A 461,373-nucleotide genomic window follows, 5' to 3' on the forward strand; every position below is an offset into this window, starting at 1 on the left:
CTGCTCGCCGCGAACGGCTCGCGCACGGCCGACTCGTTCCACCGCGAGCTCGGCAAGATCATGTGGGAGCAGTGCGGGATGGCGCGCAGCGCGGCCGGGCTGAAGGGCGCGCTCGCGCGGATCCCGGAGCTCCGGGAGCAGTTCCACCGCGACGTCCGCGTCTCGGGCACGAGCACCGGCCTGAACCAGGAGCTCGAGAAGGCGGCGCGCGTCGCCGACTTCTTCGAGCTGGCGGAGCTCATGTGTCGCGACGCCCTCCACCGTGAGGAGTCGTGCGGCGGGCACTTCCGCGAGGAGCACCAGACCCCCGAGGGCGAGGCGAAGCGCGACGACGACGCCTTCAGCTATGTCGCCGCCTGGGGATGGCGAGGCGAAGGTCAGGCGCAGGAGCTCTACAAGGAGCCGCTCCAGTTCAACGAGGTTCACCTAACGCAGCGGAGTTACAAATAATGCGCCTCACCCTCCATGTCTGGCGGCAGAAGGGCAAGTACGAAGCGGGCCGGTTCGTCACGTACGATGTGCCTGACGTCAGCGAGCACATGTCCTTCCTCGAGATGCTCGATGTGCTCAATCAACGGCTCATCCTCAAGGGTGAGGAGCCGATCGCGTTCGATCACGACTGTCGCGAGGGCATCTGCGGCATGTGTGGCTTCATGATCAACGGCCAGGCGCACGGCCCCCTCCGTGGGACGACCGTGTGTCAGCTGCACATGCGTCACTATAAGGACGGCGATGTGCTGTGGCTCGAGCCGTGGCGGGCCCAGGCCTTCCCCGTCGTGAGCGACCTCGCGGTGGACCGCAGCGCGTTCGACCGCATCATCGCGGCGGGCGGCTACGTCTCGGTGCCGACCGGCAGCGCGCCGGACGCGAACGCCATCCCCGTGCCGAAGCCGATCGCCGAGCGCTCCATGGACGCGGCGGCGTGCATCGGCTGCGGCGCCTGTGTCGCATCGTGTCCGAACGCGTCGGCCTCGCTCTTCACCGCGGCGAAGCTCACGCACCTGAACATCCTGCCGCAGGGCCAGCCGGAGCGCGATCAGCGGAGCCTCGACATGGTGGGCCAGATGCGCGTCGAGAACTTCGGCCACTGCACGAACGTCGGCGAGTGCGAGGCGGTCTGCCCGAAGGAGATCCCGCTCGACGTGATCGCGCAGATGAACCGCGATTACCTGCGCGCGACGCTGGGCTACCGCGACGTGCAGACCAAGGCCGGCACCGGCTGAGGCTCGGCCGCGCCGCCCCGCCGGCCTCGACCGAAGGCCGGCGCTCTCCTTCTCCTCCTCGACAGCGAAGACCCTCCCCGCGCACGCCGTGAACGGCGGCGCGCGCCGTCGCGGCCATCCCGCCCGCACAGGCGGGGCTGCGCCCCCGGCGCCGCCGCAGCGCGCTCCGCCCGCCGAGCGCCGAACGCCGGGGGCGGCCCCCTCTTCCCGGCGGTGACGCGCAGCCCTCCGGGTCATCGCCGCCGTACGGCCGGCCCCCGGTGCCTGAGAGGCGCAGGCTGCAGGGTTTCGGCGCGAGGATCACCCGAGCACCGCCCCGCGGCATGACAGGCGAGCCCTGGCGTCGCCGTGTACGCCGGCGCGGCCACACCGCCCCCCCACCGCCGTGACATAAAAGCGACCTCACCCGGTATTTCCGCACTATTTTTCACGGGAAACGCAAAGACTGCACCTCCCCTGTGGAAAGCGGACCAGGAGTTTCCTGAGCGGCGACTCAGGGACTTCCTAAACATTCTTCACATCTTCAGCTCAAGCCGTACAGCCAACATCGGATAAACACTCGGCATGTTTCGAGAACATCTCCTCGCGACTTGCGCCCACGCGAGTGGGGGGTTTCCGAGATCGACGAACCTCCGCTTCAGTAGCAGCGCAACCCGGAAGATGCCGTGGTGCGCTCCCGCGCAACAAAGAAACGTGTCAGGGTCAACTGCCGCTTGTTCGAGCTCGATAGTTAGAATAACTTCGAAGCTGTCCCGAACGGGATCAGGGCTCATAAGACAATTGTGGTCACCCCACACGATGTCGTAGACTAGGTTCAACTTAGAGCGCCGCAGCGAGGGGGGGCATCCCGCCGCGAGCGCATCTAGATCGCATCGAGTCATCGCTCTTCTGCGGGGGGCCGGTCATGGGGAGGGCCGGCAGTAGGAGAAGCAAGGGCAACATCCGCGGCGACCTTTCTCCCGGCGGGTCTCTAGATCCGCTTTCGACATGGGAACTATGCGCATCGGGGCGCAGATCAGCGCGACCGGGTCCGGGCGGACCGCCGGACGGCGCCTCTGCTGCGCCGTTCGTGCTGCGTGCCGGCGATCCGGCCGGCGCGAGCGAGGCGGTCGGATGCGGAAGTTCGAACATCAGATCAGGTCTCTTTGACGAGCGAAGAAGTAGGAGGGGACTTCATGAGCAGCTGCATCGACGGCCTTAATCTGCATCCAACGAGCGTCCACGATGCTGCCGTTGTTCTCGACACCGTGACGGATCGCCTCATCGCCGCGGGCGATCGGCGGGCGGCGTTCACCGACGTCTACGGTATCGTCACGCGCGCTGTCGCGGCGCAGGTGGAGCGGCGCGATGGCATGTTCCTCGAGCCGGCGTGGATCTCCCGCCTCGCCGGCCGGTTCTGCGAGCGGTACCTCGAGACGTTCCGCTGGTACGAGCGGGGCGCGGCGCAGGACTGCGGCGCCTGGCACATCGCGTACGCGAGCACGGCATCGCGGTTCACGCCTCCCGTGCAGAACGCCCTGCTCGGCTTCAGCGCCCACATCAACTACGACCTGGTCTTCGGGATCCACGCGACGATCGTCGAGTTCGGGCACGGCGGCGATCCGAGGATGCTCGCGCGGCTCAAGCACGATCACGATGAGGTCAATACGCTCCTCCGCCGCGCGGTCACCGAGGCGCTCGAGCGCCTCGCCACCCGGCACGGCTGCCCCCTGAGCGCGATCTTCCGCGACACCGCCCCGGAGCTCGCGATCTGGGTGTCGATGGAGATGCTCTCGCGCTGGCGCGAGCGCGTCTGGGCCGACGTGCTGGCCCTGCTCGCGGCGCACGGCCCGATCGAGCGGGCGGCGGTCGCCCGCGGCGTGGAGCAGCGCTCCGCGCGCATCGGGCGGATGCTCGCGCTGCCCTCGCTCCACCAGGCGCCCGGCGTCGCGCTCCGCCTCCTGTCAAGGGCCGCGTGATCGCGTGCCGGTCCGCAACCGGAGCCCCGTCCGATCGTAGAATGGGGCATGAGCAAGCTGCCCAAGGAGCCGCCCGCCAGCGAGATCACCCCTCCAGCGCTCTACCTGCGGCGGCGCGAGCTCCTGAAGAACGCCGCGCTCTTCGCCGGCACCGCGTCGGCCCTGGGCGGCGGCCTCGTCTGGCTCACGGGCGGCGAGGCCGGCGTGGCGGACGCCGGCGCCCCCGGCGGCGAGGCCGCGCCGCTCGCCAGCGCGCCCCCACCGCCGGCCGGCGCGCCGCCGCTCCTCGGGACGAGCGCGGCGAGCGCGAGGACCCCGTTCGTCACCGACGAGGCGCGGACCGACTACGAGGCCATCGTTTCGTACAACAATTTCTACGAGCTCGGCCTGAGCAAATCGGAGCCGGCCAGGAACGCCGGCCGGCTCCGGCTGCGCCCCTGGGCCGTCGCGTGCGAGGGAGAGCTCAAGAAGCCCGAGGTCATCGACCTCGACACCCTGCTCAGGTGGTTTCCCCTGGAGGAGCGCGTCTATCGCATGCGCTGCGTCGAGGCGTGGTCGATGGTGATCCCCTGGCTCGGGTTCCCGCTCGCCCCGCTGCTCAGGCGCCTCGAGCCGACCTCCCGCGCCCGGTACGTCCAGTTCACCACGCTGCTCGATCCGGAGCAGCTGCCCGGCCAGCGGAGCGACGTCCTCGACTGGCCTTACGTCGAGGGGCTCCGGCTCGACGAGGCGATGCACCCGCTCACGATGCTGGCCGTGGGCCTCTACGGCAAATCGTTGCTCGGCCAGAACGGAGCGCCGATTCGCCTGGTGGTCCCGTGGAAATACGGGTTCAAGGGGGGCAAATCGATCGTCCGCATCCAGCTCACGGAGCGTCAGCCGCGGACGACGTGGAGCCAGGCCACGCCGGACGAGTATGGGTTCTATGCCAACGTGAACCCCGCGGTGGCTCACCCGCGCTGGAGCCAGGCCACCGAGCGGAGGATCGGTGAGCTGCGCCGCCGCCCCACGCTGCCGTTCAACGGCTACGCGGAGGAGGTCGCCGGTCTTTACGCCGGCATGGACCTGCGGGAGAGCTTCTGACGATGGGCTCCCCCGCGAGGCCGATGTCGCCGCCGGGCGCCCTCTCGCCGGCTGCCCGGAAGCTGCCCTGGCTCGCGCCGGCGGTCGTCACCGGCGGGCTGATCCCGCTGGCCGTGCTCGGCCTGCGCGCCGGGGCCGGGGCGCTCGGCCCGAACGCCGTCGCCGAGGCGCTGAACCAGCTCGGCCTCCTCGCGCTCGTGCTGCTCGTCGCCTCCCTGGCGGCGACGCCGCTCAAGCTCGTCTCGGGCTGGACGTTTCCGCTGCGTATCCGCAAGGCGCTCGGGCTGCTCGCCTTCTTCTACGCGTGCGCGCACTTCCTGACCTATGCGGTCGTCGATCAGGGGCTCGACGCCCGCGCCGTCATCGAGGACATCACCGAGCGCCCGTTCATCCTCGCCGGCTTCGTCGCGCTCCTGCTGCTCGCCCCGCTCGCGGCGACGTCGACCGCGCGCATGCTGAAGCGCCTCGGCGCCGCGCGCTGGAAGCGCCTGCACAGCCTCGCGTATGTCGCCGCCGTCCTCGGGGTCGTGCACTTCTTCCTCCGCGTGAAGAAGGACACGACGGAGCCGATGATCTACGCGGCGCTGCTCGCCCTGCTCTTCGCCGTGCGCATCGCGAGCGCCGCCCTGCGCAGACGCGCGGCCTCGCGCTGAGCCCCGGCGGGCTCCCGCGCAGCGTGAAGCTCACGGCACCGCCGGCGGGCTCCCGCGCAGCATGAAATAGATGAGCACGCCCGTCACCGACACGTAGAGCCAGAGCGGCAGCGTCACCCGCGCGACCCGGGCGTGCTTCGCGAAGTTCGCCTTGTAGGCGAAGTAGAACGACGTCAGCGCGAGCGGCACGATGCCGGCCGAGAGCACGATGTGCGAGATGAGGACGGCGAAGTAGACGGCGCGCAGCGGCCCGGTGCCCTGGTACTTCGTGTCCCCGTGGACGAAGTGGTAGGCGAGGTAGCCGACGAGGAACAGCGACGAGGCGACGAACGCCGAGACCATCAGGTACTTGTGCACGACGATCGCGCGGCGCTTGATCGCGATCCAGCCCGCGACGAGCAGCGTGGCGGCCGTCGCGTTCAGCGCGGCGTTCAGCGGGGGCATGAAGCGGAGATCCGCGCCGCCCGCGCCGCGCCGGATGATGAGGATGTAGGCGAGGAACGCCAGCGCGGCCGCGGAGAGCACGGCATTGAAGACGTAGAACGATCGATCGCTGGTGCGGGCGAGCAGGCCGACCGGCTTCAGGGGGGTCGAGGCGTGTGTCGACATCGCGCGGTCCATACCAGAGGAGCGCGCCGAGCGCGAACGCGAGCGGGCGAGCCGGAGCGAGCGGACGGCGGTGAATGAAGGTCGGCGGAAGCGGACGGACGCCGGCTGCAGCCGACCGATGCCGTCGCAAGCGGACGGGCGCGATCGCGCGGGCGCCGGGCGGAGCCAGCAGCCCGGCGCCCGCGCGGGCTACGCGGAGCTCGGCGCGATCCCCATCGGCGGGCTGCGATCTGCGTTCCGCAGCGGCTCGCGCATGGTCACGAACTCCTCGGCCGCGGTCGGGTGGACGCCGATCGTCGCGTCGAACTGCGCCTTGGTCGCGCCGCACTTCAGCGCGACGGCGAACCCCTGGATGATCTCGCCGGCGTCGGGCCCGACCATGTGGATGCCGAGCACCCGGTCGGTCATGCGATCGACGACCAGCTTCATCATCGTCTTCTCCTCGCGCCCGGAGAGGGTGTGCTTGAGCGCGCGGAAGATCGAGAGGTAGACGGCGACGTCGTGGTGCTCGCGCGCCTGCGCCTCGCTCAGTCCGACGGTGCCGACGTTCGGCTGGCTGAACACGGCGGTCGGGATGCCGGCGTAGTCCACGCGCGCGCTCTCGCCGCGGAAGAGCCGCTTCGCCAGCGCCATCGCCTCGGCGATGGCGACCGGCGTGAGCTGCACGCGCGAGATCACGTCGCCGATCGCGTAGATGGACGGGACCGCCGTCTGGAATGCGTCGTCCACCACGACCGCGCCGTCCTCGTCGAGCGCCACCCCGACCTCCTCGAGGCCGAGCCCCTTCGTCTTCGGCAGGCGCCCTGTCGCGTACAGCACGCAGTCGGCCGCGAGCTCGGTGCCGTCGGCGAGCGCCGCGCACAGCGCGTCGCCGCGCCGCTCGATGTTCTCGACGCTCGCGCCCAGGCGGAGATCCAGGCCCTTCTTCTGGATCTCGGTGGCGAGGAACGCCCGGATGTCGTCGTCGAAGCCGCGCAGCAGGTGCATGCCGCGGTGGATCAGCGACACCTTGGCCCCGAGCCCGTGCAGGATCCCGGCGAGCTCGACCGCGATGTAGCCGCCCCCCACGATGACCGCCCGCCGCGGCATGGTCTTGAAGTGGAACGCGTCGTCGGAGGTGATCGCGAGCTCGCGCCCGGGCAGGTCGGGGATCCAGGGATAGCTGCCTGTCGCGACGAGGATCCGCTCGGCGGTGATCCTGGCGCCGTCGATCTCGACGGCGTGCGGGTCCACGACCCTGGCCTGGCCCCGGCGGATGTCGGCGCCCGAGTTCTTCAGGAGCCGCTCGTAGACGCCGTTCAGGCGCTCGATCTCCTTGTTCTTGTTGCGGAGGAACGTCGGCCAATCGAACGTCGGGCCGGCCTGCCCGTCCCCGCCGTGGCCGGGCACCGACCAGCCGTAGCCCGCGGCGTCCTCGAAGTCCTCGGTGTAGTGCGAGGCGTAGACGAGGAGCTTCTTCGGGATGCACCCCAGGTTGACGCAGGTGCCGCCGAGGTGATGCGACTCGGCGACGGCGACCCGGGCGCCGTAGGAAGCGGACATGCGGGCTGCGCGCACGCCGCCGGAGCCGGCGCCGATGACGAAGAGATCGTAATCGTACTTGGACATGGCGGACGACTATGCCTCATGCGGGGCGCCGTCGCTGCGCAGCGTGCGCGCCCCCGGGGAACCAGGGGTGGCATGTGCCCTCGAGGCCGGGGGCGGCGCGCTTCCGGGCGCCGCTCCTCTGGGCCACCCCGGCGGGGATTCTGCTACGGTCCCGCCGTTGCGCTCCTCGACCCACACCGGATCTTTCGCCGAGGCCCCGCCGCCGCGCGACGGCGACCTGCCTGAGCGGCGCGCGCCGGGCCTCTGGGGGCGCGCGCGCCGTGCCCTGCCCTTCGCGCTGGCGGTCGCGCTCGTCGCGTTCGTCCTCGGCCGCCTCGACTTCGACGCCTTCCGCGCCGCCCTCGCGCGCGTCGATGCCCCGCTCTTCGGCGCCTTCGCCGCCCTCTTCATCCTCGCGCTCCTCGGCGCCGACACGTTCGCGACCGTCCTCGTCTACCGCCGCCTGATCGCCCCCGTCGCCTTCCGCGACTTCTTCGTGCTCCGCGGCGCCTCCTACCTTCCGTCGCTGCTCAACCACCACGTGGGCCAGGCGTTCATCACGGTCTTCCTCGCGCGCGCGCACGCCGTGCCGCTCGCGCGCGCCGCCGGCGCGACGCTCGTCGTCTATGCGTCGTGGCTCGGCTGCCTCCTCCTCCTCGGCGCGGTGGCCGTCCCCGCGAACGGCGGGCCGCTCGCCGGGTCCGCCCTGCTCCTCGGCGCGGGCGTGCTCTACCTCGCGCTCCTCGCGCTGCGCCCCGCCCGGCTCGCCCGCACGAAGCTCCTCGCCCCGCTCTTCGAGGCGGGCGTGCGCGGCCACCTTATCGCCCTCGCCGCGCGCATGCCGCACCTCCTCGTCCTGTTCGCCGGCACCTGGCTCCCCTTCTGGTTCTTCGGCGTGCGCATCCCCCTCGGGGCCGCCTTGACGTACATCCCCATCCTGATGGTGGTGGTGACGCTCCCCCTCACCCCGCAGGGCTTCGGCACGCGCGACGTGCTCGCCGCCGCGCTCCTCGAGGGCTTCGCGGCCGGCGTCACGCGCGAAGAGCGCCTGGCCGCCATCGCCGCCACCACGACGACATGGGCGGTGGCGCTCACCCTCGTCGAGGCCGCGCTCGGCCTGGTCCTGCTCCGGGGCGTTTTGCCCCATATGGAGGCGAAGGTCCCCACTGCCGCCGCCCGAGCGGGCGCTGCCCCAACGGGCGCGCAACGAGAGCCGGCCTGACGCGGCTTCACGCGGCCTGTCGCCCCGGTGTTGTCACGGTATTTGCTAGTACTTGTGGAGTACGAGTGACGGGTACGCGGCTTGCCATCCGATTGGATTTCAATTGTAGTTCAATTGCAATATGATGGTAATCCGAGGGTACTCCGATGGTGACTGGAGCCCGGGGAAGCACCGATAGAGCGGCTGGGAGAACGATCGACGGGACCAGCTTCGAGGTATAGTCTCCGGTCCCCTGCCGTATCTTTCGTCCTTCTTGCCGGGCGCCCCCGCTGGACATCGCTGCTCCGGCCAGGCTGCGCAGAGCGACCCTCCATGAAGAACCTCTATCGTTTCCTTGCCTCCTCCGATCACAGCGTCGCCCGCGCCGTGCGCGACGTGCGCCGGCAGGTCCGCGGCTTCACCCTGCCCGCGCCGCGGCCGATCGTGGTCCCGATGCGCATGGCGTTCGAGGCGGCGCGCGAGGCGTACTACTTCGGTGCTCGTGTGCTCGTCTGCGAGCCGCACTTCAAGTCGCACTGCGCCCGGTACGGCAAGGGCGTCCGGACGGGGAACTTCATTCACTACATCCAGGGGCGGGGCGACATCGTCCTTGGCGACGATGTGGTGCTCGACGGCAAGATCAACATCGTCTTCGCCGCGCGGTTCTCCGACCGCCCGACCTTGCGGATCGGCGACAACACCGGCATCGGTCACGACTGCAGGATCATCGTCGGCAAGTCGGTCTCCATCGGCAAGCACTGCCGGATCGCCGGGAGCGTCTACATCCTCGACTCGAGCGGCCACCCCAGCGACCCGGAGGCCCGGAAGCGCGGCCTGCCTCCGGCGGACAACGAGGTGCGGCCTGTCGTCATCGAGGACAACGTCTGGCTCGGCGCCCGGTCGATGATCTTCCCGGGGGTCACGATCGGCGAGGGCAGCGTGGTGTCGGCGGGCGCCATCGTGATGGCCGATGTCCCACCGTACACCGTCGTCGCTGGCAACCCGGCCCGACGGGTGGCATCCCTGCGGACCGAGTCGCCGCCGGCCGAGCCCGGGGCGGTCCGCGCCGGTGTGAGGAGCAACGGCGCGGACGACGCGGGGAGGCGCTCGCTCGAAGGCGGCGCATCTTAACCCTGGAGCTTGTCATGGCGATTGAGATGGAGAAGGTGATCGATGTCATCGTCACGGTCGGCAGCCTGCCGGCCGCGATCAAGCCCGATGACGACATCTACGACGCGGGGTTCTCCTCGATCCGCGCGCTCCAGCTGCTCACCGAGCTGGAGGACACGTTCAACGTGACGCTCCCCGACGACCGGTTCAGCGTCGCCCGCACGCCGCGCGCGCTGAGCGACCTCATCCAGGAGCGTGCCTCGTGAGGAAGACCGTCACCGTCGAGCTCGCGACGCCCGCGACCGAGATGGCGCAGGAGGAGATCCCGAAGCAGGTCGCCTTCCTCTCGAAGGAGATCTCGAACATCCGCTTCGTCCGCGACGGCGCCGCGCTGGAGTTCGAGGCCCCCGAGCAGAGCGCGGCCGATCTCGCGCGCGCGGCCGAGCAGCTCGCGCGCACCATGCAACGCAGCCTGCGCTCGCTCACGCGGAAGCTCGTGTACCGCAGCCCGGCGTGCGACCGGGTGGAGTTCCGCGGCGGCGCGCTCCCCGCCGGGATCACGCAGATGGGCCAGGGCCAGGTCGCCCTCGAGGGCATCCCGCTGCGGCTCTACCGCTACTTCGATCGCACGCTGGAGGCGCTCGGCGCGCCGTTCTCGCCGAGCCCGATCCTCGTGCCGACGTTGATCCCGGCCGCGACGCTGGCGAAGTGCGATTATTTCCGCTCGTTTCCCCACATCGTCACGTTCACGTGCCACCTGCCGGAGGACATGCCGCGCATCGAGGATTTCCGGGCGAGGCACCAGGACCGGGAGACGCTCGACGAGCGCGCGCTGAGCGACATGGCGCCGCCGGAGGTGTGCCTCTCGCCGGCGGTCTGTTACCACGTGTACGCGGCGAACCGGGACCGCGTGCTGCCGGCGGGCGGCGCGCGCTACGCCCTCGTGGGCCGCTGCTTCCGCTACGAGTCGAGCAAGATGGTCGACCTCCGGCGCCTCTGGGAGTTCACGATGCGCGAGATCGTCTTCCTCGGGTCGCGCGAGAGCGTCCTCGGGCTGCGCGAGCAAGGGAACGAGCTCGTGGCGCGCTACCTCGACGAGCACAGGCTCGCGGGCGAGATCCGGACGGCGAGCGATCCGTTCTTCATCGCCCCGGACGCGGCCGCCAAGACCTACTTCCAGATCAGCAGCGAGACGAAGTACGAGATCTCGCTGATGCTCCCGGAGGACGAGCGGGTGGCGGCCGGGTCGCTGAACTACCACACCGACTTCTTCGGCCGCGCGTTCAGCTGCGAGGTCGAGGGCGCGGGCCCGATGCACAGCGTGTGCATCGCGTTCGGCCTGGAGCGGTGGGTCTACGCGTTCCTCGCCCAGCACGGCAACGACCCGGCCGGCTGGCCCGACGTCGTGCGGCGCGCCCCGGAGATGAGCGGCCTGTAGCGCGGCGCTCGGGTTCCGTTTCCCGGGTGATTCTGCGAGGCTCGCGGTCATGCAGCTCGAGCACGTCGACCCGATGGCCGCGGCGGAGGAGGCCAGCCTGGTCCTGCGCGAGGCGTGGCCGCCGCCGGCCCTCCACTACACGGCCGACTACCTGCGGTGGCAGCTCGGCTTCCCCGGCCCGGCGCCGCGGGCCGTGCTCGCGCGCGAGGGCGGCGAGCCGGCCGGCTTCATCGGCGCCGCGCCGCGCCGCTTCCGCTTCGGCGGCGCCGTGTCGGCGGGGTACGTGCTCTCGTTCGTGAGCGTGCGCCCGAAGTTCCAGCGGCAGGGGCTGGCGAGCCGGCTGTACAGCGAGCTCCTGGCCGGCCTCCGCGCGTCCGGCTTGCCGATCGTCGTGTTCGTGGAGGCGCGATCCGCGCCCGCCCAGCGCGTGCTCTTCAAGGCGGTCGAGGCGGCCGAGCTCAAGCTGAAGCGGCTGGCCACGTGCCAGAACCACGGCTTCGTCCCCCGGGCGAGCGCCGCGCCGACGCGGGCCGTGGCCAGGCCGGCGGGGGCCGTGGACGACGTGCTCGCGGCGATCGCGGCGTGCGGCGACGAGCGCGTGCTCTGGTCGGCGCCCGACGCGGCGCAGCTCGAGCACAGCCTGCGCGATCCGCGGTCGCGCAGGCTGCTGCTCGTCGAGGAGGCCGGCCGGTCGGTCGGCGCCGCGGCGGTGTTCCTGTCCGAGATCGCGACCGCCCGGGGGATCGACCGGGTGGCGACGCTCGACGCGCTCTTCCTGCCCGAGCCGACCGCCGACCGGCTCGCGGCGGTGCTGCGCGCGGCCTCCGAGGCCTTCGCCGGGCAGGCCACCGCGCCGGTGGTGAGCGCGCCGAACCTGGCGATCGTCCCCCAGGACCAGCTCAGGCCGGCCGGCGCGCGCGCGACGGAGGCGACCTTCGACGCCTTCGTCGTGCACCCGGGGGACGGGCCGTGGCTGGACGCCGAGGTGACCAACCTCGAGGTCGTCTGACGCACCGGCGCGGCCGGGGATCCATCTGCGATCCAGATGGGATCCATGAGTGGAATGCCGATTCACAAGATGGATCGGTGGACGCATGCTGATGGGCATGGCAAACACCACTTCTTCGATGCAACTCCGCCGTTCCGGCGAGCGCGGCTATGCCGATCACGGGTGGCTGCAGTCATTCCACACGTTCTCGTTCGCCAACTACCAGGACCCGGACCACATGGGCTTCCGTGCGCTGCGGGTGATCAACGACGATCGCGTCGCGCCGGCGCGAGGGTTCGGGTCGCACCCGCACCAGAACATGGAGATCCTCACCTATGTTCTCGAGGGGGAGCTCGCGCACCGGGACAGTATGGGGAACGGGTCGATCATCCGCCCTGGCGAGGTCCAGCGCATGTCGGCGGGCACGGGCGTGTTCCACAGCGAGATGAACGCCTCGAAGACGGGCGTGACCCACCTGCTGCAGATCTGGATCCTGCCGGACCGGCCCGGGTATCCGCCGGGCTACGAGCAGAAGGCGTTCTCGGACGAGGAGCGCCAGGGCAAGCTGCGGCTCGTCGCCTCGCAGGACGGGCGCGATGGATCGGTGACGGTCCACCAGGACGTGAGCCTGTTCGCGGGCACCTTCGGACAGGGGGAAGAGGCGCGGTACGAGCTCGCGGCCGGGCGGAACGCCTGGGTCCACGTGGCGCGCGGGAGCGTGGAGCTGAACGGGACGCTGCTCGAGGCCGGCGACGCGGCCGCGATCGGCGCGGGCGGGGCGCTCCACCTGGTCGGGAAGGACGCGGGCGAGGTGCTGCTGTTCGACCTCGCCTGAAGGGCCGGGTTCGCCATCTCGGCCCGCGCGATCTCACCGGGGCTCGCCCTGGCGGAGATCGCGGCCACGGCCCTCGGCGTGCCAGGAGAGATCTGCAATCCGAGTAAGGATCTCCCTGTGTCAGACAGGCACCTCGCAGGCGGAGGCCCAGCCCGCCGATCGCCTCATCGGTCCTCGCGCCTCGCCGTCATCAGACGCACCATGTCGAGATCATCCGGGCTCCCGCGCTCGCCGAGCGCGCGGGCGACGCGCGCCTGGTCGGCGGGCGAGCGGTTCTGGCTCAGCTTGAGCTTGCCTTCGAGGCGGTCGATCTCGATGGTGAGCCCCACGATCCCCCGGAGGAGGTTCTCGTGGAGCTCGCGGTCGAGCTCGCTCGTGCTCCATGGCTCGGCCGCGCCGCGCTCATGGATGCCGGCGAGGTCGTCGAGCAGCCGAGTCAGATCGTCGCGGCTCATCGGCCCAGCGGCGCGCCCGTGGGCGTGCACCACGGCGTAATTCCAGGTCGGCACCTGCTTGCTCGGCTGCTCGTACCATCGCGGCGAGACATACCCGTGCGGCCCGGAGAACACAGCGACGATCGGCCTGCCGTCGGTCGCCACCCGCCAGATGCGGTTCGCCCGCGCGACGTGGGCGCGGAGCCGCCCAGAGGGCCCGGCGTCGCGATCGAGCACGAACGGCAGGTGCGCGATCTCGATGCCGCCCTGATCATCCGGCGCCATGAGGCAGCCGAAGCTATATCTCTCGACGAGATCGAGCAGCCGATCGCGATCAGTCTCCTGGAATGCCTCGGGCGAGTACATGCCAGGAGCTTACACCCGCTCCGCCGCGCGCAGCGCCGGGATGAGCGCCGCCCGGCGCGGCTCCCGTGCGGCCGCCCAGCTTGCTCGCGGGGCGGCGCCCGCTACATAGAAGCCCCTATGGACGCCATCGATCTCCTCGAACGCCACCACCGCGAGCTCGAACAGCAGTTCTCCGGCCTGAAGGAGGCCTCTTCCGTCTCCTCTGAGCAGTTTTCCTCGGCCGCCGACCTCCTCGCCACACACATCACGATCGAGGAACAGCACTTCTACCCCGCCGTCCGGGCCCGTCGCACCGAGGATATCCTCCTCGAGTCGCTGGAGGAGCACCTGTCCCTCAAGCGCGTGCTGGCCGATCTCGTGGCGCTCGACACGACGGATGAGAAGTTCGGGCCCAAGCTCCACGTGCTGGCCGAGCAGCTCGAGCATCACCACAAGGAGGAGGAAGAGCACCTGTTTCCCAAGGTCAAGAAGCTCCTCGACGACGGCGCGCGCGAGGAGCTAGGGCAGACGATGCAGGCGAGGATGAGCGAGCTGCGGCAGGGGGAGCCCCGCAAGCTCGTCCTGGCCCAGACCGACGAGGCGGCGCCCCTCGCCTGAGCCACACGCTATCCGTCCAGCGCCCGCCCGGCGGCGCTGGACGGGACGCACCGCCCTCCTGCGAGCCTCCCGGCCGCCACGATGGTCGCGACGGGTGTTGAAGACGACACCCCGGCGCAACGCCCCCGTGCCAAAGCCTTCTGTAAAAAACGTGAGCTTCCGCGAGCGCACGAGCACACTAAAAGTAAATATGTTCGAGGTGCACGCGAAAATTCGTAAGATCTAATACGATTTTTGTAGAATGGATTCCCGTACGGTTGTTATTGTACCCTACAGCGAGTCTTGCGGCAGGGGTCCGAGATGGCAGCGGGTGCGATGCATGCTGCGAAGAAACCGGTGGAGAGGGCCTGATGCCAGGCGCCGGCGGCTCGGCGCAGCGCGCGCGAGCGAGCGGCGCTGGCGCTCGCCGGTGCGGGCGAGCGCTGGACGGCGCGGACGGGGAAACTTCGAAGGAGGTAGGATGACGCCTCGACCTGTACTCTCGATTGACACGTCCTTCGATCCGGACAGCGCCTGGTTCGCGTCGGGTCGCACGCAGCTCTATGGGCGCATGGGAGAGCAGTTCTCCATCGTACCCTTCGGACGCGCGAGCGCGGAGCGGAGGAGGATCCTCCGCCAGATCGCGCGGGCCGAGGGCGGGGGCAATCCCTTCCGTGGGATCGTTGTGTCGTCCCACGGCAGGACGAGCTGCGTTGTGGACGACGAGTCGCCCGATGGCCTCCTGATATCGCATGAGAGCCCGGCGCAGGAGATCGAGCTCTGGGCGCGGGGCCGCGTTCTGTATTTCTGCTGTGGCGAGACGGCGAGCGGACCGCTGTTCGACCAGCTCCTCGACGCGGGCGCGCGAACGGTGGTCGGCTTCACCGGCAGGCTCTGCGCCACGACCGTCGACGGCAAGTTCTTCTGGCGGCAGCTCGATCAGGAGCTTGTGACCTGCGCGCTGCACGACCAGCTGGCGCCGGGCTTCGAGCGGGCAAGGCAGCAGTTCCTGGAGCGCGTCGCGACGCGGCTCGCGGCGCTCCCCGACGGAGCGGTCCGGGAAGACCTCTCGAGGACGATGGACCTGCTCGCGTCGATGGTGATCCGAGGCGCCAAGAAGGGGTAGCACCGCGCCGCCCACGCTCGTCTCCAGTCGCGCGGTCCGGTAGATCCAGGAGAGCGATGCGACGCAAGCCATCTATCCTGCTCTCCTCGGCGGCGCTCCTCCTCGGGGCCGCCGCGACCGGCGACGCCCTCGCCAGCCCGCGCCCGGCCGCGAGCGGCTCGGCGAGGACTCCCTCGTTCCTGGACGGCGGGCGCCGCGTCGCCGTCGAGCGGCTCGGGCCGGCCGCGCTGGGCGCGTCGGGCGGCGCGCTTTCCCCGGTGCGGCTCCACTACCCCGGCGGCCGCACGGTCCAGGCGAGCGTGGGCGCGACCGCGATCGTGAAGGTCGACCCGGGCGCCGAGGGCGAGCTCGCCGGCGCGGGACTCGAGGTGGTGAGGCCGCTGATGCGCTCGATCGGGCTATGGCTCGTCAGGGACACCGGCGGCGGCGACGGCCTCGATCTCGCCGAGCGCCTCCAGGGCGCGGCGCGGCCGGCCTTCCTGCGCGAGGCGATCCCGGACCTCCACGTGCGCCTCGAGGCGCGCGGCGCGCCGTTCACGCCGGACGACCCGCGCCTGTCAGGACAGTGGTACTTCGCCGACCTCAGGATGGAAGAGGCCTGGGGGCGCACGCGGGGAGACGCGGCCACCTCCATCGTCGTCATCGACACCGGCTGCGACCTCGATCACCCCGACCTCGCCTCGAAGATGGATCCGGGCCTGGACGTCATCGATGGAGACGACGACCCCACCTACAAGCCGGGCGCAGCGGGCGTGAACCACGGGACCGCCTGCGCGGGCCTCGTCGCCGCCGACACCGACAACGGCGTCGGCATCGCGGGCGGCTGCCCCGAATGCAGGCTGCGGTGCGTGCGGCTGCTCGACGACGAGGCGCAGCCGATCTCCACCTCGGTCGACGCCTTCGAGTTCGCCCTGCAGGTGAACGCCGCCGTCGTCTCCAACAGCTGGGGATACGCCGAGCCGATGCCCGTCCCCCGGGTGGTCGAGGACGCGATCCACCGCCTGTTCGACGCCGGGCGCGACGGGAAGGGGGCGCTCGTCCTCTTCGCCGCCGGCAACGACGACCGGGAGATCCTCGACGACGAGATCCAGGCGGTGCGGGGCGTCCTCAACGTGGGCGCGGTCAACCACCTGGAAGAGGAGACGTCGTTCACGAACCGCGGGCGCTCTCTCGATCTCGTCGCGCCCACCGGGACGCTGAGCACCGATATCGCCGGGCGCGAGGGGGACAGCCCGGACGACTACACGTCGCTGTTCGGGGGCACCTCGTCGGCGTGCCCGGTCGCGGCCGGCGTCGCCGGGCTGCTCGTGAGCGCCGCGCCCGAGCGGACCTCGGTCGAGCTCTACGACATCCTGATCCGCACGGCGCGGCCGGCGCCGTACGCCATTCCCGACGAGAACGGGCACGATCCCATCTTCGGACACGGGATCATCGACCCGGTCGCGGCGCTCAGGGAGGTGCTCGGGGACGAGCCGCCACCGCCGCCGCCGGACGAAGGCGGCGACGACGAGCAGGCCGGCTGCGCGTGCGCGGCGGCCGGCGCGCCCCCGGTCGAGCGGCGCGGCCTCGCGGTCGCGGCGCTCCTCGGCCTCGCCGCGGCGGGGCGCCGGCGGCGCGCGGCAGGCGCGCGCCGCGGTGGGTGACGTCATGCGACCGGCCGCCGCCTGGCGCGGACGGCGTGCCGCTGCGCGAGGAGCCACGCGCGCGCCTCGGCCTCCGTATCGAAGAAGTGCACCGGATAGGACTGCTGCGTGAGGATCTGCACGCTCTTCGCCGCGAGCGTGGAGATGACGCGCACGGCGAAGCTCGCGCCGAAGATCGCGATCGCGTCGAAGCGCACGGCGCGCATCTCGCTCGCCATCACCTTGCGCGCCGACGGTGAGATGGTGCCGGTGCGGTGCGTATCGCAGAGCACGAGGACCTCCCGGCCGCTGTCCGAGAGGCGCTTGCACTCGGCGGCGATCGCGCGCGCCATCTCGTCCGACAGGTCGCCCTCGACCACGGTGCACAGGAACCCCTCCGGATCCTCGCGGAGAGAGAGGCTCGCGTGCTCGGGACCAGCGTCGCTCATGCGGACCATGGTAGCTTCTCGCGGGGAGCACGGGACCGGCTTTCCACGACGGTCAGCGCGGTCGACGCTCGGCCGCGGGAGCCCCTCTGCCGCGGCGGACGGGCCGGCTCGGCCGGGCGCCTCCGCGCGATCACGGCGCTCCTCGCCGGGTGCGCGATCGGCCGAGATCACCGGTGGATGCGCGTGAACCTGCGCCGGCGCAGGGCCAGCGCGAGCAGCGAAGCGCCCAGCGCCCAGCTCCCGGCAGCGGCGAAGCTCCCCGCCGCGGTGGACGGCGCCCCGACACGGCAGCCGCACCCTCCGTCGGCGTCGCCTTCGCCGCCCTCCAGCGGCGCCTCCCCTCCGGCGGCGCCGGCGCCACCCGCGCCGCCACCGCCGCCGCCTCCACCCCCGCCGCCGGCGCCGCCCTCCACGGCGGCCCGGCACGCCGCGACCTCGTCGGCCGTGCCGATGCACAGCGTCGGCTTGCGCGACTCGCCGTCCTGAAGGTCGTTCACCACGATCACGGCGAGGCCGTCGGCGTCGGCCGTGTCGACGAGCTCGGCGCCGGAGGCCACGTCGGCGGCGCGCACGACCTCGCCGTACGCGCGGCCGCGCCGCGCCGCGAGCAGCAGGGTGAGGCCGTCGCGCTGCGCCGGATCCTCCGCGGGCGCGGCGAGCGCGGCCGTCATGGCCGCGCGCCCGTCGGGCCGGACGCTGAAGTACTGCGCCGACGCATGGAAGACGCGGAGCCGGCCGGCGTGGGGCGCCGCGACCTGCTGCGGGGTGAGGCTCCTGTAGCCGGCCCCGGCGGCGTAGGAGCGCCCGGGATCCGCGTGGAGCCCGGTGAGCAGGTTCCATGTGGCGAACTCCACGAACGCCTCGGCGAACGTCGCCTGCGCGCTCGAGGAGAGCAAGGGGTCGAGCTGCTCGAACCACACGGGATCCGCCTCGCCGAACGCGCCGTCCTCGACGCGCTCCCAGAGCGAGCGGACCGTGCCGTCTCCGTAGCGCTCCTCGAGGAACTGGAAGAAGAGCGCGCTCCCGTAGCTGAAGGGGTCGACCGGGCCGGCGATGGGCACGTCGAGCGATCGATCCGTGTTCGAGAGGTAGCCGCCGACGAAGCCCTCGAAGTCCTGCAGCGAGGGGTCGAACGACTCGGTCGCCCAGACCGCGCTCCCCTCCATCATCAACGTGTCCTGGCCGTGATCGTAGGCCGCCTGCACGGCGTGGAAGAGCTCGTGGCTCCCGAGGATCCGGTTCGCGGTGCGCGTCGACGGATAGTCGTAGCCGGCGTAGTCGTTCTCCTGGGTCATGAAGCCGGCGCAGCGGTCCTCGCCGTCCGGGTCGCAGGCGTCGACGCGGAACACCCCGTCGCCGACGCCGGCGAAGTCGACGAGGTAGACGTCGAAGCGCCCGTCGCCGCCGTTGTCGGGGAGGTCCTCGTCGCTCCTCGGCGGCCGGAAGCCGAGGACGTCGCGGTAGTGGACGATCACCTCGTCGTAGATGGCGGCGACCTCCTCGACGAAGTCGGGGACGCCCGTCGCGTCGGCGTCCTCGCCGGGCACGGCGCAGCGCCCCTCGCGCGCGAAGTGGACAAGGAAGCTCCCGGAGGCCGACGCGAAGGTCTCGACGACGTCGCCCGGATCGAACCGGAACTGGAGGTCGGTGCCGCGCGTGTCGGGCCGTTCGAGCGGCGCCGCGGCGGGCCCGTCGAGCGCGCTTGCAGGCGCATCGCCGGCGCAGGCCGCGAGCGCCGGGGCCACCAGGGCGGCGAGCGCCGGCGCGAGCCGGGCCGCGGCGCCCCCGGCGCGGCGGCGCCGCGCGGAGACGGAGCGCCCGGCGCCGGAGGGCCGGGTCACGGGAGGAAGGCCCACCGGAGCTGGAGGGTGGCGGCGCCGGTGTCCCCCATCTCGACCATCCCGGTCTCCTGGCACTGCGCCTGGGCCTCCTCGTTGTAGAAGTGCGTGACGGTCAGCTTGAGCCTCCGGCCGTCCGCGAGCCGGACGACGTAGACGACGCCGCTCATCTCCACGCAGCCGGGGTACTTCCAGTAACCGGAGAGCGCGGTCGCCGGGGACTCCAGCCCGGAGCCGTCGGCGATGAGCTCGCAGCTCTCGGTGAAGTACTCGTCGCTGCGGAGCCTCAGCTCGCCGGGGGCCTCGGCGAGCGCGTCGTAGTCCGGCGTGCCCGGGAGCCGCGCCGCCATCACGCAGGACGGCCCGGAGTGGCCGCTGTTGATGCGCACCACGTAGCGCCGGAAGGCGACATCCCAGTCCATCGATCCGAGCGACGCCTCGTCGGAGATCTCGACCTTTTCGAGGCCGCCGTCGGTGAACCGGGCATAGACGTAGGCGTCGGGCTCGGGTGCGGAGTAGCCGCCCGCGGTGGCGTCGACGAGGGAGCGGTACCCCTCGCCGTCCTGCTCGTTGCTGAGCTCCCCGGGCGCCACGGTGGACTGGAGGTTCATCTGCTGGAAGACGTCGTCCTCGCAGGGCACCGGCGTCGGCTGCGAGCACGCGGGCTCTGGCACCGTGGTGGTGCCGCCGCCTGCTCCCGCGCCGCCGGCGCCGAACGAGCTCGGCGGGTCGTCGGAGCCGCAGGCGCACAGGGCGAGCAGGCCGATGCCGGCGGCGAGGAGAGCGGACGCTGAGGCGGAGCGCATGGGCGGCATCGTAACAGAAGCCCGGGCCGGGGCGCTCGCTACGGCGCGCCGCTGCGGCGGTAGAGCCACCAGTCGCCGACGTGATCGACGGGGACGATGCTCGGGTCCTTCGCGAAGAGGTGATCGGCCCCCGCCCGGCGGCGGACGAGGAACCAGTCGAAGAAGGCGCCGTGGCGCCGCACGTCGAACTTCTCGGGCGTCCACTCCCACCGGAGCGGCGTCGGCGGCGGGACGACGGCGCCCGGCTCCGAGCGAGGCCGGTAGGCGACCGGCGAGGCGTCCCAGACGGCGAAGTGGAAGCTGAGCCAGCCGCCCCGCGTGGCCTGGACCCAGGCGGGGAGATGGATGAACGGGGTCGTCGACCGGGTCGAGCCGCCGTGATCGAAGACGAGGTAGAGCAGCCTGGGCGCGCGCGGGATGCGGGCGATGATGGCGTCGAAGTCCCGCGTGCTGTGGTCGAAGCGGCGGTAGTTGTCGCGCGCCACGGCGCCGAGGGAGATCGCCGCGGCCGACAGCGCGAGCACGGCCGGCACCTTGAGCCAGGGCGATCGCGGCAGGTCCGGGAAGGCGCCGAGGGCGAGGAACAGGGCCGCGACGATCTCGCGCGGGTAGACGTACCACCAGAGGCCGATCTGCAGCGGCAGGCTGAGAAACAGGCCCAGGAACACCGCCGCGCAGGCGACCGGGACGAGGGCCGCGAGGCGCGCGAAGGCCCGCCGCCGCGCGTCCGCGGCGAGCGCGGGCGCCGGCGCGGCGGAGGCGCCGGCGAGCTGCGCGGCGGCGCCTCCGGCGCACACGAGCAGCGCGGCGAGCACGAGGCGCGCCGCCCGGTGGGCCGCCGCCGCCTCGACGGGATCGGTGAAGCTCGTGAACAGGAGCGAGGGAACCTCGCCGAGCCGGTCCCAGTGGAGCGCGGGCGCGAAGGGCGCGCCGTGGAGGGTGTCGGTCCGGACCGCGAGCCACACGGCGAAGAGGACCAGCGAGGGCGCGAGCGGCAGCGCGATGGGGCGGAGCCGCCGCGTCGCCGGGAACACAACGATCGCCGCGCCGATCACGGCGGCGATCGCGAACGGGAAGCGGAAGACGTGGGTGAAGAACAGCGCGACGAGCGCGAGCGCGAGCGCGATCTGGCGGCCGCGCGAGGGGCGATCGAGCAGCAGGAGCGTCAGGCCGATGACCATCGCGAAGAGGCCGAGCGCGCCCATGTGGTTGAGGAAGCCCCAGTGCGTGAGGTTGCACCAGACGAGGAGGAGGCCGAGGACGCCGAGCAGGGGGCTCCGCTTCAGGCCGTGGAAGAGGACGGCGAGGCCCGCGGGCAGGAGCGCGAGCATCGCCGCCGCCGCGACCTTCACCGCGGCCACGGGAGGAAGGACGAGCATGAGCAGGGCGCCGATCGCGTACATCGACAGGTACGGGACCGCGAGCGGCTGGAGCGTGAACTGCTCGCGGAAGTGCCACGCCGGATCGAGGTAGTGCCCGAGCGCCGCCGTCTGGGCCGCGTGGAACGGGAGATCGGTCATCGGCGGATAGCGAACGACCGCGAGCGGGACGCCGATCACATAGACGGACACGGCGACGACGACGAGCGCGAGCGCCGCGCCGAGGGGCGCGCGACGCGCGGCGCCCGCGGCGCGGCGCAGCGGGCCGGAGAGCGCGCGACGCGCGGGGCCGGGCGCGGCCGGAGGCTCCGCCGGGAGGGAGGGGGTACCCAAGATGGCGGGAAGCTACCATCTCGGAACCGCTCGGGGATTCCGTTCGGCCGCTCGCCTCGCAGGGCCCGCGGCGGCCGCGCGTCACCGGGAGCGCGGCGCGCGGGATGCGCACGGGCGCGGCCGCTCGCGCTCCGGGGGATCTGCAGATCAGGGGTCCTCTTCGCCCTCCGGGCCGGAGGCCTCGTCCTCCGTGCTGGAGACGGGCGGCTCCTCCACGCCGAGCAGGCCATCGACCTCGGACCAGAGCGCGTCGAGATCGAGCGACAGCCCCTCGCACCCGGGCACGGGTCGGAGCACCCCGCTCGAGGCGCTCGCCGCGTACGTGTAGCGGCCGCTCGCGTCGAGCTCGAGGATCTCGACGGTCCTGAATTGCGGGTCCACGATCCAGTAGAACCGCACGCCGAAGGAGGCGTACTCCTTCACCTTCTCGACGCGATCGCGCCGCACGTCCCGCGGCGTCGGGGAGACGACCTCGACCATGACGGCGGGCGGGGTGCGCGCGGCACCCCGGCGGGGAGGCCTGGGCTCGCCCGGGAGGAACACCGAGAGGTCCGGTTTGCGACCGCGCGTGCCCTGCAGCGCGAACTTGGCCCCGGAGGCGAACACGAACCCGCCGGTCTGAGCGAGCCAGCGTCGCAGGGTCTCGATGAGCCAGCCGACGACCAGCTCGTGCACGAAGTCAGGCACCTCTTCCTCCACGAGGCGTCCGCCGACAAGCTCTCCCGGCTCGTCTTCCGGCATGATTTCCCACTCGGCGAGGGTCATGGGCCGGCCGGGCGGGACATTGTCGATTGCGCCCTGATGCATGGTCCAAAGTTATCACGAGGCGTCCGGGAGGCTGGCGCCTCGCCGCCGGCCCCGCTGCGCGGGCACCCCACGGTGGAGAGGTCGCGACCTTCCGGCGCGGCCTTCCCGAAGGGGGCGGATCGATCTCGACGGGCGGCGCAGCGGGAGCTTCTCACCTCTCCCGAAGGCCCCATCGACGGTAGGCTGCGCGCAAGTTGCTCCCCCCGCGCCCCGCCCCTCGCCCAGCCGATCTGCGCGGCCTCCCCGCCGCCTCCCGCCTCGAGACCCGAGCGGCGCTCGCCGTCACCGCCGTCGCGACGGCGTGGTTCGCGCTCGCGGCCGCGTGGGAGATGTTCGGGCCCCTGCTCGCCGGCCACTACGCGTCGTCGGCGGGCGTCGGGATCATCGCGGAGAACATGCTCCGCTGGGAGATCCTCGGGCCCGTGTGGGAGTACACCGCGAGCCGGCCGGCGCCGGCGATGTACTACTGCCACCACCCCTGGGGGATCTTCTGGACGACGGCCGCGTTCATGGAGGTCTTCGGGCGGCACGACGTCATCTGCCGCCTGCCCGCCGTCCTGCTGAGCGCCGCGACGCCGCCCCTGCTCTACGCCATCGGCCGGAGCGTCTACCGCCCCGCCGCGGGGGCGGCCGCGGCGGCGTCGTTCGTCGTCCTGCCGATCACGCTGGCGTTCGCGAACCTCAACGCGCTCGAGGTCCCGGTCATGGCCTGGACGCTGCTCGGGCTCTGGGGATACGTCCGGCTGACGCAGACGTCCCGGCGCCGCTACCTCGCGGTGAGCGCGCTCGGGCTCGCGCTCGGGATGCACGCCGACTGGCCCGCGTTCGTGCTCACGGGCGGGCTGCTCACGTTCGGAGCGATCCGGGCCTACCTGCTCCCGAAGCGCTTCTTCGGCCCGATCCACGATCGGCGCTACGCGCAGTGGTGGGTGCTCACCGCCTTCCTCGCCGCGCTGACCGCCGCGCTCTACCTCGCCCTGTTCCACCAGGCCGGCAAGCTCGGCGACCTCCTGGGGAGCTACGGGTTCCGCTCCTCGGGCAACGCCGAGCCGCTCGCCAGGGTGCTCGCGAGCCGGCGGTACTGGATCGAGCTCTCGTTCACGCCGATCGCCATCGCCGCAGGAAAGCTCGCCGCGATCGTCTGCGCCGCGCGGCTCGTCCTGCTCCGGCGCGAGCACGACGCGCTGCCGCTGCTCTACCTCGCGACGGCGACGGTGCAGTACGTCGTCTTCCGCCAGGGCGCCGACATCCACATCTTCTGGCCGCACTACTTCGGGGCCTACTTCGCCCTCGCCGCCGCCGCCCTCGTCGAGACCGGCGCGGCGCTGCTCGAGCGCGCCGCCGCCGCGCCGCTGGCCCACGGCGCTGCGCCGCCGCCCGCGGGGCCGGCGCTCGTGGCGCTCGCGCTGTGGCTCGCGCCGCTCGCCGCCGTCCTGCGCGACGGGCTCCCGGCGCTGCGGTACGCGCGCGAGACGGGCGGGCGCTTCAACGAGCGGGGGCAGCTCATCCACTCCGACGGGGCGAAGACGGCGTTCCTGCGCTGGCTCGCGCCGAGGCTGCCCGAGGGCGCGCCCGTCGAGAAGCACGAGGGCATGAAGGCCACCTGGGCCCAGGTCTGGGCGCTCGGCGGGCGCGTCGTGAAGCCGACCCGGCCCGCGCCGAAGGAGACGCCGTCGCGCGGCGCCTACCTCGCGGACACGCGCTTCCTGCTCGACCGGGACCAGGCGAGCCTCGCGCGGCGCTTCGACATCACGGCGGTGGGCCCGTTCTGGGCGCTCGGCGCGGGCGTCGGGACGCCCGCGCCGCCGGCGCAGGGGGCGCGCGGCATCGAGGCGTTCTCCTTCCGCGAGCGGGAGCCGGGGCTGCTCACCTGGTACCTCGTCTCGGGCACCGAGCCCGAGCGCGAGATCGTGCCGGACCCGTTCCTCACGTGGGAGCTCCGCACGCACTTCGGACAGCCGGCGGAGCCGCCGGCCGGGCCGCCGGAGACGCTGGAACAGAAGCGGATCGCGCACAACATCGCGCTGGCGGCGGGCGACGACGCGCGCGCGGCGGCGCTCCGAGCCGAGATCACCGCCGCGCTCGCGCCGCTCGGGGCGCGGTTCGACGACGGCACGGAGCTGCTCGGGACGACGTTCCACGAGGGAGCGCGCTCGCTGCTCACGATCGTCGTGCGCGCGGGCGGGCCCGCGACGAGCGACGTGGCGCTCACGGTGCGCTCCCGGGTCGTCGAGCGCGCCCCGCTGTCCACGACGATGGCGGACCCTGTCGACCGCGAGGTCGGCCTCCCGACGGCGATCTCGCCGCAGCGCTGGAGGGCGGGCTTCCTCTATGCCGATCCGGTGCCGATCCGGAAGCGACCGGGGACGGAGGTGTTCTGGGCGTCGCTGAGGGCCCGCGACCGGGGTCGCGCGCCGCGGCTCGTCGACAGCGGCGGCGCGCCGGAGGTCGAGGTGCTGCGGCTGCGCTGATCGGGGACGCGCCGCCATCCTCGTGGACAAGGCCCCGCATTCCGGTTTTACCTTCGGCATGAGCTCTCGCCGAACAGGTCTGGTTCTGGTCCTCGCGCTCGCGGCGGGCTGCGCGCCGCCACCCGCCCAGGCGCCGGCGCAGCCCGCCCCGCCGGAGCCGGCGGGCACGACATCCGCCGAGCCGACCGGCACGACGTCCCTGACGACGGCGGGCCCGACGCCCGCCGGCAGCGAGGCGCCCCCGCCGGCCTCGCAGGTCCCCGGGGCGGCCGTGCCGGTCGAGGCGGCCGCGCCGAAGCCGGCCGCCCCGAGGGGCGACGGGAACGTGAAGCCCGGGGCGGCCACCGCGACCGGGACGCTGGGGGGCAACATCTCGGAAGCGCAGGTCCGCGACGTCGTGGAGAAGTACGGCCAGCAGTTCGACGAGTGCTACAAGATCGGCGTCAAGAGCTCGCCGAAGTTCGTCGGGAAGGTGACCGTCAAGGCGACGATCGGCCCGAGCGGCAAGGTCAACAAGGCAGACGTCGTGAGGTCGACGGCGAAGAACCAGCAGGTCGACCGCTGCGTGGCCGATGCGTTCGAGAAGATGGAGTTCCCCCCGCCGCAAGGCGGGATGACGACCGTCATCACCTTTCCCATCGAGTTCAGCGGCGTCGAGCTGTTGCAACCCTGAGAGGGCCCCGGGAGCGAGAGCACGGCTGGCCCGGGAGAACGGCTGGCCCGGGCGTCGCCGGCTCCCACGAACAGCCGATCCGCCACAGGCGGCCAGCGCGTGGCGATCTGCGCCACCCGAGGCGGCTTGTCCGCGTGGCCGCGCCGAGCGCGCGCGCCCGTGCGATGCATTCGCTCGGGCTCGGCCGAGCAGGGCGCCCATGCCGGCGAGGGCACGGAAGCTGCTAAGCGCTGGCGGCCGGGTGGTGGCCGGATTTGGACATGAAGGCGGGAAGGCGGGAAGAAAAGATCAATGATCTTCCTGCCTTCCCGCCTTCGTGGGATTCACTCCGGGGCCAATTAGGCCACCCCGGCGGCCGGGGCGGCGCGACGCCCGCGGCCGGTCGCGTTCGAGATGCACTATCGCCGGGGACGGCACGGGGGAAGAAGCATGGAGCGGATGGAAGTTCAGCGGGATGTCCGGAGCGCCCTCGCGATAGCCTATGAGCTCTCGCGCCACGAGCACGTGCTGAACAGGGAGCATGTGTCTCAGGCGCTCGGCGAGCTCAAGGACGAGCTCGCCCGTATCGAGGCGAAGCTCGGAGGCGAGCGCATCCACGAGGTCACCGCGGAGGGGTTGCCGCCCGTGCTCAAGCATCTCGAAGGGCTCGTGGAGGACGCCGATCCGGTCGTCGGCGATCAGATCAAGGCGCTGATGCGGAGCGTGGAGCGCATCGCCAGGGAGCTCGTCCCGGGGCCGTAGCCAGATCGGGAGTCCGGCTACGGACAGCAGGCATAGACCGCCTGGAGCGAGCCCGCCCCGCACGGCATGCTCGCGGCAGCATCGAAGTAGCGGAGCGGCAGCCCCAGCGCCTGGCAGATCGCGAAGGCCTCGTCCTTCAGCGCGGTCGGGTCCTCACACGTCACCCCGTCGCCCACCAGGCCGGCGGTGCAGCCGGGACCTTCCCACGGCGGCGGAAGCGGCGGCGGCAGCGGCGGCGGCTCCTCCGGCGGCGGCGCCGGCCACGGCGGGCAGCACAGGTACGTCGCCTCGCGCACGCCCCCGCCGCACACTTCGTAATCTCCCTTGTCGAACTGGAGGTCGCGCAGGACCAGCCCGGCCTCCTCGCAGATCGGGGTGCCCTGCGCGATCAGCGCGCTCGGGTCCTGGCACGTCACCCCGTCGCCCAGGACTCCGCTCGTGCAGTCGTCCGCGCAGGTCACCCCGTCGAACAGGAGACCGCCGGAGCAGGCCTCCTCCTCTCCGGGCGTCGCGCCCGCCTCGGCTTCGGGCGTCGCGCCCGCCTCGGCTTCGGGCGTCGCGCCCGCCTCGGCTCCGGGCGTCGCGCCCGCCTCGGCTCCGGGCGTCGCGCCCGCCTCGGCTCCGGGCGTCGCGCCCGCCTCGGCGGTGCTCGTGTCGAGGTCCTTGCCGTCGGGGGAAACGCCCTGCCCGGCGGTGGTCGCGTCGAGGCCATCGCCGGACCGGGTACCGGTCGAGCAACCCGCGAGGAGCGCGGCGCCGGCGACCGAGAGGACGGCAATCGACCGATGATCAAATCGCATGAGATCTCCCTGGCCTCGCCGTGAGCCGCGAGGATGGCTGTGACGCGCGGCCCGCTGCATCGCGCGGCGCCGCGTCGTCATTCGCCATGATCCAACCGCGAGCAGAGCTCCGGTTTCCTGGACACGCGTCGTTTCGTGCGGACCTCGGCTACGGACAGCAGGCATAGACCGCCCGGAGCGCTCCCGCCCCGCACGGCATGCTCGCGGCATCGAAGTAGCGGAGCGGCAGCCCCAGCGCCTGGCAGATCGCGGAAGCCTCGTCCTTCAGCGCGGTCGGGTCCTCGCACGTCACCCCGTCGCCCACCAGGCCGGCGGTGCAGCCGGGACCGTCCCACGGCGGCGGAGGCGGCGGCGGCTCCTCCGGCGGCGGCGGCGGCGCCGGCCACGGCGGGCAGCACAGGTACGTCGCCTCGCGCACGCCCCCGCCGCACACTTCGTAATCTCCCTTGTCGAACTGGAGGTCGCGCAGGACCAGCCCGGCCTCCTCGCAGATCGGGGTGCCCTGCGCGATCAGCGCGTTCGGGTCCTGGCAGGCCACCCCGTCGCCGAGCGTGCCCGAGATGCACTCGGCCGGCTCGACGCAGCGGTACTCGACGCGCCGGAACAGCCCGTCGCCGCAGGCGTCGCGCAGGTCGACCTCGGCCAGCTCGCGCAATGCGCCCTCGCACGCGCCGCGCGCCCTCTCCTTCAGCGTCTCGGCGTCGGTGCACTCGGTGTCCAGCGCCTCGGCCGGCTCGCGGGGCGCTCCCTCCTCGTCGCGCGGGCTCGCGGGCGGCTCGTCGTCCGCGCGCGCGGTCTCCTCGTCGCCCGCGCGCCCGGCCGCGCCGGGGCCGCGCTCCTCGGGCCGGGGCACCGGAAAGAGCGGCAGCTCGCGGACATCGGACGGCCCGAGAGCGCCGGCGTCGCGGGGCGCCAGCGCGGGCCCGCGCCTCGGCTGCACGGGCGTGCGGCTCGGGCCAGGCAAGCTGTCCGGCGCCGCCCGGGGCGGGCCCTCGATGTCCGCCAGCGGCGCGTCCTCGGCCCGCAGGCGCGGATCGAGCGGGAGCGCGCGGCGGCGCGGGGCGGGCGCGGGGGCCACCGGCGCGGGCGGCGGGGGCACGCTGGGCCGCGCGGGACCGGGCTCCGCTCGGCGGCCGTCGGCGCGGGGCTCGCCGGCGATCGGATCGGCGGGCGCGGCCAGCCTGCGGGCGGCCACGCCAAAGCGCTCCACCGCGCGCCGGGCGCCGTCGTCGAGGCCGAGCGCGAGCGCCGCGGCCGCGACCAGGCCGACCGCGATCGGGCGCCGGAGGCCCCAGGCCGCGCCCCGCAGCGCGGACCGCGCCTGGCCCGCCTCGGGGGCGCTGAGGCGCGCGCGGAGCCGCGCCTCGAGCTCGGGCCGCGGCGCCACGCCGGCGAGCTGCTCGTCGAGCGCCCGCAGCTGCGCGACGAGGTCGTCGCGATCAGACGTCGCCATGATCCACCTTCCATCCGGCGCCGCCGACGTGCTGCACCGCCCGCTGGATGAGCTTGCAGACGTAGCTCTTCGAGTGGCCGAGGACCCGCCCGATCTCCTCCTGCTCCTTGCCGTCGAGGTAGTACATCGAGAACGCGATGCGCTCCTTGATCGGCAGCGCGTTCAGCGCGTCGAATGCCCGCCGGAGGTCGTCGCGGGCGATGGCGAGCACGTCCGGCGGCCGGGGCTCCTGCTGGTGCTCGCCGAGCAGCCAGCGCACCGGGGCGAGCGCGAGGAAGCGCTCGCGCCGCAGGCGGTTGAAGCAGCGGTTCGTGGTGGCCCGGTACAGCCAGCCCTCGAGGTCGTCGAGATCGGTGAGGGTGGGCAGCGCCTTGAACAGGTCGAGGAAGACGTCCTGCGTGACGTCCTCGGCCCACGCCAGGTTTCCCTTGCCGTAGCGGAGCGCCAGCCGGTGCACGAGCCGGTGGTGACGGCGGTAGAGCGCCTCGACCGCCCCGGCCGACCGCGAGGCCGGGCGCCCGGAAGCCGTGCCGGGCGGAGGCGCATCCGACCGCTGCTCGCAGGAGAGCGGACGGAGCGCCTCGGCGACGTCCGAGGAGGCGAGGTCGTGGCTGCGCAAGGACGGATCCCTTGCTGCCATCACACACGAGCCGGCCGGCAGTTTCCTGAATCGTCGCCCGGGCGCCCGCGTCGCCCCACGCCGCCGGCCCCCTCACCGGGTCGCGCTCGCGGCGTCTCGCCCGCGCCGCGCCCACGCGCGGCAACCCCGTGGCGCACGGGGCTCAGGCTCAAGCCCTCTCCCGGACCGAGGCGAGCCGTGATTCAAATCAACTGAAGCCCTCGCCGTGAAAGCGACCTTCGTTCCCTCCGGGACCTCCCCTCCGCTTCAGGCTGCCGGGGCCGAAGACCGCCGCGCGGCCAGGGTGAAGCCGAGCGTCTCGGTGGGATCGGGCAGCGCGCGATCGAGCACGCGCGCGCCCGCGGCCACCGCGATCATGGCCGGCGCGACCAGCGGCAGCGTCCACAGGCGCGCTCCGCGGCCTTCGGAGGCCTCATGGCCGAGCTTGCCCATCGCCTGCGCGACGCCGCCGATCCGCGCGACCTGGAGCGCCAGGTAGCTGTTCACCTTGTGCCCGAGCAGGCTCCAGAGGCTGCCGTGAGGGCAGATCTCCTCGATGATCAGGCCGGCGCGGCCGCACAGCGCGCGGAGGCCGTGGGGGCTGAAACGGAAGTAGTCGTGCGGCTCCTCGTGCAAGCGGAACGAGAAGGGCGCGCTCAGGATGAGCAGGCCGCCGGGGCGGAGGACGCGCGCCATCTCGGCGACGAGCGCCTCCGGGCGGGGGGTGTGCTCGAGGACCTGCACGCTCAGCACGGTGTCGAAGCTCGCGTCGGGGAAGGGCAGCCGCTCGCCGTCATAGAGCATGTCGGCCTTGCCGCGCGAGCGCGCGGCCGTGGCGCCGAAGGTCGCCTCGTGCTCCACGCCGAGGTACTCGAGAACGTGCGGGAGGAAGAGGTGCTCATACGGCTTGTCGCCGCAGCCGACGTCGAGCAGCCGCCCGCGCGCCCGCGGGGCGAGGCGAGCGAGCGAGCCCACGACATGGGTGAGCTGGAGATCCACCCAGTCCGACGCGGCCCGCGCCGCGCGCCCGAGCGCCGGGCGCCGGAGCAGGGCCAGCAAGAGCTCGTTCATGGCCGCCTCTTACCACGGCGCCTCACGCCCCCGGAGACCCGCGCGAGCGCGGCCCCGCGGGGCTCATGCTGCCCGGAAGCCCTGGGCGCGCCGCGGGCCGGTCACGGTCCGGTAGAGCGCCTCGTACCTCCCCACCATCACGGTGCTGCTGAAGCGCTCGCGGGCGCGGCGCGCGCAGGCGGCGCGATCGAAGCGCGCGAGCCCCGTCGCGAGCGCGGCGAGGCGCGCGGCGTCGCCCGGCGCGGCCAGGAAGCCCGTGACCCCCTCGTCGACGATCTCGGGGAAGGAGCCGCGGCGAAAGCCGAGCACCGGGGTGCCGCAGAGCATGGCCTCGATGGCGATCAGACCGAACGGCTCCTCCCACTGGAGCGGGCAGAGGACGGCGCGCGCCCCGCGCAGGAGCGAGACCTTGCGACGGTGGTCCATCTCCCCGAGGTCCGATGCGCCGTGCTCCCGGAGGCGCGGGGCCACCTCCTGAAGATAGTAGAGACGATCCCTGGGGTGCGCGCGGCCGGCGAGCCGGAGCGGCATGCCCGCGGCCCTCGCGATGTCGAGGGCGAGGTGGGTCCCCTTCTCCTCGGCATAACGGCCGAGGTGCGCGAGGTAGCCCTCGTCGGCCAGGCTCGCCGGATAGCGCGCCGACGTGACGCCATGGTGGATCACGCACGAGCGCGGGAGCGCGATCTCGAGGGAGCGCTGCCGCTCGCTGATGGCCACGTACGCGACCTCCGGGTGCTGCGCGTAGATGCGCGAGCTCTCGTCGCAGGACGCGTGGTGCAGGGTCTGCACGGCCGGGAGGCCGGCGAAGCGGGTGAACGGGACGGCGATCGGGCTGTTCACGTGGATCAGGTCGAACCTGTCCTCCCGCGCGATCTCCGACACGGCCCACGCGACGTGGTTGACCTCGTCCTCCGGCGTGGGAGGCCAGCACGGGCTCCCGTAGAGCGACCGGCGGCGGCAGGTGACCACCGAATCGCCCGTCGCGAAGAGCGTCACCTCGTGCCCGCGCGCCGACAGCCCCTCGGCGAGCTCGTAACAGAACAGCTCGGTCCCTCCATATCCGGAGGGCGGCACCCGGATGAACGGGGTGGAGATGATCGCGATTCGCATGCTCGTTGCTCCTCGATCGCCGCGGCGCCGCGCCGCGACCGGGTCGTCATGCTCGGCCCCGCTCGAGGCGGAGCGCATGCCCGGGATCGAACACATCAACGAGCATGCCAGCAGGGGGCCCCCGCCCGCCCCAGCGAGGGAGCGCGCGGGGGTCAAGCCGCCTCGACGCCGCAGGGCCGCCGCCGGCCAGCGCGATGCGGCCCCGCGACGGGCGGCGCGGCGCGCTTTCAACAGGCGTCCCGTGCGTCTAGGATGCCCGCCCGCTCGTCCGCGCCGCGGGGCAGCGCAGGGAAGCGTCGACGGCCTGCGGCGTCCAGCCAACCTGCACACAGGTGGACCATGACTTCGAGATCGAATCGATACGGATCCGCGCTCGCCTTGAGCATTTCGCTGCTGGCCACCTCGGGCTGCCAGCTGATCACGATGCCCGATCGCAGCCTGATCGGCGAGGGTACGGGCGGGAGCGGCGGACAAGGAGGCGTCGGAGGAGAAGGCGGCGTCGGCGGCAATGACGGCGGCGGCGGGGGCGACGGCGGAGCCGGGGGCGACGGCAATGACGGCGGCGGGGGCGGCTCCGGGGGCGACGGCGGAGCCGGGGGCGACGGCAATGACGGCGGCGGGGGCGGCTCCGGGGGCGACGGCGGAGCCGGGGGCGACGGTGGCTCTGGGGGCGACGGTGGCTCTGGGGGTGGCGACGGTGGCTCTGGGGGTGGCAACGGTGGCTCCGGCGGTGGCAACGGTGGCTCCGGCGGTGGCGGCGGTGGCAACGGTGGCTCCGGCGGCGGCGGAGTCGGAGGCGACGGCGGAGTCGGCGGAGTCGGAGGTGACGGCGGCGACGCTGGAGTCGGTGGCAACGGCGGCGGCGACGGCGGGTCCGGCGGCGGCGACATCTGCACCGACGACGCGGACTGCTCCGAGCCGGCGAGCGAGTGCGCGGTCGCGAGGTGCGTCGACGGCGGGTGCGCCACCGAGCCCGTGGCCCCAGGGACCCCCGCGGAGATGCAGATGACCGGCGACTGCAGCGAGCGCCTCTGCGACGACGACGGCGCGGTCGCGGAGGTCGACGACGACGACGACGTGCGCGACGACCGCAGCGAGTGCACGGTCGACTCCTGCCGCGAGGGCTCCCCGATCCACGAGCCGATCGCGGTCGGCACCGCGTGCTCCCTGGGCGACGGCGGGCTGTGCAACGCCGGCGGGGTCTGCGTGCAGTGCCTGGTCCACGCGGACTGCCCCACCGGGATGTGCATCGACCAGGTCTGCCAGGAGCCCATTTGAGAGGACGGCGTCCTCGACGGCGCCGAGGGCGGCATCGACCGCGCCGCCCTCAGCGCTCCAGGTAGATCTCGAAATCCTCGATGCGCACGGCGAGCTCGTAGCGATCGTCGATGAGACCCGCCAGCGCCGGGAACCCGTCCAGCGTGTCGCGCGAGTCGAGCGCGTCGCCTGTCACCGAGGGGAAGACGTCGTGGCGCTCGACCACGATCGCGGCCGGAGGGCTCGCGGCGAGGTCGCGCATCAGCGCGTCGCGCGCCTCCTGCCGGGCCCACGCCGCGCGCTGCGGGACGTTGTAGAGGTATCGCGTCGCCGGCGGGCGATCGGCGAGGTCGTAGACCACCGGCTCGAACCCCCACACGAACACGGGCCGCCCCGGCGCGACGCGCTCGCGGAGCCACGCCGCGACCGCGCGGTTCGCCGCGGCGTTGACGTCGGCGACCGAGGCGAGGCGGTCGAGGCGGCCCTGGTCCCGCGCGCCCGCGGCGAGCAGCGCGATCCGCTCGGCGCAGCGATCGATGTAGTCGTCGGCCACGTCCTTTGTCGCAGAGCGGGCGAAGGCGGTCGCGATGATCGCCGCGACGAGCGCGGCGGCCGCCCGCGCGCCGAGCCGAACACAGCGCTGCCATGCCTTCCAGAGGCCGAGCGCCGCGAGCATCGCGGTGAGCGGCCAGGTGGCGCCGTAGTGGTAGGGGAAGAACTTCGCCTGCATCACCACGCCGACGAGGTGCATGGCGATCACGCCCGAGAGCAGCGCCACGCCCGCCCGCTCGTGGCGATCCGGGTGCAGCGCGAGCAGGCAGGCGAGCCCGAGCGCGATCGGGCCGGAGTACCGGATGAGCCACTCGCCGACGCCGTGCCACGCCCTGTCGAGCACGCTCGCGTCGCGCCACCCGAGCGCGGTGTAGTGCGGCGTGAAGACGAAGAGGACCTCCCACAGATCGCCGAGCGCCCCCTTCGCGGCGAACCACGCGACGCAGGCGAGCACGGGGAGCACGCCGCCCAGCGCGATGAGCAGGGCAGGCCGGAGCGCCGCCCAGAGGAGCGCGGTCGCGGCCCGGCGCGCCGGCGCGCCCTCGATCGCGGGCCGAGCTGCCTCGATCGCGCCCCGTCCGGCGCCGCGCGCCGGGCCGCGCCGCGCGAGCGCCGAGCCGCGCCGCGCGAGCTCCACGAGGGCGGGCGCCGCCAGCGCGGCGGCGAGCACGACGCCGCCGCCGGCGAGGGGCGGCTTGAGGAGCCCGGCGGCGCCGAAGAGCGCGCCCGACGCGATCAGCGCGGCGGCGCCCGGCGCGGGACGGGGCGCGCCGGCGCGGCCGCGCGGCGTGGCCACGAGCAGGGCGACGACGGTGAGCACGCCGCCGAACGACTCGGGCTGCGCCGTGTGCCAGAAATCGAGCTGGGCGTGCACGAGCACGGCGAGCGCGGCGGCGACGACCCCGATCCGGCGGTCGCCGAAGGCGCGCCCGGCGAGCGACGTCATCGCGAGGCACATGCCGGCGAGGCCGAGGACCTCGAGGACGCGGATGCCCCACTGCGCCGAGCCGAAGAGCGCGCGCGCGAGCGCGTAGATCAAGAAGATGCCGGGCGGCTTGAAGTCGAACGCGTCGCGGTACGGCATGCCACCGTCGAGCACCGCGCGCGCGACCATGGCGTAGATGCCCTGATCGCGGCCGTAGCCGTAGGTCAGGATCTGCAGCAGCAGGAACGCGATGGCGCCGAGCGAGATCGCATGGATCGCCTGCGAGCCCGGGACGCGCGCCGGCCTGGCGGCGAGGCGCTCGCGCGCGATCTCGGTCGAGGCGGCCCGAGGACGAGGGACCGCGGTACCATCCGGCGCGGCGTCACGCACCGGGCCCTTTTACCGGCTGAGGCGCGCCAGCGTCTACGTGCGTCGACGTACGATTCCAGCCTTCCTGCGCCGGGCGTCTCGGCGGGGGCGGCTCGCCGTCGCCGAGGCGGCCCCGGCGGCTGAGCGCGGCGCGGGCACCGGCAGGATGAATAGACCCGAAAAGGATGCGCAGCGGGCGAACACTGTGTCGTTGCTCTCGAAGGACGGGCGGCGTATACGACCGTGCCGCCGTTGCCCGAGAAACGGGCGCTCAGGGCGGGGAGCGTTGGAGGAGCGAGAAGCGATGGTCGATGTTCGCATGCCACAGCTCGGCGAGAGCGTGCTCGAGGGGACCGTCTCGAGGTGGCTCGTGCGCGAGGGCGATTTCGTCAAGCGCGAGCAGCCGCTGCTCGAGGTTGCGACCGACAAGGCAGACACGGAGATCCCGGCGCCGATCGCCGGCCGTGTCGCGCGGATCGCGGTGGCCGAGGGAACCGTCGTCGCCAAGGAAGGTCTGCTCTGCCAGATCGACGAGGCGGCGGCGGAGTCGCAGGCCACAGCGGAGCCCCGCCCGCCGAGCGCGGCCGCAACCGGCTCGCCGGCGCCGGCGCCGGTGCACCACCCGCGGAACGTGGCCGCGGCCGGCGCCCCGGCGCAGGGCAGCAATGGACATGATGAGAGCGCCCGCCCGCTGTCGAGCCCCTCGACGAAGAAGCTGGCGCTCGAGTCGGGCGTCGACCTGCGCGGCGTGCAGGGGACAGGCGACCACGGCCGGATCACCCGCGATGACGTGATCCGCGCGGCGCACGGCGCAACCGCCGAGCCGGCGCCGGCGCCGCAGGCGAGCGCGTCGCCCCAGCCGGCAGGCGCGGCGAGCCCGGCGGCGGAGCTGTCGCAGCTCATCCAGGCGAGCGGCGGGTTCGTGCCGCCGGTGCCCGGCGTCGGGTTCGGCGCGTACAAGGTGCCGCCCTACTCGCCCAAGCCGGGCGACAAGGTGGTGCCCTTCAGCCGGCGCCGCCGCATCACCGCCGACCACATGGTCTATTCCAAGGTGACGTCGCCGCACGTGGTGACGGTCGCCGAGGTCGACCTGCACGAGACGTCGAAGCTGCGCGACGCGCACAAGGACGAGTTCAAGAAGGCGGGTGCGTCGCTGACGTTCCTGTCCTTCATCTGCGCCGCGGCCGTCCGCGCGCTGCGCGAGCACCCGGAGCTCAACGCTCGAGTGCTCGAGAACTCGTACGTGGTGCTGCGCGACGTCAACCTCGGCGTGGCGGTGGACACGCCCGGCGGCCTCATCGTCCCGAGCATCAAGCACGCGGACGAGCTGGCGCTGCGCGGCATCGCGAGGAGCATCGACGAGCTGGCCGGGCGAGCGAAGTCGGGCAAGATCACGGCCGACGATCTCGCGAACACGACCTTCACGGTCTCGAACCCCGGCCTCAAGGGCAACCTGTTCGGCGGCGCGATCATCTCACAGCCGAACGTCGGCATCCTCCGGATGGGGGAGATCAAGAAGCGCGTCGTGGTGGTCACGAAGGACAAGGAGGACTCGATCGCGATCCATCCGGTCATGTTCCTCGCGCTGTCCTACGACCATCGCATCATCGACGGGGTGTTGGCGAACTCGTTCCTCTGGCGCGTCACCGACATCCTTTCACGCGGGGAGTTCGAGGTATGAGCGTGAAGAACGACGTGCAGGGCCTGCGGCCGCTCGACGAGGTCGATCCGGAGATCGCCGAGCTGATCCGCAAGGAAGAGCGGCGGGAAGCGGACACGCTCCGGCTGATCGCCAGCGAGAACTACGTGTCTCGGGCCGTGCTCGAGGCGACGGGCTCGGTGCTGACGAACAAGTACTCCGAGGGCTACCCGCACAAGCGGTATTACGAGGGCCAGCAGCAGGTCGACGTGGTCGAGGAGCTCGCGCGCACGCGGGTGGCCAAGCTGTTCGGGGCCGACCACGTGAACGTGCAGCCCTACTCCGGGAGCCCGGCCAACCTGGCCGTCTACCTCGCCTTCGCGCAGGCGAACGACACGATCATGGGCCTCGGCCTGCCCGCCGGCGGGCACCTGACCCACGGCTGGTCGGTGAGCATCACCGGGAAGTACTTCAAGAGCGTCCCCTACGGGGTGCGCGAGAGCGATCACCGCATCGACCTGGACCAGGTCCGCGACCTGGCGCGCGCCCACCGGCCGAAGCTCATCTGGTGCGGGACGACGGCGTACCCGCGCACGCTCGACTTCGCCGCGTTCCGGGCGATCGCCGACGAGGTCGGGGCGATCCTGGCGGCGGACATCGCGCACATCGCGGGGCTCGTGGCCGCCGGGGTGCACCCGTCGCCGGTGGGCATCGCCGACGTGGTGACGTCGACGACGCACAAGACGTTCCGGGGCCCGCGCGGCGCGATGATCCTGTGCAAGAAGGAGCACGCGAGCGCGATCGACAAGGCGGTGTTCCCGGGCCTCCAGGGCGGGCCGCACAACCACACGACGGCGGCCATCGCGGTCGCCGCGAAGGAGGCCGCGGAGGACGGGTTCCGGGGCTACGCGAAGCAGATCGTGGAGAACGCTCAGGCGCTCGGGCGCGCGCTGGAGTCGCGCGGCTTCCGGCTCATCACCGGAGGGACCGACAACCACCTCCTGCTGATCGACATGACCCCGAAGGGGATCGCCGGGAAGCCCTATGCGCAGGCGCTCGATCGCGCGGGCATCGTGGCGAACTACAACTCGATCCCGTTCGACCCGCGCAAGCCGTTCGACCCGTCGGGGCTCCGCATCGGCACGCCGGCGGTGACGTCGCGCGGCATGGGCGTCGCCGAGATGGAGCGCCTGGCGGCCTGGATGGATGACGTGGCGCAGAACATCAACGATGAGGCGCGTATCGCGCGCATCGGCGCCGAGGTCGCGGAGCTCTGCCGCGGCTTCCCGGCGCCCGGGATCCGCGTGTAACACCTCGACGATCGACGAGGCGAGCCCCCGAGGACGCCCGGAGAGAGATCTCCCGGCGTCCTCGGTGCTTTTGCGGCGTCACTTCACGTAGAGCTGCGCGGCCGCCACGCCCGAGCCGGCGGTGGCCTTGACGATGTACTTGGCGTTGATGCCCACGGGCAGCGACCAGCGGTAGCAGTTGCCCCGGCCGCCGAGCGCGGCGTTCGCGCCGGTCAAGTTGTCCTGCGCCAGCACCGACGAGCCCATCGGGATCGGGGTCAAGGCGACGAGGCTGATGTCGAGCTCGGTGATCCCCGCGCCGACGCCGAGGACCGTGTAGCACTTGCCAGGCATCAGCTGGATCTGCTGCTCGAGCGTCTGCCCGGCGGTGAACTGGCCCGCGATCGGCCCTCCCTCCTTCGTCATGCCCGGCGCCTCGGTCGCGGCGAGGTTGTTCAGCGGGATGGTCGCGGCGGTAGCGAAGTTCGGGTCGACCGGCGACGCGCTGCCGGTGCTGCTCCCGCCGCTCGGGGCGGGCTGCTGGCCGCCGGTCGGCTGGCCGCCGGTCGGCTGGCCAGGGAGCGGGAACGGCCACGGGAAGCCGCCGGGCTGCGCCGAGGGCGCCGGGGCCGGCTGCGTCGGGGCCGGCTGCGTCGGTGCCGGCTGCGTCGGGGCCGGCTGCTGGTACCCGGGCGGCGGCTGCTGGTATCCGGGCTGCTGATAGCCGGGCTGCTGGTATCCGGGCTGCTGATAGCCGGGCTGCTGGTACCCCGGCTGCTGGTATCCCGGCTGCTGGTAGTAGCCGGGTGGGGGCTGGCTCGCATAGCTCGGCGGCGTGGAAGCCTCTCGCTGTTGACAACCAGCAGCGAGGGCGGCGGTGAGGACCATGGCTGGCAGAACGCCAATCGTACGGAGCAAAAGAACCTCCTCGAATTCCGGCAGAACGCCGCGTTCAATCTCACTGACGGGCTCGCGACGCAACGGTTCGCTCGCGGGGAGCTGCCCGGAGCGAACCCCCGAGGCCCGCTCAACCGGGCTCCAGGGCCGTCCGCCGGATGTCGCTTTGGACGTGTCCCGCCCTCGCTTTCATCGCGCCCGTCCGGCGGATTGATGCTGCTTCTGCCACGATTTCCAGCGTCACTGCCGTCAGGCTCGGCTGGCCGAGGGCAAAACGTGAGGTAGACTACAGCATGACCGACCAAGGCTCCCGCGCGAAGCTCGATCGTCCCGGAGAGTTTGCGCAGTGGTTCCTGGAACGAGAGATGCTGGCGAGCGCGGGCATGGGGATCGCCGCCGACAGGGCGCGGCTGCACCTCGGGCGCGCTGTCACCTTCCTGGAGCAGGGAATGCTGCGCGAGTCGCTGGCGGAGGCGAACTCGGCCGCGTACCTCGACGACGCGATCCGGCCCGAGGCGCTCCTCGTGGCGCGCATGTGCATCCTGCGCGAGCTCGTGGGCGGGTCCGGCTGATCGGCGCGAGAGGCGACCGCCTGCGCTGGCCCGCCTGCGCGAAGACGCCTCGCACATAGCCCCCGGCCCCTGTCGGGTGTATGAGCGCCCGCGAGCGCAGCTGTCCGAACGAGGAGCCGCGGCGTGCGGCAGGGCTGTGCGCGAGGAGGCCGCAGATGACGGTGACGGGTAGGTCGTTGGGTTCAGCAGTGCTCCTGGCTCTCTCGGCGGCAGCGCTGGGTTGCGGCGGCGGCAGCAAGGAGTCGGAGTTCGCGGACGATCCCCCGGACGCGGGGGCGCTGCCGCCCCCGCAGCCGACAGCGTCCGCCCCGCCCCCGGACGCCGGCCTGCCGACGGTCGGGGTGCCCACGGCGTCGCCCTGCGATGGAGTCCAGTCGCTCGCGATGACCACCATGTTCCAGGGCCGCGCCACCGGCGAGGCGCCGAAGATGCAGCCGGAAGGGGCGCCGGTGTGCAACGTGGTGCCCGAGGGGCAGACGGCCTCGGGGCAGACCTTCATGCTCCAACCGGGCCATTGCTACACGTTCCTGGCGCAGGCGCTCCCCACCGTCACCGAGGTCGATCTCCAGCTGGAGCTCGACCTCAACGCCGGAGGACAGCCGGGGCTCGCCGCGTTCAACCTGAAACCGGTGGTCGCCGTCGACTCGGACACCGGCCCGACAGCCGCCATCGGAGCCAAGCAGAGCTGCTACCAATGGCCGTTCCCCATCCCGGCGACGGTGAAGCTGGTTGTCAAAGCGCGCACCGGATCGGGTCCAGTGGCAGCGCAGGCCTACAGCCGGAAGAAATGACGCAAGAAGCGACGTGACGGCGCGGGCGGCGGCTCCGCCGCTGCCCGGCCCCCGGAGCGGGATCAGGCCGGCGGCGCCGGGCCCCGCCGGACACGCCCGGAGCGACCCGAGGCCGGCGCGGGGCCATGGAGCAAGAACGGCCACGTCGCCGTGGCCGCCCTGCGCTCCGCTGGAGATCCGTATGCCTAGAGGAGCGCGTCCTTGATGGCCTTGATCGGCCGAGCGCGGACCGACTTGCTCGCCGGCTTCGCGGCGAAGGTCATCGGCTGCTTGGTAAACGGGTTGATCCCCTGACGCGCCTTCGTCGCAGGGCGCTTGACCACCCGGAACTTCGCAAAGCCGGGGAGCGTGAACGCGCCCGACTTCTTCAGCTCGCGATGACCGATCGAGATGAGAGACTCGAGAACGTTCTTCACCTGCTTGCGGCTCAGCTCATCACCGGCAGCTTCGGTGATGGCCTGGATCAGGCCGCTCTTGCTCAACGTCTTCTTCGCGCCGCCCCCGGCCGTCTTCTTAGTTGCCATGGCACTCTCCTGGGACATGAGCCCGCGCGCGACACCTCGTCGCGCACAGCCTTAGTGAACCTTACACACGACTCAGGACAAAAAAAGACAAAAATGCGGGGAGAAAACGCGATTTCTGAGAGCGGGCATCGCGCGGACCCCTGAAAGGCCGCGCCGGAGCGGCGCGCCAGAGGGGGAACGAGCCGCTGGGAGGGCCGCCGGCGCGGCGCCGCCGTGGACCGGAGAGGCGCCGTCGAGAGGCCAGAAGGCCGCAAAATGCCGCTGGAATCGGGCGGCCCCGCGCCCCCGGCGCGCCGCCTCGGGCGGCCCCGAGGGCGGCCGCCGCGACCTGGGCATACCTGCGAAGACGGGCGGGAGGGGGGTTTAGCCGGCGCGCAGCTCGTCGAGGAGCGCCCGGGCCGCCTCGAGCGACCCGTCCTCGGAGACGGATTTGTCGAGCATCAGGCGCGCTTTGCGGCGGTCGCCGGCCGCGAACGCCATCGCCCCGAGGTGGTAATAGGCGAGCGCGCGCGCGGCGAGCGTGGTGCCGCCCTCGCCGGGCTCGGGGGCAATCTTCATCAGGGTGACCGCGCGGTAGGCGCGCGCGGCGAGGTCCTGCTCCCCCAGCCCGAGCGCGCTCTCGCCGAGCGCCATGGCGAGCTCGCCGTTCTGAGGGTCGTTCTCGAGCGCCCTCGAGAGCGCAGTGAGCGACTCGCTCAAATTGCCCTCGGCGTCCTCGATCCGCGCGAGGCGGTGGTAGACGGCGCCGAGGAGCCGCGAGCGGCGCCCCTTGCTGGCGACGATGAGCTCCGAGGTGACCGCGCGCGCCTCCTTGGGGCTGCCCGCGGCCGTCAGGGCGTCCACGAGCAGGAGGGCAACCTCGTGATCCTCCGGGCGGAGAGAGCGCGCCTCGCGGAGCACCGGGGCCGCCTGCGCCGCGTCGCCGACGTCGAGGAGCAAGCGGCCAGCCTTGACGAGGAGGGTGAAGCGGCCGGCCACGTCGGACGCGGCCGCGGCGTCCTCCAGCGTGATGGCGGCGAGCTCGCGGCTCGCGCCGATCTCGGCGTAGAGCGCGCGCAGGCGATCGCGGATCTCGGCGTTGCCCGGCGCGGCGCGGCGCGCGCGCTCGAGGCCGCCGCGGGCGTCGCTCAGGTGGCCGGCGCGCGCGCAGGCGCCCGCCAGGCGGAGCGCGGTGGCGACGAGGGCGTCGCCCTCCTCGAGCGCGATGAGCCGGCGGTAGACGGCGCTCGCGGCGTCCCACCGCTCGGCGGACTCCTCGAGGCCGGCGAGCGCCTTGAGCGCCGCGCGATCCTTGGAGTCGACGTGGAGCAGATCGCCGAGGTGGCCGCGCGCGCGCTCGAGATCGCCCGAGCGCGCGAGGATCTCGGCGAGGCGCAGCCGGAGCGCGCGCGGCGCGACGGCCGCCGACCCCTCCGACGCGGGCTCGGCGGGCGCGGCCTCGGCCTCGACGGGCCGCGCCGCCGCGCGCGCGAGCGCCCGATCGAGCTCGGCGACGAGCTCGCGCGCGTACTCGGCGCCGCCGAGCGCGTAGGCGCGCTCGAGATCGGCGAGCGCGCGGTCGCCCTGCCCGAGCGCCCCGTGGACCTCGGCCCGCGCGCGGTAGAGCCACGGGTCGTCCGGGCTCGCCTCGAGCGTCGCCGTGAGCGCGCGGGCCGCGCGGGTGTGCTCGGAGGCCGCGCCGCACGCGTCGATGAGCGCGAGCAGGACGTCGCGATCCCCGGGGGCGACGCGGAGGGCGCGATCGAGGAGCTCGGCCGCGGCCGCGGCGTCGCCCGCGCGGTCGCGGAGGATCTCGGCGGCGCGGCAGAGGGCCCCGACGCGCGCCCCGTCGGTGCCGGCGACGTGCGCCGTGAGCACGTGGAGCTCGGCGAGCGCGTGCCACGCCTCGCGGGCCGCGTAGCGCGACGCGAGCTCCTCGCGGAGCCGGTCGCTCGTGGGGCAGACGGCGTAGCCGGCCTTGAGGGCGGCCTCGGCGGCGACGTCGTCCCCGCGCGCGCCGTGCAGCTCGGAGAGCTCCAGCGCGAGCTGGGCCGCCTCGCCGCCCTGCTCGATGCGCAGGAGCTTCTCGAGCGAGTCGACGAGATCGTCGGCGTTGTCGCGCTTCCGGCCGAGGCGCACGAGGGCGCGCAGGACGTCGCGGTTCGTGGCGTCCCAGTCCACCGCCCCGAGGTAGACGTCGCGCGCGCCGCGATCGTCGCCGCGCTGCTCGAGGAGGGCGCCGAGGCGCATCGAGATCGACGCGATCGAGGCGACGTCGGCGCGGTCCTTCGCGGCGTCGAGCTGCAGGGCGAAGAGCTCGCCGAGCTCCTCGGTGCGGCCGGCCTCCTCGAGCATCGTGGCGAGGAGGATGGCGGCCTCCACCTGGGTCGGGTCCTCGTCGAGGATGTCGCGGAGCAGGAGCGCGGCCTGGGCCGGCGACTCCCGCGCGAGGAGGCGCGCGCGCTCGAGGCGCAGCGCGCAGCGCTCGGAGATGTCGTCGACGAGGGGGACCGTCTCCTCGAGCAGCGCGGAGAGGCGCGCGGCGTCGCCGCTCCGGCGGTACACGCCGGCGAGGGGCATCCAGATCTCGCGCTCGGCGGGCTCGCGGGCGCGGAGCTCCTCGTAGAGGCGCGCGGCGCGGGAGAGGTCGTCGAGGGGGCTCGCGGCGAGCTCCGCGGCGTGCAGGAGCAGCGCGCGCTCGTCCTCGGGCTCCGAGGCGCGCGCGGCGCGCTCGCACAGCCACGCGGCGGCCGCGAGATCGCCGGCCTCCTCGCGGAGCTCGGCCAGCGCGACGAGCGCCCACGCGGCGCCGGGCGGGTCGGACGAGGGCGGCGCGCCCGGGCCGACGATGCGCTGCAAGATCGACTCGGCCTGCTCGCGGTCGCCGAACGCGCGGGCGGTGCGGACCGCCTCTTCGAGGACGAGAGGGCCCTCGATCTCCGCGAGGAGGAGCAGCGCGTCCACGAGCGCGCGCGGGCGCCCGCTCTGCCGGGCGAGGCGCTCGAAGAGGCGGATCGCGCGCGGGTTCCTCGGATCGGCGCGCAGCGCGTCCCGCAAGATCGCCTCGGCGCGGTCCGGATCGGCGTGGAGATCGAGCGCCTCCTCGAGGAGCGAGATCGCCGGATCGACCTCCGCCGGGTCCGACGCGAGCAGCGTGGCCAGGCGGTACCGCGGCTCGGCGCGATCCGGGCGGTTCGCGGGGGCGGCCGGCGCGTCCTCGGCGCGCGCGGCGTCGGCGTGGGCGATGCGCTTGCGGAGGACGTCGGCCTGCGCCGGGCGGTCGCCGAGGCGCTCGTAGAGGGCCTCCAGGGAGCGCCACAGCGGCTCGACGTCGACGCCCGCCTCGCGGCCGGCGGAGGGCCCACCGGCCGCGATCTTCGCCTCGGCGCGGCGGTAGACGGCCGCGGCGCGCTCCTGGCTGTCCGGCGCGAGCTCGAGGGCGCGGCCGAAGCGGAGCAGGAGCGCGATCTCGTACGGCTCGCCGGCCGCCCGCGCGACGAGCCGCTCGACGAGGTCGAGGTACCGGCGCGTCTGGTCGAGGCGGCGCGCGAGCTCGAGGGCGGCGTCGTGGGCGGGGCCCGCGCCCGGCGTGAGATCGAGGGCGCGCAGGCGGGCCGCGAGCGCGGGCTCCAGGCGTTCGAGCGGCCCCTCGTAGAGCGACGCGAGCTCACCGAGCGCCGCGGCGGCGTCCTCGGCGGGCTCGAGGGCCGGGCCGGCGAGCCGCGCCTCGAGCGCGCGGGCGAGCAGGTCGTGGCGCCCGCGGGCGCGCAGCGCGGCGAGGAGCTTCTCGTGCTCGGCGTCGCTCTCGCGCGCCGCCTCGAAGGCGGACTCGACGTACTCCACCTCGCGATCCGGCGCCCCCTGCCGCCGCGCGATCTCGCCGAGCGCGAGGAGGACCTCGGCGCGGCTGAACGAGGTCGCGGCCGGGAGGGCCATGCTGGAGCGCATCGGCGGCATCGTGCTCCGCCGCGCGCCGACGAGCCCCTCGCCCTCGTCGCGGGGCCGGCGCACGACGAGCAGCAGCGCGCGGTAGGCGCGGTGCGCGCGCTCGAGCTGGCCGTCCTCGAGGGCGAGGCCGGCGAGGCCGTGGAGCGCATCGGGGTGCGCGGGATCGACGCGCAGCGCGAGGTCGAACTCCGCCATCGCGCGGGCGCGATCGCCCGTGGCGAGGGCGACGCGGGCGAGCTCGTAATGGACGAACGCGCGCTCCTTGGGGCGGCGACTGCCGAAATCGGCGATGATCGCGCGCAGGGCGGCGGTCGCGTCGTCGGTCCTGCCCGCGGCGGAGAGGGCGCGGCTCCGCGCGAGGCGCAGCGAGAGGTCGTCGGGGGCGAGGACGATGGCCTCGTCGAACAGCGGGATCGCGGCGTCGGGCGAGCCGCCGCGCGTGAGGTAGAGGTCCGCGGCCTCGCGGAGGAGCGAGAGCCGGGCCGGCGCCTCGTCGGCGCGCGCGGCGTCGCCCGCGATGAGCTCGGCCAGCGCGCTCCACGCGCCCGACGCGCGGTAGAGGTACGCGAGCCGCTCGCGGAGCGGCGCGGGCTGCGCGGCGCGGGGCACCGCCCGCTCGAGGGCGGCGCGGGCGCGGTCGGGCTCGCCGGCGGCGAGGTACGCGTCCGCGAGGCGGAGCGCCGCCTGGTGCAGCTCCTCGGGCGGCGCGCCCGCGCAGAGCCGCTCGAGCGCATCGGCGGCCGCCGCGTGCTCGCCGCGGCGCGCGAGCAGCCGGGCGAGGGCGTCGAGCGCCTCGACGGAGCCGATCTCCGCGGCGCGGCCGTAGCTCGCGATCGCGCGCTCCGGCTCGTTGAGCTCGTGCTCGGCGAGGGACGCCGCCTGGAGCCAGAGCTCGGCGGCCGCCGGGCCGGCGCCGGCGGCCTCGCGCGCGGCCGCCTGCTCCTCACGGAGCAGCATGAGCTCGCGGTGCAGCCCGCCCGCCTCGAGGAGCGAGGCGAGCTTGTCGATCGACGCGGCGTGCCCCGGGCTCTCCGCGAGGTTCCGGCGGAGCAGCGCGATCGCCTCGGCGGCGCGCGCGGTGTCCGAGAGGAGCTCCGCGGCGTCGTACCGGAGCGCGACGCGGCGATCGAGATCGCCCGAGACCTCGATCTGCCGCTCGCGCAGGCGCACGAGCTCCTCGCGCCGCGAGGCCTTCCGGAGGAGCGCCGCGAGGCTCTCGCCGACCGGCTCGTCCGCCGGCTCGTCCTCGAAGAGCCCGCTGTAGAGGGCGATCGCCGCCTCGGGCTCCGCCGCCTCGGCCGCGACGCGCAGGAGCCGGCGCCGCTCGCTCGACGCGAACGGGAGCGCGGCGCCGCGCCTGCAGAGCGCGACGATCTGCGGCCTGTCGCCCGCGTCCGCGAGCATGCCGAGGAGCGCGTCGATCGCCCACAGCGCGGCGCGCGAGGGGGGCCACGCGCCGGGGACCGGAGGCTGGCCCTCCTCGTCGCCGAGGCGCCGCACGGCGATCTCGAGGAGCTCGGCGGCGATCTCGCGGGCCGGGGCCGCGTCGCCCGCGTCGCGCGCGGTCTCGACGGCCTCGCGGTAGAGGGCGAGGTCGTGCCCGGTCGCCGCCGCGAGCCGGAGCAGGGTCGGGACGAGCGAGGGCCCGCGCCTGTGCCGGAGGAGCTCCGCGAGGTCGAGCAGGATGGCGCCGTTCGTGGGGTCGTGGAGGAGCGCCCGCTCGAACGCGCGCTCGGCCGCGTCCGCGTCGGCGCGCGCGTCGCGGTGCCAGCGGCCGACGCGGAAGGTGAGGTCGCGGAGCGCCCCGGCCGGCACGTCGCCGCGCCGCTCGAGCTCGGGGAGCGCGTCGGCGATCGTGTGCCAGCGGCCCGCGAGATCGGTGAGCCGCAGGAGGCCCTCGGGCGGCTCGGAGCCGGGCGAGAGGAGGAACGCGCGGAAGGCGAGCTCGAAGGCGCCCTCCCGGTCGCCGCCGCGCTCCTCGAGGAGCGCGGCGGAGGCCTTCAGGATGGCGACCCGCTCGGCGTCCGCCTCGGCCGCGGCGAGCCGCGGCTCGAGCAGCGCGACCACTGCGCGCCAGTCGTCCGCGGCGGCGCAGATCTCGAGCAGCGCGCCCACGGCGGCGACCAGCGCGCCGCGGTGCTCGGCCGACGCCGGATCGACGCGGCGGAGCAGCTCTTCCAGGCCCGCGCGCGCCGTGGACGAGCCGTGCGCGTTCCCCTCCCCGCCCTCGCCGCGCTCCCCGCCCTCGCCGCGCTCCCCGCCCTCGCCGCGCGCGGCCCGCTCGGCCGCGTGCGCGCGGCGGTAGCCCTCGACGGCGCGCTCCCACGCGAGCGTGCGATCGCGGTGCGTGTCGCCGAGCCGCCGGAAGAGCTCCGCGCTGCGCGCCGCGCCGGCCCCGCCGGGGAGCGCGCCCGCCGCGGACGCCTCGACCTCGAGCAGCGCGACGAGGTCGTCCCAGCGCTCGGCGCGCGTGTAGAGCGCGGCCAGCGCGTCCCCGCTCTCGGGATCGGGCGCGAGCTCCTCGCGGATGCGGCGCCAGGTGGCGATGGCCTGATCGGCGTCGCCGAGCTCGCGCTCGAAGAGCCGCGCGACGCGCCCGAGATCGCGCCGGCCGCCCACGCCGCCGCGCACCGCCGCGCGGCGCTCCAGCACGGCCGTGAGCTCCCGGTAGCGCCCGCCCTCCTCGAGGAGGGTCGCGAGCCCGTCGAGCGCCTCGAGGTCCTGGCGGTCGTCGGTGAGGCGCGCCGAGTACGCCGCGATCGCCCGCGCCTCGTCGTGGAGCCGCGACGAGGCGAGCCGCGCGAGCTCGCCCAGGGCCTCGCGCCGCGCCGCCGGGTCCGTCTCGATCGCGGCGAGCGTGTCGAGCACGTCGCACCGCTCGGCGATGCGGTCGCCCTCGGCGAAGAGCCGATCGAGCGCGCGGGCGGCGTCCCGCGCGGCCGCGGCGTCGCCGTGGCGCTCGGCCAGCGAGAAGAGCCGGCGGAAGAGCGCGATCGCGCCGTCCGCGTCGCGGAGCCGGTCGCGGCGGAGGAGCGCGGCGTCACGGACGAGCGCGAGCGCCTGCTGCGGGTCGCCGGCGCGCGGCTCGGCCGCGGCGAGGACCTCGGCCAGGCGGTCGTGCCGGCCGAGGCGCTCGGCGAGCTCGGCGAGCTCGGCGCGATCGCCGGCGTCCGACGGCCTGAGCTCGACGAGCTCGGCGAGCCGCGCGAACGCGCCCGGCTCGTCGCCGAGGGCGTCGCGGCGGAGCCGCACGATCTCGCGCAGCAGCGCCGGGCGGTCGTCGACGTCGGCGCCCTCGAGCTGGATCTCCAGCACGCGCACGAGGTCCTCCGGCCGCCCCTCCTCGCGGTAGTGCTTCGCGAGCAGGACGGCCGAGCGCTGCCGCGCCGCGCGCGCGGCGAGCGCGCCCGCTTCGCCGGCGGGCGCCTGCTCGGCCGGGATCGCCCCGAGGATCCGCTCGAGCAGCGCGAAGGCGGCGCGGGGCGCGCGGGGCGCGTCGTTCGCGCGGGATGTGCGGGACGAGAGCCACGCGTCGAGGAGCTGCTCGACCACGGGGAGCGCCGACGCCGCGTCGCCGACCCCCTCGATCCAGAGGAGCGAGATGCGCTCGCGGAGCCGCTCCGCGCCCTCGCCGGAGAGCCTCGGCAGCTCGGCGGTCAGGAGATCGATGAGCGGCCGGTGCCTGCCGTGCCGCTCGTAGAGCCGCTCGAGCGCGGCGCGGGTGCGCGCGTCGTCCTGGAGCGGCAGCAGCTGCTCGAGGTAGCGCATCGTGCGCTCGCCGTCGCCGGCGAGATCGCGCGCGACGGCCGCGGCGTCCTCCAGGAGGAAGATGCGCTCGTCGGGCACCGTGGTGCGCTCGAGCATCGCGTCGTAGAGCGCGAAGAGGTCCTCCCAGCGCTCGGCCGCGTTGTAGGCGAGCTTGAGCCGCTCGAAGCCCCAGAGCGAGCCCGGCACGAGCTCGACGAGCCGGCGGAGCAGCGCGAGGGCAGCCTCCGGCGCGTCGAACCACTCCTCGTGGTGCTCGACGGCCCGCCGGCCGATCTCCTCGATGACGTCGGGCGGGAGCGCCGCGCCCGCGTCGTCGAGCGCCGCGGCGTGAGCGGCCGCGACGCGCTCGGGCTGCTTCGCCCGGCGGCCGATCTCCTCGAGCCGATCCCAGAGGGCGAGCTCGCCTGGCAGCTCGGAGACCGCGCGCAGGGCGACCTCGAGGCCCCGCGCGGCGTCGCTCTCGTGGTGCTCGAGCAGGCGCTCGAACCAGCCGCGGCGGACGGCGGCGCGCTGCGCGGACGCGAGGCTGCCCGCGTCGAGCGCGCCGCGCGGGGAGCCCGGCGCGACCTCGCCCGGCGGGAGCGGCGCGGGCGAGCTCGCGAGGAGCGTCTCGAGCAGCGCGATGCGCGCCTCGGGATCGTCGAGCGCGTCGCACGCCCGCTCGAGCAGCAGCGCGGCGCGCGCCTGCGTCTCGGGGCGCCCCAGCGCGTGCTCCGCGATCTCGAGCACCGCGGGGTCGATCGTCCCGGCCTCGATCGCGGGCGCGACCGCGTCGAGCGCCTCCGCCGGCCGATCCAGCTGATCGAGCAGGAGCGTCGCGAGCTCGACGTCGAGCGCCACGCGCGCGCTGCCCTCGCTGCGATCGCGGCGCATCGCGAGCACCTCCGCCGCGCCCTCGTGGTCGCCGAGATCGGCGAGGAGGCGCCCCCGCGCCGCGAGCGCGTCGTCGTTCTCGGGATCCGCCTCGACCAGCCGGGCGTAGAGCGCCGCGGCCGCCGCGCGGTCGCCGTTCTCCTCCTCCCACGCGGCCCACGCGGAGAGCGCCCTGACGCCCTCGCCCTCGTGCGCGCGCTCCACGAGGAGCGTGAAGAGCCAGCGCCGGTCCACGCGGCGCGCGAGCGTGTCCGGGCTCTGCGCGAGGAACGCGCGGAACGCCTCCAGCGCGGCGGGGTCGAGCGATCCAGGCGCGACGTCGCCGCCGCCGGGCGGCGAGAGCAGGCGCCGGTAGACGGACGCGGCGTCGTCCTGCCGGTCGGGATCGGCGGCGAGCACCCGGGCGAGGGCGGCGTCGATCGCGCGGACCCGCGCCGCCGCCGTCTTGTCGGCGGGCGCGCTCCCTTCCCCCTCGGTCCTCATGCGATCGCGGAGATCGAGCGCGGCGTCGACGAAGCGCGACGTCGCGCGCGCCCGGATCGCCGCGTCCTCGAGGGCCGCGAGCGCCGAGAGCGCGTCCTCGTCGGTCGTCGCTATGTCGAGCAGGACCTCGCAGACGGCGGCGAGCCGATCCCAGGCCCCCTGCCCGCGGTAGAGCGCCGCGAGGCGGCCGGCGGCGTCGCGGTGCCTCGGCGAGACGGAGAGCACGCGCTCGTAGAGCTTCTGCGCCCGCTCCGGATCCGCGAGCGGCCCCTCGGCGAGCGCGGCGGCGCGCAGCCAGGCCGCCACCGCGGCGTCGAGGTCGCCCGGGCCCGGGGTGGCGCGCGCAGCAGCGGCGCCCGCAGCGCCCTGGGCGTCTGCGTCGCCGGCGGCCTCCGCACCGCCCGCACCGCCCGCGGCGCCGATGCCGAACGCCGAGAGCTCGCCGAGCCGCTCCAGCCAGAGCGCCTCGTCCTGCGGATCGCCCGAGGCGGCGACCCGCCGCTCGAGCACCTCGCGGAGCAGCGCGGCGTCGCCGGCGGACAGCGCGAGCGCCTCCATCGCGGAGAGCGCCGCGTCGGAGAGCGCCGCGCCGCCCGACAGGATCGCGCGGTAGTGCGCGACCGCGCTCGGGACCTTCCCGCCCTTCGCCGCCGCCTCGGCCATGCGCAGCTCGCGCGCGACGCGCTCGTCGAGCGGGGCGCCCGGGAGCCGCTCGGCCAGCGCGTCGTAGAGCGCGTCCCACGCGCCGCCCGCCGCGTACGTCTCCAGCAGCGCCTCGTACGCCGCGTCGTCGCCCGGGTCGTCCTCGATGGCCGCGCGGTACGTCGCGGCCGCCCCGGAGATGTCGCCGACGTCGCGGCGCTGGATCGTGCCGATCGCGTGCAGGAGCTCGCGCCGTCGCGCGGGCGGGCACGGCTGCGCGAGCGCCTCGCGGTAGAGCGCGAGCCGCTCCTCGGGGCTGCCCTGCTCGCGCAGGAGCGCGTCCACCCGCGCGATGAGCTCGCGCGACGACGGCTCGAAGGCGAGCGCCCGCCGGTAGAGGGCGAGCGCCTGCGTCACGTCGCCGCGCGCGAGCAGCGCCTCGCCCGCCCGCCGCGCGAGGTGCGACAGCGCCGCGCTGTCCACCGCGCGATCCTCGAGCGCCCCGGCGAGCGTCGGCGCGCGCCGCGCCGACTCGCTGCCGTGCTCGGTCAGCCGCTCGACCTCGGCGACCCACCGGGCGAGCTGCTCGGGCGCGGCCGCGGTCGCGAGCGAGAGCCCGCGCGCCGCCAGATCGAGCGCCTTCTTCGGATCCCTGAGCTCGCGCTCGGCGACGGAGGCCGCCTCCTCGAGCGCCGCGAGCCTGCCCGAGACGTCAGCCGGCGCCGGCGCGGCCGCGCCCGGGGCCCACACGACGGGCGCGATCTCCGCCCGGGTCTCGAGCACGCGCACGAGGAGCTGCGCCGCGCCTTCCGCGCGCGCGATCGGCTCCAGCAGCGCGCAGGCCGCGAGCCGCTGATCGTCGGACAGCAGGAGGTAGGCGCTCTGCCGCGACGGAGAGGCGTCCCCGCCGCCGGCGCCGCTGCCCGGGGACGGGCCCAGCATCTTCTCGACCGAGAGCCGGCTCGGCCGATCGGTCGGATCGAGCGCGAGCGCCTCGCGGTACGCGGCGATCGCGCCCGCCGGATCGTCGAGCCGCGCCATGCGGATCGCGCCGATCCGGCCCAGGACCGAGGCGCGCTCCTGCCCGGCCGCGAGCTCGGCCTCGGCCTCGAGGAGCGCCTCGAGCTCGGCCCAGCGCCGCTCTTGCTCGAGCAGCGGGATGAGCCGCGCGTGCGCCTCGCGCGACGCCCCGAACGACGCGAGGTAGCGGCGCCAGGCGGCGACGGCGGCCGGCAGGTCGGCGAGCCGGGTGCGCAGGTCGGCCGCGCGGAACGCGAGCCCCCGCGCCGTGCGGCGATCCGGCTCCGTCTCGGCGCGCCGCTCGAGGACCCACGCGAGGCCCTCGTGCGCGGCCGTGGCCTCGTACAGCCGCTCGAGCGCGGCGAGGGCGCGCGGCTCGCGCGAGGAGCCCGCCTCCGCGAGCTTGCGGTAGGCGGCGATCGCGCCCGCGGCGTCGTTGAGCTCCTCCTCGTAGAGGCGCGCGAGCTGCTCCGCCGTGGCCTCGCGCGCCTCGGCCTCCGTCTCGGCCTCGGCGAGCCGCTCGAGCGCGCCGGCGAGCCCGCGCGCGTCGCGCTCGCGCTCGCAGAGCTTCGCCAGCCCGCGGGCCGCGCGCAGCACGGCCGCGGCGTCGGGCTCGCCGTCGAGCGCCTGCTGGAACGACGCGCGCGCCTTCCGGCCCTCCCCGAGGCCGTCATACAGCTCGCCGAGCTCGGCGGCGATGTGCGCCCGGAGTGGCTTGTCCTTGGCGCCGGACGCGGCGCGCATGAGCACGCGCGCCGCGTCGGCCCGGCGGTCGAGCACCGACGCGAGCGCGAGGAAGCGCTCGCGCACGGCCTCGTCGGACGGGTCGACCGCGAGGATCTGCTCGGACAGCGAGAACGCCGCCGCGAGATCGCCGAGCCTCTGGAACTGCAGCTCGACGAGCCGCTTCTGCACCTCGACGCGGCGCGGCCCGCGGAGGTTCTCGATCTGGAGGGCCATCATGCGCGCCGCTTCCTGCGACCTCCCGCGCCGCGCGTGCGCGGACTCGAGCGCCGCCGCTGCGCGCACGACGACGGTCTTGCGCCCGAGCAGGGCCTCTGCGACGCGGAAGGCGGCCTGGTGGCCCGGGTTCTGCGCGAGCACCTCCTCGATGTGCGGCAGCGCCCGCTCGATCTCCTTGAGCGGGCCGCTGTAGAGGTCGATGAGCCGCGCGCGGATCTCGAGCGCGTCGGGCGGCGGCGTCTCCGCGGCGAGCGCCGGCTCGAGTATCCTCGCGATCTCCTGGAGCCGCCCGGCGCGCGCGTAGCGCGCCTCGAGCGCCCAGCGCGCCGACGAGTCGACGGGGTCGGTCCGGAGGATCTGCTGGAGCAGCTTGACCGCGCGCTCCTCTTCTTTCGCGTTGGCCTCGACGAGCTCGTAGGCGCGGCGGAGCAGCGCGAGCTGCTCGGCGCGGTCTGCGCGGTAGCCCGCGGCGAGGGCGTAGAGGTCCGCGAGCTTGGGCGGCTCGTTCGCCTCCTTGAGGATGCGCTCGAGGCGGACGAAGGCCTCGTGGTGCGAGGGCAGGACGGAGAGAGCGCGCTCGAGGTAGGGGCGAGCGCCGCCGGGATCGCCGAAGAAGTCGGCGAGGAACTCGGCGGCGTGGACGAGGACCTCGGCCTGGGCGGCCTGCGGGAGCATCCCGAACCGCCGCTCGCTGGCGAAGCGCTCGTACGCGAACGCGAGCTCGGAGAACCGGTCGTGGTGGGCGGCGGACTCATGGAGCTTCGCCCACAGCTCCGGGTGCGGGCTTCCCTTCGCCGCGGCGGCCACGAGCACGTCGAGCGCGGCTGCTTCGTTGTCGATCCCCTGCTCGAGCGCAGCTTCGAGGTTGTCGATACGAAACGAGACGCGCGCGCTCTTCGTGTCCTGCTGCATGTTGGATCCGGACCTCGGCTGGCGATGGGGCAAGGCGCCGGCGTGCCGGCGCTGCCGTCGAACCTGCGCCCGCAGTGCGCTGCGGAGCGTCGCCCAAGGTAACAGGAGCGTTTCCCAAATGGGCTCGGCGATCGGGGGCCCGGCGCGGGCGGGGCGGGCTCAACCGCCGGGGGCGGCGTTGCGCGGCGCGCGGGAGCGCGGCGACGGCGGCGACGCATTGGCCGGGGCAGAGGTACCGAGATGCGGTGAGGCGTGGTGGGGCGACCGCGCCTGCCCCGCCCACGGGCGCCTGGCCCCGTCTCCAGGCGGCCCCGGACGCGCGACCAGCGGGCGCGCCTTCGAGGTGATGCGTTGTCTGCTCCTCGGCGCTCGGGTAGGCGCACCGCCGCCGTCTTGCCACCTCCAGCGCCGAGGCGGTCCGAGCGACGGCGGCCCGACGTCGATCGCGCCCGCCGCGCAGCATGGCTCACCACGTGGGGTTCGCCTGTCCGACTCCTCGCTTCGAAGCCTCCGAGCCAGCTTCGACGATACCGGTCTCCGTATTCTCCCCTGGCCGCCGCGGATCGCCGGGCGGCGGGTTGTGATAGTGCTCGTCCTTCCTGGGGGGAGAAAGACAGCACCATGTCGGAGTCGAAGCTCGCCGCGCCGCAGATGGTCATCGATAGCCGGATGCTCTATTCGAGCTGGGTACCGGCCGATCCGGACGCCGCCGCGGCGCTCTTGCCGAACGGACTCAGGCCCGCCGCGAACAGGGCCATTTACATGAACCAGTACGTGGTCGACAAGCCGGAGCAGACCTCCGGCTTCGGAGAGTATTCGCTCACCTACCTGGGGCTGGATCTCGCGGATCACACGACGCCGGACGGCGCGGGCCCGGCCCGCTTCTTCACGCACTACTTCAACTCTTCCGACGCGGTGCGCCGGTACGTGAGCGAGCGCGGCGTGCCGGCGTCGCCCGGGTCGACGACGCTCGAGCTGCACGGCAGGGAGCTCGTGGCGACGACCTCGGTGGACGGCGTGCCCATCCTCCGGACGCGGGCGCACGTCGGCAACAAGATCGGCGTGGTCGCGCGCGGCCACCTCACCTACGTGACGAAGATCGGGGATCGGCTCGTCGCCGGCAACTACCCCTACATCGCGGACATGGCCGATCCGTACGAGCTCCTGTCCGTCGAGTTCCTCGCGAAGGATCATCCGGTGTATGCCCTGCGCCCCGGGAGCCCGATCCAGGTGGTGAAGAGCGCCTCGTGGTACTCGCCCCGCGACTCCTTCGTGTATCCGGGCGGCGAGCGCGAGCTCGCCTGACGGCCGGCGCCCGGGCCCTCCGTCGCTCCGGCGCGGCGCTCGGCCTCACCGGCTACAGCGACCGGAGTTGAAACCGTCAAGACCAAGGACGCCAACAGAGCCCAGAAATTCGCTTCTTTGCGCCCTTGGCGCCTTGGCGGCTCAATCTCTTCTCCTCCCGGGCCGTCCCCGGTGTTCTGTCCCTCTCCAGGAGGCGAGCAGCCCTGTACCCATCCTGCCCGCCCGGCCAGCGCGCGCGGGTTTCCAGGCCGGCAAGGTGGATCTCATGGGATCTCGCCAGAGCGCCCGACGAGGAAGACGGGAAGCTTGGAGGGCGAATGGACCTCCGTCGCCGCCCGCCCTGCCGCGCTGGGCGCGCGCGCTCCCATCGTGCACAACGGGGCCCCCGGTACGTCGGTTGCTCCCGAGCCCCTCCGCGGCTGGAGACAGCCGCAATTACAAGGGAGAGAACGAATGAACCGACTGATTCGCTTCGGAGCACTCTCGGCCTTCCTGTCGCTCGTCCTCTGGGGCGGCAAGGACGTTGCGGCCGCTCCGATACCCGCCGATGTGAGCAGCAAGCAGCTCAAGGACCTCACGACCACAGATGTCGAGTCCACGTGCCAGTCGCTCACACCGAGCCTCTCGCTCTCCAAGGAGGACACCTGTGAGTTCGTCGGCATGCTGTGGTCCACGGTCGGAGGCGTGTGCAGCGTGGTGAAGGAGAAGTGCATGGCCGAGACCCAGCAGCCGCGGGCGGACGAGGCCCCGGCGCCTGCGGAGAGCTGTCTGCCGCCGGCCGAAGCGCGCACGGGCTGCACCGCGACCGTGGCCGAATACGAGGCGTGCCTGCTCGCGCACGTCACGCAGGTCCGGGCGCTCACGTGCGCTTCCACCGAGACCGAGCTGGAGGCGGCCATCCCGGCGTGCGATCTGATCTCGCAAAAGTGCCCGGATCTCGCCGGCAGCGACGAGGGAGAAGGCCAGGGCGCCACCCAGCCCTGACGCCGCCGCGCGACGCGCCTCGCGGGCCGCTGCCCACCTCGGGCCGCTCGCGGGGCGCTCCGCCTCCTCCTGCTCCTGAGCGCGCTCACGTCCGCGGGCCTCACCGACGTTGCGATCTGATATCTTCTGCGAAGTGGAGCCGGTAGCCTGGCGGTGGGTAGCCTGCCGGTCCACGACGCATTGGAGGGCTTTATGCTGAAAAAAGTGGCATTTACGATGTTTCCGGTGAAGGACACGCCGCGCGCTCGCGCTTTTTACGAAGGCACGCTCGGCCTGCGCGTGGGCAGCCACTCGGACAACGGGGTGTGGACCGAATATGACCTGCCGGGCGGCGGCTGCCTGGCGCTGTTCAATCACCCCGATCCGAAGTCCGCTGCCGCTCCGGGCGGCGCGAGCATCGCGTTCGAGGTCGAAGACCTGGACGTGCTCGTCGCGCGGCTCAAGAGCGAAGGCGTGGAGTTCATGGCCGACGACGTGCAATCGCCGGTGTGCCGCATGGCGGTCATGCAAGACACCGAAGGCAACACCATCATCTTGCACAAGCTCAGGAAGAGCCCATGAAGCCGGCGCGGAGGGAGCGCCAGGGACCGCCCCTTTTGTAGCGGAACGCCTCGATGACGGCACGCAGAGCGGCTGGTCGTCCCGGAGCATGCGCCTTTGCGCGAAGGGCTGGTCTATCTGCACAACCAGAAAGCCGCGCTCTGCGAGTTCCTCTCCGACGGGGAGATCCGGTCGCCGGCATCGTGGCCTGACAGCGGTCAGGCGCGAGGCCGGCGACGAGCACTGCCCGCGAGCGCTGTGGGCGAACCTCGACTCGAGCCCGCATCAGGCAGGGCGCCAGTTCCCATGGAAGCCCATCGGCACCAGTCGCGGAACCTTCGCCGTGCCGATTGGCCCTTTCCTGATGTCGATCGCGTCAAAGACCAGCAGTTCGCTGTACTGGCTCTCGCCGCGGCGGGCGAGGGCGATGACCCATCCATCCCCTTCGCGACTGCTGGCGCTACGCGGGATGAAGAGAGGTTCGCCCAGAGAATCCCACGGCCCCACCTCGTAGGTCGACCGAGCACCCGTCCGCAGATCAAGGTGAACCAGGGTGTCGAAATGGACGAAGCCCTTGGCCCGCGTGTCGGCCAGATACCAGCCATGTCGGTACGGGCGGCCAGTGTAGCGTTCGTCGAAGCGTGGCAGCTCGCCGCTGAGGTCGTCCAGCTCCTGGCGGCCAATCGTGTTCGTGGCCCCGGACAGGTCGATGCGCCAGCGGACGAATCTGGCGGCCGGATAGGCGCCCAGCTGGCCGTCGACGCCTGGAATGAGCGGCGCGCGCGGAAATTCCATCAGATCCGCGTACAGGGTGTCGCCCTCCTCCCACGCGTTCATGGGGTGGTAGAAGTGCCGGGCTTCGCAGCTGAACCACCGCATCGCCCCGATCTCGGCGTTACGGGGCAGGACGCCGACGCAGGTCGGCCGATCTGGCTCCCAGGCGTACGCTGGGCCACCCCGCATGACGCGGTCGAGATCACCAACCACGGGAAGCACGGGGAAGAGGACATAGTTCTGCGTGATCACGAAGTCGTGGGCGAGGCTGCAGTAGGGGGCCTCAAAGTTGTCGCGACGCGCGACCGCACCCGCGCCGCTGGTGACGCCGTAGGACATGGTCCGTGAGAACGGCGCTTCGCCGACCCCGTGGGCGAACCAGACCATCTCCTTTGTCGCCGCATCAAGCTTCGGGTGGGCGGTGACATTGCCGCGGTAAGCGTCGAGATACCCGCGCGGGGCGAGCGTATCGGGGTCAAGCTCGAAGGGGCGGCTGCCTTCCGCCATCGCGAGCAGCTTGTTCCCGTGCCAGACGATGTTTGTGTTCGCCACGCCCGGATCGATCCCGGCGACGGAGGGGTCTGTATTGCCAGGATCGTCCATCGACCCGAAGAGCGCGCGTCCGGCGGCGTGTTCAGCTTCCCAGCGGGGCGTGCGGACGAAGCGATTGCGATAGCGGACCGCGCCGTCCGCGATCGAGAAGGCGTGAACCATTCCATCGCCGATGAACAGATGGTAATCGCCCCGCGGCTCGAACTGCGGGTTCGGGCCGTTGCGATAATAGACGCCGGCGATCTCCCGCGGGATCTCGCCGGCGATCGAAAGCTCGAAATCGTCCTCGTCGCGCACTGGGGCGAAAAGGCCGGATAGATATGGATTTCTCATAGACAGCTCTCTTTCCTCGCCCTGTCGGGGCTGAGATGGTGCACGTCATTCTTTGCCACTCCGACCCGGCCTCATCTTGACATCGAGCGACATTATTTTATCATTTGGCGACATGACGGCTCCCGGCGGTGGGGCCCGAGGGAGGTCCGATGTCGGTCGTCAGCGTGGAAGCCATCCGCGGTTTCCGGAGCCTCGTGGCCGAGCTCGGCGGAGATGCCGGGACGCTCCTTTCGCGAGCGCGCATCCGGACCGACGCGTTCGACGACCCCAGGAACCTCGTTCCGATCGCGTCCGTGTTCCGTCTGCTCGAGGACGCCGCGCGCGCGCTCCGCTGCCCTGACTTCGGCCTGCGCCTCGCCGCGCGGCACGACATCGGCATCCTCGGTCCGCTGGCGATCGCCGTACAGAACAGCGTCACCGTCGGCGACGCCTTGGCGTGTGCGTCGCGGTATTTGTTCACGCACAGCCCGGCGGTTGCGTTCTCGACGCGACCCGCCGAGCGCGACGGTCGCGTGCTGCTGGCATACGAGATCCGGCTGGAACGCCCGCAATCGACCGTTCAGGACACGGAGATGACCGTCGCGTTCGCAGCGCGCGTCGGCGCGTTGCTCTCGGAGGGGCGCCTTCACTTGAGGCGCGTGTGGCTCCCTCACGCGCGCTGCGCACCGATCGCCGCCTATCGAGCGCACTTCGGGGTGCCGGTCGTCTTCGAGCGTGATGTCGCGGCGCTCGAGATCGACGCAGTCGACCTCTCCTTGCGCATCTCCTCCGGCCGCCGCGAGCTGCGCGAGCTCGCGGTGCACTATCTCGAGTCTCAGTTCGGCGCGCAGCAAACGCCCCTCGCGGCGCGGGTTCGCGAGGTGGTGCTGCGGTCACTGGGAACCGGGTACAGCGCCAGCGCCGACGTCGCCTCGGCGCTGGGGATGCACCCGCGCACGCTGCAGCGCCAGTTGCAAGCCGACGGTACGAGCTTCGAGAAGATCAAGGACGAGGCCCGCGCGGAGCTTGCACATCGCTACCTGGCGCAGGGAGGTCTGCCCCTCTCGCACATCGCGTCGTTGCTCGACTACAGCGAGCAGTCGGCGTTCACGCGAAGCTGCTACCGCTGGTTCGAGCGCCCGCCGCGGGTGATCCGTGCGGAGCTCGTGGGGAGAAGGCGCGCCGAGGAGGCGGGCGAGCCCGCTGCTCGCGCGGACACCCTACGCTGACCCGGTGACCACCGCTCCGGCGCACGCGGCCGGGGTCAGGCCCTGCTTCCTCTGTACCTTCCTCTTCGGGCTCCATGACCGAACGGGCATTCCGCCGCCCCGACGGATCAGCGACCCGTTTGGACCCGACGCCAGGACCCTCAAGGCAATTCAAGAGGTTGCATCTAATGGCGTGCTCTGCCAGGGCTTGGCGTGGATCATCGCGCAAGTCATTGCTCACGGCGCGGCCCTTCCGGAGTTCCCACCGCCAAGCCTCTTGAGGGCGCTGAACCGATCTCGTCACCGCTCGACTCGAACGACGGAGCCCACACCGCGCTCCAGCGGCTCGAGACGCCGGTGACCAGGAGCACCAACATGCCTCGTCGCGGCGACAGACCACCCAACATCCGCATGGATCCGACGGAGCTTCGCGCCGCGGCTCATCCGAGCGTTGGGCAGCCGAGCCGCAGAGGTTCGCGTTGCACTGACACCAAGGACGTCGCGGCACCATGGGCATGTACGGCGACGGCACAAGAACGGGGCGCTGGTTGAACGGGCAGCGGAGCCCACTCATGACGCGTCTCGCGGATGCCGTCAGCACCCAGACTGCCCCGTCCGATCGTCGGGGATGCCCATGGGCCAAATCCTGCTATAATTCCGACATGTCGTCCAGGAATGCCGTGCTCGCCGAGGCCCTGCAACTTCCGCCGGAGGAGCGAGCAGACGTCGCGAAGCGCTTGATCGCCAGCCTCGACGGACCCGCGGACGAGGACGTTGAGGCTGCCTGGCTCGCCGAGGTTGAGCGACGTCTGCAGGACGTCGACCGCGGCACAGCGAAGGTGGAGCCCTGGGACGCTGTTCGGGAGCGGCTCGCCGGGCGTCTCCGCACGAACCGCAAATGAGGGTCGTCGTTCTCGACGAGGCGGATGCCGAACTTGCCGCCGCCGCGGACTGGTATGAGCAGGAGCGAGAGGAACTCGGTGACGATCTGCTGGCCGAGGCGATCGCGTACTGAATGCGATCGCGGCGAGCCCGACCACATGGCCTCTCGTTCCGGGCAGCAAGATCGTCCGCCGGTTCCTGTTCACACGGTTCCCGTACGTGGCCTACTTCGTCATCCGGGACGAGCATGTCCTCGTGCTGGCGTTTGGCCACACGAGTCGAAGGCCTGGCTATTGGCGGAACCGAATCAAATGATGAGCGGGAGGGACTACACCTGCCCAGCAAGCCGCTGGAACCGACCGCGCTTCGCGCGACGGCACACCGGCCAGACGTTAGCGGACCGCGCCGACGTGGCTCGGCCTCTGCGGCGCTCCGCATCTGTCCTATCCGGGCGCCTCGTCAATGCGGCCTGCTGCTCCTCGGGGACGGCTCGACGATGCGATAGAGGCTCCCGTCACGGTCGCTTGTTGCGAGCTCGACGCCAGGGCACGACATCGAGGAGCCCTTCGGTACGAGGACCCAGCGCGGGGCGGGCGCGCTCGCGAGGATCGGCGCCAGCGCGCTGCACTGCAGGCGGCCTCGGCGCGGGTAGAGCTTGCGGAGGAGCTTGATGCGGCGGTCCCACTCGAGCACCTCCCGGTCGGCGTACGGGTGCGACTTCCAGTCCGCGAAGAGCGCGACCGGCGCATTGAGGCGCAGGTGCTCCCACTCAAAGCCCGGGGGGCTGAGGACCACGTCCGTGACCGCGCCGCGGCGCTGCGCCTCGAGGGCCAGCGCCACGCCCGGGCCCGTCGGTCGGCGCATGCGCCGGAGGCCGCTGTCCACGGCCGCGCCCATCGCGACCAGCCAGACGACCCCGAGGATGCCCGGCGCGACGAGGCGCGGCACGCGGGGCGGCACGAGGCGCGTCACGCGGCCGAGGAGCGCCGCGCACAGCACGGCGGTGCAGAGCGGGACCAGCCACGTGGAGATGCGCCACGGGAACGCGAGCCGGAGCGTGTACAGCTGGGGGAGCGCGACCGCCGCGAGCGTGCCGAGCACGCAGACGCCGGCGAACGCGCCGAGGCGCAGCTTGCCCGACCGCCTCGCGAGCAGGATCGCGGCCGCGACGATCAGCGCGCGGTAGAGGACGTCGGCGTCGAGCCAGCGCTGGGGGGCAGAGTGGTGCGGGATGCGGCCGTCGGCGATGAGCTTCTGCGCCGCGTGGAACGTCCCGGCGTCGGAGGGCGCGAACTGCGTGGCCGTCCAGATCAGCGGGGGCGCGAGCAAGGCCGCCGTGAGCGCGGCCAGGATCGCCCGCCGCCGCCACGGCGTGCCGCGATCGAGCACGAGCGCCGTGCCGACGATGAGCAGCACCGAGGGCGCGTAGGTCGGGTGCATGAGCGCCGCCAGCGCGGCGACCGCGGCGCCGGCGCGCGGGCGCCCGTGGAGCCACAGGGCGAGGCCGCACAGCAGGAGGACGCCGAAGTTCGAGGGCTGAAGGAAATCGCGGAGCACGTACTGACCCGCGACCCCCTCGAAGGTGACCTCGCGCCACGGACCCGCGAGCCACGCGGCCGCGAGCGCGCAGGCGACGGCCCACCGCGGCGCGCGCGGCGCGGCGTCCGGCAGCAGCGCTTCGGCCGCGAACACGAGGCCTGCGAGGCACGCGGCGCCGAGCAGGGCGTTCAGCGCGAGCAGGCCGCCGGTGCCCACGATCGAGAGCAGGTGGGACGCGAGCCACGTGAAGAACGGCGTCGGATCCGTCGTGTGCGCGAACCAGTCCGCCTCGAGCTGCGGGAAGGCGCCGGAGCGCCGCGCCGCGTGCACGAGGTACGTGTTCTGGTTGACCACGAAGGGGCGCGACATGGCCAGGATCGCCCCGAACACGGCGCAGGGCACGACCCATGACCACCGACGCCACGCGCGAGGGGAGGTCCCGGGTTCGCGGCTCAGGGTGGCAGCGGGCTGCTCCTCGCCGGGAGCGCGCTGCTTTTCGTCGGAGGCGGGCTGCTCCTCGCCGGGAGCGCGCTGCTTTTCGTCAGAGGTAGGGTGCACGGGGCCGCGACCCTACCACGCGCTCGCTCCACCACGACGCGCGCGCACGATCCTCGCCGCAGCGAGCGGCCTGGGCGCCGCCGCGCCGGCGTACGAGGCCAGAGCGCGCAGGACATCCGGGCGCGCCGGATGGATGCGGCGATGGATCTGACCGGTCCCGTAAGCGAAGATCACGAGCACGCCAGTATCACCCACAAGAACGACTCGATTGCCAGACGCAAAAATTTACACTTGAATTGCAGCAAAGACGACGCAGCTGCGCGCATTGTCTCCAGCGCTGACCCGCGCTGTTCATATACTCTTTGCATGCGTCACGTTCTTATCTTGCTCGCGGTCACCGCTGCTTCCATCTCGTGCACGAGCGCCATCGACACAACGTCAGAAGGCGTTTGCGGGGGCGCGGGATGCGCGGGATCTGCCGCTTCGAGTACACGGCAAAGTGTCTGAACCAGTTTCCGTCGATGACCGAGGTCGAGGTCGAGGACTCGCTGTGTGGCGGCCAGCTGGAGACGCACGATGTCCCGGTCTGGGAGCTCGCGTACAATCATCATGTGGGGCGCAAGGGCCAGAGCATGCCCCAGAGCCGCAAGGTGCGCGATCGCATCCGGAGCCAGTCCGGCAATAGCAGGGACGTGACCAACGTGCAGATCACCTGGGAGGCGCTGACTCACGGCGACACCGGCAGCGCGGGTACCCCGTGGCGCGCCAGGACATCGGTTGCCGCAGACGCCCCGGCTCTCGAGGCGGCTGCACCGAGGGAGTAGCGCTCCAGGCGCCGCGGCGCGACACTGGCCTCAAGGTGAGGTCACGCTCCGCCGCGGCGCGGCTCTTCATGGTCTCGGCGGTGCTTGCGGGCGGCGCGGTCGCGCGCGCTCAGCCGACCGCCGCCCCCTTGCGCATCGAGTATCGCGCGGAGGCTGGATGCCCGACGGAGGCGGATTTTCGGGCGCGCGTCAGCGCTCGCCTCCGCCGGGCCCTCGAGGAAGCGGACGCGGCGAGCGCGTACGTCGTGAGCATCGAAAAGCTCGATGGCCGCTTCACCGGGCGCCTCGGCGTACGTGGGGCGGACGGGACGGCATCCGACCGCGATGTCGCGGGGGACACCTGCGACGATGTCGTCGCCGCGCTCGCGGTGGTGACCGCGCTCGCCATCGACGCCCAGACCGCGGACGCGCCCGCCGCGGTCGCCGCCCCCGTCGCTGCCGCATCCGCGAGCACCGCCTCCGCGCCGCCCCGGCCCGCCGGTAGCGGGCCGGCTCGCCCGCCCGCGCCGCCCCCGCCTGCCGGTAGCGCGCGGACGCGGCCACCCGCGCCCGCGCCCGCGCCCGCGTCGGACGCCGCGACGCACCTGACGCTCGGCGCGCAGTTCCTTCTTGGCGAGAGGATCGGCACGCCCTCCTTCGGCGCGCGCATCTTCGCGGAGCCCCCCGTCGGCGCGATGGACCGCGGCGTCGGCCCGCTGCGCTTCGGCGCAGGCCTCGAGACGGCCTCCGACATCCCCGCGGCGGGCGGCTCGGCATCGTTTCTTCTTGTGGCCCTCGCCGCCGACGCGTGTCCGCTCGGCGCGACGGTCGGCGCCCTGCACCTGGCCCCTTGCGCGAGCGTCGAGGGCGGCCTCCTCGCGGCGAGCCGTCGAGGCGTCGCCCCGGTGCGCAGCGTGACGCGCGGGTGGCTCGCGATCGCCCTGCCGGTGCGCGCGCGACTGCCGCTCTGGGGTCCGTTCGTGCTCGACGTCGAGGCCGGGGTGCGGATGCCGCTGCTGCGCGACGGAATCCTCGTCCAGGGCGCCGACGTCGTCGCCCGCCCGCCGCCGCTCGAAGTCGTCTCCGCGCTCGGGCTAGGCGTGACGATTCCGTGATCTCGGCGCTCGCCTGCGAACATAGCGGCAGAAGACGATGATCAGCGCGACGCGATCCGGCCCCCCTCCCCGCGCGGAGGTCGCGCGCGACGCGGCAGTGACGGCGCACGCGGAGCGCACCGAGCGGGTCGCGCCGTCGCCCTCCGCGGAGCGCTACCGCGCGCTGGTCGACGCGCATTTCGACTTCATCTGGCGCTCGCTGCGCGGGCTCGGCGTGCCCGCCGGATCGGCCGACGACGCCGCGCAGCACGTCTTCCTGATCGCGCATCAGAAGCTCGGCGAGATCGCGCCCGGCCGCGAGCGCTCCTTCCTCTTCGGGACGGCGCTGGGGGTCGCGGCGAACGCGCGCCGCGCCGGGGCGCGCCGGCGCGAGTTCTGCGATGACGACGCGATGGCGGTCGCGGCCGACGACGCGCCGAACCCGGAGCAGCTCATGGAGATGAAGCAGGCGCGCGCGCTGCTCGACGAGGTGCTCGACGCGATGGAGGAGGACGTTCGCGTCGTCTTCGTCCTCTTCGAGCTCGAGGGCGTCCCGACGGAGGAGATCGCCGTGATGCTCGAGCTCGCGAAGGGCACCGTCGCGTCCCGCCTCCGGCGCGCGCGCGAGGAATTTCGCGCGATCGCGAGGCGCATTCAGGCGAGGGCGCTGCATGGGGGAGGCAACCGATGACCGATCCGAAGCGGCTCGGAGAAGAGGAGTCGACCGGGTTCGAGCGCACGCTGCTCCGCTCGTGGAAGCACGAGTCGCCGCCTTCGTCGGCGCGCGCGCGCGCTCTCGCCATCGCCGGGCTCGCTGCGGGGACGAGCGCTGCGCCCGCCGCGCCCGCCGCGCCCGCCGCGCCCGCCGCGCCCAAGGCGGCCACCGGCAAGCTGCTGTCGCTCGCGAAGTGGGGCCTCGGGACGGCGATCGGCGCCGGCATGATCGGCGCGGGCGTCGCGCTCCTCCGCCCTGCTGCGCCTCCCTCCTCGGCGGTACCGTCGAGCGAGCCGACGGCGGCAAGCGCACCGCCCGTCCCCAGCGAGCCACCGGCGGCAAGCGCACCGCCCGTCGCGCCCGCATCGACTCCCTCCGGGCCTGTGACGCGCGCGCCGCTCCCGCTCCAGGCGAGCGCCCTGCCGAGCCCAGCGCCCCCCGTCGCGAGCCCGCCGCGCTCGAAGAGCACCATGCCGCGCGCGCGATCCGCGCCCGTCGCGCCGACCGACGCGCTCGGCGAGCAGGTCGCCATGATCGATCATGCGCGTGACACCCTCGGCGCCGGCGACGCGGCGGGGTGCCTCTCGGAGCTCGACGCCTACGACAGGAGGTTCCCGCGGAGCGCGATGGGCGAAGAGGCCACCGTGCTCCGCATCGAGGCGCTGCTCCGCCTCGGGGATCGGGCCCGCGCGGCCGACCTGGGCCAGCGCTTCCTCGCCTCGCGCCCGACGAGCCCGCACGCCTCGGGCGTGCGCGCGCTCCTCGGCGCGGCGACGAATCCGTGATCGAACGGCGCCCGCGGACACATGGCGACGGGTGACGGGGCGCTCCTCACCGAGAGCAGATGGCCAGCAGGCGCGCCGGCGTGAACGTGCTCTCAAGGGCGCTCCGGAGATGACTCGTGTGCTCGGTTCGTCGAACGTGTCGAGTTCGTTCGACACGAGAACCTTCAACAGAGAGGCTTCGTATGGTCTGGTCGTCATGGTCTATCCGCCACGTGCTCCACGCGGTCCTGGTGGGAGCGGCGGTGGCGAGCCTCTCGCTGCCAGGGAGCGCCGCGGCGCAGGAGCCGGTCGCTCCTGTGTGGGAGGAGAGCGAGACTCGGGAAGACATCGCCCAGCGGCGCGAGCGCGCCGCGCTCCTGGCGCCGCACTTCACCGACGCGATCAGGATGCATTCCTCCTCGATCGCGCCGCCCATCCTCTTCAGCGGCGTCGGCGCGGCGGGCCTCGCGTCGAGCCTGGCATGGAGCGCCGATGCGCCGCAGCCCACCGATACACCGCTGCGCATCGCCTTCGCTGCCAGCTCCGCGACGATCCTCGCCGGAGGCCTCGCCGGGCTCGCCGTACCGGAGACCTACCGGCGACACACCCTGGGGACCGCCGCGCTGCTCTCGCAAGGGAGCCTCTGGCTCGGGTTCGCGCTCCTTGAAGACGACGGGCTCGCGAGGATGACGCCCGTCGCGCTCTCGGCTGGATTTTACGTGTCCGGCTTCCTCGCCGGTCTGAACCTGGCGCTGTCCGACTACACGCCGGTCTCCCGGCTCCGCGCCGACCACGCGCTTGTGGCGACGCCCGCGTGGCGCGCGCGGCTGTCAGGCGCGCAGATCGCGAGCATCGAGCGGGATCTGCTGGGCACCGCGCCCGCGATCCCGAACTGGGCCATCTACCTCCCGGCCGCGCTCGGCGGGGTCGTCGCCACCGTGCCCGCATGGGACGGCGATCTGCCGGTGGAAACGCGGGTGCTGAGCCTGGCGAGCGGTCTCCTCAACTCGGTGTGGTCGTTCGCCCTCATGGCCGACGATCATCCGGCGCAGTCCTATCAGCAGGACCTCCGCAGGGCCGGCCTTCGCGTCGCACCTTCGGGCCCCGACGGCACCGCGGGCCTCACGGTCTCAGGCAAGTTCTGATGGGTTGTCCCTCGGGGACGAATCGCCTGAGCGCCATGTTGCGATTCCTTCGCCACCTATCGACGTGCGGATCGAGGTGACCCTGCTCCGCGGAGGCGCGCCGGTCGGCGTGATGGCATGCGACGGGTTCGCGCTGGAGGGGGGCGCCGGGTGCGGATCGAGCGCCACCCACCTGAACAGCAGCTGCGCGATGGCCGTCCCCGCCGGCGGGAGCGACGCCATCCGGGTCGTGGCGAGGCTCGTGAACAAGGGCAGCGTGGCGAGGTTCCAGGGGCTCAGCGTCTATATCCGGGATTGATGCGACGGGCCCTGTCCGGCCTCCGCGCCTCGCGGGCGCCCTCCCGTCGCGCCCGCGCCGCTAGCCCCTCTACCCCGCCCGCCTCCGCTTCAGCTCCTGCCCGACCGACACGGCCAGCGCCCGGAACCAGGCGTGGCCTGGGTCCTGCCGCATCCGCTCGTGCCACGCGAGCGACATCGTGAACCCCTTCAGCTTGAACGGGAGCTCCATCGCGCGCAGCGGCAGGTAGCGCTGCGCCCTCGCGGCGATCCGCTCGGGCAGCGTCACCATCAGGTCCGAGCTCGCCACGATCTCCGGCGCGGCGATGAAGCTCGCCACCCGGACCGCCACCCGGCGCCGCAGGCCCATCCCGGCGAGCACATCGTCGATCACGCCACCCGGCCTCCCCTCGGGCGTCACGAGCACCTGCGGTATCGCGGCGAACTGCTCCACCGTCAGCTTGCGCGAGGCCGCCGGGTTCCCCTCGCGGACGAGGCACACGAAGCGCTCCGGGAACAGCGGTGTCCAGACGATGGCGGGCCTCGTCGCCCGGTGCGCCAGCAACGCGAAATCGAGCTCCCCCGCCTCGAGCGCGCCGAACGGATCCGCCGAGGCCCCCCGGGCGTCGACGTCGACGGCCGGCGCCTCGCGGGCCAGCCGCTCGACCAGCGGCGGCAAGAGGAGCACCTCGCCGAAGTCGGGCATCACCATCGTGAAGGTGCGCGCCGCCGTGCGCGGATCGAACCGGGGCGCGTCCTCGAGGACGGCGGCGAGCTCGGCGAGGACGCGCCCGAGCGCCGGGGCGAGCCGCTCGGCGCGGGGCGTGAGGCGCATCCCGCGGCCGGTGCGCACGAGCAGCGCGTCGCCGAGCACGTCCCGCAGCCGCGCGAGCGACCGGCTCATCGCCGACTGGGTGAGGCCGATCCGCGCGGCGGCGCGGGTCACGTGCGCCTCGCGGAGGAGCGCGTCCAGCGCGACGAGCAGGTTGAGGTCGAGCCCGGAGAGATGCGTCGCAGTCATGATGCGTATCACAATCATGCATTGGATGACTGACCGGAGAAAGCGCAAAACATCCTCACATCGAGCGCGCGGCGAGGCTCCCGCGGGGGAGAGGCCGCGCATCACCGCTCGAAGGGAGACATCCATGTTCGCTGTCGCTGGAGTTACTGGGAACACCGGGTCCGTGGTCGCGCGTGAGCTCCTCGCCGCCGGGGAGAAGGTGCGGGTCATCGTTCGCGACGCCGCGAAGGGGCAGGCGTGGAAGGCGAAGGGGGCCGAGGTCGCGGTCGCGCAGCTCGACGACGTGGCGGCGGTCACGCGGGCGCTCGAGGGCGTGAAGGGCGTCTACCTGCTGAGCCCGCCGTCGATCGCGTCGGCCGACCCGCTCGGGGAGAGCAGGTCGCAGGTCGATGCGATGGCGCGCGCGGTCGCGGCGAGCGCGGTCCCTCATGTCGTGTTCCTCTCGTCGGTGGGGGCGCACCACCCGGAGCGGACGGGGCCGATCGTGACGGTGCACTACGCCGAGGAGCGGCTCTCCGCCGTGGCGCGGGACATCACGTTCGTCCGGCCTGCGTATTTCCTCGAGAACTGGCGCTCGGTGTTCGCGGCCGTGAAGGGCGACGGCGTGCTCCCGAGCTTCCTCCAGCCCGGGCGCGCCTTCCCGATGGTCGCGACCGAGGACATCGGCCGGGTCGCGGCGGAGCGCCTCCTCGCCGGGCCGGCGGGCCGGCAGGTCATCGAGCTCGCCGGGCCGGAGGACTACACGCCCGAGGCGATCGCGAGCGCGCTCGGCAAGGTCCTCCTCGGCAGGGACGCGCATGTGGTGCCGCTGCCGCTCGAGCAGGTGGAGCCGGTCCTGACGTCGTTCGGCGTGTCCGCGTCCATGGCGGCGCTCTACCGCGAGCTGTACGCGTCGCTCCACACCGGCCACGTCGACTTCGAGCGGCGGGACGGCGCGGTGGTGCGCGGCAAGGTCGGCGCGGAGGCCGCGTTCGCGGCGCTGGCCGCCTGACCGAGGTTGAGGTCGGCCCATCGAGGCGGCTCTCGCCCCGCCGCCCGGCCCGGGCGCGCTGCGCCGGTGACCGCGGACCGGCCTCGCGATGGGCTCACGCGGCGTCGAGGCGAAGCGCCGCCACGCTCCCCGCGAAATGCGTCGCCAGGCTGCGGGCGGCGCGCGGCCCGGGCAGCCCTGCCCAGCGGACGAGGTCGCGATGCGGCTCGCGCTGCGCCTCCGCGGCGATGTCGTCGAGCGCGCTCCGCCGGGCCTCCTCGGTCCGCCGCTGCGCGGCCGGGGAGAGCCGCGGGCGGGCCCAATGATCGATCGCCCACGCCAGCGAGGCGTGACGGACCTCGTCCCGGGCGATGCGGGCCATCACCCGCCGCACCGCGCGGTCGCCCGCGAACCGCGCCTGCCACATCCCGACCAGCGCCCCGAACGTCTCCCGCGCGCAGCCCTCCGCCGCGTTCTCGACCGCGAGCTCCTCGAGCGATCGCAGCGGCTGCGGCGCCACCACCGGCGCGCGCCAGCGCCCGCCGTGACGCGCCGCCACGGCGCGCATCACCCGCGCGTGCCGCACCTCGTCGCGCCGCGCCGCGCTCGCCCCCTCGATGAGCGACCGCGGCGCGCCGTGGTGGGCGAGCTCGCGGCCGAGCACCTCGAAGGCGCGCACCGACGCCGCCTCCAGCTGCGCCACCTCTGCGAACCACGCCCCGACCACCGTCGCGCCGCCGGCCGCGCGCTCGACGAGCCCCGCGGCGCGCCGGCCGATGCAGGCCCCGGCTCTGGAGCTGATCACCTCCGACGCGACCGCGCCGAGGTGGCCGTCCGCGCCGACCTGGAGCACGTACCGGGTGGTCTCCACGGGCGCGCAAAGGGAGGTGACGCGCGTCGCCAGCACCTCGTAGCCGCCGTCGGCGGGCCGCACCCCGCCCGGCGCGCTGCCGCCACAGGCGACCTCGTAGCCCTCCAGCGCGGCGACAAGCACCGCCTCTTCTGGCGAGTCCACGCGCCCGAGCCACGCCTTGACCTCCTCCTTCGAGCGAAGGACGTCCACGTCGTCGCCCGCATTGACGATCAGGACATGCCGCGGGCAGTACTGCACGCACTCGCCCAGCATGAAGCCCTCGGTCGAGGAGCTCGCGGCGATCTTCGCCGCGCACGCCGCCGGGTCCGTCGCCCGGGCGCACGGGGTGCCCGAGGTCTCGATCGCGCGCGGCGCGCGGCTCGCGCCGGGCAGATGCAGGTGCTCGCGCAGCTCGAGGTAGTCGGCGGCGGCTCCGGGCCTGAGGCCCCCGAGGTACCGCGCCTCCCGTCCGTTCCGGCAGGCGACGGCCGCGAATCCGCTGGTGTCGATGCTCGCGCAGGTTCCGGCCAGAACGGGCGCGAGCGAGAGCGCGAGGACGCGGCGCAGGACGCGACCGACATGTTCTGATGAATCCATGGTGACCCCCTTCCATCAAGGATGGCGAGGGACGCTGGATGCGCCCGCGACGAAATCGCCTCAGTGCGCCCGGGCGGCGCGAGGTGCCGCGGCCGGTATCGTGGACAAGCGAAACCCGGGCCAGCCTCCGGCGGGCGAAGCCGGCGGTCGGCGAGACGGGACATGGTTACGCCTCGGCCCGGCGAGGGCGACTGAGGTAGTGTTGATGGCCGCCGTGACGAGCTCCAAGCCCATGTCGGCCACGGAGAGGGATCATGGATCGTTCCGTCTACATCACCAGCACTGGCGCTTTCTTGCCTGGCAAGCCGGTCCCCAACGAGGAGATGGAGCAGTACATCGGCAAGATCAGCGACAGGCGCTCCAGACTCGGGCGCCTCGTCCTCCGGCAGAACGGCATCAAGACACGTCATTATGCGCTGACGCCGGAGGGCGTGCCCCTTCACAGCGGCGCAGACATGGCGGCTCGCGCGATCCGGGACGCGCTTTCCCGCAGCGAGATCGCCGCGGAGAGGCTCTCCTTCCTGGCGGCGGCCACCACCCAGGGCGACCTCCTCGTCCCCGGCTTTGCCAGCGCGGTCCACGGCGAGCTCGGCCTGCGGCCCCTGGAGATCGCGAGCTTTCAGAGCGTCTGTGCCAGCAGCATGATGGCGTTCAAGTCCGCCTACCTCCAGCTGAAGGCGGGCGAGCACGACTGCGGCGTGGCCTGCGCCGCCGAGCTCTCCAGCCGCTTCTTCCGACCTGGCTTCTATGCCGGTCGGGAGCAGGAAGGCGAGGACTCCTCCGCCTTGATGGAGACCGAGTTCCTCCGCTGGACCCTCTCCGACGGGGCCGGCGCCTGGCTCCTGGAGACCCGGCCGAACGAGGGGCGCCGCTCCCTGAGGGTGGAATGGATCGATCTCTGCTCCTACGCCGACCGCTTCGACCCCTGCATGTACGCGGGCACCGCCAGGAACCGGGCGGGTGAGAGGAAGCCCTGGAGTCACTACGACAGCCCTGCGCTCGCAGCGCAGCAGGGCGCCCTCGTCCTCAAGCAGGACTTCGATCTGCTTCACCGCATGTTCCCCGTGTGGGCGAAGCACTACCTCGAGCTCGTGGATCGCCGACAGCTGAGGCCGGAAGCCATCGACCACTTCCTCGCGCACTACTCGTCCCACTCTCTCCGCGGAGAGATGGTCAAGCTGCTCGCGAAGACCGGGGCGATGGTGCCCGAAGCTCGCTGGTTCACGAACCTCTATTCCCAGGGGAACACGGGGGCCGCATCCATTCTCCTCATGCTGCACCAGCTGATCGAGGAGCGGGATCTGCAGCCGGGCCAGCAGGTCCTCGGCTTCATCCCGGAGAGCGGCCGCTGCGTCATCGCCTTCATGCTGCTCACGGTCGTCTGACCCGCCGTCATCCCAGGGAGGTTCAGGATGCTTCTGGAACGTACATCGCCTCTAGACGAAGATTCACCGCAGGCCGTCCTGCGCGGGCTGTCGTCCATCTGGCTGGATTTCGAGTCCCAGGTGCATCACATCCCGATCGTGCGGCGCGTGATCGAGCGCCGCATTCGCCTGGCCGATTACCACGAGCTCCTGCTGAACCACCGGGCGCAGGTCATGAACGGGGCGCTCTGGATCGCGCGCGCCGCCTCCAACATCGGCCACGACTTCGCCGAGCTGCGCTCGCGCTTCATCCGCCACGCGGCCGCGGAGCATCGCGATTACCAGATGCTGGAGCAGGACTATCTGCAGAGCGGCGGCGACCCGGCCGGGCTCGCGCGGCACGAGCTGAACATCGGCAGCGAGGCGCTGTCTGCCTGGATCTTCCATCGCGCCGATCAGCCGAACCCCTTCGATCTCCTCGGCGCCATGTACATCATCGAAGGCCTCGGCAAGCGGGTCGCGGCCCGGTGGGCCGAGCATGTGCAGTCCGCCCTTCGCCTGGAGGCGCAGGCCGTCAGCTTCTATCTCTATCACGCGAAGGCCGACGAAGATCACCTGGGCGAGCTGGAAGAGGTGCTCCGCTGTGGTATCTTGAATCTCCCGCGGATGGCGCCGAGGATCCTCAAGACCGCCCGCGTCACCGCGCGGCTCTACCGCCTCCAGCTCGAGGAGATCGGGAGCTACTGACATGGATTTTCAGGACTTTTTCAGGAAGATGAAGCACGACCCCAGGGATCCCGATCCGTGGCTGGCCTTGTACCTGGACCGGTCCTTGCCGATCGACGAGCGGGCCAAGGCCGCCCTCCTGAAGAGCCAGCGCAGCACCACGCGCAGGGTCGTGATGCCGATCGTCAGGCCGTTCGCCCGCCTGTCGATCTCCGGCATCAAGCTCATGAAGATCCTCGTCCCGGCGAGCTGGCAATCTCCGTGGCTGTTACATCGGTCCATTTACTGGGGCCTGAGGCTCTTCGTCGCCCCGGAGGCCAATTACCTCATCCTGCGCCACTTCACCATCGGCACGGAGATCTTGAAGTTCATCGAGGACAACGTCCCGGGCATCGAGCTCGAGACGACAACGCCGCTGAGGACCCGGAGGCTGGAGGACCTGCTGGACAACACGTTCACGGTCCACGATCTGACCTTCTACAACTTCATCATCGAGCTGAACGAGAAGCTTCGCGCCCAGGGCCGTGATATCGAGCCCCGAAAATCGATCGACTTCTCTGCCATCACCGATGACGACGCGAGCATCGACGACCTCCCGGACACCTGGCTGAACGTCGTCGACCTGCAGACCGCCATCGAGATCTACACGCCGCTCTATGCGCTGTTCCTGTCTGACCACCATTTCTGGCGGGCGAGCAATTCGCTGCAGCTGGACGAGATCATCGCGCTCTACGTCGGCAAGATCCTGGACGACCCGCTGCCTGTCGCCCTTGTGCACAACCATCATCCCATGGTGCCCAGCTCGACGCTCGAGGCCGGCTTCCGGTTGACGCTACATGGCCTCGACTCCGAGACCCTGCACGGACACCTGAGGAAGCTGAAGGAAGAAGCGAGGAGAGCGGCGGCCCGGGGAGCCCTCGAGCCGTGACGATCTCCTGAATCCTCCTCTCGAACCGAGGCTTCTCCGGGCCCTCAAGGTCGGGTAGCGCCTGCTGGAGGCGACCGGCAGCCACCGCACGATCCAGAGGCCGGGGCCGAACCCGCCGTAGGGATCACCGACGCCGCGCGCTGGGGCCGCTCGAAGAGGCGCGCCTTGTCGCCGGCTCGTCGTGCTTTTCCTTCTCCCTGGGCGCCGCCTGACCCCGGTCGTCGTCGATCATCGCGGCGAGATTGGCCAGCACGCGGCGCAGCAGGCCGTGGAGCGCCTCGATCTCCCCAGCGGAGAGCCCGGCCGTGGCCTCGCCGTTCGACTGGCCGAGGAGCTCGAGCGCCCGTGGCATGACCTCTTCGGCGCGGGCGCTGAGGCGGATGCGGGTGGCCCGGCGGTCGCGCGGGTCGGGCGACCTCTCGATCAGGCCAGCCTTGTCCATGCGCTGCAGCAGCGCGGCGGCGGTGGGCTGCTCGACGTGCGTACGCTGAGCGATCTCCGCCTGGGTCAGAGACTCCTCCTCGGCCAGGCAGAGCAGGACCGGGATGTGGGCGACGCCGAGCCCCAGCGGGCGCAGCTGCGCCTCGGCGACGCGCATGAACGCCCGAGCGGTCCGGGTGACGAAGTAGCCCGTGTCGTAGTCGATATCCATCGGTTGCCACCTTACAACATAGCGTGCTATTCATACACATAGCACGCTATGTAGTTGGCCTTCTTCAGGGAGAAACGCTCATGATCCTCGTCACCGGAGCCACCGGACAGCTCGGGTCCGCCGTCGTCCACCGCCTGCTGGAGCGCACCGCCGGCGCTGACATCGCCGCGCTCGCGCGCGACGAGAGCAAGGCCGCCGACCTCGTGGCGCGCGGCGTCTCGGTCCGGGTCGGCGACTACGACGACACCGCCGCTCTCGACCGGGCGATGGCCGGCGTCGACCGCGTCCTGCTCATCGCGGGCAACGCCCCCCAGCGTCGCGTGCAGCAGCACCAGAACGTCATCGACGCGGCCCGGCGCGCCGGTGTCGCGCTGATCGGGTTCGCCAGCCGGTCGCTGAGGGACGTCCAGGCCTCGGAGAACGCGCTCATGCGCGACTATTTCGAGACCGAGGACCGCATCCGGCGCAGCGGGCTGCCCCACGTCCTGTTTCGCAACGCCCTGTACCTCGACACCGTTCCGCTCTACGTCGGTGGCGCGCGGGTCTTCGAGACGGGGATCCGGCTGCCGGCCGGCGACGGTAGAGTCGCCTACGCGCTGCGCCGCGAGATGGGCGAGGCGCTCGCCAACGCCATGCTCGACCACGAGGGCGCGGACCGCACCTACGTCGTCGCCGCCCCCCGCAGCTACACCTTCGACGACGTGGCGGCCGCCCTCACCGAGGTGTCGAGCAGGACCGTTGATTACACGCGGATCTCCGACGAGACGTACGTCGCGGACGCCGTCCGGGCCGGCGTGCCGGAGCACCTCGCCCGCCGTTACCTCGGCTTCTACTCCGACATCCGGGGCGACCAGCTGGACGAGACGAGCTCCGACCTCGAGACGCTGCTCCGGCGCACGCCTGCCACCCTCCCGGAGGGGTTGCGCGAGGTCTTCGGGCTCTCGACGTCAGACGCTCGCTAGAAAACCAATCATGTTGAAACCGGGAGAAATTTCACAGGGAGGCGGGGAGGCGGGGAGGAAGAAAAAAAAGAATCTCTCCCTCTCGCCGTCTCTCGCTCCCCGCCTCCTCGCCTCCCTGTGAAATTTCTGCTTTTTTCGGGGTTTCGACCCGTTTGTCGCTCTAGGGCAGAGGCGCTCGTCCATCCGCCGCGCGCTCGAAGCGCTGCAAGGCCGGTGTGCCGCGAGCGCCGTCCCGGCACAGGCGCTCGAGACCCTCGCGGTCATTGCTTGACATCCTCGAATCGTTTGCTTTTCCTTCTCCCTTCGTCATCCCGATGCCCTGATTTCCCCCCTGGAGCGACAATCATGATCGAGCATCGAACCATCCGCTTCACGAGTCTGTGCATCGGCGCGTTGTGCGGGACGCTCACGGGCTGCACCGGGCATGGCCCGGCGGTAGAGAACGCGGCCTCTGGCGGCATGGCGCCGGTGGGTGGCAGCGGCGGGACCGATGCGCCGCCCCTCGCCGATGGAGGTGGAGGGGAAGGCGGCAGCGGCGGTGGCTCGGCCAGCGCGCCGTGCACCTTCACCTGTCACGACGACTGTCCGGCCCTGGGAGCGCTGGAGGTGGAGGGCAGCTGCGGTGCCCCGAGCGAGCGGTGCTGCTGGCTGGGCGCTCCGAGCGATCCCTACCCCGACGGCGGGAGCTCCTCGGTCGAAGACTCCGCCCCGATCCCGGTCGACGAGCTCCCCCTCCTCCCCGAGATGCCCGATCCGCTCACCCTGGCCGACGGAACCAAGGTCAGCACGGCGGAACAGTGGCGGGCTCGCCGCAAGGAGATGATGCGGATCCTGGAGGACTACACCTACGGGCACATGCCGCCGCCGCCGGGCAACGTGACGGCCGTGCCGCTCTCGGGACCCTCGGAGATCACGACGGCCTCGGGTGTGGACGCCCTCTACCGCAAGCTTCACCTGAGCTTCGGGCCAGGCGGGGAGCTCGGCTTCGACCTGGGCCTCTTCTTCCCGAAGTCCGAGGCGACTCCCGAGGAGGAGGCCGAGGCTCGTCCCATCTTGATCTCGCTCTCCTCCGGCTCCGGCGAAAGCAGCCTGGGGAGAGCGGCCGGTGCGCTCGCGCGAGGCTACGCTGTGGCCACGATCGGCTACCAGGAGCTCGGCGCGGACTCTCCCGATTACGCGTCGAGCGCCTTCTTTCCGGCCTACCCGGACCACGACTGGAGGGACATCTCCGCGTGGGCCTGGGGGATCTCCCGCGCTGTCGACTATCTGATGACCGATCCAGCCGTGGATCGGGATAAGATCATGGTCACGGGGGTGTCGCGCCTGGGCCAGGCGGTTCTGCTCGCAGGCGCCTTCGACGAGCGCATCGCGCTCACCGCCCCGGTGGCGGGGGGCATGGCCTTTCGGTTCTCGGGCGCCGAGATGGGCCGTGGGCTCGGGCAGGGCATCACCGAGATCGTCGATCAGAACACCTACTGGTTCGGGCCGCTCCTTCCGGAGTTCAGGAACCAGACGGAGCGCCTTCCCTCGGACCAGCACTGGCTACCCGCCCTCACCGCGCCACGGCTGTTCATTCTGTGCAACTCGCTCGACGATCCGTACGGAAGGGCCTACGCGGCCGTGCAGTCGTATCTCGGTGCTCAACCGGTGTACGACTTCCTCGGCGTTCCTGAGCATCTGGGACTGCACTTCCGGCCCGGTGGGCACGGCGCCACCGAGGAAGACTGGAACGCCATCTTCGACTTCGCCGATCAGGTTCTCCTGGGGAAGCCGGGAACCCGGCGCTTCGACGTCATTCCGCCGCGCGGGGATACTCCCTAGAACGCCGATCGCGTTGGTGAGCTGATGGGGCGCGCCGCCCCGGCGCCCCGAGCCCGAGAGGGCCGCCCCCGGCGCTCAGGCCGCGAGGGCCGCGGGGTGGCGCCGTCGCCAGAAGGCGAGGCGAGCGCGCATCACGGCCGCGAAAAGGCGCATGAACAGGCTGTCGGACGGCGGAAGGGGCTGCACCCGGGTGTTCTGAAACGACGCCACCCGCCAGCGCCCGTCGTCGCCCCGCACCACCACCAGGGTCTGCCGCGACCGCCGGCTCGCAGGCGCCACCTTCTGCCAGGGCCACAGCACCGCGCCGGTGCTGACGACCACGGCCGTGTCGGGGCCGACGAAGCGCACGCCCTCGACCTCGCCGACCAGGCGGGTGCCGGCGAGCATGCCGGCGAAGAGCTCTTCGTGCACCCTGCGGTTCGCCTCGCGCCCGCGCAGCCACGAGCCATCGAACGTCACGTAGTCGGAGTCGGGCGTGTAAAACGCGTCGACGGCGCTCGCGCCGTCCCGCGCCCACGCCTCGCACAGGGCCTCGAACATGCGCCGAATGGCCGCCTCGTCGGTCGAACGCTCCACGGAAACCTCCTGGCAAGTAACTCTGTTAGTAAGTAAGATATTTGCCATGGGTTGTCAAGACGGCGGCGGCTCGGGTAGAGTGCGGGCGGATCGAGGCGAGAGGCGATGGCCGCGAAACGAACGAGCGCGAAGGCGGTGAGCGAGCTGGTCGACAGCCTGGGCGACCGGCTGGGCCGCGAGCTGAGCACCCAGTCGGTGCTCTTTCACCAGGCGATCGCCGCGCGGCTGGGGCTGAAGGGCACCGACCACAAGTACCTCGACGTCGTTCGCAGGGCGGCAGAGGCGGGTCCGGTCACGCCGGGCGATCTGGTCCAGCTCACGGGGCTGACCTCGGGGGGGGTGACGGGGGTGCTCGACCGGCTCGAGGAGGCGGGGTTCGTGCGCCGCGTGAAGCACCCGAGCGATCGGCGCCAGCTGGTGGTCGAGCCGGTGACCGAACGTTACGCCGAGATCGGCGCGCTCTTCGCGCCGTTCCGCGAGCGCTGGGCGGTGCTCTGCTCGCGCTACTCACTCGAAGAGCTGAGGCTCATCTGCGACTTCTTCGAGCAGGCGACCGCGCTGATGGCCGAAGAGATCGCCCGCATGCAGCGCCCGGCCGAGCCCGAAGCCGCCCCGGCGAGCGCCGCGCCTCGCGTCGGAGCGCGCGCCGCCCAAGGCACGAAGGCGCGCCCGCGCCGGAGCTCCTGACGAGCTCGAGCCTTGTTTCAACCTCCTCGTCGGCGCGAGCCGGCGGCTGCTGGAATCAGCAGGGGCGACGTCGTGGGAGGGCGCGCCCTATCGCAATGACGAGCGCCGGTGCGGCGACGAGGCCGGCGAGGCCAGCCACCCAGGGCCAAGGGGACGTCTTCGTCGCTGAAGGGAGGGTGACCTTGCCCAGGTCCGTCGCTTCGACCGCCTCCTTGATGTGTGGGTACACGCGGATGAAGGCCAGCGCTCCCGCGACCATCCCGAGCAGCCCGAACATCGCGTCGCGCCGGCCTTCTCCGACAGCGGCGAGGGTCGTGCCGGGGCAATAGCCGAGGATCGCCATCCCCGCGCCGAAGGCCGCACCGCCCAGGATCACCGAGCGTACCTGGAACGGTTTCACGTCGAGCTCGGTCGCGCCGGCTGCGCGCAGGGCGTGCGTCCCGATCGAGCCGGCAGCCGCCGCCGTCGACATGATCCGCGCAATGGCGCTGTCGCGCAGCAGGAGCTGGTTCACGATGAGGTCGTAATCCGAGGCCCCGCCTCGCTGGAGAAAGGCGCCGAACGCGGTCCCGGTCGCGAGACCGAGCGCCAGTTTTCCGAGCGGATCCCGCTTCATCGCGCGCCTCCTCGAAACAGGAGCTTCGCCGTCAAGACGGAGCTCGCGCTCATCGCGATGTCGAACGCGAGGCTCGCCGCGGCGAGCTGCATCGTGCCGCTGATGCCGTGTCCGCTGGTGCATCCCTTGCCGAGCCGCGCGCCGAACATCATCAGGGCGCCACCGCAGAATGCGGCCGCATAGCGCCGTCCGCGGCTCTCCCCGAACCGCGCCCGCCACACGTCCGGCAGCCTGGATCCTCGCGTGCCCGATGCGCGCGAGGCGAGGAATGCGCCAAGAACAATGCCCGGAACGACAAGCATCTCCCAGTCGATCTTCGGCGTCGTCTCGCGCTTGGCCACGAACTCGTTCACTCGGCTGGCCTGCGGCGCGAACCGGCGCGCCAGCCGGGTCGCCACCGTCTCGAACGCGGACGTCACGCCGAGAGGCCGCTTCGCGGTTCCCATCGCGAACGTCTCCAGCGCTCCGATCGCGAGCCCGGCAATCTCCGGCGCCCAGCGCGTGCCTCCCTGCGAGCTCATCGTCGCGCTCCTTCGATATCCACGGTGGTCACCGTGCGTTCGGAGCCCTTCTTTTTCGGCAAGTCGAGCTTCTCCCACGCCGTCATTCCGCCGAGGACGTTGGCGACATCGCTGAAGCCGCGGCGACGGAGAATGCTCGTCGCGAGGCCAGCGCGGTGCCCGACGCTACAGACGAGCGCGATGCGGCCATGACGCGGCAGCGCAGGCTGGATCTTCTCGAAGTGCTCGTCGAGATATCCCACGTACATGTGCCGCGCGCCTTCGATGTGCCCCTCCGTCTCGAACTCCTGATCATCGCGGACGTCGAGCACGGTGACGGCGTCGCCCGCGTCGTGGATCTCGCGCGGAGTCGTCGTGCCCGTCTTCTCGATGGGCATGCCGGCATCTCGCCATGCGTCGAACCCTCCGGCGAGCACGCCGGCGACGCGATCGATGCCGACGCGCGCGAGATGCAGGACCGCCGCCTCCACGTCCATGGCGCGCGGGACGACCAGATACGCCTGGGTCGTCTCGTCCGCGACCCACCCGCCGAAGACCGGGAGCCCAGCGAGCCAGAGGTTCAGCGAGCCGGGCAGGTGGCCCGCCGCGAACGCCTCGGGGTCGCGCGCGTCGAGCACCAGCCCCTGCTTGGCGTCCGACGCGAACTTCTTCGGCGCCAGGGAGGGTACTTCGCCGGGCTTCGCGGCGAGCGGCTTGCCCCCTTCGAGGTTCAGCTTCTCCATCAAGCTGAAATAGGGTGGGCGCGGGATGCGCTCCGCGACCTTGGCGCGGACGAAGTCGTCGACCGACTTCACGAAGACGGGATTGTAACCGCGCTCGAGGCCGAGCGTGGAATCGTCGCGCTCCGCGATGTTGCCCCCGCAGACCGAGCCGGAGCCGTGGGCGGGCCAGAGGAGGGTCTGATCCCCGAGCGGGAGAAGCTTCTCGTGGACCGAGGCGAAGAGAAGGCGCGCGTTGTCGCTGGTCTTCTCGCGGTCGGGCAGGTCGGTCCGCCCCGTCTCCCCGATGAACAGCGTATCGCCGGTGAAGACGCCCCAGGCGCGCCCGGGTGCGTCGGGGATGAACACGGCGTAGCAGGCGCTCTCCGGCGTGTGCCCCGGCGTATGAAGCGCGCGGATGCGCAGCCCGATCAGGTCGAGCTCCTCGCCGTCCCGCATCCGGATGTCGCTGTGTCCGAAGAGCGGGTGATCTCCGCTCACGATCTTCGCGCCCGTCACCTTCGCGAGGGCGGCGGATCCGATGATGAAGTCCTCCTGGCGGTGCGTCTCCAGGATGAACTTGATCACGAGGTTCTTCTCCCTGGCCGCCGCGAGGACCTCGTCGATGTCCCTCCGCGGGTCGACCACGATCGCCTCGCCCTTGTTGCCGAGCAGGTAGGCGACGTGGGCAATACCTGGGGTCTTCATGCGGTGCAGGTGCATGCGCCGAGGCGGATGCAAGCAAGGCGCCAGACCGGCGGCTGCGGCGATCGGTCCGGCGCACGAGCTCAGGCGATCGCCCGTCGCGCGCAGGACCGCCACACATGGACCTGACCGCTGTGACAAGTTGGGCGAGGCGGAACGCCGCATAGCCGGTGCCCGTGCCCGCGTTCACGGCGTCGACCGTCCTGATGTCGGCGTTGATCGTGTCGTTCAGGAGGATGCCGCATTCCCCTGTGTCGCGCGCGACGACGGTGCCGACGCGCAGGCCATCCACGCCATAGGTCTCGACGCCGTGAGAGCCGGTCCCCTCGGCATGAACGTAGTCGATGTCGATGTTCTTCACCTTGTCGGCGCGGTCCGAGTGGGGCAAGCCCTTGAATGGGCTCACACCGACCCACGACACGGAGCTTGACCTCGGTGCGATCAGGCGGCAGGGCCCCCGTACCGCGGTATTGTATAGCGGCCCTCGTCCTGGCATGCTGTGCGTGATCGTGAGGCTGGCGTCGCCGGCGCCGCCGAGCGCCGGCTCGCGGGCGGCGAATCAACCGGGAGAGGGCCCATGCCGAGCAAACCGAAGGAACAACCAGAATCCGCGCTTCCGAAGGGCATCGGGAAGCCGGCGACTCGAGCGCTCGCCGCAGCTGGCGTGTCTCGCCTCGACCAGGTCACCCGGTTTTCGGAGGCCGAGCTCCTGGCGATTCATGGCGTGGGGCCGAAGGCGGTGGGAATCATCAAGGCCGCGCTCGAGACCCAGGGAAAGTCTCTCGCCAGCGGCGGGTAGCCGTCGTCGACCAGGCGCGGCACGACGCAGCGCCCGGCTCCGGCGAGCGGCTACCTTGATCCGGCGTGGGGCCGCCGGGGCAGCTCAGTCGCCGCCGCTGACGCGATGGTTGACGTACCTCCCCGCCAGCTTGCCGAGCTGGCGCGCCGCGTCCCGCGCGCGCCCTCCGGTCGATGGGTTGAACAACGTCGCTGGCGACGCCGCCTCGATCAGGATCTCGTCGAGCACCCTCCCGGCCGGGTCGGTGATCTGCACCGTCGCTTTGAGGTGCGTGGCCATGTTGAAGACTCCGGTGAAGACGCCGGGCTCGTAGAACGTCACGTTCGCGCGGACGAAGAACGGCGCGTCGGCCGCGCTGATCGCCTTGACGACGATGGCGTCCTCCGACGCTGCCTCGGCCATGAGGGCCTCCGTGAACTGCTCGTTGATCCCCGCCTTGTCCTCCTGCCAGCTCTGCCGCTGCTCGGCGTCCTTTTCCGCCATCCAGTCGGCCTCGGAGACGTCGCCGACCTCGAGGGCGAGGAACGCCACCGGGACGACAGCGAGGCGCCCCTTGCCGTAGAACGGGTTCGGCACAGCCTGACGGGTGGTCTTCCAGGGATGCCCGCACGCGGCGAGCAGGGGAGTCAGGCAGAGCAACAGGATCCAGAGCGCATGTCGACGGTGCACGGAGGGTCTCCTTCTCAGGCGGCGCGCGGGCGCGCGGACGCACGATGCCGCGATGCTAGCGGCAAGCGACGCCGGCGGCGCAAGAAAGCGCGGGCCGCCCGCGAGCGTGGGCGCGGCGACGAACCTGGGCCGGGCCGCGGCCCCGGGAGCGGCTCACGCCGGGACGCACGTCCCGCCCGCAGCGCAGACGCAGCACTCTCCGCACCCGCCGCTGTTCACGCAGTCGACGCAACGGCCCGCGCCGTCGCACTGATCCTGCAGCGTGTTGCACAAGGTCCCTGCCGGCACGGGCCCCTCCGCGCAGAGGCCGTTCTCGCAGGTATACCGGTAGCATTCCGTCGAGGCGCCGCAGTCGACGTCGCGCGCGCACTGGCTCGGCACGCACTGGCCGGCGTCGTCGCAGCTTCCCCCCGGGCACGGCCCTGGCACGGGCGAGTGCAGGGGCGCTGTCCCGTCGCAGGTGTCCGACGTGCACGGGTTGCGGTCGTCCCCGGGCTCGTCGGCGGCGACGACGACCTGGGCGCCGCGGCCATCGCAGACGATGCGCTGGCAGTCGCCCGCTGTCGGCGCGATCTCGGTATCTTCCGGCAGCGGCGCCGCGCCGCACCTGCCGTCGACGCACGCCGGGATCTGGCACGGCTCCGCCGGGGCCGGGCAATCCGACGACACCGTGCAGCTTGCGCCGGAACCGGTGCTCGAAGCGCTGTCGCTGCTCGCGCCGCCCCCGCCGGCGCCGCCTGTCCCGCCGGCGCCGCCTGTCCCGCCGGCGCCGCCTGTCCCGCCGGCGCCGCCCTGGCCCCCGTTGACGAAGCTGCGTTGCTCGACCCCGCATCCAGCGAGCGCGGCAACCAGGAGGAGCCGCAGGAGAGCCGGCCGCATGCCGACGGCGCGGTGACACGGACCCGATGCAAAGGCGGAAGACGATGCCATGTGCCGCATCATAAAAGCAGAGCCGCCCGACGGCTAAGCTCGCGACCGCCGGCACGACCCCACCTGCGACCCTTGACAACAAAAGTTGTCAACCCAGGATGGTCGATGTGCTGGACGTTGAGGTCATCGAGGACCCTGCCGTGGCGGTCATCGCGCTCGACCCGGTCCGGAGCCGGCTGCTCTCGGAGCTGGCGCTGCCGGCCTCCGCCGCAAACCTCGCGGAGCGGGTGGGCCTGGCGCGCCAGAAGGTCAACTATCACCTGCGCGCGCTCGAAGCGCACAAGCTGGTGCGGGCGGCGGGCGAGCGCAAGTGGGGCGGCCTGACGGAGCGCCTGTTCGTGGCGACCGCGAGCGCCTATGTCGTATCGCCGGGAGCGCTGGGGCCTGTCGCCGCGGATCCACGGCGGACCGTGGATCGCCTCTCCGCGAGCTACCTCATCGCGCTCGCCGCGCGCGTCGTTCGCGAGGTCGGCGGGCTGTGGCGCCGCGCGCTCGACGCCAAGAAGCGGCTGGCGACGCTCTCGATCGACACGGAGATCCGGTTCGCGTCGGCCGCGGAGCGCGCCGCCTTCACCGCCGATCTCAGCAAGGCGATCACCGAGCTCGTGGCGCGATACCACGACGCGAACGCCGCCGGCGGGCGCGACCACCGCCTGCTCGTGATGGCCTATCCGAAGCCGAGCGATGAACCGAAAGAGGAGAAGACATGCCGATAAGGAGCGACGCACAAAAACGCTGGGTCGAGCTCGAGTTCCTGGTGCCCGGGACGCCGGAGCAGGTGTGGCACGCCATCGCGACGGGCCCCGGCATCAGCGCCTGGTTCGCGCCAACCACCGTGGACGAGCGCGCCGGCGGGAAGGTCGAGTTCACCTTCGGCGAGGGCGTGACGTCCTCGGGGACGATCACGGCGTGGGAGCCGCCGACGCGCCTCGTTTACGAGGAGCACGGCTGGAGCGAGAACGCGCCGCCCCTCGCGTCGGAGTTCGTCATCGCCAGCCGCTCGGGCGACAGGTGCGTCGTGCGGCTCGTGCACAGCCTGTTCTCGACCAGCGACTCCTGGGACGATGAGATCGAGGGGTTCGAGAGCGGCTGGCCCGGCTTCTTCCAGATCCTGCGCCTGTACCTGCGTCACTTCGCGGGCCAGAACGCCGCCGCCGCGCGCGCGCTGCGCGCAGCCCCTGGCACGCACGCCGAGGTCTGGAAGCAGCTCGCCACCGCGCTCGGCGTCCACGGCCCCAACCTGGGTGAGCGACGATCGGCGCCGGCAGGTGCCCCGCCGCTCACCGGCACCATCGAGCACGTCCAGCAAGACGACGAGACCTGTGAAGTCCTGTTGCGCCTCGAGCAGCCGGCGCAGGGCATCGCGCTCCTCGGGAGCTACCGCTGGGAGAACAAGGCGCGCGTCGCCGTCAGCCTGTTCTTCTACGGCGACCGAGCGGCCGACATCGCCGCGGAGCTCGAGCCACGATGGCGCGCCTGGCTGGAAGCTCGCTTTCCGGCGAGCGCCGAGCAGAAGGCGAACGCGTAGTTGCCACTCTGGCAAGGCCGGCCGGCGATCCACCCGGCCCGCGTGCCAGAGTGGCGCGCGAGCCCGCTGCGCGCGCGCAGCGCCGCGGCGATCGAGACGCTCGCCGTCTGGCACGACGCTCGCTAGCGCGGCCGTGAGCGTATGGGATCCGACATGTTCCTGAAGCGGTATCGGGGCGTGGCATTCTGCCTGATGATCGCGCTGGCTGCCTATTTGCAGGCGGCGGGCATCGGGCACCTCGTCGCATGGAGCATCGCCTCCTCGCCGTCGCCGCGCGCGCCGACCGCTCGCGGGACGCCGCCCGCGGCGCGCCTCGAACAGGTTCACGCCACGAGCGCGGCGTTGATCCTGTCGCGCAACCCCTTCGACTCGGTCACGGGCCCGCTCGACGGCAAGGCGACAAGCCCGGTCAGCCCCGAGGTGCTGGCGGAGAACAAGGACCCGTACGAAGACCCGGCGTGCGACGCCACCCGGGCGCTGCTCATCGTTCGAGCGGACGACGCGTCGTGGTCTCTCGCCGCGATGACCGGCTCGGACGGCAAGACGATCCTGCGTCGCCAGGGGGATGAGGTCAGCGGGAAAACGGTTCACACGGTGGGGTGGGACCGGGTCTGGCTCACGACCGGCGGCGCGCGATGCCAGGCCGTCCTCGGTGGCAAGCCGGCGCCCGCGGGCGCCCCGGGAGCCCCGCCTTCGCCGGAGCCGGCCCCTTCCGGAGCTGCGCGGAGGCCGGCCGCGTCCACGGTTCCGCCGGAGATCGCGTCGAAGATCCGCAAGATCAGCGATACAGAGTTCCGCGTGGAGCGCAGCGCCGTCGGCGCGATCCTGGAGAAGCAGTCCGATCTGATGCGCTCGGTGCGCATCGCGCCGGAGCCGGGAGGCGTCAAGCTCGCCCGGATCCGCGGCGGCTCGCTGCTCGAGATGCTCGGCCTGAAGACTGGCGACAAGCTGGCCAGCATCAACGGGTTCGAGCTGAGCGACGTGTCCAAGGCGCTCGAGGCCTATGCGCGGCTCGGCACCGCCGACCACATCGCGCTGAGCATCACCCGCGATGGGAACCCGATGACGATCGACTTCCATATCGATTGAGCGCACGCCGGCGCTCTCTCGAGAGCTCGGGCTAATCGTTGATCCAGTAGCGATAGCCGTTGGTGCGGAAGGGCACGGCGAGCTCGCGGCAGATCTCGGCGATCACATCGGGGGTGAAGAAGTAGTTGCGGAGGCGGGCGAGGTGATCGCCGTCGGTCTCGGCGGTCCAGACGGTGCGCACCGCGGGGCCGGTGTCGTGATCGAACCAGAAGAGCAGCAACAGCTCGCCGCGATGCTCGCGCACCTCGCAGCGCGGCGGGCCGCCGAGGTAGCCGACCAGGTGCCGGGCATCGACCCCACCGGCGTCGGTGGTCGTGATCGGCGAGAGGCTGCCGACGAACGACCCGGTGTGCGGATCGGCCGGGGGCTCGCGCCCGTACTCGGTGACCACGCCGACGATCTCGGTGATCGAGCTGTCGAGGAGCAGCGAGGTCAGGGCCGGCAGGTCGCGGGCGTTGAAGGCGGCGCAGAAGGCGTCGAGCACGCCCGGCGCGGGCGCCCGGGGCTCGTCGGCCTCGGGCGCCACCAGCTTGCCGCGGCCGCGGTGCAGCGCCGCCTTGACCGCGCCGACCGAGGTCGAGAGCGCCGCGGCGACCTCCTCGAGCGAGAGATCGAACACGTCCTTGAGCACCACCGCCGCGCGCTCCTGGGGCGACAGGTGCGCGACAAGGGTGCCGGCGGCCTCGCGTGACGCCCGCGGCTCGTGCGGCTCGTCGACGGCTTGCCCCGGCGCCGGACGCGCCGCCGCGGGCTCGGCGAGCGCGTCGCGCTCTAGCCGACGCCGCCGGGCGCGGTCGATCCACAGGTTCGATGCCACCCGGAACAGCCAGGCGCGCGGGTTGGGCAGCTCGTGAAACAGCGTGCCGAGGGTGACGAAGCCGCGGGCCATCGTGTCCTGCACCAGGTCCTCGGCGTCCCATGGACTCTGGGTCAGGTAGCGGCAATAGCGGTACAGCTCGGGCCGGAGCGGCTCGAACACATCGAGGAACCGCTGCCACGATGCCTTGACGTCGTCGCTCAGCCCGCGGAGGTCGCCCGGCTCTTGTCTCATGCCCAGACCGGCTCGTAGCACAGGACCGACAGCCCACCGCCCAGGTTCTGGGTCCGGATCTGCCGCAGCGCGAGGCGCCGGTCGCGGCGCGCGAACAGCGGTGTGCCGCCGCCGAGCACCACCGGGTGCACCACCAGACGGAACTCGTCGACAAGGCGGTGCTCGATCAGGGTCGACACAAGGGCCGCGCCGGCCCACGCGACGATCGGCTTGCCGGGCTGCCGCTTGAGGGCGGCGATCTCCTCGGGGTCACGGGCCACGCGGGTGTTGGCCCACGCGGCGTGCGCCAGGGTCCGCGACAGCACCACCTTGGGCAGGGCGTTCATCTTGCGCGCGAACGAAAGGTCCTGCGGCGAGCGCGGGTGAGCCTCGGCGTCGGGCCAGTACTGGAGCATCAGCTCGTAGGAGGCGCGGCCGTACACGGCCAGGCCGACGGAGTCGATCATCTCGTCGCAGTACCGCTCGAACTGCGGGTTGCCGTCCTGGAACCAGTCCAGCTCGCGGTTCGGCCCCTCGATGTAGCCATCGAGCGAGGTGATCATGGAGACGTAGAGGCGTCGTTCGGTCGGGGTTGTCGTCGTCATGGCCCACCAACGAACGGCGCGGCCGGCAGGATACGGGGGACGAGGAAATCGGCGACCCGACCCAGGTTGGGCCGACCCCCACCCAGGTTGGGCCGACCGGGCCGACCGCCACGCGACGCATAGGGGCTCCTCGGGCCTGACGTCTTCGCGGAGCCAGGGACGAACTCGTCAACCGGGCGGCGGTTCGACGCGAGCGGCGAGGGAGGTCGCCATCACTCCCAGCCGGACACGCCGTTCGTGTCGCGCAGGATGGCGTGGACGGCGTGCACTTCACCGCCGGACATCTTGATCATATGCATGTCCAGATGCCCGTCCGTCATGAAGTCGAAAATGGTGAAACCGATGGCGATGCCGCGCACCTCGTCGGCCAGGATGACGCGCGGGATGAAGGCGCCGCCGGACCCAGGATCGCCGGCGCTGCAGGATGCTCCGGTGCGGCAAGAGAAGTTGCCGCCCCCGTTCTCCAGGCGCTTGCAGGCTCCCGTGACGTCGCAGACCCCGGAGGGGAACGCGCGGAAGTACTTGTCGATCCAGCTCGTCAGCTCTTCCCGGGTGGCCCGCTCGGCCTCCGGGACCTCGTCGTGCCAACCGATGTCGTCCGAGATGGCGATGATCGCGGCGGGATTCGAGGCGACCGCGAAGGATGCCGTGTAGTCGCCCGGGCGGACGACGATCGTCTCGATCTCCGTCATCTCCGAGCCTTCCACCTTGATGCGGAGGGCGACGGGAAGATCCATCCCGCCTTCCGGAATCACCGCCTGAGCGCCGGCGCTGCACGCCTCGGTATCCAGGGCACGCTGCGAATGCTTCACCTCGCCAGCGTCCTTCCAGAAGTCCGTCGTGCCGATCTCGGCCTGCATGGCGTTTTCGGTGAACTTCACGCCTTCTGCCAGGGGTAGGCTGGAAGGATCCCCGACGGCGAGGGCGGCGAAGTAGTCGTCCAGGAGGCCATCCAGGAGCTCGCGCGTGCAGTCGCCACCCGGACCGCCGCCCGACCCCGACGCTCCGCCGGTGCCCGCTCCGGGTCCACCGCCGCTGGAGGTGCCGCCGCTCGGCCCCGCCCCGCCGGTCGGCGTCGCGCCGCCGCTGGCGCCGCTCGATGAGGCGCTGCCGGTCTCTTGCGGCGCGCCGCCGGCGCCTCCCGCGGGGCTCTGGCCGCCCGAGCCCACCGCGCCGCTCGAGGCTCCACCACCTCCGGTGCCGCCCGTGGCGTCACCGTCTTGGCCAGGGCCGCAAGCGCCCAGCGTCAGGGCCAGGGCGACCCCGAGAGAGAGGAACGAGTTATGATTCATGGGCTACCTCTGCGCTGGATCAAAGCTCGCCGGTGAGCGTCGGCGGTGTCCAGTCGATGTGGTCCAGGTGGTTGGGGCGGTTGGGCAGGTCCGTAGCGAAATTGCCCGTCGCCGTGGCGTCGTTGCCCTTCAGGAACTTGTCGACCATGGCGTTGAGGGATGCAGTGTACTGCGAGCGCCAGCTGCAGTGGCCCCCACCTGCGCCCGTGTAGGCCATGTGGTCTCCGACGCCGAGCGCCTCGAAGATCATCTTGCCGACGTTGGCGGTGACCCACGCCGAGTTCCGATCGAGCCCGTTGTACATGGTGCTCGGGTTGTCCACGATGTAGAGGCCGCGTGGAGCGATGAGGCCCATCATCTCGTGCATGTCGACGGGCAGCTTGTTCGTGTTGTCGGCCCCAGCGCTATTGCCCGTGGTGAACTGACCGAGCGCCACCTCCGAAAGCCAGCGGACGTAGCTGATGCTATGATAGGGCCATTCGGAGCCGCTGTAGCTATCGAGCACCTCGACGAGGCGCAGGCCGATCGTGCCCCCGAGACCCGACTCCACCGGGATGGTCAAGGCGATGCGGTTGTCGAGCACGCCGGCGACGAAGGCACCCTTGCCCCAGCGTGAGCAACCCGTCACACCCACCCGGTGCGGATCGATGACGCCGGGGTTCTGCTCCAAGACGTCGAGGACGCGACTGATCTGCCAGGCCTGTGCCGCGAGGTAACCCGCGGGATGGTCCGAGCCGTACACGCTGTAGAACGGCCCGTTCTTCGCGCCGCTGCCGCCCGTCGACTCGACCGCGGTGAAGGTGATCGTCGCGACGCCGCTCGGAACTGGCATGCCGCTCAGGCCGCCGTAGCCGATGATGGCCGGGGCGGGCGCCGTCGCCCCGTTCATGTTCACGGTGAGGTTGAACGAGGCGCTGCCGCCATCGTTGACCTCGACCGTGATCCTGCTGTTGCTCACGGTACCGGACACGGATCCCTCTGCCGGGACGGGCTTGTCGCCGTAGATGAACTTGTAGGCTTGCTGGAGGATCTCTTCGCGCCGGCAGGCCCACTCGCTCTTGGCGGCGATGCGGTTGCCGTCCATCTTCTTGAAGGGGTCCGGCAGCTTCGCGTTCGCCGTGAGCGAAGCGACGCTCGGCATCGGTCCGACGGTGCACCCGGCTCCAGGGTTTTCCACCTGGCCCCACTCGCCGCTCACGGCGTTGCCGCCGGCGCCACTGCTCTCGGTACCACCGGTTCCCGCTCCGCCCGTTCCGACCGGGCCCCCACCACCGGTGCTGGCTTCGCCCGTCGCCACGTCGCCGCCCGTCCCGGTCGGGGCACTGCCCGAAGAGGGCGCTCCACCAGTGCCCGTCGGCGCCCCTCCGGTGCCGCTGCCGCCAGTGCCCGTCGGCGCCCCTCCGGTGCCGCTGCCGCCGACGCCCCCCGTGCCGACGGCAGTGCTCCCTGCCGAACCGGTAGGATCCGATCCGCCTCCTCCGGTGGCGCAGGCGGCGAGCGCCCAAGGCAGCGCTGCGAACAAGGCCAAAGAGATCGTGGGACGTGCAGTGCGTAGACGCATGTTGAGCGCTCCTCGTGAGGGGGTCGTGAAGCAGGATCCCGCCGGGGTCGGGCGATGGGATGGCGGACGAGGGCCCGACCCGCGAGTGTCGCCGAGGTTATTCCCCAGTTTGCCGGTCGTCTTCAAGTCGATTTTTCCTATTTCGTGGCGTCCGCGCGCTGCGCGCACCGCTCATGTGGACTTTTCTCGGCACTTGCGCGATCTCGAATCTTGCGGAATGCGCCGGGCGTGCAGCCGGTGCGCTGCTTCGACGGCCTGCCTCCGAACGAGCTCTCTGCGTCCTTTTCGATGGCATCCATCCCTCCGGCCGCAGCTGGTAATCGTCCCCTTCGCCCACGCCAGGGGCCAGGAGCAGGCCGAAGCCGATTCCCTATTTGACCCTCGACGGTACGACGAAAGAAGCCTTTGCCTTCTACGCGAAGTCATTGAGATGGACGATCGAGTCCTCGCAGACGTTCGACGAGTCGCCGATGTAAAGATGTCCTTGTCTGCCTACATCGTGGTGAGTGGCCCGCCGGCGTAGGGCGCAGCGGTCTCTTCTATGGGAGGATGGAATTCCAAACGTTTCGGAGACGTCAAGCCCCACCTTTGGGACCTGCCCTGGGTTGACAGAACATTCTTTGCGATCCGGCCCTCCTGGAAAACCACGCTATATCAATAATTCATCCATGCATCGAAGGGGCCGCCTTCACTCCACAGCCTGCGGGGCGACTCACGCCTCGAAAATTGTACCCACGCCGAAAGCATTGTGTCTCTCCGCACCACCAGCGCCGAACGTCGGACGGCGACCCCTTGGATGCCCGCGCGGCGGCGCCTTGATCACGAGCCCGTCAGAAATCCGACGACCTCCGGCGCGCGCGGTGGACCAGGGACGGGCTGCCCTCTTCGCCTCTCCTGTCCTCTGCCGGTTCCGTTCCGGTACCAGGGACGGGCCTGGACGCGCCAGCGCCGTCGGCCGTGACGGCATCGGCTCCGGCGTTCATCCGCTGGATGCATCAACACGCGATCTCAGACCTCAATGATGGGCGTCGAGAGGGCGCGAATGACCTGCTGAGCAGCTCATCGTGGGTCCAGGCGCCGCGTGGGCTGCCTCATCCCATCTATCATGTTGAAACCGGGAGAAATTTCACAGGGAGGCGGGGAGGCGGGGAGGAAGAAAAAAAAGAATCTCTCCCTCTCGCCGTCTCTCGCTCCCCGCCTCCTCGCCTCCCTGTGAAATTTCTGCTTTTTTTCGGGGTTTCAACCCGTTTGTCGCTCTAGCTCACCCTGGCGCGCAAGATCGCTGCCATCGCTCTGTCCATGTGGAAGAGCAAGGAGGAGTACGACCCGACGAAGCGTCGCAAGCCAAGCTGATAGCCTGCCTCATGTGCGGACACGCCCCGGCCGAAGATCGGCTTCCTGTGGGCGCGGTACCCGGAGACAGGCAGGGTTCGAGGGTGAGCATCCATTGGGGACTGCTGGCAGTGTCGCCTCGCTCTCCGAGACGCTTGCCAGAGCCGCGGCCTCTGCCGTCGAAGCTGGGTAGTAAGGTTGTAGCTACCCCCGCCATCCCACCGCCATCCCAACCTGGGTCGGCACGCTCAACCTGGGTCGGGTCACTCAGGGCCGGGCTCCACCGCAGTCGCCCGGGCAATTGCAGTCGTTCTCACCCGCGCCGCAGGCGCCGTCGCCGCACTTCGCGCAGAGGTGCGCGTCGGGCGCCGTGGTCACGCACGCACCGTCGACGCGCTCCATGCTCGCGATGGGCGTGAGATCCGGGCAGCAGGTCGTGAACGACTTGCTCGACGCCATCCCTCCCTCGCCCGAGCAGCGCGACGCAAGCGCTGCGCACGAGCCGTCGGCTTGCTGGACATACCCGGGCAAGCAATCGCACTGCGGTCGCCGGGGGCGCAGCACCGGCACCGTGCCGGCCGGACCTCTCGGCCCGAGCTGAACGGTGGTCGCCGCCGGAGACCGCGCCGGCGCGGCGCCGTCCGGGCTCGCTGGCGGCGGGGGATTGGCTCCCTCCGGGCCCGTCGGCCCCGCGGGAGGCGTGGCGATCTTGCCGTCGGGCGTCTGGGACTCGACCGGGATCCAGTCGACGATCTGGCCATCCGGCGTGACCGTGGTGGCCACGACGTGCTGGCGGGGAGGCCGCGGCGTTCCCCCCGGCGCGCAGGGGTTGTCCGCGCCCGGGCGAGGGGGCCCCGCCGGCTCGGGCTCCCCAGCGGCGCAGCCCGTGGCGAGGAGCAGCAGGGGGCACAGGACCAGAGTACGCGCTTTCATGGACATGGAAACACCGTAGCCCGCGGGATCTTACGGCGCCGCGCCGCCTGCGCCGGCGGACACCGTGGCGGAGCGGCCGGCGTCGCGCGGGTGCCTCGGAGGTGACGCAGCGGCGGGGGTGTTGTAGCCGCAACGATCGCTGTGCCGCGCTGTGGACCTGGCCTTGGCTTGCTGATCGCGGGCGCCCTCGCGGGCGCGTGCGCTGCCGCGCCGGACGCGCCCGCGCGGCCGAGAGGCGAGGTCGAGGCGCCGACAGGCAGCGCGCTGCCTGGGGCCGCGGAGGCGGCGCGGGTGCCCATGCCGAGGCCGGCGCGCGCGCGGCTCGGGGCGGCGGTGAGCGCGAACCGGGCCTGCGAGGGGTGCCACGAGGAGGTGGCGCGGGAGTGGCGCGCGTCGCTCCACCACCGGGCGAACACCGAGCCGGCCTACCGGCGGGCGTTCGCGATCGAGCCGATGCCGTTCTGCCGGGCTTGCCACGCGCCCGAGGCGAGGCCGGAGGAGCCAGAGCCGGAGGCGCTCGGGGCGCTCGGGGTGGGGTGCGTGACGTGCCACGTGACGAGCGACGGCGAGGGCGAGCTCGCGGGGCAGGCGGTGGCGCCGGTGCTCGCAGCGCCGTGGGCGGGGAGCGGGGCGCCGCCGGCGGCGCCGCACGCGGTGATCCGGGACGCGCGGTTCGGGGGCGCGGACGCGTGCGCGGCCTGCCACGAGTTCGCGTTCCCCACGGCGCGGGGGCGGTCGGCCGCGGAGCTGATGCAGTCGACCGTCGCCGAGCACCGCGCGTCGCCGGCCGCGGACCAGCCCTGCGCGGCGTGCCACATGCCGCGCGGGCCGGGGGGGCGGCGCAGCCACGGGTTCGCAGGATCGCGGGACGAGGCGCTCGTGCGGAGCGCCGTGGCGGTGACGGCGCGGCGGCTCTCGGCGACGCGCGTGGCGGTGACGCTCGCGCCCGCGAACGCCGGGCACGCGTTCCCGACGGGGGATCTGTTCCGGAGGCTCGAGGTGTCGGCCGAGGCGCTCGGGCCCGACGAGCTGGTGCTGGGGCAGGACGAGCGCTACCTGACGCGGCATTTCGTGCTGCGGCCCGGGACGATCGGGCGGAAGCTCGTGGCCGACGATCGGGTGCACGCGGAGCCCGTGACGGTGGAGCTCGACGTCGGGGCCGCCGGCGAGGGACGGACGATCGCGTGGCAGGTGGCCTACCAGCGGGTGGCACACCCGAACGGGGTGGACCTGCGCGAGGCGGAGATCGAGGGCGAGATCCGGGTGGCGTCGGGGAGGCTCGCGCCGTGAGCGGACGGAGGAGGAGCGATGATCAGGCGAAGGGCGTGGTGGGGGCTGGGCGGGCTCGTGATGGCGATGGCCGGGTGCGGACCGGCGCCGGCTCCGCAGGCGGCGGACGGGCCGCGCGCGGAGGCCGCAGCAGAGGGGCCGGGCGCGTCGGGTACGGCAGGCGCGGCAGGCGCGGCAGGCGCATTGAGCACCGTGGGCGCGGCGGGCGGGGTGAAGGCGGACACGACGCCGGCACCGCCGCCGAGGTCGGCGTTCACGCCGGTGGCGCAGGTCCCGGCGGAGATCGATCTGCGGCTGCACCCGGTGGAGGGCGCGCTGCTCGTGTCGACCACCCATCTGATGACGCCCGAAGGGGAGCAGATCGCCTCCGCCGTCGGCGTGCTGAAGGATGGGAAGATCGAGTTCCCGAAGCGGCTGCACCTGCCGGGGTGGTGGGTGGCCGTGATCGGCGTCCACGGGCGCTATCCTGACCAGCTCGACCTGATCGCGACGGGCACCACGGGCCGCACCGGCATCGCCGAGCACTACGTGCTGGGGGCGCAGGGCTGGGTGCGGCGGGTGAGCGACCAGGGGCTGTGGTTCACCGGGGTGGCGAGGATGGGCAGCTCGCTCGTGGGGCTGGCGGGGCCGACGATGATGGGGGTCCCGAAATTCATCACGCTGCGCGGGCCCAGGGTGGGGCTGACGATCACGCCGGCGCCCAAGAAGAGGCCATGCCGCGGGTGGGAAGCGCCGCTGCCTTACCCGGAGGCCGAGGTCCGCCCGCGGGCCTTCGGGGCGACGCGCGATGGGACCGCGCTGAGCTACGGGGACGGCTGCAGCGGGGAGAGCGCCCTGGAGGTGTGGAAGCCGGGCGAAAAGGGCGCGACCCTCCTGCCCGTCCCGGCGCGGTTCGAGGGGCAGAGCCCCGACGATTCGCGCACGCTGATCCTGCCGGGCCCCGGCGAGGGCGAGGCGTGGATCGTGGACGGGGGCGTGCTCCGCTACAAGGGCGGGGAGCCGAAGCGGATCGACCCGCCGGCGAAGGGCGCGCACGTGCTCACGGCGTCGGCGGCGCCGGACGGGACGCTGTGGGTGATCGCGGACGGGGCGCTGTTCGCGCGCAAGGGCGAGGCCTGGGAGCAGGCGCCGCTGCCCGACGGGGTGAAGGCCCAGGACGTGGCCGTGGGGAGCGACGGGGCGGTGTGGGTGGCGGCCGGCGGGGCGATCCTGAAGCACGGCGGCGCCGGCGAGGCCGCGGGCGCGGCGCCGGGGACCCTCCAGCTCCAGCAGGGGCCGCCGCCGAAACCCAAGGCGAACCGGCCCTTCCCCAGGGCCGGCGGGCCGAAGTGCCCGCAGAACCTCGTTGTGCTCTACACGTTCAGCAAGACGGCGCCGGACGACTACGACTTCCCGCTGACGCGCAAGGCGCTCAAAGGACGCACGGAGTTCTCACCGGCGCGCTTCGTTGTGACGCGCGACATGGGGCAGCGCTTCTTCGCCGCGTTCGTGCCGAGCTGGGATCTCGCGAAGAAGCTGCAGGAACGGATCAAGACCGATGTGCAGGGCTCGACGCCGCAGATCGTGTGCGCCGAACCGGAGGTGGTGCGGGATCTGAAGCTGGATCTGAAGACGGGAGAGGTCGCGAAGTGAAGACTGGCGACCCGACCGAGGTCGCGGCGGCCCGCCCTCGGTCACGCCGGACGGCTCCGGGGGCTCTCACGGGCCGGAGCCGCTTCGAGCTTCCTCGACCCCCTCCTGCGCCGCCGCCGGCTGAACCCTGAAGTGGCCGAGCACGGTCCAGGCGTCGAGCGCGTCATCCTCGCTCGGCCGCGGGCCGATGTTGTGGAGGACGAGCGGGATGCCGCGCGGGCCCTTGCGGTCGCTGACGATGCCGACGTGATCCGGTGCGCACGCGGGGCACGGCTTGAGGGCCCAGACCACGATATCGCCGGGCTTCCATGTGCTCACCGCGGCCTCGTCGAACGTCCTCGGGAGCGGCGTGGCGTGGGCGCGCAGGTAGGTGAGCATCGGTCCGACGCGGCGATGATCGATGTTGCGATCGGGGCGCTCGACCGTCGTGTAGGCGGCGCGGCGCGCGAGGACGTCTTCGTGAATCATCTTCTGGAGATCGACGCCCGTGGCGCGGACGGCGCGGATGACGACATCGGTGCAGACGCCGCGATCGGGGGCCGGATCGCCGCCCGGGTAGCCGATGGCGACCCAGGCGGGATCGTAGGTGACGCCCCGGGCAACCTCGAGGCGCGCGCGGGCAACGATGGCGTTGGAGGACGCCGCGGCGGGGGCGGGCCCGGCGAGGGGCGCTGGAGCAGGCGCGTGCGCGGAGGTCCGCCCGGGCGCGGACTTCGCCGCGGGCACGGGGGTCGACACGAGCGCAGGCGCAGGGGCCGGCGCGACGCGGATCTCGCGGGGAGCGAGCTCTGGCGAGCTACAGGCCAGGAGGGGGACCGCGGCGACGAATGCCCAGAAGCGTGAGCTCATGACCCGTCCTCGGCCGAGGAGGACGATCTGTGACATGGCCCGTCTTCCGGCAGGGCCGCGCGAGCGGGTAGGATGGCGCCAATGCTGGCCTTTCTCAGGAGGCGGCGGCGCGCCGCCGTCCGCCGCGAGCCCTTTCCGCCCGCGTGGCGCGCGATCCTCGACCGGAACGTGCCCTGCTTCGGCCGCCTCCCGGCCGAGGACCAAGAGGAGCTCCTCGGGCATATCCAGGTCTTCCTGGCCGAGAAGCCGTTCGAGGGGTGCGGCGGCCTGGAGATCACCGACGAGATCCGGGTCACGGTGGCAGCGCAGGCGTGCCTCCTCCTCTTGCACCGCGAGACGGACTACTACCCCGAGCTCGAGGTCATCCTCGTGTACCCGAGCACCTATGTGGCCCGCGGCCGGGAGGTGCGGGACGGGGGCGTCGTCGTCGAGGGCGGCCGCGCGCGGCTCGGGGAGTCGTGGTCGCGCGGCGCGGTCGTGCTCGCGTGGGACGGCGTCCTCGCGGGCGCGGCGGACGTGAGCGACGGTCACAACCTCGTGCTCCACGAGTTCGCGCACCAGCTCGACCAGGAGGAAGGCCCCGCCGACGGCGCGCCCGAGCTGCCGGAGCGCTCGATGTACGCCGCGTGGGCGCGCATCCTCGGCCGCGAGTACGAGCGCCTCCTCCGCGACGAGGCGAGCCTCAAGCGCACGGTCATCGACCCGTACGGCGCGACGAACCCGGCCGAGTTCTTCGCCGTCGTCACCGAGGCCTTCTTCGAGAAGCCACGCAAGCTCAGGGCGAAGCACCCGGAGCTCTACGATCAGCTGAAGGCGTTCTACCGCCAGGACCCGGCCGGCCGATAGCGGCGCCGCGGGCCGCGCCCTCGCCACCCCGCGCGCCGATCGCCCGCGCGCCGATCGCCCGTGCGCCGATCGCCCGTGCGCCGCCCGTCATGGTATCTCCCTGCTCCCTCGATGGCCCGAAAGCGCAAATCCAAGTCCCGCAAGGGCGGCGCGTCCCCCGCGCCGGCCCCGGCGTCCCCCGCGTCACCTGCCTCCGCCGAGCCGCCCGCGAAGCGTGTGCGCTCCTTCCGCCTTCGCCTCAACCTCACCGCCCTCGAGCTCGCCTCCGGCCACGACGGCCTCCTCCGCGGCGCGCCCGAGCCTGTCCTCCTCCTCGCCGCATACCTCCTCGTCCCCCCTGACCCGGGCGCCCCGACCCGCCTCACGCCCCCTCGCCCGCTCGGCCGCACCCTCGTCCGTTTCAGCGCGCCGGCGGGCCGCTTCCCCGTCGTGCTCACCCTCCGCGCTCCCCTCTCGTTCAAGGCCCGCGCTCGCGCCCGCGAGGACGACCGTATCCTCCTCCTCGCCCTCGCCGTCGAGGAGGACACAGGCAAGGAGGTCGAGCGGCTCTATGCCCACCTCGCCGACGCAAAGCACCTTCGCCTCTGGGACCTCGACGCGCCCGTCCCCTCCCCGTCGACCCTGGCCGAGCTCATCGCCGCCCCGTTCCTGCGCGACCACGCGGCGCCCGTCCGCGTCGGCGTGCTCGACGACGGCGGAGATCTCCGCGACACGTGTCACGACGACGACTTCGTCGGCGCCTGCGCGGCCGTCGTCTCGACGGCACGCCACGAGGACGCGCTCCGCTTCCACTTCGTCTCCGAAGGCGGCCGCAACGACTGGACCGCCGTGGCCACCGTCAGCGTCGACTGAGGCCCTGCCGCCCGGCGCCGCGCGTCAGCAAAACACGCATCGAGGCCGACAGCGCACCTCGGCCGCCCAGCCGCGCGACCGGGGCGCCGGGGGAGCCTCGGGGTCACGCCGCGCGACGAGCGGCGCCGGGGAGCTCGGGCGCCTGCGGCTTCAAGAGGCGGGCCAACGTCTTCACGGTGAACTCGCGGCTGAAGAAGCGAAGGAGAAACGTGGAGAAGTTGTTCCCTGCGCCGTGGAGCACCGAGGCGCGGCCGGCCACGAAGGCCGCGAGGCCGAGGCGCACCACGTCCTCGGGCCGCGCCCTCTTGCTGGTCCCCGGGACCTCGCCCGAGCGCTGGAAGAACGGCGTCTCGGTCGCGCCAGGGCACAAGGCGAGGACGCGCACGCCGCGCGGGCGGTACTCGGCCCAGAGCGCCTCGCTGAAGGAGAGGACGAACGCCTTCGTCGCCGCGTAGACCGCGAAGTACGGGATCGGCTGGAAGGCCGCCATCGACGCCACCTGGATGACGCCCCCCTGACGCCGCTCGACCATGGGCATGAAGAGATGCGTGAGCTCGACGAGCGCGCCGACGTTGAGATCGATCTGCTCGCGTTGCGTCGCCAGGGCGAGGCCGTCGAAGGCGCCGTGGACGCCGAAGCCGGCGTTGTTGACGAGGACATCGACGTCGAGCCCCTTGGCCCTGACGGCGTCGAAGACGCGCTGCGCGGCGCCCGGAGCGGTGAGATCCGCGGCGATGACATGCGCCTTGCCGAGCTCCGAGGCCAGCGCGGCGAGCTTCTCTTCGCCGCGAGCGACGAGGACCAGGGTCGCCCCGCGCCGCGACAGCTCGCGGGCGAACGCCTCGCCGATGCCCATCGAGGCGCCCGTGATGAGCACCGTCTTGCCCTTGAAATGAAAAGCATTCATGCCTGGAAGATGGCCTCCAGCGCGCTTGTCGACAACGGACATCGGTGGTAATCCGATTTCCACGGATGCAAAACGCCGGCCCTCCGCTCTGGGACGATCTCCGCGTGCTCCTCGCGCTGCACCGCCATCGCAGCTTCCTCGCCGCGGGCAGGGCGCTCGGGGTCTCGACCTCCACCGCGGCGCGGCGCATCGACGCGCTGGAAGCGGCGCTCGGGCGGCCGCTGGTGCGCCGGGGCAACGGGGGGACGTCGGTCGAGCCCGACGCGCTCGATCTCGTGGCGCTCGCCGAGCAAATGGAGAGCGGGATACACGCGATCCGCCGTGACAAAGGGGAGGAGGCGCTCTCCGGGACCGTGCGTGTGTCGCTGAGCGATGAGATCGTGCGGCCCGTCACGCAGCTCCTCTGCGAGCTCCGGCGGCTGTATCCGGCGCTGCAGCTCGAGATCCTCTCCGAGACGCGGCTCGTCGACCTCGCGCGGCGCGAGGCGGACATCGCGATGCGCTCGAGCAAGTCGTCGTCTCCCGTGGTCGTCCATCGCGCGGTCGGGCGGGCTTCGTTCGGGCTCTACGCCGCGCCGAGCTACGTCGAGCGGAGGCTGCGGGGCGGGCGGCTGAGGACGGCGGAGTTCGAGCGCCACGATTTCGTCGGTTACGAAGGGATGATGGGGCCGACGACGAAGATGACGTGGCTCGCGGCTCACGGGGCGAAGCGCTTCGTCCTGCGGTCGAACTCGCACCACGCGCTCCTCGAAGCGGCGCTGCAGGGCCAGGGGATCGCGCTCATGTCCGAGACCGCGGTGCGCTCGATGGGGCTCGTGCGGCTCGAGGTCGACGCGGAGCTGCCGTCGCTGCCCATCTACATCGCCTACCATCGAGAGCTGCGGAAGGTGCCGCGCGTGCGCCTCGTGCTCGACACGCTTGACGCGGCGGTGCGCGACGCGCTTCGCTAGCCCGCCGTGGGCACGCCCGAGTGAGAGGCGCGGCTACTCCTGCGCCCCTCCGCCGCCTCTCTTGCGGATCGCGTTGCCGAGACCGGCCACGTAGTCCGCCTTGCCGAGATCGACCCCGTTGTGGCGAAGGATGTCGTACGCCGTGACCAGGTGAAAATAGAATTGCGGGATTGCCCAGTCCTTCAGGTAGGCAAATCCCTTGAGCTCCAGCACCAGGTCGTCGCGCAGCGGGACGGAGATCTCCCGGTCCTCCGCGCCCTCGAACGCGGCCGCGGGCGCCGCCTCGAGGCGAGCGATCGTCCTGGTGATCCGCTCCTTCAGCGCCTCCAGCGTCTCCTCGCCGGCGTCCAGAGGCGGCGCCTCCTTGCCCATCAGGCGCGCCGCGCAGTCCTCGGCGCCGTAACAGACGAATTGCACCTGGTTGAAGAGCGGGAACATGTCCGGCGCGAGGCGCCCGTTCACGAGCACGGCAGGGTCGAAGCCCTTCGCGCGCGCGTGCGCCTCCCCCTTGTCCAGGATGCCGAGCAGGTTGCTCAGCATCATCACCGACGAGTCGACCGCCATCGCGTGCATCGGAACCCTCATGAGACCCTCCGGGAGTGAGGGGCGTCTTCGCTCCTGCGAGGAGCCGCCCTGAGCGCCGATGACTACCTCAGAACCGTGGCCGCCGCGAGCCCGCTGCCCGAGGACGCGTGCGCGGAGCTGCTGAGGGGCGAGCAGGACGTCGAAGACCCGTCCCCCCCTCGCCCGGTGCCGAGCCCTGCCCCGCGCGCCGGTCGGGGCCAGGTCAGGGCCACCTGAAGCGCGGTGCTCCGTATCGAGATCGGGAGCTACACGACGTTGCTCGGCCGGTACCAGTCGAAGTTGTTGTGGAACGGAAAGCTGTTGATCCCCACGCTGATGCTGACATCCAGCGCGCGGACATGATGCCACCAGCCGACCGGGATGAAGAGCGCCTCGCCCGGCTCGAGCACGACGTCCTTCACGAGCACCGGGCTCATCGGGTCCTGCTCCGGGTCCCGGTCGGCGTACATCGCGCGCGCGCCCTCGAACAGCGACGTCTCGAACGGCGCGATCATGCGGTATCGCTTCCTGCCGTACACCTGCCCGAAGAGGATGTTGGACGTGTCGTAATGCAGCGGCGTGACGGTCCCGGCGGGGCCGAGCCACAGCGCCGAGCTGCCGAGGAGCCGCTGCGCGGCGCAGTACCCGTCCGGGAGCACCACGTCGTTCAGCAGCGAGCCCAGCCTCGTCCGCTCGAGGACACGGTTGTTGGCGACCATGTAGAAGTCGTTCGTCTCCGTGCGCGCGGCCTCGATGCGCGCGACGAAGTCGCGCAGCGACGTGCTCTGCGTGTGCCGCGCCGCGTGCATGTCGTAGTCGGGATCGCTCTGGCGCCCCGTCGTGACATCGACCACGACGTCGCCGAACGCCTCGGCGAGATAGGCCGGCGTCCACCGGCCAAACGCGGGCCAGCGCGTCACCACGTCGGTCAGGATGACCGGGAGGTTCCCGGCGACATAGACGTCGCGGAACTCGGCGGCTGACACGCCGGAGCGCCGCGGGATCCCCGTCGGATCGAGGGCGTTCGACGCCATCCTCTGCTTCAGCCGCACCAGCATCTCCTGCTGCCGCGCCGACCTGGCAAAGGGCCGGGCAGCGAGGAAGATGGGCGAACGGACGATCGTCGAGAGCAGCTCCGTCGCCTGCGCGCTGTTCACGCCCGCTGCCTGGAGCTGCTCCGACACCACGCTTTCCGGCACGCCACGAAGCAGGTTCTCCGTGGCCCAGCGCCACCACTCGGGCGCAACTTCCAGCTCGCGATCACGTTCGCCCATCTTCCACCTCACGAGATCAACGGATGCACCGGCGCGCCCCTCGAACACCTCACTCGCACGGCGGCGGCATCGGCGGCGGCATCGGCGGGATGATCTCGCCCTCCTCCCCGTCCGGCGGCGGCGGCATCGGCGGGATGATCTCGCCCTCCTCCCCGTCCGGCGGCGGCGGCATCGGCGGGATGATCTCGCCCTCCTCCCCGTCCGGCGGCGGCGGCATCGGCGGGATGATCTCGCCCTCGTCGCCACACGGCGGCGGCATCGGCGGCGGCATCGGCGGGATGGCTTCGCCCCCCTCCCCGTCCGGCGGCGGCATCGGCGGGATGATCTCGCCCTCGTCGCCGCACGGCGGCGGCATTGGCGGCGGCATCGGCGGCGGCATCGGTGGGATGGCTTCGCCCCCCTCTCCGTCCGGCGGCGGCGGCGGCATCGGTGGGATGATCTCGCCCTCGTCGTCGAGAGGAGGATGCATCGGCGGGATCACCGTCGTGCCGCCACAGCCCTCGTCAGGCTGAGGCTCGGTGGTGGGCTGATCACCCTGATTCCCATCCTCGACGCCGGGCGCACCACAGGCAACCACGAAGACGGCGGCAGCCGCAGCGGCAGCGCGGGATACCCCCCGAACCAGGGCCGCCGTCCGAGGCGGGGGCGTGGGCCGCGGCGACAACAAGGATGCATCGTCCGAAAGAAAGAACCGTGACATGAACACCTCCGCTTCTGCATCGTGCACGACATGTGCCATCCCATCGGCGCCTGAAATCCCTGGATTTCATGTCGTTTGTGGGAGTGACCCGAAGTCCCCGTCCCCCGTGGCCCAGAGTGGCTCACGCTTCGTGGCTCAGGCTCAGCGCAGGGCCCGCGCGAGCGCGGCGTCGTCGACCTCCTCCTCGGCGGCGTGCTCCAGCGCCGTGCGGAGCGCGTCGTCGGCCGTGGCGTCGGCGGCGACGCGGATGCGGTCCCGCGCCTCGGGGTAGCCGGCGATGCGCAGCAGGAGCGCCGCGCCGATCCGGCGATCCGGCGGGGAGTCGGCGTCGTCGAGGGTGTGGAGCACGTCCTCGGGGTTCAGGGTCGTGGCGCGGTAGTCGCCGGCGGCCATCAGCTTGCGGAGCTCGTCGCGCCACGCCGCGAGGTCGCGGCCGCGCCGCTCCAGCGCCTCGGCGCCGCGCGGCGCCGCGCTGCCGACCGCGGACGCGTGCGCCTCACGGATGCGCTGCGCGAGCGACTCGGTCAGGTCTTCCCCCGTCCCGAGCACGACCGCGGCCTCGCTGCGCCCGTGAGAGAGGAGGAGCCGATCGCCGCGCGTCTGGACCGCGGTGAGGTCGGTGTAAGGCAGCCAGACGCTCGCGAACGGCCGCTCGACGCGCACGCCGTCGCTGCCCACCACGACCCGGGTGCGCCGAACGGCGCGGCGGAAGAGCCAGGTAGACGCCAGGGTGAGGACCAGCCACGCCACGACCAGCGCGGCGTGGCTGAAGACCGGCCTGGAGATCGCCCCGCTCGCGAAGAGCCACAGGGCCATGAAGACCGGCATGCCCACGCAGCCGGCCGCGAGCTCGCGGTTGACGCCGCCCAGCGAGACGGCGACGCGCCGCTCCGCGGGGCCGATCCCGAGCGCCGCGAGCAGGCGCGCGCCCTCCCGCTCCCGCGCGACCTGCACCTCGAGCACCCGCCCCCTGCGCAGGTGGAGATCGACCCGGACGCGCAGCGCGGACACGACCAGGCCCGAGCGGATCTCGGCGCGCGGGACCGAGCGCTCCACGGCGCCGAAGGTGAGGCGCAGCCCGTCCTCCCCGGCGACCACGCGCACCGGACGCTTCCGGCCGAAGGCGGTGGTGCTGAGCACGGCGCTCACCAGGGCGAGGCAGAAGGCGATGGGCACGCCGAGCAGGATCGATACGAGCGCACTGAGCGCGAATCGATCGAGGCTCGAATCGCCCAGCACCTGGGCGAGGACGACGGCGATCGTGCTGACGACGAAAGGCCCCGCGATCGGGAGCAGCGCGAGCCCCCCGATGACGCGACCCAGGCCCTCGTAACGCCGCGCGACGCGCCGGCTCGTGAGCTCGAAGGAGGGCCGGAACGCGGGCTGCACCGACACGATCTCCGGATCAGCTCGACCTGCAGGGATCGCCGACGCCCGCGCGCGAGATCCAGCGCGCCGCGCGACCGCGCCCGGCGCAGAGGGCTTGTCTCCACGCGGGCGCGCGCATCGCCGCCTCGTCCTCACGCCCGCAGCGACGCTGGCGCGGTCCACTCCTCCGGTTGTGCCTGACATGCGCGGGGTTCACTGGTAGAGTCGCACGCATCGCTTGGGCCATTCTGCGCCCTTTGTTGAGGAGATCTCCAGTATGTCCTTCGCGGCTCGTTCCTTTGCCTTCTTTGCTGCGCTCACGCTTGCGTCCGCGGCCGCGTGCGGCGGCGAATCCGACTCCGGAAGCGGCGGCTCCGGCGGTGACGCCGCGGGCCCCGGGAGCACGTCCTCCGGCGCCGGCGCGGCCGGCGGCGGCGTCACAAGCGGCAGCGTCACAAGCGGCAGCACCGCAAGCGGCAGCGCCGCAAGCGGCAGCGCCACAAGCGGCAGCGCCACAAGCGGCAGCGCCACAAGCGGCAGCGCCACGACGGGGACCGGCGGCGGCGACACGACGACCAGCACGTCGACCGGCAGCACGGGTTCCGATGCGTGCAGCATTTTCTGCTCCGACTTCGAGGGAGGCTCGCTGCCTTCCGAGCTCCAGTTCTTCCCCGAGTACCTGCGCGCCAGCGCGGCCGACTACGTCAAGCTGGACAGCACGGCTCACAGCGGTGCGAGCTCGGTCAAGGTCTCGGGGACGGGCTTCAGCCAGATGCTCGGCGTCCCCGTGCCGACCACGTTCTGGGGCAGGGTCTACCTCAGGAGCGATACAGACATCCAGATGGGCCACAACACCTATGTCGCGGCGACGACCGCCGACGGCGATCCCAACAACGGCGAAGCCATCCGCATCGGCGAGCACCAGTGTCAGCTCGAGCTGAACCGCAAGTCCGACGACGCCGAGAAGCTCTCGAACGGCGGGATGTACTCGTGCACCGGCGGCGTGAAGCTCGTCGCGAACACCTGGTACTGCCTCGAGTTCTACTACGACGGGCCGGGCAGGGAGGTGCGCGTGTTCGTGGACGACAAGGAGGTCGACGCGATGCACGTCACGGACTGGGGGCCGTACGACTACAAGCTCTTCAAGTTCGGATTCGAGAAGTACCACGGCGGCAACAAGACGATGTGGTACGACGATCTCGCGCTCGGGGCGGAGCGCGCCGGCTGCGGCCCGTGACGGTCGCGCCGCGGGGGTGACGCTGGCCGGGGGCGCGCGCTGCGGCGGCGCCCCCGTCAGCCGCCCGGCCGCGCGTTGGCCCCGGGAGAGCGCGAACAGCACATCACGCGCACGGCGATGGTCATGCCCTCGACGAAGGCCTCGCGCGTTCCGGCGCTGTGCTTCAGCCCGCGCGCCGAAGCGTGCAGCGTGGCCGCAAGCTGGCGCCCCGTGATCCCGAGAGGCCGGTAGACGGCCACGAGCCCGGCGGCGCGCAGGGCCCTGGCCACGGCCTCGATGAACTGCCCCTCGCGCTGCGCGATCAAGGGGCCGACGAGCTCGTCCGAGGCGGCCGACAGGTCGGCGGCGCCGGGACCGAGCGCGCCGACGAACCGGCCGACCCACGCGTCGAACGCGCCGACAAGCCGCCTCTCCAGGGATAGCTCCGCGTCGCCGAGCGCGGCCGTCACGGCCGCGAGCGCGGCGTCGAGGAAATGCTCCACCGACGCGCGAAACAGCTCCTCCTTCGTGGCGAAGTGGAGGTAGAGCCCCTGCCGCGAGACGCCCGCGGCGCGGGCGATCTCGTCCATCGAGGCCTTCCGGAAGCCGAAGCGCAGGAACACCGTCAGCGCCGCGTCCATCAGCCTGCGGCGGCGCGCGTCCTCGGCGGGTCTGTCGGTGGAGCTCGCTCCGCTCACGGATGACGATTTTGACAACGATAGGTCAATCTGTCAATGCTCGCTTCTTGACAGCCTGTACCGGGCTCGTCAGGCTCGTCGAGTGCGGCAGTCCGACCCCCCGGCCGATGGCGCTCCCGAGCCACGCGGCGCCCCGCCTGCGGCCGTCGCCCCGGGCTCGCCGCCGCCCGACCTCGCCGCCGCCAGCGCCGGTCGCCGGGGGAAGATCGGCGCCGTGGCGGCGGTGGTCGCGCTCCTCGTCGTCGCGCAGCGCGCCGGCCTGTTCGAGACGTTCGGTGAGCCCGCGCGGATCAAGCTGGCGCTCGTGGAGCTCGGGCCGTGGGGGTACGTCGCGTTCGTGGCGGCGTATGCTGCGCTCCAGCCGTTCGGCGTACCGGGCACGGTGTTCATCCTGGCGGCGCCGCTCATCTGGCCGTGGCCGGTGGCGTTCGCGCTCTCCATGGCGGGCACCATGGCGGCGAGCGTCGTGGGCTTCTCGTTCGCGCGCTTCGTGGCGCGCGACTGGATATCGCGGCGGGTGCCGGCGCGCTTCCGCGCCTACGACGAGGCGCTGGAGAAGCGGGCCTTGTTCACGGTGTTCATGCTCCGCCTCATCTTCTGGATGCCGCCCATGCTCCACGCCTTCTTCGGCGTCTCCAGGGTGCGCTTCTGGACCCATTTCTGGGGCTCGCTGGCCGGGTACATCCTGCCCCTGCTGGCGACCGCCTATTTCGGTCAGAAGGTCTTCGACTTCCTGCGCAACGCGCCCCCCGCGGTGTGGGTCGGCATGGGCGCGATGACGGTCGCCCTCCTGGTGGTGCTCTTTCGGGTCGCCCGCCGCTCGCGGCGGGAGATCCGCCGGTCCAGCCCGGCGCGCCCGAGCCGCTCTGCTGAAGCCCGCGACTGACGCAGCGAGCACCGCGTCGGCCAATGATCGATTTGCCGTGGCACGAGGCGACCGGTCGATGTCACCCTCGGCGCGCAATCATCGAGCTGCGCCGGGCTGCGCCTGAAAGATCGTACGCGGAGCTCCGGATCCCGTTGACGCTCACGCGGTCGGCCTCCGATGATGGCGGTTGTTTCCGAGGGAGGACGTCATGATCGAGCACCAAGAGATCACGAGTTTCGCCATCTACCCGTCGATCGGCGTGGCGCGTGTCGGCAACAGCCCGGACGCGTACTATTTCGGTCCCGAGCATCCCGGCGCCGAGCGTGAAAAGGGCGGCTACCGCGACGCGAGCGGCCGCATCAAGCGGCAAGCGGCGCGCTTTCGCGTCTATGGACTCGACGCGCGCGGCCAGGTCGTCCAGGAGATCACGGCCGACGACGCGCGTATCACCTGGAAGGTCGAGATCGCGAACAAGAAGGCGGCGTGGTTCGATTTCGATCAGGCGCTCGACATCCCCGAGTCGCAGACCCTCGCGAGCACGCTCCGCAACGCGAACGTCAAGGGCCCCGAGCGCGCGAGCCTCGCGATCACCCCGGCGCCCGCCTCGATCTCCGGCAAGAACATCAACGCGCAGGGCGACGACGCCTCCCGCGCGTTCAATGGGCGCTTCGTGAACAAATCGGTCTACCTCGGCGAGCTGCGCACCGACGAAAAAGGGCGCCTCGTGTTCCTCGGCGGCCGCGGCGAGGCCGCGAGCTTCGACGGCCAGCCCGCGACCACGTTCGCCAACAACATCGGCTGGCACGATGACACCTCCGACGGGCCGGTCGACGCGACGATCGAATACGGCGGCAAGACGTACGAGGCGAAGGGCGCCTGGGTCATCGTCGGACCTCCCGATTACGCGCCGGGCGTGCAGGGCATCGTCACCGGCTGGGATCTCTTGTTCCAGGTCGCGACCGAGATGGATCCGGCGCGCATCCCCCAGCGCCCGAAGTTCTCCGAGCACATCTACCCCTTGCTCCAGCGCCTGACGCAGACCCAGTGGGTGAACGCGGGCTTCGCGCGCGATTTCGGCTTCGGCACGTTGAGCGATTTCACCGATCCCGCGCTCGTCGCGCGCCTGAATGACCCGTCGGACGCGTCGCGCGCGCTCCGCTGCCGCATCCTCGATTCGTTCAGGAACGCCTCGTACGCGCACCCGCAGCCGGCGGCCATACCCGCCTATTACGGCGATTCGATGACGGGCGACACCACGAAGGCCGGCCCGCGCGAGTGGATGGCCGTCCTGCCCACGCAGTACAGGTGGCTCGAGCAATGGGCCGAGGGCCATTTCGAGGCCGACGGGCCGCCGGCGGCCCCTCGCCCCTGGAACAGCCTGAGCGCGGCCGAGCAAGTGCAGGGCATCGACCGCGCCGTGCTCGACGAGGTGCTCGGCGGACCGTTCCACCCCGGCGCGGAATTCACGTGGCCGATGCGCAACAAGATCCTCTACGAAGAGCCGCTCCGCATCAAGCGCCGCGCCGCCCCCGCGCCCGACTGGGGCCCGCAGCTCATCTCCTCCATCGCGCTCGGGCCAGGAGGGCCGCTCGACGGCTCGACGCCGGGCGACATCACCCGCTGGATGGCGACGCCGTGGCAAACGGACACCTCATCATGCCTGTCGGCCTACGTGCCCTACGTCGACGATTACCTGCCGACGTTCTGGCCCGCGCGCGTGCCGAACGACGTGCTCGACGAGGCCCAGTACGACACGCTGATGAAATCCACGTCCGAGAGCGAGAAGCAGCGCGTCTTTGCCTTCGAGCGGCGCGTCAAGTGGCTGCGCGGGATCCGTTACCCGATGGATCCCACGTTCCCGCCGAAAATCTACCCCTCGAAGGAAGCCATCAACAAGTTCATCCGCGAATGGGCAATCGTCGGCATCGTCGAGGCAAAGCCCGGTCCAGGCGGCCTCTTCCCCCGCGAGATCTGGGTGGAGACGGGCCGACAGATCGAGCACGATCAGCCGAAGGCGACGGCGCTCGCGCCCATCTGGTCCTCCGAGGACTAGCACGCTTGATCGAGGCAGACGTCGTCGTCATCGGCGCGGGGCCGGCGGGGTGCGCGTCGGCCATCGCGCTCGCCGGCGCGGGTCTTCGCGTGGCCGTCTTCGGGCGCGCACATGCGGCCGAACGCGTCGGCGAGAGCCTGTCGCCCGGGGCGCCGGCCCTGCTCGATCGGCTCGGCGTGCGCGAGGGTTTCCTCGGCGACGGGCACCTGCCTTGCCACGCGAATGCCTCCGCGTGGGGCAGCGCCACGATGGCGTGGCACGATTTCCTCCGCGACCCGCGCGGGCACGGTTTTCATATCGACCGCGCGCGCTTCGAGGCCATGCTGCGCGCGCGGGCCGCCGAGGCGGGCGCGCATCTCATCGAGGGGGACGCGCCGCGGGGATTGCTGCGCGAGGACGGCGTCTGGCGCGCGGAGGCGAATGCCGCGAGCCCGGCCATCCGCGCGCGCTACGTGATCGACGCGTCGGGGCGGGCGGCGTCGTTCGCGCGCAGCCAGGGCGAGGCGCGCCTGATTGCGTGGGACCAGGTGGCGCTCGTCGCCTTCGCGCGCGCGTCCCGGCCCATCGACGAGGCGTTCACGCTCATCGAGGCCGTGCGCGAGGGCTTCTGGTACTCGGCCCCCGTCCCCGGCGGGCGCTTCGTCCTCGCGCTCTTCACGGACGCGGCGCTGCACCACGCGCCGAGCGCGCGCACCGCCGGAGGCACGGGCGCGCTCCTCGACGCCTCGATGCACACCCGGCGCCGCCTCGAGGCCCACGGCGCGACGCTCGAAGGCGCCCCGCGCTTCGTCGACGCGAGCAGCGCCCGGCTCGCGACCCCGTACGGACCAGGCTGGGTGGCCGCCGGCGACGCCGCGCTCACCTACGATCCCATCTCGGCGCACGGCCTGACCCTCGCTCTGCGCACGGGCATCGACGCCGCCCGCGCGCTCGTCGCGGACGCCCGCGGCGACGCGACGGCCCTGCCCGCGTACGGCGCCCGCCTCACGCGCGCCTTCGACGATTACCGGCGCGAAGCCCTGCGGGTCTACCGCAGCGAGCAGCGCTGGCCCGATGCGCCCTACTGGCACGCACGCCACGCGCGCTGAGCGCCGGCCGTCCAAGCGCGTAGGCGAAACAAGCCCGATCGGGATCATCTGGCAGAAGGCCCCGCTGCGAAGAGCCCGGTCGAGCGCTTCGCGCTCATCACGTCGTCATGGCCGCAAGAGCCAGGCTGTCGAGAGATCGCGGGGCGGCCCTGATGGCCACAGGCGCTTCGAGATCCGCGGCGCTCTCGACATCGATGCGTAGCAGAAGAACACGTCCGGATCATGGTATGGGTGGACAAGGTAGCGCAGCCATGAGACGGGGGAGCAGGGAGAGCCGGTGATGGTTCAGGGTAGCCGGGGCAGTGAAGTCGAGTCGCCGGAGCCGTCGGGCAGCCCACCTGGCGGCCTGGTCCAGGGAGCTCGCGTGGCCGGACGACACGCCACGGGAGAAGGTGCCGGCGGCTCGACGCGCGATGCGAGTCGCCTCGCCGAGCCACCCCTGCGCGGAAAAGGCGCCCGTGGAGCGGCCGGTGCTTATACCGTCGGCGTCATCACCCCCTATCTCGACGGCTCGTTCTGGAACCCGGTCCTGAAGGGCATCCACGAAGCAGCGCAGCAGCACGGTTGTCGGACGCTGGTGATGCGCGGCACGCCCGCCGCGCTCCAGGCCCCCTCGCTCGCCAGAGAACTGGTCGATGGCTGGATCGTCGTGATCGGGGTGGACGGCATCGAGCAGCTCGCCGCCGAGCGGATCCCGCTCGTCGTCGTCGGCACCCATGTCCACCAGGGCAACTGCCCATCCGTGATTCCGGACAATCACAGCGGAATCCGGAGCGCGGTGCGCCATCTGATCGAGCACGGGCACCGGCGCATCGCGTTCGTTGGCTGCTTCCACGAGTCCGATGTGCGCGTGCGCTTCGAAGCTTACCGAGTGACGCTCGCCGAGGCGGGGATACCGTTCGATCCCGCGCTGGTCATCCGGAGCGACGACAACTGGTATACCGGAGGCGAGAACGCCGCTCCGCAGCTCCTCGCGCAGCGGCATGCGTGCACGGCGGCGGTCTTCGGGACGGACAAGAATGCGCTCGGGATGATACCCTTGCTGAAGGCGGCGGGCGTCCGTATCCCCGAGGAGCTGGCGATCGTCGGCTTCGACGATGTGCCGGAGGCGCAAGCCGTCGACCCGCCGCTGACCACCGTACGCCAGCGGTTCGAGATGATGGGGAGCGCCGCGTGCGATCTCGTCGTCTCGATGCTCGCCGGCGAGACCGCCCTGCCCGACCTCGTGCTCACGCCGAACACCTTGATCCAGCGGCTCTCGTGCGGATGCGACGTGATCCGGAGCTTGCTCGACGAGGACGCGGCGTCCGGGGACGGCGCCGGCAGCGACCTGGACCGACGGATGGTCGAGCTGCTCCTCGCGCCCGAGCGCCTCGCGCCCACCACGTCGCCCGCCGCCGTATGGCCAGGGGTCGCCCTGGTGCTCGAAGCGTATTCGGCGGCGCTCGCGGGCGCCGCGCCCCCTCCGGCGAAGGAGCTGGAGCGCGCTTACCTGCAGGCCGTCGGCATCGCGCCCGATATGGGCACCTCGATGGCGATCGTCCGCCTGCTCCGCCGGTTCCACGAGCGGCGCCGCGAGCGGCTGGGTGGAGACGCGGCGTCCGCGCAGCGGGTCGAAGCGTTCCTGGACAGCGCGCACCTCTCGCTCGCTCGGGCTCGGCTCAACGTCGAGACAGACGCCGTGACGCAGCTCGGGAGGCTCGTGAGGTCCAACTATGACGTGGGCCTCGCGCTGCTCAGCGGCTCCCAGCAAGAATCCCTCTCGCTCTCATGGCTCGCGAAGACCGCCGCGATCTGGGGCTGCCTTGCGCTCCGGGAGGACGCGACGACGCTCGTCGTCGCCGGCGCCTACAGCCGCGATGGCAGCGCGACGCCGCCGATCGGCGGCCGCTATCGGCTGGAGGCGTTTCCTCCTGCGGATCGACTGCCGCCCTCGGCCACGAGCGGTGCGCTCATGATGATCCTCCTGCCGATCCGCACCGCCCGACGCGACTGGGGCATCCTGGCGCTCATGGGGCCGACCCTCCGCGAGCTGGCCGGCGACGAGGGAACGCTCGGGGTCTGGGCGTCGCTGCTCGCCGCGGCCCTCGAGCGCAACGAGCTCGTCCAGTCGCTCTCGGCGAAGAACGCGGAGCTGCAGGGCGCCTACGCGATGGAGCGCACGCTCTCGGAGACGGTGCGTGATCTCGGCTGCCCGCTCATCCCGCTCCTGCCCGGCGTGCTGCTCGTGCCGCTGATCGGCGCGATCGACCGGGACCGCGCCCTCCAGGTGCTCACGGACGTGGCCGAGGGGGTGGGCCGGCATGAGGCGCGCTTCGTGCTGCTCGAGCTCACCGGCGTGCCCGCCGTGGATGCCCAGGTCGCCCACGCGCTGGGCCAGACCAGCCGCGCGGTCGCCCTGCTCGGCGCGCGCGTCATCCTGGTCGGCATGCGCCCCGAGATCGCCAGGAGCCTCGTGGACGTGGAGCTCGGCGATCTGTCCACGTACTCGTCCTTGGCGGCAGCCCTTCACGAGCTGACGACAGGAGGCCTCCGCCCAGCCGGCGCGAAGCGCGGCGCAACGCGCATCGCCTGATGGCCGGGGCGAGAGGAGGCCTGGACGTGCCTGGGGTCGGCGTCGCGCCGCGCCTGGCCGCGCGCCTCTCAGGGGATCACCTGTAGAAGCCGACGTCGTCGATGTAGACGTCAAAATCCTCGCCCTGCGCGAACCGGAATTCGATCACGTAGAGCCCTGCGACGTCGACGGCCTCGGCGGTGGGCTCGGCGCCCGTGCCGTCGCGCGTGAGCTCCTCGAAGGGGATCACGACCGGGGCCCACTCCGTGCTGAGGCGCGCGGTGTAAAACCAGTGGTCGAAGCACTTCTTGGCCTCGTCCTCTCCCGATTCATCGCAGATCCCGCCCGCGGGCTCCGAGACCTTGTCCGAGAGGTTGACCTTCATGGTGGTCACCGCGCCCGCGTCGCCGAGCTTGGCCCAGAACACGATACCTGTGTACGCCGACGCGTCGTAGGCGAGCAGACCCATGTCCGGGCCGTTCAGCGCGAAGCCGACCCCGGCGCCCCACATCGTGAAGCCGGACCCGGACGTGTGCATCGCCATCGTGCTCTGGCCGCGCGGCGGCGTGAGCGCCTCCGGGATGAACCCGGCGGGCATTTCCTCTGTGTGGACCGGGGGAGTCTGCGTGCCCGTCCCATCATTGTAGCTGTACCAGTAGCCGACCCTGCCACCGGCCTCATCGATGGCGCCATCGCCGTCTTCCATGTCGTCGATCCACTCGACGTCCGTGGGCACGACCCCCTCGCCCCCGCCCGCCCCCACGCCGCCCGCGCCGCCCGAGGCCGAGGCCGACGACAGACCGCCCGTCGCGCCGCCCGCTCCCTCCACCAGGTGGTAGCTGTCGTCCAGCCCCGCGAGCGCGGTGCACCCGCCGGCTGTGAGCGTCCACGCCGCCCAGATCCATGCTGCGCGCCTCTTCGCCATCTCTTCTCCTACCACCGCCGCGCGGGCGCGGTCCACGACCGCGCGGGACCGCCGGCGGCGCGGCGTCAGGCGATCGGGCTGTGCGGAGGGAGCGCGGCGGAGGGAGGATGAGAGCCCCCCAGCTGTGGAGTGAAGGTGGCCCGTCAGCGGAGCGGCGGGGCAACGTGGAAACGAAGCTCGTTCACTCCCAACCCGAGCTGCTGGCGGCGCCCAGGATCGCGCTCACGCCGTAGACCTGGCCGCCGTACATCTTGAACATGTGCATGTCGGTGTTCCCCATGAACATGGTGAACCCGACCCCGATGCCTGTCTCGACGTCGGCGAAGATGAGACGAGGGGTCAACGCGAGTGCCCCCGAGCCCGGCGGGCCAGGATCGCAGCTCGCGCCGGCGCTGCACGCAAACGAGCCGCCGCCGTTCTCGATGCGCTTGCAGTCGCTGACCGTGTCGCAGACGCCACTCGGGAACGACCGGAAGTACTTGTCCATCCAGCCCACGAGCTCGTCCCGCGCGTCGCGCTTGTCCGCCGCGACGGGCTCCTCCCACTTGACGGTATCCCCACTCGCGATGATGACCGCGGTGTTCGAGGGGAAATCTTGCCCGGAGACCTTGTAGTCCCCTGGCCGCACGACGATGGTTTCGATCTCGATGATCTGCTGGTTCTGGAGCTTGAGGCGAAGGGCGACCGGGATATCCGTGCTGCCGTCCGGCACCACTGCCTGGCTCGCGGAGCTGCAGGTCTCGGTGTCGAGCGCGCTGTGAGCGTATTTGAGCGCGCCGGCGGTCGTCCAGAGCCCTTCCTGACCGAGCGTCAGGGCTTCGCCGTTCTCGGTGAATTTCACGTTGTCGGCGACAGGCAACGTCGACGCATCGTGCGCCGCGAGCGCTTCGAAATAGGCGTCGATCGTGCTCTTCAGAAGATCGCGTGTGCAACCCGCGGCGTTCCCATTGCCCCCTGTCCCGCCGGTCGCGCTGCCGCCACCCTCTCCAGCGGACGTTCCTCCCTCGCCGGCCGATGACGCACCGGTTCCGCCGCTGCTCGCCGTGCCGCTGCTCCCACCGGTCGCGCTCGTCCCCATGCCGCCGCTGCCACCTGTCGCCGGCGGAGGCGACGAGTCGGCGCCGTCTCCGCCGCAGGCGATGAGCGCAAGCAACGGCAGGCAGCCTGCGAGGAAGCGACGCGCAAAGACTCGGGATCTCACGCCGTGGTCAGCCATGTCCTCGGCTACATCTCCCGCGCAGGCAAGTCAAGGGAGCTTGATCGCCGTGCCCCGCGCGTCTTTCGAATGCTCATCCGGGGGGACAGAAAAATACCGTCACGACGTGCCGTGTCGTTCGTTTCGTTCGTCCCAAGAGGCCCATGAACGAGCACCTTCGCGAGCTCGAAGGTCTGTTGCGAGTCGGCCATGTCGCCGCCATCGCTTGAAACGTCGTGCGTGTCCAGAACAGACTCTCCCTTGCAGCCGGTGTAGATATTGGATGCCGATGCAATCGCACGCCGGCAGCATACCTGGACTACGAACCTTGACTTTTGAATTTTCGCCCCCACTGTTTCGTGCTCGCCGCCAGAGCCTCTGTAACAATCACCACGGTAGGTGCGGCACCTCGCCGCACAGTTGCAGGCAAGGAGAGAGAGCATGCGTAGCATCAAGGTCGAGCTTGCATTGGGCCTCGCTGGCGCTGCCGCGCTTTGCGTCATGCTCGGCACCGTCCGCCCCGCGTCCGCGGACCCCCTGCCTTCGGGTGTCTCCTTCTGGTCAGGCGTCTTCGCTGGCCAGACGGTGAACTATGCGAACCCCAGCACCAGTTGCACGACGCTGCCGTTCACAGTTCACTCCGAGCTCAACAACACCAGCCAGTCCATCCAGGTCTACCCGACAACGGATTGCACGGGCCAGGCGCTCACCTTCCCGGCCAGCGACATCCACAGCTTCACGGGCTTCGACGGTCGAAGCTTCCGCGCGGCCGACTGACGGATACGTAAGGAGAAGGAGCCCCAGAGGTCTCGGAGACGTCAAGCTCCAGGCGCGGGCGCTGACCGCTCATCATCCGCGCGGGCGGCATGCCCTCAAGGACATGCGGCGGACCTATCCAGTCGACTCAAGTCGACGTGTTCTCCTCATTACCCTTCCGCGGCGAATCGTCCTCATCACGGCGTCACTCGCGCCGTCGTATTGCACCGTGATTCATTGCGCGCAGCAGGGCGGCTGCTACTGTGTCACAAATTACATCACCCAAGGAGAAATCTAGTGGGTAAAATTCAGCATTGGTACACGCTCTTGGGGACCCTCGCGGCGACCGCGATGGCGGTGTCGATCGCGGGGGCTGACCACGGCACACCCGGTGGAAGTGGCGGCGTCTACGTGCCGCCCGCGCCGGAGCCCGTGCCCCCGCAGCACGGCAAGTACTGGAAGGTGGCCAAGGCCTTCGCGCACGAGGTGTGGCTCGTCGATCAGTCGGACAGCCCCGGCACGAGCTTCGGCGGCCGGATCTTCATCTACGACGACGAGCAGGTCCGGCACAACGCCGCGACGGCCGTGCCCGAGGTGATCGACCTGGCCGACGCGACCGCCAGCTTGTGCATGGCCCAGACGGGCGCGAACCCCGTGCGCCCGCACATGCTGGTCTTCAATGACCAGGACTCCCACGCGGTGCTGTCCTTTGTGGCGTCGGGCCACGTCGTGTTCTTTGACGCGGTGACCCGGGCGCCGCTCGCCTGCTTCCGCACCGAGGTCGGCGCGGGCGGCGCGCGCCAGGCCCACGCGGTCTGGCCGGCGCCGGACGACAGCTACGTGCTCGTCGCCAATCAGAACGGCAAGAAGTTCGAGCGCATCAACACGAACTTCGCCACCAGCACCTTCACGCAGGACCCGGCCGCGACCCTGAACCTGGCCACCTGCACGACGCCGAACGGGCTGCCCTGTCAAGACGCGCTGCTGCGCCCCGACAACGCGCCGATCTGCCCGTTCGTTCCGCAGAGCGGCTACCCCGCGTATGTGTCGCTGCGCGGCGGCGGCATGTTCGCCATCGATCCGTTCACCACGCCCATGAGCATCGTCGCCGAATATGATGCCGAGCATATCCCGCGGGACGGCTGCGGCTTCATGCAGGCCAGGGGCTTCGTGTTCGGCAACGGCGGCGGCGGTAACCCCGCGAACCCGGACGGGTGGTTTCTCTGGCGCTTGCCGGAAGCCGGGCCCGACGTGTACGACCCCTTGAACCCGGTCAACACACCCGAGCCGCTCATCCTCTCGCACGACACGAGCGGACCTCGCGACGCTCACGGCGTGGCCCGCTCCGGCAATGAGAAGTACGTGTACTTCTTCGATCGCGCCGCCAACGTGGTCGAGATCTACCGGGCGGCCAGCGGCGCGTACGTGAAGACCGAGAGCCTGATCTCGCCCTTCTCGAGCGACCCCACGCCCGATCTGGCCGGTGAAGCCCCCGACGGCAAGTACGTGTACCTCTCGCTGCGCGGCCCGAACCCACTCTCGGGCGATCCGCACGCCTCGACCGGCTCCACGCCGGGGCTGCTCGTCATCGAGCTGCTGAACCACGGGCGGGACATGGCGGTGCGCGGGCTCGCTCCGATCAGCAACATCGACGCGGGCGGGGTTCAGCGCGCCGACGGTCACGGCATCCGGGTCCGCCGCGTCCACTGACGAGTCGCCGCCCCCCGCCCCTCTCACGCCCTCACCGGGCCAGCCCGCGCCGCCTCACTCGTCGATGACCGCCTGGACGATCCCGTCGAAGAACTCCGCGTTCCCGACCGCGTCGAGCATCCCGTTCCACCCGATCTCGTCGAACGGATTCGGCAGGCCGTGGTTGGTCAAGAGGATCCCGAACAGCTCGCGGCGGCGGTCGATCCACATGAAGGTCCCCGTGCCGCCCGCCTTCCCGTAAGAGCCCTTCGATAGGCGCATCCCGCCGCTGGAGAAGCGGCGCGTCTCGAGCTCCCAGCCGTAGCCCTTGGGCGTCGACAGGAGGTTCGCCAGCGGGGACACGTCGGTCTCCGCCGCCGTGACCTCGGGCGTCTGGTCGCTCACCATCGCCGCGGCGGACTGGCGGCTCAGGATGCGGACGCCGCCGTAGCGGCCGCCGTTCAGGATCATCTGGCAGAAGACCGCCATGTCGATCGCCGTCGAGAAGACCCCGTCACAGCCGACGATGCCGCCGAGCACGTAGTCCTGCTCGTCCTGCACCTCGCCGCGGACCATCCGGCCCCGGATCTCGGAGTAGCCCGTGGCCGCGGTCCGCGGGATCAGCGCCGCCGACGGGTTGAAGGTCGTGTCGCTCATGCCGAGCGGACCCCAGATACGCTCCTTCGCGAAGGTGTCGAGATCCACGCCGGCGGCGGCCTCGATCACCCGCCCGAGGAGGCGGTAGGTGAGATCGCTGTAGAGCACCTGCGTGCCGGGCACGTACTCGAGCGGCGCCTTGGCCATGCTCCGCCAGACGTGCTCGCAGTCCGGATCGTCCTGGAACGGGACGTCCATCGGCAGGCCGGCCGCGTACCGGAGCATGTCCCGCACCCGGATGGCGTGCTTGCCGTTGGCCGCGAAGTCCGGCACGAAGTCGGCGACCCGATCGTTCAGCCGCAGGACGCCGTCCTGCACGAGGATCAGCGCCGACGTGGCCGTCGCCAGGACCTTCGTGATCGAGAGCAGGTCGAACAGCGTGTCGAGCGTGACCGGCTCGTCCTCGCCGCGGACCCGGGTGCCGAACGCCCGATGCCCCACGATCCTCCCCTGCCGCGCGATCAGGGCGACCGCGCCCGGGAAGAGGCCGTCCTTCACCCGGCGCTCGATGCGCGCGAAGACGTCCTCGATGCGCTCCGAGCTCATGCCCGCGCGCTCGGGGCGCCCGGGGACGAGCTCGCCGTAGCTCGGCGCGTGCGTCGGCGCGTGCGCCTCGGCCACCCGGGGCGACAGGACCGACGGCGCGAACGCAGCCACCGCCGCCGTGTGGCCCAGCCCCTGAAGAAGACGCCTGCGATTCAAAGGTCCATGCTCAGTGCACATGATCGCTCCTGATCCGTGAGGTGACGAGCCGCGATCCGCGGGAGGCACTCCGCGCCGCTGCGGAGGCCGCCTGGAGGCTCTCCGCGCGCTGTCGATCAGGTCGCCGTCGCCGTCCTCAGCGGTCGCAGAGCAGAGAGCAGGACGCGTGCCGGGCGGCGGACCCAGCAATTTGCGGCGCCGCCGCGCGTCCGCTCCCGTCGGCCGGCGCGCCGATCGTGCATCCGCCTGCACGATCCGGACGAACTGCATGGATTTGCATGATTCGTGCAAACCGGCGCGCGGCGCCGCGTAGGATGTGCTCGTGGACGAAGGCTTTCCCGGCAGCGATGCGCGGGGCTCCTGCACGCCCCTGCGGCTCGCGATCGTGGCGGGCAGCACGATCGCCTTCGCCCCCTTGCCGCCCCGCGGCTGCGTCGTCCTCGGCCGCGACGAGGGGTGCGACGTGCGCATCGACGATCGCTCGGTCTCGCGCCGGCACGCCGTCCTCCACGTCGGGCCCCCGCTCCGGATCGAGGATCTCGGGAGCGCCAACGGCACCTTCGTCGGCGAGCAGCAGCTCCCGACGCTGACGGCGCGGACCCACCGCCTGCGGCGCCTCTCGCGCGACAGCGCCGAGATCGGCATCGGCGAGCGCTTCAACCTCGGCGCGACGACGATCGTGGTCGGCCGCGCGCCCGCGGAAGCAGCCACGGAGCCCGATTGCTGCCACGTGCCCGCCGGCGTCGTGGTGCGCGCGCCGGCGATGCTGGCGCTGTACGAGCAGGCCGCCCGCGCCGCGCGGAGCCTCATCAGCGTGCTCATTCTGGGCGAGACGGGGGTGGGCAAGGAGGTGCTCGCCCGGACCCTCCACGCGCGCTCGCCGCGGGCGAGCGGCCCCTACGTCGAGCTGAACTGCGCCGCGCTGCCGCCGTCGCTCCTCGAGAGCGAGCTCTTCGGCCACGAGAAGAGCGCCTTCACGGGCGCCACCCAGGCGCGCCCGGGCCTCCTCGAGTCGGCCCACGGCGGCACGCTCTTCCTGGACGAGATCGGCGAGCTGCCGCTCGCCTTCCAGGCGAAGCTGCTCCGCGTCCTCGAGGACCGGAAGGTGCTCCGCATCGGAGGCCGCGCGCCCCGCCGGATCGACCTCCGCTTCGTGGCGGCGACCAACCGCGATATCGAGGCGGAGATCGCCCGCGGCGCCTTCCGGCAGGACCTCTACTTCCGGCTGAACGGCATCTCGCTCGTCGTCCCGCCGCTGCGCGAGCGGGTCTCCGAGATCGGCCCGCTCGCCGGGAGGTTCCTCGAGGAGGCGTGCCGGCAGCTGGAGCAGCGCAGCGCGCCCCGCATCTCGCCGGAGGCGCTGGCCGTCCTCGAGGCGTATTTCTGGCCGGGGAACGTGCGCGAGCTGCGCAACGTGATCGAGCGCGCGGCGGTCCTGTGCGCGGGGGACTCGGTCGAGCCCGTCGATCTGCCGCCGCACCTGGCGTATGGCCCCGCGCCGCCGCTGAGCGGCTCGGCGCCGCTGAGCGGATCGCCATCGAGAGGCTCCACGCCGCCGCCGAGCGGACCCGCGCCGCCGCCGTCGAGAGGCTCCACGCCGCCGCCGAGCGGACCCGCGCCGCCGCCGTCGAGAGGCTCCACGCCGCCGCCGAGCGGACCCGCGCCGCTGCCGTCGAGAGGCTCCACGCCGCCGCCGGCCAGCGACGCCACCCCGGCGCGCTGGGGACCGGAGGGCGAGACCGCCGAGGGCTCCGGGCCTCCGGCAGAGGCCGCCGCGCCGCCGCCGGGCGCCGACGCCATGGCGAGGCTCCGGCTCGAGATGAAGGCCGTCGACCGCCAGCGCGTCCTCGAGGCGCTCGAGCAGTCGGCGGGCAACCAGACCCGCGCCGCGAAGCTCCTCGGCATCTCGCTGCGCACGCTGATCAACCGCATCGACGCGTATGGCATCCCGCGGCCGCGGAAGCGGCCGCCCTGAGCGCTCACGAGCGACCGGGCGCGTGCTGCGCTTTTGGTACGAGTTGAAGTACCCCCGCTCGCCGGCCAGCCGGCTCGATCGTCGCGTGCTGCCAGACCGGGACTCCGCTGGGCCGCTCGTCACCGCGCCGCACGAGGCGGCTCGGCGCCGGCTCGCCGTGCGAGAGGCGGTGGCTTCGTCCGTGGTTACGGCGGCTCCCTCGTGAAAGTAACGGTGATTGGCAGCGTCCAGCTACCGAACGGTGCTCCAGATCTGTCTTTCGCCGGCACGTAACGTCTCCTCACGGCGCACTGGGCTGCGGCGGCCCCGAAGCCGTACCCAGAGTCGTGCAGGACCACCGCCCAGCGGGCGGAGCCGTCGGGCTCCACATACACCTTGATGACAGCGGTGCCCCTGTCGATGGCGTTCTTGTCTGCCTCATCGGGGTAAGGACACGCCCACACCGCACTACCCGATGGAGGCTCGCGCGCTGCGTCCAGTTGCGCGGCACCGGGTATGGAGGCTGTCGTGGCCTCGCATGCGGTCATGACCAGCAAGGGCAGGAGGAGAAGCGTCGCACGCACGCCAGTGGGCCGGTCCATCCGGGCGGATGTCATCATCGAAGCTTGTGTGAGGCGAGCCCATGTCGACTAGTCGCGCCCGTGTAGCGCTCGGGGCACGGCGGTCGGATGACGAAATGGATCGACCTCGGGGCGGGCAAGTGGATCGCAGCATGCACGCAACTTTCTGCAAGGAGGGCCCCCGGCTGGCAAGAAATCAAGGCGCTCATTCGGAATGCATCCGGCGCGTCGCGGGAGCAGGCGACAGGGGCGGCGGAGCGGATCGGGGTCGGTCGGCCAGGTGGACGGGGACGGGCTGGCGGCCGGCGGCGACCGCGGAAGGTGCGCTGGCGAGCAGGAACGGCCGTGCGTTGAAGGTCGCGCACGCCTGGTACGGATCGGAGTGAAACATCCAGTGGATATAGACCTTGCCGCCCGGCGACACGAGCAGTTGCGGCGGCGCATCGAAGGGGGCCGCGCGTCGCACTGCCTCGAGCGCGACCACGTCGAAGACGACGGAATCACTCGACCTGGCGACGCCCAGCCGGGCCAGGCGGCCATCCCCCTGGTTCACGGCGATCTCGAGCAGCACGGCCATGTCCGCCGCGCCGCGGAGCTCCGGATACGCCTCGCCCGCGGCCGCCAGCTCCTCCTCGAACACGTAATGGATGCGGTCGTGCATGGAGTTGATGTAGAGCGCGAAGGGGACGTGGCGGATCTTGCCGAGCGCGACGCGGTTCCCGGCCTGGACCTCGGGGACGTACGCATCGGAGAGCGCCTGTGCGGAGCGCCATTCTTCGATCTTCTGCCGGTGACGGATGACGGCGGGCGTCGCCGACGGTGGAAATTCGGAGCAGCAGGCCGTGAGCAGCAGGAACGTTGCCAACTTGGGGATGCGGCCGTGTGTTCTCGGGGCTGTGACTTCGCTCATCTTGGTCTCAGAGCGTTGATCGCAGGGGCAAATCATTTCATTGCTGTTGCCTGTGATTGGTGTGGTGCTCGTCAATTCAGTCCGAAGAACGCGGCGGCTTCGACTCTTGCTCGATCTCGGATCTCTTGGACCGTCCTGGCAATTTCTCGATTGTTTGCGGCGAGTAGGGCGCGAACATCTCGCTCCTGTCTACCTAGCTCTGCTTGAATAAGGGGATGCGAGAGCACACGCAGTTCATTGCCTGGTGTGTTCATGTCGACGCTCTCCTTGTTGATGATAAAATTATCGAGCGCTTCGTACGCGACTCGCGCAGCCCACGCGGCCTCCTGCGCTTCGCCAGCCAGCTTCGCGCGCAAGGCGTAGGCTACGGCCATGCCGGCGTTCTGTGCGTTCGTGGCCTCCTGCGTCCAAGGTCCTTCGATGCTATCTTCCTGCGGGATTAGATTCATGATTGCCTCGATCTGGCGCTCGAGGCCGGTCGCGCTGTTTGTTGCGCTGGGGTCCGCCCATACCATCTCCAAGGCTATCTCCATGGGGTTCGTGGGGTTTCGTTCTGTCTGCCTTATAAAAAATCGATAGGCTGGCATCTGTCGCTCGGCGCACGCTGCTGCGAAAGCAACCCGAAACGGGACGGGCAAGCGCTCCAGGTTAGAGATCAAATTCGCTTCGTCGAACCTTCGCATTGTTGTCACCTGGGCCATGTGGCTGTTGTTGGACTTATTAGTACGCCGCCGCTCGATTCGATCGACACTGCACACTGCGGACAGATCGCACGTGTGACGGCCAGCGCCTGCGGTGTTAGACCCGCTTGCTGTGCATGGGTGAGTGCGGTTATTTCAGCGTGGGCGTTGGGCAAGCTCGCACTGATTTCCCCTGGAACGAGCAACGCACGTTGTGAAGGGGTGAGGTCCGGCCCGCCTCCGGCAATGATCCGGCCACCGGTCGTGTCGAGCGCCGCCGTCGTTCGCATCCGTTGAGCGACTGGATGCAGGACGCCGTGGATCTGCTGTGCCCTCGCTGCCAACGGTGTCGCGGTTACGGCTCCCACCGCCGCCGACTCCTCCGCGAGCGCCCCCAGCCCTCTCCCCATCCCGAAGACGGTGGCCGCCGCGAGGATCACCGACTTGGTCCCCGCCGCGCCCGCTGCCCGGTAGTCGCCTCGGTCGATCGCGAGCGCGGTGTCCGCGGCGCCCTGCCCGATGTGGAAGAGCGGGTTCACGGCGTTGAGCGCGCCGAGGAGCCCGTCCTGCTCGTAGCCCTGCCAGAGCGCGCCGCCCAGCTCGTATCCGCCGTACATCCCGAACGTCAGCGCATTGAGCACCAGCGACCGTGCGATGCCGAAGCCGACGTCGCCCGTGCCCTCCGCGGCGCCCAGCAAGGTCTGGCCCACGACGGTGCCCGGGCCGCCGGCGCCGGCGTGCTCCGGCGAGACGGTCACCGGCTGCGGCGCGTAGCCCGACGAGGTTCCGGTCGTGCCCACGTCGACAGGCGCCGTCGTGGCGCCGACCTCCGCAGCCTCGAATGAGCCTTCTACCCTTGGGCTTTCTGTCGGGTGGAAGAATGGATGATTGCATTCGGGTCCGCCGCAGTTCAGCATGCGCCGCACCGCGGGATCCTTGTGAAACTCGTCCGGATCGACCTGATCCTCCTGAGCAGCCGGCTGGAACCCGCTCGGATCGACGTAGTTGAGCGGGCTGTTGCGCACGTAGCTGTACGGGTTCCAGCTCTGGCCCGACAGCGGCGCTTGCACGATCGGATCGGTCGTCAAGAACCGACCGATCCTCGGATCAAAGATCCTCCCCTTCATGTTGACGAGGCCGAGCTCGTCATCGCCCTCGTGCCCTGTGAACCCCCGCGTCGTCTCGCTGGAGAACGACGCCGGCACGGGCTCCCCCCACACCGGGTCTCTCCGCTGGCCGAACGGATCGTAGCTCCGCCGCTCGATCACGGCGCCGTCTTCGTCCGTGAGCGCGTCGACCGAGCCGAGGTGGTCGACGTGGACGTAGCGCGTGCCGTCCCCGGCGCCCCCGCGGGTCACGATGGCCACGACCCGCTCCGGCGAGTGGACGTGGTACCGATGCTCCACCCTCCCCGACGCCGCGTCGGTGACCCGCTCGTACAGATCGCCGAAGTAGAGCGTCTCCTCGTCCGGCGTGGTCTTGCGGATCCTCTGCTGGTCGCCGTCGTAGGCGAACGAGACGGTGCTCGTGCCCTGCGTGATGGTCTCCGGCAGGTCGAAGGGCGTGTAGCGCACCGTCACGCCGCCCGGGCGCGCGATCTGGTTGCCGACGGCGTCGTAGCTGAAGCGGTCCGTGCCCGCGCCGGTGACGGCGTGCGGGTGCTGCGGGTCGTCGTAGGCGAGCGTGCCGACGTCCGACTTGAAGGTGAGATTGCCGTCGGGCGCGACCTCGTAGCGGAGCGCGCACGGAACCGACGCGCTGTCGGTGGCGCTGAAGTACGCGCACGTCAGCCGCTCCAGCGCGTCATGGCGGAAGCGCTCGGTCCGGTGCTGTGGCTGGAGCGCATCGGTCCGGAGCGTGAGGCGCCGCCGCGCGTCATAATCGTACGACAGGTCTTGCACCTCGGCCGTGCCGCGCCGGGTGACGAGGCTCTCCAGGCGTTGCTTGTCGGCGAAGTAGCTCCGCTCCGTGACGGTGCCATTGCCGAACAGCTCTTCTCGGTAGCGGCCTGCGCTGTCGACGTCGGTCAGGCGCCAGTAGGCAGAGCGCGTCGCGGCGTCGCGCATGGCGAGCACGTGGCCACGAGCGTCGTGGTCGTGAGCCACGACGAACGGCGCCGCGCCGGCCGGGGTGGGGTACGTGATCGTCTCGATGCGACCCAGGCCGTCATAGTCGAGCCTGCTCTCCAGGGCCGCGCGCTCCCCCTCGATGCGGAGCGTCACCGTCTCGAGCTTGCTCTCCGCGTTGTAGGTGTACGTCTTCTGCCCATCGGGGCTCGCGAGCGCCTCGAGCTTGCCGATGCCGTTCGCCGCCGTATCCCACGTCCACGTCGTCGTCCGCCGCTCCGCGCCGTGCTCGTCCAGGCGCGATCGGGCGCGCCCGAGAGGATCGTACTCGAACGTCGTGACTCGCCCGAGCGCGTCCGTCGAAGTGACGAGCTCCCCGAAGCCATCGTTCGTGGACACCGTCGTGCCCCGATCCGGATCCTCGCGTTTGCGGACGCGGCCGAACGCGTCGTGGGTCGTGGTCGTAACTGCGCCGCCCGGATCGGTGACCGTGGTCAGCACCCCGAACGGGCCGTAGCCATAACGCGTGATGCCCAGCGCCGCATCGGTGACGGCCACCGGCCGTCCCAGCGGGTCCTTCTCGACCGCGGTCACGTGACCGAGCGCATCGGTGACCTCGACGCGCAAGGCGTCGTAGTCGGTCTCCACGACTGCGTTCCACGGCGTCGTGTGCCGCACCTCGCGGCCCACCGCATCGTGCTCGTACACGTCAACCAGGAGCTCGTCTTCGGGCGTCCCTTCGCGCACCGGCACCGAGCGCCGCGCGATGTGCTCGCCGAGTGCGTCGTACGCGATCTGCTGCATGAGGCGCGGAAGCTCGTCCCTGGCGCCCTCCACGGAAGGTCCGTGCCACAACCACCGGATCGGACGGCCGAGGCTGTCGATCTCGACGGTATCGTCGGCGCCGCCGGTCGTCGTGGTCCGCTGCGTCACGCGCCAACCGTCCTGGTCCGGGCCGCCGTCCTTTGTGCGCGACAGCTCGATCGTCGTTTGCGTTCCATCGGGCCGAATCTCGAGCCCGAGGCGGCCGAAGCCATCGTATCTCCACTCGGTCACGAGCCCGTTCGGATCGACCCGCTCGACGAGCACCCCGAGCCCCTCATCGAGCTCCACGCGCGTCGTGTGGCCGGCCGCGTTGACGTGCGTCTCGGGAAAGATCCCTTCGGGGTCATACGTCGTGCTCCACGCCCGGTGGTGGCCGAACGCGTCGTCCGCCGTCACCCCCGTGACGTTCCCGAAGTCGTCCCGCGTGTAGACGACATCGAGCTTCGTGTCCGGGATGCCTTCGTCGCTGTCCGTGGATTCGGTGTCAATCTCGCCATAGTCCGTCGTCGTGCGCGTGAGCAGGCGACACTGCGAGCGCCCCGCGGCCGCGCTGCACGCCTGCTCCGTCGCCAGCTGGCCGAGCACCCACCGCTCGGTGTCGTTCTTGTAGGTGCGCGTGATGTCGAGCGTCAGGTCGACGCCGCGGGTCGAGACCTCCTCGGTGATCACGTTGCCGAACGCATCGAACTCGGTCACCTTCGCGACCGAATCGCGCAGCAGCGTCGCGCCGCCTCCACCGTGGTCGACCAGCTCGACGTACGCCTCCACCGTGGGCGCCTCGCCACTCTCCGGCGGAACCACCCCTTGCGCTCGCCGGGTCCGGCGCTCGGTCGGGAGCGTGAAGTAGCTCGCGCCCTCGCTCGTCGGAACGAGCGTCCGCTCGACGTCGAGGAACGAGAGCTCGATCGGGTCCGGCCTCGGCTGGCCCGGCCGCCCCGGAGCCCAGCGCCGTTGCTGCTTCACCTGCCCCGCGAACGGGAAGACCTCGAGCTCCTCATCGAACGTGACATTGTCGTACCGCTCGGCCGTCCCGGCGCGGGTGTCGAGATCGACGACGATTCGCTCCCCGAACCCCAGAAACCCCCGCCCGAGGCGGTGGTAGCGCCCGTCGCGGTAGCGGACCTCGAAGCGCCGCGGCCGGTCCGCACCGTTGTTGACAGCGTAGCCGCTGACGACCCGCCGAGGCCCCACCGCGCAGCGGCGCGGGTAATCGCAGTCGTTCGCCGCGTCGTCGCGAGAGAGGTAGAGCATGCCCTCCCGCTCCGGATCTCCCGCGGCGGTGTCGTTCGTGATCGAGGCGTCGGTGAGATGGCCATACGCGACGCTCACGTTCGGCACGAAGCCCGCCTCGCCCGGCTCGTGCGCGTTCATCCCGTCGGAGACCGCGACGAGGAGATCCTGGTCGGCCGCGCGGCTCTGGAAGATCGTGAATACGCCGTCGATCGGCAGCACCACATCCTGTGCTCCGTCGCCGTTGATCTCCCCGACCCTCGGCCCGTGCGGCTCGGCCAAGGTGACGGCGTCCCCGACCGCCGCCTCGAACGGGATCTTCGGGTCGACGAGCGCGAACGTCGGCCCGTCGCGCGCGCCCGTGGCCTGCAGGACGGCCCACGACGGCAGCGCGAGGGATGAGCCCGGCAGCATGCCCGGCGGCACCGGCATCAGCAGATCCTGCATTCCATCGTTGTTGTAGTCCAGGGGGGTCGCGAGCTTGAAGAACGTGTCCTGTGCGCCGAGCTCCGCCGGGTCAAGGGCAAGGCTGTCGCCGAGGTCCTCCGGGTCAAGGCTCACGATGAAGCCCACCTGGCCGAGGCTCTCGACCCCCGGCGTGGCGAACGTCGCCCCTGTGTTGAGGTACGTGCGGAGCCCGTGATAGCTGAAGCCGGATTGCACGGCGTCGGGCAAGGTGTCCCCGTTCACGTCGAGAAATACGACACGCCCCCCGATCTGAGGGAGCTTTGTGTCGAACACCTCCCAGCTGCCGTCGTGCCGGCGGGTGAGCGCGGCCCACGTCGACGCGGGGAGCATCGCGCCATCGCTGAACGTCAGCACGGTCGCCACGACGAGATCGACCTTGCTGTCCGCGTTGAGGTCGAGCGTCTGGATCTCCATCTCACAGGGAAACCCGTTGAGCGGCTCGAGCGACTCCCCCGCGCGGTCGAACCCCGCCGGCGTCCCGTCACGCTCGGGCTTCCAGCGGTGGACGAGCCACGTCGCCTCGAATGGGTTCAGGGTCAGCTCGCGGCTGTGATCGTCACACTGGATCAGATCGGGCACGCCGTCGCCGTCGACATCGGCGAGGTGCATCGCGCCCTCGGGCATGCTCAATCCGGGCGGCGCGGGACGGACGCCGATCGGGAACGGCCGCCGAATGCCGGTATCGTGGACCTCGAAGGTGCGGTCCGGCCGGGCCAGGAGCACATGCCAGGTGTCGGTCGCGTCATGAACGTCGTGCAACAAGACGTCCATCCGGTGATCCTGGTTGTAATCAATGGCCGTCCCGAGCTCGGGCTGAAGGAAAGCCGGATCGGCGGCCTCGAACGACGGGTCGACAACGGGCCAGTCCTCGAAGAGCGCCAGGGTCGCCGGCTCCGGGTACGGCACCGCCGCGCCCGGCCCTCGATTGCGCGCGACGAGCCAGCCGGTGATGGGGTTGCGGGGCGTGCTCAGCCCCGCGACCGTGTCCGGGAGCACGAGGTCGTCGAGCCCGTCGCCGTCGATGTCGAGGAGCATCGGGCTCGCCTTCCTGGAGGTCGGCCTGGCAACGTCCGTCGCGATCTGCTGAAACCCCGTCTCACCGCGGCTGTACTGAAATCGCGTGGGGGGCTTGCATACGCCATCGCCCGCGCACTCCTCGACTTCGGTCAGGAGCGTCCGCCGCGTCGTCTCGCTCGCCTCGTACGTGAGCCCGTAGCGCCGCACAAGCGTGTCGTCCGGCCCGAGCATCTGGATCTCGTCGAGGCGCAGCGCGCTCTGGAGCTCCATGCCGCCCGCGTAATGCGCCCGGACCCCGCCCGGCTCCTTCGTCGTATACACAAACCGCACCGCCCGCGAGGGCTCGAGCTCCGGCGCGCCCTCGAAGCTCGTGTACCGGATCTCGTCGAGCGCGTACTCCGCCGTGAAGCCCTCCTCGGCATCGGCGAGGCAGTAATCGTACGTCATGGCGTTGCCGCGCCCGTCGCGCGCCCTGGTGGCGAGCCACGCGCGCGGGGCGCCACCCAGCGCGAGCGGCTTGCCGCTGTCGCTGTGCCCATACTCGATGACGAGCCCGGACGGCATCATCGCCTCGAAAAAGAGCGCCTCCGCGGGCGCCTGCCCTTCCTCGGCATGGTGCCCGACCACCTTGACCCTCGTGTCGGGGAACGTCCTGTACTCGATGATCCCCGGTGCGCGCCCCACCGCGACAAGCCGCGTGTTGTCGAGGCACAGTGCGTCCTCCGCATCGTACCGGACGCCGCGGATCTCCCCGTCCTGGGCCAGGGTCTTCGGACACCGCGTGATCGCCGACAGCCCGGCGATCGAGAAGCCCGCCCCGAGAACGCCTTCGCCGGCTGCGCTGTCGTAGTGGAGCGCGAGCCGCGGCTCCACCCCCGCGCGTCCCGGGACCGAGACGAGCGGCATGACGTAGGTCGCCTCTCCCGTGCTCGTGATCGAGAACGTCCCCGCCATGGCGCCGGCAGCGACGGTCTTGACCCCCGGTGCGCGTCCGGCCCTCGGCGGTTCGCTCGGGTCGCGCGTCCGGCAGGCGATGGTGCTGTGAGGACGAATCGGCGGAAGCTCGGGTATACACGTACACCCCGCCTCCGCCAGCACACAGCTCAAGAACATCAAGAGCGGGACCAACGCCTGCACGACACCTCGCAGCAACAGCGCCATCGCGGCCTCCCCTCGCGGGAAGGAGCGCATGGAGCTGTCGCGCATGTCAAGCGCCGCCCGGATACTTGCGTTCGGCGGAGATGCGCTCTCTCTGGGGTGGGAGGCTTCGATCAGCTCATCGGCCTGCGCCCCTTGGCTCGTCGAGACGCTCTCGACAGAACGGGGAGAGCGCCTCTCCCCAAGCCTTCTGGCTAACAGACGGAAGCGACGAGCGGCGAGAGCGCTCGACCGGGAGCCCCGAGGAGAGCAAGAATGCGGCGAGGGCGCCGTGCTGCCCAGGAAGCGGGCGGCGCCGTCCAGGAAGCGGGCGGCGCCGTCCAGGAACCGGGCGGCGCCGTCCAGGAAGCGGGCGGCGCCGTCCAGGAAGCGGGCGGCGCCGTCCAGGAACCGGGCGGCGCCGTCCAGGAACCGGGCAGCGCCGTCCAGGAACCGGGCCGGGCCGTCCAGGAACCGGACCGGGCCGTCCAGGAATCCGGCGCGCCGTCCAGGAACCGGGCCGGGCCGTTCAGGAATCCGGCGCGCCGTCTGCTGCATCCAGTCAACGCGCACGCCTTCCCGGCGCCATCGGCGCTCATCCCGGTCCCGTCGCTCGTCCAGGACACGCCCGCGCTCCCCGCGGCCATGGCGGTCCATGACGCGCGAGCTCGGCCGCGGCGAGGTCCTCTGCGCGTCGAACAGCCCGACCGCGGAGGATAGGATGAGCCGGCCGGATTACGCGAGGTAGAGCCGCGCGGGCCGCCAAGGCGGGCTGGCGAACCGGGCGGAGATGTCGGTGAAATGCACGGGAGTCCGCACCAGGTGGGTCGCGCCATTGCAACACGGTTTACGCAGGCGGTAGGCGACGCGACCCTCGGGCAGCAGCGAGATGCGCTCCAGACTGAAGGGCGGTCGCGCGCCGTAGCGGCACAGTCGTTCGAGGCCGGCGCGATCCCCCGCGCGGATCGTGACGCCGGCATGGATGTGAAACCCCGCCACCTCGCCGGCCCACTCTTGCCCCGGGGGCGGAAGCGTTCGTCGTCGTCCGGCTCTGAGAGGGGGACGCCCTCTTCGTCGAGGTGCAGAAAGGTGCCGCCGAAGAGCGACAGTTACGAGCTGCGCCGCGGTCCCGCACATCCGCCGGGCTGAGCACGAGGGGCGCTGGGTGAGAAGCTCACGGGGAGCGCAAGGATGATCCGGAGCGTGCTCGTCCTCGACAAGAAGGTTGCCGCCAGAGCGCTGCTCGCCCTGCTCCCGCCGGGCTGACGCCCCGCTCCCGCCGGGCCGACGCCCGGCGGCGCCACGGCACGCTCCAGCGCAGCGCGTCCTCGATCTGCGCGGCGCTTGCGTGCAGGCAGCGCCTTCAGCGCGGCATCCTGGAGGGGCGCGCCTCCGCGCTTGGAGGTCAGGGCCTCCAGGCCACAGCCTCCGCACCGGCGCCTGGAGCATTCTAGCAACAGTGCTGGCGTGCTCCCATTCCGGCGCTCGCTCGACGAGCGCCCCCTCAAGATCGCGGAAATCCGCGCCCACCGCACCGGCACGCAGCGTGCTCAGGAGGAAGGACAGCCAGTCGAACAATCAATCCCCGACCGGAGAGAACCCATCATGAAATCGACCGCATCCATCCTCGGCAGCCTCGTTGTCCCCTTCGCCCTCGTCGGTTGCCTCTCGGACTCCGAACCTCACGATGAGGGGCTCATGGACGTCGAGGAGGCCGCCGCCTTCCCCGAGGCGGCCCGCGCCCCGGCGGAGGCGCAGCCGTCCGAAGGCATCGGCGCGCAGAACACCGCGCCGGCCGCGGACGCCCTCGCCCAGCAGACGCTGAGCCCCGTCGGGAAGTCTGGCGCAGAGATCGCGGTCAGCTCCGGCGGCGCGCAGTCCCTCGTCCTCCTCCAGCTCCCGATCGTCAACCTGCTTTATAACCCCGGCTTCGAGAACGCGCAGGCCGGCATCCCGTCGGGCTTCATCGATCATGGCAACGCCAACGCCTCATGGTTCGCCGGCTGGGGCACCGCGGCGGACTCCTGGCCTGCCACGAGCAATGACCTGAACTACGGCGCCATCGCGACATGGCTCAAGACCGACGTCGTGCACACGCCCAACAGGCGCAGCCTCCTCGTGTCCGCGACGACGACCAACGGCGGCATCGCCCAGCAGTACTGGACAGCCGCCAGCCCGCCGCCGAACAACGCTTACCTGCGGTTCAGCGTCTGGGTCTATACCGTGACCGGTCAAGTGACGATCGGGCTCGGCAGCGGCGGGACGGGTTATACCACCAGGACCTCGACCCAGACCGGACAGTGGGAGTACCTCCAGACCTGCGGCACGTCGTTCAACAACGAGGTCCATATCTACACGATCGGCGGGCCGGCCGTGTACTACGTGGACGACGCGAACGTGTCGGCGACGCCTTCGCGCCTCCTCGACCAGTATTGCACGCCCGGCGCCGTCGTCTTCTGATCCACGCCTCCGCCGCTCGGCTCGCGATCCCGAGCAAGCCGGCGTCAAGACATCCGCTCGCGCGTGAGCGGGCCGGCTCGTGGAAAACCTGAGCTCCACGCCGCGCTGCTGCTGCATCGCTCAGTCGCTGCAGCACGGCGCCCCGCCGGGGGCGCCGCAGGTCGCCGGATCGTCGCTGCACGGCAGCCCCCAGGCCTCGGTGGCGCCGAGGACGACCTCCACCTGCGCCGCGTGCTTCGTCGAGCCGTCGTCGTTGCGCGCCTCGGCCGCGAGGATCACGTGGGTCCCCTCCTTGAGCACTTCGGCCGGAGCCCACTGCCCTCCGGGGAGGAACGCAATGAGCCCGAACGCGCGCGGGAACTCCCCGGGGCTGAGCTCGATCATCCCCTCCTGCGGCACGCCCGACGGGAAGAGGTCCCCGGTTGCAGGGTCCTTGACGCTGTACCGCACGCGGACCCTCGCGCCGCAATCGCTGCATCCGACAGCGAACCAGAGGTGGTATCCCCCCTGGGGCCCGGCCATCACCGGGAGCGTGGCGCCATCCTCGATGCTCTCGAAGCAGCTCTCGCCGGTCCCGATCTCGAACACCGCGGGTTCGTCCGGCAGGCGGCACCCGCCGCCACCGCCTTCCCCCGTGGAGCTGCCGCCACCGCCTTCCCCTGTGGAGCCGCCAGCGCCCGATCCATTCGAGCTGCCGCCGCCGCCCTCGCCGGTCGAGGTGCTGCCGACGCTCCCCTCGCCGGTGGAACTACTCCCGCCGCTTTCGCCGGCGGAGCCGCCACCGCCCATCGAGCCCGCCTCGATGCTCGAGCTACAGTGGAGACACAGCAGCGCAAGGGTGAACACGGGAGTCGCTCGCCAGCGGGTCAATGCGCGAAGAAAAGATCTCATGGGGAGCACCTGGAACACGCGAGAGCGCTGTAAAGGGGAAAACCGGAGCGCCTCCTCCTTGAGGCGCAATGTCCCGGAGGGCCGCGGCGGACTCGACGCGAGCGTCGACCCTGGCAGCCTTGGCAGCAACCGTTCCATCGCCGCTCCGTGAAATCCGGGGGCTTTCTCGAGCGCGCTCGCCGGCGCGCTGCGCCACGTGTGCCAGGCGCAGACAGCTCTGGCAGGCCGCGGAAGCGGCCGCCCTGAGCGCTCACGAGCTGGACGAGAGGGCGGCGCCCCCCTGGCTCCGCGTACCGGTCGCCCCCTCCCGGATCCCGCGGAGCGCCGCCTCGACGTCCCGCTCGGCGCCGAGGGCGAGCCCCCGCTCCGCGAGCGCGCTCGCCGCGACCGAGTCGCTCCCGGCGAGCGCCTGCTCGGCCGCGTGCAGGTAGAACTCCACCGCGAGCCGCGACTCGCCGCCCCGCTCGAAGTGCTCGGCGAGCACCTTGGCGTCGTGCTCCCCCGCCTGCAGGAGCCACTCGGCCGCGAGCCTGTGGCCGAGCGCGCGATCGTGCTCCGGGAGCATCGCGTAGCAGCCGTCGCGGATGAGCGCGTGCCGGAACGCGTACTCCTCCTGGTCCGAGAAGCGGCTCTGCTCGCGCCGCTCGAGGAGCTCGCGCTGGAGCATCCAGGGCAGCCAGTCCACCGCGAGCGTCGAGCCGCGGGCGTCGCCGAGCAGGGCGAGCGCCCCCTGCTTCCAGAACGTCTCGCCGAAGACGCTCGCCGCCCGGAGCAGCCGCCTCGCCTCCGGGGGGATGGCCTCGAGCCTCGCCTCGACCATGCCCAGGATCGTCTCCGGCAGCCTGTCCGCGCGCCCCTCCGCGACCGCCCGGATGAGCTCCTCCAGATAGAAGGCGTTGCCGCTCGCGCGCTCGACGAGGCGCGCCACCTCCGAGGGCGGGAACCCGTCGCCGAGCATCTGCCGCACGAGCTCCTCGGCGGCGCGGCGCGGCAGCGCGCCGAGCGTCATCTCGTGGATCTCGCTGCCCTCCCAGAGGACGGGGAAGGCCTTGCGCACCTCGACGCGCGCCAGGTAGAGCACCGCGAACGGCCGGTCGCGGAGCTCCCGGAGGACCCGCGCGATGAGCTTGAGCGACGCCGCGTCGCCCCACTGGATGTCCTCGAGCACGAGCAGGTACGGCCCCCCCGCGCACGCCGCCTCCATGAAGTCGAGGTAGGCGAGCGGGATCTGGTCGGCCATCAGGGCCGGGCTCCGCCGCGCCTCCTGGAACCTCGGATCGGCCTCGCTCGGGAACGGCGTACCGACGATCTCGCCGAGGAAGGCGGCGATCCGCGTCGTCTGGCCCGGCCCGAGCGCCGGGGCGCGCGCGACGAGCGAGAGGAGCCGCTCGCGCTGCGCCGGGGCGGGCTCGCCCCCGGTGATCCCGGCCGCGCCCCGGAGCGCGGAGCCGAGGAGCGAGAACGGCGACCCGGCGCTCAGCGAGTCGCCGCGGCCGACCGCGATGGTGAGGTCGGGGTGCCGCTCCCGCAGGACCTCGATGAGCTCGAAGCGCAGGCGGGATTTGCCGATCCCGGGCGGCCCGGTGATCACGATGGCGCGCGGCTCGGGCCCGCCGAAGCTGTCTTCCAGGAGCTCGCGCAGGTTCCGGAGCTCCCTGTCGCGGCCGACGTAGGGGCTCGGCTTTCCGATGAGCGTCCGCGCCGACCGGCCGACCTCGCGCTCCTGCAGCAGGAAGAACGTGCCGGACCGCGCCGCCTCGATCTCGAAGCGCGCGTCGAGCAGCGCCCGGGTCACGTCGTCGATCCGCACGGGATCGGGCTTCTTTTCCGGGCGCGCCCACGCCTCGCGCTCGGCGAGGGCGAGCAGCGCGGCCGCGCGGTCCATGACGGGCCCGACCGGCAAGCGGCCTGTGTGCTCGGCGCGGCCGGTCGCGAGCACGACCGAGGCGTCCGGCAAGACCTGGCCGAGCGTCAGCGCGCACCGCGCCGCGCGCGCGGCCTGCTCGACCGCGTCGCCCACGCCGGTGATCGACAGCACGATCGTCCCGTCGGCGAGCGCATCCACCCGCGCCCCGAACGGCTGCGCGCTCGTGTGGAGCTTCCTCGTGAGGTCTCCCGGCATGGCGGCGACGACGAGGGTGCTGGCCGAGCCGTCGGATGCGGCCGGGTGCAGCTCCTTCGCGGCCACCATCGAGAGCAGCCGGAGCTCGCCCGTGGTGATCGCCTCGTACAGTACGGACGGCGCGGCGAGGCCGCTGCTCGGATCGCGCTCGAGGGCCTCGAGCGCCTCGAGCACGGCCGAGCCGTCGCGCGGCCGCTGCTCCGGGTCCTTCGCGAGCATGCGGGCGACGAAGTCGTCGAGCTCCTGCGGCAGGTCGGGCCGGAGGTGCCGCACGCGCGGCGGGTCTTCCATGAGGAGCTTGGCGAGGAGGGCCATGACGTGCTGGCCCTGGAACGCCGGCCTGCCGGTGAGGCACTCGAAGACCACGGCGCCGAGCGAGAAGATGTCGGCCCGCGCGTCGAGGCGGTCGCGGTCGCCGGTGGCCTGCTCCGGGGCCATGTAGCCCGGGGTCCCCATCACCGAGCCGGTCCGCGTCAGCGCGCCGATGGTGCGCTTCATCCGGGCGATGCCGAAGTCGAGCACCTTGAGGCCGGCGACCTCGCCGCCGACGAGCAGGAGGTTGCCCGGCTTGACGTCGCGGTGAACGATGCCCCGCGCGTGCGCCGCCCCGAGCGCCTCGGCGGTCGCGCGGAGCAGGGCGAGGCTCTCCTCGAGGTCGAGCTTCTGGCGGGCGAGGCGCTGCGCGAGGCTCTCGCCATCGAGCCACTCCATGGCGAGGTAGGGCACCCCGTCGGGGGTGATTCCGTGGGCCACGTGCCGGACGATCCGCGGGTGATCGAGCTCGGCGAGGATCCGGGCCTCGTGCTCGAAGCGGTGCGCGGCGCTGCGGTCGGGCTGGCCGAGGAGCTTCAGCGCGACCGGCGCCCCGGTGGCCCGGTCGACGGCGCGGTAGATCGTCCCCATCCCGCCGGAGGCCGCGACGCGCTCGATCTCGAAGCGGCTGTCGATGACCTCTCCCGGGCGCATGAGGCGGAGGATGCACCGGCGTCGAGCCGCCATCAACGGTCCGGCGGCGGGGGCGCCTCGTGTGCGCCTCGCCCCCACGCCGTGGCGTCGCGGGGAGAGGAGAGGAACCACAGGAGACCGAGATCTTCTGGTTTCTCGCTCGTCCGCGCGCCCGGTGCGTCTGCGGCTCGCTCTGCATTCTCTGAGCTCTGGAGCCACGGACGAGCCCACGGAGCCCGCGCGGCGACGAGGCTCACTCCCCGACGCGGACGCGCTTCGCCTCGCTGGGCACGCCGCGATCGTCGAGCGCGAACAGCAGGTAGTTGCCGCCCGGCGCCGCGGCGCCCGTCGACGGGGCGTGGACCTTGAGCTTGCACCTGCTGATCCTGTCGAACGACAGCTTCACGTACCGGTTGCCCCACGACCAGTTGTGCGTGACCGGATCCGTGCGAAGGATCACCACGGAGCCCGCGCTCCTGCACGGCGCGTCAAGCTCGACCTGGAAGCTCCTCCGGTAGGAGATCTCCTCGGGGGCCCGCTCGATGACCGGTCTCGAGCCCATGAACATGTAGTCCGGCTTGTAGACCTGCAGGACGGGGACGCCGAGCGTGTCGTCCTCCGGCGCCAGATCCACCCGGTTTCCGCCCATGGAGTAGACGCTGCCGTCCGGCGCGAGGAGCAAGGTCGAGTGATCGTGCCTCGGGACGGTGGTCCTCGCGACCGTCTCGATGTGACCCGAGTCGGGGTCGAAGAGCTGGTATTCAAGCGTGTTCACCCGCTCCTCGCCGTCGGGGCCGCCGCGGCCGCCGACGATGAGCACCTTGCCGTTCGGCAGGGCGACCGCGTTGTTCTGCGTGGCCGGCCGGATGAGATCGCCCTGCCGCCTCCACCTGGGGCGCCGCTCGGCGAAGTCGATCATCTCCACGGCCGCGACGTCGTCTCCGTTCCCGGCGTCGCCGCCGAAGAGCGCGATACGCTGCAAGAGAGGCTGTCCGCGATCGTCGAGCTCGAACATCGCCACGCTGGCGCCGCTCTCGTGGGCGAAGTCGGCCCTGTCGACGAGCCGCCAGTGCCGCTCGCCGGGCTCGTCGCGGCGCCGATCGGCGAGCGCCGCGCGCACGTCGAGGAGGTAGGTGTTGCCGTTGTACCGGAACGGATCGTAGTCCCGGAGGTCGTCCCCGGTCGGGAGCGGCGGCTGGACCTCGGCGACGACGGCCACCTTCCAGTCGTCCCTGTGCCGGCCCGTCTGCACGACGAAGGAGCGCGGGTACATCGGCAGGAGCTTCATCGCGTTCTCGAGCGCGACGGTCCTGTCCGTCGCGGGATCGTAGATCTCCGGGACGACCTGCCGCACCTTGGTCGCGGGCGCCTCGTCGGGCCCGACGCTGCTATCCTGATCGGAGCCGGACAGGATGAGCACCTTGCCGTCCGGGAGCGTCACGGCGGTCGGATACCAGCGCTGGTACCGCATGTCCGACCGTGCGGGAGGGTCCGTGTTCCGCTCGTCGAGCGCGTCCGGGTGGAGCTCCGGGAAGCGGAGGGCCGGGTCGACGTCGTAGGCCGCCTTCACGGGCGGGACCGTCCTGAATACCCACGTCTCGGTGAGCGGGTCGAAGATGTTGAGCTTCCGGGTCCCCTGGTTGCCCGACTTGTCGTGGCCGCCCACGACGAGCCAGCGTCCGTCCGCCAGCGTCGTGTTCCCCGCGCAGAACAGGTTGTAGCTGAGGCCGGCCGAGGAACCACGGTCGTCGAACGCGGCGGCGTTCATGTCGAAATCGGTGTCGTCGAGCTCCCGGACATCGTACTTCCCCCGGTTAGCGAACGCGTCCGGGTGCGTGATGTCGAAGACGAGGGTGTTCTCGCGCGCGATGTCGTCCTTGATGCGGCTCAGGATGCTGCGCTCCAGGGTGTCGCTGAAGCGGAACCCGCCATAGACCACGGCCCGGAACGACTCCCTGAGCTCCCCGATCGGCCCCACGGTCGGATCCGCCAGGTCGGTCCCCCTGTACTCGGACGGACGCATCCACATCAGCATCTTGGGAGAGCCCTGCGGATCCCAGAAGAAGCCGGCGTGGACAGCGTCCTTGTGCATCGGGATGAGCGGGCCAAGCGCGCGTTCCGGCCTCGGCGCGCGGGACTCGAACGATGCATCCTGGACATCCTCGAGCCCGTCTGCACCTGAGCAGCCGCTCCCGAAGCATAACAGGACACAGAGCAACGGACCTTGTTTCGTCGATTTCATCAGATCCCCCCTGAAGCGCGCGATGGACAGCCGCGCGTCGCTGTACAATGAGGAATCCTGATACGAAGAGGACGAGTTGCAACGCAAATGTGGTGTATCTGGAGGCACGCTCCGGGACAGAGGCGGTCGTCGGTGACGGGCCGCGCCTCAGCTCTTCGGGATACGCCACGTCGCGCCGGCGCGGAAGAAGAGCACGTCCGGGATGCTCTGCCCGCCTCCGGGGATGCCGTCGTCGTCGGCGTTCATCGGCTCGAAGCGACGGAACAGGCTGTGACCCGCCTGGGCGGTCAGCCACACGGTCCCGACGGCTCGCACGCCGAGGGTCACGCCCGCGGTCGCGACCGAATAGGCGATGTGATCGACGCACTGTTCAGGCCGCGCCGACCGCTCATCCTGCTCGGTCGCCGGGTCGTCCGCCGGCTGGGCGGCGCAGGGCCACGCGCCCGCGACGCGCGCGTCGCGCACCGCGTAGGCGTTCCCTGCCAGGTCCGCGCGCAGGCCGATCTCGACGCGGTCCGAGAACAGGAGCTTCGCCGTCGCGAAGCCGGGAAGGAAGGCCTCGAGGCGGAAGTACGGAGTCGGTGTCCAGTCGACGTAGGCGGCTGGCAGCGGGAGGAACGTGCCGAAGCTGAACGACGCGAGCGCTCCGCCCCCGAGGACGAGCCGCTCCGAGAGCGTGTGGGTCGCAAGCCCGAGCGCGCTGACGCGGGCGAGCCCGCCGTCGAAGCCCTCGAAGTCGCCCGCCAGCCCCGGCGCGACGCGCAGCGCGAGCGACCAGTCGCGGGGGAGGAGCTGGACGAACAGCACGGGGACATCGACGGAGTGGAAGGCCCGGAGCCGGTCGAAGCCGGGCAGGGTGTCGGCGTAGGAGACCGCCTCGACGTGGTACGCCGCCCCCGGGATCAGGAACGTCTTCTCTCCGAGGGGGATGGGCACGTTGGCGCTCACCTCGTACGACGTGACCTGCGCCCGCGTGGGGCGCGGATCCTCGAGCGCGGTGCCCGGCATGTACTGCGCGCTCAGGTCCACGAGGTCGGGGAACTGGCCCCACGCCGCGCCCGGCGCGACGACCCAGAGGAGCGCCGCGAGGGCGAGGAGCCGCGAGGTCCGCGCGCTGCGTCGGGAGGGGGCCCCTCCTCGCCTCTCCACGGAGCGCGCCGCGGCACGATCGGCGGGCCTCATCGCGCCACCCGCTCGTCGAGCCAGTCGAAGAGCCGCGCCTGGGCCAGGAGCTGGTTGCCGCCCTGGCAATGCACCTGCGACGCCGTGCTCGCGTCGAACACCATCATGTGCTTCGGGCACCTGAGCGCGCCGTAGAGGCGCTCCGACTCGCCCGGAGACGCGTCCTCGGCGCTGCCCTCCATGACCAGCGTCTCGCAGCGGATGTCGGCGACGCCGTCGCTGTTGTCGTACTTACCGAGCTCGTCGATCACCTGGTGCGGTGTCGAGACACCGTGCTTCCAGGTCACGTCGTCGAAGTACCAGCGGGCGTCGGGCAGCACGATCGACGCGGCGTCGATGGCGCGGTCGAAGGCCGCGGGCCCGCGCCTGTGCAGCTCGAGCAGACCGGGCATCGAGGCGAAGTGGCGCAGCATCGCGTCGCGCCAGCTGACGACGCCCGGATTGGCGACGAGGGCGCGCAGGCGGCGCTCGCGCGAGGCCGCTCGCGGCGCGAGGTAGCCGCCGAACGAGAGGCCCATCAGCACGAACCGGCCGGCGTCGAGCCGCTCGTCGCGCTCGGCGAAGTCGAGCACGCGGCCCACGGGGACCTCCCAGTCGGGCCGGAACGGGTGCCCGTGGAGGCGCAGCGAGGCGCCCTGGCCCGGGCCGTGGAACGAGAGGACGTGGTAGCCCCGCTGGAGCGCGCCGTCGATGACCCACATCGTATCCTCGGGCCATGCGTGGAGGCCCTGGTGCAGCACGATCGTGGGCGCGCGCGCGACCCCGGGCGCGTAGTGGACTCGTCCGTAGAGCACCCCGCTCTCGTAGGGGATGTCGACTTGCCTCGAGTCGTAGCCCCGCATGCGGAGCGCCCGCCCGTGCAGGTCGAGCCCCGCGACGGTCGCCTCGACGAGGCGAGGATCGGCGCGATCCGCATAGCGCATCAGCCCCGCCCGGTAGTACGCGCCCGCGCGGAGGAAGTGCGACGCGGCGCTCCGCGTATGGCCGCGGGCCTCCGCCTCCTCGCCGTAGCCCTGCACGCGCCTCGCGGTGGCCAGCCACTGCTCGAACCACGAGCGCTCGTCGCCCGGGCGGATGCGCGTCGCGGTGTCGAGCACCTCGCCGACGTCGGTCAGGCCCATCGACGAGAGGCCGAGCCAGAACACGACCTGCGCGTCCATCACCGGCTGGCCGATGAACTTGTAGCGGTGCCAGACGCCCGCCGCCTGGCCCTGCCCGAGCACGTCGTCGCCGTGGAACCGCGCGGACGCGACCTCCTGGTCGAGCCCACGGCGGCCCGACGCGTAGCCGAGCGCGGCCGCGCCGCCCGCGACCGCCGTGTGGGTGAGAAACCTCCGCCGATCGACCATCGGTGCACCTCCAGCGCCCGATAAAACAGATGATTGAAACATATGTTTTACTTGTTGACGCCTGCGAGCCGGGTCGTCAAGGTGCGTTTCAAACAATCGTATGAACGATCGAGACCGCCCCGCCCACGCGGACGATCCGCGCCAGAGGCTCATCGTCGCCGCGATCGAGCAGATCGAGCAGCACGGCGTCGGGCAGGCGACGGTGCGGAAGATCGCGGCCGCGGCCGGCGTGAACATCGCCGCGGTGAACTACTATTTCCGTTCGAAGGAGGCGCTTCTCGCGGCGGCGCTCGAGGGGTCGATTCGCCACATGCTCGAGGACGGCGAGGAGTTCCTCGCCCGGATGCCCGACGATCCGATGGGGGCGCTCGGCGGGCTGCTCCACTACTACCTCGAGGGCTGCCTGCGCTACCCGAACCTGAGCAGGGCCCACCTGCACGACGCGTTTCAGGTCGACGACTACAGCGGTCCTTTCCCGACGCTCTTCGCGCCCGTGATCCTGCGCCTGCGCGATCTCGTCCGGGCGGCGGTGCCCGGGCTCGATGAGCGAGCGGCCGCGCATCGCGTGGTGGCCGCGCTCTCTGCGGTCTTCTTTCCGGCGTTCTTCGCGGGGCTCTACGAGGGGCTGAGCGCGCTCGGCACGCCGGCCGACCGCCTCGTCTACGTGCGAGAGCTGGTGCGGCAGACCCTGGCGCCCGCGGAGGCGGTGGGGCCCGCGGCCCGCGGCCGGCGGCCGCAGCGCGGCTGATGAGCGGGCGGCCGCGAGCCTCCGGTGGCGAATGATGCCTTCGGGGTACCCGCGGAAGCGGAAAGGATCAAGGTTCGCTCGCGACCGGGATCGTGAAGGAGAACGTCGTCCCCACCCCGAGCGTGCTGTCGACCGAGATCTGCCCCCCGTGAGCCTCGACGATGCCCTTGACGATGTATAACCCGAGCCCCGCGCCCGCGCAGCGCGTCGCCCGCGCCTGCCAGTAGCGATCGAACAGGCGCGGCAGGTCGTCGGGCTCGATCCCCGTGCCCCTGTCGCTGACGGACAAGCGGACATGGGGGCCCTGGAGCTCCGCGCCGATCGTGATCGCGCACCCTTCAGGGGTGAACCTCAGGGCGTTGCCCGCGAGGTTCGACAGCACCTGGAGCATGCGACCACGGTCGCAGGTGAGCAGCAAGGTGCTCCCCGGCAAGAGGGCGCGGAGCCGGATCTGCTTCTGTTCGGCGATCGGCGAGAGCATCTCGATGACCTCGTTGACGAGCGAGCCCACCTCGCACGGCTGCATGTCCAGCTTCAGGCTCTTCGCCTCGATGGTCGCGGCGTCGAGGAGCTCGCGGAGCATCTCGATCGTGCGCTCCGCGGCGCGCTTGATCCGCTGCGCGCGATCGCGGATCGGCTGTCCCGCCGCGTCCGCCGCGGCGGACCGCTCGAGCAGGGACGCCGCCAGCAGGATCGACGACAGCGGGTTCCGGAGGTCGTGCGCCGCGATGGCCAGCGCCTCCTCGCGCAGCCGCCGCGCCCGCAGCTCGGCTTCATAGAGGCGCGCGCGCTCCAGGGCCTGCGCGCACTGCTGGGCGAGCGTGCTCATGAAGCTCCGGTCGTCCTCGCCGATCCGCCAGGCGTCGAGGTAGGTGACCCCAAGCACGCCGAGTGTCCGGTCGCCCAGCGTCAACGGAACGCAGATCCGGGTCTTCGCCCAATCCCCCATCGGCGCGTCGGGATAGGCAGCCAGATACGCCTCGGGCGACTCGAAGACCAGCAGCTGGCCCGTACGGATGCAGTCGGTGGCTGGTAGACGCGTGGACAGGGGGATGCGGCGGAGGCGCTCGAGGATCTCCTGTGGGTACCCGGGCGCGAGGAGGACATCGAGCATGCCATCCTCCGCGCGGAGCGCGACGTACCCTGCGTCGGCGTAGAGCGCGGCGAGCCCCAGCGTGAGGACCACCTCGGCCACCTGCGCCGGCGTCACCGCGCGCGAGAGCTCCGACGTGAACGTCTGGAGGCGCACGAGGCGCGCCTCCGCCAGCTCGATCCGGATGCGCGCGACGCGCTCGCAGGTGAGCGCCCGCTCCCGCGCCTCCTCGGTCGGCTTGGGGCGCTCGATCTCGTTCACGACCTCGACGATGTACAGCGGCGCCCCCGCGCGGTCGCGAGCGAGCGCGCGCGTGACCGCGATCCAGAGCATCGAGCCGTCCCGCCGCAGGCAGCGCTCCTCGGTGGTGGAAGAGCGGATCTCCCCATCGCCCAGCGCGTGGACTTGCCGGAGCGCTCCCGCTGCGTGCTCCGGGTGCCGGAGATCCTGGGCGCGGAGCGCCATCATCTCCTCGAGGGTGTACCCGAGCAGCTCACAGAGCTTCGGGTTCACACGGAGCAGGCGGTCATCCAAGGAGACATGGGCCATCCCCACCGCCGCCTGGTCGAAGAGCGCGCGGAACCGCTCTTCGCTCTCGGCGCTCTCGGCCTTCGCCGCGTGCGCCTCGATCAGCGCGCGCACGGCCGTCATCAGGAGCCGGCTCTCGGGCGGCCATGCACGCGAGCTGGCGCGACAGCAATTGAACGTCGCGTACGTCGGGGGCTGACCGGCGGCCGCAGGGGACTGCGTGGCATGCAGCACCGGGATGGCCGCGGTGTCCGGCGACACCTGGAGGCGGTGGCAGAGATCACACCGCTCGCCCTCCGGAAGATCGAGGCTGAGCAACACCAGATCTGGCTGTTCAAGGGCTCTTTCGAGGCCCTCCGCGATCGTCGCCGCCAGCTTGACCCGCAGCCCTGCGACCTCGAGCGTACCGCGGATCGCCTCGCGTTGTGCATCACGTTGATCCACGATCAGGACGGTGGGTACCTGCATTCTGTTCGCGATCTTCCTGGGGAGGGGAGAGAATTGAATAGTTCCATCCCTCACGACTGCCCCCTTGTGGGACCCTACGGGGTACAATCCATGCAGGTCCACAGAAGAGGGCGAGCGCAACCGCGCGCTCGAACGACGGGGGCTGGCTCATGGTAGCGTGGTTGGAATCAGCGCTCGAGGCGGGACGTCTCTACCGCTCGATCGGCGCCCTTGAGGCGGGCCAGCTGCGTCCTCATGTGCTTCGGGCCTGGGTGCGCTCGCATGAGGGAGGAGCCAACCCGAACCGTCCTCGCGCCGACGGCCTGAGCTCGCTCGATACCGAACGCCTGCGCGAGCGGCACCGAGGGCTCCTTCACGCTGCCGAGCCTTACCTCTGCGCGCTCAGCCGAGCCTCGGGCGGCGAGCGCCACGCGGTCGTTCTGGGAGACGCGCGAGCGATTGTCCTGGATGTCCGCGGTGACGAGCAGAGCGTCCACGGTCTCGATCGCGTGCCCGGCCCCGGTGCGCTGCTCGAGGAGAGCACCTCGGGCGCGAACGGCGTCGGCACCGCGCTCGCCGAAGGCGGCTATACCGAGCTCGTGGGTCCGGAGCATTTCATTCAAGAATTCCAAGATCATACGTGCCATGGAATCCCGCTCCGGGACGGAGGGGCCGTGTCCGGCGTGCTCAGCGTCTCGGTCAGGAGGCCGGAGGTCGGCAGGCGGCTCCACGAGATCATGCTCTGCGCCGCGCACGGCATCGAGATGGATCTTCTGGCCGGGCGGCTGGAGCGGGACATGGAGCGTGTGCTCGCCGCGCGGGACGTGCCCACGGAGGAGCTGCAGCGGCTGCTCCAGGACGTCTTCCAGGTGCAGGCAGCGGCGCGCCTCAGGATCGAGATCGCCGCGGAGCATCTCGCCACGAACCTGTTCGCCCAGACGCGCGATCTGCTCCAGCTCGCGGCCACCCTGGTGCGCCGTTTCCGGCGCCGCGCTGCGCTGTGGCGAGCGCTCGCGCTGGACGAGCCCTTCGCGCCGCGCCCGGTCGTGCTCGACGCGCTGGTGCGAGACATCGCGGAGCTGCTCGAAGTCGAGTCGGCAGTCTGCGACGTCACGACCACGTTCGAGGAGGTCGAGCCCGTCGTGGTCGAGGCCGCCCCTCACACCCTCACGCGCGCGCTCTTTCGCGTCTTGCTGGGCGCCATCAAGGCGGCTCGCGGCGGCGGCGTATACATCGCTCTCCGGTCGATGCCGGCGGGCGGAGAGCTGCGCCTCACGCTCGCGCCCGGCCCGGGAGTTGCCATGAGCGCGCCGCCCCCGGTCCGGATCCTGGTGCCGGCCCGCGTGGAAGCTCCGAACCGCGGGGCGTGCGATCTCACGGAAGGGTAGGTCAGCAATCGAAGTAGCGGCGGAGCCCGGGGCGGATGACCTCCTCGAGGGTCTCGTCGAGCAACACCCGCGCTTCCAGGCCGCTGCACAGCCCGAGCTGCTCGCCTTGCGGCGGGGCGTCGTGAGATGGCAAGTGGGCGTGCTCATGCTGCACGAGGTGCCGGAACGCGACAGGGAAGTAGCGCTCGACCGCCTTCCGCTCTGCCGCGGAGAGATCCGGCGCGACCTGCTCGAGCAGGCGCCAGCCGAAGCGGGCGTGCCCGACCTCGTCGGCATAGATGCCCGTCAGCAGGTCGAGCAGCGGTCCGGGCGGCATCTCCAGCCGCTCGGCGCCGATCAGGGCCACGGCCACCGTCTCGCTCATGCAGCAGATGTGGATCACGTTGCGGAGCACGGCAGCGCGGGGGGGCGCGTCGCGGTGCAGGGGGAACTCCGGACGTTCCGGGACGCTCGCGGCCGCCGTCCCGCCGAGGGCCTCCACCACGGCGCCGCAGAGGATCCCGTGCCGGCGCTCCTCGGCGGCGAAGCCCCGGCACGCCTCGGCGAGCTCCGGCGGGAAGCTCGCCTCGGCGAGCTGACGCGCGAGCGCCTCGAACACGGCCGACGACGCGTGCTCGTTCACCATCCGCGCGCGCCAGGTGCCGATCGCGGCGGGGAACAGCGCTGCCGGATACCCGCTCACGTCGAAGGCCCGCGCGCGCGCCTCGCCGCGGAGATCGAGCGGCGAGGCGTTCATGCGACCTCCGACGCGGCGTCGGCCTCGAGCGCCGGCGGAACCGGGGGGCCCCAGGGCGTGCAGAACGTGCGGCGCCAGAGCTCCTCCTCAGGCGCGACAACGTCGCCGACGCAGCAGGCCCCCCGGACGGGCTCGGCCTCTGCGAAGGAGATGGCGTCGGCGTCCACGCCCACGATCAACGCCGTGCAGCAGTTCACGAGGGAAGCGTCCTCCGCCAACGCCGCCAGCTCCTGCTCGGAGAGACCCACCGTGGGGCCGGCGGGCATGCGCTCTGCCGCGTAACCCAGACAGCACTCGAGCTCCGCGCGAGGGCGGGCCTCCGCGTCGTCGAGGCTCACCGGCTCGGCGCACGCGAGCTCGGGCGGCTCCGGCTGGGAGCCCTCGGAGCAGTCCGGGTCGCCTTCGGCGGGCGTGCAGCCAGCCGGAGGCTCGCCCGCTGTCGGAGCCGCCCCCCCGCCGCCGGCCGACGCGTCCTCTTCGTCTCCGGCCGGAGCCACGTCGTCCGGCGCTTCCGGCGCGAGCTGCTCGTCGGGCTCCTGGTCCGAGGACTGCCCGCCGGAGGTGATACGTCCGCCGCAACCCACCACAGCGCCATACGCCAGCGCTCCCAGCGCGACCCTCGCCGCTGCACGCAATGCCGCCCGTCTCGTCTCCTCACGCATACAGTTCGCCTCCAGTCGATGGGGTACACGCGGCGGAATGCATCCGCCGCGGTACGAGCCGCTCGCGCGGCCCACGTGGACCAGCGTATGCGCGCAGGACAGCGAGGAGAATCGGCATTTTCCTCATGACATTGTATTGAAGATCAAAACAATGCCGTCACGAGATCCGCCGACGCGGTGAGCGGTAGGCGCCCGGCGGAACCCCGACTTCCCGGCGAAACGCGACGCTGAAGGCGGCCTGGTCCTGGTAGCCCACCGACGACGCCAGCTCGGCGAGGGCGAGCTCGGGACGCTCTCGCAGCTTCTCCTTCGCCAGCTCCATGCGCCAGCGCATCAGGTGCCGGAGAGGACTCTCCCCCACCTGCTCACGAAAGGCGTGAGCGAAGCCCGAGCGGCTCATGCCTGCTTGCCGCGCGAGAGAGGCCACGGTCCACGTGCGCTCCGGGGCCTGGTAGAGCGCGTCCAGGGCGCGGGCAACGCGCTCGTCGGCGAGGGCGGCGCGAAAGGAGCCAGGAGGCGCGGGCCGCTCGAGCTCCGCGCGGATCGCCTGCAGCAGGAGCAGCTCCGCAAAACGAGCGGCCATGACCGGCGCGCCCGGCCGCCGGCTATGCACCTCGTCGCGGATGCCGTCCAGGAGCCGGCCGAGGCCGGGCACCGGCTCGCCCGCGCCGCCGTCGAGGAGCACCACCGAGGGCAGCGCGCGGAGCAGCAGCGACCGTCCGGCGCCGGCGAGGCGCATGGCGGCGCAGAGCACCACCGTCCTCGGGCCGTCACCGCCCAGCCGGTGTTGCACCGTCTGTGCCCCCGGCGCAGGAGGCGAGAGCCAGCGTCCTTCGTCGGCGACCGGAGCCCCGGGTCGGTGCCGGAGGCAGTGGGGAGCGCCGTGCGGCAAGAGCAGCAGGTCTCCCCGATCCACATGAATCTCCCGGCCATCGAGCTCCAGCCACATCTCGCCTTCGAGGACGTGGTGGAGCAAGACGAGCTCTCGCGGGCCGACGCGGGCCCCCCAGGGGGCGCCGAGCTCGATATGGCCGAAGAGGCTGGTCTCGATGCGCACGTGGCGGAGCAGCGAGGTGAGGACATCGGGCATTGGACGATCGCAAAAGGGAGGTGGACGCTATCACATGGAGGACCGGTCGGGCGTCCGCCAGGCTCCGACCACCAACCCACAAGGAGCCAGACATGGACATCTTCATCACCGGTGCGAGCGGATTCATCGGCGCGGCGGTCGCCCGCGCCCTGGTCACTCGCGGCCACCGCGTGCGCGGGCTCGCACGCAGCGACGCGTCGGAAGCGAGGGTGCGCGCCTGCGGAGCGGCGCCGGTCCGGGGCGATCTCTATCAGCCGGAGGTGCTTGCGCGCGAGGCGGCGGCCGGCGACGGCGTGGTGCACACCGCGGCCACGACGGGAGAGGATCGCGCGGCCACGGACGCGGCGGCGGTCACCGCGATGCTCTCGGCCATGAGCGGCGGCGTCTTCATCACGACCACCGGGGCGCCGATGGCCCGGTCGTCGCGGGTGCCCGTGTCGGAGGACGAGACGGTCAACCCCGGTGGGCCGCTCGAGTGGCTTGTGGCGGCCGAGTCGCGCGTGCTCGGCGCGAAGGGCGCCCGGGGTGTGGTCGTGCGGCCGCCCATGGTCTACGGCGACGGCGCAGGTCCGGTGGCGCGCCTGGTGCAGACCGCCCGCGCAGCGGGGGTGGCGCGCTACATCGACGACGGCGCAAACCGCTGGTCGACCGTCCACGTGCGGGATCTGGCGGTGGCCTACGCGATGCTGCTGGAGTCGGACGCGACGGGCGTGTTCCACGCCGCCGACGCGTCGCCTGTGCCCATGGCGACGCTCTTCTCGGCGATCGGCGAGGTCGCCGAGGTGCCCGTGCGCTCGTGGAGCCTCGCCGAGGCCCAGGCCGCGCACGGGCCCCTGGCGAGCTTCCTGGCCATGGATGCCGCCCTCGATGCGACAAGGTTGCGCGGCCTCGGCTGGACGCCGAGGGTTGGAGAGGCGCTCGGAGGGATCTGTGGGGCGCTGCGCAACCCCTCGCAGGGAGCTGGGCCCGCATGAACCGCGCTCCAGGGAAGCGGCGCCTGGGCGCTGGCCACTAGAGCGGCTGGTAAAGCTGGATCAGGTTCCCGCAGGTGTCCGAGAGCACAGCCACCATGACCGGGCCCATCGGGGTGGGCTCCTGGGTGAACGCGACCTGGCGCTCCTTGAGGCGCGCGAACTCGGCCCGGAGGTCCGTCACCTCGAACGCGGTGAGCGGGATGCCCTGCGCGAACATCGCCTGCTGGAACGTCTTCGCCGCCGGGTTGGCGTTCGGCTCCAGCACGAGCTCGACGTCGTCGGGCCCCTCCGGCGATACCACGGTGATCCACCGGTACTCGCCGACGGGAATGTCGTGCTTCTTCTTGAAGCCGAGCACCTCCGTGTAGAACTTCAGCGCTCGGTCCTGGTCCTCGACCATGATGCTGTTGAGCTTGATCTTCATCGTTCGCCTCGCTGAGCGGATGGGTCTGGGCCGACTCTGCCAGGGCCGCCCGGCTCACGCTTCTCGAAAACTGCGAAAGGCGCCCGGGGGCAGCCGTCCCATCAGGCTGAGACACCCCGGGACGAGCTCCCACGGGAGGGTGCCCGGCACCTGGACCATCGCGCGCAGCCGCCGCCGGTAGGCCGAAGGCGGCATGCCGATCCGCTGCGCGAACAGAGCGCTGAAGCTGCCGAGGCTGGAGAATCCCACCTCCATGCACACGCCGGTCACCGAGTGCCGCCCGGCCGCCAGGAGCTGCTTGGCCAAGTCGAGGCGCCGCCGGATGCGATACTGGTGCGGTGTCACGCCGAACACCGCCTCGAACTGCCGGATGAAGTGATAAGGAGAGATCGCCACCTCCCGCGCCACGTCCTCGATCGACAGCTTCGCGTCGTGCACCTCGGAGAGCAGGTCGCGCGCCCGGCAGAGGTTCCTCAGCGCGTCGTGTCCCAGCAGCATCGCCCACGCCCACGATAGGCTGCATCAGCGGCGGGCACAAGCGACCCTTCAGCCGCCCTCGTCCAGCCTTATCGCCACCTCAACCCAGGTCGGGTCGCGCCGGGAGGAACGCGCTCTCCTCGTAGTCGCTGCGGGGGTTCCACGCCGCGTAGCCGGCGCAGCCGGCGTCGTCGATCGCCCGGATCTGCTGCCGGATGTGCCACGGGGTGTACTTGTACCGCCGCATCGGACGCGAGCTGTCCAGATCGAAGGCCTGCACCCAGCTGCGCAGCTGCGCGATCCGCCCCGGCAGATCGGCGACCCGGCGCCAGCCGGCGGAGAGCGACGCGTGGAGGGTCTCGTACGGGTGATGGGCAGGGTTCGCGAGCCCGAAGCTGCCGGGGCCCCAGTGCGATGGGTACGGCATCGGCATCACGTAATCGAAGAGCTCCACCGCATCCTCGAGCCGCTGTCCGATGCCGTCCTGCGGCCCGAGGAGCGTGATCCCGAACAGGTCCGCCGAGATCGGGCGGGACGCCGCGTCGCCGACCTCCGCGCGAAGGAACTCGAAGAACGCGCGGATCGTCGGCGTCCTCTCGTGGAGCGGAGTCGGCGACCGCGGCTCGCGCGCCGCGCCATAGCGCACGTAATCGTAGTTCACCTCGTCGAAGCCCGCGTCGAACGCCCGAAGCGAGATCTCCGCGATCTCGCGCCATCGCTCCTCCGAGCCCGGATCGTACCAGCCGCGTGGACCGCCCTTGAACGCGACGAGCCGGGCGATGAGGTAAATGCCGGCGTGGCGAAGGGCCTCCAGCCGGGCCTTCGTGGCCTCGTCGCTCTCCAGGAGGAGCGCTCCTCCGTTCGACCGGATATCGATGACCAGGGAGTTCAGCTCCGTCCGCTGGACCAGGGAGGAGAGGCGCTCCATCCGGTCCGCGCTCCTCCCAGCCGCGAAGTTCACGTAAATCGCCTTTGTGACCGTGGGCATGCCGTTCCCCCCGGGCGAACGTAGAGCACGCCGCGGGCCATGCCCAGGTGCTCGACCCCCGGCGCCCGGGTCCCGCCCGAGCTACCCCCGCATCGCCTGGATCGGGCTGATCCGCGCCGCGCGCAGGGCCGGGAAGAAGCCCCCGAGCACGCCCATCACCACGGCGACAAGCACCGACCCGATCAGGATCCCCGGCGTCGGCTCGAACGTGAACACGATCTCCGAGAAGCTCGCGAAATTGATGATCGAGAAGCGCACGAACCGCATCCCGAGCGCGGCGAGCACGCCGAGCGCCCCGCCCACCATCGCGAGGAGGATCGACTCGATCAGGAACGACGTGAGGATGCTCATCCGGGAGAAGCCGAGCGCCCGCAGCGTGCCTATCTCGCGCTGCCGGTTGGCGATCGACGCGTGCATCGTGATCATCGCGCCGATCATCGCGCCGATCGAGAAGAACACCGCGATGAGCACGCCCATCCCCTTGATGAACATGCTCGTGCCCTCGGACTGCTTCTCGTAATAGTCGCTCTCGCGCATCACCTCGAGCCCGAGGTTCCGGTTCTGCTCGATCGACGCCTCGAACGCGTCGAACTTGCTGTCCGAGACGAGCCGCGCGCGCACCGACGACACGCCCCCTTCCCGGCCGAACGCCGAGCGCGCCGTGTGCAGATCGGCCCAGACCTCGGAGTCCGACGAGGAGCCGCCGTCGGAGAACACGCCGACCACCTTCACCGGCCGGTTCTTGCGGAGCTCGAACGACTCGCCCATCGACAGACCCTTGAAGCGGCCGTGGATCGCCTGCCCCACGATCACCTCGTCCGTGCCCGGCTGCGCCGGCCGGCCCTCGACGATCTTCACGTGCGAGCGGAACGCGAGCACGTCATCGGTCACGCCGCGCACCTGGACGTTCGAGACGCCCTCGGTGCCGAGCTTGTCGAGGAGGATGACCGCCACGACCTCCCCCACCCCGTCCGGCTTGCCGTCCTGCCGCTTCGCCACCTCGGCGCTCGCGAGGATCAAGCCGACTTGCTGCTCCTCGACGCTGCTCGCCATCTCGGCGTCCGATCCCTTCCGGATCACGAGCGCGACGTCGCTCTGCGCGGTGCGCCCGAGGGTGCGCTCCACGCTGTTCGCGAGCATCAACACCGAGGCGAACACGAACACCACGAGGCCGAGCCCCGCCGCCGTCGCGACGGTCGTCGTCTTGCGCACCACCAGATTTCGAACGTTGTAGGCGACGGGGATCATGAGCGCTCTCTCCCGCTTTCAGGGGGTCGTGGACAGGCTGCGACGTCGGTTCGCTCAGGCCACGCGCCGGAGCGCATCGGTGACCGAGAGCTTCGAGGCGTTGTACGCCGGGAGGAGCGACGCGAGCAGCGACAGCCCCACCGAGAGCAGCACCGCCATCACCATCGTCGAGGGCTCGATCCGGAAGTAAGGGAACATGCCGCCCATGTTCTCCTCCAGCCACCGGCCCATCCCGAGCTCGATGATCGGATAGGCGATCGCGAGCCCGGCGAGCCCCGCGAGCAGCCCGACGGTCGCGGCCTCGCCGATGATGAAGATCCTCACGTGCTTCGGCTCGAACCCGAGCGCGCGCAGCACGCCGTACTCCCGCGACCGCTCCCGGACGCCCATCGCGATGGTGTTGCCGAGGATCATCATCATGATGAGAAGGATGATGATGGACACGGCGTTGAGCGCCGTCAGCACGGCCGACATCATCGCCATGAACGACAGGTTCATCGCCCGCTCGCTCATCGTCGCCGTCTGGATGTCCTTCTCGTCGAAGATCTTGTCGATGGCCGCGCTGATCTCGGCGCTCCGCGAGGGATCGTCGATCCGGGCGGTCATCCAGCCGATCTGGTCGCGGTCCCGCTCGGGGATCGACTCGTTCAGGTAGTCGTAATGGAAGATGAACTGCGATCGATCCATCGACTTGCGCGACGCCGTGTAGATCCCCGAGACGTTGAACTGCCACGGACCGGGGTAGATCGACCCCTCCAGCGTCACCGTGTCGCCCACCTTCACCTTGAGCCGCGTCGCGAGGATGTCGCCCACGATGGCGCCCTTGCGGTCGCCCTGCCACCGCTCCATGTCCTCGGGCGAGACGACCATCTCGTCGTAGACCTTGAAGAAGGTCGCCGAATCGACCGCCATCGAGCCGAAGAAATTGCTGGCGTCGCGCGGGTCCTTGCCGCCGAACCAGTTCATGAACGTCCCCTCGGTCACGCCGGGGACCTCACGGAGCGTGGTCATGTAACGCTTCGGCAAGGGCAGGATGAACGAGATCTTGTGCCTCGTCGCGATCCGGTCCTTCGCGGCGTAGTCGGCGGCGACGTTCCACGCCGACAGCACCGTCCGGAGGAGCACGAACGCGAGCACCGCCACCGCCGCGCCGATCACGGTCAGCAGCGTCCTGAACTTGTTCCGGAGGACGTTCCTGGCGGCGACGGAGACGAGGTTCATGACAGGTTCCCCTTGTCGAGCCGGCGCGTCACCGTCGCGCGCTCGGCGGCCTGAGGATCGTGCGTGACCATCAGGATGGTCTTCCTGAACTCCTTGTTGAGCTTCTCCAGGAGCATCAGGATCTCATCGGCGCTCTTGCGATCGAGATCGCCGGTCGGCTCGTCCGCCACGATGATCGTCGGGTCGTTCACGATCGCCCGCGCGATCGCCACCCGCTGCTCCTGGCCGCCGGAGAGCTGCCGCGGATAATGGCCCATCCGCTCCTCGAGCCCGACCACGCGCAGCGCCGTCTGCGCGCGCTTCCGCCGCTCGGAGGCCGAGAGGCTCGTGAGCAGGAGCGGCAGCTCGACGTTCTCGGCGGCGGTGAGGACGGGCATCAGGTTGTAGGCCTGGAAGATGAAGCCCATGGTCTTCGACCGGAAGCGCGCCAGCTCGCCGTCGCTCATCCGCGTGAGGTCCTGCCCCGCCACGCGCGCGGTGCCGCGCGTGGGACGATCGAGCCCGGCGATGAGGTTCAGGAGCGTCGACTTGCCCGAGCCCGAGGGCCCCATCAGCGCCTCGTACGACCCCTCCGGGATGTCGAGCGTGATGTCGTCGAGCACCACGATCGGCTCCTTGTCGCGGAAATAGGTCTTGCCGACCCCCTGCAGCTCGACAATGGCCTTCGGCTTTGCATCGCGATACCCGTCGGTCATTCGCTCCCCTTTCCCTTCTCCTTGATCTTCTGGCCGTCCTCGAGGTCGGCCGACGGCTTGACCACGAGGCGCGTCCCCGGGGCCGGGCCGTCGAGCAGCTCCAGCCCGCCCGGCGCCGGCCCGCCCACCTTGATCGGCACCCTCTTCACCGCGCCCTGGTCGACGACGAACACCACCTTGGCGCCGGCCCGCTCGACCACCGCGGCCTCCGGGACGACCCGCTTCGGCGGCTCCTTCATCGCTTCTTCGGACAGCGCCTCGGCGAGGAAGCTCACCCGCGCGCTCATCTCCGGCAGCGCCTCCTTCGCCTCCCCGACGAACTTCACCTTGATCGGGATGGTCGCCTTGGCGCGGTTCACCCGCTTGCCGATCTCGACCGTCGTGCACCGGTGGCGCTTCGAGGGATAGGCGTCGAGGACGACCTCGCACGGCTTGCCGGGCTCGATGAGGTGGAGGCGCGTCTCCGGGACATCGGTCTCGACGACGAGCGACGTGAAATCGGCGATCTCGACGAGGTGCGGCAGCTCGAGGCCGACGACCTCCCCGATCTCCGGCGGCTTCGACATGATCGTGCCGTTGATCGGCGCGACGATCTTCCTGTCGGCCAGCGTGATCCGGAGGCTCTCGACGTCGGCCGCCGCGGCCTTGACCTCGGCCTCGGCCGCCGCGGCCGACTGCGTGAGGGAGTGCGCGCGCGCGGTCAGGTCCTCCATCGCGGCGCGGCCGGTCACCTGGCGCTCGACGAGCGCCCGCTCCCGCGCGACCTGCTGCTCCACCTCGACGATGCTCGCCCGGGAGGCGACGGCGCGCGCCCGCGCCGCGGCGACCTTGGCGTGGGCCGCGGCGACGAGGCTCTTCTGGTCGGCGTCGTCGAGGTCGACGAGCGGGTCGCCCGCCTTCACCACGTCGCCTTCCTTCACGTACACCCGGGCGATGCGGCCCGGGAGCTTGGCCCCGACCCGGGACACGACCTGCGGGACCACATACCCGGTCGACGTCACCGAGATCGACGCCTGCGCTGGCGAGACCAGCGCGATCTCGGTGGTGGCGACCTCGGTCTTGAAGATCGCGCTCTGCGCCCTCGGCGCGACGAGCACGGCGGCGCCGGCGACCGCCGCGAGCGCGAGCACGGCGATGAGGGCGGTGCGGAGCGGGCTCCGCCGATCGGGATCGACGTCCCGCTGGATCCGCAGCGAGGCGAGATCCGAGCTGAGCTTGTCGGACACGGCGCCTCCTTAACACGCTTCGGGCGGGGCGTTTATATTCTAGCGTGAATTCCTGATGCGCGGCGCCACCCGCCCCTGAAACGCGCCGGTACGGCCGCGCCGCGCCTCGGGCGGCGCTTGCCACACGCCCAGCGCCGGCGCCGTGGCAATCTTCCCGTCCAGACTACAATGCAGTGCGCGGGCGGCGTGCCCGCGAGGTCCGGTGCGAGCCAGGCGACCGGACGGCCTCACGCGATCGTGGAGCACCGACCCCACCGCATCACCATCCACCATCACGGTCATGCCGGTCGCGTCAGAGACGGTCGCGACGACGTCACCGGGGCGCAGGATCCCCTCGCGCTCGCCGGTCGCCATGACCCTCGGCAGGAGCTCAGCCCTCTTATCTTACATCGATCAATCCGACAGCCTCAGAAGAGCGTCAGGAGGTGTTCGTAGCCACGGAAGCCGATGATCCGGGCGCGCTCCAGCGGATGATCCGGGTCGAGGCGCAGGTTCGGAAGGCGCGCGAGCAGCTGCTCCAGCGCGACGCGGGCCTCCAGCCGCGCGAGCGGCGCGCCGAGGCAGAAATGGGTGCCCCGGCCGAAGGTGAAATGCCGATCGGCGTTCGGCCGGCAGGGGTTGAAGGTCGTCGGCTCGCTGAACACGCTCTCCTCGTGGTTGGCCGAGCAGATGGCCAGCTGGAGCGTCGCGCGCGCCGGCACCTTCACGCCGCCCAGCTCGACCTCCGTCGTCGTCTGCCGCGCGAGCCAGAGGAGCGGCGAGTCGAGCCGCAGCGTCTCCTCGATGACGTGGCCGAGCCGCGCCGGGTCCTCGCGCACGGCGGCGAGGTGCGCCGGGTGCTCCAGGAGCAGCGCCAGCGCGTTGCCGATCAGGTAGAGCGTCGTCTCGTGCCCGGCCAGGATCAGCTGCATGGGCACGGCGATCAGCTCCTCCTCGCTGAGCTGCGCCTCGCCGTCTTCATGCGCCCGGATCAGCGCCGAGAGCAGATCGTCGCCCGGGCTCCGCCGGCGCTCCGCGATCACCTCGGCGAAGTAGCGCTGGAACGCGCGCAGCCCCTTCGCCGCCTCCACCAGCTGCGGGACGGGCTCCGCGTTCCAGACCAGCTTGATCCAGCCGTCGGACCAGCGCTTGAGCAGATCGATGTCGGCGCGCGGCATCCCGAGCATGTCGCCGATCACGAGCGCCGTGAACGGGAACGCGAACCGCGGGATCAGATCCGCCCGGCCCTCGGCGGCGAACCCGTCGATCAGCTCGTCGGCGAGCGCCCGCATCTGCGGCTCCATCGCGGCGACGCGCTGCGGGGAGAAGCCTTTGTTGATGAGGCCGCGCAGCCGCGTGTGGTCGGGCGGATCGGTCGTGAGCAGCGTCGGCAGCCGCGCTTCGGGGTCCCCGAGCACGGCGACGACCTCGGGCGCCAGCGGGGTCCTGGGGCTCATCAGGGATTTCGAGGAGAAGCGCTCCGTGTCGCGCAGCACCGTCATCACGTCCTCCGCGCGCGTGACGAACCAGCTGTTCGCCGGCGCGTTGAAGAAGACGGGGGCGCCGCGGCGGGCCTCTGCATAGAACGGATAGGGATCGGCCGGGTGCCCGGGGTCGAAGAGGTTGTGGGCGCCGAGGGCGGCGCGCAGATCGTCAGGGGTTGTCATGCTAAGTGTCTCCTGTTCTGGCGAGATCGCGCGAGCGAGGCGCGAGCGCCCGGCGCCGGGAGGGAGCCCCGGCCGCGAACGCCTGTCGATGTTATGCCGCGTGGGCCCGGACACATATACTTCCCCGCCGGCCGGCCAGCTCCGCCTCGCGGCGGGCCGGCCCCTCCCCGGACCCGAGCGCTGCATGCCGCCTTCCCCTGGATCGACTCCGCCCCCCGGCAGCCCCCACCTCCCCGGCGCACCGGTGCGCCCGCGGCGCTCCTGGCGGGGCTGGGCCGGCTTCTCCGGCCTGCTCCTCCTGGCCATCCTCGTGCCCTTCTTCCTCTTCGCGGACCGCCTCGAGGCGGCGGCGCGGGCGCTCCTCGCCGCCCCGCCCTCGGGCGGCGCGGCGGCGCTCGTGCTGGGGGGGCTGCTCGCGGGCGATGTGGTCCTGCCGGTGCCTTCCAGCTTCGTGAGCACGGCCGCGGGCGGCCTGCTCGGGTTCTGGCGCGGGACGGCGGTCTCCTGGGCGGGCATGACGGCGGGCGCGGGGCTGGGCTACCTGCTCGGCGCGCGGGCGGGGGCGCCGGCCCTGCATCGAATGGTGGGCGAGGCGGAGCTCGCGCGGCTCACGCGCGCCGCCGAGCGGCACGGCCCCTGGTTCCTGCTCCTCTTCCGCGGCGTGCCGGTGCTCTCGGAGGCGTCGGTCGTCTTCGCGGGCGCGGGCCGCATGCCCCGCCGCGCGTTCTTCACGGTGACGGCCCTGGCCAACCTCGGCATCTCGGCCACCTACGCGGCGCTGGGCGCGTCCGCCGCGCGGTTCACGTCGGTCCTGCTGCTCTTCGCCGGGATCGTGCTGCTCCCCGGGATCGCGCTCCTCGTCGTCCGCTTGCCGGAATGGCGGCGGAGGTCGGCGCAGAAGCGCAATGGGTCCGGCTAGACGAGCCTAGACCACGCGATTCGAGCACGAAGAGAGGAGGTCTGCCGCTGCCGTTGAGCGGCACGTAGCCCCGATGCAGACGAGCGGCCCGATCTTACCGTTCTCGTCTCGGTGCCGGCGAGCACGCGGGCTCGCCCATCCTACGGACGCGGCCCGAAAGCGCCCGGATGCCGGCGAACCAGGACGGCTTTCGCGGCAGGCGCTCCCGATGTCGCAGGAGCCGATGACAGCGAGACGTCGCGTCACCATGGACCCCTCGGTCCTGGGGACATGCCGCTCGTAAATCAGGGAGAGAGTTGGCCATGGTTCATTTCGAGCTCGACGAGCGCGAAGCGAAAGATATGAGGACAGCGCTGTCCATCCGGCTCGTGGGGATGCGAGAAGAGCTGGTCCATACCGACAATCGAGAATACCGGGCGGATCTGAAGGCGACGATCGAGCGGCTCGAAGGGGTGCTCCGGCGCCTCGATGCGATCCTGGCCGGGCTGACATCGAAACCGTAGAGCTTCCTCGAAGAGCAAGCTGGCGTGAGGGAGGCAGCGGGGCCTGAGGCCCGCTGACGTGATGAGTACGGCCGTCAGACCGCCGGCGAGCAGAGGACCGACATGCCGGGCGCGGTGGGCGGGCGCGTGGCTCGGATCACGAGCGCGAAGCACGGCCGCGCGCGAGAGCCGCCCCGGGCTCGACGCCGGCTCGTTCCATGTCGTGGTTCACGCGGATCCACGAGGAGGACCGGGAGACGCGACGCCCGGTTCTACCCGGGTGCGCGTCACGGGGAAGCTCGGGCAGACGGCCCAGCAGACGGTGCTCAACGTCCAGGCGGCCTCGGTCACGGCGCTCGACGGGACCGGATCCGTCGAACGGCGAGGTCCAGGTCTTCGTGCATATCGTGGACGGCCAACCTGTCATCGACACGGCGTCGCTTGCGAGGGCGGCGAGATCGCCGTTCGAGCGCCGGGCCGAGCTGCGGCTTGACAACTTCGGAGTCCTAAGTTACTCCTTGGCCATGACCTCGAAGGGCCTTCCCTACTTCGACGAGAACACCGAGCCGCTCTCGTCGCGCATCGTGACGGGCCTGCACAAGATCGGGCTCGCGATGAAGCAGCAGACCTGGCAGCAGGCGAACGAGGAGGGGCTGTCGGCCACGCAAGGGCAGATCCTCGCGGCGCTCGTGGCGCACGGCCCGCTCACGGGCTCGGAGCTGAGTGAACGCCTCGGCGTCACCTTGCCGACGATCAGCGACTCCGTGCGCGTGCTCGGCGAGAAGCAGCTCCTCACGAAGTCCCCGGATCCGCGCCATCCTCGCGCGCGCCTGCTCACGCCGACCAGGAAGGGCGCGATGCTCGGTGCACGGGCGCGCTCGTGGCCGGAGTTCATGGCGACCGCTTTGAAGGATCTCGCGCCGGAGGAGCAGCGAGCGTTCTTCTCGGGCGTGGTGAAGATGATCCGTGCTCTGCAAGAGCAGGGGCTCGTCCCGGTGAGCGGCATGTGCGTGACGTGCACGCACTTCCGCCCGAACGTCCGTGCAGGAGCGTCGCCGCACCACTGCGCCTTCGTGGACGCGCCGCTCGCGAACGACCAGCTACGACTCGACTGCCCTGAGCACGAGGCCGCAGCCGAGACGGCTCGCAGAGATCTCTGGGAGCAGTTCATGCGACCCGCCTGAGTAAACGCTTCGAGAGCGACCGAAGTACGAGATTCCGCGGCCATGTCGGCCGACGGCAAGAGCGGAGCTTTGCTCCGAGAAGGAGACGACCCTCATGAACCACATTCCCGGCTACACCCATGGCACCTCGGCTGTCGCGACGTCCCCTGTGACGCTCGCCGACTTCGAACGGATGAAGGCGAGCGTCCTCTTCGGCGAGGAGGACGTGAAGTACTTGCGCATGTCGCGCGACGTCGTGAAGGACCACGTCGAGGCGATCCTGGACGTCTGGTACGGCTTCGTCGGGAGCCAGCCGCATCTTCTGGCCTCGTTCACCGCCAAGTCGGACGGCAAGCCCCTCGGCGACTACCTCGGTGCCGTGCGCAAGCGCTTCGGTCAGTGGATCCTCGACACTGCGCGCGCCCAGTACGACCAGGGGTGGCTCGATTACCAGCACGAGATCGGTCTTCGACACCATCGTTCCAAGAAGAACGCGACCGATGGTGCGCCGTCCACGGCGATCGTCCCCTTTCGCGACCTGTTCGCGCTTGTCTTTCCCGTGACGTTCACCCTTCGACCCTTCCTCGCGAAGCAGGGGCATTCGGCCGAGGACGCAGAAAAGATGTATGCCGCCTGGGTCAAGTCGTGTCTCTTGCAGATCACGCTGTGGAGCCACCCCTATGTGAAGGAGGGTGACTTTTGAGCAGCCCAGGGTGAAGGGGGTCATCGCAACGAAGTCGGAGGACCAACCCTGAGAAGAAGTGTTTCCGGGGCTCCGAAAGCGTCAGCTGTTCGGTCGGCCGGGTGAGCGTCGAGATCTGCTGCTCGAGCTTCAGCCTGGGGCGAGGTGGCCTGAGCTCGACGAGCCCCTCGATGGCCGCACCTCGATGAGCACGTCGACGGTCCCGAGGATGCCTTCGTTCTGACGGGGCAACCCGGAGACGGCAGTCAGATCTTCGACGCGGGCACGTTCATCCACGACCCGCGGGATACGTCGTGCATGAGCAGGACAACGACGCTCGGGCCGAGATCGACCCGAGGGGGTCGGTTCGCTCATCGCCGATCGCATCAATTCGATAAAATGGTAGACCTAGCTTCAGAGGCACTTATGAGCTACCGGGTCCAGACCAACATCCGCCGAACATCGTCGATTGTGATGACACTGTTGCTTTCCGCCTGCAGCACAGAAATGGGAGACGGACCGTGGGCGGGGGCGGCGGGCGGGCCGACCCGCTTGACGGCCGAGGCGGCCACTCCGGCGCGCCCCGGGCCGCGCTCCACGGCGCCGACCTCGTCTCGGTCAGCGCGCGCCGAGCAGCTCCCGCGGAATCGTCAACTTGCGCAGCCTCGAGCGGGGCTCCCGTGAGCGCCACGGCTCCGGACCCAGGACGAGCAGCCGCACGGGCACGGGAGCGCCGCTGGTCCATAGCCTGGTGCCTCATGAGCATCAACGTTGCCGTGGCGTTCTGCTCCCTGCTCTACTGGGGCGCTTCGGACTACTCCCTCGCCATCGACATCACGAAAGGCACGATCGCTATCTCGGCTGTCCTGTGCCTCCTCTACGAGGCTCACCGCGCGCGTCAGCGCCGACCGATCGCAGAACGGTGGAAGAAGCGTGTCGCCGCCGGGCTGTCGATCATGGCCGTCGTCGTGTACTTCGACGGTCTTCGCTTCGCTTACCCCTCATTCTATCACCGCTGGGAGTACTATCACTACTACCTGGGGGCCAAGTACTTCCCCGAGATGGCATACGATAACCTGTACAAGTGCACGGTTATCGCTCAGGACGAGATCGGGGTCGTCACCTATACGGACGACGTCACTGGTCAGCTGGTCACGCTCGACATGAGCGCCGAGGTGCGCCACCCGGACAGGAAGATCAGGAACCTTGGAGTAGACAACCTCCTCATCCGCGTGGCCGGGGTCCTGGCCTCTCCGGAGGAATGCAAGGCGCATTTTTCCTCCACGCGCTGGAGTGCTTTCAAGGCTGACGTGCAGTTCTTCCGCATGGTCTCGGAGAAGGACTACTGGGAGGCCATGGAGAGGGACCACGGTTACAACCCGCCGCCGGTCTGGACCGTCATGGGGCGGATCCTCGCCGAGCTTCACCCGGCGACGAAGGGGTACATGCAGTTCCTGACCTGCTTCGATAGTGCCTATCTGATCGGCGTCTTCGCCGCCCTCTACTGGGCCTTCGGGTGGCGCGTGTGCGCGCTGGCGGCGATCTTCTGGGGGTGCCAGTCGCCGGCGCCTTTCTTCTGGACTGGCGGCGCATTTCTGCGGCATGACTGGCTCTTCTTCGTCGTCCTTTCGGCCTGCTTGGTGCGGAAGAGGTACCCTAGGCTCGCTGGCGCGAGCATGGTCTACGCGGGCCTGCTGCGTATCTTCCCAGGCCTCGTCGTCATCGGGTGGCTCGTCGTCGCGGGGATCTATCTCTTCCGGCACAAGCGCATGGCTCGATCGCACGTGCAGGTGCTCATCGGCGGCGTCCTCGCCGCGGCCGCGCTGCTCACCGTGAGCGTCGGCGTTTCGGGCAGCGACTCCTATCGCCAGTTCTACGAGCACACGCTCCGCGTGCACGACCGGACCCCCGTGACGAACCACATGGGCCTTCGCGTCCTCGTGGCCCACAAGTTCGGGGCGGGGGTAGAGTCCGGCAGGATGAAGTACACGATGGATGCTTCGCTGCTCGATCCGTTCGAGACATGGAAGGAGATGCGCAGCGAACGCTATGCGAAGTACCGGTTCTTCGGCTACGCGGTCATCGCCGCGAGCTCGGGGTTCTTCGTCTATGTGTGCAGGGGGGTGCGCTCGCTCTGGGTGGCCGGGTGCCTGGGGCAGATATTCATCATTCTGCTGTCCCAGCTCACCTGCTATTACTACACGTTCATGCTCCTGAGCGCCCCGCTCACCCGGCGGAAGCGGCAGCTCGAAATCCCCCTCCTCTGCCTCGCGGCGCTCAGCCAAGGGATCTGGAGGTGGACCTCCTGGAACGACGACAGGTACACGCTGCTCACCGTGGCGATGCTCGGGTTCTGTTACTTCCTGCTGTACGCCTTCACGAGGAAGGTGCGCCGCGCGGAAAGCCGTCAGGCCTTGGCCGCTGCTCCGTGGGTCGAGGCCTCGGGCCAGGGCTAAGAGCGCCTCTCAAAACCTCCCGTCGCCAGGCAGCCGAGGGCGGGCGCATCGCGTCGTTGCTCCTCGTCGCCCTACATCAGCAAGTCGGGCCGGAAGGCGATTCGCCGCGACGTCGCTCCGTCATCATCGCCCGCTCTTCATTTCGCGGATTCAATCACCACGGCACGCCCCCAGTCCCTGGGAGCAATTCTCCAGCGGCTCCTCTTTGGGCCATAGTGTTCACTCCATTCGTCGTTGCAGTACTCGAGCAGATTGGCCCCATTGCCGCCGTAGGTCTGCAACTTGCTCTTGAATGCATCTCTGTACGCATAATACAGGTCTCGCTTGAGCCTCAACTTGTCCTCGGACAAGAGGTTGCTCAATCCCGCGTCCTCCTCCCCGGAATGGTCTGGATTGTTGTAGTAGGTCTGATAGAGCGCGACATTGTAATCCCCAAGAGGCGCAACGAATTCCTTCACAGCCAGGGATGTCTGGTGGTGATCTGGATGATCCAGGGGATTGTATTTTACGTCGTCATCATCTGAAACTATGATCCATGGACGATAGCCATCGTCTGGAAGGTTCTTGAGCGCCTCCGGAGTTTCCTGGCAAATGATGGCGCTCAGAGTCGCGCCAAAATCTTCCCAGCCGGCGTATGAGGCCGAGCCGTCAAGCGCCGAGATCTTCTCTCCTCGGTGGAGGCCCTCCAAACCTGAGCTTGATGGAATGCGAAGAAAGTAACTTCTGGTATTTCGCCACTCGCGCCGAATGATTTGATGATTGTTGACGCTGACTGTTTCTGTCGTGAATAGCTTATCGGGCAACGCGCTCAGAATGGATGCAAATTCATCGGGTGACATGCCTGCGCGAAGACTGGATGCCAAGGCCCCGCACTCTCTTGATTCCCACCATCCAGCCTCATGGTATGCACCAAACTTGTCTCTGGGGTCTCCGTCTCCGGCGGTTGTATAAATAAAAATGATCTTATTTGATGAGCAGCTCAGGTCTACCCAGGCCTTCTCACCGAAGAAAAATTGCCAATCATCCTGATGAGCCTGCACATAGAAAGCGCATCCCTGGTATGATTCTTTAGTATTCATGCGTTGCGTATCCAGCTCTTGAGACAGTTGAAAAAACACAAATCGATTCGAGGATGTCAAACGCGAATCGCCACGCTCACCTCAGGTGATAGAAGCAGGTATTTTTCTCGTCAAGCCGTTTCTAGCGGCCCGGCGAGGAGCGGCGGGCTCCACGAGCGCTGGTGGCGTAGCATTGCGTCGAGCAGGGTCAGGAGCTCCTCGTCGAGCCGAGCGCGCGGCCAGCCCGCCTGCAACTTGCCGATCACGTCCGTCGCCGCAGGCAAGCGGGTTAACTCGGTGCATCCGACACGAGCCGGAGATCGGCGAGCCCATAGCCGGATGCGCTCCTACGGGCGGGTGCGCTCGCCGATGGTCAGGAGGACGCGGCAGCCGGCGCGCTCGCCGCTGCGGACCTCGAAGGCGTGGCCGCCGTCGCCGGCCAGGGCCCAGTGATGGAGCGTGAGCGGGCCGCAGCGCTGCGCCGGCGGGTCGAGCAACGCCGTGTTGCCGTGGACCGCGAAGGTCCAGGTGCAGCCGTCGCCGTCGGTGGCGGCAGCGGTGTGCGCTCCGGTGCGCTCGATCGCGATGCTGCCGACCTGGGGCTCGTAGCTCGGCGGCAGCGGGTTGCCCTCGGCGTCGGCGCAGGCGACGGTGGCGACGTAGCTCCGCGTACTCCGTTCAGCTGACCACGCCGCTTGGCGCTTCATTGCAGCGTGCAGATGAGCCGCCGACCGCGCACGGAGTAGGCACCGTCGCGTTGCTCGATCCAGGCGACGAGCAGCTTGATGCCGAGCTGCGCGACGGTCGAGCCGAGGATCTGCGCGCTGCTGCCGTCCGGAAGGGAGAAGATGAGCTGGTTGGGGAGCACGTTCTCACCCGTTCGCGTAAACCAGCCCAGGTTCACGCTTTTCCCAGGGGGCGGCACCAACGTTAAATACACGTTTTCGCCGTCGCTCGCCACGGGGCCCGGGGGGTTATACTGGTTTACATTCTGGAGCTTGAAGACAGGGGTGAAGCCGGGCGGTGGGACCTGGACGAGCGACGAGAAGTCCTTCACGACGCCTATCTCCGCCGAGAGAGCGAGCCTCGGCGGAGGAACAAGGTGCGCTATCAAGAGCGTGACCCCATCGCCCTCGGGCAGCGGGAACGCCCCAAAGAAGGACTCCACCTCGTCAGGAGATGGGCTGAACTGGATCTGGTGCGCCACGCCGAGATCGGCGGTCGAGGCGCCCGTCCTGAAGAACGCTTCTCCGGTCGCGTTGTCATCCAACAGGAGGAGGTGCTGGCCGTTCGTGACCGTGTAGTAGTGGACGTTGAGCGAGGCATCGGTACGTGGGCCCTGGGCCACCAGGGTCGGCGCAGACTCGGCCGATCCACCGACGACGAGCGCTCGCGTCGAGCCGCCCGGCGCCGCGCAGGTCGCGGCGTAAAGGGTCTCGTCGCCCGCTTGGACGAACGCCATCGACGCTGCCACGTTGGGGCTCGAGCACGCCGGTGCGAGCGCGGGAAACCGCTGGAACGTCCCCTTGGATGAGACGCCGTCGGCGGTCGTGGGGAAGACGAGCTGCCCGATCTCGTACCCCACCCGGCCCTGAAGGATCACTTGCCCTTCCGACTCGCGGCCGGTGACGAAAGCCGCGCCGTTGGTGAAGGGGAACTCCGTCTTGGACCCGGCTGGCTCCCCGATCTCGTGCACCGTCCCGATCACGAGCCGGCTCGCAGTCTTGTCGATGACCGAGACAAATACGTGATCGGGTCCGCTCGCCAGCACGAGCGAGGAGGTGTCGACCTCATGGCCGCCGAGGTCTTCGGACGTGAGGATGTCGAACGGCTCGAGGTCGAGCGCGCACTTCGCCTCGGCCGGCTTGCAGACGCCGTCCTGACAGAGGCCGCTCGGGCACTCGGAAGAAACGCTGCACCCTTCGCCGCCGTTGCCTTCTTGGTTCAGCTCCGCGTCGGTGCGCACGCCCGCGATGATCTGGCAGCCGGCGACGAGCAAAGCGCCCCCGGCAATGACGAGCCCCCAGGGTCGCATCTGGCGCATGTCAAAAACTACCTCGCAACGACAGCCCCGCTGTTCCCACCCGGGTCGCAGGCCCCAGGCGCACCTCGAGCACCGTCGGCGGCATGGCGTCGCTCGACGGCGCGGTCAGGAACACGACAAGGCCTGTGATGAGCACCGCGCCTCCCGCCGCGAACGCCACGTTGGAGATGTTGGCGGTCGTGTTGGCGTCCTGATGGAGCTTGACCCCCTCGGCGTCACAACGGGGAGGGTCGTCGTTGGTACACCCGTGCCGGTTACGCGCCTCGCTCATTTTCAAGAGCGTCTCGACACCGAACACAGCGCCTACCGCGATCCCGGCCAAGCTCACCCCGCCCAGCACGAGCCCCACGGTCCGCTGCGCGCTCCACGAGCTCGCCGCGGGCGCGGCGCTCGTGGCCGCAGGCGCGGGCGCTACCCGCTCTGGCGTGGGCGCGGCGGGCGCTTCTGGCGTGGGCGCGTCCTCGAGCAGAGGGACGCGTACCGTTCTCTGCCCTGGCTTCGGCTCGACGAGCACCTTCGTGCTCCATGACGTTTTGCCAGGCGCCACCACCTCGATCGTATGCTCGCCCGGATCGACCGGGATCGCCGAGCCGAACATCGCCGCATCGAGCGGCTTCGTGTTGCGCCGCACCTCGAGCCCCTCGACCCGGGCCTCCGGCGCCACCTCGATGACGAGCCTCGAGAGCTGCGGCTCGAGGAGGCCCGCCCGCCGCCCCGCTTCCTGCGCGCGCCGCCGATCGCCCGCTTTGCGCGCCATCGCCTCGGCGTCGTTGAAGGTCGCCCAGGCGCTCGCCGTCTCACCATTGAGCTCGTAGCAATCCGCCAGGGCGAGCAGCGTCCCGGCCATCGGATCCATCTTCTGGCTGGCGGCGAGCTTCGAGCACCCCAGGGCGTGCCTGCCCTGCTTGATGAGCACGCGCCCCTCGCGGAAGAGCACATCGGCGGCCGCCCGGTCCTCGGCGGTCGGGTCCGCGAGGGCGCGCGGCGCGAACGACAACGATAGGATCAGCGCACTCGCAGCGATGACACTGCGCTTCATACGCATCGGGCCTGGGCCATGCACCGATCCGATTATATCGGCACCCCGCGTCGTTGTCCCAACGGTTAGCGCCGTTCGTCGTACGAGAACGCTGGCTCAGGCTTCGGGGTGGGAGGGGTCTTGGCCGGGGGCTTCGCCCGCAGGGGGGGCCTCGCCGCCTTCAGCGTGGCCGTCGCCGCCGGCGAAGGCGAGGTGGGCTCCGCCTGCGCTTTCGCGCTCGCGACGTGAGAGGCGACCGCCGGGGGGGGAGCTTGGGATTCAACGGGCGCGGCTGGGGCCGCGTTCGGCGCCCCGAAGGAGGCCGCCGGCGGGCCTATCGGTGCCGGGGATCGCGCCCCCTCCTGCCCCCGCCCGGCGATCACCGCGAGCGCAGCGCCCGCGACGAACGCGCCGGCGAGGAGAAGGGGAACCCGATAGCGCGGCTTCGCCAGCGGCACCCCGAAGGGCGATGAGGCGCTGCTGGGCGAGGACGAGGTGAGCGCTGTCTCCGCCACGGAATTCGGCGGGCGCAGCGCGATCGGCCCTGCTGGCTCGGCGCTCGCCGGCGGCGGGGAGACCTCCACGCGGCGCGACCTCGGCGCGTCCTTGGCTCCCGACGAAGGCGACCGCGGCATGTTGAGCACCCGCGAAACCCGCTCCGGATAGCCCCGCGCTCGCGCGGGCGCGTGAGGCGCGAGGGCGCCGGCGAACGCTGCCACGTCGTTCCAGCGCTGCTCACGATCGTGCGCCAAACACCGCAGGATCACCGCGTCGAGCTCCGGGGGCACGTCGCTCCGGCGCTCGCGGAGCGGCGTAGGCTGCGCCGCGAGCATGCGCCCGTAGAACTCAGCCAAGCTCTCCGCGTGAAACGGCGTCTGCCCGGCGATGAGCTCATACAAGAGGACGCCGAGCGCCCAGAGGTCGGTGCGCGCGTCGACGTCCTTCGACGAGTTCATCTGCTCGGGCGACATGTAGTAGGGGGAGCCGAGCTGCTGGTCGTCGTCGGTGAGGGCGAGATCCGGCCCGCTGATCTTCGAGATGCCGAAGTCGAGGACCTTGATGCACGGCGAGCCGCTGACGTCCTGCGTGACGAAGAGGTTCGCCGGCTTCAGGTCGCGGTGCACGATCCCGGCGGCGTGCGCCTCGCCGACGGCTTCACACGTTTGTAGGACGTACTCCACGGCGTCGTCGAGCGAGAGCGACCCGCTCTCCACAAGCAATGCGGCGAGATCACGCCCTTCGAGGAATTCCATGACGATGTACGGCGCCCCGCCTTCGAGGGTACCGACGTCGAACACGCGGGCGACGTGCTGGCTGCGCAGCCGCACCGCCGCGCGCGCCTCGCGCAAGAAGCGCTCGCGCGCGTCGGCGGTGACGTGGTGGGCCGAGCGCATGAACTTGACGGCGACGCGCTGGCCGAGCTCGACGTGGACCGCCGCGATGACGACCCCCATGGCCCCCGCGCCGAGCAGACGCTCCACGCGGTACTTGCCCGCCAGGAGGTCGCCGGGCCGGACCGGGGCTTTGGTCATGGCTCGCCATGTGGTCTCAGCGGCTCCGGGAGGTCAAGCGTCGCTTGACGGGCTCGCGTGCGCTCCGCCGCCCTAAAACTCGCTGGCGACCCCCGCAACCCCGGGGGAGATGACGACGCGGGCCGGTCCCCTCCTCACCCGGGCTCGCCGGGGAGGGCGATGTGCTTCTCGCGAAACGCCGCGAGCACCCGCTCTGTCAGGGTGGTCGCGTACTCCGCCTCGTACTTCACGTCGAGCACATAGGCCTTGGCGACCAGGCGCACCGTGGCGACCTCGCTCAGGATCTGGCTCGTGACCACGCACCACGGCCTGCCGAGGAACACGTAGCGGTTGCTGGTGATGCACTCCTCGACGATGCGCCTGGCGATCGCGATGTCCTGCGCGGAGCTGATGAAGAACTCCACCGGGATCAGCATGTCGAGCCGCCCGTGGTTGGCCGACGCGACCGCCTCGGTCAGGAACTTGTTGTTCGGTATCGTGACGACGTGGTTGTCGAGGGTGATCATGCGCACGGAGCGCAGACCCATCGACGTGACCTCGCCATAGAACGCATCGAACTTGACTCGACCGCCGACCTGGAAGGGGCGATCGACGATGAGCGTCACGCCGGCGAGGACCGACGCTGCCAGAAGTGGAGCGCGACCCGCGGACAACCCTGCGCGTAGTCCCAGAGCAGCCGCGCGAAATCGCGCTCGGTCCTGAGCTCGCTCTGCGCGCGATCCACGGACTCGTCGTCGTCCATCACGAGGTCCTCGTACGAGACGCTGTAACCGCTCGCCCGGGTGCGGGCGGTGAGGAGCTCGGCGAGCCGCTGCTCGGACCAGGGCGCGAGGTGCACGATCGTCCGGAAGACCGTGGCTCCGCCGCGCGCGAAGACGAGGTAGCGATAGGGGTGATCGGCGATCGCGCACAGCCAGAAGGTGCTGGGCGCTGAGCGCTCGATGATCTCCAGGAACGCCTCCCAGGCGCCCCACGCCTCCAGCCCGCGGAGGAACAGGTGCTCCAGGTCGTCGAGGACGAGCAGCCGGCGCGGCTGGAGGAGGAGCCACGCGGCGAACGCCTCGACGCCGGTGCGCGCCTCGGGGGGCGCGTCGAGCGCATTGCCGAGCGTGGCGATGACGTCGGCGGCGGTGAGCTGCCGCCTGTCGAGCGAGACGCGGATGACCGGGACCGGCGACGCCTCGCGCTCGGCCGCCACGAGCCACGTCGTCTTCCCCGATCCGGCGCCGCCGACCAGCAGCAGCGAGCCGATGCGGCGGCTGTCCTTCCACGCGGCGAGCGACGCCTTGAAACGAGCATGCCCGCCAGCGCGAGGCGGTAGAGCGCGTACCAGAGCAGCATCCCGTAGGCGAGCTCGACCTCCCGGACGGCGGCGGCGTCCGGCCCGAGCGCCCGGTGGACTCCCCAGATCGTGGCGAGCAGGAGGAGCGAGCCGGAGAACGTCGCGAGGATCGAGCGCGCGCTCTCGAGGACGCGCTGCGCGCGCGCCCTGCGGACCACGCGCAGGATCACGGGCCAGGCGGCGTCCATCCAGCGGCGCCTCCGCCGGGTCACGATCACGGCGAGCGCGATCACCGCGAGGACGAGGATGGCGCGGTACGCGAGCGCGGTGACGACGAACGGGTCGCGGAGCGCCGCGCGGCTCTCCTGGGCGGCGCTGTCGCGGTGGAGCCGGTACCACCGCGCCCGCGCGCCGATGCGAAAGAGCTCCGCGCGGAGCTGATCGACGCCGGCGCGGCCCGGGCCGAGCGCCTCCTCGCGCATGCCCTCGGGCAGCCGCGACAGGAGCAGCACCCGCGCGGCATCGAGCTGTTCCTCGTCCTCGAGCGCGCAGGTGAGCCGCTCGACGCCGGGCGGCGCGGCCGCCTCGCGGAAGTCCGCCTCGATTTCCGGCCGTAGCGCGCGCAGCTCGCCCATCACCTGCCCGAACAGCGCGCCGGCCTCCGCGCTGCTGTGCGGGCTCGGCCGCGCCGCGACGACGAGCTGCTCGACCCGCCCCCGCCGCGCGCCGGCGGCGGCGTCTCGGCACGACGCGCCCCCGTCTGCGGTCGCCGCCGCCGCCGCGTCAGGCGTGACGGCGGCCGCCGTGATGCCGCCCATCGGGTAGCCCAGGGCGCCCGCGAGGAGCGAGGCCGCCGCCGCGCCCCTCGCCCTCCGCGCGATCCCTGCGCGCTTGCGCGCCTGACGGTCCACGACGATCACGCTCCGGCCGCTCGACTTATCCGCTCTCCACGAGGCGCCCCGTGTGCTGCGACCGCCAGCGGTAAAACGTGCTCGCCGAGATGCCGAGCTCGTCACACACGTTGTGCACGCTCTTGCCCCTCCTCGCCTGCGCGAGGATCTCGTGGATCTCGCGCTCCGTGAACCGCGGCTTCCGCGCCGCTCGGGTCACGGTCGTCCGGGGCGACACGGCGACGGCGTTGCGCTCCGAGCGCTGCTGCATCTCGCGGAGGAGGTCCACGTCGCGCCGCAGATCCTGGGCGAGCTGGGAGGCAACCTTCACGAGATCCGAGGGCGCGAAGCTCTGCGCCTCGCCCCTGCCGGACAGCCCCAGCAGACGCGTGCCCGCCTCGACGAGCCAGCGCGAAAGCGCGTCGATGTGCGCTTCGATCCATGAAAGAGCCTTCATGACGGCGTCTCGCAATGGCCATGACAGACGCAGCGCATCATCGTTGCGCTTTTCGATCAGCTTGCGTTTTTTGATCAGCGCACGCCGCGTGATCGCCCGGTCGGACGGCGGCGGGAGAGCGTTTCGGACGGACTCTCGCGGAAGTGCTTCCTGTAGTCGACGCTGAACCGCCCCGCGCTGCGGAAGCCCATCGCACCGGCGACGCCCGCCACCGTCGTCTCGGGCAGGGCGGAGAGGAGCATCTGGCGCGCCAGCTCGAGCCGCCGGATCTTCAGGAACCCCATCGGCGTGATGCCGCGCGCCGCGCGGAACGCCGCCTGGAGCGAGCGGGCCGGCGCCCCCGCGGCGGCGGCGACGTCCGCCAGCGTGATCGCTTCGCGCGCATGCATGGCGATGTACTCCTCGGCCCGGCGCACGACCGCTGGAGCGACCCGCGGGGGCGCGAGCTCGAGCAGATGGGAGCCCGTGTGGCGCGGGATGGTCACGAGCGCTGTGAGCAGCGCATCGCAGAACTGGGGCCGGACCAAGGGCGAGAGCGCCGGGCGCGCGAGCTCCTCGCGGAGCAACCGCACGATCCCCTGGAGCGTCGCGCCGCCGCCGCCGGTGAGATCCACGTCGGGCTCGAACAGGATCGCCTCGCGCGGCGCGTGGCCCGTGAGCATGGCGAAGTGCGCCTCGAGCGCGGATCGCAGGACGGTGAGGCTTTGCCTTTTGCCGCCCGCCGGCATCTGGATCTTCACGGGCCGTTCTGGCACGAAAAGGATAGCCCGTTTGCCATGGGTCATCGAGAGGCGCTTGCTCCTGACCTCCACCTCGGTGTCTCTGCTGCCTTCCCGGGCGAGCCCCAGCGCGTAACGATCTTGCAGGGTGGCCGCGTCCAGCCGACCGCCGAGGGCCCAGTCCGTCGTCACGAAGCTCACGGGACCTACCGTGGCTATACTGAGCTCGCACCTGAAAGCGGTTCCTTCCAGGGGCCGGAGCGCAACTCCCGGGCAGAGGCGGGCGAAGGCGGGGGACAGCTCGTCGGGATCGGAGGTGCTGAGATGGATTCGCGAGACCGAGAGGGACGGAGCCGCCGCGTGACCGGCCCCCCGAGCGGGCTCCGGATCGCGGTGGATCGGCGGTGGTTGGTCGAGACCTGGATTGGATCTGGCGCGAGTCATAGCCGCCGACTCTCGCGTGAAACGGCAACCGCCTCCAATGGCGAAGCTCAGCCATTCCGCCGTGCAGCGGGTGGTCTCCCCGGCCCCTTGACCGGGTAACATCAGGCCTCACCATGCAGGTGCACACATCGGACTGAAAATCGGGGACGTTTCGATGACGTGTCTGAACGGCGTGAAGCCGGACGCGCCAGCGGGCGCGTCGACCGGCCAGACGGAGGCCGCGCCGGACGCGTGAGCCGGCGGCCCGCTGCAACGCTTGATGCAAGCGTTGCAGCGGGCAACTCGGGGGCCGAGTCGGCCGTCTCAAGCCTTGAAGCGGGTGACTGTGCGCCAGGGAAGGCGATCTCAAGGCAATCTCAAGGCAGCGCTTTCTCCCCCCACCTCACAGACATCCTACAACGTGCCTGCGGGAGGGGGGAGACCGTGAGTCGCGCCGCCGAGCTTCAGGGACCGCTGCGTGCCAGTCCGGCCGGTCTCGTCAGTAGACTTCCCGGACGATACGCAGCGTAAGGGCGAAAAGGCGGGTCAGAGTCCGTTGGGGATCACGGTGAGGGTGCCGGATCCCCTGTTGGTCAGGACGAGATCGTCGTACCCATCGCCATCCAGGTCCGCGGCGGCGATGGCGTTGAGGCCGGGCGAGGCGCCGGTCGGGACGACGGGGCCCGAGGTGAAGGCCCCGTTGCCGTTGCCGGTCATCGGGCGGACGCCGCCCGAGGACGTGGTGACCAGGATGTAGGCGTCGAGCTTGCCGTCGCCGTTGAAATCACTGGCCACGACCCCCAGCGCCGAGTTGGCGCTTGTGGTGGCCGCGGCGGCGGACTGAACGCCGCTCGCGAAAGTGCCGTTGCCGTTCCCTTTGAAGAAGAAGAGGTACCGGCCAGCCGCGCCGTTCGAGAGGATGTCGAGCTTGCCGTCGCCGTCGGCGTCGCCGAAGGCGATGCCCGCCGTCTGGCCGTTGGCGGAGTTGGTGTAGGCGACCGGTGCGGCGAACGAGCCGTTGCCCTGGTTGATGAGGATCGACAGGCGGGCGGAGGCGGGGCTCGTCACCACGATATCGGAGAAGCCGTCGCCGTTCAGATCACGGCAGGCGATGGTCGACTGCACGCCGCCGGTGGACAAGATGGGGATGAGCACGGGCGCGCCGAAGCTGCCCGTGCCGGTGCCGAAGATCACGCTGACCCGACTCAGGGTCGCGCTGGTGGTGGCGATGTCGGCCGCCCCATCGTTATCGAAGTCCCCGGTACAGAGGTGGACGGAGCCCGGGCTGCCGGTGGTGAAGCTCGTCGGCGTGCCGAAGGTTCCGGGCGCGCTCGGGCCCAGGTTTCGGTAGACGCTGATGCTCCCGTTGATAAGGGGTAGGTTGGTCTGGCCGTCGACGGTGACGGCGTCGAGCCACCCGTCGCCGTCCACGTCCACCGCCACGACCGCGTTGCTGGAAAGCGGTGCGCCCGTGGTGTAGAGCTCCGGCTGAACGGTCGCGTCGCCGTTGCCGTGGAAAACGGAGAGCGACCCGGAGGCGAACAGCAACGACCCGGATTCGCCGTTGGCCACCAGGATATCGAGCTTACCGTCGCCATTCACATCGGCGACCGCCGGAGCCAGCGGGTTGTGGGGATCGGAGACGCTGATCGGCGTACCGGGGACCTGGCCGGAGGGCGGGGTCTGGCAGCCACCGTTCGAGCAGATTTCACCCGCCGCGCACGCGAGGTTGCAGCCGTTGCAGTGGGAGGCGTCGCTCTGGAGGTTCACCTCGCAGCCGTCGGACGTGAGCCCGTTGCAGTCCGCGAGGCCGCCTTCGCACGCCTCGCAGTGGGTCCCCTCGTAGGTGGGCGCGCACTCGCAGGTGTAGCTGCTGATGCCGCCGGTGCAGGTCCCGTCGTTCTGGCACGGGTTGGGCGCGCACGCGTCGATGGCGGTCTCGCAGCTGGCGCCGCTGAAGCCGGGCAAGCACACGCAGGTGTAGCTACTGATGCCGTCGACGCAGGTCCCGCCGTTCTGGCACGGGTTGGCGGCGCACTCGTCGATGTTGGCGCAGGTCACGCCGTCGCCCTCGTACCCCGCGTTGCAAGCGCAGGTGAAGGAGCCCGACGTATCGATGCACGCCGCGTTCGCGTCGCAGTTGTCGGTGCCCAGGGCGCACTCGTCGACGTCGGTGCAGGTCACGCCGTCGCCCTCGTACCCTGCGTTGCAAGCGCACGTGAAGGCGCCCGCCGTGTTGGTGCACGCCGCGTTCGCGTCGCAGTTGTCGGTGCCCAGGGCGCACTCGTCGACGTCGGTGCAGGTCACGCCGTCGCCGGAGTACCCTGCGTTGCAAGCGCAGGTGAAGGCGCCCGCCGTGTTGGTGCACGCCGCGTTCGCGTCGCAGTTGTCGGTGCCCAGGGCGCACTCGTTCACATCGGTGCACGTGCCGCTCTGGCAGGTGAGGCCGTCGCAGCACGGCACCGTGGGGTCGCACGGCGCGTTCACAGCCAGACAGCCCTGGCCGCCGCAGGTCGGGTCGTAGCTCGGCGAGCTCGGGTCGAGGCTGGTGACATAGTCGCCGGCGTGGCCGCTGTGCGCGTTGATGCACGCCTGCTCATTGACGCGAATGATCGTGTATGGCTTCGTCACGGAGCCGGTCATGTGGCAGATCTGGACCGTACCGTTGACGTCGAAGTAGTTGCACTGCTCGGGGGTGAGCGCGTCATGGGCTTCGCCCACGGCCTCGTCGTCATCCTCGCCGTCGGCCGCGGAGGGGCCGGCGCTGGTGCAGCTCGCGAGCAGCAGGGTGGAGAAAGCCGGAATCGCCAGATAGCTGAAAAGAGATCTCTTGCGATATCTCATGGTTTTTCCTCGATTTTTGTTGAAGCGGGGGGTGCCGCGCGATGTTGAGCCTGCGCTGGCTGAAGAAATGTCAGGTCGTCCAATTCAACCAGTTCAAGATTGATGCCAGTGTGAATAGTTCCTTTGCGGAGGTGATGTCGAGGCAGGCCCCTGCGCGTCTTCCGCGTTTCGCGCGCGCCGCCGCACGAGCCACCGGCTCCCGTGCTGAGCTCGCGCTGAAATGAGGGCACACCGCTTCATCGGGCCCGTCTGCACGGTACCGCGCACACGACGGTACCGGGCACGAGCAGCCCCCGGGCCCAGTCGCGCTCCGCTGCTACTGCTACTGCTGCTGCCTGAATGCCTCAGCTGCAGAGTGCGCCCCCTCATCGTGCGGAACGACTGCGTTTTTCACGATTTGGAACAGAACGCCACTGGATCTTGATCCAGCTAGCGGGACATACCCGCGCCGTGTTAGGCTTCAAAGGCCGCGAGCCACGGGCCTGGCGGCGGGGGCATGGGTGAGCGGGGAGAGGTTGATAGGATGAAAGCCTCCATGAGCGCACTTGTGGGTGCGCTCGGGGGTAGGGTTGAATCGAACGCGTCGCTCATGTGATGCGAGTGCGTTACGCTGGTACCCGTATGGACGACGATGATTCGATGCCAGCGGGCGTTGACGACCATCTTTCCTTCCACACGCGGGACCTCGATCGGCATTCGATGCGTGTCCCGAACCACTGGCCCTGGTCGAGGAAGATGGCACGATCATCGAACGAAACCGCGCCTTTCGGGTGAACTTCGGAGAGTCGGCCTCGCTCCTCCATTGTAGTGACACGGCGGATCACGCGAACCTCACCAGCGCTCGACGTGCCACAAACGAGGCACGCTCGTTTTGAGCACGTGGGGAGACAAGGTGGAGCGGATCTACGCCGCGGCTGAGAATGTTACCGAGCGGGCGAAGCAAGAGCGGAGCTTGGAGGGAGCAGCTCGAGCTGCTCAAGAGGCAGCAAGCGGCCAGCATCAGCTTGTCGAGCCCTATCATCGAGGTCTAGAGCGGTTTTCGCTCGGGTTTGATGCGGACGTCCTTCGTCTCTCGTCTTCCGTCTGTCTTTCCCATGCGCGTGCGCGCTGACTCCGGGGAATCGCGCAAGCACGAAGGACGAGCACGGAAGACGGAAGACGGTGTAACAATTCCGGCTGAAAACCGGGTCGGTGCTGAGGACGTAATCGCCGGCGTGGCCGCACCAACCGCCACCCGCTGCTGCTGCCTGCAGGCTTCAACTGCGGAGGGCGAGCCTCAACCTCGTGAAGGCGCGCCCGACGTCGTGAACAATGCGGCGAGGGCGCCGCAGCCGGCCGAGCTGCTGAGCCCCCGCACCATCGAGCTCGTGCAGTGGTCCTGGTCGGCGTCCGCGACCTCCCACGCGGACGGCCCGCCATTTGCTGGCCGCGGGAGCACGCACGCCCGATCCGGAGCGCGAGACGAGGATCCCAGTCTCGGAGGGTGGCGCGTGTGCGGTGCGGTCTCTCGATCCGCTATGCTGAATCCGTTTCTCCCCTTACAGCTTGCCCGAGACCTCCATGCCTGACCGATCCGCTCGCCAGGGGCTCGAACGCCCTCCGCTCATTCATACGCGCGATCTGGAGGCGGCCCGCGTGCTCCTCGCGACGGTCTACGGCGACCTCACCGCCGACGTCGTCGGCCGCGGTCACCGTTTCGAGTGGCGTGCCACCCCCGTCGACATGGGGCCTGTCGCCCTCTTCTCGGGCGCCTTCGCCTCCGGCATGTGCCTGCGCGGCGTGAGCTCGGGCTACACCGTCAGCCTGGCGACCGGCGGCTCGGTACGGGCGGCCTCGTCGGGGAACGCGGCAGAGATCGCCCCTGGCCGGAACGCCGCCGTTTTCTCGCCGGGGGCCCGGTCCGAGTGGAGCGCAGAGGGCCCGGCCCGCCCCATGAACCTCCGCGTCGACGCCCGCTATCTCGAGGCGCAGCTCGAGGCGCTCACCGGCGTGGCCATCCGCGGGCCCCTTGCTTTCTCGCTGTCGATGCCCACCACCGACGGCCCCGGGACCTTCCTGGCGCGGCTCTGCCGCTTCCTTTCCACGGAGACCGAGCAGGCCGGGCGAGCCCTCGGCCACCCCGTGGTGATGGCCAGCCTCGGCGAGGCGGTGGCGCGCGCGCTGCTCTTCGGGCAGCCCCACGATCACGCCCACCTCCTGGAGAAGACAGCGCCGCCGTCGAGCCGGAGCATGGTGCGGCTCGTCGAGGAGTACCTCGACGCCCACGCGGAGGGCCCGATCGGCACCGCCGATCTGACCAGGCTCGCGGGCGCGAGCATGGCCTCGATCGACGGGGCCTTCTTTGCCCATCGGGGCGCCCCCCCGTGGGACTTCCTCCGCAAGAGGCGCCTCCTTCTTGCGCGGGAGCGCCTGCTCCTGGCCGAGCCGGGCGAGACGGCGGCGAGCGTGGCCCACGCTGCCGGCTACCTGCGCGTTGAGCGCTTCGGCGCCGCCTATGCCGCGGAGTTCGGCGAGACCCCGGCCGAGACGAGGCGGCGCGGGCTCCTCGCGGCCGAGGCGCCGCCGAGCCCGCGGCCCAGAGCGACGAGCCCGTCCCCGCGAGGAGCGGAGGCGGTGACCGTCTTCCTGGTGCACCGGGATCCCTCCTGGCGCGGGGCCGCGGCCGGGCTGCTCCAGGAGGCGGGGCACGCGGTGCAGGCGTTCGCGTCGTCGCTCGCCTTCCTGGAGGCCGCGCGCGCGGTGGTGTCGGGCTGCGTGGTGCTCGACGTCCAGCTCCCCGATTTGAACGGCCTGGAGGTGAGGGCCCTCCTGCGCGAGGAAGGGTGCGCGCTCCCCGTGGTCTTCACCAGCGACGACGGAGACGTGAGGGTGGCCGTGGAGGCGATGAAGGCGGGCGCCGTGGACTTCCTCGCCGAGCCGCTCGACGCGGAGGCCCTGCTCGCAGCCGTGGCGCGCGCCCTGGCCCGCGACGCGGAGGCGCGGGCGGCCCGGGCCGAGGCGGAGGAGCTCGCCGCCCGGCTCGCGGCGCTCTCGCCGCGCCAGCGCGAGGTGGGCGAGCGGGTGGCGCGAGGGATGCTGAACAAGCAGATCGCGACGGAGCTCGGGATCTCCATGTCGGCCGTGCGGCTCTACCGGTCGGAGGGGATGGAGAAGCTCGGGGTGGCGTCGGCTGCCGAGCTGGCGAGCCTTTTCGCGAGGCTCGAGCGGGGCACGGGGGCAGGCGGGGGGTAGGCGAGCCTCGCTTCCCGCGCGCGCCGCCCGGGGAGGGCGGCGCGCCTTTCGCGTGGGCGCTGGAGGCTGAGTTGCAGGTGACGTTCTGGGCCGCCGCGAAGTTCAGGATCTCGGCCCTGCACGCCGCGGCCTGATCCGCCGTGAGGCCGTCGATGAAGTGGCCGCGCGCCGGGGTGGGGGCTCGTTCAGTGCGTGTTGATCAGTGCGTGTTGAGCCAGTCGTCCATGGCGCTGATGCTGCAGCCGTGCTTCACGTGCCCGTCGCCGAGGCCGAGCTCATCGATGATCTGCTCGCAGCTGCACCCGCCGGTGTCCTCGATCGTATAGGTCCTGCCGGGGCCGGTTCCGTTCGACGACACCGTGTCGAACACGCCGTCGCCATCGATATCGGCGAACCGGTTCACGCCGAGCTTCACGGTGGGGACGCCCTCCGGGAGCACGGTGCCGGCGCAGAGGTCCACGTCACCGCAGACAGCGTCGCCGTCCGCGTCGTTGTCCACATCTGCCGGGCAGCTGTCGCAGATGTCGCCGAGGCCGTCGCCGTCGGAGTCGGTCTGGGCGCCGGGCACGCCCTGGCAGCTGTCGCAGACGTCGCCCACGCCGTCGCTGTCCACGTCGAGCTGGCTCGCGTTGGAGGTGGCCTGGCAGTTGTCGCAGACGTTGCCCACGCCGTCGCTGTCCGCGTCGAGCTGGCTCGCGTTGGAGGTGGTCGGGCAGTTGTCGCAGGCGTTGCCCAGCCCGTCGCCGTCGTCCTCGGCCTGATCCGGGTTGGCGACGCCGACGCAGTTGTCGACCGGGTCGCAGACGTCGTCGGCATCGGCGTCGACGCAGCAGACGTTGTCCTCGTCGATCGCGCTGTCGCAGTCGTTGTCCACGCCGTCGCAGGCCTCCTGCTCCCCGGGGTTCGCGGACGGGTTCGCGTCGTCGCAGTCGACGCATGAGCTGTAGCCGTCAGCGTCATCGTCGATGTCTCCGCAGGCGACCGTGCCGGTGCAAGCGCCGACGCAGCCGCCCAGCCCGCCGAGGAACACCCCGCTGTCGACGGCGTTATCGCCGCCGTCGCAGATCACGATCTCCAGCACGTGCGCGCCGGGCGCCGCGAGCGCCTGCGTGGTGAGGAGGCCCGTCGATCCGTTGTACTCGGTCTCGGTCGCCGGCGCCACGACCACGCTCCCGCCGCTGAAGAACCCGCCGTTGATGCTGATGGGGGCGTTGTTCGCGTCGAAGGCGATCTGGACGCCGTCCAGGTAGACGCCGTAGACGTCATTGAACGTCGGGGTGCCCACGAAGAACGGGTACTCCTCCGACCCGAAGATGGACTGGAACGAGATCCCGCTGAAGCCCGGCGCGAGATCGAAGTTGATGGTCAGCTTGGCGGCGTCAAAGCTCGAGATGCCCGGAACCAGCGCGTTGCAGAGTGGATCGCCGGGCAGGCCATTCAGCTGGCTGACCATGAATGGTTCGCTAGGAGGCAGGGCGAGCGACGCACCCCCGGACGTCAAGATCGCGCCGTCCGCGATGCCGAGCGGCCCCTCGGAGTACGTGCCCGAAGCGGTCGCCGCGCCGCTGTAGCTCACGGACGTCACGCTGATCGCGCCCCCGGACGCCAGCAAGGCGGAGGTCAGCGCGCCGGGGTCATCGGTCGTCCCTATGGTGAGGCCGAACGCGCTGCCCCCGTGAACGAGGCACAGCAGCGCTGCGCAGGTAGCCGCGAGATTTCTCATGATGTTCTCCGTAGGTGGATCCGTGGCCTCAACATAGAGACCTACACCCGGATTGGCCGGGAGCGGCACCCTGCGCCGGCACGTCCGAGGTTGCGACCTGGATCATGATCCAGCTTTCGGAAGTACAGGCTCTCGTGGTAACGTGAAAGGTCCACCGGCGACCTGCTCCAGCGAGCCCGCCGCTGCCTGGAACAAGGAGGTCGCCCGGATGACACGCAGCGTTCAGCTTCGGATCTTTCTCATCGCTTCTTTCTCTCTCTTGCTCTCGTTCGCCGGGATCCGCCCGGGCGCCGCCCAGTCGAGCTTGCCCTACTGGACCGAGATTCCGCAGGGCGGCGCCGTCCCCGACGCCATCTGGGACGGCGCGAGCGCCTATCACGACGGCCTCTTCTACATCTTCGGCGGTTTGAACGGGACCTACCCGGATGACGAGCCCGTGGCCGCTTTCAGCGCCTTCGACGTCGACGCGCTGACCTGGTACGACCTCGCCCAGTACCCGGGCGGGCCGTCCGCCAGGGCCGAGTCGATGATGTGGTGCGTCGCCGAGGAGGACGCGCTGATCGTCTCCGGCGGGAGAGGTCCTTTCCGGCGCGGGCTCGACCTCACGCACCAGGACACGTTCCGGTTCGATCCGGTGCACGGGTGGACGCAGATCGCGCAGAGCGCGGCCGAGATCGGGCGCGCCAACCGCTCCACGGAGGCGGTCGCCGTGCGCAAGAAGGGGAAGCACAAGACCGTCGCGTACGCCTTCTCGGGCTCTTCGTCGACGCTGCCGGCCTTCATCAACCGCCCTGACGGCCTCCAGCACAACCTGGTCCGCTACAAGAACGGCTGGAAGCAGGTCGCGACCGGCTCGCCCGCCCCGCGCGCTCGAGCCCACCATCCGCTCGTCTACGCCGAGGGCTGGAACGCCCTGCTCGTCTACGGCGGATACACGAACGACGCCGTGAACGGGACCGGCGTTTTCACGCCGGAGAACTACCTCGGCGACCTCTGGATGTTCGACGTCGACACGGAGACCTGGGATGAGCTCGTCTTCGACGAGGCCGCCGGACCGGGCCACCGTGACAACGCGAAGCTGATCGCCGATGAGCACAGCGACGGCATCTGGCTCTTCGGGGGCAGCCAGTTCGACGGGTCCACCCTGTCCGATCTCTGGTACTTCGATCTCCACACAGGGACCTGGACGCGCGTGGACACCGCGATGACGGGGCCGGCGCCGGCGCCGAGGTTCGGCCAGTTCTACTTCTCTCGCAGGACCGCCACGGCCTACGAGCTCTACATCTTCGGGGGAGCGACAGCGGAGTTCGCGCCGGTGCTGCTCAACGACATGTGGAGATTGACGATCCCCCTCGGCTGCGGCGGCTGATCGCGAGTGAGCCCGGTGGGCTCACGCCTGGACGATCCGGCCCGGAAGCAGGGGAACAATGAGGCGGTGCCTCAGGGAGACCTCCTCATGATACCACGAGAGCCTGCACCTCCGAAAGCTGGATCACGATCCAGGTCGCTACCCTGGACGTGCTGACGCAGGGTGCCGCTCCCGGCGGCGACCCGCGGAGCTCTACCGCGCGTCAAGTCCAGCCGGGTGGGCCTCGACGATTGCCCACCCGGTCGGCCGCCCATTGAGGAGATCTTCATGCGTACATTGTTCCGCGGCGCCGCCGCTTTCATCGCTGTCTTGATCACCGCTGCGCCCCTGTTCGCGGCGGGCAACTCGATCCGGTTCGCGCGGGCGCAGCCCGAGGGGACGGTCGTCACTGTCAAGGGCGTCGTGTCTGTCCCCTCGGGCGCGTTCGCGCCCAACGACCAGGGGTTCGCCATCCAGCGCGGGCGCACGGGGATCTATATCCACGACGCGCTGGGCGGGAGCTATGAGCTCGGCCAGGTGGTCGTGGTGACCGGCACGGTGGAGAACAGCTTCGGCGAGGTCCTCGGCGTCCAGCCCACGGACATCGCCGTCTCCGGCTCCCATCCAGTTCACCCGGCCAAGCCGATCGACACGGGCGACGTGGGCGAGGATTCCGAGGGGACCCTCGTCCGCATCGGAGGCACGGTGGTGGACGAGGTCTTCGACGACGGGGAGTATGGCTACCGGTTCCACGTCGACGACGGCTCGGGCGAGGTCACTGTGTTCGTCTATGCCGGGACCGGCATCGACGTGAGCGGCATCGCCCTGGGGGACGACGTGGAGATCACCGGGTTCAGCGGCCAGTTTATCGATCACTACGAGGTGAACCCGCGGGTGCCCTCGGACATCGAGGAGCTCCCCTGAGCCTGCCTCGGGACGACGAGGCCTGACGGCCTCTCTTGTCTCCTCGGCGCACGACCGGGTGCCGTGTCGCCCAAGAACGAACCGGCCGGGAGGGCGGTGGAGGTCCGCCGAGACGGCCGGCGGTGGTGCAACTCCGGCCAGGATGCCGGACGAGGCGCCCGGCTGAGTTGCAACTCCGGCCAGGACCTCGAGCGAGGTAGTGCTCAATTTTGAGCAATGGGCACGCTGCCGCCTTGACGGTCGCATCGCCGGGCCGACCTCACCGGTCCCACGGAGGGCGCTCTGATATTGGACGCGTAGACAAGCATCCTACATCCGGAGGCGGCGATATCACTTCATCGACATGTGGCATGGGCATCGCGCGCGCCAGTTCGCGCATGAACGGAATAAACCCGCGGACGTACTCCTCGAAATCCGCTGCCGTGCCAATGTCACGGTTCAAGAACGGGTGTATCGCGTTGCCGCGTTGCTGTACGGTTTCCACGAAGCCACCATGGCGATCAATGATGTTCTCCTTGTTCATGAACTGGCGGAGGTCCTCAAACCGCACCTTCTGGGTGCCGGGCATGGCGACCTTGCTGCCTCGCTTCTTGGCATGCGGACTCTTGACATAGTCGGCGAGGAACACCACCAGGAATAGGCGTAGGTAGCACTCTGTGAGAGCCCGCAAGTGCACCCATGCGATGATCAAGGTCCCCGGGTCGTCTGGGCTAAGCCTCACCTCCTCAACACGCCGCCCGAGACCACGTGCGAGTGACGCCATCCAGTCGAGGCGAGTGTCCTTGAGGGCATCGAGCGTTTCCTGAGAAGGCCAGCCACCAGGATTAGACCAGAACGCGGCAACGCGCTCGGTGACTGCGGCCGCGTCACGGAGAGCCTCCTCCGTCGTGTCTGGCCTCGGGACGAAGGAGAGCATGAGGTTTATTCGCAGAGACCTCTCGAACTCGACCTCCCACCCACGGGCTGTCATCGCATCTAGATGGCTCCAATGCTTTTCCGGGTCGGCGTAGACAACTCGGTCGAAATCATCCTCCTCCAGCGTGACCACGTGCTCGCCGCGCTCTGCGTCGAGCCGCACGCCACTGACCCGCCGCTCTCGGTCGGCTCGAAAATGCTCCCCTACGGCTGGAACCGCATCCAGCTCCGCGAGCTTGGACATGGGATGCTCCACGTGTTCCAGAGTAAGTCTTACTCGCATGGGAGGAGGGTAGCACGGGCGCCGCGTGGTCCGTTGCCGCTCGCGAGCCACGGCGAAAAAGCCCCGTCAAACAGGCTGTACTCGCGCACGTGGGCTAGGACAACCCGTGTCCTATCTATGCAGAAACGCCGGGAAACATAGGCGATTCGTTGCTATCTTGCAGGGTACTTAGCAAAGCGCCCTGCCCCCGGCTGGTCCCCGGAAGCAGGGCTGCGGAACACCGGACGGTGGCCCGTCCAGCGCACATCGCACGCGCATCATGGGCCGTCGGTCGGGGAGAGGCAAGGCCCTGCATGGCACACGTGCTGCCGATGGCGAAGCGCGTCGAGGTCGTCGCGCATCTTGTTGAAGGCGCGGGCATCCGCCCGACGTCGAGGCTCACCAGCGTAAGCCAGCCGGCGATCCTATCCCTGCTGCTCCGCGTCGGGGAAGGCTGCGAGCGGCTGCACAACCGGCTCGTGCGCGACGTCGACGTCCGCACGGTCCAGGTCGACGAGATCTGGAGCTACGTGCAGAAGAAGCAGGCGCGCGTGCAGCCGGGAGACTCTGCCGAGGTAGGCGAGGCATACACCTTCGTCGGGATGGCGAGCGCGTCGAAGCTCGTGATCGCCTACCGCGTAGGGAAGCGCGACGAGGAGAACACCAGCGCGTTCATCAAGGACCTGCGCGCTCGACTGGTCACCATCCCGCAGCTCTACAGCGACGGATGGGCGCCCTACGTCGCCGCGGTCGGTGGCGCGTTCGCGCTTGCGGGCTCGGTCGACTACGCGCAGGTGGTGAAGCGCTACAATCGGAAGGCTCGCAAGGATGACGATCACCGCTACGAGCCGCCCCGGGACCCGTTCATCACCAAGACGCCGGTGTTCGGCGTGCCCGACATGCAGCGCGCGAGCACGTCGCACGTCGAGCGCCAGAACCTCACGATCCGGATGCACATCCGCCGCTTCACCCGGCTCTGCAACGGCTTCAGCAAGCGCCTCCCGCATCACAAGGCGGCCGTCGCGCTGCACATGGCGTTCTACAACTTCTGCCGCCCGCACGAAGCCCTGCGCGTGACGCCCGCCATGGAGGCCGGGCTGACCGATCACGTGTGGAGCGTGGAGGAGCTCGTCACCGCGGCGCTCTCCGAGGCACCGGTGGAGCCCCCGAAGCCCAAGGCGCTCAAGCTCCCGGAGCCGCCCGCGGGGGCGCCCACGACGCCCGCCAGGGCGCTGCCGAACGGGAGGGGGTTCCTCCGGCTGGTCGGGTCCGCGCCGGCTGCTCGGGTGGCGTCGCCCCGCCGCCCGCGCCGGGCGTCGCATCCACGCCCGCCGGCGCGGCCGGCTCCTTCTTCGTCCTCTTCCGGCCCTGGCCAGCCCGCCCGACCACGTAGAGCGACGGGAAGCGCGCCTCGCGCTGGGGATCGTACCGCAGGAAGCGCAGCCCGAGCTCCTGCACCTCGACGTAGAGCGGCTTGGCGAGCGTCCGCGCGCGCTGGAGCAGGTCGTACGCCTCGCGCGCCTTGGGGCTCAGCGCCGCGCCGAGCACGGCGAGAATCTGGGAGGCGAGCCGCCGGGCATCGGCGAGGTCTGTCGCGCGGTAGTGGATCGGATCCTTGGACACGACGTCGTGCCTGGCCTGGTAGATGTCCGCGTAGCCGAGGAGGTCGTACGCGCGATCGAGGTAGCCGGTGCCGGCGCTGAGGCGGCGGAGGACGGGACCGAGCTCCGGGTCGTCGCCGAAGTCGTCGGCAGCGAGCGGATCATATTGTCGAACGAGTCACTGACGCTCGAGAAGCCCACGAGCTGGCCGAGGCTACGGCGCTCTTCCGGAGTTCGCCGACGTGCACCTCCCGATGCCCGACTACACCGCGATCACAATCGATGAGTCCGCTCGCTCGCATCACAGTCCACTGCGCACATGAGGAAGCATGCCGTGCATGGAGGCGTACTGTGGGAACAAAAGGATTTTTGCCGAAACGCTGGTATCTTGCGATCGGACTCCTGGGCATGATGGGAATAAGCACAGAATCGATGGCCGACACATCGACCTATGCCGCCCACCACGTTGACACGATCAGTGCCAATAATTACACTTTCCCGACGAACGCAACGATCGCGGACGAACCGAACCCAATCGACGAGAACGAAGCAAGCGACGCACCTACATCGCCGGAATGGACGAAGAAACAGTGCCGCACGGCATTGGAGCACAACGTAAAAACGTGCAATGCGTCTCCACGAAATCTCCAACTGCCATGCATAGCGGCCGCCCTAATACTGTATCGCAGATGTCTCAAAAACGCGAAGTAGTTCAGAAAGTGCACAGCATGACACTCAACGACGAGATCACGGAGGTCGAAGGAGAAGCTGATGCACCGAGGTCATGCTCGTTCTGCGGAGATACAGAATCGAAGCTTGTAGCCGGGCCAGAAGCCAATATCTGCGCCGCCTGTACTCGCCTGGCCTGTGGAGTGCTAGGAATAAAGCTGTCCTCGAGCGATACCGAGTAGACCGATCTCGCTCGCGAGAGCCACGTCAGCGGCCCTTACAGTAGGAGGAGTTTCGATAGCGGATACAACGAACATCGATGGGCACTGGTTGCAGTCAATGACGGGACCGGGTTCATGCGTCGCGGGTCGCTGCACTACACCGGCTGCTACTAGCACCAGACGTTCCCGCGGCTGTTCTTCGGTGCGGGGCCCGCTTCCGACCGCCGCATGGGTGAGCTCGGGATCGCGCCCGCGTCAACAGGCCCCCGGACGAGCGCGGCGCGGCCTGCCCGATGTCCACTAGGGCGAGCGTGGCGCCGCCAGCCTCGAGCCCCTGGGGCGCGAGAGGATCATCTCCTCCAGGTAGAAGCGGTCACATCGCTGGCGGGCAACCTGGGCGAGCTCGAAGAGCGCGAGCTCGGCGCGATCGCCGTGCTCGTCACGCGGGCGCGGCCGCCGTTTACACCTCGCCGAGCTCGGTCGCGGCGCCGACGACGAGGGCCGCGAGCGCGAGTTCGGTCCAGGAGTAGGGGGCGGTCCTAACGGTTGCAGCAGAGCACGTGCGTGTCACCGGTCCAGCTCGCCGCTCGCAATTTTGGAGTCGGTCGAAGTCGTGAAGGCAGGCTCGTCCTCGGGGCCCAAACGTGACGCCGCCGTCGGTGCTCACACGTGGGATCTCCACCCGCGCGCGCGGCAGTGAGCCGGAGACAGGTCGGCCTCAGTAGAAATCGTACCTGGCGCCCAGGACAGGCATGAACAGCGGGAAGAGGGGGGCCGTGAGGGGCCCGCCCGGAAACCAGGCGGAGGCGGCTCCGTCGAGCCCAGTCGTGGTGTCGACGAACACCTGCTGGCCCGACGCCGGCCTCGGCACGGCGATGAGCACAGGCACCTCGATCCCCAGCGTGAGCTCGACCCGTCCGGCCAGCCTGACGCCGGCGCGCACCTCGGGCGCGACGTAAACGAAGCGCGCCGCCGCGCTCTGCTCGGACGGGCTGAACGACAGCACGCGGCTCGCCGACACCTGCGCGCTCGTGCGCGCGTCCGCCACCGCGCCAAACAGCCCGCCGGCGCCCAGCCGCACGTCGAGCAGGAAGACCTCGCCCGACGAGTATCCGACCCAGGCGCCGAGGAGCATGCCGCGGAGGGCCATCGCGTCGTCGACGCTCACCGGGTACGAAGCCCCGCCAACGGCCTCGACCTTCGCGCTGCGCCCGCGGACAGCTTGCTGCACGCTCAGGTAGCCCGCCGAGACGCCAAACGATAGGCCGTCGATGCCGTACCCCCCGCGGACGATCAAGCTGGAGCCAACCCCGAGGGGCTTGCTGCAAGGCGCCACGCACCCCGTCGACCCGTCTCCGCCGATCGACACAACGAGCGGCGCCGCGGCGCTCACCTCGGCGAGCAGGCGGGGCGGGCGGCGCGTCCCGCGTCCCCCGCGGTCCTCGATGGACTCGGCGTCGCGCTCCGGCCGGATCCCGCGCGCGCTCGGCTCCTCCCTCGTCGCCCCGGCGATCTCGAGCGCGGCCGTCTCCTGAAGCGGGATCAGCCGCGCCGTCACCTGGACCGCCGCCCCGCCGGCCACGTCAAGGCGCTGCTCGAACGGCTGGTACCCCGCCTTGACAACGCGGAGGGCGTGGGGGCCGCGAGGCACGCGAAGGGGCGTTTTGAGCGGGAGCTCGCCGCGCGATACGCCGTCGAGCTGGACCGTCGCGCCCGGCTCGCCGCCCACGATCCCGAGGGTCCCGACGGCGTTGTGAAGGAGCCTGACGACCAGCAGGATGTCGCGTTTTTCCTCGTCCTTGAGCCGATCGGGGAAATCGTGCAGCGCGCTCTCGTACAGCTCGAGGGCGTCCAGGTAGCGCTCGAGCTGTATGAGACACGCGGCGGCATTGGTCGTCCCATTCAGCGTCATGAACAACGTGCGCGACGCCTGGAACTCGGCGAGCGCCTCGGCCCAGCGCTCCTGATTGCGCAGCACGATCCCGCGCTCGAAGTGCGCGCGCGCGTCCTCGCGGCGCAGGACGGCACCGGGCCCGCCGGGCTGCGCGGCGGCGAGCGAGCCGAAGGACAGCGGCGCCAGGAGCACCGCGGCAACGAGAGGGCCCAAAACCGCGAAACGTCGGCGCTTCGTGCCCGGCATGGCGCGCGCCCTCATTCGAAGGAGTCTCCGACCAGCACGCCGCTGCGCTGCTTCCCGTGCTCCGCCGCCGCGGCTGCGCCGGGCGGGCACATGGAGATGACCTGCGTCGACGGCGGACATACGCACGCCGGGCCCTCGTTCGCCCGCGCCGAGCCTCGCACCGCGCCTGGCGCGGATCCGGGCGTCGACTCCATCGCCGCGCGATCCGCCGGCGCGTCGTACTCGGCGGCGACACCGGGCAACACGGGCTCGGGCGCCAGCTCCGGCGTCTCGGCGAGCTCCAGCGCGGCGGAGGAGTCGGCTTCGGCGGCCGCAGGCTCGGTGGTCGCCGCGGTCGGGAGGCGGCCGCGCCCGAACGGACGCGCGGCCCGCGCCAGCGCGGCGAGGTCCAGCGAGGGCGGCGAGACGCCGGCGTCCATGAGGGTCACGATCGTCTCGGCGTGCTGCGTGTCCCTGGAGAGGCGCACCCGATGCGTCTGCCCGACCCTCCCCGAGAGCTCGATGACGCCGTCCCGCCGCCGCGCCGGGACGCCGTCGACCTCGACCGCGGCGTCGGCGGGCAGGACGAACAGCTTCACCCGGCGCTCGCCGGCGCCGAGCCGATGCACGCCGGGCCGCGCCATGGCGGCGGGGGGGACCTCGGCGGCGTCGCCGGCCACCGTCGCTGGCTCAGGTCTGTCGTCCTCGGCGCCGGGCCGCTCGCACGCGCCCAGGGTCGACAGGAACACGAGCGCCGCCGTCGCGGCCATGTCGCGAGCCGTCATTGTCGGAAGCCCTCCAGGGGGAGCGGCGCGCGCTCGTACGAGCGCTCGCACGCGGTGTACTGATCCCGGGCGGCGGACGCGGCCTCGCCCAGGTAGGTGGCGCGCACGTCCGGCGGCAGGCAGTCGGTGTGCGCGGCGAGCAGGCGCTGCTTCAGCGCGTCCACGTCGATCATCCAGGTGTGGACGCTGTTGTCCGTGGCGACGGTCATGAGCCTTTGCCCTCCGTCGAGGAAGGCCAGGGCGATGACCGGCGCCGGCGCCCCGAGCACGATGGGCGCGCCCTTGCCGTCGGCGCTCCACAGGCGGACGGTGCCGTCGGCTGACGAGGTGACCACGCGCTCGCCGCCAGGGCTGAAGAGCGCGCAGAGGACCGCGCCCTCGTGCCCGCGCAGCACGATGGGATCGCCCCTGCCGTCGGCGCTCCACACCCGCGCGGTGCCGTCGTCCGAGGCGGTGACGACGCGCGTGCCGTCGGGGCTCCACGCGCCGGCGTACACGTCGCCGCCGTGGCCCTCGAGCACGACGGGAGCGCCCTCGCCGCCGGCGCGCCACACCCGGGCGGTGTGGTCGAGCGACGTGGTCAGGACGCGCGCGCCGTCGGGGCTCCACGCCGCGGCGGTGAGCCAGTCCTCGTGTCCGCGCAGCACGACGGGCTCGCCCTTGCCGTCGGCGCTCCACACGCGCGCGGTGCCGTCGTCCGACGCCGTGACGACGCGCGCGCCGTCGGGGCTCATGACGGCGGCGCGCACCTCGGCCTCGTGGCCCCTGAGCACGACGGGCTCGCCCTCGCCGTCGACCCGGAAGACGCGCGCCGTCCGGTCGAACGAGGCCGTGACGACGCGCGCGCCGTCGGGGCTCGGCGACGCGCTCGCCACCCACCCCTCGTGGCCCCTGAGCACGACGGGCTCGCCCTTGCCGTCGACCTGGAAGACGCGCGCCGTCCGGTCCTCGTAGGCCGCGACGACGCGCGCGCCCCCCGCGGCGATGGACGCCGCGTGGAAGAAGCCGAGGTGAGGGCGCCGGTGCGGCATCGATCGGAGCGGCTCGGCGCTCCACACCTTCGCCGTGCGGTCGAACGAGCGCCCCCTCGGATCGGACGCGGCGGTGACGACGCGCGCGCCGTCGGGGCTCCACGCCGCGGAGCGGAGGGGCGCGCGGTGCCCGGCCAGGACGAGCGGCGGGCCGCTCCCGTCCGCCGGCCAGAGGCGCGCCGTCCTGTCCGCGGAGGCGCTGGCGACGTACTCGCCGTCGGGGCTCCACGAGACGAAGCTCACCGCGAGCGTGTGACCGGTCAGGACGACCGGCTCGCCCTCGCCGTCGACGCGGAAGACGCGCACGCTCCGATCGGCCGACGCCGTGGCCACGCGCAGGCCGTCGGGGCTCAAGGCCAGGTGGGTGATGCCGTCCTCGTGCCCGGCGAGCACCACGGGCGCGCTCGCGCCGGTGAGCCTGAAGACGCGCGCCGTCCGGTCGCGTGAGCCGGTGACGACGCGCGCGCCGTCGGGGCTTACCGCCACGGCGACCACCTCGCCTGTGTGCCCGCGCAGGACGAGGCTCCTGCCCGTCGCGCCCGGCGTCCAGACGCGCGCCGTCCGGTCGCTCCCGGCGGTGACGACGCGCGCGCCGTCGGGGCTCCACACGACCGCGTTGATCGGGCCGCGGTGGCCGGTGAGGACGATCGGCTCGCCCTTGCCGTCGGCGCCCCACACGCGCGCCGTCCCGTCGTCCGCTGCCGTCGCGACGCGCGCGCCGTCGGGGCTCGCAGCCACCGCCGTCACGCCGCCGCGATGGCCCGTCAGCTCCACCGGCGGGGCCGCGCCGTCGGCGCGCCACACGCGCGCGGCGCCGTCCTCCGAGCCCGTGAGCACGCGCGCGCCGTCGGCGCTCCACGCGGCCGCGAGGATGGCCCCGCCGTGGCCGTTCAGCTCCACCGGCCGGCCGGTGCCGTCGGCGCGCCACACGCGCGCCGCGCCGTCGGCGGAGGCCGTGAGCACGCGCTCGCCGTCGGGGCTCCACACGGCCGCGGCGAGGGGGCCCGCGTGCCCGTGGAGGGTCGCGCGGAGCGCGTTCGTGGCGAGGGCGTCGCTCGCCAGCTCGACCCAGCCGCGCCGCATCGCGGGCAGCTCCACCTCGGGCAGGAGCTTCATCGCCAGCGGGAGCCGGGCGCGCACCGCGAGCTCGCGGAAGCCCGCGAGGATGCTGGCGTCGTGCGCCTCGGAGCGCTTCTTCTCGGCGAACCACCGCAGCCGGTCGGCCTCGCGCCGGGCCTCGGCCTCCTCGACGCGCAGGCGGTCCGCGCGGAGCTTCTGGTAGTACGCCACGGAGCCGAGCGACGCCGCGCCGGCCGCGACCAGGAGCGACGCCGCGGCCGCGGCGGCGAAGCGGCGCCGCCGCGCGCGCTCCTCGGCGAGCCTGGCCTCCGCCTCGGCGCGCTCGCGGAGGTGCGCCTCCTGCTGCCGGCGCTGCTGCCGCTGCTCGAAGACCTTGCGCGCCAGCCAGTCGTGGCCGATCTCGAAGTACCGGCTCCCCTGGTGCTCCGCGGCGTGGAGGATGGCCGCGCCCTCGAGGGCCCTCAGCGCCGGCCCGAGCTCGTCCGCGGGGAGGATCCGGAGCAGCTCCTTCTCGGTGCGCAGCGTGCGGCTGCCGTCCGCGGTCACCAGGTGGTCCTCGAGCAGCCGCCGCGCCCCGTCGCGCAGCGCGCCGAGGCCGGCGAGCGTCGCCTCGAGGTAGCGCTGCAGGATCGGCTCGGCCTCGGCCGCGCTGGCCGCCGCGCCGCCCTCCTCGCGCTGCTCGAAGAGCGCGCGGCACACGATCTGCGCGTACGCCGCCTGCGCCTCGGCCTCGCCGACCGCGGCCTGGCCGGGCACGCGCACCTGGAGCATGAGCGGGCGCACCTCCGCCGGCGTCCACGCCTGCGGCGGCTCGCCCGCGGCGGCCGCCTGGCAGACGGCCTCGCAGAGCTCGGCGACCGTCAGAGGGCCGACGCGGAAGCCGTGATCGAGGAGCCGGTGGTGCTCGCGCAGCCGATCGCGGAAGCGGCCGAGGTAGTCCTCGCGGAGCGACAGCACGAGGCGCAGGTTGCGGGTGGGCAGCGCGGCGAGGCGGCTCACGCAGGCGAAGAACGCCTCGGCCTCGGTCGCGGCGCGCGCCGCGTAGAGCAGCTGCTCGATCTGATCGAGGTAGACGACCACGAGCCGCGGCGACCCGCGCGCCACGCGCTGCGCCGCCGCGATCAGCGCGTCCGCGGGCGAGGCGCCGGCCGGCCGCTCGCCGAGGCCGAGGGCGCCGTACACCGCGTCGGCGAGCCAGCGCGTCGGGTCCTGATCCTCGGGCCAGGCGTCGACCCGCGCCACGCGGATCTCCTGCTTCTCGATGAGCGACGGGAGGACCGCCGCCTGCACCAGGGACGACTTGCCGGCGCCGGACGGCCCGAAGACGGTGACGCAGCGGTTGGCGAGGATGGATCCCTCGAGCTGGTAGGCGAGGTCGCCGCGCCCGTAGAAGCGATCACGGTCGGAGGCGCGGTAAGGTTGCGGGCCAGGGAAGGGGTTCTTCATCGTGAGGCTCCGGGCCATGTCGCGATCAACCCGGGTGGGGCGCGCTCCCGGGGGCCGCGCACTTGTCGGGTGATTCCGAGCGGGTCACCCAGCGCCGGAGGTCGATGTTCACCGTCCCCAGCCAGGCACCGGGGAGCACGCGGACGTTGTAGGCCACGCCAGGCGCCGTCTTCTGAGCCTCTCCCCAGGCGCCGAGGGCGCCGCCGAGATCGCGCGCCGCGCCGCCCTCGCACGAGAGCTTCCCCGTCCAGGCCGCGCCGCCGGTGTCGAGCGCCGCGACGTTGAACGAGCACGCGTCGAGGTCGCAGGCGTGGCCCGGACCCACGGCCGAGCCGGCGCAGTCTCTCTTGTCGTAGACCACGCTGAAGCACTCGGGATAGTCCGCGAAGAAGAGAGAGGCCCCCTGGAGCTTCCGGCCCGACGAGCTCGACGCGCTCACGGAGGCCCCTCCGAGCGCGGCGGCGTCGATCGAGAGGGCCGCGGTGGTCGACTGCTCGGCCGCCACCTCGATCGTCCCCGCCCGGATCGCGCGCGTCAGCACCTTCACGTAGCTGGTCCCCGCCTCGGCGAACAGGCCGGTGCACGCGCCGCTCGCGTTCAGGTAGACTGCCGAGAGCCTGCTCTCCGCGAGGTCCGTCAGCGTGACGCTGGCGCTCCGCTCCGAGGACGCGCCGGCCGCGGGGGCGACCGCGAGGGCGCCGCCGAAGTCGGCGGAGAGCCTGCCGTCGAGCACGTCCCCGTAGCGCAGCGCCACCAGGGACCAGCTCGGCGCCGCGGTGTCCTGATCCCCGTCGAAGCAGGCGTTGGTCTCGGGCTGGTCCCCGAGCAGACGGCGTCCGAGGCTCGCGGCGCCGCTCGCCGGCGTGCGCGCGCGGTAGTCCGGCGCGAGCTCCTTGATCGCCTGGTCGAGCGTGACCGTCGCGACGCTCGCGCACGCCGTGAGCTGGAGCGCGGCGAGCGTCGCGATCACGAGTCGGGTCGGCGAGGGCTTCCTGTCATCATCGATCTTCACGGTGGATCCTTCCTTCGGGCGCGGCATGGCGCGCTCGCGATGAACGTGCGCCGCGCGGCTACGGCGAGATGGCCAGCAGCACGTCCTCGATCTCCCCGGCGAGCCTCTCGACGTCCGCCGACGCGTCCCGGGCGAGCCAGTCGACATCGTCCTTCCGGCGGTAGATCTCGGCGCGGATCCGCGGGACGACAACGAGCTCTTCGTCCCCGGTGAGCTCGTCGGCGAGCAAGGTCACCGAGACGTCGCACACCTTGGTGCTGCCCTCCGGCTCGGGGATCCGCAGGGTCACCGTGGCGGTCGCGCTCTCGACGTCGAGGCGCGCTGTCGCGCGGCCCTCGAAGTGGGCTGACAGGGCCTTGCCCACGGACCGCAGCAAGGCCTGGATCGCACCCCGCGGCGTGTCGCCTTCGAGGCGGGCGCGGAGCGAGAGGCCCACCGTCACGGACGACGAGCCGCCGAAGTCGAGAGGCTCGTCCTGGTTCGTGTGTTCTTCCATGGTCATTGTCGCGGTCCTCGGGGCGATCCCTCTCGCACCCTCTCTGGCGCAGAGATGCCCCCATGAAACGCACGACGCCGAGCCCTGTCATCTTAAGAGAAATCAAGGTGAGCGCTGCGCGCGCCGAGGCGAGCGTCCCCCGCCTCGCTCACCTTCAATACGTTTAAGACCAACAACCGTCACGAACGCCGGCGCCGGACGTCGTGAGGGGTGAAGCAGCGCCCTCCCTGTCAGTCGATGGGCGATGGGCCGCTGCGTCGAGCCTGCACCTGTCGCGACGGCCGCCTCTCATCTGTCGGCCGGAGGGTGGAGGTCTGTACCGAGCAACCCTTCTGGCGAGGCGCGCATGATTCTCAGCGATCAGAACATCCAGCACGTGAGCACGATCACCCACGATGGCAAGGTCGTGTGCTTCGGCACCGGTCTCGACGGCACCCTCTGGTACACCGTCAAGCGCAGCGGCTTCGAGGACACGGCCCTGAACGACGACACCGACCCGTTCGGCTTCGAGGGCTGGAAGAAGCTCCGGCTCGGCGAGTCGATCCCCGACCCGTCGGTCATCGAGCGCGAAAAGAAAACCCTCTCGGACGCCGGCGGCAACGTCCTCGTGAAGAGCGTGTACGGCGGCTCGGACCAGGTGGTGAAGAGCGTCGACGCGCCCGTACAGGTCGTGTCGGCCTTGAATCAGCTGTTCGTGTTCCGGCAATCGCCGGGCGGCAAGATCCTCGTGAACCGCTTCGTGCTCGACGGCATGACCAACGAGCTCGTGCCCAGGCTCGAGGTGCGGTTCCGGCGCAGCAAGCAGCGGCTCAAGCCGCAGGAGTCCGCCGCCTCGAAGCACGGCGGGAGCTTCGACAACCTCGACTACCGCGACATCGACGGAAACAACTTCTACGAAGGCGCCCTGGAGCTCGGCTTCGTCGGCACGGTGGCGAGCGGGTGGTTCTCGCCCGTCTTCGTGCCGACCGCCGAGAGCGATCGGAACCGCTGGCACCTGTTCGTCCACGATGCGACGGAGAGCAAGCTGGTCCTCTACACGGTGGGCGCCGACGACAACGGCCTCTTCGACGTCAAGGACTACCTCTACGCCCGGCAGGACCCCTCGCACCCGAAGAACACCATCTACCAGTCGGTCCCGGGCATCGTCCGCCGGACGATCGAACTGAAGGGGCTGACCGTCGCGGGCGGCCCGTCGGCGACGACATACGATCTGCAAAAAGAGGTGATCACCGACTCGGGCCCGCAGCTCATGCGCGACACCATGCGGGTGATGCTCGCGGTGCCGGTGAAGGCGACCGGCAGCGACGTGGTGAAGACCGCGGTGCTCGATTTCGCGCTGGCCGCGGACGGCGCGCTGTCGCAGATCGACCAAACGCCGGACACGAGCGAGATCCTGCGCAGCGAGCAGCGCGAGGTCATGACGCCGCTCGCGCTGTTCGACGACATCAAGGAGATCGCCGACGCGTCGCCGCCGCCCTTCGGGACCATCGTCGCCACCGAGCGGGGCGGCGACGACAACCTCCAGATCCGGTCCAACGACTCGCTCCCGGCGGATCTCAAGGCCGGCGCCAAGGTGAAGATCCGGGGCACCCAGAGCTACGACGGGCACTACAAGGTGCTCAGCGTCGACGGCGCGACGTTCAAGGTCGCGGCCAGGTTCGAGAACAACGAGGCGGGGTTCTGGGAGGTCGCGCCGGACAAGCAGACCGGGCTCGTGTTCGACAACATGGTCGTCGGCGCGGAGAAGACCGCGGACGGGAAGCTCATGATCCTGTGCCCGGCGCACGATCTGAAGGTCGGCGACGAGGTGCAGATCTCCGGCACCCAGGAGTATGACGGGATCTTCCCGATCGCGTCGGTGGTGGCGAGCAAGAAGGCCTTCGTGCTGAACGCGCCGTACTTCACGGGCGAAGCGGCGAACCTGAGCAAGGTCGTCCGCCGGGGGCTGCGGATGGATGGCAATGACCGGGTGGAGACTCCGGACCTGGAGCTCATGCCGCCGAGCCCGGCGCGGGACCTGGGCCGCACGTTCTCGGCCTGGGTGCGGGTGGACGCCGCCGACGGTCTGGAGCAGAGCCTGGTGAAGGACAGCGGCGGGATGATGAACCTCGCCCTCGGCAACGACAACAAGGTGAAGCTCGTCGTGCGCATGAGCGACGGCGGCGCGCGGACCGTGACCGACCCGAACGCGATGCCCGCCAACGCGTGGGTGCATTATGCGGGCTCGGTCGATTACGTCACGAACAACGGAGGCGAGACGCGGATCGCCCTCTGCCGGGACGGCGTCGAGGTCGCGCAGCAGGTCATCGCCCATGGGGCGCCCTGCCACCTGAACGACAGGGTTCTGCAGTTTGACGGCGTGGACGATCACGTCGCGATCAAGGATTCTCCCCCGGACGTCGCGAACAAGAGCTTCTCCGTGGAGCTCTGGATCAAGCGGGACCGTGTCGACGTCAAGGAGTTCGCGATCACCCAAGGCCCGCATACCACGAATCAGTGCGTGCACATAGGCTTCCGCGAGAACAACGCGTTCGTATTCGCCTTCTGGGGAAATGACGCGACTACACCGCTGGCGTATACCGATCTGGGATGGCACCACTGGGCGTGCACCTACGACGCAACGACGTCCACCCAGCGTGTCTATCGCGACGGCGCGCTCGTCACCGAGCACGTGACCACCGCTCACTTTCAGGGCAGCGGCACCTGGACCATCGGAGCGCTGGGCGGCGGTTATCGCTTCAAGGGCGGCATCGCTGACGTGCGACTCTGGAATCGTGCGCGCACGGAGGCCGAGATCGCCGAGCAGATGACCCAGCGGCTCACCGGTCGCGAAGCGGGGCTCCTCGGGAACTGGCCGCTCGACGACGGGACGGTGCTCGACGACGGGACGGTCAAGGACATGTCGCCCGCCAAACGGCACGGTAGCTTGACGGGCCCGGCCTGGCAGCGCACGGCCTTCTTGCACCCGCAGATCGTGCCTCCGGCAGCGCCCGGCGCGAAGCTCGCCAGGACCATGAAGTTCGACGGGGTGGACGACTTCATCGAGGTTCCCAGCGCCGCGGCGTTGCTCACCGGTACCTTCACGGTGGCCGCGTGGGTCAAGGCGACGGGGGGAAAGGGCCGCTATCAGTCGCCGCTGTCGTGTCGTGGGAACGGCTTCACGGGCTTCGTGCTCGAGGCCAACGACAGCAATCAATGGAACTGCCGCGTGGGGAGTGGCAACGCCTGGACCTTCTTCTGGGGGCCGGCTGTGGACTATGGGACATGGACCCATCTCGCGATCACCTACGATGGTACGAAGTGGCAGCTCTACGAGAACGGGATCCTCAAGGGATCCCTCACGGCCGCATACAAGCCGCCAACCCGACCTATGCGTATCGGCGCAGGCGCCATCACCAGCGCAGGCGCTACCTATGGCAATCCGACCGACTACTTCGATGGTTGCGTCGCGGACGTGCAGATATGGAGCTCCGCGCGCTCGGCGGCCGACATTCAAGCGGACATGTACCGCAAGCTCACCGGCAAGGAGAGCGGCCTCGTGGGCTACTGGCCGCTCGACGCCGACCCCGACGATCTCTCGCCGAACAAGCGGAACGGCTCGTTCAAGGGCAACCCGGCGCTGGTGAGCGCGGGCTTGACGCACACCATCGGTCAGGGCTTCTTCGGCGAGATCTCCGGCGTGCAGATCTGGGAGGATGCGCGGTCCGCGGCCGACGTCAAGGCCACCATGCACGTGAACCTGAGCGGCAAGGAGACCGGGCTCGCCGCCTATTACCGCATGGGCGCGATCGTCTACGACGAGCAGCCGCCGATCATCCCGGACTTCTCGCACCATGGCAGAAACGCCGTGGTGCACGGCGACCCCTACGCAGGCGCGCTGCGCCTCAACCGCGCGACGGGCTCGGGCATGAAGGTGGTCAAGTACGGCAGCGAAGAGCTCCTGGCGGTCAGCCAGCGCGGCGTCTACGAAGAGAGCTTGGAGTTCCGGGTGACCTCGCCCGACGCGGCGTTCGATCCGAGCGACGCTGACGGCACCGGGCTCAAGCTCTTCGCCTTCTCGTACTGGGGCAAGAGCAGCCGCGGCAGCAAGGAGAGGAAGGAGTTCCCGGCCTGGAGCGTGCAGCAGAGCGATTTCGCGAGCCTGGGCGGCGGCTGGTACAAGGCCACCTGCCGGGTGGTGGTGCCGGATGGGGTCAGCCTCATGCGCGCCTTCGAGATCTCGGACGTGCGCGGCAAGTGGGGGACCGAAAGCGCGCCGCCGGCCACGGAATGGACGTCGATCGACGTTCGCAAGCACCGCATCCGCCTGATCTCGGACGCGGTGACGCGCGACAGCTACACGGACGTGACGGCGCTCTCGTCCTTGCCCGCGCAGGCGCAGGCGGTGCTGACCAACCTGACCAGGGTGGACAGGGCGGAGGCCAAGGTGAGCCGCGTCGAACAGCAGATCCGCGATCTCACGGAGCGGATCGACATCGTGAACTACAGAGCGCACTACATCAGGGAGAAAGACACGCTCGAGACGATCACGATCCCGCACATGCAGTCGCAGAAGACCAAAGCGGAGAATGAGCGCCAAAAGATCAAGGACGATCCGTGGAGCTACTACCACCGGGTGCTCAACCTGCACAGCGGCAGGGATATGACCGCTGGCGATGAGAAAATCGTACTCCAGTACGGCCAATGGCGTGAGGAAGACCAGAGCTATCAGAACTGGCGGTTCGAGGACCGCGGAGACGGATATTTCCATATCCTCCACCAGCGCAGCGGGTTGGCCCTGACCGTGCTGGGCGCCGGGGGAAAGGACGCGGATCTCCGGATCGAACCGCTGAGCGCCGCGTCGCACATGCAGTGGAAGCTCCACTGCCTGAATTCCAGCGAGAGTTACTATAGCCTCAAGCCGAGGCACAATGAGAACCTCTACGTCGAGATCGCCAGGGAGTCGACGCGTGACGCAGCGGCGCTTCAGCTCTGGGACTGGAGGAACAAGAATCACCAGAAGTGGCATGTGCTGAAGACCAGCGAGCTGACCAAAGAGGCCAAGGAGGCCATCGCGCGCGAGGAAGCGACGATGGTGAGCCTCGATTCGCAGATCCAGTTGAAAACGGAACGCCTTGGTGAGCTCGGCAGGATGCTCACGGACAATGAAGACCTCGCGACGCTGCAGAGCCAGCTCACGACCGCGCAGACCGACCTGAAGGTGTACCGCGAGGACGTCAAGACCATGAACACCGCGTTCATGAACGGGCTCGTCAAGGCCCCGCCGGCGACCATGCCGGCCATCGCGACGGACGATCGGAATCTGGTGACGGCCGGCGCGGTGCTCGATTTCGCCCAGCCCACGGGCAGGGTTCGGCTCGCGGAGAGCTGCGAAGGCAACGTGCTGCTCACCTATTTCGATCCGCAGGGCCGCATGCGCGCGACCCCTTACGACGCTGCGGCGGACAGCCGCAACGCCACGTTCGAGCAGTGGCTGCCCGACGCCGTGCGCACCTCTGCCGACATTCGCGACAGCGGCGATAAGGTGACGCTGGCCCAGGCCGTGAGCCTGCCTGCGTACGGGTGGACATGCGAGGCCTGGGTGCAGTACCCCCTGGCCACCAAGGACGATGGAACGGCGTATGGCACGAACGTGGTGGCCAGCGCGGACACCACGCTCGATGCGCCGCTCCTGGTGCGAAAGGGCAGCCGGCTGGGGCTGATGGTCGATGGCTGGATCTTCGACAGCGGCGTCGACCTCGGGCGGACGCTCGCGGCGGGGTGGCACCACGTCGCGGTGGCGACGAGCAGAGGCACCACCGCCTTCTACGCGGACGGCGAGAAGATCGGCAGCTGCGAGACCTCGCAGCCGGCCATCCGTTTGAATGGCACGACGGACTACGTGGAGGTACCGGCGCACACGAACCCCACGAAGGCCATCACAGTGTCGATCTGGGCGCGCAGCGCGACCCCGAACTGGAACGATGATGGCTTCCTGGTGAGCAAGCGGGACGCGTTCATCATGCACCCCACAAAAGACAGCCGGACGATCCAGTTCGATGTCTGGATCGGCGACCAGAAGCGGAAGTGCGCCAGCTTCACGCCGGCCGACATCCAGGGCTGGCACCTGTACACCGGCACGTTCGACGGCAATTACATCTGCCTCTACATCGACGGGGAGTTCGTCGCCGAGCTCGCCGTCGCCGGGACGATCCAGGAGGACTCGGGCCCGATGTACATCGGCTACGACGACGCCGACAACCGCCGTTTTTTCAACGGCGATATCGCGGAGGTGGCTATCTGGAGCTCGGCCCGATCCATGGAGGATGTTCGAGAGGACCTCTACCGGTCCTTCAAAGGCGACGAGAAGGACCTCGTCGGCTACTGGCGCATGGACGACATCGACGAAGGAGGGGTGCGGACGGTCAAAGACCTCACGTCCAACAAGCGTCATGGCCTCGTAAAGGGCGCGCCGACGCACGCGACGATCACGACCGCGCGGGCCATCGATATCAAGATCCTCGGCAACGCATCCTCCGGAGGCAGCCCCGTGGGTCGGCTCAGCGAGGTTCGCATCTGGAACCTAGGCTTGACCGACGCCGAGGTCGCGGCCCACGCTCGAGCGTCGATTTCGGGCGACGAGCCGGGGCTCATCGGCTACTGGCCCTTCGATGAAGGCACGGGCGAGACCGCGTCCGATCGCTCGGCCGGCGGCCTGGCGCATGGGACGATGGTCGGCGTGGACTGGGTGGGCTGCACGGCGAACATCGGCAATCCGGGCAGCAAGGTGCTCACCCTGCCCGACCGGGGCAGCTCGTACGTGCAGTGCCCGACGGTCACGCTGGCCAGCAAGAGCTTCACGGTCGAGTGCTGGGCGCGGCGCAGCGGCGCGGACATGGGCCAGCAACAGAACATCGTCTCCATTGCCCACGGGAGCACCAGCGTGGTCATCGTTGTCGGGTTCGGCACGACCAACAGGATGTCCCTGGCATTCGCTGGCAATGTCTTGGAGGCGGATTTGGTCTGCACGGATGCGGACTGGCACCACGTTTGCGGCACGTACGATCACCTCACGAAGAAGCAGCGCATCTACTGCGACGGCGTGAAGGTCGGGGAGGTGACGGCGACGGCCGACGTCAGCGTGTCCGGCCCGCTCACGATCGGCAGGTCCCCCTCGGGAAAGTTCAATTTCAGGGGCGACATAGCCGAGGTGCGGATCTGGGACGGGGTGCGCACGGACGCCGAGATTCGCGCGACCATGCGGCGCCGCGTCGCGGGCACCGAGGCGAACCTGGTCGCCTATTACCCCCTGGACGAGGTGAGCAAAGACAACAAGGTCAAGGACAAGAAGGCGGGCGTGGACCAGGGCGAGCTCAAGGAGCGCGCCAAGCTGCTCCTCACCACCTCGCTGCCCGCGGCGGGAGCGGAGAGCCTGATCACCGTGGAGTACAGCTCGATCGAGGTCAGCCCCGAGGGGAAGAAGCAGGCCTTGATGAGGCGCTTCTTCGGGTTCACCACCGGAGGCGACGTGCAGCTCTTGCCCGAGCAGCGGGTCGACGAGCTGACGTTGCAATGGGTCGGCAACACCCAGATCAACCCGACGCTGCTCGGCTACATCGAGGGCGCGCCGCCGGTTCCCTCGGAGAACCTCACGGTGGATGAGGACTACAGCGGGGCCACGACGGTCACCCTCAGGCAGTCGGACGAGACGAGCTATAGCTGGCAGCGCAGCGAGACGACCCACGAGGCGTTCAACATGGACGGGTTCCTCGGCGGCGTCTGGGAGGTCAACCAGTCGGTCGGCGTGGGGGCCGAGGTCGAGACGAAGCTCAGCGAGGGCCAGGCAGGCGCGACTTTCAACTACGCCTTCGAGAAGAGAGGCACCAAGGACACATCGGTCACGGCGTCGTCCAGCCTCGCCATGAGCGACAGCCTGACGCTCTCGGGCATCGCCGAGGACAAGGCCTCTTGTCCTCTGGTGGGCAAGCGCTGGGTGCCGAAGAACGTGGGGTATGCGCTGGTGATCTCGGGCATGGCCGACGTCTTCGTCACCAAGCTCAAGCGGAGCGGCCGCATGGTGAGCTACGATATCCGGCCGGTCGAGGGGGTGCCGCTCGACGTCAACACGATCACGTTCCTGATCAACCCGACCTACACGCTCAACGGGAGCCTGGACGGCATGGTCGGATCGATGCCCGCGGATCCGACGTTCTACCCGCACGTGCCCGACATGCGCTCGCAGTATGGCTCGCTCTACCCGGCGAGCTACTTCCGGCTCAAGCAGGCCTACGCGCTCAAGGACGCGATCGAACGGCACGACAAGGAGCGAGAGAGCTTCTTCTACAACTTCAGCGCGGACCAGGTCGACCAGCTCGACGCGCTCGGCGAGCAGAACGCTCCGAGCGTCCCCGAAGACAACACCGAGGTGCCGTCGGAGGTCAAGAAGGAAGATCTGGACGCGATGAAGCAGCAAAACGAGGAGAAGAAGAAGCAGCTCAAGAGCGAGGCCGAGAAGCGAAAGGCGGAGATCAAGGGCAAGCACAATAGCCTCGAGGGAAGGGTGCGCGCGGGCGGGGCCTTCGCCGACTGGCAGCTCCGCATGGAAAACATCCAGACCAAGGCGGGCAAGCGCAACGTCGTCAACACCTACGTGTGGGACGGCGACGGCGGGCTCCGCGCGGAGGAGCAGAGCTTCGCCAGCACGATCGAGCATTCGATCAGCACGGAGACGAGCCACAGCGGCGGCGCCGGCGGCTCTGTCGACGCGGCGGTCTCCGCGTTCAAGTTCACCCTGTCGCTGGTGGGCTCGGGCGGTAAGGTGGACGCGAGCAGCAAGAAGCTGAGCACGAGCAAGAGCCTCGAGCTCAGCGTGGACCTCTCGGGCGTCGAGAAGAGAGGCCTGACGGATCCGCAGGACAACCCGCTCGTGCCCGGGGAGAAGGTGGATCGTTATCGGTTCATGACGTTCTACCTGGAGGGCAGCACGGACCACTTCAGCGACTTCTTCAGCTACGTGGTGGATCCGGTGTGGCTGATGAGCAACGACGAAGAGGCGCGCGCGCTGCGCCAGGCGCGCGCCGCCAAGCCGAACAAGTGCTGGCGAGTGCTGCACCGGGTGACGTACGTGGAGCGGCCTGTGCTCATGGGCTTCGGCCGCGACACGCGCGCGCTGGCGGTGGGCGATGTGGACGAGGTGGTGACCGACTACTTCGCCGATCTGGAGCGCAAGCAGCTGGCGCTCGACGTCCGGCTCGGCGGCATCGAAGACAAGCTCGCGGACATCATCAGCAAGCTCAGTAAGTGACGCGTTCGACGTCGCCGCGGCCGGCGGGGGGGCCGGGCCGGTCGCGGCGGCGTCACCACGGAGGAGACCATGCTCGAAATCGAATACGCCCAGGTCGCGCAGGGGAAGATCCTGGACAAGTACGACACGCTTTACGGCATCTCGAAGGAGCTCGTGGACCGCATCGGCAAGGGTACGGCCACCCCGGAGGAGCTCACCACCTACACCCAGAACGCGGACCGGCTCGTCGCGAAGTTCAAGGCCGACATGCGCCAAACCGAGCCGGAGGCCTACAGCGACCTCGACATCGAGATCATCACCGCCATGGCCGCAACAAACTACGCGAGCTTCCAGCGCAATGATGAACCCTTCGCCAAGGTCGTGCCCCCTGCCAGTGTCGCCGAGTCCCTGAAGGGCAACAAGCCGCCCGCGTTTTACGGGTTCGGCGCACCTCTGCGGCACTCGGAGAACCTTGCGCCGGACCAGGTCGTGAGCCAGTTCGGGCTCGATTACAAGGACACACCCTACCTGTTCAAGGACGGTGATTCCGACAAACCGGTGCCCTTTTTGTTCTCCGTGGTGTCGCCGATGAACCAAGACCTCCGGGACACGCTCCGGGTGCCGCTCGACCCGCGCATCTTCGAGCGCATCGCGAAGCTCGCCAATGATCCCACGCGCAGCGAACTCATCAGGGAGATGGCCTCCACGATGACCAGCAAAGACGTAGCGTACATCGCCGTGCGCGGCACCGGCTCCCAGGACGAGACGAATGCCTTGGTCCAAAAATACAAAGATCTGGGATACGCAGTCAGGGCGAAGAGCGCGGACCCACCCTACACCGGCAACACCATGCCGCAGTACGGCCAGACACTCGAAAGCGAGAGCTCCTTCTCGGATCTGATCCAGGAGATGTGCGCAGCCCCGAGCAGCGGGAAGACGCCGCTCGGCGGCGAAGGGACGGCCATCTATCTATCGGTGCCGAAGCGGGGGAACACAGGCACGGGCGATCCCACGCTGCCGCGGGGGTCGGACAAGATCAAGATCGCCGAGTGGAAAGGCCGGCAGTGGGAGATGACGGCGAGCAAGGAGGATCTCGACGCGCACTACGAGCACGCGCTCGCCGGGTTGTCCGACGAAGCCAAGGCAACCCTCAAGTCGCAGATGGTCACCCACGACACGCTGACGGCGGCCTTTGCGGAGGGCCGCGCCAGGGAGCTGGCGGGCGCGGAGCTCAAGCCGCAGGCGAAGAAAGGGCTCAAGCGGCACGAAAATCGCGTAAAGCGCAGCATCGTGGCGAAGACGCTGGGGCGCGTGATCGCAGCGCTGCGGTTCACGGACAAGGACAAGGACAAGAAGAAGAAGAGGAAGAAGAAGAACGCCGACGGCTCGGACGAGCGCGAAGAGAGTCAGCGCAAGCGCGCTTCGTCGGGGGATTGAGCGCCTTCCGCGCGTTCCAGGCGCGCGAGGGCAGCACGGCCGCCGTCAACACCTACGACAACCAGATCGTCACCTGGAGGACGGGCTGGGGCGGCCTCGGCTGGGTGGGCAAGGTGATGGAGCGGGCGACCGCCAGCGACGCCGTGCGCGAGGCGCTGGGCGCCGCCGGCGTCCGCTCAACCCGCCTTTCCCTGCTTGGCATACTCCTTCCGGATGCCCTGCAGGAGGTCCTCTACCGTGAGGGGACGGCCGCCCTCTTTCAAGGCCTGCAGCGAGGCGTAGCGGATCACGTTCATGATCGCGCCCCCCGCGAGCGCGTGCTCGCGCGCGATCTTCTCCAGGTCCACGGAGCCGTCGAGCCTCGCCCTGGGTGAGAAGCCCTGCCGCCACAGCCGCACGCGCTCCTCGGCGCGCGGCATCGGAAAGTAGATGATCGACTCGAACCGCCGCGCAAAGGCGTCGTCGAGGTTGTCGCGCAGGTTGGAGGCCAGGATCGAGATCCCGTCGAAGGTCTCGATGCGCTGCAGGAGGAAGGAGACCTGCTGGTTGGCGTAGCGGTCGTGCGCGTCCCGCGTCTCGCTGCGCTTGCCGAAGAGCGCGTCGGCCTCGTCGAAGAACAATATCCAGCCCCTGCGCTCGGCCTGGTCGAAGACCCGGCCGAGGTTCTTCTCCGTCTCCCCGAGGTACTTCGACACCACCAGGGAGATATCCACCTTGTAGACCTCACGGCCGGTGGACTTGCCGAGCAGGCAGGCGGTCATCGTCTTGCCCGTGCCCGGCGGGCCATAGAAGAGGCTGCGGTAGCCGGGGCGCAGCTTCCCGGCCATGCCCCAGTCCGCCATCAACGTCTCTCCGTGCTCGATCCATGTCTCGATCTCCTCGAGGTGCTTGCGGGTGCTGGGCTGCAGCACCACGTCCTCCCAGCCGAGGCGCGTCTCGATCCGCTGGGCGGGAAAGCCGGGCCCGCAGCCGAGCCGCCACGGCTCGCCGGTGGTGAAGAGGCAGAGCAGATCTTCCGAGATCCGGAGGGGAGCCTTCATCGGCGTCACCTCGTCGCCGCCCCCGAGCCTGAGGACGTCGTGCCTGGCGAAGAGGTGCTCTGGAGCCAGGAGGAGCTGCACCGAGAACCGGACCGCGAGGTCGTCACCGCCGAGGAGGAACGCCAGCGTCTCCGCCGTGGGCAGGAGCTCGCCGTCGGCGCTGAGCTGGGCACCGCCGAACTCGGTGAGCCTCCGATCCACGGCGGCGTCGCGGCCGAAGCAGACGTCGAGGAGCTGGGGCCGCAGGTGCGGGACCAGGGCGAGCACCAGGGCGAGGCGCTCGACGAAGGAGAGCTGATGGCGCCGCACGAAGCCGGCGTACTCCGAGCTCGACCCGCCGAGGTCGGGCGGCGCGAGGTCGAGCACGCTCCCCTCGGTCGCGCCCTCGCCGAAGTGGATCTTGATCCGCGCCTCCAGGACGCTGCGAAACCAGGTCAGCTCCCGCTCAAGGTCGGCGGCGTTCTCCATGATCTTGGTCATCCTCTCCATACCCGTCGAGCCGCGGCGCTCCTCCTCGCTCCAGATCCGCTGCGCGAACGGTGGCACGAGACGGCCCGGTCACGCCGCTGAATGAGGCACCTTTAAAATACCTTAAGTTGTCAGCCCGATCGACCCTGGCTATTACCGCTGTCGAGACAAGCACCGACGGAAGACCACGGCGTCGTCCGCGGGGCCTCGAAGCGCCGTTCCATCGGGGCGATCCGCTCTGACGGAGCCTGACGTTCAGGCCCCGCGTCGCGGATGCCATGACCCAAGATCTTCAAGGATGAGAGCCAATGGAAGCGGCACGATATCAGAGCTCTAGGGGTCGTCAGCCGTGATCAGCGACCTCCTCGTCCTGCTCAAGAACACGGTGAACGAGCACCTGACTGCGAGCTCGGGCTGGCGCGGCCCGGTGCCCGACCAGGGGCCAGTCGTCTTCCTCGACAGCGAGAAGGTGGACAGCCTCGATCTCAAGCTCGGCGCCGTCACGCTCCTCCTGGTCAATCTCGAGGAAGATCACACGCTGAGGCCGGCCGACCCGTTCCGGTTGACGCTGGCGGACGGCACCACGCAGCGCGTCCAGCCGGCGATCCAGATGAACGCTTACGTCCTCTTCGCCGCTCGCTTCAAGGACTACGAGCAAGGCCTGCGGTGCATCTCGCTGATCCTGCAGTTCTTCCAGGGCCATCGGGTCCTCGACCACGTGAGCACACCGGCGATGAGCGACAGGATCGAGAAGCTCACCATGGAGCTGCTGACGCTCCCCCTCTCCGAGCAGAACCAGCTCTGGGGCGTCCTCCGGAGCTCTTATCAGCCTTCGCTCCTCTACAAGGTCCGGATGGTCGTCTTCCGGGACGAGGACGGCGTCGTCGCACCGCAGATCAGCGAGCCGGTGCAGAGGATCCACCAGTGAAGCACGTCGCGATCATCGAGGTGCTCTTGAAGCACGCGTTCTACGCGGACCAGAGGTGCCCGGACCTCGCGATCGAGCCGAGCGACGACACGGCGCGCCTGCTCCGCAATCATCGCTGTATCGTGCGATCGGGCCCCGAGGGAGTCCGCGTCCTCTCACCGACTGACGCCGCGGGGCAACCCTTCCTCCCGCTCCCGGGGGACGCGACGCTGCTCTTCTACATCGAGGTCCGGGGCGGCGACTTCGCCGTCGTCACCGACCTCACCGGCATCAGCGGGCACGCGGCGCCGGTCTTCACCGACGCCGGCGCGGGGACCGACGGCGAGCTCGGGCTAGCCCCCGCCGAGCCGGCCCGGCCGCGGCTCCCGCCAGGCATCGTCGCCGCCGTCGAGATCCGCCCCGGGAGCGCGCCGCGGCCCGCCCCTTTCCAGGTCAGCTTCCAGGCCAGGCGAGCGCGCTGGGCCTACTACTGCGTCACCGACCTGGCGCCGGCCGGGGGCGAGCTCACCGTGGTGGACGCCTCGCCCGCCGGGGCCGAAGGCGCGCTGCGCTTCAGCGCCGCGACCCTCGATCCGGTGGACCCGATAGCGGCGCAGATCGCCAGTCGGTATCCCGGGATGCGCTGCGTGTACTTCGTCTCCGACGAGCCCGTCGCCGCGCGCGAGGAGCCGAGGAAGAGCATAGAGCTCCGGCTCGGCCCCGACCGTGTAGCGGGTCCCCTGCCCAATCCATCGATGCAGAGCCCTGCAAAGGAGGATCTGCTGTTTCAGATCGTCAAGTATCGAGCGCAACCCTTTCAAACCCCCTGAGATTGAGGAACGATGTTTGCCTATAAGACTCCCGGTGTCTACGTGGAAGAGGTATCGACTCTGCCGCCCTCGGTGGCGGAGGTCTCCACCGCGGTCCCCGCCTTCATCGGATATACCGAAAAGAGCCCATCTACCGAGAAGGGCCCATCGATCGCCCGAGTGAACACGCTGCTCGAGTACGAGCAGCTCTTCGGAGGGCCCAAGCTCGCGAGCTTCACGGTCACGGTGGACGCCGAGTCCCAGGTGACCGGCGTGACGCGGGGCCCGGCTTCCGGGTTCTTGCTGTACTACGCTTTGAGTCACTACTTCAAGAACGGGGGCGGGAGCTGCTATGTCGTCTCCGTCGGAGATTACACGTCGCCGCCCGCCAAGGACAACATCGCCGCCGGCCTTACGCTGCTCGAGAAGGAGGACGAGCCGACGCTGATCGTCTTGACCGACGCCGTGAGCCTCGCCGCCGCGGACTACCACGAGCTGTGCCAGGCGGCCCTCGCCCAGTGCCACAAGCTGGGTGACCGCTTTGCGATCTTCGACGTCAAGAAGGACGCGGAGACGGGCAAGGAGGACATCGACGTGTTCCGCGACGGGATCGGGACGAGCAACCTGGCCTACGGCGCCGCCTACCACCCGTACCTCCAGACCTCCCTGAGCTACGCGTACGCGGACGCGGACGTCTCCATCACGATCGGGGCGGCGGCCGGGGTCGCCCTCGACACTGTCAAGGCGAGCCAGACGGCGACCTATCAGCAGGTCAAGACCAGGCTGACGGCCGAGCGGATCGTCCTCCCGCCGAGCGCGGCGGTCGCGGGCATCTACGCCAGCGTCGACCGGGATCGCGGCGTGTGGAAGGCGCCCGCCAACGTCAGCATCTCGGCCGTCATCGGGCCGGTGCTGAAGGTCACCAACGACGATCAGGACGCCCTCAACGTCGATCCGACGGCGGGTAAATCGATCAACGCCGTGCGCGCGTTCACCGGCAAGGGGACCATCGTGTGGGGGGCGAGGACCCTGGCCGGCAACGACAACGAGTGGCGGTACGTCTCGGTCCGGCGGCTCTTCATCATGATCGAGGAGTCGGCCCGAAAGGCCTCCTCCTTCGCGGTCTTCGAGCCCAACGACCTGACGACATGGCTCAAGGTCAAGGGGATGATCGAGAGCTTCCTCTACGGCCTCTGGGAGCGCGGCGCCCTGGCCGGGGCCTCCCCGGCGGCGGCCTACTTCGTCAACGTGGGCCTGGGCAAGACGATGACCAGCCAGGACATCCTCGAGGGGCGGATGATCGTCGAGATCGGGATCGCGGCCGTGCGACCGGCCGAGTTCGTCGTCCTTCGCTTCTCTCACAAGCTGCAGGAGGCCTAGACCATGGCACTGACCAAGAGCGAGATCATCACCGCGTATCCTCTCCCGTCGTACAACTACCGGGTCGAGATCGCGGGCACCGCGGTCGGCTTCTCGGAGATCTCCGGGCTCAGCATCAAGCGCGAGACGACGACCTACAAGGAGAGCCCCATCGCCGGGGCGGCGCCCGGCCCGGTGGTGATGAACATGCCGGCGCAGCGCACCGCGCCGACGCTCACCCTGAAGAAGGGCCTCGTCAAGAAGACCAGCGTCGCCACGCTCTACGCCTGGATCAGCGCGATCCAGGTGAACCAGGTCGAGAAGAAGGACATCTACGTCCGCCTCTGCGACGAGAAGGGCGAGGCGGTGATCAGCTGGAAGGTGCAGAACGCCTTCCCCACCAAGCTCGACGCGCCCACCTTCACGGCCACGTCCAACGACGCTGCCATCGAGAGCATGGAGCTGATGGCGGACTCGATCCTGATCGAAGAGGCGTAGAGCGGCGCGATGGCCCAGTCGACGGACACGCAGCGGACGAGCTACCCGCTCGCCGCGTACAACTTCCGCGTGAAGGTGGACGAGACCTCGATGAGCTTCACCGAGCTCTCGGGTCTCGCGGTCGAGCGCCAGCACGTGACGTACGCGCACGGCCTGAGCTTCCAGGAGGGCCACGTGATCCAGACGTTCAACTCCAAGCGGTTCACGCCCGTCACCTGCAAGCGCGGCACCGTCCTCGGGGCAGATCCGCTGTTCCTCTACAACTGGCTGGAGAAGCACGACAGCCGGAGCATGGAGGTCAGCCTCTGTGACGCGACGGGCGCGGCGGTGCTCGCTTGGAAGGTCGCCGTCGCGGTCCCCGTCAGCCTCAAGGCGCCGACCTTCAGCGCCGCCACGAACGACGTCGTCGTGGACACGCTCGAACTGCAGGTCAGGGAGGTCTCCGTTGTCAGGCTCTGACGTTCGCGACAACGGCGGTTCCCCCGGCCGAGATCCGGGGCGCTGCGCGGATCTGCCGCGCGGCGCCCCGGGCCCCGGGCCGAAGGGGTGGAGGTCAGGATCATGAGAGCTGCCATCCCGGAGCTCGCTCCGCAGAGCGAGATGTTCGCCAGCTTCCGTTTCGGCGTCTTCTTCTTCGCCGGCGGCGTGGTGCCAAACCCGCTCGACATCCGCTTCAAGAAGGTGAAAGGGCTCTCGGCGACGGTGAAGACGACGCCGCTCGCGGAGGGCGGACAGAACCTCTACACCCAGCCGCTGCCCTCGGGGGTCGAGTTCGGCAACCTCGTCCTCGAGCGCGGCATGGTGGTGGGTTCGCCGCTGCGCCTCGAGTTCGACGCCGCCATGTCCCTCTTCAAATTCGCCCCCTCGAACGTCCTCGTGACCCTCTTCAACGAGGCGTACATCCCGGTGTCGGCGTGGTTCTTCTTCAGAGCCTATCCGGTCAAGTGGTCGACCTCCGACCTCGACGCCGAGCCGAAGGACCTGCTCATCGAGTCGCTCGAGCTCGCCTACGCCCGGATGCAGATCATGAGGGTATGAACATGCCTGTGGAGATCAAAGAGCTGGTGATCCGCGCCGTCGTCGCGCCCCCGGAGGGGGCGCCGCGCGCGCGTGCCGCCGCGCCCGACATCACGGCCGCCGGGCAGGAGGCCGTGATCGAGGCGGCGGTCAAGGAGGTCCTCCGGGTCCTCAGGGCGTCAAAGGAGAGATGATCGTGGGACTGAACCTCTTCAAGCTCGAGAAGCTCAAGATCAAAGCCTTCAAGGACGCCGCGCGCCGGCAGCCGAGCGCGGCGCCGTTCGAGGCGATGTTCAACCCGGCGTCATTCTCGGACAGCTACGCGATCACCTGGGGGGCCAAGCAGGGGGTGGGCACCAGCGGGCCGCAGCTCTCGTATAGCGGGAGCAAGCCGCGCGCGCTCACGCTCACCCTGGTGGTCGACGGCACCGGCGTGGAGTCGATAGGGATCCTCGCGCCGATGCGGAAGAGCGTGAAGGATCGCGTCAAGACGTTCCTCGACGTCACCTTCCGGTACAACGGGGTCATCCACGAGCCCAATTACCTTCTCGTGGAGTGGGGATCGCTGATCTTCTCCTGTCGCCTCTCCGCGGCCGAGATCAAGTACACCGCGTTCGAGCGGGACGGCACCCCGCTCCGGGCCGAGCTCCAGGTGACGCTGATCTCCGACAAGGCCGCCAAGGCGCGCGCCAGGGAGGAGGGCAAGACGTCGCCGGATCTGACCCACAGCCGGATCGTGCGCAGCGGGGACACGCTGCCGCTCCTGACCAGGGACATCTACGGCTCGTCCGCCGCCTACCTGGACGTCGCGCGGTGGAACCGCCTGGACAACTTCAGGAGCCTGATCCCCGGCCAGCAGATCCTCTTTCCACCGCTCGCCAACCTGGTCGCCGACGCCTCCAGCAAGGATAGATGACGCCATGCCCGCGGTGACTCCCACCATCCTCAGCAACGGTAAGCCGATGGACCCGGCCTACGAGCTACTCTCCCTCGACATCCGGAGAGAGGTCGACCGGATCCCCCAGGCGGAGCTGCGCGTGCGCGACGGCGACGCCGCGAAGCAGGCGTTCGCCATCAGCGATACAGGCTTCTTCGAGCCGGGGGCGAAGATCGAGATCAAGCTCCGGTACGAGGGCGAAGCAGACCAGTGCGTCTTCAAGGGCATGGTGGTGCGGCACGGGGTGGAGGCGGGCGACGACGGCTCCGTCCTGGTGATCGGGATCAAGGACGCCGCCGTCAAGCTGACCACCGCGCGGCGGAGCGCCGTCTTCCGGGAGATGACCGACGAGGCGATCGTGAAGGAGCTCCTCGAGGCGGCCAGCGTCGAGGTCGGCACCATCGACGAGCCCAAGCCGGAGCACGCGGAGATGGTGCAATACCACTCCACGCCCTGGGACTTCATCCTCTTGCGGGCCGGCGCGCTCGGCCTCCTCGTGGTCGTCGAGGACGGCAAGGTCTCGCTCCGTAAGACGGCGGTCAAAAACGCGCCCAAGCACTGCTTCGATTATGGCATCAGCGAGATCTTCGACGTCGAGATCGAGGCCGACGCCGAGCACCAGTACCGAGCCGTGGAGAGCGTCGCCTGGGATCCCAAGGAGCAGAAGCCCACCGACCCCCTCAAGGCGAAGAGCGTCCGCACCACCCTGGGGAACCTCGACGGGGGCAAGCTCGGCGACGCGGTCGGCAACGGCACCTGCACGCTCTCCCACCCGGTCCCCGTCGCCGCGGAGGAGCTCCAGGCCTGGGCCGACGCCCGCATGGCGAGGAGCCGCATGGCGCTGCTCCGCGGGCGGATCGCGGTGCCGGGCTTCGCCGACATCGGGCTCCTCGACGTGATGGAGGTCGAGGGGATCGGCAAGCGCTTCAACGGCACGACGCTGGTGACGGGGCTCCGCCACCGGGTCGACGCGTCGGGCTGGCGGACCGACGTGCAGTTCGGGCTCTCGCCCGAAGCGTTCAGCCGCAAAGAGGATATCCGCGACACGCCGGCGGCCGGGCTCCTGCCCGCGGTGAGCGGCCTGCAGATCGGCGTCGTCGCAGGTTTCGAGGAAGATCCCGACGAGGAGCTCCGGGTCAAGGTCATCCTCCAGGGGGTCGACGCGAAGGAGGGCAAGGGTGTCTGGGCCCGGCTCGCCACGCCCGATGCAGGCGAGGCGCGCGGGTACTTCTTCCGGCCGGAGCCCAATGACGAGGTGGTGGTGGGCTTCTTCAACGACGATCCGCGCCGCCCGGTGATCCTGGGGGCCCTCTTCGGGTCGAAGAACGCGCCCCCGGACGTGATGGGAAAACCCAGCGGGAAGAACGACAAGAGCGGGATCGTCACCAAGTTCGGGACGAAGATAACGCTCCTCGACCCCGATAAAGAGAAGGCGTCGGTGTCCATCGAGACGGCGAACAAGAACAAGCTGGTCATCGACGACAGCGCGAAGTCGATCCTCCTCTCCGACCAGCACGGGAACTCGATCACCATGGGCGAGAAGGGGATCGAGATCGAGAGCAAGAAGGACCTGAACCTGAAGATCGACGGCACGGTCACGATCACCGGCAAGGAGGTCAACATCAAATGAACCGATCAGAAGAAGCGGTGAGAGAGCTCCACCTCTCGGTGACAGTGGACGAGGTGAACCTGATCCTGGAAGGGGTGGGTCTGCTCCAGTTCGCCAGGGTCTACGCGCTGGTCGCCAAGCTCCAGCAGCAGGCAAGGGAGCAGCTCGGCGCCAAGCCCGCCGCGGAGGAGCCAGATGCTACCTGAGAGCTCTTTCCTCGGTCGAGGCTGGGCGTTCCCGCCCTCGTTTGGCCGCGGCGGCGCAGACGTGGAGATGGTCTCCGGCGCCGCCGACGTCCAGCAGAGCCTGCAGATCCTGATAGGGACCTCACCGGGCGAGCGGGTCCTGCAGGAGACGTTCGGCTGCGACCTCGCGAGCCTGGTGTTCGAGGAGCTGGATCAGGGGCTCATCAACACCATCGAGCGGCTCCTGACGGACGCCATCCTCGAGCACGAGCCCCGGATCCAGGTCGATCGGATCGACGTCGCGGAGAGCGACACCCAGCCGGGCTGCGTGCTCATCGGGGTCAACTACACCGTCAGGGATACGAACTCGCGCTTCAACATGGTCTTCCCGTTCTATCTCACGGAGGCGACCCTCCCCGGGGGGTGAGAGCGCCATGACAAAAAAGCTCATCCTCGTCGACGGCGACAAGGTGATCTTCCTGTTCACCTTCGGGGCCGCGCTCGTCCTGCCCAGGCCCGGAAAGCTCGAGGGGAGCGGCCCGGCGACGCTGAACGGGAAGAAGCTCTGCGTCGAGGGCGACGAGGGCAAGGTCTCGGTCGCCAACTGCTCCTACGTGATTCCGGGGTACTCCATCCCGGGCAAAGGGACGCTGAAGATCGCCGCCCTCGGGAGCGACCAGAAGGCGAAGAAGACCAAGACCGGCGACAAGGCTGTCCTCCTGAAAGGGACCCAATTTGACGCGACGTTCGAGGTCCAGAACCCGGCGAAGCAGCCGCCGAAGGGGCCGGGGCCGCCGATCCCGGATGCGACCCTGAAGTACCAGGGCAAAGGCATGTTCACCACGACCAACAAGATCTTCAAGGGCACCTGAAGGGGACCGCGAACGCGGATCCCCGACTCACGTTGAAGGGCAGAGCCAGTCATGTCGAGCACGTCGAAAGAGCCTGAGGGCGCAGAGCGCGACGGTACGAGCCAGGCGGGGCGCGCGCTCGCCGCGCTCGATCCCAGCTACGTCTCGGTGGACGAGCGCACGTCCGGGGAGCTCCTGGCGTTCGCGCGCGCCTACGGCAAAGAGCTCACGTACTACAATGCCAGCGGTGAGCCGGATGGCGACTGGAGCGGATTCGTCGGCTCGAAGCTCCGGCCCGAGGACGTCGCGGCGTTCCTCCAGAACCCCGAGAAGTTCACCCCCGAGGCCGCCCCCGAGCTCTATCGGCCGCATTTCGTCCTCTTTCTAGCGTTCCTGCAGTTGCTCGAGAAATCCCGGGCCGAGCTCAACACGCTGACCGGACGGCACCTCGACTTCTACTATCGCCAGGTCCTGCGGATAGCCCGGAGGCCGCCCATCCCGGATCGGGTGAACCTGATCGTCGATCTCGCCTCTGGCGGCCGAGAGGTCCTCTTGCCCGGCGGAACGCTCCTCGACGCCGGCCCGGACAGCCTGGGACGAGCCCGGATCTACACGACCGATCGGGATCTTATCGTCAACCGGGCGCAGGTCGAAAAGATCAGCTCTCTCTTCATCGATCGACAGCGCATGGGGCTCCGCCAGGTCACGAGCCGCTACGCGAACGACAAGCCGCGGGCGTGCGAGGCGATGTTCGCTCTCGCGATCGGAGATCCGCTGCCGCCCTATCCCGGCGACGGGGCGCTCGTCGACTACGCCAAGCTGACGAGCCTTCTCGCCCTCGTGAAGCGCTCGGAGAGCGACTTCTTCATGTCGCCCCCCACGCTGCGCGACCTGATGAACCGGAAGAAGCTGCGCGCCGAGACGCCCTCCGAGTGGATCGAGATCTACGCCGCGCTGGAGCTCGCCGGCACGAAGAAGAGGGGCGCTCCGTTCACGCTCGCCCGGAGCTCGCGGGACCTGGAGGCGAACCTCCAGGAGGCCGTGGGGCCCTTCACATACGGCACGCTCCCCCAGGTGAGCACCGTCGACGATCTCTACGAGCACCGGGTGCGCGTCGACGTCCAGGCGTTCATCCAGGGAACCTTGTACTTCGAGATCGCCGACTTCGAGCAGATGATGCAGCGGAAGAGGCAGTTCGACGCCGCGTGGGGCGAGATCAATCGCATCCTCGAGAGCGCCGGGCAGAAGAAGAGAAACGATCCGACCTACCGGCTCACGCCCACGGACGTCACGGCCTTTGCCGACAACGCCAAGGCCGCCGTCGGCACGGACGGTATCGAGCCGTACTGGAGCGGCGTGCTGGTGCTCGAGGCGTACGTCCACATGCCGGCGGAGCGCTTCGCCATCGCCATGGGCGAGATCCTCGACACGCCGGAGAACGAGTGGAACCAGGTATTTTCGATCCTCGAAGAGGCCCACCGGGAGAAGCTCCGCAAGGACCGCAGGGACGAGCTCCGGCGGCTCCACGAGGGCGCTCCGCCGGCGCGGCTCGTGGACCTGATCCGGTACGTGCTGGGCGAGGCCCCGAGCCCGGAGGACGACCCCGCCGCGATGGACCGCCTCGAGCCCTATCTCGGCAAGACGGATCTCGCCAAGCTCCAGTCGTCCGCGACGACGAGCGACTGGGAGTCGATCTATACCCTCCTGGAGATCGCCCAGCGCAATCGGCTTGGCGAGCCGTCGGCGGAAAAGGAGGAGTGGTTCAACCTGTTTCCGGCGGAGGACGCCACCACGGTATCAAGCCGCCCGAAGGGCACCGCGGGAGGCGCTCCCGCATGGGTCACCTTCGGGGTGGCGCAGCCCTCCTCGAGCGCGGGCCCCGCTCCCGCGCCCGTCCTCGGCTGGGCCCTCTGCTCTCCGATGCTGGTGCTCGGCGAAGGCCAGCGCATCATCACGCTCACCCTGGGATTCAGCCCCGCGCACACCTCGCTCGAGGACCTCTTCCCGCAGGGCGGAGAGTCTCCGCTGCTCTTCCAGCTCAGCACCGCCAAGGGCTGGGTCGAGTGCTCTTCGGTCGAGGTGCTGACCGGTTCGTACAAGGATCTGACCGGCGCGACTCCCAAGGACAATCCCCTCGGCGTTCGATTCACGCTGACCCTGGGGGCCAGCGTCGACCCGATCGCGGCGCCGCCTTCGGGACTCGCGGGGATAGACAGCCCGTGGCCCGTCTTGCGGCTGATGCTCCGGCCGATCTGGAGCGAGGCGGACAAAAAATACGTGATCCGCTACCGGGAGCTCGGCGACCTCCTGATGGTGTCCGCGCACGTCAAGGTGGAGGTCCAAGGGCTGAAGTCCATCCAGCTCCAGAACGACGAGACGACGCTGGACGCGAAGAAGCCCTTCGAGCCGTTCGGCAGCGCGCCGGACGTCGGTTCACGCCTCCTGCTCGGACACCCCGAGGTCGCCGGCAAGAAGCTCGACAGCCTGGCCTTCAACTTCCAGTGGATGGGGGCGCCGGCGGACCTCGCAGCCCATTACGCCAACTATCCGTCTGCCCCCTTCACCTTCACCACCAGGGTCAGCTTGATCGACGGGCGCGGGGCGACGGAGCTCGCCAAGGCAGCGCCGCTCTTCGGCGCCAAGAGCTCCGATCCGACCTCGATCGCCGTCACCATCGCCCTCGCCGCGGCCGGCGCGGCCGACCCCCAGGCGCTCGTCGAGGGCTCGCTCGATCAGGACCTGTCGACCTCTCGGCGCTACCTGCAATGGGAGCTGAACGCCCCGGATTTCCAGCACGGGAGCTACCCTGGCGTGGCTTCGAGCAAGGCGCTCGCCCTGTCGGTCGCCGTCGCCAATAACCCGGCGACGGTCCACGCCGCGGCGTACCAGGTGAACCCGCCTTACACGCCGAAGCTGAAGAGCCTGACGCTCGACTACGCGTCTTCGCTGGAGCTCCGTTTCGACGGCGCGCCGCGCGCCGCGGGCGGAACACCCGTTGATCGGGTGTTCCACGTTCATCCCTTCGGCACCTGTGACGGGGAGAGAGAGCGATCGAGCGCCGGCCTTCCCTTCCTACCCGAGTACGAGAACGATGGCGAGCTCTACCTCGGCCTGCGCGACCTCTCCCCGCCCCAGACCGTCTCTATCCTCTTCCAGATGGCGGAGGGCAGCGCCAATCTGGATCGGCCGCCGCAGCCCGTCCGCTTCAGCTACCTGAGCGGCGACCGCTGGATTGCCATGGATCACCAGCTCATCTCGGATACGACGCGCGGTCTGATCAACTCCGGGATCGTCGAGCTCGCCCTCGCTCCGGTGGAGCCCAGCACCCGCCTGCGCGGCGATCTCTACTGGATCCGCGCCGCCGTGCAGCGGGACACACGGAGCCTCTGTGACACCATCGCGGTCCACACCCAGGCGGTGTCCGCCACCTTCGTCGACCACGACAATGCGCCGGATCACTTCGGCGAGCCCCTCCCCGCCGGGACCATCACCAAGCTCAGCTCGGCGATCCCGCAGATCGCGGGCGTGCGCCAGCCCGACACCTCCTACGGGGGCCGGACGGCGGAGGGCGCTGACACCTGGGCCACGCGCGTCAGCGAGCGCCTCCGCCACAAGCAGCGCGCGCTCACGGTGTGGGACTACGAGCGGCTGGTCCTCGATCGGTTTCCGGAGATCTACCGCGCCAAGTGCGTCCCTGCGACGCTCGGCGAGCCCGGGAGGGTCCAGGTCGTCGTCATCCCTGATGTCCGGAACAAGCTGCCGGCCGATCCCTTCGAGCCCAAGGCGCCGGCGAACCTGCTCGCGGATGTGCGGGAGCACCTCTCGGCGCGGGCCCCCGCCTCCGCCTCGATCGCGGTCGTGAACGCCCACTACGTGGCCGTCCGCGTGCGCCTCGGCGTGCGCTTCCGGGCCGACGGCAACGACGCCTACTACACCCAGCGGCTCAACGACGATCTCAACCGGTTCCTCGCCCCCTGGGCCTACGCCGAGGGCGCCGATCTCGCCATCGGCGGGAGGATCTACGCCAACAGCATCGTCGATTTCGTCGAGCGCCGCCCTTATGTGGACTTCGTCGCGGGCATCAAGCTCTTTCGCAGCGACGACGGAGAGAGCTTCCAGAGGGTGCCGCCCCCGGCCGACGGGAGCGGAGCCTTCGTTGGAACGACGAGGCCCGACGCGGTCCTCACCACAGCGCGGGAGCACCTGATCGACATCCTCCGCGAGGGTTTGTTCGAAGAGGCGCTGTTCACGGGCATCAACTTCATGAAGCTGGAGCTCGATTTCTTCATCCAATAGAAGCCTGGGATCATGCTCAGGCGCCCGAGACGACGTGTTGACCGCTCGGTGAGAAAGGCAATCGCACACCATGGAAATCAACAAGAAGAGCCGTACGGAGCTGAAGGCGTACTTCGTCAAGAACGCCCTGCCGACGGCGGGCAACTTCAGTGATCTCATCGACGCCGCGCTGAACCAGAAGGACGACGGCCTCGCCAAGTCGGCCGATCAGCCGGTGCAGATCGCGGCGTCGACGGCCGGCGACAAGCCGGCGATCCACCTCTACGAGAGCTTCGCGACGGACACCAGGCCCGCCTGGGTGCTGAGCCTGCAAGTCGACGGCAAGAAGGGCCTCGGCATCGGCGACGGCGACGGCAAGAACCGCCTCTTCATCGATGGCGCGACCGGAAACGTCGGCATCAACGGCGCCCTGACCGTGACGGGCGCGACCACGATCACCGGCCTGATGAGCGGGGCGCCGAACGACTACGCCAAGGCTCAACCCACGCTGAGCGGGGGCGGCACCGTGACCTGGGGCGGCTGCGGTCAGAAGCTGAAATGGACCAGCCGGTTCCTCGTCATGGGCGCAGAGAGCGGAAGCACGTTCAGCGACGGACACATGAGCATCAGTGCGTCGGCCGCCAACCTGTCTGTCGTCCAGGACTGGGACGGCGCGGCGCGCGCCTCCGACGCGACCGGCGTTGTATTGAACTATTATGAGGCCCTGTATGCGGTCCACACGCCCGGGGGGAGCAACCTCGCGGTGACGCTCCGGATCGTGAGGCACAACAGCAGCTTCAAGGCGCCGAGCAACTGGATCCTGGTGGCGGTCGCCAACAACGACGACAACACCGTCAAGCTGGGGACGGGCGAGATCCTCGCCGCCAAAAGCACCATCTCCAAGGGCGCGCTGGTCCCGACCGGGACCATCGTCATGTGGTCCGGGGCCGCCGCGACCGTCCCGGATGGGTGGGCGCTCTGCGACGGCAACAACAACACCCCTGATCTGAGAGACCGCTTCATCGTCGGGGCCGGCAACGCCACCTATCCCGTCGGCGCCAAGGGCGGCGAGGCGACCCACACCTTGACCGTCAACGAGATGCCGAGCCACAAACACGATGCCTTCGCCAGCATCGGCAAAGACGATAGTAATTTCTCCGGCGGCGGTACCCCCGACGGCCAGAACATTCCGTTCGGTCGAGGCGACACTCCCAATTACACCACCCAGAGCACGCAAAACACGGGCGGCGGGGCGCCGCACGAGAACAGACCTCCTTATTACGCGCTTCTCTTCATCATGAAGCTGTGAGGCGACCCGAGGTCGCCCGCCGGGCGGGCGCGGGGTGAACGCGTAGAGAGGACCGGAGTCGTACGATGGACTATGAATTCTTGCGCCAGGAAGGGATCCGCCAGCTCGAGCGGATGACAGGCGGGCAATGGACGGACTATAACGCCCACGATCCGGGGATCACCCTCCTGGAGCAGCTCTGTTATGCTCTCTCGGATCTCGGCTACCGCACCGGGTACGAGATCCCGGATCTGCTCGCCGACGGCGGAGGCGATCCGTACCGGAGCCTCCACCTGCCGGCGGAGATCCTCACCTGTCACCCGGTGACGCTGGCCGATCTCCGCCGGCTCGTCCTCGACGTGGAGGGCGTCAAGAACGCCTGGGTCGAGCCGGCCACGGCGGAAGCGCTCCAGCTCTACTATCTTCCCGTGGAGCAGGAGCTCCGCCTCGCGCCCAAGGACAGCGCCTCCGAGCCGGTCCGCCTGCGCGGCCTCTACCGCGTCCTCATCGAGGCGTCGGAGCGCAGCCAGGACACCCAGGTCAGGGCCAGGGTCGCTCGAAGGCTCTACCAGAGCCGTCCTCTGTGCGAGGACTTCGCGGAGATCTCGGTGCTGGAGCCGCAGCTCATCGAGGTCGAGGCCATCGTGGAGATCACGCCGGTGGACAACCCCGCGGCGCTGCTGAACGAGATCGGCCGCGCGATCGCCGACGAGATCTCGCCGCCCGTCCCCTTCGCGACGCTCTCGCAGACGCTGGACGCCGGCACCAGCGTCGACGCGACGTTCGAGGGACCCCGGCTCGAGCGCGGGTTCATCTCCGACGAGGCGCTGGCAAGCGCGACGCTGCGGACCGTGATCCACACCTCCGATCTGATGCGCGCGATCACCAGCGTCGCGGCGGTGCGGGCGGTGAGCCGGATCAGCGTCTCCACGGGCGGCGCCAAGGAGGATTGGTCCCTGTCGGTCGACCCGGCTCGGGTCCCGAGGATGAACCTCGATGCATCGATGATCACCCTGATGAGCGCCGGGAGGGTGATCGCCCAATCGAAGCCGGAGGGCGCGCCGGACGCCCCCCGGGGCGCGGGCGACAGCGCGCTCGCGGTGCCCGCGGGGCGCGACCGGAACGCCGGCGCGTACACCTCGGTGCAGCAGCACCTCCCGATGCTCTACGGGATCGGCGAGATGGGGCTCGCGGACTCGGCGACGCCCGCGCGCAAGGCGCAGGCGAGGCAGCTCGCGGCGTACCTGATGTTCTTCGATCAGCTCCTCGCCAGCTCGTTCGCGCAGCTCGCCCACGTCAAGGATCTGTTCTCCCACGGCGGCGACACGCGGACGTATTTCACGCAGGCGCTGGACCAGCCCGGCCTCCGGCTCGAGGAGATCTGCGCGCTCGACGACGGGCACCGGGCCCGGCTCAGAGACCTCGTGGAGAGCCCGTCTGAGGTCGCCTCCCTGGAGCGGAAGAACCGCTTCTTGAATCACCTCCTGGCCCGCTTCGCCGAGCCGATCGGCGATCACGAGGCGGCCTCCACGCCGAGCTCTCAGGCGGAGCGCGCGCGGCGCAAGCAGAGCCTCTTGCAGCGATATCCTCGGATCAGCAGCGCGCGGGGGACGGGGTTCGATTGCCTCGCGCCCGGCGGCCTCGCCAACATGTCGGGGCTGGAGGAGCGGCTCCGCATCTCGCTCGGTCTCGCCGGAGACGAGGAGATCACCGTCGTCGAGCACATCCTGCTCCGTCCGATGTCGGGCGACGAGACTCAGGAGCTCCCGGCGCCGACGGACGCGCCCACGGAGAGGCCTCCCGCGGTGCTCTCGGCCGCGCGGGAGAAGGATCCCTACTCGCTGCGATTGACGTTCGTCCTCCCCGACGGGGTGGGGCGCTTCAGCGATCCAGCGTTCAAGCAGCTCGTCGAGCAGGCCCTCCGCGCGGAGACTCCGGCGCACCTGACGCCGTATGTCCTCTGGATGGCGGCCGACGCCTGGGCGGCGTTCCGGACTGCTCACGGGCAGTGGTTGCAGAAGCGGCGGGACGTCCTCGCCGCGACGTTGGGCGTGAACCTGGAGGGGCAGAGCTCGTAGAACCATGACCATCGCGAGACCTATCGATGTGCGCTGCGCCCGGGACCGAGTCATCGATCTCCTGCAGATCGGGGAGACCACGCCGATCCGGGACGTGAACGTTCAAGAAGCGCAGCTCACCGTGGACGTGGGCGCTCCCTGCGAGATCGACATCGATCCCGCCCAGGCAGGCGTCAGGTACGAGCTGTTCGACGGCGACGCGGCGGTGGCGCCCGCCTGCTCCGTGGACGGGACCGGGGAGACGGCGGTCCTCAAGGGGCCGATCATCGACAAGGAGGACAAGACCTTCAGGATCCACGCGAGGAAGCTCGATCCCCTGACGCGCGCGACCTTCCTGCTCCAGACCGCGACGGTGAAGGTCGGGCTGGCCACGGGGCTCCCCGTCTCGACCCCCGAGCTCGCCCAGGTGCCTCGTTGCGTCGACTACGGGAGCCGCGTGGTGGTGAGCATCTCGGACAGCCAGGCGGGCGCGACGTACGGGCTGATCGACGGCGCGGGGCGCCCGATCCCCATGACGCCCCCCGAGCGGGTGAGCGGGAACAAGGACGGCGCCATCACGCTGACGGCCAGTCGGGTGACCGAAGACACGGTGATCCGGGTCGACGTCCAGAGGACGTTCGACGCGAGCGAAGGGCGCGAGACGCTGAACGCGGTGCTCACCACGGAGCTGCCGATCGCGGTCCGCGCCAATCGGGATCTCGTGGTGTCGGCCGTCGGATCACCGGTCCTGCCGCAGGGCAGCGCCACCATCACCATCGCCGCGAGCCAGCCGAGCGTGCTTTACAGCGCCCACGTCCGCGCGCTCTCCACCGTGGACTTCGTGCCCGGCGCGGGGCCCACCCAGAGGGCGATCGCCGTCCCCGGCACGTCCTGCGAGGTGTACACCCCGCGTCCTCCCGCGCTCTGGCAGGCGCCGGCCGGCTCCGTGCAGCACGGGGACGCGATGCCGGGCAACGGCGGCGTCCTCGAGCTCGGCGTGGGGCCGCTAGAGGACGACAGCATCGTCGTGGTGCAGGCGCGCAAGATCCACGCGGAGGCCGGCGCGCCGCTCGAGTCCGCGGTGCAGCTCGAGCAGGCGGTGGTCGTCCTGGTGAGGCCGGAGTCGGTGCCCGCGCTCGAGCTCGCGCTGTCAGCGAGCGCCGACGGCACCCGCGGCACGCTGCTCGTCTCGGGCGGCCAGCCCGGCGTCTTCTACCACTTCTACCCGAGCAACGAGGCCAGCGAGCTGGGCCTGCCCGCGTACTTCCACCGGCTCGACGAGCGCGACCCGTCGTTGAACAAGGGTATTGCGGCGACCGAGCCGGAAGGGTCGGACCAGGTTCCTCGCCGGGGGCTCCGGGTCGAGATGGATCTCGTGATCACGCGCGATCCGCCGGCGCCTGCGGCCCTGGACCCGGCGCGCGTGCGCCCGCTCGATCCCCTGGTGGACATCGCGCCGCTGCCCGTCGGCGACGCGGTGGACGTGATGGCCATCAAGGCTCGCACCGGGATCGGGTGGCTCGTCAAGCGATCGGTCGCGATCACATCGGTCACCGATGGGGGCTCGTCCAGCGAGCTGGGCTCTGCCCCCGAACCCCCGGCGACAGAGCCGTGACCGCGCCGCGCCACCAGATCCGCCGGCAGATCCTGGAGGTGACCGTCCAGGATCACGAGGCAGCGTGGCGGCTGCAAACCGAGCTCGGCCGCATCCACGCCCAGCGACTCGAGGCGCTCATCGATCGGTGTTGCACCCAGCTCGGCGCGCCGGACCGCCTCCAGCGGATCGCGCTGGTCGAGGTGGATCTCGGGCGGCTCGACCCCGACCACCTGGAGCGCGATCTGGTCGACAAGCTCGGTCCGCTGCTGCAGGAGGCGCTGGCCGCGCGGATCCGCGAGGAGGACGAGAAGAGCGCCCTCCGGGGCAGCGATCCCGAGGTGATCTCCCGGCTGGAGCTCGTGGCGTTCTTCGCCCGCACCGGCACCCTCCCCTGGTGGGCGGACACCACGCGACCGCGGCTGCTGGACGAGGCCCTGGGGTTGCTCCTCCAGCGCGCGGCGCGCCCGTTCGCGGCGCTGATACGGGCGCTCGAGCGCGAGCGCGGCGCGCTGACCAGGATCGTCCGCCACGGTCACGACGCGCGGCTCTGGGCGCTCTTTGATGCTCTCGTGGCGTCCTCGCAGGCCGACCTCCCTTCGATGCCGGTGGAGCTCGGAGCCCTGCTGCGCGCGTACCGGGCGGTCGCTGGGGCCACGCCGGTCGGCTTCCGGGCGTGCGTCTGGACGGGCGCGCTGCGGACGGCGTGCGTCGAGGAGAGCCCGAGCGACGGGCGCGTGGGCTTCTGGCGCGACGCGCTGGCCCGGATCGCGCTGGAGGCCGGCGTGCCCCTCAAGTCTCTCCTCGCGGGGCTCCACGCGCCCCTGGGGCCGAGCCCATCGGCCTGGCCGGGCGCGCTGGGGGCGGTCGGGCAGAGCCTCGGCGTAGGCGCGCTGGGGGCGGTCGGGCAGAGCCCCGGCGCGGGCGTAGAGAGGCCGGTCCGGCAGACGCAGAGAGAGGCTCCGTCGCGCGATCCGGGGGCCGCGGCCGCGGACGAGGAGCTGTCCGTCGATCCAGCGTACGGCGACTCCGACGAGGTCTACGCGGACCACGCCGGGCAGAGCCCCGGCGCGGGCGTAGAGAGGCCGGTCCGGCAGACGCAGAGAGAGGCTCCGTCGCGCGATCCGGGGGCCAGGGCCGCGGACGAGGAGCTGTCCGTCGATCCAGCGTACGGCGACTCCGACGAGGCCTACGTGGACAACGCCGGGCTGGTGGTGCTCTGGCCCTTCCTCGGGCACCTGTTCGAGCGCCTGGGGTTGATGGCAGACGGGCAGATAGCCGATCAGCGCGCTCTCCACCGCGCGGCCGGCCTGCTCCAGCACCTCTGCACGGGGGATCTCGAGCCGGCCGAGCACCAGCTTCCCCTCACGCGGGTGCTCTGCGGCATGCGAAGGACCGAGGTCTTCGACTTCGGTCCTCCGGTCACCGAGGCGGAGGCCGAGGAGTGCATCCACCTGCTCACGGCGGCGATCGAGCGCGCCCCGATCCTGAGGGACATGTCGATCGCCGGATTCCGTGGCTCGTTCTTGATTCGCAAGGGCGCGCTCGGCGTCCGCGACGGCGCGTGGTTCCTGCGCGTGGAGCGGGCCTCTCACGACGTGGTGCTGGATCGGTTTCCCTGGGGGATGAGCTGGGTGAAGCTGCCCTGGATGGAGGCGCCGCTCTGCGTGGAGTGGTGACCGCGGCTTCGTTGATCGCACAATTGGCGGTGACGCGCGGGGCCGCCTCGTCTCTCAGCCCGCGCCGAGGAGAGTCTCATGCAAATCGCTGTTGACCGGTCCACTCCGAAGATCTCGCAGAGCGCCGCTCGCACGTCGCGGGCCCGCGCTCCGGCGCCGCTGCCCATGCGGAGGAGGACGATGACGTCGGCGCGACCGCCGGCCGAGCCGGCGCCGGCCGAGCCGGCGCGCGCGGCGCTGGAGCGCGCGTTCGGGGCTGAGTTCTTTGCGTGCGCGGCCACTGGGCCCAGCGTGGGGGGCGGGAGCGGACCGGACCGCGCCGTCAATTCCACGGGGATCCCGTCGCCGGTGAAGGCCAAGATGGAGGCGGCGTTCGGGACCGACTTCTCCGGCGTGCGGGTGCACCCGAGATCGTCGCGCGCGACGGCGCTGGGAGCGCTCGCGTACACGCAGGGGAGCGAGATCCACGTGGCGCCGGGGCGGTGGGCGCCGGAGACGAGGCAGGGGCAGGAGCTGCTCGGGCACGAGCTCGCGCACGTGGTGCAGCAGCGGGCGGGGCGCGTGCAGGCGACGGCGCAGTACAAGGGGATAGGGCTCAACGACGCGCCGGCGCTGGAGGCGGAGGCGGACACGCTGGGAGCCAGGGCGGCCGCAGGGGCGGTCGCGATCCATGACGGCAGTCCGGTAGGTCTCGACAATAGCGGAGTCCACGTCATCCAGCGGAAGACGGTCGTGAAGTGGACGACGCAGGATTTTGAATACAACGACGCCAGCGGGAACCTGGCCAGCCAGGTCGTCGGCAAAAAAATGGACGCGGACCTCGACCCGGCCGATCTGAGGACAGGAAACCACACGACCAGCCGGGAGATGGAGGACCTGTTCGCGGGCCTGAAGGCCCACTGGGACCCGGGATCAAAGCGCTGGGTGCGCGGCCACCTGCTGAACGACAACCTCGGCGGCCCTGACGTCGATACCAACCTCTTCCCGATCACCGGTCATGCCAATGGCGAGCACGAGCGCGAGGTAGAGAGTCATGTAAAAGCATGGGTGTCGGCAAAGAGGCCTTGCCGCTACAGTGTGAACGCATGCCAGGATAGGGGAAATGTAGGTCCCCTGAGAAATGCGGGCGGAAGACTCGAGTGCTATGCCGAAACGACTGACGGAGGCTCTCGTCAGGTGGTGTACAAGACGATCTACTCGAAGCCAACGCCAATACCAAATCAGGCGCCGCATGGATGGCAGTTCTCCGACGTGGATACACACGACCACAACTGGTTTTGGCGCAATAACACGGAGAAAGGCAGCGGCACGAAGGGCATCAGAGGGCTGCCGCGTCCGGCCACGGGGATGAAGAGGAGCGCGGCGGCAGCCTGGGAAACCCAGCATGAAACCAAGCGCTGGTTCTATGGTCCTGATTACCAGATGTGATTCTTCGCGCGCGTACGGTCGAGGCTGGTGGGTCCGAGTTGCTCACGATGCCATCTTGCTGGCGAACGCGTGGGACAAGGCGCTTGCCTGGGAGCCGACCTTCGCTGTCGCCGGCTCGGTGAAGCACCGCGCCGCGCTCCTCGACGCGCGCCGCGCAGCGGCCTCGCCGCGCTGACGGAGCTTGAAGGAACACCAGTTTAATTTCTCTTAAGATGACGACGCTCGGTCTCGTCGGTTTCATAGGGAGACGTCACCGCCGAAAGGGACCTGCCATGTCACGGAACGTCTTCCTGTTCGAAATCGCCGCCGCGCGGGGCGACGCGGAGGAGGTCGAGCGAGCCCTGCTCTCACGCACCTCGGCCTTCGCGCTCGGAGACTTTCCCACGCTCGATCCGGCGCTCTTCGCGCACCGGATCCTGCGCGGGAAGGGCGCGTCGTACACCTGGGAGATCGGGCTCGACGAGATCGAGGAGGCCCGGCGCGGGGAGCTCCACGCCGCGCTGCTGGAGCAGATCCAGACCTCGCTCGCGGGCGTGGCCGAGCTCCGATCCTCCGCCGCGTACGCCGACCCGTCGCTCCCCGCGCCCGGCCTCGATCCCGCCCGGGCCAGGGGGGGACGGGGCGGGGCCCTCTCGTTCGCGGACGGCGATCTCCCGGTCTGGGAAGATCACGCGCGCGGCTCGGGCGCGGTGGAGGCAGGGAGCGCGCTGCCCGAGGATCTCACCGCCGAAATCGCGCAGTTCCGCGCCGCCGTGCCGGTCGAGCCGGGGCTCAAGCCCTGGGGCGCAGGGCACGTCTACACAGGCAGCGCGGACAAGGATCACCTCGCCTACCTGCACAGGTATCTCGACGCCCGGGCGGCGAAGGCGAGCCCCGCCGATCGGCGGAAGATCCTCGCCTTTCGCGCGCTCCAGGCACGCGAGGGCAGCACGGCCGCCATCAACACCTACGATAACCAGATCGTCACCTGGGGGACGGGCTGGGGCGGTCTCGGCTGGCTGGGCAAGGTGATGGAGCGGACGACCGCGAACGACGCCGTGCGCGAGGCGCTGGGCGCCGCCGGCGTCCGCTACCGCGGCAGCAACGTGTACGACGTCGTCGATCTCGACTCCGGCATGGTCGTCACCGGAGGCAAGGAAGCGCTCGAGATCCTGCGCCGCTCCGTCTCGCTCCTCCACCGGCTGATCGACCTGGCCAGGAACCCAGCCACGCGCGACGCGGTGACCGAGGCCCAGCTCCGCACGTTCATGGATGGCTCGGGCACCATCTGCGGCGCCGACGCGATCGCGACGCAGGCGCTGTTCAACCTGATCGCGCACCTCAAGCACTGGGCGCCCGGGTACGTGATCGGGTGTCTCGAGTGGGCCGTACCGCAGCTCGGCCCCGGGTCGCCGTCCGAGGAGCGCGACCGGCGCCTCGCCGCGCTCGTGGGCCGCTACTTCTACGGCAAGGCGCGCAAGCACAGGTGGATCCCGGACTTCAGGCAGTTCCGGCTCTACTTCCGGCACATGAAGGACGACGGGCTCGATTGCCTGCACGAGCCCTTCCTCCAGGCCGCGGGGCCTCCGGCGGATGACCCGTTCGCCGCCGCGGCGGACGCGCCCGCGGCGGCGCCCCCGCCAAAGGCGCCGAGCCCGCCGAAGGATCCGCGCCTCACGCGCGCCCCCCTCGCCGGGCAACCCGATCTGGAGAGCGTCGCCTCGGGCCGGGGCGCGCTCCGGAGAGGGGCGAGGGGACCAGGGGTGAAGGCGCTGCAGGAGGCGTTGATCGCGCTGGGCGAGAGCGTGCCTGGCGGCGCTGACGGCGCGTTCGGTCCGGGCCTCGAGGCGGCCGTCAAGCAGTTCCAGGCCGAGCGCGGCCTCGCCGCCGACGGCGTGATCGGCGCGGCGACGCTCGCGGCCCTCGACGCGGCCTTAGTCGCGGGCGCGGCGACCCGGGCGGCAGGCGCGGAGACATCGAATCGAACAGAAGAGGAGGAGCACCGATGACCGCAGAGAAGAGCGATGAAGGCGTCCCGCCGCAGGCGGGCGTCCCCGCGTGGGTGGACATGGACCCGGCGCCCGCCGAGCCGCCCGAGGAGTGGCTGGCTCGCCCGGTCGCGTTCGCCGACGACGAGCCACCACCGCAGCTCGTCCGCACCGTGAACCTGCTGGAGGCCCCCGAGCACGACCTCCGCGGGCCGGAGGACGCCGAGGGCCTCGCCGAATTCCTCGTCTCCCGCGCGAAGGAGGGTATCGACGACATCTTCTCGCACCCCGATTACGACACCGCCGCGGGCGACGGCGAGGACTGGGCGCGGGCCGTCGCCGAGCACCAGACCGGCATCCCCTACACGATGCCAGCGTACTTCTACGGTGCGCAAAAGAGGGTCGCCGGGGCCATCAAGGACGGCGGCCGCTACCCGATCGTGGGGCAGTGCCAGCAGTCGGTGACCACCGCGCTCTGCCTCGGCGGCTGGGACGGCGGCCCGTACGGCGACATCGGCTGCGGGACCGACGCACAGCCGGCCGCGGCCAGGCTCGGCGACGGCTGGACCGACGTTCCCAGGGTGCTCGCCGACTGGCCCGACGATCTCTGGGAGAAGGTCACGGTCGGCTCGTGCCTCTTCTGGTCGGCGTCCGGAGCCGCCGGGGCCGGGAGCGGGCACGTGGCAATGGTGATCCGCAAGCACCCGATCGAGCGCAAATGGCAGCTCTGGGACACCACCACCTCGTTCAACGATCCCGTCGTGCACCCCACCTCCGCCAGGGGCGCGCGCATGCTCTGGGAGTCGCACTGGTGGCCCTTCATCTCGCCGGCGCTCTCCAGGGGTCAATGGTTGTTCCGCGGCATCGCCAGGATCGACGGCCTCGGGACGGTCAAGAGCGACGTGAAGCCGCGCGGGCGCGCCCGGCTGCTCCTCCGGAGCCGCGGCGACGGCAAGCTCCTCTACCGCTCGGCGTGGATGTCGATGGAGGACGAGGGCCTCCCCATCTCCTGGCTGCTCCGCTCCCTGCGCGGGGCGCCCTTCCACGATCGGATCGAGCCCACGTGGTGCATCAACTCGAAGTCCGACGCGCCGACCCCGAGCGCCCCGGACAACCGGCCGCTGCTCGACGTCTTCTGCGACCCGAAGGGCAACGCGAGGATGTCGTGGAGCCCGGCCCAGGGCCTGCACAACCGCCCGCACCAGGCGGACTGGGCGCCGCCCGCGGCGATCCGTCTGGCCGCGCTCAAGGGAGCTCGATGAACCCGGGAGACAACGCCATGCGTACCCTCATCCTCAGTGATCTGCACCTCGGCAACGGGGGTGACTACGACGTCTTCGCCGGGGGCGAGGCGCTGCCCGCGTTCCTCGACCTGATCGCGCGCGAGCCCGCGCGGGTCGTGGTCAACGGCGACGGCGTCGACTTCCTCATGAACGAAGACCCGCTGGAGCTCGATCGGGCGCGCGCCGCCGCGCAGGCCCGCGCGATCGTCGCCGCGCCCGAGAGCGCCGCCGTGCTCAGGGCGCTCGGGCGCGTCCTCGCGCGAGGCGGCGAGGTCATCATCCGCCTCGGCAACCACGACGTGGAGCTCGCCGTCCCGGAGGTGCAGGAGATCCTGCGCGCGGCGATGGAGCAGCCGCCCGCGGTCGCCGCGCGCCTCGCCTTCCAGCTGGGCGACGCCCCCGCGATCCTCGACGTGGGCGGCGCCCGGATCCTCGTCACCCATGGCGAGCACAGCGACAACTGGAACAAGGTCGACTACGGGCGCCTGGCCCGGCTCGACCGGTTCAGGTACGCGGCCGGCTCGGTCCTCGTGAAGCAGCTCATGAACCCGATCGCGCGCCGCCACGGCCTCCGCTTCGTGAGCCTGCTCAAGCCCGATTTCCAGGGCGCGGCGCTCGCCGCGCTCGCGGTCGCGCCCGGGATCGTGAAGCAGCTCTTCAGCGCGGCTTCGCTCGACATCGCCTGGCAGCTCTTCAAGAAGGCGGGGTCGGCGGCCTCCTTCGCCGAGGAGGAGGAGGATCTCGGGCTCGCCGAGAGGTTCGCGGAGGCCGGCCTCGGGGCCGAGGAGACGGCGGCGGTCGAGGCCACGCTCGGCGACGGGCCCGCCGCGTTCGCCGACGAAGAGGCGATGTCGACCGCCAGCCTCAAGCTCGCGCGCGCCGGCCTGAAGCTCTACGCGGGCGTGCAGCGGAGGCTCGCCGGCACCCTCGGCGACGAGTACTTCCACCTCGAGCCCGACGAGGCCGAGTGGGCCGACGCCCAGCGCCTGGCGAGGAAGTTCGACGCCGGCGCGGTGGTGATCGGCCACACCCACGCGGCCCGCTGGAAGGCGGCCGACGGACTCGTCTTCGCCAACACGGGCACGTGGATCTGGTTGATGCAGCTCCCGCGCTCCGACGCCGGCGACGAGGCCTGGGCCGAGTTCCTCGAAGAGCTGCGCCAGAACCCCAGGCTCCTGCCCGAGAAGCAGAGGGCGGCGAGGACCCTCCAGCGGTTCACCGCCGTGCTCCTCGACGCGCACGAGGAAGGCGGCGCGGCGATGTGGCTCGTGCACTGGGACAATGGAGAGCTCCGCTCCCTGGGGGCCGCGCGCGTGCCCCCAGGGAGCGCGGCGCGCTGAGAGGAGAAGCCATGTCCGACATCGAGCTGCTCCTCTGCCATGCCGACGATCAACGCCCCGTCCTCGACGAGGGGCTGCCGCTCGAGTCCGCCGCGGACGAGGCGCAGCCCGGCGGTGAGGACCTGGTCCACGATTTCGCCGACTTCTCGGACGATCCCAACGATCTCTCGCTCCAGCGCTGGTCCGTCATCGCGCCCGAGGGGCCCGCGGGCGACGCCCTGCTCGCGCTCGTCGAGCCCCTGATCCGGAAGCGGGAACAGGACCAGGGCGCGCCCGTCGTGCCCTATCGCGTCCCCGCCGGCATGGACGCGGACGCGGCGATCCGGTGGAGCAAGCACGTCTATCATGACGAGTCGGTCGCGCTCGAGGATCTGCCGCGGTATCTCCTCGTGCTCGGCGACCTCGACGAGGTCTCGCTCGAGCTCCAGCAGGCGATGGCGAGCGAGGCGCTGGTCGGTCGCCTGGTGTCCCGGTCCGCCGCGGGCTACGCGGCGTACGTGGACAAGCTCCTCTCCTCGGAGCGGGCCCCCTCGGTGGAGGCGCAGGCGCGGGCGCTGTTCTTCACCGCGCAGGACGGCACCGCGGCGACCTCCATCGGCCACAGAGCGCTCGTCGCGCCCAGCGTTCAGCGGTGCCGCGACACCCAGCGGAGGGGCGGCTTCAAGGCGAAGGACATCGAGGAGATCGGCTATGAAGGCGCCGACGCGGCGAGGAGCGCGCTCCTCGAGCAGATCGAGAGGCCGGAGCCGTCGGTGCTGTTCACCATGAGCCACGGCCTGGGCGCGCCCCGCAGGGGATGGTCGTCGGCGGACGAGCAGCGCGCCGTGCAAGGGGCGATGAGCCTGGGTTGCGGCGTGCGGATCGCGGCCGAGGACCTCGGCGACAGGCCCTTTCTGCCCGGCGGCATCTGGTTCTTCCTCGCGTGCTACGGCGGCGGGACGCCGGCGGCGAGCGCCTACCACCACTGGCTCGCCAGCCTGCGCGACGCGGGCGGCTTCGGCGGGCGCGTCGACGGCGTGCTCGCCGGCCTGCCCAGGCCGGGCGATCGGCCCTTCATCGCCGCGCTGCCGCAGGCCGCGCTGGCGAGCCCGCGGGGCCCGCTCGCCGTCATGGCCCACATCGATCTGGCCTGGACCTACAGCTTCCAGGACATGGGGCCCGACGGCAAGGACCGGGCGTCGCGCTTCGAGGGCGTCTTCAGCTCGCTGGTGAAGGGCGCGCGCGCGGGCAACTCGTACAACGAGCTCCTCCGTTACCTGGGGAATGCCAACCACGAACTCGCCGCGATGTATAACCAGGAGGCCAGGGCCGAGATGGCGGGCAAGCCCCTCGCCCCCGACCAAGGCCGCGCGAAGCGGCGGGCGAACCTGTGGATGCTCCGCGAGGATCTCGCGGGGTACGTCCTCCTGGGCGATCCGGCGGCGCGGCTCGCGATCCACCGCGACAGGGGAGCCGTCAGGGCCGCGCCCGCGCCGGCGGAGGTGCACGCGCGCCTCCCGCCGGTACCCGCCGCTCCGCCCGCGCCGGCCCGCGCGCGGGATGGGGCGCGCATGCAGCGCGCCGTCCACGAGAAGATCGTCGGGGAGGAGGGCGACAAGAAGATCGCCGAGAGATACGGTATCACGCGCGAAGAGCTCCAGCGCTTGTACGAGGCCTACTGCAAGGCAGGGCTCGAGGCGCTCGGCGAGCTGCCGTAGAGAGACGCATGGTCGAAGTGGAGCCCCACGCCCCGCCGGCCCGACGCTCCGCCGAGCCGCCACGCAGGGCCCGGCGGCTCCTCGGCCTGCGGCCACGCCGCCACGGTCGCGTCGACCTCAGGAGCCGGCTCCTCAGGGACCAGCTCTGGACGCTCGCGCTGCTCGCCCTGCTCATCCTGCTGCTGCTCGTGGCGCTCACGGCCACGACGCGCGCTCCCGTCCAAGAATGGCCTGCCTGGGGGTACCGGACCCTCCTCGGTGTCTTCTCCTTTGGCACCCTGGGAGCGATCTTCAGCGCTGCTCGATCGCTCAAGAGCTCCTCCCTCCGGGCCAGGATCCACGCTCAGGTTTTGGACGAGCGGGTCACCCTCTCTCGCGCCGTCCTCGGGGCGCTGCCCGGGCTCGCCGCCTATGCGTTCCTCCAGTCGAAGGTGCTGAACCTCGGCGACGCCGACAACAGCAAGGCCTTCGCGATCGCGTTCATCGCCGGCTTCAGCGAGCGGCTCGTGCTCAAGGTGGCGGAGACGTTCGCCGGGCAGAAGGCGAAGTAGCGACGCCAGCGACGCGCCGCCTCGATCACGGGGCAGAGCGCGTGACCTGAGATCGCGCGCGCTCGGTCCTCGGCGAGACGAACCGGATGACGGCGCGCGGCGCGAGGCGGTACCCGTGCTCGCTGCGCTGGATGACGTCCCTGAGCCCCATGCGGCGGAGCTGGGTCAGCGCCACGTAGACGCGGTTGGCCCCCGCGTCCGCCATCGGCCGCTCACCGGGCCAGCCGGCGTCGAGCAGCTCCTGGAGTGAGAGCGAGGCGTCCGGCGCCTCGTCGTGCCGGTCGACGAGGGCCGTCACGATGCGGCTGAGCGCGTGCCCGAGCGTGTGTTTCACACCGTCCTCCGTCGCGATCCAGCGCACCTCGAAGCCGAGGAACAGCGTGGGCGGGCACGCCGGCACCGCGTCGCTCGAGAGGAGCGGCAGCGCCCGACCGGCGAGCAGGCTGGCGACGAGCGACGCGAACCCCTCAGGATCAGGCGCCTCGCTGCAGGGCACGACGAGACGGAGAAAGTCCGACGCGGCGTCCGTGCCCTCGGCGCTCTTTCGCGCCTGCGCCGGCGCGCGGCGGACGCGCCGCTCGCGCCCCCCCAGACGCTCGGAGGGATCGAGGTCCATCGCGCGGGTGTCCCGGGCGACGTCGCGTGCGCTCGCCGCGCTGCCCTGGACCGCGTGGCGGAGCGACAGCGCGAGGAGCGACAGCGCGGTGTCGTCGCCCGCCGGGGTCGGCTCGCCGCCTGCGGCCACCTCGGGCGCCTGGAACTCAAGGACCCTGTCGACCTGCTCCTGTCCGGCTCCTTCGAGCGGGGCATCCCTCCCATAGCCGATGAAGTACCAGCGCCCCTCGCGCGAGAAGAGGACGTCAGCGCACGAGACGCGACCGATGCAGACGGGCCGCCCGCGCTTCGGGTCGGTCACAGCGTGGGCCGCCTGCATCGCCTTGCGGAGGCTCGCGATGAGGCCAGCCGCGCTCCCGGGCGGCACCTTCCATCCGGCGTCGTTCAGGAGGCTGGTGAGGTCGACGCCGTCGATCACGGCGTCGCAGGCGAGCTCGATGTACGGCGTCCCGTCGGCGACCCCGCGCGCCGCGACCTTCGGGATGAGCGGATGGTCGAGGAGCGCGTGGACGCGCTCGATCTCGGCAAACGCAGCGTCCGCCCGCGCCGCGCTGGCGGCCGGGCCGGGCACGATGACCACGCAGGCTCTCGCGTCTCCGACGCGCGTCGCCGAGACGACGTGGAAGCCGTCACGACAACGGATGGGACGTGGGTTCATGTATCTACCGAGCCATCGTGAACGAGAATCGCTGATGAATCCCATGATCGTATCCGTTCTCCGCTCGCGCACGCTTGCCGGCGGACATCATTAATCACGTCCCATGGCCAAGCTCGCCGATGCGTCCTTAATTATTTTTCAGATGAGAATCTCGTCCGCTGCGTTCTAAAAGACCAAGGAGTCAGACACGGCAGGGAGCACAACGTAGCGAGGCTTGTCCTTCGATGTGGCTGGAGATCGAGCTCGACATCAGCGGTACTGAGGTGCGCGTCAGCGCGCGTGGCAGCCGGGGAGAGCGCCCCCCGGCGCACGCGATATCTGCCGAGCAGGGCTTGGATGCCCTGCAGACGTTCGCGAGCAAGGTCGGGAGGGCGGTCCGCGGCGGCAAATCGCTCGATCCAGCGGCGGTGAGCGACTCCCAGGTGCTCCACGAGGAGGTCTTCAAGGGGGAGCTGCGCGACGTCCTCGTGCGGCTCGGCGAGGCGTCGAAGGGGGGACCGCTCCTGGTGCGGCTCTTCGTCCGCGATCAAGCGCTCCAGACCATCCCCTGGGAGGCGCTCTGCAGGCCGGGGACGTCCGAAGGGTTTCTGGGGACCGACCCCAGGGTGCTCTTCGCGCGCGGCGTCACCTCGTCGGAGCCCTGGGAGCCGCGCGAGGTCAAGGGCGCCGTCCGGCTGCTCGGGATCGCGCCGGGCACCGGCGAGCGGGCCCTCGACGTGCTGCGCGCGGCGCTCGCCCCGGCGATCGACGCCGGCGAGATGGAGTGGCTCGATCCGATCGCCGGGCAGGAGATCAGCGCGCGGGTGCTCTTCGACAGGCTCCGGCGCGGCAAGAGCCCACACGTCGTGCACTGGCTCGGTCACGGCGGCGTGGATCTGTCGGGCAAGCCCGTCCTGCGCCTGGCAGACGACGAGGACGGCGAGGAGACATGGATCACCGCCGAGGCGCTGGGGCGCGAGCTCTCCGCGGCGTTCTGCGAGGAGCTGCGCCTCGTGATCCTCGAGGCCTGCGAGGGCGCCAGGGCCGGGGCGCTCGGCAGCGCGGCGGAGATCCTGGCCAGGGCGGGCGCGGATGCCGTCGTGGCGCACCTCTGGCCGGTGAGGGCCGACGTGGCGCGCGCTTGCTCGACCGAGCTCTACCGCGCGCTGACAGGCGCTTCGCTGAGCCAGGGCGACATCGGCGCGAGCGTGGCGGCGGCGCGGCGGACGCTGCTCTCCCAGAGCGCAGAGGCGTTCTCGCCGGTCCTGTACCTCCGCGGCTCGGACTCGGTGGTCTTCAACTTCCAGGGCCGCCGCGTGGCGAGGCCGGGGAAGAAGAGCAGGTCGAAGGCCCTCGCGCCCGCGCTCCAGAGCCTGCTCGAGCGGCCGTTCACGATGGTGCTCGGCGATCTCGAGGACGATCGCGCGGCGCTCCAGAGGGAGCTCGAGCAGTTCATGCAGGACAACGGTGAGCCGGCGACGCCGGGTATGTCGCTGAGCGCGCTCACGCAGCGCTGCGTGCTCCGGTTCGGGCAGGAGGTGCTGCATTCGCTCTTCCAGCAGGCGCTGACCGCTTCGCCCGGGGCGACGGCCCCGCCGCTCGTCGACGCGCTCGCGCGCTTCGTCCGGCCGGGGGTCCACATCACGCTCCTCTGGCGGCCCTGCCTCGAGCACGCGATCGCGCAGAAGCTGCCGCAGCGGACCGTCTACGCCATCCAGCCGTCGCTCCTCGGCGCCGGCGGCAAGCCGCGCATCGTCAAGCGCGCCGCGGGGGCGACCGCGTGGAAGATGGAGCCCGTCACGCCCAGGCGCTTCGATCTCGAGAGCGAGATCGTCGTGCTCCGACTCTATGGCGGCTACTCGGCGGAGCCGCGCCCCATCTTCTCGCCGCCGCTGCTCACCGAGGACGATCACATCCACGGCCCCCTCGGCGCCGACGGCGCCCGGCCGCCGCTATGGATGGAGGAGCTCCTCGCGCGGCCGCGCGTCCAGCCCGGCCTCTTCGTCGCGCTCTCGAGCCTCGACTTCCGCCACCGCATGCTGCTGCGCTGGCTCTACGATCAACGCCCGGCGCCCCCGGACAGCCTGGCAGTCCTCGCGGCCGGGGTCGAGAGTAGCGAGATCGAGATCTGGGGCAACGGCGGCGGGCTGCCCGGCACGGGCCACATCGCGGCGACCACCGGAGATCTGGCGGAGCTCGCGGCTCAGCTCGACGCCTTCGCGGTGGAGGATGCCTCGTGACACACGCCCCCTTCCCCGGACACCCGCCGCACCGCGACAGTGAGTACCGGCGTGATATCGAATCTCCGCTTCTGGGTGGTTCCGGCGGTGACGAGGTGGTAGCGCCGTCGCCCTCCGGCCTCTCTCACGGCGCGGCCGAGCGACGGCCCGCGCTCGACCGGGCATTCCAGGCGAAACCCCTCCGCGATCCCTCCGTCGGCGCGCTCCTGCGCTGCTGGGTCGAGCAGCGGGAGGAGCTCCTCCGCGCCTGCCGGCGCTCTCTCGGCCGAGAGGACGGTGAGGAAGCGTTCAGCCGAGCGACGGTGTCGATGCTTCGGGCCACCGCCCCCGCAGAGGGCATCCGAAGGCCGGCGGCGTGGCTTCAGGCGATCGTGCGCCATGCCTGCGTGGACCTCCATCGCGAGCGGACGCGGCGCGGAAGACTCCTGCTGCTCGTGGACGAGGATCTCGGCGAGCTCGCGGCGGCCCCCCACGCCGCTGCCGGCGATCCCGAGCGGACCCTCCTTGAACGGGAGACGCTCGCCCGGCTGGAGAGGGCCGTTCGCGCCCTGGCTCCGACGCTGCGGGATCCTCTCTTGCTGCGCGTCGAGGAAGAGCTGTCGTACGCGGAGATGGCTGCGCTCCTGCTCGAATCGGAGGAGAACCTGCGCAAGCGCGTCAAGCTCGCCCGGCAGCGCGTGCGGTGTTCGGTGCTCCTCCAGCGAGAGCAGGAGCCGCGCTCCGGCCGGAACCAGCCCGCCGCTCGCGCCGGCCGCTCCGGCCTGCGCCGGGGCAGAGCGGGCGCCGCGGCGGACACGGATCCTGTCAACCCGAGCGCCGAGCCGTCGCCATCGAGCAGCCAGCGACCATGAACGCCCACGAGGACCGGCTCGACCTCCTGCTCGCCGACGCCGACGAGCGCCGCCCCGTGCTCGACGAGGGGCTGCCTGGCGACACCGCCCAGAGCGCGCCGAGGCCCAGGAAGGGCCGCGACGCCAACCACTGGCGGCGCACGGACGCCGATCGCAACGACCTGACCCTCCAGAGATGGGCCGTGATCGCGCCCGAGGGCCGGGAGGGCGACCGGATGATGGAGGCCGTCCAGCCGCTCGTCGCGCTGCGCGAAGGCGAGCAGGGCGCGCCCGCGCGCGTATATCGCGTGCCGCAAGGGATGGACGCAAAGCGATCGGCGGACTTTCGGAGAGAGATCTACTGGGCCGAGGAGGTGGCGGAGGAGGACAGGCCCCTTTACTTGATGATGCTCGGCGACCTCCATCACACCTCGCTGGAGCTCCAGCACGCGCTCGCCAACGACGCGCTCGCGGGGCGCATCCATTTCGCGGACAGCGCGGGAGACACCGATCTTGCCGGCTATGCCGCCTATGCCGAGAAGGTCGTTCGCTATGCGCGGCGCGGCACGCCCGAGGCCTCGCCGGATCTGCTCTTCTACGTCACGCCCGACGGCTCGGCGGCCACGGTCACGGGCAAGGCCAGGCTCGTCGGCCCGAGCCTGGCCACATCGACCGAAGCGAGCGAGAGAGGCAAGCTCCCCGCAGCCTCGGTGCGCGAGGTCTCCGCCGGCAGCGTGGACGACCTGCTCGCCGGGGGCGGCGGCGCTCGGCCCTCGGTGCTGCTCTCGGTGAGCCACGGGCTGGGCGCGCCCCGGCGTGGCTGGCGCAGGGAGGAGGACTCCTGGCGGCGCCAGGGGGCGCTCGTGATCGGCCACGACGAGATCCTCGACGCCGAGCGGCTGCGGGGCCAGACGTTCTTGCCGGGAGGGATGTGGTTCTACCTGGCCTGCCTGGGCGCGGGCACGCCGGCGGCGAGCGCCTATCACACGTGGCTCTCGCAGCTCGCGCAGGAGGATCGTTATGGTGGCAGCCTGAAGGCCGTGTTGCACAGCCTCCCCGCGTCCGGCCAGCGCCCCTTCGTCGCGGCCCTGCCGCAGACCGCGCTGGCTAACCCCGCGGGGCCGCTCGCGATCATCGGTCACGTCGACCTTGCGTGGACCTACAGCTTCTCGAGCACGACGAGCCTGTCGGAGGGCAAGAAGTCCCGTATCTATCGCCCCCTCGAGGTGCTGGTCCGCGGCAGTCGCGCGGGGATCGCGCTGGAGGCGCTGATGGAGCTCTACCGCGGCGCGAACGACGAGCTCGCGCAGAGCTACCAGATCGAGGCCGACGCGCGCGCGGCGGGCCGCGCCGATCCCACCGATCGCGCCGATCGCGCCCACCTGTGGATGCTGCGCAACGATCTCCGCGGCTACGTGCTGCTCGGCGATCCGGCGGTGCGGCTGCCGCTCCAGCAGCTCGCGCTGCGAGCCGAGGTGCCTGCGCCCGCGCCCGCGCCCGTCGAAGTGCGCTCGACACAGGCGGAAGAGCCGGCCACCGACGCTGCGTCCGCGACCTCGGCGCCGGCGCGGGAGGCGGCCGTGCTGGCGATGATCCGCGGAGACGAGGCACCGCGCGCGATCGCGGCGCGCGTCATGGTGTCGCTGGAGACGTTGTGGACCTGGGTCGACGCCTATCGCGCGGGCGGGCGCGAGCGACTCGGCGGGTGATATGGCTACCGGTTCCACGTCGACGACGGCTCGGGCGAGGTCACTGTGTTCGTCTATGCCGGAACCGGCATCGACGTGAGCGGCATCGCCGCGGGGGACGACGTGGAGATCACCGGGTTCAGCGGCCAGTTCCTCGATCACTACGAGGTGACCCCGCGTGTCCCCTCGGACATCGAGGAGCGCTGAGCCTGCCTCGGGACGACGAGGCCTGATGGCCTCTCTTGCCTCCTCGGCGCACGACCGGGCACCGTGTCGCCCAAGAACGAACCGTCGGTCGCCCCCAGGCGTTGTACCCAGGAATCGCCTTGCTTTCGAGCGTAGCACCGGGTTTGCTTGGAGGCGTCCGCCCGATCGGTAGGGCGAGGAGGCATTGGACTATGCGCAAGGTGTGGGCGGCTACGGTAGTGGCGGCGGCGGCGCTGACGACAGCGCCACGACCTGTTGAGGCGTGCGGCGGATTCTTCTGCGGACGACAGCCGGTGGACCAGACCGCGGAGCGGATCGTGTTCGCGACGAACCAAGACGGTTCGGTCACGATGGTGACGCAGATCCAGTATGCGGGCGCGGCGCCGGACTTCGCCTGGGTGGTTCCGCTCGCCGAGGTGCCGGCGGTGGAGAGCCTTGCGGTGTTCCCGCAGCTTGCGCTCACCGCCCTCGATGCGGCGACGGGCCCGCAGTTCCAGTGGCCCGACGACCCGAGCTGCTCCCCCCCCGTGTTCGCGGGGGGCGGGCCCACCTCGGGCGGCACCGACGACGGCGGCGTCACGGTGCACATCCGGGAAGAGGTCGGGCCGTATGACGTGGCCGTGATCGAGTCGACCGATCCCACGGCGCTCATCGAATGGCTTCGCAGCAACGACTTCCGCGTCAACGACGCGATGGCGCCGTACATCGGCATCTATACGAGCGAGGGGATGAAGTTCCTCGCGCTGCGGCTCCAGCCGGACGCTGAGGTCAGCGACATCCAGCCGTTCCGCTTCACGCTTCCGTCCGGGTCGCCGTCGATTCCGATCCGGCTGACGGCGATCGCGGCCGAGCCGGAGATGGGCATCACCGTGATGGTCCTCGGCGACCGGCGCTATGGGCCGGCCAACTGGCCGGACATCGAGATCGACGACAACCAGATCGTCTGGAGGCCGTACGATTGGCCGACGCAGACGAACTGGACGGCGCTCGTCGCGCGCGGCGTCGACGAGGCCGGCGGTCGCGGCTTCGTCACGGAGATGAGCGGACCGACGGCCAGCATCGCCGAGCAGGTCCGCAACACGATGAGCTCGGACGAGGCGCAGGTGGCCGCGCGCGACGCGCTGCTGCCGCTTCTGGAGAGCAACACGACCATCACCCGGCTCTATACCCGCCTGTCACCCGAGGAGATGACCGTCGATCCGATCTTTCGGCGCACCGACGGTCCCGAGGTATCGAACGTCCGCATGCTCGCGCGCTACGTCGACGGCCGCGACATGTGCGTGAGCGCTCCGGGCGCCGAGTCTGCCGCCGCGTCGGCGTGCGACTTTGCGGCGTGCGGCGCAGGCGGCCTGTGCCGCGTCGTCGAGGTCGCAGGCGGCACCCAGCCTGTGGCCGGCTGCGCGTGCGTGCCCGGGACGACCGCGCGCACCACGTTCGATCCGTCGGGTCGGCCGACGGTGACCTGCCAGGACCTCCGCATGTCGTTCCTCAACCCGGGTGACCGGACGCTTCCTGACGCGCCGCCGCTGGCGGATCCTTGTGCGACGTTCGATTGCGGCCCGCACGGCGAGTGCGTGCCCATGAACATGACGCCGACCTGCCGCTGTTCGACGGGTTATGTGGCGGTAGGCGCCATCGCCGGCGACGGCAGCCGGGAGACGACCTGCGTGCTTCCCGACGAGCCCGTCCCCGCGTCCTTCTACAACAGGCGCGTCCCGCACCTGCCCGATTCGCTGCCGGGCGGCCGACCGGTCGATGTGCCGCCGCCCGCCGTCGAGTCCGCTGCTTCTGGAGGCTGCAACGCCGGCGGCCATGCTGGCCGTGCCGGCGGACTCGGCGGCGCGCTGCTCGGGCTGCTGCTTGTCGTGCGCCGCCGCCGGCGCTCCTAGTACTACAGCCGCACGTCGCGGAATCTCCGCGGATTTCGATGAGCGGGCGGACGATCGTGACGCTTGGCTCCTCCGCACACGGATGGAGCCCAGCTCGTTCGGTGCTCACCGACGTGCGGCTGTAGTACTAGTACTACAGCCGCACCTCGACATCGATCTGGTTGGACCCAGGATCCGGCCATGGATCCGGGGGCAAGCGAGCTGCCAGCAGCGGCCGCGTGGGACGCGTTGGCAGCAGATTTTGAGGCCTTTCACGCGCGATTTGCGGCGCTGTTCGCGCGCAGCGAGCCGCGCGAGCAGGCGATCAAGTACGTGCGCTCGCTGATGGGTCCGGCAGCGCGGCGGAACGGTTGGCAGCTGGCCGAGGCCATCGGGGACCCGACGCCCGATCGCGTGCAGCGGCTGCTGTACAGTGCGGACTGGAGCGCGGATGCGGCGCGCGATCTCCTGATGGACTTCACGATCGAGCAGTTCGGCGATCCGCAGGGCATCGGCGTACTGGACGAAACGGGCTTCCTCAAGAAAGGCACCAAGTCCGTCGGCGTGGCGCGGCAATACAGCGGGACGGCAGGCAAGATCGAGAACTGCCAGATCGGTGTGTTCCTCAGCTACAATGGCCCACGTGGACATGTGATCCTTGATCGTCGTCTTTACTTGCCAGAAGCGTGGTGCAGCGATCCGGAGCGGAGGCAGGACGCTCACGTTCCGGAGGATGTCGCGTTCCAGACCAAGCCGCAGCTGGCGATGCAGATGCTGCATGGCGCCTGGCAGCGAGGTGTACCGATGGCGTGGGTCGCCGGCGATGAAGTCTACGGGGACGACCCCGTGCTTCGCGACGGCATCGCCGCGCAGGGCCATCGGTATGTTCTCGCGGTCGTCTCGAGCACGCCGGTGTGGCCCGAGCGACCCGAGGTCGCGGAACCCCCTACCGAACGCGAACACCCTCGTGGTCCGCTCCGCACGCGCCCTCGTCTTGCACCGGGCGCGCCACACGCCTCCACCGTGGCAAAGGTGGCGGCGCAGTGGTCGCCGCAGCAATGGCATCGCCTTGCCGTCCATCAGGGCGAGAAGGGACCCATCGAGTACGACTGGGCCCGCGCGCGCGTCGTCGACAGCCGTCGGCGCTTGCCGGCCGACGAGGTCTGGCTACTGGCCCGCCGCTCTGTTTCGAAGCCGTCGGACGTGGCCTACTACCTGTCCAACGCCGAAGCCGACACGCCGCTGACAACGCTCGCGCACGTGGCCTCCACGCGTTACACGATCGAGCAGTGCTTCGAGGAGGCGAAGGATGACGTCGGCCTCGACCACTACGAGGTCCGCTCATGGCCGAGCTGGCATCGGTACATCACGCTCGGGATGATGGCCCTTGCGTGGTTGGCTTTCGTACGCGCGAAGCTTCCCGCGGAAGGCGCCTTCCCGTACGCCCCGGCGATGAACCCCGAGCTCGTGCCCAAAGCGGCGCGCCCGGGGCCGGGGAAGAAGGCCAAGTCCATGCGGGAGACGGCGCTTGACGCGTCGGGGGAAAAAAGCCTGCCGCGCCCGAAGAAAGCGACGGTCCGCCGACGCTGGCGCCCTGGAGCATTCCCGAAGTCCGTCGCCTGATGGAGCTGGTGCTTCCGCTGCCCGCCCATTCGCCCGAGTTCCGCTGGGCATGGTCGAGGTGGCGACGCCGAAAACGCGCCCAGGCTCGCGCCTGTTGCTACCGGCGCCGCCGCACCCGGCCGCTTGCCCGAGCCCGGGCTCCCTAACCGCGGCTGTAGTACTAGAGCGACAAACGGGTTGAAACCCCGAAAAAAAGCAGAAATTTCACAGGGAGGCGAGGAGGCGGGGAGCGAGAGACGGCGAGAGGGAGAGATTCTTTTTTTCTTCCTCCCCGCCTCCCCGCCTCCCTGTGAAATTTCTCCCGGTTTCAACATGATGGGTGTTCTAGTCTAGGAGTCCGCGCCGTGACCTGCTCGACCTCCGCCGCCGGTCTCGTCGTGCTCCTGGCGCTCGCTCCTGGCTGCGCCGGCGGGGACGAGCCGCCGGCGCAGGGCATCGCCGAGCTCGGCACCGGTGAGTGGCAGTTCGAGCCGCTGGCCGACGGCCAGGAGGTCGAGCTCGCCCACGGCGCGCAGGGCGGCTGGCACCTGTGGACCAGCGTCCGGACGCTCGGCCTGGAGCCCGAGGGCGTCGAGCTCGAGGTCACGACCACCGTGATCGGCGACCCCTCCTCGGCGACGACCAGCCGGGGAAGGATCGCGCTCACGGAGCGCGAGGACGGCCAGTGCGAGTTCATCGGATGGCCGGCCGTCCTCCGCGAGCCCGCCTGTGCCATCGGCCAACCGCTCCAGCTCAGGGGGGTGGTGACCGACGCGCGAGGCACGGTTGCGACCGGCGAGCGGCTGGTGCGCCCCCGATGGAACAGCGACGAAGCCTGTGCTGGGCGGCCGTAGGCCCGCAGGCCGTGGCACGAACGCGGCGCCTGCGATGCAAGGATAAGTTGTTGATACGCGTCATTTTTCCAGGAGAGAGGCGGCTCGCGCAAGGAACCTTGTCTCTCCCGAACAGCCCAGCTCGACGCCCCGGGGCCGCACGTCTAGTCTGCCGCGATGGGGTTCGTCGCGAGTCTCCTCATCGTTTACGGCGTCGCCGGGGTGGTGCTGGGCGCCGCCGTAGCGATCGCGATCGGGCGCTGCCTTCACCACCAGCGGCGCTCGCAGATCGCCGCGTACGCGCGGAGCCCTTCGGCCTCGCCCGGCGCGATGCGCGAGGGGTTCGCCCTCCTCCGCGGCGAGGTCGTCGCGGAGGACGCCGCGCCGGACGAGGCGGTGATCGCGGTCGAGATCCCGTGCAGCGGCCGGGCCGGCGCCGCGCCGGGCGCGTGGCACACCCGGGCGCGCGCGTTCTCGCTCCGGCTCCCCTCGGGCGCCGCCGTGCGCGTCGAGCCGGTGTGCAGCCGGCTGAACCTCGACACGACCTTCGTCCCGGCGCGCCGCGACGGCGTGCCCGTCTACCTGTCCGAGGTCCGCCCGGGCGACGCGATCTACATCGCGGGCTCGGTGCGCCGCGATATCGACGCGAGCGCCGCCGGCAAGGGGTACCGCGACGCCGCGCGGGCCTGGGTGCTCCGGGCGCCCACGTACGGCAGCCTCTGCGTCTCCTCGGAGACGGTCATCGCGCGCCATGCCCGGCGCGCGCGCTTCCACCGCGCCTGGGCGCTCGCGCTCGGCGCGGCGCTCACGGCGCTGCACCTCGGCCTCTTCCGGGCGTTCCACGCGAGCGTCTTCGGCGCTGTCGGCCCGGCCGGCGGCATCGGCGTCGGCACGGCCGCGCTCGCGCTGTTCTTCGTCGGCGCCGCCGCGCTCGCCTACCGCACCCTGGCCGAGCAGACCTCGCCCTGGACCGAGCTCCGCGTGGAGCGCCCCAGGGCAGCGTAGAGCGGCGAGCGGGCCCCGCGTCCCGTTCGCGGCGCTCTTCGAGCTCCTGCCGATGCCCCTCTCCATCGACCGCACCAGCGGGCGGCTCGCCGGCGAGGTGACCGCGCTCCCGGGAAGCGGGCGCTGGAGCGGGGGTCGCCTACGCGCTCTCCCGCCGCGGCCCGGGCGGCGCCGCGCCGTGGCCGCCGGCGGAGCGCCCCCGCCGGGGCTCCGCGCGCCGGCCGCGCGCGCCGGCGCGGAGCCAGGCGGCGGCGCCGATCGCGACGGCGGCGAGCGCGGCGCGCCACCCCGAGCCTGAGCCCGGGCGGCGGCCGGCGGGCGGCGCCATGCCGCAGGTGATCTGCTGGTCCGCCGCGCACTCCGGCGAGAACCCGTGGGGAGGGATGGGGTTGCACTCCGACGTGGAGAGATCCCGAGGGGGGTAGATCTGGCAGATGCCCGCGATGTCGTCCGCGTGCAGCGTCCGGAAGTTCATCGGATCCGACCGCTCGTAGCGGTCGTGCATGGTCGCCTCCGGGCCGGCCAGGGAGTGGTCGAGGCCCAGGAAATGCCCGGCCTCGTGCGTGACGATGGCGAGGAGGTCCTCCCTCGGCGCCGCGGAGTCGTCCCCGACGGTGAAGTTGTAGAGATCGGTGTTGATCTCCATGTCGGCGCCCCAGAGATCACCTGTGTTCTTGTCGAACTGCACCGTCGTGAGCGCGAGCATCTCGCTCCTGTGCCCCGCGGCCGCGAGCCAGCCCAGGTCGCGGAAGGCGACCACGTTGGCGTTGCCCGGCACGAGCCCGTCGACGACCCGGGTCTTGCCGTCCCTCGCGTTCAGCTCCACCGCGCTGCAGCTCACGGGCCCGAGGTTCTGCACGCGGAAGCCGGGGGTTCCCCCGTCGCAGGGCGCCTCCTGCCATGTCCTGAACGCGGCATCGAGCACGTCGGAGGTCTCCTGGTAGGAGATCTCGCTCGACGCGTCCTCCTGGACGCTGAAGCCGATGCAGCTGCCCTTCCAGCGGAGCGGCTTGCAATAGCCGACCGGCAGGTCGTCCTGCAGGCAGAGCTCCGAGACCTTGCAGGTGTTCGAGCGGCAGTAGGCCGAGGCCTGCTGCGCGCTCGCCAGCGCGGCGAACGCGGCAGCCGCGCAAAGGCACCTCGCACTCTTCGTCGACATCGACTCCTCCACGATCGCTTGACCGTACGGCGACGGTACCAGCCCGCGGCGGGGGCGTGGGGATTTCGCGGCCGGGCGCCCTTGCCGCCCGCGGGCCCGGCGCCATCCTGAGCCCATGGGGCGTGCTCGTGGGTGAGGAGGGCGGCGGGGCGGATCCGGCCCAGGACGGGGCGGATCCGGCCCAGGACGGGGCGGATCCGGCCCAGGACGGGGCGGCGGCGCCGAGCTTCCTGTGCGACGCGATGCTCGGCGGCCTGTCGCGCTGGCTTCGCGGCGCGGGGTACGACGCGACGTTCGAGCACGGGATCGACGACGGCGATCTCGTGCGGCTCGCGCAGCAGACCGGCCGGGTGCTGCTGAGCTCCGACGCGGGGGTGTTCGACCGGCGCCCCCTGCGCACGGCGGCCGTGCGCGGGCTGTACGTGCCCCGCGGGCTGCGGCCGATGGAGCAGGCGGGCTTCGTGCTGCGGGAGCTCGGGCTGCGCGTGCGGGATCCGCGGTGCATGGCGTGCGGCGGCGCGCTCGCGGCCGCGCCGAAGGACACGGTGCGCGGCGCGGTGCCCGGGAGGGTGGCGGATCGCTACGACGAGTTCTGGCGCTGCGAGCGCTGCGACAAGGTCCTGTGGAAGGGCAGCCACTGGGAGGGCATCGCCGCCGGCGTGGCCGCGGCCGCGGCCGGCGCGGGCGCCGAGCCCCCCGCGGCGATGTCGATCGCGGCACGTCGACAACGCAGCTCGACCTGAAGGTCGAGCGTCTCCCCCCGCCCGAACGGCTCGGCGGCCCGGCCGGCGCACGCTACAGGCACGTGTTGTCGACGACCACGCCGGTCGCCTCGAAGCGCTCGGTCTCGGGCTCCCCGTCGAGCGTGGCGGTGATGTCCATGTCGATGATGCACGGGATGCCGGTGACCGGCTCGGACTCCCACGACATGGTGCCGGCGGCGCCGGTCACGTCGTGGAGCCCGTCGGCGTCCGGCGTGCGCGGCTGCGTGCAGTCGCGCATCTCCCCGGTGAGCGACACGCTGAGCAAGGCCCAGAGCTCCGGGAGCTCGACGGCCGCAAAGTGCGGAGGGCTCTCGGTCGGCCAGGCGAGGTAGAGCGTCAGGCACCGGTCCGCCTCCAGATCGGCGTGGTGCACGTAAACGCTATCGTGCGCGCCGACCACGTAGTCCGCGCTGGCGCAGGACGTATCCTCCGACGCGTTCATCCCGGCCGCGTGCGCCAGGCACGCATTGCAATAGACGCGCTGATCGCACCCGCAGACCCCCGGGCAGTCCTCGGGACAGTCCCCGAGGCTCGGCCGGGGGACGCACACGCCCTGCGCCTCTCCGGGGCACGCGTCGTCAGCCGTCTCGCGGGTGTCGCAGTACTCCGTCTCGCCGCAGGTCGCTCCCGCGCTCCCCCCGCAGACGACCGGCGCCCCGCCCCCGCCGCCCCCCGTCGAGCTTGCGCCCGCGCCGCCCGCGCCGCCCGCGCCGCCGCTCCCGGGCGGCGCCTCGGTGTCGTCGCCGCAGGCAGCGAGGAGGAGTGCGAAGAGAGCTGAGCCAAGCAGTCGACGATTCATGCGCGCACTATGCCATGACCGGTTGCCGGAGAGGAGCTCCACCTGAGGTCACTGCGCCGTGGACGGTGCGGTGAGGCCCGAGAGCGCATCGTGCAAGTCGAGCGGGCGCGGAGTCGCGTGCGGCGCTGCTGGCTTCGCGGAGCTGCTCGCCTGGGGACGACTCACGATTCGCTGCGTGTCGCGTGCGAACATGGCACCCCCCCGGCTCCTCTCGACCACCGTGTCACGGCGGGAGCGAGGACAGGTCGTGAAATGTGCTCCACCACGTCGTCTGGCCGCTTCACGGACGGCCAACGGCCCACCGAGCGGCTCGCCGGCCAGCGCGCCCTCCGGTCCTTCTCGCGCGCCCGCGCCGTTCCCGCCGGGTCTCCTTCCTGCAGATTCCTGCAAGAACGAGCGTGAATTCTGTAAATTTCGAGCTGCGTGACGCGATGCTTTGCGGGATGGCGACGAAGGCATTTGGCGTCAACATTGTAAGCAATTGCAATGTGAGAGTCGAACGTCGATTTTATGATTGCCAATCAACATGTGACTGGTACAACCATGGAACTGTCGTATTCGTCCGGATGTGACAATTTCCATCGGTGGTCGCGTGGGGTCGCGTCGCGTGGGGTCGCCTGGTGTCGCACCTCAAGCTGGACGGGAAGCAGCAGGCCCGCGCTGGTCGCAGGTAGCTCAGGACGGACATCGACGATGATTTGAATTGATGCGATAGGGCGCATCTCCTGGTCGCTAGCTTGGAGAAGCTTATGACAACATTGCAAACACTTGGATACGGCTCTCTTTTTCTGCTGCTGGGCGCGTGCGGGGTCGCTGGTGACGAGGGGCTCCCTGACGATGTGCAGAACGACAGCAACCCGGTTGTCGTGTCGAACGTCTCGGATGGCACGTATGTGATCAAGTCGGTCAGGAGCCGCAAGTGCCTCGACATTGCCGGGGGCAGCAAGGAGAACGGCGCCAGGGTGGAGGCGCGGTCCTGCAACGGAACGGATACGCAGAAGTTCCGGGTCTCCAGCGTTGGAGGCGACCTCTTCAAGATCGCGAACGTCGGCAGCGGGAAGGTCCTCGACGTCACGGACGGTAGCCTCGACGCAGGCGCCGCGCTCCGCCAATGGGACTACGTCGAGGGAGGGCACCAGCAGTTCACCTTCGTGAACCGGGGCGGCAACGACATCAGCGTCCATGCGGGGCACACCGACATGGCTCTGGATCTCTACCGGAGCAGCACGGCGAACGGGACCGCGATCATCCAGTGGCCGTGGCGCGGCGGTACCAACCAGCGATGGACCTTCGACAAGGTGGACGGCGGTACCACCGACCCGCCCCCGCCCCCGCCTCCGACCCCGGGCGGGGACGAGATCCTCGTTCCGGCGTCGGGCGCGTGGCTCGGGCAGTATTACGGCGACGGGAGCATCGCCCAGACGAGCGCCAGGCTCGGGCGGACGCTGAAGCTGCATCTGACGTACTACGATTTCACCCACAACTGGGTGGGCAGCGAGACGAAGGCCGATCTGAACGCAGGTCGCACCCCGTTCGTCAACTGGGAGGTCTTCGACACCCCCCTCGACGAGATCATCAACGGCTCTCACGACGCGATGCTCGCGCAGCGAGCGCGCGACGCGAAGGCGCTCGGCAAGAAGTTCTTCGTCGACTTCGGTGCCGAGATGAACGGCGACTGGTCGCCTTGGGGTGGTGCGCAGAACGGAAAAAGCCCCGACAAGTACATCGCGGCCTACCGGCACGTGCATGACGCGCTCCGGTCTGCGGACAACATCGTGTGGGTCTGGTGCCCGAACGTGACGGATGAGCCGCGCCAGGCGTGGAACCAGGCGATGGGCTACTACCCGGGCGACGACTACGTGGACTGGACGTGCGTCGACGGGTACAACTGGGGCTCCTCCGGCGGAGGCGGCTGGCAGAGCTTCCGCGATGTGTTCAAGAACATCTATCCGAAGCTCGCGGCGAAGGGCAAGCCGATCATGATCGGCGAGATGGCATCTGCCCAGTCCGGTGGCAACAAGGCGCAGTGGATCGACAGCATGATTCCGACGCTGCGCTCCGACTACCCCCTGATCAAGGGCGTCATCTGGTTCGACGTCAACAAGGAGACGGACTGGCGCATCCGCTCGTCGACCGAGTCGCTGGACGCCTTCGTGCGCATGGCGAACGATCCGTACTTCAATCCGTGACGGCGGTAGAGGTCGAGCTCCTCTCGCACCGCTTTGGGTGGAACGGGCGCGGAGACGTGCGACGCGTGCAGGGATCATGCGATCGACGGCGGCGCGTCGGGGTCGCTCTGCTGGATCGAGTGATGTCTACATGCCCATCGGGCCCGGCTCGTGGCGGAGGAGGACCTCACCGCCGATCGGTGGAGGGGTGAGGGCGCGGAGGCCGCCGTCCTTCCAATGCAGGAAGGCGAGCGAGGGGTCTTCGAGGTCGCGATCGAAGGTGACGGCGAAGCGGGTCGGCTGACCTGCGTCGTCGGCGAGGACGCGAACCGACCAGGCGCCGAGCGGGACGACGTCGCCCGCGCGGAGGGGGTGGCGCTTGGCGCGGACGACGTTCTCGAAGGCGCCGTCGAGGAGGCGGCCCTCGACCGTGATCTCGAGGGTGCGGGCGTCGACGCGGCGGACGCGGTGGTCGTAGCCCGCCATGCTGAGGAGATCGACGGTCGCGGGCGGGGGTTTGAACGCGACCTGGAGCCCGGACGCGAGGTACATGCCGACGAGCGGATCCGAGAGCCCGATGCCGAGGACGCGCACGCCCTCGCGTCGAGGGATCTCGGCGCGGGCGAGGACGTCGAGCGCGGTCTTCGAGGTGGTCGTGAGGTGCATGATGCCGAAGAGGAAGACCGGCGCGGCGAGCACGACGTGGGTGAGGCCGAAGAGGGCGACGCCGGCGCGCGCGGGGGCTGCGGCGAGGGCGCGCTCGTCCTGAGCGCGGCCGGCGTGGAGGAGGACCGTGGCGAGCGCGGCCAGGATGCCGAGGTTGGGGAGGAAGAGGACGCGATCGCCGGGGATGCCCGCGGCTCCGGGGAGGAGCGCGAGCACGGCGCCCACGAGCAGCCAGCGGAGGGTGCGCGCGTGCTCGGGCGCGATGCGCCGCAGCGCGCGGCGGAGGAGCAAGGAGAAGGCGACGAGCGCGAGCACGCCGAGGGTCGCGAGGACGCGCGCGGCGCGGGGGTTGAGGGCCGAGACCTCCGAGGGGACGCCGAGCAGCGCGGCCTCGGCGAAGACGGCGAGGCGCACGGGGAGCGCGGGCAGGAAGGTCGACGCCTCGGTGATGGGGTCGAGGTAGCCGCCGGAGCCGTAGGCGCCGAAGTGGAGCGCCTTGTAGGTGATCGCGTAGACGAGCGCGAGCGCGACCCAGGGGGCGAAGGCGCGGGCGCGGCGGGCAAGCGGCTCGTCGCGGCCGAGGAGCTCGTAGGCGAAGACGTAGGCGAAGACGCCGAGCGCGGCCTCGCCGGCGAGGAGCGCGATCGCGGCGCAGGCGAGGGCGCCGATCGCGGCGCGGCGATCGTCGCCCTCGCGGGCGCGGAGGTGGAGGGCGAGCGCGCTGAGGCCGAACGCGCCGACGATCGCGACGTGGCGCGACGAGGGCCAGCCGGCGGCCATCCAGTGGGCGGGGGCGATCGCGAAGATCAGGGCCGCGACGGCGGCCGTTCGCTCGGGGAGGAGGCGCCGGAAGAGGAGCGCCGCGGCGAGCACGGCGGCCGCGTACCAGGCCATCGAGTGCACGTGGTAGGGCAGCGGGTTGCGGCCGGCGAGCGCGTGGTCGAGCGCGAGCAGGCCGCTCGAGAGCGGGCGGAAGAACGAGAGGCGAAGCTCGGGCAGGGTCCACCAGGGGAAGGTGCCGCCGCCGAAGAGCTGGGCGCGCTGCTCCGCCGAGCCGTCCGCGAAGGTGTAGAGATGAAAGGGGCCCGGCACCGGGGAGGGTATCGTGCCCTCGAGGCGGAGGACCATCATCTGGTCGTCCGTGTAGAGCTGGGCGAAGAGGGAGGGGAGCGGGAGGAGTATCGCGAGCGCCAACGCGATCCAGAGGGCGCGCGGGAAGCGGAGCATGGCGCCATCATGGGGCATGCGTGGGCGAGATGAAGCAGGGATCCGCTCGGGGCTCACGGTTCCGTGCAGTCGAGCATCTGCTCTCACGCGCCGGCCTTGCAGGCCCAGGCCGTGACGCAGGTCGTCGCTCTTAGGCACCCCGCCGCCGGCGGAGCGCGCCGGCCAGCACGAGCGCGATCGCCGCGAGCGGCGCCCCGAGCGAGCCCCGCGCGCCGGCCACGCGGCAGCCGCAGCCGCCGTCCGCGCCGGCGCCGTCCGCGGCGGCCCCGCCGGAGCCGCCGCCGGTACCGCCGCTACCACCCGCGCCGCCGCTGCCTGCCGGCCCCGTGGTGCCGCCGCCCGCGCCGACGTCCAGGCCCGCGCCCGTCGAGCCGCCGGCCCCGCTGCCCGCTGTCGTGCTCGGGTCGTCCACGCAGGCGCCGCCGGCGCAGGTCTGCCCGCTCGGGCACACCGCGCCAGCGCACGAGTCCACGCAGGCCCCGGCGTCGCAGCGCTGGCCGGGCGGACACGCGACGTCGACGCAGGCCGGCGCCCTGCAAAGCCCGCTCGCCTCCTCGCACGCGCTTCCGCCCGGGCACGGCGTGCAGGGACAGCTCGGCTTGCACACGCCGCCGTCGCAGACCGCGCCGCTCTCGCAGGTCACGTTGGTGCACGGGTCGACACAGACCCCGACCCGGCACACCGCCGGGAAGGGGCACTGCACTCCATCGCAAGGCGCGCGGCACTCCCCGCCGATGCACACCTGCCCCGCGTCGCAGACGACCTCGACGCAGGCTGGATCGACGCAGAACCCCGCGGCATTGCACTCCTTCTCCGACGGACACCCGAACTCACCCCTGGTGCACGCCTGCACGCACACGCCCCGGTCGCAGACCTGATCCGTCGGGCAGAGCTCGCCCTCGTCGGTGGTGCCGTTGCAGTCGTTGTCGAGCCCATCGCAGGCCTCCTGCGATGAGGGCACGAGCCCCTGGCAGGTGAGCCCGTCCGCCGCGCACTGGGTCAACCCCGGCGCGCACACGCCGGGCAGCCCGGTCTCGCACGGCTCGCCGCCTCCGGCGCAGGTGAGGCCGCTGAAGAAGTAGACGTAATCGTTGTAATCGCCGTCGTTGTTGAAGTCGCCGGGGTTTGGGCCGACGCTGCCGTCCTCGAAGGCGACGTAGAACGCGTTCGGCGTGACCACCGAGGTATAGATGACCGCGGTGACCCAGGGGCCGGGCGGGGCGCAGCCCGTGCACACCTGATTCCACCGCTGCTCGGAGTAATGAATCTGCGAGCCGATGAGCGCGAAGCCGATCTGCCCGCCCGCATAGGCGGGATCGCTCCGGATATCCGCGGCGGTGACGAGGGTGCCGACGGGGGCGCCGGCGGGGACGATCTCGTGGATGTCATCGAGCGCCGGCGGCGCCGCGGCAGCGGGGTCGACGTTGTACCAGCCGACCCCGAGCCGAGCCCCGGTCTGGGTGAGCACGAGCTCCGCCGTGAAGCCGCAGAGCGGCGAGAAGGTGGACGGCGTGGTGTTCCCATCCGCCTGGTAGTCGATCGCCTCTCCCCGGTCGGCGAACAGCGTATAGAGCTGGATCTCTCGGTTCATCGAGTCCCGCGGCATCACGGCGCCGTTCGGCTGCGTGACAAGCGCGCTCGCGGAGAGCGGCGAGAGGCCGAGTGAGAGAGCCCCCAAGAGAATCGAAGCGTATCTCATCACACGGTGATACAGAAACGCGCGCCCCAGCGTCAACGGAAACATTCGACGACAGCAGACGAGCAAAGTGTCGGGCGCCCGCCTGCAACGCCGTTTCCTCGGCGCTCTTCCGCGTGAACCGCGGCTCTGCGATCGCGGTAGTCGCGACCCGACCCGGGTTGCGCGACGCGGCGCGGCCCGACCCAGGTCGCCGCGAACCGGCCCAGCTCGCTGTGGCCGGCGGCTCGCCTCCGGAGGGCACATCCTGCCGCCAGGCCAGGACATCAGCCGGCACGCGCTCGGAGCGCGCTCGACGCGGAGTTGCGATGCGCGGTGACGCTCGTGCTTGCCGCTCCGGCGCACGTGAGGCAAGGAGCATCTGCGGCGGCGATTCGCGACGCAAGCGGCGCCTCGTCTCCGAGCCAGATCACGCCGCCCCGTGAGCCCATGACAAATCCCCGAATAACAATCGCTGGCTTCGACATCGAATGGGACCTGGAAAACGGCATCAATCAGTGGGCCGGAATGCCCACCCTGAGCATGTGGATCCCGAGCTCGGTGGCCGACCTGATGTCGGGCATGGTGGCGATGGTGGGGGTCGACCGCTTCAATCTGTGTCTCCAGCTCGGGGGACGGCGGAGCGTCGACGGCGACTGGTCCATCATCAGCACGCAGCCGACCTTCGAGGAGGGCTTCCTTCGGCTCAGCGAGATCTGCAGGCCGTCCGGCTGGGGACGATGGGAGTTCGTCGCGCTGGACCGCGAGCGCCGTGAGGCCCGGTATCGCACCTTCAACAACTGGGAGTCGATCTACCAGCGCGCGCTGGGGGTCAGCTGGGGGAGCTCGATGACAGCCGGCAAGCTGGCCGGCATCACCGAGCGCCTGTTCGGGGTCCCTTGCTGGGCCGAGCAGACCGCGTTCGCGGCGAAGGGCGCGGAGTACGACGAGTTCCTGGTCCGCCCGACCGACGAGACCGTCGAGGCGCGGCTGGTAGCGTTCCTCGAGACGGATCAGGCCACGAGCACGGATCTGGCTGTCGCGCTGGCCACGCTCAAGAAGGAGGTCGCCGAGCGGGAGCGGACCGAGCTCGCGCTGCGCGAGAAGCTGCAGCTCATCGAGCAGCAGGAGTCGGCGCTCTGCGCGATGGTGGCGCCGATCATCCAGGTGTGGGACGGCGTGCTCACCGTCCCTGTCATGGGGGGGCTCGACAGCCAGCGCGCGTCCGCGATGATGGAGCGGCTGCTCGGCGCGATCGTCGACAGCCAGACGCGCCACGTCATCCTGGATCTGACCGCGGTCGATGCGGTGGATACGGGCACGGCCGATCACCTGATCCGCATCGTGCGCGCGGTGGAGCTCCTCGGCGCCCGCGTGGTGGTGACCGGCATCCGACCCGCGGTGGCGCAGACCGTCGTGTCGCTGGGCATGGACCTCGAGCGGATCGTGACGTTGCGCAACCTCCAGGAGGGCCTCAAGGCGTGCATGGCCGCAGGCTCCGGCGCTGTATCCCGCCTCGGGTGACGGTGGGTCCCTGCGCGATCCCCCCTCCTGAAGAAGCGACCTCGACTCGATAACTTACCCGCCATCGAAGGGCCACCTCCGCGCCGCGACCCGCGGGAGCGCTACGCACTTTTTTCCAGGTGAGCGCACCCTCCCTCGGGTGCTTCACTGGGCGGCATGTCGATCATCCAGCTTGGCTTCGATCGGTCGGTCGTGGCTCGGGGTTCCGACGCGGAGGTCGTCGGCTCCCCCACCGCGAAGATCCAGCTCCTCGCGGACAGCAGCGCGACGGGCGGAGCCCTCTCCACCGTACGTGTGACGCTCGCGAAGGACGCGGACGGCGCGCGGCCACACCGCCACGACGGCTCGGCCGAGATGTTCTACGTGCTCGACGGCGCCGTGCAGGTCCTCTCGGGGCGCGACATCGTGACGGCCGAGAGGGGCGATCTCCTCGTGGTCCCGCCCCGGGTCGCCCACGCCTTCGCGGCCGCGCGCGGCAAGAGCGCGGAGCTCTTGATCGTCATCACCCCAGGGGTCGAGCGCTTCGAGTACTTCCGCAAGCTCACGCGTATCGCGCAAGGCGAGGAGCCGCCCGAGACCTTGCGCGACGTGCAGGAGCTCTACGATACGTACTTCCTGAGCAGCCCCGAGTGGGACACGGCGCGCCGGTGAACGCGCCTCCCGTCGAATCGATGGGCGATGTGAGCTCCCCGGCAGGCCGTGAAGCGAGGTGTGGCCCAACGCGGGCCCAACCGGCCGCCTTCGGGAGCGCCAGTGTCCACCGCGGGGGGTTGGTAGCGCCGCTCCGGGCCAGCGCGTGCCCGGGGGGCGCGGCGGCAAGGGAGCCCTCGTCGCCCGTCAAGCCCGCCTCCGGTTCCGCGGGCGCGGGACCACCTCCCCCCACACGCTTGCACGCCGGCGCAAGCAGTTGTCCCGATCGCCCGCCCAGCCGCCTAGTACTACAGCCGCACGTCGGTGAGCACCGAACGAGCTGGGCTCCATCCGTGTGCGGAGGAGCCAAGCGTCACGATCGTCCGCCCGCTCATCGAAATCCGCGGAGATTCCGCGACGTGCGGCTGTAGTACTAGAACGCCGAACAGGTTAAAATTCAGCTAAATTCAACAGATTGTGGCACCCGTCGGAGCCGCCGAGGAGCACGCTGGAAGGGCACGGCACCCAGTCAGACGAGAGACCGCAAGGGCGCGAGAGGCGCAAGGGAACAGAGATAGAACTATATTCTTCTCCCCCCTTGCGCCCCTTGCGGTCCTCTTCCCATGAGTCGATTTTAGCGGAATTTCAATGTGATCGGCGTTCTAGATGCTGCCGCGACGGCCGTCCGTCGCGAGCTGCTCACGGCCTATCGACTCCTCGCACCGAGGACGATCGCGCTCCCGGCGCTCACGCACGCCATCGCGCTCAACCTGCTCCCGGGCGCGGTGCTCACGGCGCTCGTGCACGTCGCGCTCGGGCTGCGCCCCGTCGCGCTCCGCTTCGCGCGGCCTGGCCTCGCCTGAGGCTACCCCGCGCCGGGCCGTCCCCTCCTCGACGCGACGCCCGAGCGCCTCACGGCGACGACCAGGGGTGAAATCCGCCGATTGACAGAGGGCGCATCATCTCCTATCGTCACCTTACGATGAGAACGACGCCAGAGGCGACCGACCGCTGCTGTCCGCCTGCGCGCGAGCAGGTAGACCTCCGGCCGATCGAGGGCGACGAGGCCGACGAGGAGCTGGCCAGCCTGTCGAAGGCGCTCGGACACCCGGCGCGCGTGAAGATCGTGCGTATCCTGATCCGAAAGAACGCGTGCGTCTGCGGCGACATCGTGGACGAGCTGCCGCTCGCGCAGTCGACGGTCTCGCAGCACCTGAAGGTGCTCAAGGAGGCCGGCCTCATCCGCGGCGACGTCGACGGCCCCCGCGTCTGTTACTGCATCGAGCCCCGGGCGCTCCGGCGTCTGAAGGCCCTCGTCGGGGGGCTCTGATGGCCGTCGCACGTCCATATTATCGTTCATCGACGATTAACTAAATGAAGTTCCCATGTCCGTGACCCTCCGCGTGTTCGACCCCGCCATGTGCTGTTCCACCGGCGTCTGTGGACCGAGCGTCGATCCCGAGCTGGCCCGCTTCGCCGCCGACGTCGACTGGCTTCAGAAGCAGGGCGTCACCGTCGAGCGCTATAACCTCTCTCAGCAGCCGTCCGCGTTCGCCGGAACGCCTGCCGTGAAGGAGGCGCTCGCGCGCGGGACCGAGGTGGCGTGTGGCTGTGGTGCCGTGGGCTGCACCGAAGGCCGCACAAGCCCGGCTCGATCTCTTCGCTGAGCCCGGCCAGGTGAGCGCGGAGGCAGCGCCATGACAGCGCAGTCGGGTACGGACGCCTCGCACGACCACAAGGAACTGAACTCGCATGACCAGCGCGAACGCCGACCTGCTCGGCAAGCTCTCCTTCCTCGACCGCTACCTGACGCTCTGGATCTTCCTCGCGATGGGCCTGGGCGTCGCCCTCGGCTTCCTCGCGCCCGGCTTCACGACTGCGCTCAACAACATGAGCGTCGGCACGACGTCGATTCCTATCGCGGCCGGGCTGATCCTGATGATGTACCCGCCGCTCGCCAAGGTCCGCTACGAGGAGCTCGGCAAGGTCTTCCGCAACAAGCGGGTGCTCACTCTGTCGCTGGTCCAGAACTGGATCATTGGCCCGCTGCTGATGTTCGGGCTCGCGGTGGTGTTCCTGCGCGACAAGCCCGAGTACATGCTCGGCCTCATCCTCATCGGGCTCGCGCGCTGTATCGCGATGGTCATCGTCTGGAACGATCTCGCCAAGGGCGACACCGAGTACTGCGCCGGGCTCGTGGCCTTTAACTCGATCTTCCAGGTCCTGTTCTTCTCGGTCTACGCGTACTTCTTCGCCACGCTCCTGCCGACCTGGCTCGGACTCGAGGGAGCCGTCGTGAACATCAGCATCGGCGAGATCGCGACGAGCGTGGCCATCTACCTCGGTGTGCCCTTCGCCGCCGGGTTCCTCACGCGACGGGTGCTCGTGCGCGCGAAGGGGCGTGACTGGTACGAGAAGGCGTTCGTGCCTCGCATCGGCCCCATCACGCTCGTCTCCCTGCTGTTCACCATCGTGGTGATGTTCTCGCTGAAGGGCGAGACCATCGTGCAGCTGCCGCTCGACGTCCTTCGCATCGCGGTGCCGCTGCTCATCTACTTCGTGCTGATGTTCGCGGTGTCGTTCTTCATGAGCAAGCGCGTCGGCGCGGACTACAAGCAGTCGGCGACACTCTCGTTCACGGCTGCGTCGAACAACTTCGAGCTGGCCATCGCTGTCGCGATCGCGAGCTTCGGCATTCACAGTGGTGCGGCGTTCGCGGCGGTCATCGGTCCTCTCGTCGAGGTGCCCGTCCTCATCGGCCTCGTGAACGTCGCCCTGTGGGCGCAGAGGCGCTTCTTCCCCAACACCCCGCTCGAGGTCGCACCGCCCGCATGCGCCGGCCCGAGCACTCCCGAGAGCAAGGCCTGACCACGATGAACACCGGCAAGACGATCCTTTTTCTTTGCGTCGCCAATTCGGCACGCAGCCAGATGGCCGAGGGCCTTGCTCGCAAGCTCTTCGGCTCGCGCATCGCCGTGCAGAGCGCGGGGAGTGAGCCGTCGAAGGTGAACCCGTACGCAATCGAGGTGATGCGCGAGGTCGGGGTCGAACTGACGACGCACCACTCGAAGTCCGTGCAGACGATCGACGCCACCACCGTGGGCACGGTCATCACCCTCTGCGCCGAGGAGGTCTGCCCGGTCTTCCTCGGCAAGGCGCGCCGGCTGCACTGGCCCATTCAGGATCCGGCGAGCAAGGATCCGTCGATCCCGCGCGAGGAGATGCTGACACGGTTCCGGACCGCACGGGACCAGATCCTGGCGAGGCTCGAGGTGCTCGACGCGCTGCTCGACCTCCCCGAGGGGCCACTGGCGCAGGAGCTCCACGCCAGCGTGCGCGTGAAGGATCTCGCGAAGAGCACGCGTTTCTACGCCTGGCTCCTCGGCGCCGAGCCGAAGGAGTGGACGCATCGCTACGCGACCTTCGTTCGGCCGGAGCTGCACACGAACTTCGTGCTCGTCGTCGCCGACGGCAAGGAGCTGCACCGAGACACGCTCTACCACCTCGGTATTGCCGTCGCTGACAAGGCCGCGGTCGTTCGGTCCTACGAGCTCGCGACGGCCGCCGGGTGGACGGTGAGCAAGCCGCCGCGCACGACTTGGCGTGGCACGCCGCTCCACGAGCTGTGGCTCGAGGACCCTGACGGCAACCTCGTCGAGATCTACGCCCGGCTCACGCCGGACGAGCTCGCCGAGAAGCCGGAGAACCTCGAACCCACGGCGTTGGCGTAGCGCATGCGCGGCCCCGCCTGGCTCCGACCGGTGACGGGAGAGCTGCTGGGCAGCGCGTTCCTCGTCGCCGTCATGGGTCGGCGCTCACCGGAGTGAGCGACTCTGCCGTTGCCTTCGACCACTCGCTACGGAGTGCCTCGCGCGTACCCCGGCGAACGATCGGCGAGGCGGTGGCAGGCCCCGAGAAGAGGTCCCGAGCACAGGACCCTACGTCCAGTGGTTCTTGATCACTGTCCAGCCATGCCGTACACTCGGCGGCGATGGCGCCGGGAACCAGCCTGCAGCAAGGGAGCGCGCACCGCGCGCCGGCAGCGGCGTCGCATCCGCCGGCACACTCGGGCGCTCCCCTCGTGGCCCTGACGCCACCGTAGCGTTGCGCTCGCGACGGGCGTGACGTTGCGCGCGCGACGCTGGCACGCCCACGCGAGCCCCTTCGGTGAGGCCGCCGAGGCCTTCCGCGCAGCGTCGCGCGCGTCGGGAGATCACCATGAAGCTGGGAAGAAACGACCCGTGCCACTGTGGCTCGGGCCAGAAGTACAAGAAGTGCTGCCTCGACAAGGACCAGGCCCAACGTGCCGCGCAGTTCGCCGCCGAGGCTGCAGAGCGCCGGGCTGCAACTGTCGAGAACACGCAAGAGCGTCACCCGGATGGTCCCGCGGCCCACGCAAGGGTGCCCGGCGGCACCAAGCCGAAGCTGCCGACGGGACCCACGCCGACACCGATTCGGAGGCGAGCGGTGTGAATGGCTCGCTCGCCGATTCGCGGGTGTGGACACGTCCAAGACAGGAAGACCCTACCCGATGCGATGGCGCCTGGCAGTGACATGATGCGGCGCCGCCAGCGCTCGGACGCCGAGGCTTCAAGCGGCCGCGAGGCGCCAGAGCTCGGCCAGGTGGACAAGAGCTCGCCGACGCGCCTTTGCCCTCAGCAGCCGGCCGCCGACGAGCTCGATGGCGACGGCGGTCATCTGCCCGGGCCGCGTTGACCGGCGTGGGTGGAGCTGGTAGCCCCCTTGGCCGGGCCCGCGCGACAGCGCTGCGCGCCGCCCCGGCGCCGACACGCCTCGGAGGTCCACGCATGTTCCGCAAGACGCTCGCCGCTGCTCTCCCGCTCTCGCTCTCGCTCTCGCTCGCGCTCTCCGCCGTCCCCGGCGAGGCCGCCGCCTCGAACTACCCGCCCAGCTACGATTATTGCGGGCCCACGGCGACGGTGCACACCGGCCCGTTCGAGCTCATCCAGGATCCGGTGCGGAGCGACGCCGCGAAGCTCACCGTGGCCTACCGCGGCTACCTGCGCGCCCATTACCCGGATCACGAGATCAACCTCTACGTCCGGCTGAACGGCAGCGACGCCTTCCTCCCGGCGAGCGCCGGCGCGCACGGCGACGCCTACGTCCTCGCCAGCAACGCGCCCCGCGACTGCGCGTGGTGCTCGCCGCCGCCCGACGACGCGGGCCTGCGCGTCTGCGGCGGCGCGCCGCTCCCGCCGAGCTCGAGCGGCACCTGGGTCTGCAATGAGCCGACCGCGGTCGAGGAGGCTCTCTTCCTCTGGGCCTACGACGAGTACGGCCACATGAACGCCTGGGACATCGAGGTGGCCGCCGAGTCCCACGGCCTGTGGGACAGCGACCTCGGGGCGAACTACGCGGCGCGCTTCGAGGCCCGATCGAGCTGCTTTTGAGCGCCCCGCGCGGGCGACGGTGGGAGGCACGCAGATGGCAGAATCGTTGAACAAGGAGAAGGCGCGGCGCGCGGCCTCGCGCCGGGACAGGCCGGGAGAGCAGTGCCGGGCCGAGCCGGGCGCCTTCCGTCCCGTGGTGGACCGGAACCGGTGCGAGGCGAAGGGCGATTGCGTCGAGGTGTGCCCTTATCAAGTCTTCGAGGTCGCCCGCATCGCGAGCGCCGATTTCGAGGCCCTCTCGCTGCGCGGCAAGCTCAAATCACTCGTCCACGGCCGGAAGACGGCGATGACGCCGGACGCGGCGCGGTGTCAGGCGTGCGGCCTCTGTGTCGTCGCCTGCCCGGAGAAGGCGATCCAGCTCGTCCCGGCGCGCGGGGCGGGGTAGCCGGTCCCATGGGCCGGGCGCGCCCGGCCGGGCTCAGGCGACGCTGCGCGCGGTCCCGGACGCGGGCGCGGCGCCGTACGCGGCGCGGTACCGCGCGTACCGATCCATGAGCTCGCTCGTGGTCTTGGGCATGGGCACACGCGCGCGCGTGATGTACGAGATCACGTTCTTGCCGCGGACGATCAGCTCGACGCCCCGGGCCGCCTGCTCCCGCTCGGCGGGCGAGGCGTCCGGGCCGAGCAGCGGCTGGAAGGCGGCGAGCTTCTCCGCCGACACGACGAACGACGTCCAGACCTCGAAGATCTCGGCGTCGGTGCGCAGCGTCTCGCACTTCACCTTGGCCGCGTTCGCGAGCTCGCAGGCCAGGCGGTCCAGCCCGGCGAACATCGGCAGGCCCGCGAAGGTGGCGATCATCTCGTCGCGAATGCCGTCGATCGCCCTCATGCTCTGTGCGATCTTCACGTACCGGCTGTTGTAGAACGCCTCGATCGGGAAGGAGAAGGCCTTGAACGGCTCTCCCCAGAGCTCGTCGAGCCCCTCCTCCCCGCTGCGGTGGAGCACCATCTTCCCGAGGGTCAGCGCCTCGAGGAGGTGCTCTCCGCACTCGCGCATGAGGGCGTTGTCGGGCTCGATGGCGACGCCGAGCTCCTGGATCTCGACGAGCTTGGTGAAGATATCCGCCGCGCGATTGAAGATCGCGCCGGCGAGCATGGCGCCCTTGACGCGCTTGCGCTGCGGGTCGGTCTCGGACTCGAAGGCGCGCCGCGCCTCGTCCAGCCGTTTCCCCGGCACGTTGATGCCGTGCTCGACATGGTTGAACAGGCGCCGCGTCAGCGCCTCGATGAGGCGCTTCTTCGCGAGCAGCGTGTCGGCCGGCGCCTCGTACGCCTTGATCCAGTAGCCGTAATAGTAGACCCGCAGCTGGCCGTCGATGATCTGCTTCTTCCCGAGCGGTATCGCGCTGTCCATGGCCCGCCTCCGATCGGCTGCCAGGCGGCGCCCCGCGCCGGAAGCGCGGGGATGCGTGCCCGTGCGAGATGCGAGTAGCATGCGCGCGAGGCGGCCCGCAAGGCGCGAGCGACGCGATCCAGCAGAGTCGTCCGCCGGAAACCGGGACTTAACCGACAGGAAAGACAGAGGCTCGCGGGGTGATCCCGGCGGCCGCGCGCGCCCGCAAGCGAGGCCGCGGGGCTACTGCGCGCACCCCTCGAGCTCGGCCATCATGCGCCAGAAGGCCATGGCCTTGCTCTCGCAGCTGCCCTGCGTCGTGTGGGTGTGCTCGTACTCCGCGTTGCCGGACGTCTCCACGTCGAAGCGCGGGTGCTGCATCGGTATCTCGACGCCTTCCACCTCCGCGGTGTGCCGCTCGCCGTCCCAGTGAACATCGAGGTCCTCGAAGTCATAGAGGATCTTCCCGTGCTCCCGGGAGAAGTCGCGGATCTGCTGGTTGCGCTTCGTGCGGTTCACGCCGTTGTACTCCTCGTCCCCTGGCCCGGTCATGTAGATGAAGGTCACCTCCGGGAACTCCTGCCCGAGCGCGTCGAGCACGTCGAGGTAGCGCTGCACGTCCTCCTCGGTCTGCTCGGAGATCTCGGACGACCATGCCCACATCGTGTACCGGATCTCCGGGTGCTCGCTGAGGATGGTGCGCAGCTCGCCGACCCCGGCATCGGTCGCCCAGTACTGGTCGCCCACGACGAGGTTGTTGTCGATCATCCCGTCCCACATCCGAAAGACGCCGGTCTCCGCCGGGACGCCGCAATACTCCGTCTCGAAGCCGTAGGCGGGAGAGTTTGCCTCGAGGCTCTCGGCGCCCACGATGATCTGGTAGCCGTGCGAGCGATGGGCATAGTGGAAGACGAAGTCAGCCGACTTGAGCGCATCGATGCAGCTCGCCGGGATGCCGTCGAGCGTCGCGTGCCGGTGGTCGAAGGTCCGCGCGTCCGCGGGATCGGGATCGGGATCGCCGCCCGACGCCGTGCTCGCCCCGCCCCCCGACGCCGTGCTCGCCCCGCCGCCCGACCCCGTGCTCGCCCCGCCGCCCGATCCCGTGCTCGCCCCACCGCCCGACCCCGTGCTCGCCCCGCCCGTGCCGCTGTCGCCCGCGGGTCGGTCACCCGCCGGGTCGTCGCCTCCACAGGCCGCGACGCCGAGAGCAAGGGTGAGCCCAACGACGATGAGATTTGAATGGTGCAAGAATTTTATCATGGCATTGTGGATTCTAGACGCGGGCAAGGAGAGCGCAACAGGTCTCGCAGGCGTTATCGTGCTGGCGCGCAGGGGCCGCGCTTGCGCAGCGCAGCACACCGAGCGCGGACGCAGCGCGCTGTCGCCGTGAAGGAAGCTCAGCGACGCGGGATGCGGAGGACGAATCCGCTGGTGCTCGGCGACGCGACCGGACCCGATCCGACGTCGATGGAACCGTGGAAGAGGCCCGCGGCCCAGAGCGTGCCGCCGGAGGTGAGCGCCATGCCCTCGGAGGAGCCGGCGCTCGACGCGTAGCGCTGGAGCGCCGTGACCTCCGAGAACGCGCTCGCGTGCAGCGCGAACGGGGTGTAGTCGAAGGTGACGCCATCGTCGTAGCGACCCGCCGCGTAGACGCCGCCCGCCATGTCGGGCGCGAGGCCGTACATCGTGCCGCTCGGCTCCGGCGTGATCACCCACTCGGCGGTCCCGCTCTCGGTGAGCTTCGCGACGAACGGTGTCCCCTCGATGTCCGCGTCCACCGTCGTCCCGAGCACATCGCTCTCGCCGCTCACCGTGCCTGCGAGGAACGTGCCCTCACCGACGGCGATCTCGTTGCCCATGTCGAACTCGGGCCCGCCGAAGCGCCGCGCGAGCCGGCCCTCCCCCGCGCTCGAGAAGCGGGCGATGAAGCCCATCATGGTCGAGCCGGCAGGCAGCGACAGCGCCTCGCCGTCGATGGTCAACGGCCCGTCGGCGTAGCCCGTGATCGACACGTCGCCCCCCTCGTGAACGGCGATGCCGGCCACGGCGCTGCCCGCGCCGCCGGGGTTGTTGAACACCTTGGCCCAGGCGACGTCGCCGTCCGGCGTGAGCTTCAGGAGGAACGGGGACTCGCCATCCACCGCCACGAGCCCGTCGCCGAAGTCGATGTCGTCGTCGACATAACCCCCCACGTAGACATGGCCCGTGGCGTCGGTCGCGATGGCAAAGCAGCGATCCGTGGCCGCCGAGGCGAAGCGTCTCGCCCAGAGCACGGCGCCGTCGGCGTCGAGCTTGGCCACCATTGCGTCGGAGTCGTCCGTCGCGCCGGACAGCGTCGTGCCCCCGATCGTGACATCGCCATAGAGCTCGCCCGCGAAGAGCACATTGCCCGATCGATCGACGGTCACGGCCGTCGCCGCGGATTGCTGCGCCGTGACGATGGGCGCCGACCAGAGGAGATGGCCCTCGGGATCGAGGCGGACGAGGAACGCACCCAGCTCGGTGATCGTCCGGTCGCCCAGCGCGATCTCGCCGAACCCCTCGCCGCTCACGTAGGCGCCCCCGTCCTCCGCTCCGGCGATCGCGATGTTCCACACCATGTTGCCCATCGCCCCCGCCGGGTGAAGGAAGATGGCGTCAGGCGCGGCGAGATCGACGCCCACGCCCGACGATCCGCCCGTCGCGTCGCCCCCGGCTCCCGCGCCGGCGCCGCCGGTACCGCCGGTACTGCCGGTACCGCCGGTACTGCCGGTACTGCCGGCGCCGCCGACGCCACCCGTACCGCCGCCGCTGCCCGCGGTCGCCGCGGTGGCCCCCCCGGCTCCGCCTCCTCCCAGGCCGGACGGATCGCCGTCGTCACCACACGCCGCGCACAGGAGCCCCAGAGTCAACCAGGTCAAGATTCTCATCCACGCACCGTAGGCGAGCGGAGCCCGCCTTCGCGCGTCCTTCGCGCTCCGGCGCTCGACAGAGCACGTTTGCCGCGCCAGATATTACTGAATTTTATCAGCGAGGGTGGACAGCCAGGGACAGACGCGCGCCAGCGCTCGATCTCGGTCTTGCTCGAGAGTGCGTGCCGGCGTGCCGGCCGCCTCGGGCGGCCCAGAGGGGGTGTTGGCGATCGCCGGTCGCCTTGTGGCCGTGTGAAACCCGGAGTCGCCCGGAACGTGGCGCACGGAAGAACAATCTATCTGTCATCTCCCGGCTCATCGTGGCCGGAACCATTCCTATCCTGTAGGCTCATCTCACCTCCCTCGGCAGCCAGGAGGAGGCCATCACCATGCATTATGCCCCGGACTCCGTCGTAGGTGGGAAGTACCGTCTTGAGCGACCGCTCTCGGCCGGCGGGATGGGCTCGGTGTGGGTGGCGCGGCACGTCAACTTGGGCTCTCGCGTCGCGGTCAAGTTCATGGCGCCGACGTATGCGGCGTCGTCCACGTTCCTTGCCCGCTTCGAGCGCGAGGCGAGGATCGCGGCGAGCCTCCAGAGCCCGCACGTCGTCTACGTCCAGGACTACGGCATCGACGACGACACCCCGTTCCTCGTGATGGAGCTGCTCCAGGGCGAGGACCTGGGCACGCGGCTCCAGCGCGTCGGGAGGCTCTCCCTCGTGGACGCCACGCTCATCCTCGTGCAGGCCGGCAAGGCCATCCGTCGCGCGCACGAGGCCGGCCTCGTCCACCGCGATCTCAAGCCGGCCAACCTCTTCCTCGTGCGCGTCGAGGAGGAGCACGAAGAGGTCGTCAAGGTCCTCGACTTCGGCATCGTCAAGGAGCCCCGCGCTCATCTCACGGACGAGGTGACGCGCACCGGCGAGCTGCTCGGCTCCCCTCACTACATGAGCCCGGAGCAAGTCCGGGGCGAAAAGGACGTGGACCAGCGCAGCGACCTCTGGTCGCTCGGGGTCATCCTCTTCTGCGCCGTCACGGGTGAGCTGCCGTTTCAGGGGGAGCAGCTCGGCGCGGTGATCGCCAACATCCTGGTCACGCCCGTGCCGAGCGCCTCCCAGCTCGCGCCCGACCTGCCGCCGGCGATCGACGCCTTCTTCGCGCGGGCGCTGGCCCGCGACCGGGCGCAGCGCTTCCAGTCGATCGGCGAGATGATCGGCGATCTCCGCCGGCTCGCCGGCATGGCGTCGCCGTCGATCCCGGATCTGCAACATCCCTGTTCCGGCACACCGAGCTCCGCTCAGCCGAGGATGAGCGGGACGATACCGCTGCACGCCGTGGCGCCAGGCGTCCCGCCGGCCGCGCCCCGGTCGGCGACGCCCGGCACCCTGACCGGCGCCGGAGCGACGGCGCAGGAGGCGAGGCCGCAGGCGCCCACGCGCACGGTGCTGGTGATCGGCGTCGCGACGGCGTTGCTCCTCGGCGCCGGCGTCACGGTCGCCGTGGGAGAGGGCAGCACACACGGCAGGGGCGAGGCGGGCGCGGAGTTCTCCTCGGCGGCCGCGCCGGAGCCGGAGCGAGGCGCCGCCGGGACGCTGGCAGAACAACAGATCTCGCACGAGCCGCCGCCGAGCGTGACCCCCGGAGAGCCCTCCTCGCACGAGCCGCTGACGACCCCTGACGAGCCCTCCTCGGCGGAGGCGGCGGCGGCGAACGTCCCCGGAGACACGCTGGTGCGACCGGCCCCGCCGCTGCCGACCAAGGCAGCACGACCGCCGTCGGCGGCCAGGCCCAGAGCACCGCATACGGCTGCGCCCGAGCCCGCCAAGCGGCCTCCGGTTCCAGAGCCAGCAGCACCGGAGACGGCAGCACCGGAACCGGACCGTGCCCCGATCCCAGACGTGCCCTTTTAACGGGTGCTCGGCCGCGCCTCGCACGAAGACCCGGACGAAGGTTCAATCTCTTCCGAGCACCGCTTCAGTCTACGATCCGGTGGACTGATACCGCCGCTCCCCGAAGCGCCAGATGCGCAGCGACACGAGCAGGAACACCACGCCGACCAGCGGTGACGCCCAGCGCGCGGCCTCGGGCAGCGCGGGGACCGTGGGGCGCTCGAGCAGCACACCCGCGGGGATGTAGCTCACGAACCCGAGCGGCACGACGAACGTGAAGAAGCGCCGGAACCAGTCGCGGTACAGGGTCAGCGGGTACTGCGCCGCCTCCGTGCCGCCGTAGGTCAGCGTGTTCATGAGCTCGAGCGACTCGACCGTCCAGAAGCACAGCGTGGCCTGGAGCACGAGGAGCCCGTAAAACACGCAGGCGCCGCCCGTGATCGCGCCGGCGAGCAGCGCCAGCTTGGCTGCTGTCCACCCGACGTCCAGCGCGGAGGCCGCCCAGAAGAGCATCACGAGGCCGACGGCGAGCCGCCCGGCGCGCAGGAACTGGAACTCCCGGGTCGCCACCTGGAAGGCTGTGGAGCGCGGGCGCAGGAGGAGCCGGTCGAAATCGCCGGACCTCACCATCATGGAGAAGGTGTCGAACCCGCGGCCGAACGACTCGGCGAGCGCGAACGAGACGTTGACCAGCCCGAACAGGAGCGCCACCTCCGCGAAGCGCCAGCCCCGGACCGCGCCGAACCGATCGAACAGCGCCCACGCCCCGAGGAGCTCGATGCCCACCGTGATGAACTGGCCAATCGACCACATCGCGAAGGACGCGCGATACTGCATCTGCGCCCGCAGCGACACGGCCGCGAGGCGGAGGTAAAGCTTCGTTGCGTCCAGCGACATCGCGCCTGCTCCTCGCCCCTCAGCCGCCCTGCACCACGAGCCGCCGCAGGCCGCGCGCGACCATCGCGCGGCCGAGCGCCACGAACGCGGCGGTCCACAGCGCCTGGTGCAGCAGCACGCCCGGGAGCGCCGCGGCCGGCAGGTTGCCGAGGTAGAGGCGGAACGGGGCGTCGACCATGCCGCGGAACGGCAGCGCGTCGAGCCAGGGCTGCATCCACGACGGGAACAGCGGCAGCGGCACGACCATGCCCGAGGCGATGAGGACCACCGACGGCACGATCCGCGAGATGCCGTCGCCGGACGTTGTCCACAGCATCGTCGAGGTCACCGCCGTCGCGAACGCGCCGACAAGCGCCGCCGCGAAGGCCATGGCCGCCGCCCACGCGCCCGCGGCGGCGAGCGACGGCGGCAGCGACATGCCGAGGAGCGGCACCGCGACAGCGAACATCGGGACCGCGCGCAAGGCCGTCGGCGCGACGCGCGCGGCGAGCGCGCGGGCGAGCCAGAGGGTGTGGAGATCGAGCGGGCGCGCGAGCTCGTAGCCCACCGCGCCGGTGCGGATCAGCTCGCGCACCTCGGGGTCGGGGTTCGTCGAGAACGGCATCAGCTGGAAGAACGCCTGTCCGAGCCAGGTGTACGTGATGGCCTGTCCGAGCGACATCGGCGGATGCGCGCCCGGCGCGGCGTTCGCGTAGAAGGCCTCGAGCACCATCACCTTGATCAGCCCCCAGAACAGCTGCGTGCCGAACCCGGCCGCGGCCGCCGCGCGGTACTGCAAGAGCGCGCGGAAGCGCGCGCGAAAGACGGCGAAATAGGCGGCCAGATACGCGAGATGAGCGCTCACGGCCGCGCGCCCGCCTCGCCGTAGAGCCGCGCCACGATCTCGTCGATGGGCGGGTTCTGCACCAGGAGGTCGCGCACCGGGTAGCGGGCCGTGACGCGCCCGACGAGCTCCGCCGTCGAGATCACCGCGGGATCGAAGCGCAGCGTCACGCGGTCGCCCTCGCGGCGGATCACCTCGGCGTGCGGCTCGGCGATCTCGGCGGCGGGGTCCGTCAGGTCCACGATGAGCCAGCGCTCGGCCGTGACCTTGGCGCGGAGCGCCTCGAGCGAGCCGTCCGAGAGCACCCGGCCGCCGGCGATGAGGAGGACGCGCGAGCACAGGGCCTCGATGTCGTCCATGTCGTGGGTCGTCAGGATCACCGTGACGCCGCGCTCGCGGTTGAGCCGCTGGACGAAGCGCCGCACCGCGAGCTTCGAGACGGCGTCGAGGCCGATCGTGGGCTCGTCGAGGAAGAGCAGCTCGGGCGCGTGGAGCAGCGCGGCCGCGAGATCGCAGCGCATGCGCTGGCCGAGGCTGAGCTGCCGCACCGGCGTGTCGAGCAGCGGCGCGAGATCGAGCATCGCGACGAGCTCGTCGCGCGCGCGGGCGTGGTCGGCCGCGCCGACGCGGTAGATGTCCCGGAGGAGCTCGAACGAGTCGATCACCGGCAGGTCCCAGAGGAGCTGGGTGCGCTGGCCGAACACGACGCCGAGCCGCCGCACGTGCGCGACGCGCTCGCGCCAGGGGACGCGGCCGTCCACCTCGCAGCGCCCCGAGTCGGGCACGAGGATGCCGGCCAGGATCTTGACCGTTGTCGACTTGCCGGCGCCGTTCGGCCCGATGTACCCGACGAGATCGCCCCGCTCGAGCGAGAACGAGACGCCCGCGAGCGCGTCGACGGCGCGGTAGCGCGGGCGCACGAGCCCTGCGACCGCGCCCCACGCGCCCGGACGGCGCTCGGCCACGCGGTAGGCCTTGCGCAGATCCTCGACGACGATCAGCGGCATGGCGGCGGCGAGGGTCGCACGGGTCGACGTTCACCCGCCAGACTCTTCACAAGACGTGGCGCACCCGGGAGGAGTAGACGGCGACCGCGCCGGGCAGGCCGAGCGTCGCTCGCCGGAGGCCGCATGGGCCGATTCCGCGATGGCGGCTCCGAGGCGCGCGGGTTAGGGTGCCCGGCGCGTCGATGCCGCCCGATCCCAGCGCGCCCCCGGGCGACCGAGCCCTGTTCCCGCCGTTCGACGGCCCCGGCGAATTCGACCGGATCCGCGCCGATCTGGGCGCCTTTCTCCCGGCGATCCGCGCGGTGTGCGAGCGCCACGGCCTGACGACGAGCGGCCTCTCCGCGTTCGAGCGCGGGACGAACGTCGTTGTCTCGAACGACGCGGGCCAGATCATCAAGCTGTTTCCGCCCTTCCTGCGGCACCAGTTCGAGGCCGAGCGCCTCGCGCTCGCGCGCTTCCACGGGAAGGTCCCCGTCGCCACGCCGGAGATCCTCCGGGAAGCGGAGCTCGACGGGTGGCCCTATCTCGTGATGTCGCGTCTCCCAGGGCGCACGCTCGAAGAGGCCTGGCCCGCGCTGAGCGGGGCGGAGCGGGTCGAGGCGCTCGCCCGCATCGGCGAGATCATGAGGGCCGCTCACGCGCTGCCCACCGGCGGACTGGAGAGCATCGACCTCGGCTGGGACGCGTTCGTCGAGCGCCAGATCGCCGGATGCGAGGGCCGCCACCGGCGAATGCGTCTGCCCGAGCACCTGGTCTCCCAGATCCCGGCGTACCTGGCGTCCGCCCGCCCTCTCCTGCCGACCTCCGTGGTCCCGGTCCTCCTGACGGGGGAATACACGCCGGAGAACCTCCTCGTGACCCCGACGGACGGGACGTGGCGCGTCACTGGCATGATCGACTTCGCGGACGCGTGCCTCGGGCCGCCCGAGGTCGACCTGCTGGGCCCATGCCTCTTCCTGGCCGCCGGCAGCGCGGATCTCCAGCGCGCCTTTCTGGGCGCCTGTGGATACAGGATCACCGACCTGAGCCCGGCGCTGAGCCGCAAGCTGATGGCGCTCGCGCTCCTGCACCGGTACAGCAACCTCCGATACCAGCTCAGGATCGAAGGCTGGGAGTCCCAGGTCTCCTCGCTCCCCGAGCTGGAACAGACGATCTGGCCGTTCTCGGTCCGCTGATCTCGGCGCGAGATCTCGTGACTGACCCTACAGCGCGTCGCTGTACCCCGGAGCTCTCAACCCTGCGCGAGCAGCTCAAGCGCGAACGACGCTGGCCATGACCCTGTAAGGGCGGGACCGCTGTGCGGCGTCCCAGCCAGGAAAGCGGACAGCCAGACGTCTGGCCACGGCCGCTCTCACGCGGCTCCCCCCCGCTCCCCTCACCTCCCCCGCCCCTCCCGCCCGCCCAGGCACACGCGCACGTAGTCGGCGACCATCCTCTCCAGCGAGAACCGCTCCCTCGCGCGCTCCCACCCCGCCGCCCCCATGCGCGCCCGCCGCTCCGGGTCTTCCGCCAGTTCCACGAGCGCCCCGGCGAGCGCCTCCGCGTCGCCCGGCGGCACCAGCCGCCCCGTCACGCCGTCGTCCACCTGCTCGGCCATGCCGCCGACCGCCGTGGCCACGACCGGCAGCCCCTCGGCCATCGCCTCCAGCGACGCGTTCGGGCACCCCGCGGGCTCGGCGATCAGCGCGAACATATCGAGATCGCTCAGGAAAGCGCGCGTGTCGGCGAGCTCGCCGACCCACTCGACCGAGAGCCCCGCCGCCATCCGCCGCAGCGCCTCGGCGTGCGCCTCGGCGCCGCGCTCGACGCCGCCGGCGATGCGCAGCACGTGCGGCGGCAGCCGCGGCGCGGCGAGGCGCAGCGCGGCGAGGAGCTCGTCGAGCTTCTTGTGGGGGTGGACGCGCGCCGCCGTCCCGATCGCGAGCCGCGCGCGCTCGCCGCCGGACGCGCGCGGCCGCGGCGACGCGCCTCCGGCGGCGAGCGCGCGCGCTCCGAGCGCGACGCCGTTCGGCACCACGTGCGCCGGCGCCCCGAGCACCTCGGCGGCGAGCGCCGCCTCGGCCCCGTACTTGACGATCACCCCGGCCAGGCGGGCGCCGTAGTCGCGCGGGGCGCGGTATGGCAGCCCGCGGCGCGGCGACGCGAAATAGCGGCGCAACGAGGCGAAATACATCTCGCCCGGGCTGATGTCGAAGAGCGGAACGTCGAGCAGCCCGTCGGCCAGCAGCACCTTGTGCTCGGCGATCACGTTCCACATCAGCACGGCCTCCGGCGGGTCCTCCTCGATCGCGCGCAGGAGGCGCTCCACCGCCTCGGCCGGCTCGACGTCGGCCGGCGGCGGCACCGCCAGCACCGGGATGCCCGCGGCCGCGAGCGCCCGCCGGCCCGGCGTCGGGTACTCCGGCTGCTCCTCGATCACGGCCGCCCGGGCGCGCACGCCCGCCGCCGCCAGGCCGAGCAGCAGCCGCCGCGCGCTCGACTGGGCACCGCCGGTCGAGAAGTTGTTCGTCACGAGGAGCAGCCCGTCCCCCCGGCGCAGGCCGCGGTTGCGCGCGATCGCCCGCGGGTAGATCCGCGCATAGCCCTCGGCCATCCGCGCGACGCTGAAGTGCCGCGCCACGACCTCCCGGCCGCCCGACGGCGCGGCCCGATCGCGCGCCGCCGCCGCGATCGCCTCGGCGAACCGCTCCGGCGCGGCGTCGAGCGGCAGGTGCACAAGCGCCGGGGTCTCGGCCGCGATCTCCGCCGTGCCGCCGGCCCCGGTCGCGACGACCGGCAGGCCCGCCGCGAGCGCCTCGAGGTGCGCGAGGCTCAGCCCCTCGTGGGCGCTCGGCGATACGAGCACGTCGGCCGCCGCGAGCAGGCCGGCCACGTCGGCGACCGCCCCCGCGAAGCGCACGTCGGCGCGCAGGCCGAGCCGGTCGACCTCGCGGCGGAGCTCCGCCTCCGCGGCGAGCGCCGGCTCGCTGCCGGGCGAGGCGCTCCCGGCGACCACGAGCCGCGCCGCCCGCGGATCGCCGGCCGCCGCGAGCGCGGCCCGCGTGGCCGCGAGGATCGCGGGCAGGAGGTGCAGCCGCTTCTGCGGCCGCGGGTTCGCCACGGCGAGCAGGACGAGATCGTCCGGCGCGATCTCGAGGCGCCGCCGCCACGCCTCGGCCGCGGCCGAGCCGGCCCCGCGGGCCTCCGGCGCGGCCTCGCGGGCCGCCGGCGCCGCCTCGCGGGCCTCCGCCGGCCCCGCCGATCGGCGCGCCGCCTCCGCCGGCCCGAGGTCGATCCCGTTCCAGACCGTGCGCCGCGGCACCGGCAGCGCGCACGCGGCGAGCTCCACCTCGACCGCGCGCGCGCACGCCACGAGCAGCGCCGCGTCGTCCGGACCGAGGCGCTCGAGCCCCGCCGGCCACCCCGCGGCCACGTTGTGCACCGTGACGAGCGGCCGGTACCCGCGCGCGGAGAGGCGCGCGAGGTCGTCGGCGTCGAGCAGGTGCGCGTGCGCGAGGTCCGCGCCCCACGCGGCGAGCCCGCGGGCGAGCGCGTCGAAGCGCGCCTCGCGATCGCCGCGCGCCCCGGAGAGGTCGAGCGTCCCCGGCGGCGCGTCGAACGTGGGGCGGGTCGGCCGGTACACCGCGTAGACGCGCGACCGCACGCCGCGGCGCGGCAGCTCGGTCGCGAGGTCGATCGCGATCCGCTCGGCGCCGCCCTGCTGCAGGCTGGTCACGACCTGCGCGACCCGCAGCGCCGCGTCGTCGCACACGTCGAGCGGCGCGTGCCGCACCACGCGCGCGCGCCGCGCCGCGAGCTCGCCCTGGAGGGCGGCGTCGAGCGGATCGCCCGCGCGCAGGCGCGCCGCGACGCCCGCGGCGAGCGGGGCGTCGAGGTACACGCTCGCCGCGCGGGGCAACCCCGGTGGGCGGCGCGCGCGCGCGGCGCGGCTCAGCTCACCGCCCGTCGCCCGCAGCAGCTCGGCCCACGCCGCGGCGTCGGATTCCGTCGCGGTGCGCGCCGAGGCCGCGGTGAGCGCCGAGGACCCGGGCGGCGCCGAGGCCGCGGCAAGGTCGAACGGCGCCAGCACGGCGCCGAACGCGCAGAGCGGCAGCCCGGTGTCGCTCGGCGGCGGGAACGGATCCAGATCGAGCGCAGCGGACGGCGCGGGCCAGGCGCCGCCGCGCACGAGCCACACCGGCCCCGCCGCGAGCGCCTCCGCCGCGGCCGCGAGCGGCGCCGGCGTGAGGTCGACCGGCGCGAGCCCGGCGAGCCGGAGCGCGCGCAGCGTGCGGCCGGCGCGGGCGCGGTGCGCGGGCGCTTCGGCGAAGACGGCGCAGATCGGAGGGCGCATGCGGGACCGGGCGGCGCGGCTCAGTAGGCCGAGGGATAGCCGCGGAAGGGCGCGGCGACGGCCACGTCCGGCGCGCTCGAGATGCGCTCCCGCGAGCGATGGCCGCCCCAGGCGGCGCGCGGCGCGGGAGAGGGCGCCGCCGCCCACGCGGCCGCGCCGAGCTGCTCCACCTCCACCGCAGACGGCGCGCCGCCCGTGTAGACGAACTGCCCGCGCGGGCTCGGCTCGATCGGGACCGACGCGCGCCGGATCACGCCCTTCACGAAGCAGCGGTAGTGGAGCACCGAGCCGTGCAGGTGCGGGGGCGCGTTCAGCCAGAACCCGTCGCCCTGCGGCCGGAACGTCACGCCGGGCGGCGCCCCGGCCATCGGCTTGCGGCGGGACGCGCGGTGCACGAGCACGCCGACGAGGCCGACGACGGCGCTCGCCAGGACGAGGCCTCCGCCGACGAACGCCACCGTCGCCGCGGTCGACCAGGAGCTCGAGCGCGGCGCGCGCGTGGACCCCGCCGAGAGCGGCGCCGCCGGCCCGGTCGGCGACGCGGCGGCGCTCGCCTCCAGCGCGGCGACCACGCGGAAGCCGTTGTCCGCGTTGCGGCTGCCGGGGTCGTTGCGGTACCGCGCCGCGGCGCGCAGGTGCTTCGCGTCCTTGAGCCACGACCCGCCGCGCAGCACGCGCCGGGGCTTGTCGCCGCCCGGCGCCGAGGTCTGCTCGGGGTCGACCGCCGGGCCGGGGGCATAGGGACCGTACCAGTCGCGACACCACTCGTAGACATTGCCGCTCATGTCGTGCAAACCAAAGGCGTTCGGCTGCTTCTGCCCGACTGGCTTCGTGCCGCTCCCGGCGTTGCCCTTGAACCACCCGAGGGCGGCGGCGGCCCCGTCGTCGTTCCCCGCATAGAACCGCGTCTGGGTCCCCGCGCGGTGGGCGTGCTCCCACTGCGCCTCGGTCGGCAGATCGAAGGCGCGGCCGGTCCGCTGCGTCAGCCAGCGGGAGAACTCGCCCGCGTCCTTGAAGGTCACCAGCGTCACCGGGTGCTGGTCGCTCTGCGGGAAGCCGGGCGCCCTCCAGGTGAACTCCTTGCGCTGCGACAGGCCCTTGCCGTCGAAGCCGAACCCGCCGGAGACGCCGACCTCGGCCTCGGTGCGGTAGCCGGTCTGCTCGACGAAGCGCTTGAACTGCCCGACCGTGACCGGAAACCTCCCCAGGTAGAAGGCGCGGCTCAGGGTCACCTCGCGGATCGCCTCGTCGTCGCCGCGGCCCGCCTCCGCCGGCGGCGAGCCCTGGCGAAAGCGGCCGGCCTTCACGAGCACCAGGTCGAGCTGCGCCCCCCCGAGGTCGATCGCGAGGGCGGGCGCCGGATCCGCCGCCTGCGCGGCTGCCGGGGCGAGGAACGCGACGGCCGCCGCAAGGACGAAGGCAGGAGGGAGGTCGCGGGAGCAGGAGCGGAGCTGCACCGGCTCAGGCTACCAGACAGAGCGCGCGACCTGTGCGAGCTCGACCCAACGGCAGCAGCGCAGGGGCCCGAAAGAAGCGCTCGCCGCGGTCGCCCTCGCCCCACGCCCTCCCCCGCCCCCACCGGAGAGCGGGGCGCGCCGGCCGCGCGGCAGGCAACGCAGGCTGCGCTCTTGCCCCCTTGCCGGACGCGCGTCATGCCTCCGTATCGCCCTCTCCATTCGAACGAGCGCGCCGGCTCAGGCCCGCTCGCGAGCCAGCGAGCGCCGCAGCAAACATTCCGCCCCTGTCGACTGACCTCTTCGCGCGGCGTCGACGGCATCACGTTAGTCTAGACATCTTTGCAATTCTTAACTCGACACATCGAGAGCGCGGACAGCGCGGCGTCGACGCGGTCGAGCGCACCCTGGCCACGATCTACAGCGAAAGGATGTGCGCACTGTCGGACCAGGTGTTCGACGTCCTCTGGCCCACGGACGGCCGGGCGCGGCCTGGCGATCTGCTTTCCGGCTTTCCGGGGAACCCAGGCGCGAAGCGGTGGTCACAGGACTCGTCACGCTCGGGTCGCAGCCCGTGGCTCGTCTTCCCGCGCGTTCCCGCGCGAGGACGTCGTATCCTTGCTACGCGATGGCGACATCGGGAAGCTCGACGCGGTACGGAGCGTAAGGATCGACGCCGTGAGCGATACCGTCGAGGAGCGTCGGAAGAGACCGCTGGACAACGACGTTCTGACGCCGCGGATCCAGGCCGAGATGCAAGGCGACCTGCTGAGCAAGGACGACCCGATCGCCGCGTTCGATCGGCGAGACGCCGATGCGGGCATTGCTTTCGGCGGCGACACCCACTATTGCATCGGGGCGACACTGGCTCGCCTCGAGGGGCGGATCGCCATCGACACGCTCCTCAGCCACTTCCCCGAGATGGAGCTCGCGGGGCCGGCGGTGTTCGCACCGCACCCCTCGATCCGGAAGATGACCTCGTTACCCGTCCGCCTCCGGCCCGCCAGAGGATGAGGGCGACTACGGCCAGTCCGGCGCGGGCCAGCCGGCGACGACCGATTTCCCTGGGCGAGCGCGACGCCGCCGCAGGACCCCGGGAACAATGCGCGCGCACGATCACGGGCGCGCGCATGATGTGACACCAACACACAGCAGGGATCAACGCATGCGCACAACTACCTCGCTTATCGCTCTCCTCGGCGCCGTCGCGCTCTTCGGCTGTTCTTCCTCGGAACCCGGCACCGGGGAGGAGACACCGGAGGATCAGGTGCTCGCGCCGCCGGCCGAAGGCGCCGGCGTGCAGTATCGAATGATCTCCACGATCCAGCCGGGGGAGGAGGTCGAGCGCTGCCAGCTCTTCGTGGCGCCGCCGGAGGGGCTCAACGTCAACCGGGAAACGGTGCGGTACTCGAGCGGGAGCCACCACGTCCTCCTCTACACGACGCCGTACACCGAGATCCCGACCGAGACGCTCAGCGGTGCTACCCTCGATGCGACCCAGGTCCACGACTGCAGCGACGGCCCCCAGGCCGAATGGGACGTCACCGGCGTGGTCGCGGGCTCCCAGTCCCCCGACGGCAACTCCTTCCTCGGCGAGCTCCCGGAGGGCGTGGCGGTCAAGGTCCCCCCGGGCACGGTGCTCCTGATGAACACCCATTACCTGAACGCCTCGAGCGAGCCCCTCGAGACCGACGCGCGCATCAACCTCTACACGATCGCGGACGACGAGGTGGAGGTCGAGGCGGGCATGCTCTTCCACTACAACCCGTTCATCAGCGTGCTGGCGCGCGACGAGTCCTCGGCGCGGATGCGCTGCACCACCGAGAACGACATCTCGGTCGTGAGGATCCAGTCGCACATGCACCGCCGCGGCGTCGGCTACCTCGCCCAGAAGGTCGACCTCGACGGCAAGATGACGGAGCTGTACGCCCACGACAAATGGGAGGGGGTCCCGTCGCAGGAGTTCACGCCGTTCCTCGAGGTCAAGGCGGGAGAGGCCCTGGACTACCGCTGCGATTTCAGGAACAGCGAGGATCGCGACATCGCGCAGGGCCTGACCACGAAGGACGAGATGTGCATGCTGATCGGGCCGTACTTCCCGCGCTCCCGGGCGTACGAGAATTGCGCGAGCGAGGAGGGGGGCTTCCGCGCCTCGACGTGGTTCGGCTCCGGGACGTCCACGTGCACCGAGGCGCTCTCATGCATGAGCACGCCCGACCAGGACGATGCCGCGTTCTACGGCTGCGTGGTGAACAGCTGCGAGAGCGTCGGGCCCCAGCTCTCGAAGGTGATCACCTGCCAGATCAGCGGGGGTTACGGCGCGTGCGACGAGGACTGCAGCGAGGGCTCCGAGGCCTGCGAGACGTGCATCACCACGGCGTGCGCCGCGGAGATGGAGGCCTGCGAGGCCGCCACGTGCGACTGACCTGACCAGGAGCGGCGCGGCGGGGCGGCTCCCGCCCGCCGCGCGGCGCTGCCCTGCGCCGCGGTGCTCCTCCCCTCCCCCGCTTCCGCTGGATCAGGGATCTGCGACGAGCTCCGACGCGAGCCGGGTCCCAAGCTCCACCGCCTTCGCGTGGTCCTCGACAGGATCCACCACCGCGTCGGGACCCGCGAAGACGATGTAGGTGACGCCGCTCATCACGCCGGGGCTCGGCTGCTCGACGTTGATACCCAGGCTCTGCGCCATCGCGTACGAGGCCATCCCGATGGCGTGGCACTCCCCCACATCGCCGACGACTCCATAGGCGACCTTGTCGCCGTGGACGACCGCGACAGCGGCCCCCAGCCTGAGACCGGCGTCCGTGTGGCTCCACAGCACGTCGGCGCACTCCGCAGGCGTGCCGTTGGGGACGACCACGAACGGGAGTTGCAGCGAGTCGAGCGCGTTTCCCAGCGAGTCCACCGCCGCCGTGTGGGGAGTCGCCGAGGGGCACTCCGGCGACTCATGGGAAAGACCGTCGCAGTCGATCCCCATCCCGGATCTCCAGAAGTACGCCCCGTTCAGCGCGCAGACAGGAATGCTGGGCTCCGGGCCGGGGTCGGCCGAGTTCCGGAAGAGCCCCGACGAGGCCTGCTGGCATGACGTCGTGAGCGCGAGCAGCTCCGCGGCCGTCGGCGGGACCGGTGCCTGGCCCCCACCAGCGCCGCCCGCACCGGCGCCGCCCGCACCGGCGCCGCCCGCACCGGCGCCGCTCCCGCCAGCGCCGCCCGCACCAGCGCCGCTCCCGCCAGCGCCGCCCGCACCAGCGCCGCCCGCACCAGCGCCGCCCGCACCAGCGCCGCTCCCGCCAGCGCCGCCCGCACCGGCGCCGCTCCCGCCAGCGCCGCCCCCGCCTTCGACGAACTCGAGATCGCCGATCCCGGAGAGGCTCGTGCACGCCGAGGCGCCGGAGAGCGCCAGGGCCGCGAGCGCTCCCGGGAGACAGGCCCTCCTCACGCCTGCCGTTAACGCTCGCATCAGAACTTCCCCAGGATCTCGATCCGCCCGAGGCCCACCCCGGCGCTCCAGACCACGCCGCGCTGCGCCCGCGGCAAAGCGCCCGCGGCGTCGGGCGCGGCGTCGCCGCCGGGCCGGACCACGAGCAGCACGACGCCCGCCGCGGCCGAGGCGGCGCCCACGATGAAGCTCACGGTGGACACGTGGCCCAGCGTGGTCGCCGCGTCGGCATCGCCCTTCAGCTCGGACGGGCAGCGCCGGCCGTCGCAGCGCTCCTTGATGTCGGACACCTTGGAGAGCGACACGAGGCCTGTCGCGGCCCCGACGCCGATGCCCACCGCCCCGAGCCCGAACGCGAGCCCAGCCGGCAGCAGCGAGCCGCCGCCCTCCGCGCCGCCCGGGGCGGGCGCGTCGCGGGGCGGCACCTGAGGCTGAGACGCGGCGGGCGCCTCCAGCGTCGCGCGCACCGCCGCGAGCTCGGTCTCGGCGTCCTTCCGCGCGTCGAGGAACGCCCGCGGCGGGTCCTCCGGGAGCGGCTCGGCGAGGACCTGCTCGTACAGGTCGCGCGCGGCCCCCAGCTGGCCGAGCTTGCGCTGGCACCGCGCCATGTAGAGCACGAGCGTCGGCGCGTGATAGAGCCCGTCCGCCTCCTTGAAGACCTCGAACGCCTCCTGCCAGCGGTCCGCGCCGTAGAGCTTGAGCCCCTCGTGCGCCCTGGTCCGGGCGAGCTGCTGCGCCTCGGCCGAGGCGCCGTCCGGCGGCTTCGCCGCGAGCGCCGGCGCCGCGGCCAGCAACGTCACCGCGAACGCGCACCGGCGAAGACAGTTCGAGAGCATCATCATCCTTTCCATCAGAATCAGAATCCATCCGAAGCAGAAGAGAGCGCCGCGCCCGTTGTCTGCTGCACGGCCTTGCGCGCCCGCACAAGCAAGCTCGCCAGGGCGGTCGACACATTAAGGGGGATCGTGCGCCACCGTCCAGCGGCGTCACGGACGGTCGGGGGCGCGATCTCCTCCGATCCTGGACATTCCGGTCGCTCGGCCCAACGCGGTCACCGCGGCGTCGCCGCCGTGACACCGTGGCCAGGACCGGCGCGCAGATCGCGCCCGACGGCTCGGCGGACCGCCGCCGAGATCGCCTCGCCGCGGAAACCGATCGGATACATTGAGCGTGTTACGCCTCATCGATGACCGGTCTCATCAAACGCTCGGAGGAAGTGTCGACGAGGGCGCGATGGAGGCTCGATAACGTGCTGACGGATGAGCGGTCGCTCGTGGAGCTGCTCCGGGTGGTCACCGTCGACGTGCACGAGGCGGCGAGCGTCGAGGAGGCGCTGCATCGCACCATCGCGCACATCTGCGACCATCTGAGCTGGCCGGTTGGACACGCGTACGTGCCGGCGGCGGACGATCCCACGCTGCTCCTCCCCACGGCGCTCTGGTACCTGCACGACGAGGTGAAGTACGCGACCTTCAAGGCGGTCACGGAGGCGACGCCGTTCACTCCGGGGGTCGGGCTGCCCGGGCGGGTGCTCGCCAGCAAGCAGCCGGTCTGGGTGCGCAACGTCACGGAGGACGCGAACTTTCCGCGGGCCAGGCTCGCGAAGAACCTCGGGGTCAAGGCGGGGTTCGCGTTCCCCGTGGTGGTCGGCGCCGAGGTGGTGGCGGTGCTGGAGTTCTTCTCCGACGCCGAGCACCCGGACGACGGCAAGTTCACCGTGACCATCGGCCGCATCGCGCGGCAGCTCGGCCGCCTGTTCGAGCGCAAGCACGCGCAGGAGATGCTGGGCCGCGAGCGGGACTTCATGGCGGGCGTCATGGACCTCGTCGACGGCCTCATCGTGGTGCTCGACGCGCGCGGGCGCATCGTGCGCATGAACAGCGCCGCCGAGCGGGCGCTGGGCAGCGCGCGCGGGTCCCGCGAGCCGCAGTACCTGTGGGATCTCACGCCCGATCCGGAGGCGTCGGCGCAGCTCGAGGGCCTCTTCGAGGAGCTCGGCACGGGCGCGTCGCGGAAGCAGGTGGAGGTCCCGTGGACGACGACGGACGGCGCTCGCCGGGTGACGGCCTGGTCGGGCGCCGTCCTGCGCGGCAACGACGAGGGGGTCCGGTTCGTCATCATGACCGGCATCGACCTGACGGAGCGCAAGCGCGCCGAGGAGGAGCGCGCGCGGCTGCAGGAGGAGGTGATCCAGGCCCAGGACGCGGCGCTGGCGAAGCTCTCCATGCCGCTCATCCCCATCCGCGACGACGTGGTGGTCCTGCCGCTCATCGGCCCGCTCGAGGCCGGGCGCCTGCGTCGCGTGACCGAGGCGCTGTCGCGCGGCATCGCGAAGCGCCGCACGCGGATCGCCATCCTCGACCTGACCGGCGTGGACGAGCTCGAAGCCACGGCGACCGACGCGCTGCTCGAGGTGGTGCGGGTCGTGGGCCTGCTCGGCGCGCGGGCGGTCCTCACGGGGATCCGCCCCGAGGTCGCCCACCGCCTCGCCGCGAGCGGCGTGGACCTCGGTCGGCTCGACGTGAAGAGCTCTTTGCAGAGCGGGATCGCGTTCGCCATGAGGGGCCGCTGAGCCCCGGCGTCGGGCGCGGACACGGCATGACGCCGCGGCGCCGGCGACGCGGGTCGTCGCGCGATCGCGACGGTGGCCGCGGCCCGTACCCCGATCGCCGCGCGCCGCGCGGTGGATCACTGGATCGAGACGACCTCCACGTCGTCGAGCGGGTCGGAGCTCTGGGCGAGGTTGAAGCCGCCGAGGGCGACGAGCTCGCGCTCGCTCCTGCAGAGGAGGCCGTTGAAGATGCGAGGGGTCTTGAGCGTGCCGGCGGTCTCCCACCCGTCGCCGGCCTCGTTGAGCCGGAACAGGCCTGCGGCGTAGTTGACGTAGAGCTTCCCGGCGACAGAGCACGACGCCGCGCCGAACGCGTTGAGGAACGGCGCCTCCGGGAGCGGCGGCCCCTCGGTCCATGTCCCCTCCTTCGTATCCAGCACATGGACAGCCGCGGTGAATGCCTGCGCCTCGTCCACGCCGCCCATGGCGTAGATCTTGTCGCCGAGCGCCGAGACGGCGAGGGAGCGGCTCTTGAACGGGGGCTCGGGGATGGGCTCCCAGGTCGCGCCGTCGGTGGACAGATCGAGCTGATACCCGCCTGTCGTGAACGTCCCGGAGCTCGACGTGCCCTCGACCTTCCACCCCGCCACCACGTAGAGAATGTCTCCGATCACCACCGCGCCGTGGCCCGAGCGCCCTTCGGGCAGCTCCGGCAGCGGCGACCACGCCGCCTGGTCCGGATCGTAGCGTTCGACCGTGGGCACCGAGCGGAGCGCTTCCGTCTCGCCCGGGGCGTTCTCGATCTGCAGCCCGCCCACCCGGATCACGTACCCTCCGTGGCTGACCAGCGTGAGCCCCTCGAGCGGCGGGACCTCGTCGAGCTCCTCCCATGCTTGCCCTGACTCGAGATCGAGCCGGCGGAACGCCGGTGTCAGGTCGTCCCTCGAGAAGCCGCTCCCCTGCACGTGCGCCGGGGTGACGTGACCGCCGGCCACATAGACGAAGTCGTCGAGCACGGCCGCCCCGAACGATCCCGCGGCCTCCGGAAGCCGCGGATACCGCCCCGACGGCTCCGGCTGCCCCGCGCCGCCGCCGTCATCGCCGCATCCGATCGACCCGATTCCGCTGATCACACAGATCCACGGCCACACCGCGCAGCGCTGAGACAATTTCAGGGTCTTCATGAACGCCTCGCTGTTCCAGAAGAGCACGTTGGGGAGAACCGGCGCGCCAGGTCCCGACGTCCGGCGTGTCTTACCGCAAGGCGGCGCCGCTGTCGTGGCGCCGGGAGGGCGAGCGCACCCCCCGGCGCCCGGAGGTCGCCGCGGCCCGAGCCCGATGTCGTTCGTTCTCAACAGGAACCGCATCATCGCTGCATGGGACACGGGCGAACATGGCTCCCGCTGTGCCCCTGTTTCGTGTTGTAATGCAATGATCCCGAGAAAGGTCCGGTGCAACGATATGCGATCGATGTCTTCGATGCTGGAGCGGTTCGTACGGGTTCGGCTGCCTTTACTTATTTCGGCGCTGGCCGCGGCCGCATGCGTGGCCGAGTCGCCGCTGGACGGGGAAATCGGCCCGGAGGCGGCCATCCTGGGCGAGCACGCCGACGCGCTCTCGACGCGCGTCCGGCTCATGGCCGCAAACCTCACGAGCGGCAACAACCAGAGCTACGATCCGGGGCACGGCAGGCGTATCATGCAGGGGGTCCAACCCGATATCGCCCTGCTGCAAGAATTCAACTACGGCGGCAACACCACGTCCGACATTCGCTCCTTCGTGGACGTCACGTTCGGCGCCGGGTTCAGCTACTACCGCGAGGGCGGGGCGCAGATCCCGAACGGGATCGTGAGCCGGTGGCCGATCGTCGCGTCCGGCGAGTGGGATGACACGTCGGTCAGCAACCGGGATTTCGCCTGGGCGCGCATCGATGTTCCCGGCCCGACCGACCTCTGGGCCATCAGCGTCCACTTCCTGACGTCGAGCTCGGGGGCGCGCAACACGGAGGCGGATCACCTCGTCTCATTTATCAATACGCACGTCGATGAGGACGATTACCTGGTGATCGGCGGCGACTTCAACACCGGGAGCCGGACCGAGGCGTGCATCGGGACCCTCTCGGAGGTCGTCGTCACGTCCTCGCCCTATCCTGCCGACGGGAACGGGAACGGGAACACCAATGCCGGCAGGACCAAGCCGTACGACTGGGTGCTCGTCGACGGCGATCTGGAGCCGCTCGAGACCGCCGTTGTCATCGGCGGGAGCAGCTTCGCGAACGGCCTCGTGGTGGACACGCGCGTCTATTCTCCGCTCTCGGCGATCAGCCCTGCGCTCTCGTCGGACAGCGGCGCATCGAACATGCAGCACATGGGCGTCGTGCGCGACTTCCTGATCCCCGACGGCGGGGGAGGTACCGGTGGCGGAGGCGGCACCGGCGGCACCGGCGGCACCGGCGGCACCGGCGGCACCGGCGGCACCGGCGGCGGAGGCGCCGGCACGGCCGTCGTGATCATCAACGAGGTCCTCGCGAACGAGCCGGGGAGCAACGTGGCCGGCGAGTTCGTGGAGATCGTCAATGTCGGCTCGGGGACAGCGTCCCTCGCCGGCTGGACGATCTCCGACAGCGCGTCGACGCGGCACACCTTCCCCGCCGGAGCGTCGCTCGCGCCCTCCACGGCCGCCGTGGTGTACGGCGACGCCTCGGGCGTGCCCGGCACCCTGAGCGGAGCCGTCGGCGCGTCCACGGGCACCCTGAGCCTCAGCAACAGCGGCGGCGACACGGTCACGCTGCGGAACGCCTCGGGGGCGACCGTGAGCAGCGTGACGTACGCTTCCACGCTCGCGGGCCAGGACGGCGTCTCGATGAACCGCAGCACCGATCTCAACGGGAGCGCGTCGTTCGTGCTCCATACCACCCTCGGCGGGAGCTCTTCACCGGGCAAGCGCGTGAACGGCGCGGCGTTCTAGCGGGCGTGGCGCTCGGGCGAGAATGGGTTGAACCCGCAACCCCAACCGCGTTCACCGCGCGGCCGAGCGCCGCGTGACCGGACCTGGATCGAAGAGGTCGCAGGGAGGCCGACCTGGGGAATTCCCTCATCTTGTGCCCGTTTACAGCGAGAAATTGAACAGGGAGGCGGGGAAGCGGGGAGGCGGGGAGTTTTTCTGAGATTTTACTCCCCGTCTCCCCGTCTCCCTGTGAATTCTCCGAAAAATTTGAGGGGATTCCTCAAGAGGCCGACCCATCGTACACGACGCGCGCGCGACACGCGCGATCGCGTCCTCGTCTGTCCTGGACAGCTTGAGCACCGGATCGCCGGTGCGGGAGTACGCTGCCCAATCGATGCGTCGTATGTCCCTTTCGCCGCGCCGCGCATGGTACGACGCGCTCATGGACACTTCGCTTGCAGGCAAAGTCGCGATCGTCACGGGCGCCTCGTGGGGGATCGGGCTTTCCGTGGCCCAGAAGCCCTGCGCCGCCCGCGCTCAGCACATCGAGAAGCAGCGCTCGGGGCTGTGATCGATTGAGCGCTGGAGCACAGGGCCTGCGAACGGGCTGGATCGCCTTCTTCGTCACAGCGCTCACCGTCACGGTGGCGAAGCTCGCGATCGTGCTCGCCGGCGCCGATTACGACGGCGATTCGTACGCGCACGCCATGGCCGGCCGGCGCCTGTTGCTCGACCCGGCCGACATCTCGATTCACTGGGTGTGGCTGCCGCTCCTTCACGCGCTGTACGCGGCCGCGACCGCGGTGGGCGGCGGCCTGTCGACGCTCCGCTTCGTGAACGTCCTCGCGTCGAGCGCCTCGCCCCTCCTGCTCGCGTGGTTTCTCCGCGACCACCTCCGCCGCGCCTTCCCCGGCGACGCGGCCGCATCGCAGGACGCGGCCGCATCGCCGATCCCCTGGCTCGCGGGCGCGCTGCTCGCGATCGATCCGCTCTGCGTCTCGCTGGGCGTCACCGGGCAAACCGAGCCCCTGTTTCAGCTCCTCGTCCTGGGCGCCTGCGTGGCGTGCGAGCGCCGCGCCTTCGCCATCGCAGGGATCCTCTTCGGAATGGCCGCGCTCACCCGCTACGAAGCGTGGGGCCTCGTGCCCGTGCTGCTCTGGATCGCCCTCAAAGAGCCTCGCCTTCGAGCCCGCGCGATGCTCGTGGGGGCCCTGCCCGCGCTCCTGATCTCCCTGTGGTGCCTCGCGCATTTCGCCCTCACGCGCGAGCCGCTCCAGTTTCTGCGCGTCAACCGTGAGTTCGCGCAGGCCTATCTCGCGAGCGTCGGCTACTTCTGGGGCAGAGCGCCGAACCTCGCGCTCATGGCCGTGTTCTACGTCGCGATCGTCCCGGTCTCGCAGATGCTCGGGCCCGCGCACGCGATCGCGTTCGCCGGCGTGCCTCGCGGATTTCGCGTGCTGCCCCGGACGCTGCTCCTCGTGGGCGCGGCCCTCCTCGCCATCGTCACGTGGCTCTTATTGCGCGGCACGCACCTCGGACTGCCCCGCCACGCGGTGGCGATCGCGCCTCTCTTCTGCGCGCTCACCGCCGTGGGCACGATCGCGCTGGCCGATCGCGCGGCCCGCAGGCTCCCGACGATCTCCGCCGAGCGATCGCGCCAGGTCGGCGCCTTCGCCGTGCTCGCGCTCGTGCTCTTCACCCGCACGGTGCCCCGGACCCTCGAGCTCTTCGGCGCGACCCAGCACGCCTTCTCCGAGCAGGCCAGAGCCGCGGCCGCCCTGCGCGACATCGCCGCGCCCGGCGAGCCGATCTTCTGCGACGACGACAAGATCGAAGTCTTGTCGGAGCTCGGCCCCGCGCGGTTCACCCGCTCGCACATCACCGAGGTTGCGCCCCCTCACGTGCGCGATCTCGCGCAGCGCCACGGCTCGGCGCTCGTCGTCTCGCCCCTTGCGCGAGCGGCCCACCTGCCCGGCGGCCGCCCTCTGTGGAGCCACGGAGAGCTCCTCATCCTGCGCTTCGAGGCCCCGCGTTGAGCCGTATCCATCCTCGCTCCGCGGCTCCCCCCACCTCAGCCGATTCACCGCTTCTCGGCGGACTGAGCTTTCTGTATCCTCTTCCCACCACCGAGACGCAAGGAGACCCGTCATGTCGCAACATTGGAAAATTGCGGCCGTGCTGCTCGCCTTCGCGCTGCTGGATGCCGGCTGCGCGGATGCCGAGCAGGACGCCTCCTCCGGCGCGGCGAGCGGCGGATCCACCTCGGTGAGCTCTGCGTCCAGCTCGACCGGCGGAGCCTCGTCGAGCGAAGCCAGCAGCTCGTCGACAGGCCAGTCGCCCAGCAATCCGGTCGAGATCGACTGCCGCACCCCCGGGGACGGGAAGTCCACTCTGGCCTTCGTCAACAAGTGCGACCGGCCGCTCCAGTTCCTGGGGAGCCTCATCGACGGCGGGGAGCTCGACCCGGGGCAGTTCGCGTGCCGCGACGTGGGCACCAGCGAGGCGCCGCTGTCGTCGCTGCGCTACTGGGCGTATGCCGGGTCGGACCCCGGCGGGGGCCGACACACGCTGGCCGAGATGACCCTCAACACCGATTTCAACGACTTCGACTGGTACAACATCAGCCACGTGGACGCGCACAACCTCCCCATGGCGATCGTGCCCGTCGACCTGCCGGATTGCCGGACGCTATCATGCCCGGAGAGCCTGCTCGCGCTGTGCCCGGAGGTAGGTCACCACAAGGACGCGAGCGGCGCGACGATCTCCTGCGTGAGCCCCGACCGGGACGATCCCACGAACCCCGTGGCCGCGTACTTCGAAGAGCAATGCAAGGATGCGTATTCCTGGTCCGGGGACGACCAGGAGTCGATGGCCGCCTGCGCCGGGGAAGACTACGATATCGTGTTTTGCCCTTGATCTGCTCTCTCACATCCACGCTCGCCGCGCGCCCAGCGGTTCGCCACCGCAACTTCGCCCCTGGGCGACGCGGTCCTAGGGTTGCTGTTCTCCGCCCTGGGGACACGCATCCAGCGCGGCGGCGGGAGGCGCCAGAGCGACTCGGCCACGCCGAGCAGGACATAGGCGCCGATCAGCCAGACAACGACGAACGCCGGCGCCCAGCGGGCCGAGATGACCGCGCTCGAGCCGACCACGAGCGCGACCGACAGCGCGGTGCGGGCGTCGAGGCGGAGATCCTTGAACGAGCGGAACCGGAGGGTCGACACCATCAGGAGCGAGAGGAGCAGCGTCGTCGCGAGGACCGCCGGCGCACCGCCGGCGCCCCCGAGCCGCCCGTCCGCGACGCGATGCGTCATGACGATCGCGACAAGGATCCCGGCCGCGCCGGTGACGGGGAGGCCGACGATGTACCGCGGCGGCGTCGGCGATCGGCCCGCCTCCTGGCCCGCCTCCTGGATGGAGAGGACGTTGAAGCGGGCGAGCCGGATCGCGCCGCACGCCGCGAACACGAACCCGCCGAGCACGCCGGCGAGGCCGAGGCGGTGCAGCGCCCACTGGTACACGAGGACGGCCGGGGCCACGCCGAACGAGACGAGATCGGCCAGCGAGTCGAGCTGGAGCCCGAACGCGCTCTCGGTCCTGGTCATCCGCGCGACGCGGCCGTCGAGCGCGTCGAAGAGCATCGCGAACAGGATGAGGAGCGCGGCGCGCTGGAAGTCGTCGTCGGACCGCGCGGAGGCCGAGCGCCGTACCGCGTCGAAGCCGCAGAAGATGGATGACAGCGTGATCAGGGTGGGGAGGAGAAACAGCGTCTTCCTGGGGATGCGCAGCGGCCGCGGCCGCGCCGTCTCGCCGCGCGGTCGCTCGAGACCCGCCCCTTGGCCCCGTCGTGAGCTCGCGGGGCACAAGCGCTCGACGCCGGCGCCCCGTCTTCCTGGATTGAAATCTGACATGATGGCGAGGTCGGCGGGGCGCCGGCGCCGCGCGGATCTCGACCCGCGACCCGACGAGCCCGCTCGCCCGGCCTCGTAGTACACGAGGCCACGCGCCTTCAAGCCGGGAGCGCGCGCAGCCGCGCAGGCGGGAGCGCGCAGCCGCGCAGGCGGGAGCGCGCGCAGCCGCGCAGGCGCCCCCTGGCGGATCCTCGGGTCGCTAGCCCTGCAGATCGGTGCTGAGGAACACCTCGTGGATATCGATCTTGCTCGGCCCCGCGAACATCTCCTTCGGCGCGCGGTTCCGGTGCGCCTCCGCGAACGCGGGGCTCCTCGTCCAGGCGATGAAGTCGTCCATGGACTGCCACCAGGTCTTGACCTCGTAGAACCCCTGCGCGTCCGGGTCCGGGCTCCACGCGCCGGTCGCGTGGTCCAGCTTCATCGGCTTCGGCCGGTGCACCTCGTTCCGGATGAAGCCGGGCGCGCGGTCGACCAGGTGGACCCGGTTCTTGAAGCGGTCCTCGAAATCGGCCTCATGGCCCTCGGCGACGGGGATGCGGTTGGTGACGACGATCATGGCTCCTCCTTGCGGGTACCCGGGGGCCCGCGCCGGCGCGGGCGACGGCGAGCTTAGCAGCGCTCCCCCCTCTGCGGGGTCCCCGCCTCGCACGTTGCCCCCGCTCGCTGCAAATTGTCTTGGAATTTCTCAGAGCTCATCGCAATGCAGTCTGCGGCATGCAACCGGCCACGTCCGGTGTGGCGCTCGGCCGAAATTGGATTGACAGATCGGCCTTTCGGAGCCCTCATCTCGGGAGGTCCCGTCATGAACGATTCCGAGACGGCTCGCGACGTCCCGACAGGAGAGGGGCTCGACCGCTCCGAGGTCGAGGGCGTCGTGCGCCGGAACATCCAGGCGCTCTTGCAGGTACGGAAGGAGATCGAGCGGAACAAGGGCTTCCAGGAGGCCCTCGCCGACGCGATCACCGGGTTCACGGGGAGCATGACGTTCGTCTTCCTCCACGCCGTCCTCTTCGGGGGCTGGCTCGTGGTGAACACGGGCGTCGTGCCGGGCGTCAAGCCGTTCGATCCGTTCCCGTTCGTGATGCTGGCGATGATCGCGTCGGTCGAGGCGATCTTCCTCTCGACCTTCGTGCTCATCAGCCAGAACCGCATGCAGGCGCTCGCCGACAAACGCGCCGATCTCGATCTCCAGATCAACCTCCTGGCAGAGCACGAGGTCACCCGTCTCATCGAGCTCGTCGACGGCATCTCCAGGCACCTCAAGGTGCCCCGGCCCAGCGACCCGCACCTCGAGGAGCTCAAGAAGGATGTCCACCCCGAGGTGGTGCTGGAGGAGATCGAGCGCGCGCAGCGGGACGTGGCGAAGTAGTCAATACGGGCTCTCCCTAGAAAGCGCCGGTTGCGCCTGACATCGCCGTGAGGTGAGATGACGAGACCTCCACCGCCCGCAGCCCCGGCGCACCTCGCTTGTCTGGTACAGATTGGATACCGACAGCCCTGAAGACTGTCCGTGAAATCCCCGAGGGCCTTGTCGGGATTGGGACGCTCGCCAGCGTGATTGCAAGTTCGTACTGCGCGGGATCTTTTTGAATCTTTCACAAACCACTCTTGCAAGCACGTGAGTTAAATGTTAATCGGATGGCGTCCGGGGCGTCGATTATACGATGTCCGCACTGGACAGAATTGGACACGGGCGCAGCAAGCCGTCCGAGCGCGGTGCCGCTGTGAGGGCACCTCGTTATCCAGCCTAGCCTAGCCTCTTTCACTCAGGTTCGTGGCGCTTTGCCACGCATTGACGATCGACCAGAGGGATATGGCCAGTCACGTCCTCATCACCGGTGGAGCGGGGTTCATCGGCTCGCACGTCGCCGACGAGCTCCTGCGCCAGGGGTATCGCGTCCGGGCGCTCGACAACCTCAACCCCCAGGTGCACGGCCCCGAGCGCCGGCGCCCGGCTTACCTGAACCCGGAAGTCGAGCTCATCGTGGGCGACGTCCGCGACCGGAGCGCGGTGAGGTCGGCGCTGCACGGCGTGGACGTCGTGTATCACTTCGCGGCCAGGGTCGGGGTCGGACAGAGCATGTACAAGATCGAGGAGTACACCTCGGTCAACAACGTCGGCACCGCCATGCTCCTGGAAGAGGTCGCCGAGAGACCGGTCTCCCGGCTCATCGTCGCTTCCAGCATGAGCGTGTACGGCGAGGGGCTCTACCGGACCGCCTCGGGCGCGGTCCTCCCCGGCACGAGCCGCCCGCTCGATCAGCTGAAGCGCGGCGACTGGGAGGTCCGGAGCGAGGCGGGGGAGGCGCTCGTGCCCGTCCCGACCCCCGAGTCCAAGACACCGGCGCTCGAGTCGATCTATGCGCTCTCCAAGTACGACCAGGAGCGGCTCTGCCTCACGATCGGGCGCGCCTACGGCATCCCGACCGTCGCCCTCCGCTTCTTCAACGTCTACGGCCGCCGCCAGGCCCTCTCCAATCCGTACACCGGCGTCCTCGCCATCTTCGCCTCCCGGCTGCTCAACGATCGTCCGCCCCTCATCTTCGAGGACGGGCTGCAGCGGCGCGATTTCGTGAGCGTCGCCGATATCTCGCGCGCCTGCGTCCGGGTCCTCGGCGCCGACGCCGCGGTGGGCCAGGTGCTCAACATCGGCAGCGGGCGGTCGATCACCGTGCGCGAGGTCGCCGAGCTCGTCCGCAAGCTGATGGGGAAGGACCGGATCGACCCCGAGATCACCGGGAAATCGCGGCTGGGCGACGTCCGGCACTGCTTCGCGGACATCAGCGCGGCGCAGCGCAAGATCGGGTATGAACCCCAGGTCACCCTCGAGGACGGGCTGCGCGATCTCGCCGGCTGGCTCGAGGGGCAGGTCGCGAATGACGCTGTCGCCCAGGCCCGCGCCGAGCTGGAGTCCCGGGGGCTCACGGTATGAGCGCCGTGGCTCGCGATTCCAGCGGCGCGGCCGGGGAGCCGGCGCGCCAGGCGCTGATCACCGGCGGCGCCGGCTTCATCGGGTCGAACGTGGCCCACCGCCTGCTCCTCGCGGGAGAGTCGGTGATCCTCTTCGACAACCTCTCGCGGCCCTCCGTGGCGCGCAACGTGGACTGGCTGAAGCGGGTCCACGGCGACCGCGTCACGCTGATCACCGGCGACGTGCGCGACGCCGGCGCGGTCGCCGATGCGGTCCGGCGCGCCTCCAGCGTCTTCCATTTCGCCGCCCAGGTCGCGGTGACCACCAGCCTGGTCCAGCCGGTGGAGGACTTCGAGATCAACGCCCGGGGGACGCTCAATGTCCTCGAGGCGATCCGCGCAGAGAGCGCCCCGCCGCCGCTCCTCTTCACGTCCACCAACAAGGTGTACGGCGGCCTCCCCGACGTCCCGCTCCGGTGCAGGGATCGGCACCATGAGCCCGAGGACCCGGAGCTCCGCGCCTCCGGGATCTCGGAGGCCCGCCCGCTCGACTTCCACAGCCCGTACGGGTGCTCGAAGGGCACGGCGGACCAGTACGTGATCGATTACGCCCGCACCTTCGGGCTCCCCGCGGCGGTGTTCCGGATGAGCTGTATCTACGGACCTCGCCAGTTCGGGACCGAGGACCAGGGGTGGGTCGCTCATTTCCTCCTCCAGGCGCTCCGGCGCGAGCCGATCGCCCTCTACGGCGACGGGATGCAGGTCCGGGACGTGCTGTTCATCGACGATCTCGTCGACGCCTTCCTCCTCGCCCGCAAGAACATCCGGCAGATCTCCGCGTCGGCGTTCAACATCGGCGGGGGCCCGGAGAACACCCTCAGCCTGCTCGAGCTGCTCGATCTCATCGAGGAGCTCGACGGCAAGCGCCCCGCGACCGGCTTCGAGGCGTGGCGGCCGGGGGATCAACGCTACTACGTCTCGGATTGCCGCCGATTCAACGCCGTGACGGGGTGGTGGCCGCGCGTCCAGTCCCGCGAGGGCGTGCGCAAGCTGTACGGCTGGCTGCGGGAGATGCACGGCGCCGGCAAGGCCGCCGCCGGCCAGGCGACCGAGGAGCTCTGCATGGAGGGCGCCGGGTGAGATTCGCGCTCATCAACCCGCCCTGGAGCTTCGAGGGAAGCATCTACTTCGGCTGCCGCGAGCCCCACCTGCCCCTCGAGTACGGCTACGCCAGGGCGCTGCTCGAGGCCGCGGGGCACGAGGCGACGATCGTCGACGCCCAGGCCCGGAATCTGTCGCAGGACGCCGTCCGCGACGAGGTGGCCGCGCTCCGCCCCGACGCCATCGTGGTGACCACCGCGCCGAGCTACCTCTTCTGGCGCTGCGCCCCGCCCGAGCTGCGCGTCCCCCAGCAGACGCTCCACGCGCTGCGCGACCTGCCGGGCCTCCGGTTCGCCGTGGGCCCCCACGCCTCCACCACCCCCCGCGCCACCCTGCGCAAGCTCGCTGTCGACGCGGTGGTGATGGGCGAGTGCGAGGAGGTGCTCGTGCAGCTCGCCGAGCTTCCCCCCCGCGCGCGGTGGGGCGAGATCGCCTCGATCGCGTACGTGGAAGGCGACGAGGCGCGCGTCCAGGGCGGGCCGCACGCGTCCGACATGGGCCGGCTCCCGGCCCTCCGCTGGGACGAGGCGACGGTCGCGCGCCACGCCCACCACCACCACCGCTTCGACACCACGCCGGTCGGGCCGGGCGCCGAGGTCGAGGCGTCCCGAGGGTGCCCGTACCACTGCACCTTCTGCGCGAAGGACAACTTCCGCGATCGCTACCGCAAGCGCCTTCTCCCGGCGCTCCTCGACGAGCTCGATGGGCTCATCGCGCAGGGCGTCCGTTACGTCTATTTCATCGACGAGATCTTCCTCCCCGACCGCCCGCTGCTCGAGGCGCTCGTGGATCGCCCGGTGTCGTTCGGCGTCCAGATGCGCATCGACAACTGGAACCGAGAGTCGCTCGATCTGCTCGGGAAAGCGGGGTGCGTCTCGATCGAGGCGGGGGTGGAGAGCATCACGACGGAGGGGAGGAGCCTCCTTGCGAAGCACTGCAAGCTCTCGACCGAGCAGCTCAGCGAGCTCCTGATCCACGCCAAGAAGAGCGTCCCCTTCGTCCAGGCGAACCTGATCCAGTCGCGGACCGACGACCCGGCGGACGTCACCGCCTTCCGGGAGCGGCTCCGGCGGCACGGGGTGTGGGCGAACGAGCCGGTGCCGATGTTCCCCTACCCGGGCTCGCCCGATTACACGATGCGCTGGGGCAGCCCCGACGATCAGGCGTGGGAGCGCTCGGTCACGCACTACCTCGATCAGTTCGACCACTTCAGCGACCTCCAGGAGAGCCGCCCTCTCCCGCTCTCGGAGCTGGAGCTCGCCGCGCCCGGCCATGGTTGACGCCCTGCGCGCCCCCGGCTCCGTCCTGATGACCGCCGACACGGTCGGCGGCGTCTTCTCCTATGCGATCGAGCTCGCGCGCGCGCTCGCGAAGCGCGGGGTCCGGACGTCGCTCGCCACGATGGGCGGGCCGCTCTCGGCGCCCCAGCGCGAGGCCGCCGGCCGCGTGCCCGGGCTCTCGGTCGTCGAGAGCTCCTTCCAGCTCGAGTGGATGGATGATCCCTGGGACGACGTCGCGCGCGCCGGGGACTGGCTCCTTGCGGTCGAGGAGCGCGTCCGCCCGGACGTGATCCACCTGAACGGCTACGCGCACGGCGCCCTCGGCTTTCGCGCCCCGAAGCTCGTGGTGGCCCACTCGTGCGTCCTCTCCTGGTGGGCCGCCGTCCTCGGCGGGGAGGCGCCGCCGCAGTACGATCGCTACCGCCGCGAGGTGGCCCGCGGGCTCGCCGCCGCGTCGGCGGTCGTGGCGCCGACCCAGGCGATGCTCGACGCCCTCGTGCGCCATCACAGCGCGCTCGCGTCCTTCCGGGGCGCCCGGACGGTGGTGATCCCCAACGCCGTCGATCCCGACCGGTTCGCCCCGCGCCCGAAGGAAGAGCTCCTCCTCGCGGTCGGGCGGCTCTGGGACCAGGCCAAGAACATCGCGGCCCTCGGCGAGGTGGCCCCTCACCTGCCCTGGCCCATCCAGGTGGCCGGGAGCGACGTCCACCCCGGCGGGGGCGCGCGGCCGATCCCGTCGCTGCATCCTCTCGGCGTGCTCTCGCCGTCCGGCGTCGCCGCCGCGCTCGCCCGCGCGTCGATCTACGCGCATCCGGCCCGCTACGAGCCCTTCGGCCTGTCGGTCCTGGAGGCGGCGCTCTCCGGCTGCGCCCTGGTCCTGGGCGACATCCCCAGCCTGCGCGAGGTCTGGCGGGACGCGTCCCTCTACGTGGATCCCGGCGACACAGGGGCCCTCCGGAGCGCGCTCCAGGCGCTCATCGACGATCCCGGCAGGCGCCAGGAGATGGCGTCCCGCGCCCGCGCCCGCGCCTTCGACTTCTCGCCGCGGCGGATGGCCCGGAGCTACCTGCATCTCTACGGCGAGCTCCTCCGGGGCGGCTCCAGGAACAAGCGCTCGCCGGCGCGCGAGACGCCGCATGCGGCCGCCGCGGGAGACGAGTGAGCCATGCGCATCGCCCTGTTCTGCCACTCGCTGCTGTCCGACTGGAACCACGGGAACGCGCACTTCCTCCGGGGCGTGGTCACCGAGCTCGCCGAGCGCGGGCACGAGATCCTCGTCTTCGAGCCGCGGGACGCGTGGAGCCTCCAGAACCTCGTCGCCGATCACGGCGAGGCCCCGCTGCGCGAGGTGCGGGAGGTCTACCCGCACGTCGACCCGATCCGCTACGACCTCGCCTCGCTCGACCTGGACGAGGCGCTCGAGGGCGCCGCGCTGGTGATCGTCCACGAGTGGAGCGAGCCCGAGCTGGTCGCCCGCATCGGCGCCCACCGGACGGGCGCGTCGTACCGGCTGCTCTTCCACGACACGCACCACCGGTCGGTCACCGACCCCGGGGCCATGGCCCGCTACGACCTCACCCATTACGACGGCGTCCTCGCCTTCGGCCGGGTGATCCGCGACATCTACCTCGAGCGCCGCTGGGCCCGCCGGGCGTTCATCTGGCACGAGGCCGCCGACACCCGGGTCTTCCGCCCGCGCCGCGAGCTCCAGCCCGAGCGCGATCTCGTGTGGATCGGCAACTGGGGCGACGAGGAGCGCACCCGCGAGCTCGACGAGTTCCTGATCGGCCCGGCGCGCGCCCTCGGCCTCTCCGCCCGCGTGCACGGCGTGCGCTACCCCGAGCACGCCCGCGCCGCGCTCGAGGCGGCCGGGATCGAGCACCGCGGCTGGCTCCCCAACCACCGCGCGCCCGACGCGTTCGCGCGGGCGCGGGTGACCGTCCACGTGCCGAGGCGGCCCTACGTCGCGTCGCTCCCGGGCATCCCGACCATCCGGCCGTTCGAGGCCATGGCGTGCGCCATCCCGCTCGTCTGCTCCCCGTGGAGCGACGCGGAAGCGCTGTTCTCGCCCGGGCTCGACTACCTCGTCGCGCGGGACAGCGCGGAGATGAAGAAGCACCTCGCGGCCCTCCTCGCCGAGCCCGCCTTGGCCGCCGAGCTGGCGGAGCGGGGGCGCAGGACGGTCCTCGCCCGCCACACCTGCGCTCACCGCGTCAACGAGCTCCTCTGCATCTCGGCCGACCTCGGCATCGAGGTCGATCGCACCGTGCCCGCCGTCACAACCCAGCGAGCCACGTCATGAACCGACGCAACCGACACCCGACCTCGAGTCGACAGCTCGACATCGCCTTCTTCGGATCGAGCCTCGTTTCCGCCTACTGGAACGGAGCCGCCACCTACTACCGCGGCATCCTCCGCGCCCTCGCCGCGCGAGGGCACCGGGTCACCTTCCACGAGCCGGACGCCTACGACCGGCAGAAGCACCGCGACATCGAGGACCCGCCGTGGGCCCGCGTGGTTGTCTACTCCGGCACGGATGCCGCCGAGCCCAGGCGGCTCGTCGAGCAGGCGAGGGGCGCCGACGTGGTCGTCAAGGCCAGCGGCGTCGGCGTCTTCGACGAGCTCCTGGAGGCCGAGGTCGCCGCGCTCGAGCGGCCGGGGCTGACGACCGTCTTCTGGGACGTCGACGCCCCGGCCACGCTCGAGCGGGTCCGCACGAGCCCGTCGGACCCGTTCCGCGCCCAGATCCCGCGCTACAGCCTCGTCTTCACCTACGGCGGCGGCGACCCCGTGGTGCGCGGCTACGAGGCGCTCGGCGCCCGGCGCTGCGCGCCGATCTACAACGCGCTCGACCCCGATACGCACTTCGAAACTGCGCCAAGTCCTCGATTCGATTGCGATTTTGCGCTCCTCGCCAATCGCCTCCCGGACCGGGAGCGGCGCGTGGAGGAGTTCTTCCTGCGGCCCGCGGCCGCGCTCCCCGAGCTCCGGTTCCTGCTCGGCGGCAGCGGCTGGCGGGACAAGGCGATGCCCCCGAACGTCCGGTACGTCGGGCACGTCTACACCGCCGATCACAACGCCTTCAACGCGAGCGCCCGCGCGGTGCTGAACGTGGCCCGCGACAGCATGGCGTCGGTGGGATTCTCCCCGGCGACCCGGGTCTTCGAGGCCGCGGGCGCGGCCGCGTGCCTCATCACCGACGCATGGGACGGGATCGAGCTCTTCCTCGAGCCCGAGCGCGAGGTGCTTGTCGCCAGGAGCGGCGACGAGGTCGCGGAGATCCTCCGGGCGCTCACGCCCGCGCGGGCCCGCGCCATCGGCCAGGCGGCGAAGCAGCGCGTGCTGGCCGAGCACACCTACGCGGAGCGGGCGAAGCAGGTCGAAGTGCTGCTGGCCCGCCCCGACGACGCAACCCTCACCGCGGTCGCACCGTGAAGCCCATCTCCTTCGTTTTCCTGGGCCTGTCGATCACCTCGTCGTGGGGCAACGGCCACGCGACGACCTACCGCGGGCTCCTCAAGCGGCTGGCGCAGCGCGGGCACCGCGTGCTGTTCCTCGAGCGGGACCTCTGGTTCTACGCGGAGAACCGCGATCTGCCGCGCCCGCCGTACGGCCGGACCGAGCTCTACCAGGGGCTCGACGACCTCCGCGCGCGCTTCGGGGACGCGGTGCGCGACGCGGACATGGTGGTCGTCGGCTCCTACGTGCCCGATGGGGTCGAGGTCGGCGCCTGGGTGACGGAGGCGGCGCGCGGGAAGACCGCCTTCTACGACATCGACACGCCGGTGACGCTCAGGAAGCTCGATCGGGGCGACACAGAGTACCTGTCTCCGGCGCTGATCCCGCGCTACGACCTGTACCTCTCGTTCACCGGCGGCCCCACGCTCGAGAGGCTCGAGCGCCGCTACGGGGCGAAACGGGCGCGACCGCTCTACTGCTCCGTGGATCCGGACGAGTATTTCCCGGAGCGCATCTCGCCCCGGTGGGATCTCGGTTATCTCGGCACCTACAGCCCCGATCGCCAGCCCACGCTGGATCGGCTCCTGGTCGAGCCGGCGCGCCGCTGGGCGCAGGGCCGCTTCGCGGTGGCGGGGCCGCAGTACCCGGCGGACATCGACTGGCCGGCGAACGTCGACAGGACGGCTCACATCCCGCCGGGCGAGCACCGCGGCTTCTACGGCGCGCAGCGCTTCACGCTCAACGTCACGCGGCGGGACATGCTCGAGGCGGGGTACTCCCCCAGCGTGCGCCTCTTCGAGGCGGCGGCCTGCGGCGTGCCGGTGATCAGCGACGACTGGCCGGGGCTCGCCGAGCTCTTCGAGCCGGGCAAGGAGATCCTCGTGGCCCGCTCCCCGGAGGAGGCGCTCCGCCTGCTCCGCGAGCTCCCGGAGCGGGAGCGGATCGCGATCGGGCAGCGGGCGCGCGAGCGCGTGCTCGCCCGGCACACCGCGGCGCACCGCGCCGAGGCGCTGGAGAGATACGCCCGGGAGCTCCTCGAGGAGCAGGGAAAGGAGGTCAGAGAGACATGAGCGCTGCGCTGCGCATCCTGGTGACCGGGGGCGCCGGCTTCGTCGGCTCCCACCTTTGTGATCGGCTGATCCGCGACGGCCACGAGGTCGTCGCGCTCGACGATCTCTCGACCGGATCCCACGTCAACGTCGCCCACCTCCTTCCCCATCGCCGCTTCCGGCTGGTGGAGCACGACGTCACCCGACCGTACGACGTCGAGGTCGACCGCATCTACAACCTCGCCTCGCCGGCGAGCCCACCCCATTACCAGCGCGATCCGGTGCGGACCACGCTGGTCAACGTGGTCGGCACGTTCCACGCGCTGAAGCTCGCCGAGGGCCGCGGGGCGCGGGTCTTCCAGGCGTCGACGAGCGAGGTTTACGGAGATCCCGAGGTCCACCCGCAGCCGGAGAGCTACAGGGGCTCGGTGAACCCGGTCGGGATCCGCTCGTGTTACGACGAGGGGAAGCGCTGCGCCGAGTCGCTGGTGATGGACTTCCACCGTCGTCACGGCGTCGAGGTGCGGCTGGCGCGGATCTTCAACACCTACGGTCCGCGGATGGCGCTCGACGACGGGCGCGTGGTGTCGAACTTCATCGTCCAGGCGCTCCGGGGCGAGGATCTGACGGTCTACGGCGCCGGCGCCCAGACCCGGAGCTTCTGTTACGTCGACGATCTCGTCGAGGGGATCGTCCGGCTGATGGAGCACCCCACCGAGACGGGCCCCGTGAACCTCGGTAACCCCGAGGAGTTCACGGTGCTGGAGCTCGCCGAGGAGGTGATTCACCTGACCGCGAGCCGGAGCCGGATCGCGTTCCGCCCGCTGCCGCAGGACGATCCGCGGCAGCGGCAGCCGGTCATCGATCACGCGAAGCGGGTGCTCGGGTTCGAGCCGAAGGTGCCGCTGCGGGTGGGTCTGCGCCGGACGATCGAGGGTTTCCGGAGCGGGCTCGGGCTGGGCCGTCACGCGCCTGCGCTGGCGGGGCCGGAGAGCGACACGCCGTTGCCCCGGGCCGCCAACGGCTGAGCTGGATCGAGCGAGGAGAGGTGCTGATGAAGCAGCCGCAGAAGCTGGTGAAGCCGCAGGGGAAGCTGGCCGTGCTCCTCCCGGGGCTCGGGGCCGTGTCGACGACGACGATCGCGGGCGTGATGCTCGCCCGTCGCGGCGTCGCCGCGCCGGTGGGGGCGTTGACCCAGCTCGGGACGATCCGGCTGGGAAAGCGGACGGAGAACCGCTCTCCGAAGATCCAGGACCTCGTCCCGCTGGCGTCGCTCGATGATCTCGAGTTCGGCGGCTGGGACATCTTCCCCGACAACGCTCACGAGGCGGCGGTGGAGGCGAAGGTGCTCGAGGCGGCGCACCTCGAGGCGGTCCGCGAGGAGCTCGCGCGCATCGCGCCGATGAAGGCGGTGTTCTACCCGGACTATGTGCGCCGGCTGCACGGCTCGCACGTGAAGACCGGCCGCGGCAAGGCCGACATGGTGGAGCAGGTGCGGGACGACATCCGCAGCTTCGTGCGCTCGAGCGGGGCGAGCCGGGCTGTGGCGGTGTGGTGCGGCTCGACGGAGATCTTCATCGCGCCGTCGGAGGTGCACCGCTCGGCGGCCGCGTTCGAGGCGGGGCTCCTGTCGAATCACCCGGCCATCTCGAATTCGCAGATCTACGCCTGGGCGTGCCTCAAGGAGGGGGTCCCGTTCGCCAACGGGGCGCCGAACCTGACCGTGGATTTCCCTGCGGCGTGGGAGCTCGCGCGCAGCCATGGGGTGCCGATCGCAGGCAAGGACTTCAAGACGGGGCAGACCCTGATGAAGACCGTGATCGCGCCGGCGCTCAAGGCGCGGATGCTCGGGATCTCGGGGTGGTTCTCGACGAACATCCTCGGCAACCGCGACGGCGTGGTGCTGGACGATCCGGACTCGTTCAAGACGAAGGAGGCCTCGAAGCTCAGCGTGCTCGAGCAGATCCTCCAGCCGGAGCTCTACAAGGAGCTGTATTCGAAGCTCTACCACAAGGTGCGGATCGAGCATTATCCGCCGCGGGGGGACGCGAAGGAGGGGTGGGACAACATCGATCTGTTCGGGTGGCTCGGCTACCCGATGCAGATGAAGGTCAACTTCCTCTGCCGGGACTCGATCCTCGCGGCGCCGATCGTGCTCGATCTGGCGCTGTTCCTGGACCTCGCGGCGAGGGCGGGGTTCAGCGGGACGCAGGAGTGGCTGAGCTTCTACTTCAAGAGCCCGATGACGGCGCCGGAGCTCACTCCGGAGCACGACCTGTTCATCCAGTCGATGAAGCTCAAGAACACGCTGCGCTGGATGATGGGGGAAGAGCCCATCACGCACCTGGGGAACGAGTATTACGACTGAGCCCTCTACCAGGCGAGCTCAAGCCCGAGGACGCCCACCGCGACGGCGCCCGGGCGCGGCGGCGAGGTACCGCGATCGTCGCTGGCCGCCGATCGCGGTACACTGCGTGGAGGAAAGGGCCGTTCCAGCGGATCTCGGCCGAGGAGCGGCCGAGTGGTCCGCGGTGTGGTCCTCCGTCTCGTCCTACTGGCGAGCGACGCGCTTCAGCGCGTACGGCGCAGTTTCTCTTTCGGTCATCGTGAAATATCCGGAGCCGTCCGCATCGTATTCGATGGACTCGCCCTGCCCCTCCGCCGTGTCGGTGAGCGCGACGGGCGACGCCGCAAAGGCTGACTCGAAGCTCCCTCCGGCAGGCGCTCGGTACTCGTAGACGGCCCGGTAGGTGCGCAGCAGGAAGCGGTTGGCGCACGGATGGATGGTCCCGGCGGTGACCGACCGGGCGTCCTCGTCCGCGCCCAGGGGGATCTGGAGGTCTGCCACGTGAATCAGCGTGGACATGGTGTTGGGCGCCGGAAGCGGCTCGGGGAACTTGTACGCCTTGCTGAGCCCTGTGGTGCCGTCCTTCGTGACGACGTAGATGTCCCCCGTCGTCGGGTGCACCATGAGCGCCTCCGCGTTCTGCGGCGTGTCCGGATACTGGAAGGGGAACCTGTCGCCAGACACCGTGCCGCTCGTCTCACCCGCGGCGAGGTTCGGCTCCCGCATGCGGTACACGGCGAAGGTCGTCGGCTCGGGCGGCGGATGCCCGCTCTTCTTGCCGATGTCTGCCATGAAGATGCAGCTCCCCGCGGGGCACGGGCCGGTCGCGATGTCCTCCCAGTCCCAGGGGAGCACGCCGGCGACGTAGTTCCCGACGACCAGGGCGGCGTTGGTCTTGTTGATCGCCACGAAGTTCGCGTTGTTCTCGCTGTGCGCGTACAGGATGCCCGGGTTGACGCGGCTCGCGGCGAGCCCGGACATCTCGACGATGTCGGTCGAGGCCAGCTTCCCGAGCGTGGTGTAGGTGCTCGCGAACGTATCGCCCGCGGAGCAGCTCGGGGCGCCGGCCGGCCTCAGCGTGATGACCTGCGCGGTGTTCGTGTTGGGGAACGGAGAGGTGCCGCTCCACGCCGGCTGCGCGCCCGCAGCGCCGAGCTGCGCGTACGCCGCGTCGAACAGGAGACCCGTGGACGACGAGAGGAGGCACGTGTCCAAGGGCTCGGTGAAGCCCGAGGGCGGCTGGATCGGGCTCGCCGGGCAGGCCGAGCCCGCCCAGACCTGCGTGCCGAACCAGACCGCGACGCCGTTCGCCGCCGTCGTGGTGACCGCGGGCGCGGCCAGGGTCGCCGAGTTGCCGTTCTTCTGGCCGCTCACCGCGTCGATCGGGTTCGCGGGATCGGCGCCGCTGAACGCCACGATGCTCCCCGCCACGTAGGCAGAGACGTCGAAGCCGAAGGAGTAGCTCGCGGGCTCCGCGCTGGTCGCCACCTTCCAGAGGACCCATGACTTGATGGCGGACGCGCTCTGATCCGAGCGGAGCAGCGTCCATCCCGCCGGCGGAGCGATCACCGCCTCCACGTGGTCCCGGTTGGCGATGCGCGCGATCAGGACATCGCCTTGCACGACGCCCGCCGGCCTCGCGACGGCCAGCGAGGTCACGTTCTTCGCCGTCGCTGTCGAGCTGGAGCGGAAGGTTACAGTCGAGAGGGGTTGAACGGCCTCTCCCACCTCACCGGCGATTTCGCCCTCGAGGTCCGTGCCCTGGGGATCGGGGGAGGCGCAGCCGGCCCATCCAAGCAGCGAGATCGCGCCAACGACGCAGGCTCTGGCGCCGAGATTCGTCAAGTTCAACGTCGGTTTCCTTTCGATTATTGTTAAGCAGCTCTTCAGTCAAGCGGCTCGATAAGGGAGAGGAAACTGAACCACAAAAGACACATGGTGCAACCCGGGTGACGCCGATTGCGGACCCTCCGGGGGTGGGTGAGCTCATGAGAGCGTCATTTACCCTGGATTCGCACGATCACACTGGCACCTACACAGCCCACGTAGCGATCGACGCCGGGATCGACCTGCGATGGTCAGTTCATCCGGAATCCCCGGCGAAAGGTGAGCGTTCGCCAGACCTCGACGGGCGCTCCGTTGCTCATGACCGGCTCTGCGCGCATCTGCTTCAGCGCCGCGAAGACGTCATCCTCGGCCGAGCGGGGCCCGCGCAGCCGCCTGCATCCGTAGTACTCGCCCTTCGTGGAGAGGCGGCAACGGACCTCGATGACGTCGTCCTGAAGGTCGAGGTCCGAGGGCGCGGTGCCGCCCGTGCCCGATGGCTTCGCGTTCCCGTGGGCATCGATGTACCACGCGGATCCGGAGCGGGCCTCGACCGCCGGAGACGCGGCCTCCGTGGCCGGCCCGCTCGCCGCGTACGCTGTCGCACCGAGGGAGAACACGAACCGAAACGAGCGTGGCGCATGCGGCGCTCCCCATCCACCAGGGTCCCGTCGAGGTCGGCGGCGCGACGAAAAAAGTCCTCCTAAAAAGTGTCGTTTCCTCGGATGTCCCGCAGGTGCGAGCTTTCGCGAGGTGTTCCCGGAGACGATCCGGATGGATCCCATCGACTACAACTTTGTTGAACATTTGCATCCTAACCAAATGCTGCCCGCTCCGGTCGTACGATTCCCAGCGATGAGCGTGATCGAAGCGCCCTCCGCTGGGAATGGGTGTCTGGTGATGTCGTTCCGGCCAACCTTCTCCAAACCTCTCCCCCTAACGGCCCTCCTCCCCCTGTTCGTCGCGTGCGGCCCCGGCGATGGCGGCATCACAGTCGATGAGGATGACACCACCAGCACCGGCAGCCCGACCAGCGGCTCTTCGTCGGCTGGCACCACGTCGTCCGCGGCCGGCACCGGCGGCGGTAGCACCCGTGGCGTGACCTCGGGAACGGGCGGCTCCTCGACGAGCGGTGCGGGCGCCGGCGGCTCGGACCCGACGGGCGGCGGGGACACGACGCTGGTCGGGGTCGAGCCCCCCGGCGCGGAGAGACCACCGGCTCCGAGGCGCTTCCCTCCGGACCCGGCTGGACCGGAGGCGTCGTCCGGGAAGAAATTCTCCTCATCGAGCGACGTCCGCCCGCCGCAGGCGACTGCAGAGAACACAGCGAGGAAGCGAAGAGTTCGTGCTCGCGCGGAGCGCATAGCCAAATCCGGGCCTTGCTCCCCCAAGCCTCGGGAGCGCCGTTCTCATAGCTCAGTTTACGGGTCCTCGGCTTGACGGCGAACGAATCGCACCGCGCCCGGAAACTTCTCGTTCACGTGCCATTGGCATAGTCACAGCGCAAATTCGCACGCGTCACGAAAACAGCGTCACCAACGCAAAAACCGCACAGACTTCACTATCGTCTGCTATAAGTATTTCGATTTTTTCGCGTGTCACGTACTACGTGTCATGCACCGCGTGTCGCATTCCGGCACTGCACTCGAAACATGGAGGCCTTCATGCCTGTCCGTTCTCGTGCCTCGCGCAAATTAGCCGCTCTCGCGATTCCCGTCCTCGCCCTCTTGAACTTCCCTGGCTGCTCTTCGGAAATAGGATCCGGCGGTACCGGGGGAGAGGCTGGCACAGGCGGCGGGACATCGAGCGGGAGCGGGGGGGTCACCACGGGTGGAGGCTCCGCGACCAGCGGTGCTTCCGCGACCAGCGGAGTCGCCAGCACGGGCGGCGGTGGTCCGACGGGTGGATCCGGCACGGGCGGCTCCCCGACTGGCGGGGCTAGCGGGACTAGCGGGACTGGCGGCGGCGGCTTCACGTGTACCCTGCCCACTTTGCCTGAGCCGAACGGTCTGACCGAGGTAAACCAGAAACTCCCGGATCCGTTTACGTTCTTCAACGGAACGAAGGTCACTACCAAAGAGCAGTGGGAGTGCCGCCGCAAGGAAATCCTGGCGATGGCAGCCAAGTACCTTTACGGTCCAGTTCCCTCCGAACCGGATGAAGTGACCGGAACCGTATCCGGAGGTACCGTTTCAATCACCGCCAAGGCAGGCGGAAAAACAGAGAGCTTCTCGGCGAGCATCAGTGGATCCGGCGAGGTAATCGCTCTCAAGTTGTCGGGTGGGATCTTTCCATCGGGCAGCAAGACGCTATCGTTCGGAAGCGGCTTTGAAGGGAAGATAAGAAATCTTTTCGGCTTGTCCGAGCTCAACACCAACATCGCCAACGGATGGATGATTGACCGGGTGATGGACGTGTTGGAACAGAACCCGGGCGGCGGACATGATCCCACAAAGATGATGGTGTCGGGATGCTCCGGGTGTGGAAAAGGTGCTTACCTGGCGGGTGTCTTCAGTCGTGTACCGGTGGTTGTTATCGTGGAATCGGGCGGCGGTGGTGTAGCCAACTTGCGTCAGGCAGAGTGGTTCAGGCACGGTGAGGGTGGTGCTACTTGGCAGTGCTCAGATGCCAAACCTCAGAGCATCGACAACCTCGAAGACAGCGGCATCTGCGGCCCCTGGGTGACCGGTGCGGCCCGTTGGCTCCGAAGCGACCCCTCGAAGGTATACAACCTCCCCTTTGATACGCATATGCTCCTGGCGACTATCGCTCCACGGCATCTGGTGCACTTCACAAATGCCAATGGCACGAACGCATGGTGTCACCTGGGTGGAACCTGTGAGGCGCTCTCCGCATGGGCCGCAAAACCGGTATGGAATGCGCTCGGCGTTCCAGAGCGCATGGGTTTTCAGATGTACAGCGCAAACCACTGCGGCGCATCGGGCTCTCAAACCGCCCTCGCAGGCGAAATGTTCAAGCGAGCATTCGACGGCAATGCCAGCGCAAACACGGACGTGATGAACATCCTGGACAATGGCGTTCAACAGCCGGTCAGCGAATGGAAAGACATGTGGATCGACTGGGATATGGAGACAGTGCTGGAGTAGTGATCCCACTCCAGCGATGCGATTCCCAGCGATCGGCGTGATCGAACCGCCGTCCGCTGGGAATGGGCGTCCCAGGATGTCGTTCCGATCCAACTTCTCCCCCTGACCGCCCTCCTCCCTCTGTTCGTCGCGTGCGGCCCCAGCGATGGCGGCATCACAACGGATGAGGATGACACCACCACCACCAGCTCCGGCGGCCCGACCAGCAGCTCTTCGTCGGCTGGCAGCGGCTTGTCGTACGCGAGCGCGCTCGGCGAAGGCGGCAAGAGCCCGCGGAGCCATTGCGGTCCAGCGGGATATCACGGCGCCGGGGCGCGCGGCTCACCCCTTCACGCAGACGACCTGCCGCAGGGTGTGGACGATCTCGACGAGATCCTTCTGCGCCCGCATCACGTCGTCGATCGGCTTGTAAGCCGCCGGCGTCTCGTCGATCACGTCCTCGTCCTTGCGGCACTCGACGCCTGCGGTCGCGGCCTCGTGGTCCGCCACGGAGAAGCGGCGGCGCGCCTCGCCCCGCGACATTACGCGGCCCGCGCCGTGGCTCGAGCTGCAGAAGCTCTCCGGGTTGCCGAGCCCGCGGACGATGAACGAGCGTGCGCCCATGCTGCCCGGGATGATCCCGAGATCGCCCGCCTGCGCGCGGACGGCGCCCTTGCGGGTCACGAGGACGTCCTTCCCGTAGTGGTGCTCGCGCGCCACGTAGTTGTGGTGGCAGTTCACCGCCTCCACGGTCGCGTCGAAGGGCGGCAGCTCGCCCGAGCCACGGAGCGCCTCGATCACCTGCGCCATCATCAGCTCGCGGTTCACCGCCGCGAAGTCCTGCGCCCACGACACGGCCTGCATGTAGTCGTGGAAGTGCCTCGTCCCGTCCGGCAGGTACGCGAGGTCGTCGTCGGGCAGGTGGATGAAGAAGCGCCTCATCTCCTGCCTGGCGAGCTCGATGAAGTAGCTCCCGACCCGGTTGCCGACGCCGCGCGACCCGCTGTGCAGCATGACCCAGACGCGGTCCTCCTCGTCGAGGCAGAGCTCGATGAAGTGGTTGCCGGTCCCGAGCGTGCCGAGGTGCTCGATGGCATAGCCGCGCCCGATGCGCGGGTGCTTCTCGACGATCTGCCGGTACCGCGGCTCGAGCTCGGCCCACGCCGCGACCTGGGCGGGGGGCGGCGAGCGCCACGCGCCGCGGTCGTTCTTCCCGCCGTTGTCGGTGCGGCCGTGCGGCACGGCGCCCTCGATGGCCGACCGGAGCCCGCGCAGCGCATCCGGCAGCCGCGACGCGGAGAGGCTCGTGCGCGCCGCCATCATCCCGCAGCCGATGTCGACGCCCACCGCCGCCGGGATGACCGCGCCGCTCGTCGCGACCACGCTCCCCACGGTCGCGCCGATGCCCTGGTGCGCGTCGGGCATCACGGCGATCCACTTGTGGATGAACGGCAGCGCGGCGAGGTTCTTGAGCTGCGCCTCCGCGGCGGACTCGAACGGCACGCCGACCGTCCACGCCTTGATGGGCACGCCCGAGTCCGTGGGGATGACGTTGTAGCTTCGCTCCATGGCAAGATCTCCGGTGAGGGGTCGAGCCGTCCGGCCCGCGCCGCGACGCTCGTTCACGGTGGGGTCCGTCGGTCTCTGTCGGTCTCCGTCGTTTCCGTCGGTCCGTCGTTGCTGCGTGTCGCACGGCGCGTGCCACTCGAAATCCAGGCGATCGCGGGCCGCTGGCCCTGCGTATTAGATGGGTGTATAAAACGGTTAGATAAAATTATATAACACGCAAGACCACCGTGGTCCTCGGCATGCTCGGCCCGACGCTGGACTTCGGGGTCAGCGAGGAGCCATGAATACAAGCGGTTCGATGACGTGCGCGATCGGTGTCGCTCTCTGGGCTCTCCTGATCGTACCCCTCGGCTGCCAGCCCGAGGCGGAGCGCCAGGAGCCCTCCGTCGTGCCGGCCAGCAACATGGATCCGGTCGGTCCGGAGGTGGCTGGCTGGGAAGTAGCCTCCGCCGATGGATCCGTGTGTCGGCACCCGGCGGTCGTGGCTGAGTGCGCGAAGGGTTGGTGTCGCATTCCACCGGGCTGCTTCATCATGGGCTCGCCAGAGAGCGAGCTCTGGCGTGGTGAGCGCACCGAGATTCCAAGGGCGGTCACGCTCGAGCGCGGGTTCGAGATCGGGCAGTTCGAGCTGACGCGCAAGCAGTGGTCGGAGCTCGTCAGCGTCATGCCAGAGAAGCCGGAGAAGGTCCAGGATGGTACCGTGACCTGCGAGGATGACGAGTGCCCGCTTCGCTATGCGACGTGGTTCGAAGCCCTGCTCTTCGCGAACCTGCTCTCCGCACGTCACGAGCCGCCGCTCGCGCCCTGCTTCGAGCTCTCCGAATGTCAAGGCGAGCTGGGCCGTGGCGTGAGTTGCGGTCGCGTGGACCTCACGGGCGGCGCGACGAGCGTCTACGAGTGCGAGGGCTATCGCTTGCCAACGGAGGCAGAATGGGAGTACGCCGCGCGCGCGGGGACAAGAACGGCCTACTACGGAGGTGACATCACCGGAACGAATCCGGATGCGCGCTACGACCCCGAGCCGAGCCTCGAGCCCATCGCATGGTATGACGTGAACGCGGGAGGGTGTACGCACCCCGTGGGGACGAAGCGGCCCAACCGCTGGCTCTTGTTCGACATGCTCGGCAACGTCGTCGAATGGACCAGCGATCGACCCGTCTTTCGCGAGGTCGAGGGTCCAGTGACGAACCCTGCCACGGAGATCGCCCTGAGGACCGACGCGCCGGATCTCCGCGTGGCCCGAGGCAGCAACGCCGCGGGCTCGCGTTTTCAGCTGCGAGCGGCCAGCCAGAATTACCCACCGTCGGATTCGGTGGCCCGAGGCGTCGGCTTCCGTCTCGTCGGAACCATCAAGTGAGGCTCAGCCGCCGCGCGCCTCGCGGCGGAGGGCCTCGTCGGGCTGGGCGTCGGCGGCCGCGAGCAGCCCGGGATCGTCGTCGCCTTTCTCGCTCGAGCCCCGCGCCACCTCCAGCCGGTGTCTGGCCGGCGCGCGATCAGAAGACGATCGTGCCCAGCTCGATTCGGTCCGAGAGGGTGGTGCCCTTCAGCTGGCCGACGAACAGGAGCCGGCCCGCGGCAGGCGAGGTCGGCGTGTTCCAGATGAACTCGATGAGGATGTGGCCGTCCTGATAGCGGTCGCGATCGACGATGGTGGAGGCGGGCGGCCCGAACGGACTTATGAGCCGAGACAGCTCGGCCTCGCTCCGGGTGGGCGTGGCCTGGGGAAACACGCGAGCGAACAGCAGCGCCGAGTCATCCAGCGCGCCGTCGGCGGTCGATATGACCGCTGTCCGATGGGTGGACACCTGTCCGACGCGGTCGCAGAACATGTAGGCACTCAGCGGGCTGGGTGGGTCGGACGAGATGTCGATGTCGATGTCCGTGACCTGGCCGTCGCGCCAGGTGACGGTGCCGTGCCAGTTTCCGGCGTAGGGGGCGAGCAGCTCGACCGGATCGTGGCCGTTGACCTGCTCACCTGGCTCCAGCGGGCGGGACCATTCATGCTTGCACGACTCGTCGTCGTCTCGCGTCACCAGGCAGCCGGCCTGGAGCAGCGCAGCCAGCGCGATCGCAGAGCGCCACGTCACGGCGAGACCTCCACGACGGCGAGCGTGACGGCGTCGCCGCTCGTCAGAACCATCGACCCGTTGGCATAGGCGACACCCGCGCCGGCAGCCACGAGCTCAAACTTCACGCTTACCCATCTGATTCCGCTGTTGTTCACGGGATCGAGGATCTCCGGGGAGGCGACGCCGGCATCGGCGAAGACCGATGCCGGCACCGAGGCGCCAACGGTCTGAGGCCGGTACAGCGCGCCGTTCACGTCGACGCCGAGCCTGGTCTCCGCGCTGACGCTCAGCCGGCCGTCGGTGGTCTCGAGCAGGATCGTCGCCGGGACGCTGTAGCCTGTCAGCGTGTCGTCGCACTCGAACTCGGCATAACTCGGCTTGTTCGTTGTCGCCGTCGTCAGCTTGAGCGTGGTGGTCTGGTCGATCCGCACCCAGCGGAGCGGCAGGGTCTGCGGCATCAGCGCGGCGAGGGCGGGGACCGGGTCGATCCCGCCCGGTGCGGCTTCCCCGGGCGCCAGCGACAACCCATCACCACATTCGCCAGGGTATAGGCACCCGGTCGTCCCGCCGAGCAGCAGACCCAAGGCGACGAGCGTCGACACTCTCCCGAGGAGCCTCATGCCGGCATGCATAAGCAATCGACGTACCTGCACCAGCAAACCCGGGAACCCCAGGCGGGACCAGGGACACGGGCGGCCGTATCACGACTTGAGTGTCGCGATTGGCCACCCCTGACACAGCCCTGCGAACCCGTGTAAAATGACCGTGGTGGCGGCGCTGCTGCTGCGTGGCTCGGTCACCCTGGCGACGAGCGTCATCCTGCCCTTGCAGGCTGGGCACTCGACCCGTGGGCCTGCTCGGCGGACCCTCAGCCAGCCTGAGCGTCAACAGCGTCCTGACCGTGACCGAAGCGCGGCGCGAGGAGGTGGTTCTCGAGGTGAACGTGCTGAAAGACGTCCCGCTCGATCGCCTGAAGCTCGCCGAACAGCGCGCGATAACTGCCACAGGCCCAGTCGGGGAGCGCGAAATCGTCGCTCGCATCACGAATGGTCCCGAGGAGCTTCGCCACCCCGAGGTGCTCGTCGCGCATCGCCGCGAGGGCCCGTGTTGTCTCCGGATCGACGTTGGCGCCCGCCGAACGGAGCGCCGGAAACAGGTTCGCCTCCTCGTCGTCGAGGTGCGCGAGCAGGGTCTCCGAGAGCTCGCCCACGGCGCCGTCGAGGGCGCGCAACTTCGGGTTGTGCTCCCCGTGAACCCGCGCGACCTTCGCCGCGAGCGGTCGCACGAAGGGCAGCGCCTCTCGCAGATACGCGTGGTGCTTGCCCACGATGTGATCGATGAGAGCGGGCGTCGAGACTTCGCGCATCGGGCCCGGCGTGTCGCCTCGCCGTTCCGCGATGGCTCGCTCGAGCTGCCCCAGGAGCGCGGTGAGCTCGACTCCGCGCTCCTTGGCGGCTTGCTCGAGGCTGAGCTCTCCACGGCAGCAGAAGTCGATGCGGTGCTGCTGGAAGACCTGGGCGCACTCGGAGTGATCAAGGACGATGTTGGCGACGGGTTGGGTGGGGCTCAGCACGGTGGACCTCCTGTCGTCCGTACAAGCAGGGCGCGTGCCGGCGATCCATCGCGCACGAATCCGCGTGGTTTCGCGCTCGAAATCGCTGCCTGGCTTGCCTCTTGCCGTGGCGCGTTCCAGAATGGAACACATGGAACACCCGTGCCCGCAGAGCTGCGAGGTTTGCGGCCTGATCCCGCTCGCACCGCGCCTGTCCGGGGCGACCGACGTTGTCGCCCGTAGCGCCGCGATGCAGACCGTGTTTCGACGGGTGGCGCGCTTCGCGACGAGCGAGGCGCCGGTCGCTATCCTGGGCGAGACGGGTACCGGCAAGGAGGTTGTCGCGCGGATGCTGCACGCGAACTCACCGCGCGCGTCCGGCCCCTTCGTTCCGGTCAACGTCGCGGCCTTGCCGGCCGAGCTCCTCGAGTCCGAGCTCTTCGGGCACGGCAAGGGAGCCTTCACCGGCGCCACGCAAATTCGGCGCGGGCTGTTCGAGGCGGCGAGCAAGGGAACGCTCTTCCTCGACGAGGTGGCCGAGCTGCCTCTGCCGCAGCAGGCCAAGCTGCTGCGCGCTCTGCAGGACGGCGAGATCCGGCGCGTCGGCGAGAACCAGGCCTTCGAGAGCGACGTCCGCATCGTCTGCGCGACGCACCGAGATCTCCTGCAGCGCGTGCGAGGGGGTGCCTTCCGGGAAGATCTCTACTACCGCCTCAAGGTTCTCTCCGTGCAGGTTCCGCCCCTCCGTGAGCGGCGAGACGACATCCTCCCGCTCGCGTGCCGCATGCTGGGCGAGGAGCGCACCAGGGCGCATGGCTTCACCGACGCCGCGCAAGCCGTGCTCCTTCGCCACCCCTGGCCGGGCAACGTGCGCGAGCTGCAGAACGCCGTGAAGCACGGCGCGGCGCTCGCGACCGGCGAGTCGATCGACGCCGAGGACCTCCCGGAGGAGCTGCTCACGGCGCCGCCCCCACCTCGCGCGCCCGCCGCGCTTCAGTCGCTCGCGGAGGTCGAGCGAGAGCACATCCTCCGCGTTCTCGATGCTTGTGGCGGCTCTCAAGCGGAAGCCGCGCGCGTGCTGGGGGTCGGGCGCAACACGCTCTGGCGCAAGCTGCGCGAGTACAGCGCGAGCTGATGGCGCGTCTCCTGCCTCAGCATCCGGTGAAAGCATCCCGTGAAAGCGTCCCGTGAAAGCGTCCCGTGAAAGGAGTCGCCTGTGCTCTCGACCCAGTTTGCCCACCACCTGTCGCTCGAGGTGTCGTGTCCCGCGTGCCCGGAGACCTACGCGGTCCCGCTCGACGTCGTCGAGCAGAGCCAGAGCCTCCTCGACGAATACGGGCCCTGCTCCGGAATGGACGGCGGCGCGCTGCAGGGACCGGAGCCGTCATGAAGCGCGATCGGCGGCTCCGCGGTCTGTCCTCCGAGCATCACCACGCCCTCGTCCTGGCCCGCGTCATCGAGCGGCAGATCGACGCCTGGTCGACGTCGGACGGCGCACGCCTCCGCGAGCAGTTCGATCGGCAGCTCGAGCCTCACTTTCTCGTGGAGGAGCAGGTCCTCCTGCCCGCGCTGCGCGCCGCGGGCCGGCTCGACCTCAGCGAACGCGTTGAACGCGACCACGCCCGCCTGCGACGCGCGGCCACGTCGGCGTCGGCGGGCGACGCGAGCGCCGCTCGGGCGTTCGGGGCAGAGCTCGCCGAGCACGTGCGCTTCGAAGAGCGGGACTTGTTTCCCGTGTGCGAGTCGCTCCTCGCCGACGAGATCCTCGACGAGGTCGCGCGCCGAGGGCCCAAGGAGGATTCATCAGGCTCATGACCCTCGGCTCTCGTCCACGGCAAGACGGGCTCATCGGCCTGCTGCTCGAATGCCACCAGCGCGTTCGCTTCTTCACGGCGCTCGCCGAGCGTATCGGTCGGGAACCGGCGATTTCAGAGTGTAACGCTATCCCTCACAGCCGAGCGAGCCGTCCGTCTTCGAGCAACACCCCGGGAGCTGAAGCCGAGTACGCCTCGGTTCCAGCGATGGGTAGACTCGGCGCGTCCGCACGTCGCTCATTGGCCCTCCTTCATTCGCGGCTCAAGGGGCGGATCGAGCGCATCGCCATGGACCCCGCGCAACACGATCGCGGCATGCCGGGCTCCGTTCTCGACCGCATCGAGAGGATCCACCCCGTATGTGGCAGTGCGGCGCCCATCGATGTCCACAGCGACGTCCCAAGGCCACTCTTCTTCCGGGGGGTTTCGGGTCGGCTCGTGGATGCGAACCACGATGTCGCGCGGCTCGCCGTCTTCCGGGGTCAACTTGAACGTCAGCTCGATCATCACCTACACCTCCTATCACAGTCTATGAGACACCGGCTATATTTCTGGGAACACTCGTTCAGACAGCTCTTGTTCCCCCTTGGGCAGTTTTTGCGGCAGAGTTCCAATATCTGATCGCACTTTTCCTTGCATGCCTCTTTGCAGTCGGACGAGCTTGAGCCTGTCGCCCACCGGCACGAGTCGCACGACTGCGCACCGGAGCCGTTGTGAACCCCAGAGGCTTCCTCACATCGATCCTTGGCTTCGTCCAAACTCGCGTGCTCGCCCTGGTACCGCGTTGTGCAGCTACCGGCCGCGCCCTGGTTACTGCAAACAGCCGACCCCGCCTTCCACGTGACCGTGCATTCCACGGTTTGCGAGCACGGATCCGCATCGAAGCCCGTGTGATCTTGCGGCTCCAGTGGCACATACCACCCGAAGCCTCCAACCCCTCCTGTCGGTGTGATGATGCTGCCGCCGGCGCCTTCGTTTCCCTCACCCCGGACATAGCACTCACCTACGTCGTAATTGCACGCCGTGAGACCGAAGCAGAGCACAAAAATAGCCTGTTCATCTCGACTTTACCTCAAGTTTCCAAATGGGCCCAGTGGTCACCATGACGACCAGACTTCCAGGAAGAACGCGACTACTGCCGCCAGCCCAGTCCACATGGACGCTGGTGGATACGCCCAAGGGCCCGGCGAAGTACCAGTCGGACTGCGCGCGGCCGCCTGGAGCAACCCCCACCACGTGGTCGCAGATCACGGCACCACACACCGGCATCGAGTAGATCGCCAGGGACGGCCCGAGGCTGACGGTGGTTGTCTTCGTGGCGTACCCAAGAGTGACGGCCGTTCGATCGTGGACCCCTACGCCTGCCCCTGGAACGATGCTGAGCATGTTGTGGACTTCGAGCCGGAAGTTCCCCTCGCTGCGCCAGAGCCACCCGGCGAAGGGACTCACCGCAAGCCTGGGCTCGATCCCGACCTGGATCCCGCCCACGCTCACGCCGCCGCTGAACTCGAGTGCCTGTGCCGGCGCCGGAACACTACTGACGAGCGCACAGGCACAGCCGCACAGCACGAGCGCGCTCGCCCTCCCCCTCAGCCCGTGCCCCATGCCTCCCCCTGATTCCGGATGCTCCTCCCACCGGAGAGGCGGCGTCAACGCTGATCTGGACCACATTACGTCCTCGCTGGCCATACATCGGTGGACCAAGCGCGACCCGTCGCGGCGGTGGACCGGAACGCGCATTAGCGAGCTCGGCGCCGTCGCCCTCTACCGGCTGGCAAACACGTCTTGGGCGGAGCCGTCGATACCTTCCGCTTGCGTCTACCTAGGCTCGCGTGTTGGGGGATGGCGACGAGCTTCATCCTGCCCTTGCAGGCTGGGCACTCGAGGACATCGAGCGCAAACGTGCGGCGCAGAAGCTCGGCCCACGGCCGATAGCCGCCGCCCACCCGGACCACCGGCGCGACATGGTGGCTCCACGACACCGACCCGTCCGGCTCGTTCTCGGTCACCAGGGTCAACCCCGCGTTCTCCCTGGACTGGACTCGAGCATACCAGGGCGTCGGGTACTCCGACTCGTGGAGGATGTAGACCGCCGCCGGGGCCCGCTCCTCGCAGCCGTTCTCGGGCTCCAGCCAGGGGATCCGCCGCGGAAAGTCGGGTTGTTCCGGCAAGGCGAGCGCCTGCAAGCGCGTGTCGCGGATCGCCTCGAACCCATCGCTCAGCTGCGCCTCGGTCCAGCTGGGAACGCAGTCGACCGGCAGGTCCTCGAGCGAGCCCTTGAGCTCGTTGAACGAGTGTGGGCCCTCCGGGCAGCTCTCGTTGCTCCCCTGGAGCGGCGCGCCTACAGCCGAGCGCTCGACGTCGAGACCCGGTCCGGAATCGGAACCCTCGTCGCCGCCGCAGGCCGAGGAGGCAAAGGCCATTGCCGTTTTTCGGCTGCGCGTGACCAGGCGTCACGAGGCTCGAAGCCGCTCGGACGCAGCTCCTCGAGCATCGACTGTCGAGCTCGGTCTGGCGTTATTGACGGGAAGAATGGAGGCCGCGGCCATCGCCGCTCGACGGGACCACGCGCGCTGGAAGCCGGGACGACAGGCAAGCTCCTGGCGGTGGCCTCCGGTGCGCGTCGTGGGGAGCGGGTGCCGCGATCAGTAGTTGCAGGCGCCGAGGTCGGTCCACGCGGCCGGGCACCAGGAGGCCGGGCTGCTGGGCGGGCAGACCGGGTCCGACCACCAGATCTGCTGGTTCGCCAACCAGATGCGGCCGCCGTTGGTGACCAGGGTCGAAGGCGTGTACACCTGCCCTGACGCCCACGCGGGCAAGCTGTTGCAGGTCTTGCAGGTCTCCCAGGTCGACGGCGACGCGCTGAGGTTCTTGTTCTGGTAGACGTAAGGAGGCTTGTCGTGGAACGACCAGGTGCTCGCGCCCGACATGTTCTGCCAGACGCCCGAGGTCGTCTTCAGCTGCTGGCGAACCATCTTGATGGGCGCCGAGCAGGAGATCTGCGGCTCGGTGTACTGCGTGCCGACGTCGCGGAAATGCTCGACGTCGTGCGTGTACATCTCGACGGTGGTGCGCGCGTCCTGGGCGAGGAACTGCCAGCCGGCGCCGTCCTTCATGTCGACATAGAGGCAGAGCTGGGTGCCGGTCACGCTCGCGACGCGCTCGGGCGTGCACCACTCGTACTTGAAGACGACCTGCTGCCCGGGCTGCAGGTCGCCGAGCGAGCCGCCGCAGGTGCCCCCCGAGCCCCACTGGTTATTGCAGCTCGAGTGATTCCCCGTGACCCCGTTGTCATCGCCGAAGTAGTAGACGAACCACCCGTCCGGGCTGTGGTAGATGCCGGACTCGAGGTTGTAGTACCACTGGCCCACCACGGTCCAGGCCGTGGACTCGTTCAGGAGCGCGGGGACCTCCCACTCGATGAGCCAGCCGCGGGTATCCCCGATGGTGCCCGTGTAGCTGCTCGTCAGATCGTAACTCCCGAGCAGGATCGCCTCCCCGAGGGGCTCCTCCTCCACGTCGACGCCGGAGGTGCAGGCGGCGGCGCCGACGGCTCCGAGGAGCAACAGCGCCGCGCCGACGCGCGTCCAAGCAGCGCGTGACGGACGACGAGGGTGGGTATGCATGGACAGGGTGCTCTTCTCGATCATGAGGTTCTCCAGGAAGCGAGGTTTCCCCCCGCGGCGTGAATAGCGCAGGCTGAGCGCGACCGCTGTTAAGACGTGTTAAGCGATACGACGTCATCCTGGGATGAGGTGCTGGGCGCGCAGGTGGCCGTTCGCGAGGCTCGCGGTTTCGCCGCAGGTACCCTGAAGGACGAGAGAGGTGACGCGTGAGCGTGGATGACGGTATCGTGACTCGTTGCGCGGCGATACGGCTCGATTCGAGGCGGATCATTCGCCATGACGTCAAGCCCTCTGCCGAGTACACGCATCGCAGATGCGCGGGAGGACGTGGAGGCCCTGACGAAGCTCGTTCAGGGGCGCCCGTGTCCCATCCTCATCGATCTGCGGAGCATCCAGTCCGTTGACCGGGACGCGCGCACCTATTTTGGCAGACCGGAGGGGCGCGAAGCCCGCGGAAAAGCCCGCGCAGCAGGCGCCTGCCACGGCGCCCCGATCCGCTAGAGCGGCTGGCGCGACGCCGCCGAGGGGTCTCGGCCCTGCCGGGCGCTCGTTTCGATGCCCCCGCGTGGTCTCGACCAGGCGCGAAGGCTGCGCTTGAGCCGATGGCCTGGTCGAGACCAACTCATTTGTATGAAATGATCCATTTCTTTTGATCGGAACCTGTTCCCGGCCCGAAAAGATCCTCCGTGATGGGTCGTGACCTCTCCGCGGCCTCGTCACGAGCGCCGGCGTTGGTCGTGACCTCTGGGACACCCTCTCTTGGGCCGGCCGGGTGAGTGTGCCCTACATCTCCGCGCGGGCGTTCGCCGAAGGGCTGGCGCGGCCTACGGAGAGCCGCAGCAGGCTGGCGTAGCCGCAGCCGGCCGGCGTTGTGGCGGCGCCCCGCGGCGGCGCCCCGCTTGACCGGCCCGGCGCCGGTTTCGTAGCATCCGCCGCGCATGAGCGCCGCGCGATCTCAGACAGCGTCGACGCTCCTCCTCGACGAGCACTTCGAGGCAGGCGACGACCGGTTCGTCGACGAGGTGCTCGTGTCGGAGGCGGGCCGGAAGCTGAAGGCGCTCGCCCCGCGCTGGTACGCGGACGGGCGCCCGTTCGCGCGGCGCGCGCTGCTCCGCTACATCGACGACGGCTGCGACCGACCGCACCACCGCGCGCTCGTCAAGGTCCTTTACAAACTCGCCGAGCAGGCAGGAGACGACGAGGTCGTCGGCCATTTCATGGTCGCCTTCGACCGCCTCGTTCGCCGCAAGCTGGTCAAGGTGCCCCGCTACGACTGGCAGACCAGGACGTCCCGCGACGAGCCCTGCCTCGTGAACGACACCCTCGCGCCCGGCCGCCTCCCCCCGGGCGACGTCGAGTCGCCCCGCTTCTCGGTGCGGACGCGCCACTACCTGCGGCGCCGCGCGTTCCGCTACTTCCGGCGGCTCGGCCGGCGCGACGCCGCCCGCTACGGCCGCGCGATCCGCGCTGCGCTCGCGCTGTACCGCGACGAGCACCTCGACAGGCCCGAGCGCCTGCTCGACGCCTGGGGGCTGCTCCACGCGCTCTACTGGGGCTCGCCCGTCCTCGATCGCCTCCCGCGCGGCGTTCGCCTCGCCGAGGGCGCCGCCCTCGCCGATCTCGAGCCCGCGCCGCTCTACCCCGAGGCGTGGCAGGGCGCCTTCGAAGAGGTGCTCGACCTGGTCACGGCCGCGAGGAGCCGCACGGTCCGGGCGTTCGCCGTCGGGCTCCTCGGCCGCGCCTACGCCGCCGAGCTCCGCGGCCTGCCCCTCGCTCGTGTGCGCGCGCTCCTCGAGAGCCCGCACGACGAGGTCCAGACGCTCGCCGCCAGCCTGCTCCGGCAGATCCCGGGCCTCGGGAGCCTGCCGATCGCGGACTGGCTCTCGCTGCTCCAGACCGAGAACGCCGCGGCGCTCGCCTTCCTCTGCGAGGCGGTGGTCGAGCACGTCTCGCCGGCGCGGCTCTCGCTTGCCGAGTGCGTGGACCTCGCCCGCGCGCGCGCCGCGCCGGTCGCGGAGCTCGGCCTCCGCTGGGCGAGGACGAAGCCCGTCGAGACCGCCGCCGATCTCGACACGATCGCGCGCCTCGCGACCACAGGCGCCCCCCGCGTCCGGGAGGAAGCGGTCGCGTGGCTCATCGAGGTGCTCGGGCGCTCGCCCCACGGCCGGGCCGAGCACGTGCGCGATCTCCTCGACTCCCGCCACGAGGACGTCCGCGCCCGCGCGCTCGAGCTCCTCGAGGCCGACCCCCGCTTCCGCGACGACACCGGCCTGTGGGCCGCGCTGGCCGAGACGCCCCACACCGACGCCCGCGCCTTCCTGATCCGGCACCTCACCGCGCGCAAAGCGGCCCTCGCGCCCGAGGCGCTGCGGCACGTGTGGGCGGCCGCGCTGCTCGCCGTCCACGGCGGCGCGCGCGACAAGCGCGCGGTCGTCAGGCAGATCGCGGACCGCGTGGTCGCCCGGCCTGGCGAGGCCGACGCGCTCTTGCCGCTGCTCGGCGTCGCGCTCCGCAGCGTGCGCCCGCCCGAGCGGCGCGCCGCCCTCGGCGCCCTCGCCCGCGCCGCGTTCCGCGCCCCCGCGCTCCGTGACGCCATCGCGCGCAGGCTCCCCGAGCTCCGGCTGTTCGAGGGGGAGGACGCGGCGTGAGCTTCGATCTCCGCTACCTCGGCAAGAGCGGCGTCAAGGAGCTCGGCGGCGGCGCCGCGCTCAGCTTCGCGCCCAACCTCGCGCGCCCCAGGGTCTTCTTCGACGGCGAGCTCGCGCGGCCGGTGCGCTTCCGCGAGGCGATCAGCGCGCTCCACGACGTCGTCGTGGGCGATCTGCGGCGCCGGCCGAAGGATCGCTCCGCCCACGAGGCGTGGAAGCAGCAGGAGGCCGAGCGCGAGGCCCGGCTCCGCCAGGAGATCCACGGCGAGGCCATGAAGGCCGAGCTCGCGCGCCTCGCGAAGGTGCCGCTGCCGCCGAACCTCGAGGCCGACTTCCGGGCGATGCACAAGGTCTACTGGGGCGCGCGCGTCCGCTGGGCGACGGAGCTCGCGCGGAACGACCCGGAGCTCTTCCGCCACCTCGTCCCCTGCGATCCGGTCGTGACCGTCGCGCCCGATGTCGTCTTCTTCGAGTGTTTCTCCAAGGACGAGTCGAGCTACGGCTGCCTCTCGGTCGATCGCGACGCCTTCCGGGGCGCGCAGGACGCCGGCCTCGGCACGACGAACGTCGACTACTCGCTCGCGCTCTACGATCACTTCCAGACGCTCCGCAGCTACCGGCCGACGCGGCTCCTCGTCGATCCGACCGGCTTCGAGGTCGCGGTCGACGGCCGCGGCGACTACCGCGAGGAGAAGATCGACCTCCCGCCCTCGTGGTTGCGCGGCTTCGGCCAGCTCCAGGCGGCGATGTGCCTCCCGAGCCGCAAGGTCGACGTCCCCGTGGAGGCGGCCTACTCGCTCCTCGCGCACCTCGATCGGCACCGCGAGCGCACGGGCCCGCGCAGCCTGCGCTTCCAGCTCACGCCGGGCAAGGCGCCGATCCTCGTGCTCGACCCCTGGGGCGTCTCCATCCCGTGCCGCGGCGTCACCTGCGACGACGTTCCCGTGGCCGCGGGGCCCCGGCAGGGCGCGGGTGGGTCCGGCCCGTACCGCTCCGGTGCGCCGAGGGACGCGGGGGCGACCGAGGAGATCAAGGTGTGGGGGAGGCGCCGTCTCTCCGCGCTCGCGCGGCTCCTGCCGCTCGCCGACCGCATCGAGGTGCGGCTGCTCGGCTCCGGGCTGCCGAGCCTGTGGATCGTCACCATGGGCGAGATGCGCTTCACCCTCGCGCTCTCGGGCTGGACGGCGAACGACTGGACCTCGGGCTCCCACCTCGACGTCATGGCGGACGCCTTCACCCCGGACGCGCAGCTGGCGGACCGGGTCGTGCGCCACCTGGAAAGGGTCCGGCGCGCGTCCCACGGCGAGCTCGCCGTGTCGCTGGGCGCGCCGGACGACGCGCTTCGCGGCGCGCTGCACCTCGCCGCGAAGCAGGGGCAGGTGGTTTACGACCACGCCGCGGAATGTTATCGCTGCCGTCCGGTGATGCCGGTCGCCCTCTCCGACGCGCTCCTCGGCCCCGAGCCCCCGGAGCTCGCGGAGGGCCGCCGCATCGCCCTGGGCGGCGTGGAGATCGCGCGGGACGAGGCCCTCTCCGGCGGCCGCCGCGTCGTCGTGGCGAGGGCCAAGGCGACGAGCTGCGAGCTGCTCCTCGACGCCGACGGCGCGATCAAGAAGGCGAAGTGCAGCTGCTCGTACTTCTACAAGAACCGGCTGCGCGCCGGCCCGTGCCGGCACCTGCTCGCGGTCAAGCTCCACCTGTCCGGCCGCGGTGACGCGGGGCCCTCGCTGCAGCCGCCGGAGCCGGCGGAGGCCACGCCGGGCGGCCCGCGGGCGACGACGGCCGCCCCGCGCGGCGAGGCGGTGCCGTTCCCCGCGGAGCTCCTCGGTGAGATCGAGCGCGCCGCGGCCGCCCGGCGGGCGGGCCTCGCGGAGGTCGTCGAGGCGTCGTGGGACCTCGCGTTCGAGCGCATCCAGGGCTGCCGCTCCTGGGCCGAGGCCCTCGCGCTCGGCGGGCCGGAGGCGGAGCGGGCGCTCCGCGCGCGCGAGCTCCACACGCCGGTCGTGAGGACGCTGGCGGTCCACGCGGCCGTGCTGGCCGAGATCCGGCGCGTCGCCGATCAGTTCAAGGCGAGCCCCGCCGCGGTGGTGGGCCTCGCGTGGCTCGTCGCCAGGCGATCGACAAAGTGAGGTTCACCCCAGACCTGAGTGTCCAGTCCTGCAAGGAGGTCCGTCCGCTCGAGCCCAACATGCTGCGGCGCTCCGCCGTGGTGGAGGTTGTTCTTCCATGCATCCCCACCCCCGATGTTCTTTGGGCGCCTTTAGCACCTGTGCGGTTCCACCCAGAGGGACCTGACGGTCCTGGAACCGCACAGGTGCTCGGCGCCTGGGTGATCGGGCGTGGTCACGAGCAAGTAGTCGGGCGGGCGGGCTTCCTTGGAGGGCTGGACCGGGGGCTGGCCAGCGGAACGGTCGAATGGGCTTCTGGGACAAGCTGAAGACGATGCTCGGCCTGGGCGGGGCCGAGCCGGGCGAGCGAGCGCCGGCCGGGCCCGCGGCCGCCGTGCGGCCGGCCGCCCGCGCCGGGCAGCCCCGCGCCGCGGCGGTGGGCGCGACGCCGCGCCCCGCGGACCCGTACGACGCCCGCGGGATCCTCGGCCTCTCCGCAGACGAGCTGCGCAGGCGCGCGCTCGAGATCAACCCGTACAGGACGGCCTGGATCGGCCGCGTGGACACGATCCCGCCGCAGAGCGACGAGCGCACCGCGCTCATCGATCGGGGCCTCATCCTGCGCGGCCTGCTCACCGAGGCGCAGATCGCCGAGATCCACCGCGTCGGCGATCTGTGGCTCACGCACCAGGACGCCGCGCGGCTCGCCGGCGCCGCCGCGGCGCGCTCGGCCGACGAGGCGATCGAGCGGCTCAAGCGCGAGAAGCTCGCCCGCAGGGAGGAGAAGCGGCGCCAGAGCGCCGAGCGCAAGCGGCAGCGCGCCGAGGCGGTGGCGCGCCGCCGGGCCGAGGACATCATTTACCTCGGCCCCGACGTCTCGGCGGGCCTCGCCGACCGGCGCTCGCTCGTCGAATCGCTCGTCGAGCGCGGGTTGCCCGTGCTGTCCACCCCGGCCGACCTCGCCCGCGCCCTCGGCGTCGCCGTCCCCCGCCTGCGCTGGCTCTCCTTTCATGGCGAGGCCGTCGAGCGCCCTCACTACGTGTACTTCGACGTCCCGAAGCGCTCGGGCGGGACGAGGCAGCTCGCGGCGCCCCACGCCTCTTTGGCGGCTGCGCAGGCGTGGGTCCTGCGCGAGATCCTGGAGAAGCTGCCCGTCGAGGAGCCCGCGCACGGCTTCGTGAAGGGGCGCTCCACGGTCACCAACGCGCGCCCGCACACGCGTCGTGACGTGGTCGTCAACCTCGACCTGTCCGAGTTCTTCCCGACCATCACGTTCCCGCGGGTGCGCGGCGTCTTCCATCGGCTCGGCTACTCCCCGGCGGTGGCCACGCTCCTCGCCCTGCTCTGCACCGAGCCGCCGCGGCGCCCGGTCGAGTATGACGGGCAGCGCTTCTGGGTCGCGGTCGGCGATCGCGCGCTTCCGCAGGGCGCCTGCACGAGCCCGGCCCTCTCGAACCAGATCGCGCGGAAGCTCGATCGGCGCCTCGCCGGCATGTGCGCCCGCGCGGGCTTCACCTACACGCGCTACGCGGACGACCTCACCTTCTCGGCGCCCCCGGGCAAGCGCGGCGACATCGCGATGCTGCTCGCCCGCGTCCGTCATATCGTCGAGGAGGAGGGCTTTGCCATCCACCCGGAGAAGGGCCGTATCCAGCGCGCGGGCGGTCGGCAGGTGGTGACGGGCGTCGTGGTCAACGACAAGCCCTCGGCGCCGCGCGAGGAGGTGCGCCGCCTGCGCGCGATCCTCCACGGGGCGAAGAAGACCGGCCTCGCCGCCCAGAACCGGCACGGCGTGCCGGACTTCGAGGCGCACGTGCGGGGCAGGATCGCGTACGTGCAGATGATCGACCGCGAGAGGGCCGCGCCCCTGCTGTCGGCCCTCGACGCGCTCACGGGGTGAGGGGGTGAGACGCGGGGCTGCCGGTCACTCGATCTCCTCCCTCGGCGTCGTGAAGAGCGGGAAGCAGCCAGTGCTGAGCTTGCCGCAGGGCCCCTCGAGCAAGTAGGCACCCCGGTCGGTCTGCTCGTAGAAGTCCATGGTGAGCGCGCTGCACTCGGGGAGCACGTTGTACGAATACGCGCGAAATTCGGCGGCGCACGCGTCGATCTCGGCGATCGTGGCCGTGCACTGCGTCGGCGTCCCGCAGGGCTCCGCCTCGAGCGTCGCGATGGCCTGCTCGATCATCGATTCCGCCTGATCCGTATCGGCCATGCACTCCTCGAAGCGCTCGGAACAGCGCGCCCGCAGCCCGGCGTCGTCCGTCCCGGGCTCGTCCCCGTACATCGCGCCGAGCACGCCCATCATGCGACACACGTGCTCCGGGGTCACCCTCTCGGCGCTGCAGCGGCGATATCCCCTGCACGCCTGCTCGACCTCCGCCGGCGAGAGCTCGCTGACGAGGGCCGACGTGTCGAGCCCGGAGCAGGACGCCTCGCCATCTCCCCCGCCCTCCTCCGACCCCGCCGGGCCGCCCGGCGTCGCCCCGTCGTCGTCGCCACCGCAGCCGAGCCCCGAGAAACCACAAGAAAGGCACATCCCCACCACACAAGCCCAGAACGTCGATCGCATTCTTACGCGCTCCCCTCGAAGGAATAAGGATTGAGCTCCGCCCACCGGCAGAACCACCCTTCCCTACGCAGGGCCGCCGTCACTTCTGCCCTGGCGCGACCGTCACGATGCTGCTGACTGCGCACCGCGACGCCGGGATCTCGACCCCACGCGGGCACGTGCGCGTCGCGTTCGCCGGGGTGAACCCTATCGATCTGCTCCTCGAGGCGCTGCGGGCGCGCGCTGTTCACGGGAAGATCCTGCTGCGCTGCGCTGCCTGAGGGCGAGGCGCCGGCGTGTGCACAAGGCGAGGTGCACGTGCCTGGTCAGAACTCGGAGATCGTCATGACCACGGGCTGGCTGACGTGCGCTCCGTTGGCCGCCGTCACCTGATACTCGCCGGGGTCATACCCGTATGCGAGCAAGAGGCTGCGCAGGGTGTAGGATTCGATAGGGACGCTCTCGTCGACGCCGTTTCCGGTGACGCGCACGGTCGTCACGCCTTCGACGAAGTTGTCCCCGATGACGTAGATGGGGAAGAAGACGGAGCTCTCCAGCCGGTCCGTCCTGAAATGCCGGATGGTCGGCGGGCGATGCACATCGGGCGTGGGCTCGGCTTCGCATTCGACCCACGGCGGGCAGTCGCCGAGGACCCGGTACGGATCACGTCCGAGGATCTCCTGAACTCCCCATTCCGCCGTCAGCCGCATGTGCAATCCGGCGTTGGACCCGATGTGGGGCGGCGATGGCTCCACGGGCGCGGCGTCGAAGCACCCGTCCCCGACGGCGTGGTCGCGGCACAACGCCACGTCGAACTCTCCGGCGACGCTGAACCGGGGGAGCCACTCCTCGATCGGGAGAGGCTTCTTCGGCTCGACGGCGGGGTCGAGGATCATGAGCCGTCCACCGACGCGGACCACGGGCGCGACGTGATGAACCCAGCGCACCGCTCCGCTCGGCTCGTTGTCCGTCCTGAGGATGAGCCGCTTGGGCAGCTTCACGAGGACCCTGGCATAGTAGGGCGTCGGGTAGTTCCAGCTCTTCAAGTAATAGCTCGCTGCCTCGGCCCGGTCCTCGCACCCGTTGTCGGCCGCGAGCCAGGGGATCCGCCGATCGAAATCGGGGTCCTCTGGCAAGGTGATCATCCGCCGGTCGCGGATCTCGGTGAACCCGTCGTTCAGCTGCTCCTGGGTCCACGTGGGGACGCAGCCGCCTTGCAGGCTCCCGGGCGGCCCCTTCATCTGATGCACCGTGCGTGGACCGTCGGGCAGCTGGCAGCTCCCGCTCGCCTCGGCGTCCGCGTGGTGCAGCAGGGCCCCCTTGTCGGAGCTGTCGATGTCGAGATCCGGATCGGGGTGGGCGCCGTCGCCGCTGCCGCAGGCCGCGGAGGCAAGGGCCACTGCGGCAACACAAGCAAACTTCGTCAAAGCAAGATATGACTGTCTCATGGATCGGCTCTCCCTGCGTGCGAGACACGAAGCGTCTCGAGGATGAACAGCCGCGCTCGGGGCCTATCGGGTCGCACGACGTAGGGCCCAGCAGCCCCTGAAGGCCCCTGAGAACTGGAAAACGACGCTGTCCCGACAACTCCAGCCGTCTGGATCTCGAGGCCCGGCGCGATCCTGCGCCACCGCTCGGCTGTTACCTGGTGAATGCTGGCGAGGTCGGTCGTCCTTCGCTCGAATCGCACCGGACCTCGAAAGATCCAGGACGTCGTCCGGTACCGCGAGCGCCGCGTACGGACCGTCACCCCCGTCGGAACGGTGCGTCATGTCGCTCGGACCGGCCGTCGCGTGCGTCGGAACGAGCCGTCAGGTGTGGTGGAACACCCCGCCGTGTGGCCCGCGATGAGAGCCACGAGCTCGCTCGCCGCTCCACCGATCACGCAGGGCGGCACCGAATCCTCGTGCCACACGAGCACAAAAATCGGATAGATGTGAACGAGGAGGGAGCGGACACATGAAGGATACGCCTGTCTCGAGCAGCTCGAGAGCTGCGCGAGCAAAGGGGCCGGAGGGCGCGCTGGTCGAGCGGATATTTGATGTGGCGCCGACCCTCCTCTGTGTCCTCGATCTCAGGGACAGGCGAATCGTCGCCTGCAATCGCGCGTTCGTCCGGGCGCTCGGGATCGGCGATGAAGCGACGGAAGAGCTCGGCTGGGATACCCTGCTCTCTCGCGTCCACCCCGAGGATCTCGGCGCGTCAGCGGTTTACGTGGAGCAGCTCAGGGCGGCGCGAGACGGCGAGCCCATCGGGTGCTCGCTGCGCGCGCAGGGCGCCGGAGGAGCCGGGCGCGTCTTTGCCGTGCGCTGCGTGGTCCTCGCGCGCGGCGACGACGGTGAAGCGCATCAGGTCCTCGTCTCGGCCGAGGACATCACCGAGCGAGAGCGGCGCGAGGTGGAGCTGCAAAAGAACGAAGCGCTGTTGCAGGCGTTCCTCGAGCACATGCCTGCCATGATGTTCGCCAAGGATCGCGACAGCAGGTACGTCGTGGCCAACGCTCAGTTCGAGCGGTTCATGGGCGTTGCACCGCGCAGCGTCCCTGGCAAGCGAGACCACGACATCCTGCCGGAGGACATCGTCGCGCAGGTGAAGGCCGCGGACGACCAGGTGAGGAATACCGGGCTCGCGACGGGATTCGAGGAGATCGTCCCTCACCCTACAGAAGGGTTGAGGCTGTTCTATTCCGTCAAGTTTCCCGTCCAGGGTCCCGGCATCCCGGAGGGGACGGTCGGGGGCGCGGCCATCGACATCACGGCCCTCAAGCAGGCGGAGGCCGAGCGCCAGGAGGCCCAGCAGGCGATCATCGCGGCGCAGCAGGCGACCATCCGGGAGCTCGCGACGCCGCTCTTGCCGATCGCCGACGGGGTGCTCGTCATGCCGCTCATCGGCACGATCGATCCCGAGCGGGCGAGCCGGATCATCGAGGCGTTGCTCGCCGGGGTCGGCGCGCACCAGGCGACCATCGCCATCATCGATATCACGGGGGTGAGATCGGTCGACGCCCGGGTGGCGGAGGTGCTCTTGCAAGCCGCTCGTGCGGTGAGGCTGCTCGGGGCGAGGGTCGTGCTCACGGGCATTCAACCGGCCATCGCACGGATGCTCGTCGACCTCGGTGTGGACTGGCAGGGCCTCGTCACAGAGGCCACGCTGCGTGGCGGCATCGATTATGCGCTGCGGACCCGGGAGCGCAGAGGGGGTCGTCTCGCAGGCTGAGCGCTGTCAGGCGGCGCGGCGCTCCGCGATGCGCCCGCCGGAGCCGCTCGGGTGCGACGACGAGGGGAGTTCGTCGCGCGCGTGACCGGGGCTCGACCCTGCGCGGCGCCCGGGGGCGCCTCCTGCCGCTCCCTCCGCTGGCCGTTAGCGTGCTACCTTCCAGGGTATGAGCACCGCCCGAAAGCTCCTCCAGGAAGCGCTCGAGCTCGATGAACGAGAGCGAGCGACGCTTGCGCTGGAGCTCATGGATTCGCTCTCGCCGCCCGATGCTCGCGACGAGGCGGCCTGGCTCGAGGAGATCGAGCAAAGGGCGTGTCGAGCGCTGTCCGGGCAGTCGCCAGGCGCCGACGTTGACGATGTGGTCGATCGCATCGAGCGCGATCTGGGCCTGTGAGGACGGCGCGGCTTGCGCCACCGCGGACGTCGTTCACGTGCTCGCGGTCGCTCACCAGCACCGTGCGCCAGGGTACTGGCTCCATCGAGTGCGTCGATGATGGCCTCGTGATCGTGTAAGCCACCCAGCCCGCCTCGCCGCGCCCCGCTCACCCCTCGCGCAGGATCCGGCGGTACGTCTCCAGATAAGCCGCCGCCGTCCTCGCCGCCGAGAAGCGCTCCTCGGCCGCGCGGCGGCACTCGGCCGGGTCGAGCCGGTCCACCGTCGCCATGGCCTCGGCCATCTCCCCGGCGCCGTCCACAAGGTACCCCGTCCGGCCGTGCTCCACGATCTCCGGCAGCGCGCCGGCGCCGCGGAGCGCGATCACCGGCGTGCCCGAGGCGAGCGCCTCCATGGCGACGAGGGAGCTGGTCTCCTGGACCAGGCTCGCGACCAGCAGACACCGGGCCGCCCCGAGCAGACGGCGCTTCCGGACGAGGCCGACCGGGCCCAGGAAGCGCCGCACCGGCCCGGCGCCGCCCAGCATCGGCAGCAGGACCTCCCGGAGATACCGCGTGTGCTCCTCGTAGCCGAACGCCTGCCCGGCGATGAGCAGCGGCGACCCGGCGCGGACCGCGGCCTCGACCGCCACATGAACCCCCTTCTCCGGGCAGATCCGGCCGAGCGCGAGCGCGAAGCCGCGCCGGTACCGCCTCGGCCGGTAATGCTCCAGCCGGACGCCGTTCGGGATCTCGGGCAGGAGCCGCGCCCCCGGCGGACAGGCGCGTCGCTGCGTCGCGGAGACGCAATGGAGGAACGTCCTCGGGCGCTCGATCCGGAACACCGCCGGCGAATAGAAGCTCGGCGGGAGATGCAGCGTCGCGAGCACGGGCACGCCGGGCTCGGGCAGGTAGCGATCGAAATCGACGCCGTGCAGGTGGACGAGGTCGATCGGATACCGATCCAGCGCCCGCGCCATGGCGCTCCGGTGGTGGCGCCAGGCGTGCTCCCTGGCCGCCTCGTCGAGGACCGCGCCCGGCGGAGGCGCGGGCGTGGCGACCAGCGTCCCGGCGCACGACGAGCCCTCCGGGGCGACCACGATCGACCGGTGGCCTCCGCGCGAGAGCGCCTCGTCGAGCATCGAGAGCACCTGCTCGGCGCCGCCGACGGCGTCCGGTCCCACGGGCGCCAGCGGATAGCCGACGTGCAGGACCGTCAGAGACACGGCTCACGCTCGAGGCCGAGGAGCGTGAGCGTCTTCACGGCGAGCTTCCGCCAGCGCGCGCCGTCGATCGGAAAGCCGAGGCGCTCGTAATGGAGCGCCCCGTCGTGCGGAGGCCTCCGGAAATCGTAGGCGGGCGCGGGCCGGAAACGCTCGACCTCGGCGGCGAACGGGGCGAGCGTCTCGCGCTGGCTGGTGAAGCAGGCCAGCATGGCCCGCTTGCGCGACGCCTCCTCGTCCGAGAGCCGGAGGGCGATCTCGGGGACGCCGAGGTGCGCAATGAACTCGCCGGTGACGAGATGACCCCGCGCGGCGTGGTACGAGGCCGCCTCGAAGATCAGCGGCGAGGTGACGCCGTTCCAGAGGGCGAGCACCGCGGCCGAATGCACGGCGAGCGCCGCCGCGTCGTGATCCGGATGGCCGCCTTCGTACGGGTGGGTGAACACCACCTCGGGCCGCGTCCGGGCGAACAGATCGAGGAGCTTCCGGGCGAGGCTCGGGGCCTCCTCGATGGCCTCCTGATCGACCGCGCCGAGGCACCTGAGCCTCGACGCCGGCACGTTGCCCAGGGCGAGCGCGCGGGCCACCTCCTCGCGCCGGAGGGCGGTGTAGCGCTCGCGCCCGATCTCGACGAGCTCCGGCGGCATGAAGCGGCTGTCGCGGGGCGCCCCGTCGGTCACATGGACGACCTCGATCGGGTGGAGCCGGCCGATCCGCGCGCCGAGCCCGAGGGTCTCGTCGTCCGGATGGGCGACCACGACGAGGCAGCGCGGCGCCCGCCCCGACGAGAGCCACGAGAACGGCGGCCACGCGAGCTCCGGCGGCGTGCGGCCCTGGCTGCGGAGCGCGGCGAGGTTCACGACAGCGCCTCCCTCGCCACCATGAGCCCGCCGCAGGGCCCGGCGCGCCTATCGGATCCCCCCGAGGAGCCGCCGTGCTCCTCGGGCCTCTCTCGCTTCGGGCTGCTCGCAACGTGGGACATGAGCCACCTGGAGTGCGTAACGTCCGGTCATCCGGGCGCAGGACTCGGCGATCTCCACCCTACCAAACGGCTACGCGGCGCGCCAGATGGGCGCGTCAATCGCGGACAGACGAACAGGCGAGCCCGGACGAAGCTGTAAGGACAGCCCGCAGGCGGCACGGACGTGTGCCGACAAAGCGAGACACGGGTCTCTCGGCCCACACGCCGCCTAACCTACATAGCGCCGCGTCATGCGGGCACAGAACTCGGCGAACTCCTCGATCCGCTGCGGGGGGCTCGTGTGGTGCGGCCGGACGCCGGCGTGCTCCGGGGTGAAACAGTAGGTCAGGGTCACGTCGAACGGCTCGAGCGCCTTCATCTGCCGGTCGAACCACGCCTCCGCGCCGGGGCGGAGGCTGTCTGCCCAGCTCAGGCCGGTGCGGAGATGGCGCACCCCGAGCTTCTTCAGCCACTCCACCGCGTCGTCCAGCCGGTGATCCTCGAAGTGGAACCACTGGCACAGACCGAAATCGGGGGTGCACTCGGGGAAGAGCCGGAGCGCGCGCTTGGGCGCCCCGTCCTCGCGGAGCAGGCCCATGTAGAAATGCCGGTAGTACGACGAACCCTCGGCCTCGCGATGCCGGGTCGTCGCCGGCCACGCGCGCGGCAGATCGTAGAGGCTGTACCAGTGGACCCGATCCACCTTGCCGCGGAGCAGCTCGGCGCTCCGCCGGAGGCCGAACTCCTGCACCTCCTCGGCGCCGAACGTGGAGACGCCGATCTCGGTGATCCAGAGCGGCTTGTCGGTCACCGCGCGGATCTCCTCGAGCTTGCTCGGCCACTCGTGGAGCTGCCAGTGGTTCCAGTCGAGCGGGAAGCCGTGCACCGCGACCACGTCGACGTGATCGAGCACGCCCTGACGGCCCATGTTGGCGATGAACCCGGGATCGATCGGCGAGATGCCGCCCAGCACGCGGGGCAGATGAGGGCGCTCGCTCCGGATCGCGTCCGCGGCGAGCTTCACCATCGACCCGTACGTCGTCCACTCGGGATCGATCTCGAAATCCCAGTGCGACTTGTTGTTGGGCTCGTTCCAGAGCATCACCGCTTCGATCATCCCTGCTCTCCCTTCATGCCGGCTCGCCTGCCCGGGTAGACCGCGCCCGGCGCGCCGTCCGCCTTCTCGCGGCGGCGGCAGATGTACACCTCGGGCTCGGGGTGATTCACGATCTCGAAGCCGGCGCTCCGCAGCATCGCCTCCGCGCAAGCGCGGTTGGGCACCCACCAGTTGGTCGGGTCGTGCGAGTAGCTGTGCTCCAAGAAGTGGAGCCGGGGATAGCCCGCCTCATCGAAGATCCGCTTCTCGGAGAAGGGATAGTCCTCCTGGAGCGGCGTCACCTCGGCGCTGCCGCGCTGCATGCTCTGGAAGACCAGCGTCTGCCCGACCACGTGCTCGTGCAGCAGATCGAGCGCGAGCAGCGGGTGGCGGAGGTGGTACAGGACGCCCATGAAGAGCACCAGATCGAAGCGCTCTCCCAGGCTCCCGACGTCGTAGACGGAGACGTTCCGGAACTCGATGTCCGCTCCGGAGACCTCCGCGGCGAAGCGCGCCTGCGCCAGGTAGTCGTCGTCGCTGTCGATCCCGAGGACCCGCGCCGCCCCGCGCCGCTTCATCTCGAGCGAGTAGAAGCCCGCGTTGCAGCCGATGTCGAGGACCGTCTTGCCCGTGAGATCCGCCGGGATCGCGTGGGCGAAGCTCTTCCACTTGAACGCGGGATAGTCGCCCAGGAAATGGTCCGGCGCCGTCTTCACCCCGCCGAGATCGATGTTGTGGAACCACTGCCCGAGCCCGCGCACGCGCTCCTGGATCTGCTCCCGTGTCCACTTCGCCGCTCTGTCAACGCTCCGCACGCTCCTCTCCATCGCTCCTCCGATCACTCGACCGCGCCGCTGAGGAGCTGGATGGCCTCGCGGTAGCCATGCAGCGTCCCCACGTCGACATACGCCTCGCCGGCCCGCACCGCCCGCGCGCTGCCGCCGCGGGCGAGGTACTCGTTCACCAGCGTCCCGATGTACGGATCCGTCCGCCCGCGCTCGCACCAGAGGTCGTGGAGCTCCCGCATCACCGCCCCCGTGAGCTTGAAGGCGCCCCAGACCCACCGCGAGCGCGCGCCCCGCTGCTTGACCTGGATCTCGAGCACCCTGCCCTGCTCGTCGGTGACCACCGCGTCGAAGAGCTCCGGGTGCTCGACCGGAAAGAGCAGGAACGAGAGGCCCCCGCCGTCGAGCGAGCGGAGCCCGTGCTCCGGGAACCAGACCGTATCGGGGAGCCCCACGAGGACCTCCTCCTCCGGCTGGAGCCAGGGGAGCGCACGGAAGATGGCGTCACAGAGCCCGGCGGCGACCGGCTGCACAACATAACAGATGTGCGCCGGGCCGACGCTCGCGCCGTAATACTCGACGATATCCGACTTGCCCGGCGAGATCACCATGCAGATCCGGGTCGCGCCGGCGAGGATCATCCGATCGATGAGGTACTCGCTGACCGCGCGCGGCCGCTCCACGTCGCCGTCCCTGCGCGTCCCCACCGGGAGCAGCTCCTTCGAGAACGCGAGCGGCTGGATCCTGCTCCCCAGACCCGCCGCCGGAATCACTCCCCACATCGTCCTCTCCTTTCGTTCCATTCCTTCATCGAGCCGTGACCGACTCGAGGATCGCCACGAGCTCCGCCGCGCGCCTGGCCGCCGTGTGCTCCGCGAGCACCCGCTCGCGCGCCGCGCGGGCCATGGCCGCGACCTCGGCCGCCGGCCGCGAGAGCGCCGCGACGGCCTCGTCCGTGGTCGTCGCCACGAGGATCTCCTCTCCCGGCGTGAAGAACCGGTCGAGCCCCTCCCAGCTGTCGCTCAGGATCGGCGTCCCGCACGCGGCCGCCTCGAAGAGCCGCCCGGAAGGACAGTACCCCATCGCCGCCATCGCGCCCCGGGTGACATTGAGCGTCAGCGGCGAGGAGCAATAGAACGCCGGGTGATCCGGCGGCGCCACGTGGCGCATGGTATAGATGTTCTCCGCCCACGGGAAATTCTCGGGGTAGAGCGAGCCGCCGATGACGAACCGCTTCTGCGGCAGCCGCCTCGCCGCCTCGAGAAAGAGGGCAGAGAGCGCCTCCTGCCGGTCGGCGGCGTACGTCCCGAGATACGAGAGGTCCCCGCGGAGCTCCTCCCGCGGCGCGACCGGGCGGTGCACCTCGGGGTCGGCGCTGCCGTAGAGCGGGAACACCCGCCGGGCGCCGAGCTTCGCCCGGAGCTGATCGAGCGCCGCGCCGCCCGTGTAGCTGAGCACGCAGTCGAAATCGACGAGGCCCCGCGGGCCGATGTACCCGACCGACTGCCCCGCATCGAGCCGATCCAGGGTCACCGGCGTGTCGAGGTCATAGAAGACCTTGAGACCGCGCGACTCGAGGACCACCTCCGTCGCCGCGCCGCCGTCGGGACAGTACGAGGTCACCATCGCCGCGTCCGCCTCCCGGACGGCGCGCCGGGCCTCGGGGAGGATGTCGTCGAACGAGGTGTAGAGCCGGAGCTCGTTGCCGTGCGAGAGCGAGCATAGATCCCGGTGCGCGGCATAATACGGAGCGTCACGCTCGAAGAAGGTGACGCGGTGCCCGGCCCGCCCGAGGGCGTCGATCACGCCGCGCCACAGCGTCGCGTGGCCGTTGCCCCAGGACGAGCTGATCGTCAGACCGAAGATGACGAGCCTCATGGCGAACCGGCCCTCCTCTAGAGCGGCAAACGGGTTGAAACCCCGAAAAAAAGCAGAAATTTCACAGGGAGGCGAGGAGGCGGGGAGCGAGAGACGGCAAGAGGGAGAGATTCTTTTTTTTCTTCCTCCCCGCCTCCCCGCCTCCCTGTGAAATTTCTCCCGGTTTCAACATGATTGGTGTTCTAGGCCTGTGTCTCCGCCGGGGCAGGAGCCGATGTCCGCCTCGGCTCGCCGAGGACCATCGCCTCCACCTCGGGGCGGCAGCGGATGCGCGGCAAGAGCGCCCTCGCCTCCGGCCGGAGGCGGCGGAGCGTGTACGCCACCTTGGCGCGGGTGTGCTCGGGACCGTAGTAATCGACGAATCCGGCGCTGTTCAGCGAGAAGAATGAGAGCGCGTCGGCGTCGTTGAGCAGGGCGAGCTCGGCGTCGTCCCCCGGCCGCTCGTGCGACCCCACCAGGGCGCCGATCCGGTCGAGGACCTCGGGCGGGAGCCCGACCCCGGCGAGCGCGGCGCACGCGAGGGCCGCCCCGCGCCGCGCGTGCTCGTCCTTGAAGGCCTGGTAGTCCGCGGCGCGGTGCTCGATCCGGACGTTCGCCTCGGAGACGAGCCGCTCCACGTCATGGAAGAGCGCCGCCGCCTGCGCGGCCACGCCGGCGCGCGGATCGAGGCGGAGCATCCATTGCCAGACGTCGATCGCATGATCGTAGTCGGCCCGGACAAGCGGCCTGTCGAGATCGTGAAGCTCCCGGTGCCGCCCGAGGACCCGGGCGAAGACCGCGGTCGCCGAGGCGAGGTTCCTCCTGCGGATGAAGCGCTGACAGCGGGTGAGGACCTCGTAGGCCGCGCGCGCGGCGCTCTCGCGATCGAGCCCCTCGAGCCGGAGGCCGAAGGGGCCGCGGGCGTCGAGCGCGTGCAGGTGGGTGTCGAGCGCCCACAGATCGAGCGCCGAGGCGCGCCAAGCGCGGGCGTCGACGGCGGCGTGGGGCTCGTCCTCGGGCGGACAGGGGGCGTCGATCGCCACGCCGGGGAACTCCCGGGAGAGCGCCGCCCTGTCGGAGGCGGAGAGCAGCGGTGGACCGGAGGCCGACAGGTCATCGCTGCTCGATGGGGAGCCGGCGACGAGGATCAAGCGCTTCAGCATGTACTTGCGTTCTCGGATCAGCCACGGGCGCTTCGCCCGGAGCAGCTTCCAGAGACGGCTGCCGCGGACGAACGAGGGGTGAGTCGCCGAAAACCTATCTCTACAGGGCCCGCCGCACCATTGCGGAAATCCCGCAGAGCTTGGTCGGGAGAGAAATGGGGGCGAGACGAGATCGCCGTAGCGGCGACGGCGGCGCTACCCGAAGGCGCTCGAGGGGGCCGTGGGGCCGAGGACCTCGATCAGCGCCGCGCGATAACGGTGTCGCGCCGCGACGAAGCGACGCGCCTCGGCCTCGTCCGGGAGCGACGCCGCGGCCATCGCCGCATACCCCAGGCGCAGGAGCGAATAGGCCAGTAGATACGCGGGCAGGCGTCGCTCGGGGTCGTCGCCGGAGCGGCGCCGATACCGAGCGAGGAAGGCGCGCCGGGCATCGGGCGCCATCCGCCACTCGAGGATGGCCCCGGCGAGATCCCAGGCGATGTCCGCCGGGCCAGGAAGGAAGTGATCGTCGCCGTGGCCCGATGCGTCCACCTTGAAGAGCTCGCCCGAGGCGGACCCGAGCCACTCGTGAGGATCCATCTTGCCATCGACGAGCACGGGACGCGCGATCTCCAGGTAGAGCTCACCCGCAAGGTCATCTCCCATTTCTGTTGAGAAATTGGTGCGCGCCATCGCAATGAGCTCGTCGGTCACGGGGCTCGGGACGGGGAAGGCCGAGGCGCGGAAGGCGCAGTAGTCGGCGAGGCGCTCCAGCACGGCGGCGGACAGATCGCCTGCCTGGAGCGGCCGGCCGGGGAGCCACGGATACGCGAGGAAGCCCTGCCCCTCGTCGCGCGGCTCCGGACCGAAGCCGGCCTGAGCGACGCCGCGAGCCCGCTCCAGGCACTCGGCCCCATAGCGGCCCATCCCTTCGAACTTGAGAATCCGGCTGCCGTCACGGGAAAGGCACTTGAGGCGCTCCATGGACGTCCAGGACGGCGGCCAGCGCGACTCGTTATCATAGCAGCGGCGGCGCCACGCCCCGGCGCCGATGAACTCGCCTGCATCGCCCGGGAGCTGCGTCCCGCACTCGACGCGCTCCGCGCGGAAGGACCGCCAGCGGCGGGCGCCGTCGGGCGCGACGAGCGCGTCGGGATCCGCCGCGCGGGAGCCGAGGAACACGACGTTCCCGCGCGGGACGCCGGCGCCGACGAGGGCATCACCGGCGGAGAGGAACGAGGAGCCGCTGAAGCCGGGCCCCTCGTCGGCGACCCAGAACTGCGCTCCCTCGGCGATGCCGTCCTGGACCCACCGGAGCTCCCGGGCGCCGAGCTCGACCCGGCGATCGTAGGGGTGTCCCGACGGGCGCACGGTGATGCGCCCCGCCCGGAGCCCCTGCCGGCGGAGCGCCGCGGCCGTCACCGCGCTCAGGGTGGTGCCGATGCTGCGGATCCCGACGACCCGGACCGGCGCCGGCGGGGACGCGAGCCGCTCGGCGAGCCGGGCGAAATCGAGCGGATGGAGCGCATAGAAGGAGAACCCTTCGGGCGGCGAGGTCCGGGCCGTCGCCGGGACATCGATCACCGCGAGCGCCGCGAGGGCCTCGGGCGTGGTCAGACGTCGGACCGTCCGTGGCCAGACGTCGGACCGTCCGTGGTCGGACGTCGGACCGTCCGAGATCGCGAGCGCGCCCGCGTCGTCACCGCCGACCAGCATGGCGGCGAGGTCGTCGGTGAGCCCCGCCAGCAGGGAGGCGCTGCCCGCGCCGGCGTCAGCGAGGATGGATTCGAGCTCGCCGGCGCGGATCAAGGCGCGGAGCACGACCCCGCGGCCGCGATCCGCGCCGGCGGGCGCGGCGAGCGCCCCGAGGTCGTCCGCGAGCTCGGCGACGAGCCGCCGCCCTGGGACGTCGCGGCGGCCACTGCGGAACACGTACATGCTGTATCCGGAGCTGTCGGTCATGGAGGGGTCCGCCGGGATCGGCTCGCAGGCCGGGCCGGCTCTCATGAGCTCGCCCGAGCCGCACGAAGCGGTGCTCGCAGCCCGGCCCGCGCACCGGCGTGGTGCTCGGTCTCCCGGGCTGCTCCCGCTGCGTGGGGCGGGCGGGAGGCGATGCCAAGCGGGGCGCGCCGTAGCGCCGGCGCCCTCGGGTGCAAGCGCAGATCGGGAACCCGGTAGTCTCGTATTCCTTGTGGCCAACGACGCGCCCTATGGCCGACGACGCACCGCCCGGCCTGTGCAAGACTGCGCGCCGATGCCCTACGACGATCTCCTCGGACGCGTGGTGACCCTGCCGATACGGCGGTTCGGCCCGCCCGGCGCGTTCCTCTCGCCCGATCCGGGCGACCTGCGCCCGAACGCGCCGGTGCTCCTCCTGCCGGGCGGCGAGGTGCCCGAGGGGGCGAAGGAGGGAGACGAGCTCGAGGTCTTCGTGCACCTCGACTCGGAAGATCGCCCGATCGCGACCGTGCGCCGGCCGAAGGTCGCGCTCGGCGAGGTCGCCTTCCTCGCGGTGACCGACGTGGCGCCCTTCGGCGCGTTCGTCGACTGGGGCCTGCCGAAGGAGCTGCTCGTGCCGCACGCGGAGCAGACGCGCGATCTGCGGGTCGGACAGCGGCACCCCGTGGGGCTCGTCGTGGACAGGACCGGGCGCCTCGCGGGGACGATGCGCGTGAGCGAGATGCTGCGCGACAAGGGCGAGTTCGATCTGGACGAGTGGGTCGAGGGCGAGGCGTGGCGCAACGAGCCGGAGCTCGGGCTCTTCGTCATCCTCGAGCGTCAGTTCGTCGGCCTGGTCCCCGCGGACGAGCCGCACGCGCTCGCCCGCGGCGAGGCGGCGCGGTTCCGCGTGACGAGCGTGCTGCCCGACGGGAACGTCGAGCTGTCGCTGCGCGGCCATGCGCACGAGGAGCTCGAGAGCGACGCGCAGAAAATCCTCGCGGGGCTCTCTCGCCTGGGCGCCCCGCGGGTCGGCGACCGCTCGAGCCCGGACGAGATCCGGGCGATCTTCGGCCTGAGCAAGAAGGCGTTCAAGCGCGCCGTGGGCCGCCTCCTGAAGCAGCGCGCGGTGGCGGTCGACCCCGAGGGGTTCCTCGTCCCGCACCGGCGCTGATCCGCTGCCCCCGGCCCGCGCGGGACCGCGCCAGAAACGCCGCCCGGCTGAGCTCACCCGCTCACCACCGCCCGCGCGGCGCGGTCCCGGCGCATTGACACGGCCCACCTTGCCCTACTACGATCCCTGCGGAATGGTCGTTGGCTCCGCGCGGCGCCTGATCTGGGTTGTCGACGACAGCCCTGTCGACGCCGAGCGGGCGCGCTGCGTGCTTGCGCGCGAGTACGACGTGGAGGTGCTCCGCGACGGATCTGCGGCGCTGGAGCGCTTCTCCTCCTGCGCGCCGCCCGACGTGATGGTCCTCGACTGGATGATGCCGGCCGTGAGCGGCGTCGAGGTGTGTCGATTCCTGCGCTCCGAGGCCGCGGGCGCCCAGAAGCTCGGCATCTTGCTGCTCACGGCGCACCGCCACACCGATCAGATCGTCGAGGGGCTGTCCGCGGGCGCCAATGACTATCTCGCGAAGCCCTACGGGGACGAGGAGCTCCGCGCGCGCGTCGCGTCCCTGGTCCGCTGGCGGGCGCTGCTCGAGCGCGCGGAGCAGGCCGAGATGGCCAATCGGAGGCTGCTGGAGACAGCCCCCGATCCGCTGTTCGTGCTCGACGCGGAAGGGCGCTTCAGCTTCGCGAACGAACAGGCGGTGGCCGCGCTCGGCGTCGGACTGGACGCGCTGATCGGGAGGGCGCTCACGGAGCTGATCCCCGATCTCCGCGCGGGCGGTCCCCCGCCCTCGCCCGGCGAGTCCGCGCTGCCGACCGGGGATGTGGAGCTCCGCGGCCGGCTCTTCTCGCCGACGCTGAGGGTGCTTCCCCTGGACGGCGCGGAGAGCACGATCGTCTCGCTCCGCGACGTCACCGAGCGGCGCCTGCACGACGAGCGGCGGCTCGATTTCTACTCGATGGTCGCGCACGACCTGCGCACGCCGCTGAACGCGATGACGCTGCGGGTCGCGAACATGCTCGCCAGCGAGGAGCTCGCGCAGCAGCCGTCCCTGCTCGGGGACATGCAGAAGCTCGATCAGCGCCTGCAATCGCTGGTCGTCATGATCAACGACTTCCTCGAGCTCGCGAGCCTGGAGGGGGCGAAGCGCCGCATGGGCCGCGAGGAGGTCGATCTCGTGCCCTTGATCTGGGCCACCATCGAGGACTTCCGGCCGCTGCTCGAGGAGAGAGGCCAGACGTTCGCCGGCCCGGCCCGCCGGGACGACGCCGCGGTGCTCGGCGACGCCAGGCGGCTCGGTCAGGTGCTCTCCAACCTGATCGGCAACGCCATCAAGTTCACGCCTCCGGGCGGGTCGATCGCGGCGCGGGTCGAGGTGAAGCCGCGCTGCGTCGAGGTCTCGCTCGAGGACACGGGCCGCGGCGTCGCGCCGGAGGTCGCGGCCACGCTGTTCCAGCGTTACCAGAGGGCCGAGCACAGCGTCGGCGGCACCGGCCTGGGGCTCATGATCGTCAGGGAGATCGTCGAGGCGCACGGCGGCGTGGCCGGCGTGGAGAGCAGCCCCGGGCGCGGCAGTCGCTTCTGGTTCCGCCTGCCGCGCAGCCGCGGGGCGGCGCTCACCGCGCCTGCCTGAGCTCACCGCCGGACAGCGCGCCGCGCCGGCGCGGGCCGCGCTCAGCGGCCCTGGGCGCCCCGGAGGGGAATCACTCGAGCAGGCTGCGCAGCATCCACGCGGTCTTCTCGTGGAGCTGCAGGCGCTGGGTGAGCAGGTCGCAGGTGGGCTGATCGTTGGCCGCCTCGGCGACCGGGAAGATCTCGCGCGCGGTGCGAGCGACCGTCTCGTGGCCCTCGACGAGGCGCTTGATCATGTCGGTGGCCTTGGGGATGCCGTCCTCCTCCTTGATGGAGGCGAGCGCCACGAACTGCTTGTACGTCCCCGGCGCGGGGAGGCCGAGGGCGCGGATGCGCTCGGCGACGAGGTCCACGGCGAGCGCCAGCTCGTTGTACTGCTGCTCGAACATGAGGTGCAGCGTCTGGAACATGGGCCCTGTGACGTTCCAGTGAAAGTTGTGTGTCTTCAGATAGAGCGTGTACGTGTCGGCGAGGACACGGCCCAGCCCCGCGCCGATCTGCTCGCGGTCCTTGGCGTTGATTCCGATATTGATCTCCATCATGGCTCCTCTCGCGTGTCGTATGCTCTCGGCTCGATGCCCCGTCAACGGCGCCGGGAAAGCCCTCCCTGCGGCGTCCTCCCCCCCGCGCGCCTGACGGCCCGCCAACCTTCGTCCTCGCGTCCCCCGCGTCAATCAGCCCCCCGCTCTTTCCCAGAAGCAGCGGAGGCCCCTGTCGGGGCACGCCCGCACAGGAGACGGGCCCAGATCGGCGTTTTCGGCGCGGAGGCGTACTCCTGTACGCCGAGCACCGAAAACGTCGAGATGGGCCCGTATCCGAAGCGGGCGTGCCCCTCAGGCCTCGCCGATGCTGCGCATTGACAGCATTTCAATCGGGCGCAGCCCGAGCAGCCCATACGACTTCTCCCAGCGCTGCTCCGCCGCCACGTCGAACAGGATCCGCTCGTCGAGGGGCACCGGCAGCCACGCGCCCGAGGCGATCTCCCGCTCGAGCTGCCCTGGCCCCCACCCGCTGTAGCCGAGGAGCACCGTCCTCCGCCGCGAGTCCGTCGCGGCCGCGCCGCGCACGGAGTCGGCCGCGAGCGTGTCGAACGCGCTCCGGGACGACGTGACCCGCACCCGCGAGCCCACCGGGATCACGCCCGTCTCCTCGGCCCCGAGCGACGGATCGAGGCACAGGATCCACCCCGAGCTCGGCTGGACCGGCCCGCCGAGGTAAACCGGCGCCGGGTCCTTCAGGTCGTTGCCGTAGCCGGCGAACGACAGGAGCTCCCCGAGCGACATCGGCGCCGGCCGGTTCACCACGAACCCCAGCGCCCCACCCTCGCTGTGGACCGCCAGGAGCACGACCGTCCTGTCGAAGTTCGGATCGCCCAGGGGCGGCGACGCGATGAGGAACCCAGGGGCCAGCACGCTCGCTTCGCGGTTCATCGGTGATCCTCCCTCGCAACGGCCAACCGGCCACTTCGTCCCGCACGAACCTGCCTGCCCACGTGGCGGGGCCGGACGGGGAGCCGTCCGCACCTTACCCCCGCGCGCCGCGGCAGGCGATTGGGATCTCCCTCCCGGGCCGGGACGAGAGGTATAGTGCGGCCATGTACACGGTCGGCGTCCGCGATCACATCATGGTGGCCCACAGCCTCAAGGGCGAGCAGTTCGGCCCTGCACAGCGCCTGCACGGCGCGACCTACACCGTCAGCGTGGAGGTGGACCGGGAGGAGCTCTCTCCGCTCGGACAGGTGGTCGAGACGAGCGTGCTGCGGGACAACCTGCGCGGCGTGCTCGCCGAGATCGACTACCGCAACCTCGACGATCACCCTGCCTTCGAGGGCAAGCGCTCGACGCCGGAGCTCATCGCGCGCTACATCCACCGCGAGCTCGGCCGCAGGCTCCCGCTGAGCGCCGGCACTGCCCTGACGATCACGCTGCATGAGTCCCCCCTCGTGTGGGTACGCTACCGCGCGCCGATCCGCGGCGCATCGATGATGCCGACCGAGCTGGCCTGATCGTCGCTCTCCGGGCTTGGCACGGAGCCCTGGCCGCGGCACAAGAGCGCGCCGATGACCGAGCCGGTCCGCACAGCGCCGATCGTCCTGAGCTTCCAGGGCGGCACCCTCCGCATCGAGGGCGTCGCGCCGCGCCCCGCGCTGGCGCCGTCCGGCGAGCTCGACAGCAGCGCGCTCGCCGCGGATGCGCCCTCCGTCGACGAGCACGGCGGACCGCCGGGCTCGTCCGCGGAGGGCGCGCCGCTCGATCCCGCGTGCCTCCCCGCGTCCTGCCGCTGGGATGCGCGCGAGCGCGTCTACCGGGTGCCGGCCATCGACTACGCCGAGCTCGTCCTCAGGCTCCGCGCCCGCGGCGTCCCCTTCACCGACGCGGCCCGCCGGTACGAGGCGCTCCCGCTTGCGCCGCTCGCCAAGCACGACCCCTTCCCGTACCAGCGCGAGGCGCTCGACGCGTGGGCCGGGCGGCGCAGCCGGGGGGTCGTCGTGCTCCCGACGGGCGCGGGCAAGACGTTCGTCGCGACGCTGGCGATCGCCGCGCGGCAGCGCAGCGCGCTCGTGGTCGTCCCGACGCTCGACCTCCTGAACCAGTGGTACGACGGGCTCTCCGCCGCGTTCGGCGTCCCGATCGGCCTGCTCGGCGGCGGTTACCACGACGTCCTCGACCTGACGGTGACCACCTACGACTCCGCGCACGCGCACATGGACCGGCTCGGCGCCCGCTTCGGCCTCGTGATCTTCGACGAGTGCCACCACCTGCCGAGCCCCTCGTACGCGCTCGCCGCGAAGATGTGCCTCGCGCCCTTCCGCCTCGGCCTCACCGCGACCCCCGAGCGCGCCGACGGCCGGGGCTACGACGATCTCATCGGCCCGATCGTCTTTCGCCGCGAGATCACCGAGCTCTCCGGGCAGTACCTCGCGGCTTACGACGTCGTCCGGCTCGACGTCCCGCTCTCGGAGGACGAGCGCGCCGCGTACGAGGCGGCGCGCGCCGTGTACATCGGCTTCCTGCGCGCGAACGGCATCCGCATGCCCGAGGGGTGGGGGCAGTTCATCATGCTGAGCTCGCAGTCCGACGCCGGCCGCCGCGCCTTCGAGGCGTACCGCCGCCAGCGGAGCCTCGCCCTCTGCGCGCCCGGCAAGATCGACGTCCTCGCGCGGCTGCTCCACGCCCACCGCGCGGATCGCACCCTGGTCTTCACCGAGGACAACGCCACGGTCTACCAGATCTCGCGGCAGTTCCTGCTGCCGGCGATCACCCACCAGACGAAGGTGAAGGAGCGCAGCGCCATCCTCGAGGCGTTCAACCGCGGGACGCTGTCGGCAGTGGTCACGTCGAAGGTGCTGAACGAGGGGGTCAACGTGCCCGAGGCGAACGTCGCGATCGTCCTGTCGGGCAGCGGCTCGGTGCGGGAGCACGTCCAGCGGCTCGGCCGCATCCTGCGGCGGAGCGAGAACAAGACGGCGATCCTCTACGAGCTCGTTGCCCTCGGCACGAGCGAGCAGCGGGTGAGCGACAAGCGCCGGGAGCACGTTGCTTACCAGTGACCTCGTCCGCGTCCGCCGGCGGGGCGGGCTGGTGATGCCGCAGTACCTGCGCGGCGCGGCCGCCGAGCGCCTGCTCCCGGTCGCGCGCGCGTACATCGACATCCTGTCCCAGCGCGTCGGCGAGAGCCGCGACGAGATCGAGGCCGCGCTCGACGCCATCGAGGTGCCCGCGCGGGATCGCGTCGCCGCGCTCGGCCTGAGGAAGGTGCTCGAGGACGGCTGCGACTACGAGGTGCAGGAGGGCGTCGATCCCGAGGCGCTCCGGCGCGAGCTGTTCCTTGCCGCGGCGGCGGCGCACCGCGCCCTCGACGTCCGCGCCCGCTTCGACCGCGCCGCGGTGCTCGACGAGGTGGCCGCCCGGCTCGGCACGACGCCGGCGGCGATCGACGCGGGGCTCTACGCCGACCTGCGCGGGGCCGAGATCCTCCGGCGCGCGGCCACGGATGCGCCGGAGATCCTGCTGGATCGGTACAACCTGGCGCTGGCGCAGTCGATCCTCCTGCGGGCGACGCAGGTGACGATCCGCGTCGAGGGGGAGAGCGCCCCGCGGTACCGGCGGCTCTTCCGCGCGGCCCGGTTTCACGGGCTGATCCATGTGGTCCAGGGCGATCCGGTCTCCGGCTACACGATCGTGCTCGACGGCCCGTTCAGCCTGTTCGACGCGGTGCAGCGGTACGGCTTGCGGCTCGCGATGTTCCTGCCGTCGGTGCTCGCGTGCGCCTCGTTCCGGCTGCGCGCCGAGCTGCGCTGGGGGCGCGACAAGGAGCCGCTCGCGGTGGAGATCGGCCCGGCGGACGGCCTCCTGTTCCACGGGCGCGAGCTCGCGGAGACGACGCCCGAGCTGGAGGCGTTCTGCGAGGGGTTCAGGAAGCTCGGATCGCCCTGGACCGTGTCGCCGAACGAGCGGCTGTTCGCGCTGCCCGGGGAGGTGGTGTGCGCCCCGGACCTTGTGTTTCAGAACGCGGAGACCGGGGAGGAGGTGTACCTGGAGGCGTTCGGGTTCTGGAGCCGAGACGCGGTGTGGCGGCGCGTCGAGCTGATCCGGAAGGGGTTTCCGGCCAGGATCCTGCTCGCGGTCGGCAAGCAGCTCCGCGTGAGCGAGGAGGTGCTGGGCGAGGAAGAGGCGGGGGAGATCTATGTGTACCGGGCGACGATGTCGCCGCGGGCGGTGCTGGGGCGGCTCGACGGCAAGCGCGGGGGGGCGTGAGGAGCCGGGGGTTCGTGCGCAAAGCGATCATGGGGAGCGGCTCGATCGTGCGAGATCTGCTGCTCAGCGCTGGAGAACAGCGCCGGGATGGGGAGAAAGCTCGGTAGGAGACCCGAGGACCGGCTGGCCGCGCGGGCAGCGGGCGTGCCGAGCTCTCACGGCTCCAGGGTCGCGTAGGCCGCCGTCCACGCCCGCTTCCCGTCCGGTCGCGTGATCCGCGCCCGCACGTAGCGCTCCCCTCCGCGGAGCCGGTACGTCGCCCGCCCCGCCAGCGGCTGCTGCCGCTCCAGCACGCGCCCGCCCCACCCGACGAACTCGACCACCACGCCCGCGGCCACCGGCCACACCGAGAACGCGTCGTCGGCGACCGCGATCCTCCGCAGCCGCGCGCCCGACGACGCGTAGAGCCGTCCCCGGGCGAGCGCGCTGCAGATCGCGGCGCGCGACACCTCGCGCGAGAACACCTCGATGAACCCCCGGCCGGGCCCCGCAGGCGGGGCGTTCGAATCGGCCACGAGCTGGTGCAGGTCGTCCACCGCGACGCCGACGATCCCCCCTCCGGCGAAGCCGCGCGCCGTCAGCAACGTGTCCCACAGCGCCTCGTGCGACGGCCGCGTCGCGTCGCCCGCCGTGTACACGTACGGGTGCCCGCTGTGGATCTCCAGGAGCTCCGCCGCGGGCGCCCCCAGGATGTCGCCGGCCGAGAGCGCCCAGTCGAAATTCGGATGGTTGATGAGCGCCACGCCCCCCTCCGCCCGCACCCGCCGGATCGCCCAGCTCAGCGCCTCGCCCTTGGTCGGGAAATCGCCGCCGCCGATCGTCCGGCCCGTGCAGAGCGCGTTCACGTGCACCGGCCGCCCCTCCGCCCACATCGAGATCTCTTCACCGGGGATGACAGTGAAATTCGACCGCGCCTGGAGCTCCTCGAAGATCGCAGGATCGACGCGCCGGTTATGGTCTGTGAGGGCCACGAACGCATACCCGTTGTCGCGGTACCAGCGGACGACCTCGCGCGGCTCGCTGTCCCCGTCGCTCAGCGATGTGTGTGTGTGGAGGTTCCCGCGCTGGAACACCTGCACGTCGAGCGCCTTCTCGAACCGCAGGCGGCCCGGCGGCCCGTCCGGGAGAGCGGCCGAGTCGGAATCGGAAGCGGACGAGGCGCGCTCCCTCCAGGAGGCGAACGCGAGGACCGCCGCTGCGCCGATGAAAAGGAGGGCTTTCGAGCGGCCGCGCGTCCTCATATGGATGACCAGGACAACAGTATACAGAATGCATCTGCCGCGACCAATTCAATGCGGCGCCTCCGCTCGTCGGCTCTCCGACGCGCCCCTTCCTCGTCGGCCCTCCCCTACCGAACGTCTCGGCGCCCTCGCGCCCGGCTGCATACGTCCTGCGCGACGCGCCCCTGGCCGCCGCGCGCCGCTCACCATGGCGGCCGCTCAGCGGCGGTTGTCGTCTTTCCCGAGCCAGCCCTTGCGGCGGTAGTACGTGAGCAGCCCGATGACGCTCGTCAGCATCAGACACCAGACGAGCGGATAGCCGTAATACCAGTCGAGCTCCGGCATGTTGAACGGCGAGCTCTCGTGGTGGAAATTCATCCCGTAGATGCCCGCGATGGCGGTGACCGGGAGGAAGATCGTCGAGATGATCGTGAGCACCTTCATGATCTCGTTCATCCGGTTCGACATCCCGGAGAGGTGGAGATCCATGAGGCCCGAGCTCAGCTCGCGGTAGGTCTCGATCATGTCCATCAGCTGCACCGCGTGATCGTACGTGTCGCGCAGGTAGAGCCGCGTGTCCTTCGTGATCATCGGGTTGTCCTCGCGGATCAGCGCGTTCACGAGGTCGCGCTGCGGCCAGATGGCGCGCCGCAGCGTGAGCAGATCCCGCTTCAGGTCGTGGATCGGCTTCGACATCGAGCGCTTCGGGTCCAGGACCTCGACCTCCAGGTCCTCGATGCGCTCGCCGAGCCGCTCGAGCACCGGGAAGAAGCCGTCGACCACCGCGTCGAGCAGCGCGTACGCCAGGTAGTCGGCGCCCCGCTGCCGCACCGCGCTGCGGCCGACGCGGATGCGCTCCCGCACGGCCTCCATCGCGTCCCAGTCGGCCTCTTCCTGGACGGTCAGGACGAAGGTCTTGCCGACGAGGATCGCGAGCTGCTCGGTGCGCAGCTCGCAGCGCTCGGTGACCTGCGCCATCCGCGAGATGATGAGGACGTGCTCGCCCCCGTAGACGTCCGCCTTGGGCCGCTGGGGCACGTTGACCATGTCCTCCAGCGCGAGCGGGTGGATCTTGAAGATCTCGCCCAGCCGCTCGAAGGTGGCCTTGTGTCCGAGCCCTCGGACATCGACCCACGTGATGGAGGGCCGGTCGTCCGTGAGGTACGGGATGCACTCGTCGAGGGTCTGGATCTCCTTCTCGGAGACCACCTCGGCGTCGTAGTCGATGACGAAGATCTTCGGCCGCCGCGTGTCCTCGATGACGAGCGTTCCGGGCGGCGACGCCGGCGGCGGCTCGTGCCCGAGCCGATCGCGCCTGGGCCGCTGCGTCCGGTCGAGGTCGGCCCGCTCCTGGGTCCACGAGGTGCGCATCGGCGGCTCGCTGCTGCGCCGCGAGTCAGGGGGTAGCGTGGTGCTCGTCACGGGGGTGGGATGGTAGACCAAGATCCCCCGGCAGGGAGCGCGCACTGGCGCTCGCTCCGCGGCGCCGCGTGGCGTATGCTGATCGGGAAGCGGAGGGGAACGGGCGCTCGCAGGGCCACCGTCGTCCTCCTTGTCCTGCCGGCCGGGGGAGCGCCGCGAGGCGCGCCGGTCTGCGCCTCGCGCCCTTGCCCTTCTGGATGCCCATGGGAACGACCCTCGACATCGCGATCGGCCTCGTCAGCGTCTTCTTCCTGCTCAGCGTCCTCTGCTCGGCCATCTACGAGGCGCTCGCCGGCGTCTTCCGGCTGCGCGCCCTCAACCTCGCGCAGAGCATCGAGATCATGCTGGCCGATCGCGCCCTCGACCCGCACGTGCTCCGGTCCCTCGCGGCCCGCGATGCCGCCGCGCACGCGGCCGCCGCCCCGCGCGAGCCTGTCACGACGCGCTTGATCCGCCGCGCGGCCGAGCTCGTGCGCATCCGGCTGATGCCAGGGCCGCCCTCGAGCCCGCTCGCGGCGGCGTTCCGGCAGCACCCGCTGATCAAGGACCTCAAGTACGGCTGGGTGGGGCCGTCCTACATCCCCTCGCACGCCTTCGTGGCCGCGCTCATCGACACCCTGCGGCACATCGAGTGGCACAACGGCGACGCGCCGTCGCTCCCGCAGGCCGGCGCCGCAGCGCCGTTGCCCCTGCTGGCGAGCGCCGCGGTTGCCCTCCCCGCGACCCCCGCGCCTGCGCCGGCGGGCGACGCCGCATCTGCGCCTCCGCCGGCGGGCGACGCGGCGTCCCTGTCGCCGGCGAGCGCCGCTGAGCCTTCCCCCCCGCCCGCCGGCGCCGCGCCCGCGCCCGCGCCCGCCGGCGCCGCGCCCGCGCCCGCCGACTCCGCCGCCCTCTCGCCCCCGCCCGCCGGCGCCGCGGCGCCTCCGCCGGGCGGCGGGGCCGCGCTGCCGAGCTGCGACGAGGCGCCCCTCGACGAGCTGAAGGGCCTCATCGAGCGGATGCCCAGGGAGAGCGATCTCCGGCGCGCCCTCGCCACGATCGTCGACGGCACGGTCCGGGACATGCGCGAGGCCAACATCCGGCTGGAGCGCTGGTTCAACGACGCCATGGACCGGGCCGCCGGGCGGTACAAGCGCCGCACGCAGCTCCTCATCAGCGCGACGGCGCTCGTCCTGTGCATCGGGTTCAACGCCGACAGCATCAAGCTCGCGAGCGCCCTCTCGCGCGACGCCGTGGTCCGCGCCGCCATGATCACGGCGGCGCAGGAGATGGCGAAATCGGCGCCTCGCGCCGCGCCGCAGGCCGGCGGCATGGACAAGGACGAGGACGTCATGGCCGCGCTCGCCCAGGGTGGAGGCGCGCACTCCCAGCTCACCGGGCTCGATCTCAAGATCACCTGGGGCGTGCAGGCCCCCGAGCAGACGAGCACCCCGGGGCTCTGGAAAGCGCTCTCGGCGATCCTCGGCCAGGGCCTTGTCGCCTGGATCCGCGGGGTGCTCGACCGGCTGCTGAGCCCCGGCATCCTCATCACCGCGGCCGCCGCCTCCCTCGGCGCGCCGTTCTGGTTCGACCTGCTCAACAAGCTCGTGAACCTCAGGACCGTCGGCAAGAGCCCCGAGCCCTACGAGCCCCCGAAGGGCGCCGGACCGGACAGCAGCGTGAACCGCTGACGCCGTACCGAGTCCATCGGCGCGGGCGGCGACGGCGCCCGCGCCGAGCGACGCTTCAACACGCGATCGGGCTGGATACCGGGCCAGGGTGGCTGGGCCCAGCAGCGAGCGGGGTCAGGGGCACGTCGCCGAGTCGTCGTTGTCTATCAGGTCCGCTCGTGGAACGCCGGTCCGCTCACGGAGCTCTCTCGCTTCACAGGTGGGGAGCTTCGGGTTCGTTGTGATCGCGAGATAGAAGTGGATCCGCTTGAGCGAAGAAAGTCCATCGATGCGGGTGAGCTCCGGGTTGTTCGAGATGATGAGATCTTCGTCGATCACCTGGAGCGCAGAAAGTCCATCGATGGAGGTGAGCGCGGCGTTGTTCGAGATGGTGAGATCTTGGTAGATCGTCTCGAGCGCCGAGAGCCCCTCGAGGCTCTCGAGCTTCGCATTGTCGGTGACGAAGAGGTTGGCGAGCTGACTCAGGCCTTCGAGGCCCTGCAAGCTCTCGAGCATCGGGTTGGACTGGAGCGCCACTTCGCCCGTGGCGGTCAGGCTGCGCAGCCCGCCGAGGCTCACCAGGGCGGAGTTGTCCTCGATCCGGATGCCGCCAGCGCGCACCGTCGTCAGATTCTCGAGTCCGTCCAGGTCAGCGAGGCGGTGGTTCGAATGGATGATGAGCGGGCCACCCACGGTCTTCAGGCCTTGAAGCCCCGTCACGCTCGCGAGCGCACCGTTGTTCATGATCGTCAAACTCGCCGCGATGGATTCGAGCCGCTCGAGCCCCTCGAGCGTGGAGAGGTTGCGCGTGTACCGGATGGTGACCGTGCCCGTGACGTGCCGTAGACAGCCAAGGCGTTGCAGCCGATTCACCTCCTCGCTGAGCATCAGGTCCCCCTGGACCTCCGAAATGAGCGGCAAGTCGTCGACATCGACCTGGTGCATCAAATCGAGCGAGCCCGAGTTGGGCCGCGCCGTGGCGCAGTCCAGCTCCGCGGGCGCCCCCGCGCTCCCGCCCCCGCCGCTCGTGCCGCCCGCGTCCATGCCGCCCGAGCTCGCTGCCGCGCCGCCGTTGCCCGACCCAGCCGAGCCGAACATGCCACCCGTGCCGGAGCCTGTGCCCATGGTTCCGCCCGCGCCACTTCCTCCAACACCTCCTCCCGTCGCCGCGTCCCCGGCCTCCCCGGAACCGTCGACCTCGGAGGAGCTTCCTCCTTCACTGTCGCCCGCGACGCCTGGATCGTCAGGAAGCGTCCTGCCGCAAGCCAATGGGACTCCTGCTGCGACTAGCCCAGCCGCCGCAATCGGCGCCCAGTACCCGACCCGCCTGCTGCACACCGGCATCATCGGACCTCCAGCACCCCACGCTGTAAGCGCATGGGGTCACATAGTGTCATTTCGGATGCCTCCCTGTAAACGCATGGGGTCACGTAGTGTCATTTCGGAGGCTCTCCTGTAAACGTCCGGGCACACGTAGTGTCACTTCGGATGCCTTCCTGTAAACGGTCGTTCACACGTCGTGTCCCTCCGCCGGATGCCCGGCCGCCCCCCGCCCCTCACCGCTCGCCGCGGTCGAGCCACGCGCGCGCGTCCTTCTCCAGCAGCGGATCCCCGAGCCGCACCGACAGCTCCAGCAGGTCCTCGTACTCGCGCCGCGCCAGCGCGTCGTTGCGCGCGTTCTTCAGCAGCATCGCCGCCGCCCAGCGGCCCTGCAGCACGTCGCGCCAGTAGCCCTGCTCCTCCGCCTTCGCGACGAGCTCCTTCAGCCGCTCGCGCGCGTCCCCCACCCCCTCCACCCCGTCGAGGTACGCGAGGAACATCCGGTTCGAGGCCGCCACCCGGTCGTACCCCGCCTCGTCCGCCCGCTCCAGCGACTCCGCGAACAGCGCCCGCGCCCGCGCGTGATCGCCCTGCCGGACGCACGCATAGCCCAGGTTGTGCAGGTTCACGACCCCGTCGAAGCGGAGCCCGAGCGCCCGATCCAGCTCGAGCGCGCGCTCGCTCGCCCGCACCGCGGCCCGGAAATCCCCCGCGTAGAGCTCGACCATCGCGAGCAGCTTCGCCCGCACGGCCTCCACGCCCAGGTCCCCCGACGCCGAGGCGGCCTCCGAGCGCGACAGCGCCTCCATCGCGCCGGCCCGATCGCCCGACGTGGCCCGCGCCAGGGCGACCGACAGGAGCCCCCGCAGATCCTCGATCGGCCCGAGCGCGTCGAGGTCGAGCGCCGCGCGCCGCGCGCGCGCGAACTGCCCCTGCAGGCACGAGACCTCCACGTCCACCATCAGCGCCTCGCGCAGGAGCTCGCGGCGCCCGACCGCCATCTCGACCACGTCGTCGAGCAGGTCGTGCGACAGCCGGAACAGGTTCGTCGCCCCGAGCGCGCGCGCGAGCTCGATGCGCGCCTTCACCCGGAGCTCGAGCGACGCGCCCGCGTCCACGCGCGTCAGGATCCGGTCCGAGACCGCCGAGAGCGACGGCGCGCGCCGCCCGTGGCCGACCGCCCTCGAGAGGATCGCCACCCACCCGCCGAGCTCACCCGGGTCGCGCCGCGCGACGTCCGCCAGCTCGAACGCCCGCGTCATCGCGGCGATCGCCCCGTCGAACTGGCCCACGCGCGCGCGGACCCCCGCCGCGCGCGCGAGGTGCCCCGCCGCGCCGTCGGCGTTCCCGAGCGCGAGCGCCTCGTCCGCCGCGCGGCCGAGGTGCCGGTCGACCAGCGCGAGCGCCGCCGGATCGTCCCCGCCCACGCGCTCCAGCCACTCGGCCGCGAGCCAGTGGCCGAGCGCCCGATCCGCGTCCGTCAGCATCTCGTACGCCGCGTCCCGCACGAGCGCGTGGCGGAACGCGAGCTCCACCTCCCCCCGCAACATCGACTCGGGCCGCGGCTCGAGCAGCTCGCGCTTCTCCAGCGTGAGCAGCCACGACTCCAGCTGCGGCACCTGCCCGCCCCCGCCGAGCAGCGCCTCCAGCCCGCCCCGCCAGAACACCTCGCCCATCACCGCCCCGGCGCGCAGCACCCGCCGCGCCTCGGGCTCGAGCGCCGCGATGCGCGACTGCATCATCGCGAGCACCGTCTCCGGCACCTCCCCCGCCCGCCGCTCCACCGTCGCGCGCACGAGCTCCTCGAGGAAGAACGCGTTGCCCGCCGACCGGTCGATCAGCGCCGCGAGCTCGGCCGCCGGGAGGTCGTCGCCGAGCACCTCCCGCACGATCCGCTCGCACGCGCGGCGCGACAGCTCCCCGAGCCGCATCTCGGTCGCCTCGCGCTCCTCCCACAGGTCCGGGAACGCCTCGCGCACCCCGGGGCGCGCCAGCGCCAGCACCATCAGCGGCTGGTGCCGCAGGTGCCGGAGCGCCGCGTCGATGGTGTCCACCGTGCCGCGGTCGCTCCAGTGCACGTCGTCCAGCACGATCAGCACCGGCTGCGCGTCGCTCTCGGCCCGCAGGAGGTCGAGGAACGCCCGCCGCGTCTGCTCCTCCAGGACCGCGCGGTCCTGCCGGGCCGCCCGCAGCGCCGAGCTCTCCGGGAACGGCGCCTCGCAGAGCTCGCCGAGCAGCTCGGTGACCCGCTCCCGCGCGGCGGCGCCGACGTGCCGCGCGACCCGCGCCGCGAGCTTCTCCCGCCGCGCCTCGATCGGCTCGTCGCCGAGCAGGCCCGCCTCCCGCCGCACGAGCTGCGCGAGCAGCCCGAGCGCCGCCCCGCCGCGCATCGGATCGCCGTGCGCGCGCCACACGGCGACCGGCTCGCTGCGCGCCCCGACCCGCCGGATCAGCTCGTTGCCGAGGCGCGACTTGCCGACGCCGGCGCCGGCCGTGACCAGCACGACCCGCGCGACCCCCTCGGTGGCGCACTCGTCGAGCAGGTCCTCGAGCGCCCGGAGCTCCCGCTCGCGCCCCACGCACGGCGTCGCCTTCCCGAGCACCTTGCGCCCGCCGTCCTCGGGCTCGCGCGCGCCGAGCAGCGTGGGGCCCTGGCTGCCCGCGGCGATCTCGAAGCGGTCGCCGAGGAGCGCGGCCGTCATCCGGTCGATGAGCACCGGCCGGCCCGACGACGGATCGTCCGTGGCGTGGCGGACGCGCGCGTCGAGCAGCGCGCCGGCGCGGTCGATGACCTGCCCCACCGCCTGCGTCCCGGCGATGACGTCCCAGCCGGTCGCCAGCGCCACCCACGCCCCGGGCAGGAGCGCGTGGATCGAGAGGGCGCAGCGGGCCGCGTTCCCGGCGAGATCGGTCGGCGAGCCCGCGCCGGCGACGACCGCGGCGACCGAGCCGTCGGCGAGCACCTCCAGGACCGCGCCGTGCGACTGCGCGGCCTGCCGGACCTCGTGGAACGGCGTGGTCGGCGGCGGCGCCGGCCGGGGCTTCACCAGCGGCATCGGCGCGAGCAGGTCGGCGGGCAGCGCCTCCTTGCTGCCGGACACGACGGTGGCGTGGTGGCCCGACAGCATCGTGTCGTTGATCCGCGGCGGCGGGCTGAAAAGCCCCTGCGGGCGGCCCGACGGCGGGCCGCGCTTGCCGGCGCTCATCTCGGCCGCGAGGACGACGCTGACGAGCCGCCGCTCGCTCTTCGTCAGCGCGGGGGTCGGCAGGCCGTTGCCTGTCGACATGTTGCCCTCGACGACGCTCAGCATCCGGAGCTCGGCGGCGACCTCGCCCGCGTCCCCGGGCCGCTCCGCGGGGTTCTTGGCAAGCAGCCGGGTCACGAGCAGATCGAGCGGCGGCGGGATGTTCGGGCAGAAGGTGCTCGGGCGCGGCGCGGCCTCGAAGAGCACCTTGGCGAGGACGGACAGCGGGTGCTGGGCGACGAACGGCGAGCGCCCGGTGAGGCACTCGAACAGGAGGCACCCGATCGAGTAGAGGTCGGCGCGCGCGTCGACGTCGAGATCGCCGCGGACCCGCTCCGGCGCCATGTAAGCGGGCGTGCCGATCGCCGCGCCGGTGAGGGTGAGCTCGTAGGTCGCGTCCGCCTGGCGCGCGATGCCGAAGTCGATGAGCTTCGCGCTCCCGATGTCGCCGCGGGGCAGGAACACGTTGGTCGGCTTGAGGTCGCGGTGCACGATGCCGCGCGCGTGGACGGCGGCGAGCGCCTCGGCGACGCGGCCGACGAGCATCAGGCTCGGCTCGATCCCGAGCGGCCCGCGCGACAGCCGCGCGCCGAGGTCCTCGCCCTCGAGCCATTCCATGGCGAGGTAGTAGAGCCCGTCGGCCGTGACGCCGTGGTCGATGTAGCGAGCGACGGCGGGGTGCTCGAGCTCGGCGAGCAGGCGCGCTTCCCGCTGGAAGCGCACGACGTGCTCCCTGCCCTGGTTGAAGATCACCTTGAGCGCCACCGCCTGGCCGCTCTGCCGGTCGACCGCCCGCCACACCGCGCCCATCCCGCCGGAGCCCGCGAGGCGTTCCAGCTGGAAGCGGTTGGCGAGGACGTGACCTGAATGCATGGCGCAAGTATCGGGGTGCTGACCTTCGCGGTCCAGAGCGGCGTCACGCAGCTCTCGCCCTCCCCGTCCGTGGACACCCTTGCTGGATCTCGCGCCAGCGCGCCTGTCGGTCTCGCGTGGGCCCGAGTGGGCCCGGGCGCGACGGCGCGGCGCGCCGCCTGCGCCGCCGCGTCGGGGGCCTCAGCTGGCGAGGCGCTCGATCCGCGCGTCGACCTCTCGCTCGGCGTTCAGCCAGTCTTCAACGGGGTTGTTCCGGAAGCCGGCCCTCTCGGCATATCCGTAGGCCACCTTGGCGATCACGCGGTGCCGCTCCTCGCGCGACAGGCGCGAGGGCGGCGGCGCGGCCTTCGGGGCCTCGACGCGCGCGCGACCGGCCGCGCGCGCCGCGGCCGGAGAGGGCCTCTCGACGGCGGCGGGGGCGGAGACCGCGCTCGGCGGCTGCGCCGACGTGGCCGGGGCAGCGAGCGGGCTCGGGACCTTCGTGGTCTTCGTGCGGGCCGGGGTCTTGCGCTTCGAGCTCATCTCGTCGTCTCTCCTTTCGGGTACACGGGTCGACTAACCCAGGTCCGCGCTCACGCACAAATTTTGAGCACGTAGTTCCTCGTCGGGCAATCCACGCCCGGCGACGCCCTGATGACGCCCTGGCGACGCCCGGCGACGCCCCGTCGGGATCTCCCTTCCACCAGAGCGTGGTTCGCGGTAGAGTGGATGTCGCTGACCGGGTGAGATCATCCGGCATGTGTCAGTCATCGTCCCTCGTTGGTCCTCGTCGCGGCTCGTCCGCCATCGTCCATCGTCGTTCCCGGTGGCTCATCGCTGGTCGCCGCCTGCGCTGAGGGCAGCACGGTAATGTAGACAACGGCAGACGCGGCGCCCGCCGTCTGCCCTCGAATTATCCACGAATCGAGGAGATGCGATGTGGAAGCAAGCGCAGCCCCTTCCCGGCGCACGGAACACCTCCGCTGGTTCGGCGGTGGGATGACGCGCGTCCTCTGGCTCGAGGATGACAGCGAGGTGCGCGTCGTCGGCGCCTCGGAGCGCTGGGTGCGCGCGATGGAGCGGCTGCGCGAGCTCTCGGGGCACGAGCGCGCGCCGCTGCTCATCGCGGGCGAGCCGGGCACGGGCAAGGAGCTCTGCGCGCGCCTGCTGCACGCGGCGAGCCCGCGGGCGGGCGGGCCGTTCGTGGCGGTGAACGCGGCGCGCCTCCCGGCCGAGCGCCTGCGGGAGGAGCTCTTCGGCGTGGGGGCGGGGGTAGGGGCCGGGCTGGGGGTGGGGGCCGGACTGGGGGCCGGGGCCGACGGGCGGCATGCGGCGCGCCCGGGGCTGCTCGAGCTGGCCCAGGGGGGCACGCTGTTCCTCGACGAGATCGGCGCGCTCCCGCTCGAGCTCCAGCCGCGGCTGCTGAGCGTGCTCGACGGCGAGCCGCTCTGCCGGAGCGGCGGCGGGGAGGCGCTTGTCGCGGACGTGCGCGTCATCGCCGCCACGAGCCGCGATCTCGCCGCGCGCGTCCTGGACCGCTCGTTCCACGAGGGTCTTCACGGGCGCGTCGGCGCGCTCGGGCTCGCGCTCCCGCCGCTGCGCGAGCGCGACGGCGACGTGCGCCGGCTGGCCGAGCACTTCCTGGAGCGCCAGAGCGTCGCGGCGGGGCTCCCGAGCGGCGGGATCTCCCCGCGCGCGCTCGCGCAGCTCGAGGCGTACCCCTGGCCGGGGAACGTCGGCGAGCTCCGGAGCGTCGTCGAGCGCGCGTTCCTCCTGGCGCACGGTGCGCCGCTCGATCTCGAGCACCTGCCGCCCGAGATCGGCGCGGCGGCGCCGCGGCCGGCCGCGCCCCCGCGGTCGGGCCCGCCGGGCGCGCTGCGGCCGTCGCCTCCGGCGCGGGGCAGCGCGTCGCTCGGGGAGGCCGTGCGCCGGCACATCCTCGCGGTCTACGCCGCCCAGGGCGGCAACGTGACCCGCACGGCGAGCGCGCTCGGGATCACGCGGGTCTCGCTTCGCCGGCACCTGCGCCAGTACCTCGCCGCGGGCGCGCGCGACAAGGAGCCGTTGAGTAGCCGCTAGATCTGCGGGGCAGAAATCCTGTGAGGGCTCTGCCTCGCGAGCGAAGAGAGATTTCAACGCAAAGACGCAAAGAGCGCAAAGACGCAAAAATGAACGAGATTTGTTCTATTTGCGACCTTGCGACTTTGCGTTGAAATCTCTCTCCGGATCCCTGGCCGGACTCCTGGTGGGTGGAACCAGCTCTGCGGGCTGCTCGGAGCACGTCGGACTACGCACCGCCGGCGCAAGATGGCGCCCGTCGGGCGGTGATGGCTTGGGGTTGGGGTTCTCCACGAACGCCGGCGAGGCGACACTGCTCCGTTGCGAAGGGCGCATCGGCCGGCCGGTGACGTCCCGACCTCCGGCGAGGTCGCCTCCACCGACGCGTCGCAACCTTGCGTCGTTCGAGTCGCCTAATCGCCGCGCACCGACGGGTTGACATATCGGGTTGGCCGTAGGCTACGCTACCCCCTCACGATGCGCAGGAGGGGCACGAGGGGTGGGATCGGATGGTTCGGCGGTCGACCCAGGAGCGGCGGTCCGTGGGCCCGGAGGCGATCACGCCGAGCTGGCCGCGATCGAGTGCGGCCTTGACCGCATCATCAAGCGCGCGTGCTTGCTGTGGATCGACGGGCCGGCCGAGCGCACGCGCCCCCTCGAGCTCGATGGACCTTCACGAGGCAGACGATGCTCGGCGTGCGGGCGCCCGGCGATGGCGAGCCGCGAGGCCCAGGACCGCCGTCCCCGCCCAGGTCGATCACCCGACCAGATTCGCCGGGACAAACGAGGCGGATTTTCCGGAACCAACCATCGGCGTGGGAGTGCGCAAGTTGCGACGACTCGAGGTTATTTTGCCCGGATCCCGGTCGCACGGTGCGCGGTACGATCTGTACCGATCTCGTGGCGTGATCAGCCGGGGCGTCGGCGACCTAGCGACGGGAATATGTGGTTATGCACCGGCGGTCTACTTCCGGATATGCGCTGATAGGTCGCGGAGGTCGCGGCCTACCTCCGGGAATACAGAAATAGGCCGCGGAGAGATGCGGCTCATCCGCGGGAATACGAAGATGGGCCGCGGCGGCTCGCAATCTACACATGCTGAACGACGAAGATAGGCCGCGTGTCACAGCTGATTGCGACGTTGGACAGCATGTTTTCGAGCGAGGTAAGGCGCTGATGGAGGCCGGAATCACGCTGCTCACGTCCCCAGACTTGGCTACGTACGTGGACCATCGAATCCGCCAATCGCGCGAGTCCGGTCAGGGTGGGACGCCACCGTCGCACTTCTTCACTGCCGACGAGGGACCAACGGCGGAGAGACTGCGTGCTGAGCGCGCGGACGGATGGAGCAAGCCAGTGTCGGATCCCTGTTGGCTGCGAACGTGGGGTGCCTGGGTGGACGGAGCCCTTGTTGCACATATAGAACTGCGCGGGGCGACGTACAGGGCAGCTCTTCATCCCGCTACGCTGGGCATGGGCGTGGAGCGCCGTTTTCAGCGAGCAGGCATCGGAACACGGTTGATGGAGACGGCTCTTGCCTGGGCACGAGCGGAGGCGTCACTTCATTGGATCGATCTCGGGGTCTTCTCTGACAATCACGCAGCCCTGTGCCTCTATGACAAGCACAGCTTCATCGAATGTGGTCGGGTCGACGATGCGTTTCGTATCGATGATAGAAGCATCACCGCGCTGCAACTGCGCCTTCGAATCAAGGGCTACGCACCTTGAGCCAAGGTTCTCTTCTCGATGTACGATGCTGTCCAACAAGCCGATGGATCCGACGGACCTTCGGCCCGCGGCTCATCGGCCATCCGTTGGGCAGCCCCCGGAATAGCCCAAGGAAACGGTAGCGATGCCAGCGCGTTCGAACATCCTGCAACGCTTGGTGCTCGAGGTTCACAAGGATCTCGGTCCTGATTGGACCGTTGCGGAGTCCCGCCTTTTGCGTGACGCACGCACTGGCGAAGATCGCGAGGTGGACGTCGTTGCCGAGTCGTCCATCGGTGGGTACTCGATCATGTTAGGGATCGAGGTGCGGGACCGAAGTCGCCCCGCCGACGTCACATGGGTGGAAAGCATGGCCCAGAAACATGCCGACCTTCCAACGAACAAGCTGATCCTCTGGTCGGCGAACGGCTTTACCGATGCGGCGAGACGCAAGGCCGAAGCATTGAAAGCGGTAGCGGTTGATCCCGTCGAGAGCACCGCCGTCCCGTGGTCCAGTTTCGCGCGCAACCTCGTGGGCGGTTTCATCAAGCTCGTGCACGTCCAGTTTGACACTGTGATCGATGTAACGCTCGCTGACGGCGCCGGCGCGCGGTGGCAGGCGGGCCGAGAGACGATCTTGACGGACGAGGTTGGAACCCGCGCCGCGACAGTAGGGGCGATCCTTGACCAGGTTACCCCCCACTTGCGCACCGCGGTGCTCGATCATGCGAAGAATGGCGCCGGCGACTTCCACGCCGTCTTCACGCCGCCGCTTCCCTGCTGTGTTGTCGGTCCAACCGGTGAGACCGGGGGTGTGCGGAGAGTGATCTTCTCGATGGCGACGCAGACGGATACCGCCGCCTTGGATACCCGCTCAGTTCTTTGGAACGACGCGGTCACCAGCATTGCTGAAGCACAGTTCGAGAAGGGCGAAGTGCGCGTTGTCGCGCGCGAGACGGCGAACGCGCCGGCTGAGATCTCCGCTGTCCAGCTTCCCCGACCTGAGCGAAGTAAGGGTCGTCCATGACCAAGGCTGCCCAACAAGGGCTTGCAGCACGACGGGGCAGCCAGGGTAGCTTCGCTCGCCAGCACGCCCTGAGGCTGAAGCCCAAGCCGTTGGGCGGACACAACGGCCTGTCGGACAATTCCTGCACCGCGCCCGCCAGGGAGCGGCGGCCGCTTGCAGCGGAAACGGTGGACGGACCGTTGCTGGCCGCCATCACGACGCTGAACCGACTGCGCCCGCCCCCGCCGGGCATCTGCGCCTCGCACGATTCCCGACCCTCAGCTGAGCGCCTGCGCAGCTGGCCATGTTGACGCCGGGAGCGCGCCCGTTTATCCTGCTGGCATGAACTACCAGCAGTTGATCACGATCGAGCCAGGCAAGCGCGGCGGTAAGCCGTGCATCCGCGGGTTGCGGATTACAGTGACTGACGTTCTGGAGTATCTCGCTTCTGGCATGTCGGCAGAGGAGATCCTTGCCGACTTTCCGGATCTGACTGCGGAAGACGTGCGTGCCTGCCTGGCGTTCGCGGCCGACCGAGAGCGTAGGCTTTGGGCGGTGCCGCCGACGTGAAGCTGCTGTTCGATCAGAACCTGTCGCATCGGCTCGTCGCCTTGCTGGCGGAGCACTATCCTGCATCCGTTCATGTCCGGGATGTCGGGCTCAGCGCTGCCGATGATCAAGTCGTCTGGAGCTTTGCCGCCCAGAACGGACTTGCAATTGTTTCGAAGGACTCAGACTTCCAGCAGCGAGCATTCCTCTACGGCCATCCGCCCAAGATAATATGGGTGCGCTTAGGGAACTGCACGACAGCCGCAGTTGCAGCCTTGCTCCGAGCGCGGTACGACGACGTGCTCGCCTTCGAAGCGGACCCGACGGCAGCCTTCCTCGTGCTGTCTTGATTGGCTGAGGAGCAGCCCAACAGGCGCTGGTGCCGACGCCGCTTCGCGGCGTGGCACACCGCCAAATCGTTGGACGGCGGAGAAACAATGCGACCCATGATGCTGACGAGTTTCGTGTGTCTTGTTGTAACGACAATGGCGTGCCATCCCGCGCCGCTCTCCCCTCGCGAAGCGCCTCCTGTGACCGTAGACATCGCCTCAGCAAAGGAGCCAGCCGCGACGCGGCTGTCCGCGATGGGGTGCTCTGTCCAGCTTCCTGGCTCATGGAAGCGCGTCGACGGCAACGCTTCCACAAACGAATCCTGGTCAGCGGAAGCCGTGAATGGCACCGAGGCGCTTTCGGTGCTCCCTATGGCGTGGCACGTCCGGGAACCTCAAGCCGAATTGCGAATGGGTTTGGATGACATCCTGAACCTTCGCCGCGAAGCGGACGTCGAGCAACGTGGGCCACGGGCTGTGCTATCGCAGCCCGAACTCCTGGACGACCCGAACAGCCCGGCCAAGTTGTATATCACGTTCGATCCGGAAGCTCGCGTAGTGTTTGCTACCATGGTCCGAGCGACTCCGAGTCTGGCCTGCGTGCTGTTTCTGACGCGTGAAGCCACTAGTTCAGACGGCTTTTTGCAGTATGCAAAATCGGTGCTTCGCACGGTAGTGGTCGAGAGATGACGACGCCGCACGCTGCTCCGCCAAGATGTATACAGCATGGGACCGACCCGGGTCACGCTCTGCGGTGGATGCACGGTCAATGCAAGCGTCGGCGGCGCGGTCAAGATTCTCGGGGAGTTGGGCCGCAGGAGAAGTCGATGAAACGCACGTGGACAATCATTGGGGTCGCTGATGTGGCTCGCAGCTTCAACTGGTATCAATCGCTCTTCGGTCAGCCAGAATCGGCACCTGCTCATGATTATTTCGGGCAAGTCCTCGACACGGACGGGACGGTCCTGCTTTGTTTTCACAAGTGGGGAGGCCATGAGCACCCAACGCTGATCAGTCCCGATCGCGCGGAGCCTGGTAATGGTCTATTGCTGTTCTTCCGGGTGGATGATTTCGACGAGGCGCTGTCACGCGCCAGAGCACTTGTCAGTCAACTCGCGGAGGAGCCCCAGACGAATCCGGCCACCGGGACCCGAGAGTTCGCTCTCCGCGATCCGGACGGTTACTACGTCATGGTCAGCGCGCTCGCTTGAACGTGCATACGTTCCTTCGCGCGGCGGAACATGGCTTCCGAACAGTGCACGTCTTCGGCGCGTAGCACCGAAGCCCGAGGTCCTCGATCATCTTGTCACGGAGCTTTCCCATGGCTCGTCTCCTGGTTGCCCGGCGCGGGCATGCGCCGGGTGCTCAGGAGCGATCCATCGGGAAAGGCGCGCTCGAGTCGGCGCTGCGCGCGGGCCCTTCGCTCCGGGCGCGGCTCGCGGTGTCGCTACGACGGCGTCTCAGGATGCGACAACAGCTGCCTTGCGCGGCTTCGTTCAACAAGGCGATGAATCAGACGGGCTTTGCCCGCTGATGATCGCAGAAGCACCTGGTCGACTGAGGTCAAACCTCGAATCCAGGCGCCTCGGTCGAGGTTCGTCCTCGAGAAGAACGACAAGTCCTATAGAGCTACGTGCGCGCGAAGTACGTGCCGTGCTCGAGGTCGGCGAGCAGGCCGGGCTGCTCGGGCTTCCAGCCGAACCGCGCCTGCGTGAGCGCGCTCGACGCGGGGGTGTCGAGCGCGAAGAACGCGCCGAGCCAGCCAAAGTGCTCCTTGGGGACCGACTCGACCGGCAGGCCGAGCTTGCGGCCGATCACGCCGGCGATGTCGCGGGTCGGAATCCCCTCGTCGCCGACCGCGTGGAGTCGCGCGCCGGCCGGCGCCTTCTCGAGGGCGAGCGCGAACAGCCGCGCGGCGTCGCGACGGTGCACCGCGGGCCACCGGCTTTCGCCATCACCGATGTACCCGGAACGCCCGCTCTTGCGCGCGATCTCGATCAGCATCGGGACGAACCCGTGGTCGTCCTCACCGTGGACCGATGGCGGCAGCCGCAGCGAGGACACGCGCACACCGCGGCTCGCGAACGAGAAGGCGAGCTGCTCGGAGGCGGCCCGCGCGCCGCCGGTCGACACGTCCAGCATCTCCTCCTCGGTGACGGCGCGGCCCGGCGTGAAGCGCGCAATGCCGGAGGTGATGACGAGCGGGCGTTCGGAACCGACGAGCGCGCTGCCGAGCGCCTCGATCGCGTTGCGGTCCTTCTCGCAGTTGCCGGCGCGGTCGGTGAAGTCGTCGTGGGAGAACGCGCAGTGGATCACCCCGTCGCAGGCGGCGGCGCCGCGGCGCAGGCTATCGAGATCCATGAGCTCGCCGCGGTGCACGTCGACGCCGGCGGCGGCGAGCTTGGCGGCGGACGCGTCCGACCGCGCGAGACCGAGCACCCGGTGGCCGGCGCGGAAGAGCTCGGGGACGATGGCGGAGCCGACGAAGCCGCTGGCTCCAGTGAGGAAGACACGCATGGGACACCTCTCCTTGTTTCGCCATCACCATGGCACCGCCGCGGCGCGCGCGAAATACACGGTCGTCTCCAGTTCTTGCCCGATCGTCTACGCGGGGCTAGGCTGCCACCATGTTCGCCGGGCGGGACCAGTTGAAGAGCCTCATCGCGCGGTGGTGCCCCAGCGACGGCGTGCACGCCTCGCCGGTGCCCGGAATTTCTTGCATCAAAGTCTCGCGCCAGGATCAGCGCGCGAAGCGGCACTGGCGCGCGTCGTTCTGCATCATCGTGCAGGGCACGAAGGAGATCCTGCTCGAGGGGCAGGTCTATCGCGAGCGCGAGCCGCACTACATCGTTAGCCCGATCGACCTGCCGGTGACGAGCCGGGTCGCGGGCGTGTCGTCGGCGCACCCATTGCTGTGCCTGAAGATGGACTTCGATGCGGTCGCGCTGCGCGAGGTTGCGGCGCAGCTCGACCGCGCGCGGCCGGAGGACCTCGAGCACCCAGGGCGCGCGATCTTCATCGGCAAGGCGAGCGACCGCATGCTCGACGCCGCGCTCCGGCTGGGCACGCTGTTCGTGACGCCCGACGACGCGACCGTGCTCGCGCCGCTCGTGATGAAGGAGCTGGTCTTTCACCTGCTGAAAGGCCCCGACGGCCCGGCGATCCGCCAGCTCGTGCGCGCGGGCAGCCAGGCGCACCGCATCGCCGAGGCGATCCATCGCCTGCAGGCGTCGCTCGACAAGGACGCCGACATCGCCGCGCTCGCGCGCACCGCAGGGATGAGCCGGGCGGCGTTCTTCAAGCGGTTCAAGGAGGCCACCGCCATGAGTCCGCTGCAGTACCAGAAACGCCTGCGCCTGCTCGAGGCGCGCCGCCTGATGGTCGAAGAAGGTTTGGGCGCCGAGGCCTCGGCGTTCCGCGTCGGCTACACGAGCGCCTCGCAGTTCAGCCGCGAGTACTCGCGCATGTTCGGCAACTCGCCGCTGCGCGATACCCGCGCGCTGAAGCAGACGGCCGCGGTCGTCCAGGACATGTAGTCCGTAAACACCAGACCCGGCAATCGCTTGCCGGGCCGGTATCTGTGCGGTCATGCCGATCAATGCCTTCGCTGGGAGCACAGGCGAGGAGGCCGGGGAGCGGGGTGGAGCCCCGACGGAACCAGCGCCGCGCCTGTGGGCGACGCGACAGCATGGGCGGAGCGTCGCTTTTCTCCGCGCCGCTCAGGTCGACTTTCCGCGACGCCTGCGCAGACACGTCTCCTGCGATCGGATATTCGTCGAGGCCATGTTGCGCCGCCGCATTGCCCTCGTGTTGGCCGCTGTCTCCGCTGCCACGCTCCTCGCCGTCCCGCTCGCGTGTGGGAACGATCACGAGCTCGACGCCGGTCACGGAAAGGGCACCGGCGGCGCCGGGGCGGCCGGCGGCTCCGGGGCGGCCGGCGGCTCCGGTGCGGCCGGCAGCGCCGGGGCGGCCGGCGGCGGTGGCGGCGATTGGCAGGGCGACGTGCTCTGTCCGACGTCGTTCACGTTCACCGCGCCCCCGGGGGCCACGGACGTCCGCGTCCCTGGCGAGTGGAACGGCTTCGATCTCGGCTCCGCCCCGCAGCTCCTCGAGGGCGGCGCGCAGGGCCAGCGCGTGGCCACGGTCGACCTGCCTCCGGGGCTGCACGCCTACAAGATTACCTATCGGTCCGGCAGCGACGTCTCATGGGTGCTCGACCCGGCGGAGGGGCGCCGCAAGTACGTCGACGGCGTCGAGAACTCGGCCGTCAAGGTCCCCGACTGCCGCCTTCCGGCGTTCTCGGTCGCCTCGAGCCAGGTGACCCGGGCCGCCGCCGGAGAGGGCGCCTTCGAGGCGCGGCTCGCGTACCGGGACGGCATCGAGGGCGCGGGCCCGGACGCGGCCGCGTTCGAGGCGATGCTGCAGGACCAGGACGGGGACGCGCGCCCGCTCACCGAGCAGGAGCTCTCCGTCGACGAGCGCGGCGACGTTCGCATCGACGTGCGGGGCCTCGCCGACGGCAAGCACCGGATCACCCTGCGCGGGGCGACCCGGAGCGGCCGTGTCGGCGAGCCGCTCCGGCTCGTCTTCTGGGTCGAGGCCAAGCCGTTTTCCTGGGAGGACGCGCTCATCTACATGGTCGTCACCGATCGTTACCGCGACGGCGATCCGGACGTGAACGCTCCCGCCACGCCGGGCGCCGATCCGCGGGGCGACTGGGCCGGCGGGGATCTCGAGGGGCTGAGGCAGGCGATCGAAGAAGGCACCCTCGACGCGCTGGGGGTGCGGGCCATCTGGCTCACGCCGTTCCAGGAGAACCCCGCCGGCGCGTACCCGGCGAGCGATGGAGTCCACCAGGTGACCGGGTATCACGGGTACTGGCCCATCAAGGCGCGCGAGGTGGATCCGCGGCTCGGCGGCGCCGAGGCGCTGCGCGCGATGGTGGCCGAGGCGCACCGCCACGGGATCCGCGTGCTCCAGGACTTCGTTGTGAACCACGTCCATGAAGATCACGAGTACGTCGCGTCGCATCCGAACTGGTTCCGGACGGGGTGTGTCTGCGGCACAGACGGCTGCGACTGGACATCGCACGCGCTCGACTGCATGTTTGCGGGGTATCTCCCCGACGTGAACCACACGGTGCCGGAGGCCAACGCCGCGTTCGTGGAGGATGCGATCCACTGGCTCGACGCGTTCGATCTCGACGGGCTCCGGGTGGACGCCGTGAAGCACGTGGAGGAGATCGCGACGCGCAACCTCGCCGCGGAGGTCCGCGAGGCGTTCGAGCCGGCCGGCACCCGTTACTTCCTGATGGGCGAGACGGCGATGGGCTGGAGCGACTGCGGACAGGGCGCGTCGTGCAACGACGAGAATTACGGGACGATCGCGAAGTACATCGGTCCTCAGGGGCTGGATGGCCAGTTCGATTTCGTCCTCTATCACGGGGTCTCCTACCGCACGTTCGCCTGGGGCGACGCGGGCATGCTGCACGCCGCGTACTGGGTCGAGGACGGGCAGAAGCGGTGGCCGGAGGGCGCGATCATGACGCCGTACCTCGGCAGCCACGACACGGCCCGGTTCGCGACGCTCGCCGACTACCGGGGTCAGGACGCGGCGCACGATCGGGATATCCCGAACCACCAGTGGTCGGACACCGCGGAGAGCCCGGAGTCGCCCGAGGCATATGCCCGCGTGCGCCTGGCGATGGCGTGGCTCCTGGGCCTCCCCGGCGCGCCGTTGCTCTATTATGGCGACGAGTACGGCGAGTGGGGCGGCGCCGACCCGAACAACCGCAGCCTGTGGCGTCCGGAGGAGGATCTCGCGCCCGACGAGCTGGAGACGCTCGATTTCGTGCGCCAGCTCGGCGTCGCGCGCCGGGACATCCCCGCGCTCCGCCGCGGCGCCTACGTGAACCTCACCGCCACGGAGGACACGCTGGTCTTCGGCCGCCGGCTCGCCGAGGGGAGGTCCGCGGTCGTGGCGCTCACGCGCGCTGGGACGGCGCAGAGCCTCTCGGTCGAGGTCGCGCAGGCGCTGGGCCTGCCGGCCGGCACCGAGCTCACCGACGCGCTCGGCGGCGGGGCCGAGGTGGTCTCCGCGACCGGCATGCTCTCGATGAGCATCCCGCCGGGCGGGGCGGTGATCCTCGCGCCGTGATCCCTCGGCCCCGCGCCGCTCAAGACGCGACGCGCACAAGCAGCTTGCCGAAGTTCTCGCCCTTGAGCAGCCCGATGAACGCCTCGGGCGCCTTCTCCAGCCCCTCGACGACATCCTCGCGGTATTTGATGCGGCCCTCGCTGATCCAGCGGCTCACCTCCCGGAGGAACTCGGGGCGCTGCTCGGCGAAGTCGCTGACGATGAAGCCGCGCAGCGCCAGGCGCTTCGAGAGCACCTGTCTCATCAGGCCCGGCAGGCGGTCCGGCCCGGGCGGCGGCGCGGTGTCGTTGTAGTGGGCGATGAGGCCGCACACCGGCACGCGGGCGAAGGGGTTCAGGAGCGGCAGCACCGCCTCGAACACGGCGCCGCCCACGTTCTCGAAATACACGTCGATCCCGCCCGGACAGGCCTCCTTCAGGCGCGCTGCCAGCTCGGGGCTGCGGTGGTCGAGGCAGGCGTCGAAGCCGAGCTCGCGCACCACGTAATCGCACTTGCGCTGCCCGCCCGCGACGCCGACAGCGCGGCAGCCCTTGATCTTCGCGAGCTGCCCCACCACCGAGCCCACCGCCCCCGAGGCCGCCGCGACCACCACGGTCTCGCCCGGCTTCGGCTGACCCAGGTTGAGCAGCCCGGTGTAGGCCGTCATGCCCGGCATGCCCAGCACCCCGAGCGCCGTCGAGACAGGGCCGAGCGCGGGATCCACCTTGCGCAGGTCGCTTCCATCGGTGATCGCGTGCGTCTGCCAGCCGGTCCGCCCCTCGACAAGGTCGCCCGGCGACAGGCCGGCGACGCTCGACCGCAGCACCTCGCTCACGGTGCCCCCGACCATCACGTCGCCGACCTCGACCGGCGGCGCGTACGACGGGCCGGCGCTCATGCGGCCGCGCATGTACGGATCCAGCGACAGGTAGAGCGTGCGCAGCAGCGCGCGGCCCTCGCCGGGCTCGGCGAGCTCCTCCTCGATCAGCTTGAAATCAGACGTCTTGGGCTCGCCGACCGGCCGGGCGGCGAGGACGATCTTGCGGCTTCGCAGGGTGCTCATGGTCCAGCAATCCTGCTCGAACCGGGCGCGATTTCCAGAGGAACTCGGCGAGATTCAGGCTTCCAGCGAGCGGCGCCCGCGAGCGGCGGGCTGCCTCGCGGCGGCGGGCGGCGGAGGACAGCAGGAATGCGGCCTCGGCCGCGCTGTCCGATTGAGCTCCGCCGCCGTCGAGAGTATGTCGAAGTTGTACGATGGAGTCACTCAACGCGATCGAGTTGCCCGAGGAGCTGCGCGAGCCGCCCCCGCGTCCCTGGGCGGCCCTGCGGCACGCCCGGCATCAGCTGGCCGGCGTGGGGTACGCGCTGGTCGTCTGGGCGGGGCTCCTCGGGGTCGGCACGTTTTTTCGGAGCATCGATTTCGTCGCGATGCTGCTCGCCTTCTCGTTCGTGGTCATGCCGTTCGTGCTCCTGTACAAGGTGCTGGGCAGCTACACCGCCTGCCGCCTGGCGCTGCGCGGCGCGCCGTCGGCCGCGCAGATCTACGAGGGTGTCGTCGTGACGAGGTTCGGGACGGTGCAGATATGGCACGTCGTCGTCGCCGGCCAGCACGTGCGGATTCGCGCCGACGCCCCGCTCGTCAAGAGCATGGTGGTGCTCGTGACGCCCGAGACGAGCGGGGGAAAGCGCCGGATCGGCGTCTATCATCCCCGGATCGGCATCTGCACATCGCTCGTGTGAGCCGCGCTCACAGCGCCGCTCGGGTGTGAGCCGCGCGCGCGGCGCTGTTCGGGTGTGAGCGCGCTCGCGGCGCTGTTGTGGCTGGTGGGCCCGCGTGAGACATTCGCCGGTATGCGAGCAGGGTCGGGTCTTCGCGTGCTGGCCGTAGTCGTCCTGGTGCTGATTGTGGCGGGGTGGATGGGCGCGCTCGGGTGCGCGGCGGGGCACGACGGCGCGGCGGCGGCGGCGCTCGTACAGCGCCGGTTCCCGGCGCAGGCCGCCGAGGTGCTGGGCAGCGGCGCTCCCGGCGCGCCTGTGGCGACCGGCGGCGGCTTCGCGCTGGGCGCGCCTGGCCTGGCGGGGCGCGGGCCGCGGCTCCAGGCCGAGCTGCCGCGCGACGGCGGCGGCTGGATGCGGCTCTCGGGCCCGGGCGGCTTCGAGGTGCGGGTGCGGGAGACCGGCGCGTCCGGCCCGGGGGCGGTGGTCGACGGCGCGGTGATCTACGGCCGCGCGGGCGGCGCGTCGTTCTGGCGGGCGGCCGACGGGGGCATCGAGGAATGGCTCACCGTGGAGCCGGGCGCCGTACCGGCGGGCGAGCCGGCGGCGGTCTGGGAGGTGGACGGCGCGGCGCTGCGGCAGCGCGGCGAGGCCGTCGAGGTGGTGGACGCGGCGGGGATGCCGAGGCTGCGTGTCACCGCGCCGCGAGCGTTCGCGGAAAGCGGGCGGCCGATCGCGGCGCGCCTCGAGGCGCGCGGGGCGGAGATCGCGCTGCTTGTCGAGGCGTCGGGGGAGCTCCTGCTCGTGGATCCGCTGTGGCGCCCCGTCGGAGCGATGGCCACGAGGCGGGACGCCGGGCACACGGCCACGCTGCTGGGCGGCGACGACGGGCGGGTTTTGGTCGCGGGCGGCTATGACGGCAGTACGTATGTTGCGAGCGCAGAGCTGTACGACCCGGCGGACGACAGCTGGGCGCCAGCTCAGCCGATGAGCACCGCGCGCCACGATCACGCCGCCCTGCTGCTGGACAGCGGACGAGTCCTGGTCGCGGGCGGCTCCGATGCCTCGAACGCGCTGACGAGCACGGAGCTGTACGACCCGGCGGAGGACCGCTGGACACCGGCGCGGCCGATGAGCGCCGCGCGCCAGGGGCCCACGGCGACGCTGCTGGACGACGGGCGGGTCCTCGTCACGGGCGGCTGGGACGGCAGCACCTATGCCGCGAGCGCAGAGCTGTACGAGCCGTTAGAGGGCACGTGGACAGCGGCGGCGCCGATGAGCGCCGGGCGTTACGGGCACACGGCGACGCTGCTGGGCGATGGGCGGGTCCTCGTCACGGGCGGCCACGGGCCGCGCGGCGACCTCTCCAGCGCAGAGGTGTACGATCCGGCGGCAAACACGTGGACCCCGGCGCGGGGGATGGACTCCCCGCGCCGAGGGCACACGGCGACGCTGCTGGACGGCGGGGGGGTCCTCGTCACGGGCGGCTTGGCGGGCGACGGCGTCTCCGCCGCGAGCGCGGAGCTGTATGACCCGGCGAATGGCAGCTGGATACCGGCGTCGCCAATGAGCTTCGGGCGCTTTGACCACACGGCAACGCTGCTGGACGACGGACGGGTCCTCGTCGCGGGCGGCCTCCTGTCGCCCTTCTACCTGGTGGACACGGAGATCTTCGACCCGACGGCGGGCTCGTGGTCGAACACGCCCGCGATGGCCGTGGGCCGCAGCGCTCATACCGCGACGCTACTCCCGAGCGGCCGCGTGCTCGTGACGGGCGGCAATCAAGGTGTCGATGCGAACGCCGAGGTCTACGACCCGACGGGCGCAAGCCCGTGGTCGGAGGCAGCGCCGATGCGCGGCTCGCGCCAGGGGCACACGGCAACGCTGCTGGATGACGGTCGTGTCCTGGTCGCAGGCGGCTACGGGACCGACCGCGGCTACCTCATGGCTGCGGAGATCTACAACCCGGCGGAAGATACCTGGACAGAGGCGGAGACGATGACCGCCGCACGCTACAGGCACACGGCAACACTGCTGGACGACGGGCGGGTCCTGGTCACGGGCGGCTTCGGCCGCGGGGACACCGAGGAGGAGGGCGTGCTCGCGAGCGTGGAGATCTTCAACCCCGTCACGCGCCGCTGGACAGCGGCAACACCGATGAGCGACCCGCGCTACCTGCACACGGCGACGCTGCTGGACGACGGGCGAGTCCTCGTCGCGGGCGGCGTCGGGGCCAAGTATCCCGTCAGTCTCTGGAGCGCGGAGATCTTCGACCCGGCGGACGGAACTTGGACCGCGGCGGAGGAGATGCTCGCCGCGCGCCAGCTTCACACAGCAACGCTGCTCGGCGATGGGCGGGTCCTGGTCGCGGGCGGCATCGGGCTCGGCTACCTCGCGAGCGCGGAGATCTTCGACCCCGACACGCGCAGCTGGACGGCAGCAGTACCGATGAGCACCGCGCGCCAGGGCCCCACGGCGACGCTGCTGGACGACGGGCGCGTTCTCGTCGCGGGCGGCATCGGGACCAGCGACGTCAGCCTCTCGAGCGCGGAGGCGTACGACCCGGCGGCCGATCGCTGGACGGCGCGGGCTCCCATGAGCACGACGCGCAGCTCTCACACGGCGACGCGACTCTTGAACGGGCGGGTCCTGGTCGCCGGCAATGCCTCTGTCAATGGCCATGGCATCGCGAGCGCGGAGGTGTACGACCTGGCCACGGACAGCTGGTCTCCGGCAGGGACGACCTACTCCGAACGTTATGAGCACGCAGCGACCCTGCTGAGCCATGGCAAGGTCCTGGTCACCGGCGGCAGCGTCACCAACCGCATCCTCACCAGCACCGAGCTCTACACCCCTGTCTTCCCTGGCGATCCCTGCGACACCGACGCGGACTGCCCCAACGCCTCCTGCGTCGACGGCGTCTGCTGCGACGTCCCTTGCTCGGGCGCATGCATGGCGTGCTCCGCCGCGAAGAAGGGCGCCGGCCCCGACGGCGCATGCGGGCCCATCCAGGCCGGCGCCGATCCGGACGGCGACTGCGCCGCGGAGCCTGCCTCCTCCTGCGGCACCACCGGCTTCTGCGACGGCCGCGGCGGCTGCCAGCTGCGCGCGCAGGGCGCCCCCTGCGGCGCGGCCTCGTGCAAGGACGCCTCCGAGCTCGTCGAGGCCCCCCTCTGCGACGGGCTCGGGGTCTGCGCCGAGGGCGACACGCGTTCTTGCGCCGAGTACCGCTGCGTCGCGGGCGCCTGCCTCACGGGCTGCACCTTTGACACCCAGTGCGCCGACTCGGCCTACTGCGCGGCGACCGGCGGCGACTGCCTGCCGAAGAAGCTCGTCGGCGCCGCGTGCGCGCTCCCGAAGGAGTGCCTCAGCGGGCAGTGCAGGGCCGGAGCCTGCGCGCTCGACACCGACGAGGACGGCATCGCCGACAGCGAGGACAACTGCCCTTCAGTCCCGAACACGCTCCAGGCCAACACCGATGGTGGCCTGTCGGCGGGCGACTTCCTCGGCGACGCCTGCGATGATGACGACGACGCCGACGGCGTCGCCGATACGGTGGACAACTGCCCTCTGATCGCGAACCCCGACCAGGCCGACGTCAACGGCGATGGGGTCGGCGACGCCTGCGATTGCGACAACCCGCGCAAGCCCGACGGCAGCCCCTGCGACGACGGCAACGCCTGCACGCAGACCGATACCTGCCAGAACGGCGCCTGCGTCGGCGGCGATCCCTTCGTGTGCCCGCAGCCCGACACCTCCACCTGCAGGCGCGCCGTCTGCGCGCCGGCCACCGGCGCCTGCGAGAGGCGCTACAAGCTCGACGGGGCGCCCTGTCCAGGCGGCGAGTGCATCGCCGGCGGCTGCTTGCTCGCGGAGGCCACCGGCGGCTCCGGGGGCGGAGCAGGCGGCGATGGCGAGGGCGACGGCGGTAGCGGCCAAGGCGGCGACGCCGCGGCAACCGGCGCTGGCGGCTCCGGGGGCTCCAGCGGCTCCGGCGGCGCGTCTCCGGCGCCTCTTCCGGAGGGGAGCGCCCCGCCGCGCGCGCACGGCAACGGCTGCGCCCTGGCGCGCAGCGCCGCTCCTGACCCGGGCGGCTCGTCCGCGCCCTGGCTCCTCCTCGCCGCGCTACTCGCCGCGCGGTCCAGGAGGTTCCGCGAGGCAGCCCGCTCCACCATCGCTCGCCGAGTGCCAGACGCTCTTGCGGCTCGCGACGGCTGCGCCTCTACTCGTTCACCATGACCACGACACTTCGCCTGCCGGTCGACCACGAGCGGCTCGTCCAGCTGATCCCAGAGCGGCTCGACGAGCTGATCGCGGGCATCGATCGACGCATCGGCGCGCAGGTGGACGAGATCCTCCACCATCCGCTCTTTCAGCGGATCGAGCGGGCCTGGCGCGGGCTCTACGCGCTCGGGGCTGCGGACCGAGCCCAGGGCTCCTAGGCGCTGCAGCAGCTGCGCGCGGAGGAGTGCGCACGCGCGCTCGGGACGATGGGCTCGGCGTGAGGCCCGATCTCGAGCGCTTCTCCGCAGAAGACATCGAGCACGCCCAGCTCGCCTGGAGCCACCGTGTCCTGGGCGAGTACCGCGGGGTGGTGATCTACACCGAGCTGCTCGCCGCCCTTGTCGAGGCCGAGGCGCCGTACCCGGCGCTCGCCGCCGTCCACCGGATCATCGGGGACGAGCTCCACCACAGCCGCCTGTGCGCGGAGGTCGTCGGATGGCTCGGAGGATGGGAGTCGCTCCACCTCGACCTCGGGGGACAACGCATGCCCCGCACGGACGATCCTCCGGCGCCCCCGCCGGGGAGGATACGTGCAACTGCGCGCCTGGGCGCGTACCCTCGGCGCATGGCACGTCCGCACCTGCTCCCGCTCACCCTGGTATCGATCGCTGCGCTCGCAGCCTGTGACCGCTCCGAGTCCGCGAGCGCGCCTGCGTCCGCGAGCGCGACCGCCGTGACCGCGCCGGCTGCGCCTGCCCCGAGCAGCGCGGCCGCCGTGGCGCCGGCGGCGAGCTGCCCGGCGGGCAAGTGGGAATACGACTACGCCGATCTGTTCCTCGAGACGCTGGCGCGCAACTCGTCGGGCGCGCGCGTCGTCAGCGAGCGCGGGAAGTACATCTGCACGTTCAACGGCAACGAGCGTGGCAGCTACGTGTGCGAGACGAGCGAGGGCGGCGTCGAGAACGTGTTCGAGGCGCCCACGGCCGGGATGGCGCTGAAGATCACGGTCAAGATGAACGGCCGCTCGAGCGCGGAGTTCGAGCCCGCGGGCCCTGGCCGCTGGAAGACGACGCGCGCCGACATGAGCGGTCTGCGCGTCGAGACCAAGGCCACTCTCGGCGGCCGCGACATGCCCGTGCCCGCGACCAGCGCCTTTTCTGGCATGGACCGCCCCGGAACCCTCTTCGAGTACCGCTGCGAAGGCGACGTGCTCAAGCTCAAGCCCATCGTCGAGGGCATGGCGACCGACTTCATCACGATGAAGCGCGTGCCTTGAGAGCTTGACTGTTCGGGTTGCGCTTCAGATCGCCGACTTCACGAGCCGCAGCCGCTTCTCGGCCTGTCCGCGCTCGTTGAGCCGGAGCTCCGAGGCGGCGGGCGCGCGGCGCCGCACCGGCTGGTGCAGCCGGGCGCTCGCCAGCATGGCCTCGCACAGGTCGCCGAAATCGTGGCCTGCGGCCGCCGCGATCTTGGGCAGGAGGCTCGTCTGGGTCATGCCCGGCAGGGTGTTCACCTCGAGCACGTACTCGTTCTCTCCGCCGGTCACGAGCAGATCCACGCGCACCGCGCCGGTGCACCCGAGCGCCTGGGCCGCCCGCTCCGCCAGGTTCAGGACCCCGCGATAGCGGGTCGGCGGCAGGCGCGCCGGCATGTGGTACTCGGTCATCCCCGGCGTGTACTTGGCCTCGTAGTCATAAAGGCCCTTCTTCGGGACGATCTCGATCGCGCCAAGGACCTTCCCGTCCAGGATGCCCACGTTGACCTCGGTCCCCGCCACGAACCGCTCCACGATGGCGGCGTCGTCGAACTCGAACGCCAGCGCGAGCGCCGCCTGAAGCTCCTCGAGCGACCCGACCTTGGTCACCCCGAGGCTCGACCCCTCGCCGCGCGGCTTCACGATGACCGGGAACCCGAACGAGCCATGGACCGCGTCGAGCTCCTCGAGGTCCTGGTGCGCACCCACAGTGTAGTAGGGAGGCGTCGGCACGTTGTGCAGCCGGAACATCTCCTTGGCCTTGAGCTTGTCCATCGCGAGGGCGCTCGCGAGCACGCTCGACCCGGTGTACGGGACCTGGGCGAGCTCCAGGAGGCCTTGCACGCACCCGTCCTCACCGAGCCGCCCGTGCAGGGCCAGGAACGCCGCGTCGAGCCGCGCGCGCTGCAGCGTGGCGCAGAGCTCGGCGCCGAACCGGTCCCCGAGCGTGATCCGGACGACATCGTGTCCGCGCGCCTCGAGCACCTCGGCGACGGCCGCGCCCGAGCGCAGGGACACATCGCGCTCGCCCGACGAGCCGCCCATCACGACGCCGACCCGCTTCCGGACTTGCCGCTCCACCATCGAAGAACCTCCGTCGCCTTCTCGTGAGGATACCAACACCACGCCCGCGCCTCCCGTTACAGCCAAGCTGCCTGAGAGGTGCTGCGCAAAAACCAAGCCAGCTGCTCCCAAGGCCAAAACGGACGGCCTTTGCAGCGGGGGGCGCTATTCCTGAGCTGTGGTTGAGGAAAACGGCGCCCGCCCGCCGTGTTCACCTGCCCACGGCGCGCTGACAGCCAACCCGGTATCAAGGCCAGCGGCGGAGGTCAACTAAACGGAGCGATCGTGCCGTCGGGGGGGCGGGCGCGACGGGGCCCCTCGGGGGGTGGCGTGCTCGGGAGTCGAGGGACGAGGAGGCTCTCTCCGCGCGCCCCTCCGCCCCGGGGCGGCGCAGGCGCGTCGGCCGCTTCGCGCCCCGCGACTCGCCACGAGCGCCACACGGGATCTTGGAAGGGCGGGCGGCGCTTTCGCCGGCTCACGGCACGGGCACCGGAGAAACGCAGGCACGCATCGGAAACCGAAATGGTCCACCCAACGAAGAAGTAACGAGAGGCGGCCTGTCGCCCCTTGCGGCGCATCGATCGAGCGCCGCACGAAGACCCCAAGTCTGCGGCGCGAGGCACGCGGAGCACGCGAGACACGCGGAGCACGCGAGGCACGTGAAGAGCACGGGCCAGCGTTCGCCGGTGAATTCATGTGATAATCTCCAGCGACTAACCGTAAGTGGTCGCAAGGGACAACCGTTGCAATTCGGCACGAAAAAGCGCTTTTCTGCCCCGCGGCCTTACACCCTTTGGTAGGCTCGCTCTCAGCCCATGCGGAGTGCTCTTGGCGCCTGTGGGTCCGGTCCGATCCTGCGGAGTTCCTCGGCTCGGTTGTAGAGGACACACCGCGGCGGCCTCATCACACGGCCCCTCGAGCGTGCGCGCTCGAAGGGCCAGGGTAGGATATCTGCGTGCTCGTTTCCGACCTCGTTGCCACGTCTGATCGTGTTGCCGCGACCTCCAGCCGTCTCGAAAAGATCGGTGCGCTTGCCGGTCTCCTGCGCCGCCTCTCGCCGGAGGAGGTGCAGATCGGCGTCGACTGGCTCGCCGGGCGGCTGCGCCAGGGCCGGATCGGGTTCGGGCCTTCGTTGGTCACCGAGGCCCGCCGCGCCGGCCCGTCCGCCACCGAGCCCACGCTCACCCTGGGGGAGGCCGACGCGGTCTTCAGCGAGATCGCGCGCATCTCGGGCCCTGGGTCGGCGGGGCAGCGCCGCGCGGCGCTCGGCGGGCTCCTTGCTCGGGCCACCGAGCTCGAGCGCGACTTCTTCGCGCGGCTCCTCGTCGGCGAGCTCCGCCAGGGCGCGCTCGAGGCGGTCATGATCGAGGCGGTGGCGCGCGCCGCGGGGCTGCCGCCGGCCTCGCTGCGGCGCGCGGTCATGCTGGCCGGCGACGCGGCCGAGGTCGCCAAGGCCGCGCTGCTCGAGGGGGCGTTCGGGCTCCAGCGCTTCTCGCTGCAGCTCTTCCGCCCGGTGCAGCCGATGCTGGCGCAGGCCGCCGACGACGTCGCCTCGGCGCTGGGCGAGCTGCGCGCGGCGGCGCTGGAGTGGAAGCTCGACGGCGCGCGCGTGCAGGTGCACAAGGCCGGCGACGAGGTGCGCGTCTTCAGCCGCGGCCTCAGCTCCGTCACGAACGCGGTCCCCGAGATCGTCGAGGCGGTGCGGGCGCTCCCTGTCCGCTCGGTCGTGCTCGACGGCGAGGCGATCGCCTTTCGCTCGGACGGCGCGCCCCTCCCGTTCCAGGTCACGATGCGCCGCTTCGGGCGCATGCTCGACGTGGCCGCGCTGCGGGCCGAGCTGCCGCTCCGCGCCATCTTCTTCGACGTGCTGCACCTCGACGGCGAGGACCTGCTCGACCGGTCCGGCGGCGAGCGCGCCACCGCGCTCCGGCAGGTGCTCGACAGGTCGCTGCGCGTCCCGCGCATCGAGCTGCCGACGGAGGCCGAGGCCGAGGCGTTCTTCGCCGACGCGCTCGCTCGCGGCCACGAGGGGGTGATGGCCAAGTCGCTCGGCGCGCCCTACGAGGCCGGGCGCCGCGGCAGCTCGTGGCTCAAGGTGAAGCGGGCGCACACCCTCGACCTTGTCGTGCTCGCGGTCGAGTGGGGCAGCGGCAGGCGCCGGGGGTTGCTCAGCAACCTGCACCTCGGCGCGCGCGACCCCGGCTCCGGCGGGTTCGTCATGCTCGGCAAGACGTTCAAGGGCATGACCGACGAGGTGCTCGCGTGGCAGACGCAGCGGCTGCTCGAGCTCGAGATCACCCGCGACGCGTACACGGTCTATGTGCGGCCAGAGCTCGTCGTCGAGATCGCCTTTGACGGCGTGCAGGCGAGCCCGCAGTACCCCGGGGGCGTCGCGCTCCGCTTCGCGCGCGTGAAGCGGTACCGGCCCGACAAGGCGGCGGTGGACGCCAGCACGATCGACGAGGTGCGGGCCATCCATGCGGGCGCGCTCGCGCACGAGGCGGCCGACCGGAGGGAGTCGGGGACCGGAGGAGAGGAGGCGGAGGGGGACGGATGACGCTCGGGGCGAGCCGTCCGTCTCAGAGCGGCAGGCGCGCGAGGAGGATGCCGTTCAATCCTTCGGCCTTCAGGGTGCCGAAGGCGGTCTGTAGCTCCTCGCTCCTGCTGAAGTTCGTCGTGATCGACAGGTGTCCTTTTGCGTCGAGCGCGGAGGCGCTGCGGCCGAAGCCCCCGGTCGTCGTGCCGAGCTCGACGAGCCGCCGATGCGCGACGAACGCCCCGGTGTCCGGTTCGTAGGTGGCGACGTAGGATCCCTGCTCGTCCAACGAGCCGCCGCCGAGGTCGGTGGGCGCGCCGAACGAGGCGATGAGCGCGACCCGGCCGTCGGGCGCGAACGAGAGGCTGGTCGAGCCGATCTCTGCGGCCGTGGCCGGGAACGCCTTCGCCCACCGGAGCGCGCCGTCCTCGCCGTCGACCTTCATGAGGAACGCGCCGCCCGTGCCGAAGATCGGGCGCTCGCCAGGGGCGGCGCCCCGCGCGAACTGGCCGGCGATCAGCACGTCGCCGCGCTCGTCCACGATCAGCGTCTGCGCCAAGTTGCCGGTGCCCAACCCGATGTCTTTGGATGCGCTGAAGTCACTCAACCAGAGGTGGGCGCCGTCCTCCCCCGAGTACTTCGCCACCCACACCTGACCGCCTCTCAGCCCGTCATGCAGCCTGCCGCCGTCGGTGAACGTCCCGGCGACGAGGATGTCGCCGTGGAGGTCCACGGCCACCCCGCCGATCGGGGCGATCGACGAGTCGGATGTGAACAGGTTTCCCGCCTCCGTCGCGAAGCGGGTCGTCCCGTCGGCGGCGAACCTGACGAGCGTAAGGCGCTCCCCGGACTGGGCGGCGACGACGACGTCGTTTTCGGGACCGACGGCCACGCGGGCTCCGCTGTCGACGCCGCTGTCGCCCAAGCGGTGCATCCAGCGCGGGGCGCCGTCCCGATCGAGCGCGAGGACGAAGAGGTTGGGCGAGTAGCTCATCGCGTCGTCTCGTTCCGGGTCTTGCGGGACGAAGTCGCCGACCTCGAGCGGACCTTTCGAGTAGTGGCCGACGACGGCGATGCCGTCGTTTCCGTCGACCGCGACCCCCGTGGCCGACACCTCCTTGCCGCCGAAGCGCCGAACCCAGCGCAGGGCGCCGTCGTCTGCATACTTGACGACGAAGAAGTCGCTGCCGCCGAAGTCGGTGCCGGCGATGAGCGGCGTGACGCCCGCGCCGAAGTCGACCGCGCCATTGGCGATGCCGGCCAGGACGACGTTTGCCCCGCCATCGATCGCGAGGGCCGTGGCAGACTGCTGACGGGGTCCAAGGATGTGCCGGTACCAGGCCCCCGCTGGCAGCGAACCCCCGCCAACACCGGCGCTATCGGCGCCTCCGACGCCCGTGGCGCCCCCCGCGCCATCGGCGCCTCCGACGCCCGTGGCGCCTCCGACGCCCGTGGCGCCCCCTGCGCCATCGGCGCCTCCGACGCCCGTGGCGCCCCCTGCGCCATCGGCGCCTCCGACGCCTCCTGGATCCCCGCCGCCCGTGGCGCCCCCGCCGCCCGTGGCGCCCCCGCCGACACCGGCGCCTCCGCCGCCCGTGGCGCTCCCTCCGCCCCAGGCTCCCACGCCATCGCTGCCGGATCCTCCTGATCCCGCGCTGTTGGCGCCGCTCGAATCGACGGGTGGCTTGGTCTCACGGTTCTCACCGCATCCGGCGAGGGTGATGGCAGGGACAAGGATCAGCAGAGCAGAAGCGATGATGTGCATGGCGTGACCTCCGCCGAACAGGGTAGGTCCCCGCCAGAGGACCGCTCCTTAATCCCGTCTTAAAGCGATTCGCACGCTCCCTCCCGCGGCGCCCTTGCCCTTGCCCTCCCATATCGAGCTCGAGATCACCCGCGAGGCGTACACGGAGGATGGAGGCGGACGGGGACGGATGACGCTCGGAGCGAGCGGTCCGTCTCAGAGCGGCAGGTGCGCGAGGAGGATGTCCGTATGGCCTTTGCTCCTCAGGGTGCCGAAGCCGGTCGCTAGCTCGAGGTAGAAGCTAGCCACGATCGACAGGTGTCCTTTGGCGTCGAGCGCGGCGACGGCGTAGCCGATGGACACCCCGATCTCGCTGCCGAGCTCGACGAGCCGCCGCTGCGCGACGAACGCCCCGGTGTCTGGATCGTAGGTGGCGACGTAGGTTCCCGGCTCGTCCAACGCGCCGCCGCCGAGGTCGGGGGATACGTTGAACGAGGCGATGAGCGCGACCCGGCCGTCGGGCGCGAAAGAGAGGCTGGCCGAGCGGATCATGAGCGCCGGGAGCGCCTTCGCCCACCGGATCGCGCCGTCCTGGCCGGCGAGCTTCATGAGGAAACTGCCGCGTGAGATACCTTCGATGGGCCCCTCGCCGAGGTCGGCGCCCCGCGCGAACTGGCCGGCGACCAGCACGTCGCCGTGCTCGTCCACGATCAGCGCCTTCGCCAAGTCGCCGCCGCTAGAACCCAGGTCTCCGGGTGTGCCGAAGTGCCTCGACCAGAGGTGGGCGCCGTCCTCCCCCGAGTACTTCGCCACCCAGGCCTGATTGCCTTTCAGCCCGAGGGTGGTGCCCCCGCCGAGGTCGGCGTTCCCGGAGAAGTTTCCGGCGACGAGGATGTCGCCATGAAGATCCACGGCCATCCCGCCGATGATCTTGTCGTCGAGTCCGTTCAAGTTTCCCACGTCCGTCGAGAAGCGGGGCGTCCCGTCGGCCGCGAACCTGGCGAGGGTGAGGCGGCCCGCGGAGTGGCCGGCAACGACGACGTCGTTTCCGGGACCGACGGTCACGAGGCCTCCGCGGTCGACGCCGCCGCCGCCCAGGCGGTGCATCCAGCGCGGAGCGCCGTCCCGATCGAGCGCGAGGACGAAGATGTCGGACGAGTCGACCTCCGGGTCGTCTCGTTCCGGCGCTTCCAGGACGAGGTCACCGGCTTCGAGCGGACCTCTCGAGTAGTGGCCGACGACGGCGATTCCGTCGTTTCCGTCGACCGCGACCCCCGCGACCGTCGCCTGGCGGCCCCGGAAGCGCCGGACCCAGCGCAGGGCGCCGTCGTCTGTATACGTGGCGACGAAGGGGTCCTCGAAGCCGACGAGCTGCGTGGCGCCCGCGCCGAAGTCAGCCGTTCCCATCGAGCTGCCGGCCAGGACGACGTTTGCCTCGCTATCGATCGCGAGGGCTCCGGCTTCCTCGGCGTCGGGTCCCCAGATGTGCCGGTACCAGGCTTCCGCTGGCAGCGATCCCCCGCCGCCCCCCGAGCCACCGCCCCCCAGGCCACCACCCAGGCCGCCGCCCCCCGAGCCACCGCCCCCCGAGCCACCGCCCCCCAGGCCGCCGCCCAGGCCGCCGCCCAGGCCGCCGCCCCCCGAGCCACCGCCACCTGGGCCGCTGCCTCCGACCCCCACGCCGTCGCCGCCGGATCCTCCCGATCCTGCGCCGTTAGCGCCGCTCGAGTCGACGACCGGATCGGGCTCACGGCTCTCGCCGCATCCGGCGACGGTGATGGCAGGGGCAAGGATCAGCAGAGCAGAAGCGATGGTGCGCATGGCGTGACCTCCGCCGAACAGGCTACGTCCCCGCCCGAGGCTCGCCCCTTAATCCCCTCTTAAACCGGTTCGCGCGCTCCCTCCCGCGGCGCCATCGCCCTTGCTCTCCCATCCATTCCGCAGGCCCCCTACCGCCGCTTCCCCCCGTCCCCGCCCTCGCCTTCCCCCGTCTCCCCCCCGCGCGCATCGCCCCCTCCCCTCGCGCCCGGCTCCACCGCGACGTAGTGGACCGGCAGCGCCGGATCCAGCGAGTACCCCTCTGCGTCTCTCCGGAGCCACGGCTTCATCCCGAGCTTCCGCAGCTGGTTCATCGCCACGTAGATCCGGTTCGCCGCCGCCTCCGGCAAGATCCGCTCGCCGGGCCACCCCGCCTCCTGCAGCGTGGCCAGGGAGAGCCCTCGGCCCGGCGCGCACCGCTGCTGCTCGGCCAGCGCGAGCAGCAGGCGCCGCGCCGCGTGGCGCTCGCGCAGGTCGTGCCAGCCGCCGCCCGGCGGGCGGACGAAGCGCGCCCCCTCGGTCAGGAGGAGCTCGCGCTCGCCCTCCGCCTGCGCCTCGGGCAGGCCCAGCGCGGCCAGGCTGCGCTCCAGGATCCGCAGCAGCAGCCGCACGTCGTCCGACCGGCTCGCGCTCGACGGCGATCCCTCGCGTGCGCGCGCGATCCTGCGCCGCGCCGCGCCCGCGTGCGCCGCGGCCTCGTCTCCCCGCCCCGCGCGCCGCGCCGCCTGGGCGAGCGCGACGTCGACGAAGCCCGACGCCACCCGCGCGAGCTCCACGTCGGGCTCGTCGCCGAGCTGCGCGAGCAGCCGCTCGGCGGGCTCGAGCGCGCGCCGCGCCTCCTCCACCTCGCCGACCGACGCGAGCGCCGCCCCGACGCGGCAGAGGGCGATCGCCTCGGAGCGGCGGTCCCCGACCTCGCGGAGCAGCGCCACGGCGCGGCCGTGGCAGGCGCGCGCGTCGGCGAGGCGGCCTTCCTCGTGGTGGAGCGCGCCGAGGTTGCCGAGCGTGATCGCGAGCAGCCGCCGGTCGCCCACCTCGCCGAGGATCGCGGCGGCGCGCTCGTAGCGCCGGCGCGCCTGCGCGGGCGCCCCGCGCTCCTGCTCGAGCAGGCCGGCGTTCGTCGAGAAGATGCCCTCCAGCCGGCCGTCGCCGATCTCCGCGGCGATCGCGATCGCCCGCTCGTAGTAAGCGGCGGCCTCGCCCTCGCGGCGCTCGTCGTGGTGGAGCGCGCCGAGGTTGCCGAGCGCCCGCCCCTCGGCGCGGCGGTCGCCGAGGGCGCGGTGGAGCGCGAGCGCCTGCTCGTAGTGGTCGCGCGCGCGCTCCATCTCGCGCCGGCCGTGGTGGAGCACGCCGAGGTCCGCGAGGATCCCCGAGATGAGCGCCTCTGCGCCGAGCGCCGCCGCCTGCGCGCGGGCGCGCTCGAGGTCCTCGAGCGCCGCCTCCGCCTGCCCTCGGAGCCGCCGCGCGCGCCCCCGCGCCGCGAGCGCGCCGGCCACGACCCGCGGATGGGCCGCGAGCGACTCGGCCGCTGCGAGCGCCCGGTCGAGCAGCTCGAGCTGCGCCCCGAACGGGCCGCGGGTGCTGAGCACGGGCTCGATCGCGGAGAGCGCCCGCAGGGCGCGCTCGGCCGCGGCGCGGGGCGCCACCTCGGCGAGGGCGCCCTGGGCCGCCGCGCTGGAGCCGGCGCGCGGCCCCGCCGCCGCGGCGAGCGCGCCCTCGGCGACGGCGAGCAGCTCCTCCAGATCGCCGGCGATGCGGTTGAGCGCGTCGAGCCCGCCCCGCCGCTCGAAGTCCGCGGCGGCGGCCTCGCCGGCGGCCAGGTAGAACGCCGCGTGCCGCTCGACCGCGGCCTCGCGCTCCCCGCGCTCGGCGAGCTTCTCGGCGGCGAGCTCCCGCACCCCCTCGTAGAGGGCGAAGCGCGTCGCCCCGTCGCTGCCCGGAGGTGCCGCGCGGAGCAGCGACTTGTCGCGCAGCGCCTCGATGCGATCGATCGCGGCGGCGTCGGGCTCCGCGAGGACGGCCGCGGCCGCCGCGAGCGTGAACGGCCCGCGGAACACCGAGCAGCAGGCGAGCGCCCGGCGCTCGCGGTCGTCGAGCAAGTCCCACGACCACTCGATCGCGCCGCGCAGCGTCGCCTGCCGCGCCTCCCTGCCGCGCGCCGCGCCCGCGAGCAGGTCGAGCCGGCTCCCGAGGCGCGCGAGCAGGCCGCCGACCCCGAGCACGCCCTCGCGCGCCGCCGCGAGCTCGATCGCGAGCGGGATCCCCTCGAGCCGCCGCACCAGGACGGCGACGTCGGCGAGGCGCTCGTCGCCGGGCGGCGGCGGCGCGGTGGCGCGGTGGGCCGCGGCGCGGTCGAGGAAGAGCGCCACGGCCGCGCTGCGCTCGGTCGAGCCCTCGGCGGGGAGGCCGAGGGGGCCGAGCTCGTAGCTGATCTCCCCGGGCACGCGGGTGCGCTCGCGCGACGTCGTGAGGAAGCGGAGCTCGGGCGCCGCGCGCACCCACGCATCGAGGGCCGGCGCTGTCTGCTCGAGCACGTGCTCCAGGTTGTCGAGCACGAGCAGCGCCGGCCCTTCCGTCGCGAGGGCGCGGCCGATCCGCTCGACGAGCGTCGCTTCCCGGCGTCCTGCCGCGACCTGCGCCCCGATGGCGCGCGCGACCGCGCCGCAGACGGCGCGCAGGTCGCGGCAGGCGGTGAGCTCGCAGAGCCACACGGCCTCGCCGGCCTGCGCCTCGGCCCAGCGGCTCGCGAGCTCCAGGGCGAGCCGTGTCTTGCCCATGCCGGCCGGCCCCCAGACGGTGACGAGCCGGTCTCCGCGCCGGAACAGCTCGGCGATCGCGGCGAGCTCGCCCTCCCGGCCGACGAAGCGCGACGCGGGCACGGCGAGGTGCCACCTCCGCGGCCGGGCTGCGTCCGCCATACGACGACCTTCCATCAGCCAAAGGCGGAATTCAACGCCAGAGCCGGGGGACGCGGTGGGAGGGGCGCGGCGACGCGGCGGGGGAGCGGCGACGCGGCGGGAGGGCGCGGCGACGCGGCGGGGGCTCAGGGTCGAGTGAGCGGGGTCACGAGCAGGTTTTTCCGTGCGCCGCTGAGCTCGACCTGCACCTCGATCCCGCGCCGATCGAGCACCGAGAGCGGGCGGATCGGCGTCACCTGGGCGTAGCGGTCGCCTGCGCCGCACCAGGTGCCCTGGAGCGCGGGCGACTCGGCGCCCTCGGGCGTGAAGACGACGGCGCCGGTGCGGCAGCCGCCGTCGACCGTCGCGTAGAGGCCCTCGATCTGGTCGAGCGCCGCGGGGCGCGCATGAAAGGCGAGCTCCGCGCCCTCGGGCGTGCGCAGCCGGCCGGATTCGCCGCCCGGATCGGCGCTCGCCGTCCACCCGTCGCTCGCGAGCGAGAACGCGCCGCTCGCGTCCTCGGGTCCCTCGAACCAGCGGGTCATGGTCGCGTAGCTGCTCGCGCCGCCGCAGACGTAGAGCGTGACCGTGCCCTCGCCGCGCACGAGGGCGAGCACGGCGTCGGTGCCGTCGACCGTGCCGACCGAGGTCTCGGTCGGCGGGGCCTCGGAGTCTGCCGCGCACGCGGCGCAGAGCAAGGCGCCGAGCACCCCTGCGGCGCGCGCGAGCGCGCGGGCGCTCTTCCTGCCGACGATGCCGAGGATGTGGAGATCGAGCCCTCTCGAGTGATGAAACAAGCCCATGGGATCGCATGATAGTCCAGTCGAGCCACGATGGAGGAAGGCGCCGGGGGTCCCCGACGGGCGGAGTCGTGCTCCGCGCCCCCTCCGCCTGGCCCGGCCTCCACCGCTCCTCTGGACCAGGAGAACTGGCTCTCCGGCCGGTTCATGGGCACCGTCGCCGTCCACCTGGTCGCGCGGAGCGCCGGCCAGCTGCGGTGCATGGACGCCGGTCACCGTCCTCCATGTGGCTCTTCGGACATTGACCGGCGCAGGCCGGCGCTGGTAAGTTCGCTCACCGTTTGCGCGTACGTGGTTCCATCGTTCTGGGAGGGAGAGCGATGAAACACCGGCTCGGCGTCCTGCTCGTTCTGTTCACCTGCGGCTGCTCGATCGTGGACCCCGGCGACCGCGACGAGCTGCGAGACCAGATCGCGATGATCTCACTCGAGGAGAGATCAAGGCTCAAGACGTTGGGCATGAACTCTGCGGCGATCGATTGGCTCAAGGGCAGGCCAGAGGCCGGACAGCCGGGAGATCGGCCATGAGGTGGCTGGCGAAGCGCCCCGGAATGATCGAACCGCAGGAGGCAGGCTACGGATACGGCCTGTTCACGACCAAGAGCCCCGGTCTCTGGAAGTGGCACCTCGAGAATCTCGGCCAGCTGTGCGCAAGTGCCGCCGGAGCTGATCGACTCCGACGCGATCTCGGCGGACGACATCATCGACGCCATGATCAGCCTACCCGGACCGCCTCCTGGATGGGCCTTTCCTCGGCTCGTCCCGCTCCTCTGCCCGCTGGGCGCCGGGCCGGGCTGGGGATGCCCTCCCAGACCCACCGACCCCACGGGCGGAGAGCCCACCGACCCCACGGGCGGTCAACCCGGAGATTACTGATGAACCTTTCGATGGGGGAGACGAAGGCCTTCGTACCTCGCGTCGTGCGCGAGGCGGCCATCGGACACGCGCTGTTCTCGACCAGGGATCCCGAGGAATGGAAGTCGAGCTTCGAGGATCTGGGCAAGCTGTGCGCCGAAGTGTGGCATGACGATCTGCCGGAGAGGGACCGCGCGTGGGCAGCGGCGCACCGCGAGAGATTCAGGAAGTGGGTCGACGATCCGGGCCCGAACGGCGCGGACCTGGGGGCCAGCGCAAGCGCTCTCCGGAGCAGCCAGGGCGACATCCCCCGGGGGTTCACCCCGCTGTGGCCGATGCTGCTCGCCGCCGTCGAGAGCGCGTTCATCGCCTTCGTTGACGCGTTCGATGAAGCGCCTGCCGGCGACAGCGAGCGGGCGCCGGCCGAGGCGGCATCGCGCCTCCACCGGACCTACCTCTGGCGGATCCTGTCCTCCGACGACACGGCCGAGCAGCACCGGCCCAGGGCGCTCCGCGCCTTCCAGAGGGGTTTTCAGCTCGAGCGCCGCGGAACCCCGAGATCCATGAGGAGGCCCATCCCTCCGATGCTGGAGCCGCCGTGGTACTGGGGCGCTGGGCTGCCGGAGTACCCCGGACCGAGCGCCGCGCGCGAGCGAGCCCTCCGCGCCGAGCGCGAGCGAGCCCTCCGGGCCCCGCCGGTACCCGACGATCGAGACGAGTGGCTGACACGCCAGCAGGAGCTGCGCGATCTCTATGCGAGCGCATGGCGGGAGGATGTGCCGGAGGAGGACCGCGAATGGGCCCAGGCGTATCGCGATTGCTGCACGGGGCATGTCAATCGCCGCCGGCACGACGCCATCGCTCGGAGCGCCTACGAGAGCTACCTCCAGAGCAGCGGTGGGGTCTTTGACGGGGCGCCCGGCCGACCGTGGGCGAATCTGAGCCGCCACGCCTCGGAACCCTGGCGGGCCTTCGCGGACCGTGTCGAGGACGCGCCCGACGGCGAGAGCGAGATCGAGACGGCCGAGGCGGCAGCGCGCGAATACTGGGACACGCTCTATCGGGAGGCCCCGCCGTGGGACGGCGACCCGGACCAGGCGCACTGGCTCGCGGCGGTCCGCGCCGCTCGAGCCAAGGCGCTGGCCGATTACGTGCTGCCGGCGAGAGGGCGTTAGTCCCCTGAGGACCACCGCCGTCTCGGTCGCCGCGATGGCTCTCGTGTCCGCTGGCGCCCAGGCGGAAGAGTGCGAGGCCGCGGCCTGGCAGTTCGACGTCAAAGCCTCGCATATCACGCAGGGGCTCAATAGCGCACAGACGATGGGCGGCTCATCACCGTGCTCCCCGCTCGGCTGGCACGGATATGATCGAGAGCCGCGTCCTTGAGTTGCAGGAGCTCGTCCGCCGTCACGCCTCGGGGTGGCTGGAATCTGTGGCGGCGCACATGGCCGATGAGACGCGCGGGACAGCACACCGAGCGGTCCTGGCGCGGCGCGGCTCGGACGCAGAACCGCAGCGCCAGGAGAGCTCGCCCGGCTAGTCGGCCCCGCTGCAGTCCGAGACGTGAAAGACCGCCGTCACGAGGCGCGCCTTTCCACCGTCGAAGAGCCGGACGAGGTCGCACGGCCCCGCCGCCACGTCGGCCTCGTACGGGTCGCCTTGCTGCTCCTGGACGATGATCTCGCATGCCCCCTGGTACAGCTCTCCGTCGATCCTCGCGGACGCGTGAGGCGAGTCGGCCTGGTCCATCACGTCGAAGAAGGAAAGCGCCTCGCCATCCTTGGCGACGGCCACGCTGAGCTCACCTTGGTCGCGTACGATGCACCACCCTGAGACGTCGTCGCTTATATCCACGGCCCTCGTACCGTTGCCGCCGGTATCGATCACCAGCTCTTCGCCGTCCCGCGAGACGGTCACCTTCCCCGAGACCTCGGGATCGGCGATACACCCGCTGCTCAAGGCGCCGACAGCACCCCAGAACAGGAGCCGGAGCGCGCGCCCGAGGACACCTGCGACCGTCTCGCTCATGTCGTGCATCCGTCGTGGCTTTGGGGGATCACCGTCGGCGGGTTCCCCCTGGGTGAGCAGCACATCTCGTGCTCTTCTCCATCCTCTTCAACATACGTCGCGCTGTCCTCGTATCCCTTCCAGCAGACATCCTCCGACTGACTGGGGATCACGCAGAGGGTGTACCCCTCCGGAATATCGCCTCGAACAACGCCGGCGCAAGCACGCGCGAACGTCGGCGACTCCGGTGCGGTGGAGGTCCCTTTCCTCCACCCGTCCCAGAGAACATCCGTATCTTCCGCGCAGCCGGGCGCCTCGTCCTGCGTACCCTCCCAGAGCCACACGGCGGGGTTCCCCTCGTGCGGGCCTCGACCGGGGCAATCGAGATCGGCAGCACAGCCTAGCCCAGCGCTCGCGCCGATGAACAGAAGAACGCATCGCATCGACAGAAGCCCTCCTAGTACAGCGCAGGACCACAGCTGAAATCGCCGGCCTCGCAGTACGGCCGGCGCGGCACGGCCTTCGCCGTCACGCCCGTTCGCTGCGAGCGCGCAGCACGCGGGCGGCTGTCCGCTTCCTTCGAGGCGGTCCTCGCCGACCCCACCGGCGACGGCAAACGCTGCGGCTCGCGCAGCGGCGACCCCAGCTCCACCAGCACCGTCCCAAGCTTCTCCGCGCGGGGCGCGATCGCGGTCGGGCGGGTGAGGCAGAGAGCGCCGGCGCACAGCGCGGCCGTTGCGACGAGCGAAACGGCGACGCGGCTCGCGCGCTTCCGGGGCGGCGTGCCGGAAGGGTTGCTCCGGGCCATCATGGGCTCCCGCCCAGGTTCTCGGACGACGGAGGGCGGCGGTGGCAAGACCGGCTCCTTCGGCGTGGGAGCAGTCCGCAATGGCACGTCAAGAGAGGGGATCTGCGGCAGCGGAGGCTCATCCTCGCTCGACGGCACAGCCACTGGCGCGACATCGGACGACCGGATGTCCGGATCTTCCGTCGCCGGCGCTGGCGAACGCGGACTCTCCAGGTGGGAGCTGCGCAGGGTCGACGGCACCGCACCAGCTACCGAGGCCTGCTCCTCGCCGCTGCTCGGTGCCCGGTCCAGCGTGGGCCATGCGTCCACGAGGCCCTCGAGCACCGTGATGAAGTGGCCCACGTTCCTGTACCTGCGGCGCGGATCCTCTTCCAAGGCCATCTCGATGGCGGCTGCCACGGCGGGCGGTGTGTCGGCGGAGATCGCGGGCCTATCCCGCTGCGCACCCAACGTACCTGGCTGGCCGGCGTCGAGCGAGCGCCGGCAGACGAGCTCGTATAGCAGCGTCCCGAGGCCATAGACGTCGGCCCGCGGCCCCACCCGGTCGCCGCTCAGCAGCTCAGGAGGCGCCACCAGCGGCTCCCGCGCGGCTTCGTGCGGCTCGATCCGGAACAGCCGGACCAGGCCGAACTGGCTGATGCTGTAATCCCGCTTCGACGTGATGAACACGCGGTCCGGCCCGAGCGCTCCATGGCACCAGCCCAGCGCGTGGCACCGCTGAATCACGCGGGCGACCTCGATCACCATGTGCAGCGCGGTGACCCCGAGATCGGCACCGCGCGTCGCGTCCTTGATGCTGATCCCGTGGCTTCGCCGGCACGCGACCCAGGCAGACAGGCCGCCCGCGTCTCCGTAGAGCACGGGCTCCACCTGCGGGACCGCTCGCGCGAGGTCCTGCAAGCGCTGGAGCTCGGACGCGAAGGCCGTCCGGTCCATCGGCTGGCCCTCGCGCAGGTGCAGCCAGACGATCGCGTCCTCATTGCCGACCTGTTGGGCGAGGAACGTGCGGACCATGCCGTCGTGAACCTCACTGAGGATCCGGTGACCTTCCCAGACGGTACCAGGCTCTACCACGTGAACCGCACCTCCGCGCCGCCCGCGATTGCGCGGACCTGGGGGCCGCTCGGCAGCACCGCAACCACCAGCGTCGCGGCTCCCAGCGAGCTACCGGCGACGAGGGCTGCCGTGCTGATGTGCTGCTTTGCGTCGATAGCATGCATCGCGCTTCGCGTCTCTCCGTTCTCCTCCCATTCGGGCTTGCACATCTCGGCCCGGAGAGCGCTGTCCTCGAGCGACGCCACGATGTGCAGCACGATCCCCGATACCAGGAACGCGCCCGATGCCGCTGAGCCCGTGTAAAGAAGCCACGGCGCCGGGAGGCCTGCCGGCCGTGCCGGCGTGCCCGCTGGTGTCGCCTGCGGCGGAGCGACCGAGCGCACGCTCGCCGGCTCGGGGCTCAGGAGGACGGCCAGCGATTCTCCCGCGGTGACATGCACGGTGGAGCGCGCCGTCCGGCCGCCCGGCAACCTCGCCGTGACCTCGTGCTGCCCGGGCGCGACGTAGATCTGACCGCTCTCGTCCACGAGACGCCCATCGACGAGCACGGGCGCCGCCCCGGCGGGCGCGAACACGCGGAGCTGCGCGACCTCGAGCCGCACCGCGGCCAGGTCCGCGTGCCGCGTCTCGTAGAGCTTCTGCTCCTCGGGCGTGGCCGGCGGGCGCATCTCCTGCACGCAGCGCGTGAGCTCCACGACGGCGTCCACCCAGCGCCCGAGCCGGCGGTCGAGCTGCCCGAGCTGGCAGATCCCCACCGTGGATCTCTCGATGTCGTAGATCTGCGCCCACAGGTCGCGAGCGCGCGCGATGTCGAGCCGCTCCAGGGCGGCCTCCGCCTCCCTGATCAAGGCGACCACGCGCGGCGACCGTGGCGGCGGCGGCGCGGCGAACGCCGGCGTGAGCGCGAGGAGGAACATCGCGGCGGCCGCTGCGTGCGACCAACAGACGACCAGCGCAGAACGCAGCAAAGCTCACCTCGGCCCAACGAAGGGGACCGGATGCCGCGCTGGCCCAATCCGGCGCGGCACCGTCTTTTCAGCTCAACCGCGGCGTGAGCCGCGTCCATCCCTCACGCAGACGTCAACTACCATGGGTCTCCCTGCGCTTTGAATCCCCGATAGGCCGAATTTTCGCCCGCGGACGCATTGCGAATCGCTGGCAAAAATTCTCATCGATTCGCTCTTCTGGCGGCGGAGGTGCGCCGGCGCGGAGCGCGCCTCTGGAAGAAGGAAGGAAGACTGCCGCGACGAGAAGACAGCCGCGACGAGGAGATGAGGACATGGGCTGGTTGCCCGTCCCGGCGCCGCGACGCGGGCCGAGCGCGACCGGCCATCCTCCGGCCACGGAGCAAGATCGCGACGCCAGTCCGGGCGCCCAGCAGCTTGCACCCAGCCAACCCAGGATCGAGACTCGGGGTGCCCCTGACCACAAGGAGGGTATCTCATGGGTTATCGCAATCTCAGTCCCCAGGCGATGGTCAACATCTCCGCGCCATGGCTCGATCCGGCGCAGGATCGGAAGGTCTTCACGTCGCTGCCGCTGCTCGCGCCGCTCCTGCCGGCGGTCGAGGAGGCGCACGGCCGGATCCTGACCACGCAGCGGCTCGGCTCCAGTCTGCAGCAGCAGGCGAAGGCGCTCATGGAGAGGGCGCTCGCGCTCGACGCGACGCACGACCGCAAGCTCCGCGGGGCGTACAACTACCTCGGTGCGCTCGCCGAGATGACCGATGAGCCCGCGTTCGTGGCGGCGCTCCTCGACCTGCGGGATCGGCTCGCGCCGGCGGGGCTCAAGGCGATCTCGCGGAGCTACGGCGACCAGGCGGGCGACGCCAAGCTGCTCCGGTCACGGCTCGACGAGGCCTCGGAGAAGCTGCTCAAGAAGCTGAAGACGCCCGAGGGGCCGCTCGCGCAGGTGGTGGACGCCTGGGTCGCGGCCGCGCTCGAGATCGAGAAGGTGGAGGCGCAACGCGAGCTGCTCGCGCTGAGCGCCCCGTCGAACACGGACGGCGCGACACCGCGCGAGGTGCTGAGCGCCCGCAACGGCTGGATCCGCGTGGCCCGCGCGGTCGAGACGAACCTCGCCCTCGAGAAGGCGGTGACTGGCGAGATCGCTGACCGCCTCCTCGGCCGGCTCCGCCGCGAGTCCGCCCGGGCCGACCGGCGCGGGCGCAAGGGCGGCGCCGAGGGCGAGGCCGAGCCCGCGCCGGCCGACGACGCCGCGCCGCCCGCTGCCGGCGACGACGACGATTCCTTCGACGGCGCCTGATCCTGGCGCTCCTGGCCTCCGCGCCACGATCGAGCCCTCGCGCGGGGCGCGCGAGGGAAGACGCGTTGCTCGATCTGCCTCCCTCCACCCCACGAAAGTAAGCCATCTTCCTTTTTTTGCCGCCTGCCGCCGGTGCGCGGCTGTCCACTTGCGCGGAACGGGTGGCGGGCAGCGATTTACGTGAAATACATTACGCCAAACTGCCACCGGGCGGCGATCCTGAGTAAGACATCTTACGTCGAAGTGCCGCCGAGCGGCGATCTTGAGTAAGACATCTTACGTCGAAGTGCCGCCGAGCGGCGATCGCCGACAGTTGACTTGCGCCGAGCGCCGCCGGGCGGCGATTCGGCGTAAGACCTCTTACTTTCATGCGCCGCCCGCCGGCGATCGCCGGCAGTCCGCCTGCGCCGAAGCGCCGCTTGCGGGCGATCGCCGGCAGTCCGCCTGCGCCGAAGCGCCGCTTGCCGGCTATCGCCGGCAGTCCGCCTGCGCCGAAGCGCCTCTAGCTAGAGCGACAAGCGGGTTGAAACCCCGGAAAAAATTTCACAGGGAGGCGAGGAGGCGGGGAGTGAGAGACGGCGAGAGAGAGAGATTCTTTTTTCTTCCTCCCCGCCTCCTCGCCTCCCTGTGAAAATTCTCCGGGTTTCAACATGACTGGTGTTCTAGTCCGTACCGGCAGCAGCCCACCCCTCGCGAGCGACGAGCTCGGCCACGCGCGCGCGGACCTCGTCGCGGATCTCTCGCACGCGCTCCACCGGCTTGCCCTTCGGATCTTCGAGGGGCCAGTCGTCACGGCGAAGCCCTGGAACCACGGGGCATGCCTCCCCGCATCCCATCGTGACGAGCAGCGCCGCCTGGCTCGCCAGCTCCTCGGTGAGCCGCTGAGGCTCCACGGCCGAGAGGTCGATCCCCTCCTCCGCCATCGCCGCGAGCACCTCGGGATGGACGCGCGGGCCAGGCTCGGTACCGGCCGAGACGGCGCGCGCCCGGGCTGGATCGGCCATGGCATTGAACCACGCCGCGGCCATCTGGGAACGACCCGCGTTGTGAACGCAGGCAAAGAGCACGGTCTTCATGGAGCATCCTCCGGAAACGCGCGATCGACGACGCGATCGGCGACCTGGGGCAGGGCAGGGAGGAGCCAGCGAAACACAAGCGTCGCTGCCGCCGCCCCCGCGAGCTGTGCGACGATGAACCCCGGCGCGTCGGCCGGACGGATGCCGGCGAACGTGTCGCTCGCCGCCCTGGCGAGCGTCACGGCCGGGTTGGCGAACGAGGTGGACGAGGTGAACCAGTAAGCGGCCGCGATGTACGCGCCGACCGCGAAAGGAACCGAGTCGGCCCGCCTCCGGACGCCGCCCCAGATGACGGCGAGCAGCCCGAACGTCGCGACGAACTCGCTCGCCATCTGGGCAAGCCCCGAGCGCTCGTGCTGCGACGCCGAGAAGAGGGCCCGACCACGGTCGCGAGCAGCAGGGCCGTCCCGAGCGCCTCGGCGACGGCCCTGCGGGCGAGATCAGCGCGCGGCGGCATCGTCGAGCTTGGACGGCGCGCAGCACGCCGGCGCGCAGCACGCGGCATCGCTCTTCGCGGCATCGCTCTTCGAGGGCACCGCGGGCTGACTCCCCATCACGGCCGCCTCGCCCTTCACCACGAACACCTCCCACGAATTGCCGTCGGGGTCCTCGATCCAGACCTTGTCCTGCACCGCGTAGCAACAGGCCGTGTCCTCCTCGGTGAAGGTCCTGAGCTCCGCGGCCTCGAAGCGGCTCTTGGCCTCGAGCACGTCCTCCGTGCTCGCCACCTGGACGCCGAAGTGGCTCGCGTTGACGCCCGTACGCGGCGCCTCCTGCATCGTGAGGTTCAACGAAGGCGACGCGAGGTCGAACTTCGCATAGCCGGGACGACGCTTTGTGGCGCTCACGCCAAAGGCCTTCTCGTAAAACGCGACCGAGGCGTCGATGTTGGAGACGTTGAGCGAAACATGGGGCTTGAGAACATTCATCGCGCACCTTCCTTCCAAAAAATTCGAAATAGAGGGCAAAAAAAAATCAGCAGCACGCCTTGCCGCGCTTGCAACAGTCCTCCCACAGGTACGCGGTCAGGGCACGGAGCGCCTCGTAGTCGGCGCTGTAGTAATGAAACGTCCCTTCCCCGCGTGTCCTCAGGATGCCCGCATCGACGAACCGCTTCAGGTGATGGCTCAGCGTCGAGGCGGCCAGTCCGACGTGCGCCTGGATGTCGCCGGCGGAGGCGCCCTCCGCGCCGGCCTGCACCACGAAGCGCAGGACAGCCAGCCGCACGGGGTGACCCAGCACGGCGAGCTGCTCGGCGTGACGATCGAGCTTCGACGACACGCCCTATTTCTACAATTGTCGAAGCATCGACGCAAGCCCTTCTTCGAAGAAATACGAACTGGTGCCGCGTCCCCCCGGGCTCCTCGGCGCCTGGGTCCCCCCCCGCCTTGGTCCCCCCCCGGTCAGCCGAAGCGGTAGTGCTTGCGCACCGGGGAGCGGACCTCCCACGTACAGCTCAGGCCGGCGGGGAACGTCACAAGATCTCCCGCCTGGATCCGCACCGGCGCGCCTCCGCCCTGCGCTGGCGTCACGATCACGTCGCCCTCGAGCAGGTAGCAGGTCTCCGGCTCGTCGTAGTGCCACGAGAACCTCGACGCCTCCTTCGTCCAGATGGGCCAGCTGCGCGCCCCGAGCTTCGCCAGCTGCTCCTCCGACGGACCGTGCTCCAGCTTGATCGACTCCATGGCTCCCCCTCCTCGCTCGATGTGTCGCTGTCCCCGGGCCCGCCAGAGCGGCGCCCCCGGGGACCATGACGCCGATGCTAGCAGCTCGGCTCGTCCCGCCGCCCCGCCCGCTGTGCCTGCGCCCGCCGTTCTGCTAAACGGCAACGCGTGCCCGACCTGATCGTCCACCCGGCAGAGCGACCGCTGCTCGGGAGCGTGCCGGTTCCCGCGGACAAGAGCATCGCCCACCGGGCGCTCCTCCTGGCTGGGCTCGCCATCGGGCAGAGCCGCATCCGGGGCGGAACGCTCGGCGGCGACATCCTCGCGACCGTGAACGCGCTGCGCGCCCTGGGCGTCCGCGTCGAGGAGCCGGCGCCGGGCGACCTCGTCGTCGACGGCGCCGGGCTCTCCGGCCTCCGCGCCCCGGCTGGGCCCATCGACTGCGGCAACTCCGGGACCACGATGCGGCTCCTCTCGGGCATCCTCGTCGCCCAGCGCTTCGCCGCGCGGCTCGTCGGCGACGCGTCGCTCTCGCGCCGCCCCATGGAGCGCGTCGCGAAGCCGCTCCGCCTCCGCGGCGGCCACATCGAGGGGCAGCTCGACCCGCGCAAGATCGGCGAGATCACGGCGCCGCTCGACGTCGGGCCGCTCCCCGTGCCGCACGTGCTCTCGTCCATCGAGTACGACCTCCCCGTCCCGTGCGACCAGGTGAAGAGCGCCCTCCTCTTCTCCGGCCTCTTCGCCGACGGGCCCACGTTCGTGCGCGAGCCGATCGTCTCGCGCGATCACACCGAGCGCATGCTCACCGCGCTCGGCGTCCCGGTCGACTCGGTCGGGGCGATGGTCTGCCTCGACGCGGCCCGCTTCTCCGGCGCGCTGCCGGCGTTCGAGGTCGACGTGCCCGGCGACCTCTCCGCCGCCGCGTTCCTCATCGCCGCCGCGCAGATCGTGCCGGGCAGCCGCGTGACCGCGCGGCGCGTGGGGCTCAACCCGACGCGCACCGGCCTGCTCGAGGTGCTGCGCGACATGGACAGCAGCGTCGCCGTCGAGATCAAGGGGGAGGCCCTCGGCGAGCCCACCGGCGATCTCCACATCACCTCCGGCGACGGCCTGCGCGGCGGGCGCGCGGGCGGCGAGCTCGCGTCGCGCGCCCTCGACGAGCTGCCCATCCTGCTCGGCCTCGCGGCGCGGGCGCGCGGCCTCACCGAGGTGTTCGACGCGCGGGAGCTGCGCGTGCAGGAGACCGACCGGATCGCGGCGATGGCGTCGGTGCTCGGCGCCTTCGGCGTGCGCTGCGAGGAGCGCACCGACGGGCTCCTCGTCGAGGGCAGGCCCGACCGGCCGCTCGACGCGGCGGACATCGACAGCCGCGGCGATCACCGCATCGCGATGACGGCCGCCGTGCTCGGGCTCGTCGCGAGCGGGCCCACGCGCGTGCGCGACGCGGGCTGCATCGCGACGAGCTTTCCCCTCTTCGTTGGGACGCTCCGCGCCCTGGGCGCGCGCATCGAGGTCGAGGGCGCCCGCGCAGCATGAGCGGGCGAGCGGGTGAGCGAGGAGGAGCGCAGGTGACGGAACGGCAGAGACAGGACGACGCACGCCACCTCCCGGGCCAGGGCGAGCTCCGGCGGCTGCGCGTCGCCATCGACGGACCGGCCGGCGCCGGCAAGGGCACGGTCGCGCGGGGGCTCGCCGAGCGGCTCGGCTACCTCCTCGTCGACACCGGCGCGCTCTACCGCGCCGTCGCGCTCGCGGTCCACCGCGTGGGCCTCGCGTGGGACGACAGCAGCGCGATCGGCACCCTCGCCGAAAATCTCGCGAGCGGCGGCCGCATCGCCCTGGAGCGCGGCGGGCCCGGCGCGCCGCCCGACTCCACGGACGCCCGCGCGGCGCACACCACGTCGAGCGCCGGCGCAGCGAACGCCGGCGCAGCGGACGCCGCCTCGGCCGACGGCCCGGCCCACTCGAGCGTGGGGGGCAGCGGCATGCGGGTGCTGCTCGACGGCGAGGACATCTCCAGCGCGATCCGCGCGCCCGAGATCAGCCTCGGCGCGAGCCGGGTCTCGGCCATCCCCGCGGTGCGCAACGCGCTGCTCGCGATGCAGCGGCAGGCCGGCGCGGGCGGCGGGGTCGTGCTCGAGGGGCGCGACATCGGCACCGTGGTGTTCCCCGACGCCGAGGTGAAGTTCTTTCTCACCGCGCCGGCCGAGATCCGCGCGAAGCGGCGGTACGACGAGCTCGTCGCGCGCGGCATCACCGTCAGCTTCGAGGCGACGCTCTCCGACGTGCTCCGCCGCGACAAGGCCGACAGCGAGCGCGCCGTCGCGCCGCTCCGCAAGGCCGACGACGCCATCCTCGTCGACTCCGGGCACCGGAGCCCGCAGGAGATCATCGACGAGATGGCGACCCTCGTGGAGATCCGTGCGCGCGGCGCGTGACGTCCGCGCCGTCGCCGCCGTCGCCGTCGTCACCGTGATTGCGCTCGCGCTCCCCGCCTGCGGGGGCGCGGCGCCGCGACCCGACGCGCAGGGCGTGCGGAGCCCAGCCGGCCCGCGGATCATCCGGCGCATCGAGCCGGCCGATCTCCTCCCGGCCGATCTCGATCTCGTGGTGCGCGTCGACGTCGCCCGCATGCGCGGCGACCTGGGCCAGGCGGCCGCGGACGAGCTCGCGCGGCGCGCGCTCGACGAGGTGCCCGACGAGGCGCTCGAGAGCGCCCTCCACCGCGCGGACGTCGTCTGGCTCGGCCTGCGGCTCGCCGATCTCGAGGAGGGCGACCGCGTGGTCGTCCTGGAGGGCCGGATGGCCGGGCTCACGCCCGATCCCGACCGCTGGGAGGCAGCGCCGGTAGCGAAGGGCGTGCAGGGCGGCGTCGCCGTCTTCGACCGCCGCGACGGCGCCGCCGGCGCGCGCGCCGACACGGCGCGGATCGTCGCGCTCGGCGATCGCGCCGTCGCGCTCGTGTCGGCGGTCGAGGTGAGCAGCGTCGCGCGCGTCCTCCGCGACGGCCCCGACGAGCGCCGCGGCGATCCGGCCGCCGAGGGGCTCGTGAGCCTCGACCTGCGCGCGCGCCGGCTCCCTCCGTCGCTCACGCGGCGCTTCCCGTCGATCGGCGCGGTCGTCGCCGGCGTCGAGCGCGTCCGCGCCGTGGCGTCCCTCACCGACGAAGGGGTGCGCCTCGATGTAGAGATCGTCGGCGTCGACCCGGCCGGCGCCGCGCGCGCCCGCCGGCTCCTCGAGGTGCTCCGCGACAACGTCGAGGATGCACGTTACGTGGATCTCATGAAGGCGCTCTCGATCGAGCAGGTGGAGCGCACCGTGCGGCTCCGCTGGCTCTTCCCTGCGCCCCTCGTGCTCGCCCTGCTGTCCCGGAGCCCTCCCGGCTGAACCGATCCCCGACGCGCGTCGGTTTCGTTTACGTTCTCTGGCTGTCCCGGCGCTCCCCCGGCTGAACCGATGTCCGACACCCTGATCGAAGAACCGATCCGACCGACCGTGATCGACGACACCGCGGCGCCCGCGCCTGCGCCCGTGGCCGACCCCGCCGAGGCGCAGCCCGCGAAGCCCGGCGACGGCGGCGCCCCGCCGCGCCCTGCGCGGCCGCGGGGGGCCGCGTGCCTCCTCGCCGCGCTCGCGCTCGTCGCGCTGCTCGCCGGCGCCGCGCTCGGCGTCTACTTCCTCTTCTGGCGCTACGAGCCGACGGCCCGGCGCCACATCCCGGGCGACGCGAACATCGTGCTCCGCCTCGAGACCGCCGATCTCGCGCTCTTCGGCCCCGTGCGCCGGCACTTCCTCCCGCTGCTCGACGAGGCGCCCTCGGGCACGTCGCAGCGGGCGCGCATCGAGGCGGCCACCGGCCTCGACGTCCTCTCGGATCTGCGCGAGATCGTGATCGCCTCGACCGACGCCGCGAGCTGGGTCGCGCTCGTGGGCGGGCGCATCCCGAAGGACCGGTTCGTCGCCGGCATGGAGAAGGTCGCCCGCGACGAGGGCTGGGCCGGCCTCCGCCGCGAGGGCGATCTCCTCCTCCTCGGGCCGCGGGCCGTGATCGGTCAGGCCGACGACGGCACGCTCGTCCTCGGCACGGACGTCGAGATCGTGAAGGCCGCGCTGCCCGCGTCGGACGAGTGGCAGCGCCTCGATCTGCCCGAGCAGGGCCCCGTCACCTTCGCGCTCACCAGCGCCGCGTGGTCGGGCGCCGCCGGCGCGGTCTCCGCCGTGCTTCCGCGCGCCGGAGCGCTGTTCCGCCGCATCGATCACGCCTCGGGCACGTTCACCCTCGGCGCGGAGCCCGCGCTCGCGATGCGCCTCGCGCCCGTCTCGGGCGACGCGGCCGCGGCGCTCGCCGCGGACACGCAGGCGTTCCTCGGCAGCCTCAAGCTCGCCCTCGCGCTGCTCCCCGACGTCGCCGGCGCCGGGACCGCGATCGAGGGCGCCCAGGCCGTAGCGCAGGGCGATCGCGTCGAGCTCCGGGCGAAATGGCCCCACGAGGGCCTCGATCGCGCATGCGCGGAGCTCGCACAGCGGGCCCGCGGCGCGCGAGACGCCGCGCGCGACGCCGGCGGCGCTCCGCGCGCCGCGCCCTGAGGGGCGCGCTGCTTTGAGCCGGCGGGCGCATCGTTTCTCAGGGAAACGACAAAAACTTCTCGTGGCTCGGTCGTTGCATTGACAGAAGCCCCTCCTCAGACTACAGGCTCGCCTCTCCCGAGGGGCCGGGTACATCGGTACGCGTGTGCCCGCCCCTCCGTCGCTCGTGCGTGGCACCAAGGGTCCACGCCTGCGCCCGCTGCGACGAATCCCAGGGAAGGAAAGGAAACAAGAACGAACAACATGACTAGTAACATCCATATGGAGGCTGGCTCGTCCGGGGCGAGCATGGAGAGCTTTGCCGCGCTCTTCGAACAGAGCGTGGAAGGGGGCGATTTCGCGCGTGAAGGAGAGATCATCTCCGGCACCGTGGTCGCAGTGAACCGCGACTCCGTCGTGGTCGACATCGGCGGCAAGAGCGAGGGCGTCATCGCGCTCCGCGAGTTCGCGGACGCCGGCGGCGTGAGCGCCGTCAAGGCCGGCGACAAGGTCGACGTCTACATCGAGAGCCGCGAGAACGACGACGGCCTCGTCACCTTGTCGAAGGAGAAGGCCGACAAGATGAAGGTCTGGGATGAGATCTCGAACGCCTGCGAGGCGGACGAGCTCATCGAGGGCACCATCAGCCAGCGCGTGAAGGGCGGCCTCTCGGTCACCATCCGCGGGGGCGTGAAGGCCTTCCTCCCGGGCTCTCAGGTCGATCTTCGCCCGATCCGCAACTTGGACAAGCTGATCGGCCAGACCTACAAGTTCAAGGTCATCAAGTTCAACAAGAAGCGCGGCAACATCGTGCTCTCGCGGCGAGTGCTCCTCGAGCGCGAGCGCGACGAGATGAAGGCCAAGACGCTCGAGACGTTGACCGAGGGGATGACCGTCAAGGGGACCATCAAGAACATCACCGAGTACGGCGCCTTCGTCGACCTCGGCGGCATCGATGGCCTCCTGCACATCACGGACATGTCGTGGGGCCGCGTGAACCACCCGAGCGAGGTGTTCCAGGTCGGCGACGAGGTCCTCGTGAAGGTCCTCAAGTACAACGCCGACACCGAGCGCGTCTCCCTGGGCCTCAAGCAGACCCAGGAGGACCCCTGGAACCACGCCGAGGAGGCCTACCCTGCGGGCAAGAAGGTCCGCGGCAAGGTCATGTCGATCACCGACTACGGCGCGTTCGTCGAGCTGGAGCCGGGCGTCGAGGGCCTCATCCACGTCAGCGAGATGAGCTGGACCAAGAAGGTCAAGCACCCGTCGAAGCTGCTCGAGGTGGGCCAGGAGCTCGAGTGCCAGGTGCTCGAGGTGGACGCGCGCGCGAAGCGCATCAGCCTCGGACTCAAGCAGCTGGAGCCCGATCCCTGGATGCTCTTCACGGACAAGTACCACCCCGGCGACAAGATCGCGGGCAAGGTCCGTTCGCTCACCGATTACGGCGTCTTCGTCGGGATCGAGGAGGGCGTCGACGGCATGGTCCACAAGAGCGATCTCTCGTGGTCGGTGCGCGTCAACAACCCGAGCGACCTGTACCACAAGGGCGACGACGTCGAGGCGATCATCCTCTCGATCAACCACGACGAGAAGAAGGTCTCCCTCGGCATCAAGCAGCTCTGGGACGATCCGTGGCCGACCATGCTGACGGAGTACCCGCCCGGCCGCGTCATCGACGAGTCCCAGGTGGTGAGCATCGTCGACTACGGCGTGTTCGTGCGGCTGCGCGAGGGCGTCGAGGGCCTCATCTCGCAGAGCGACGTGCAGGAGCCCGAGGAAGGCAAGCTCAAGGTCGGCGACAAGGTCAAGGCCGAGATCTCCTCGCTCGACACGGTCGATCGCCGGCTCTTCCTGACGATGAAGAACATCGGCATGGAGCGCCCCGCGCCCGTCCAGCGCCAGCAGCAGAAGCGCAAGGAGGACGGCGGGGACGACAAGCCGGTGGCCGGGACGATCGGCGATCTCATCAAGGAGAAGTTCGGCGGGAAGCTCGACCTGAAGTGACGCTGCCCGGCGCGCGGCCGCTCTGATCGGGCCGCGCGCCAGGCGCTCACTCCGCCGCACGCCAGGTACGGCGGGCCGCGGGCGCCCCGGTGCCGCTCGGCTCGCCGTGTGGACCCGATGTCGACGAGAGGCGAGGCCCTTCCAAGGGCCTCGCCTCTTGCTTTTTCCAGGGCGCCGCGGACGATCCTCGCCTCGATGAGAGGCCCCCTCATGCGCTCTGCCCTCGCGGCGCCGGTCCTTGCCGCCCTGGCGCTCGGCGCGCCCCCCGCCCGGGCCGACGGCCCCCTCGCCCGCCCAGCGGGCGGCGACCCGCTGGCCCGCCCGGCGGGCGGCGGCTCCCTTGCCAGCGCCGCAGGCCGCCTGCCCCCGGTGGCGTTCCCGGGGCGGCCGCTCGTCGGCGCCCTGGCCTTGCGGCGCGACCCCGACCCGTGGTTCGGCGATGACAAGGTGCGCCATTTCTGCGCGTCAATCGCCCTCGCCGGCGGCGGGTATGCGCTCGGCGCGCTCGCGACCGACGACACCCACGAACGGATCGCGCTGGGGGCCGCGGTCGCGCTCGGCGCCGGCCTGGCGAAGGAGGCCTTCGACGCCGCCGGGCACGGCACCCCATCCTTCCGCGATCTCGCCTGGGACGCGCTCGGCACCTCCGCCGGGCTTGCCCTCTCGGTCTGGTTCGACCTCGCGGTCACGCCGATCTCGTTCTGAGGTCCGCGCCGCGACCGGCGCGAAGAACGGGCGGTGGTCCCGCGCGCGTGGCCGTCGTGCTAGCGTCTCCGCGACATGGGTAACCCCCTGTGGGCGCCCTGGCGCATCGAGTACATCCTTGCGCCGAAGGGCCACGCCGACTGCATCTTCTGCGGCATTCCCCGCGCATTCGAGCAAGAACAGCGCGACCGGCTGGTCGTGGCCACGACCCGCCGCGCGTTCGTCATGCTCAACCGCTACCCGTTCGCGTCGGGCCACCTCCTCGTCGTCCCGCACGCGCACGTCGCCTCGCTCGACGCGCTCGAGCCGGCCGACCACGATGCGCTCTTCCGCCTCGTGCGCGAGTCGACGACCCGCCTGCGCGCCGCGCTCAGGTGCGAGGGCATGAACGTCGGGATCAACCTTGGCACCGCCGCGGGCGCCGGCATCGCCGAGCACCTGCACGTGCACATCGTCCCGCGCTGGCCCGGCGACACAAACTTCATGCCGGTGCTCGCCGACGCGCGCGTCGTGCCGCAGGCGCTCGAGGCGACGCGCGATCACCTGCTCGGCTTCTTCGCCGACCTGCCCGCGTCGCTCGTTGACGACGGCGTCCCGGGCCCGGCGTCGCGCGGCGGGGCGCTGTGAGCGAGGGCATCTCGCGGCGCACCGTGTTCCTGACGATCAGCGCCGTCCTCACGGTGGCGTTGCTCATCGTCGCCCACGCGGTGCTGCTCCCCTTCGTGCTCGCGCTCGTCGTGGCCTACGTGCTCACGCCGGCGGTCCTCCGGCTCGAGCGCGCGCGTGTCCCGCGGTGGGCCGCGATCCTCGTCGTCTACGCCCTCGTGCTCTCCGGCGTCGGCGGCTTCTTCGCCCTCAGCGTCCCGCGCCTCGTCGCCGAGGGGAAGGCGCTCACCGTCGAGGCGCCGCGGCTCGCCGCGCGGCTCCGCGAGGAGTACCTGCCCGCGCTCGACGTGCGGCTCCGCCGCTGGTCGGGCCGCGAGCCTCTGGCACCGCCCGAGGCCGCGCCGGATCGGGCGCTGGGCGAGCTCGCTGCGCCGCCCGGATCCATCGCCGCGCCCGGAGAGGAGGGCGCCGAGCGCCCGCCTGTCCGCATCACGCCCGGCCCGGACGGCTCCTTCGACGTGCGCATCGCCGACGACGTCGAGATCCGCGAGACAGGCGACGGCATCTGGCAGATCGCGCAGACGCGCCCGAAGCACCCGCTCTCCAGCGCGAACATGCTCCAGGAGGGGTACGAGAAGGCGGCCGACTACCTCAAGGAGAACTCGCTCACGGTCCTGCGGATCGGCCAGGCCATCGCGACCGCCATCTCGCGCGGCATCTTCAACCTCTTCATGACGTTGATGCTCGCCGGGTACATCATCCTCACGCACGAGAAGATCTTCCGCTTCTTCCGCGAGCTCTGGCACCCGATCTCGCGCGACTCGTTCGATCGTTTCCTGCGCCGGCTCGACCGGGGCCTCTCCGGCGTCGTCCGCGGTCAGCTCCTCATCTGCCTCGTGAACGGCGTCCTCTCCGCGATCGGCTTCTGGCTCTTCGACCTCAAGTACTGGCCGATCCTCTCGGTCCTCGCGGCGGTGATGTCGCTGATCCCGATCTTCGGCTCGATCCTGAGCTCGATCCCGGCGGTCGCCATTGGCCTCACGCAGTCGTTCGGCACGGCGGCCGGCGTGCTCGCGTGGATCGTGGGCATCCACCAGCTCGAGGCGAACTTCCTGAACCCGAAGATCATCGGCGACTCGGCGAAGATCCACCCTGTCCTCGTGGTGCTTGCGCTGCTCATCGGCGAGCACTTCTTCCAGATCACCGGCGCGCTCTTCGCGGTCCCGTGCCTGTCGATCGCGCAGACGATCTTCCTCCACTTCCGCGAGTCCACGCTCGGCCTTGCCGACCCGACGGCCTCGATCCCCCCGCAGCGCGGCGCGCAGTTCGTCACCCCCTCGATCGAGCCGCTCCCCCCCTTGCGCGGCTTCGAGACGGTCGGCCCTGCCATGACCCCCCTCCCCTCCTCCGGCGCCGATCCGGACCCCGCCCCCCGCGCGAACGACCCCGCCACCTAGCCGCTCCCGCGCAAGCCGGCTATGAAAGCCCGCGCCCCGCGGAGCGGGAACGTCAGATCTACGACCTCGATGAAGACCCCCGGCAAACCCACCCTGACCCCGAGCCCGAAGAAGCAGAGCCCCAAGCAGCAGCGCGAGCAGGCCATCTCGGCGCTCCGCAGCGGAAAGCCGCCGGCCGATCCCCTCGCCCAGCTGAACCCGCGCTCGCTCGCCCTCCGCGTCGGCATCCCGGCGCTCATCGTCTGGGCCATCGCCCTGGCCATCCCGGGGATCTGGCCGAAGGTGGTCGCCGGCGTCCTGACGGTCATCGTCGCGGGCGTCATCCTGTGGGCGCTGCGCTTCGCGACCAAGACGCGCGCCGTCGCGCAGATCGTGCAGACCGCCGGCACCGCCGAGGCGCGCAAGGACGCGATCGCCAAGCTCGACACGGAGTTCAAGAAGGACGACGCGGCCGCGACGTTCGCGAAGGCGCAGCTCCAGATGCAGGAGGACCCGCGCGCCGCGCTCCGGACGCTGGAGACCATCAACCTCGACAAGGTGATGGCCCCCATGGCCGACGAAGCGCGCGCCCAGCGCGGCATGATCCACCTCATCCTGAGCGAGACGGACGAGGCGCGAATGCTCGTCGACAAGATCGACATGAGCCGCCACAAGGAGCCGAAGATCCGCGCCATGATGGCCGCCATCGTCGGCGAGGCGTGGGCCCGCACCGGCCAGGCGACGAAGGCGGTCGAGCTGCTCGAGACGTACGATCCGAACGACGAGGCGTTCGCCGAGCTCAAGCCGCAGCTGCTCCGCTCGCGGGCGTTCGCCTACGCGTGGGCGAACAACACGAAGCAGATGAAGAGCACCCTGCGGAGCCTGAGCGCGCTCAACCCGCAGTACCTGAGCGGCTTCGTCACGAAGAAGAAGAGCCCCATGGGCGTGCCGCCGCGCGGCGTGCACCCGATGCTCGAGAAGGAGGCGTTCGAGATGCTGATGCGATCCGGCGCCGTCCCTCGCAAGATGCAGCAGGTGAGGCGCGGCTGAGCGGCGGCCGGCCGAGGTCGACGACACGGGCCGCGCCCGCCGCCACGCCTGTCCGCCGCGCGCGGCCCCTTGACGCGGGGCGCGCGGAACGGCTCACATGCGCGACCTGATGAGAGGGACCGCGCTGATCTACAGCTCGCACAGCCGCTGCAACGTCATCCACAACGACTACATCGCGCAGCGCGCCCTGGCAGGGCGGGACAACAAGCGCGTCCTGTTCCTGCCGATGTCGGAGGCGCCCCGCGACGGCAACGAGCTCGAGCGGCAGGAGTTCGCGTACGGCAACTTCCGCTGGTTCTTCCGGTTCTACGAGCGGTTCGGCCTCGAGCACGTGCCGTTCTACTGGACCCGCCACCTGCGGCGGGAGGACGTCGACGTGCTCTGGCACCTCCTCGGCTCGTCCGAGGTGGTGATCCTCGGCGGCGGCTACAGCACGACGGGACTCTGGCGCTACAAGCAGCTCGGCGCCCTGTTCGAGGGCGAGCCCGGCAAGTTCGGGCGCGTCCTGCACGAGCGCCGGCAGCGGGGCCTGCTCACGGTCGGGTTCTCCGCCGGTGCCGACCAGCTCTGCCAGCACCTCTTCCGCCGGGTGTGGGACAGCCCGGGCGACAGCGACGGGCTCGGCCTCGCGCGCAACACGCTCGTGACGCTCCACCACGAGCCGAGCCGCAACGGCGACCTCTGGCACGCCGCGAGGCGCATGCCCCATTGCTTCGTCTTCGGGCTCCCGAACGACTCCGGGCTCAATGTGGACTGGGGTGTTCTCCCGTCCGGCAATCTCTGGCAGGTCTACGAGCTCATCGTCGACACCTCCTGGGACGATCCGGCCGACGCCCTCCACGTGAAGACGCGGCAGGGCGCGCTCATCGACCACTTCGACAACACCGGCCGCCACTGGGCGTTCCACGGCGGCGACCACATCGCGCGGATCACGTCGCCGGACGGCCGCTTCGACCGGGCCTGGATGACGGCGGGCGGGCGGCTGCTCGACTACTGGACGCGCGAGCCCGCCGCCCATGGGTCGATCGACGAGATCCTCGCGAGCCACTGATCGCGCTGCGGCCGCATGGCGCGCCCGAGCCAGGGTTGACGTTGGGCAGGCGGCGCCGCATCGCTGATCGAGGCCGCCATGACCGCTCGACCTTGCGTTTTCTGCAGCATCGCCCGGGGCGAAACGCCGGCCTATGTCGTGCTCGACGAGCCGGAAGTGATGGCGTTCCTGGACGCCCGCCCGCTCTTCCCGGGTCACTGCCTGCTCATCCCGCGCGTTCATCACGAGGTGCTCACGGACCTTCCGTCGGAGCTCGTTGGACCCCTTTTCATGACGGCCCAGCGGCTCGCGCGCGCCGTGGAGTCGGCGTGCTCAGCTGACGGCTTCTTCGTCGCGATCAACAACCGCGTCAGTCAGAGCGTCCCGCACTTGCACGTCCATGTGGTCCCGCGCCGTCAGAAGGACGGTCTCAAGGGCTTCTTCTGGCCTCGTTACAAATATGCCGGTGAGCGCGAGATGCACGGTCGTCGTGACGCCATCGTGACGGCGTTGTCTGAAGGTTGAAATCCGTCGCAGTAACGGTTATCTGGGCGTGGTGCCGACCTGGCTCAGGCGAGAGGCGTCCGTCCCTGATCGCGGCATTCTGCCACACACGGTTATGCGTCGTGGCATCTTGCTACGCACCAAGCCCGCTGCCAAGTTAGGGAATAGACTGCGTTCTACCCTGGTTCCAACGGCCGACGCTCTATCCATCCCTGAACGATGCTGAGTTTCCGGTCATTTTTCCCTCGGCTCGCGCTGCTCTTCGCGCTGATCCTCGCCCCAGTTACGCTGGTACGGGGGAATCTCAGCATCATCGAAGCGGGCAACTCGGATGTTTCGGGAGCGTTTCGAACCGGATCCATCGAGATCGATCAGGGTGATCTCGCGGGGCTACACCCGCCGTTCCGCGGTTCGTCCCATCACCGCCGCGCGCTCCACGCGGTGCCGAGCGACGGCGGGGGGCGGGCGCGGGTCGCCCTCGTCGCCGATCTCCGGCCCCCTCGCGCCGCCTCTCCCGTCCCTCGCCCTCCTTTTCGTCGTCCTCCACCACGTTTCCTGAATTGATCTCCTAGCTCCGTGGCTGAGGCCGCTCGCGGCCGGGCGCGGAGGATCTGGAAACCGGAGGTGTTCACGACGACTGCCGCGCTGAATCGGCGCGGTCAACGAGAGGGTTTGTTCCATGCAGAAGCTCGCTGACGGGTTGCACAAGTTCCACGCCGAGGTTTGCCGCACACATCAGGATCTCTTCCGCCACCTGGCGACGGGTCAGCGGCCCGAGGCCATGTTCATCACGTGCTCGGATAGCCGGATCAACCCGAACCTCATCACGCAGACCCAGCCGGGCGACATCTTCATCGTGCGCAACGTCGGCAACATCGTGCCGCCGTACGGCGCGAGCAACGGCAGCGAGGCCGCGGCGATCGAGTTCGCGGTCGCGCACCTGGGGATCAAGCACATCATCATCTGCGGCCACACGCTCTGCGGGGCGATGCGCGGGCTGCTCGATCCCGCGGGTCTCGACGAGCTGCCGGCGGTCAAGGGGTGGCTCCAGCACGCGGAGCTAACCCGCCGCCTGGTGCAGGAGAACTACCCGCACATCGAGGGGGAGGATCGGCTGACGATCACGGTGGAGGAGAACGTGCTCGCCCAGATCGAGAATCTCAGGACGCACCCGACGGTGCGTGCGCGGCTCGCGCGCGGCGAGCTCTCGGTCTACGCCTGGGTCTTCAAGATCGAGACAGGGCAGGTCTATCAGTTCGAGCATTCGACCGGGCAATTCGGGCCCATCTGCGAGGCGGCACCCCCGTCGGCGTTGCCGGAGACCACGGTCTACCGGCGCGCCGGCTGAGCACCTCACAGGCACTGAACCAAGGATCACTGGAAAGAGGACCCGTTCAATGCAGTTCCCGAATGCCATCCAAGTAAGCGCCGGATCGGAGCGCGCAGATTCCCGTACCGATATTGCTGGCGTCCCTGGCAGCGCAACAGCAATCCCCATCCAGGTGGCGCCTCCTGCGGACAGCGCGCCGCCGCTCGATCCGCGCCTCCGCGCGAACCTCAAGTACGATATCCCCGCAGGCCTCGTCGTCTTCCTCGTCGCCCTGCCGCTCTGCCTGGGTATCGCCCTTGCGTCCGGGGCCCCTCTCCTGTCCGGCATCGTGGCCGGGGTCGTGGGAGGGCTCGTCATCCCGCTCGTGAGCCGCTCCGCGCTCAGCGTGAGCGGCCCGGCGGCGGGGCTCGCGGCCATCGTGGTCGCGGGCATCGCCACCCTGCAGAGCTTCCAGGCCTTCGCGATGGCCGTGGTCATCGGCGGCGTCCTGCAGCTCGCGCTCGGCTTGCTGAAGGCCGGCGCGATCAGCCACTTCTTCCCCTCCTCGGTCATCAAGGGGATGCTCGCGGCCATCGGCGTCCTGCTCATCCTGAAGCAGCTCCCCCACGCCATCGGCTTCGACCAGGACAACTTCGCCTCCGAGTCGTTCCAGGCCGAGGGCGGCAACACCTTCACGATGCTGGCCCAGGCGCCGCAGGCGATCGAGTGGGGCGCGTTCCTCATCAGCGCCGTCTGCCTGGGCATCCTGGTCGGGTGGGAGAAGACGCGCTTCGCGAAGATCTCCTGGCTGCCCGCGCCGCTCATCGCCGTGGTCGTCGCCACGCTCGGCAACGAGCTGTTCAAGACGGCGGTCCCGTCGCTCGCCCTCGAGCAGAAGCACCTCGTGTCGCTGCCGATGGGCGACGGGGCGCAGAGCCTGCTCAGCGTCCTCCAGCTGCCGGACTGGTCCGCGATCCTGCGGCCCGAGGTCTGGGTGCTGGGCGTGACCCTCGCGATCGTGGCCAGCCTCGAGACGCTGCTCAACCTGGAGGCCGTGGACCGGATCGATCCGTGGCACCGCAAGTCGCCGCCGAACCGGGAGCTCGTCGCGCAGGGGCTCGCCAACATGCTCTCCGGGTTCGCCGGGGGTCTGCCGGTCACGTCGGTCATCGTCCGCAGCAGCGCCAACGCGAACGCCGGCGCGCGCACGCGGGTCTCCGCCTTCACGCACGGCGCGCTGCTCCTGCTCGCGGTGGTCTTCGCCGCAGGGCTGCTCTCGCACATCCCGCTCGCGTGCCTCGCGACGATCCTGCTCGTCACCGGCTACAAGCTGGCCAAGCCCAAGATCTTCGCCGAGATGCACAAGCTCGGCTGGAGCCACTTCATCCCGTTCGTGGTGACGATCGTGGCCATCGTGCTGACCGACCTCCTGAAGGGCATCGCCATCGGCCTCGCGGTCGGCGTCCTCTTCGTGCTGAGGACCCAGATGTCCCGCGTCTTCGACGTGATCCACGAGGGAGCGCGCGTGACGATCCGGTTCAACAAGGCGGCCTACTTCTTCACCCAGGGCAAGCTCGTCGCGCTGTTCGAGCGGCTGCCGAGCGACACCCACGTGGTCGTCGACGCCCAGAACGCGTCCTACATCGACCACGACGTCGCGGAGCTCATCCGCCGCTTCCAGCAGTCCGCCCCCCGGCGGAATATCCACGTAGAAATCCGCGGCCTTTAGAGCGACGCTGGCGGGATGCGCCCTGCCCTCGAACCGGCCGATACGATAGACAACCTTTCCCGACCGCCCGCCTCGGGTTGATCGTGGTCGCTCGATTCGTCAGCGGGGCGCACCGGCGATCCACGCGAGGGGGCGGGGGCGGGGGGGTCGCGTACGTCGGGGGCGCACCGCTGCCGCCGCGGCTCGACGAGATCCCTCGAAAACCGCTCTGCATGCTCCAGGGCTATGGCGGGCAGCACCACTCGTGTGGAGACCTGTACACCCCGGCGTCGGTCGAGGAGCTCAGGGTGCTGTTCGGCATGGCGAGGCGGACAGGGCGCAGGATCACGTTCCGCGCCGGGGCCCAGTCGTTCGACGGGCAGGCGCTGAACGACGACCTCGTGATCTCGATGACGGGCTTCACCTCCATCGAGATCGACGAGGAGGGCGCGCAGATGACCGTGGGCGCCGGCACCCCGTGGGGAGCCATCGTCCGCGAGCTCGCCGCCCGCGGGTTCGTGCCGTACACGGTGGTATCGACGAGCCACGCGACCGCGGGAGGCACGGTCTCCGGAGACTGCCTCTCTCGCTTCTCGGGGATCGGTGGCAAGGAAGGGCACTACGTCGAGCGGCTGACGCTCCTCACCCTGGGCGGGCAGCTGCTCTCCCTGAGCCGCGACGAGCCGACGAGCGCGCTGTTTCACGCGGTGATCGGCGGGCTCGGCTACCTCGGCGCGGTGCTCGACGTCACGTACCGCATCGCGCGCGTCGCGCCGGCAGGGACCCCGATCCGGGTCGTGACCCAGGCGACGCGCTGCGGGTCGCTCGACGAGCTCGCCGCGATGCTCGTCCCTCGCGCCGAGCAGCTCCTGCCCTCCGAGGGAGGAAGCGCGGTCGAGGACGGATGGGTCCCCGAGGCGCTCTACTCCATCGCCTTCCACACCCTCGATGGGAGCAAGAGCATGGTCCTGCGGTCGCGGTACGTCGCGGGGACATCGCACGAGCTCCGCCCGCTGCTGAACCACCGCCGCGGGTACCCGCTCCGCGTCCCGATCGAGTGGCTGATGCGCACGTCCGTGGTGAGCCAGGGAGTCTGGACGATCATCGACCGCTTCGTCTTCGATGTATCGCGCCCGAACGTCGACGAGCTCATGGGCTTCCTGTTCTTCATGGATGGCAACGTCCTCGCGAACCGCATCGGGCAGGCCCTCGGGGCGCCGATGATCACGGTGCAGCAGACCTTCATGATCCCCTACGACCCGGGCGCCCCGGAGGACAGCCTGCGGCGGCTCGTCGATTTCATGAACCGGATCAATGAGATAGCGACCCGAGACGGAACGCCGCCGCTCCTGCTCGATGTGCTCCACATCCAGGGCGACCGGTTCCTCCTGTCGGCGAACTACGGGGCCGACGGGTTCGCGGTCACGGTCGCGTTCGCGGGCAGCGATGAAGACAGCGTGTGCCGTATCCGCCTGCGGCTCACCGAGCTCAGTGCGCACACCCTCGAGCTCGGCGGGCGGGTCTATCTGGTGAAGAACGTCCACGCGACAGCGGAGCATCTCCAGGCGATGTACGCGCACGCGCTCCCGGAGTTCGTCCGGCTGAAGGAGCTCGTCGATCCCGACGGGCTCCTGCGCAACGAGTTCCTCGAGCGGGTGTTCCCCGCGCACTTCCGTCCGGCGCCACGGCTCGCCCGCACGTGATCGCGGCGCGCCGCGGGACGAATCTCCGCCCTGCTGTCCGCCAACGGCCCGGACAGCGGCGGAGAATCGCTGGTTGGGATCTTGCACCTCGGAAGGCTGGGAGGCCGGGGGCGCCGAGAGGCCATGCACACAAGTCAGCAGCGAGATCGACCCCCCGGTGCGCGCGGTACGTACGGGTGGACTCGGCGGCTATCCCGCGTGCTCACCCCGCTGGTCCCGCTGGCGGTCGTCGCTTGCCGCGGTGACTGCCCGCGCGTCGAGGCCACGCAGCCGCGCGCAGACGCCGCGCAGCCGCGAGCAGCCGCGCCGGCGAGCCCGGCGGAGACCGCGCAACGAGAGAAGCCGTCGCGCCCCGCCCCGACAGCGACCGTCGTCCCGGCGCCGTGGCACCTCACGATCCAGCCGACCGCAGGCGATGGCGTGAGGATCGCGAGCATCGATATCCGCAGCTTCACGTCCCCCCTGCTGGAGCCGGGCGATGTGATCCTCGCGGTCGACGGGCGGCCCGTCCACTCGATGACAGGGCTGGAGAGCTACCTGCGCGCCTGCGCGCCCGGGGACATGGTGGTGCTCACCGTGCTGCGCAGCGAGACGACGATCGACTACGCGATGCTCCAGGTGCCGGCCGGCGACGCTCCGGCGCCCACGCCGGCCGGCGCAGCGGCGCGGGGCGGGCCTGTCGGCGGCGGCTGAGCGGGCTCTCGCGTCCGCCGCGGGCGCGCGCGGGCGGGCCATCCGGGGCGGCTGTCTGTGCGTCCCTCATCGCGAACGAGCTCCGCGCCCTCTGCCGGGCTCCGTGACCCCGCCTCGCTTGCCGCTCAGGAACGCGAACGCCTGGTCGACCTGATCGTCGGTCATCGCGTGTCCCGCGCGCTTCTTGCCGAGCGACCTCGAAGGCCACTTCAGCCGGCGGAGCATCTTTGCGAGCGCCACCTGGTCCCGGTGCGCCGGGTCCTTGCCGCCCCAGCCGACGAAGACCGGGACGCGCAGCCTGGTCCGCGCGCCCGCCCGCTCCAGGTAGCGCGCGCCCGAGCCGCCCGCGAACGCCGCGTACCCGTCGACCGGCAGCCGCCCGCGCATCGCCAGCGACGTCGCGTAGTACGCGCCGTTCGAGAAGCCGAACACGAGCACCCGCTCGAAGCGCCCGCCCGCGCGCCGCTCGAGCTCCACGCGCGCCGCGTCCCACCCGGCGAGCAGCGCGTCCTCGTGGGCCGCCTGCGCGGCGGCGGCGGTGGGCCAGCACCACCAGTCTTCCATCGTCTTCGGCCCGATCCCTCGCCGGCCGCGCGGCATCATCACGGCGACGCCGTGCCGGGCGCCGGCCCGCGCCGCGCCCCGCTGTTGCGCCCACTGCCACCCTGAATCGGGCTGAACGACGCCGTGCAGGAAGATCACGAGCACGCGCGGGCCAGGCGCCGCTCTGGCCGGCAGGAAGGCGCACGCCTCGCCGGGCAGCGAGGCGAGCTCCGGCGCGCACCACCGCGCCGCCGCCGCGGCCTGCGGGGGCGCGTCCGCAGGGAGCACCGCCTGCGGGGGAGCGGGCGCGTCCGCAGGGGGAGCGGCCTGCGGGGGAGCGGGCGCGCCTGCCGGAGGCTGGCCGGCCTCGTCGCCCCTGGCCGGAGCGGGCGCGCCCACGGCCAGGAGCCCGGCCAGGGACAGCACCATCGCGAGCGAGCGCATGAGCGCGCAGTACCATTTCCGCGCTGCCGCCGGGTAGCGCGGCGCGCTCGCCGCCGGTGCGGTGTTCTCCTGCCCCGCTCAGGGATCGAACGAATAGACGTCGCGGTTCCAGAGCTGACCGGGGCCGACGTCTCCGTCGCACTCGAAGCCCCACCCCGAGAACACGTACATGCTGCCGTTCACTTCCGCGGCGACATGTCGCTTGAGCTTGACCAGCGGATCACCGCCCGGCGACAGCTGGGTCCACTTCCGGTTGTTCGGGCTGTACCGCCAGAGCTCCTCGATCGGATTCTGCTCGAACGGCGCGCCGCAGCCCGACGACCCGCCCGACCCGTCGCCTCCTTGCAGGTACAGGTATGAGCCGATCACCGCCGCGGCGCCGTAGTTGCGCGGCGGCGTGATGTCGCGCCGCGCGCGCGGCGTCACATCGGTCCACCGGCGGGTGCGCAGATCGAACTCCCAGGTGTCGTCCAGCATCTCGAAGCCAGCGGGGCCCAGCGTCTCGCCGCCGTACAGCGTCAGCTTGCCCCGGATCGGCGCCGTCCCGGCCATCGCTTCGTGCCGGCCGCGCGGCGCGCCGGGAGCGCCGGCGGGCACGAGCTCCTTCCACCGGTTCGACGCCAGCTCGTAAACCCAGAGATCATTCATGAAATCGAAGGTGCTGGTCACCCCGCCGAAGACGTACAGCTTCCCGCCGGCGAGCCAGACATTCGGGCGGGACCGGCCGACCGGCCCCGCATTCTCGGGGTGGATCTCGATCCAGGCGTCCGCGTCCGCGTCGTAAGCCCAGAGATCGTCGTGGGCCACGAAATCGGAGAAATCGGGGCTGTACGTCGCCCCGCCGAACACCAGCATCAGGTTGCTGCAGTCGTCGCCCGCCGCGCCGGCGAACACGCGCGGCGGCGGCAGGTCCCCCGCGGGATCGAGCAGCTCCCAGGAATCGAGCGAGGTGTCGAATCGATAGAGGTCGTTATAGAACGTGTTCTCGAAGGTCGAGAAGTCGTCCTTCATGCCGCCGAACAGGTAGACGGCGTCGCCGAGCGCGGCGACCGCGGGGGTCGAGCGCTCGGTCGGCGCCGGACCGGAAGTGACCCGCTGGGTCCACGTGCCGGAAGCCCAGGCTTCTGCCGCAAACAGAACGACCGTCATCGCCGCCAGGACGACGGCGAGGTGCCGCGACGGCTTGCGCGTGCGAGCTGAGCCAGGAACGCCGCCCGGGCGCTCCCCACGGACGGAACGGGCCACGTCCTGCGCCGGGAAATTCTTCATACCCCTACCTCCATCGGCGAGTCAGCTCGATGGTGCACCGATCGAAACATTCTCTCCGTGACCGCCGATTTGATCTCGCCGAGGACAGGCTACGCCCATGGCGCGGGTCATGCGGGTCAGAGCCGCATCTCGACGCCCGCGCCCGACGCGCTCAGCCACGGGGTCACGGAGCCCGCTCTGGGGGTGCTCGGCGCTGGCTCGTTCAGCAGCAGGTAGAGCCCGATGCCCACGGTCGCAACGCCGACGCCGCCGAGGACGTCGCCGACGATCCCCTTGGCCCGCGCGGAGCTCGCGTCCGAGCCCGTGCTCGAGCGCGCGTCGCCCGCCTGCTTCCAGCCGGCGAGGCCGAGGACGGCTCCGCCGGCGAAGAGCGCGCCGCCCACACCCATGACGACGAACGGGAGCGTCCGGCTCGAGGATCCCTCGGAGGAGTCGGCCAGCGGAGGCAGCCCCTCCCGGGTAGCCGAGGCCTGCGCGGTCGCGGCGGGCGCGAGCGCGAGCGGGACCTCGACCGAGCCGCCAGCGCCGACGCTGAACCGGGCAACCGCAGCGCGGAACCCCGGAGCGCTCGCCTCGACCTCGTACGCGCCCGGGTCCAGCTCGAGGACCTGACCCGGGGCCGCCCGCAGCGGCTTGCCATCCAGGGCCAGCGCGAGCCCGTCGATGTTGCCGGGCCTGACGGCGAGCGTCACCCGGCCGACGCGCCCTTCGAGCGCCACGACGGCCCCCCGCGCCGGCCCGACATAGGGCTCCGTCGTCGGCGTCGCCGGCTCCGCCAGGAATGCGCGGAAGCTGGCGAGCGCGTCGGCGAGGTGCCCGGTCTCCTTCTGCGCGACGCCGAGGCTGTACCGCGTGAGGGGCATCGCCTTGATCGCCAGCGATCGGGAATACAGCGCCCGCGCCTCCTCCCAGCGCCCCTCCCGGGCGAGCTTCGCGCCCTGGACGAACAGCACGCGCGCCGCAGTCACATCGCCCGTGCCCTGCGCCGCCGCAGGGCACGGGGCTGCTGCGGCCAGGAGCAGCGCCGCGACGACGGCGACGAATGTCCGTCCGGCGCGAGCTGCTGGAGAACGCGGCCTCATTGACACTCTCCCTGCCGGCAGTCCGTGCCGTCTGGACATCGGTTGCCGCAAGCGCCGCAGTGCTCGTCGTTGTTCCACAGGTTGGTTTCGCAATGGTGCGCCGCGTCCCCGTCGCAATCGGCGAAGTGGCCATTGCAGGTCGCTGCGCTGCCCGAGCTGCTGCTGCTTGCGCCCCCGCCGCTCCCGCTGGTCGCACCGCCGGCGCCGGTTTCGCTGCTCGCACCGCCAGCGCCGCTGCCGCTGCTCGCGCTGCCGCTGCCGCTGCTCGCGCTGCCGCTGCTCGCGCTGCCGGTTGCGCTCCCGCCGCTCGCACCAGCGCTGCTCGTCGCGCTCTCGCCACCGCCCGCGCTGCTCGTCGCGCTCTCGCCACCGCCGCTGCCCGCGCTGCTCGTCGCGCTCTCGCCACCGCCGCTGCCCGCGCTGCTCGCGGCGCCCTCGCCGCCCCCGCTGCTCGCGCCCTCGCCGCCCCCGCTGCTCGCGCTCTCGCCGCTGCCGGCGTTCCCGGTGCTGCTCGTGCTCGCGCCGCTGCTCGCGCTCTCGCCGCTGCCGGCGTTCCCGGTGCTGCTCGTGCTCGCGCCGCTGCTCCTGCTGAGATCGCCGCCGCCGCTCCCGTCGCCGGCCTGATCCTCCTGCCCCCCGGCGCCCTCGGTCTCGTCGTCCTTGTCGGACAGCTCCGCGCCGATCAGCGCGGAGCAGCCGCCAGGCCCGAGCGGGGCCGCGAGGAGCGCGATCAGGAGGAGCAGCAGGTCGCCGGAGCCGCGAACGGAGCGGAGCTTCACCTCAGGATTGCGCATGATCACCTCAGAAGTCGGGCGCCGCCGGCAGCGGCATGGACGTGGACGCAGGCACCGGACGCGGCGGCTCGACCCGCGGAGCGCGCCGCTCCACCCGCGGAGCGCGTGGCTCGGCCCGCTGCATGCTGGGCTCGGCCCGCTGCGCGCTCGGGTCGAGCCGCTGGGCGGGCGACTCGGCCGATGACGCGGACTGCTCGATCTCGTCCCACGGATCGACCGCCTCATCCCACGGCTCAGCCGGCTCGGCCGGGTGCGCCGGCGGCTCGCTTGCCGGTGCGCCCCGCACGGCCATCTCACGAGCGTTCACGCGCGGCGCCCCGCCGTCAGCGGGCACGATGTCGACGGCGGAGGGCGCCGCCGGGCTCGCCGCCTGCAGGGCCAGCGCCACGGCCGGCTCGCCCGCAGGCGCAGCGGCGGCGGCCGCGACCGCCGGAGGCGCGGCGCCAGCGCCTCCACCCCGCAGGCTCAACCCCATGACCACGACCACGGGCGCGACGAAGGCAGCGAGCACCCCGACGAGGAGCGCCTTCTGGAGCCGCGGCGAGGGCTCGAGCCCGATCGGTGCGCCGCGCAGGGCCGCGGGCATCTTGATCGTGCCTCCCCGACGCCCGGCCGGCGTGGCCGCGGGCGACGCGAGCAGCGTCTTCCCTGCACCGGCCAGGCGCGGCGCCGCCGGCGCGGAGACGGCGCCGGTCGCCGCGAGGACCGGCGCGGCTCGCTCCGCGGTGAGCGGCGCGTCGACCCCCCGCGCGAGCCACTGGTGCGCGAGCGACGTGCCGGCCACGTCCGCCGTGACCCCGCGCTCGACGGCCCAGGCCGCCAGGGCGCGGCCGAGCGACCGCATGCTCGGCCACCGCTCGGCCGGCGACTTGGCCAGGCCTCGCCGGAGGATCGACCAGAGCTCCTCGTCGCCGGCGCCGAGCTGGGTCGTCGGCACCGGCTCCTTGCTGAAGATCGCCGCGATCACCGCGCCCAGGCTCTCGCCGCTGAACGGCCGCCGTCCGGTGATGAGCTCGTAAAGAACCACGCTGAACGCCCAGACGTCGGTCTGCTCCCCGACCTCCAGCTGGCCGTCGGCCTGCTCCGGCGACATGTACTCCGGACTGCCGACGATCATCCCTCGTTGCGTGATCGCGGGGCTGGCCGCGTTGGCCAGCTTGGCAATGCCGAAGTCGACAACCTTCGGGACATAGCCGCCCGCCCCGTCGGACACGACGAGGATATTGGCAGGCTTGATATCGCGATGGACGATGCTCTGCGCGTGCGCGGCCGCGAGGGCACACGCCACCGGCAAGAGCATCTGGACCGCCTGCTCCGCCGGTATGCGGCCCCTCGTCTCCAGCCAGCTCGAGAGCGACGTGCCCTCGAGGAGCTCCATCACCAGGAACGGCTCGCCCGAGTCGGTCTCGCCGAAATCGAACACGCGCACGATCGCCGGATGACCGAGCCTCGCCGTCGCGCGCGCCTCCCGGAGCAGGCGCTCGGCGGCGTGCGCGTCGAACTGCTCCTCGTGGAGCACCTTGATCGCCACGTCGACGTCGAGCCACAAGCTGCGCGCCCGCCACACGCTGCCCATGCCCCCGGCGCCCAGCTGCCCCACGATCTGGTACTTGCCCGCGAGGACCTCGCCCACGGCGCGCTCCCGCTGCGGCAACCCGCGAACGCAGGACGAAACACCCCCCGTGCTCGCATCGCCTCTTCTGGCGAACGATCCGCTCTGGCCGGGGACAGGGTGCTTGTCCTTCATGAGTCGCCTTTCCCTCATCGATCATCGTAAGCGTAAGCAAATGGCGAACCATCGGCCGATCTCCGGCCTCCGCGGGCGCCAAGCGACGAAACACCCGGCCAGCGCCCCCTCGCCCGCGCCCCCCGCGGCGAGCTCGGCGCTCGGGCGCTCCCTCTCGCGCAAATCTCGCGGCCAGAAGAGCAAGAATCCTCATGCTCAGCGCGGGATCGGTCGCGCGCATCGGTCACGCTGAGGCAATTTGCACCGGAGCATTTCAAGAGGGAGCGAGGCACCCTCCCGGGCCATCTGCAGCGCTTCGATCCCGGGTTCAATCGAATCGATGCAGGCGAGAGCCCCCCTGCGTCGGGTGGTGGCCGTGAGTCCCCATCACCGGGAGCCTCGCAGGCCCACGCCGGCGCGCCCTCAGGACCTCAGGCGTCGACGTTCACCGCGGTCTGCCTCGTCAGGACGGTGGCCGAGTGCCCCGCGTGCAGCGTGAACACGCCGGGCTCGACCTGCCAGCGACCTGCCGCCCAGTGCGCAAAGGCCCGCGGCTCGACGGTGACGACGACCTCGGCCGTCTGGTCGGGCTCGGCCTCGACGGAGGCGAAGCCGGCCAGCCAGAGCACGGGGCGCTCGACCGCGGAGCCCGGCCGCGACAGGTAGAGCTGGATCACGTGACGGCCGCGGCGGGTCCCGACGTTGCGGACCTGCACCCGCACCTCGACGGCCGCGCCGGCGGCGACGCTCGGCGGCGCGTCCATGTCGAGGATCTCCCAGCGCGTGTAGCCCAGGCCGTGCCCGAACGGGTAGGCCGGGGTGACACCGGCGCGGGCCCAGGCCCGGTACCCGACGTGCAGCCCCTCGGCATAGACCAGCTTGCCGTTCTCGGGCTTCGTCGAGAGCACGGGCACGTCCTCGTCGCGCGACGGCCACGTCGTGGGCAGACGGCCGCCGGGCTCCACGGCGCCGAGCAGCACGTCGGCAGCGGCGTTGCCGAGCTCCTGGCCCGGGAACCACGTGAGGAGCACCGCGGCCACCTCGTCGCGCCAGGGCAGGGTCACCGGCCCGCCGGAGTTCACAAGCACGATCGTCCGGGGGTTCACGGCCGCGACGGCGCTGACCAGCTCGTCCTGGCGGCCGGGGAGCGCGAGCGCGCTCCGGTCGAAGCCCTCGCTCTCGATCGCCTCGGTGGTGCCGACGACCACGATCGCCACGTCGGAGGAGCGCGCGAGCTCCACGGCGCGCGCGAGCTCCTCGTCGTCGGGCAGCGCGGGGACCTCGGCGCCGAGGGAGAACGCCACCGCGATCGTGCCCGGAAAGACCGAGTGCGCGAGGGCGAGGTCGATCTCCTGGCCGGCGGCGAGGGACAGCTCGGCCGCCCGCTGCGGCGGGGCGAGCAGGGCCGCGGCGAGGTCGTCCTTGTCCGGCGCGATCATCCCGTCGAAGAGGACCTGCCCGCCGCCGGTGAGGCGGTAGGCGCCCACGCCGGCCACGCCGATCCGGTAGCGGCCCGCCTCGGCAGCGCGGAACCGCGCCGTCACCTCGATGGTCGCGGCCCGCGTCGCGCGCTCGTCCCCGATGAACGTGAGGCGCCCCACGTCGCGATGCTCCTCGTGCACGACGTGGCCCTTGGCGTCGAGGAGCCGCACGTGCACGCCGGCCGTGCCGGTCACGGGGTCGACCACCTGGTCTCCGGCCACCGGCACGAGGCCCTCGTGGATGCGGGTGCCGAGCGCGTGGAGCACCTCGGCGCGCTGGCCGAGCGCGGCGCGCAGCCCGTCGAGCGGCGAGACGGCGTAGTGCGGGTGCACGCTGGCGCTGCCGCCGCCCTGGATCCGCCCCTGCGCGGCGCTGGGGCCGATCACGGCGACGCGCCGGAGGCTGGCCGCGTCGAGGGGGAGCGCGTCGCCCTGGTTGCGCACGAGCACCATGCCGGCCGCGGCGGTCTCGCGGACAAGCCGGGCGGCCTCGGCGGCGGGGAGCTGGGCCGGGGCGGGGGCGGCCGGCGCGACGCCCTCGAGCGCGCCGACCCGGGCGGCGAGGCGCAGGAGGCGGCGGACCTTGTCGTCGATGGCCTTCTCGGGCACCGCGCCGCTCTGGACCGCGGCGACGAGCGCCCGGCCCCACGGCCCTTCCGGGCCAGGCATGACGAGGTCCAGCGCCGCGCGGGCTGCGGCCTCGGTGGAGCGGGTCGCGGTCCAGTCCGAGACCACGACCCCGTCGAAACCCCACTCGTCCTTGAGCGGCGCGTCGAGCAGGGTGTTCTCGGTCATGGTCGCGCCGTTGACCGCGTTGTACGAGGCCATCACGAGCCACGCGCGCGCGCCGACGATCATCCGCTCGAAGGGCGCGAGGTAGAGCTCGCGCAGCGTGCGCTGATCGACGCGGACGTCGACGGTGAACCGCTCGGTCTCGGAGTCGTTGGCCACGTAGTGCTTGGGGGTGGCGCCGACGCCGTGGGCCTGCAGCCCCCGGACGTAGGCCGCGCCGATCCGACCGGTGAGCAGCGGGTCCTCGGAGAAGCACTCGAAGTGCCTGCCGCCGAGCGGGCTTCGGTGCAGGTTGACCGTCGGCCCGAGGACGACATCGACGCCCTTGCGCCGCGCCTCGGACGCCAGCAGGGCGCCGAGGCGCTCCAGGAGGGCCTCATCCCATGTGGCGGCGAGGGCGGTGGCGGAGGGGAGGCTCACCGAGGGATCGCGCTCGTCCCAGTGCTCGCCGCGCACGCCGACCGGGCCGTCCGAGACGACCATGCGGCGCAGGCCGATGGCGGGCTCGGGGTAGGTGCTCCAGAAGTCGGCGCCCGTCAGCAGGCGGACCTTCTGCTCGAGCGACAGCGCGCCGAGGGCGTCCGCCACCCGCCGCTCGACGGCCTCGGGCGGATGATCGGTCTTCTGGGGATGAGCTGTTAGCGAGTCGGCGACGGCCATGAACCCTCCTGGAAGCGCAGAGACGCCGCCCGCGGAGGCGGCGCGAGCACGGTACGTACAAGGTCAGGGGAACGCCAGGTTCACAGGAGAGTGACGGTCATCGGGGTTGGCGATCATCGGCCCAGAGGGGGAGAGGGGCACCATCTGTATTGGCGCCGCGTCGGTCGGCACGGGCGGCAGAGCTCGTGCGCCTGCGGTGCATGGGGGCGTTCCAGCGATGGCAGGCGGCTGCGGCAGGTGCCTTCAAGGGCAGGCGCAGACGCCGCCGTGGTGCGAGCAGCACCCGCGCTTCACGTAGGTGCAGGTCGGCGAGAGCGTGCCATCGCAGCAGCAGACGCGGTCCTCGTCGGGCGCCGGCCGCGGCCGGCCGGAGCGGCCGGCACCCGAGGGCCGCGCGGGAGCGGGCGCCTCGGCGGGCCCCGGGGCGCGCGCCTCCCCGGCGGCCCTCAGGGCCTCGCGCTCCGCGATCAGCCTCTGGCCCTTCTCGTGGGAGGCGCGCACCTGGGCCGCCCGCGCGTCGAGCGGGGCGGCGCCGGCGAGGTAGCGGAGGAGCGCGTCGCAGGCCGCGGTGTCGCCTTGCTGGGCGCAGGCAAGCTCGCTCGCGGCAAGCTCGAGCTCGGCGGCGTGGGCCGCCTCCTCCTGCCGGCGCGCCTCCTCGGCGGCCTCGAGCTCGGCGCGGCGGCGCTCGGTCTCCGCGGCCTCGCCGGACTGCCGCTGCGCCTCGATCTGCGCCTGACGCGCCTCGCGGTGCCGCCGGTAGCGGGCGACGAGGGCGCTCGACGCACGCAGATCGGCCTCGGCCTGCTCGCAGAACGACGCGCACCGGTCGACGCGGGCCTGCGCCTCGAGCTCCAGCACGAGGCAGTCGGGCTCGCTCCTGCAGCCGTGCGCCAGCCGGGACCGGAACCCGTCGTCGTGGCGCGATCCGTCGCGGTGATGGCAGCCGGCGAGGAGGGGGATGAGGGAGAGCCAGCAGACGGCGAGGAGGCGCACCGGGGGATTGTCGTGCCGCACGCGGGGGGCGTCGAGACCTCGAGGAGATGGGAGACGGGAGCCCTTGTTGCTCCGGGACGGGAACGAGGCAATCCTCCGGGGCCCCTCGAGCGAGGTCTCCGCCATGAGCCTTTCGACCGTGCTCCGCGCCCTCGGCCGCACCGACGGCGAGGTCCACAGCGTATTCCGCACCGGGTCGCGCGTGTACGGCACCGCGACCTCGACATCCGACGAGGATTTCGTCGCCGTCCTCGCGCGCCGCGACGCGAGGCAGGACCTCGCGTTCTCGCCCGGCATCAACGTCGTCCTGCACGGGCTCGACACCTTCCGCAACGCCGTCGCCGAGCACAGCGTCTTCGCGCTGGAGTGCCTGTTCCTCCCGCCCGAGCACCGGCTCAAGGAGACGAGACCGCCCTTCGCGTTCAAGCTCGACAGGAAGAAGCTCGCCGCGTCGGCCGCGAGCCGCTCCGCGTCCGACTTCAAGAAGGCCGGCGCCCGCTTCGACGAGGAACCCGGGGCCTCGAAGAAGAAGCTCTTCCACGCGCTCCGGGTGCCGCTCTTCGCCGTGCAGATCGCCGAGACCGGCGCCATCCACGACTACGGCGCCGCGAACCCGTACTGGCGCGAGCTCGTCGCGGACGAGCGCCTCGACTGGGAGGACTACCGCAAGACCTACGGCCCGCTCCGCGAGAGGCTCTGCGACCGGCTCGCGGCGCTGGCCTCACGACGGTAGCCGCGCGGCCGGCCCCGGCGCCGTCCTCAGGGCGGCGGCCCTCCCGCCGGATCCGCCGCGAGCTTCTGCGGCCGGATCTCCTGGTGCATCCAGTGCTCGTCCGTCTGCACGTGCCCGCGCCGCACCCACTTGGCGAGGCTGCGCTGGAACATCGCGTCCGGGAACTCGCCCGCGACCCGCACCACCACCCCCTCGCGCTGGCCGCCGAACGCGGAGGGCTCGCGCGCGAGCGCGCTCGTCAGCGCCTCGAGATCGTGCTCGCTCTCGACGATGCCCCGGAACAGGACAGGCACCGTGGGGAGCCCCAGATCCTTCGCCTGGGCCACGACCATATCCCACTCCCAGAAGAGCCCCAGCGCGTCGTCGCGCACGCCGAAGACCAGCGAATACCCCGGCAGCGCGTCGTATTCGATGGAGTGGACCGCATAGCAATACTCGCAGAAGAGCGACATGCCGTCCGAGAGCAGGTGAGCGATGCTCGCGTGCGTGGCCTTCGCGAGGTCGAAGCTCGGGTGAGACGGAGGGCCCGAGTGCGAGCGAGAGAAGACGCTCTTCCGCGTGTATGTGAGGTTGCTCCCGTCGCACTTCTCGGTGATGACGATCTCGACGCCGAGCAGCCCCGACACGTCGGCCATCCTCTTGTCGTCGGACGTGCCGCCGGGCGACCATGGCAGGTGGAACGAGCGCGGGTATTTGGCGGACATGGCGGCGCCAGGGTAGCACCGACCTCCGGGCGCGGACATGCTACGATCCTCGCGCTCTGCGCGCCTGTGTCCGGCGCGCGCTCGCCCCAGGGTGCTTCGTCATGTCGTCCGCGTCCTCGCTCCTCGACCTCCTCACGCCCGATCCGGAGCGTGTCCCCTGGGACGAGCTCCAGGTCTTCGACTGGGTCCGCGCGCTCGAGGGCTGCCCGCAGGACCCGATCCACCACGCCGAGGGCAACGTCTGGATCCACACCCGCATGGTGCTGGAGACGCTCCTCGGGCTGCCCGAGTGGCGGGCGCTGCCGGCGGAGGAGCAGCGCGTCGTGTACCTCGCCTGCCTGCTCCACGACGTGGCGAAGCCGGCGACCACCCGGGAGCAGGACGGGAGGATCACGGCCAAGGGCCACTCGCGCGCGGGCGAGCTGCTCGCGCGCCGCCTGCTCTGGGAGCTCGACGCGCCGTTCGCGCTGCGCGAGCAGGTGTGCGCGCTCGTGCGCTACCACCAGATCCCCTTCTATCTCATCGAGCGGGACGACGCGCAGCGCGTCGCCGCCGAGATCAGCCTCCACGCGCGCTGCGACCTGCTCGCGCTCGTGGCCGAGGCCGACATCCGCGGGCGCGTCTGCGCGGACATGGGCCGCGTGGTCGACAGCATCGAGCTCTTCCGCGAGCTCTGCCGCGACGAGGGGTGTTACCGGGCGCCGCGCTCCTTCGCGTCGGATCACACGCGCGTCGTGTACTTCCGCTCCGACCTCACCGGCGGGCGCCACCCGGACGTGGAGGTCTACGACGACACGCGCGCCGAGGTCGTGGTGATGAGCGGGCTCCCGGGCGCCGGGAAGGACACCTATGTCCGCAACCACCTCGCCGACTGGCCGGTCGTCTCCATGGATGCGCTGCGGAGCGAGCTCGAGATCGATCCGACCGAACCGCAAGGACAGGTGGTCCAGGCGGCGCGCGAGCGGGCGAAGGAGCACCTCCGGCGCGGCGAGCGGTTCGTGTGGAACGCGACGAACCTCTCGCGACAGCGGCGCGGGCCCGTGCTGCAGATGGCGGCGGACTACGGGGCGAGGGTCCGTGTGGTCTACGTGGAGGTGCCGGCGGCGGTGCTGTTCGCGCAGAACCGCGCGCGGGAGGCGGCGGTGCCGGAGGCGGCGATCCGCCGGATGATCGAGCGGTGGGAGATACCGGCGAAGACCGAGGCGCACGAGGTCGTGCTGGCGGTGCGCGGAGAGGACTGAGGGGGCGCGAGGTCGCGAGGGGCGTGCCCGATCCCGAGCTACCCGGCCACGAGCGCCTGACGGCGCCATTTCCAGAAACACCAGAGACACCCAACCAGATCGCTGGTTACGCGACGACCACTAATACAGCGCCCCGTCTTTGTGCTGAAACTGCCACTTGCCGTCAGCCCCCATGACTGCCTTCAGATCATCGTCTGGGTACGACCCAGAGTCGCCCGGCAGACGATCTCCGACCTCCAGATACACAACATCCTCCGTTGACAGGTTCACCAGATGATGCCCGTCGGGGTCTCCCCCCGTGAACCCCATGCACATGCCGGGGTGGAGCGCTGTTTCTCCGGCATTGGTAACGAGCGTTGGATGACCCGAAAGAATGTAGATGAACTCATCTTGGACCGAATGCCAGTGACGCAGAGCTGACATTGCGCCAGGCTTCAACGTAGTGCGATTCACGCCAAAGTTCCTAAGCCCGAACACATCACCAAGGGCCTGCTTCTGCCGGCCGGCGACGCGTGAGGCAAACGGCTCCGGGTAATTGGATGGCTTGGCTCGGGGCGGAACATCCGAAGCGATCACGGGACCTGGTTTAATCATGTACTTTCTCCTTCCTTGCGTACCTGCCGTTCTGCCGCGGCGCGCAGCGCCGCCGGCAGCAGCGGCAGGTTGGGCGGTAGGTTCATCTCGTTGTTTCAGGTCGCCTCAGGTCGGTGTCATCCCGATTCGACTTTCCGATGTTGCACTTCTTGCCGAACCATCCGATCCCACCCTCGTTCCCCTCCTGCGCGTCGTAGGGAGGTAGCGTAGCCGACGGCCAACCCGACGTGTCAAGCGTTCGGTACGAGGCGTTCAGGCGACTCGATCGGCGCAACGATGCGACGCGTTGCTGGAGGCGGCGGCGTTGCCCCGGAGGTGGCGACGTCAGCAGACGGCCGATGCCCCCTCCGCAATACCCGGTGCCACCGCTCACGTTGACGATCAGGCGTCGCGGTACTTGCTCAACAAGGTTTTCCCCTCGGTCGACCCCGGTTATCTACTGGCGCAGAACCGCGCGCGAAGCGGCGGTGCGCGAAGCGGCGCTCCGCCGGATGCCGGAGGGCCGAGCGCCGGGAGATCCCGCGAAGACCGCGGCGCACGAGGTCGTGCCCGCCGCGCGTCGACTCCTCACGTCGCCCGGACTCCTGCCGGAGGCGCTGGGTAGAGCTGAGAGCTGCCGTGACGAGACGTGTCCCTCCGTCCAGCTGGCACCGGCCGGCGCGCGCCGCCTGGTCCGGCCGGCTGCGCCACCGCGCGGCGCAGGGTACGCTGCGCTTGGAGCCGCGTATGCCCTTCCAGAGCGAGAACTCTCCCGTCCCGATTCGCCCGCCCGGCGAGGACGAGCTCCCGTACGACGATGGAGAGCCGATGGAGTCCGAGCGCCACCGCGCACAGATGGACATGCTCATCGAGGTGCTGAAGCTCTTCTGGCACGACTGTGACGAGCGGCGAACCCCGATCTTCGCTGACGGCGCCCCCAGCCCCGCCGGCTGTCGAGCCCGCCCGCCCCGCTACGCGCTGTACGCACCGTTCACCCGCGCATCCCCAAGGCGCCCGAGGATCTCGTCCACGGTCTCCTCGACCGTGAGATCCGAGGTGTCCAGCCAGAGACCCAGCCGCGGTGTCTCCGCACGCAATACGCGGTCGAAATCGAGGATCGCCGAGGTGTCCTGATAGCCGCTCTTCGCTCGACCCGCCTCGCGCGCCGCGACCACGGCCGGACGCGGGCAGAGGACCACGACGTGCAGAGGGCGATGCGCGTAGCACCGCACCACCTCCGCGAGCCCAGATCCGAGGACGATGTCCTGGTGCACGACGGTGAACCCGGCCTGGAAATAGAGGTCGGCCGTCGCCGCCGCGATACGGTACCGGAGCCGCAGCTGCCGCTCGGCCTCCCCGGAGAGCTCGAAGCCCATCTCGGCGCGGCCATTGACGATCATGCGGCGAAACACGTCGCCCCGGAGATGCACGCTCCTCGGCAGCCGCTCGGCCAGCCGCTGGGCCACGGTCGACTTTCCGGCAGCCATGAGCCCCGTGATCAGGAACATCGACGGAGGGTCCGGCAGGCTCACGTGCGTGGTCATGAGGGTCGATCCTCCTCGGCGCCCCGGAGCGCGCCGCTCCTCTACCTCCGCCCGAACCCCGGCACCAGCATCGCCGCCCACCGCGCCGGGCTCTTGATCCGCTCCCGCGCCATCACCGCGTCCGCCTCGAGGAGCCGCTGCAGCCCCTTCTCGCCGCCGAAGAGCTCGCCCGACTGACGCCGCGCCGCCGCCGCGTAGAGCGGCATGTCCGCCGCGTCGAACCCGGCCGCCGCCGCCTCCAGCTGCAGGATCGCCTCCTCCCGCTCGCCGCGCAGCTCCGCCGCGCCCGCGCGGAGGAGCGGCACGAACGGGTCGGACCACGCCATCCGCTCCCGGGTAAGCGCGGCGGCGTCCCGCAGCGCCGCCTGGATCAGCGGCTCGGGATCGGTCGCCCCCTCGGCGGCAGCGAGCGCCGTGCTCGCGCGCTCCACGTGGGCCATCACCCGGCTGTTCTGCATCATCAGCAGCATCGAGCCCTCGATCGCCGGCCACGCCTCCGCGAGCCGCTTCATCGCGGCGCCGGCGCGGCCGGCGTACCGGTCGACGTAGGTCTCGCCGAGCAGCCCCACGAAATGCTCGAGGTGGAACCCCGACGTCGTCCACCTCGACAGCGCCCCCAGGACCGCGCCGCGCGCGCCCGCCACGTCGTCCGACGCGAGCGCCACCCACACCGCCTGCACGCTGAAGATCGCCGCCGCATAGCGATCGCCCCGCTGCTCGGCCCCCCGGAGCACGGCCGGCATCGTCCGCGCGAGCGCGTCGATCTGCCCGCGGTAGTACCGCATCCACGACGTCATCACCTGCGTCGTCACGAGCTCCCAGGCGGCGCCGGTGCAGCGGTCGCGCAGCAGCTCGTCGGCCCGCTCGTACCACGTGAACGCCGCCTTCCAGCGGCCCGCCGTGAACGCCTCGAGCATGCCCGACACCATCATCGACAGGCCGAGGAGGTGCGGGCTGTCGAGCCGCTCCGCGAGCGCGCGCACCGCGGCGACGAGCTCCTCCGCGCGCGCCCGGCCCGGCGCCCCCATCATGCACGCCGACGAGGCCTCGAACGCGAGCGCACGGCCGACGCGGTACGGCTCGCCGGCGCGCAGCGCGAGCAGGAGGGCGCGCGCCGAGAACTCGGCGGAGCGCACCATGTCGACGGCCGACAGACCCACCGTCACCGTCCAGCAGGCGTCGATGCGCGCGAGCTCCTCCGGACGCACCTCCGCCTCGGATCGCTCGCGGAACCGGAGGCCCCGCAGGCGCAGCTCCGCCCGGTGCAGGAGCAACGCCACGAGCGCGCGCCGCGGCGTCTCCGGGAACGACAGGCCGACCGCCCTCAGCACGGCGCGGACGAGATCGAGCCCCTCGTCGATGTGCCCGCTCCGCAGGTACTGCTCCGCGGCGCGGCGGCGGAGCTCGAGCGACCGCGCGCTGTCCGCCCCCTCCGCCGCGGCCGCGTAGCGCCTCGCCGCCTCGGCGCCCTGGCCCGCGTTGACCAGCGCGTCGGCGCACCGCACCCCGAGCGCGCGCGCCTCCGCCTCCGGGAGATCCGCCTCGCGTGAGAGCAGGCCGAGCGCGAGCTCGTAGAGCCGCGCCGCGCGCTCGAACGCGAGCGCCTCGGCCGCCTGCTCGGCCGCGAGCGCCGCGAGCCGCCCCGCCCGCGCTGCGTCGCCCGCGCCGAGCCAGTGCCGCGACAGCGTCTCGGCGTCCGCCGTCCCGAGCGCCTCGATCGCCCGCCCGAGCCTCCGGTGCCGCGCCGCGAGCTGCTCCGGACCGAGCCGGCCGACCACGGACGCGCGCACGAGGTCGTGCGACGCCTCGACGAGCTCCCCCTCGCCGGCGCGCCGCGCGACGATGAGGTCCTCGGTGAGCAGCAGCGTCATCGCCGGCGCGCGCTCCTCGTCGTCGAGCTTCGCCGCGCGCGCCGCGACCGCAGCGTCGATCGGCTCGCCGGCGACGGCGATCACCTCGATCAGCCGGAGCGCCTGCTCCGGCAGGCGGTAGAGCCGCGCCTTGAGCGCCCGGTCCAGCGCGGCGTCGCCCTGCGCGCCGGCCTCGCCCGCCGGCGCATGCGCGTCGCGGGCGAGCTCGCCGAGCAGCCGCGGGTTGCCGCCGGACGCGCGGGCGACGGCGTCCGCCCGCGCACGGGTGCCCTCGTCGCGCGCGAAGAGGAGCGCGAGCGCGAGCTCCTCGGCCTCGAGCGGCAAGAGCGGGCCGACCTCGATCTCGCGCAGCTCGCCGTCCCGGCGCAGCGGCTCGACCCGCTCCCGACCGCCGGGGGCGACCTCGACCTCCCCGGCGGCGGGGCGCGCGGGCCCCATCCCGTCGAGCAGCGCGCGGAGCGGCGCGCTCGTGGCCACGTCGTCGGTCCGGTAGCTGCCGAGGAACATCATCGCGGGCGCGTCGGGCGGCCGCGTGAGCTCGAGCAGGAGCGCCACGCTGTCGGCGTCGCAGAACTGGAGGTCCTCGATCGCCACGACGAGCGGGCTGCGCTCGGCGATGCGCCAGAGCAGCTGCCGGAGCGCCGCGAAGGTGCGCTGCCGCAGCTCCTGCGCGTCGGGCGACTCGCTCACGCGCGGCGCGGACGCGACGGCGGGCACGCGCGAGAGCGCCGGGAACACCCGGACGAGCGCGCGGACGTCGCGCGGCAGGAGGCGCGCCACCTCCTCGGCGGAGACGCGCCGGAGGAACCGGCTCAGCGACTCCATGACGCCCCCGAACGCCTTGTAGGACTCGGTCGCCCCGAGGGCGCAGCGCCCCCGCAGGACGACCGGCCCCTTGTCGCGGCGGAGCCCCATCAGGAAGTGGTGGATGAGCGCGCTCTTGCCCATGCCCGCGCCGCCGCGAACGAGCACGGAGATGGGCCGCTCCATGAAGAGCGACGCGGCGGCGCGCTGCAGGGCGCGCAGGTGCGGGCGGCGGCCGATGAAGTGCTCGATCGTCGGCGGTACGAGCGGGTGCAGCGCGCTCTCCGGCGCCGGCTCGGCCCCGCTTGGCGCAGGCTCGGCGCTCGTCGTCGGCTCGGCGCCGCCCGGGTCCTCCGCTCCGCCCCCCCCGCCCTGCGCCACGGTCACTTCTTGCTCAGGAACGCATCCATCGCCTGGCGGTGCTCCGGGCCGTTCCACTGCTCGGCGAACGCCCGCCGCTCGACATCGACGGCGGAGGCGCGCAGCGCCTCGCGCACCTGGCACAGCGCCCGCTTCATCGCCGCGACCGAGGCGCGCGGGCTCCTGGCGATGCGGTTCACCTGCGCGATCGCACGGCTGCGCGCCGTGCCGGTCGCGACGACGTCGCTCACGAGGCCGATCCGGAGCGCCTCGGCGGCGCTGATCTTCTCCGCCGTCAGCAGCAGCCGCGACGCCTCCAGCGGCCCCACCCGCTCGCAGAGCCGCGTCAACCCGCCCCAGGCCGGCGACAGGCCCATCTTGACGTGGCGGAACGAGAGCGCGGCGTGCTCCTCGACGAGGACGAAGTCGCAGAGCAGGAGCAGCTCGCAGCCGCCGCCCAGCACGTCGCCCTGCACCGCGGCGATGATCGGCACCTCGCTCTCCTCGAACGCCGCGAGGCCCTCGAACATCGCGAGGATCTCGCCGCCTTCCGCGCCGCCCGCGGCGAGCGCGGAGAGCTCGCGGATGTCGCCGCCCGCCACGAAGACGTCGCTGCTCGTCGCGGCGATCACGATGCCGCGCACGCGCGGGTCCGAGCCGGCGAGGCGGACCGCCTCGCCGAGGCGCCTCGCGAAGGCGCTGTCGATGGCGTTCCTGCGCTCGGGGCGATCGATGGTGAGGACGACCGCATCGCCGGCCGCCTCGACCCCGAGGGTCACGAGACGGCCCTCCGCGCGCCCCTCCCGTTCGTGAGCACCGGGGGCTTCCTGCGGCTCGCGCCCGCCCCGTTCTCCACCGCGCGGCTGAACCGCCGCGGCACCGGCATGCGCTCGTCGTGGATCACGTCGGCGATCCGCGCCTCGAGCGTGCGGCGGCTGAGGCCGCGCTGCTCCTCGGCGTACCGCTCGGCGTAGCTGATGATCGCGCCCGCGACGTCGACGCCGCTCGCGCGCTCGACCCCCTCCAGCCCGGGCGAGCTGTTGATCTCGAGGATCTTGGGCCCGGAGCGCGCCTCGAGCATGTCGACGCCGGCGACCTCGAGGCCCATCGCCTTCGCGGCGCGGATCGCGACGCTCCGGTAGGAGCGCGGCAGCTTCACCCGGTCGCCCTTGCCGCCGCGGTGGAGGTTCGAGCGGAACTCGCCCGGCTTGGCGACCCGCCGCATCGACGCGACCACGCGGCCGCCGACGACGATGACGCGGATGTCGCGCCCCTTCGACTCGCGCACGTACTCCTGGAGCACGATGTCCTGGCCCATGGCCCAGAACGTCTCGAGCAGCGCGTGCACGGCGTGGGGCGTCTCGGCGAGCATGGTGCCGATGCCCTGGGTCCCCTGCTGGAGCTTCACGATCGCGGGGCAGCCGCCGACGAGCGAGAGCGCCGCCTCGACGCCGGCCGGGTTCCTGGCGCAGACGGTGGTCGGCACGTTGAGCTTGCGGCGCGTGAGCAGCTGGAGCGCGCGCAGCTTGTCCCGGCTCCTCGCGATCGAGACGGCGCCGTTCAGGACCGGGACGCCCATGAGATCGAACTGCCGGACGACGGCGAGGCCGTAGTTCGTGATGCTCGCGCCGATGCGCGGGATCACGATGTCGAAGCGGGGCACCGCCGAACCACCGACGAGCAGCGACGGGCGACCGCTCGACACCACGATCTGGAAATCGAGCGGATCGATGACGCTGACGTCGTGACCGCGCGCGCGCCCCGCGAGCACGATCCGGCTCGTCGAATAGAGGGACGCGTTGCGCGACAGGACGAGGAATCGCATGTGGCCCGGAGGCTAGCAGAGCCCGCAGACTGCGTGGATGGGTGCGCGAGACGATTCATTTTTCGCTCTTCGTCGTTCAGCGCGTTCAGCGCGTTCAGCGCGTTCAGCGCGGTTCTTCGAACGCCCCCACCGCCCGCGCTGCCTGCCGCGCGTCGCGCACCGCGCCATCGGCCCTCATTTTCCATGCGGCCCCTTGCAGCTCCGTTCGATTTCGATGCGGCGGACCGGACACGGGCGGAAGCGCGGGGAAGAGCGGCGCTTGCGCTGGAAAATGTTTCGTGTACGAATTATTTCAGTCCGCCGGCGAGGAGGGGTTCGCGATGTGGCAGCCGTTCACGGAGGAACATCAGCAGTTCAGGAAGACGGTGCGGGCCTTCGCAGAGAAGGAGCTCGCTCCCCACGTGGAGGAGTGGGAGGCGTCGGAGTGCTTCCCCAGCTGGGTGTTCAAGCGCGCCGGCGAGCTCGGGATCCTCGGCGCGCACTTCCCGGAGGAGCACGGCGGCGCCGGGCTCGACTACTGGTTCTCGGCGGCGAAGGCCGAGGAGCTCGTGCGCTGCACGATGGCGGGGGTCTCGATGGGGCTGCTCGTGCAGAGCGACATGGCGACGCCGGTGATCAGCGACATCGGCACGAAGGAGCAGATCGACGAGTTCCTCAGGCCGGCGCTCGCGGGCGACAAGATCGCCGCGCTCGGCGTCTCGGAGCCGGCGGCCGGCAGCGACGTGGCCGGGATCCGGACGACCGCGCGCAAGGACGGCGACGACTACGTGCTGAACGGGCAGAAGACGTTCATCACGAACGGGACGCGCGCCGACTTCGTGACGCTGCTCGCCAAGACGTCGCCGGACAAGGGGGCCCACGGCTGCTCGTTCTTCCTCGTGCCGACGGCGCTGCCCGGCTTCAGCGTCGCGAAGAAGCTGAAGAAGATCGGCAACAAGTCCTCGGACACGGCGGAGCTCTTCCTGGAGGACGTGCGGGTGCCGCGGCGCTACCTGCTCGGCGAGCCGGACCAGGGCTTCGCGTACCTGATGCAGAACTTCCAGACCGAGCGGCTCGTCGCCGCGGTGGGCGCGATCGCGAGCTCGTTCATGACGCTCGACAACACGGTCGAGTACGGGCGCGAGCGGGTGGCGTTCGGCAAGCCGATCATCAAGCGCGAGTCGTGGCAGCACAAGTTCGTGGACCTGTACACGCGCTGCGAGGCGGGGCGCGCGTTCGCCTACAAGTGCGTCGACCACTACAACGACGAGCGGTACGTGCGGAAGGTGCCGATCAGCTTCGACACGGTGAAGCTCATCTCGATGGCGAAGATCCTGGCCGGCGACGTGGCGAACGACGTCGTGGACACCTGCCTGCAGTTCCACGGCGGCTGGGGCTACATCGAGGACTTCCCGATCGCGCGCGCCTGGCGCGATCAGCGGCTCCTGCGCATCGGCGGCGGGACGACCGAGACGATGAAGTACTACCTGGCGAAGCTGATGAACTTCTGAGGGCCGCCCGCCCGAAGCGGCCGCGCCCGCCGGCGAGGCGCGCAGCACCGCCGACGGGCGCGGCACGGCCCGCGGCCCGCGGCACCGCCGACGGGCGCCTCCACCGCGCGAACGGCGCAAACGGACGCTCACGGACGTAAAAAACGCGCCGGTCGAAAAAAAATAGAGACAAGCCGAGCGAGAGGCTGTACATCTGCCGCTCCCAACGACCGGGGCTGTAGCTCAGCTGGGAGAGCGCATGACTGGCAGTCATGAGGTCAGGGGTTCGATCCCCCTCAGCTCCACCGATAGGACCGAAGGACTCCCGCAGGAGTCCGGCACGCCGCGCCTGCCTGCCGGCGTGCTCGCTCAGAACGCGCCGAGGTAGCGCGGCGGCAAGCCGACCCGCGGGTCGACGTGGAGGCTGGCCGCGTGCACGACCGCGCGGCTGCCCTCGCCGACGTCGAAGCGGTGGACGACGCCCCCTTCGGTCTCGGCGTCCGCTGCGAGGCACCGCCCGCAGGCCTCGGCGCAGCGCACCTCGCCGAGGGAGGACGGGAGCTCCTTCGAGCGCAGCAGGACCTCGGGCTCGCCGCGCGCCGGTCCGGAGCCGGCGAGCTCGACCGCCGTGAGGGTGTCGTCGACCGGCCCCCCCTCGCTGAGCGCGTCGCGGCCGAGCGTCGCGAGCAGGAGGCGGTCCTCGGAGGCGAACGCGACCGAGAAGCCGGGCGTCCCCGCGCCGAGCTCGGCGGCCGTCCAGCGCGCCTCCTCGACGAGGGCCCCCTCGCGGCGCGCGAGGACCACGAGGCCCGCCTCGCCGGCGTTCGACGTGGCGCCGCCGCCGAACGTCCCGGTGCACACGACCGCGAGCCGCGAGCCGCTCGCGGACACCGCCAGCCCCCCGCACCCGTGGAGCCCGTCGAGCACCGTGACCTCCCGGATCGCGTCGCTGCGCGTGTCGATCTCGACGAGGCGCGACTCGGCCGAGGCGCTGAAGTCGAGCGAGGTCGCCACGAGGAGCACGTAGAGGCTGTCGTCGACAAGCACCGCGCGGCCCGGCCGCGGGTAGAACGCCGGATCCTCCCCGGCCAGGGCGGGCGCGAGGTCGATCCGGCCGACGATCGCCCGGGCGCCGGGGTCGACGACGAGCACGTCGCTGCCGCCGTCGATCGGCGCGGCGCCCGGGTCGAGGTTCGGCTCGTGGCGCGTGACGTACGCCTTCCCGGGCGAGACCTCGACGTAGTCCTGCGGGTTCGCGCGAAACGCGGTGGCGACGGCGAGCTGCCCCGGCACCTCGCCGCTCCGGACGTCGACCCACGTGAGCACGGACGCAGAGCGGTCGAGGAGCACCAGCCGATCCCCGCGGACCGGCGCCGTCGGGACGAGGACATCCCCCGAGAGCGGCGAGGCGAGGCCGGGCGAGCTCGAGCCCGATGAGACGATCGACGCGGAGAGCACCGCGCCGTCCCAGCTCACCAGGCTGACGTTCGTGGACAGGTAGTCGCTGCTGACCACGACGGCGCCGCGCCCGCACGGCCCCGCGACGACGTCCGTGCCGCCGGTGCTCGGCGGCGGCTCCGGCGCGTTGCACCCGAGCAGCGCGCACGCCGCCCCCGCGGCGAGGATCTTCAGGGAGGGAGCCCCGAGGGCCGCCCCCCGTCCCAGGTCGAAGCGAGACGCCATCACCACCACACCTCCGTCGCCGCGTGAAAGCTCCGCCCGGGGAGCTCGAGGTTGAGCAGATCGAAGGTCCTCGCGGCGAGGACGTTCGTGATCGCGAAGCGCGCCGAGAGCCGCCGCCGGAGCGCGAGGATCGCGAGCTCCACGTCGGCCGTCGCCTGCTCCGGCAGCGGCCGGAGCCCCGCGGGATCGCCGACGCGCGAGGCGCGGTAGAAGAGCCGCGCCGAGAGCGAGGCGCGGTCGACGCCGAGCCGCGCGGGCTCCGCGTACACCTCCAGGGACGGCGCCGCCACCAGGCGCGACTGGAGCGGGATGAGGTCGTTCGCGATCGCGCGGCCCGGCGAGGTGTCCCTCGGATCGAGCGCGGTGAGCGCGAGGCCGGCGCGGAGGTGATCGAGCGCCGAGGCCGAAGCCGTGAGCTCCAGGCCGAGGACGCGCGCGCTCGCGACGTTGTACGGCCGCAGCACGCCGGCGAACGCGGGGCGGTGCGCGACGAGCCCCGAGGCGAAGCGCGAGAAGCCGAGGATCTCGCAGGAGATCTCGGCGCGCGCGCGCGGCGCCGCCGCGGCGAGGCGCACCCCGAGCTCGGCCGAGACGCCGCGCTCGGGCGCGAGCTCCGGGTTGCCGACGACGATCGGGGAGCTGCCGTAGAGCTCGCCGAGCACGGGGACGCGCACGTAGCGGCCGAGGTTCCCGAAGAGCGAGACGCCGCCGCCCGCGAGGCGGAGCCGGGCGCCGAGGCGGCCGCTCGGCTCGAGCGCGCGGAGGGGGCCGCCGGCGCCGCCGTGGCTCGTCCGGTGGAGCTCCACGGCGCCGAGCGCGTAGCCCTCGAGCGACGGGCCCTTCGCGTAGCGCAGGCTCACCGAGGCGCGGGACGTCGCGCGCGACGCGCGGAGCGGCGCCCCGCCCGCGCGATCGAGGGCGAGGAGCTCGCGCTCGTGGGCCGCCGAGGCCGAGAGAGAGAGGTCGTCGGCCGGGCGGTAGCGGAAGGCGGCCTGCCCGGCGCCGCGCGCGCCGGCGCTGGCGACGAGCGGCGACAGCAGGCCGAGCTCGCCCCGCGGATCGCGGACGACCTGGCTCGAGAGGATCGCCGAGCTCGTGAGCTCGAGGCGGCACCGGTCGAGGCCGCCCTCCGGCGGGCGGGCGCACGGGGCGACCGCGGTGACCGCGCCGAGCCAGCGCTGCACGTGGGTCCGCGCCGCCCGCGCCGGCGTCTCCGAGAGGCCGGTCGCGCCCTGGTCGCGCGCGAAGCCGTTGCCGATCGCCGTGACGCTGCCGCCCCCGGGCAGCGTGTAGCGGCCGATGCTCCAGAGGTCGTAGGCGTCGGCGTCGGCGTTCGGCCTGGGCAGCGCCCGCCCCAGCCGGCTGTCCGTGACGAGGTAGTCGTTGTCGGCGGCGCGCCGGCCGAGCGCGATCACGGCGCCCGCGCGCTCGTCGCCGAGGCCCACCGACGCCCACGCGGCGCGCTCGCCGAAGCTGCCCGCGCCGAGCCCCACGGAGGCCCGGGGCGCGCGCGGCAGCGACGGCTCGAAGAAGATGGCGCCGCCGATCCCGAGGCGATCGGCGTGCTCGGGCGCGTTGCCCCGGTAGACCTCGACGCGCTGGATCATCCAGAGCGGGATCCTCGAGAGATCGGCGGTGCCGGTCACGTCGTCGTTGAGCCGGACGCCCGCGAGGTACACCGGCGTCTCGGCGCTGCTCGCGCCCCGGATGGACGCGGTCGCGATGTCCGACGCGGCGCCTGTCCGGGAGACCTGCAGGCCGGGGACGCGGCTCAGCACCGCGGACGCCGCGGCGCCCGGCGCGCGCAGCTCGTCGCCGAGGATCACGTGGGACGCCGCGCTCGGATCCCGCGCGGCCGAGGTCGACGCGCGCTGCCCCTCGACGCGCACCTCGAGCGCCCGGCCGCGCGGCCGGGCCGGCGCCGTCGCGGCCGGGGCGGCTACGCCGTCGTCTCCTTCTCCGCGCGCGCCGCCGCTCGTCGCGCCCTCCGTGTCACCCGCGCCCGCCTCCTCACCCCGCGCGCGCGGCGAGAGGCCGGCGACGGCCAGGAGCGCCGCGCAGGCGAGCGCCCCGGGACGCCTCACGGACACAGCGCGTGGACGATGCCCACCGCGTCGAGGTCGAAGACGTCGGGCGTGCCGGCGCGATCGGTGATCCGCACGAAGCGGGCGAGCGGGACCCCGATCTCGGCCAGATCGAACGGGTCCCCGCCCGCCGACGACGGGTCGAGCGGGTCCACGTCGTTCTCGTCGGGGTTGGCGTGCACGGGGTGCCACCCGGCGCAGCCGTCGTGGGGATAGCGATCCGCGGCGCAGGGGAACGCCGACCATGCGGCGCCGTCCTCGCTCACCTCGACCGTGGCGAGCTCGGCGAACACGCTCGCGGCGTCGCCGCCGCGCTCGAAGGCGTTCTCGAACACAAGGAAATCGGCCCCGGGCCCGTCGATGATCGCGTTGCCCTCGAACGCCAGCACGATCGACCCGCCGTCTCCGAGCGAGAGCACATCCAGCGAGCCGCCGCAGCAGCCGGCGCCCTTCGGCGGGCCGAGGACGATGTCCGGAACCCGGTCCTGGCCGAACCCCTGCGCTGCCCCGAGGCAGGCCGACACAACGCTCGTCGCGAACCGCGCGCCCGGACCGTCGCACGACGCCGCGCCCGCTCCGGGAGCGCCGCCGTGGCCGCCGGAGAGGCAGGAGCCGCCCCCGCCCGCAGCGGCGGCGGGCTCGCCGGAGCCGTCGTCCGGGGGCGCGTCGACGCCGCCGCACCCGGACAGGATGCCGGCGGAGGAGCAGAGGCAGACGAAGAGGGCGCGCAGCGACATCCTGAACCTGTTCGAGCGAGCTCGCGCCGCGGCGTCTCCGCGCCGGCGGCGACCGGCTTGTCCCGTTCCGGGGAGGGTCTCCCTCTCCCCAGCTTCCCGCGCGGGACCTCTTCGGCCGGATGGGCGGCTATCACGGGCTGCCGGGACGGTCAACGCGCTTCCCCGGCCTCCCGCGGGAGAGTAGAAAACCCGAAACATGGATCTCTCGCCTCCCTGGGTGTTCCCGGAGCTCGACGCGAGCGCGCTCGCCGCGGCGCGCGCGCGGCAGGACACGCTGACCAAGCCGCGCGGCAGCCTCGGAGCGCTCGAGGATCTCGCCGTCGCGCTCGCCGGCATCCAGGGCGGGATGCCCGCGAGCCGGCCAGCGGCGGCGGTGCTGTTCGCCGCCGATCACCCCGTCACCCGGCACGGCGTGTCGGCCTACCCGGCCGAGGTCACCGCGGCGATGGTGGCGAATTTCGTGCGCGGCGGCGCCGCCGCCAGCGTGCTCTGCCGGCACCTCGGGGTCGAGCTGCGGGTCGTGGACGTCGGCGTCGCCCACCCGTACGAGCGCGTCGGCGTGGACGTCGGCGGCGCCGGCGCGCGGCTGCGGCGCGATCCGGTCGCCGACGATCCCATCGGCGATCTGCGGGTCGAGGACGCGCTCTCGGAGGCCGTCTACGAGCGCGCGCTCCGCGCCGGCGCCGCCGAGATCGACGCGCTCGGGGGCGACACGCGCGTCGTCCTGCTCGGCGAGATGGGCATCGGCAACACCACGGCGGCCTCCGCCATGGCGGCGCTGCTCCTCGGGCTCGCCCCGGAGGACCTCGTCGGGGCGGGCACGGGCGTCGGGGGCGACGCGCTGGCGCGCAAGATCGAGGTCGTGCGCGACGCGACGCGGCGGGTTCAGGGCGCCCCGGGCGCCGAGCGCCCCGATCCGCACCGCATCGTGCGGGCGGTCGGCGGAAAGGAGATCGCCGCGCTCGTGGGCGCCATGGCGCGGGCGATCGAGCGGCGGATGGCGGTGCTCGTCGACGGCTTCATCGTCTCGGCGGCGGCGCTCGCGCTCGTCCGGATGGAACCCCAGGCGCGGGCGGGCATGCTCTTCGCGCACCGCTCGGCCGAGCGCGGCCACGCCCACGTCCTCGCGGCGCTCGACGCCCGCCCCTTGCTGGATCTCGGCATGCGGCTGGGCGAGGCGAGCGCCGCCCTGGCCGCGCTGCCCCTCCTCGACGCCGCGTGCGCCCTCCACGCCGGCATGGCGACGTTCGCGAGCGCGAGCGTGCCCGACCGCGCGCCGCCCGGGACTCCATGACGATGCCGCCGGTCCTGCGCGGCGCCCGGGCGGCGACGACCTTCCTCACGCGCGTTCCGGTCGGCGGCTTCCCCTATGCCGAGGCGGACTGGCGCTGGGCCTCGGCCTGGTTTCCGTTCGTGGGCGCGGTCCTCGGCGCCGTCCAGGCCGTGGTGTGGCTGCTCGTCGACGGGGGCGGCGCGCTCGTCGCGGCCAGCGTCGTCGTGGCGCTGGGCCTGCTCCTCACCGGCGCCTTCCACGAGGACGGCCTCGCGGACACGGCCGACGCGCTCGGCGGCGGCTTCGATCGCGCGCGCGTGTTCGAGATCCTCAAGGACAGCCGCATCGGCTCGTTCGGCGCCGCGGCGCTGATCGTGGTCCTCGTGCTGCGCATCGCCCTGCTCGCGCGGCTCGACGCCGCGGCGCCGGTCGCGCTTGTGCTGACGCAGTGCCTCTCGCGCACCCCGCCGATCTGGTTGATGGTCGCGCTGCCCTACGTGACCCAGGGCGGCTCGCGCAGCCGGCCGGTCGCGCGGGCGGCGCTCCCGCAGGCGCTCCTCGGCTCGCTCTGGCCGGCGCTCGCGCTCGCCGCCGCGCACGCCGCCGGCGTCGTCTCGGCGGCCGAGGCGGCGGCCATGCTCGGCGCGGCCGCCGCCGCCGCGGCGGTCTGCGGCCTCCGCTTCCGCGCCCGCGTCGGCGGCCTCACCGGCGACTTCCTGGGCGCGACGCAGCAGATCGCCGAGTGCGCCGCGCTGCTCGCCCTCGCGCTCGCGCGGGGCGGCTGAGCCGCGGGCGCGCCGGCATGGATCCCCTCCCCTTCGGCCTCATCGCGTTCCGCCACGCCCCGGTCCCGCTCTCCGGCGTCTGCTACGGCCGCCTCGACGTCGCCGCGGAGCTCACCCCCGAGGGCGCCGCGACCGCGATCGAGCGCGCGCTCGGCGACCTCGGCCTCCGCCCCGGCGTGGTCTGGTCGTCGCCGCTCTCCCGCTGCGCGCTCCCCGCGGCCGAGCTCGCGGCGCGCCTCGGGGCGCCGCACGCGGTCGACGAGCGCCTCGTCGAGATCGCCTATGGCGCCTGGGAGGGGCGCGCCTGGTCGGACATCGAGCGCGACGACCCGGTCGCGTATGCCGCGTGGCTCGACGGCTGGGAGCGCGCCGGGCCGCCGGGGGGCGAGTCGGCGATCGAGGTCGAGGCCCGGGTGCGGTCGTTCTGGTGCGCGCTGTCTCCGGCGTGCGGGCCAGCGTCCGGGGCATCCACGCACCTCCTCGTCGCGCACGCGGGGGTGCTGCGCGCGCTCCGCGTCGTCGCTTGCGGCGCGTCGTGGATTGAGGCGATGAGCGCGCCAGCTCCTCACCTCACGGCCGAGCACTTCCCTCTGCCGGCGTCCGCCGTTTCGCTGGCAGCCCGCTAGTCGCCCGTTCCGCGCATCAGAAATCCTGGCAGGACTGTTCCGCGGGGGCGATCCGGCGCATCCCCGGGGATTTCAGGAGAGCGTGACGACGGATCGCACCCCCTCGGAAGGCACGGTCCCAACCCGGGCCCAACGAATAGGCGTTTGCGGGACTGCGCCTGAGCAGCAGCGGCGGCGAGGTCCCGGCGCAGTCCCGCAAACGCCTATTCGTTGGGCTTGCGTTTCGGAGCGGCCATGCCGAGCTCGTCACTCGCACCAGGCGGGGCTCATGCAGCGCGCACAAGTTCTCCGGCGGCGCCAGGTCGAGGTGATTGACGCGAGTCGGGATCGCGGGTCTGCTTTTCGAGAATAGCGGGAGACGATGATGCCGAGCGCTTCGGAGCCTGACCCATCGATGCCGGACCGCGCGGCGACCGCGGCACCCTCGACGACCGCGCGCGGAAAGCCGGAGGGGAGGCCGCCGCACCCGGCCACCGTGGTGCAAGCCAAGCCGCAGCCAAAGGCGCGCGCCGAGAGGCCGCCGCACCCGGCCACCGTGGTGCAAGCCAAGCCGCAGCCGAAGGCGCGCGCCGAGAGGCCGCCACATCCGGCCACCGTGGTGCAGGCCAAGCCGCAGCCGAAGGCGCGCGCCGAGAGGCCGCTGCATCCGGCCACCGTGGTGCAAGCCAGATCGCAGCCAAAGGCGCGTGCCGAGAGGCCGCCGCATCCGGCCACGGCGGCGCGGCCGGCGGCGGGGGGGCAGGCCGCTGCCGCGCTACGCGCTCCCGGCGAAGGGCCATCACCACCCGGTGAAGATACGGCGCAGCCGCTGCTGGCAGCCGCTGCCACCGTCGCTGCATTGGCATGGGGCACTGCCTACCTGCGCGATTCCCTGTTCGGCAGCTCCGAGCTGCCCCGGCGCGGCGTGCGGAACGATGACATGGTGGACGCGGTGGCGCAGGACTACACCGTGGGGAAGGGGCTGCAAGTCACCCCGCGGACACGGACGCGGATCGTGGTCTCGTTCGGCCGCATCCTGACCGTGAACTACGACACGAACGATTCTTCGTTCAACATCGGAGAAATCGAGCGACCAAAGGGTGTCAAATACTTCGCGAGCGACATTCTCGAGTTCGCTTTCAGGCAAATCGAGGCCTATCTCAACAAAGGGCCCTTGCCGCTCGCCCTCATCCGTGGGGCCGGCATCGTCAATCAAGGAACCGCCTGGATTGCCAATTTTCCTGGCGTCCAGGCGCTGTCATGGCTGGTGTCCGGGACCCTGTCCGTGGACGTCGGGAGGCAGACTCCGCTCGGCAAGATGATCGAGCACTTCCTCGCCGACTACCATCCCGACCTGTTCATGAAGAGCATCACCGTGGAGCCGGGGCCGCAATCGAACGCACGGAACACGGTGGTGAAGCTCGGCACCAAGGAGTGAAGCGCGGTGGAGGGCGGCCCCGAGCGCCTTGCATTGCGGTCCGGCGGGCGGCTCTCGTCCGGAGACGGCGGAGGCGCAGAGCGCTGCCTGATCCGCCGTCCTTGGTGCAGCCCCAGTAGCGGCCCGCGGTCGATAGATAGAAGCGATCAAGATACGCCAACAGCGGTTCGTCAGGGCGGCGGATCACGCCTGCATCACTGCGCGGGCGAAGCGGGTTATCAAGCTCTTCATTGGGCCGAGCGGGCCACTGCCAGGGTGGCGAAGGCGACGCCGGGCCCTCGGGGGCTGCGAGAGCGCCCCGCGAACGACGAGCCTGGGACGAGCTCGGGCGACAACGTACTGACCCATCCCTTCGCGGCCGAGCGCTTCCCGCTCCTTGCGCCCGCCCTTTCGCTGGCGGCCCCCTGAGGGGCGCGTACCCTCGTCGGGCATGACCCCGCAAGAAGAGCTCGCGCTCCTGCTGCGTCCGGCGGCTGGAGGCCTCTACCTCGTCTCGACCGGGCGCGCACAGCAGCTCGAGGTCCAGCGACGGCTCTACGGCGCCACAACCCAGGAGGAGGTCCTCGCCCGGTTCCGCGCGTCGTTCGACCGCATCGCCGGCGCGCGCGCCGTCTTGCTCGGCATCCCCTCCGACGTCGGCGCCGGGTTCCTCCGCGGGTCCAACATGGGCCCGCAGGCGATCCGGACCGCGCTCCTCGACGCCCATCCGGACTTCCCCGAGCGGGCGCGCGACGTTGGCCTTGTCGACATCGGGGACGTGTTCGTCGTGCCGCAGCTCCTGCACGACGACATGCTCTCGGAGGCCCAGAAGGCCGCGTCGCGCCGCGCCCTGTATCCCGGCGTGCCCGAGGCGCTCTCGTCCCGGCTGCCTGTTTCACCGCTCTCCATCGCCGAGCGCGCCCTCGATCTCGTCTTCTCGATCAACCCCGACGTCGCGCCCATCGTGCTCGGCGGCGACCACTCCACGGCCTTACCGGTCGCGCGCGCCCTCTCGCGCGTGCAGAGCGCGCGGAAGCGGCCGTGGGGCATCGTCCAGCCCGACGCGCACACGGATCTCCTCGAGGAGCGGCTCGGGGTTGCGTACTGCTTCGCCACCTGGTCGTACCACGCGAACGAGCTTGTCGGTCGGGGCGGCCGGCTGACCCAGGTCGGGGTCCGCGCCTCCCAGAAGCCGCGTGAGCACTGGGAGGGCCGCTACGGCGTGCGGCAGTTCTGGGCGGCCGAGTGCCGCGCCGATCCTGCGGCGGCGCTCGACGCCATCGTCGCGCACGTGAAGAGCACCGGGGTCGAAGGCGTGTATTTCTCGAACGACATCGACGGCACCGACGCCGCGTTTGCCGACGCCACCGGGACCCCGGAGCCGGACGGCCTCTCGCCCGACTTCGTGGTTGCGCTCATCCGCCGGCTCGGGCGCGAGGTCGGCCTGCTCGGCGGCGATGTCATGGAGGTCGCGCCGGCGCTCCAGCCGACGCCGGAGAGCTCGGCCCGCACGCTGGCGCTCGCGGTGCGCTACCTGCGCGAGACGATCGAGGCTGTCGTCGGCCGCGCGCTCGCCTGACGCCGCGCGCTCGCCGGGGGCACGCGAGCTCGTCAGGTGCGCGCGTGCTCGCCGGGCGCACGTGCCCTCGCCTGACGCCGCTCAGGGCTCGGCGCCCTTCGCCGCGGGCAGGGCGGCGTCGCGGGCCCAGTCGCTCCACGACCCCTCGTAGAGGATCGCGTCCGCGCGGCCGAGCATCGCCAGCGCGAGCAGGTCGTGGCAGGCGGTGACGCCGGAGCCGCAGTAGCAGATGACGGTGCTCGCCTCGATCGCGCCGAGGTCGCGATAGCGCCGCTCGAGCTCGGCGCGCTCGCGGAAGGGCCCGGCGGGTGCGCGGAGGTTCTCCGCGAACGGGGCCGAGCGCGCCCCGGGGATGTGGCCCGGGCGCGCGTCGACGGGCTCGCTCTGCCCTTCGTAGCGCTCGCGGGCGCGCGCATCGAGGATCACCGTCGAGGGATCGCCGCGCAGCCTGTCGACGACCGCCTTGTCCACGACCGTGGCGCCTCCGGCGGCGAGATCCATCGGCCGCGCCGGCGCGATGCCGGGCACGTCGGTCGAGAGCGGGTGTCCCGCCGAGGTCCACGCCTCCAGGCCGCCGTCGAGCACGCGCCCGCCCGGATGGCCGAAGTAGCGCAGCAGCCACCAGAGCCGGGCCGCGATGGCGCCGCCCGCGTCGTCGTAGCCGACGACCAGCGAATCGGGCGCAACGCCGATCCTGGCGAGCACGCGCGCGAACGCCGCCGCGTCGGGCAGGGGGTGGCGCCCCGGGCCGGCCTGCGCGGGCCCGGAGAGGTCGGCGTCGACATCGAGGTGCACGGCGCCCGGGATGTGCCCGCGGGCGTACTCGTCGGCGCCGCGGCGACCGCTGAGGTACCAGCGGCAGTCGACAACGCGAACGCGCGGGTGGCCGGCGTGCGCTGCGAGCCAGGGGACATCGACGAGGGGGCCGGTGGGCACGGAGAGGGGGGCGCGCATGCGGGACATGGTAGCGCTGCGCGGTCGCCGGCGGAGCCCGGCGTTGGAGCCCTGAGGGGCATGCCCGGACCGCGCTCGCCCGGCCCGCGAGCTGGCCACCTCTCGGTTCCCGCGACGAAGGCGCCAATCGTGGCCTTCGCATCGTTGACACCGCCTTGCTGTCGGGGCAGCGGAAAGTCACATCCGAACGACCGGCCTGCGGGCCCCGCGGCGACGACCGGCGCCGCCTGCATCGCTTTTCCGGAGGGTGTCGGATTGCATAGAAGAATGTTCTGTCAACCCGGGGCATGCCGCGTAATTGGGGCTTGTTGTTTCCGAACGTTGCGAGACGTTGCGCGCGCGGCGAGGGAGAGCTCACGCCCCGTCAGGGAGCGGTCTTATCGATCGCGAGGTCGACGCTCGGCGTGACTCCGCAGTAGTCGCCGAATCTCCCGCAGTCTTCCACCTCGAAGACCACCGTGCCATAGGGCTCACCGCTCGCCGGACGGCTCTCGTCGACCCCCTTCGATAGCCACGCGAACAGCCGCCAGCGCTGGTGCGGCGTCGTGCCGAGCGTCTCGCTGATGCTGTACTCGAATGGGAATGTCGCCTCGGCGAGGTCGTGCCGGCTCTCGTACCAGCTGCTTCCCTCTCCACCGGCGTCCGGGAAGGACGGTGCCTTGGGGTCGAAGTCGCCGTCCGACGCCGGCGTCGCGCGCAGAGCCAGGCTTTTGAACCCTTCGGTCTCCACGCCGGCGCCGAGGCTGATCTCGCCGGAAGCTCCCGGGCCGGCCGGATCGCCGAAAGGCACGCAGCCGCCGAGGCCGGCCGTCGCGAGCGAGACGAGAGCGACCGCGGCCATGAACGGGCGAACCACGGTGGAAACCAAGCGGGAACGAGCGCAGGAAGAGGGAATCGTCATGATGGCTGTCCTCGAAGGAAAGGCGTGCACGTCAGCACCTTTCACGGATCCAGCATGGCAACGGCCATGCCGGTGGCTGCGCCCGCTGCGCTGGGCAGGACGCCACGCGGCCCAGCGCGGCGCTGCTCCGCAGCGGCCCGCCGGTGTATCTGGCGCGAGGGATCGAGTATGACGCCCCGATCAGGGGGCGAGGTCCGCGGCAACCCCTCGCGGGCTATGAGATGGCTTATCGAGCTTGAGCTGCCGTCCAGCCACGCTCGTCGACCCCGATCTCCCCGCGAGCCTGGTAGTCGAGCAGCGCCTCGATCCCGGAAGGTCTCATGAAAGGCGCGACAGGGGTGCGATCGGTGGCCACGTGCACCAGAACTGCGGCCAAAGCGACGAGTCGCGACGGTTCGACCCCGCAATTCGTGCCGGCTCGACTCGCACGCGCCGCCGCGCTCGCCTACAGTCCGCAGGCGAGCGCGACCGGCCACGTGCCCCCACGGGAGGCGACCCTTTGAGCCCCATCCTCTCTCTCTGCGAAGGCTACCGACTCGATCTGTCCGACTATGCGCGCACCGGACTGCGCGTCGGCATCTGGGCCTCGTCCGGGCGCGGCAAGAGCTTCGGCGTCGGGGTCCTCTGCGAGGAGCTCCTCGCGGCCGGCGTCCCGGTCGTCGCGATCGATCCCGAGGGGGAGCTCTACACGCTGCGGGAGCGGTTCCGCCTGCTCGTCCTCGGCGGCGCCCACGCGGATCTGCCGCTTCCGTCCAGCGAGCGCGCGGCGGAGCTCGCGCTCGCGCGGGTGCTCGACGAAGGGCTCGGCCTCGTCGTCGATCTGTCCGACCAGCCGACGAACCGCGCCCAGCAGGAGGCCGCGCTCCCGTTCCTCGAGCGGCTCTGGGCGCTCCTGTCCGAGCGCCGCGCGCCGGCGGCCGTCGTGGTCGAGGAGGTGCACATCTTCGCGCCTCAGTCGGGCGCGTCGCTCACCTCGGACATCCTGCACCGCTTCGCCAAGCAGGGCCGCAAGCGCGGCGTCCTCCTCGTCGTCGCGAGCCAGCGCACGCAGGCCGTCTCGAAGGAGCTCATGAGCCAGCTCAACTTCCCGGCGATCGGCGGCTTCGAGATCGAGCGCGACTACGACGCGGTGAAGGCGCTCGTCGACGGCCACACGTTCGAGGAGTTCCGCGCGCTCCCGGCCGGCGAGTTCTTCCTGCCCGCCGCCGGGCGCTTCGAGCGCTGGCGCGCCCGCCACACCGCCCACGGCGGCGACGCGCCGAGCTGGACCGGCGAGCCCGGCGGCGCGCCGCGGATCGCGGACTCCACCCTGAGCACGCTCATCGGCGAGCTCCGCGAAGCGCTCGCGGACGAGATCGCGCGCTCGCGCGCGCCGGATCCGAGCGCCGCGCTGCGGGCCGAGATCCGCCGCCTCAAGCAGCAGCTCGAGCAGGCCGACGAGGCGCGCAGGGCGGCCGAGGCCGAGTCCGAGCGGCTGCGCACCGCGCTGCAGGTCGCCGGCGTCGTCAAGGTGGTGATCCAGAACGAGATCGTGGCGCGCGCCGGCCAGAGCGACGGCGCGCGCGCACAGGCGGCGCCCGCTCCCGGCGCACAGACGGCGCCCGCTCCCGGCGCGCCGAGGGACCGCGTCCCGGCGTCGCTCCCGGCCCCGCCGGCGCCGGGCGGCGTGGTCGTGAAGGTCGCCGCGAGGCCGGCCTCGCCGTCGCTCCGGGATCTCGCGATGCCGGCCGGGACGTTGCTCGAGGCGCGCGGCGTCAAGCGGATGGTGAGCGCCGCGAGGAGCCACGCGCAGCGGCGATCCCCTCGCTCGGCAGCGCACGTCGCCCTGGCCGCGAAGCTGCTCGCCGGCGGCGCGGCGCTGACCGCGGAGGAGCTCGCGGCGCGCGGCGGCTCGCGCAGCCAGGTCGAGATCCGCCGCGCCGCGCGCGCTCTCGCCGCGCTCGCCCGCGCGGGCTTCGCCTCGGTCCAGGGCGGCCGTCACGCGCTGAACGAGGCGGCCGTGCTTCGCGCGCTCCAGATCGGCTGACGAGGCTATGCTGCCGGCATGAGCGGCGTCGCGAAGCAACTCGCCCGCAAGCCCGCCACGCTGGAGGACCTCCTCGCCCTCCCTGAGGAGGACCGCCGTCACGAGATCATCGACGGGGAGCTCGTCGAGAAGGGAGCGGCCACCGGCGAGCATGGCGGCGCCCAGGCGGACCTCGTGACCACCCTCAACCGCCGCTTCGGCCGTCGCCCTGGGGGACGCTGGCCGGGCGGCTGGTGGTTCGCCACCGAGGTCGAGATCTCCTTCACCCCGGGCCAGGTGTACCGCCCCGATGTCGTCGGCTGGCGCCGCGAGCGCGCGCCGCAGCGCCCCACCGGCGTCCCCGTCACCCTTGTGCCCGACTGGATCTGCGAGATCCTCTCGACGAACCGGCGCAACGACCTCGTCAAGAAGAAGCGCGCCTACCATCCATGCCAGGTGCCGCACTATTGGATCATCGACCCGGCGGAGGAGACGCTGGCCGTCCATCGCTGCGGGCCGGATGGCTACATCGAGACCCTGGCGGCGCAGCGGGGAGAGATCGTCCGCGCGGAGCCGTTCGACGCCGTCGCGTTCCATGTCGGCGTGCTCTTCGGAGACGACGAGCCGGAGGAGTAACCCCGCGTCCAAGGCAGCTCGCGACGAGCTCCCTCACGCAGGCGCCCCCCCGCGAGCCGGCCGCTCCCACCGCGCTCGCAGCGCGCAAGCTATCCCGCGGCGCAGCTAGCAGCTGGAGATGGACAGCAGGCGGATCGTCGCGATCGCCCCCAGCACGAACAGCCCCGTGAAGAAGATCCGCCGCTTGCGCCGCAGCTGCTCGGCGGTGAGCCCGGCGCTTTCAGGCGCCTCGTCCGGCGTGCTCTCCCCGCCGCCGCGCACCGCGGGCACCGCGGCCAGCCTGCTCGCCTGCATCGGCGTGCTCGCCGCGCTCGCCTTGCCGGTCTGCTGCGCCGCACCGCCTGCGGCCTCCACGGCGGCGCGGCTTCGCTGGAGCTCGCCCTCCGGCGTGGTCGACGCCGCGAGCGCGCGCGGGCGCGGCGTGTCGCCCGAGCCCTCGAAATCGAGGTACTGCACCGAGAGCGCGCCCATGGCGGCGCCGAGCGGCCGCGGGGCGCCGCTCTTGCGCGCCGAGGGCGCGCTCCGCCGGCCATCCGGCGACGACGGGCGGTCCCCGGACACCGAGCGGCGGTCCCCGGACGCGGAGCGGCGGTCCGCGGACGCGGCGCCGGGCAGCGCCTTTCCCAGGAGGTCCGGCGAGCTCTGCCCCGGCCCGCTCGCTGGCGGGAGCGACGGCGCGGCGTGGCCGCCGGCGCCGCTCAGCGAGCCCGCCCTCGCGATGTAGGCCTCGACGTGCTCCTTCAGCTCGTTCCGGGCCTCGTGCTCCGCGCCTCCGCCCATCCCGCGGAGGACCTGCTCCAGCTCCTCGGCCAGCTTGCCCGCGCTGGCGGTGCGCCTGTCGACGCGGAACTCGGTCGCCGCGTCGAGCGCGTCCGCGAGCGGCGCGCACAGGTCGGGCAGGAGCTCGCGCGCGCGGGGGCTCGGCACCGACGCGACGCGCATGATCAGCTGCGCCTGCGTCTCGGCCTTGCGCACGCGGCTGCCGAGCAGCGCCTCGAGGAGCGTGAGCCCCAGGGAGAACACGTCCGCGCGCCCGTCGAACGGCTCGCCGCGCGCCTGCTCCGGGGGCATGTAGGGGAGCTTCCCCTTGAACACGGCGCTGTCGGCCTCCTCGCCCGCGAGCCCGGGGATCCGCGCGACCCCGAAGTCGGTCAGGCAAACGCGGCCGTCCCGCGCGATCAGGATGTTGGACGGCGAGACGTCGCGGTGGACGACCGCGTAGCGCCGCCCGTCGTCCTCGCACAGGCTGTGCACCGCATCGAGCGCCCTCGCCATCTCCCGGCCGATGTAGGCCACGGCGCGCGGCGAGAAGGCGCCCACCTTCCTCAGCACGCGATCGATGGCGGGGCCGTCGATGTAGTCGAGCGCGAGGTACACGGAGCCCTCGAAGTCCCCGAGCTCGATCAGCCGGACCACGTTCGGGTGATCGAGCCGCGCGATCACCTGCGCCTCGGCGAAGAACGACTCGCGCGCCGAGTCGCCGAGCTCGGACCGCGCGGCCAGCCGCTTCAGCGCGACGCGGCGCAGGAAGCCCGGCGTCATCTCCTCCTCGGCGAGCCACACCTCCCCCATGGCGCCCTTGCCCAGCATCCGGATGAGCCGGTACTTGCCGGCGAACAGCTCCGGCGGCGGATCGGACTCGGCGTGCTTGCGACGCGGGCGTGAGGCGGACATCTCGGGTGGGCAGCGCTCGACCTCGACGCTCGTCGAGGCTAGCCCTCCTGCTGCAGGTGGAGAGGGTGCATGGAGGGCATGCCCGATCCTATCGCCGCCCGCGCGCCGCAGGAATCATCGCGTCGATGCCCGGCGCGAATCCAGCCCGCGTGTACTGCGCCCCGGCCCACCCCCTGCGAGCGCGCCGGTCGCTCCATCACTCCAGCGTGGGCTCCTCGCGGATCGGCTCGCGCATGGTCGTCGCCGGGAACCACTCGAAGAAGCGGTGGATGAGCTGGCGCCGCTCGGGCTCGATGTACTCGAACACGGCGCCCCGGTCGTTGATCTCCCAGAACTCGTTGCTCGTCACGGCCAGGAGCTCGGCGCGGATCGAGCGCAGCCGGTCGGGCCGCTCGTCGCGCATGTCGCGGTAGATCTTGCGCGCGAGCGCCTCCTCGCCCTTCTGCAGGTAGTACGTGGCGAGCTTGACCTGCGCCTTGCGGACGCCGCGGAGCGACGGCTCCTGCTGGTCGAGCTCGGCTTCCTTGTCCACCTCGAGGAAGATCCGGAGCAGCTCGTCGCGGGCAGGTGCGTGGAGGTCGTACGCGCGCTCGTTGACCACGCAGAGGTCGAACGCGACGGTCTCGGTGAGGAACGCGAGCCCCATCGCGTGCGCCGTCTGCGCGTAGTACTTGAAATACCGCGCGATATCGAGGACCTGATCCCCCCAGCCCGCCTTGAGCAGCTCCTCGGCGAGGTAGCGGTACTGGTTCAGGTTGTTGTAGGCCGCGGCGATGTCCTTCGCGTTGAGCGACCGGCGCATGTAGGTGTTGAAGAACTTCACGACGACCGCGACGGCCGCCCGGTCCCCCGCGGCGATGGCGGTCTGCCCGATGTAGCGCGTGTCGATCGCGATGCGCGTGATGAGGTCCGGCATCGCCGTGAGCGCCTCGCGGTAGACCATCAGGAACTGGCGGAGCGCCTTGTACTCGAGCCAGGTCCGCGTGGCCGAGAGCTTGTCGAGCGCCTCGGCGTTCATGCTCACGAAGTCGGTGTCCCTGGCGAGGCGGTCGCGGATCTGGAACCAGCGCGGATCGAGCGTCGCCTTGTGCGGCAGGTACGCGACGACGAGCTCCGACAGCGAGTCGACCGTCTTCGACGCGATCCCCTTGTCCTTCTGGTCGATCGCGTTGAGCGCCACGTCGGCGAGCTGCTCCAGCGACGAGAGCGCCGTCACCCGCCGCTCGTCGACCTCGCCGTCGCTCTCGCTGCCCGCGGGGCGCAGCGCCTGCTCGACGCCGCTCTTCTTGATCCGCCCGACCACGTTGTCGGGCTCGACGAAGTCGAACACGTACCCGAAGTAGGGCGCCATCATGAGCAGGCTCGCGGTGAGCAGCCCCATGGTGACGAGGACGCCGTACGACGGGACGAAGGCGTGCTCGGTCGAGCCGCCCCCGCCGGCGCGGATCGAGAAGTTGACCCACAGCGAGAACACCGCGCTGACGACGAAGAAGCCCATCACGAGCATGTTCGTCCGGTCGCGGAAGAACATCTCGGTGATCCGCGGCGTGTACCGGTTCGCGGCGAGCTGCACGATGATGGAGGCGACCGTGATGACGATGCCGAGGATGGCGGCGATGACCTCGCCGATGCCGCCCATGATGTGCTCGGCGTCGCTCGGCGACATGCGCACGAACACCTCCCAGAGCGGGAGGCGCTCGTTCCCGTCGCGCGCGATGTCGAGCAGGTAGGCGACCGACAGGGTCGCCATGCTGACGCCGAGGAGAGACGACATCGGCCGCAGCCAGATGCGGGCCAAGGCCGCGCCGCCGCGGCGCCTCCCCTCGGCGTCCTCTGCGGTCCGATCCTGTGTCATGAGGTGATCGCCGCTCGATCCACGCGCCTGCCCCACGCGTTCGCCACGCCAGGCGACAGCCCGGCTATTTCTTCTCCGGGGGGCTGTCGAGATCTTCCGCGAGGTAGCTGAGGATCACCTCGTCCAGCGACTTCTCGCTGATGAGATCCTCACCGAAGATCGACGCGCCCTCCGCCGGCCTGTTGGTGGCGAAGATGCTGGCCGGGCGCGAGGCCGCGTAGCGGCCGGAGCCGGGGCCGCCGGCGAAGTGCTCGACCGCGACCGGGGCCGCGGGCGGCGGCGAGGGGTGCTCCGGGTGGACGTTGCTGTAGACGCCGGCGCCCGAGGCCGCGGACTCGGCCCGCCGCCCGATCACCGACGCGGGCGGCGGCGGGAGGTCCTGGATCTGCTGGAAGAACGGCGTCTGCGCCTCGGCCGCGGCGCGCTCGAGGGCGTCGAGATCGAGATCGATGGACGGCTCGGATTTCTTGATCTCGGGGGGCGCCGTCGAGCGCACGGCCCTGCCGGCGAGCGGGCTGGCCGCGCGCCCGCCGCCGAGCCCCTGGAGCGCGACCGGATCGAGCTCGAGCCGCGGGCGCGCGCTGGCCGACGCGGGCGCCGGCTCGGACGCCGCGGAGCGCGCCGGCGGCGCGGCCGCCGGCCTCGGGGGCGGAACGGCGGGCCTCGGCGGCGGCGTCGGCGCGGGGGCCGGCCTCGGGCTCGGGCGCGGCGCCGCCTCGGACGCGATGGGTGGTGCGATGGGCGACGCGAGGGGACGGGACGGCGGGGACGGCTTCGGCGCGCTGGGGACCTCGGGCGACGACGGGGCCGGCGGCCGCGCGGCCGCGCTCGGCTCGGGAGCGACGCGCGCCACGGCTGGGGGGGCCGATACGGGCGGCGCGACGGTGTCGTCGAAGAGGTAGTCGAAGTGGCCGTCGCGCAGGGCGATGAACATCGCCTTGTGCTGCTCCTTCATCATGCCGCGCACCGTGTCCGCGAGCGAGGCCAGGCCGACGTGCTCCGCGTACGACGTCTTCGTGGTCTTGAGGATGCGCCCGCCGTCGGCGAAGAGGTGCGTGATGATGTGAGGATGGCGAATGCCCGAGTCCTCGGTCTGTATGTGGAACAACCGCCCCTTGTGCCGGACGTTGTTGTTGAAGCCGAGCAAGGGCGACGGGGCTTTCACGACAGGCAATCCGAGGGTGGGGAGGTCAGGAGATCGCGCCAGAGGGGAGCGCTCGCCACGGCCGAGACTATCACAGCACGGCGCGCCAGGAACGATTCGCAGCGCGCCGGCGTTCCTTCGCGCTCCTTCGCGTTCCTTCCAAGCCCGGGGGCGCATGTCGGAGCCGGCCGTCCGCCTGCCTGGCGCTTGGCGTTGCGCGCCGGTCGCGTCAGGGCAGGCAGCGCTCCAGGTCGTCCGCGCTGCCCGCCTTCAGGGCGCATGAGACCTCCGCCTGTGTGAGGTCGGCCTCGCAGCGGACGAAGCCGCGCTCGCCTGCCGCCTCCCGCGCCATCGCCTGCCGCTCGGCCACGTCGGACGCGGCGGGCTCAGGCGCGGCCGCGCGCAGCACGAGCTCGACGTAGCGATCGAGGAGCGCGGCGCACGCCTCGGGGGACGGGCGCGGTGAGAGGCGGCGGAGCGCGGCGCGCCCGGCGACGACCCCGACCACGAGCAGCACGATCGCCAGCGTCGCGAGCACGTCGGCGCGCGTGGCGAGGCGCTTCATTCCAGGCATCGATCGACCTGCTCCGGGGTCGTCGCCTGCCGGACGCACGCCATGGCGGCGTCGGTGATGCTCCGCCCGACGCACCTGTCGATGAGCTCCTTGCCGCGGGCGTCTCGCACCGCGGCCGTGCGCTCCTGGACGACCTTCGGATCGACGACATTCTGGGCCCGGAGCTCGATCTCGGCGCTCCGCTTGAAGATGGCCTCGCACTCGTCGCGGCTCGCCGGGTGCCCGCACCCGGCCGCGAACGCCGCGCCGCCGAGCAAGGCGAGACACGACGCGAGCCAGAGGACCCGGTCCCGACCCGGACAGCCGGCGACCGTGGAGACGGAATGCCGCCTCCGCTGAAGGGAAGTTGAGCCAGGGCGGCGACGCATGGCCGCGACGATGGCCCCACGTCCGGTGGGGCGCAACCGGCCACCACCAGCTGGCAGCCAGAAACCGGGCCCAGCCGCCGGTCCGCCCGAGTCAAGGTGGAAAGCTCGCGTATTGCTGGAACGCGTGTGCAGGTCTGTTAGGATTGCTTTCTGTGCGCAAGGCGAGCGAGCACGGTGACAGCGTGGACGGCGCTCGATCCGTCCGTACGGGCTCTCAGGGGCGCCGCACGAAGTCGACGGCGACGACCGTTGCGGGCAGCGGGGGGGACGGTCCACGAGAGAAGCGGGCCGGCAATGCGCCGCGCCGGCGCGCGCCGCCGGCGGCGGCACTGACCCCGGAGGAGATGCTGCGGCGCGCGCTGGGCGCGGAGACGCCGCGCTCCCGGGCCCTCTGGGCGCGGCGGGGCCTGTCGCTCCGGGGGCCGCTCGACCGGACGACGCAGGCGATGCTGCTGCGGCAGCTCTACCTCGCCTATTTCGAGACGCGCCGCTTCGAGAGGGCGGCCGAGGTGGCGGATCAGGTCCTCTCGCTCGGCGTGCTGCGCGACGTCGCCCACCAGGACGCGGCGCGGGCGAAGCAGGCGCTCGGCGACATCGAGGGGGCGGTGGGGCACCTGCGGCTGGCGGCGCGCACGGGGCCGGCGAGCCGGAGGGCGTTCCACTGGTGGACGCTGGGCAGCGTGTACCACCTGGCGCGCCGGTACGACGAGGCGATCGGCGCGCTCACGCGCGCGGCGCGCTGGGGCACGCGGGACAAGCCGCTCTACCAGGGGCACCTCGCCGTCGTGCAGTGCGAGAGCGGCGAGACGGTGGAGGGGCTCGGCACGCTGATCGACCGGCTCTCGGAGGTGCCGGCGGGCCAGGGGTACGGCCGGTTCGTGCTCGGGCAGATGGCTTACTTCGACCGTCGCTGGGGCGAGGCCAAGAAATACCTGGAAGCTTTCGTACAGCGGAGCACCTCGGGGAGGGTCGCGGTCGCGATCGCGCTCGGCGGGGAGATCGAGGCCGCGCGCCGGACGCTGGCGTCCCTCCCGGAGCGCTGAGGCTGGCCTGAACGGACGGCGGCGCGCCGCACGACCGCGATCGCTTTGCTATAGAACCTCTGTGAAGACCGCTTCGACTCGTTTCAAGGGGAACGCCGGCGCCGTCCCGGCGGATCGTGAGCGTGGCGCGCGCGGCGGGGCCGGCGCGCTAGGGGCGCTGGCCGCGCTCTCGGTGCTCACGTTCCCGGCGCTCGCCGCGGCCGGGGATCAGCCGGATCTGTTCACCCGCGGTCTCCAGGCGGGGCCGCTCTTCGCGGGGCTCGCCGCGCTCGCGGGCGGCCTGCTCACGTGCCTCACGCCCTGCGTGTACCCGATGATCGCGATCACCGTGAGCATCTTCGGGGCGCGGGAGGCGAAGTCCCGCCGCGAGGCGATGCTGCTCTCGACGAGCTTCGTGCTCGGGATCGTCGTGCTCTTCACGACGATGCTCGTGGTCGCGGCGCTCACGGGCAGCCTGTTCGGGAGCGTGCTCTCGAACCGGTGGGTCATCGTGGGCATCGCGGGGGTGTTCATCGCGCTCTCGCTCTCCATGTTCGGCGCGTTCGACATGACGCTGCCCGACACCCTGATGCAGCGGCTCTCGCAGGTCGGCGGCATCGGCTACGGCGGCGCGTTCCTGCTCGGGCTGGTGAGCGGCCTGGTCGCGGCGCCGTGCACCGGGCCTGTCCTCACCGGCATCATCCTCTGGATCGGGCAGACCCAGAGCATCGGCCTCGGCGCGCTGGTCGGCGCCGCCTTCTCCATCGGGCTCGGCCTGCCGTTCTGGCTCGTCGGCGTGTTCGCTGTCGCGCTGCCGAAGGGGGGCAAGTGGATGCTCGGGGTGAAGTCGTTCTTCGGGATCGTGATGCTGATCGTCGCGCTCTATTTCCTGAAGACGACGTTCCCGGCGCTGTCGTCGCTCGCGCAGCCCACGCCGGTGTTCATGGCCGTCATGGCGGGCCTGGTCGTGGTCGGCCTCGTGCTCGGCGCGGTGCACCTCTCCTGGGACGACGGCGGCCCCGGGGTGAAGGCGCGCAAGGGGCTCGGGATCGCGCTCACGGTGGCGTGCGGCTTCCTGCTCGTCGCGAGCCTGGATCTGCCGAGGCTCGCCTCGCCCGTCCCGTCGGCGGTGGCCGGCGAGGCCGCGCCGCGGCAGCTCACGTGGCTGCACGAGGAGCCGGTGGCCGTCTCGAAGGCGCGGGCGGAGAAGCGCCCGCTGCTCGTGGACTTCACCGCGGAGTGGTGCGGCGCCTGCAAGCAGATCGACAAGGAGACCTTCTCGGATCCGCGCGTCATGGCCAAGGCGGCGCACTTCGTCGCGGTGAAGGTCGACGCGACGGACGACGAGGATCCGCAGATCGACGCGGTGAAGGGCAAGTACAAGGTCGTGGGCCTGCCGACGGTGGTGATCTACGACTCCACCGGGGCCGAGCGGAAGCGCTTCAACGACTTCGTCGGCCCGGACGCCTTCCTGGCGGCGCTCGAGGGCATCCAGTAACGCCGCCTCCTGCCGTGCGCCCCGCCCTCCTCGCCGCCCTCGCGCTCTGCTTCTTCCTGGTCATCGCCGGCTGCAGCGCTCCTCCGGCACCGACCACCGGGACCGTGGTGATCGGGGTGACGAGCGAGCTGCGCGCCGGGGTCGAGCTCGCTCGGATGCGCGTGGTCCTGCGCGCCGGCGGCGAGCTGCTCCGCGACGACGTGCTGCCGCAGAAGAGCGGGCAGCTGTTCTTCCCGAGGGAGTTCTTCTTCAGCGATCTCGAGGACGGGACGGCGGTGGAGATCTCCCTGGAGGCGTTCGGGGCGGAGGACGCGGAGCGGCCGCTGCTCGCCCGCACCGCGTCGACCCGGGTGATCGGCGGCCGCACGCTGCTGCTCCCCGTGCGCCTCGAGCGGGAGTGCGCCGTCGCGCCCGGGGATCCCACGTGCCCGGCGCCGCAGACCTGCGTGGCCGGCGGCTGCAGCGCCCCCGACGTGGATCCCCGGCGGCTCGAGCCGTACAGCGCCTCGTGGACCGCGGACGCCGAGCCGGACGCCTGCAAGCCGTCCGGCGGGGGAGCGCCGGTCGTCGCCGTCGGCGAGGGGCAGGCCGACTACTTCCCGCTCGAGGATCTCGACGAGGTCCAGGTGGAGGCGGGACCGCAGGGCGGGTTCCACATCTTCGTCGCCATCCGGCTCAAGGACCTCCGGCGGTCCGGCTCGATCACGGTGGTGAACGGCCTCGTGCCCGAGCTCGGGTACGCGATCGAGCCGCTCAAGGTCATCTTCACCCTGGATCAGGACGAGGGTGGCTTCTGCAAGCTCGCCGGGCTGCGGTTCCGGCTGGACGGGGAGCGGACGATCGACGAGCTGCTCGGGAAGGTCGTGGACGTCGAGGTGACCGTCACCGATACCGACGGAGACACCGGGACCGGCAGGCGCAAGGTGACGCTCTCGCAGACGCTCCTGTAGCGCGCGGCCTCACTCGCGCGCGGCGCGCCAGCGGGTCATCGAGCCGCCGGTGAGCAGGTCGAGGGACGCCTCGGCCTCGATCGCCGCGAGCGTGGCGGTGCGGTGCTCCTCGGGGCTCCGGCCCGGGTCGGCCGAGAGCGCGGCGGCGCGCTGCCAGGCGAAGAGCAGCTCGAGCACGCGCGCCGTGAGCTTTGCCTGCAGCTCGGCGCGCTCGCGGCGGAGGCGCTCCAGGGCGATCTCCTCGTCGGCGAAGAGCAGGCGATCGAGCCGCCAGGTCGCGCGCGCTTCGAGCCAGAGGCTCATGCCGCCGGAGGCGGTCCTCCGCGCCGGATCGTACTCGGTGGGGGCCAGGTTCTCCGCCTCGTCGACGAGGCGCGAGACGCGGAGCCGGAGCTCCGGGAGCAGCGACGACGTCCGGGCGCGCGACGCGATGGCGTCGATGCGCGCCTCGGGATCGAGGAGGCGCGACTGCCGCAGCGCCGCCTCGACGATGGCGCGGGCCATGGCCGGCGTGACCCGGACCGGCAGCGGGAGCGGCGGCTCGACCTCGGCAGGCGGCACAGCGGGAGGTGCCTCCGGGAGCGCGGGCGCCGGCGCCGCGCGGGGCGGGCTCGGAGGAGCAGGTTTCAGCCGAGGCGCCTCGGATTCGGCGATGGCGGAGGGAGGGGGCGCGCCGGGGCGCTCGGACAGCCGCTCGAGGGGGATGCTCGCGAGCAGCATGCCGCTGACGGAGCGCTCGCCGCCTTCGAGCCGAGCCAGGCCGAGCTGGAGCGAGACCCAGAGCGGCTGCGCGCGTCCCGGGGACGGCGCCCAGAGCTCGTGGGGCGCGGCGTCGAGGCGGTCCACGCGCGGGTCGAACGCCGTGGGCTCCTCGTCGAAGGGGAGCTCGGCGCGCGCCTCTGGCGCGGACAGGGCGCAGGCGAGCGCGCCGAGGAGGAAGAGAACGGAGCTGGCGATGGATCGGTGGTTCGTTTGCACCCGAGCTGGGTCGACCGCCGCGCGCCGCCAGTTGCGTGAGCGGGTCGTCCGGCTCGCTCAGCGGTTCCCTGAAGGCGGGCGCGCCCGGGGGGCGAAGCTTCGCCAGAGCTGGGTTCCGCCGCCGAGGGACCGAGCCCGCTCGGCGCCGGTGCGCAGCTCGCTTCCGCCGCCCAGGGAGCGGGCTTGCTCGGCGCCGGCGCGCCGGAGCGCCTCGCTGGCGTGGGGCTGACCGCTGGACCCCGGCCAGGCGCCCCGGCCGCCCCCCCGGACAAGGTCGCTCGACCCGCCGCGGGTCGCCGCGACCGCCTGCGCGAGCGCCTCCGGGGTCGGCACCGTCCCCGCCGGGAAGCGGGGCGGCCCTTCGCTCGACGGACCGCGGGTCGCCGCGACCGCCTGCGCGAGCGCCTCCGAGGTCGGCGCCGTTCCCGCCGGGAAGCGGGCGGGCCCTTCGCTCGGCGGGACGAGCGCCGGTGCTGCAGGGATCGCTGCGCTGGGGCCGGGCGTGACCGCGCCGGGAACGGGGCCGCCGAGCGGGGCCGGTGCGGCAACGTCGGGAGCGGTCTCGCTGCTCGACACGGGCGCGGGGGCCGCCGTGGCCACGTCGCCGCTCGCGGCCGGTACGGCAGCTTCCGCAGCGGTGTCACGGCCCGCGGCCGGCGCGGCAGCCTGCGTGGCGACATCGCTGCCGCCGGCGGGCGCCCCGGTGTCCGCGCGGCTGCGCGCGGCCGGCGGGCTCGGCGCCGGTGGAGGTGAGGCCAGGGGATCCGCGCTCGCAGCCTGCGTCGCGGCGGCGGGTCCCGCAGCCTGACCGCTCGCACCTGAAGTTGGCAGCGACGCTCCAGCCACGTCGAGCGTGCCGGACGCCGGGGACAGCGCATCGCCGGCGGCGCCCTCGAGGCGCGGCTGCGCGTCGCTCGTCGGTGCGGTGGGGCCGTCCGCCGGGATCTCGTCCTGCAGCGCCGCCTGTGCGGAAGCTTCAGGCTCCGGCGGGGGCGGCCTCGGCGCGACCGGCAACGGGCGTGGCGCAGCGACCTCGAGGCCCACCGCAAAGGGCTCGAACACGTCGCCGTCGAGCCAGCCCGTGCACATCCGGAGGTGCGCGCCGGCCGGGATGTCGCGCACGAACATGTCGCCGAAGAGCGCGTCGATGGCGAGATCCCGCTGCGCGACCACCGGCCGCTCCCAGCTCGGGAGCACCGCGACCACGCGGATCACGAGCTGGCCTTCCGCGCGGCGAGCGCGCGCCCGCGCGAGCGTCCGGGGACGCACTTCCCAGTAGACGTAGAGCGTCTCCGGATCGACCGCGAGGCCGACGATCTCGTCGACGTTGTACCGCGCGGGCAGCTCCGCGCGCTCGTCCTGCAAGGCCGCAGCCAGGCCGAGGGCCGCGCCCGCGGCGACGCCTTCCGGGATGGCCGCCGGCGCCGGAGCATCCGCTGGCGAGGGATCGCGCGGCGGGGGCGCCGGGGCGGGTTCGGAAGCTACGGAGACGGGCTCGGGCTGCCGGTCCTGCTCGCCCGCGATGGGGGGCTCGATCGGCTCGCTCGAGCCGGCGTCCCCCGGCGCAGGAGCGCCCGCGGCTTCGACGCCAGCGTCCTTCGCGGCCTCCGTGTCTGCGCCGGCGTCCTCCTCCTCCGCGTACTCCTCCTCCGCGTACTCCGCGCCCGCGCCTCGCGCTTCCGCGCCCTCTCCCTGCGCGCGCTGCGCCTTCTCGATCAGCCGCTCCCGGAGCCGCCGCGCCTCCTCGTGCTCCGGCTCGCGCGCGAGGAGCTCGTCGAGCACGGCGATGGCGCGGTCCGTATGCCCCTGGGACGCGTAGATCTCGGCAAGCGTCGTGGTGGCCCGCGGCCGCGGCGGGGGCGGCGGCCACGGCTCCGGCGGGGCCTCGCCGCGCAGCGCGCGCGCGGTCTCCGGCATGTGCAGGCCGCGCTCGACAACGCGCGAGAGCAGATCGCGCGCCCGCCCGAGGAAGCCGCGCAGGCGGGCCCGCTCCGGCTCGCCCTGCGCGGTGCGCGCCAGGATCTCGTCGACGAGCTCGGCCTTCGTGAGCACGCGCGGCCGCGGCACCCCGAGCCCCTCGGCGCGCGCTATCAGCTCCTCCCGCGTCAGTCCGTCGAGCTCCCGGCGCTCCATCGCCGGGGACGCTACCACATCCGACGCTCGCCCACGTCGCGGGGCCGCTCAGCGAAAAGCGCCCTCCGCCGCCGGATCCTCGACGAGCGGCGCGAGCCGCGCGCGCGCCGCCTCGGCGTCGCGCGCGATCTGCGCCTTGAGCTCCGGCAGGCCCGAGAACCGCCGCTCCTCGCGCAGCCGGGCGATCAGGTGCACCCGCAGCGCCGCGCCGTAGAGATCCTCGTCGAGGTCGAAGAGGTGCACCTCGAGGTTCGGCCGCGCCTGCCTCGACGGCTCGACCGTCGGCCGGACGCCGAGGTTCGCCACGCCGCGGGCGAGCGCGATCGCCCGGCCCGACGGCGTCACCCGATCGACGAGCGTCGCGTAGACGCCGAACGGCGGGAGCGCCTCCTCGATCTCGTCGAGGTTGCAGGTGGGGAAGCCGATCGTCCGGCCCCGCCGGGCCCCCTGCGCGACGACGCCGGACAGCATGTGCGGGCGCGACAGCATCCGCTCGGCCGACTCGAGATCCCCGCGCGCGAGGGCCGCGCGGACGCGGGTGCTCGACCACGCCCCCTCGGCGTCGCCGACGAGCGGGTGCGACCGCGTCTCGAAGCCGAGATCCTCGCCGAGGCGCCCGAGCGTCGTGAAGTCCCCGGCGCGCCCGTGGCCGAACCGGAAGTTCGCGCCGACCAGGACGACGCGCGCGGCGAGCCGATCGAGCAGCACGCGCCGCACGAACTCCTCCGGCGTCTGGGCCGCGAACGCGCGGTCGAACGTCACCACGTCCACCCGGATCGCGGGCTGCACGCGGCGGATGAGCTCGATCTTGCGCGGCAGCGCCGTCAGCGTCGGCGGCGGGGTGCGGCCAAGGACGCTCGCCGGATGCGGCGCGAACGTGAGCGCCACCGGATCGAGCCCCCGGCGCTCCGCGTCCAGCGCCGCGTCGGCGAGCAGCGCCTGGTGCCCCCGGTGGACGCCGTCGAAGTTGCCGATGATGACGAGGCTGCCCCGCGGCCCGACCGCGGCGCGCCCATCCTGCCCGCCTGCGGCGGCAGCAAAATACTCCACAGCCGCTACCTAACCCGAAGGAGCGCCGAACGAAAAGCCGGCGGACAGGGGAGTCGCCCGGCACGATACGCCTGTACAGCCAAGCGTCCAATGTACAGAGTTGCTTGACGTGTCCATGCCTGGCTGATAGAGCCGCGCTCCCGTAAATGGGCTGGAGGCGCGCCGTGTTTAAGAGAGTCAGTATCTTCTCCGGCAACGCCAATTTCGCGCTTACCCAGGAAATTTGTCAGGTTCTGGAGCAACCGATGGGGAAGTCGCGCGTGTCGCGCTTCTCCGACGGGGAGACGTTCTGCGTCATCCAGGAGAACGTCCGAGGCGTCGACACCTACGTCGTGCAGCCCACCTGCTCGCCGGTGAACGACAGCGTGATGGAGCTCCTGATCATGGTCGACGCGCTCCGCCGCGCCTCGGCCGGCTCGATCACGGCGGTCATCCCTTACTATGGCTATGCCCGGCAGGACCGGAAGGTCGCGCCGAGGACGCCGATCACGTCGAAGCTGGTCGCCGACCTCATCGTCGCCGCCGGGGTGAACCGGATCGTCGCGCTCGACCTGCACGCCGGGCAGATCCAGGGCTTCTTCAACATCCCGTTCGACCACCTGTACGCGATGCCGGCGCTGCTCGAGCATCACCTCCGCGAGCACTACGGCAAGGACGTGGTCATCGTCTCGCCGGACGCCGGCGGCGTGGAGCGGGCCCGCGCCTACTCGAAGCGCCTCCAGGGCACGCTCGCCATCATCGACAAGCGCCGCGAGCGAGCGAACGAGAGCGAGGTCATGAACATCATCGGCGAGGTGTCCGGCAAGCACTGCCTCATCCTCGACGACCTCATCGACACCGCCGGCACCCTGGTGAACGCCGCCAACGCCCTGATCAAGCAGGGCGCCAGGAGCGTCGCCGCCTGCGCGACGCACCCGGTCCTGTCGGGTCCGGCGGTCGAGCGCATCAAGGATTCCCCCCTCACCGAGGTCGTGGTGACGAACTCGATCCCGCTCTCGGACGAGGCGAGGGCCTCCGGTAAATTCAAGGTCGTCTCGGTGGCGCGGCTGCTCGCCGAGGCGATCCGCCGCATCCACCACTCGGACTCGGTGAGCTCGCTCTTCGTCTGACCGGCGGCGCGCGTCCGGCGGCAGGGCGCGCGGGCGCCCCTGTCGCCCCGCGCTCACGCAACAAAATGCGTCGCCCGGCGACGAAGGCTCGACTTTCTCTTCTTCGTTTTGCTATAGCGCCGCACCCTACGCCGGAGTGGACCGCACCGCGGGCCTCCGGAACACTTCTGGAGCCGTCGTCATGGAGATCATCAAGCTCAACGCCACGAGGCGCGAGGATAGCGGCAAGAGCGCGTCGAGCCGCCTGCGCCGCGCCGGACAGATTCCCGCCATCGCCTACGGGCGCGAGCTCGCGCCGCAGTCGGTCGCCGTCTCGCCGAAGGCGCTCCTTCAGGTGCTCGGCTCCGACCACGGCAAGAACTCCGTGGTCGAGCTCGCCATCGAGAACGGCGAGACGCTCACCGTCATGGTGCGCGATTACGACTACCACCCGATCTCACGGGAGCTCGTCCACGCCGACTTCATCCAGGTGAAGCTCGATCAGCCCGTCGACGTGCAGATCCCCTTCCGCTGCGTGGGCAAGCCGAAGGGCGTCGTCACCGGCGGCATCCTCCAGCAGATCTTCCGCACGATCCCGGTGCGGTGCCTGCCCGAGAAGATCCCGTCGTTCATCGAGATCGACGTGACCGAGCTCGACATGGGCGAGTCGTACAAGGCCAGCGGTCTGACGCTGCCCGAGGGCGTGAAGGCCCTGCTCGCCGACGACCAGACGATCGCGGTCGTCAACGCGCCCGAGAAGGCTAGCGCCGAGGAAGAGGCGAAGCCCGCTGCCGGCGCGCCGGCGGCGGCCGCTGCTCCGGCCGGCGCCGCGGCCGCTCCCGCGAAGGGCGGTGCTGCCGCGGGCGACAAGAAGGACAAGAAGTAGCCCCGGCGCGGGAGCGGGCCGCCCCTCGCCTCGACACCACGAGGCGCGCGCGGCCCGCCCTGCCCTGCGCGGCGTCCCCGCGCGTCGTCGCCTGCTAGGCCTGCTCGGCCTGCTTCGATTCCAGGGACTCAGCAGAACCCGCTCGTCATGCTGCTCGTGGTCGGCCTGGGAAATCCGGGCAAGGAATACGCCGCTCACCGGCACAACGTCGGCTTCATGGCCATCGACGCGCTGGCCGACGAGGTCCGGGCCGATCCGTTCCGCGAGAAGTTCTCGGGCGTGCACGCGAAGGCAGAGATCGCCGGGCAGCCGGCGATCCTGCTCAAGCCGATGACCTTCATGAACGAGTCGGGGCGCAGCGTGCAGCCGGCGATGGCCTTCTTCAAGGTCGCGCCGTCCTCGCTGATCGTGCTCCACGACGAGCTCGATCTGCCCTTCGGCACGGTTCGCCTGAAGGTCGGCGGCGGGCACGCGGGACACAACGGGCTGCGCTCGATCATCTCGCACGGCGGCACCGGCGACTTCGGGCGCGTCCGCCTCGGCATCGGGCGGCCGCCAGCGGGCTACCGGGGCGAGGTCGCGGACTACGTGCTGTCGGGGTTCGACGCCGTCGAGCGCGCGGGCCTACCCGACTGCTTGAAGCAAGCTGTCCAAAGTGTGCTAGAAGTCGCCGCCCGCGGCTTCGACGCCGCGATGAACGTTCGAAATACCCGGCCCAAGCCGGGCAAGAGGCAGAAGGGCGAAGGGGACGGGTCGGGAGATCCAGCCCCTGCCGCGAAGGGAGAGAGGGATCCCCTCCCCCCGACGCAGAAGCCCTGATCCTCGATGGAGACAGATTGTCGAGCTCGCCGGTGCGTCGCTCGACAGGCTGCTCCTTTCCTCGCTCCGGGGCGTCGCCCCGGGGCCACAGGCCGAGAGGGAAGACCGAAGAATGAGCCGACAGGTAACGGCGCCCGGGCGCGCCAGAGAGTACGAGACCATCTACATCCTGCGACCCGACATCGACGCCGACGGCGCCGAGCGGATCGGGTCGCGCCTCGCCGAGGTCGTCGGACGCGAGTCCGGCCGGCTGACCAAGGTCGAGACGTGGGGGCGCCGCCGCCTCGCGTACGACATCGCCAAGCACCGCCGCGGTGTGTACGTGTACCTGAAGTACCTCGGGGGCGGGAAGGTCGTCTCCGAGATCGAGCGCAACCTGCGCCTCTTCGACGGCGTGCTGAAGTACCAGACGGTGCTCGTGCGCAACGACGTCGAGGCCCAGGACGTCACGATCGCCGACGATGACGTGAAGTTCGAGCGCCTCGAGCTCACGCCGCTCGAGGACGACCGCGACGATTCGCGCGAGCGTCAGCTCGGCCTGATCGAGCCGGAGCGCCGCATGGACCGGAGCTCCGAGGCGGCCCCGCCGGAGCTCGACGAGGCTGAAGAGACCGAGACGGAAGGCGCCGCCGACGAGGAGGAGAGCTGAGCAATGAACGGCCGCAACAGTGACATGGGCCGCAACGGCGGCGGGGACTACGACGATCGCGACTTCGGTCGCACGCCCGACCTGAACGCGGACGCCCCGGGGCGCCGCCGTACGGGCCGGAAGCGCGTCTGCCGCTACTGCGCGGACAAGGCGTTGATCATCGACTACAAGGACCCGCAGGCGCTCAAGTACTTCATCTCCGAGCGCGGCAAGGTCGTCCCGCGCCGCATCAGCGGCAATTGCGCGCGCCACCAGCGCAAGGTGACCCTCTCGATCAAGCGCGCGCGCAACATCGCGCTCTTGCCGTTCACCGTGACGGCGTAGGAGGTCGATCATGGCAACCCACATCCATGTGGTCCTCACGGAGGACCTCCACAACGTCGGCAAGAGCGGCGAGCTCGTGAAGGTTCGCCCCGGTTTTGCGCGCAACTACCTCATCCCGCGCGGCCTCGCGATCGGCGCCACCGCCGAGAACGTGTCCCGGATCGAGCACGAGAAGCGGGTCGCCGAGTCGCGGGCCGCCAAGACGCGCTCCGAGGGCGAGCAGCTCGCGGGCAAGCTCAGCCAGGTGAAGCTCACCATCAGCCGCCCGGTCGGCGAGGGCAACAAGCTGTACGGCTCGGTCACGGCGCGCGACATCGAAGAGGCGCTCGCCGCGCAGGGCTTCAGCGTCGACCGGCGTCGCATCGAGACCGACACGCTCAAGACGCTCGGGGCCCACACCGTCGTGATCCGCCTCGCCCCGTCCATCACGGCGTCGGTCGAGGTCACGGTCGCCGCCAAGTAGCGCCCGGAAGCGCGGCTCGCCCGCGCTTCCACCTCGTCCGCAAAGCGCGGCTCGCCCGCGCTTCCACCTCGTCCGCAAAGCGCGGCTCGCCCGCGCTCCCGCCGCCCACGCCCGCCTCACCCGCGCTTCCGCCTCACCCACGCCCGCGCGACGTCGTGCCCCCGCGCCACCGCGCGCAGCAGGAGCGCCGGGTCTGCCCACCGCTTTTGCTCCTCCCACACGAGGCTCGCCAGCATCCCGGCGCAGAACGCATCCCCCGCCCCCGTCGGATCGAGCGGACGGACCGGGCGCGGCGCGACCGCGCGCTCGC

At 71.1% G+C, this 461,373-nt stretch carries 378 protein-coding genes, 1 tRNA gene and 5 pseudogenes (2 of these 384 running past the window's edge); 210 read left to right on the forward strand and 174 right to left on the reverse strand.

Going from position 1 to position 461,373, the window contains the following annotated elements:
* From WMF36_RS34655 to WMF36_RS34675, 5 genes are all read left to right on the forward strand, one after another.
* A protein-coding gene (locus WMF36_RS34655; protein ID WP_437575080.1) for a fumarate reductase/succinate dehydrogenase flavoprotein subunit crosses the window boundary here: on the forward strand, positions 1–450 show its final stretch. The gene continues 1,464 nt to the left of window position 1, outside the view; 450 of the gene's 1,914 nt are visible here — the last part of the coding sequence; its start codon lies beyond the left edge, outside the window; the stop codon is at positions 448–450.
* Positions 450–1,223 (forward strand): succinate dehydrogenase/fumarate reductase iron-sulfur subunit, encoded by a 774-nt coding sequence (locus WMF36_RS34660; RefSeq protein ID WP_437575081.1) that lies wholly within the window; start codon positions 450–452, stop codon positions 1,221–1,223. The genes WMF36_RS34655 and WMF36_RS34660 overlap by 1 nt, the downstream gene beginning before the upstream one ends.
* Before the next feature lie 1,175 nt (positions 1,224–2,398).
* Positions 2,399–3,181: a DUF5995 family protein gene (locus WMF36_RS34665; RefSeq protein ID WP_437575082.1), complete on the forward strand. Its 783-nt coding sequence runs from the start codon at positions 2,399–2,401 to the stop codon at positions 3,179–3,181.
* 48 nt (positions 3,182–3,229) lie between these two features.
* A complete protein-coding gene (msrP, locus tag WMF36_RS34670) occupies positions 3,230–4,264 on the forward strand; it encodes a protein-methionine-sulfoxide reductase catalytic subunit MsrP (protein WP_437575083.1) in 1,035 nt (344 codons plus the stop codon).
* A 2-nt stretch (positions 4,265–4,266) separates the two neighbouring features.
* Positions 4,267–4,917: a protein-methionine-sulfoxide reductase heme-binding subunit MsrQ gene (locus WMF36_RS34675; protein ID WP_437575084.1), complete on the forward strand. Its 651-nt coding sequence runs from the start codon at positions 4,267–4,269 to the stop codon at positions 4,915–4,917.
* 30 nt (positions 4,918–4,947) lie between these two features.
* On the opposite strand, the gene WMF36_RS34680 is transcribed toward WMF36_RS34675, so the two are convergent.
* Entirely contained in the window at positions 4,948–5,538 is a 591-nt protein-coding gene (locus tag WMF36_RS34680; RefSeq protein ID WP_437575085.1) for a DUF420 domain-containing protein, read from the reverse strand.
* Between the two features lie 177 nt (positions 5,539–5,715).
* Positions 5,716–7,134, reverse strand: a complete 1,419-nt coding sequence (gene gor / locus WMF36_RS34685; protein ID WP_437575086.1) for a glutathione-disulfide reductase — start codon at positions 7,132–7,134, stop codon at positions 5,716–5,718.
* A 157-nt stretch (positions 7,135–7,291) separates the two neighbouring features.
* On the opposite strand from gor, the gene WMF36_RS34690 reads away from it, so the two are divergent.
* The 6 genes from WMF36_RS34690 (at position 7,292) to WMF36_RS34715 (ending at position 12,685) form a co-directional block, all read left to right on the forward strand.
* On the forward strand, positions 7,292–8,335 hold the full coding sequence (locus tag WMF36_RS34690) for a lysylphosphatidylglycerol synthase domain-containing protein (RefSeq protein ID WP_437575087.1): 1,044 nt from the start codon (positions 7,292–7,294) through the stop codon (positions 8,333–8,335).
* 312 nt (positions 8,336–8,647) lie between these two features.
* A complete protein-coding gene (locus WMF36_RS34695; RefSeq protein ID WP_437575088.1) occupies positions 8,648–9,445 on the forward strand; it encodes an acyltransferase in 798 nt (265 codons plus the stop codon).
* A 14-nt stretch (positions 9,446–9,459) separates the two neighbouring features.
* The gene (locus WMF36_RS34700) at positions 9,460–9,690 is read left to right on the forward strand and encodes an acyl carrier protein (protein ID WP_437575089.1); all 231 of its coding nucleotides are present in this window, start codon (positions 9,460–9,462) and stop codon (positions 9,688–9,690) included.
* On the forward strand, positions 9,687–10,862 hold the full coding sequence (locus WMF36_RS34705; RefSeq protein ID WP_437575090.1) for a hypothetical protein: 1,176 nt from the start codon (positions 9,687–9,689) through the stop codon (positions 10,860–10,862). The genes WMF36_RS34700 and WMF36_RS34705 overlap by 4 nt, the downstream gene beginning before the upstream one ends.
* Positions 10,863–10,911: 49 nt before the next feature.
* Positions 10,912–11,871 (forward strand): GNAT family N-acetyltransferase, encoded by a 960-nt coding sequence (locus WMF36_RS34710; protein ID WP_437575091.1) that lies wholly within the window; start codon positions 10,912–10,914, stop codon positions 11,869–11,871.
* 118 nt (positions 11,872–11,989) lie between these two features.
* Positions 11,990–12,685: a pirin family protein gene (locus WMF36_RS34715; RefSeq protein ID WP_437575092.1), complete on the forward strand. Its 696-nt coding sequence runs from the start codon at positions 11,990–11,992 to the stop codon at positions 12,683–12,685.
* A gap of 164 nt (positions 12,686–12,849) precedes the next feature.
* On the opposite strand, the gene WMF36_RS34720 is transcribed toward WMF36_RS34715, so the two are convergent.
* On the reverse strand, positions 12,850–13,485 hold the full coding sequence (locus WMF36_RS34720; RefSeq protein WP_437575093.1) for an FMN-binding negative transcriptional regulator: 636 nt from the start codon (positions 13,483–13,485) through the stop codon (positions 12,850–12,852).
* Positions 13,486–13,602: 117 nt separating this feature from the next.
* Here WMF36_RS34720 and WMF36_RS34725 point away from each other — a divergent pair, with 117 nt between their 5' ends.
* The 3 genes from WMF36_RS34725 (at position 13,603) to WMF36_RS34735 (ending at position 16,830) form a co-directional block, all read left to right on the forward strand.
* On the forward strand, positions 13,603–14,082 hold the full coding sequence (locus WMF36_RS34725) for a hemerythrin domain-containing protein (protein WP_437575094.1): 480 nt from the start codon (positions 13,603–13,605) through the stop codon (positions 14,080–14,082).
* Positions 14,083–14,542: 460 nt separating this feature from the next.
* Positions 14,543–15,187: a hypothetical protein gene (locus WMF36_RS34730; RefSeq protein WP_437575095.1), complete on the forward strand. Its 645-nt coding sequence runs from the start codon at positions 14,543–14,545 to the stop codon at positions 15,185–15,187.
* Between the two features lie 56 nt (positions 15,188–15,243).
* Positions 15,244–16,830, forward strand: a complete 1,587-nt coding sequence (locus WMF36_RS34735; RefSeq protein WP_437575096.1) for a S8 family peptidase — start codon at positions 15,244–15,246, stop codon at positions 16,828–16,830.
* Positions 16,831–16,832: 2 nt separating this feature from the next.
* On the opposite strand, the gene WMF36_RS34740 is transcribed toward WMF36_RS34735, so the two are convergent.
* The 5 genes from WMF36_RS34740 to WMF36_RS34760 form a co-directional block, all read right to left on the reverse strand.
* Complete coding sequence (locus WMF36_RS34740; protein WP_437575097.1) at positions 16,833–17,258, reverse strand: STAS/SEC14 domain-containing protein; 426 nt, start codon at positions 17,256–17,258, stop codon at positions 16,833–16,835.
* 167 nt (positions 17,259–17,425) lie between these two features.
* Positions 17,426–19,114 (reverse strand): MXAN_6640 family putative metalloprotease, encoded by a 1,689-nt coding sequence (locus tag WMF36_RS34745; protein ID WP_437575098.1) that lies wholly within the window; start codon positions 19,112–19,114, stop codon positions 17,426–17,428.
* Positions 19,096–19,902, reverse strand: coding sequence for an HmuY family protein (locus tag WMF36_RS34750; protein ID WP_437575099.1), 807 nt, complete (start codon positions 19,900–19,902; stop codon positions 19,096–19,098). Before WMF36_RS34750 ends, WMF36_RS34745 begins: the two co-directional genes overlap by 19 nt.
* Positions 19,903–19,940: 38 nt before the next feature.
* On the reverse strand, positions 19,941–21,614 hold the full coding sequence (locus tag WMF36_RS34755; protein WP_437575100.1) for a hypothetical protein: 1,674 nt from the start codon (positions 21,612–21,614) through the stop codon (positions 19,941–19,943).
* A gap of 147 nt (positions 21,615–21,761) precedes the next feature.
* Positions 21,762–22,421: a Uma2 family endonuclease gene (locus WMF36_RS34760; protein WP_437575101.1), complete on the reverse strand. Its 660-nt coding sequence runs from the start codon at positions 22,419–22,421 to the stop codon at positions 21,762–21,764.
* Positions 22,422–22,615: 194 nt separating this feature from the next.
* On the opposite strand from WMF36_RS34760, the gene WMF36_RS34765 reads away from it, so the two are divergent.
* The 3 genes from WMF36_RS34765 (at position 22,616) to WMF36_RS34775 (ending at position 26,306) form a co-directional block, all read left to right on the forward strand.
* Positions 22,616–24,892: an ArnT family glycosyltransferase gene (locus WMF36_RS34765; protein ID WP_437575102.1), complete on the forward strand. Its 2,277-nt coding sequence runs from the start codon at positions 22,616–22,618 to the stop codon at positions 24,890–24,892.
* A gap of 58 nt (positions 24,893–24,950) precedes the next feature.
* Positions 24,951–25,565: a TonB family protein gene (locus WMF36_RS34770; protein WP_437575103.1), complete on the forward strand. Its 615-nt coding sequence runs from the start codon at positions 24,951–24,953 to the stop codon at positions 25,563–25,565.
* A 438-nt stretch (positions 25,566–26,003) separates the two neighbouring features.
* Positions 26,004–26,306 (forward strand): hypothetical protein, encoded by a 303-nt coding sequence (locus tag WMF36_RS34775; protein ID WP_437575104.1) that lies wholly within the window; start codon positions 26,004–26,006, stop codon positions 26,304–26,306.
* Between the two features lie 17 nt (positions 26,307–26,323).
* Here the strand turns inward: WMF36_RS34775 and WMF36_RS34780 are convergent, their stop codons facing one another.
* From WMF36_RS34780 to WMF36_RS34800, 5 genes are all read right to left on the reverse strand, one after another.
* Positions 26,324–27,106, reverse strand: coding sequence for a hypothetical protein (locus WMF36_RS34780; RefSeq protein ID WP_437575105.1), 783 nt, complete (start codon positions 27,104–27,106; stop codon positions 26,324–26,326).
* 148 nt (positions 27,107–27,254) lie between these two features.
* Positions 27,255–28,559 (reverse strand): hypothetical protein, encoded by a 1,305-nt coding sequence (locus tag WMF36_RS34785; RefSeq protein ID WP_437575106.1) that lies wholly within the window; start codon positions 28,557–28,559, stop codon positions 27,255–27,257.
* Positions 28,546–29,178, reverse strand: coding sequence for an RNA polymerase sigma factor (locus WMF36_RS34790; RefSeq protein ID WP_437575107.1), 633 nt, complete (start codon positions 29,176–29,178; stop codon positions 28,546–28,548). Before WMF36_RS34790 ends, WMF36_RS34785 begins: the two co-directional genes overlap by 14 nt.
* Before the next feature lie 267 nt (positions 29,179–29,445).
* Positions 29,446–30,249, reverse strand: coding sequence for a class I SAM-dependent methyltransferase (locus WMF36_RS34795; protein WP_437575108.1), 804 nt, complete (start codon positions 30,247–30,249; stop codon positions 29,446–29,448).
* 63 nt (positions 30,250–30,312) lie between these two features.
* Positions 30,313–31,359, reverse strand: a complete 1,047-nt coding sequence (locus WMF36_RS34800; RefSeq protein WP_437575109.1) for a glycosyltransferase family 4 protein — start codon at positions 31,357–31,359, stop codon at positions 30,313–30,315.
* A 378-nt stretch (positions 31,360–31,737) separates the two neighbouring features.
* Here WMF36_RS34800 and WMF36_RS34805 point away from each other — a divergent pair, with 378 nt between their 5' ends.
* Positions 31,738–32,637: a hypothetical protein gene (locus WMF36_RS34805; RefSeq protein WP_437575110.1), complete on the forward strand. Its 900-nt coding sequence runs from the start codon at positions 31,738–31,740 to the stop codon at positions 32,635–32,637.
* 49 nt (positions 32,638–32,686) lie between these two features.
* Here WMF36_RS34805 and WMF36_RS34810 read toward each other — a convergent pair whose 3' ends face one another.
* Complete coding sequence (locus WMF36_RS34810; protein ID WP_437575111.1) at positions 32,687–34,483, reverse strand: glycosyltransferase family 39 protein; 1,797 nt, start codon at positions 34,481–34,483, stop codon at positions 32,687–32,689.
* Positions 34,484–34,766: 283 nt separating this feature from the next.
* On the opposite strand from WMF36_RS34810, the gene WMF36_RS34815 reads away from it, so the two are divergent.
* Entirely contained in the window at positions 34,767–36,143 is a 1,377-nt protein-coding gene (locus WMF36_RS34815) for a dihydrolipoamide acetyltransferase family protein (RefSeq protein WP_437575112.1), read from the forward strand.
* A complete protein-coding gene (glyA, locus tag WMF36_RS34820) occupies positions 36,140–37,411 on the forward strand; it encodes a serine hydroxymethyltransferase (RefSeq protein ID WP_437479901.1) in 1,272 nt (423 codons plus the stop codon). Before WMF36_RS34815 ends, glyA begins: the two co-directional genes overlap by 4 nt.
* Positions 37,412–37,489: 78 nt before the next feature.
* Here the strand turns inward: glyA and WMF36_RS34825 are convergent, their stop codons facing one another.
* Positions 37,490–38,308: a hypothetical protein gene (locus WMF36_RS34825; protein ID WP_437575113.1), complete on the reverse strand. Its 819-nt coding sequence runs from the start codon at positions 38,306–38,308 to the stop codon at positions 37,490–37,492.
* Positions 38,309–38,580: 272 nt separating this feature from the next.
* On the opposite strand from WMF36_RS34825, the gene WMF36_RS34830 reads away from it, so the two are divergent.
* On the forward strand, positions 38,581–38,859 hold the full coding sequence (locus WMF36_RS34830; protein ID WP_437575114.1) for a hypothetical protein: 279 nt from the start codon (positions 38,581–38,583) through the stop codon (positions 38,857–38,859).
* Positions 38,860–39,047: 188 nt separating this feature from the next.
* Positions 39,048–39,650, forward strand: a complete 603-nt coding sequence (locus tag WMF36_RS34835; protein WP_437575115.1) for a hypothetical protein — start codon at positions 39,048–39,050, stop codon at positions 39,648–39,650.
* A 185-nt stretch (positions 39,651–39,835) separates the two neighbouring features.
* Here the strand turns inward: WMF36_RS34835 and WMF36_RS34840 are convergent, their stop codons facing one another.
* Together WMF36_RS34840 and WMF36_RS34845 are read right to left on the reverse strand one after the other, a co-directional pair.
* A complete protein-coding gene (locus WMF36_RS34840; protein ID WP_437575116.1) occupies positions 39,836–40,174 on the reverse strand; it encodes an HU family DNA-binding protein in 339 nt (112 codons plus the stop codon).
* Between the two features lie 363 nt (positions 40,175–40,537).
* On the reverse strand, positions 40,538–52,762 hold the full coding sequence (locus tag WMF36_RS34845) for a tetratricopeptide repeat protein (protein ID WP_437575117.1): 12,225 nt from the start codon (positions 52,760–52,762) through the stop codon (positions 40,538–40,540).
* A gap of 621 nt (positions 52,763–53,383) precedes the next feature.
* Here WMF36_RS34845 and WMF36_RS34850 point away from each other — a divergent pair.
* From WMF36_RS34850 to WMF36_RS34860, 3 genes are all read left to right on the forward strand, one after another.
* Positions 53,384–54,067 (forward strand): hypothetical protein, encoded by a 684-nt coding sequence (locus WMF36_RS34850; protein WP_437575118.1) that lies wholly within the window; start codon positions 53,384–53,386, stop codon positions 54,065–54,067.
* A 453-nt stretch (positions 54,068–54,520) separates the two neighbouring features.
* On the forward strand, positions 54,521–55,051 hold the full coding sequence (locus tag WMF36_RS34855; RefSeq protein ID WP_437575119.1) for a hypothetical protein: 531 nt from the start codon (positions 54,521–54,523) through the stop codon (positions 55,049–55,051).
* Between the two features lie 192 nt (positions 55,052–55,243).
* Positions 55,244–55,612: a VOC family protein gene (locus WMF36_RS34860; RefSeq protein WP_437575120.1), complete on the forward strand. Its 369-nt coding sequence runs from the start codon at positions 55,244–55,246 to the stop codon at positions 55,610–55,612.
* A gap of 264 nt (positions 55,613–55,876) precedes the next feature.
* Here the strand turns inward: WMF36_RS34860 and WMF36_RS34865 are convergent, their stop codons facing one another.
* The gene (locus WMF36_RS34865) at positions 55,877–57,214 is read right to left on the reverse strand and encodes a carotenoid oxygenase family protein (protein ID WP_437575121.1); all 1,338 of its coding nucleotides are present in this window, start codon (positions 57,212–57,214) and stop codon (positions 55,877–55,879) included.
* 185 nt (positions 57,215–57,399) lie between these two features.
* On the opposite strand from WMF36_RS34865, the gene WMF36_RS34870 reads away from it, so the two are divergent.
* Together WMF36_RS34870 and WMF36_RS34875 are read left to right on the forward strand one after the other, a co-directional pair.
* Positions 57,400–58,458, forward strand: coding sequence for an AraC family transcriptional regulator ligand-binding domain-containing protein (locus WMF36_RS34870; protein ID WP_437575122.1), 1,059 nt, complete (start codon positions 57,400–57,402; stop codon positions 58,456–58,458).
* 641 nt (positions 58,459–59,099) lie between these two features.
* Complete coding sequence (locus WMF36_RS34875) at positions 59,100–59,339, forward strand: addiction module protein (protein WP_437575123.1); 240 nt, start codon at positions 59,100–59,102, stop codon at positions 59,337–59,339.
* A 439-nt stretch (positions 59,340–59,778) separates the two neighbouring features.
* Here the strand turns inward: WMF36_RS34875 and WMF36_RS34880 are convergent, their stop codons facing one another.
* Both WMF36_RS34880 and WMF36_RS34885 read right to left on the reverse strand, forming a co-directional pair.
* The gene (locus tag WMF36_RS34880) at positions 59,779–61,416 is read right to left on the reverse strand and encodes a DUF6798 domain-containing protein (protein ID WP_437575124.1); all 1,638 of its coding nucleotides are present in this window, start codon (positions 61,414–61,416) and stop codon (positions 59,779–59,781) included.
* A gap of 12 nt (positions 61,417–61,428) precedes the next feature.
* Positions 61,429–61,611, reverse strand: a complete 183-nt coding sequence (locus WMF36_RS34885; RefSeq protein ID WP_437575125.1) for a hypothetical protein — start codon at positions 61,609–61,611, stop codon at positions 61,429–61,431.
* 209 nt (positions 61,612–61,820) lie between these two features.
* Here WMF36_RS34885 and WMF36_RS34890 point away from each other — a divergent pair, with 209 nt between their 5' ends.
* From WMF36_RS34890 to WMF36_RS34915, 6 genes are all read left to right on the forward strand, one after another.
* Entirely contained in the window at positions 61,821–62,180 is a 360-nt protein-coding gene (locus tag WMF36_RS34890) for a hypothetical protein (protein WP_437575126.1), read from the forward strand.
* A 35-nt stretch (positions 62,181–62,215) separates the two neighbouring features.
* Entirely contained in the window at positions 62,216–63,274 is a 1,059-nt protein-coding gene (locus WMF36_RS34895; RefSeq protein ID WP_437575127.1) for a hypothetical protein, read from the forward strand.
* Positions 63,275–63,311: 37 nt separating this feature from the next.
* Positions 63,312–63,944, forward strand: a complete 633-nt coding sequence (locus WMF36_RS34900) for an RNA polymerase sigma factor (protein WP_437575128.1) — start codon at positions 63,312–63,314, stop codon at positions 63,942–63,944.
* A complete protein-coding gene (locus tag WMF36_RS34905; protein WP_437575129.1) occupies positions 63,941–64,753 on the forward strand; it encodes a hypothetical protein in 813 nt (270 codons plus the stop codon). The genes WMF36_RS34900 and WMF36_RS34905 overlap by 4 nt, the downstream gene beginning before the upstream one ends.
* A 182-nt stretch (positions 64,754–64,935) precedes the next feature.
* Positions 64,936–65,877, forward strand: coding sequence for a hypothetical protein (locus WMF36_RS34910; RefSeq protein ID WP_437575130.1), 942 nt, complete (start codon positions 64,936–64,938; stop codon positions 65,875–65,877).
* A gap of 64 nt (positions 65,878–65,941) precedes the next feature.
* Complete coding sequence (locus tag WMF36_RS34915; protein ID WP_437575131.1) at positions 65,942–66,175, forward strand: hypothetical protein; 234 nt, start codon at positions 65,942–65,944, stop codon at positions 66,173–66,175.
* A gap of 69 nt (positions 66,176–66,244) precedes the next feature.
* Here the strand turns inward: WMF36_RS34915 and WMF36_RS34920 are convergent, their stop codons facing one another.
* Positions 66,245–67,174: a LysR family transcriptional regulator gene (locus WMF36_RS34920; protein ID WP_437575132.1), complete on the reverse strand. Its 930-nt coding sequence runs from the start codon at positions 67,172–67,174 to the stop codon at positions 66,245–66,247.
* A 124-nt stretch (positions 67,175–67,298) separates the two neighbouring features.
* On the opposite strand from WMF36_RS34920, the gene WMF36_RS34925 reads away from it, so the two are divergent.
* Complete coding sequence (locus WMF36_RS34925) at positions 67,299–68,165, forward strand: NmrA family NAD(P)-binding protein (protein WP_437575133.1); 867 nt, start codon at positions 67,299–67,301, stop codon at positions 68,163–68,165.
* A gap of 94 nt (positions 68,166–68,259) precedes the next feature.
* Here WMF36_RS34925 and WMF36_RS34930 read toward each other — a convergent pair whose 3' ends face one another.
* Complete coding sequence (locus WMF36_RS34930) at positions 68,260–69,594, reverse strand: ferritin-like domain-containing protein (RefSeq protein ID WP_437575134.1); 1,335 nt, start codon at positions 69,592–69,594, stop codon at positions 68,260–68,262.
* 254 nt (positions 69,595–69,848) lie between these two features.
* Here WMF36_RS34930 and WMF36_RS34935 point away from each other — a divergent pair, with 254 nt between their 5' ends.
* The 3 genes from WMF36_RS34935 to WMF36_RS34945 all read left to right on the forward strand — a co-directional run bounded on the left by WMF36_RS34935 (position 69,849) and on the right by WMF36_RS34945 (position 72,612).
* Positions 69,849–70,979 carry a beta-ketoacyl-ACP synthase III gene (locus WMF36_RS34935; protein WP_437575135.1) on the forward strand — a complete coding sequence of 377 codons (1,131 nt, stop codon included), beginning with the start codon at positions 69,849–69,851 and terminating at the stop codon, positions 70,977–70,979.
* Positions 70,980–71,099: 120 nt separating this feature from the next.
* Entirely contained in the window at positions 71,100–71,705 is a 606-nt protein-coding gene (locus WMF36_RS34940) for an iron-containing redox enzyme family protein (RefSeq protein ID WP_437575136.1), read from the forward strand.
* 1 nt (position 71,706) lies between these two features.
* Positions 71,707–72,612 (forward strand): DUF6999 family protein, encoded by a 906-nt coding sequence (locus WMF36_RS34945; RefSeq protein ID WP_437575137.1) that lies wholly within the window; start codon positions 71,707–71,709, stop codon positions 72,610–72,612.
* A gap of 124 nt (positions 72,613–72,736) precedes the next feature.
* Here the strand turns inward: WMF36_RS34945 and WMF36_RS34950 are convergent, their stop codons facing one another.
* Positions 72,737–73,264, reverse strand: a complete 528-nt coding sequence (locus tag WMF36_RS34950) for a MarR family winged helix-turn-helix transcriptional regulator (protein ID WP_437575138.1) — start codon at positions 73,262–73,264, stop codon at positions 72,737–72,739.
* Between the two features lie 80 nt (positions 73,265–73,344).
* On the opposite strand from WMF36_RS34950, the gene WMF36_RS34955 reads away from it, so the two are divergent.
* Together WMF36_RS34955 and WMF36_RS34960 are read left to right on the forward strand one after the other, a co-directional pair.
* Complete coding sequence (locus tag WMF36_RS34955; protein ID WP_437575139.1) at positions 73,345–74,226, forward strand: SDR family oxidoreductase; 882 nt, start codon at positions 73,345–73,347, stop codon at positions 74,224–74,226.
* 345 nt (positions 74,227–74,571) lie between these two features.
* Positions 74,572–76,047, forward strand: coding sequence for a glucuronyl esterase domain-containing protein (locus WMF36_RS34960; protein WP_437575140.1), 1,476 nt, complete (start codon positions 74,572–74,574; stop codon positions 76,045–76,047).
* Between the two features lie 75 nt (positions 76,048–76,122).
* On the opposite strand, the gene WMF36_RS34965 is transcribed toward WMF36_RS34960, so the two are convergent.
* On the reverse strand, positions 76,123–76,623 hold the full coding sequence (locus tag WMF36_RS34965; protein ID WP_437575141.1) for an SgcJ/EcaC family oxidoreductase: 501 nt from the start codon (positions 76,621–76,623) through the stop codon (positions 76,123–76,125).
* Positions 76,624–76,728: 105 nt separating this feature from the next.
* Here WMF36_RS34965 and WMF36_RS34970 point away from each other — a divergent pair, with 105 nt between their 5' ends.
* Positions 76,729–77,310, forward strand: a complete 582-nt coding sequence (locus tag WMF36_RS34970) for a MarR family winged helix-turn-helix transcriptional regulator (protein ID WP_437575142.1) — start codon at positions 76,729–76,731, stop codon at positions 77,308–77,310.
* Positions 77,311–77,365: 55 nt separating this feature from the next.
* On the opposite strand, the gene WMF36_RS34975 is transcribed toward WMF36_RS34970, so the two are convergent.
* The 4 genes and pseudogenes from WMF36_RS34975 to WMF36_RS34990 form a co-directional block, all read right to left on the reverse strand.
* Positions 77,366–77,926, reverse strand: coding sequence for a DUF6691 family protein (locus tag WMF36_RS34975; RefSeq protein WP_437575143.1), 561 nt, complete (start codon positions 77,924–77,926; stop codon positions 77,366–77,368).
* A complete protein-coding gene (locus WMF36_RS34980) occupies positions 77,923–78,447 on the reverse strand; it encodes a YeeE/YedE thiosulfate transporter family protein (protein WP_437575144.1) in 525 nt (174 codons plus the stop codon). Before WMF36_RS34980 ends, WMF36_RS34975 begins: the two co-directional genes overlap by 4 nt.
* Complete coding sequence (locus WMF36_RS34985; RefSeq protein ID WP_437575145.1) at positions 78,444–79,853, reverse strand: MBL fold metallo-hydrolase; 1,410 nt, start codon at positions 79,851–79,853, stop codon at positions 78,444–78,446. The genes WMF36_RS34980 and WMF36_RS34985 overlap by 4 nt, the downstream gene beginning before the upstream one ends.
* Before the next feature lie 142 nt (positions 79,854–79,995).
* A pseudogene (locus WMF36_RS34990) lies at positions 79,996–80,205 on the reverse strand (hypothetical protein); the annotation flags it as partial.
* A gap of 222 nt (positions 80,206–80,427) precedes the next feature.
* Between WMF36_RS34990 and WMF36_RS34995 the strand changes: the two are divergent.
* Positions 80,428–80,649 (forward strand): DNA-binding protein, encoded by a 222-nt coding sequence (locus WMF36_RS34995; protein WP_437575146.1) that lies wholly within the window; start codon positions 80,428–80,430, stop codon positions 80,647–80,649.
* 84 nt (positions 80,650–80,733) lie between these two features.
* Here the strand turns inward: WMF36_RS34995 and WMF36_RS35000 are convergent, their stop codons facing one another.
* Entirely contained in the window at positions 80,734–81,318 is a 585-nt protein-coding gene (locus WMF36_RS35000) for a hypothetical protein (RefSeq protein ID WP_437575147.1), read from the reverse strand.
* A 153-nt stretch (positions 81,319–81,471) separates the two neighbouring features.
* Positions 81,472–82,248 (reverse strand): hypothetical protein, encoded by a 777-nt coding sequence (locus tag WMF36_RS35005; RefSeq protein ID WP_437575148.1) that lies wholly within the window; start codon positions 82,246–82,248, stop codon positions 81,472–81,474.
* 107 nt (positions 82,249–82,355) lie between these two features.
* Here WMF36_RS35005 and WMF36_RS35010 point away from each other — a divergent pair, with 107 nt between their 5' ends.
* The 3 genes from WMF36_RS35010 (at position 82,356) to gspC (ending at position 84,865) form a co-directional block, all read left to right on the forward strand.
* The gene (locus tag WMF36_RS35010) at positions 82,356–82,964 is read left to right on the forward strand and encodes a helix-turn-helix domain-containing protein (protein ID WP_437575149.1); all 609 of its coding nucleotides are present in this window, start codon (positions 82,356–82,358) and stop codon (positions 82,962–82,964) included.
* On the forward strand, positions 82,955–83,776 hold the full coding sequence (locus WMF36_RS35015; RefSeq protein WP_437575150.1) for an SRPBCC family protein: 822 nt from the start codon (positions 82,955–82,957) through the stop codon (positions 83,774–83,776). Before WMF36_RS35010 ends, WMF36_RS35015 begins: the two co-directional genes overlap by 10 nt.
* A gap of 153 nt (positions 83,777–83,929) precedes the next feature.
* Positions 83,930–84,865: a type II secretion system protein GspC gene (gene gspC / locus WMF36_RS35020; RefSeq protein ID WP_437575151.1), complete on the forward strand. Its 936-nt coding sequence runs from the start codon at positions 83,930–83,932 to the stop codon at positions 84,863–84,865.
* Positions 84,866–84,896: 31 nt separating this feature from the next.
* Here the strand turns inward: gspC and WMF36_RS35025 are convergent, their stop codons facing one another.
* The 5 genes from WMF36_RS35025 to WMF36_RS35045 form a co-directional block, all read right to left on the reverse strand.
* The gene (locus WMF36_RS35025; RefSeq protein WP_437575152.1) at positions 84,897–85,916 is read right to left on the reverse strand and encodes an RNA polymerase sigma factor; all 1,020 of its coding nucleotides are present in this window, start codon (positions 85,914–85,916) and stop codon (positions 84,897–84,899) included.
* Positions 85,913–86,500: a dihydrofolate reductase family protein gene (locus tag WMF36_RS35030; protein ID WP_437575153.1), complete on the reverse strand. Its 588-nt coding sequence runs from the start codon at positions 86,498–86,500 to the stop codon at positions 85,913–85,915. Before WMF36_RS35030 ends, WMF36_RS35025 begins: the two co-directional genes overlap by 4 nt.
* Before the next feature lie 212 nt (positions 86,501–86,712).
* Positions 86,713–87,792 (reverse strand): hypothetical protein, encoded by a 1,080-nt coding sequence (locus WMF36_RS35035; protein ID WP_437575154.1) that lies wholly within the window; start codon positions 87,790–87,792, stop codon positions 86,713–86,715.
* 19 nt (positions 87,793–87,811) lie between these two features.
* Positions 87,812–88,933 carry a glucuronyl esterase domain-containing protein gene (locus WMF36_RS35040; protein ID WP_437575155.1) on the reverse strand — a complete coding sequence of 374 codons (1,122 nt, stop codon included), beginning with the start codon at positions 88,931–88,933 and terminating at the stop codon, positions 87,812–87,814.
* A 2,019-nt stretch (positions 88,934–90,952) separates the two neighbouring features.
* Complete coding sequence (locus WMF36_RS35045; protein ID WP_437575156.1) at positions 90,953–91,624, reverse strand: hypothetical protein; 672 nt, start codon at positions 91,622–91,624, stop codon at positions 90,953–90,955.
* Between the two features lie 162 nt (positions 91,625–91,786).
* Here WMF36_RS35045 and WMF36_RS35050 point away from each other — a divergent pair, with 162 nt between their 5' ends.
* Both WMF36_RS35050 and WMF36_RS35055 read left to right on the forward strand, forming a co-directional pair.
* Entirely contained in the window at positions 91,787–92,908 is a 1,122-nt protein-coding gene (locus WMF36_RS35050; RefSeq protein WP_437575157.1) for a multiheme c-type cytochrome, read from the forward strand.
* An 18-nt stretch (positions 92,909–92,926) separates the two neighbouring features.
* Entirely contained in the window at positions 92,927–94,540 is a 1,614-nt protein-coding gene (locus WMF36_RS35055) for a hypothetical protein (protein ID WP_437575158.1), read from the forward strand.
* 66 nt (positions 94,541–94,606) lie between these two features.
* Here the strand turns inward: WMF36_RS35055 and WMF36_RS35060 are convergent, their stop codons facing one another.
* Entirely contained in the window at positions 94,607–95,389 is a 783-nt protein-coding gene (locus tag WMF36_RS35060; RefSeq protein ID WP_437575159.1) for a DUF1287 domain-containing protein, read from the reverse strand.
* Positions 95,390–95,470: 81 nt separating this feature from the next.
* Between WMF36_RS35060 and WMF36_RS35065 the strand changes: the two genes are divergently transcribed.
* Positions 95,471–96,235: a zinc-dependent peptidase gene (locus WMF36_RS35065; protein WP_437575160.1), complete on the forward strand. Its 765-nt coding sequence runs from the start codon at positions 95,471–95,473 to the stop codon at positions 96,233–96,235.
* A 111-nt stretch (positions 96,236–96,346) separates the two neighbouring features.
* The gene (locus tag WMF36_RS35070; protein ID WP_437575161.1) at positions 96,347–97,087 is read left to right on the forward strand and encodes a hypothetical protein; all 741 of its coding nucleotides are present in this window, start codon (positions 96,347–96,349) and stop codon (positions 97,085–97,087) included.
* Positions 97,088–97,190: 103 nt separating this feature from the next.
* On the opposite strand, the gene WMF36_RS35075 is transcribed toward WMF36_RS35070, so the two are convergent.
* Entirely contained in the window at positions 97,191–97,994 is an 804-nt protein-coding gene (locus tag WMF36_RS35075) for an SDR family NAD(P)-dependent oxidoreductase (RefSeq protein ID WP_437575162.1), read from the reverse strand.
* Positions 97,995–98,059: 65 nt separating this feature from the next.
* On the opposite strand from WMF36_RS35075, the gene WMF36_RS35080 reads away from it, so the two are divergent.
* On the forward strand, positions 98,060–98,944 hold the full coding sequence (locus WMF36_RS35080) for a LysR family transcriptional regulator (RefSeq protein ID WP_437575164.1): 885 nt from the start codon (positions 98,060–98,062) through the stop codon (positions 98,942–98,944).
* Between the two features lie 33 nt (positions 98,945–98,977).
* On the opposite strand, the gene WMF36_RS35085 is transcribed toward WMF36_RS35080, so the two are convergent.
* The 4 genes from WMF36_RS35085 to WMF36_RS35100 all read right to left on the reverse strand — a co-directional run bounded on the left by WMF36_RS35085 (position 98,978) and on the right by WMF36_RS35100 (position 102,877).
* Complete coding sequence (locus WMF36_RS35085; RefSeq protein ID WP_437575165.1) at positions 98,978–99,529, reverse strand: DUF1993 domain-containing protein; 552 nt, start codon at positions 99,527–99,529, stop codon at positions 98,978–98,980.
* Between the two features lie 245 nt (positions 99,530–99,774).
* A complete protein-coding gene (locus WMF36_RS35090; protein WP_437575166.1) occupies positions 99,775–100,782 on the reverse strand; it encodes a cupin-like domain-containing protein in 1,008 nt (335 codons plus the stop codon).
* A 49-nt stretch (positions 100,783–100,831) separates the two neighbouring features.
* Complete coding sequence (locus tag WMF36_RS35095) at positions 100,832–101,251, reverse strand: hypothetical protein (RefSeq protein WP_437575167.1); 420 nt, start codon at positions 101,249–101,251, stop codon at positions 100,832–100,834.
* A gap of 372 nt (positions 101,252–101,623) precedes the next feature.
* Positions 101,624–102,877 carry a hypothetical protein gene (locus WMF36_RS35100; RefSeq protein WP_437575168.1) on the reverse strand — a complete coding sequence of 418 codons (1,254 nt, stop codon included), beginning with the start codon at positions 102,875–102,877 and terminating at the stop codon, positions 101,624–101,626.
* A 250-nt stretch (positions 102,878–103,127) separates the two neighbouring features.
* Between WMF36_RS35100 and WMF36_RS35105 the strand changes: the two genes are divergently transcribed.
* Complete coding sequence (locus tag WMF36_RS35105) at positions 103,128–104,087, forward strand: hypothetical protein (RefSeq protein ID WP_437575169.1); 960 nt, start codon at positions 103,128–103,130, stop codon at positions 104,085–104,087.
* 56 nt (positions 104,088–104,143) lie between these two features.
* On the opposite strand, the gene WMF36_RS35110 is transcribed toward WMF36_RS35105, so the two are convergent.
* The gene (locus tag WMF36_RS35110; protein WP_437575170.1) at positions 104,144–104,764 is read right to left on the reverse strand and encodes a TetR/AcrR family transcriptional regulator; all 621 of its coding nucleotides are present in this window, start codon (positions 104,762–104,764) and stop codon (positions 104,144–104,146) included.
* An 82-nt stretch (positions 104,765–104,846) separates the two neighbouring features.
* Here WMF36_RS35110 and WMF36_RS35115 point away from each other — a divergent pair, with 82 nt between their 5' ends.
* The 4 genes from WMF36_RS35115 to WMF36_RS35130 all read left to right on the forward strand — a co-directional run bounded on the left by WMF36_RS35115 (position 104,847) and on the right by WMF36_RS35130 (position 111,348).
* Positions 104,847–105,650 carry a TVP38/TMEM64 family protein gene (locus WMF36_RS35115; RefSeq protein ID WP_437575171.1) on the forward strand — a complete coding sequence of 268 codons (804 nt, stop codon included), beginning with the start codon at positions 104,847–104,849 and terminating at the stop codon, positions 105,648–105,650.
* A 190-nt stretch (positions 105,651–105,840) separates the two neighbouring features.
* Complete coding sequence (locus tag WMF36_RS35120; RefSeq protein WP_437575172.1) at positions 105,841–107,685, forward strand: LodA/GoxA family CTQ-dependent oxidase; 1,845 nt, start codon at positions 105,841–105,843, stop codon at positions 107,683–107,685.
* A gap of 5 nt (positions 107,686–107,690) precedes the next feature.
* Positions 107,691–108,773, forward strand: coding sequence for an NAD(P)/FAD-dependent oxidoreductase (locus WMF36_RS35125; RefSeq protein WP_437575173.1), 1,083 nt, complete (start codon positions 107,691–107,693; stop codon positions 108,771–108,773).
* A gap of 280 nt (positions 108,774–109,053) precedes the next feature.
* Positions 109,054–111,348 (forward strand): substrate-binding domain-containing protein, encoded by a 2,295-nt coding sequence (locus WMF36_RS35130; protein ID WP_437575174.1) that lies wholly within the window; start codon positions 109,054–109,056, stop codon positions 111,346–111,348.
* A gap of 76 nt (positions 111,349–111,424) precedes the next feature.
* Here WMF36_RS35130 and WMF36_RS35135 read toward each other — a convergent pair whose 3' ends face one another.
* Positions 111,425–112,252 (reverse strand): hypothetical protein, encoded by an 828-nt coding sequence (locus tag WMF36_RS35135; RefSeq protein ID WP_437575175.1) that lies wholly within the window; start codon positions 112,250–112,252, stop codon positions 111,425–111,427.
* A gap of 181 nt (positions 112,253–112,433) precedes the next feature.
* Positions 112,434–113,453 (reverse strand): hypothetical protein, encoded by a 1,020-nt coding sequence (locus tag WMF36_RS35140; RefSeq protein ID WP_437575176.1) that lies wholly within the window; start codon positions 113,451–113,453, stop codon positions 112,434–112,436.
* A 435-nt stretch (positions 113,454–113,888) separates the two neighbouring features.
* On the opposite strand from WMF36_RS35140, the gene WMF36_RS35145 reads away from it, so the two are divergent.
* Both WMF36_RS35145 and WMF36_RS35150 read left to right on the forward strand, forming a co-directional pair.
* Positions 113,889–114,224: a hypothetical protein gene (locus WMF36_RS35145; protein WP_437575177.1), complete on the forward strand. Its 336-nt coding sequence runs from the start codon at positions 113,889–113,891 to the stop codon at positions 114,222–114,224.
* Positions 114,225–114,500: 276 nt separating this feature from the next.
* Positions 114,501–115,913 (forward strand): hypothetical protein, encoded by a 1,413-nt coding sequence (locus tag WMF36_RS35150; protein ID WP_437575178.1) that lies wholly within the window; start codon positions 114,501–114,503, stop codon positions 115,911–115,913.
* A gap of 54 nt (positions 115,914–115,967) precedes the next feature.
* Here WMF36_RS35150 and WMF36_RS35155 read toward each other — a convergent pair whose 3' ends face one another.
* The gene (locus tag WMF36_RS35155) at positions 115,968–117,251 is read right to left on the reverse strand and encodes a serine hydrolase (protein WP_437575179.1); all 1,284 of its coding nucleotides are present in this window, start codon (positions 117,249–117,251) and stop codon (positions 115,968–115,970) included.
* A gap of 322 nt (positions 117,252–117,573) precedes the next feature.
* Here WMF36_RS35155 and WMF36_RS35160 point away from each other — a divergent pair, with 322 nt between their 5' ends.
* Positions 117,574–119,226: a sigma 54-interacting transcriptional regulator gene (locus WMF36_RS35160; protein WP_437575180.1), complete on the forward strand. Its 1,653-nt coding sequence runs from the start codon at positions 117,574–117,576 to the stop codon at positions 119,224–119,226.
* Positions 119,227–119,411: 185 nt separating this feature from the next.
* Here WMF36_RS35160 and WMF36_RS35165 read toward each other — a convergent pair whose 3' ends face one another.
* The 5 genes from WMF36_RS35165 to WMF36_RS35185 form a co-directional block, all read right to left on the reverse strand.
* Positions 119,412–119,825, reverse strand: a complete 414-nt coding sequence (locus WMF36_RS35165; RefSeq protein ID WP_437575181.1) for a TonB family protein — start codon at positions 119,823–119,825, stop codon at positions 119,412–119,414.
* A gap of 166 nt (positions 119,826–119,991) precedes the next feature.
* The gene (locus WMF36_RS35170; RefSeq protein ID WP_437575182.1) at positions 119,992–120,771 is read right to left on the reverse strand and encodes an energy transducer TonB family protein; all 780 of its coding nucleotides are present in this window, start codon (positions 120,769–120,771) and stop codon (positions 119,992–119,994) included.
* Complete coding sequence (locus WMF36_RS35175) at positions 120,768–121,379, reverse strand: DUF416 family protein (protein ID WP_437575183.1); 612 nt, start codon at positions 121,377–121,379, stop codon at positions 120,768–120,770. The genes WMF36_RS35170 and WMF36_RS35175 overlap by 4 nt, the downstream gene beginning before the upstream one ends.
* Before the next feature lie 5 nt (positions 121,380–121,384).
* A complete protein-coding gene (locus WMF36_RS35180) occupies positions 121,385–128,677 on the reverse strand; it encodes an RHS repeat-associated core domain-containing protein (protein ID WP_437575184.1) in 7,293 nt (2,430 codons plus the stop codon).
* Positions 128,678–128,854: 177 nt separating this feature from the next.
* Positions 128,855–129,118, reverse strand: coding sequence for a transposase (locus tag WMF36_RS35185; RefSeq protein WP_437575185.1), 264 nt, complete (start codon positions 129,116–129,118; stop codon positions 128,855–128,857).
* A 606-nt stretch (positions 129,119–129,724) separates the two neighbouring features.
* Here WMF36_RS35185 and WMF36_RS35190 point away from each other — a divergent pair.
* Entirely contained in the window at positions 129,725–130,579 is an 855-nt protein-coding gene (locus WMF36_RS35190) for a hypothetical protein (protein ID WP_437575186.1), read from the forward strand.
* A 120-nt stretch (positions 130,580–130,699) separates the two neighbouring features.
* Here WMF36_RS35190 and WMF36_RS35195 read toward each other — a convergent pair whose 3' ends face one another.
* The 5 genes from WMF36_RS35195 to WMF36_RS35215 form a co-directional block, all read right to left on the reverse strand.
* A complete protein-coding gene (locus WMF36_RS35195; protein WP_437575187.1) occupies positions 130,700–131,425 on the reverse strand; it encodes a hypothetical protein in 726 nt (241 codons plus the stop codon).
* Between the two features lie 295 nt (positions 131,426–131,720).
* Positions 131,721–134,558, reverse strand: a complete 2,838-nt coding sequence (locus tag WMF36_RS35200; RefSeq protein ID WP_437575188.1) for a serine/threonine-protein kinase — start codon at positions 134,556–134,558, stop codon at positions 131,721–131,723.
* Between the two features lie 232 nt (positions 134,559–134,790).
* A complete protein-coding gene (locus WMF36_RS35205; protein WP_437575189.1) occupies positions 134,791–136,629 on the reverse strand; it encodes a galactose oxidase-like domain-containing protein in 1,839 nt (612 codons plus the stop codon).
* Positions 136,630–136,926: 297 nt separating this feature from the next.
* Positions 136,927–137,961, reverse strand: a complete 1,035-nt coding sequence (locus tag WMF36_RS35210) for a DUF6268 family outer membrane beta-barrel protein (RefSeq protein ID WP_437575190.1) — start codon at positions 137,959–137,961, stop codon at positions 136,927–136,929.
* Positions 137,958–139,310, reverse strand: coding sequence for an alpha/beta hydrolase family protein (locus WMF36_RS35215; protein WP_437575191.1), 1,353 nt, complete (start codon positions 139,308–139,310; stop codon positions 137,958–137,960). The genes WMF36_RS35210 and WMF36_RS35215 overlap by 4 nt, the downstream gene beginning before the upstream one ends.
* A gap of 100 nt (positions 139,311–139,410) precedes the next feature.
* Between WMF36_RS35215 and WMF36_RS35220 the strand changes: the two genes are divergently transcribed.
* The gene (locus tag WMF36_RS35220; protein WP_437575192.1) at positions 139,411–140,058 is read left to right on the forward strand and encodes a TetR/AcrR family transcriptional regulator; all 648 of its coding nucleotides are present in this window, start codon (positions 139,411–139,413) and stop codon (positions 140,056–140,058) included.
* A gap of 67 nt (positions 140,059–140,125) precedes the next feature.
* Here the strand turns inward: WMF36_RS35220 and WMF36_RS35225 are convergent, their stop codons facing one another.
* Both WMF36_RS35225 and WMF36_RS35230 read right to left on the reverse strand, forming a co-directional pair.
* The gene (locus WMF36_RS35225; RefSeq protein WP_437575193.1) at positions 140,126–142,147 is read right to left on the reverse strand and encodes an ATP-binding protein; all 2,022 of its coding nucleotides are present in this window, start codon (positions 142,145–142,147) and stop codon (positions 140,126–140,128) included.
* 167 nt (positions 142,148–142,314) lie between these two features.
* A complete protein-coding gene (locus tag WMF36_RS35230; RefSeq protein WP_437575194.1) occupies positions 142,315–142,749 on the reverse strand; it encodes a hypothetical protein in 435 nt (144 codons plus the stop codon).
* A 51-nt stretch (positions 142,750–142,800) separates the two neighbouring features.
* Here WMF36_RS35230 and WMF36_RS35235 point away from each other — a divergent pair, with 51 nt between their 5' ends.
* Positions 142,801–143,514 (forward strand): hypothetical protein, encoded by a 714-nt coding sequence (locus tag WMF36_RS35235; RefSeq protein ID WP_437575195.1) that lies wholly within the window; start codon positions 142,801–142,803, stop codon positions 143,512–143,514.
* A gap of 1 nt (position 143,515) precedes the next feature.
* On the opposite strand, the gene WMF36_RS35240 is transcribed toward WMF36_RS35235, so the two are convergent.
* The 3 genes from WMF36_RS35240 to WMF36_RS35250 form a co-directional block, all read right to left on the reverse strand.
* On the reverse strand, positions 143,516–144,250 hold the full coding sequence (locus WMF36_RS35240) for a ferritin-like domain-containing protein (protein ID WP_437575196.1): 735 nt from the start codon (positions 144,248–144,250) through the stop codon (positions 143,516–143,518).
* On the reverse strand, positions 144,247–144,834 hold the full coding sequence (locus WMF36_RS35245) for a hypothetical protein (RefSeq protein WP_437575197.1): 588 nt from the start codon (positions 144,832–144,834) through the stop codon (positions 144,247–144,249). The genes WMF36_RS35240 and WMF36_RS35245 overlap by 4 nt, the downstream gene beginning before the upstream one ends.
* 235 nt (positions 144,835–145,069) lie before the next feature.
* Entirely contained in the window at positions 145,070–146,002 is a 933-nt protein-coding gene (locus WMF36_RS35250) for an AraC family transcriptional regulator (RefSeq protein WP_437575198.1), read from the reverse strand.
* 92 nt (positions 146,003–146,094) lie between these two features.
* Here WMF36_RS35250 and WMF36_RS35255 point away from each other — a divergent pair, with 92 nt between their 5' ends.
* Positions 146,095–146,976: an NAD-dependent epimerase/dehydratase family protein gene (locus tag WMF36_RS35255; RefSeq protein WP_437575199.1), complete on the forward strand. Its 882-nt coding sequence runs from the start codon at positions 146,095–146,097 to the stop codon at positions 146,974–146,976.
* 37 nt (positions 146,977–147,013) lie between these two features.
* On the opposite strand, the gene WMF36_RS35260 is transcribed toward WMF36_RS35255, so the two are convergent.
* The 9 genes from WMF36_RS35260 to WMF36_RS35300 all read right to left on the reverse strand — a co-directional run bounded on the left by WMF36_RS35260 (position 147,014) and on the right by WMF36_RS35300 (position 154,901).
* Positions 147,014–147,400 (reverse strand): VOC family protein, encoded by a 387-nt coding sequence (locus WMF36_RS35260; RefSeq protein WP_437575200.1) that lies wholly within the window; start codon positions 147,398–147,400, stop codon positions 147,014–147,016.
* 54 nt (positions 147,401–147,454) lie between these two features.
* Complete coding sequence (locus tag WMF36_RS35265; RefSeq protein WP_437575201.1) at positions 147,455–147,898, reverse strand: helix-turn-helix transcriptional regulator; 444 nt, start codon at positions 147,896–147,898, stop codon at positions 147,455–147,457.
* Between the two features lie 79 nt (positions 147,899–147,977).
* On the reverse strand, positions 147,978–148,865 hold the full coding sequence (locus tag WMF36_RS35270) for a putative glycoside hydrolase (protein ID WP_437575202.1): 888 nt from the start codon (positions 148,863–148,865) through the stop codon (positions 147,978–147,980).
* Positions 148,866–148,946: 81 nt separating this feature from the next.
* On the reverse strand, positions 148,947–150,113 hold the full coding sequence (locus WMF36_RS35275) for an ABC transporter permease (RefSeq protein WP_437575203.1): 1,167 nt from the start codon (positions 150,111–150,113) through the stop codon (positions 148,947–148,949).
* A 54-nt stretch (positions 150,114–150,167) separates the two neighbouring features.
* Positions 150,168–151,334 (reverse strand): ABC transporter permease, encoded by a 1,167-nt coding sequence (locus WMF36_RS35280; protein WP_437575204.1) that lies wholly within the window; start codon positions 151,332–151,334, stop codon positions 150,168–150,170.
* Entirely contained in the window at positions 151,331–152,029 is a 699-nt protein-coding gene (locus WMF36_RS35285) for an ABC transporter ATP-binding protein (RefSeq protein WP_437575205.1), read from the reverse strand. Before WMF36_RS35285 ends, WMF36_RS35280 begins: the two co-directional genes overlap by 4 nt.
* Positions 152,026–153,255 (reverse strand): efflux RND transporter periplasmic adaptor subunit, encoded by a 1,230-nt coding sequence (locus WMF36_RS35290; protein ID WP_437575206.1) that lies wholly within the window; start codon positions 153,253–153,255, stop codon positions 152,026–152,028. The genes WMF36_RS35285 and WMF36_RS35290 overlap by 4 nt, the downstream gene beginning before the upstream one ends.
* A gap of 39 nt (positions 153,256–153,294) precedes the next feature.
* Complete coding sequence (locus tag WMF36_RS35295; RefSeq protein ID WP_437575207.1) at positions 153,295–153,609, reverse strand: hypothetical protein; 315 nt, start codon at positions 153,607–153,609, stop codon at positions 153,295–153,297.
* Between the two features lie 53 nt (positions 153,610–153,662).
* On the reverse strand, positions 153,663–154,901 hold the full coding sequence (locus WMF36_RS35300) for a cytochrome P450 (RefSeq protein ID WP_437575208.1): 1,239 nt from the start codon (positions 154,899–154,901) through the stop codon (positions 153,663–153,665).
* A gap of 184 nt (positions 154,902–155,085) precedes the next feature.
* Between WMF36_RS35300 and WMF36_RS35305 the strand changes: the two genes are divergently transcribed.
* The 5 genes from WMF36_RS35305 (at position 155,086) to WMF36_RS35325 (ending at position 160,603) form a co-directional block, all read left to right on the forward strand.
* Positions 155,086–155,820: a TVP38/TMEM64 family protein gene (locus WMF36_RS35305; RefSeq protein ID WP_437575209.1), complete on the forward strand. Its 735-nt coding sequence runs from the start codon at positions 155,086–155,088 to the stop codon at positions 155,818–155,820.
* A gap of 302 nt (positions 155,821–156,122) precedes the next feature.
* Positions 156,123–156,323 (forward strand): hypothetical protein, encoded by a 201-nt coding sequence (locus WMF36_RS35310; protein WP_437575210.1) that lies wholly within the window; start codon positions 156,123–156,125, stop codon positions 156,321–156,323.
* Between the two features lie 503 nt (positions 156,324–156,826).
* On the forward strand, positions 156,827–157,486 hold the full coding sequence (locus WMF36_RS35315; protein ID WP_437575211.1) for a MarR family winged helix-turn-helix transcriptional regulator: 660 nt from the start codon (positions 156,827–156,829) through the stop codon (positions 157,484–157,486).
* 94 nt (positions 157,487–157,580) lie between these two features.
* Positions 157,581–158,168 carry a protoglobin domain-containing protein gene (locus WMF36_RS35320; RefSeq protein WP_437575212.1) on the forward strand — a complete coding sequence of 196 codons (588 nt, stop codon included), beginning with the start codon at positions 157,581–157,583 and terminating at the stop codon, positions 158,166–158,168.
* Between the two features lie 737 nt (positions 158,169–158,905).
* Positions 158,906–160,603, forward strand: coding sequence for a hypothetical protein (locus tag WMF36_RS35325; protein WP_437575213.1), 1,698 nt, complete (start codon positions 158,906–158,908; stop codon positions 160,601–160,603).
* A 137-nt stretch (positions 160,604–160,740) separates the two neighbouring features.
* Here the strand turns inward: WMF36_RS35325 and WMF36_RS35330 are convergent, their stop codons facing one another.
* From WMF36_RS35330 to WMF36_RS35365, 8 genes and pseudogenes are all read right to left on the reverse strand, one after another.
* Positions 160,741–161,682: a hypothetical protein gene (locus WMF36_RS35330; RefSeq protein ID WP_437575214.1), complete on the reverse strand. Its 942-nt coding sequence runs from the start codon at positions 161,680–161,682 to the stop codon at positions 160,741–160,743.
* A 110-nt stretch (positions 161,683–161,792) separates the two neighbouring features.
* A pseudogene (locus tag WMF36_RS35335) lies at positions 161,793–161,982 on the reverse strand (hypothetical protein); the annotation flags it as partial.
* A gap of 26 nt (positions 161,983–162,008) precedes the next feature.
* Positions 162,009–162,368, reverse strand: coding sequence for a hypothetical protein (locus tag WMF36_RS35340; protein ID WP_437575215.1), 360 nt, complete (start codon positions 162,366–162,368; stop codon positions 162,009–162,011).
* Positions 162,365–163,705, reverse strand: coding sequence for a hypothetical protein (locus tag WMF36_RS35345; RefSeq protein ID WP_437575216.1), 1,341 nt, complete (start codon positions 163,703–163,705; stop codon positions 162,365–162,367). The genes WMF36_RS35340 and WMF36_RS35345 overlap by 4 nt, the downstream gene beginning before the upstream one ends.
* A gap of 1 nt (position 163,706) precedes the next feature.
* The gene (locus WMF36_RS35350) at positions 163,707–164,744 is read right to left on the reverse strand and encodes a hypothetical protein (RefSeq protein WP_437575217.1); all 1,038 of its coding nucleotides are present in this window, start codon (positions 164,742–164,744) and stop codon (positions 163,707–163,709) included.
* Positions 164,745–164,809: 65 nt separating this feature from the next.
* Positions 164,810–166,255 carry a protein kinase domain-containing protein gene (locus WMF36_RS35355; RefSeq protein ID WP_437575218.1) on the reverse strand — a complete coding sequence of 482 codons (1,446 nt, stop codon included), beginning with the start codon at positions 166,253–166,255 and terminating at the stop codon, positions 164,810–164,812.
* 134 nt (positions 166,256–166,389) lie between these two features.
* Positions 166,390–166,860, reverse strand: a complete 471-nt coding sequence (locus WMF36_RS35360) for a mechanosensitive ion channel domain-containing protein (protein ID WP_437575219.1) — start codon at positions 166,858–166,860, stop codon at positions 166,390–166,392.
* Complete coding sequence (locus WMF36_RS35365) at positions 166,857–167,774, reverse strand: ATP-binding protein (RefSeq protein WP_437581991.1); 918 nt, start codon at positions 167,772–167,774, stop codon at positions 166,857–166,859. Before WMF36_RS35365 ends, WMF36_RS35360 begins: the two co-directional genes overlap by 4 nt.
* Here WMF36_RS35365 and WMF36_RS35370 point away from each other — a divergent pair.
* Both WMF36_RS35370 and WMF36_RS35375 read left to right on the forward strand, forming a co-directional pair.
* Entirely contained in the window at positions 167,667–167,978 is a 312-nt protein-coding gene (locus WMF36_RS35370; protein ID WP_437582060.1) for a hypothetical protein, read from the forward strand. The two genes, WMF36_RS35365 and WMF36_RS35370, sit on opposite strands and share 108 nt — an antisense overlap.
* Positions 167,921–168,154, forward strand: a complete 234-nt coding sequence (locus tag WMF36_RS35375) for a hypothetical protein (RefSeq protein WP_437575220.1) — start codon at positions 167,921–167,923, stop codon at positions 168,152–168,154. The genes WMF36_RS35370 and WMF36_RS35375 overlap by 58 nt, the downstream gene beginning before the upstream one ends.
* 319 nt (positions 168,155–168,473) lie before the next feature.
* Here WMF36_RS35375 and WMF36_RS35380 read toward each other — a convergent pair whose 3' ends face one another.
* The 3 genes from WMF36_RS35380 to WMF36_RS35390 all read right to left on the reverse strand — a co-directional run bounded on the left by WMF36_RS35380 (position 168,474) and on the right by WMF36_RS35390 (position 172,870).
* Complete coding sequence (locus WMF36_RS35380) at positions 168,474–168,884, reverse strand: transposase (protein WP_437575221.1); 411 nt, start codon at positions 168,882–168,884, stop codon at positions 168,474–168,476.
* Positions 168,885–168,958: 74 nt separating this feature from the next.
* Positions 168,959–170,149: an AraC family transcriptional regulator gene (locus WMF36_RS35385; RefSeq protein WP_437575222.1), complete on the reverse strand. Its 1,191-nt coding sequence runs from the start codon at positions 170,147–170,149 to the stop codon at positions 168,959–168,961.
* A 423-nt stretch (positions 170,150–170,572) separates the two neighbouring features.
* The gene (locus WMF36_RS35390; protein ID WP_437575223.1) at positions 170,573–172,870 is read right to left on the reverse strand and encodes an FG-GAP-like repeat-containing protein; all 2,298 of its coding nucleotides are present in this window, start codon (positions 172,868–172,870) and stop codon (positions 170,573–170,575) included.
* Positions 172,871–172,911: 41 nt separating this feature from the next.
* Between WMF36_RS35390 and WMF36_RS35395 the strand changes: the two genes are divergently transcribed.
* Together WMF36_RS35395 and WMF36_RS35400 are read left to right on the forward strand one after the other, a co-directional pair.
* Positions 172,912–173,094, forward strand: a complete 183-nt coding sequence (locus WMF36_RS35395) for a hypothetical protein (RefSeq protein ID WP_437575224.1) — start codon at positions 172,912–172,914, stop codon at positions 173,092–173,094.
* A 1,336-nt stretch (positions 173,095–174,430) separates the two neighbouring features.
* Positions 174,431–176,101 carry a response regulator gene (locus tag WMF36_RS35400; RefSeq protein ID WP_437575225.1) on the forward strand — a complete coding sequence of 557 codons (1,671 nt, stop codon included), beginning with the start codon at positions 174,431–174,433 and terminating at the stop codon, positions 176,099–176,101.
* A 199-nt stretch (positions 176,102–176,300) separates the two neighbouring features.
* Here WMF36_RS35400 and WMF36_RS35405 read toward each other — a convergent pair whose 3' ends face one another.
* Positions 176,301–177,824: a choice-of-anchor L domain-containing protein gene (locus WMF36_RS35405; RefSeq protein ID WP_437575226.1), complete on the reverse strand. Its 1,524-nt coding sequence runs from the start codon at positions 177,822–177,824 to the stop codon at positions 176,301–176,303.
* A 208-nt stretch (positions 177,825–178,032) separates the two neighbouring features.
* Between WMF36_RS35405 and WMF36_RS35410 the strand changes: the two genes are divergently transcribed.
* Together WMF36_RS35410 and WMF36_RS35415 are read left to right on the forward strand one after the other, a co-directional pair.
* On the forward strand, positions 178,033–179,193 hold the full coding sequence (locus tag WMF36_RS35410; RefSeq protein WP_437575227.1) for a Kelch repeat-containing protein: 1,161 nt from the start codon (positions 178,033–178,035) through the stop codon (positions 179,191–179,193).
* Between the two features lie 267 nt (positions 179,194–179,460).
* On the forward strand, positions 179,461–180,096 hold the full coding sequence (locus tag WMF36_RS35415) for a hypothetical protein (RefSeq protein ID WP_437575228.1): 636 nt from the start codon (positions 179,461–179,463) through the stop codon (positions 180,094–180,096).
* A gap of 259 nt (positions 180,097–180,355) precedes the next feature.
* Here the strand turns inward: WMF36_RS35415 and WMF36_RS35420 are convergent, their stop codons facing one another.
* Positions 180,356–181,255 carry a hypothetical protein gene (locus WMF36_RS35420; RefSeq protein WP_437575229.1) on the reverse strand — a complete coding sequence of 300 codons (900 nt, stop codon included), beginning with the start codon at positions 181,253–181,255 and terminating at the stop codon, positions 180,356–180,358.
* Between the two features lie 332 nt (positions 181,256–181,587).
* On the opposite strand from WMF36_RS35420, the pseudogene WMF36_RS35425 reads away from it, so the two are divergent.
* Positions 181,588–182,622 (forward strand): annotated as a pseudogene (locus WMF36_RS35425) (IS1 family transposase); the annotation flags it as partial.
* A 980-nt stretch (positions 182,623–183,602) separates the two neighbouring features.
* Positions 183,603–183,785, forward strand: coding sequence for a ClpX C4-type zinc finger protein (locus tag WMF36_RS35430; protein ID WP_437581992.1), 183 nt, complete (start codon positions 183,603–183,605; stop codon positions 183,783–183,785).
* A 697-nt stretch (positions 183,786–184,482) separates the two neighbouring features.
* Here WMF36_RS35430 and WMF36_RS35435 read toward each other — a convergent pair.
* The 5 genes from WMF36_RS35435 to WMF36_RS35455 are packed head-to-tail and all read right to left on the reverse strand — an operon-like array spanning position 184,483 to position 191,739.
* On the reverse strand, positions 184,483–185,871 hold the full coding sequence (locus tag WMF36_RS35435) for a PEGA domain-containing protein (RefSeq protein WP_437575230.1): 1,389 nt from the start codon (positions 185,869–185,871) through the stop codon (positions 184,483–184,485).
* Positions 185,872–185,915: 44 nt separating this feature from the next.
* Positions 185,916–186,668 carry a hypothetical protein gene (locus tag WMF36_RS35440; protein WP_437575231.1) on the reverse strand — a complete coding sequence of 251 codons (753 nt, stop codon included), beginning with the start codon at positions 186,666–186,668 and terminating at the stop codon, positions 185,916–185,918.
* Positions 186,665–190,225 (reverse strand): nSTAND1 domain-containing NTPase, encoded by a 3,561-nt coding sequence (locus WMF36_RS35445; RefSeq protein WP_437575232.1) that lies wholly within the window; start codon positions 190,223–190,225, stop codon positions 186,665–186,667. Before WMF36_RS35445 ends, WMF36_RS35440 begins: the two co-directional genes overlap by 4 nt.
* A 25-nt stretch (positions 190,226–190,250) precedes the next feature.
* Positions 190,251–191,237: a hypothetical protein gene (locus tag WMF36_RS35450; RefSeq protein WP_437575233.1), complete on the reverse strand. Its 987-nt coding sequence runs from the start codon at positions 191,235–191,237 to the stop codon at positions 190,251–190,253.
* A gap of 58 nt (positions 191,238–191,295) precedes the next feature.
* Positions 191,296–191,739, reverse strand: a complete 444-nt coding sequence (locus WMF36_RS35455) for a hypothetical protein (RefSeq protein WP_437575234.1) — start codon at positions 191,737–191,739, stop codon at positions 191,296–191,298.
* A 340-nt stretch (positions 191,740–192,079) separates the two neighbouring features.
* Between WMF36_RS35455 and WMF36_RS35460 the strand changes: the two genes are divergently transcribed.
* Together WMF36_RS35460 and WMF36_RS35465 are read left to right on the forward strand one after the other, a co-directional pair.
* Entirely contained in the window at positions 192,080–201,016 is an 8,937-nt protein-coding gene (locus tag WMF36_RS35460) for a LamG-like jellyroll fold domain-containing protein (RefSeq protein ID WP_437575235.1), read from the forward strand.
* Between the two features lie 69 nt (positions 201,017–201,085).
* Entirely contained in the window at positions 201,086–202,432 is a 1,347-nt protein-coding gene (locus tag WMF36_RS35465; RefSeq protein ID WP_437575236.1) for a hypothetical protein, read from the forward strand.
* Positions 202,433–202,608: 176 nt separating this feature from the next.
* Here WMF36_RS35465 and WMF36_RS35470 read toward each other — a convergent pair whose 3' ends face one another.
* Positions 202,609–203,952: an ATP-binding protein gene (locus tag WMF36_RS35470; RefSeq protein ID WP_437575237.1), complete on the reverse strand. Its 1,344-nt coding sequence runs from the start codon at positions 203,950–203,952 to the stop codon at positions 202,609–202,611.
* Positions 203,953–204,289: 337 nt separating this feature from the next.
* Between WMF36_RS35470 and WMF36_RS35475 the strand changes: the two genes are divergently transcribed.
* The 23 genes from WMF36_RS35475 (at position 204,290) to WMF36_RS35585 (ending at position 231,271) form a co-directional block, all read left to right on the forward strand.
* Positions 204,290–204,868, forward strand: coding sequence for a DUF4255 domain-containing protein (locus WMF36_RS35475; RefSeq protein ID WP_437575238.1), 579 nt, complete (start codon positions 204,290–204,292; stop codon positions 204,866–204,868).
* Entirely contained in the window at positions 204,865–205,677 is an 813-nt protein-coding gene (locus tag WMF36_RS35480; protein WP_437575239.1) for a hypothetical protein, read from the forward strand. The genes WMF36_RS35475 and WMF36_RS35480 overlap by 4 nt, the downstream gene beginning before the upstream one ends.
* 12 nt (positions 205,678–205,689) lie before the next feature.
* Positions 205,690–207,036, forward strand: coding sequence for a phage tail sheath family protein (locus WMF36_RS35485; RefSeq protein WP_437575240.1), 1,347 nt, complete (start codon positions 205,690–205,692; stop codon positions 207,034–207,036).
* 3 nt (positions 207,037–207,039) lie between these two features.
* Entirely contained in the window at positions 207,040–207,513 is a 474-nt protein-coding gene (locus WMF36_RS35490; RefSeq protein ID WP_437575241.1) for a phage tail protein, read from the forward strand.
* A 9-nt stretch (positions 207,514–207,522) separates the two neighbouring features.
* Positions 207,523–207,972 carry a phage tail protein gene (locus tag WMF36_RS35495; protein ID WP_437575242.1) on the forward strand — a complete coding sequence of 150 codons (450 nt, stop codon included), beginning with the start codon at positions 207,523–207,525 and terminating at the stop codon, positions 207,970–207,972.
* A 102-nt stretch (positions 207,973–208,074) separates the two neighbouring features.
* A complete protein-coding gene (locus WMF36_RS35500) occupies positions 208,075–208,551 on the forward strand; it encodes a phage tail protein (protein ID WP_437575243.1) in 477 nt (158 codons plus the stop codon).
* Positions 208,548–208,724 carry a DUF5908 family protein gene (locus WMF36_RS35505; RefSeq protein ID WP_437575244.1) on the forward strand — a complete coding sequence of 59 codons (177 nt, stop codon included), beginning with the start codon at positions 208,548–208,550 and terminating at the stop codon, positions 208,722–208,724. Before WMF36_RS35500 ends, WMF36_RS35505 begins: the two co-directional genes overlap by 4 nt.
* Positions 208,725–208,726: 2 nt before the next feature.
* On the forward strand, positions 208,727–209,446 hold the full coding sequence (locus WMF36_RS35510) for a CIS tube protein (protein ID WP_437575245.1): 720 nt from the start codon (positions 208,727–208,729) through the stop codon (positions 209,444–209,446).
* Between the two features lie 4 nt (positions 209,447–209,450).
* Complete coding sequence (gene vgrG, locus WMF36_RS35515) at positions 209,451–211,097, forward strand: type VI secretion system tip protein VgrG (RefSeq protein ID WP_437575246.1); 1,647 nt, start codon at positions 209,451–209,453, stop codon at positions 211,095–211,097.
* Positions 211,094–211,282: a hypothetical protein gene (locus WMF36_RS35520; RefSeq protein ID WP_437575247.1), complete on the forward strand. Its 189-nt coding sequence runs from the start codon at positions 211,094–211,096 to the stop codon at positions 211,280–211,282. The genes vgrG and WMF36_RS35520 overlap by 4 nt, the downstream gene beginning before the upstream one ends.
* Positions 211,272–211,688 carry a GPW/gp25 family protein gene (locus WMF36_RS35525; protein ID WP_437575248.1) on the forward strand — a complete coding sequence of 139 codons (417 nt, stop codon included), beginning with the start codon at positions 211,272–211,274 and terminating at the stop codon, positions 211,686–211,688. The genes WMF36_RS35520 and WMF36_RS35525 overlap by 11 nt, the downstream gene beginning before the upstream one ends.
* Before the next feature lie 7 nt (positions 211,689–211,695).
* Entirely contained in the window at positions 211,696–212,133 is a 438-nt protein-coding gene (locus WMF36_RS35530) for a hypothetical protein (protein ID WP_437575249.1), read from the forward strand.
* A gap of 51 nt (positions 212,134–212,184) precedes the next feature.
* Positions 212,185–216,408 (forward strand): baseplate J/gp47 family protein, encoded by a 4,224-nt coding sequence (locus WMF36_RS35535; protein ID WP_437575250.1) that lies wholly within the window; start codon positions 212,185–212,187, stop codon positions 216,406–216,408.
* A gap of 70 nt (positions 216,409–216,478) precedes the next feature.
* Positions 216,479–217,696: a hypothetical protein gene (locus tag WMF36_RS35540; protein ID WP_437575251.1), complete on the forward strand. Its 1,218-nt coding sequence runs from the start codon at positions 216,479–216,481 to the stop codon at positions 217,694–217,696.
* Positions 217,697–217,761: 65 nt separating this feature from the next.
* A complete protein-coding gene (locus WMF36_RS35545; protein WP_437575252.1) occupies positions 217,762–219,753 on the forward strand; it encodes a hypothetical protein in 1,992 nt (663 codons plus the stop codon).
* A gap of 4 nt (positions 219,754–219,757) precedes the next feature.
* Positions 219,758–221,347: a hypothetical protein gene (locus WMF36_RS35550; protein WP_437575253.1), complete on the forward strand. Its 1,590-nt coding sequence runs from the start codon at positions 219,758–219,760 to the stop codon at positions 221,345–221,347.
* Entirely contained in the window at positions 221,344–223,005 is a 1,662-nt protein-coding gene (locus WMF36_RS35555) for a contractile injection system tape measure protein (protein ID WP_437575255.1), read from the forward strand. The genes WMF36_RS35550 and WMF36_RS35555 overlap by 4 nt, the downstream gene beginning before the upstream one ends.
* A 180-nt stretch (positions 223,006–223,185) precedes the next feature.
* A complete protein-coding gene (locus tag WMF36_RS35560) occupies positions 223,186–224,433 on the forward strand; it encodes an eCIS core domain-containing protein (RefSeq protein WP_437575256.1) in 1,248 nt (415 codons plus the stop codon).
* A gap of 272 nt (positions 224,434–224,705) precedes the next feature.
* A complete protein-coding gene (locus WMF36_RS35565; protein ID WP_437575257.1) occupies positions 224,706–226,421 on the forward strand; it encodes a peptidoglycan-binding domain-containing protein in 1,716 nt (571 codons plus the stop codon).
* Complete coding sequence (locus WMF36_RS35570; RefSeq protein WP_437575258.1) at positions 226,418–227,662, forward strand: hypothetical protein; 1,245 nt, start codon at positions 226,418–226,420, stop codon at positions 227,660–227,662. The genes WMF36_RS35565 and WMF36_RS35570 overlap by 4 nt, the downstream gene beginning before the upstream one ends.
* A gap of 17 nt (positions 227,663–227,679) precedes the next feature.
* Positions 227,680–229,023, forward strand: a complete 1,344-nt coding sequence (locus WMF36_RS35575) for a metallophosphoesterase (protein ID WP_437575259.1) — start codon at positions 227,680–227,682, stop codon at positions 229,021–229,023.
* A gap of 11 nt (positions 229,024–229,034) precedes the next feature.
* Entirely contained in the window at positions 229,035–230,720 is a 1,686-nt protein-coding gene (locus WMF36_RS35580) for a hypothetical protein (RefSeq protein WP_437575260.1), read from the forward strand.
* Positions 230,721–230,728: 8 nt separating this feature from the next.
* Positions 230,729–231,271, forward strand: a complete 543-nt coding sequence (locus WMF36_RS35585) for a hypothetical protein (protein ID WP_437575261.1) — start codon at positions 230,729–230,731, stop codon at positions 231,269–231,271.
* 25 nt (positions 231,272–231,296) lie between these two features.
* Here WMF36_RS35585 and WMF36_RS35590 read toward each other — a convergent pair whose 3' ends face one another.
* Entirely contained in the window at positions 231,297–232,544 is a 1,248-nt protein-coding gene (locus WMF36_RS35590) for a hypothetical protein (RefSeq protein WP_437575262.1), read from the reverse strand.
* Positions 232,545–232,876: 332 nt separating this feature from the next.
* Between WMF36_RS35590 and WMF36_RS35595 the strand changes: the two genes are divergently transcribed.
* From WMF36_RS35595 to WMF36_RS35630, 8 genes are all read left to right on the forward strand, one after another.
* Entirely contained in the window at positions 232,877–234,763 is a 1,887-nt protein-coding gene (locus WMF36_RS35595; protein ID WP_437575263.1) for a CHAT domain-containing protein, read from the forward strand.
* A 95-nt stretch (positions 234,764–234,858) separates the two neighbouring features.
* Positions 234,859–235,614, forward strand: coding sequence for an RNA polymerase sigma factor (locus tag WMF36_RS35600; RefSeq protein WP_437575264.1), 756 nt, complete (start codon positions 234,859–234,861; stop codon positions 235,612–235,614).
* Positions 235,611–237,302, forward strand: a complete 1,692-nt coding sequence (locus tag WMF36_RS35605) for a hypothetical protein (protein ID WP_437575265.1) — start codon at positions 235,611–235,613, stop codon at positions 237,300–237,302. Before WMF36_RS35600 ends, WMF36_RS35605 begins: the two co-directional genes overlap by 4 nt.
* A 45-nt stretch (positions 237,303–237,347) precedes the next feature.
* The gene (locus WMF36_RS35610) at positions 237,348–237,488 is read left to right on the forward strand and encodes a hypothetical protein (RefSeq protein WP_437575266.1); all 141 of its coding nucleotides are present in this window, start codon (positions 237,348–237,350) and stop codon (positions 237,486–237,488) included.
* Between the two features lie 191 nt (positions 237,489–237,679).
* On the forward strand, positions 237,680–239,377 hold the full coding sequence (locus WMF36_RS35615) for a DUF2330 domain-containing protein (RefSeq protein WP_437581993.1): 1,698 nt from the start codon (positions 237,680–237,682) through the stop codon (positions 239,375–239,377).
* 180 nt (positions 239,378–239,557) lie between these two features.
* The gene (locus WMF36_RS35620) at positions 239,558–240,979 is read left to right on the forward strand and encodes an IS701 family transposase (protein WP_437575267.1); all 1,422 of its coding nucleotides are present in this window, start codon (positions 239,558–239,560) and stop codon (positions 240,977–240,979) included.
* 344 nt (positions 240,980–241,323) lie between these two features.
* Complete coding sequence (locus tag WMF36_RS35625) at positions 241,324–241,812, forward strand: hypothetical protein (protein ID WP_437575268.1); 489 nt, start codon at positions 241,324–241,326, stop codon at positions 241,810–241,812.
* A gap of 156 nt (positions 241,813–241,968) precedes the next feature.
* Positions 241,969–242,796, forward strand: a complete 828-nt coding sequence (locus WMF36_RS35630; RefSeq protein WP_437575269.1) for a hypothetical protein — start codon at positions 241,969–241,971, stop codon at positions 242,794–242,796.
* Between the two features lie 139 nt (positions 242,797–242,935).
* Here the strand turns inward: WMF36_RS35630 and WMF36_RS35635 are convergent, their stop codons facing one another.
* A complete protein-coding gene (locus WMF36_RS35635) occupies positions 242,936–243,955 on the reverse strand; it encodes a matrixin family metalloprotease (protein WP_437575270.1) in 1,020 nt (339 codons plus the stop codon).
* Positions 243,956–244,011: 56 nt separating this feature from the next.
* Here WMF36_RS35635 and WMF36_RS35640 point away from each other — a divergent pair, with 56 nt between their 5' ends.
* Complete coding sequence (locus WMF36_RS35640; RefSeq protein WP_437575271.1) at positions 244,012–244,698, forward strand: Mut7-C RNAse domain-containing protein; 687 nt, start codon at positions 244,012–244,014, stop codon at positions 244,696–244,698.
* Positions 244,699–244,750: 52 nt separating this feature from the next.
* On the opposite strand, the gene WMF36_RS35645 is transcribed toward WMF36_RS35640, so the two are convergent.
* Positions 244,751–245,518 carry a hypothetical protein gene (locus WMF36_RS35645; protein WP_437575272.1) on the reverse strand — a complete coding sequence of 256 codons (768 nt, stop codon included), beginning with the start codon at positions 245,516–245,518 and terminating at the stop codon, positions 244,751–244,753.
* Between the two features lie 749 nt (positions 245,519–246,267).
* On the opposite strand from WMF36_RS35645, the gene WMF36_RS35650 reads away from it, so the two are divergent.
* Positions 246,268–247,707: an RICIN domain-containing protein gene (locus tag WMF36_RS35650; protein ID WP_437575273.1), complete on the forward strand. Its 1,440-nt coding sequence runs from the start codon at positions 246,268–246,270 to the stop codon at positions 247,705–247,707.
* 126 nt (positions 247,708–247,833) lie between these two features.
* Here the strand turns inward: WMF36_RS35650 and WMF36_RS35655 are convergent, their stop codons facing one another.
* Positions 247,834–249,579, reverse strand: coding sequence for a hypothetical protein (locus WMF36_RS35655; protein WP_437575274.1), 1,746 nt, complete (start codon positions 249,577–249,579; stop codon positions 247,834–247,836).
* Positions 249,580–249,709: 130 nt separating this feature from the next.
* Positions 249,710–251,257, reverse strand: coding sequence for a hypothetical protein (locus WMF36_RS35660; RefSeq protein WP_437575275.1), 1,548 nt, complete (start codon positions 251,255–251,257; stop codon positions 249,710–249,712).
* 447 nt (positions 251,258–251,704) lie between these two features.
* Between WMF36_RS35660 and WMF36_RS35665 the strand changes: the two genes are divergently transcribed.
* From WMF36_RS35665 to WMF36_RS35710, 10 genes and pseudogenes are all read left to right on the forward strand, one after another.
* A complete protein-coding gene (locus WMF36_RS35665) occupies positions 251,705–252,778 on the forward strand; it encodes an STAS domain-containing protein (protein ID WP_437575276.1) in 1,074 nt (357 codons plus the stop codon).
* Between the two features lie 156 nt (positions 252,779–252,934).
* Positions 252,935–253,429: a cupin domain-containing protein gene (locus WMF36_RS35670; protein WP_437575277.1), complete on the forward strand. Its 495-nt coding sequence runs from the start codon at positions 252,935–252,937 to the stop codon at positions 253,427–253,429.
* A 629-nt stretch (positions 253,430–254,058) separates the two neighbouring features.
* Positions 254,059–254,271, forward strand: coding sequence for a hypothetical protein (locus tag WMF36_RS35675; RefSeq protein WP_437575278.1), 213 nt, complete (start codon positions 254,059–254,061; stop codon positions 254,269–254,271).
* A gap of 119 nt (positions 254,272–254,390) precedes the next feature.
* Positions 254,391–254,738 (forward strand): ArsR/SmtB family transcription factor, encoded by a 348-nt coding sequence (locus WMF36_RS35680; RefSeq protein ID WP_437575279.1) that lies wholly within the window; start codon positions 254,391–254,393, stop codon positions 254,736–254,738.
* 55 nt (positions 254,739–254,793) lie between these two features.
* Positions 254,794–255,006, forward strand: a pseudogene (arsD, locus tag WMF36_RS35685) (arsenite efflux transporter metallochaperone ArsD); the annotation flags it as partial.
* Positions 255,007–255,160: 154 nt separating this feature from the next.
* Entirely contained in the window at positions 255,161–256,276 is a 1,116-nt protein-coding gene (gene arsB, locus WMF36_RS35690; protein ID WP_437575280.1) for an ACR3 family arsenite efflux transporter, read from the forward strand.
* Between the two features lie 5 nt (positions 256,277–256,281).
* Positions 256,282–257,139 carry a VOC family protein gene (locus tag WMF36_RS35695; protein ID WP_437575281.1) on the forward strand — a complete coding sequence of 286 codons (858 nt, stop codon included), beginning with the start codon at positions 256,282–256,284 and terminating at the stop codon, positions 257,137–257,139.
* Between the two features lie 487 nt (positions 257,140–257,626).
* A complete protein-coding gene (locus WMF36_RS35700) occupies positions 257,627–257,881 on the forward strand; it encodes an SEC-C metal-binding domain-containing protein (protein WP_437575282.1) in 255 nt (84 codons plus the stop codon).
* Positions 257,882–258,216: 335 nt separating this feature from the next.
* The gene (locus tag WMF36_RS35705; protein WP_437575283.1) at positions 258,217–258,819 is read left to right on the forward strand and encodes a hypothetical protein; all 603 of its coding nucleotides are present in this window, start codon (positions 258,217–258,219) and stop codon (positions 258,817–258,819) included.
* A gap of 34 nt (positions 258,820–258,853) precedes the next feature.
* A complete protein-coding gene (locus WMF36_RS35710) occupies positions 258,854–259,204 on the forward strand; it encodes a 4Fe-4S binding protein (RefSeq protein ID WP_437575284.1) in 351 nt (116 codons plus the stop codon).
* Positions 259,205–259,237: 33 nt separating this feature from the next.
* On the opposite strand, the gene WMF36_RS35715 is transcribed toward WMF36_RS35710, so the two are convergent.
* From WMF36_RS35715 to WMF36_RS35725, 3 genes are all read right to left on the reverse strand, one after another.
* On the reverse strand, positions 259,238–260,173 hold the full coding sequence (locus WMF36_RS35715; protein ID WP_437575285.1) for a hypothetical protein: 936 nt from the start codon (positions 260,171–260,173) through the stop codon (positions 259,238–259,240).
* A 222-nt stretch (positions 260,174–260,395) separates the two neighbouring features.
* Entirely contained in the window at positions 260,396–261,400 is a 1,005-nt protein-coding gene (locus tag WMF36_RS35720; protein WP_437575286.1) for a hypothetical protein, read from the reverse strand.
* Positions 261,401–261,549: 149 nt separating this feature from the next.
* Entirely contained in the window at positions 261,550–263,052 is a 1,503-nt protein-coding gene (locus WMF36_RS35725; protein WP_437575287.1) for a hypothetical protein, read from the reverse strand.
* 380 nt (positions 263,053–263,432) lie between these two features.
* Between WMF36_RS35725 and WMF36_RS35730 the strand changes: the two genes are divergently transcribed.
* Entirely contained in the window at positions 263,433–264,953 is a 1,521-nt protein-coding gene (locus tag WMF36_RS35730) for a protein kinase domain-containing protein (RefSeq protein WP_437575288.1), read from the forward strand.
* A 69-nt stretch (positions 264,954–265,022) separates the two neighbouring features.
* Here WMF36_RS35730 and WMF36_RS35735 read toward each other — a convergent pair whose 3' ends face one another.
* The 3 genes from WMF36_RS35735 to WMF36_RS35745 are packed head-to-tail and all read right to left on the reverse strand — an operon-like array spanning position 265,023 to position 267,659.
* A complete protein-coding gene (locus WMF36_RS35735) occupies positions 265,023–265,829 on the reverse strand; it encodes an ABC transporter permease (RefSeq protein WP_437575289.1) in 807 nt (268 codons plus the stop codon).
* Between the two features lie 19 nt (positions 265,830–265,848).
* Positions 265,849–266,673 carry an ABC transporter permease gene (locus WMF36_RS35740; RefSeq protein ID WP_437575290.1) on the reverse strand — a complete coding sequence of 275 codons (825 nt, stop codon included), beginning with the start codon at positions 266,671–266,673 and terminating at the stop codon, positions 265,849–265,851.
* Positions 266,670–267,659 carry an ABC transporter ATP-binding protein gene (locus WMF36_RS35745; RefSeq protein WP_437575291.1) on the reverse strand — a complete coding sequence of 330 codons (990 nt, stop codon included), beginning with the start codon at positions 267,657–267,659 and terminating at the stop codon, positions 266,670–266,672. The genes WMF36_RS35740 and WMF36_RS35745 overlap by 4 nt, the downstream gene beginning before the upstream one ends.
* Before the next feature lie 182 nt (positions 267,660–267,841).
* On the opposite strand from WMF36_RS35745, the gene WMF36_RS35750 reads away from it, so the two are divergent.
* Positions 267,842–268,834, forward strand: coding sequence for a phosphotransferase family protein (locus WMF36_RS35750; protein WP_437575292.1), 993 nt, complete (start codon positions 267,842–267,844; stop codon positions 268,832–268,834).
* 200 nt (positions 268,835–269,034) lie between these two features.
* Here the strand turns inward: WMF36_RS35750 and WMF36_RS35755 are convergent, their stop codons facing one another.
* Complete coding sequence (locus tag WMF36_RS35755) at positions 269,035–271,992, reverse strand: glycosyltransferase (RefSeq protein WP_437575293.1); 2,958 nt, start codon at positions 271,990–271,992, stop codon at positions 269,035–269,037.
* 20 nt (positions 271,993–272,012) lie between these two features.
* Complete coding sequence (locus WMF36_RS35760) at positions 272,013–273,449, reverse strand: formylglycine-generating enzyme family protein (protein ID WP_437575294.1); 1,437 nt, start codon at positions 273,447–273,449, stop codon at positions 272,013–272,015.
* A gap of 675 nt (positions 273,450–274,124) precedes the next feature.
* On the opposite strand from WMF36_RS35760, the gene WMF36_RS35765 reads away from it, so the two are divergent.
* Both WMF36_RS35765 and WMF36_RS35770 read left to right on the forward strand, forming a co-directional pair.
* On the forward strand, positions 274,125–274,460 hold the full coding sequence (locus tag WMF36_RS35765) for a hypothetical protein (RefSeq protein ID WP_437575295.1): 336 nt from the start codon (positions 274,125–274,127) through the stop codon (positions 274,458–274,460).
* Positions 274,461–274,611: 151 nt separating this feature from the next.
* Positions 274,612–275,871, forward strand: a complete 1,260-nt coding sequence (locus WMF36_RS35770; protein ID WP_437575296.1) for a hypothetical protein — start codon at positions 274,612–274,614, stop codon at positions 275,869–275,871.
* A 93-nt stretch (positions 275,872–275,964) separates the two neighbouring features.
* Here WMF36_RS35770 and WMF36_RS35775 read toward each other — a convergent pair whose 3' ends face one another.
* Positions 275,965–276,906, reverse strand: coding sequence for a glycoside hydrolase family 75 protein (locus tag WMF36_RS35775; RefSeq protein WP_437575297.1), 942 nt, complete (start codon positions 276,904–276,906; stop codon positions 275,965–275,967).
* Positions 276,906–277,736: a tetratricopeptide repeat protein gene (locus WMF36_RS35780; RefSeq protein WP_437575298.1), complete on the reverse strand. Its 831-nt coding sequence runs from the start codon at positions 277,734–277,736 to the stop codon at positions 276,906–276,908. Before WMF36_RS35780 ends, WMF36_RS35775 begins: the two co-directional genes overlap by 1 nt.
* 398 nt (positions 277,737–278,134) lie before the next feature.
* Here WMF36_RS35780 and WMF36_RS35785 point away from each other — a divergent pair, with 398 nt between their 5' ends.
* Complete coding sequence (locus WMF36_RS35785) at positions 278,135–279,457, forward strand: STAS domain-containing protein (RefSeq protein WP_437575299.1); 1,323 nt, start codon at positions 278,135–278,137, stop codon at positions 279,455–279,457.
* 116 nt (positions 279,458–279,573) lie between these two features.
* On the opposite strand, the gene WMF36_RS35790 is transcribed toward WMF36_RS35785, so the two are convergent.
* Entirely contained in the window at positions 279,574–280,620 is a 1,047-nt protein-coding gene (locus tag WMF36_RS35790; RefSeq protein WP_437575300.1) for a Kelch repeat-containing protein, read from the reverse strand.
* 277 nt (positions 280,621–280,897) lie between these two features.
* Here WMF36_RS35790 and WMF36_RS35795 point away from each other — a divergent pair, with 277 nt between their 5' ends.
* The 4 genes from WMF36_RS35795 to WMF36_RS35810 all read left to right on the forward strand — a co-directional run bounded on the left by WMF36_RS35795 (position 280,898) and on the right by WMF36_RS35810 (position 285,298).
* Positions 280,898–282,403 (forward strand): lamin tail domain-containing protein, encoded by a 1,506-nt coding sequence (locus WMF36_RS35795; RefSeq protein WP_437575301.1) that lies wholly within the window; start codon positions 280,898–280,900, stop codon positions 282,401–282,403.
* 421 nt (positions 282,404–282,824) lie between these two features.
* Positions 282,825–282,953 carry a hypothetical protein gene (locus tag WMF36_RS35800; protein WP_437575302.1) on the forward strand — a complete coding sequence of 43 codons (129 nt, stop codon included), beginning with the start codon at positions 282,825–282,827 and terminating at the stop codon, positions 282,951–282,953.
* A gap of 4 nt (positions 282,954–282,957) precedes the next feature.
* Positions 282,958–284,418, forward strand: a complete 1,461-nt coding sequence (locus WMF36_RS35805) for a hypothetical protein (RefSeq protein WP_437575303.1) — start codon at positions 282,958–282,960, stop codon at positions 284,416–284,418.
* Positions 284,419–284,530: 112 nt separating this feature from the next.
* Positions 284,531–285,298 (forward strand): thaumatin family protein, encoded by a 768-nt coding sequence (locus WMF36_RS35810; RefSeq protein WP_437575304.1) that lies wholly within the window; start codon positions 284,531–284,533, stop codon positions 285,296–285,298.
* Here WMF36_RS35810 and pssA read toward each other — a convergent pair.
* Positions 285,274–286,293: a CDP-diacylglycerol--serine O-phosphatidyltransferase gene (gene pssA, locus WMF36_RS35815; protein WP_437575305.1), complete on the reverse strand. Its 1,020-nt coding sequence runs from the start codon at positions 286,291–286,293 to the stop codon at positions 285,274–285,276. The two genes, WMF36_RS35810 and pssA, sit on opposite strands and share 25 nt — an antisense overlap.
* 199 nt (positions 286,294–286,492) lie before the next feature.
* Entirely contained in the window at positions 286,493–286,849 is a 357-nt protein-coding gene (locus tag WMF36_RS35820) for an antibiotic biosynthesis monooxygenase family protein (protein WP_437480252.1), read from the reverse strand.
* Between the two features lie 246 nt (positions 286,850–287,095).
* Between WMF36_RS35820 and WMF36_RS35825 the strand changes: the two genes are divergently transcribed.
* The 10 genes from WMF36_RS35825 to WMF36_RS35870 all read left to right on the forward strand — a co-directional run bounded on the left by WMF36_RS35825 (position 287,096) and on the right by WMF36_RS35870 (position 298,520).
* The gene (locus WMF36_RS35825; protein ID WP_437575306.1) at positions 287,096–287,662 is read left to right on the forward strand and encodes a DUF1003 domain-containing protein; all 567 of its coding nucleotides are present in this window, start codon (positions 287,096–287,098) and stop codon (positions 287,660–287,662) included.
* A gap of 444 nt (positions 287,663–288,106) precedes the next feature.
* A complete protein-coding gene (locus tag WMF36_RS35830) occupies positions 288,107–289,225 on the forward strand; it encodes an NAD-dependent epimerase/dehydratase family protein (RefSeq protein WP_437575307.1) in 1,119 nt (372 codons plus the stop codon).
* Positions 289,222–290,343, forward strand: a complete 1,122-nt coding sequence (locus WMF36_RS35835; RefSeq protein WP_437575308.1) for an SDR family NAD(P)-dependent oxidoreductase — start codon at positions 289,222–289,224, stop codon at positions 290,341–290,343. Before WMF36_RS35830 ends, WMF36_RS35835 begins: the two co-directional genes overlap by 4 nt.
* Positions 290,340–291,644, forward strand: coding sequence for a TIGR04295 family B12-binding domain-containing radical SAM protein (locus WMF36_RS35840; protein WP_437575309.1), 1,305 nt, complete (start codon positions 290,340–290,342; stop codon positions 291,642–291,644). The genes WMF36_RS35835 and WMF36_RS35840 overlap by 4 nt, the downstream gene beginning before the upstream one ends.
* Complete coding sequence (locus WMF36_RS35845; RefSeq protein ID WP_437575310.1) at positions 291,637–292,806, forward strand: glycosyltransferase family 4 protein; 1,170 nt, start codon at positions 291,637–291,639, stop codon at positions 292,804–292,806. Before WMF36_RS35840 ends, WMF36_RS35845 begins: the two co-directional genes overlap by 8 nt.
* A 3-nt stretch (positions 292,807–292,809) precedes the next feature.
* Entirely contained in the window at positions 292,810–293,946 is a 1,137-nt protein-coding gene (locus WMF36_RS35850) for a CgeB family protein (protein ID WP_437575311.1), read from the forward strand.
* Positions 293,943–295,079: a CgeB family protein gene (locus WMF36_RS35855; RefSeq protein WP_437575312.1), complete on the forward strand. Its 1,137-nt coding sequence runs from the start codon at positions 293,943–293,945 to the stop codon at positions 295,077–295,079. The genes WMF36_RS35850 and WMF36_RS35855 overlap by 4 nt, the downstream gene beginning before the upstream one ends.
* The gene (locus WMF36_RS35860; protein ID WP_437575313.1) at positions 295,076–296,173 is read left to right on the forward strand and encodes a CgeB family protein; all 1,098 of its coding nucleotides are present in this window, start codon (positions 295,076–295,078) and stop codon (positions 296,171–296,173) included. The genes WMF36_RS35855 and WMF36_RS35860 overlap by 4 nt, the downstream gene beginning before the upstream one ends.
* Entirely contained in the window at positions 296,170–297,180 is a 1,011-nt protein-coding gene (locus WMF36_RS35865) for a UDP-glucuronic acid decarboxylase family protein (protein WP_437575314.1), read from the forward strand. Before WMF36_RS35860 ends, WMF36_RS35865 begins: the two co-directional genes overlap by 4 nt.
* A 26-nt stretch (positions 297,181–297,206) precedes the next feature.
* Positions 297,207–298,520, forward strand: a complete 1,314-nt coding sequence (locus WMF36_RS35870; protein ID WP_437575315.1) for an inositol-3-phosphate synthase — start codon at positions 297,207–297,209, stop codon at positions 298,518–298,520.
* Positions 298,521–298,703: 183 nt separating this feature from the next.
* Here WMF36_RS35870 and WMF36_RS35875 read toward each other — a convergent pair whose 3' ends face one another.
* A complete protein-coding gene (locus WMF36_RS35875; RefSeq protein ID WP_437575316.1) occupies positions 298,704–300,350 on the reverse strand; it encodes a cell wall anchor protein in 1,647 nt (548 codons plus the stop codon).
* Positions 300,351–300,577: 227 nt separating this feature from the next.
* Positions 300,578–300,943 (reverse strand): hypothetical protein, encoded by a 366-nt coding sequence (locus tag WMF36_RS35880; protein ID WP_437575317.1) that lies wholly within the window; start codon positions 300,941–300,943, stop codon positions 300,578–300,580.
* Positions 300,944–302,314: 1,371 nt separating this feature from the next.
* On the opposite strand from WMF36_RS35880, the gene WMF36_RS35885 reads away from it, so the two are divergent.
* Positions 302,315–303,430, forward strand: a complete 1,116-nt coding sequence (locus WMF36_RS35885; RefSeq protein WP_437575318.1) for a glucuronyl esterase domain-containing protein — start codon at positions 302,315–302,317, stop codon at positions 303,428–303,430.
* A 321-nt stretch (positions 303,431–303,751) separates the two neighbouring features.
* Here WMF36_RS35885 and WMF36_RS35890 read toward each other — a convergent pair whose 3' ends face one another.
* A complete protein-coding gene (locus tag WMF36_RS35890) occupies positions 303,752–304,978 on the reverse strand; it encodes an RtcB family protein (RefSeq protein WP_437575319.1) in 1,227 nt (408 codons plus the stop codon).
* A 403-nt stretch (positions 304,979–305,381) separates the two neighbouring features.
* Between WMF36_RS35890 and WMF36_RS35895 the strand changes: the two genes are divergently transcribed.
* Positions 305,382–306,335, forward strand: a complete 954-nt coding sequence (locus WMF36_RS35895; RefSeq protein WP_437581994.1) for a formylglycine-generating enzyme family protein — start codon at positions 305,382–305,384, stop codon at positions 306,333–306,335.
* 136 nt (positions 306,336–306,471) lie between these two features.
* On the opposite strand, the gene WMF36_RS35900 is transcribed toward WMF36_RS35895, so the two are convergent.
* The 3 genes from WMF36_RS35900 to WMF36_RS35910 form a co-directional block, all read right to left on the reverse strand.
* Positions 306,472–307,065 carry a hypothetical protein gene (locus WMF36_RS35900; protein ID WP_437575320.1) on the reverse strand — a complete coding sequence of 198 codons (594 nt, stop codon included), beginning with the start codon at positions 307,063–307,065 and terminating at the stop codon, positions 306,472–306,474.
* Positions 307,062–307,649: a hypothetical protein gene (locus WMF36_RS35905; RefSeq protein ID WP_437575321.1), complete on the reverse strand. Its 588-nt coding sequence runs from the start codon at positions 307,647–307,649 to the stop codon at positions 307,062–307,064. The genes WMF36_RS35900 and WMF36_RS35905 overlap by 4 nt, the downstream gene beginning before the upstream one ends.
* A gap of 266 nt (positions 307,650–307,915) precedes the next feature.
* Positions 307,916–308,620: a DUF542 domain-containing protein gene (locus tag WMF36_RS35910; RefSeq protein ID WP_437575322.1), complete on the reverse strand. Its 705-nt coding sequence runs from the start codon at positions 308,618–308,620 to the stop codon at positions 307,916–307,918.
* 130 nt (positions 308,621–308,750) lie between these two features.
* Here WMF36_RS35910 and WMF36_RS35915 point away from each other — a divergent pair, with 130 nt between their 5' ends.
* From WMF36_RS35915 to WMF36_RS35925, 3 genes are all read left to right on the forward strand, one after another.
* Entirely contained in the window at positions 308,751–309,734 is a 984-nt protein-coding gene (locus WMF36_RS35915; protein WP_437575323.1) for a sigma-54 interaction domain-containing protein, read from the forward strand.
* A gap of 81 nt (positions 309,735–309,815) precedes the next feature.
* Positions 309,816–309,989, forward strand: a complete 174-nt coding sequence (locus tag WMF36_RS35920) for a hypothetical protein (protein WP_437575324.1) — start codon at positions 309,816–309,818, stop codon at positions 309,987–309,989.
* Positions 309,986–310,414, forward strand: a complete 429-nt coding sequence (locus WMF36_RS35925) for a hemerythrin domain-containing protein (RefSeq protein WP_437575325.1) — start codon at positions 309,986–309,988, stop codon at positions 310,412–310,414. Before WMF36_RS35920 ends, WMF36_RS35925 begins: the two co-directional genes overlap by 4 nt.
* Positions 310,415–310,650: 236 nt before the next feature.
* On the opposite strand, the gene WMF36_RS35930 is transcribed toward WMF36_RS35925, so the two are convergent.
* The 4 genes from WMF36_RS35930 to WMF36_RS35945 all read right to left on the reverse strand — a co-directional run bounded on the left by WMF36_RS35930 (position 310,651) and on the right by WMF36_RS35945 (position 314,063).
* Positions 310,651–310,920: a hypothetical protein gene (locus tag WMF36_RS35930; RefSeq protein WP_437581996.1), complete on the reverse strand. Its 270-nt coding sequence runs from the start codon at positions 310,918–310,920 to the stop codon at positions 310,651–310,653.
* A 549-nt stretch (positions 310,921–311,469) separates the two neighbouring features.
* A complete protein-coding gene (locus WMF36_RS35935) occupies positions 311,470–312,018 on the reverse strand; it encodes a hypothetical protein (RefSeq protein WP_437575326.1) in 549 nt (182 codons plus the stop codon).
* Positions 312,019–312,152: 134 nt separating this feature from the next.
* On the reverse strand, positions 312,153–312,836 hold the full coding sequence (locus WMF36_RS35940; RefSeq protein WP_437575327.1) for a protein-glutamine glutaminase family protein: 684 nt from the start codon (positions 312,834–312,836) through the stop codon (positions 312,153–312,155).
* A gap of 222 nt (positions 312,837–313,058) precedes the next feature.
* Positions 313,059–314,063: a hypothetical protein gene (locus tag WMF36_RS35945; RefSeq protein ID WP_437575328.1), complete on the reverse strand. Its 1,005-nt coding sequence runs from the start codon at positions 314,061–314,063 to the stop codon at positions 313,059–313,061.
* A 252-nt stretch (positions 314,064–314,315) separates the two neighbouring features.
* Here WMF36_RS35945 and WMF36_RS35950 point away from each other — a divergent pair, with 252 nt between their 5' ends.
* The 4 genes from WMF36_RS35950 to WMF36_RS35965 all read left to right on the forward strand — a co-directional run bounded on the left by WMF36_RS35950 (position 314,316) and on the right by WMF36_RS35965 (position 320,695).
* Positions 314,316–314,540, forward strand: a complete 225-nt coding sequence (locus WMF36_RS35950; RefSeq protein ID WP_437575329.1) for a DUF7793 family protein — start codon at positions 314,316–314,318, stop codon at positions 314,538–314,540.
* Positions 314,541–314,977: 437 nt separating this feature from the next.
* Positions 314,978–316,687: a hypothetical protein gene (locus WMF36_RS35955; RefSeq protein WP_437575330.1), complete on the forward strand. Its 1,710-nt coding sequence runs from the start codon at positions 314,978–314,980 to the stop codon at positions 316,685–316,687.
* Positions 316,684–318,816, forward strand: coding sequence for an SWIM zinc finger family protein (locus WMF36_RS35960; RefSeq protein WP_437575331.1), 2,133 nt, complete (start codon positions 316,684–316,686; stop codon positions 318,814–318,816). The genes WMF36_RS35955 and WMF36_RS35960 overlap by 4 nt, the downstream gene beginning before the upstream one ends.
* Positions 318,817–319,102: 286 nt before the next feature.
* Complete coding sequence (locus WMF36_RS35965) at positions 319,103–320,695, forward strand: reverse transcriptase family protein (RefSeq protein WP_437575332.1); 1,593 nt, start codon at positions 319,103–319,105, stop codon at positions 320,693–320,695.
* A 24-nt stretch (positions 320,696–320,719) separates the two neighbouring features.
* Here WMF36_RS35965 and WMF36_RS35970 read toward each other — a convergent pair whose 3' ends face one another.
* Positions 320,720–321,364, reverse strand: coding sequence for a hypothetical protein (locus WMF36_RS35970; protein ID WP_437575333.1), 645 nt, complete (start codon positions 321,362–321,364; stop codon positions 320,720–320,722).
* Between the two features lie 107 nt (positions 321,365–321,471).
* On the opposite strand from WMF36_RS35970, the gene WMF36_RS35975 reads away from it, so the two are divergent.
* Entirely contained in the window at positions 321,472–321,624 is a 153-nt protein-coding gene (locus tag WMF36_RS35975) for a hypothetical protein (protein WP_437575334.1), read from the forward strand.
* Positions 321,625–321,669: 45 nt separating this feature from the next.
* On the opposite strand, the gene WMF36_RS35980 is transcribed toward WMF36_RS35975, so the two are convergent.
* On the reverse strand, positions 321,670–322,743 hold the full coding sequence (locus WMF36_RS35980) for a protein-glutamine glutaminase family protein (RefSeq protein WP_437575335.1): 1,074 nt from the start codon (positions 322,741–322,743) through the stop codon (positions 321,670–321,672).
* Positions 322,744–323,302: 559 nt separating this feature from the next.
* Here WMF36_RS35980 and WMF36_RS35985 point away from each other — a divergent pair.
* Together WMF36_RS35985 and WMF36_RS35990 are read left to right on the forward strand one after the other, a co-directional pair.
* Positions 323,303–324,559, forward strand: coding sequence for a PAS domain-containing protein (locus tag WMF36_RS35985; RefSeq protein ID WP_437575336.1), 1,257 nt, complete (start codon positions 323,303–323,305; stop codon positions 324,557–324,559).
* A gap of 166 nt (positions 324,560–324,725) precedes the next feature.
* Entirely contained in the window at positions 324,726–324,953 is a 228-nt protein-coding gene (locus WMF36_RS35990) for an addiction module protein (RefSeq protein WP_437480338.1), read from the forward strand.
* 148 nt (positions 324,954–325,101) lie between these two features.
* On the opposite strand, the gene WMF36_RS35995 is transcribed toward WMF36_RS35990, so the two are convergent.
* The 8 genes from WMF36_RS35995 to WMF36_RS36030 form a co-directional block, all read right to left on the reverse strand.
* On the reverse strand, positions 325,102–326,157 hold the full coding sequence (locus WMF36_RS35995; protein ID WP_437575337.1) for a glycosyltransferase family 4 protein: 1,056 nt from the start codon (positions 326,155–326,157) through the stop codon (positions 325,102–325,104).
* On the reverse strand, positions 326,148–327,014 hold the full coding sequence (locus tag WMF36_RS36000; protein ID WP_437575338.1) for a PIG-L deacetylase family protein: 867 nt from the start codon (positions 327,012–327,014) through the stop codon (positions 326,148–326,150). Before WMF36_RS36000 ends, WMF36_RS35995 begins: the two co-directional genes overlap by 10 nt.
* Before the next feature lie 330 nt (positions 327,015–327,344).
* Positions 327,345–328,232: a glycosyl hydrolase gene (locus tag WMF36_RS36005; RefSeq protein WP_437575339.1), complete on the reverse strand. Its 888-nt coding sequence runs from the start codon at positions 328,230–328,232 to the stop codon at positions 327,345–327,347.
* Positions 328,229–329,038, reverse strand: coding sequence for a TIGR04290 family methyltransferase (locus WMF36_RS36010; protein ID WP_437575340.1), 810 nt, complete (start codon positions 329,036–329,038; stop codon positions 328,229–328,231). Before WMF36_RS36010 ends, WMF36_RS36005 begins: the two co-directional genes overlap by 4 nt.
* Positions 329,039–329,049: 11 nt before the next feature.
* Positions 329,050–329,778 carry a nucleotidyltransferase family protein gene (locus WMF36_RS36015; protein ID WP_437575341.1) on the reverse strand — a complete coding sequence of 243 codons (729 nt, stop codon included), beginning with the start codon at positions 329,776–329,778 and terminating at the stop codon, positions 329,050–329,052.
* A gap of 25 nt (positions 329,779–329,803) precedes the next feature.
* Positions 329,804–330,874, reverse strand: coding sequence for a CgeB family protein (locus tag WMF36_RS36020; protein WP_437575342.1), 1,071 nt, complete (start codon positions 330,872–330,874; stop codon positions 329,804–329,806).
* A 182-nt stretch (positions 330,875–331,056) separates the two neighbouring features.
* Positions 331,057–332,016, reverse strand: a complete 960-nt coding sequence (locus WMF36_RS36025; protein ID WP_437575343.1) for a DUF4202 family protein — start codon at positions 332,014–332,016, stop codon at positions 331,057–331,059.
* A gap of 195 nt (positions 332,017–332,211) precedes the next feature.
* Complete coding sequence (locus tag WMF36_RS36030) at positions 332,212–333,957, reverse strand: hypothetical protein (RefSeq protein WP_437575344.1); 1,746 nt, start codon at positions 333,955–333,957, stop codon at positions 332,212–332,214.
* A gap of 292 nt (positions 333,958–334,249) precedes the next feature.
* On the opposite strand from WMF36_RS36030, the gene WMF36_RS36035 reads away from it, so the two are divergent.
* Positions 334,250–335,107, forward strand: coding sequence for a CvfB family protein (locus tag WMF36_RS36035; protein ID WP_437575345.1), 858 nt, complete (start codon positions 334,250–334,252; stop codon positions 335,105–335,107).
* A 133-nt stretch (positions 335,108–335,240) separates the two neighbouring features.
* The gene (locus WMF36_RS36040; protein WP_437575346.1) at positions 335,241–336,680 is read left to right on the forward strand and encodes an ATP-binding response regulator; all 1,440 of its coding nucleotides are present in this window, start codon (positions 335,241–335,243) and stop codon (positions 336,678–336,680) included.
* 70 nt (positions 336,681–336,750) lie between these two features.
* On the opposite strand, the gene WMF36_RS36045 is transcribed toward WMF36_RS36040, so the two are convergent.
* Both WMF36_RS36045 and WMF36_RS36050 read right to left on the reverse strand, forming a co-directional pair.
* Positions 336,751–337,218, reverse strand: a complete 468-nt coding sequence (locus tag WMF36_RS36045; protein WP_437581997.1) for a Dps family protein — start codon at positions 337,216–337,218, stop codon at positions 336,751–336,753.
* Between the two features lie 294 nt (positions 337,219–337,512).
* Positions 337,513–338,109 (reverse strand): YqgE/AlgH family protein, encoded by a 597-nt coding sequence (locus WMF36_RS36050; RefSeq protein WP_437575347.1) that lies wholly within the window; start codon positions 338,107–338,109, stop codon positions 337,513–337,515.
* 164 nt (positions 338,110–338,273) lie between these two features.
* On the opposite strand from WMF36_RS36050, the gene WMF36_RS36055 reads away from it, so the two are divergent.
* Genes WMF36_RS36055 through WMF36_RS36065 form a run of 3 tightly spaced genes read left to right on the forward strand, consistent with a single transcriptional unit; the run spans position 338,274 to position 341,436 of the window.
* Positions 338,274–338,684, forward strand: a complete 411-nt coding sequence (locus WMF36_RS36055) for a 6-pyruvoyl trahydropterin synthase family protein (protein WP_437575348.1) — start codon at positions 338,274–338,276, stop codon at positions 338,682–338,684.
* Between the two features lie 54 nt (positions 338,685–338,738).
* Positions 338,739–340,229, forward strand: coding sequence for a DEAD/DEAH box helicase (locus tag WMF36_RS36060; protein ID WP_437575349.1), 1,491 nt, complete (start codon positions 338,739–338,741; stop codon positions 340,227–340,229).
* Positions 340,216–341,436 carry a DUF790 family protein gene (locus tag WMF36_RS36065; RefSeq protein WP_437575350.1) on the forward strand — a complete coding sequence of 407 codons (1,221 nt, stop codon included), beginning with the start codon at positions 340,216–340,218 and terminating at the stop codon, positions 341,434–341,436. Before WMF36_RS36060 ends, WMF36_RS36065 begins: the two co-directional genes overlap by 14 nt.
* 155 nt (positions 341,437–341,591) lie before the next feature.
* Here WMF36_RS36065 and WMF36_RS36070 read toward each other — a convergent pair whose 3' ends face one another.
* Entirely contained in the window at positions 341,592–342,677 is a 1,086-nt protein-coding gene (locus WMF36_RS36070; RefSeq protein ID WP_437575351.1) for a PHP domain-containing protein, read from the reverse strand.
* A 198-nt stretch (positions 342,678–342,875) separates the two neighbouring features.
* Entirely contained in the window at positions 342,876–344,078 is a 1,203-nt protein-coding gene (gene corA / locus WMF36_RS36075; protein WP_437575352.1) for a magnesium/cobalt transporter CorA, read from the reverse strand.
* A gap of 203 nt (positions 344,079–344,281) precedes the next feature.
* On the opposite strand from corA, the gene WMF36_RS36080 reads away from it, so the two are divergent.
* Positions 344,282–345,748, forward strand: coding sequence for a hypothetical protein (locus WMF36_RS36080; protein ID WP_437575353.1), 1,467 nt, complete (start codon positions 344,282–344,284; stop codon positions 345,746–345,748).
* A 114-nt stretch (positions 345,749–345,862) separates the two neighbouring features.
* On the opposite strand, the gene WMF36_RS36085 is transcribed toward WMF36_RS36080, so the two are convergent.
* The 3 genes from WMF36_RS36085 to WMF36_RS36095 all read right to left on the reverse strand — a co-directional run bounded on the left by WMF36_RS36085 (position 345,863) and on the right by WMF36_RS36095 (position 351,687).
* Positions 345,863–346,852: a hypothetical protein gene (locus tag WMF36_RS36085; protein WP_437575354.1), complete on the reverse strand. Its 990-nt coding sequence runs from the start codon at positions 346,850–346,852 to the stop codon at positions 345,863–345,865.
* Between the two features lie 431 nt (positions 346,853–347,283).
* Entirely contained in the window at positions 347,284–351,165 is a 3,882-nt protein-coding gene (locus WMF36_RS36090) for a protein kinase domain-containing protein (protein ID WP_437575355.1), read from the reverse strand.
* 180 nt (positions 351,166–351,345) lie between these two features.
* Positions 351,346–351,687 (reverse strand): DUF2934 domain-containing protein, encoded by a 342-nt coding sequence (locus WMF36_RS36095; RefSeq protein WP_437575356.1) that lies wholly within the window; start codon positions 351,685–351,687, stop codon positions 351,346–351,348.
* A gap of 396 nt (positions 351,688–352,083) precedes the next feature.
* Here WMF36_RS36095 and WMF36_RS36100 point away from each other — a divergent pair, with 396 nt between their 5' ends.
* From WMF36_RS36100 to WMF36_RS36135, 8 genes are all read left to right on the forward strand, one after another.
* The gene (locus tag WMF36_RS36100; protein WP_437575357.1) at positions 352,084–353,223 is read left to right on the forward strand and encodes a sigma 54-interacting transcriptional regulator; all 1,140 of its coding nucleotides are present in this window, start codon (positions 352,084–352,086) and stop codon (positions 353,221–353,223) included.
* A gap of 1,155 nt (positions 353,224–354,378) precedes the next feature.
* Positions 354,379–354,930, forward strand: coding sequence for an N-acetyltransferase family protein (locus WMF36_RS36105; RefSeq protein ID WP_437581998.1), 552 nt, complete (start codon positions 354,379–354,381; stop codon positions 354,928–354,930).
* A gap of 124 nt (positions 354,931–355,054) precedes the next feature.
* On the forward strand, positions 355,055–355,936 hold the full coding sequence (locus WMF36_RS36110; protein ID WP_437575358.1) for a restriction endonuclease: 882 nt from the start codon (positions 355,055–355,057) through the stop codon (positions 355,934–355,936).
* Positions 355,933–356,226: a hypothetical protein gene (locus WMF36_RS36115; protein WP_437575359.1), complete on the forward strand. Its 294-nt coding sequence runs from the start codon at positions 355,933–355,935 to the stop codon at positions 356,224–356,226. Before WMF36_RS36110 ends, WMF36_RS36115 begins: the two co-directional genes overlap by 4 nt.
* A gap of 31 nt (positions 356,227–356,257) precedes the next feature.
* On the forward strand, positions 356,258–356,485 hold the full coding sequence (locus tag WMF36_RS36120; RefSeq protein WP_437575360.1) for a DUF433 domain-containing protein: 228 nt from the start codon (positions 356,258–356,260) through the stop codon (positions 356,483–356,485).
* Positions 356,482–356,814: a DUF5615 family PIN-like protein gene (locus WMF36_RS36125; RefSeq protein WP_437575361.1), complete on the forward strand. Its 333-nt coding sequence runs from the start codon at positions 356,482–356,484 to the stop codon at positions 356,812–356,814. Before WMF36_RS36120 ends, WMF36_RS36125 begins: the two co-directional genes overlap by 4 nt.
* A 96-nt stretch (positions 356,815–356,910) precedes the next feature.
* A complete protein-coding gene (locus WMF36_RS36130; RefSeq protein WP_437575362.1) occupies positions 356,911–357,483 on the forward strand; it encodes a hypothetical protein in 573 nt (190 codons plus the stop codon).
* A 137-nt stretch (positions 357,484–357,620) separates the two neighbouring features.
* Complete coding sequence (locus WMF36_RS36135; protein WP_437575363.1) at positions 357,621–358,004, forward strand: VOC family protein; 384 nt, start codon at positions 357,621–357,623, stop codon at positions 358,002–358,004.
* A gap of 418 nt (positions 358,005–358,422) precedes the next feature.
* Here the strand turns inward: WMF36_RS36135 and WMF36_RS36140 are convergent, their stop codons facing one another.
* Positions 358,423–359,310 (reverse strand): SDR family oxidoreductase, encoded by an 888-nt coding sequence (locus tag WMF36_RS36140; protein WP_437575364.1) that lies wholly within the window; start codon positions 359,308–359,310, stop codon positions 358,423–358,425.
* A gap of 110 nt (positions 359,311–359,420) precedes the next feature.
* Between WMF36_RS36140 and WMF36_RS36145 the strand changes: the two genes are divergently transcribed.
* Both WMF36_RS36145 and WMF36_RS36150 read left to right on the forward strand, forming a co-directional pair.
* Positions 359,421–360,329, forward strand: coding sequence for an AraC family transcriptional regulator N-terminal domain-containing protein (locus tag WMF36_RS36145; RefSeq protein WP_437575365.1), 909 nt, complete (start codon positions 359,421–359,423; stop codon positions 360,327–360,329).
* A gap of 271 nt (positions 360,330–360,600) precedes the next feature.
* Positions 360,601–362,949, forward strand: a complete 2,349-nt coding sequence (locus WMF36_RS36150; protein WP_437575366.1) for an alpha-amylase family glycosyl hydrolase — start codon at positions 360,601–360,603, stop codon at positions 362,947–362,949.
* Positions 362,950–362,968: 19 nt separating this feature from the next.
* Here WMF36_RS36150 and WMF36_RS36155 read toward each other — a convergent pair whose 3' ends face one another.
* The gene (locus WMF36_RS36155) at positions 362,969–363,991 is read right to left on the reverse strand and encodes an NADP-dependent oxidoreductase (protein WP_437575367.1); all 1,023 of its coding nucleotides are present in this window, start codon (positions 363,989–363,991) and stop codon (positions 362,969–362,971) included.
* A 191-nt stretch (positions 363,992–364,182) separates the two neighbouring features.
* Here WMF36_RS36155 and WMF36_RS36160 point away from each other — a divergent pair, with 191 nt between their 5' ends.
* From WMF36_RS36160 to WMF36_RS36175, 4 genes are all read left to right on the forward strand, one after another.
* Positions 364,183–364,668 (forward strand): hypothetical protein, encoded by a 486-nt coding sequence (locus WMF36_RS36160; protein WP_437575368.1) that lies wholly within the window; start codon positions 364,183–364,185, stop codon positions 364,666–364,668.
* A 135-nt stretch (positions 364,669–364,803) separates the two neighbouring features.
* Positions 364,804–368,883, forward strand: a complete 4,080-nt coding sequence (locus tag WMF36_RS36165; protein ID WP_437575369.1) for a kelch repeat-containing protein — start codon at positions 364,804–364,806, stop codon at positions 368,881–368,883.
* A complete protein-coding gene (locus tag WMF36_RS36170) occupies positions 368,880–369,086 on the forward strand; it encodes a type VI secretion system contractile sheath domain-containing protein (RefSeq protein ID WP_437575370.1) in 207 nt (68 codons plus the stop codon). The genes WMF36_RS36165 and WMF36_RS36170 overlap by 4 nt, the downstream gene beginning before the upstream one ends.
* A 59-nt stretch (positions 369,087–369,145) precedes the next feature.
* Complete coding sequence (locus WMF36_RS36175; protein ID WP_437575371.1) at positions 369,146–370,144, forward strand: hypothetical protein; 999 nt, start codon at positions 369,146–369,148, stop codon at positions 370,142–370,144.
* A 24-nt stretch (positions 370,145–370,168) separates the two neighbouring features.
* Here WMF36_RS36175 and WMF36_RS36180 read toward each other — a convergent pair whose 3' ends face one another.
* The gene (locus WMF36_RS36180) at positions 370,169–371,206 is read right to left on the reverse strand and encodes a D-alanine--D-alanine ligase (protein WP_437575372.1); all 1,038 of its coding nucleotides are present in this window, start codon (positions 371,204–371,206) and stop codon (positions 370,169–370,171) included.
* Between the two features lie 934 nt (positions 371,207–372,140).
* On the opposite strand from WMF36_RS36180, the gene WMF36_RS36185 reads away from it, so the two are divergent.
* Positions 372,141–373,742, forward strand: a complete 1,602-nt coding sequence (locus WMF36_RS36185; RefSeq protein ID WP_437575373.1) for an ATP-dependent DNA ligase — start codon at positions 372,141–372,143, stop codon at positions 373,740–373,742.
* Positions 373,743–373,764: 22 nt separating this feature from the next.
* On the opposite strand, the gene WMF36_RS36190 is transcribed toward WMF36_RS36185, so the two are convergent.
* From WMF36_RS36190 to WMF36_RS36205, 4 genes are all read right to left on the reverse strand, one after another.
* Positions 373,765–375,486 carry a hypothetical protein gene (locus WMF36_RS36190; RefSeq protein WP_437575374.1) on the reverse strand — a complete coding sequence of 574 codons (1,722 nt, stop codon included), beginning with the start codon at positions 375,484–375,486 and terminating at the stop codon, positions 373,765–373,767.
* 195 nt (positions 375,487–375,681) lie between these two features.
* A complete protein-coding gene (locus tag WMF36_RS36195; RefSeq protein WP_437575375.1) occupies positions 375,682–377,286 on the reverse strand; it encodes a hypothetical protein in 1,605 nt (534 codons plus the stop codon).
* A gap of 128 nt (positions 377,287–377,414) precedes the next feature.
* Positions 377,415–380,201, reverse strand: coding sequence for an ATP-binding protein (locus WMF36_RS36200; RefSeq protein ID WP_437575376.1), 2,787 nt, complete (start codon positions 380,199–380,201; stop codon positions 377,415–377,417).
* A 125-nt stretch (positions 380,202–380,326) separates the two neighbouring features.
* Complete coding sequence (locus tag WMF36_RS36205) at positions 380,327–380,983, reverse strand: hypothetical protein (RefSeq protein WP_437575377.1); 657 nt, start codon at positions 380,981–380,983, stop codon at positions 380,327–380,329.
* Positions 380,984–381,300: 317 nt separating this feature from the next.
* On the opposite strand from WMF36_RS36205, the gene WMF36_RS36210 reads away from it, so the two are divergent.
* Entirely contained in the window at positions 381,301–381,507 is a 207-nt protein-coding gene (locus tag WMF36_RS36210; protein WP_437575378.1) for a hypothetical protein, read from the forward strand.
* Positions 381,508–381,854: 347 nt separating this feature from the next.
* Positions 381,855–383,009, forward strand: coding sequence for a hypothetical protein (locus tag WMF36_RS36215; protein ID WP_437575379.1), 1,155 nt, complete (start codon positions 381,855–381,857; stop codon positions 383,007–383,009).
* A gap of 358 nt (positions 383,010–383,367) precedes the next feature.
* Here the strand turns inward: WMF36_RS36215 and WMF36_RS36220 are convergent, their stop codons facing one another.
* The 3 genes from WMF36_RS36220 to WMF36_RS36230 form a co-directional block, all read right to left on the reverse strand.
* Complete coding sequence (locus tag WMF36_RS36220) at positions 383,368–383,859, reverse strand: hypothetical protein (protein WP_437575380.1); 492 nt, start codon at positions 383,857–383,859, stop codon at positions 383,368–383,370.
* Between the two features lie 436 nt (positions 383,860–384,295).
* The gene (locus tag WMF36_RS36225; protein ID WP_437575381.1) at positions 384,296–385,720 is read right to left on the reverse strand and encodes a protein kinase domain-containing protein; all 1,425 of its coding nucleotides are present in this window, start codon (positions 385,718–385,720) and stop codon (positions 384,296–384,298) included.
* A complete protein-coding gene (locus WMF36_RS36230) occupies positions 385,714–386,670 on the reverse strand; it encodes a hypothetical protein (RefSeq protein ID WP_437575382.1) in 957 nt (318 codons plus the stop codon). Before WMF36_RS36230 ends, WMF36_RS36225 begins: the two co-directional genes overlap by 7 nt.
* A gap of 475 nt (positions 386,671–387,145) precedes the next feature.
* Here WMF36_RS36230 and WMF36_RS36235 point away from each other — a divergent pair, with 475 nt between their 5' ends.
* Entirely contained in the window at positions 387,146–387,967 is an 822-nt protein-coding gene (locus WMF36_RS36235) for a hypothetical protein (protein ID WP_437575383.1), read from the forward strand.
* A gap of 662 nt (positions 387,968–388,629) precedes the next feature.
* On the opposite strand, the gene WMF36_RS36240 is transcribed toward WMF36_RS36235, so the two are convergent.
* From WMF36_RS36240 to WMF36_RS36260, 5 genes and pseudogenes are all read right to left on the reverse strand, one after another.
* On the reverse strand, positions 388,630–389,043 hold the full coding sequence (locus tag WMF36_RS36240; RefSeq protein WP_437575384.1) for an arsenate reductase ArsC: 414 nt from the start codon (positions 389,041–389,043) through the stop codon (positions 388,630–388,632).
* Positions 389,040–389,426 (reverse strand): annotated as a pseudogene (locus tag WMF36_RS36245) (aquaporin); the annotation flags it as partial. The pseudogene WMF36_RS36245 and the gene WMF36_RS36240, both read right to left, overlap by 4 nt.
* 57 nt (positions 389,427–389,483) lie before the next feature.
* A complete protein-coding gene (locus WMF36_RS36250; RefSeq protein ID WP_437575385.1) occupies positions 389,484–389,972 on the reverse strand; it encodes an ArsI/CadI family heavy metal resistance metalloenzyme in 489 nt (162 codons plus the stop codon).
* A 46-nt stretch (positions 389,973–390,018) separates the two neighbouring features.
* Complete coding sequence (locus WMF36_RS36255; protein WP_437480477.1) at positions 390,019–390,324, reverse strand: ArsR/SmtB family transcription factor; 306 nt, start codon at positions 390,322–390,324, stop codon at positions 390,019–390,021.
* Between the two features lie 122 nt (positions 390,325–390,446).
* The gene (locus WMF36_RS36260; RefSeq protein WP_437575386.1) at positions 390,447–390,728 is read right to left on the reverse strand and encodes a cupin domain-containing protein; all 282 of its coding nucleotides are present in this window, start codon (positions 390,726–390,728) and stop codon (positions 390,447–390,449) included.
* A 147-nt stretch (positions 390,729–390,875) separates the two neighbouring features.
* Between WMF36_RS36260 and aroA the strand changes: the two genes are divergently transcribed.
* The 15 genes from aroA to WMF36_RS36335 all read left to right on the forward strand — a co-directional run bounded on the left by aroA (position 390,876) and on the right by WMF36_RS36335 (position 408,021).
* A complete protein-coding gene (gene aroA, locus WMF36_RS36265; RefSeq protein ID WP_437575387.1) occupies positions 390,876–392,243 on the forward strand; it encodes a 3-phosphoshikimate 1-carboxyvinyltransferase in 1,368 nt (455 codons plus the stop codon).
* A 32-nt stretch (positions 392,244–392,275) separates the two neighbouring features.
* Entirely contained in the window at positions 392,276–393,145 is an 870-nt protein-coding gene (gene cmk, locus WMF36_RS36270; RefSeq protein ID WP_437575388.1) for a (d)CMP kinase, read from the forward strand.
* Positions 393,129–394,094: a hypothetical protein gene (locus WMF36_RS36275; RefSeq protein ID WP_437575389.1), complete on the forward strand. Its 966-nt coding sequence runs from the start codon at positions 393,129–393,131 to the stop codon at positions 394,092–394,094. Before cmk ends, WMF36_RS36275 begins: the two co-directional genes overlap by 17 nt.
* A 69-nt stretch (positions 394,095–394,163) precedes the next feature.
* Positions 394,164–395,294, forward strand: coding sequence for a hypothetical protein (locus WMF36_RS36280; protein WP_437575390.1), 1,131 nt, complete (start codon positions 394,164–394,166; stop codon positions 395,292–395,294).
* A 78-nt stretch (positions 395,295–395,372) separates the two neighbouring features.
* Positions 395,373–397,277: a 30S ribosomal protein S1 gene (locus WMF36_RS36285; RefSeq protein WP_437575391.1), complete on the forward strand. Its 1,905-nt coding sequence runs from the start codon at positions 395,373–395,375 to the stop codon at positions 397,275–397,277.
* A 210-nt stretch (positions 397,278–397,487) separates the two neighbouring features.
* On the forward strand, positions 397,488–397,982 hold the full coding sequence (locus WMF36_RS36290; RefSeq protein WP_437575392.1) for a hypothetical protein: 495 nt from the start codon (positions 397,488–397,490) through the stop codon (positions 397,980–397,982).
* Between the two features lie 75 nt (positions 397,983–398,057).
* Positions 398,058–398,609, forward strand: a complete 552-nt coding sequence (locus tag WMF36_RS36295) for an HIT family protein (protein ID WP_437575393.1) — start codon at positions 398,058–398,060, stop codon at positions 398,607–398,609.
* Positions 398,606–400,045: an AI-2E family transporter gene (locus WMF36_RS36300; RefSeq protein WP_437575394.1), complete on the forward strand. Its 1,440-nt coding sequence runs from the start codon at positions 398,606–398,608 to the stop codon at positions 400,043–400,045. Before WMF36_RS36295 ends, WMF36_RS36300 begins: the two co-directional genes overlap by 4 nt.
* A 69-nt stretch (positions 400,046–400,114) precedes the next feature.
* Positions 400,115–401,074: a hypothetical protein gene (locus WMF36_RS36305; RefSeq protein ID WP_437575395.1), complete on the forward strand. Its 960-nt coding sequence runs from the start codon at positions 400,115–400,117 to the stop codon at positions 401,072–401,074.
* Between the two features lie 97 nt (positions 401,075–401,171).
* On the forward strand, positions 401,172–402,125 hold the full coding sequence (locus WMF36_RS36310) for a hypothetical protein (RefSeq protein WP_437575396.1): 954 nt from the start codon (positions 401,172–401,174) through the stop codon (positions 402,123–402,125).
* Between the two features lie 78 nt (positions 402,126–402,203).
* Complete coding sequence (locus tag WMF36_RS36315) at positions 402,204–402,629, forward strand: HIT family protein (RefSeq protein WP_437575397.1); 426 nt, start codon at positions 402,204–402,206, stop codon at positions 402,627–402,629.
* 658 nt (positions 402,630–403,287) lie between these two features.
* Positions 403,288–403,956 (forward strand): carbonic anhydrase, encoded by a 669-nt coding sequence (locus tag WMF36_RS36320; RefSeq protein ID WP_437575398.1) that lies wholly within the window; start codon positions 403,288–403,290, stop codon positions 403,954–403,956.
* Positions 403,957–404,110: 154 nt separating this feature from the next.
* Entirely contained in the window at positions 404,111–405,646 is a 1,536-nt protein-coding gene (locus tag WMF36_RS36325; RefSeq protein ID WP_437575399.1) for a SulP family inorganic anion transporter, read from the forward strand.
* Between the two features lie 212 nt (positions 405,647–405,858).
* Complete coding sequence (locus tag WMF36_RS36330; RefSeq protein WP_437575400.1) at positions 405,859–407,328, forward strand: FAD-binding oxidoreductase; 1,470 nt, start codon at positions 405,859–405,861, stop codon at positions 407,326–407,328.
* A gap of 198 nt (positions 407,329–407,526) precedes the next feature.
* The gene (locus WMF36_RS36335; protein WP_437575401.1) at positions 407,527–408,021 is read left to right on the forward strand and encodes a PDZ domain-containing protein; all 495 of its coding nucleotides are present in this window, start codon (positions 407,527–407,529) and stop codon (positions 408,019–408,021) included.
* 66 nt (positions 408,022–408,087) lie between these two features.
* Here the strand turns inward: WMF36_RS36335 and WMF36_RS36340 are convergent, their stop codons facing one another.
* The 3 genes from WMF36_RS36340 to WMF36_RS36350 form a co-directional block, all read right to left on the reverse strand.
* Positions 408,088–409,008, reverse strand: a complete 921-nt coding sequence (locus WMF36_RS36340; RefSeq protein ID WP_437575402.1) for an alpha/beta hydrolase — start codon at positions 409,006–409,008, stop codon at positions 408,088–408,090.
* 78 nt (positions 409,009–409,086) lie between these two features.
* Positions 409,087–410,277 carry a Kelch repeat-containing protein gene (locus WMF36_RS36345; protein WP_437575403.1) on the reverse strand — a complete coding sequence of 397 codons (1,191 nt, stop codon included), beginning with the start codon at positions 410,275–410,277 and terminating at the stop codon, positions 409,087–409,089.
* A 116-nt stretch (positions 410,278–410,393) separates the two neighbouring features.
* Positions 410,394–411,359, reverse strand: a complete 966-nt coding sequence (locus tag WMF36_RS36350) for a hypothetical protein (protein ID WP_437575404.1) — start codon at positions 411,357–411,359, stop codon at positions 410,394–410,396.
* Positions 411,360–411,491: 132 nt separating this feature from the next.
* Here WMF36_RS36350 and WMF36_RS36355 point away from each other — a divergent pair, with 132 nt between their 5' ends.
* Positions 411,492–411,983 (forward strand): hypothetical protein, encoded by a 492-nt coding sequence (locus tag WMF36_RS36355; RefSeq protein ID WP_437575405.1) that lies wholly within the window; start codon positions 411,492–411,494, stop codon positions 411,981–411,983.
* 177 nt (positions 411,984–412,160) lie between these two features.
* On the opposite strand, the gene WMF36_RS36360 is transcribed toward WMF36_RS36355, so the two are convergent.
* The 3 genes from WMF36_RS36360 to WMF36_RS36370 all read right to left on the reverse strand — a co-directional run bounded on the left by WMF36_RS36360 (position 412,161) and on the right by WMF36_RS36370 (position 417,826).
* Entirely contained in the window at positions 412,161–413,900 is a 1,740-nt protein-coding gene (locus tag WMF36_RS36360) for a protein kinase domain-containing protein (protein ID WP_437575406.1), read from the reverse strand.
* Between the two features lie 410 nt (positions 413,901–414,310).
* Entirely contained in the window at positions 414,311–416,812 is a 2,502-nt protein-coding gene (locus tag WMF36_RS36365; RefSeq protein WP_437575407.1) for a beta-glucosidase, read from the reverse strand.
* Positions 416,813–417,055: 243 nt separating this feature from the next.
* Positions 417,056–417,826 carry a hypothetical protein gene (locus WMF36_RS36370; RefSeq protein WP_437575408.1) on the reverse strand — a complete coding sequence of 257 codons (771 nt, stop codon included), beginning with the start codon at positions 417,824–417,826 and terminating at the stop codon, positions 417,056–417,058.
* Positions 417,827–417,929: 103 nt separating this feature from the next.
* On the opposite strand from WMF36_RS36370, the gene WMF36_RS36375 reads away from it, so the two are divergent.
* Positions 417,930–418,538, forward strand: coding sequence for a hypothetical protein (locus tag WMF36_RS36375; protein WP_437575409.1), 609 nt, complete (start codon positions 417,930–417,932; stop codon positions 418,536–418,538).
* Positions 418,539–418,564: 26 nt separating this feature from the next.
* Here WMF36_RS36375 and WMF36_RS36380 read toward each other — a convergent pair whose 3' ends face one another.
* Complete coding sequence (locus WMF36_RS36380) at positions 418,565–419,242, reverse strand: RNA ligase family protein (RefSeq protein ID WP_437575410.1); 678 nt, start codon at positions 419,240–419,242, stop codon at positions 418,565–418,567.
* A 101-nt stretch (positions 419,243–419,343) separates the two neighbouring features.
* Between WMF36_RS36380 and WMF36_RS36385 the strand changes: the two genes are divergently transcribed.
* Positions 419,344–420,483 (forward strand): AAA family ATPase, encoded by a 1,140-nt coding sequence (locus tag WMF36_RS36385; protein WP_437575411.1) that lies wholly within the window; start codon positions 419,344–419,346, stop codon positions 420,481–420,483.
* A 120-nt stretch (positions 420,484–420,603) separates the two neighbouring features.
* Here the strand turns inward: WMF36_RS36385 and WMF36_RS36390 are convergent, their stop codons facing one another.
* The 5 genes from WMF36_RS36390 to WMF36_RS36410 form a co-directional block, all read right to left on the reverse strand.
* The gene (locus WMF36_RS36390; protein WP_437575412.1) at positions 420,604–421,077 is read right to left on the reverse strand and encodes a cupin domain-containing protein; all 474 of its coding nucleotides are present in this window, start codon (positions 421,075–421,077) and stop codon (positions 420,604–420,606) included.
* 950 nt (positions 421,078–422,027) lie between these two features.
* Positions 422,028–422,600 (reverse strand): AAA family ATPase, encoded by a 573-nt coding sequence (locus WMF36_RS36395; RefSeq protein WP_437575413.1) that lies wholly within the window; start codon positions 422,598–422,600, stop codon positions 422,028–422,030.
* 41 nt (positions 422,601–422,641) lie between these two features.
* On the reverse strand, positions 422,642–425,656 hold the full coding sequence (locus tag WMF36_RS36400; protein ID WP_437575414.1) for an ATP-binding protein: 3,015 nt from the start codon (positions 425,654–425,656) through the stop codon (positions 422,642–422,644).
* Positions 425,657–425,658: 2 nt separating this feature from the next.
* A complete protein-coding gene (locus WMF36_RS36405) occupies positions 425,659–426,414 on the reverse strand; it encodes an enoyl-CoA hydratase/isomerase family protein (RefSeq protein ID WP_437575416.1) in 756 nt (251 codons plus the stop codon).
* Positions 426,411–427,460: a RimK family alpha-L-glutamate ligase gene (locus WMF36_RS36410; RefSeq protein ID WP_437575417.1), complete on the reverse strand. Its 1,050-nt coding sequence runs from the start codon at positions 427,458–427,460 to the stop codon at positions 426,411–426,413. Before WMF36_RS36410 ends, WMF36_RS36405 begins: the two co-directional genes overlap by 4 nt.
* A 320-nt stretch (positions 427,461–427,780) precedes the next feature.
* Between WMF36_RS36410 and WMF36_RS36415 the strand changes: the two genes are divergently transcribed.
* On the forward strand, positions 427,781–428,950 hold the full coding sequence (locus WMF36_RS36415; RefSeq protein ID WP_437581999.1) for an acyl-CoA dehydrogenase family protein: 1,170 nt from the start codon (positions 427,781–427,783) through the stop codon (positions 428,948–428,950).
* 211 nt (positions 428,951–429,161) lie between these two features.
* Positions 429,162–429,234, forward strand: a tRNA-Ala gene (locus tag WMF36_RS36420).
* 64 nt (positions 429,235–429,298) lie between these two features.
* Here the strand turns inward: WMF36_RS36420 and WMF36_RS36425 are convergent.
* Genes WMF36_RS36425 through WMF36_RS36435 form a run of 3 tightly spaced genes read right to left on the reverse strand, consistent with a single transcriptional unit; the run spans position 429,299 to position 433,433 of the window.
* The gene (locus tag WMF36_RS36425) at positions 429,299–430,615 is read right to left on the reverse strand and encodes a hypothetical protein (RefSeq protein WP_437575418.1); all 1,317 of its coding nucleotides are present in this window, start codon (positions 430,613–430,615) and stop codon (positions 429,299–429,301) included.
* Complete coding sequence (locus WMF36_RS36430) at positions 430,612–432,696, reverse strand: TonB-dependent receptor plug domain-containing protein (protein ID WP_437575419.1); 2,085 nt, start codon at positions 432,694–432,696, stop codon at positions 430,612–430,614. Before WMF36_RS36430 ends, WMF36_RS36425 begins: the two co-directional genes overlap by 4 nt.
* Complete coding sequence (locus WMF36_RS36435) at positions 432,693–433,433, reverse strand: hypothetical protein (protein ID WP_437575420.1); 741 nt, start codon at positions 433,431–433,433, stop codon at positions 432,693–432,695. Before WMF36_RS36435 ends, WMF36_RS36430 begins: the two co-directional genes overlap by 4 nt.
* Positions 433,434–433,629: 196 nt before the next feature.
* On the opposite strand from WMF36_RS36435, the gene cobT reads away from it, so the two are divergent.
* The 5 genes from cobT to WMF36_RS36460 all read left to right on the forward strand — a co-directional run bounded on the left by cobT (position 433,630) and on the right by WMF36_RS36460 (position 439,092).
* Positions 433,630–434,727: a nicotinate-nucleotide--dimethylbenzimidazole phosphoribosyltransferase gene (cobT, locus tag WMF36_RS36440; RefSeq protein ID WP_437575421.1), complete on the forward strand. Its 1,098-nt coding sequence runs from the start codon at positions 433,630–433,632 to the stop codon at positions 434,725–434,727.
* Complete coding sequence (locus tag WMF36_RS36445) at positions 434,724–435,491, forward strand: adenosylcobinamide-GDP ribazoletransferase (protein WP_437575422.1); 768 nt, start codon at positions 434,724–434,726, stop codon at positions 435,489–435,491. Before cobT ends, WMF36_RS36445 begins: the two co-directional genes overlap by 4 nt.
* A 17-nt stretch (positions 435,492–435,508) precedes the next feature.
* Positions 435,509–436,117, forward strand: coding sequence for a histidine phosphatase family protein (locus WMF36_RS36450; RefSeq protein ID WP_437575423.1), 609 nt, complete (start codon positions 435,509–435,511; stop codon positions 436,115–436,117).
* Positions 436,118–436,478: 361 nt separating this feature from the next.
* The gene (locus WMF36_RS36455) at positions 436,479–437,534 is read left to right on the forward strand and encodes a hypothetical protein (protein ID WP_437575424.1); all 1,056 of its coding nucleotides are present in this window, start codon (positions 436,479–436,481) and stop codon (positions 437,532–437,534) included.
* A gap of 430 nt (positions 437,535–437,964) precedes the next feature.
* A complete protein-coding gene (locus tag WMF36_RS36460; RefSeq protein WP_437575425.1) occupies positions 437,965–439,092 on the forward strand; it encodes an arginase family protein in 1,128 nt (375 codons plus the stop codon).
* 81 nt (positions 439,093–439,173) lie between these two features.
* Here WMF36_RS36460 and WMF36_RS36465 read toward each other — a convergent pair whose 3' ends face one another.
* Positions 439,174–440,046, reverse strand: coding sequence for a sulfurtransferase (locus WMF36_RS36465; RefSeq protein ID WP_437575426.1), 873 nt, complete (start codon positions 440,044–440,046; stop codon positions 439,174–439,176).
* A gap of 364 nt (positions 440,047–440,410) precedes the next feature.
* Positions 440,411–440,887 carry a hypothetical protein gene (locus tag WMF36_RS36470; RefSeq protein WP_437575427.1) on the reverse strand — a complete coding sequence of 159 codons (477 nt, stop codon included), beginning with the start codon at positions 440,885–440,887 and terminating at the stop codon, positions 440,411–440,413.
* Positions 440,888–441,446: 559 nt separating this feature from the next.
* Between WMF36_RS36470 and WMF36_RS36475 the strand changes: the two genes are divergently transcribed.
* Positions 441,447–442,973, forward strand: a complete 1,527-nt coding sequence (locus WMF36_RS36475) for a helicase HerA domain-containing protein (protein WP_437575428.1) — start codon at positions 441,447–441,449, stop codon at positions 442,971–442,973.
* 18 nt (positions 442,974–442,991) lie between these two features.
* Entirely contained in the window at positions 442,992–443,588 is a 597-nt protein-coding gene (locus WMF36_RS36480) for a Uma2 family endonuclease (protein ID WP_437575429.1), read from the forward strand.
* Between the two features lie 105 nt (positions 443,589–443,693).
* Here the strand turns inward: WMF36_RS36480 and WMF36_RS36485 are convergent, their stop codons facing one another.
* The 5 genes from WMF36_RS36485 to WMF36_RS36505 all read right to left on the reverse strand — a co-directional run bounded on the left by WMF36_RS36485 (position 443,694) and on the right by WMF36_RS36505 (position 449,203).
* Positions 443,694–445,262, reverse strand: a complete 1,569-nt coding sequence (locus tag WMF36_RS36485) for a protein kinase domain-containing protein (RefSeq protein WP_437575430.1) — start codon at positions 445,260–445,262, stop codon at positions 443,694–443,696.
* A 196-nt stretch (positions 445,263–445,458) separates the two neighbouring features.
* A complete protein-coding gene (locus WMF36_RS36490; protein WP_437575431.1) occupies positions 445,459–447,117 on the reverse strand; it encodes a DUF2254 family protein in 1,659 nt (552 codons plus the stop codon).
* Positions 447,118–447,181: 64 nt separating this feature from the next.
* On the reverse strand, positions 447,182–448,282 hold the full coding sequence (locus WMF36_RS36495; RefSeq protein WP_437575432.1) for a hypothetical protein: 1,101 nt from the start codon (positions 448,280–448,282) through the stop codon (positions 447,182–447,184).
* A gap of 208 nt (positions 448,283–448,490) precedes the next feature.
* Positions 448,491–448,835 carry a hypothetical protein gene (locus WMF36_RS36500; RefSeq protein ID WP_437575433.1) on the reverse strand — a complete coding sequence of 115 codons (345 nt, stop codon included), beginning with the start codon at positions 448,833–448,835 and terminating at the stop codon, positions 448,491–448,493.
* Positions 448,823–449,203 (reverse strand): hypothetical protein, encoded by a 381-nt coding sequence (locus WMF36_RS36505; protein ID WP_437575434.1) that lies wholly within the window; start codon positions 449,201–449,203, stop codon positions 448,823–448,825. Before WMF36_RS36505 ends, WMF36_RS36500 begins: the two co-directional genes overlap by 13 nt.
* A gap of 152 nt (positions 449,204–449,355) precedes the next feature.
* Between WMF36_RS36505 and WMF36_RS36510 the strand changes: the two genes are divergently transcribed.
* The 3 genes from WMF36_RS36510 to WMF36_RS36520 all read left to right on the forward strand — a co-directional run bounded on the left by WMF36_RS36510 (position 449,356) and on the right by WMF36_RS36520 (position 452,673).
* Positions 449,356–450,246, forward strand: a complete 891-nt coding sequence (locus tag WMF36_RS36510; RefSeq protein WP_437575435.1) for a tetratricopeptide repeat protein — start codon at positions 449,356–449,358, stop codon at positions 450,244–450,246.
* A 61-nt stretch (positions 450,247–450,307) separates the two neighbouring features.
* A complete protein-coding gene (locus WMF36_RS36515; protein WP_437575436.1) occupies positions 450,308–451,723 on the forward strand; it encodes a protein-disulfide reductase DsbD family protein in 1,416 nt (471 codons plus the stop codon).
* Positions 451,724–451,737: 14 nt separating this feature from the next.
* Positions 451,738–452,673: a hypothetical protein gene (locus tag WMF36_RS36520; protein WP_437575437.1), complete on the forward strand. Its 936-nt coding sequence runs from the start codon at positions 451,738–451,740 to the stop codon at positions 452,671–452,673.
* 9 nt (positions 452,674–452,682) lie between these two features.
* On the opposite strand, the gene WMF36_RS36525 is transcribed toward WMF36_RS36520, so the two are convergent.
* From WMF36_RS36525 to ribF, 3 genes are read right to left on the reverse strand one after another with little or no spacing between them, the layout of a single operon-like run.
* Positions 452,683–453,651, reverse strand: coding sequence for a hypothetical protein (locus WMF36_RS36525; RefSeq protein ID WP_437575438.1), 969 nt, complete (start codon positions 453,649–453,651; stop codon positions 452,683–452,685).
* A 57-nt stretch (positions 453,652–453,708) separates the two neighbouring features.
* Positions 453,709–455,802: a DUF4912 domain-containing protein gene (locus tag WMF36_RS36530; protein WP_437575439.1), complete on the reverse strand. Its 2,094-nt coding sequence runs from the start codon at positions 455,800–455,802 to the stop codon at positions 453,709–453,711.
* Positions 455,803–455,832: 30 nt separating this feature from the next.
* Entirely contained in the window at positions 455,833–456,834 is a 1,002-nt protein-coding gene (gene ribF / locus WMF36_RS36535) for a riboflavin biosynthesis protein RibF (protein WP_437575440.1), read from the reverse strand.
* Positions 456,835–456,980: 146 nt separating this feature from the next.
* On the opposite strand from ribF, the gene WMF36_RS36540 reads away from it, so the two are divergent.
* The 6 genes from WMF36_RS36540 (at position 456,981) to rplI (ending at position 461,063) form a co-directional block, all read left to right on the forward strand.
* Positions 456,981–457,943, forward strand: coding sequence for a ribose-phosphate pyrophosphokinase (locus WMF36_RS36540; protein ID WP_437480630.1), 963 nt, complete (start codon positions 456,981–456,983; stop codon positions 457,941–457,943).
* Between the two features lie 181 nt (positions 457,944–458,124).
* The gene (locus WMF36_RS36545) at positions 458,125–458,808 is read left to right on the forward strand and encodes a 50S ribosomal protein L25/general stress protein Ctc (RefSeq protein WP_437575442.1); all 684 of its coding nucleotides are present in this window, start codon (positions 458,125–458,127) and stop codon (positions 458,806–458,808) included.
* Positions 458,809–458,955: 147 nt separating this feature from the next.
* Positions 458,956–459,627 carry an aminoacyl-tRNA hydrolase gene (gene pth, locus WMF36_RS36550; protein WP_437575443.1) on the forward strand — a complete coding sequence of 224 codons (672 nt, stop codon included), beginning with the start codon at positions 458,956–458,958 and terminating at the stop codon, positions 459,625–459,627.
* 112 nt (positions 459,628–459,739) lie between these two features.
* Positions 459,740–460,276, forward strand: a complete 537-nt coding sequence (rpsF, locus tag WMF36_RS36555) for a 30S ribosomal protein S6 (RefSeq protein ID WP_437575444.1) — start codon at positions 459,740–459,742, stop codon at positions 460,274–460,276.
* Between the two features lie 3 nt (positions 460,277–460,279).
* On the forward strand, positions 460,280–460,600 hold the full coding sequence (gene rpsR / locus WMF36_RS36560; RefSeq protein WP_437480642.1) for a 30S ribosomal protein S18: 321 nt from the start codon (positions 460,280–460,282) through the stop codon (positions 460,598–460,600).
* Between the two features lie 10 nt (positions 460,601–460,610).
* A complete protein-coding gene (gene rplI / locus WMF36_RS36565; protein ID WP_437575445.1) occupies positions 460,611–461,063 on the forward strand; it encodes a 50S ribosomal protein L9 in 453 nt (150 codons plus the stop codon).
* Between the two features lie 116 nt (positions 461,064–461,179).
* On the opposite strand, the gene WMF36_RS36570 is transcribed toward rplI, so the two are convergent.
* Positions 461,180–461,373, reverse strand: partial view of a PfkB family carbohydrate kinase gene (locus tag WMF36_RS36570; RefSeq protein WP_437575446.1) — the 3' portion only. The gene runs 745 nt beyond the window's last position; only the last 194 of its 939 coding nucleotides appear in the window; its start codon lies beyond the right edge, outside the window; it ends in the stop codon at positions 461,180–461,182.

Origin of the sequence: Sorangium sp. So ce887, assembly GCF_051521455.1 — a bacterium.
GTDB lineage: Bacteria > Myxococcota_A > Polyangia > Polyangiales > Polyangiaceae > Sorangium.

Excerpts from the sequence above, each read along its gene's own strand:
- WMF36_RS34660 (WP_437575081.1), top strand. The coding sequence starts at position 450 with ATGCGCCTCACCCTCCATGTCTGGCGGCAGAAGGGCAAGTACGAAGCG.
- WMF36_RS34665 (WP_437575082.1), top strand. The coding sequence starts at position 2,399 with ATGAGCAGCTGCATCGACGGCCTTAATCTGCATCCAACGAGCGTCCAC.
- msrP (WP_437575083.1), top strand. The coding sequence starts at position 3,230 with ATGAGCAAGCTGCCCAAGGAGCCGCCCGCCAGCGAGATCACCCCTCCA.
- WMF36_RS34675 (WP_437575084.1), top strand. The coding sequence starts at position 4,267 with ATGGGCTCCCCCGCGAGGCCGATGTCGCCGCCGGGCGCCCTCTCGCCG.
- WMF36_RS34680 (WP_437575085.1), bottom strand. The coding sequence starts at position 5,538 with ATGGACCGCGCGATGTCGACACACGCCTCGACCCCCCTGAAGCCGGTC.
- gor (WP_437575086.1), bottom strand. The coding sequence starts at position 7,134 with ATGTCCAAGTACGATTACGATCTCTTCGTCATCGGCGCCGGCTCCGGC.
- WMF36_RS34695 (WP_437575088.1), top strand. The coding sequence starts at position 8,648 with ATGAAGAACCTCTATCGTTTCCTTGCCTCCTCCGATCACAGCGTCGCC.
- WMF36_RS34700 (WP_437575089.1), top strand. The coding sequence starts at position 9,460 with ATGGCGATTGAGATGGAGAAGGTGATCGATGTCATCGTCACGGTCGGC.
- WMF36_RS34710 (WP_437575091.1), top strand. The coding sequence starts at position 10,912 with ATGCAGCTCGAGCACGTCGACCCGATGGCCGCGGCGGAGGAGGCCAGC.
- WMF36_RS34715 (WP_437575092.1), top strand. The coding sequence starts at position 11,990 with ATGCAACTCCGCCGTTCCGGCGAGCGCGGCTATGCCGATCACGGGTGG.
- WMF36_RS34720 (WP_437575093.1), bottom strand. The coding sequence starts at position 13,485 with ATGTACTCGCCCGAGGCATTCCAGGAGACTGATCGCGATCGGCTGCTC.
- WMF36_RS34725 (WP_437575094.1), top strand. The coding sequence starts at position 13,603 with ATGGACGCCATCGATCTCCTCGAACGCCACCACCGCGAGCTCGAACAG.
- WMF36_RS34730 (WP_437575095.1), top strand. The coding sequence starts at position 14,543 with ATGACGCCTCGACCTGTACTCTCGATTGACACGTCCTTCGATCCGGAC.
- WMF36_RS34735 (WP_437575096.1), top strand. The coding sequence starts at position 15,244 with ATGCGACGCAAGCCATCTATCCTGCTCTCCTCGGCGGCGCTCCTCCTC.
- WMF36_RS34740 (WP_437575097.1), bottom strand. The coding sequence starts at position 17,258 with ATGAGCGACGCTGGTCCCGAGCACGCGAGCCTCTCTCTCCGCGAGGAT.
- WMF36_RS34750 (WP_437575099.1), bottom strand. The coding sequence starts at position 19,902 with ATGCGCTCCGCCTCAGCGTCCGCTCTCCTCGCCGCCGGCATCGGCCTG.
- WMF36_RS34760 (WP_437575101.1), bottom strand. The coding sequence starts at position 22,421 with ATGCATCAGGGCGCAATCGACAATGTCCCGCCCGGCCGGCCCATGACC.
- WMF36_RS34770 (WP_437575103.1), top strand. The coding sequence starts at position 24,951 with ATGAGCTCTCGCCGAACAGGTCTGGTTCTGGTCCTCGCGCTCGCGGCG.
- WMF36_RS34775 (WP_437575104.1), top strand. The coding sequence starts at position 26,004 with ATGGAAGTTCAGCGGGATGTCCGGAGCGCCCTCGCGATAGCCTATGAG.
- WMF36_RS34780 (WP_437575105.1), bottom strand. The coding sequence starts at position 27,106 with ATGCGATTTGATCATCGGTCGATTGCCGTCCTCTCGGTCGCCGGCGCC.
- WMF36_RS34785 (WP_437575106.1), bottom strand. The coding sequence starts at position 28,559 with ATGGCGACGTCTGATCGCGACGACCTCGTCGCGCAGCTGCGGGCGCTC.
- WMF36_RS34795 (WP_437575108.1), bottom strand. The coding sequence starts at position 30,249 with ATGAACGAGCTCTTGCTGGCCCTGCTCCGGCGCCCGGCGCTCGGGCGC.
- WMF36_RS34800 (WP_437575109.1), bottom strand. The coding sequence starts at position 31,359 with ATGCGAATCGCGATCATCTCCACCCCGTTCATCCGGGTGCCGCCCTCC.
- WMF36_RS34815 (WP_437575112.1), top strand. The coding sequence starts at position 34,767 with ATGGTCGATGTTCGCATGCCACAGCTCGGCGAGAGCGTGCTCGAGGGG.
- glyA (WP_437479901.1), top strand. The coding sequence starts at position 36,140 with ATGAGCGTGAAGAACGACGTGCAGGGCCTGCGGCCGCTCGACGAGGTC.
- WMF36_RS34830 (WP_437575114.1), top strand. The coding sequence starts at position 38,581 with ATGACCGACCAAGGCTCCCGCGCGAAGCTCGATCGTCCCGGAGAGTTT.
- WMF36_RS34840 (WP_437575116.1), bottom strand. The coding sequence starts at position 40,174 with ATGGCAACTAAGAAGACGGCCGGGGGCGGCGCGAAGAAGACGTTGAGC.
- WMF36_RS34845 (WP_437575117.1), bottom strand. The coding sequence starts at position 52,762 with ATGCAGCAGGACACGAAGAGCGCGCGCGTCTCGTTTCGTATCGACAAC.
- WMF36_RS34850 (WP_437575118.1), top strand. The coding sequence starts at position 53,384 with ATGTCGGAGTCGAAGCTCGCCGCGCCGCAGATGGTCATCGATAGCCGG.
- WMF36_RS34855 (WP_437575119.1), top strand. The coding sequence starts at position 54,521 with ATGAACCGACTGATTCGCTTCGGAGCACTCTCGGCCTTCCTGTCGCTC.
- WMF36_RS34860 (WP_437575120.1), top strand. The coding sequence starts at position 55,244 with ATGCTGAAAAAAGTGGCATTTACGATGTTTCCGGTGAAGGACACGCCG.
- WMF36_RS34870 (WP_437575122.1), top strand. The coding sequence starts at position 57,400 with ATGTCGGTCGTCAGCGTGGAAGCCATCCGCGGTTTCCGGAGCCTCGTG.
- WMF36_RS34875 (WP_437575123.1), top strand. The coding sequence starts at position 59,100 with ATGTCGTCCAGGAATGCCGTGCTCGCCGAGGCCCTGCAACTTCCGCCG.
- WMF36_RS34890 (WP_437575126.1), top strand. The coding sequence starts at position 61,821 with ATGCGCGGGATCTGCCGCTTCGAGTACACGGCAAAGTGTCTGAACCAG.
- WMF36_RS34900 (WP_437575128.1), top strand. The coding sequence starts at position 63,312 with ATGATCAGCGCGACGCGATCCGGCCCCCCTCCCCGCGCGGAGGTCGCG.
- WMF36_RS34905 (WP_437575129.1), top strand. The coding sequence starts at position 63,941 with ATGACCGATCCGAAGCGGCTCGGAGAAGAGGAGTCGACCGGGTTCGAG.
- WMF36_RS34910 (WP_437575130.1), top strand. The coding sequence starts at position 64,936 with ATGGTCTGGTCGTCATGGTCTATCCGCCACGTGCTCCACGCGGTCCTG.
- WMF36_RS34920 (WP_437575132.1), bottom strand. The coding sequence starts at position 67,174 with ATGACTGCGACGCATCTCTCCGGGCTCGACCTCAACCTGCTCGTCGCG.
- WMF36_RS34925 (WP_437575133.1), top strand. The coding sequence starts at position 67,299 with ATGTTCGCTGTCGCTGGAGTTACTGGGAACACCGGGTCCGTGGTCGCG.
- WMF36_RS34930 (WP_437575134.1), bottom strand. The coding sequence starts at position 69,594 with ATGGATTCATCAGAACATGTCGGTCGCGTCCTGCGCCGCGTCCTCGCG.
- WMF36_RS34935 (WP_437575135.1), top strand. The coding sequence starts at position 69,849 with ATGGATCGTTCCGTCTACATCACCAGCACTGGCGCTTTCTTGCCTGGC.
- WMF36_RS34945 (WP_437575137.1), top strand. The coding sequence starts at position 71,707 with ATGGATTTTCAGGACTTTTTCAGGAAGATGAAGCACGACCCCAGGGAT.
- WMF36_RS34950 (WP_437575138.1), bottom strand. The coding sequence starts at position 73,264 with ATGGATATCGACTACGACACGGGCTACTTCGTCACCCGGACCGCTCGG.
- WMF36_RS34955 (WP_437575139.1), top strand. The coding sequence starts at position 73,345 with ATGATCCTCGTCACCGGAGCCACCGGACAGCTCGGGTCCGCCGTCGTC.
- WMF36_RS34960 (WP_437575140.1), top strand. The coding sequence starts at position 74,572 with ATGATCGAGCATCGAACCATCCGCTTCACGAGTCTGTGCATCGGCGCG.
- WMF36_RS34970 (WP_437575142.1), top strand. The coding sequence starts at position 76,729 with ATGGCCGCGAAACGAACGAGCGCGAAGGCGGTGAGCGAGCTGGTCGAC.
- WMF36_RS34975 (WP_437575143.1), bottom strand. The coding sequence starts at position 77,926 with ATGAAGCGGGATCCGCTCGGAAAACTGGCGCTCGGTCTCGCGACCGGG.
- WMF36_RS34980 (WP_437575144.1), bottom strand. The coding sequence starts at position 78,447 with ATGAGCTCGCAGGGAGGCACGCGCTGGGCGCCGGAGATTGCCGGGCTC.
- WMF36_RS34985 (WP_437575145.1), bottom strand. The coding sequence starts at position 79,853 with ATGAAGACCCCAGGTATTGCCCACGTCGCCTACCTGCTCGGCAACAAG.
- WMF36_RS34995 (WP_437575146.1), top strand. The coding sequence starts at position 80,428 with ATGCCGAGCAAACCGAAGGAACAACCAGAATCCGCGCTTCCGAAGGGC.
- WMF36_RS35005 (WP_437575148.1), bottom strand. The coding sequence starts at position 82,248 with ATGGCATCGTCTTCCGCCTTTGCATCGGGTCCGTGTCACCGCGCCGTC.
- WMF36_RS35015 (WP_437575150.1), top strand. The coding sequence starts at position 82,955 with ATGCCGATAAGGAGCGACGCACAAAAACGCTGGGTCGAGCTCGAGTTC.
- gspC (WP_437575151.1), top strand. The coding sequence starts at position 83,930 with ATGTTCCTGAAGCGGTATCGGGGCGTGGCATTCTGCCTGATGATCGCG.
- WMF36_RS35025 (WP_437575152.1), bottom strand. The coding sequence starts at position 85,916 with ATGAGACAAGAGCCGGGCGACCTCCGCGGGCTGAGCGACGACGTCAAG.
- WMF36_RS35030 (WP_437575153.1), bottom strand. The coding sequence starts at position 86,500 with ATGACGACGACAACCCCGACCGAACGACGCCTCTACGTCTCCATGATC.
- WMF36_RS35035 (WP_437575154.1), bottom strand. The coding sequence starts at position 87,792 with ATGAATCATAACTCGTTCCTCTCTCTCGGGGTCGCCCTGGCCCTGACG.
- WMF36_RS35040 (WP_437575155.1), bottom strand. The coding sequence starts at position 88,933 with ATGCCGAGCGTCGCTTCGCTCACGGCGAACGCGAAGCTGCCGGACCCC.
- WMF36_RS35045 (WP_437575156.1), bottom strand. The coding sequence starts at position 91,624 with ATGTCCATGAAAGCGCGTACTCTGGTCCTGTGCCCCCTGCTGCTCCTC.
- WMF36_RS35055 (WP_437575158.1), top strand. The coding sequence starts at position 92,927 with ATGATCAGGCGAAGGGCGTGGTGGGGGCTGGGCGGGCTCGTGATGGCG.
- WMF36_RS35060 (WP_437575159.1), bottom strand. The coding sequence starts at position 95,389 with ATGAGCTCACGCTTCTGGGCATTCGTCGCCGCGGTCCCCCTCCTGGCC.
- WMF36_RS35065 (WP_437575160.1), top strand. The coding sequence starts at position 95,471 with ATGCTGGCCTTTCTCAGGAGGCGGCGGCGCGCCGCCGTCCGCCGCGAG.
- WMF36_RS35070 (WP_437575161.1), top strand. The coding sequence starts at position 96,347 with ATGGCCCGAAAGCGCAAATCCAAGTCCCGCAAGGGCGGCGCGTCCCCC.
- WMF36_RS35075 (WP_437575162.1), bottom strand. The coding sequence starts at position 97,994 with ATGAATGCTTTTCATTTCAAGGGCAAGACGGTGCTCATCACGGGCGCC.
- WMF36_RS35080 (WP_437575164.1), top strand. The coding sequence starts at position 98,060 with ATGCAAAACGCCGGCCCTCCGCTCTGGGACGATCTCCGCGTGCTCCTC.
- WMF36_RS35085 (WP_437575165.1), bottom strand. The coding sequence starts at position 99,529 with ATGAGGGTTCCGATGCACGCGATGGCGGTCGACTCGTCGGTGATGATG.
- WMF36_RS35090 (WP_437575166.1), bottom strand. The coding sequence starts at position 100,782 with ATGGGCGAACGTGATCGCGAGCTGGAAGTTGCGCCCGAGTGGTGGCGC.
- WMF36_RS35095 (WP_437575167.1), bottom strand. The coding sequence starts at position 101,251 with ATGCATCCTCCTCTCGACGACGAGGGCGAGATCATCCCACCGATGCCG.
- WMF36_RS35105 (WP_437575169.1), top strand. The coding sequence starts at position 103,128 with ATGTCCTTCGCGGCTCGTTCCTTTGCCTTCTTTGCTGCGCTCACGCTT.
- WMF36_RS35120 (WP_437575172.1), top strand. The coding sequence starts at position 105,841 with ATGATCGAGCACCAAGAGATCACGAGTTTCGCCATCTACCCGTCGATC.
- WMF36_RS35130 (WP_437575174.1), top strand. The coding sequence starts at position 109,054 with ATGGTTCAGGGTAGCCGGGGCAGTGAAGTCGAGTCGCCGGAGCCGTCG.
- WMF36_RS35135 (WP_437575175.1), bottom strand. The coding sequence starts at position 112,252 with ATGGCGAAGAGGCGCGCAGCATGGATCTGGGCGGCGTGGACGCTCACA.
- WMF36_RS35145 (WP_437575177.1), top strand. The coding sequence starts at position 113,889 with ATGCGTAGCATCAAGGTCGAGCTTGCATTGGGCCTCGCTGGCGCTGCC.
- WMF36_RS35165 (WP_437575181.1), bottom strand. The coding sequence starts at position 119,825 with ATGATGACATCCGCCCGGATGGACCGGCCCACTGGCGTGCGTGCGACG.
- WMF36_RS35175 (WP_437575183.1), bottom strand. The coding sequence starts at position 121,379 with ATGCGAAGGTTCGACGAAGCGAATTTGATCTCTAACCTGGAGCGCTTG.
- WMF36_RS35180 (WP_437575184.1), bottom strand. The coding sequence starts at position 128,677 with ATGCAGCAGACGGCGCGCCGGATTCCTGAACGGCCCGGCCCGGTTCCT.
- WMF36_RS35190 (WP_437575186.1), top strand. The coding sequence starts at position 129,725 with ATGAAATCGACCGCATCCATCCTCGGCAGCCTCGTTGTCCCCTTCGCC.
- WMF36_RS35200 (WP_437575188.1), bottom strand. The coding sequence starts at position 134,558 with ATGCGCCCGGGAGAGGTCATCGACAGCCGCTTCGAGATCGAGCGCGTC.
- WMF36_RS35205 (WP_437575189.1), bottom strand. The coding sequence starts at position 136,629 with ATGCACAAGGACGCTGTCCACGCCGGCTTCTTCTGGGATCCGCAGGGC.
- WMF36_RS35210 (WP_437575190.1), bottom strand. The coding sequence starts at position 137,961 with ATGAGGCCCGCCGATCGTGCCGCGGCGCGCTCCGTGGAGAGGCGAGGA.
- WMF36_RS35215 (WP_437575191.1), bottom strand. The coding sequence starts at position 139,310 with ATGGTCGATCGGCGGAGGTTTCTCACCCACACGGCGGTCGCGGGCGGC.
- WMF36_RS35220 (WP_437575192.1), top strand. The coding sequence starts at position 139,411 with ATGAACGATCGAGACCGCCCCGCCCACGCGGACGATCCGCGCCAGAGG.
- WMF36_RS35225 (WP_437575193.1), bottom strand. The coding sequence starts at position 142,147 with ATGCAGGTACCCACCGTCCTGATCGTGGATCAACGTGATGCACAACGC.
- WMF36_RS35240 (WP_437575196.1), bottom strand. The coding sequence starts at position 144,250 with ATGAACGCCTCGCCGCTCGATCTCCGCGGCGAGGCGCGCGCGCGGGCC.
- WMF36_RS35250 (WP_437575198.1), bottom strand. The coding sequence starts at position 146,002 with ATGCCCGATGTCCTCACCTCGCTGCTCCGCCACGTGCGCATCGAGACC.
- WMF36_RS35255 (WP_437575199.1), top strand. The coding sequence starts at position 146,095 with ATGGACATCTTCATCACCGGTGCGAGCGGATTCATCGGCGCGGCGGTC.
- WMF36_RS35260 (WP_437575200.1), bottom strand. The coding sequence starts at position 147,400 with ATGAAGATCAAGCTCAACAGCATCATGGTCGAGGACCAGGACCGAGCG.
- WMF36_RS35265 (WP_437575201.1), bottom strand. The coding sequence starts at position 147,898 with ATGCTGCTGGGACACGACGCGCTGAGGAACCTCTGCCGGGCGCGCGAC.
- WMF36_RS35270 (WP_437575202.1), bottom strand. The coding sequence starts at position 148,865 with ATGCCCACGGTCACAAAGGCGATTTACGTGAACTTCGCGGCTGGGAGG.
- WMF36_RS35275 (WP_437575203.1), bottom strand. The coding sequence starts at position 150,113 with ATGATCCCCGTCGCCTACAACGTTCGAAATCTGGTGGTGCGCAAGACG.
- WMF36_RS35280 (WP_437575204.1), bottom strand. The coding sequence starts at position 151,334 with ATGAACCTCGTCTCCGTCGCCGCCAGGAACGTCCTCCGGAACAAGTTC.
- WMF36_RS35285 (WP_437575205.1), bottom strand. The coding sequence starts at position 152,029 with ATGACCGACGGGTATCGCGATGCAAAGCCGAAGGCCATTGTCGAGCTG.
- WMF36_RS35295 (WP_437575207.1), bottom strand. The coding sequence starts at position 153,609 with ATGGCGACCGGCGAGCGCGAGGGGATCCTGCGCCCCGGTGACGTCGTC.
- WMF36_RS35300 (WP_437575208.1), bottom strand. The coding sequence starts at position 154,901 with ATGACAACCCCTGACGATCTGCGCGCCGCCCTCGGCGCCCACAACCTC.
- WMF36_RS35305 (WP_437575209.1), top strand. The coding sequence starts at position 155,086 with ATGCCGCCTTCCCCTGGATCGACTCCGCCCCCCGGCAGCCCCCACCTC.
- WMF36_RS35310 (WP_437575210.1), top strand. The coding sequence starts at position 156,123 with ATGGTTCATTTCGAGCTCGACGAGCGCGAAGCGAAAGATATGAGGACA.
- WMF36_RS35315 (WP_437575211.1), top strand. The coding sequence starts at position 156,827 with ATGACCTCGAAGGGCCTTCCCTACTTCGACGAGAACACCGAGCCGCTC.
- WMF36_RS35320 (WP_437575212.1), top strand. The coding sequence starts at position 157,581 with ATGAACCACATTCCCGGCTACACCCATGGCACCTCGGCTGTCGCGACG.
- WMF36_RS35325 (WP_437575213.1), top strand. The coding sequence starts at position 158,906 with ATGAGCATCAACGTTGCCGTGGCGTTCTGCTCCCTGCTCTACTGGGGC.
- WMF36_RS35330 (WP_437575214.1), bottom strand. The coding sequence starts at position 161,682 with ATGAATACTAAAGAATCATACCAGGGATGCGCTTTCTATGTGCAGGCT.
- WMF36_RS35340 (WP_437575215.1), bottom strand. The coding sequence starts at position 162,368 with ATGAAGCGCCAAGCGGCGTGGTCAGCTGAACGGAGTACGCGGAGCTAC.
- WMF36_RS35345 (WP_437575216.1), bottom strand. The coding sequence starts at position 163,705 with ATGCGCCAGATGCGACCCTGGGGGCTCGTCATTGCCGGGGGCGCTTTG.
- WMF36_RS35350 (WP_437575217.1), bottom strand. The coding sequence starts at position 164,744 with ATGAAGCGCAGTGTCATCGCTGCGAGTGCGCTGATCCTATCGTTGTCG.
- WMF36_RS35355 (WP_437575218.1), bottom strand. The coding sequence starts at position 166,255 with ATGACCAAAGCCCCGGTCCGGCCCGGCGACCTCCTGGCGGGCAAGTAC.
- WMF36_RS35380 (WP_437575221.1), bottom strand. The coding sequence starts at position 168,884 with ATGAAGGCTCTTTCATGGATCGAAGCGCACATCGACGCGCTTTCGCGC.
- WMF36_RS35385 (WP_437575222.1), bottom strand. The coding sequence starts at position 170,149 with ATGTTACCCGGTCAAGGGGCCGGGGAGACCACCCGCTGCACGGCGGAA.
- WMF36_RS35390 (WP_437575223.1), bottom strand. The coding sequence starts at position 172,870 with ATGAGATATCGCAAGAGATCTCTTTTCAGCTATCTGGCGATTCCGGCT.
- WMF36_RS35395 (WP_437575224.1), top strand. The coding sequence starts at position 172,912 with ATGTTGAGCCTGCGCTGGCTGAAGAAATGTCAGGTCGTCCAATTCAAC.
- WMF36_RS35400 (WP_437575225.1), top strand. The coding sequence starts at position 174,431 with ATGCCTGACCGATCCGCTCGCCAGGGGCTCGAACGCCCTCCGCTCATT.
- WMF36_RS35405 (WP_437575226.1), bottom strand. The coding sequence starts at position 177,824 with ATGAGAAATCTCGCGGCTACCTGCGCAGCGCTGCTGTGCCTCGTTCAC.
- WMF36_RS35410 (WP_437575227.1), top strand. The coding sequence starts at position 178,033 with ATGACACGCAGCGTTCAGCTTCGGATCTTTCTCATCGCTTCTTTCTCT.
- WMF36_RS35415 (WP_437575228.1), top strand. The coding sequence starts at position 179,461 with ATGCGTACATTGTTCCGCGGCGCCGCCGCTTTCATCGCTGTCTTGATC.
- WMF36_RS35420 (WP_437575229.1), bottom strand. The coding sequence starts at position 181,255 with ATGTCCAAGCTCGCGGAGCTGGATGCGGTTCCAGCCGTAGGGGAGCAT.
- WMF36_RS35430 (WP_437581992.1), top strand. The coding sequence starts at position 183,603 with ATGACACTCAACGACGAGATCACGGAGGTCGAAGGAGAAGCTGATGCA.
- WMF36_RS35440 (WP_437575231.1), bottom strand. The coding sequence starts at position 186,668 with ATGACGGCTCGCGACATGGCCGCGACGGCGGCGCTCGTGTTCCTGTCG.
- WMF36_RS35445 (WP_437575232.1), bottom strand. The coding sequence starts at position 190,225 with ATGAAGAACCCCTTCCCTGGCCCGCAACCTTACCGCGCCTCCGACCGT.
- WMF36_RS35455 (WP_437575234.1), bottom strand. The coding sequence starts at position 191,739 with ATGACCATGGAAGAACACACGAACCAGGACGAGCCTCTCGACTTCGGC.
- WMF36_RS35460 (WP_437575235.1), top strand. The coding sequence starts at position 192,080 with ATGATTCTCAGCGATCAGAACATCCAGCACGTGAGCACGATCACCCAC.
- WMF36_RS35465 (WP_437575236.1), top strand. The coding sequence starts at position 201,086 with ATGCTCGAAATCGAATACGCCCAGGTCGCGCAGGGGAAGATCCTGGAC.
- WMF36_RS35470 (WP_437575237.1), bottom strand. The coding sequence starts at position 203,952 with ATGACCAAGATCATGGAGAACGCCGCCGACCTTGAGCGGGAGCTGACC.
- WMF36_RS35485 (WP_437575240.1), top strand. The coding sequence starts at position 205,690 with ATGTTTGCCTATAAGACTCCCGGTGTCTACGTGGAAGAGGTATCGACT.
- WMF36_RS35490 (WP_437575241.1), top strand. The coding sequence starts at position 207,040 with ATGGCACTGACCAAGAGCGAGATCATCACCGCGTATCCTCTCCCGTCG.
- WMF36_RS35495 (WP_437575242.1), top strand. The coding sequence starts at position 207,523 with ATGGCCCAGTCGACGGACACGCAGCGGACGAGCTACCCGCTCGCCGCG.
- WMF36_RS35500 (WP_437575243.1), top strand. The coding sequence starts at position 208,075 with ATGAGAGCTGCCATCCCGGAGCTCGCTCCGCAGAGCGAGATGTTCGCC.
- WMF36_RS35505 (WP_437575244.1), top strand. The coding sequence starts at position 208,548 with ATGAACATGCCTGTGGAGATCAAAGAGCTGGTGATCCGCGCCGTCGTC.
- vgrG (WP_437575246.1), top strand. The coding sequence starts at position 209,451 with ATGCCCGCGGTGACTCCCACCATCCTCAGCAACGGTAAGCCGATGGAC.
- WMF36_RS35520 (WP_437575247.1), top strand. The coding sequence starts at position 211,094 with ATGAACCGATCAGAAGAAGCGGTGAGAGAGCTCCACCTCTCGGTGACA.
- WMF36_RS35525 (WP_437575248.1), top strand. The coding sequence starts at position 211,272 with ATGCTACCTGAGAGCTCTTTCCTCGGTCGAGGCTGGGCGTTCCCGCCC.
- WMF36_RS35530 (WP_437575249.1), top strand. The coding sequence starts at position 211,696 with ATGACAAAAAAGCTCATCCTCGTCGACGGCGACAAGGTGATCTTCCTG.
- WMF36_RS35535 (WP_437575250.1), top strand. The coding sequence starts at position 212,185 with ATGTCGAGCACGTCGAAAGAGCCTGAGGGCGCAGAGCGCGACGGTACG.
- WMF36_RS35540 (WP_437575251.1), top strand. The coding sequence starts at position 216,479 with ATGGAAATCAACAAGAAGAGCCGTACGGAGCTGAAGGCGTACTTCGTC.
- WMF36_RS35545 (WP_437575252.1), top strand. The coding sequence starts at position 217,762 with ATGGACTATGAATTCTTGCGCCAGGAAGGGATCCGCCAGCTCGAGCGG.
- WMF36_RS35550 (WP_437575253.1), top strand. The coding sequence starts at position 219,758 with ATGACCATCGCGAGACCTATCGATGTGCGCTGCGCCCGGGACCGAGTC.
- WMF36_RS35560 (WP_437575256.1), top strand. The coding sequence starts at position 223,186 with ATGACGTCGGCGCGACCGCCGGCCGAGCCGGCGCCGGCCGAGCCGGCG.
- WMF36_RS35565 (WP_437575257.1), top strand. The coding sequence starts at position 224,706 with ATGTCACGGAACGTCTTCCTGTTCGAAATCGCCGCCGCGCGGGGCGAC.
- WMF36_RS35570 (WP_437575258.1), top strand. The coding sequence starts at position 226,418 with ATGACCGCAGAGAAGAGCGATGAAGGCGTCCCGCCGCAGGCGGGCGTC.
- WMF36_RS35575 (WP_437575259.1), top strand. The coding sequence starts at position 227,680 with ATGCGTACCCTCATCCTCAGTGATCTGCACCTCGGCAACGGGGGTGAC.
- WMF36_RS35580 (WP_437575260.1), top strand. The coding sequence starts at position 229,035 with ATGTCCGACATCGAGCTGCTCCTCTGCCATGCCGACGATCAACGCCCC.
- WMF36_RS35585 (WP_437575261.1), top strand. The coding sequence starts at position 230,729 with ATGGTCGAAGTGGAGCCCCACGCCCCGCCGGCCCGACGCTCCGCCGAG.
- WMF36_RS35590 (WP_437575262.1), bottom strand. The coding sequence starts at position 232,544 with ATGAACCCACGTCCCATCCGTTGTCGTGACGGCTTCCACGTCGTCTCG.
- WMF36_RS35605 (WP_437575265.1), top strand. The coding sequence starts at position 235,611 with ATGAACGCCCACGAGGACCGGCTCGACCTCCTGCTCGCCGACGCCGAC.
- WMF36_RS35615 (WP_437581993.1), top strand. The coding sequence starts at position 237,680 with ATGCGCAAGGTGTGGGCGGCTACGGTAGTGGCGGCGGCGGCGCTGACG.
- WMF36_RS35620 (WP_437575267.1), top strand. The coding sequence starts at position 239,558 with ATGGATCCGGGGGCAAGCGAGCTGCCAGCAGCGGCCGCGTGGGACGCG.
- WMF36_RS35630 (WP_437575269.1), top strand. The coding sequence starts at position 241,969 with ATGGGGTTCGTCGCGAGTCTCCTCATCGTTTACGGCGTCGCCGGGGTG.
- WMF36_RS35635 (WP_437575270.1), bottom strand. The coding sequence starts at position 243,955 with ATGTCGACGAAGAGTGCGAGGTGCCTTTGCGCGGCTGCCGCGTTCGCC.
- WMF36_RS35645 (WP_437575272.1), bottom strand. The coding sequence starts at position 245,518 with ATGAATCGTCGACTGCTTGGCTCAGCTCTCTTCGCACTCCTCCTCGCT.
- WMF36_RS35650 (WP_437575273.1), top strand. The coding sequence starts at position 246,268 with ATGACAACATTGCAAACACTTGGATACGGCTCTCTTTTTCTGCTGCTG.
- WMF36_RS35655 (WP_437575274.1), bottom strand. The coding sequence starts at position 249,579 with ATGCTCCGCTTCCCGCGCGCCCTCTGGATCGCGTTGGCGCTCGCGATA.
- WMF36_RS35665 (WP_437575276.1), top strand. The coding sequence starts at position 251,705 with ATGACAAATCCCCGAATAACAATCGCTGGCTTCGACATCGAATGGGAC.
- WMF36_RS35670 (WP_437575277.1), top strand. The coding sequence starts at position 252,935 with ATGTCGATCATCCAGCTTGGCTTCGATCGGTCGGTCGTGGCTCGGGGT.
- WMF36_RS35680 (WP_437575279.1), top strand. The coding sequence starts at position 254,391 with ATGAGAACGACGCCAGAGGCGACCGACCGCTGCTGTCCGCCTGCGCGC.
- arsB (WP_437575280.1), top strand. The coding sequence starts at position 255,161 with ATGACCAGCGCGAACGCCGACCTGCTCGGCAAGCTCTCCTTCCTCGAC.
- WMF36_RS35695 (WP_437575281.1), top strand. The coding sequence starts at position 256,282 with ATGAACACCGGCAAGACGATCCTTTTTCTTTGCGTCGCCAATTCGGCA.
- WMF36_RS35700 (WP_437575282.1), top strand. The coding sequence starts at position 257,627 with ATGAAGCTGGGAAGAAACGACCCGTGCCACTGTGGCTCGGGCCAGAAG.
- WMF36_RS35705 (WP_437575283.1), top strand. The coding sequence starts at position 258,217 with ATGTTCCGCAAGACGCTCGCCGCTGCTCTCCCGCTCTCGCTCTCGCTC.
- WMF36_RS35710 (WP_437575284.1), top strand. The coding sequence starts at position 258,854 with ATGGCAGAATCGTTGAACAAGGAGAAGGCGCGGCGCGCGGCCTCGCGC.
- WMF36_RS35715 (WP_437575285.1), bottom strand. The coding sequence starts at position 260,173 with ATGGACAGCGCGATACCGCTCGGGAAGAAGCAGATCATCGACGGCCAG.
- WMF36_RS35730 (WP_437575288.1), top strand. The coding sequence starts at position 263,433 with ATGCATTATGCCCCGGACTCCGTCGTAGGTGGGAAGTACCGTCTTGAG.
- WMF36_RS35735 (WP_437575289.1), bottom strand. The coding sequence starts at position 265,829 with ATGTCGCTGGACGCAACGAAGCTTTACCTCCGCCTCGCGGCCGTGTCG.
- WMF36_RS35745 (WP_437575291.1), bottom strand. The coding sequence starts at position 267,659 with ATGCCGCTGATCGTCGTCGAGGATCTGCGCAAGGCCTACCGCGTGGCC.
- WMF36_RS35750 (WP_437575292.1), top strand. The coding sequence starts at position 267,842 with ATGCCGCCCGATCCCAGCGCGCCCCCGGGCGACCGAGCCCTGTTCCCG.
- WMF36_RS35755 (WP_437575293.1), bottom strand. The coding sequence starts at position 271,992 with ATGCGCCCTCCGATCTGCGCCGTCTTCGCCGAAGCGCCCGCGCACCGC.
- WMF36_RS35770 (WP_437575296.1), top strand. The coding sequence starts at position 274,612 with ATGCGCACAACTACCTCGCTTATCGCTCTCCTCGGCGCCGTCGCGCTC.
- WMF36_RS35775 (WP_437575297.1), bottom strand. The coding sequence starts at position 276,906 with ATGCGAGCGTTAACGGCAGGCGTGAGGAGGGCCTGTCTCCCGGGAGCG.
- WMF36_RS35780 (WP_437575298.1), bottom strand. The coding sequence starts at position 277,736 with ATGGAAAGGATGATGATGCTCTCGAACTGTCTTCGCCGGTGCGCGTTC.
- WMF36_RS35790 (WP_437575300.1), bottom strand. The coding sequence starts at position 280,620 with ATGAAGACCCTGAAATTGTCTCAGCGCTGCGCGGTGTGGCCGTGGATC.
- WMF36_RS35795 (WP_437575301.1), top strand. The coding sequence starts at position 280,898 with ATGCGATCGATGTCTTCGATGCTGGAGCGGTTCGTACGGGTTCGGCTG.
- WMF36_RS35800 (WP_437575302.1), top strand. The coding sequence starts at position 282,825 with ATGGACACTTCGCTTGCAGGCAAAGTCGCGATCGTCACGGGCGCCTCG.
- WMF36_RS35810 (WP_437575304.1), top strand. The coding sequence starts at position 284,531 with ATGTCGCAACATTGGAAAATTGCGGCCGTGCTGCTCGCCTTCGCGCTG.
- pssA (WP_437575305.1), bottom strand. The coding sequence starts at position 286,293 with ATGTCAGATTTCAATCCAGGAAGACGGGGCGCCGGCGTCGAGCGCTTG.
- WMF36_RS35820 (WP_437480252.1), bottom strand. The coding sequence starts at position 286,849 with ATGATCGTCGTCACCAACCGCATCCCCGTCGCCGAGGGCCATGAGGCC.
- WMF36_RS35825 (WP_437575306.1), top strand. The coding sequence starts at position 287,096 with ATGAACGATTCCGAGACGGCTCGCGACGTCCCGACAGGAGAGGGGCTC.
- WMF36_RS35830 (WP_437575307.1), top strand. The coding sequence starts at position 288,107 with ATGGCCAGTCACGTCCTCATCACCGGTGGAGCGGGGTTCATCGGCTCG.
- WMF36_RS35835 (WP_437575308.1), top strand. The coding sequence starts at position 289,222 with ATGAGCGCCGTGGCTCGCGATTCCAGCGGCGCGGCCGGGGAGCCGGCG.
- WMF36_RS35845 (WP_437575310.1), top strand. The coding sequence starts at position 291,637 with ATGGTTGACGCCCTGCGCGCCCCCGGCTCCGTCCTGATGACCGCCGAC.
- WMF36_RS35850 (WP_437575311.1), top strand. The coding sequence starts at position 292,810 with ATGCGCATCGCCCTGTTCTGCCACTCGCTGCTGTCCGACTGGAACCAC.
- WMF36_RS35855 (WP_437575312.1), top strand. The coding sequence starts at position 293,943 with ATGAACCGACGCAACCGACACCCGACCTCGAGTCGACAGCTCGACATC.
- WMF36_RS35865 (WP_437575314.1), top strand. The coding sequence starts at position 296,170 with ATGAGCGCTGCGCTGCGCATCCTGGTGACCGGGGGCGCCGGCTTCGTC.
- WMF36_RS35870 (WP_437575315.1), top strand. The coding sequence starts at position 297,207 with ATGAAGCAGCCGCAGAAGCTGGTGAAGCCGCAGGGGAAGCTGGCCGTG.
- WMF36_RS35890 (WP_437575319.1), bottom strand. The coding sequence starts at position 304,978 with ATGGAGCGAAGCTACAACGTCATCCCCACGGACTCGGGCGTGCCCATC.
- WMF36_RS35895 (WP_437581994.1), top strand. The coding sequence starts at position 305,382 with ATGGATCCGGTCGGTCCGGAGGTGGCTGGCTGGGAAGTAGCCTCCGCC.
- WMF36_RS35915 (WP_437575323.1), top strand. The coding sequence starts at position 308,751 with ATGGAACACCCGTGCCCGCAGAGCTGCGAGGTTTGCGGCCTGATCCCG.
- WMF36_RS35925 (WP_437575325.1), top strand. The coding sequence starts at position 309,986 with ATGAAGCGCGATCGGCGGCTCCGCGGTCTGTCCTCCGAGCATCACCAC.
- WMF36_RS35930 (WP_437581996.1), bottom strand. The coding sequence starts at position 310,920 with ATGATCGAGCTGACGTTCAAGTTGACCCCGGAAGACGGCGAGCCGCGC.
- WMF36_RS35935 (WP_437575326.1), bottom strand. The coding sequence starts at position 312,018 with ATGGGGCACGGGCTGAGGGGGAGGGCGAGCGCGCTCGTGCTGTGCGGC.
- WMF36_RS35940 (WP_437575327.1), bottom strand. The coding sequence starts at position 312,836 with ATGGCCTTTGCCTCCTCGGCCTGCGGCGGCGACGAGGGTTCCGATTCC.
- WMF36_RS35945 (WP_437575328.1), bottom strand. The coding sequence starts at position 314,063 with ATGATCGAGAAGAGCACCCTGTCCATGCATACCCACCCTCGTCGTCCG.
- WMF36_RS35950 (WP_437575329.1), top strand. The coding sequence starts at position 314,316 with ATGACGTCAAGCCCTCTGCCGAGTACACGCATCGCAGATGCGCGGGAG.
- WMF36_RS35955 (WP_437575330.1), top strand. The coding sequence starts at position 314,978 with ATGAGCGCCGCGCGATCTCAGACAGCGTCGACGCTCCTCCTCGACGAG.
- WMF36_RS35965 (WP_437575332.1), top strand. The coding sequence starts at position 319,103 with ATGGGCTTCTGGGACAAGCTGAAGACGATGCTCGGCCTGGGCGGGGCC.
- WMF36_RS35970 (WP_437575333.1), bottom strand. The coding sequence starts at position 321,364 with ATGCGATCGACGTTCTGGGCTTGTGTGGTGGGGATGTGCCTTTCTTGT.
- WMF36_RS35975 (WP_437575334.1), top strand. The coding sequence starts at position 321,472 with ATGCTGCTGACTGCGCACCGCGACGCCGGGATCTCGACCCCACGCGGG.
- WMF36_RS35985 (WP_437575336.1), top strand. The coding sequence starts at position 323,303 with ATGAAGGATACGCCTGTCTCGAGCAGCTCGAGAGCTGCGCGAGCAAAG.
- WMF36_RS35990 (WP_437480338.1), top strand. The coding sequence starts at position 324,726 with ATGAGCACCGCCCGAAAGCTCCTCCAGGAAGCGCTCGAGCTCGATGAA.
- WMF36_RS36005 (WP_437575339.1), bottom strand. The coding sequence starts at position 328,232 with ATGATCGAAGCGGTGATGCTCTGGAACGAGCCCAACAACAAGTCGCAC.
- WMF36_RS36010 (WP_437575340.1), bottom strand. The coding sequence starts at position 329,038 with ATGGAGAGGAGCGTGCGGAGCGTTGACAGAGCGGCGAAGTGGACACGG.
- WMF36_RS36015 (WP_437575341.1), bottom strand. The coding sequence starts at position 329,778 with ATGTGGGGAGTGATTCCGGCGGCGGGTCTGGGGAGCAGGATCCAGCCG.
- WMF36_RS36020 (WP_437575342.1), bottom strand. The coding sequence starts at position 330,874 with ATGAGGCTCGTCATCTTCGGTCTGACGATCAGCTCGTCCTGGGGCAAC.
- WMF36_RS36025 (WP_437575343.1), bottom strand. The coding sequence starts at position 332,016 with ATGCTGAAGCGCTTGATCCTCGTCGCCGGCTCCCCATCGAGCAGCGAT.
- WMF36_RS36030 (WP_437575344.1), bottom strand. The coding sequence starts at position 333,957 with ATGACCGACAGCTCCGGATACAGCATGTACGTGTTCCGCAGTGGCCGC.
- WMF36_RS36035 (WP_437575345.1), top strand. The coding sequence starts at position 334,250 with ATGCCCTACGACGATCTCCTCGGACGCGTGGTGACCCTGCCGATACGG.
- WMF36_RS36040 (WP_437575346.1), top strand. The coding sequence starts at position 335,241 with ATGGTCGTTGGCTCCGCGCGGCGCCTGATCTGGGTTGTCGACGACAGC.
- WMF36_RS36045 (WP_437581997.1), bottom strand. The coding sequence starts at position 337,218 with ATGGAGATCAATATCGGAATCAACGCCAAGGACCGCGAGCAGATCGGC.
- WMF36_RS36050 (WP_437575347.1), bottom strand. The coding sequence starts at position 338,109 with ATGAACCGCGAAGCGAGCGTGCTGGCCCCTGGGTTCCTCATCGCGTCG.
- WMF36_RS36055 (WP_437575348.1), top strand. The coding sequence starts at position 338,274 with ATGTACACGGTCGGCGTCCGCGATCACATCATGGTGGCCCACAGCCTC.
- WMF36_RS36060 (WP_437575349.1), top strand. The coding sequence starts at position 338,739 with ATGACCGAGCCGGTCCGCACAGCGCCGATCGTCCTGAGCTTCCAGGGC.
- WMF36_RS36070 (WP_437575351.1), bottom strand. The coding sequence starts at position 342,677 with ATGAGGACGCGCGGCCGCTCGAAAGCCCTCCTTTTCATCGGCGCAGCG.
- WMF36_RS36080 (WP_437575353.1), top strand. The coding sequence starts at position 344,282 with ATGGGAACGACCCTCGACATCGCGATCGGCCTCGTCAGCGTCTTCTTC.
- WMF36_RS36085 (WP_437575354.1), bottom strand. The coding sequence starts at position 346,852 with ATGGGCACAGGCTCCGGCACGGGTGGCATGTTCGGCTCGGCTGGGTCG.
- WMF36_RS36090 (WP_437575355.1), bottom strand. The coding sequence starts at position 351,165 with ATGCATTCAGGTCACGTCCTCGCCAACCGCTTCCAGCTGGAACGCCTC.
- WMF36_RS36095 (WP_437575356.1), bottom strand. The coding sequence starts at position 351,687 with ATGAGCTCGAAGCGCAAGACCCCGGCCCGCACGAAGACCACGAAGGTC.
- WMF36_RS36105 (WP_437581998.1), top strand. The coding sequence starts at position 354,379 with ATGGAGGCCGGAATCACGCTGCTCACGTCCCCAGACTTGGCTACGTAC.
- WMF36_RS36110 (WP_437575358.1), top strand. The coding sequence starts at position 355,055 with ATGCCAGCGCGTTCGAACATCCTGCAACGCTTGGTGCTCGAGGTTCAC.
- WMF36_RS36115 (WP_437575359.1), top strand. The coding sequence starts at position 355,933 with ATGACCAAGGCTGCCCAACAAGGGCTTGCAGCACGACGGGGCAGCCAG.
- WMF36_RS36120 (WP_437575360.1), top strand. The coding sequence starts at position 356,258 with ATGAACTACCAGCAGTTGATCACGATCGAGCCAGGCAAGCGCGGCGGT.
- WMF36_RS36130 (WP_437575362.1), top strand. The coding sequence starts at position 356,911 with ATGATGCTGACGAGTTTCGTGTGTCTTGTTGTAACGACAATGGCGTGC.
- WMF36_RS36135 (WP_437575363.1), top strand. The coding sequence starts at position 357,621 with ATGAAACGCACGTGGACAATCATTGGGGTCGCTGATGTGGCTCGCAGC.
- WMF36_RS36140 (WP_437575364.1), bottom strand. The coding sequence starts at position 359,310 with ATGCGTGTCTTCCTCACTGGAGCCAGCGGCTTCGTCGGCTCCGCCATC.
- WMF36_RS36145 (WP_437575365.1), top strand. The coding sequence starts at position 359,421 with ATGTTCGCCGGGCGGGACCAGTTGAAGAGCCTCATCGCGCGGTGGTGC.
- WMF36_RS36155 (WP_437575367.1), bottom strand. The coding sequence starts at position 363,991 with ATGAGCACCCTGCGAAGCCGCAAGATCGTCCTCGCCGCCCGGCCGGTC.
- WMF36_RS36160 (WP_437575368.1), top strand. The coding sequence starts at position 364,183 with ATGGAGTCACTCAACGCGATCGAGTTGCCCGAGGAGCTGCGCGAGCCG.
- WMF36_RS36170 (WP_437575370.1), top strand. The coding sequence starts at position 368,880 with ATGACCACGACACTTCGCCTGCCGGTCGACCACGAGCGGCTCGTCCAG.
- WMF36_RS36180 (WP_437575372.1), bottom strand. The coding sequence starts at position 371,206 with ATGGTGGAGCGGCAAGTCCGGAAGCGGGTCGGCGTCGTGATGGGCGGC.
- WMF36_RS36190 (WP_437575374.1), bottom strand. The coding sequence starts at position 375,486 with ATGCACATCATCGCTTCTGCTCTGCTGATCCTTGTCCCTGCCATCACC.
- WMF36_RS36195 (WP_437575375.1), bottom strand. The coding sequence starts at position 377,286 with ATGCGCACCATCGCTTCTGCTCTGCTGATCCTTGCCCCTGCCATCACC.
- WMF36_RS36200 (WP_437575376.1), bottom strand. The coding sequence starts at position 380,201 with ATGGCGGACGCAGCCCGGCCGCGGAGGTGGCACCTCGCCGTGCCCGCG.
- WMF36_RS36205 (WP_437575377.1), bottom strand. The coding sequence starts at position 380,983 with ATGGGCTTGTTTCATCACTCGAGAGGGCTCGATCTCCACATCCTCGGC.
- WMF36_RS36210 (WP_437575378.1), top strand. The coding sequence starts at position 381,301 with ATGAAACACCGGCTCGGCGTCCTGCTCGTTCTGTTCACCTGCGGCTGC.
- WMF36_RS36215 (WP_437575379.1), top strand. The coding sequence starts at position 381,855 with ATGAACCTTTCGATGGGGGAGACGAAGGCCTTCGTACCTCGCGTCGTG.
- WMF36_RS36220 (WP_437575380.1), bottom strand. The coding sequence starts at position 383,859 with ATGAGCGAGACGGTCGCAGGTGTCCTCGGGCGCGCGCTCCGGCTCCTG.
- WMF36_RS36235 (WP_437575383.1), top strand. The coding sequence starts at position 387,146 with ATGGGTTATCGCAATCTCAGTCCCCAGGCGATGGTCAACATCTCCGCG.
- WMF36_RS36240 (WP_437575384.1), bottom strand. The coding sequence starts at position 389,043 with ATGAAGACCGTGCTCTTTGCCTGCGTTCACAACGCGGGTCGTTCCCAG.
- WMF36_RS36250 (WP_437575385.1), bottom strand. The coding sequence starts at position 389,972 with ATGAATGTTCTCAAGCCCCATGTTTCGCTCAACGTCTCCAACATCGAC.
- WMF36_RS36260 (WP_437575386.1), bottom strand. The coding sequence starts at position 390,728 with ATGGAGTCGATCAAGCTGGAGCACGGTCCGTCGGAGGAGCAGCTGGCG.
- WMF36_RS36280 (WP_437575390.1), top strand. The coding sequence starts at position 394,164 with ATGTCCGACACCCTGATCGAAGAACCGATCCGACCGACCGTGATCGAC.
- WMF36_RS36290 (WP_437575392.1), top strand. The coding sequence starts at position 397,488 with ATGCGCTCTGCCCTCGCGGCGCCGGTCCTTGCCGCCCTGGCGCTCGGC.
- WMF36_RS36295 (WP_437575393.1), top strand. The coding sequence starts at position 398,058 with ATGGGTAACCCCCTGTGGGCGCCCTGGCGCATCGAGTACATCCTTGCG.
- WMF36_RS36305 (WP_437575395.1), top strand. The coding sequence starts at position 400,115 with ATGAAGACCCCCGGCAAACCCACCCTGACCCCGAGCCCGAAGAAGCAG.
- WMF36_RS36310 (WP_437575396.1), top strand. The coding sequence starts at position 401,172 with ATGCGCGACCTGATGAGAGGGACCGCGCTGATCTACAGCTCGCACAGC.
- WMF36_RS36315 (WP_437575397.1), top strand. The coding sequence starts at position 402,204 with ATGACCGCTCGACCTTGCGTTTTCTGCAGCATCGCCCGGGGCGAAACG.
- WMF36_RS36320 (WP_437575398.1), top strand. The coding sequence starts at position 403,288 with ATGCAGAAGCTCGCTGACGGGTTGCACAAGTTCCACGCCGAGGTTTGC.
- WMF36_RS36330 (WP_437575400.1), top strand. The coding sequence starts at position 405,859 with ATGCTCCAGGGCTATGGCGGGCAGCACCACTCGTGTGGAGACCTGTAC.
- WMF36_RS36340 (WP_437575402.1), bottom strand. The coding sequence starts at position 409,008 with ATGCGCTCGCTCGCGATGGTGCTGTCCCTGGCCGGGCTCCTGGCCGTG.
- WMF36_RS36345 (WP_437575403.1), bottom strand. The coding sequence starts at position 410,277 with ATGAAGAATTTCCCGGCGCAGGACGTGGCCCGTTCCGTCCGTGGGGAG.
- WMF36_RS36350 (WP_437575404.1), bottom strand. The coding sequence starts at position 411,359 with ATGAGGCCGCGTTCTCCAGCAGCTCGCGCCGGACGGACATTCGTCGCC.
- WMF36_RS36360 (WP_437575406.1), bottom strand. The coding sequence starts at position 413,900 with ATGAAGGACAAGCACCCTGTCCCCGGCCAGAGCGGATCGTTCGCCAGA.
- WMF36_RS36365 (WP_437575407.1), bottom strand. The coding sequence starts at position 416,812 with ATGGCCGTCGCCGACTCGCTAACAGCTCATCCCCAGAAGACCGATCAT.
- WMF36_RS36375 (WP_437575409.1), top strand. The coding sequence starts at position 417,930 with ATGAGCCTTTCGACCGTGCTCCGCGCCCTCGGCCGCACCGACGGCGAG.
- WMF36_RS36380 (WP_437575410.1), bottom strand. The coding sequence starts at position 419,242 with ATGTCCGCCAAATACCCGCGCTCGTTCCACCTGCCATGGTCGCCCGGC.
- WMF36_RS36385 (WP_437575411.1), top strand. The coding sequence starts at position 419,344 with ATGTCGTCCGCGTCCTCGCTCCTCGACCTCCTCACGCCCGATCCGGAG.
- WMF36_RS36390 (WP_437575412.1), bottom strand. The coding sequence starts at position 421,077 with ATGATTAAACCAGGTCCCGTGATCGCTTCGGATGTTCCGCCCCGAGCC.
- WMF36_RS36395 (WP_437575413.1), bottom strand. The coding sequence starts at position 422,600 with ATGACCACGCACGTGAGCCTGCCGGACCCTCCGTCGATGTTCCTGATC.
- WMF36_RS36410 (WP_437575417.1), bottom strand. The coding sequence starts at position 427,460 with ATGCGATTCCTCGTCCTGTCGCGCAACGCGTCCCTCTATTCGACGAGC.
- WMF36_RS36415 (WP_437581999.1), top strand. The coding sequence starts at position 427,781 with ATGTGGCAGCCGTTCACGGAGGAACATCAGCAGTTCAGGAAGACGGTG.
- WMF36_RS36435 (WP_437575420.1), bottom strand. The coding sequence starts at position 433,433 with ATGTCGCTGCGCGCCCTCTTCGTCTGCCTCTGCTCCTCCGCCGGCATC.
- cobT (WP_437575421.1), top strand. The coding sequence starts at position 433,630 with ATGGATCTCTCGCCTCCCTGGGTGTTCCCGGAGCTCGACGCGAGCGCG.
- WMF36_RS36445 (WP_437575422.1), top strand. The coding sequence starts at position 434,724 with ATGACGATGCCGCCGGTCCTGCGCGGCGCCCGGGCGGCGACGACCTTC.
- WMF36_RS36450 (WP_437575423.1), top strand. The coding sequence starts at position 435,509 with ATGGATCCCCTCCCCTTCGGCCTCATCGCGTTCCGCCACGCCCCGGTC.
- WMF36_RS36455 (WP_437575424.1), top strand. The coding sequence starts at position 436,479 with ATGATGCCGAGCGCTTCGGAGCCTGACCCATCGATGCCGGACCGCGCG.
- WMF36_RS36460 (WP_437575425.1), top strand. The coding sequence starts at position 437,965 with ATGACCCCGCAAGAAGAGCTCGCGCTCCTGCTGCGTCCGGCGGCTGGA.
- WMF36_RS36465 (WP_437575426.1), bottom strand. The coding sequence starts at position 440,046 with ATGCGCGCCCCCCTCTCCGTGCCCACCGGCCCCCTCGTCGATGTCCCC.
- WMF36_RS36470 (WP_437575427.1), bottom strand. The coding sequence starts at position 440,887 with ATGGCCGCGGTCGCTCTCGTCTCGCTCGCGACGGCCGGCCTCGGCGGC.
- WMF36_RS36480 (WP_437575429.1), top strand. The coding sequence starts at position 442,992 with ATGAGCGGCGTCGCGAAGCAACTCGCCCGCAAGCCCGCCACGCTGGAG.
- WMF36_RS36485 (WP_437575430.1), bottom strand. The coding sequence starts at position 445,262 with ATGTCCGCCTCACGCCCGCGTCGCAAGCACGCCGAGTCCGATCCGCCG.
- WMF36_RS36490 (WP_437575431.1), bottom strand. The coding sequence starts at position 447,117 with ATGACACAGGATCGGACCGCAGAGGACGCCGAGGGGAGGCGCCGCGGC.
- WMF36_RS36500 (WP_437575433.1), bottom strand. The coding sequence starts at position 448,835 with ATGCCTGGAATGAAGCGCCTCGCCACGCGCGCCGACGTGCTCGCGACG.
- WMF36_RS36505 (WP_437575434.1), bottom strand. The coding sequence starts at position 449,203 with ATGCGTCGCCGCCCTGGCTCAACTTCCCTTCAGCGGAGGCGGCATTCC.
- WMF36_RS36540 (WP_437480630.1), top strand. The coding sequence starts at position 456,981 with ATGGGCTGGAGGCGCGCCGTGTTTAAGAGAGTCAGTATCTTCTCCGGC.
- WMF36_RS36545 (WP_437575442.1), top strand. The coding sequence starts at position 458,125 with ATGGAGATCATCAAGCTCAACGCCACGAGGCGCGAGGATAGCGGCAAG.
- pth (WP_437575443.1), top strand. The coding sequence starts at position 458,956 with ATGCTGCTCGTGGTCGGCCTGGGAAATCCGGGCAAGGAATACGCCGCT.
- rpsF (WP_437575444.1), top strand. The coding sequence starts at position 459,740 with ATGAGCCGACAGGTAACGGCGCCCGGGCGCGCCAGAGAGTACGAGACC.
- rpsR (WP_437480642.1), top strand. The coding sequence starts at position 460,280 with ATGAACGGCCGCAACAGTGACATGGGCCGCAACGGCGGCGGGGACTAC.
- rplI (WP_437575445.1), top strand. The coding sequence starts at position 460,611 with ATGGCAACCCACATCCATGTGGTCCTCACGGAGGACCTCCACAACGTC.